We start from the raw sequence: 461,373 nt of genomic DNA, 5'->3' as shown, positions 1-461,373 counted from the left end.
TATATGAGGCCATATAAAGGACTGTTAGCATTAGCATTTTTATTTCTAGTTGGTGCAACTGTAACAGAAATGATGGGTCCTTTTTTAATTAAACAATTCCTTGATGAACACTTAGTACCACGTAACTTTGATCAATCAGCACTTGTTACTCTATTTGTAGTGTATATTGTTGCTCACTTATTAAAAGTATTATTTACTTATTTAGACTTGTTATATTTTCAAAATATCGCTTTTAAAATTGTTCAAGATATGCGTGTTGAAGTATATGAGCATGTTCAAAAGTTGTCATTAAGTTTCTTTGATCGTACGCCGATTGGTACGCTTGTATCGCGCATAACGAATGATACAGAAGCAATTAAAGACTTTTATGTCAGTGTATTATCAACATTTGTTAAAAATATCGTATTTTTAGTAGGGATTTTAGTAGCGATGTTTTTATTAAATGTAAAATTAGCGCTATTTTCTCTCGTATTAATTCCGATCATGTTTGCGATTATGGTATTATATCGCCGGAAAAGTGCAGCTTTTTATTTAGAAGTCCGTAATCAATTAAGTGTGTTAAATGCAAAGTTAAACGAGTCCATTCAAGGGATGAATATTGTTCAAGTGTTCAGACAAGAAAAGCGCATGAGAAAAGAATTTGAAGAAGTGAATAATAAACATTATAGTGCAGGGCGACGTACATTAAAGTTAGATGCATTGCTTTTACGTCCAGCAACTGATTTAGTTCATATTGTAGCTATTGCGTTAGTACTTGGTTTATTTGGAATTGATGCTTTGAAGAGTCCTGTTGAAGTAGGCGTTTTATATGCGTTTGTTAACTATATCCATCGTTTCTTCCAGCCTGTAAATGAGATGATGATGAAATTATCATTTTTCCAACAGGCACTGGTTTCATCATCACGTGTATTTCATTTAATGGATGAGAAAGATTTAGCGCCAGTTCAAAAAGGGGATGGAAATCCTCAAGTTATTAATGGAGATATTGAATTTAAAAATGTTACTTTTTCGTACGATGGAAAACGTGATGTTTTAAAAAATGTATCTTTTCACGTGAAACAAGGGCAAACGGTTGCTTTCGTTGGGCACACTGGTAGCGGAAAGAGTACCATTATGAATTTATTACTGAGATTCTATAATATTAAGTCCGGAAATATTGTAATAGATGGTGTAGAGTTAGAGAAATTTGAAGAACAAGAAATTAGAAAGAAAATAGGACTTGTATTGCAAGATGCATTTTTATTTGCGGGAAATGTAAAGCAAAATATTCGTATGTATAATGAAGAAATTACGGATGAAGAAGTAAAAGAAGCGGCACAATTTGTGCAAGCGAATACGTTTATTGAAAAATTACCAGAGCAGTATGAAACGGAAGTAGTAGAAAGAGGAGCTGCATTTTCTAGTGGTCAACGACAATTAATTGCTTTCGCTAGAACGATAGCAACGAATCCGAAAGTGTTAGTATTAGATGAAGCAACAGCAAATATTGATACAGAAACTGAAGATGCAATCCAAACAGCGTTACAGCAAATGCGAAAAGGACGGACTACGATAGCGATTGCACACAGATTATCTACCATACAAGATGCAGATCAAATTTTTGTTATGCACGATGGAGAGATAGTAGAGAGAGGGACACATCAAGAATTACTGAGTGAACAAGGATTGTATTATAATATGTACTTACTACAAAATAAAGGAAGTTTACAAAAAGCCTTGTAATTACAAGGCTTTTTTACTTTGTTTATAAAATATGTTTGCTCTTTATGTCTATAGTATAAACGTCGTCACAGCAGCGGTTTCATTAGAAGCTTTGCAAGGAAATGGAACAAATGGTGGTGGAAATGTTTCCCTGCCCAGTAGTGCTACTGCAGTCTATGGTGTTACTGTAATTAATGGCGATAATGTAAATTTATGGGGTGGACCATCTTTACAGTCAAATGTAATCCGTCAGCTAAATAGAGGAGAATCATATGAAGTTTTGGACGAACAAGATAGTTGGCTTGCTTTAGGTGCAAGCGAATGGATATACTATGATCCGAGTTATATTCAGTATAGTGTACAATAAAATGAACGTAAAAGGTATCTCGCTTGAGATGCCTTTTATTATAAATATGTAATTTTTACAAAGTGTATATTAAAAGCATAGTATAATATAATGGATGTTTATAAAAATAATTGAAAATGCAATAAAGGAGAAAAAATATGGAATATGTGCTAATAGGTGTAATTTTATTATTATTAGCTGCAGTATTCGTGCTGTTTTATAAAAATAAACAGTTAGAATCAGAGAGTCAGCAAGCGGAATTTGAAAAAAAACAAGCAATTGAAACGTACGAAAATGAAATTGCAGCTACGGTTACAGAACATAAAGAGCAGCAAAATACATTAAAAAATATAGAACAGAAAAAATACAATGATTTACAAATAAGTGCAGCGAGAGAACTTGAAAATATGCGCATGATGAAAAATCAATTAGCTGTGCAACATAGTAAAGAACGCAGTGAAATGCAAGAAAAACATAGTAACGAAATACATATGTTTCAAAAGTTAATTGCAGATTTGCGAGAGTATACGAAAAATGGAGCTGAAGTGAGTACACACGAAACATTACAATATATGAAGCGTGGTTTCGTAGAGCAAGGCATAATACTAGATAATGAATTTCATATTCTGCCGAATGTTTTTATGAGAAATCAGCATGGAAGAAATGATTTTCGAATTCATCATCTTGTTTTAAGTAAAACGGGTATGTATGTACTTGAGACGAAAGAATGGACAGGAAAATTAATTCATGGCTTAACGAAAGAAAATGCTAGTATATATTCATTTATGATTGATGAAATTGGCAAGTATCAACAAGAGATAGAGAAAGAAGAGACGTTTGAATATATTACAGGTGAAGATTCATTAACGATACAAGTGAAAAATGAAGGGAATCCAGTATATAGAGCGAAGAAACTATCTCATATTCTATACAATTATTTGAAAGAAATGCAAGTTGATATTGTAAAGGAAAACATAAATCCGATTGTATATTTTTATAATGAGAATGGGAAAGAAGTGTTAGATCTTTCTGAAGAAAAAACGGCGAGATTAAAAGATAGAGAGCAACTTGTATCGTTTTTCAGAAATGAATTCTTAACGGGGAAAGTAATATATACAGGTCAAGAGTTAGAAAAACTTCGAGAAACCATTAATCGAATGAATTATATAATGAATTAAAAAGAGGTGGGCTTTCTGAGTGCTATATTAAGGGGTATTTTGTATGTTTATATTTGTTTGTATATACTCATGTATCTTGCTCTTATGTTTATTATTGGTATGGCTCATACGTCATTAAGTGTAACGAGCATTTTTATAATAGTCATGCCATTTGTTTTATTAGTTATGATTCTAAAGTCGATCTTATATGTTGCTAAAAATCGTAATGAAGAAAAGAAGCAAATGTCGGGAGTATTAATAGTAGCACTTATTCCGTTAGTAGTATGTACTGCACAATTAAGTATGAATACGTACACTTCCAAGTTTAACCAAGATCGGTGGTTACACGCTGAAGATAAACGGGTACATATGGTAGATGATCTATTGCAAAAATATAAATTAACAGGAAAATCAAATGAAGAAATTACACAATTATTAGGAATGCCTACTGAAACGAGAAATGAAGAAAACGGGGTTATCACTTCGTACTATCTTGGAACTGAACGTGGCTTTATTCCCATAGATAGTGAACATCTTGTTTTACAATTTGATAGAGATGGTAAAGTTTTGGAATATAAGGTGCATACCGATTAAAGAACCGTAGAGAGAAGCTATATATTATAGCTTCTTTTTTATATTCCAATATAGTAAATGTAGGCAAATAGTAGTCATTCCTATCTATACGAATTGGAATGAGTCTGTTATATTGTAAATGGTTATGTTGCTTAATAGTTTAGTAGATAATCTATATTTTGGTTGAGGAGGGGAATTTTAACACGAATTTAATGATATGCGTGTTAAGTAGTATGATGAAAAAAGGATTTCATAATGTTTTAGCTGCATCAATTGTATTTAGTATGGTAACGATTCCAAATTATTCCTATGCTAATGAACTTGGAAAAACTGTTACAGTTTCATCTGAAGAACAAGCTTTAAAAAGTATTGAAAACCATATGAAAGATGAAGATGGTCGAGGGGAAGATAAAGGAGTAAGAAGTGAAGTGCAAGGTGAGTTTCTTGTACATATAGTGAAAGAAGTACCTTTATACGATTCTAGTAATTTTCAAAAAGAGACAGGGATTCGTATTTCGAATCAAGTCGTAAAAGCTGAGAAGAGAAAAGGAAACGCTTACTATGTTCAAACTTCATCGGGAACGGGATGGATACAAAATAGTGATGGAAATGTAGAGGTTAAAGAAATTCACCCGTTATTAAGTGAAAAGTTAGTTATTAATGAAGAAAGCTCTACTTACTCTCAACCATTTACTTCATACAAAGAAGAAAATGTACTGGAGCCGCAAACTATTCAAGCAATTGGACAGGCGGGAGAATGGTTTCAAGTAAAAATAAATAATGAGATGAAATGGATTCATTCACCTTCAGCAAAATTTGAAGGAACAAAAGCTTCACTTATACAAGATGCAGCACCAACACGTACAAAACGTGCAGCAGCTATGTATGCTGCGCCAATAGAAGAGAAAACAACGGATATTTATGGTGTACCTTTAAAAGAAATGATTGTACCAAAAGGAAATGAAAATATTCGTCCAGGTTATGCGATGAACCCGAAGTATATTACGATTCATGAGACCGATAATTATAATGTTGGGGCAAATGCTAGAAACCATGCGATATATTTATATAACCAAGCAACGGGAACGGAAGATCGTTCAGCGTCGTGGCACTTTACGGTAGATGATAAAGAGATTTATCAGCATCTCCCACTAAATGAAAATGCTTGGCATGCTGGAGATGGAGCTGAAGGAACTGGGAATCGAGAATCAATTGCGATTGAAATTGCTGTAAACGAAGATGGTGATTATAATAAAGCTGTTGAAAATGCTCGTAAACTAGCAGCTTATTTAATGGGAGAATTAAATATTCCTTTAGAAAATGTGAAAAAACATCAATTTTGGAGTGGGAAGATTTGTCCAGCCATTATGATTAAAAATAATGGGTGGGAACCATTCTTGCAAGGAACGAAAGTTTATTATGATGCGAACCATAAAGATGATATAACGGGTGGTTGGTATGAAGCAGACATTCGTGAATTAGATAAGCGCGGTATTATGGTTGGAGATGGAAAAGGTTCTTATTGGCCAGAGCGCCTTGTGACACGTGGTGAATTTGCAAATTTAATATCAAGATCATTGCAGCTACCTGAAGGATCATCGAATTTTAATGACTTAAATACAGCACATCCATCGCTAATAGATGGTATTAATCGTGCAGCAAGTGCTGGGATAATAAGTGGTAGAGGAAATGGTATATTTGCTCCAAACGATACGATTAAACGAGATGAAGCTGTTATCATGATTGACCGTGCACTGCAATATAAAAAAATTAAAGGTAACTTAGTCTCGTTACCATTTTCAGATCAAGATTTAGCATATGATAAACAAGCTGTACAACGTGTTTATGGATTAGGTATTGTAAAAGGAAATGAAAATAATGAATTTATGCCGAAAGGTTCTGCAACGCGTGGAGAATCGGCAGCATTTATTAATAGAATGTTAAAAGTAATAGAAAGTAAATAATGAAAAAGCATTCGCGATTGCGAGTGCTTTTTTTATTTTTCAATACGTTATGGAAGGGAGAGAAGGGTTTTGAAGGGAATAAGGAATGAAAGCGGAGGTGATGCATATATATAGATGCGTTAAGTTGTTTTTTGCATATTGTATAAATGAAAAGGAGGTAAGACGGTGAAAGCTATACCGACTGATGTCCTGAGTAAAGAATTGATGGAAAGAGAAGGCGTTATATCTATTACAGTAAAGGAATTTGAAAAAATCGAAGTAGCTGGAGTAGTAGTCGCTGGTCCCGCGGTTATTTTGATTAATCAAGATTAAGTACATAGTATTGAAATAAAAAGTATCCTAGATGGATGCTTTTTATTTGTGTAGAAGAAAGAATATGGTGGATAATTGCCTTACTGGAGGGAGAGTATGTGGCAATTATTATAACGATGTTAGTAATGGGGATTTTATTAGGGTTTGTTGGAGCTGGGGGAGCCGGGTTTATTATCGCGATACTCACTTTAGTATTCCATATTCCTATTCACGTTGCACTTGCAACGTCTTTAACTGCTATGGCATTTACGACATTATCTGGGGTTATAAGTCATTATCGTGAAGGAAATGTAGTACTTACTATAGGCGGGATTGTTGGGGGATGTGGAGCGCTTGGTTCTTATATCGGTTCAAAAATTGGTTCACTTATACCAGGACATCTTCTTCATTGGTTTACAGCTGGGATGTTATTTTTATCTGCAATTTTTATGTTTATTAAATTAATTAAGTTTCAAAATAGGGAAGAGTTACTTTTAGCAGAGATTAAAGATTTTTCGAAAGAGAACATAATGAAATGTATATGTCTTGGATTAGTCACTGGAATGATGGCTGGTTCATTTGGGATTGGTTCTGCACCATTTATTCAACTTGGATTAATGGTTCTATTAGGATTGACGATTCAGCAATCTGTAGGAACAACAATGCTTGTTATATTGCCCATTGCGATTGGGGGTGGGTTAGGGTATAGTTCAGAAGGGTATCTAGATTATATATTATTATTGCAAGTATTAATTGGGACGATGCTAGGAGCTTATATCGGTGCGAAGTTTACAAATTATGCACCACGTATGCTTTTGAAGTTTTCAATGATTATGACACCAGTTTTCGCTGGATGTATGTTATTAATGGGATAAAAATAATATAGCAAACTAATATGTTTTACGAATGAATTATGTAAGTAATTCATATTTCCCATATAAAAGGATTTGCTTTAATATAATGAGTGTAAAGTTCGAGTATTCGAAGTACTACTTGAATTATATCCCTATCCCTTTTCTAAAAATGCGAACAAGTTTTGCCCTATTCTATTCAATATTTAATTGTATAGAAATATATTGTTCGATGACCATTATGGAACGTACATAATGGGAAAATCCCGATCCTTAAAGAGGATGCCCCTAATCTTCATGTGAAAATATGATCGGATATGAAAGCTGACCAATTTATGGTCAGCTTTCTTTTTGTTCAAAAACTATTTCTTCTTTAATTTCAGTTTGTAATAATAAAGCTTTTCCGAAACGACGTTTACATTCTGCACGCACTTTTTCAATGGCTAGTAGCTGAGTAGTAGCAGGAACTGTGACGATAGCTTGGCGAGGTTTTCGATTTTCTTCACAAAAGACACATTCCACAACATATTTAAAAATCATGCTTTCATCCTTCCGTTTTTAATTTCTAAGAAGGAACTGCCTATGAAGTTGATGTAAAATTTCGTCATTGTTTTCCTTTTTTCCTCTTTTTTCAAGGAGAAAATACAAAAGGAGACGAATAGTAGTAGGGGAGGGGTGTATATGGAAAGATGGATAGGTTGCGCAGCAGTATGTGTAAATGAAAGAAATGAAGTTTTAATGGTATTACAAGGACAAAAGGATGAAGAAAAAAGGTGGTCCGTCCCAAGTGGAGGACTTGAAAAAGGAGAAACATTAGAGGAATGTTGTATCCGAGAGGTTTGGGAAGAAACAGGCTACAATGTGGAAGTTGTAAGTGAAATATACGAAAAAGAAGCGATTACATATGGGGTTCCTGTATACGTTCATTATTATGTCGTAAAAAGAATAGGCGGTAGTATGAAAATCCAAGATCCTGATGAGTTAATACATGAAATTGCTTGGAAGAGGATAGATGAAATGAAGGAATTAACGTTATCTTTCCCGGAGGATTATGAGATTTTAAACAAATACATAAATAAAAAAGCAAGTGTGTAAACACTTGCTTTTTCAATGTATCCACGATAAGAAAAGCGGAACGATAACTAAACTAGCTCCTGCAGTTAAAAGCATAGATAAACTTGCAATCGTTCCTTCTACAGGACCGATTTCGAATGCTTTTGATGTACCAGTTCCATTTGCGCTCGTTCCTAACATAATACCTTTTGCAATTGCTGTTTTAATACGGCATATACGAATGAGAGAAGGTCCGAGCAATGCTCCTGTTAACGCAGTTAAAACAACAAATACTGCTGTTAATTGTGACATACCACCAATCATTTCTGAAATGGCCATTGCAATTGGTGTCGTTACAATATGAGGTGCTAAACTATGCTCTAACGATGAATCAATTTGAAAATAATTTGCTAGTAGTGCTGAAGTAATAACTGATAGAAACGAACCGACAATGACATTAAGTAAAATAGCCATTCCATGTTTCTTAAGTAAATCAAAGTATTTATAGATTGGCCATGCAAAAGCAACTGTTGCAGGTTTTAATAATTCTGTTAACCAGTGGCCTCCAGTTTCATACGTTTCATAAGATGTGTCTAGTCCGAGTAATAACGCGATTAAAATAATAGGACATACGAGAAGAGGAGAAAGTAAGCTCCAATTCCAGCGTTGATACATTTTCTTCGATATCCAATATGTGAATAGTGTTAATAGTAAACAAAGAAAGCCGATCATTGCACGGATCCTTTCCGCTTTAGTAGCAATTCTGTTAAGAGTCCTGTAACGAGAGTGACACAAAGTGTACTAATCATAATAATTAAGATGAGATCGATTCCATATTGTGATAGTGTATCTTTGTAGCGTATGACAGCGACTGCAGAAGGAATGAAAAATAAAATAAGTTCTTTTAATAAAAAGTCTGCACCGTCTTGTATCCACTCTTTTTTCACTAGGTTAAATTTTAACGAGATTAATAATAAAAAAATACCGATAATACTTCCTGGAACTGGGAGGTGTGCCTGTTTTGCAATCCATTCACCTGTCCAAGCGAAACAAAATAATAGTAAAATTTGTCCGCTTAATTTCCACCATTTCATACAGTAACCACCTCTTTCTTTTTTTACATAAAAATTGTAAAAAAGAATTAACAATTTCTACTATACGTTCATTCAAAAAATTTGTCTAATATATAAATTATATGTTATTAATATATTAGACGTATTAATTGAAATGGAAAAGGGTGTCCAAAATGGAATTACGGCATTTGCAATATTTTGTTGTAGTGGCAGAGGAGTTACACTTTGGACGAGCAGCTGCTCGTTTACAAATGACACAACCACCGCTTAGTCAACAAATTCAGCAATTAGAAAAAGAAATGGGAGTTATGTTATTTTCAAGAACGAAGAGAAAGGTTGAATTAACAGAAGCTGGAGAAATGTTTTTGAAAGAAGTAAAAAAAGCGTTTGAACAAATTGAAAAAGCTGTAGAAATTGCACAAAGTGCCCAAAGGGGAGAAGTGGGCTCACTTTCAATTGGTTTTGTAGGTGCGGCGATATATGATATTTTACCATCTATCGTAAGGGAGTATAGAAAGAAATTTCCGAGGGTGTCTGTTGCATTACATGAATTATCTACTCCAGATCAAGTGCATGCACTTCATGATAATCGTATTGATATTGGATTTTTGCGTCCACCAATCCCGACACAATTATTAGAATTAGAGCCAATTCAAAAACTATCTTGTACGTTATGTTTACCGAAGGCTCATCCACTTGCAGAGAAAGATGAAATACATATAGAAGATTTACGGGATGAACCGTTTGTATTTATTACGAGACCAGTATGGCCAGCTTTGTATGATACAATTTTATCCCTTTGTAGAGAAGTTGGATTTAGCCCGCGTATTGTGCAAGAAGCAACGGAATATCAAACAGTTATGGGACTTGTAGCAGCAGGGATTGGAATTACAGTCATACCGGTATCGGCAAATAAATTATATAAAACGGAAGTTGTATATAAAGAGCTATATGATTCTAATTTTGTTGCAGAAATGTCAGTCGCTTACAAAAAAATGAATAGCAATCCAGAGCTTTTAGAGTTTTTAAAAATTGCAAGAGAGAAGAAAAGAATAGAAGTTGAGGATGAGATTAATTAAGTTATTGAAAAATACACCTCGTTAAACACTAAAGCGGAAATGTAATTGCATTTCCGCTTTAGTGTTTTTTTAGTTCTATACGAAAGAGATAAACATGTTCATTTTTGTTTTCTAGGACTAAAGACTTAGAGAAAATTCCGATTGTAGTGCGATGTTTAAAATGTCATATTTTTATACACTAGTAGTATAGAATGCGTATGTAATAAGGTAGGGGAAGAATTTTATGTCTTTATGTCGGTTAGCGAGAAAAAATATAAGAACATTTGCTACCAAAAGGATGAAGCAATTTATGTGGATTGCTATGAGTATTATGATTTTGTTTTTTATGATATCGCTACAATTTAATGAAGTAGTTGCTGGGGAATTAGGGACTACACTTTTATTTCAAATGTGTTTTTACACGTTGTTTATCGTAGTCATTTTCATATGTACGTTTATTACATATAAAATGACTTATTCTCTTTTGCAAGCGAGGAAAGAAGAAATTAAATCTTATGTAGCAGAGAATAGGAAGAGAAATGATGTACTATGTTTATTATGTCAGGAGCAATTATTTATTTATGGAGCAGCGTTTGTTTTTGGATTAGTTAATGGGATGTTATTTTTAAAATTATTTACGATTATCTTTATGAAAATAACAGGAATACAAGGGATAAATAGTGCACCGATTACAATATATGCAATAGTAGTAGTGAGTATAATTATGATTGTTATTCTTCTATTATCGATGGTGCAATGTATTCGATTTGTTCAAAGTTTACAAGGTGAAAATTCATTTCAGTTTAAAGAAAAGGTATGAGAAATCATGCCTTTTTCCATTTTACACATAAAAATAATCATGTTACAGTGTAAAGACCTGACAAAGAATGGGAAGGAAAGGTTGTATAGCATGACAAATGAACAATCGATTGTAAAGGTTGAGCAGTTAACGAAGCGAATCGGTTCAAAGACACTTGTAGAAAATATTAGTTTCGAAGTTAAAAAAGGTGAAGTAGTTGGTTTGCTTGGACCAAATGGTGCTGGAAAAACGACTTTAATGAGAATGATGGTCGGCATGATTCGTATGACAGAGGGCGAAGTTTGGATTGATGGTCAATCTGTAAAACAGCAATTTGAAAGTACTGCCTCGAAAATTGGAGCGGTAATTGAGACACCGGAATTTTATCCGTTTTTGAGTGGCTATGAGAATTTAACATATTTCGGACGCATGAATGGTAACGTTACAGAAGAACGTATCGATGAAGTAGTGAAACTGCTAGGTATGGGACAAGTCATTGATCGCAAAGTAAAAGCATATTCACTCGGCATGAGACAACGTTTAGGAATTGCCCAAGCGCTTATTCATGATCCAGATGTATTAATATTAGACGAACCAACGAATGGATTAGACCCTAGTGGAATACATGAAATGAGAATGTACATAAAGAAAATTGCACATGAACAAGGAAAAGCGGTACTGGTATCTAGTCACTTACTTTCGGAAGTTGAATTAATGTGTGATAGAGTTATCATTATTCAGCACGGAGAATATGTCGCGACGCAAAATATTCAGCATAATCAAAGTGAAGAGATGGAGACAATCCGTATACGCGTAGATGATGCGAATAAAGCGGCAGAAATGTTAGACCAAGATGTTTTAATAAAAGGTAATGATTTACTTATTCATGTAAAAGATGAAGAAATCCCAAATGTTATTCGTACATTGCTTGAGAAAAACATTCAAGTGTATCGTGTATATGAAGAGAGAAAAACGTTAGAAGAGCAATTTTTAGAATTAACAGGGGGAAAAGATATTGTTTAATTTAGTGTATAACGAATTGTATAAAATATTTAAGCGAAAGCGAACGATTATTCCATTTGCAGTTATTGCAGTATTAATAATCGGATTAGGATGGGTTACTGTAAAGTATTTGGAGCCGGAAACAAAAGGATGGAAAGCTGATTATACAGAACGAACTGTAGAAATTGAGAAAAAGCTAGGCATGGAAAAAGGAGCAATTTTAGCGGAACGATCTGGGGATGAGCTTGTAAAGGAATATCAGCTTAAGATGAAGCATTTAGATACAGATACAGCACCGGCAAGTAGTTCTCCAATTTCTTTCATGAGAGATACAGGCTTTATCGTATTTCCAATATTACTTCCGTTTATCCTCGTGTATGCAAGTACAATTTTTGCGAATGAATATAGCTGGGGAACATATAAATTTTTAACAATACGACCAGCGAGTCGCTTTAAAATTTTGACAGCTAAGTTTTTAGCAATTGTCATATTTGCAGCGTTATTGTTTATATTTAATATGATTTTTTCCATTTTATGTGGGCTTGTTATTTATAAATTCCAGCAGCCTGCATGGAGCGAGTTTATTTTCCAAGATGGAAATATTATAAAACAAAATATTTTTGTAGAAGCTAGTAAGTATTATATTTTATCGTGGTTGCCGACGATTGTGTACGCAGCGTTTGCATTTATGATTTCTGTGCTAACAAGATCTAGCGGAGGCGCGATTGGTATTTCACTATTTCTCGCTTTATCAGGAAACATCGCATTACTAGCAGCAACTAGATATGATTGGGCGAAATATTTATTGCCAGCAAACACAGATTTATATAGTATTGCAAAGAATGGAAGTTTTATTGATGGAGTAACGTTCCCGTTTGCATCATGTATGTTATTACTGTATTTATTTGTATTTTTAATCATTTCCTATACAGTATTTTTAAAACGTGATTTAACTTAAAAAAAGGAGCCGTTAAGCATTTCTTAACGGCTCCTTTTTTAGGAAAAATGTTTAAGTGCCCTTTCAGCTAACAAAGCGAAGTATTCTGCACTTATAGGTAACGCTCGCTCATCTACTGTAAAGCTTGGATGATGCCATTCATGTGTACCACTCGTTCCCATAAAGACGAATGATCCTGGTATGTGTTGTTGATAAAAAGAGAAATCTTCGCCAGCCATGGAAGGAGTAGGGGTAATCACGTCTAGTGACATTTCCTGTGCAGTTTGTGTACATAAATGAGTAAGACTTTCATCATTATGGACAGCAGGAGGACCTGAATGAAAATGGAATTCTGTTTTTACACCTAGTGCATCAGAAACGCCCTTAATGATACGTTCCATTAAGGCTGGAATTTTTTCGCGTGTTTCAGCTTGGAAAGTACGAACAGTACCTTCTAATATTGCTTTTTCAGGAATAACGTTCCACGTATTTCCTGAGTGGATGTTTGTGACACTAACGACGGCATTATGTGAAGAACTTATATTTCGGCTTACAATAGTTTGTAGTGCCATCACAATTTGAGAAGATGCGACAATAGGGTCTACCCCAGCATCTGGTACAGCTGCATGTGTACCAACTCCGTGAATTTCAATTTCAAATCGATCAACTCCGGCCATCAGTGGACCATCTTTAATACCGATTGTACCTACTGGTAAATCAGGTTTATTATGCATACCGAAAATAGCTTGTACACCACGTAAATGCCCGGCTTCGATGACGTTGCAAGCACCATTACTACTTTCTTCAGCTGGCTGGAATATAAAGCGTACAGTTCCGCTAAGAGAAGATTCTTTTTCTTTTAGCAAATAAGCAGCCCCTATAATAGCAGCTGTATGAAAATCATGCCCACAAGCGTGCATTTTTCCATGGATTTTTGAAGCGTAGGATAAATTTGTTTCTTCCTGAATAGGAAGGGCATCAATATCAGCACGGATTGCTATAAGCGGTCCGTTACGATTCCCCGAAATTTCAGCAATAACGCCCGTTTCTAAATTAGAATTTATAATCGTAATGTTTTTCTCTTCTAACCAATTCTTTATAGCTTTCGTCGTTTCAAATTCTTCGTATGATAGTTCTGGATGCTCATGTAAATTTCGACGAATAGAAATTAGCGTCTCAGTTAATTGCTCTAGATTTGCTGCCACTTATAATGCCTTCTTTCTTAAATAAAGTATTTACATTAAGTATACAATATTAAAAGAGAGGATTCTCAAATGAAAATCCCCTCTCGTTTATGCTGCCAATTTTTTGTGTGTATGATGTTTACGATAACGTCCACGCATTGCATAAGCAATTTGCGGGATTGCAATCCCGATTAAAATAAGTGATACACCGAACCATTGTGAAGATAGTACAGCTTCTTTTAAAACGAATACAGACATAATTGTTGTAACTGGTAGTTCCGCAGCGCCAAGAATAGTCGCTAAGCCAGAACCAATCTTTGGAATACCAATTGTAAAGGCGATAGAAGGAATGACGATACTGAATGTTCCTAAACCTAAACCGTATTTCCAAAGTCCTTCAGAAATTGCACCGTTAAAAATAAATGTTGGAGGGAATACGATCATTACTAAAGTTAAAGCACCAGCCATTAAAAGAACACCGCGTGGTAATGAAGGTACTTCAACAGCAACTTTTCCGCTCACGAAAATGTATGTTGCAAATGTAACAGCAGATAATAGGCCTAATATAATTCCAGTCGTATCGAAATCACCTGCTGATTTTTCTAGTAAACCACTTGATAAAAATGTACCTGCAAGTAAGAAAATAACAGAAATAACTTTTTCTCTTGAAGGTAAAGTTTTTGTTGCGACTGCTTCAATAATAATTCCGACCCAAACGAATTGGAATAAAAGTATAATGGCGATAGATGCTGGTACAGTTTTTAATGAAGCATAATAAAAAATTCCAGTGAAACTTGCAGATGTACCTGCAACGAATAAAATTAAAGCTTGTTTTAATGGAACACGATGTCTAGAAAATAGAAGTGTAATAGCAAGCAAAATAATCCAACCGAACAAATATTGGCTGCCAATTACCTCTCCAAGTGAAAATCCTTCTGCATATGCAAGTTTAACGAAAATAGCTAAAATTCCATAACTACACGCTCCTAATAAAACTAAAAGAGAATAACGAAGCATGAAATATTCCTCCCATCTATATGAAATTGTTCCGTAACGGACATATATAACTAGAGGGAAGTATACAAAATTAAAAATGAAGGGTCAAATAAAAGAAAAGTGTGACATTTTATAGAATAATAATAAAAGTATGATATTTATGCATAATCTTGAAATTAGTAATAATAGAAGTATTGTAAAATCAAGTTTGTATTGTATAAAGACAGCATTTGAAAAAAATATTTTTTAATCAATATGTATATAAACGTACGAATAACATGCTAATCATTTGAGAAACTATATTACCTTTGTTATGTTAATAACATTAGAGAGGTTTTGTAGTGTAATTGAGATTTTTCTATATAAATAGAAGGAAATGAAAACGTTTTTTCAGAAAAAGTGTGAAAGGGTAGTTTTTCTTATTATCACGTTGGAAAAGTGATTTCACGAATTGTTCATAGTATTTTTATATGTTTTTGCTACAATATGTAAGGAGAGGAGTGGAATAATGCAAGATATTAGTATTTTTTTAGCGTTTGGTGCTGGGTTTTTATCATTTATTTCCCCATGTTGCTTACCGCTTTATCCGGCATTTTTATCGTACATAACAGGTATGTCGGTTTCTGAGTTGAAAGAAGAAAATGCAATGCTTCGCAAAAGAAGTATGATACATACAGCGTTTTTCTTACTTGGATTTTCAATTATATTTATTGCAATTGGATTTGGTACAAGTTTTATTGGAGGCATTTTTACAAATTATAAAGATTTAATTAGACAGTTAGGTGGTATATTTATCATCGTGTTCGGTCTTATTATTGTCGGTGTGTTTAAGCCGAAGTTTTTAATGCAAGATCGTAAATTTACGTTTAAAAATCGTCCGAGTGGTTATTTTGGATCTGTTTTAATTGGGTTGGCATTTGCTGCAGGGTGGACGCCTTGTACAGGACCTATTTTAGTGTCTGTAATCGGATTAGCAGCAACAAATCCAGAATCAGCAATGATTTATATGATTGCATACATACTTGGATTCGCTATCCCGTTCTTCGTACTATCATTCTTTATTACGAAAATGTCTTGGATTAAAAGAAACAGTATGAAGTTCATGAAAATCGGGGGATACATTATGATTATCATGGGTATCTTCTTATACTTTAACTGGATGACAAAAATTATCGTATATTTCTCAAGTTTATTTGGTGGTTTTACGGGTTTTTAGTATTATTCTGTGAAAATGTTGGAAATACTAACGGAAAAGCATATAATGAAAGTATATTTTGCATATAGCCACAAAAAAGGATGAGAAAATATGAACATAGTTGTTTTATCCAGTATCGTTGCTGTTTGTATGGCTGTTGGTGCGATGTTTATTCGTTTAAAAGCAGCTAAGAAACCTGCAACATTGAAAAAAATTATACTTCCACCATTTTTTATGAGTACGGGAGCGTTGATGTATGTTTTTCCTGAATTTCGATTAACTCCAGCAGAAATGTTAGAAGCAATTGGCGTCGGTTTGTTTTTCTCTATTTTTCTTATTAAAACATCTAAATTTGAGATTAGAGGACAAGAGATTTATTTGAAGCGTTCGAAAGCATTTGTCTTTATTTTAATCGGATTACTTGTCGTGCGTATTGTATTTAAAACATATTTAAGCCAATCGCTTGATTTGGGACAACTTAGTGGGATGTTCTTCTTGCTGGCATTTGCGATGATTGTGTCATGGAGAATTGCCATGTACCGTTCCTTTACGAAATTACAGAAGGAAATGGAAAAAGAAGATGGTTTTTATAATGAAAAAGATATGAAATTAACTTAAAAACTGTATATGTATAAAATAAAAAGACAGCGTTTTTTGACGCTGTCTTTTTATTTTATATTGCTAACATCTTCTATTCCAACCGCGCCGGATAAAACGTTCCCCATTAAAGAAACAATTTAAATTTGGTGAGACGAACGGACCGATAAACGGAATAATGTTTGGCTCTGAAGTTTCATCAACGAAAGTCGGTGGTTTAGTAGGATCTGGTCTGAGTGTATAGCGAATGCGGGCGGTATTTTGAATGAGACCATTTCGTGGCTCTGCTGTTACTTGAACGATAAAACGAACAACAACGGATTCACTTGGATTAACAGTATTGATAAGAATACCGATAGTTGGGCTAGTTCCGGGACGTGCTACTCCATTTACTGTTACTGAATTTGGATAGAAAGTAACTTCAGGAGGAAGTGGGTCGGTAATGAGTACGTTATTTACTGGGATGGTGCCATTGTTAGTAAAGGTAAGTGTATATGTGATGAAATCACCGAGATGGGCGCTATTTACATTTGCGGTCTTAATAAATGTGTTTGGCTCATTAGGGTTTACTTCTATCGTAATTGGTGGTGTTGTAGTCGTTGTTGTGATAGGTGGTCTAGTAGGGTCGGGTTGAGAAGTATACGTAATGGATGCGATATTTGTAATCATTCTATTAGCTGGAAGTGTAATAACCTGTACTTTGAATGAAATAGTTACGGATTCTGTTGGATTAAGAGTTCCGACTGGAATGCCTGTGGATGGATTTGCGTTTGGAACGGGAATGTTATTAATTGTGACACTATTTGGAACGAATGATGTGCCGACAGGAAGTGAGTCTGTAACAGAAATGTCAGTGACAGGAATCGTACCTTCATTTTGGAATGTGATAGTAAATGTAATCGTATCACCTACTGAAACGATGGATTTATCAGCGGTTTTTATCGGGTTAATAGTCCTAACGTTTACAGGAGTAATTGTAGTAGGTGTAGGCGTAGTAACGGATACAGGTGGTTTAGTAGGATCGGGTTGGTACTGGAAGGAAACGTTACCTTGGTTTTGAATTTCTCCGCTTGGTGGAATTGAAGTAACTAGGACACGGAAAGAAATCGTTGCGGATTCAGAAGGAGCAAGTGTTGAAATTGGGATGCCTGCTGATGGATTTGCAGTTGGTTGCGGCACGTTGTTAATTGTTACACTATTTTGGATGAACGAAGTACCGATAGGAATTGTATCAGTTACAAGTATATGATTAGCAGGAATGGTACCTGTATTTTGGAGAGAAATCGTATACGTAATGATATCACCTAAAGTAACTGTTTCCGGCGTGGCTGTTTTTTTCGGATTTAATATAGCTGTAGTTACATTCGTTGTGTTAATTGGAGTAGGGTCTGTAATTGTAATAGGAGGTTCACCAGGACCTGGTTCATATGTGAAAGTAACAGTTGCTTGATTTCGAATAATACCACCAGGTGGTACACTTGTGACTCTTGCTTGGAATTGAACAGTAATTGTATCGTTTGGATTGACTGTTCCAACAGGTATACCTACAACAGGATTTGCTCCAAGATCTGAAATGCCATTTATTACAACAGTACCTGGAAGAAACGTTAACCCATTTGCTAACGGATCAGTAATGATAACGGAAGTTGCAGGGACTGATCCGCGATTTTGGAAGGTTACAGTATACGTTATGATTTCATTTATATCTACAATTTGTTTGTCGGCTAGTTTATTTGGGTTAGGTGTAGGTGTAATAACGGATACTTCAACAGTTGGAGTAGGATCTGTAATAGTAATAGGGGGTTCGCTAGGGTTTGGCTGGAATGTGTAAGTGACAGTTGCAGTGTTTTTAATAATACCGTCTGGTGGGAGTTCAGTTACAGTAACTTGATAAGTTAATGTAACAATTTGTCCTGGAGTTACAGTCCCAACGTTTACACCATTATTTGGATTTGTTCCAGGTTGCGTGACGCCATTAATCGTAACGCTATTCGGAATGAAAGTAGTACCAGATGGAGTAGGGTCTGTAATAATAACATCTGTCGCATTAATATTCCCGACATTTTGGAACGTAATTGTATATGTGACAGTATCACCAAGATTAATAGTTTGAGGGTTACCTTGTTTGTTAGGATTAATAGTAACTTCACTTACTTGCGTCTTTGTAGTAGGTGTAGGCGTAGTAACAGATACAGGTGGTCTAGTAGGATCTGGCTGATATTGGAATGAAACGATCCCTTCATTTTCGATAAAGCCTGTCGGTGGTATCGAAGTTACTTGAACTTGGAAAGTTACGACGGCTGAAGTGTTAGGTTCTAATGTACCGATAAGAATTCCGGAACTAGGAACGATACCTGGTTGCGTGACGCCGTTTATCGTAACACTATTCGGAATGAAAGTAGTACCAGCTGGAATAGGATCGGTTACAAGTACATTTGTTGCAGGGACAGTTCCTGTATTTTGTAAGGAGATTGTATAGGTGATTGTGTCACCTAATAAAGCAAATACTTTATCAGCGGATTTTGTAGGGTTTGTTGTTGCCGTGTTGACATTGGTAGTAGTAGGAGGCGTTGGAGTAGTCACTGTTACTGGAGGTTCTCCAGGATTAGGTTGGAATGTGTAGGTGATAGTAGCTTCATTTATAATAATTCCGTTAGGTGGTATGGAAACAACGCGAACTTGAAAAGTTACAACAACTGATTGACTAGGATTTAATGTGCCAAGAGGAATGCCAAGAGCTGGATCAACATCACTAGTTGGGATACCATTAATTGTTACACTATTTGGAATGAAAGTCGTACCAACTGGAATCGAATCTGTAAAAATGATATTTGTTAGTTGAACAGTTTGTAAGTTTTGGAATGTAACGGTGTACGTAATGATATCGTCTATATCAACGTTGTTTCGATCAGCCGTTTTCGATGGATTAATAATACTATTAATGATTTCAGTATTAACTGGTGGTGTTGTCTCTGTTTCCGTAATAGGAGGTTCATTTGGATTAGGCTGAGATGTAAAGCTGACTGAACCGACATTTGTAACAACCCCGTTAGGCGGTATATTCGTAATCGTTACTTGGAACGTAATGGTTATTATTTGATTTGGTTGTATTGTACCAATGAGTATCCCAATGCTTGGATCAACACCTGGTTGTGAAAGGCCATTTACTGTAACAGAATCTACAATAAATTGTGTGCCTACTGGTGGTTGATCAATGACAGATACATTTGTCATAGGAATATTTCCAGTGTTTTCAAGGGTAATTGTATAAGTGAGTGCATCGCCAATGTTAGCGATTGGCAAATCTACTGTTTTTGTTGACTCTAATTCTGCATTTTGTACAATTGTTTCTGCGATTGGAGTCGGTGTGGTTGTTGTAATAGGCGGGAGTGTCGGATCTGGTTGAGATGTGTAAGTGACATTTGCTTCATTTGAGATAATGCCATTTGGTGGTAAAGCTGTTATTTGTACTTCTAAAGTAACAGTCACTACTTGTCTAGGGTTTAATGTGCCAACTGAGATTCCTGTTTCAGGGGTCAAATTAGGTTGTGGAATGCCATTAATCGTAACGCTACCAGGGATAAATGTAGTTCCAGTAGGGATAGAATCTGTAATAATGACATTAGTTGCAGGTATATTACCAGTATTTTGAAGGGTGATTGTATAAGTGAGCGTATCACCAATACTTGCAAACTCACGATCCACTGTTTTTTGCGGGTTCGGGTTAGCGGTACGAACAGGTAAAGTTACGGTAGGAGTCGTTTCTGTTGTTGTAATAGGAGGTTCGCTAGGATTAGGCTGAGAAGTGTAGGTAACACTTGCTGTATTTTCTATTTTTCCATTAGGAGGAATAGCGTTTATTTGAATCTGGAATGTAACAGTAACTGTCTCGCCGGTATTAACTGTTCCAACAGGAATTCCTGTGACTGGACTTACGCCGGGTTGAGCGACATTGTTTACAGTAACACTATTCGTAATAAAAGTTGTACCCGGTGGTAAAGAATCTGTAATTGTTACACCAGTAGCAGGTATAGTTCCTTGGTTTGTAAATGTGACAGTATAAGTTACAATATCGCCAATTTCTGCAAACGTAAGGTTTGCTGTTTTTGTTGGACTTATGACTACAGTTTGGATAGGAGTTGTTGTTTCAGGAGTTGTTTCTGTTTTTGTGACTGGAGGTAAATTTGGATCCGGTTGATAATTAAATGTTGCACTACCTTGATTTCGGATTTCGCCGCTAGCAGGGATGTTTATTACTCGTACTTGGAAAGTAATCGTTGCGCGTTCGGATGGCGCTAAAGTTCCAAGTGAAATTCCTGATGATGGATTTGTTCCTGCTTGAGGAATCCCATTAATCGTAACACTATCTGGAATAAATACAGTACCGGCAGGGATAGAATCTATTACTGTTATATTCGTAGCAGGAACAGTACCGGTGTTTTGAAATGAGAGAGTATAGGTAATGACATCATTTAATGCAACGAAGGAGCGATCTGCTGTTTTTTGTGGATTTAGTGTAGCGGTATTAACTGCTGTTTCTGTTTCAGGAGTTGTAATAGTTGTCGTAACGGGAGGTTCATTTGGATTTGGCTCGTATGTGAATGTAACATTTGCTTGATTTCTAATAACTCCTCCGGGCGGGATACTATTTACTACACCTTGGAACGTAACTGTAATACTTTGACCGGGATTTACAGTGCCGACGGGTATACCAATTTCAGGGTTTTCTCCAAGTTGTGATGTGCCATTTACGACAATGCTACCTGGAACGAAAGAAACACCAGATGGAAGTGCATCTTTTATAATAACATTTGTAGCGAGGACGGTCCCTCTATTTTGGAATGTTACAGTAAAAGTAATCGTATCCCCTATATCAACAACTTGTCGATCAGCAGATTTTGTAGTCGTTGGATTAGGATTATTAATTGGAATGTTTACACTTGGAGTGGTGGTAGTTGTTGTGACAGGAGGCTCACTTGGGTTCGGTTGATATTGGTAAGTGAAGGATGCTTGGTTTCTAATTATTCCATCAGGTGGTAAGTTTGTAACGACAACTTGATACGTGATTGTTTTCGTTTCTCCGACAGAAATGGTACCAAGTGGTATACCAAGTGATGGGGCTGCTCCTGGCGTTGTAATGCCATCGATTGTAACACTATTTGGAACGAAAATAGTTCCGTTAGGTGTAGGGTCTGTAACGACTACATTTGTAGCCGGAACGGTCCCGTTATTTGTAAATGTGACCGTGTAGGTAATCGTATCTCCTAAATCAGCAACTTGTTTGTCGGCAGATTTTGTAGGCGCTGTAATAACGGTCCCAACTTGAGTTTCTGTTTTAGGAGTTGGGGTAGTTGTTGTAACAGGAGGCTCATTTGGATTAACAATATAATTAAATGATACACTGCCTTGGTTTTCTATAATTCCATTTGGCGGGACACTTGTAACTTGAACTTGGAATGTAATTGTTTTTGCTTGATTTGGATTTAAAGTACCAATCGATATACCGTTTTCAGGATTACTGTTAGGTTGTGAGACACCATCAATCGTGACGCTATTTGGAATAAATGTTGTACCGTTTGGAATTGGATCTGTTAGTACAATATTTGTTGAGGGAACAGTGCCGTTATTTTGTAAACTAATTGTATACGTAATAACATCACCAATATCAACGAAAGTACGATCAGCAGATTTTGTAGGGTTAACTGTAGCGGTATTAACGGAGACTGTAGTAGGTGCTGTCGGTTCGGTTGTGGTAACCGGCGGTCTTGTTGGATCTGGCTGGTACGTATATGTCGTTGAAGCTTCGTTTGCAATAACACCGCCAGCTGGAATTTGTGTAACAAGAACTTGGAAAGATAGTGTTTTGGTTTCACCGGGATTAATTGTTCCAACCGGGATTCCTAGTGCGGGATTTGAATTTGGAACCGGTACATTATTTAAGATTACGCTATTCGGAATGAATGTTGTACCAGTAGGAATGGTATCAGTAAAAACTACATTTGTAGCAGGGATCGTACCATCATTAGTGAAAGTAATCGTATACGTAATAACATCACCAATATCAACAGTAGTTTTATCCGCCGTTTTAACAGGGTTTGTAATAGCGGTGTTAACAGGAGTAGTAGTAGGTGGTGTAGGGTTTGTTGTTGTAATAGCTGGTTTTGTAGGATCTGGTTGATACGTAAATGTTGTGGTTCCGATATTTCGGATTAGGCCATTCTCTGGGAGAGCGGTAACTTGAACTTGGAAAGTGACAGTGACAGTATTACCAGCTGCGATTGTTCCAATTTGTATACCACCAGAAGGGTTTACGCCAGGTTGTGAAGTACCGTTAATTGTGACGCTATTCGGAATAAATGTAGTGCTACTTGGAATTGGATCAGTTACAATAACGTTCGTTGCAGCGATGTTTCCTGTATTTGGTACAGTAATCGTATACGTAATAATATCACCGATATCAGCAATTTGTGGACTAGCAGTTTTTGTTGGATTTACAATTGCAGTTCGTACAGAAGTAGTTGTTGGAGGTGGTGTTATCGTAGTGGTTGTTGAGGGTTCAGCCGGATTCGGTTGCGACGTAAATGTTACATTTGCTTCGTTAGTAATCGTTCCGTTAGCTGGGAGGGAAGTGACTTGGACTTGAAATGTGACAGTTGTAGTTTGACCAGCAGGAATTGTACCTAGCGGAATATTTGTTGGAGTTACGCCAGATTGTGCCGTTCCATTAACTGTAACACTGTTTGGAATAAAAGTAGTGCCAGTAGGGATAGGGTCGGTGATGGAAACATTTGTCGCTGAAATATTACCGTTATTTGGAACAGTAATCGTATACGTAATGATGTCACCAATATTCACAATTTGTTGGTTTGCACTTTTAGTTGGATTTATGATAGTAGCATTAATTTGTGTTTCAACTATATTACTTGTAGAGTTTCTGTTAATTGGTGGTTGGTTTGGTGGATTATATTGAAAGCTTGAAGTTGCACTATTTGGAATAGGGTTAGGTGTAGGGAGAGTATTAACTTGAACTTGAAACGTAATTGTAGCATTCCCGTTTGCAGCAATCGTTCCTACATTTATTCCAGTAGCAGGATTATCTGTAGTAGAAGTACCATTAACTGTAACGCTACCCGGTACGAACGATGTGCCGGCAGGAGGCGTGTCTGTAATGATAACATTATTAGCAGCTAATGTGGCTTGATTTGTGGCCGTAATTGTATACGTAATCGTATCACCGATAGTAGCAATTGTTTTATCTACTGCTTTTGTTAATGCGACATTAGCTGTGAAAATATCTGTATTAACAATATTGCTTGTTGTCGTACGTGTGATAGTGGGTGCGTTAGGTGCAGGTTGAAATTCGTATCCAAATGATGCTACGTTACTTGCAACTGGTGGGGTAGGGACACTTGTAACATCTACTTGAAAGGTAATTGTAACAGAGCCGCCAGCAGGAATGTTGCTAATGGGAATACCAGTAGCAGGATTTCCAGCTGTTGCAACGCCATCAACTGTAACGCTGTTTGGAACGAAAGTAGTGCCAGCGGGTATGGGGTCTGTAAATGTAACGTTTTGGGCAGGAAGTGTTCCGGTATTTTGGACAACGATTGTATAGGTTAAACGACTTCCTATTGTTGCTATTGCCATTAGATTCGTCCTTTCTGTATAAATTTAAATCCGGTCAAGGCATGGAATATTTACAAATAGCATTATTTAATAATCTAGAAACAATACTATGTGTAAATATTAGTATAAAATGAGCTCGTCATTGCATCCTATTCAAATTTAAATGAATAGGAATAGGCAAAGGCTTTTTTTTTGCCCAAATTAGTCTGTGCATATACAAATGGAACTTTTTTTACTTGTTTGCATTAAATGAAATAGCGAATAAATATTTATCTTATATGGAAGGGGAGTGGAATTGTTGGCTTTTGTACAAACATATACGAAAACGGACTCTTTATTTATGGTACACACAGGGAATACAGTTGGCATGCGTGGTATTACAACAGCGACGGCGTATCAATACAATGCATTAATAACAAGAGATACAAATTTAAGTTTTGCAGGAGTTCCTTCTTCGGTAGATCCATTAACTTTTGCGGGAACGACAAATGATTGGACATTAAATGGTTCTTGGGCAAGACTTAATCCTTCAGTAACAGATGTACCAGCAACAGCAACTGTAGACTTTGCAATGCTAGTATGGCAAGGAACATTGAGTGCAACTGTGACAGAAACGGTGGTAAATAACAATATACCTACTTTACAAACACCGGATGGGGTCACTCATACAATTACGAGTGTTCCTGCATGGGGAGAGACGAGATCAAGCGGAACATTTCAAGGTACCATTTATACACGTGCTGCAAATGTAACAAATATTCTACAAGGGCTTTCAAATCGAGCAGCGGGGGATTATTTTGTAGAAAGGGTTCCCACGGCAAATCCTCCGACGCAAGGGACAGGCGTAGGATGGGCATTGGTTGTTGTATATCGCGATAATTCATATCCTATTAGGAATGTTAGTTTATATACTGGTTTACTCATTTCTACATTGGGTGAGACAGCAACGATTTCAAATTTTATCACTCCAGCTGTAGCGCCGGTTAATGCTCGTGTATTTACAATGGCAATTAATGGTGATACTGATGCGACAGGTGATAGATTTAACTTAAACGGTACGGGACTTTCAGGACCTAATAATTTAATAAATAACTTTTTTGCTTCACAAGTAAATAATTATTTGGGAAATTTAAATACAGTCGGAAGTTTTGGGGATAGAAATATGCCAATTGGTACTTCTGCGACTAATCGGCGTGCAGAGTTTGATGTGACAAATGTACCCGCAAATGGCGTGTTAACAGCCGGTTCTACTTCTACTACCGTGAATATCCCAAATACATTTGATTATCTTTACGCTGGTGCTGTCGGTTTACAAATAGATTTAGCGGAGGCACGTTTAACTGCTACAAAATCAGTAATAGTGAGTTGAAAAATTGAAAACTTTAATAAAATTTTTTATCCTAATAGGAGTGAATTCTATTGGCTTTTGTTCAAGCTTACGGTAAAAACGATAACTTATTTATGATGCATACGGGTAATACGATGGGAATGCGCGGTACTGCAAATACAAACTTTGCTTACAATGCACTTATAACATTAAATACAGATTCTACTTTTGGAGGAGTTCCTTCATCGACGGACCCGAATACATTTGGAGGTACAACAAATGATTGGACATTAGATGGCTCATGGGCTGAATTAAATCCATCAACTACTATCGTTCCAGCTACGGCGGTTGTAGATTTTGCGTTACTTGTTTGGTCAGGTGGATTGGATACGGCTGTTACAACTGCTGTTGTTGATGCGAATCCTCCAAATTTAGTTACGCCTGATGGAACGAGTACACAAGTGACAATTAATTCAGCATGGTCATCAGAAGGGACAAATCTCCCTTTTATAGCCAATGTTTATAATCGAGCAGCAGACGTTACACCTTTACTGCAAGGTTTACCGAATCGAGCAGCAGGAAGATATAGTGTGACAAGATTACCTACGCGTCAGCCAGTTGGTTATGGTGCAGGATGGTCGTTGATTGTTGTATATCGTGATTCCTCATATCCGATGAGAAATGTGAGTTTATTTCCAGGTTTTTTATTATCCGGTACACCACAAACCATTTCAGGATTTTTTACACCAGCTACAGGGACGGTGACAGCAAGAGCTTTTGTAATGGCGGTAAATGGTGATCCGAATTTTACAGGTGATAATTTTCAATTGAACTCTGTGACATTAACAGGACCAAATAATCCAATAGGGAACTTTTTTAGAGGGCAAGTAAATGATATTAATGGAAATTTAAATACAATTGGTAGTTTTGCAGATCGGAATTTTTCTGAAACGACTACAACTGCAAATGCAAGAGCTGAGTTTGATATTACAAATGTAAATGCAACAGGTTCTATTGCACCAAATACGACATCTACACAAGTAAATATTACAGGTACTGGAGATACAATTTATACAAGTGCGGTTGGATTACAAATAGACTTGGCGGAGGCTAAATTAACAGCAGTAAAATCAGTAACTGTAAGTTAAAAAAGATTGCTATAAGTTAGCAATCTTTTTTTATGAGGTAGATTTTGTTAGTAAAGATTGATAATGAGAATAATCAATCTTTTTTTCTTGTAGTTTTTTTACTAAAAATTTATGATCACGCTTCGGTGTAGCAATAATATACCCTTTAATAATTAAATCTTGTGTAATTTGAGAGGCTTTTTCTTGTAAGGCTAGTTCACCGATTTTGCCAGCAATTTTTGATTTAGCAACATCGCGAAATAGCTCTGGAACAGGACTTACGAGCTCTTCTAACAATTGTTTTTGTTCGTCATCCCATAAATGCCTCGTTTTATTAATATAGTGCTCTTCCCAATCTAAAATGGACATACCATCTTCTTTTGGTAGTCGTTTTAAAAATTTTCTGAACATAAAGTATCCACCGATAGACATAAGTCCTAATAAAATAACAGTCCACAGTACAATAAACCAACTGAACCATCCTTCGAGCAAGAGTATCCCCCCTTAATGATTGCGGTTTTCTTTTATTTATATTATAAACAGTGAGATTCATAGAAAGCAAGAACGCTTGGTCATTTTGACCAAGCGTTATCATTTAAACGAAGTATAGTTGTTCCACACATAAATTATTATTATCATCTTCTACATATTCAATGATTAATGTGCCAACTTTACGATCTTTATCTTCAGTTGTGAAAATAGAGTAAGAAGTAAAACGTGCTGTTGATAGGCCGCTTATATGTGTAGGTAAAGAAATGTAGTCGTTATCGCGGAAGAATTCCATCAGTTCAATATCCTCAAATTCTTTTCGGTCAACTTGTTTGTTTGTATAGCGGCGTTGAAGTTGTTTTAAAGACTCGTTCCAAGAAATTGCTTTTGTATCGTATACCATTGTCTTATCTCCTTACTGTATGTAATCATTAAGAACATACGTTCTAATCTAGTATACTCTTTTTATTTGAAAAGGGAAAGCAAAAAATAATGTAAGCTTGGATTTCCAAGCTTACATTATTAATGCGTCCGTCATAATCTCTATTTTTTATTATATGTTAGATAAGAATAAGAAACAAGATGATATATATTTTGTTGATAGTTTTCAAGATTCTGTATATTATAGTTTTACTAAAGCGCAAGGGAATGAGAGGAATGGCATATGTAATTTCACTCCAAGGACCGATGGCAAGCGGAAAAACGACATTGGCTAAAAGGTTAGAGCGATGTGGGTTTTCAGTTATATATGAAAACCCTTATCCAATTGTAGAAAAGCGAAGAGTATTAAATTTGGATATAAATTCAAAAGAAGGGTTTATTCTAAATCAAAAAATGTTTATGGAAGCAAAAATAAAGGAGTTTCAAAATGTAAAAGATTCAGTTGTAATTTTTGATCGCGGGCCAGAAGATATTGAGTTTTTTACGCTCTTTTATCCAAAGATTATAGGAGAAGAGTGGGATATAGAAACTGCATTAAGAGATGAATTATATAAATTAAGAGAATGTCGTTCAGATGCTATTTTTTATTTAGATGGCTCGGAAAGTAATTTATATAATAGAAAAAATAATGATAGAACAAGAAACAGAAGTACATTTGAGGAGCAATTTAAATTAGTAGAAACTGAAAAAGACTGGTATAAACAATTTCCTGTAACTTATGTGGACACGAATAGATTAACAGCGGAAGAATTAGAGGGATATTTTATGGATTGGTTAAAGGAGAGAGGGATATGAAAAAAATACTTTTATTTGTATACCCAACATTTGCGGAGTTTGAAATAACAGTAGCAACGGCATTGTTGAAAAATAAATATGAAATTATTACAGCGAGTTTAACGAAAGAATTGATTATAAGTGAAACAGGTTTGCAAGTGCAACCGCATATAGAATTAAGTGAAGTACGTGTAGAAGAATATGAGGGGATTATTATTCCAGGCGGAGATGCGATACATATGAAGGATGCAGAAGGACTCTTTTCAGTCATCCGTCAGTTTCACGAACAAGAAAAATTAGTAGCTGCTATTTGTGCGGGACCGTATGCACTAGCAAAAGCAGGCTTATTCAAAGAAAACTCGTATACAGTAACTATGGATTATAGAAAATTAGATTGTTTTCCAGTAGAAAATTTTGTGTATGAAGAAGTTGTGGAACATTCAAACATTATTACAGCGCAGGGGCATGCATTTGTACCATTTGGAATAGCGATTGCCTCTTATTTTGGGATAGCGAACGAACACAATATAAATTTTTACAGTGGTAAGGGGAATGTGATGATGGAGGAGCTTTTGCCTGAGAATGTATAAAAGCTAGCATTTGCTAGCTTTTTTCTTTTTGACATCGATAAATGGCTAACGTTTTCGGATCGCGCCATATACCGTTATGAATTGCCAATTCATTTTCTACTTCTTCTTTTAGCCATTCCTTCATTTCGGCGTGAAGATGTGTATTATCAGGTATATTTAGCGACGGAAACATGCTAGAAATATAGTTTACAATTGGAGTAGCATGATGAAAAACGAGAGCATTATGAATAACTGCTTCTTCAACAGTTGAAAAAACAGACTGTAATATCTCTTTACCATTTTCCAAACAAAATGGCGTGACTGAAGATGTTGTTTTCGGTAAATCAAATGCGTCTAACATGCGATTACACATTTCAACTATACGAGGTAATGTAACGTCAGAATTTGTAGTAGCTAAAAGTGAGCCACCAGGACGTATTACTTTATGGAACCCTTGGATAGTTCTTTCAACATCTTTCATATGATATAACATATGTCTTGCGACGATCCAGTCGTAGCAATTGGCTTCAAAAGGAAGTTTTTCAGCGTCACCTAGTCTCCATTCAATTAAAGTATTTGTTTTAGTGGCTTCAGAGAGCATGGCTTCTGATTGATCAAAACCTGTTAATTGACCTTTATGTCCATTCGCTTGCAAAAAGGAAAGAAATTTTCCGTTAGCGCACCCAACCTCTAATATTTTCTCGTCTCCTTGAAGTTGTAAATGATCCATGACGACTTCATCTAAATTCACTTGTTTTTCTTCGTAATGTTTATGCGTATCAATACGTATTTGTAAATGGTTGCTTACATTGTACTGGCGTTTTACATCATTCATCTTTTCGCATTCCACCTTCGTGCAAAATTGCTGAATTGCGTGCGTTAATACGTCGGTTTTCTTTAAGCCTTCGTAATGGAGTGCAGCTTCAAACCTTTCAAGTAATTTTTCTTCAATTCGAAAATGAATGTTTTTTCGCTTTGTCACTGAAATCTCTCCCCTTTGTATCGGTTAGTGAGACTATAACACGCCTGAAAAATTTGTGTAAATCATTTGTGTACACAAATGGAGGGGATGAAAAAATTGTTTGAATGTGAGTTTAAACTATTGACGATTTAACCGTTTTCATATATTCTTAAATTAAGAAATATTCAAATAATTAAAAGAAATGAGAGAGTCACATGCTTCTTCAAGGAACACATCGAATTGGTCGTATGGCCATGCTGTTGGCACTTGCGGATGAGAATGAAAGCCCTGTATTATCTATCCCAAAAGGTTGGAAGTATTGTACGGGGAAAGTGGGTTCGATGAATTCGCAAAAGGTTGTCGCAGCAATGGAAACAGCGGCTAAGAGCAACCAAGTTATTGAAACAGACGTTTACAGAGAAACACATGCACTTTATCACGCAATTATGGAAGCTTTGTACGGAGTGACGAGAGGTCAAATTCAGTTAGCAGACGTTCTTCGTACAGTAGGACTTCGCTTTGCAATTGTGCGCGGTACACCATACGACAGAAAAAAAGAGGGCGAATGGGTTGCTGTTGCATTATATGGAACGATTGGTGCACCTGTAAAAGGATCTGAGCATGAGGCGATTGGTTTAGGAATTAATCACATATGATTTGCCCATAGTCTATTAGTTAGAAGGGGGCCTTACTTTTTTAGGACAGAAGTCTGTCTTAAAAAGATAAGGTCCCCTTTTGCCTTTTTAAGGAGGAAAAACAATGATTACGTTAACAGGACACACATTGACAATTGAAGAAATGAAGAGGTTGTTACTTGAAGGAGAAGGTGTAACAGCTTGTCCAACTAGTATGCAAAAGGTGGCGGAGTGCCGCGAAGTAGTTGAGAAAATTGTAGAGGACGGAAAAGTTGTTTACGGTATTACAACTGGATTTGGAAAGTTTAGTGATGTGCTAATTCAAAAAGATGATGTAAAGGCACTTCAACATAATTTAATTCAGTCACATGCATGTGGGATAGGCGAGCCATTCCCTGAAGAAGTATCACGCGGTATGTTAATTTTACGAGCAAACACGATGCTTAAAGGAGTATCTGGTGTTAGACCGCTCGTTGTAAATATGCTTCTTGAGTTTGTAAATCGTAAAATTCACCCAGTTGTTCCACAACAAGGCTCACTTGGTGCGAGTGGCGATTTAGCACCTTTATCTCATCTTGCGCTCGTATTATTAGGCGAAGGTGAAGTGTTCTATAAAGGAAAACGCGTTCATGCAATGGTCGCTCTTACAGAAGAAGGTCTTGAGCCAATTGAACTTGAAGCGAAAGAAGGTCTGGCGTTAATTAATGGTACGCAGGCGATGACAGCGCAAGGAGTTCTTTCTTATATAGAAGCAGAAGCAACGGCTTATCAAGCTGAATTAATTGCATCTATGACAATTGAAGGTTTACAAGGCATTATTGATGCATTTGATGAAAATGTTCATAAAGCACGTGGTTATAAAGAGCAAGTGGAAGTAGCAAGCAGAATTCGTGACATCCTTCATGATAGTAAATTAACAACGAAACAAGGAGAACTACGTGTGCAGGATGCCTATTCACTTCGCTGTATTCCGCAAGTACACGGTGCTTCTTGGCAAGTTTTAAATTATGTGAAAGAAAAATTAGAAATTGAAATGAATGCCGCGACAGATAATCCACTTATTTTTGATGGCGGAGAAAAAGTAATTTCAGGTGGTAATTTCCACGGTCAACCAATTGCATTTGCGATGGACTTCTTAAAAGTTGGAATGGCAGAACTTGCAAATATTTCAGAGCGCCGTATTGAACGCTTAGTAAATCCACAGTTAAACGATTTACCACCATTTTTAAGTCCAGAACCAGGACTTCAGTCTGGTGCAATGATTATGCAATATGCTGCAGCGTCACTAGTTTCTGAAAATAAAACGTTAGCACATCCGGCGAGTGTTGATTCAATCCCGTCATCAGCTAACCAAGAAGATCACGTAAGTATGGGAACAATTGCTTCACGCCATGCACATCAAATTATTCAAAATGTAAGACGTGTTCTTTCAATTGAGATGATTTGTGCGATGCAAGCAGCAGAATATCGCGGTATTGAAAACATGAGTACAGTGACGAAGAGCTTCTATCATCAAGGTCGTCAACAAGTACCTTCTATTACTAATGACCGTATATTCTCAACGGATATTGAAAATATTGCGTATTGGTTAAAAACGAATTATTCGATAAAAGAAAGATTAGATGTAAACGCAGCACTATAAAATGAGAAAAGGGAGAGAGTGAAATGGAAAAAGTTAAACAAACAATTCGCGCGCCAAGAGGTACTGAGTTACAAACGAAAGGGTGGGTGCAAGAAGCTGCACTTCGTATGTTAATGAACAATTTAGATCCGGAAGTTGCTGAAAAGCCAGAAGAATTAGTTGTATATGGTGGAATCGGCCGTGCAGCTCGTAACTGGGAAAGCTACAATGCAATTGTAGATTCATTAAAAACGTTAGAAAGCGATGAAACATTACTTGTTCAATCAGGAAAACCAGTTGCAATCTTTAAATCACATGAAGATGCACCTCGCGTTCTTTTAGCGAACTCAAACTTAGTACCGAAGTGGGCGAACTGGGATCACTTCCGTGAACTAGAGAAAAAAGGTCTTATGATGTATGGACAAATGACAGCAGGTAGCTGGATTTACATTGGAACACAAGGTATTTTACAAGGGACATATGAAACGTTTGGTGAAGCGGCACGCCAACATTTCGGTGGTTCATTAAAAGGTACATTAACACTTACTGCTGGTTTAGGTGGTATGGGCGGTGCACAACCTCTTGCTGTAACGATGAATGGCGGTGTTGTTATCGCTATTGATGTTGATAAGCGCAGTATCGATCGCCGTATTGAAAAGAGATACTGTGATATGTATACAGAATCATTAGAAGAAGCATTAACGGTTGCGAACGAGTATAAAGAGAAGAAAGAACCGATTTCTATTGGTTTATTAGGAAATGCGGCAGAGATTTTACCAGAGCTAGTGCAGCGTAATATTACGCCAGATTTAGTTACAGATCAAACATCTGCTCATGATCCATTAAACGGTTATATTCCAGTAGGTTACACATTAGAAGAAGCAGCAAAACTTCGTGAAGAAGATCCGGAGCGCTACGTACAATTATCAAAAGAAAGCATGACAAAACATGTAGAAGCAATGCTTGCTATGCAAGCAAAAGGCGCAATTACATTTGATTACGGAAATAACATTCGCCAAGTTGCTTTTGATGAAGGTTTGAAAAATGCATTCGATTTCCCAGGATTCGTTCCAGCATTTATCCGTCCATTATTCTGCGAAGGAAAAGGACCATTCCGCTGGGTAGCGCTTTCTGGTGACCCAGAAGATATTTATAAAACAGACGAAGTAATTTTACGTGAGTTTGCTGATAATGAGCATTTATGTAACTGGATCCGTATGGCTCGTCAGCAAGTTGAGTTCCAAGGTCTTCCGTCACGTATTTGTTGGCTTGGTTACGGTGAGCGCGCGAAATTTGGTCGCATCATTAATGAAATGGTTGCAAATGGTGAATTATCAGCACCAATCGTTATCGGTCGTGACCATTTAGATTGCGGATCAGTAGCATCTCCAAACCGTGAAACAGAAGCGATGAAAGATGGTAGTGATGCAGTAGCTGACTGGCCAATTTTGAATGCATTAATTAACAGTGTAAACGGTGCAAGCTGGGTATCTGTTCACCACGGTGGCGGCGTTGGTATGGGTTATTCACTTCACGCTGGAATGGTTATCGTTGCAGATGGAACAGAAGCAGCAGCAAAACGTATTGAGCGCGTATTAACTTCTGACCCTGGTATGGGTGTTGTTCGTCACGTGGATGCAGGATATGACTTAGCTGTGGAAACTGCGAAAGAAAAAGGCGTTAACATTCCAATGATGAAATAAGGAGGAGAAAACATGCTGGACACTTTACTAATAAATATCGGTCAATTGCTAACAATGGATCAAGAAGATGGCTTGTTAAGACGGGAAGCGATGAACACGCTTCCTGTTATCGAAAACGGTGCGGTTGGAATTGAAACCGGCGTAATTACCTTCGTTGGAACAGCGGAAGAAGCGAAAGGATTACAAGCGAAAGAAGTTATTGATTGCGGCGGGAAAATGGTTTCTCCTGGTCTTGTTGACCCGCATACTCATCTTGTATTTGGTGGATCTCGTGAAAATGAAATCGCGCTAAAATTACAAGGAGTTCCGTACTTAGAAATTTTGGAACAAGGCGGAGGTATTCTTTCGACGGTAAATGCAACGAAACAGGCGTCGAAAGAAGAACTCGTTCAAAAAGCGAAATTCCATTTAGACCGTATGCTATCTTTCGGAGTTACAACTGTAGAAGCGAAGAGTGGTTACGGATTAGATGATGAGACAGAATGGAAACAATTAGAGGCAACTGCACAATTACAAAAAGAGCATCCAATCGATTTAGTTTCTACATTTTTAGGTGCTCATGCAGTTCCGAAAGAGTATAAAGGTAGATCGAAAGAATTTTTACAATGGATGTTAGACTTACTGCCAGAAATGAAAGAGAAGCAATTAGCTGAATTTGTTGATATTTTCTGCGAAACAGGCGTGTTCTCTGTTGAAGAGTCAAAAGAGTTTTTATTAAAAGCGAAAGAGCTTGGCTTTGATGTGAAAATTCATGCGGATGAAATTGATCCTCTTGGTGGTGCGGAAGCGGCAGCTGAAATTGGTGCAGCATCAGCGGACCATTTAGTTGGTGCTTCTGATAAAGGAATTGAAATGCTTGCAAACTCTAATACAGTAGCCACTTTATTACCAGGAACAACTTTCTATTTAAATAAAGAAAGCTTTGCTCGCGGTCGTAAAATGATCGATGAAGGTGTTGCGGTAGCTTTAGCTACAGACTTTAACCCAGGCAGCTGTCCAACGGAAAACATTCAGCTTATTATGAGCATCGCAATGCTGAAGTTGAAAATGACACCAGAAGAAGTTTGGAATGCCGTAACAGTTAACTCTTCTTACGCAATTAATCGTGGTGACGTAGCTGGGAAAATTAGAGTAGGTCGCAAGGCAGATTTAGTCTTATGGGATGCTTACAATTATGCTTACGTACCGTATCATTACGGCGTAAGTCATGTAAATACAGTATGGAAGAATGGTAATATCGCATATACAAGAGGTGAACAATCGTGGAGCACGGCCACTATTTAAAGAAAAATGCCAAGTTTATCGATCGTGAAGTGACAAAATGGAGTGAAATGATTAAAGATTGGGAGGAAGGCGTGGAAATATTCGGTGCGGCCTTAATTGGAGCACCCCTTTCTAAACCGTCTATTAGTCATTCAGGAGCAAGTTTTGCTCCAAAAACAATTCGTGCGATGTTAGATGCATATAGCACGTACGCAATTACAGAAGAACATGATATGAAAGAAAGTGTCTTATATGATTGCGGCGATATTACGATGCATGTGACGGATATAAAAGAAAGTCATAACCGAATTGCGAAAACAGTTGGTCATGTAACGAAAGTAAATCCGAACATGATACCAATCGTTCTTGGTGGGGATCACTCGATTAGTTTTCCGAGTATAACAGGATTTGCAAATAGTAAAGGGAAGGTCGGTATTATTCAATTTGATGCCCATCATGATTTGCGCAATTTAGAAGATGGTGGTCCGTCAAATGGTACACCGTTCCGTAGTTTATTAGAAAATGGTGTTATTACAGGAAAACAACTCGTTCAAATCGGTATTCGTAATTTTTCAAATGCACGAGCGTACCATGAATATGCAAAAGAACACGGTGTGATAGTGTACACAATGAAAGATGTACGAGAGCGAGAAATCAAAGATATTATTATAGAAAGTATTGAAGTATTAAGAAAGCAAGGCGTGACCTCTATTTACATTTCTCTTGATATGGACGTACTAGATCAAGCATTCGCACCAGGTTGTCCAGCAATCGGTCCTGGCGGAATGGACAGTATGACTTTACTTGATGCGATTGAATTGCTTGGTAAAGAACCGCTTGTGCAAGGGATGGATATTGTAGAAATTGATCCAACTCTTGATTTCAGAGATATGACGAGTCGAGTAGCTGCGCAAGTGATTATGAGTTTTCTTTTAGCGAGGGAAACAGTTAGTAAGCAGGTTAGTATATAGAAGGAAAAGTAGATTTTTATTTACGCTTTATCAAAAACACATTACTACTCAAATGTAGTGATGTGTTTTTATGTTAAAAGAGAATGAATGTGTGTGGAACCGTTAATAAAATTGCGGTTTTTTATAGTGTATTGTGTGAATTTAATTTCTTGCTTCTGAAGTGTTGACGTGTAAAATATTTTTGTGATAAAATAAAAACTTTGCTAAAAAACTAAAAGTGTGTTAAACTTGAGAAGGTTACCATATATGGAGGTGGATTATTTGTTTCAAATTGGCGATAACATTGTTTATCCAATGCAAGGAGCAGGTATAATTAAAGCCATAGAAGAGAAGGAAATCGCAGGAAAAAAACAACAGTATTATGTTATAAAAATGTCGGCTAGTAATATGGAAATAATGATTCCTGAAGGGAAAATATTGAGTTCAAATATACGACCAGTAACGGATATCACGGCATTAATACACATAATAGATATTTTTCAACATGGAGAATCAGATAGATTACTTACGTGGAAACAAAGATATAAATTGAACACTGATAAAATAAAAACGGGTAAAATGCAAGAAGGTGCTGAAGTTGTGCGTGATTTAATGCGTATACAGAAAGAAAAGGCACTTAATGCAAGCGAAAAGAAAATGTTAGATAACGCACATGAATTTTTGATTAGTGAACTGGGATTAATTGAAGGTATCACAGAAAATCAAATAAAAAGCTTTTGTTAAGGTTCATTACAAATAATATATGGCATCCCAAAAAAAGGTTTTGAATTTTTTGGGAACATAATTATAGACAATCAATCATTTCAAAGACATTCAACTCTTTCAAACCACTTTTAGAGCATTAACCTCTTTTGTTATTACTACAATCAAATCCATTTTTATTTTTTAATTCTTTTACGAATGTTCGAAGTTTAATTCAATACTTCGATAAAATAGTTACTTGATTTTTGCAATCCTGATTCACACTGGCACGGACGAGGAGCCGTAAGGATGAAAGAGAGGTAGGGCTTTCATTGTTTTAGGTATATAAGTTATTATTTTTAGAAGAATACTGAACCATTTTCACTTCTATTGATAAGGGATTCTTTATATTAAAGAGATGAAGAAATTGACAGCCATATATGATCAACTAAAAAAGGTTTCCTACTAAGGAAACCTTTTTAGTTTATTTATAGCATTCTGTTTTTGGGATATTCGAATGTTTTATAGAAAAGTCGTATAAATTGACGTTACTATCTAAAAGTAAGTATGATGCGATTGTAGTAAGAATTTTTTTAGGGGGAAGAAACATGACAAGTTCGAACAAGAAAGCGGCAAGTATTTATGAAGGAACAAATGTAAACGCTTGGGGATCTTTTGAAAATATTGAAGAAACGAAGTTGTTTGATCAGATTCAAGTCGGAGCTTGGTCTCTTCGTAATCGCATAGCAATGGCACCGATGACAAGATGCTTTGCAGACAATGAAACTGGAGTAGTTGGTGCTGATGTAGTGGAGTACTATAGAAAGCGTGCTGCTGACGGAGTTGGATTAATTATTACAGAAGGAATCGTTATTAGCGCAAGAGCAAAAGGAAACCCAGGAGTACCAGGGATTTATACGCAAGAACAAATTGATTCATGGAAACCTGTTACAGAGGCAGTACATAAAGAAGGCGGGACAATTATTGCTCAAATATGGCATGTTGGTCGTATGAGTCATCATGAAATAATTGGTGGGCAAATGCCCCAAGCGCCTTCTGCCATCGCTGCAGAAGGGAATGTTCCACGTTTTCGCAAACCATTCGATACACCAGAAGCAATGACATTAGAAGAAATACAAGAAGTTATCAGTCAATACGCACAAGCTGCAAAAAATGCGATTGAAGCTGGGTTTGATGGGGTAGAAATTCACGGTGCACACGGATATTTAATTGATCAATTTACTTATGAGTTTGCTAATAAGCGTACTGATAAATATGGCGGTGACTTAAAGCAAAGATTAACGTTTATGAAAGAAGTAACTGAGGCTGTAATAGAAGCAGTTGGAGCTGATAAAACACTTCTTCGTTTCTCTGCTTTTAAAGGGGATAATCCTACTTATATGTGGGAAAACCCTGAGCTGGCAATTGAAACATTTGTAAATATGTTTAAAGAAGTTGGATTAACGATGATTCATCCTTCAACGATGAATTATACGCAAGTGATTGCTGACGGAAAGAATTTTCATCAATTAGTAAGAAAATATTGGGATGGTACGATTGTTGGGGTTGGTAATTTGAATCCGAAAGAAGCTGAAGAAGCGTTGCAAGAAGGAACAATTGACGTAGCTGCATTCGGAAGACCGTTAATTGCTAATCCAGATTTTGTTCATCGAATTAAACATGCTGAAAGTTTAGTTGAATATGACGCGAAAGAGCATCTTGCTACATTAATTTGAATAAAGATAAAAGGAGAACACATGGAGTGTTCTCCTTTTATTATGGAATTTCATAGGGGGAAGCGAGATGAGTGAAACGCTACTCGTTATTATTAGTATATTACTATTATTAATGTTGCTTTTAATCGTCTTTTTTATTATCACATTTTTTATAAAAAAACGGACGCATCATTCTATTTTAAAACTACATCCATACTTAGGAAGAATGCGTTACTTACTGGAAAAGATAGGGCCGGAATTCCGGCAATATTGGTTTGATCACGATACAGATGGAAAACCTTTTTCACGTTACGACTTTCAAAGTGTTATGTTTTTAGCGAAGTATCGCTCTGAAATACTTGGTTTTGGGTCGAAACGAGATTTTGAAGCATCTGGTTATTATATTGCTAATACGTTGTTTCCGGTATTAACAGAAGAATTAAGTGCGAACGTAACGCAAGAACGTGAAGGGAAAAAGTATGTGATTCATAAAGAAGGATTATTTTCAAGGAGAGAAAAATTGACAGCGGATACAACGAATCTTTGGTTATACGAAGAAGACGATGCAATTATCGTCGGCGAAAATCGTAAATATCCGTGGAAACTGTATGGCATGTTTGGGGCATCAGCAACTTCTTACGGTGCGATTGGCGAAAATTATATTTTAGCGAGCGGCTTTGGAGCGAAAATGGCAGGCGGATCGTGGATTAATACTGGTGAAGGTGGCGTTATTCCAGAACATTTACATACAGGGGCGAATATCGTTGCGCAAATTGGTCCAGGACTATTTGGATACCGTGATGAGGACGGGAATTTTTCAATGGAGAAATTTATGGAGAAAGTGAAAGAAAGTAATATTAAAGCATTTGAATTGAAATTTGGGCAAGGTGCGAAAATACGTGGTGGTCATTTAGAGGGGCAAAAAGTAAATGAGAAAATTGCTTCTGTTCGGAATGTACGAGTAGGAGAAACGATTAATTCTCCGAATCGATTTTCATTTTTGAACAATGCGGCAGATACACTTTATTTTATTCAGCGTTTGCAAGAAACTGGCGGGAAACCAATCGGTATGAAAATTGTAATTGGACAGCAGGAGCCGTTGGAAGATTTATTTAAAACGATGAAAGAGTTAAATATCTATCCGGATTTTATTACAATTGACGGTTCAGAAGGTGGATCAGGAGCAACATATAAATCGATGGCAGATAGTATGGGGATGCCGCTTATTCCAGCGTTACTGACATGTATTGATACAGCGAATCAGTATGGTGTTCGTGATAAATTCAAAGTGTTTGCCTCGGGGAAATTAATTACACCAGATAAAGTGGCAATTGCTTTAGCGATTGGTGCAGATGCTGTAAACTCGGCACGTGGTTTTATGATGGCAAGCGGTTGTATTATGGCGCTTCAATGTAACTCTGGCCAATGTCCATCTGGTGTGGCCACGACGAATCCGCACTATCAAAAAGCGTTAGATCCGTATGAGAAGAAGTGGCGAGTTATGAATTATATTATTAGTATGAGATATAGTTTGTTTTCGTTAGCAGCAGCAGCGGGAGTAAAGAGTCCGCGTCATTTAACGAGGGAGCATATTGTATTTAAAGATGAGGTGGGGCGGGTGGTGCCTCTTTTGGAATTATTTCCTATAATAAATCAAACCTAAAAGTATATTGAAAATGTAAGATTTTTCGAAGGGATAATCATATTATTTAGGAAATATTAGGAGTATAATGGGAAAAGATTTTAAAAATGACTATTTTTAGGGAGAGATTCACTTGCAGCAAGGTTCGTACAGTATTACAATTTTTTTACTCGTCATAGGGCTCGTTATATTTAGACGTATGCGTTCTATGAATCGGCCAATTAAAAATAAAGGAAGACGACTATTATTGCCATTATTCTTTTTATTACCAGGTTTTTCTTTATATGCTGCACCGATACAACTTGCTGGTTGGCAAATTGGGATAGCTGCTGGGATTGGACTGTTATTGTCAATTCCACTTATTATTTTAAGTGGGTATGAAGTGAGAGAAGATGGTCAAATTTATGCGAAAAAAAGTATTGCTTTTATTGCTACATTTTTAGTTATCGTTCTTTTACGTGCTTATTTTAGAAGACATTTACAAGGTTTAGATCCAAAGTCAATCGGCATTCTTTTCTACACTCTTGCGGTTTGTTATATAGTACCTTGGCGTATTGGCTGCTATATAAAATTTCGTAAAGTTTACGTAGAGAAAGAGAAAATTACGATGCCAATAAGCTAAAAGCCATGCATTTGTATGGCTTTTTCTTTTGGAAATTTGTCGGATAAATAAATGAAAATAAGAAGTGGAAAAGTGTTTTTTTGTTTTCTGAATATTTTTACTTTAATTTCTTTTAAAAACCGGGTAATCCACTGGGATAAAGGCGTTTATGAAGGTTTTCACATGCAGTAAAAAACACCTGTTCACTTGAAAGAACAAAAAATGTTTGTTAAGGTAGGGAACCATAAGCGAAAACAAGAAAATAGAAAAAGTCATTTTTCGAAATTTTGAATGGCTTATGTAACTAAGGGAGAGATTTGGTGAAGATTGAGATTATGGTTTCGCTTGCTATTTATATGGCAGGTATGTTGTATATCGGTTATTGGTCTTATAAGAAGACATCCGATTTATCAGATTATATGTTAGGCGGAAGGGGACTCGGTCCAGCAGTTACAGCTTTATCAGCTGGTGCTTCTGACATGAGTGGTTGGATGCTAATGGGATTACCTGGTGCGATGTATGCGACAGGGTTATCAAGTGTGTGGATTGCGATAGGTTTATTAATAGGTGCTTATGTAAACTATTTAATTCTTGCCCCGCGTTTGCGAACGTATACAGAAGTGGCTAATGATTCAATTACGATTCCAGACTTTTTAGAGAATCGATTTAAAGATCGTACGAAAATACTTCGTTTTGTCTCCGCTATCGTTATTTTAGTATTTTTCACATTTTATGCGTCGGCTGGTTTAGTATCAGGTGGACGTTTGTTTGAAAATTCTTTTAACCTTGATTATAAAATTGGTTTATTTGTAACTGTTGGTGTCGTAGTTGCTTATACACTATTCGGTGGTTTTTTAGCAGTAAGTTGGACCGACTTTGTGCAAGGGTGTATTATGTTTATTGCTCTCGTATTAGTACCAATTGTTGCTTTTACAGATGTCGGTGGTGTAACAGAAACATTCAATACGATTAAGCAAGTTGATGCATCGCATTTAGATATGTTTAAAGGGACCACAATTCTTGGTATTATTTCCTTTTTAGCATGGGGTCTTGGGTATTTTGGTCAACCACATATTATTGTCCGCTTTATGGCAATTACCTCTATTAAAGATTTGAAAACTTCTCGTAGAATCGGTATCGGTTGGATGACGATTTCAATTATAGGTGCAATGCTTACTGGTCTAGTTGGTATTGCTTATTACGCTAAAAATAATGCGACATTACAAGATCCGGAAATGGTCTTTGTAACATTCTCAAATATTTTATTCCATCCGTACATTACTGGATTTTTATTATCAGCTATTTTGGCTTCGATTATGAGTAGTATTTCCTCGCAATTACTTGTTATTTCAAGTGCAGTAACGGAAGATTTCTATAAAACATTTTTCCGTCGTAACGCAAGTGATAAAGAACTTGTATTTATCGGTAGACTGTCAGTTTTAGTAGTAGCTATGATCGCAGTTGTTTTAGCGTATCATCCAAGTGATACAATTTTAACACTCGTCGGTTATGCTTGGGCAGGATTTGGTTCAGCATTCGGACCTGCCATTTTATTAAGTTTATATTGGAAGAGAACGAACAAATGGGGCGTTCTTGCTGGAATGATTGTTGGTGCAGTAGTTGTAATTACTTGGGTACAAATTCCAAGTTTAAAAGCGACTATGTATGAAATGGTACCTGGATTCTTCTGTAGCTTATTAGCTGTGATTGTTATAAGTTTATTAACGAAAGAACCAGTTAAAGCAATTCATCGTGAATTTAATGAGATGGAAGCAGTGCTGGAAGAAGAAACGAAATGATCAGCGAAGAGAGTAAACGAAACTGGCGTTTACTCTCTTTTTATTTAAAATGAAAATAAGGAACTTGTTGACAACTAAAAGTAAGTAACTTATAATAAATTTGAGTTCGAGTTAATTTGTACTTTGAATAAAGATTTCAAATGGATTAAATATTTTTTTTAATAATTATCTCGAATTTGAGATAATTTAAGGAACTGGAAGTTAATGTGTAATTTTAAAATCAATATCTCGAATTCGAGATAAAATTATCATGACGGATTTTACTAGTCAGTATGGACAAAATGAATAATGAATCTTAATGTAAAGCAATTTTTATAATGGAATAAAAAAGGAGTGGAAGAAATGGAAAAGAAAACAATGGGCATCCACCATATTACAGCGATTGTAGGGCATCCACAAGAAAATGTAGATTTTTACGCTGGTGTGTTAGGTTTACGTTTAGTGAAACAAACAGTGAATTTTGATGATCCAGGTACGTACCATCTTTATTTTGGTAATGAAGGAGGAAAACCGGGAACAATTATTACGTTTTTCCCATGGGCAGGTGCTCGTCAAGGAGTTATTGGTGACGGTCAAGTAGGAATCACTTCTTATGTTGTACCAAAAGGGGCAATGGAGTTTTGGGAAAATAGATTAGAAAAATTCGATGTTTCGTATACAAAAATGACTCGATTTGGGGAACAGTACTTAGAATTTGATGATCCACATGGTTTGCATATAGAATTAGTAGAAAGAGAAGAAGGCGAATTAAATAATTGGACTTTTGGGGAAGTTACGCCAGAAGTAGCAATTAAAGGATTTGGCGGTGCAGTTCTTTTATCAACGCAGCCTCAAAAAACTGCTGAACTGTTAGAACATATCATGGGTCTTGAGAAAATTGGAGAAGAGGGTGAATTTGTTCGATTCCGTTCTTCTGCTAATATTGGCAATATTATTGATTTGAAATTATCGACAATCGGACGCGGTCAAATGGGTGTTGGTACAGTTCATCATATTGCTTGGAGAGCGAGTGACGATGCTGATCAGCTAGATTGGAAAGAGCATGTGTCCCGTTTTGGATACCACGTAACTCCTGTACAAGATCGAAATTATTTTAACGCAATTTATTTTAGAGAACACGGTGAAATTTTATTTGAAATTGCAACAGATCCCCCTGGTTTCGCTCATGATGAATCGTTAGAGACGATGGGTGAGGAATTAAAGTTACCGGAACAATATGAAAAACATAGAAAACAGATTGAACAAACGCTTTTACCATTTGAAGTGAGAAATTTAGATTAAAGTGATTGAAAGGGGAAAAGGATTATGATGAAACATGTTTTTCAAAAAGGAAAAGATACGTCAAAACCAGTATTGCTATTACTTCATGGTACAGGAGGTAATGAATTAGATTTATTACCACTTGCAGAAATAATGGATCCGGAAGCTTCAGTATTAAGTGTCCGTGGAAATGTATTAGAGAATGGGATGCCACGTTTCTTCCGTCGATTAGCAGAAGGTATTTTTGATGAAGAGGATCTTATTTTCCGTACGAAGGAATTAAATGAGTTTTTAGACGAAGCTGCAAAAACATATGAATTTGATAGAAATAACATTGTAGCTATCGGTTATTCAAATGGAGCAAACATTGCGGCAAGCTTATTATTCCACTACGAAAATGCGTTAAAAGGTGCTGTGCTTCATCACCCAATGGTGCCTAGAAGAGGAACACAATTGCCTAATTTAGCTGGGAAATCCGTGTTTATTGCTGCTGGGACAAATGATCCAATTTGTTCATCTTCTGAGTCAGAGGAATTGAAGCTACTATTAGAAAATGCAAACGCTAATGTAACAATGCATTGGGAAAATAGAGGACATCAATTAACGATGGGTGAAGTAGAAAAAGCAAAAGAATGGTATGGAAAAACAGTTCTATAAGTATAAATAATAAAAGAAGCATCTGCTAATCGTTAGCAGATGCTTCTTTTATTATTTAAGACTGGATTGCAAGGTGAGGTGAAGAAAGTGGTAGGTGAATATCAACGACCGTACCTTTATTTAATTCACTTGAAATGTGTAATTTACCATGATGTTCTTCAATTATTTTGTAACACATCATTAATCCTAGCCCTGTGCCTTTTTCTTTTAAACTATAAAAAGGTTCGCCTAAACGGGAGATACGATCTTCTGGGATACCGCAACCTTCATCGATGATCCGTATTAAGATGAAATTACCCTCTAATGGTTTTGTTTGGATGAAAATATTTCCGCCATTTGGCATTGCTTCAATCGCATTTTTTAATATATTTATAAAAACTTGTTTTAATTGGTTACCGTCACATTGAATGTCATATACGTAATCAAAATGATCCATAATGATATGAACGCTATGCATAATTGCGGTTGGTAAAATAAATGTAACTACCTCTTCAATTAAAGTTTGTATGTTACAAGTTTGGATTGCTAATACTTGTGGTTTAGACATCGCCATAAATTGACTCGTGATAGATTCCATCTGTGAAATTTCACTTAACATAACATCGATATACCACTTCTGCTCCTCATTTATTTCAGGGAGTAGCAATGTTAGAAAACCTTTTAGAGAAGTGAGTGGATTTCGAATTTCATGAGCAATTCCAGCTGTCAGTTGTCCGACTACTGCGAGCTTTTCAGATTTTCGTAATAACTTTTCCGTTTCCTTTAGCTCAGTAATATCTCTTCCCATTACGATAAGACCTTTACGGGAGCCGTCAGGGTGATAGAGAGGAACTTTCGATATACTTAAGATTAGGTCGAAATCATCTCTATGAATAATAAATTCTTCACCATGAAGAATTTGTCTTTGTTGCCATGCTAATTCATCGACTTCTTCACAATGTAAAAAAGCTTCTCGGTACGCTTCATTATATTGAATGAGTTCACTATCTTTTTTTCCGTGGTAAGGTACATGATGGAAATTGAAGCAAGAAAGTGCGTAGTCATTTGCCTCAAGCCAGCGCCCTTCATGATCTTTAAATATAACAAACGCAGGCATGGAGTTTACTAATGTGCGTAATCTCTTCTCACTTTCTTTCAGCTTTTTCTCAATTCTTTCTGATTTTTCAAGAGGCTTCATAATGGCATATACGCCAGTTAGACGATTTTGGACAAAAATAGGAACTAGTTTTGTCACGACATCTAATAAGAATCCATCTTTATGATAAATAGATAAAATATACTCTTGTTGATTATCCGCTTCCGTATTCTTTATATTTTGTAATACTTGCTCAGAAATATGAGCTTCTAAAATCGAGGTAATGCTTTTTCGCTCTAATTCTGAAGAAGTGTAACCTAGTATTCTTTCAGCAGAAGGATTAGTGTGTATAATAATTCCCTCTAAATTTAATGAAATAATACCATCAGGGTTGTGTTCGAACAGAGATGCGTACATTTCTGCTAATGAACGATCTTGTATATGGTTTCGCAAACGTCTAGAAATGTTCGGATGACGTTTTTTTTGAGTTGATGAATATTTTTTACGACTCATAATAGTTCCTCCGTACAAATAGCATCTAAAAAGATTTGTCTATTCATAACTATAATATAGATGTAACGTGTATTTCTATAAAAAATGGAAGTTATATAATAAATTTTGTTTTCTTTATTTTGGAAAAGTACGTATAGGGTGGTAATAAGGGGAGCTTATATTGTTTTATAAATCATTTGTAAGTTACAGGAGTAGGTTTTCCTTATAACATTAGGGTAGAAGAGGGGGAGAGAAAATGAGAACTTATATTCAAGGGATCGATCATGTACAAGTAGCTGCGCCTGTAGGGTGTGAAGAAGAAGCGCGAGAGTTTTATAGTAATAAAATTGGTATGGAGGAAATCCCAAAGCCAGAGGAATTAAAGAAGCGCGGTGGGTGCTGGTTTAAGTGTGGAAATCAAGAGATTCATATCGGAGTTGAGCAAAACTTTACCCCAGCTAAAAAGGCACATCCGGCTTTTTATGTTTTAAACATAGATGAATTTAAACAAGCGTTAATACAGCAAGGCATTGAAGTAATAGATGATCATGCACGACCAGATGTAATTCGATTTTATGTGTCAGATCCGTTCGGAAATCGAATTGAATTTATGGAAAATAAAAACTAGGTGGAAATCCACCTAGTTTTTTAACCTTTTCTAAACAATCCTAATACTTCAACCGTTTCTGTAATGTTAACAAATGCATGAGGGTCAATTTCAGAAATTGTTAATTTCATACTTGCTAATTCTTCACGAGAAATGACTGTCATAAGTACACGTTTCTTTTCGCTAGAATAAGCACCTTCGCCATCAAGTAATGTAATGCCACGTACAACAGTTGAAAGAAGTTGTTTTTTCATTTTTTCTGCTTCATTTGTTACAATCATAAGTGTAACCTTCCGATGTTTCGTATGAATAGCATCAATAACTTTACCAGTTACATAAATCGAAAGTAAGCTTGTAAGAGCAACATCCCAAGTGAAGAAGAATCCTGCAATGATTACAACGACTGCATTTAAAATAATAAGGAATCCGCCAAGTTTAATATCTCTTTTGCGAGATAACAACATACCGATAATATCAAATCCACCAGTTGATCCATTACAGTTAAAAACAAGACCGATACCAGCTCCGGCAATAACACCACCAAAGATAGATGATAAAAGTGGATCTGTTGCTACGACTTTCACTGGAACATAGTATAATGCAACAGATAATACAATAACAGAGACAATCGTGTTAAAAATGACTTTTTTTCCAAGACCTATGTATCCTAAAATAAGGATAGGTAAGTTTAATACAAAGTTAATAATACCTGTGTTTACAGGAGTTACAATCCCTAAAATAATAGCAATTCCGCCAATTCCACTACTTAAAATTTTGTGGGGGATAAGGAAAAGATTAAAGGCAATCGCAATAATAATAGAACCAATAATAACACCAAGAAATCTGACCATCTCTTTCCCGTCCTTCACTGAAAAATTCATATTATTTCAAGATTATATATGATATTGAAAGTTTTGGGTAAAAACAGTTTATTTCGGAAAATTAGATTAATCAAAAGAATTTGAGTATTTTACCATTTGAAAGGGGATACAGTTGTGAAGATAAAAACATATCAACAGAAAAGCCCGTTGAAGCAAGAATGTGAGGATTCTTATTTTTGTAATGAAGAAAAAAAGATTTATGGTGTATGTGACGGTGCAACACCACTTGTCTCATTTCGTGATGAAAAGGGACATAATGGAGCATACATCGCTTCACATTTATTTGCAAGTTATTTTAATTCATTCCGCGAAAATCATAGTTTACAAGTTGCAGTTGCAAAAGCAAATGAAGCATTGCAAAGAAAAATGTTAGCATATGGAGTAGATACGAGAAAGAAAGAGCATTTGTGGTGCACATGTATCGCGGCAGTCCAAATAGTTGGTGAGAAAATTGAATACGCACAGTTAGGGGACTGTATGATTGTCACAATATTTCGAAAAGGAACGATGCAAGTATTAACGAAAGATACGGTTGAAGGAATTAGTAAACGAGCAAAAAAGAAAAGAGAAGAAGATCGTAAAAAAGGGTTATCTGTACCAGAAGAACATGTTTTTCAAGATGTGCGAGAACAGTTAAAATACAATCGTTATCTTGCAAATGTGAAGGGGGGATATTCCGTTGCGAATGGAATGAAAGAAGCAATTCATTATTTGCAGCATGGGGAATTACATGTAGATGAAGTGAGTGGGATTTTTATTTGTTCAGACGGATTATTCCACCCAGATTGGCCACTCGAACAAACTGTTGCATATATAAGAAAGAATAGTATAAATGAATATGTAGCAATTATTGAAGAGTTAGAAGGGGAAAAGAGAATACGACCAGATGATAAAACAATTATGATGATTGATTTTTAAGGGGGATATTCAAATGGAAATTAAATGTGTAAATTTAGCATTTCAAGATGAATTAGTTCCTTTAGAAAAAGTAAACAAACTGATTATTCACCATACATCCGAAGATGGATGGGATGTGTATAAAACACATGAATTTCATCAAAAAGTAAGAGGGTGGAGCGGGATCGGTTACAATTATTTTATTGAAGAAGATGGAACTGTAGTCGAAGGACGTGGTTTACATATTGGAGCACATGCGAAAGATCATAATAGAGATACAATTGGAATATGTATGACGGGTAATTTTGATAAATATGATCCAACTACCGCACAAATGAATGCATTATATTCTTTATGTAAAATGTTTATGAATCGGTTTGCTATAAAGAAAGAAAATATACTCGGTCATAGGGAGCTAGAAGGCGTTACAAAAAGTTGTCCTGGAAAGCGTTTTTCTATGGTAGAGTTAAGAAACATACTATCTTACATATAGAGGAGTAATAAACGATGATGAATATAAAAATACCAAATGATAAAAAAGAAGAGCTTGTAGCACAAATTCAGCAATTTTTCGTTGAAGAAGATTTAGATGAAATTGGACGTTTCCAAGCAGAGCGTTTAATAGAAGAAATGATTAAATTAGTTGGACCATTTGCATACAATCAAGCAATTGGAGAGGCAAGAAAGCTTGTAACAGAGAAACTATCTAATATTGAAGAAGATTTGTATGTGTTAGAGAAAAATGAAGGGAAGTAAGCTTTCGTCAATTATAAAATAAGTGTTATGTCACGGCCTTTTTCGATGTTTTATTTGGAAAAGGCCGTGACATTTTTTTATTGTCATCAGGGAAATAATGAAACTTATTCCTCTATCTCGTACTCCATTCTTTTGCCATTTCATCATGATATGCTTCTGTCCAATGATATGGTTGCAACTCTTTTAAAGGTTTAAAAATAATATCTTGTTTAGCATTTGTAATCGCACACTGTACTTTTGGTCCCCAATAAAATAAACGTTCTTGGCATACACCACAAGGCGAGAGTACCTTTAATTCAGAATGCTCATTTTCTCTCGCAAGACAAATAGAATGTGTAACTTTCTTTTGAAATTTATGAGCTTCTAAAATTGCACCTGTTTCCATACAAAGTTCAGTTGAAGCATTTATTACATCCGGAGCAACGCTTGTATAAATTGTTCCATCTTCTACACGAATCGCTGCGGCTCCACCCCAATCGTTTGGATATCTTTGTTCAATTAACTGTTTCACCACATCATATAATTGTTGCTCAATATTCAATTTCTTTTCCTCATTTCTGCCCAAATTCAGGGTTTTTTATTTCGGAATATTCTTTCTTTTATCATGATAACATAAACAAAAAAATAGAATGAACTTTTAATTTCAAGCCATCTTTTTTGCCAAAAGGAACGTTTTTTATAAAAAAATTGAGATTAAAAATATATTATCTTAATTTTATCTTTTTTTAATAATTTGTTTATGGGCAATTTATAGTTCCTATTTATAATTCCTATATATAGCAGCTATTGATACTACAAATAAGAAATTTGGATGTGTAACACTTTGTATTCCATTAGCTGTAATCAAAATTTATAACATAAATTGCGCACATAGAATCTTCTTTTGAAAGAAAAGTGGTGTAATTATTTGTTAAATGAAGGAAGGGATTGGGAAGCTATGAATAAAACAATTTTAAAAACATGTATCATATCAGCAGTTTTAGGTGGAAGTCTATTAAGTGAAACGACTGGAGAGGTGAAAGCAGAAGTAGTTACACCAAACACGAATCATACTGGGGTATTCAAAGATGTTCCAAAGGGGCACTGGGCATATGAGGCGATTCAGCAATTAACAGACGAGAAAATCATTTTCGGCTATGATGATGGAAGATTTGGTTTTGGAGATAACGTGACACGCGAACAAGTTGCAGCTTTACTATATCGTTATTTTAATTTGGCAGAAGACAAAAATTATCAGAACCCATATGGAGACGTAAGTGAAGATTCGACAAGTTATATAAAGGAGATTTTGTCTTTAACAGAAATGGGCGTTTTTAAGGGTGACGAGCATGGGAATTTTAGACCGAAGGCTTCCTTAACGCGTGCAGAAATGGCACAAGTTCTTACAAATGCTTTTCATTTAAAGGCAAAGAGTGATCACACTTTTAATGACGTTTCAACGAACTCATGGGCAAGCAATGCAATTAGTGCTGTTCAAACAAATAATATTGCAAAAGGAGTAGGCGGAGGAAATTTTGCTCCAAATATGGATGTGACGCGTGAACAGTATGCACAATTTTTATACAATGCAATACAAGAAACTAAGCAAACTCAAAAGACGAAGGGGCAACAACTAGCTAGTATACTTGGTGAAACAAACTGGCAAGGGACAAAAGTCTATGACAAAGATCATAATGATGTAACGAAAGAAAATCAAAATTTCATCGGGCTTGCAAAATATGATGCTAAAACGGCAAGGTATGAATTTTTTAATGCAAGTACAGGAGAGAGTCGTAATGATAGCGGTACCTTTTTTATAACGAATGATGGAAAGAAAAGAGTACTAATTTCTGAGACGCAAAATTATCAAGCAGTTGTTGAATTAACGCAATTAGATAAGGAGAAATTTACATATAAAAGAATGGGGAAAGATACAAAAGGGAACGATGTAGAGGTGTTTGTTGAACATATTCCGTACCATGAAAAAGAACTTTCTTTCACGCGGCCTGATAAAAATTTAGAAAGTTCGACAGGTAAAATAGTTAAAGATGTTGATGGAGATGAAATTTTATCTAGTACACTATGGAACGGAACGGTGGTATTAGACGACCAAGGTAATGATGTAACAAAATATAACTCAAACTTAATCAGTCTAGCAAAATACGATAAAAATACAAATAAATACGAATTTTTCAATGTGAATACTGGAGAAAGTCGTGGAGACTACGGTTTCTTTGATGTTGTACATGGTAATAAAATAAGAGCTCACGTTTCGTTAGGAAATAATAAATACGGTGCAGTTCTTGAACTTACAGAATTAAATAAAGAAAAATTTACGTATACAAGAATGGGGAAAGATGCGAATGGAAAAGATATAAAAATCTTTGTTGAGCATGAACCGTATACAGGTGATCTAAAACCAAATTTCACAAAGTAAGCCTTTACTGTAGCAAAGCATTATGTTAGAAAATGTTAGTAAGGAAAAGCTTAAGGGTTGGGTAGTTAAAATAGTTATTTATAGACAAATAGATGCCTTGAGGCATCTATTTGTCGTTTTAAAATGATTTTTTATGGGTGCAATTTCTCTTTTCTCAAATCTAGTAACTTACTACTTGCACAACCCTACATTTTCGTTTTTTATTTATTTTCTTTATTCTCTTTATATTCATTAACTTTCTTTTTTACATTACCGACAGTATCTTTAGCAGTGCCTTTTACCTTATCCCATTTTCCTTCAGCTTGTAATTTCTTATTATCAGTTACTTTCCCGACAACTTCTTTTACTTCACCTTTTACTTTATCAATAGCACCTTCTACTTTTTCTTTTAAACCATGATCATGCTTTGTCATACATTTCTCCTCCTTGTAGTTTGATTAGAATTCTCTTTTCATATTGCAAGTTGAATGATGTATCTAGCAATAGCGTAACAGATTTAGTTTGAATATTCAAATGGTTAATAGAGTTGAAAAGGAATTGTCATAAAGTGTATAAAGTAGTAATGAGAAGAGAAAGGATGTTAATTATATGTTTTTGGCGGTCCAGATTGATTTTGTATAAGCGATCTTCATATGGGCACGTTCCATATTATTTTGACTGCTGCTACCGAATCTTGCTTGTCCGACTATTAAATGACAATTGGATTCAATAGCTGTTTCAATTCGTTTTTGAATTAATGCAGTGTGACAACCTTTACGCTGAAATTCTGGCAAAGTAGCAGAAGCAGCTAATGATGCGACACCCTTATTTATATACAGGACACCAATGCCCGCAGGAATGTTTTGAACTTCAGCTATGAAAAAATGCCATCCTGGTTTATTGTGGAGAATTTCGTTATTTTGGCGCACGCCATCTTTTGTAAAGGATGGCATGTTAAATCCACGTACATATATGTCTGCAAAAACATCAAACTCATTTTCTTTTAGTTTGCGTACTGAAATGTTAGAAGGAAGAAGGGACGGATCTTCTCGCGGTGTACTATATAAAGCGGTATGGAAGCTAGATTGATAAAAACCTTTTTGAGATAAGTATTGAAATAGTTCAGCTGTACCTTGCGCTGGTGTAATTTCAAAACGGCAAGGAATTTGTAGTGATTGATAATAAGAGAGAATCGCATCTATCTCATCTGTATTTGTAAAGGTAACGCCTTTTACTGTATTAAAAGCAGGACCAGCAATTACTTTTGATGAAAAGGCAGTGGCACTACCGAACTTTTTCACTTGTACCTGCATTGGATTTCCGTCCATTGCTTGTAATAGTGCTAATCTAGAAGAAAGCATATGTATTTCTGTGTTTTCAATTTCTTGTGCGGTATTGATTGTCATAATTGTACTCATGAGATTCCCCCGTCAATAAATATATTTCATAGTACATATACGATGTTTGTTCTGAGATTCCTGTTGAAATGTAAGAGAATAAGAGGTTTTTTGGAAGGGAAATGGAAGTGAACTGTCGAAGGGAGTAGAAACAGATTAAAGGTGGTGCTCTCATGAAACAGAAAGACGTGCAGACATGCTCTAATTGTGGTTCTCAAAATATAGGAGAAGGTGAGTTTGTCGGTTATGCACAAATACGGAAAAAGGAGACGATGTTCACATCTTCACCAGTAGATGCTTATATTTGTACAGATTGCGGGAATGTCCTTTTATTAAAAGTACGACATTATGAAAAGTTTAAGCAGAAGCCGTTATGATTATTAAAAAGTGTTTTTATTAGGGAAGTTAATAGGAGAAATATTTACATATATATGAATATGCCTTATATAAAGAGATGACAACATATACTGTGTGGGATGCTTATGAATCGTTGCACAACGTACAAAAATGTATAGAAGAAATTGTGAATTAGTATGAGAAAGAAAAATTAGCTCATCTTAGAATATTTCATATCGAAAACTCCTTTATAAATAAAGGAGTTTTTTATTTTTTATAACAATAATTACCTTTGATTGTTATAATTGGTTATCGAGGTGGGGTGTTTTATAAACGCTATAATCATAGAAGAAAACTAGCTAAATCTTATAGAAAACCGCTATATAACATAATCGCAACCGTAAGTTGACAAAGTGCAACCGCAGGAAGATAGAGATAAGGGCTATGTTTACATACAATTTAGTTAAGAAAACGAAGGGGGACACACATATGGGATTTGGTGAGAAGCTTTTTAAATTAAGAAAAGAAAAGGGTCTTTCTCAAGAAGCATTAGCTGAGAAATTAAACACAACAAGGCAAGCAGTTAGTAAATGGGAAAATGGTCAAGGGTTTCCTGAAACTGAAAAATTAATAATGATTGGAAATGTATTCGAAGTATCTCTTGATTATTTATTAAAAGAAAATGCTGAACAAAGTAACGAAAAGGAAAATGGTTATTACGTAAGCAAGGAAATGGCAGAAGGGTATATAGCGTATGGACAAAAAATTTCTAAATATATAGCGCTAGGATTTAGTTTACTCATTTTATCTACAATACCGTATTTATTATTTAAAGAAAATGCAACAATGTCGACATTCCTTGTCATTATTGTTGCTGTTCTTGGAATTGGAGCGATGATGGTACCTGTAACGATAGAAGAGAGTCGATACAATGTATTGAAAAAGGAAGAACTATTATTTGATCAAAACTTTCTAAAAGAATTCACAAAGAGATATGCGATTATTAAGAAAAAGTATGCTGCAGTAATGATCGTTGGATTTTGTTTTATAGCTGCAGGCGCAATCCCGTTTTTGTTTGAGAAAAAGCATATCACTTCAGGGGAATTAGTGCAGTATTACCCTTACTGTGTTGTACTTATTGCTATCGGAGTTTATCTTTTTGTTCGTGTGTTAGGAGTATTAGAGGCGTATCGAATTTTAGTAGAAAATAAAGAATATAGTAATCGTCTTATTTTTAAACTGAAAAAGAAAGTGAGAGAAAAAGTGGATAATTTTTAATAGGAGAAAACATATTTTTATGAAAAGTTAAGATAGGAGTGTAATGATGTCAAATCTTCTAGAAATTGAAAATTTAAGTAAATCATTTGGAAACAAAGTTGTTTTAAGAGATGTTTCTTTCAATGTGCCGTCTGGATCAATTGTTGGATTCATTGGTAACAATGGAGCTGGGAAATCAACAACCTTTAAAACAGTACTAGAATTAATTTCTAAAGATAGTGGTACAGTAAAAATATTTGGTGAAGAAAATATAAATAAAGATGCCAAGATTAAGGAAAAGATAGGAGTCGTATTTGATGCTATGAATCTACCGGCTCATCTTACGATAAAGCAACTAAACAAAGTTTTTGAAAAGATGTTTGAATCTTGGGATCAAGATAATTTTTATCGATTAGTTCATACTTTTTCTTTACCTACTAATGAGAAAGTAGGTAAATTCTCGCGTGGAATGTCAATGAAACTAACTATAGCTGTTGCGTTATCGCATAATGCAAAATTATTAATCCTAGATGAAGCGACGGGTGGTCTCGATCCTTCATCTAGAGAAGAGGTGTTAGAGGAATTAAAAAGTTTTGTGAGTAAAAGTAATGGTGGTATACTACTTTCTTCTCATATTATGAGTGATGTAGAAAAAATAGCTAGCCATCTTATCATTATAAAAGATGGAGAAATTTTATTGAATGAAGAAAAGAATAAGGTTTTGAACAATTATGCCATTGTAGATGTTGATGAGGAACAACTAACTTTAATCAACAAAGATATAGTTGTGGTGAAAAAGAATAATGGCTCTTATTTCAATGTACTTGTATCAGATGTGCATAAACTACCAAATGGGATTGCACATAGAACCATTTCGATAGAAGAAATGAGTGTCTTATTAACGAGGAGTGAAAAATAAATGAGAGGTTTATTATTGACAAACTATTATCTAGTGTATCGAACTTTCTTTACGTTCATGGGAATAGCGATATTAGGATCGGGATTTGTTTTTTATTTTGGTAATGCTTCAATGTACCGTTTAATTGCTACGTTTATTATCTTTTTTGCTGCAATTCCTGCACTTGAAGTTATTAAATATGAGAGTAAGTCAGGTTATGAAAAATATGTACTTACTTTACCGGTTACTAGAAATAACATTGTACAAAGTCATTACCTTTTCTATTTTTTAGTTGTAATTATTGGTACTTTATTGTCGTATGGCATATTTTATATACATAGTTTCGTTTCAGATACACCAATTGATGATGGGATATTTAAGAGTGTTTCTTTAGGGACGTTTATCATCCTTAATGCCGGAGCAATAGCCTATCCACTCCTCTATATTTTTGGAGCAGAAAAATCTGATGCTATTACAATTGGAGGCGCATGCGGGGGACTTGTAACTTATTTTGGATTACAAAGTGTAATTGGCTATCTAATAGAACAATTTCCAATATCAAATTTAAATTTATCTGTATACGTTTCCATTATATATACAATATTTGGCGTTATTATATATATCTTTTCTTTTGTTATTTCGGTATTTATATATCGTAAGAAGGAGTTTTAATGTGTTTTCTCTTAGTATTTTCTGAATTATTTCCAAAGAAATAATTCAGAAAATACAGAAAAATATCGTGATTATTTGTGGAAGTCTGTTATAATAAACAAAAAAATGAAAACGCTTTAAAGGGGGATGTAACCAATATGATGATGAATGTACCGCTAACAATTAGTTCTATGATGGAAAGAGCAGAAAAACTGTTTTCGAAGAAAGAAATTGTTTCACGGACACATGACACAGTTACGACATTAACGTATAAGCAGTTAGGTGAAAGAACGAGAAGGCTTTCCAGTGCGTTAAAAAAATTAGGAATTAAAGAAGGCGAGCGTATAGGAACGTTAGCGTGGAATCATCATCGACATGTGGAAGCGTATTTTGCTATTCCTGGTATTGCTTCCGTTTTACACACAATTAATATTCGTTTATCTCCTCAACATATTTCATACATTATTCAGCACGCAGAAGATCGAATTCTACTTATTGATGAAGATCTTGTACCACTTGTTGAAAAAATTCAATCTGAATTATCAACTGTACAAGCCTACATTATTATGACTGATAAAGATGGACTTCCAAATACTACGCTAGAACCTGTATATCATTATGAAAAGCTATTAGAAGAAGGCGATCCAAATTTCCAATTTGTAAAAGATATTGATGAAAATACACCTGCTGGTATGTGCTATACGTCAGCGACTACAGGAAATCCAAAAGGTGTTGTATATACGCATCGTAGTACTGTACTGCATTGTATGGCACTCGGTTTAGCGGATACAGCTGCTTTATCGGAAAGTGACGCGGCGATGGCAATTGTACCGATGTTCCATGTGAATGCTTGGGGACTTCCTTTCGCTGCTACTTGGTTTGGATCAAAACAAGTTCTTCCAGGACCGATGTTTACGCCGAAAATTTTATTAGAAATGATTCAATCTGAAAAAGTGACGTTAGCTGCCGGTGTGCCGACAATTTGGCTTGGTGTATTACAAGAGTTAGAAAATAATAGTTATGATTTATCTAGTATGACGAGAATACTATGTGGTGGTGCAGCCGCACCGAAAAGTGTTATTAAAGCATTTGAACAGAAACACAATGTTCCTTTCATCCATGCATATGGTATGACCGAAACAAGCCCACTCGTAACACTTGCACGTTTAAAAAGTTATGAAACAGAATTATCGTATGAAGAGCAATTAGAAATTAGATCAAAGCAAGGGTATCTTGTCCCTGGTGTAGAAATGAAAGTAGTCGGTACAAATGGTGAAGTGAAGTGGGATAGTACGGAGATGGGAGAGCTATGTTTACGAGCACCATGGATCGCTGCAAGCTATTATAACGATGAGCGTACGGTCGAAGGTTTTCGTGATGGTTGGTTATATACTGGTGATGTTGTCACAGTGGACGAGGAAGGCTGCGTAAAAATTGTTGACCGTACGAAAGATGTGATTAAAAGCGGAGGCGAGTGGATTTCTTCAGTAGACCTTGAAAATGCTTTAATGGCACATGATGCTATATTTGAAGCAGCTGTCGTTGCTGTTCCTCATCCGCAGTGGCAAGAGCGCCCTGTTGCCTGCGTCGTTCAAAAGAAAAATAGTACAGTTACGAAAGAGGAAATATATGAGTTTTTAAAACCACAGTTTGCGAAGTGGTGGTTACCAGACGATATTGTATTTATGGAAGAAATACCGAAAACATCTGTTGGGAAGTTTTTAAAACAAGCGCTTCGGAAAGAACTTGAGCATTTGCATAAAGAGAAATAATGGAATTTATATTTGTAAACCTAATTTAAAAATAAGTTGACAAACGCTAGATAGAAAGATAATATAACTCCTATAATATGTTACCTAAAAAATATTTTAAGTTTACAAATGGGAGAAGCAAATATGAATACAAAAAACTTAGTTTTCGTCGCTTTATTTAGTTCTATTATGGGAGTGTTAGGGTTAATACCTCCGATTGCTCTTTCTATTACACCAGTTCCAATTACATTGCAATCACTCGGTGTTATGCTTGCCGGTGGGTTGTTAGGATCACGTCTAGGTGCATTAAGTCAGCTTATTTTCTTACTTATTGTAGGAGTAGGAGCACCATTACTTGCTGGTGGACGCGGTGGCCTTAGTGTATTTGTTGGGCCAAGTGCAGGATATTTACTTGGTTATATCGTTGGAGCGTTTGTCATTGGCTATTTAATTGAGCGTTTACGTGAAGTTTCTATTATAAAAGTATTATGTATTAATATAATTGGTGGTATTTTCGTAGTTTATGTATTTGGTATCCTTGTGCAAGCTTTCGTAATGGATATTTCTGTATGGGAAACGATGAAAGTGAGTGTTGTGTTTTTACCAGGTGATTGCATAAAAGCGATTATAGCAGCAGTTCTTGTAACAAAATTACACCGTTCATTGAAATATATTATTACGCCTACTCTAAAGAGAAGCAAATATACAAATGCGGGATAAGAAAGAGAAGAAACACGTTCGTTGCGTGTTTCTTTTTATTATTTTGGAAAGAAAGGACGTCTCATATGGGTATTACAAAAGAATATAAAAAGCATGCCTCTTTACAACCAAATAAAATAGCAATTAAGGAAAATGATAGAGTTTTAACATATGAAGATTGGTACGAGTCAGTATGTAAAGTAGCGAATTGGTTGCACGCAACAGAATCGAAGAGTAAAAGAGTAGCAATTGTATTAGAAAATCGCATGGAGTTTTTACAACTATTTGCAGGTGCCGCTATGGCCGGATGGGTTTGTGTGCCATTAGATATAAAATGGAAAAAGGATGAGCTAAAGGAAAGACTAGCAATCAGTAATTCAGATATGATTATTGCGGAACGATATAAATTAAATGATATTTCCGATGAAGAAGGAAGAATAATTGAAATTGATAAATGGAAACAAATAATAGAGAACTATCTTCCTACAGAGCACATTGTAGAAAGTTTACAAGATGCTCCTTTTTATATGGGATTTACATCAGGATCAACAGGAAAGGCAAAGGCATTTTTACGTGCGCAACAATCGTGGGTTCATAGTTTTAATTGTAATATACATGACTTTCATATGAAAAAAGAAGACTCTATTTTAATAGCTGGAGCGCTCGTTCACTCTCTTTTCTTATACGGTGCAATAAGTGCATTATATATAGGTCAAACCGTACATATTATGAGGAAGTTTATTCCAAATCAAGTGTTAGATAAGTTAGAAACTGAAAATATTTCGGTCATGTACACCGTACCAACAATGCTGGAATCTTTATATAAAGAAAATAGAGTAATAGAAAATGAAATGAAAATAATTTCGTCAGGAGCGAAGTGGGAAGCTGAAGCGAAAGAAAAAATAAAGAGTATATTTCCTTATGCGAAAAGATATGAATTTTACGGTGCATCGGAACTGAGTTTTGTAACAGCATTAGTTGATGAAGAGAGCGAAAGAAGGCCAAATTCAGTAGGGAAACCTTGTCACAATGTGCAAGTTCGAGTATGTAATGAGGCAGGAAAAGAAGTACAGAAAGGTGAGATAGGAACTGTTTATGTGAAAAGTGATCAGTTTTTTATGGGATACATAATAGATGGGGTTTTAGCACGGGAGTTGAATGCAGATGGCTGGATGACAGTGCGAGATGTAGGTTATGAAGATGAAGAAGGATTTATTTATATTGTCGGTAGAGAGAAGAATATGATTTTATTTGGAGGAATTAATATTTTCCCAGAAGAAATAGAAAGCGTATTACATGAACATCCAGCTGTTGATGAAATAGTTGTAATTGGTGTGGAAGATAGTTACTGGGGTGAAAAACCTGTCGCCATCGTAAAAGGAAGTGCTACGAAGCAACAATTAAAAAGTTTTTGCTTACAACGATTATCCTCTTTTAAAATACCGAAAGAATGGTATTTTGTAGATGAAATACCTTATACAAATAGCGGGAAAATCGCTCGTATGGAAGCAAAAGATATGATTGAAAACCAGGAGAAAATATATGAATAGAGCAGTTATTGTAGAAGCAAAAAGGACACCTATTGGTAAGAAGAATGGGATGTTAAAAGGGTATGAAGTTCAGCAATTAGCAGCACCTCTTCTTACATTTTTAAGTAAAGGAATTGAGAGAGAAATAGACGAGGTCATATTAGGGAATGTTGTTGGGCCAGGAGGGAATGTTGCAAGATTATCTGCTTTAGAAGCAGGACTTGGATATCGTATTCCTGGTGTAACGATTGACCGGCAATGTGGTGCCGGATTGGAAGCGATCCGCACCGCATGTCATTTTATTCAAGGCGGGGCCGGTAATTGTTATATTGCAGGAGGAGTAGAGAGTACAAGTACATCACCATTTCAAAATAGAGCGCGATTTTCACCAGAAACAATTGGTGATCCTAATATGGGAGTAGCGGCTGAATATGTTGCAGAACGTTATAACATCACGAGAGAAATGCAAGACGAGTATGCTTGCCTCAGCTACAAACGAACACTGCAAGCGTTAGAAAAAGGATATATACATGATGAAATATTGTCTTTTAATGGATTGTTAGATGAGTCTATAAAGCCAGAAATGAATTATGAACGAATGATTAAAAGAACTAAACCCGCATTTCTACAAAATGGTACAGTAACGGCAGGGAATTCATGTGGTGTAAACGACGGGGCGTGTGCAGTTCTTGTAATGGAAGAGCGGCAAGCTCGAAAATTAGGATACAAGCCTATTCTTCGTTTTGTTTGTAGTGCTGTAGTTGGAGTGGATCCCAACCTTCCGGGGACTGGTCCAATATTTGCGGTGAACAAATTACTAAACGAAAGGAATATGAAAGTAGAGGACATTGATTATTTTGAAATAAATGAAGCATTTGCTTCAAAAGTTGTAGCTTGTGCAAAGGAATTACAAATTCCGTATGAAAAATTAAATGTAAATGGTGGTGCAATTGCGCTCGGTCATCCGTACGGTGCATCTGGGGCTATGCTTGTAACGCGCTTGTTTTATCAGGCGAAACGAGAACGTATGAAATACGGAATCGCGACGTTAGGAATAGGGGGCGGAATAGGGCTTGCACTATTATTTGAGAAAGTAGAAGACTAGCAAGGAACTAGTTCTCTACTTTTTGAGGAACATAAGCATTGCTACCAGGCTTTGCTTTTATTTCGTTCCAAGCAGCGATAGCATCAGCTTTTGATTTTCCTTTGTTATTTGGATCTTCGAAAAAGTCACGAGTAAAGCGATTGTATTCAAACTGCGCGCTGATAGTTGTTTTATATGTAGGGTCTTTTTTTCGTTCGTTTTCTTCATACCAAAACGTTATCGCATCTTCATATGTTTTTCCAATATTCTCTTTAAAAAACTTTTGAAGAGCTACTGTAAAGCGGAATTTTGTTCCGATTTTTTCTTTAAAAAAAGCACGAACATCTTCGCTACAGCGGTGATTGTTAGTAATAATCGTTTGAAGAGAAAGGTCTTTATAAGAGAGGGAAGTTTTACTCGCTTTTGGACCAGAGCTGTTTTTTAATATTTTACCAGTATGTAAATAATGGGAGATACGATTGGCTATTTCAATCTTAGAGCCACTAGCTGGCAACCCATGCTCACGACAAAATGTTTGCAGTTCTTCTTTTAACCAATAATAGTTTTGGAAATCTTCAAGTGATATAGACTTTGTTAAAGGTGGACGCATGAATGTAACAACTTCTTTCTTCCATATTTTTCTTTAATTATAAAACGTACGTTCTTTTTATGGAAGGATTAATTTGTAAATATAATGGGAAGAGGAGATTACATATGGAAAATGTAATGCAAGTTCGTGTTACTGGAATTTTAATTGAAGATGAAAAAGTATTGCTAGTAAAGCAAAAAATTGCTAATCGGAATTGGTCTTTACCTGGAGGAAGAGTGGAGAATGGTGAAATGTTAGAGGAAGCAATGATTCGAGAAATGAGAGAAGAGACAGGGTTAGAAGTTAACATTCAGAAGCTACTCTATGTTTGTGATAAACCAGATGCACGCCCGTCTTTATTACATATAACGTTTTTGCTTGAAAGGATTGAAGGTGAAATTATGCTACCTTCTAACGAGTTTGATCATAATCCGATTCATGATGTGCAAATGGTGCCAATTAAAGATTTAAGTTATTATGGTTTTTCGGAAACTTTTATCAATCTTATAAGTGAAGGTTTTGTAAATGCAGGGAGTTATCAAGGTTTGAAACAAAATATAGGTCTGTAAATATAGTGGAAGGATAGCCGTTCGCTATCCTTCATAACATGTTTTACACTGCTGACTGTAAAGAAGAAACAAGTTGATTTAAAAACTCATCCCCAGTCATAATCGCTTTCCCACCGCCACGAGCACTTTTTTTATTTCCGCCACCTTTTCCTTCAATTGCAGGAAGTGCATCTTTTAAAAGAGCATTCATATCAAGCGTGACTGTTTTTCCACAAGCAAGAATACATTGTAATTTGTCCTCGTTTTCAATAACGAAATATGTAATGGCATGCTCTTGTTGTTCTGTAATAATAGTGGATAGCTTTGCGATTTCTTGCATAGAACGATTTGTAAACACTTTAGAAATAAGTATGCCAGCATGTATTTTGGTAGGTTGTTGAAGTAGTTCGTTTGCCTCTGCATATAATAATTTTTCATTCATTGTTTGCATAGCTTTTTCGGTTTCTTTTTGAGAAGTTAGAAGCTGTGCTACCTTTACTGGAATATCAGCTTCGCTACTGTTTAATTGTTTAGAAACATCCTTCATAATTTGTTGCTGTTGTCCCATTAATTTAAGTGTGCGCCAACCAGCGATAAATGTTAATCGTATGCTGCCTTTATTACGTTCCCATCCTAGTACGTGAATAGGCCCTACTTCACCAGTACGTTTCGGGTGTGTTCCGCCACAGCCGTTATAATCAAAGTTTTCGATCATAACAACGCGTATATTTTCTGTCATATTCGGTTCTTTACGAAGAGGTAATGTTTTCGCTTCTTCTAAGTCCATCCACTCTATACGGATTGGATGGTTTTCAAAAACTATATTGTTTGCAATTTGTACTGCTTTTTCAACTGTTTCTGTATGCAGATTTTCTGTTTCTAAATCGATTGTTACCGTTTCTCTACCAAGATGGAATCCAATCGTAGGTATGTTAAAATGATCCCAAAAAGAAGCAGATAAAATATGCTGAGCCGCATGTTGTTGCATATGATCAAAACGGCGCTCCCAATTGATTTTACCTTCTACTTCTTCTGTATGTAATTGTTTTGTAATGAAGTGGCGGATTTCTTCGTTGACCTCTTCAACACCAAATACAGTAATGCCATTTAAAGTTCCAGTATCATGGGGCTGCCCGCCACCTGTTGGGTAAAATGCCGTTTCGTTTAAAACAACGTATAAGTTACCGTCTTTATCATAATCTTGCTTTATAACTTTAGTAGTAAAGTCTTGCTTATAAGCGTCAGTGTAATATAATTTGTGCTCCAATTTTCTTTCTCCTCTCGCATTAACTAGTTTCATTGTAAAGCAATTGAAATTCGTTTCCTAATATTTCAGAAGAAAGAAACTATTTTTAGAATTTTCTTGCTATAATAAGAAAAAGAAAATGCGGGGGTGGAATGAATATGTTGTATGAAAACGGCGTAGATAAACTGCTTAGTTTAAGCAAAAATATTTCTGAATTGTATCGAGAATTAAACGAAATGACCCGGATTTTAACGGATTGTAACCGTGAAAGTGTGAAGTTTGATCGGTTATATGTAAAAGAGGTAATGTGGAAGAAAGAAGATGTAATCGAGAAATATGACCAGTTACTTGTGCAACTTTGTATAAATGAATGCTTTGATTTAAAAAGTGTTATTACAGGGGAATATAAGTATACATATGAAGAAGTAGAAAACATCGTTTTACAATTTAATGAAAAGTATAATGTCGCAATTTTAATTAAAGACGTTTGTAAAGAATTACAGTTTACATATGGCATAGATATGGATATAACGAGAACAGCTCGAGTATCAACAGCTCAAGTATAAAAAGGGAAAAGAAAGCAGATCCTTTGCTTTCTTTTTTTATGTGATAACAGGGAGAGTAGGTTTTTAAGATGAAGGGGAAGTTACAAAATATTCATCCGTTAGGAATGACAATTATAATAGGGACTTTATTTGCGAGGTTCGCCACGTCAATGAGTATTCCTTTTTTAGCAATTTATTTAACGACTGTTAAAGGCGTATCAGCTGGAATGACGGGTGCTATTATTGGAACGAGTGCACTTGTTGGAGTGTTTGCTAGTTTTATCGGAGGGAATTTATCTGATCGATTCGGTCGAAATATGATTCTAATATGGTCCATGATCGTTTGGGTATTTGTATTCATAGGATTTTCACTTGCAGATCATGTTTTAAGTTTCTTTTTATTAAATGCTTTAAATGGATTATGTAGGTCCTTTTTTGAACCGACGTCAAGAGCGTTATTATCAGATTTAACGAAACCAGAGTATCGTTTACTCGTATATAATTTGCGTTACGGTGCAATCAATGTTGGAGTAGCGATTGGGCCACTTGTCGGATTACAGATTGGAAGCGCAAAATCAACAATTCCTTTTTTAGTAGCAGCTGGAGTATATATTCTATATACAGTTATACTAGCGTTCCAATTTAAGAAATATCCAGTGGAACAAAAGAAAATCAATAAAGAAAAGCCTGTTACAATGCTAAATGCGCTGCGTATATTACGAAAGGATGTCGTATTTTTAGTTGCGTTAGTTGGTATTATTTTGAGTAATTGTGGTTTTTCTCACTTAACGACGACAGTATCACAATATTTTGCAAATGCACATATATTCCAGGATGGAGTGAAATTATTTTCATATATGTTAGTATTAAATGCGATTGTTGTAGTCGTAATTCAATATCCTGTTATTCAAATGTGTAAAAAGTATACACCATTAGCATCCATTATGGTTGGAACTTTATTTGTGAGCGGGGGATTATTTGGATTTGGAATAGTAGAATCTATGCTAGGTGCTGCTATTTGCACAATTATTTTTACAATTGGAGAAGTCTTAATGTTTTCGATGACGGATGTATTTATTGATGATATAGCTGTTGCGCATCTAAAAGGAACGTACTTTGGAGCAATGGGATTTTCAGGAATTGGAGCAGTAATTGGTCCATGGTTTGGGGGAGTACTTCTCGATTATTACGGGTACCAAAATGGATTTGTAGTATTTTCAGCGCTAGCTATATTTTCAACTGTAGCGTTTCCAGTACTGTTAGTTACGAAAGGTTTATTGAAAAAAAGATATGATGGGAATTCTAATATGGAAGTACATGCGAAATAAAATAAGCCCCAGTCAACGACTGGGGCTTATTTTTGTATTTATTTTAATTCTCAATTTGAAAAAGAACTTTTTCCTCATGTTTATGAGCTACTTCATTTTTGGAAATATGAATGGCTAAATATCCATTCTCTAAGCAGGCTAGCATCTTTTTATAAATAATATTATCGGGTAAAGGAATGATCCTCTGCAAAGAAATATTTTTATGAAGTATGCAAATGTTTAGGCCTGTCTTCATCTTTTTAATGACTACATTTTGTTCTGTCACATTTGGTACATCTGTTTCCAAAATGTATTCTTGTTCCGTTTCACAAAGGTCAATATGAATTTGATTTGGGAAACTAAAGTTGCTACAAGAATCAGAACAAAACTGATCCATCCATTCTTCGAAACCATCAACATGAAAAAGACAATCCTTCTTTTTCTTGCCCATGTAAGACACCCTCCGTAAAATCTCAATTCATACTATGTTATGCATGAATGAAGTAGGGGTGAAGAATAAATGGAAAAATATAAATATTGTATGTGGAAAAGGTAGCTAGTGTGCACTTTTTGTGTTACATATCATGATGCGCATGATGTTTTTGGCGTGAATGGTTACGGTTTTTTACTTTATGAGATCCGCTTAACGGTTCAGGTTGTCCCTTTTTCTCTTTCGCTTCACGATTGTTTTTTCCCATTGTATGTGACACCTCCTCTTTCTCTTTAGAATGAGAGAAGTTTGCAAATTTATACGAGAATGTTTTTAGAAAAAAAGGTAAAGATAATTGGGACTAACTATTATGGAAAGGGGATTGTATAATGCCATATCATAAAGATAAACAACAAGCTTTTCAAGCGGCTCAGCAAGGTGTTACACAAGCAGAAAATGCATTTAACAACATTGTAAAAAATGATCCAAACTACGGTCATGATTTAAAAGAATTACGCCAAGAGGTTCAGGAAGCCTATGAACAGATTCAAAATGCACTAGAAGTAGCTTCGGAAACACAACGCCCACAACTTGAGCAATACGAAAATAATCTTCAAAATATTATGCAGCATGTAGATCAATTAGAAAAGTAAATGAGGTTGTTGTGTATTCGACAACCTCTTACTTTAACGAATATTATGCGAAAACAGAAAGTTTTTCTACTCATTTTTTCTTTATTATGCGCAGTACATATATTTCAAGTTGAAAAAGTGGAAGCGAAAATGTTGCTCAGAAAAGAGCTAGAACCAACTGGCTATGTAACATGGGAAGTACCTAATAATGAAAAGATTATTGCTATTACATTTGATGATGGACCGGATCCAACTTATACACCACAAATTTTAAATTTATTGCGCCAATATAAAGCAGAAGCGACATTTTTTATGATTGGATTTCGAGTTCAGCGTAATCCATATTTAGTGAAACAAGTGTTAAAAGAGGGGCATGAAATTGGAAATCATACGATGAACCATTTGTATGCAAGTAATTCATCGGATGAAAAATTAGAAAATGATATTTTAGATGGAAAGAAATTTTTCGAAAAATGGGTGAAAGAGCCTTTGCTATTCCGTCCTCCTGGCGGTTATATTAACGATGCTGTATTTAAAACAGCGAAAGAAGCTGGTTATCAAACGGTTCTATGGTCGTGGCATCAAGATCCACGTGATTGGGCAAATCCAGGGGTTGAATCCATTGTAAATCATGTAGTGAAACATGCTAAAAGTGGTGATATAGTATTGCTACATGATGGAGGAAATAATCGTAGTCAAACAGTAGCAGCGCTAGCAAAAATATTACCTGAACTGAAAAAGCAGGGCTATCGATTTGTAACGGTTTCGGAATTGTTACGTTATAAACATTAGAAAAAATCCCAAAAGGTGAATGCTCCTTTTGGGATTTTTCGTTACTGGTTCTTTTTGCGTTTCTTATTATTTTGTCGTTCTGCAGGAGTTAAGTTTTCATTTGCAAACTCTTCGTTATAACCAGCACCTTGTCCTTGTGCAGATGCTGCATTCATTCCTGAAATAGTATGATTTGCTTTTCTTTTACCCATTTTATTTCACCTCTATAACTTTTTTTGTAAGTTGCATGATGAGCAGTTCATAGTATGTATGAACTGTAAAGAAAGCGCTAATAGAGCACTTTACTTTATGGTAATAGTATTCATAAGGAACATGAACACTATTCAAATTTAGAAACATAAAGAAAACTTATGATAATCTATAAGTTTCTTATTATTTACTTATTTAGAAAGTTGTAATAAGATATTATCGTAAGGTATTGAAAAGTTTGTCTACATTTTATATTCAGACAACTTAGTCACGTTTAACAGGGGGGAAACATAATGGTCAAACATAATCCATTTCAATCACGTGCAACTTTTGAAGTAGATGGAAAAACGTATCATTATTATGATTTGAAAGCGCTTGAAAATGCAGGGGTTGGCAACGTATCTCAATTACCATATTCCGTGAAAGTTTTACTTGAATCAGTACTTCGTCAAGTGGACGGACGTGTAATTACAGAAGAGCATGTTACAAATTTAGCGAAATGGGGAACGAAAGATGTGCAAGATATCGATGTTCCATTTAAACCATCTCGTGTAATTTTACAAGATTTCACTGGTGTTCCAGCTGTTGTTGATTTGGCTTCGCTTCGTAAAGCAATGGCAGACATGGGTGGGGATCCTGATAAAATTAATCCGGAAATTACTGTAGACCTTGTAATTGATCACTCTGTACAGGTTGATAGAGCGGGTACGGCAGACGCGCTTGCATTCAACATGGACTTAGAGTTTAAACGTAATGAAGAACGTTATAAATTTTTAAGCTGGGCACAAAAGTCATTTGATAACTACCGTGCAGTTCCACCAGCTACAGGTATTGTACACCAAGTAAACCTTGAATATTTAGCACCAGTTGTTCATGCTGTGAAAAATGCTGAAGGTGACTTAGTTGCATACCCAGATTCGTTAGTTGGAACAGACTCACATACAACAATGATTAACGGTATCGGTGTTCTTGGATGGGGCGTTGGTGGTATTGAAGCAGAAGCGGGAATGCTTGGACAGCCTTCGTACTTCCCAGTACCTGAAGTAATCGGTGTAAAATTAACTGGTACACTTCCAAGTGGTACTACAGCAACAGACGTTGCATTAAAAGTAACACAAGTATTACGTCAAAAAGGTGTAGTTGGTAAATTTGTTGAGTTCTTCGGTAATGGCTTAAAGAGCATGCCTTTAGCTGACCGTGCAACAATTTCAAACATGGCACCAGAATACGGCGCAACTTGTGGATTCTTCCCAATCGACGAAATTTCATTAGAATACTTACGTTTAACAGGTAGAGATGAGGAGCAAATTCGCGTTGTTGAAGAATATTGTAAAGCGAACGGCTTATTCTATACAGCAGACAGCAAAGATCCAATTTACACTGATCTTGTTGAAATTGATTTAAATACAATCGAATCTAACCTTTCTGGACCGAAACGCCCACAAGATTTAATTCCACTTTCAGATATGAAAGATGCGTTCCACAAAGCTGTTGTAGCACCAGTTGGAACACAAGGACTTGGATTTAATGAGCAAGAGTTCGATAAAGAAGTGAAGGTTACATTAGAAGATAAAGAAGTAACGATGAAAACAGGTGCAATCGCAATCGCTGCAATTACAAGCTGTACAAATACATCAAACCCATACGTATTAATTGGGGCAGGTTTAGTTGCGAAGAAAGCAATTGAAAAGGGACTTAAAGTACCTGAATACGTAAAAACATCATTAGCACCAGGATCTAAAGTTGTTACGGAGTACTTAGATAAATCAGGTTTAACAACGTATTTAGATCAATTAGGTTTCCAAACAGTTGGTTACGGCTGTACGACTTGTATCGGTAACTCTGGCCCATTAGCACCGGAATTAGAAGAAGCAATCGCAGCAAACGACTTACTAGTAACATCTGTTTTATCTGGTAACCGTAACTTTGAAGGTCGTATTCATCCACTTGTAAAAGCAAACTACTTAGCATCACCACCACTTGTTGTGGCATATGCACTTGCAGGTACTGTTGATATTGACCTGAAAAATGATGAAATCGGTAAAGATGCAAATGGCAATGCTGTTTACTTCAATGATATTTGGCCATCAGCTAAAGAAATTGAAGATGTAGTTCAAAGCGTTGTTACATCTGAGCTGTTCAAGAAAGAATATGCACAAGTATTTAACAGCAATGAGCGTTGGAATGAAATCCAAACTTCAAACGAAGCTTTATATACTTGGGATAATGATTCAACGTACATTCAAAACCCACCATTCTTTGAAGGTTTATCTAAAGAACCAGGTGAAGTTGAAACGTTATCAGGCTTACGCGTAGTTGGTAAATTTGGTGACTCTGTAACGACTGACCACATTTCACCAGCAGGTTCAATCGGTAAGCATACACCAGCTGGACGCTACTTATTAGAAAACGGCGTACAACCAGTTGACTTTAACTCTTACGGTTCTCGTCGTGGTAACCATGAAGTTATGATGCGTGGTACATTCGCGAACATCCGTATTAAAAACCAAATCGCACCAGGAACAGAAGGCGGATATACAACATACTGGCCAACTGGTGAAGTAACATCAATCTATGATGCTGCTATGAAGTATAAAGAAGATGGCACAGGCCTTCTAGTTATTGCAGGTAAAGATTACGGTATGGGAAGTTCTCGTGACTGGGCTGCGAAAGGTACAAACTTATTAGGTATTAAAGCAGTAATCGCAGAAAGCTTCGAACGTATTCACCGTAGTAACCTAGTATTAATGGGTGTATTACCACTTCAATTTAAAGATGGCGAAAGCGCTGAAACGTTAGGTCTTGTTGGTAACGAGTCATTTGAAATTCAAATTGACAAAACAGTTAGACCACGCGATCTTGTAAAAGTAGTTGCAACTGATGCAGATGGCAACGAAAAACAATTTGAAGTAGTAGCTCGTTTCGATAGTGAAGTTGAAATTGACTACTACCGTCACGGTGGTATCTTACAAATGGTTCTTCGTGAGAAAATTGAAGAGTCTAAAGTGTCAAACTAAACAATTGAAATGAATGATAAGGAAGCTAACAACTGTTAGCTTCCTTATTTTATGGAAAGGGATGAAACCAAATGGTTTCATCCCTTTCTTTTTACTATAAAAATGGAGGGAATACTATGAAAGAATATAAAAGAATTTTGTTACCGTTACAGAAAGAAAAAATATTAGTAATAGCAGCTGTATGCAGTGGGATTTTTGCAGCTATTTTAAATCTATCCCGTCCACTATTCATGGGACTAATTGTAGATAACCTAATTCAACGAGAGCTGAAGGGAGCGTATTTTTACATTACTTTGTTTACAGTTACCCGCTTATTGATGTGGGTGAACAATCTTTCATTTGATTATGTAAGCTCAAAAGCGAGCCAGCGAATATTACGAGAGAAGCGTATAGATGTATTGCGCCATTTTTTCCTATTACCGTTTGAAGAGAGTGAGAAAATCAAACAAGGAGAGCTAGAAACGTTAGTCGTATCTGATATTCCGAACTGGGTCAGGCTATATGGTTCTATATTAATAGAATATATACACGCCATTGCGCAATTTATCGGTGCGATCATAGCACTACAACATATAGATATACAGTTCATATTGTGGATAACTCCGTTTTTATTTTTAAGTGCAATGGTTCCGATGCTTTTAGGGAAGAAGGTAAGAAATATTGCTAGTATTGCTCAAAAAAATCAATCAACTGTTGTAGAGATGGTGTCACAGTTTGTAAAAGGAGCGCAAGATTTACGTAGTTTGCAAAAAGAAAAATGGGCTATTGGCTTATTTAAAGGAGTAACGGCACAATCTTATAAAACAGAAGTAAAGAAGACGATGATGCAGCATTACATTGGAGTAGTTGGAACAGTGATTGAAACAGGAGCATATATCGTTGTTCTTATTATAGGTGCGCAAAAAATAATGCAGGGCGAAATGGAGGTTGGTTCACTTGTTGCAGTGTTAGCGACAATTGAGATGCTCTTTTTCCCTGTCCGTTATGTGGGGGATTTATTAATGATGACACAAGTTGCAGCTGCTTCGGCAAGTAGAGTTTTTTCCTTTTTAGATAAACGAGTGGCAAATAGTAATGTAGAAAAAGCGATGGGGATGACAATAACAAATGTTTCATTTCAGGAGAATGGTGAAGAGAAATGCAGAATTAAGAATATTGATTTGCAAATTAATCCTGGCGAACTCGTTATGATTGTGGGAGAAAGTGGTGCAGGAAAAACAACGCTTTTAAAATTAATGACAGGTTTGTATAAACCATCTAACGGTAGCATTGCTTATTATGGAAATGAGGCTCGATTGACTACAGTGTGGCAAGAACCTCGATTCTTTCAGACGACAGTAAAAGAGAATATGTATTTCGGGGAAGTGGGCTTAGAAAACGAGTTAGAAAAAAGTGCTGAACTTGTAAATGTAACGCCGATTATTAGGGGGTTACCTGAAGGTCTTCAAACTGTACTACATAAAAGCGGTGAAGAGTTTTCGGGAGGAGAAAGAAAACGGCTTGCATTATTGCGAGCAATTGGTTCAAATCCGAATTTTATTATTTTAGATGAACCGACTGCGGGATTAGATCCGGGCAATCAAGAATTTGTTTGGAATATGATAGAAGGACTAGGAAGCGATGTAACGAGAATTGTAGCAACGCATGATGTAGAGAAAGTGATACTAGCAGATCGCGTTGTCATCATGAAAGAAGGAAGTATTGTAGCATGTGGAAGTCCTGAAAAATTAATAAATAGTCATTTGTTTTTTTAAGGGATGTGAATAAAGATAAGAGCATTGTTCTTATCTTTATTCAGCGTCATTTATTTGATACTCGATAGATTCGGAATGATTCAGATCAACATTAAAAGTAGCAGTCATAAGGAAAGTTGTAATTCCAAGAATTAAGAAAAGGACGAATGAGACTAGAGAGATGTAAAGACAAATACGCCCTACTTTCTTTTTTTCAATATCTTTATTAAAGAGTGAAATGATCCATGTAATAATACCGATTGGATATAAAAGAAAACTAAGAATATATAATGTTATTTTTTCGAATGAATTCATAAACAATCCCCCTTTTGTTGAAGGTTATATAACCATGAAAATAAAAGGTGAATGGGTCTAGAAGAAGATAGGTAATACTTCATTTGTTTTTCTAATTATATGATAAAAAGGAAAAAAATGCACTTTAAATAAGAATATTCTAATTATTTCGACTGTGAATATTTCCAAGCTTGTCCGTATAAGCTAAAATAAGGTATATAGCATTTTGGTGAATATGTTAGAAGACAAACACGTTAGGGTGATATAAAATGTGGCGGAAGCTTACGATTATTGTAGTATTACTTTGTTTAGCGGGATATGCAGCTTATGAACAGTTTGGTAAAAGCGATCAGGCGGCCCAAGGAGAGCAAGAAAAAAGTAAAGCTGCTATGAAAGAGATGATTGCAAGTAACGGTATTGAAATAGGAAAGAGTGCGCCAGACTTTGAATTAACGAAGTTAGATGGAACGAATGTAAAATTATCGGATTTAAAAGGAAAGAAAGTGATTGTAAATTTTTGGGCAACGTGGTGTGGACCTTGTCAGCAAGAAATGCCAGATATGGAGGCTTTCTATAAAGAACATAAAGAAAATGTAGAAATTTTAGCAATAAATTATACGCCTTCAGAAAAAGGCGGAGGGATAGAAAAGGTGAGTAATTTTGCTAAGGAGAAAGGAATTACTTTTCCTATTTTATTGGACAAGAATATTGATGTGACAACAGCGTATAAAGTCATTACAATCCCAACTTCGTATTTTATAGATACGAAAGGTGTCATTCAAGATAAGTTTATTGGACCGATGACGCAAAAAGAGATGGAGAAACGAATTGCTAAATTAAAATAACAGTGAAAAGGTAGAGATGGAATATAATCATTTCTGCCTTTTCTTTTTCACGTAGTGAAAGCTTCATGATATGATAAAAGAAATATAAACGTTGAGAGATAAAGGAGTGTATTTGGAGTGGGGAATATATCCTTACCGTTAGATTATGTTGTAATTGACTTTGAAACAACAGGATTTAACCCTTATAATGATAAAATTATTCAAGTGGCAGCAGTGAAATATCGTAATCATGAACTAGTAGATCAATTTGTTTCCTATGTGAATCCAGAGCGTCCAATTCCAGACCGAATAACGAGTTTAACAGGTATTACAAATTATCGTGTTTCAGATGCACCGACGATTGAAGAAGTGTTACCTTTATTTTTAGCATTTTTACATACGAATGTAATTGTCGCTCATAATGCATCTTTTGATATGCGCTTTTTGAAAAGTAATGTGAATATGCTGGGGTTGCCGGAACCGAAAAATAAAGTGATTGATACTGTATTTTTAGCGAAGAAATATATGAAGCACGCTCCTAATCATAAACTTGAAACGTTAAAGCGAATGCTTGGAATTCGTTTGAGTTCTCATAATGCATTTGATGATTGTATTACTTGTGCAGCAGTTTATCAAAAATGTGCCTCTATTGAAGAAGAGGCGAAAAAGAAATCGAATACAGAAGTACTTGATGAGACAGCAGTATATGAAGCGGTAAAAGAGATACTTGTACGAAATAAACGTGATATCGAATGGATTCGTTGCATGAATGTAGGAAGCTATTTAGATATAAAAGCTTTTTATCCAGTTATGAGATTAAAGGTAAAAGGGCGAAAGAAATACGTATTAACAGACATATTAGAAGATGATGTGAAAGAAATATGTACGAGTTTAGCCTGTGAACCGGCGTTAAAAAGTGAAGTTGGTAATACGAGAATTATGCTGAATTGCTTAGAGGACGTCCTGAAATTAGAAAGTTATATTTTAGAACAGTATGATTTCGTACTGCAAGCGCTGCATGATTATAAACAAAGTGAAATGAATGCAGATGAAAAGTTAAAAGAGTATTTAAATATTATGGTATGAAAAACTCCGTGTACATTTTATTGTACACGGAGTTTTTTTAGGAGTATTAAAACATAAAATTTTCTTGCAAATCTGATTAAAGAGTTTTTCCTTTGCTCATACTATGTATAGTAAGAATGAGAAGGAGAGAGGGTGAACAGCATGAGAAGAAGTCGTCGCAAATCATTTGACGAGCTTGTGAAAGAAAATAAACAACAATTATTAAGCGATCGCGATGCAATCGATCGCATTGAAGAGCGTATTGAAAAACGTTATGAAATGAAACTTTTTAAGCAAGCTGAATAATTCTTAACACTAGTACGATACTACTGTTAAGGAGGCGATAGTAATGGGTAATCCGAAAAAGAATTCAAAAGACTTTGTACCGAATCATATTGGAACACAATCAAAAAAAGCTGGTGGCAATAAAGGGAAGCAAATGCAAGACCAAACGGGTAAACAACCGATTGTTGATAACGGTTAAAGAAAAGGAGAATATTGTATTCTCCTTTTTTATGTATAAATTTGAGGGAAGATAGGTAATTTAAGATGGTGTGTATATACAATATTAGGAGGAAAGTACATGCCAAATCCAGATAATCGAAGTGATAACGCTGAAAAGTTACAAGAAATGGTGCAAAATACAATTGATAACTTTAATGAAGCGAAAGAAACAGCGGAACTTTCTAATGAAAAAGATCGTTCTGCTATTGAAGCAAAAAATCAAAGACGTTTAGAAAGTATTGACTCATTAAAAAGTGAAATCAAAGATGAATCTTAACAGAATGTACAAAAAGGGCTGACTTTTGTCAGCCCTTTTTCGTAATCGTAAAGTTTTCAACGAGTAAACGCCAATTTTGCGGGAATGGTAAACCAATCTTCCAATAACTAATACCACCTATACCTTGTTCTTTCATTAAATTAAACTTACTTTGAACAGACCGTGAATCTTCAAACCAAACTTCGTGTTGTACACCATTTTCATCGAAATAATTAAAATGAGGAGCCTGTGCTGTGAAATCATAGCGGATCGGAACATTGTATTTACGAGCTAGTGCAACAGCTGCGACAGAGCTAATTGCTTTTGCAGGCGGATTTCCTTCTTTGAATGGAAGTTTCCAATCGAATCCGTATAAATTTTGTCCCATCATAATTTTTTGCGGAGGCATTTGAGATTTTGCGTATTGAAGTACTTCTTTTACAGGACCGATAGGAGAAATAGCCATCGGTGGTCCGCCCTGCCAACCCCAGTCGTATGTCATAATGACGACGAAATCAACAATTTGACCTTGTGCTTTATAATCATGAGCTTCGAAAAATTTTCCCTTTTGATTTGAACTTGTTTTCGGTACAAGTGTTGTACTTAGTGTGTACCCATTAGGTAAGCGTGTTTTCACATTTCGTAAAAAACGATTATACGCTTCGCGATCTTCAGGTGCCACGCTCTCGAAATCAAAATGAATGTCTCGCATACCGTACTTCTCAGCTGTTTGCAAAATGTTTGTAATAAATTTATTTTGAATCGTTGCATCACGTAAAATAACGGATGTTAGATCGGCACTAAAGTTTCCATTTTCAATATTTGTAATAACGAGCATAGGAATGGTGTTTCCTTGCGTTGCAATATTAGCAATTTTAGCTGTTTCAGTTGGTTCTTTTAACGTACCATCTCTTTTTGCCTCGAAACTGAAGTAGGCTAAGTATGTTAAAAATGGATTAATAGCACGTGTTGAATTAACTAAACTTTCTTTAATGGGGATAGTTGAAGGTTGTAAATAAGCGATGGATTCTACTGCTCGTTTCGTCCCTTTTGGAATATATAATTGCTGGCCAACATGGAGAATGGATTTTAAAGATAAATTATTCACTTTAGCTAAACTAGCGAGAGGAACGTTATATGTTTGAGAGATTCGATATAAGCTATCGCCAGGCTGTACATAATAATTATTTCCTTTCGTATTCACAATTAGTGCCTGACCAACAACGAGTGTTTCAGCTGGATTTAATCCATTGTCTTTTACTATCTCGTCAGGTGTTGATCCATATTTTGATGCCAAGCTATATACGCTATCACCGCTACGAACCGTTACAATTTGAATCATATGCTTGCTCCTTTCGGTAAAAGATTCACTATTTTTATTTTATTTTTGATGTCACTGTATTATGATTAAATGTATGCAAGGTAGCAGAAGTGAAAGAAGGCGAATACATATGTTTGTAGCAGAACATGAAGTTGAAATCCGTTATGCGGAAACAGATCAAATGGGTGTTGTTTACCATTCAAACTATTTAGTGTGGCTTGAACTAGGTCGCACGAAACTTATACAAGATTTAGGGTTTTCATATGTTGAAATGGAGAAGGAAGGAATTATTTCTCCTGTTTTAGATTTGCAAATTTCTTATCGTAAAGCGATGCGCTACGGGGAAAAAGCAATTGTAAAAACGTGGGTTGATACAGTGAGCCCGCTTCGCGTTGTATATGGATATGAAATTTATAATGGTGATGGCGAACTTTGTATTACTGCAAGTACAACGAATATTTGTGCAAAAAAAGAAGGCTTCCGCCCTGTATCATTTAAAAAGTTCTATCCAGAGTGGTATGCGAAATATGAGGAAATTAAGAAAAAATAAAAAAGCGTGGCGGAAGCCACGTTTTTTTATTTTTCATAATTAAATTGCGGGAAATCATCACCGTCGTTAAATGTAACAACTAAATTATGTCCATCGAAGAACCACTCATCATCGCTTTCAATAAAGAAGTTAATATCTTCTTCTTGAATTTGCACAGCAGGATGTGCAGGATCATCTTTACGAATACCTAAAGAAAGTCCTTTTTGCACAGTACTGCAACCACCGTATTGTACGAAAAAGCGTAGTGTTTCACCTGATTGTAAGTTTAATTCGTTTTTATACCATTGTGCTGCTTCTTTTGTTACGGAAAGATTCATGTATAGTTCCTCCAAATTATGTTGCTTTTTCTTTAGTATAAAAAATAACGCAAAAAGACGCTATTAATATGCTTCACGTTTTCTTTTTGCGTTATGTGGGTTACGATCTTATTTTTGCTTTTTTGAAAAGTTTGCTTTCGGTTCAGTTTTATTTATAATTCGTCCAATATTTGCACGGTGTTTATAAATAACCATACCTGCTAATAAACACATCGCAATAATGAAGATTTTATCCCCGCTAACAATTGATGCGATAACGGCAACGACAGCTGTTACCATAGAAGAAAGTGATACGTATCTTGTTGTAAATAAAAGGCTGAAAAAGACAACAGCTAAAATTGCAAAAACAACTGGTGAGTAGCATAATAGCACGCCAGCAGAAGTTGCAACTGCTTTACCACCACGGAATTTCGCGAAAATCGGATACACATGTCCAAGAACAGCTGCTAATCCGAACCATAGTGGATGAACATCTAACGCGAAAATAATCGGTAGACTCGTTGCTAATGTACCTTTTAAAATGTCAGCAATTGTAACGATAAAACCTGCTTTTTTCCCTAATGTGCGGAATGTATTTGTTCCGCCTAAATTACCGCTTCCGTGCTCACGAATGTCAATTCCATAACCAATCTTTCCAACGACTAGTGCAAATGGAATCGAGCCAAGTAAGTAGGCAACGATAAATAAAAGATATGTAGTAACCATAAGTTCAGTCTCCTTTATTCAAATGTGTTGATAAAGGGTAAAAAGAGTTTTTCCCGTATATTGTACCATACATTTGTAAAGAGCACATTTCTTTTTTGTAAATGAAAAATTCATTATTTCGTGCAAAAAATTTCACAGGAATGTTACATTTCTCACAGAAACAATAAGACTATATGTAGTAACATTTTAATCAAAAGACAACAACATATTGGTGGAGGGTTATAAATGTTACAAAAAAATACACGTGGAGAAGAATTAATGAGAGTGTTTGAGACGATTGTCCACGGCAATGAACAAGATTTAATGCAAGAAAATGCAAATGTAGACGGCCGCTCTCCAATGGGAGTAATGGGAACGTTCGCATCTGAGAGTGCAAAATATTATGCTGTGGAAAATTTATTGTCAGATCAAGTGAAAAAAGCGATAAATGAAAATATATTATATCCACATGATTTAGATTTTTATGCGACAGGAACGACGACTTGTTCACAAATTCCGTTAGCGCAAATGCTTGCGAACGGTTTTCATACCGGACATGGACATATGAGACAACCGCAAGACATTAAAAGTGCATTAGCTCTTTCATCTATTATTTTTCAAGCGAATCAAAATATGCAGCACGGTGGTCAATCGTTTGCACTCTTTGATGTTGATTTAGCTCCATATGTGAGAAAAACCGTAGAGAGACATAAGAAACGATTACAGTCATATCCGCTCACGAAAGAACAAATAGAAGAATTTGCGTGGAAAGAAACAGAAAATGATACGTATCAGGCTTGTGAGGCTTTCATTCATAATTCAAATAGTATGCATAGTAGGGGCGGCGGGCAAGTACCGTTTATTTCTATTAATTATGGAACAGACACATCAAAAGAAGGAAGACTTTTAATTAAACAACTTTTAAAAGCGACACAAGCTGGTCTTGGTAAAGGAGAAACACCAATTTTTCCTATTCAAATTTTTAAAATGAAAAAAGGTGTGAACTTTGAAGAAAGTGATCCGAACTATGATTTATTTGAATTAGCGTTAGAGACAACGGCTGAACGATTATTCCCTAACTTTTCATTTTTAGATGCGCCATTTAATGCTGTGCATTATGATGGACGACCGGAAAGTGAAGTATGTTACATGGGATGTCGTACTCGTGTTATGTCGAACATACATGGAGAAGAAACGGCGATTGGAAGAGGGAATTTATCATTTACATCTATTAACTTAGTGAAATTAGCATTAATTAGTGGTTCAAAAGAAGCGTTTTTTGAAGCGTTAAATTATTATTTAGATTTAGGAATTAAGCAATTATTAGAGCGATTTGAGTATCAATGTACGAAACGAGCAAGAGATTTTCGATTTTTATACTCACAAGGTGTATGGCGCGGTGGAGAAAAGTTACAGCCTGAAGATTCTGTAGCATCCATTTTAAAGCAAGGGACGTTAAGTCTTGGTTTTATCGGTCTTGCGGAGTGTTTAGTAGCTTTAACAGGAAAGCATCATGGAGAAGATGAAGAATCATGGAAACTCGGGTATGAAATCATTTCCTTTATGAGAGATAGAATGGATAAAGCGACAGAAGAACATGAACTGAATTTCTCGGTAATTGCAACTCCGGCAGAAGGATTATCAGGGAAGTTTGTGAAAAAAGATAGAGAAGAATTTGGCGTGATTAGCGGTATAACAAATCATAATTACTATACGAATTCATTCCATATTCCAGTTTATTATAACATGCAAGCGATAAATAAAATTCGTTTAGAAGGCCCGTTCCACGCTCTATGTAACGGGGGACATATTACGTATATTGAACTAGATGGAGCAGCAATGCATAACAAAAAGGCATTAAAACAAATTGTACAAGCGATGGCAGAACATGGCGTTGGATACGGTTCAATTAATCACCCTGTTGACCGTTGTAAGTGCTGTAGTTATCACGGAGTTATTGGAAATGAATGTCCGAGCTGCGGAAATGAAGATGAGGCTAATATAGAAAGAATTCGCCGTATAACAGGTTATCTTGTAGGAGATATGTCGAAGTGGAATAGTGCGAAACGTAGTGAAGAGATGGATCGGGTGAAACATAAATGAAAGTGATGAACATCATTCATGATAGTGTAGTAGATGGAGAAGGGTTGCGGACAGTCGTGTTTTTTGCGGGCTGTCCGCATCGTTGTTTCGGTTGCCATAATCCGAAATCGTGGAATATTTGTAATGGAACTGAAATGACAGTAGAAGAAATTGTGAAAGAGATTGCAAGTAATCCATTAACTGATGTAACATTTTCAGGTGGAGATCCATTTTTCCAAGCTGCTGAAGTGAAAAAAGTAGCAAAAGCTGTGAAAGATTTGAAAAAAAATCTATGGATGTATACAGGTTATACGTTAGAAGAGATACAGAGTTCTCAAAATAATGATATGATAGAGTTGTTACATTATGGGGATGTTTTAGTCGATGGAAGATTTGAAATCGAGAAAAAAGATTTAACACTTCCATTTCGCGGAAGCTCCAATCAACGTATTATTCGATTGAAAGAGTAAAAAGGCGGGATAGATTATTATGAATAAAACAGTATTACTTGTTGAAGATGAAAGAAGATTACGTGAAATTGTCAGCGATTATTTTCGCAATGAAGGCTTTGAAGTAATCGAAGCAGAAGACGGAAAAAAAGCGTTAGAATTATTTGCAGAGCATGAAATTGATTTAATTATGTTAGATATTATGTTACCAGAAATAGATGGATGGTCTGTTTGTAGACGAATTAGAAAAGAATCAGCAGTACCAATTATTATGCTAACAGCACGTTCGGATGAGGATGATACATTACTAGGGTTCGAATTAGGTGCAGATGAATATGTAACGAAACCTTTCAGCCCGAAAGTGTTAGTAGCTCGCGCGAAGACGTTACTGAAACGTGCGGATGGCGTGGTAGGGGTAGCAGAAGAAAATGCTATGTCTTTAGCTGGAATAGAAGTGAATCGTCTATCTAGAACTGTTTTAGTAGATGGAGAAGAAATTATATTAACACATAAAGAATTTGAACTTCTCGTTTATTTAATGGAGAACAAAGGAATTGTGTTGTCACGTCAACATTTATTAGATCAGTTATGGGGATATGACTATTACGGTGATGACCGAACTGTTGATACTCATATTAAAAAACTACGAAATAAGCTAGGAGATAAAGCGAAGCATATCGGTACTGTTATTCGTGTTGGTTATAAATTTGAAGAATAACTCGGAACGTATTGTGTGCTTCACTCTAGGAAAATAACAATTTTATATCCTCTTTTGCAGGTAGAATGTACAAAAAATGCTTTTTTTGTCTACAATGTTAAATAAGCGTATTTTTTTAATTGGATTTCACGATGAGTTCACAAGAAGGACACAAAACGTGACTATACTGAAAATACGAATTCACCAGAGAGGGGAAGTAAACATGGGATATTACGACGGACCAAATTTAAATGAAGAGCATAGTGAAACGAGAGAAGTGAGAAAATCGGGCAGTAAAAAAGGCTATTTTTTCACAGGTTTAGTCGGAGCTGTAGTTGGGGCTGTTTCAATTAGTTTTGCGGCACCATATATGCCATGGGCTCAAAATAATGGAGCGACTGTATCATCTTTTAGTTCAGATTCAAAAGTTGAAGGTACTGTAGTTCCTGTTGTCAATAAAGCAAAAAATGAAACGGATTTACCTGGTATGATTGAAGGCGCGAAAGATGTTGTTGTAGGTGTTATTAACATGCAACAAAGCATTGATCCATTTGCAATGCAACCGACAGGTCAAGAGCAACAAGCTGGTTCAGGATCAGGTGTTATTTATAAAAAGGCAGGAAATAAAGCATATATTGTAACGAACAATCATGTAGTAGATGGTGCAAATAAACTTGCTGTAAAACTGAGTGATGGCAAGAAGGTAGATGCAAAGCTTGTAGGGAAAGACCCTTGGTTAGATTTAGCTGTTGTTGAAATTGATGGTGCTAATGTTAATAAAGTTGCCACTTTAGGTGATTCTAGTAAAATCCGTGCGGGTGAAAAAGCAATTGCAATCGGTAACCCATTAGGATTTGACGGAAGTGTAACGGAAGGTATTATTAGTAGTAAAGAACGTGAAATTCCAGTAGATATCGATGGCGATAAACGTGCAGATTGGAATGCTCAAGTTATTCAAACAGATGCAGCAATTAACCCTGGTAATAGTGGTGGTGCGTTATTTAACCAAAACGGAGAAATAATTGGGATTAATTCAAGTAAAATTGCACAACAAGAAGTTGAAGGAATTGGATTTGCTATTCCAATTAATATCGCAAAACCAGTTATTGAATCTCTTGAAAAAGATGGAGTAGTAAAACGTCCAGCGCTTGGAGTAGGTGTTGTTTCATTAGAAGATGTGCAAGCTTATGCAGTCAATCAATTGAAAGTACCGAAAGAAGTAACAAACGGTGTTGTATTAGGTAAAATTTACCCAATATCACCGGCTGAAAAAGCAGGTTTAGAGCAATATGATATTGTAGTAGCATTAGATAATCAAAAAGTAGAAAATTCACTTCAATTCCGTAAATATTTATATGAAAAGAAAAAAGTAGGAGAGAAGGTAGAAGTTACATTCTATCGTAACGGTCAAAAAATGACGAAAACAGCTACTTTAGCAGATAACTCAGCTACAAAGAATCAATAATCGGAATAAAAGAAAGTCTCTTTCATATTGAAAGAGACTTTCTTTATCGGCTATACTAAAGGAATAGGAGGGATAATTTATGACAATTGAAAACCCAACTCGTACGGAAATTGGTGAAGTATTAAAGAAAAGCAAAACGATTGCAGTTGTTGGTTTATCGGATAAGCCAGAACGTACATCGTATATGGTTTCAAAAGCAATGCAAGATGCTGGATACCGCATTATTCCAGTTAACCCAACAGTAGATGAGGTGCTTGGAGAAAAGGCAGTTGCTTCACTAAAGGATATTAAGGAACACGTTGACATTGTAAATGTATTTCGTCGCTCAGAGTTTTTAATGGATGTTGCAAAAGAATTTGTAGAGATTGATGCAGATGTTTTTTGGGCACAATTAGGAGTACAAGATGAAGATACATACAAACTTTTAAAAGAAAAAGACTATACTGTAATAATGGATCGTTGTATAAAAGTAGAACATGCGATGACAAAATAGTATAGATTGTAAAGGTAGGAAGATTGCTTCAGCCCTCATGATAATAAGTAGGGCCGATGAACGAGGTGTTCATCATGAGATTTTTTAAAGGCTGTTTTTGGGGATTGTTACTTGTAATCCCGTTTTGGATCTTGATCATTTGGATCATAATAAAGGTTTGGAATGTGTAATCTTGGAATACATATCCATTTCTCGTTGACAAACGATTATTTTTCTGAAATAGTAGCCTAGAGGAATCCTTGTGAAAAAACAAGGATTTTTCTATTGAAAATGGTATATAAAAGAGATAAGATAACTTGCCAAAACGATAGTCGAGGCGTTATTCTATAATAGAAACATATGTTCTGATTTTGGATTAGGAAAGGGGCAAGGAGTTTGGCGAAGCATCAGTTCCAATATAATGAAGATGCGATTCAAGTGTTAGAAGGACTTGAAGCCGTTCGAAAACGCCCGGGTATGTATATCGGGAGCACGGACAGCCGTGGATTGCATCATTTAGTATACGAAATAGTAGATAACTCCGTTGATGAAGCGTTAGCGGGATTTGGCGACGAAATTTCTGTCGTAATACATAAAGATAATAGTATTAGCGTTATAGATAAAGGGCGAGGAATGCCTACGGGAATGCATAAGCTTGGAAAACCTACACCAGAAGTTATTTTAACTGTACTTCATGCCGGTGGTAAGTTTGGTCAAGGTGGTTACAAAACCAGTGGTGGTTTACACGGTGTTGGGGCGTCAGTTGTAAACGCCTTATCTGAATGGTTAGTCGTAACGATTAAGCGTGACGGAAATATTTATGAACAACGCTTTGAAAATGGCGGTGTTCCTGTAACGACGCTTGAGAAAATCGGAAAGACGAAAGAATCTGGTACGACAATGCATTTCAAACCAGATACAACGATTTTCAGCACAACAAATTACAATTATGAAACATTATGTGAGAGATTACGTGAATCTGCATTCTTATTAAAAGGGATGAAAATCTCAATAAAAGATGAAAGAAATGATTTAGAAGATGTCTTTCATTATGAAACAGGAATTGAAGCTTTCGTTTCCTATTTAAACGAAGAAAAAGATTCAATTCACCCAGTTGTATACTTCACTGGTGAACAAAATGGGATTGAAGCAGAACTAGCATTTCAATTTAACGATGGCTACTCAGAAAATATTCTTTCGTTTGTAAATAATGTACGTACAAAAGATGGTGGAACACATGAAGCTGGATTTAAGACAGCGATGACGCGTGTGTTCAATGAGTATGCTCGCAAAGTTTCACTATTAAAAGAAAAAGATAAAAACTTAGAAGGTACAGATATTCGTGAAGGTGTAGCGGCTATCGTTTCTGTACGTGTACCAGAAGAAGTACTTCAGTTTGAAGGACAAACAAAAGGGAAACTAGGTACAAGTGAAGCTCGTTCTTCAATTGATGCCATTGTATCAGAGCATTTGGCTTACTTTTTAGAAGAAAACCCGGACGTAGCCACACTTCTTGTGAGAAAAGCAATTAAAGCAGCGCAAGCACGTGAAGCTGCTCGTAAAGCGAGAGAGGAAGCGCGTACTGGTAAAAAGAAAAAGAAATCAGAAGGTACATTAAGTGGTAAGTTAACACCTGCACAATCACGTAACCCGCAGAAAAATGAACTATACCTAGTAGAGGGTGACTCTGCCGGTGGTTCTGCAAAACAAGGGCGAGATCGACGCTTCCAAGCGGTATTACCGTTACGTGGTAAAGTAATTAATACAGAAAAAGCAAAGCTTGCTGATATCTTTAAAAATGAAGAGATTAATACAATTATTTATGCGATTGGCGGCGGTGTAGGCAATGAATTCGATGTGGAAGACATTAACTACGATAAAGTTGTAATCATGACCGATGCCGATACAGACGGAGCGCATATTCAAGTATTGTTATTAACATTCTTCTACAGATATATGAAACCACTTATCGAAGCTGGTAAAGTGTTTATCGCACTTCCTCCTTTATACAAAGTAAGTAAAGGAAAAGGAAAAAGTGAAGTAATTGAATACGCATGGTCAGATGATGAATTAGATGAAGTAACGAAAAAAGTTGGAAAAGGTTACATGTTACAGCGTTATAAAGGACTTGGCGAAATGAATGCGGATCAATTATGGGAAACAACGATGAATCCTGAAACGCGTACATTAATTCGCGTGAAAATTGATGATGCAGCAAGAGCAGAGCGCCGCGTAACAACATTAATGGGCGATAAAGTAGAACCGCGCCGTAAATGGATTGAGCGCAATGTACAGTTTGGTATGCAAGAAGAAGGAAATATTTTAGAAAATGAAATGATTATGGAGACGGAGGTGGAATAACATGCAAGCAGAGAAGTTTCATGACCTCCCGCTTGAAGACGTGTTAGGTGATCGCTTTGCACGTTATAGTAAATATATTATTCAAGATCGCGCACTTCCAGATGCGCGTGACGGCTTAAAACCAGTACAAAGACGTATTTTATATTCTATGTATGTAGAAGGAAACGTGCACGATAAAGCGTTCCGTAAGTCAGCTAAAACAGTCGGTAACGTTATTGGTAATTATCATCCGCATGGTGATTCCTCTGTATATGAGGCGATGGTACGTTTAAGCCAAACTTGGAAAGTACGTAATGTTTTAGTTGAAATGCATGGTAATAACGGCAGTGTTGATGGGGATCCGGCAGCAGCAATGCGTTATACGGAAGCACGATTATCACCAATTGCATCGGAGTTATTACGTGATCTTGATAAAGAAACAGTAGAATTCGTGTCAAACTTTGATGATACGAGTGAAGAACCGGTTGTTTTACCAGCAGCGTTCCCGAACTTATTAGTGAACGGATCTACAGGAATTTCCGCAGGTTATGCAACAGAAATTCCTCCGCATCATCTTGGAGAAGTTATTGACGCTACAATGATGCGTATTGATAAACCGAATAGTACTGTTGATGATTTATTAACAGTTATGAAAGGACCAGATTTCCCAACAGGTGGTATTATTCAAGGGATTGATGGTATTAAAAAGGCGTATGAAACAGGTAAAGGTAAAATTATTATTCGCGGGAAAGCAGAGGTTGAAACGGTTCGTGGCGGGAAACAGCAAATCGTAATTACTGAAATTCCATACGAAGTAAATAAAGCAAACCTTGTTAAGAAAATGGATGAGTTACGCCTAGATAAAAAATTAGATGGCATTGCTGAAGTACGTGATGAGACAGATCGTACAGGTCTTCGCATTGTCGTAGAATTAAAAAAAGAAGCAAATTCTGAAGGTATTTTAAATTATTTATATAAAAATACAGATTTACAAATTCCATATAACTTTAATATGGTAGCGATTAATAATCGTCGCCCAACGCTTATGACATTACCGAAAATTTTAGATGCATATATTGGCCATCAAAAAGAAGTTGTTACGAGACGTTCACAATATGAATTACGAAAGGCAGAAAATCGTCAACATATTGTAGAAGGTTTAAAGAAAGCATTATCGATTTTAGACCAAGTTATTGAAACGATTCGTGCTTCAAAAGATAAGCGTAATGCAAAAGATAATTTAAGTGCGAAATTTGGTTTTACAGAAGCGCAAGCGGAAGCAATTGTATCCTTGCAATTATATCGTTTAACGAATACAGATATTACAGCGCTACAACAAGAGGCAGATGAGCTTAATAAGAAAATTATTGAGCTACAGGCAATTTTACAAAGTGAAAAAAGATTACTTCAAGTTATTAAAACAGATTTAAAGAGAGTTAAGAAAACATATAGTGATGATCGACGCGCGATTATTGAAGATCAAATCGAGGAAATTAAAATCGATGTAGAAGTGATGATCCCACAAGAAGATGTCATCGTTACTGTAACGAAAGAAGGATATGTGAAACGTACTGGATGGCGCTCACATAATGCCTCAAATGGCAAAGACTTCGGTATGAAAGAGGGTGACATCTTACTTGAACGATTCGATACGAATACGACAGAGACAGTCCTCTTATTTACGAATAAAGGAAACTATATATATCTGCCAGTATACGAAATGCCAGATATTCGTTGGAAAGATTTAGGGCAGCACGTTGCTAATATCGTTTCACTCGACCGGGATGAAACCATTATTTGGGCAACTGTCGTACCGAACTTTGAGGAAGAAAAGCGATTTATCGTATTTGTAACGAAGAACGGTATGATTAAGAAGACAGAATTAAACCAATATAAAGTACAACGTTACTCTAGAGCATTCGTTGCTGTAAACTTGAAAAAAGATGATGAAGTTGTTGATATATTTGCGACAGATGGAACGAGTGATATCGTTCTTGCTACACATGGTGCATATGCACTTATTTTCCATGAAGATGAAGTAAGTCCAGTCGGTGTAAGAGCCGCTGGTGTGAAAGCAATTAATTTAAAAGAAGATGACTATGTCGCTTCTGGTAAACCATTAAATGCTGATAAAGATCAACTTATTCTCGTAACGCAGCGCGGTGCTGTAAAACGCCTAAAAGCATCAGAAATTGAGAAATCAACGAGGGCGAAGCGAGGTCTTGTTATTTTCAAAGAATTAAAACGTAATCCATACCGCATTGTCGGTATTGAAATCGTTCGAGACGATGAACTAGTTTATATGAAGACAGAGAAACATATCGTAGAAGAAATTGATCCGAAAGCGTATCGAAATAAAGACCGGTATAGTAACGGTAGTTTAGTGCTAGATGTTAACGATACTGGTGAAGTTATTGAAACATGGACGAAAAAAAGACCGGAATAAAAAAAGCATCTTGCCATGAATAATGGCAAGATGCTTTTTTCTAGGCAACTTATTATGTAAATAATAATAATCTTGTTATAATAACTGAATGAAATCGTTCTCATGAAGTGGACTTACTACCCACAAATAGCGGGATAAATGGAGGGGCAACATGAAAAAAATAGGTGTAGGGATTGTAGGGTTTGGATTTTCTAGTACAACATTTCACATCCCATTATTACAAACGATAGAAGAATACGATATTCGTGCCGTATTATCTTCAAAAGAAGAGGTAGTAAAAGAAACATTACCGAATGCTAACGTCTTGAGTACAATTGATGAATTGGTGAAGCGAGCTGATATTGATTTAGTTGTTATTACTTCACCAAATACAACTCATTTTCCATATGTAAAAGAAGCAATATTAAACGGTAAGCATGTTGTTGTAGAGAAACCATTTGTTGTTTCAATTGAAGAAGGAGAAGAGCTTATTTCATTAGCAAAGAAACATAATGTGGTATTAAGTGTATATCATAATCGCCGTTTTGATAATGATTTCTTAACGATAAAGAAATTATTAGAAGAGGATAGAATAGGAAATGTATACGCATATGAGGCGCATTTCGATCGCTTCCGTCCACATGTACGTGATCGATGGAGAGAAAAAAACTTACCAGGATCAGGTATATTATATGACTTAGGCTCGCATTTAATTGACCAAGCATTATCATTATTTGGGAAACCAAATGCAATCAGTGCAGATGTAATCAAACAACGACCAGGTGCAGAAATTGATGATTATTTCCACATAGTACTTCATTACGGAGTTAAACGTGTCATTTTACGTAGTAGCAGTTATGTGAAAAAGGCAGGTCCACACTTTACACTGCATGGAGATAAAGGTTCTATCGTGAAATACGGTATGGATTCACAGGAAGAACAATTAAAAAATGGAATGAAGCCAGGCGATAACGGTTATGGGGTAGACATTGAACAGAATTTTGCTACTCTAGAAACAGAAGAAGAGTCAGTACGTATTCCAACAGAAGTCGGCTGTTATGACATGTACTATAAAGGTGTAAGAGATAGTATTATAAGTGGTGAGAAATTACCTGTGATAGCACAAGAAGGTTTAGAAGTTATTAAGTTGATTCAATTAGCGGTTGAAAGTAGTGAAACGGGTAGAGTTATCACTATAAAATAAAAAAGACACGAAATTCTTAAATATATATAAGGATAGTTAATCACCTAAAAATATAGCCTGTATCTTTGATTACTTAGTAATCAAAGATACAGGCTATTTTTATTGTGTATTCCTTTTTTAATTAAAGCACCCGTTAGTTAAAAATCGGCAGTTCCCAATCCTCTAAAAGTCCCCAAGTAATTTCAGGGTTTCCTTTTAAAGATTTCATTGAGCCTACATATACTTTTTCAGTGGATTTACCTATTTCGTTGAAATGCTTAACTATTTCATTGGTAGTGGCTGAAACATTCTGGTTTGGAATATCCTTATAATCTATCCATTTTAATGAACCTTCATCACTTTCAATTAAAGTAGCATTTTTAAATACATTTCCAAAGAACACATACTGTATTCGAATTTCTTGCTTTCCCTTTACTCTAAGTACAATGTATCGAAGTGTTAGATTGTTTATGCAATCACTTTTTAAACCTGTTTCTTCTTCAATTTCTCTTAAACATGCTTCCTGGGGTTCATTGATTTCATCACCTTCAATATGTCCACCAATTGGAACTAAAAACCCTGCGAGAAAAGTATCTTTTTGCTTTTTTTGAAGAAACAAAACTTCTTCTTCTTCACTTAAAAGGAAAGCGACTGCCATTTGTCTAAGTCTCAAAAATTCCAACCTCCTGTTATTTCTAATCACACATCCAACATTATAACTTCGCAATCTTTCTTCAATTGTCCTGCACCGTTAGTTGAAGAAGAAACTATTCCCATCATTATTTATGCGCCAACTTCCCAAGTAAAAGGGCATTGTCCTTTTTTAGTTTTCTATTTTCTTCGTCTAATTCAGCTATTCTTCTTTTCAGTGACTCAATCAGCTTGTCCTTTGAACTTTCACTAAATCTCTGTTTTTTTGTGATAACCTTTAATCTCTGGTTTTGTTTCATTATTGCTTCATCAATTGGTTTAAGAAGTTCCTCTTTGTATGAGTAAAGGAATGTTTTACTTACTCCTGCCTTTCGGCATATTTCAGCTTTTGATATAGGGTTACTTATAGGGTCATCAAGGAGCGTTAGTTCCTTAAGAACGGCTAAAACAGCTTGTTTCTTTAACTCGCTTTCCATTTTCTTTGATTCAACCATTTTGGCGGTATTTGGTCTCATATTAGCCATTAATGGACACCTCCTGTGTAGAAATGTTTTGAGGCATCGAATGTTTCACCCTTTTCAATGATTTCCAATGCGGTTTGATAGAACTGAACTACCTTGTCAAATTCCTCAATTTTTTCATTTAGTCCAATTTGTTTCGCTTGGTTTAAATGCGTTGTAAAGGCATCTATTGTATCTATAACTGCGTTTTTATGTCTCGGCAATATCTTTTTCTTAATGCACGTTTTACAAGCTACCTGGTGAGGACAGGAAGGCATTTTATAAGGATGCTCACAACATCCGTCACCTTGGTCGAAAATGGCGATAATTTTGTTTTTGACCCATTTGTTATCACCGAAAATTTCTTCTTGCTCTGGGAGATTATCTTTAATTGCTGTAGCATCAGATTTAAGAAGTTTATCTTTAAACTCCTTTTTTAAACGTTGTTGGTAGACCTTAATATACTTTTCTGTCATGATAACTGATGAATGCCCTAAAAAGTTTTTAACAGCGTATATATCGACTCCTGCATCAATCATTTCGGTGGCTACTGTATGCCTGAACTGGTGTGGAGATATTTTATAAATATCTCCAGACTCTGCACCAATATCTGATAATGGGATTTGATTACATATTTTAGACAGTACATATTGATAAATGGTGGCATAACTAATAGACTTCGTTATCGGAGTTTTTTCTTGAGCGAAAGTAATAACTTCCCTAAATAAATACTTTTGCTTATCAGAAGTAGGGGGTAAATCTTTTACCCGTTCCTTTTGGCGTAAAATTGCCCGTTCCACCATATTTCTTCCTTTGGAGTCCTTTAAATGTGCTAATGGCACGACCAAATCTTTTTTGATTTTTGCAATGCGATGGTCAAGAAAAAGTTGTGGGTCTCCATCCAAATCATATTTCAGACAATCAATATCACTTCCATCTGCAATTAAGTGAGCTATGTCCTCAACACGTCTTCCTGTATATCTTAAAATGACAATTAAATCCCAATAAGTCGGGGATATAATAGGAGTTTCCTCACCATCTTCCAATAGGGGGATTACTGTATTTTCCAAGTAATCATCCAATTTTATTTTAATATGTGGTGGAATGGGTCTTGGTAGGATTTCTACCGTTTTAGGCGTATCATAACTAATCAATAAAGTGTCTGTTTTTGGTCCATCGGACCATTTATTTTCGTACATATATCGGAACATAGAACGGGTAGTTATTATTGCTCTGATAGACTTGTAGTTAGAACGTGAATATATGTCAGGAAGAATTTTTTCGATATGTTCCTGTCTATTTAGCTCCTTAAAAGATTTGATATTTGGAAATTTATCATGCAATATACTAAAAAAATCACTCAAATATTGGATGTTTTCTTTAAACGTTTTAGCTTCCCAAGTTCCAAGCATATTTACAAAATACCTTTTTACCGTTTGGCGTAAATGAGTATTTTCCAATTTAGTCAATTTAACGATAAATTGAACAGGAGAAAGATGTTTTGGATAATTCTTCAATAACCTTCTTACATCCCACACATCTTCTTTGAGATATTCTTCTCGTTCTTTTGGGTTTTTAATGTATTCAACTTCGTGATGGGCAGGGTAGTCATCTTCGTAGTGTCTTACCTGAACACCCATGTTTTCTAAAAGCTCAGTGAACCGTTCATCTTTAATAGCGTTATACCAGGTAAATGTACTTTTATATCCTGCTATAGTAGATAATTCGTCATACTTTTTATCTCGGTTTTCAGGTTGTTGTAAGACTTCAAAAAATGTTTTCTGCCCCTTACTCATCCAAGATGTATCAATAGCTCCAACGGGAAAAGGAGTTACAGTTGCTTTTGTTTCTAAGTTTTCCGAACCTGATGAAATAGGATGAATTGTTGCTTTAATTTTTACCATTTTCTCGCTCCTTACGTTTTTCTTCTCTATAATCACTCATTCGCTTGTACTCTTTTTTATGGTCTTCTACATTTAAATGTGCGTATATACCCATCGTTGTCGACACGTTTTTATGACCAACTCTTTCGGAAATGTATTTCCAGTTTATCGGTTCACCTTTGATGATGTATTCTCTTGCTAATTCGGTAACATGAGTATGTCTTAATTTGTGGGTGTTTAACTTAATCTTTGTTTTTTTGTTGTAATAGTTAAGGATTGATGAGAGGGTTGATTTTTTCATTGGTTTACCATTTTCAATAGGATTATTACTATTAACCACCACAAATAGAAAGTCGCTATCAGGGTCACTGTTTACCCAATCACTACTAATATATCTATCTATTAAAACCATTAGGTCAGTTGGTAAGTGAACGAACCTGTCTCTTCCATACCCCGCTTTAGCTCTCGAACCGTTTTCGTTATCAGGTCTGAAACGAACATGAATACCTTGCTCACCATAATCAATGTCTTCAAGTTTGATGCCTAACAGCTCACCAGACCTTACACCACCCTCTTTTAGAACAAGAAGGATAATCTTATCTCGTAAGAGATTAACAGCCTCTAAATACTTCTTAAAGTCCTTTTGTTCAATGGTCTTTGGGATAATTTGAGGAACCTTTGATTTAAGAGTATTTTTCTGTACTGTTTTATTCCTTCTTGTATGAGCCAACATATCTTTGTCCCTCATCGCATTTGTAATCATTACATTACGGTAGACAACAGGATTATCTTTTATCCTGCCACTGGCTTTGAGCCAAAGGAATAAAGAGCTTACTCTATCTATAATTGCATTAACAGTTGTAACTTTTATGTCGTCATCCTCATAGTCGTAATCTAACATGTCTACATTTTCATAAAACCTATATGGGTTCTTTAACCACAATTTGAATTTTGTTAAAATATCAGGTTTACCATCAGTGTCCAGAATTTGTAATCCTTTAATCTTTAAAAATACAACGAAATACCATAAGTGATAACAGTATGTTCTTATTGTATTAGGAGATACCTCTCGTTCAGCTCTTGCCTGTATTATATCGAGATATTCTTTTACTAATGGTATGAAATCAAGGTTTTCATCCATGAGATAATACATTACACCATTTTTTGTTTGTGCCTCTCGTATAGATATAACTTCATGCCATTTACCTTTTAGTGTTTTTTCTTTTTTAGGTATATTCATCTAACTATTAACTCCTTTAACCCATTTATTAAAATCAAGGTCCTCGGACTACCGTCCTGCGGAGTGCTATCCTCGCACCGAGGCTACATTCCCCCTTTTATCAAAAGAATATAATTAATATTCTGATAATAACATGGATTATCTATTATTACTATGTATTTTAAATTTATCCGTTTAGATAAAAAAAGATAGTAGGGATAATCAATCCTTACTATCTTTACTGTTAATATTTATATATCTTTAAGAATTTCGTGTCTTTTTATTTTTGTGGAACAGAAAGACCATAGAAGAACATAGTGACTATATCTTGTATATGTTTTTCACGATCCCCTTCAAGAAGCTGTGCCCCGAAATCATCACCTAATTTAGTAAACATTTGAATGTAAAGTAACATCATTTCTTTAGTAAGGTGGGGATTAATTTCATTTTTTTGCTGTGCTTGTTCTAATATTTCTAAATACCAAGGCAAGATTTTTTCGTTTTGATAACTATAAATAAACTTTCGGAGCTCTTCATCTCTTTGCATCATTTGTAGTAACATATCCGGCTGAAATAATCCGCCAGTATTCATTTTTCTTACAATCATTTTTTGCATCATATCATGAAAAGGTAATTTCTCTTCAGCAAGCTCTTTATAATATTGAAATTCAGATGTTATAAATTCTTGTATAAGTTCTCTAAATAACGCGTCTTTACTTCCGAAATGATTATAAATGGTAACTTGAGAAACGTTTGCTTCTTTTGCAATATGTTCTATTTTCACTTCATTAAATCCACGTTCTGAAAATAATAAGAAGGCTGCCTCTTTTATGGCGCGTCTTTTCTTTTCTTTCACTTTTTCAAAGCCGTTCAATGCAATCACCTCAATTAAAATATACAAGAAAAAATAATGGAAAACAATATTTTTGAAATATGGACATATAAATATTTCAAAAAGTTGTTGCGAATATGGAAGAGGAGGAGTACAATAATTTTGAAATATCATACATTAAATATTTCAAAAAATGAGGTGGATTTATGATTTCAGTTCAAAATGTTACAAAACAATTTTCGAACGGAAAGGGCTTGTTTCATATTACATTTGATGTAAAAGAAGGAGAAGTGTTCGGTTACTTAGGACCGAATGGTGCAGGTAAATCAACGACGATTCGTAATTTAATGGGATTTATAAAACCGACATCTGGAAAATCTTCAATTTTTGGATTGGATTGTTGGAATGAAGCAGCGAAAATTCAAAGGGAAGTTGGTTATTTGCCGGGTGAAATTTCTTTTATTGAAGGAATGAACGGATTAGAATTTCTGAAGTTAATGCAAGGAATGCGTGGGCTAAAGGATACGAAAAGACGAGATGAACTAATAGAACGTCTGCAATTTGATGTGAAAACACCAATTCGCAAAATGTCTAAAGGAATGAAACAAAAAGTAGGAATTGTTGCTGCATTTATGCACGATCCGGAAGTGTTAATTTTAGATGAACCGACTTCAGGACTCGATCCACTTATGCAGCAAGTATTTATAGATTTAATAGTAGAGGAAAAGCAAAGGGGAAAAACGATTCTTATGTCTTCACATATTTTCACTGAGATTGAGCGTACATGTGACCGAGTAGCGATTATTAAAGATGGGCGCCTTGTAACGGTTGAAAATATTCATGATTTACAAGGGATGAGACGACAAGTGATAGATGTAACCGTATCATCAGAGGAAGAGATTGATTCTCTTACAAAATGTAATTTGCAATTTGAAGCGGTAAAAGGTAGAGAGGCATCGATTATTGTACAAGGAAACTATCAAACTGTTTTACAAATACTTTCAAACTATAATGTAACGGCACTTCAAACGAGAGCAATGGATTTAGAACATTTATTTATGCATTATTACGATAAGAAAGAAGGGGTAAAGCATGAATAAGCAATTGTTTTTAGCTAGTTTGAAAGAGACGCAAAAAAGTATTTTGAGTTACGCAACTGGTGCAGCTCTATATTTATGGTTGTTAATTTGGATATTCCCTTCAATGGTATCAGCGAAAGGTTTAAATGAATTAATAAGCGCTATGCCTGATAGTGTGAAAAAAATTGTTGGCATGGAAAGTCCGATTCAAAACGTAATGGATTTTTTAGCTGGTGAGTACTATAGTCTATTGTTTATTATCATATTAACAATTTTTTGCGTTACAGTTGCAACACATTTAATTGCCCGGCATGTAGATAAAGGGGCGATGGCATATTTATTAGCGACACCTGTATCTAGAGTGAAAATTGCAATCACACAAGCCTCTGTTCTCATATTAGGACTACTAATTATTGTAGTTGTTACGTATGTAGCGGGCATAGTAGGTGCAGCATGGTTTTTAAGTGATAATAACTTAAATAAAGAATTATTCATAAAGATAAATATAGTAGGAGGGCTCATATTTTTAGTCGTTAGTGCATATTCATTTTTCTTTTCTTGTATATGTAATGATGAAAGAAAAGCACTTAGCTACTCAGCAAGTTTAACTATTTTATTTTTTGTACTAAATATGGTAGGTAAATTAAGTGATAAGTTAGAGTGGATGAAAAGTCTATCGTTATTTACACTGTTTCGTCCAAAAGAAATTGCGGAAGGAACGTATAATATATGGCCGGTAAGTATAGGTTTAGCTGCGGGAGCGCTTTGTATTTTTATAGTAGCGATTGTATTGTTTAAGAAGAGGGATTTACCGTTGTAGAGTAGAAAGTCCACTATATGAGTGGACTTTTTTTGATGAGGAGGAAACGAATGGGTTGCAGCTATATGTAAATGATGTAGAAAAGTCATTATTGTTTTATAAGAAAATAATTGCTTTGAAGTTGTCGATCCAAATGGATATCTCCTCAGAGTTACGTATAAAAAAGGTAAACATGAAAAATGTTTACCTTTTTTATGAAAATATTCAAAAAAATGAACCTTTTTCTAGGCTCATACGTCTAATACATGTAAAGTTAAATTTGAAGCGAGGATGAAACAGGAGGAGCAATTGTGAAAGTAATCCCTTTATATAAAATGTTGGTAAAAGAAGAAACAGATGTTTCCTTAGCGAAAAAAGGTGATCATGAAGCTTTTATGACTCTTATACATACAGAAAAAGTGAAGATGTATCGTATTGCAAAGGCTATGTTACGTGATGAGACAAATATAGAGGATGCGATACAAACAACAATTTTAAAAGCCTATGAAAATATAAAAAAATTAAAGAAGGAAGAGTTTTTTCAAACTTGGTTAATTCGAATTTTAATGAATGAATGTAACAACATTATTAGAACGTATAAAAAGGTAATTGTGACAGAAGAGAATGATTACAATATGAGTGCGTGCGATCAGTATGAAGATATAGATTTGTGTAATGCGATTCAATCGTTACATGAAGAGTTAAGAGCTGTTACGGTGCTTTATTATTATGAAGATATGAATCAAGAGAGTATAGCGAAGCTTTTAGAAGTACCAAAAGGAACAGTGAAATCGAGATTGGCACGTGCGAGGGAACAACTACAGAAACGATTAAAGATGGAATAGGAGGTGCAAAGGATGGATAATGAAAAAATATTTGATGAGAAATTAAAAAAGAGAATAAACGAAGAGAATGTTATAGTACCGCCAGAGTTAAATGAAAAGATTAATCGTACACTACATAGTCTTCCGGTAAAAAAGAAAGGTTACAGAGTTTATATGATGGTTATAAGTGCTGCTGTTCTAGCACTTTCCATTGTGTCTATGTCGGAGTTTTCTGATCAAATTTTTGCTCAAAACGGCGGAGTTTTTGAATATGTAAAGAAAAAGGCATTTTCTGATTACGAAAACGAAGAGGAAATAAAAGCAAATGCAAATTATCCAGATAAAGAAAAGATTCATGAAAAGATGCTAGATTCCATTGATCATTTTAATAATATTTCAGGACAATTTGAGGAATATTCTAGTTCGTCAAGAATTGCTACAACATACAAATATGCGATTGATACGGAGCAACAAAGAGGTATCTCTTCGAAAGAAGATAAACTAGCGAAAAAACGAACCATTATATATAACGAGGGCAAGAAAAAAGAATTTGATGATGAGAAGTATACGTACAAAGAAACAAAATGGAGCCCGAAAGAAAGAAACTATGAACTATTAAAATTAAATCCTACGGGAAGGTTATTGAGAAAATCAGGTGAGAAAAAAAGATATGATGATGAATATGTGGGATTCGCGAAGTATAGTATTCAATCCGAATTTGCTGATCTATTAATCCGATATAAAGATTGGAATTATAAAGAAACGAAGTATCTTGGACTGGATTGCTACAAAATAGAAGGGACAATAAATATAGAAATGCCTGTAAGTACATCTGAAGATTTAAGAGGGAAATTTGAAATGGTTGTAGAGAAAAATACAGGGATTATGCTGAAATTCCTTAGTTTCCACGAAGGTATGATTCAATATTCGATTACAACTGAATGGATACAAATAAACAAAGGATTGAAAGAGAATACATTTCAAAAGGAAAGCACTAATTATGAGAAAGTGAAAAATATATTAGATGAATAGAAAACGGAGGAAACTATATGGAGAATCATTCTTCTTCAAGAGAAAAGAAAAATAAACGAAAATATAAAAAGACAACGATAATAAGTGTATTGTTAGCAATATTACTATTTGGCGGATTTGGATATGGTACTTACGTATATATGAAAACTTCTAATCTCGTACAAAAATCAAATGTTAATTTGGCACGTGGTGAAAAATCAAATTTACGTGAGGAAACGGTAAAACCGATTACGAATAATGTTTCACTTTTAATTATGGGAATTGATGAAAATCAAGAGCGACAAAAGGAGTATAATGGTGCATTTCATACAGATGCACTGCTGTTAGCTACTTTTAATAAAGATGATAAGACTGTGAAATTGACGAGCATACCACGTGATACATACACATATGTTCCGGTTGAAAAGAAAAAAGATAAAATAACGCATGCATATGGAAGTGGTTTCGTTAAAAATGGTAAAGATGGAGGGCCGCAAGCTTCAGTGGAAGCGGTAGAAAAGTTATTACAAGTGCCTGTTGATTATTTTGTAAAGTTTAATTTTAATTCATTTACTAAAATTGTTGATGGATTAGATGGGATTGAAGTAGATGTCCCAGTTGAATTTACGGAGCAAAATAGTAAAGATGAACCTGACGCGATCCATTTGAAAAAAGGACTACAAAAATTAACAGGGGAAGAGGCACTTGCCTTAGCAAGAACGCGTCATATTGATAGTGATGCAATGAGAGGACAGCGCCAACAACTTGTTATGGAAGCGATTTTAAGTAAATTAAAAAGTGTAGGATCGATTACGAAGCTAGAAAAAATAGTTGAGGCGGTTGACGGTGATTTTAAAACAAATTTAGTAATGGATGATATTTTATCTTTTTATAAATACGGTTTAAACAGTTCAGTTGAAAAAATACAATTAGCTGGTGATGATTTATACTTACCTAATGGCCCAAACGGCCAACGTGTATATTATTATAATCCTAATAAAAAAGATCTACAGAGTTTGAGCAATACTCTTAGAACACATCTAGGATTAAGTGAAAAGCAGATTGAGGAGAATTAAAGCAGATGTGATGTCTGCTTTTTTATTACGTTAAATAGTATGTCGTTTATATACAAATGTTATATACTATTTTCAAAATTAACATAATAGTGTAACATAAAGTTAAGGTTTAAGTTACATAACAGAGGGCCATCACATAGAATAAATGTTATTGATGAAAATAGTTTGGGAGAAATGAAAAAATAAGGGAGTATTAAAAATGAGAATTGTAAAGAATTTAACATTTCAAGTTATTGTGGCCATTATTTGTGGTATTGCAGTAGGAGCGATTTGGCCGAGTGTTGGACAAGAGATGAAGCCAATTGGTGAAACGTTCATCAATATGATTAAAATGGTTATTGCACCGATTATCTTTTTAACAATTGTGCTTGGTATTGCAAGCATGGGAAGTATGAAAAAGGTAGGCCGTGTTGGCGGGAAGGCACTATTATATTTTGAAATTGTTACAACAGCGGCTTTAATAATTGGTATCATTGTAGCGAATGTTGTGCGTCCAGGAGACGGATTAGATCCCTCAAAACTAAAAGGCGGAGATGTTTCACAATATGTACAAAGCGGGCAAGAAATGAAATGGATGGATTTCTTTTTACATATTGTGCCGTCTAACATGTTTGAAGCATTTGCAAAAGGTGATATTTTACAAGTTTTGTTTTTCTCCATTTTATTCGGTGCAGGGTTAACGATGTTAGGGAAAAATGGACAACCGGTAATCGACTTTTTTGAAAGATTATCGAAAGTATTTTTTAACATTTTATCAATTGTAATGAAATTAGCACCAATTGGAGCATTCGGCGGGATGGCGTTTACAATTGGTAAATATGGTTTAAGTACACTTATTCCACTTGGTAAATTAATGATTTGTGTATATGCAACAATGGCATTATTTGTTTTTATTGTTTTAAATTTCATTTGTAAATTTTATAAATTTAGTTTGTGGAAATATTTAGCGCATATTAAAGAAGAATTACTTATTGTTCTTGGGACATCATCATCAGAATCAGTATTACCGCGAATGATGACAAAGATGGAAGACTTCGGATGTTCGAAGCCGGTAGTAGGTTTAGTCATTCCGACGGGGTACTCTTTTAATTTAGATGGAACAACAATTTATTTATCGATGGCCACTATATTTTTAGCACAAGTCTTTCACGTCGATCTTTCACTAGGTCAACAATTAACGATAATAGCTATTTTGTTAGTTACATCTAAAGGAGCAGCCGCAGTAACAGGTGGAGGCTTTATTGTACTAGCGTCTACTTTATCTGCGATGAATGTTATTCCATTAGAAGGGTTAGCGCTATTACTTGGTGTAGATCGTTTCATGTCAGAAGCACGTGCTATCGTTAATTTAATTGGTAACGGTATTGCGACTGTAGTTGTTGCAAAAAGTGAAAATGAATTTGATGAAGAGAAGTATACGAGAGTAATAGAGGAAATGAAAAAAGAGAAAATGGCCGGATAAAAAGTCAGCTTTGCTGACTTTTTTATTTTTGTAGAAAAGAGGTTTGTTACGATATACATTATTTATTAACAATAATTTACAGGTTTTTTATAGTGGAAGGATATAAAGACTATTAAATCAATACATAAGATTCAATAAGACATAGTGTTTCGAAAGATTATGGAATTTTTATGAATATTACTGTAATAAAATAATTTTTTAAAAATTTTCAATAATAACACTTTACAAAACTCGAAAAATTAGTAGAATAATAGTTAATAAGAATCTTCTGATAAATATATAAAGAAAAACAGAATTATCAGAAAATTCTTAAATGAGAGCGTTAAGAATTAGGGAGGGTACAGAAAGTGAAAAAGAAAAAAATGAAAAAACTAACAGCAGTTGTAGCACCAGTTTTAGCAATGAGTATGGCATTAACAGCATGTTCTACATCAGGTGGAGATAAGAAGACAAGCACAAATTCTAGCTCTGGCGGAGATAGCAAATCAGAAGAAAAATTAGCAGCGAAACAAGTACTAAATCGTACTGAAACAAATGAGATTCCAACAATGGATACTTCTAAAAATACAGATACATTAGGTTCTCAAATTTTAGGGAACACAATGGAAGGTTTATATCGATTAGATAAAGATAACAAACCAATCCCAGCTGCGGCAGAATCAAGCACGAAGAGTGAGGATGGTAAAAAATATACATTTAAACTACGTAAAGATGCAAAATGGTCAAATGGTGATCCTGTAACAGCAAAAGATTTCGTATATGCTTGGCAACGTCTATTAGATCCAAAAACAGCTGCCGAGTATGCATTTATCGCATTCCCAATTAAAAATGCAGAAGCGGTTAATAAAGGTGAAAAACCTGTAGCAGAATTAGGAGTAAAGGCAGTAGACGACCTTACTTTAGAAGTTGAATTAGAACAAGCAGTACCATATTTCTTAAACTTAGTAGCATTCCCATCTTACTATCCATTAAATGAGAAATTCGTAAAAGAAAAAGGAGATAAATTCGGTTTAGAGTCTGACACAACAGTATATAACGGACCGTTCGTACTTACTGATTGGAAGCATGAGCAAGGCTGGAAACTAAAGAAAAACGATCAATATTGGGATAAAAAGACTGTAAAACTAGATGAAATCAACTATAGTGTAGTAAAAGAAGTTGCTACAAGAGTAAACTTATATGATACAAATGCAATTGATTTTGCGCTATTATCAGGTGAATTCGTTGATAAGTATAGAAATAATAAAGAAGAGTTTGGTACATACTCACAAGTAAGTACTTACTTCTTACGTATGAACCAAAAACGTGGCGGACAAGATACACCGTTAAAGAGCCAAAAATTACGTGAAGCCATCGCACTTTCAATCGATAAGAAAAATCTATCAAACGTTATTTTGAATGATGGATCTAAACCTGCGGACTTCTTAGTACCGAAAGGATTAGCAACTGGACCAGACGGTAAAGACTTCCAAGAAACATTTAAAAACGGTATTAAACCAGATGCAAAAAAAGCAGCAGCTGCATGGGATGAAGCGAAAAAAGAACTTGGAAAAGACCAAGTTACAATTGAGCTATTAAACTATGACACTGGTAATGCGAAAAAAGTTGGGGAATATGTAAAAGATCAAATTGAGAAAAACTTAAAAGGTGTAACTGTTAATATTAAACTTCAGCCATTCAAACAAAAGCTGAAATTAGAAACAGAGCAAGATTATGATTTATCATATGCTGGTTGGGGACCTGACTACGCTGACCCAATGACATTCTTAGATATGTTCCAGTCTAATCATTCTCATAACCAAATGAGCTTCGCTGATCCGAAATATGATGATATGATCAAAAAAGCTGGCGGAGAATTAATGGGTGATGCGAAGAAACGTTGGGAAGAGCTAGGAAAAGCTGAGAAATTACTTCTTGAGCAAGATGTAGCACTTGTACCTTTATACCAACGTGGTGATGCATACGTTCAAAAACCAAATGCAAAAGGCATCGTTCACCATAACATTAGCCCAGAGTATAGCTTCAAGTGGGCGTACATGACTGAAAAAGATGGAAAATAATTTTTAAGCAGTGAGGCTATATTTAAGTGGATGTATATAGGTTTCTTAGCTTATTTTGTAGTGAGAATCTCATTATCCACTATAGAAAGATAAAATGATAGAGCATTCTAAAAGTAGACTATTTACTTTTGGAATGCTCTTTTATTATGAGAATACATGCGAATAAATAGATAGATGTAGGAAAGAACTTGTATCGTGATAATTGTAAAGAATACTCGTTACTATCACAAAAAAATAATTTTTAGAATATTTTAAAAATAACTTTACAAAACCGGAAAAATTAGTAGAATATTAATTAATAAGAATTTTCTGATAAATAAACATTAGAAAATCTCTCAAAATTAGCTTCGTACATATAATTGGGGAGGGTACAAAAATGAAGAAAAAGATGAAGAAGTTCACGGCGGTTGTAGCGCCAGTTTTAGCGATGAGTATGGCGTTGACAGCTTGTTCTGGATCTGGTGGGGAGAAGAAAACAACTACGACGTCTAATGGTGGTGGGGAAGAGAACAAATCCGAAATTAAATACGCAGCAAAACAAGTATTAAATCGTACAGAGAATCAAGAAATTCCGACGATGGATACGTCTAAATCTACTGATACGTTAGGGTCACAAATTTTAGGGAACACGATGGAAGGATTATATCGTCTTGATAAAGATAATAAGCCAATCCCAGCTGCTGCAGAATCTAGTACGAAAAGCGAGGATGGAAAAAAATATACATTTAAATTACGTAAAGATGCAAAATGGTCGAATGGTGATCCTGTAACAGCGAAAGATTTCGTATTTGCATGGCAGCGCTTACTTGATAAAAATACAGCGTCAGAATACGCATTTATTGCTTACTATATTAAAAACGCAGAAGCAATTAATAAAGGTGAAAAACCTCTAACAGATTTGGGGGCAAAAGCAGTAGATGATTATACACTAGAGGTAGAATTGGAAAAGCCAGTACCATATTTCTTGAATTTACTAGCATTCCCGTCATACTATCCGTTAAATGAAAAATTCGTAAAAGAAAAAGGCGATAAGTACGGTTTAGAAGCAGATACAACGGTGTATAACGGGCCGTTCGTGATGTCTTCATGGAAACATGAACAAGGATGGCAGCTAAAGAAAAATGATAAGTATTGGGATAAGAAGACTGTAAAATTAGAAGAAATTAACTATAGTGTAGTGAAAGAAGTTGCGACGAAAGTAAACTTATATGATACAGGGTCAATTGATTTCACACTACTATCAGGAGAGTTTGTAGATAAATATAAATCGAACAAAGAAGAATATGGCGAGTATGCAGAATCAAGTACATTCTTCTTACGTTTAAATCAAAAGCGTAACGGACAAGATACGCCGTTAAAGAGCAAAAAGCTTCGTGAAGCAATTGCATTATCGGTTGATAAAAAAGGACTGGCAAACGTTATTTTAAATAATGGTTCAAAAGCAACAGATCAATTAGTACCAAAAGGACTTGCGACAGGACCAGACGGTAAAGATTACCAAGATACATTTAAAAATGGCCTGAAATATGATCCGAAAAAAGGTGCAGCAGCTTGGGAAGCAGCGAAAAAAGAACTTGGAAAAGATCAAGTGACAATTGAATTACTAAGCTATGATGATGGAACTGCGAAAAAGATTGCTGATTATGTTAAAGATCAAATTGAGAAAAATTTAAAAGGTGTAACAATTAATACAAAAATTCAGCCGTTCAAACAAAAATTAAAATTAGAGACTGCACAAGATTATGAAATTTCTTATGCAGGTTGGAGTCCAGACTATGCGGATCCAATGACATTTATTGATATGTTTGAATCGAAGAGTCCATATAACCAAATGAGTTATTCAAATGCAAAATACGACGAAATGGTACAAAAAGCAGGTAATGAATTAATGGGTGATGCGAAGAAACGTTGGGAAACGTTAGGAAAAGCTGAAAAACTATTCCTTGAAGAAGATGCTGGGCTAGTTCCTTTATATCAAACAGGAAGAGCGTATGTAATGAAACCGACTGTTAAAGGAATTGTGAAACACAATATTAGTCCAGAATATAGCTTTAAGTGGGCGTATGTAACGGAAGGGAAATAAGAAAAAAGAGCGTTTGAAAAATATATTATTTATTTTTTTAAAACGCTCTTTTGCTATCCAATTAAATTTAAATAGATAGAGAAGAATAAGAAAAGTGGTACTTACATATAGTAGATGGGGGAGAATTCGTATAGTAGTAATAGATTGTTATCGAAGTAAATAAATTAATTATTATGAATATTTTAAAAACACTTTACATTCCAAGGGAAATTAGTAGAATAATAATTAGTAATAATTTTCTGATAATTTAAATTAGAAATCTCTCAAAGTTAGTTTCGTACATATAAATTGGGGAGGGTACAAGAATGAAGAAAAAGATGAAAAAGTTTACGGCGGTTGTAGCACCAGTTTTAGCGATGAGTATGGCGTTAACAGCGTGTTCTGGATCTTCAGGTGGGGAGAAGAAAACGACAACGACATCTAATAATGGTGGAGAAGAGAAGAAATCTGATATTAAATATGCGGCAAAGCAAGTGCTAAATCGTACAGAAACGAATGAAATTCCGACGATGGATACTTCAAAAAATACAGATACACTTGGCTCACAAATTTTAGGGAATACAATGGAAGGTTTATATCGATTAGATAAAGATAATAAGCCAATCCCAGCTGTAGCGGAATCTAGCACAAAAAGCGAGGATGGCAAAAAATATACATTTAAATTACGGAAAGATGCAAAATGGTCAAATGGTGATCCTGTAACAGCGAAAGATTTCGTATTTGCATGGCAACGTCTAGTAGATCCAAAAACAGCTGCTGAGTATGCATTTATTGCTTACTATCTTAAAAATGCAGAAGCGATTAATCAAGGAAAAGGAGAAGTTTCGACATTAGGTGTAAAAGCGGTAGATGATTATACGCTTGAAGTAGAACTAGAAAGACCTGTACCATATTTCTTGAACTTAATGGCATTTGCGTCATACTATCCATTAAATGAAAAGTTCGTGAAAGAAAAAGGGAATAAATTTGGTTTAGAGTCTGATACAACACTTTATAATGGTCCATTTGTGCTTACTGATTGGAAGCATGAGCAAGGTTGGAAATTAAAGAAAAATGAGCAGTATTGGGACAAAAAGACTGTCAAACTAGAAGAAATCAATTATAGTGTAGTAAAAGAAGTAGCTACAAGAGTAAACTTATTTGATACAGGTGCAATTGATTTCGCGCTATTATCAGGTGAATTCGTGGATAAGTATAGAAATAATAAAGAAGAGTTTGGGGCCTATTCGGAAACAAGTACGTTTTACTTACGTCTAAATCAAAAACGTGGTGGGCAAGATACACCGTTAAAGAGCAAAAAACTACGTGAAGCAATTGCATTATCAATTGATAAGAAAGCTTTAACGAATGTTATTTTAAATGATGGTTCAAAACCAGTGGATTACTTAGTACCAAAAGGTTTAGCAAGTGGACCAGACGGTAAAGATTTCGCAGAAACGTTTAAGAATGGTTTAAAACAAGACTCCAAAAAGGCAGCAGCAGCATGGGAAGAAGCGAAAAAAGAACTTGGAAAAGATCAAGTGACAATTGAACTTTTAAATTATGATACTGGTAATGCGAAAAAAGTTGGGGAGTATGTAAAAGATCAAGTTGAAAAGAATTTAAAAGGTGTGACAGTAAATATTAAGTTGCAACCATTTAAGCAAAAACTAAAATTAGAATCAGACCAAGATTATGATTTTTCATATGGTGGCTGGAATCCAGATTATGCGGATCCAATGACATACCTTGATATGTTTGAAACAAAAAATTCGCAAAACCAGATGAGCTACTCAAATTCAAAATATGATGACGTTATTAATAAAAGTAAGACAGAATGGATGGCTGATGCAAAAAAACGTTGGACAGAATTAGGGAAGGCAGAGAAATTGTTACTTGAGGAAGATGTAGCACTTGTACCTTTATATCAAAGTGCTAAATCATATGTTATGAAACCGAATGTAAAGGGAATTGTGAAACATAATATTAGTCCGGAATATAGCTTTAAATGGGCGTATATTGAAGAGAAATAAAAAAGAGAAGAGCATTTTCAAGTTGCGGTATCGCACTTGGGAATGCTTTTTTATGTGCACTAATTATGGATGGGTGAATATATGTATTATAGAAAATTTAAAGGAGAATTTTATGAAACGAAACACATACATCGATTTCCTAGCTTATTATGGAATAGGGAGTGCTCATCCTGGTGGTTTTACGTTAACAAAACAACTGTTAGCACAATTGCCTTTTAGATATGGAGCAAATGTCCTTGAACTCGGCTGCGGTACGGGGAAAACAGCAGCGTATATGACAAAAGAGTGTGGTTATAAAGTAACAGCGGTTGAAAAGAATGAAATTATGATTCAAAAGGCGAAAGATAGATGGTCGTTTGAGGGAATAGATATTCAATTAATTGAAGGAAGTGTAGAGCAATTACCTTGTTTACATGACTCATTTGAGTTCGTACTCGGAGAATCGATACTCGCTTTTACAGAAAAAGAAAAGGTTATTTCAGAGTGCTATCGTGTATTACAGAAAGACGGTAAGCTTGTTGTCATTGAAATGATTATTGATAGGCACATTGATAAGGGAGAGGAAGAAAAAATCGCTCAATTATACGGGATGAAAGAACTATTAACTGAGAGCGAGTGGGTACAATTATTTCAGAAAGCAAATTTTCGGCGGGTTACTATTGCTGGCGGTGGTACAATTGCAGAAACAATCTCTAGCTATATAGAAGAGCCGGAATGGAATGTATCACAATTTATTCCGAATGAGTTATATGAGGCATGGGTGCAACATGAAAATGTACGACTTATGTATCAACATATTTTAGGTCATCGTATTTTTATATGTGAAAAATAAAGAAAAAGAGTTGGCTAAAGATAGTCAACTCTTTACTTATGTTAAATGAAAAATAATGCAGCTAATGTAATTCCGAAGATGAAACCAAATCCGAGTTCAACACCCCAGCCACAACCGCCGCCACCCCAGCCGCCGCCACCACAATTACTACAACCACGACCGCCACATCCACAGCCGCTGAATCCACCACCACAACCAAATCCGCAACTATCACATCTGCTAAGGCCGCCGCAAAGGTCGCAACCACCATTTGCATAAGCGTCATAGTATCCGAATCCTGAATCAAAAGATGAGCGCTGTTGCACCGGTTCAATCCATACAGAGCTTTGTGTCACATCGATTATTTTACCTAAATGTATACGGCCATCACGGTCTTCAATCCGAACCACTTTTCCGAAGTAACGTCGGCATGTATCATAACATTTTTGTCTATGCATATTCATTCCTCCTTCCCCATTACAGTAATACGATATGTAAGGGGGACAAGTGCGGCTTGTACGAATGCCCTAACTATCATAATTGTTATAGGAAAGGGGAAATATAGGAAGAGGATATATAAGGAGGAAAAGGCATGAAATCTACAGATCAGTTTCAGACATACGAAGTACCGTGGGAAGAATTTATTGAAGCATTGCGAGAGGAAATGAAAAAGCAAGTAGGGACAGATATTATTGATACAGTAGTTTGCAATTTAGAAGATGGTTTTGAAGTGTATACATATGTGCAGGGGGATTTGGATTTTGAATATAAGGAAGCGCTGGAAAGGAAATACGGGAGTGATGCAAAAACTCCTAACGTGTTAACGATTATGTTATTAGCTGGCATTTATCGTACAAGTGAAGAGAATATACGCTTACATGCGGATCATAAAGATAATCCGATTGTTGAAGTGTATGTGAAGAAATGAAACACGCTGTGAAAGGCGTGTTTTTTAATTTTATGATAAAATGTTAGAAAATTAAGAAAGATGGTGGTGGTTTGAAAATTAAACATCTTAATTTAACAGTTGCAGATGTAGTAGCCGCGAGAGAGTTTTTAGAAAAGTATTTTGGCTTAACTTGTAGCGGAACAAGGGGAAATGGCTTTGCAGTTATGCGTGATAATGATGGATTTATACTAACTTTAATGAAAGGAAAAGAAGTTCAGTATCCAAAAACATTTCATGTAGGATTTCCACAAGAAAGTGAAGAACAAGTAGATAAGATAAATCAAAGATTGAAGGAAGATGGATTTTTGGTTGAGGCTCCTAAACGTGCACATGCGTATACGTTTTACGTTGAAGCACCTGGTGGATTTACAATAGAAGTGATGTGTTAAGTCAAAAATCAAACTTTTTGTTATGTGTTTTTAAAATAAAAAGTAGGAAAAGTCTGTTTTAAGTGTAAAGCTTAAACAGGCTTTTTTACTTATATGATCGGATAGAAAACGCTAGAAGGAATCATATTCAGTTTTTATAACTGTTTACATAATAAAGTTATGCTACGTTCGTTGTCCTAAAATACAAGTCATATATCTTGTATCCTCTCATAAATTTAAACATAGGAATTTGTCTACAAAGGTGGCGAAGCCTCATCATGAAAATTCGAATTTGTGCCACATTCATGTTGTTTCTATTTATATGGTTACATCCTTTTTGGACTTTTGCAAAAGGAGAGGAGGCAAAGGAAAGGGTCGTTTCACTTGTATATGATGATTCGGGCAGCATGAGAAATAACGATCGCTGGAAATATGCCAATTATGCTTTGCAAAGTTTAGTTGCGCTATTAGATGAAAAAGATACATTTTCTTACGTTCCAATGAGCAAGCCGAATGATCCATTAAACATTTCGTTAACGAAGGATAAGAGACAAACGGAAATTGAGGGAATTGGAGCGTGGAAAACGTATTTAAATACTCCGTTTAGCGCAGTAGAAACGGCGATGCAATCTATAAAAAAGGAAGCAGATATAGATGGGAAACGTGAATTTTGGCTTATTGTCTTAACTGACGGGGCATTTAATGATTTAGAGAAAGATAAGATTGGCGGAAAAGAACAAATTTTGCAGAAGCTAGCACAGTTTAAGAAAGAAATGGATGCAAAAAAGATATCATTACATCCAATTTTAATTACGATGGAAGAGGATTTAGGACAGCAAGAAAAGGCACAACTAAATACGTTTAAAGAAATATGGAAGAAAGAGATAAATGGAGTTACGATGCCATCTAGTGGAGAGGATGGTATTGTAAAAAGCGTCAATCAAGTGGCGGCATTAGTTGCAAATCGTGATCCGTTCTCCTCTGTTGAATCGATTGTAAAAACGAAAGTAGTAGGGAAGAAAGTAGAGATTACAACACCATTTCCGTTAAAGCGTATGACGCTTGTGCGACAATCGCCTTCTCTGCCCGATTATCAGGTCACACAAATTTCTAAACCATTACAATTACAATCTTCTTTTTCCATACATGCACCAGGTGAAGCGAAATTGTTCGGAAATATAGTTCATATCAGTACGGAAAATGAAGAAGTTATTAAACCAGGAACGTATACGATAGAAGTGGACCGAGATATTGAGAAAGAAGGATTACAAGTACTAGTCGAACCGGCACTTAATTATACTGTTTCTACTTATGACAAAGAGGATAAGGATAGAAAAAATGTTGAGGAAATGTATGAAGATGTGACAGCTGTTATTGAAGCAAAACCTACTGAGTTGCCAGTTCAGTCTTCTTACTTTCAGGCCGAAGTAGAAATAGACGGGAAGCAATATGCGATGAAGTGGGACGATAAAAGACATGTATTTTATTACGAAACGAAGCTTACTAAAGGATTAGTACGCGGGAAAGTTCATATGAACATAAAGGGGTTTTACAGACAGACGAAAGAATTTAAAATCGAAACAACGAAAAAGCCTAAATTATCACTTCAAACTGTCACGAAAGATTATGAAGAAAAAGTAACAAATTTAGAGAATAGTAAACCATTTATTATACAACCACAGTTAGATGATAAGCCGATGACAGAAGAGGCTGTAAAAAAACTATTAAAATCTACTGGTGTCACATCTAAACAATCAATCAACTATGAAATAAAACAGCATGGTAATCAAATTTACATTTATCCTCGACCGCATTACTCCGACACGTTCAATTTTACAGATACCGGCACCGTAGAAGCTACCATCGTAGTGCAGGATTCAAAATTACCAAAAGTAAAGAAAGATATAACACTCCATATTCAAAATGCGCCGTTTTATGAAAAGTATGCGCTTATTTTTAAGCTTGTTATTCCTATCACTTTATTACTGTTAATAGTAGGAATAATCGTTTTAGGATGGATTGTCCGTCCAAGATTTCACCGGAAAGCATTATTGTATTACGAATGGGATCAAGAGGTAGCGAAAGATTGGTTATATCAATCTGAGCCAGAGTTACTCAAAAATAAATGGTGGAAACATTATTTTGGTATTCCGTATAGAGCAGAAAGAAAGACTGTGCAATCCGTTACGTTTATAGCAAAGAAAGGATCGAAATCGATATTTGTAGCGAAAGAGTCACAAGTAGTAGGAATGATTATTGATGGGATGTTTATAACAGAGGATGAGGTTGGAATGGAACATAAGACACTATATCCAAATGAACTTTTAGTAATTGATAGAGGATATGGTAAGGAGATTTACAAATACGAGTGTGAATAGTAGATGGGGAAAAGAGGAGAGTATTATTTTTCCCTCCTTTTTTCAAACAAGCAAGAATAGGAAGGTGGTTCACATGACGTTACAAGTTCCAACAATATTAATTGGTTTAGGTGGAATCGGTAGTACTGTGACACATCAAATATATGAAAGACTACCTGAGGAGCGCCGGAAAAAAGTAGCAATGCACGTATTTGATACAGATGTGAATACATTGAGTAAATTCGATCATATTCGAAAGTTTAAGACGCAAACGAGCTCTAGTAAAACACCTAGGGAGTATATTGCGGGAGATCCGACGATTCCAGAGTGGTTTCCGATGGATCCAACTATACTTGATAAACCATTAACAGAAGGAGCAGGACAGTTACGCGTCATTTCCCGTTTAGCGTTACGTGCTGCGATGAAAGAAGATAAATTAACGTCCTTTTGGCAAGAAATCGAGAAGATTTTTCCAGTTACAAGCGATCAAACGGAATATGGAGTACGTGTCATTATCGTAACATCACTAGCGGGCGGAACAGGTTCAGGAATGTTTCTACAAATTGCATTATATTTACGTGAAATGCTTCGAAAAAAACTGCAACATCACAACATTTTAATACGTGGTGCGTTTCTAATGCCGGATGTGTTAGTGAAGACGAGAACAGTTAGTGCGAAAGAGTTTGAAACGGTGCAAGCAAACGGCTATGCCTCGTTAAAAGAATTACATGCCATTACGCTCGGTTCTACAGGAGAACTATCCAAACGCGGCGGGGTTACGATTGAATTAGAGTATCGACCGGATCAAGTAGATGAGGATGGGAGAACAAATCACACGATTAAACAACACCATTTACCGTACAATTATTGTTTTTTATACGATTACGAAAATTTACATGGACACCATCTGCATAATTTATCAGATTATATGGAGCAAATGGCAAATACGATTTATTTACAATTATTTAGTCCGATGTCTGCAAATCATTTTGCACAGGAAGATAATCAAATTCAGCAATTAGCAGAATCAAGCGGGAAAGGGCGATATTGCGGGGCCGGAACGGCAAAGATTATTTATCCATATGAGCATGTGTTAAAATATTGTGCTTTAAAATGGGCCGTGCAAGGTTTAGATGAATCGTGGCTTCATTTAGATCAATTGTTTCAAGAGAAGAAGCATAGATATGACCAAGATGTAAAACGTGGTATGCAGCGTGAAAAGCCAGAGCGCGGGAAAAGTTATTTAGAAGATTTAGAACATCTTGCTACTCGTCCAGAGCAGGCTCATATTTTCTATAGACAAATGTACAATGAAACGCGTGAAGGAGCAGAAGGCGGCAAGGTTGGTGTTGCGAAATCTAAACTGTTTTTAGAAGCTGTAGAGAGTTATGTACAGCGTACGGTACAAAAAGACGAGGAATTAAATCGTCTGCAGCATGAGTGTAAAATTTCGGCTGCGAAGCTAAAAATGACGGAACAAATGAAAGGTGAAGTAGCAAGGGTCGATCATGCGGTTCGTTTATATGCGTATGCGATTCCGAGCCGTGTACATGAACATGTAACGACACTTTTATATGACATGATTGAATCAGACCGTTTTTCACCAAGTGGTTCTGAAGGCCAGTCATATCAATTAAATACATGGTTTTTAAAGAAAACAGATCCAGTTCATCCAGTAGCAGCTCGTTTTATGTTGTATGAAATTCGAAAGCAGTTAGTGGAAAAAATGAATCGACTACATGAAAATAATGAACAAAAGCGTAATTTAATTCAAAATTACGATAAGAAATTTAATGTGAGTAACATTGATGGAACGGTAACAGCTGTACGTCGAGTAGAAATTGCGCAACAACAAGGTTGGTTCGGAAAAATGATTAATAACCAGCAGCGTTTATTTAAAAAGGAATTTGAGGATATTGTAACGCAGTACGTACACAAATTAAACGAATACCGTAAAGAAATGCTATTAGAACTCGTTTATCAATCGTTATATCAAGCGGTTAATAAAATGATTCAATATTGGGAAAGGTTTTTTGATAATTTACATGAAACACGTGAAAATTTATTGTTCGAAATTCAAAAACGAAGCAAAGAATTTGAAGGGAAAACAAACCCAACGAATGTATACGTATTAGCGGAAGAGAAGTTACAAGAAAAGATATGGCAAGATATGCAACAACATTTAAATTTAGGTGTATTACCGAAAGATATATCAGCAGAAATTTATATGAGCTTATACGGGGAATATTGCCGGGATGCGAAAACAGAAGAAATTCAATCGAAAAAGGTAGAAGACTTTTATCGTGAGCACATACTAAGTTATTGCTATGATGAATTACAAATACGCTATCGCGATAAATTAGAGCTGAATATCGTTGAGGCATTACGAAAAGAAGCGGATTATAAGAATCGTGATCGTGATGAATATGTTCGTGAAAAAATTGAAGACTTGTTCCATTTAGCAAGTCCATTCGTGCCGAAAGTTTCTCATCATAGGGAATTACAATATTGGGGTATACACCCATCTTTAAAGAAAGAACTGCAAGAGGAATTAATGCAAGAAATGTTTAAAGAAAAAGATACAGTAAATGAAGCTTTCTCGCCATTTGAAGTCATTTGTTATCGTGCACATTACGGTTTATCACTACAAGACTTTCCTAAGCTTTCGTCTGGACATATTGCAAATGGATTTATGAATGATAAAGGTGATTATTTTCAGTCGTACTATCGCCGTGTAAACAAGTTGAATAGTAAAAAATCTAGTTTAACACCGCATTTAGATAAGTATTGGCACTTACCAGCATTCATGCCAGACTTAAATGCAACGCAAACGAAGTTAGATTATGATAAATGTAATCGAGCTCTTCTATACGCGTATATATATCGCTGGATTAGTTTAGTTGCTGTTGATGGTCAATTCGTGTATCAATATAACGGCGTTGGACGTAGTTTCTTAATTCAGTCGATGGGGAAAAATATTTCAAGCGAAAGTTATAAATTGCACAGAGCGTTACTTCATAATCCGTTCATTTATGAAAACATCTTATCCAGGTTTGAAGAAGAACAAGAAAAGGCGATGATACAAGGTGGGCATTTATATACACATCCATTTGTATTAGGTGCTCAAGATATTAGATGGCTACGTAAAGAGCATGTTCATAATATTTTAGATATGATTTTAATGTATGACCGTGAAGCGAAATATGATCCAACGTTAGAAGAAACTTCTGATGAATTATTAAGGTTATTCCTTGATGAAATTGAGTTATATTTCCAAAACTATTACGGTACAGGTGCCGATATGGTTGCCAAGAAAGAGAAAGAAATGTTTATTAAACAATTGTGGGATCGTTCGTACGCGAAAGGATACGTAGATCCAAATAGTGCGCCTTATAAAAAATGGCAAAATTTATTAAGCGTTCATGATGAAGAAGAAACGCCAAAAACGAATGTATAATGAATGAAAAGGGAATCCTTAAAAGTGGCAATACAACTTTAGAAAAGAGGGATTCCGATGCCATTTTTAGGAAGTGTATATCAAATATTTGGATTGTATCCAGAAATTTATTATGGAATGATTTCAGCTGAAATTGCGGAGCAGCAAAGATTGGAACAAGCGGAAAGTGAAGAACAAGAAACAGAAGTGTAACTGTATAAGAAGCTTCAAAATAAAAATGATAACACGCTACTTACTCTTTAAACGTATAAGAGCAAGTAGCGTGTTTTTTTGCTATTTAATAATCCCATTTTCTAAAATTTTAATCGTAGGTGTTACTTTCACGTTAGCTTTTGAAAAGACACTCGGCCAAGCGTCTTCAACTTTTTTCCATTCTTCATATTGAAACGCTCTCGCATAATCACCAAATCCGAATGGATCGAGTTGTTGTTTTTGAATTTTGTGGATTAAATTGTTCAAATCTTTGTTTAGTTGTTTTGTAATAAGAGAAGTTAATTTCTTCCTATCTTTATCTATATCCATATTGAATGTAAGTTCAGATACGGCAATTTTTAAATCCATTTTAACATTAAATTTGAAGTGGTTATCGTTATAGCCTGTACGGATATCACGATTCATGCTAAGAACGTTTATTGATACGAAATCTTCACCTTCTGTATCTTTTAGATGACTATTACTTTCAACTGAATGCGAAGGGATTTTCATTGTAAGTGAAACAGGTATATTAGCTTTTTTTTGCAACATGAGCAGAAGGGCACTTTCATAGCGATTTAAAGACATCTTATAAATTCCGCGAGAAGTTAAAAGTGCAGAGCCTGTAACGATAACATCTTTTTTTCCTTTTTTTATTTCTGAAATAGCAGGTGTTATACCTTTATTAAACGTTTGTCTATGAAATTCATGAAATGGTGTGAAAACTGTCCGATTGTATAATTTATTTGTATTAATTAAATCTGTTAAATACTCAGGAAGAGCAGGTTTATCTTTAAAGTTGTTATATATAACAGAAGAAATTGGCCCGTCTACTGCAACCATGCGCATGTTTCCGGTATTTTTAGGATCGCGGTACCAAACATCAAGGTAAGGCATAGCACCTTCTTGTTTTAAAAATTTCGTGCTAAATAAAATGAGCTGTAACTTTTCTGTAGACACTAAACCGCTACTTGAACTATTAAACGTTGCTTTTGCTTCTCGGGGTGTACGTACTTTCGCTTCATGAGTTTCGTACTTTTTCTCCACATCTTCATTAAAAATAGGGTTTACGTGGTACACAATTAATTTACCTTTTGCTTTTGCGTCAAAGCCGTAAATTAATGAAATCGATTGTTTTTCTAAGTCTAGACGATCTCCACAGCCTGTTAAAAAGGTTATGAGAAAGCAAAGTATAGTGAAATGAATAAAGCGCCTCATTTAAACTCTTCTCCTTTCCCAATACTGATATAGTGTCATGTATAAGAGAAATACGACTGGAAATAGAAAAACGATAAAATAACTGGCAGCTCCCCAAAATTCTCGCAACGCACTTATTTGGTAAGAGGAAGGGATATAAAAGAATAGAACGAAAATGCATCCGAATAATAAAATCCAAACAGGTAACGAACTCCCTTTTTTGTTAAGTAATTGATTGATTCCATCTGAAGCGGTAAAAATATAAGGAATGCACGAATCGAAAATAATGAAGAGGTAAAATGACAAAAAGATAATTTCAAACCGTTCCAGAAATGAAAAGTGAAATGGTGTAATAAGAGAAAGAGTCGGCCATAAAAACTTAGTTATACCATCTGGGCTAAAATAAACGAAAGAAACGAACGTAACTTGTAGGTAGACGAATAACGTAATCATATTTGCAAGAACGATGCCTTTTTTTGCAGCTGATTTGTTAGTTAGATAGGGATAAAGGACGAATGCAAACTCGAATCCGAGAGACGCAATGATAGTTGATTTCACTGTGGTTACAACTGGTAGCCATCCTTCCTTTAGAAAGGGAAGAAGATATATCCAATGACCATCTTTAAGAGGGATAAACAATAGTAATGGTATCCAGAGGGTAAAAAGCACAGTGAAAACGGAAAAGCGACTAATAATAAGTACACCTTTACATGCAAGCATAAGCATTGGAATAGAAAGCAAAATCATAATTAAAAACATTGGAGTTCTAGGTAAAATCCAAATGTGAATGACATATAAAAGAGAAAAGATTAAGGAGACCGCAGCAAGTATAGCGTATAAAATCCAAAGAAGCATAGCGAATTTTCCTAGCCACTTCCCAAGATAACGAGTCAGCACATCAAGTAAAGTATACCCAGGATGCTTTTCCATAATTTTTACAATACATAGACTGACTAAAGTAGTGATAGCGCATCCAATAATAATAGAAATCCATCCATCTGTATTCGCCCCTTGTGCAACTTCACGAGGAAGTGTAAGGACACCGAATCCTACTTGAACACCACTAATCGTTAAAATGTATTGAAATAAACTAATCTCCCTCTTTGCACGCTTTGTCACTTCTCTTCCTCCGTTCCTTCTATATCGCGTTGTCGATTCTCTTGTTTTAAGTTAAGGGATAGTGGGCGCTTCTTCATTATTTTCCATGGTAAACGTATAAGAATATCTTTTAAATCCGAAGCAAATAACGGAGAAAAAGGACTACCATAAGGAACACCGAGAGATTCCATAGAAAGTATATGAATAATAATGATTGCCATCCCAACCATAATGCCAATGACACCAAATAAAGAGGCAATTATCATCATTGGGAAGCGAAGAAGTCGAATTCCTGCAGACATTTCTAGATTAGGGATGATGAAAGAAGCGACTGCAGTAATAGATACGACGATAACCATGACATTACTTACTATTCCTGCTTGAACTGCAGCTTGTCCGATGACAATCCCTCCTACGACGCCAATGGTTTGTCCAACGGGACCCGGAAGCCGAACTGCAGCTTCGCGGAGCATTTCAAGTACTAATTCCATCAAAAGTGCTTCTAATATAGGAGGAAAAGGAATTTTAGCTCGAGATTCTCCAATCGTTAACAATAATTTAAGTGGAATCACTTCATAATGAAAGGAAATCATAGCAATATAAAGAGCAGGAGCAAAAATTGCAATAAATAATCCAGTGAAACGAAGTAATCGTATAAAAGATGGAATCATTGGTCTGAAGCTGTAATCATCTATCGTCTGAAAAAAAGCTGAAAAAGTCATTGGTCCTATTAATACGCCTGGTGAACGATCTACAACAACAGCAATTCGCCCATCTAGAATATGATGTGCTGTTGTGTCAGGACGTTCAGTTATTGATAATTGCGGAAAGAGAGTATAGGAATTATCTTCAACAAATCCTTCTAATTCTCCGGTAGTAAGAATCGCATCCACTTTTATTGATTCGATACGGGATGCCATTTCTTTTACGACATCTTCGTCCGCAACATCTGCTAGATAAAGCAAAAAAACCTTTGAAGTAGCTCGTTCACCAACAGTGAATTCCTTCACTTTCAATTCGCGATTTGGAATATATCGACGAATAAGTGCAAGGCTGTCGCTCGCTACTTCATTAAATCCTTCGTGTGAGCTTTTTATGGAGCTCTCTGTTGTAGGCTCTTCAATGCTCCTTTTTGGTGCCGCTTGCGTATCAAGCTCTAAAGCGGATAATTGCCCGTTTATAAATAAAATACTTTTGCCGTGTAAAAGAGATTGTTCAATGTCTGTCCACTGCTCAATCTTTTTAATATTTCCGATAGAAACAGAGGCTTCCCAAAAATCGTCTTCATTCCACTCTTTAAATAAGAGAGGACGAAGGATGTTTACGTTAATAACAGTTTTGTCTACAAGTCCTTCCATATATATAAGTGCAGCTTCCTGTCCGTTTTTTAATGGAAAATTGCGTGTTATTAATTCTGGAATACCGCTAAACAGTTTGGACAAGTGCTTTAAATTAAGGGAAAGGGAAGAAGAAATAGATTTATTTAATGTGTGATCAGCTTGCTCTTGGTTAGAAAAAGATTTTTCACCACGAATCCATTTATTAAAAGACCCCATTTGTTTACTTACTCCTTGTTATGTTTTATCCCGATTGGAGAGGGCTGATTAAAGTTTCACTTTATATGGGTTATTATGGATAGTTCCATACGGACATATGCGTAGTTTAAATTTTATATTGTATATTTTTAACTTTAACGCTATAATTATAGTGTTAAAGATGGAATCGTGATATGACCTGTTATGACTCTATCGTTTTATTTATGAATAAATGGATTGGTATTTTAGCAAGATGTGCTAATAAACTACTCCACCATGATAATAACGTGCCGAAATGTGGTGCGTATATTTTCGTGGTGGAGTTTTTTTATTCTCAAAAAGGGGGAAAGACCATGAATAACAACATGGTTCATATTACAATTGACGGAAAAAAGTATACAGCGGAGCCCGGTTCAACGATATTGGGTGTTATAAATGAGAACGGGATTGAACATCCGCAAATTTGTTACGTGCCAGAAGTAGATCCTATTCAAACATGTGACACTTGTATTGTAGAAGTTGACGGAAAGTTAATGCGCTCTTGTTCGACAGTAGCGACAGAAGGTATGAACATTGAACGTAATTCTACTCGTGCGAAAGAAGCACAAACAGAGGCGATGGATCGGTTACTAGAAAATCATTTATTATACTGTACAGTATGTGACAACAACAATGGGAACTGTAAACTGCATAATACAGCAGAATTAATGGAAATTGAACATCAAAAATATCCTTATGAACCGAAAGTAGATGTAAGTGAAGTTGATATGACGCATCCGTTTTATCGTTATGACCCGAATCAATGTATTGCATGTGGTCAATGTGTAGAGGTGTGTCAAAACTTACAAGTAAATGAAACATTATCGATAGACTGGGAAGCGGAACGCCCACGAGTGATTTGGGATGAAGGAGTAAATATTAATGATTCTTCATGCGTTAGTTGTGGTCAATGTGTAACCATTTGTCCTTGTAACGCTTTAATGGAGAAAACGATGCTCGGTGAAGCTGGATTTATGACGGGACTAAAGCCAGATATTCTTGAACCGATGGTAGATTTAATTAAAGAAGTAGAGCCTGGATATAGCGGTATTTTTGCGGTATCAGAAGTGGAAGCGGCCATGCGTGATACTCGTACGAAGAAAACGAAAACAGTATGTACATTTTGTGGTGTAGGTTGTTCATTTGAAGTGTGGACGAAAGGGCGTAAAATTCTTAAAGTACAACCTTCTTCTGATGCGCCAGTTAACGCAATTTCTACTTGTGTAAAAGGAAAATTTGGTTGGGATTTCGTAAATTCTAAAGAACGAATTACGAAACCTTTAATTCGTAAAAATGGAACGTTTGTTGAATCAACATGGGAAGAAGCGTTGAATGTAGTTGCAAGTAAATTAGGATCGATTAAAGAAGAGTACGGTAAAGATGCTATCGGTTTTATTTCTTCATCTAAAATTACGAATGAAGATAATTATGTGATTCAAAAATTAGCTCGACAAGTATTTGAAACGAATAATATTGATAACTGCTCACGTTATTGTCAATCACCAGCGACAGACGGATTATTCCGTACAATTGGTATGGGCGGAGATGCTGGAACGATTAAAGATATTGCACAATCTGGTCTTGTTATTATTGTAGGTTGTAATCCGACAGAAGGTCATCCTGTTTTAGCTACACGTATTAAACGTGCACATAAATTACACGGACAAAAATTAATTGTGGCTGATCTTCGTAAAACAGAAATGGCAGAGCGTTCAGATGTCTTTATTAGTCCAAAACAAGGAACAGATCAAGTATGGTTAATGGCTGTTACGAAATATATGATTGATCAAGGCTGGCACGATCAACGATTTATTGATGAGAATGTAAATTTCTTTGAAGATTTCAAAGAGAGCCTTACAGCATATACACTTGAATATGCAGAAGAAATGACTGGTATTTCAAAAGAAACACTGATTCAAATGGCTGAAATGATTCGTGATGCAGATGGTACATGTATCCTTTGGGGAATGGGGGTAACGCAAAATACAGGTGGATCTGATACTTCCGCTGCGATTTCAAACTTACTACTTGCAACAGGTAATTATCGTCGTCCAGGCGCTGGTGCATATCCGCTTCGAGGTCATAATAACGTACAAGGTGCTTGTGATATGGGTACTTTACCAGGATGGCTTCCTGGATATCAACACGTTACGAACGATATGGAACGTGCGAAATTTGAAATGGCTTATGGAGTGAAAATTAATAGCGAACCAGGTCTGAATAATATTGAAATGCTTCACGCGATTGACGAAGGGAAAATGAAAGCTATGTATCTTGTCGGAGAAGACATGGCTCTTGTAGACTCTAATGCGAATCATGTACATGAAGTATTATCAAGCCTTGATTTCTTCGTTGTGCAAGATGTTTTCTTATCTAAAACGGCTCAATATGCAGATGTTGTATTACCAGCAGCGCCATCTCTTGAAAAAGAAGGTACTTTTACAAATACAGAGCGTCGTGTTCAAAGACTATATCAAGTTCTTCCTACGCTTGGAGATGCGAAGCCAGACTGGTGGATTGTGCAGGAAGTTGCGAATAAATTAGGTGCAAACTGGAGTTATAGTCATCCAAGTGAAATTTTTGCTGAAATGGCAAGTTTATCACCACTATTTTCACAAGCAAACTATGAAGTATTGGAAGGATGGAATAGTTTCCATTGGGGAAGTTTTGATGGAACGAATACACCGCTTCTTTTCCAAGATGGATTTAACTTCCCGGATAAAAAAGCTCGTTTTGCGATTGCTGACTGGGTGCGCCCAGCTGAATTCCCAGCTGAGTTCGACCTTCATATTAACAATGGTCGTATGCTTGAGCACTTCCATGAAGGGAATATGACAAATAAATCAACAGGTATTCAAACGAAAGTGCCTGGCGTTTTCGTTGAAGTTTCTCCAGCACTTGCAAAAGAACGTGGAGTAAAAACTGGTTCATTAGTCCGTCTTGTCTCTCCGTTTGGAGCGTTAAAATTACGTGCACTTGTAACAGATCGTGTAAAAGCGAATGAGTTATATTTACCGATGAACTCTACAGATAATGAAACAGCAATTAATTTCTTAACAGGTCCTGCCGTTGATACGCGTACGAACACACCTGCTTATAAACAGACGAAAGTGCGTATGGAAGTGCTGGAAGTTGATGGCGAAAATCCGATGCCAAAAGCGAACCCGCGTAATAAAAAACGTCATCCTCAATCTGGTATTGAGGTACATCGTAAGTGGGCACGTCCAGGGTATGTGCATTTAACGGATAAGTAGGAGGAGAAAAATATGGCTGCACCTATAAAAATGATTCAAAAACAAGAATTAACTGAGGAAGAAATAAAACAGAAAAAATTAGACGATTTAAAAGAGCTTCTAGCTAATAATGAAGACGCTCTAAATCAAATGTTTAATATAGTAGGGGAATTGAATGATATTGGCATGCTAGAAGCAGCAAATTCTATGCTAAAGGCGAAAGAACCAATCGCAAAGATTGTTCTTGGTCAAGTGACTCGTGAGCCCGTTACAAATTTAATTAATAATATGATGGGGGCTGCGGGTGCTTTAACAGAACTTGATCCGGAGCTTACGAAAAAGCTTATAGGTAGCTTATTGGTAGGGCTAGAAGAAGGTAATGAACATCTAGAGAGTAATAAAAAGGTAGGGGTATTCGATCTTATGAAAGTATTGAAAGACCCAGACATTAACCGTGCTATCGGATTTGGGCTTCATTTCTTAAAAGGTATGGGTAAAGGGTTAAAAGACGAGTAACCTTCACGAAGTGAATCTTTTCGCCCAAATGTGTGTACGAAATAGTTTGGGCGGAAGGCTCATTTTGGTAAAATATATAATAAAGTAAAATGAGGCTTTTTGGGAGGTATAATTGTATGTCAAAAAAAGTACATGAATTTAATGATATGATTCGAAAACTTCGAAAGGAACTTTTCGGAAAAGGGCCAGAACGAATTCATACTGTTTTTGCTGAAAATATGGCGATTGCGACTCTTTATGGAAACTTAACACCTACTGAAAAATTCATTTCAAGTACGATGGACGGTGCGGAAATGGTTCATATGGCTAGAACGAAAATGATTCAAGAAGTATATGCCGCGAATTCCCGTGAACATTTGGAGGAACTTGTTGGAGCGAAATTAGTGAACCTATTTTCAGATATGAAAGTAGAAGAAGATATTGCAGTTTCGGTATTTGTTTTTGATAAAAATATAACGTGAGAGAAGGATACTGATCGTGAAACCGATACAGGTAGAAAGAGAAATCTTTCGTTATGAACAAGGGGCGTTTAAACATATAGAGGACAGCATTGTAACAGAGTTTCCAGTCACGATTAAAATGAACGGACAGGAGTTTGTTACAATGGTTAGTACTCCAGAATATATAGAAGATATGGTAATAGGCTTCTTAGCATCTGAAGGAATCATTCGGAAGTATGAAGATATTGATGACATATGGGTACAAGAGAAAGAAGGATTTGTACATGTCACGACGGCAAAAGTAAATCCGTATTACGAACAAATGCAAAATAAACGTTATATTACTTCATGCTGTGGTATGAGTAGACAAGGATTTGTTTTTGCAAATGATGCACTAAGCGCAAAGAAAATGGATGGCGTCCATGTACAGGTTACTGCAGAAGATTGTTTTCGATTAATGAAAGAAATGCAGCAATCTGCGGAGACATTTCGTCATACAGGGGGCGTTCATAATGCATCTTTGTGCAATGTGAATGGTATTATTTTAAGTCGAATGGATATCGGAAGGCATAATGCGTTAGATAAAATTTACGGTTATTGTTTAAAAAATAATATTTCTATAAGAGATAAAATCATTGTTTTTAGCGGTCGTATTTCTTCGGAAATATTATTGAAAGTTGCAAAAATTGGTTGTGAAATTATACTGTCAAAATCAGCTCCAACTGAGTTGGCTTTACAGCTAGCTGAAGAATTAGGTATTACTACGATAGGATTTATTCGGAATGAATCCTTAAATGTATATACGCATCCGGAGCGTGTTTTAAATATAAAATAAGTAAAAGCGAGGCAATAAATATGAAATCTGTCACATTAGACAAACTACAACGTCCGTTAAAGGATTTACGTATTTCAGTTACTGATCGCTGTAATTTTCGCTGTCGATATTGTATGCCAGAAGAAATATTTGGTCCTGATTACTCGTTTTTGTCTAATGATAAAATTTTATCTTTTGATGAAATTGAAAGGATAACGCGTATTTTCGTTTCTTTAGGTGTTAGAAAATTACGGATTACAGGCGGAGAACCGTTACTTCGAAGAGGTCTTCCGCAGCTTATCGAGCGCCTGAATAAAATAGATGGTGTGGAGGATATCGGTTTAACAACTAATGGATCGTTACTTAAAAAGTTTGCTCCTGATTTATATAAGGCGGGTTTATCACGTGTGACAGTTAGTTTAGATTCCTTAGAAGAAGAGCGGTTTTTCTATTTGAATGGTAATAGAAGCAAAGTACAAAGGGTTCTGGAAGGAATACAAGCTGCAGCTGAAGTCGGTATGAAAATTAAAATAAACATGGTCGTTCAAAAGGGGAAAAACGAACAGGATATCTTGCAGATGGCGCAATACTTTAAGGAAAATAAACATATTCTTCGTTTTATTGAGTATATGGACGTTGGAAATTATAACGGTTGGGATTTAAAAGAGGTTGTCTCTAAACAAGAAATAGTAGATACGATTCATCAAGTTATGCCATTAGAACGAATAGAAGCGAATTATGCAGGAGAGGTTGCGACTCGCTATCGTTATATTGGAAGTGATGAAGAAATAGGTATTATTTCATCAGTAACAGACTCCTTCTGCTCCTCATGTACGAGAGCTCGTATTTCTGCAGAAGGAAAATTATATACTTGTTTGTTCGCTTCTAAAGGAAATGATTTGAGAGAACTGCTTCGATCAGAATACACTGACGAGGAAATAACAGATGTCGTACGCGATATATGGAACAAACGAGAAGATCGTTATTCAGATGAACGGTTAAGTAATAGTAATAAAAAAGCTATGCCTAAAATTGAAATGTCACATATCGGTGGTTAATATAAAGTTGACATAAAAGTGAAAAATGGAAGGTGTACAAGAATTGTAGATTTTCTATTTTATAGTAAAAGTGATGATTGATCTCTCTGTAAAAGATGTGCAGAGAAATTAAGCAGCATTCAAAAACCTTTATTTTGAAGAGGTTTTTTGAAGCTGCTTTTTTATTTGGAGAAAATGGAGGAATTGGTAATGTCATTTCATAAACCGGAACAAATTGCTGAGCTTGTTATTGAGGCCGGTGTTCAAAAAGTAAGTCAGACCTTGCCAGCAATGCTTATTCTCGGTTTTTTAGGAGGAGCATTTATTTCGCTCGGTTTTTTACTTAACATTCGCGTTTTAGGTAATTTACCTGAGCGCTGGGGGAGTTTAGTAAATGTTTTAGGAGGCGCGGTTTTTCCTGTTGGACTCATGCTCGTCGTATTAGCAGGAGGAGAATTAATTACCGGAAATATGATGTCAATGTCTATGGCGCTTTATGCAAAGAAAATTACATTGGTTAGTGTGCTAAATAACTGGATTTGGATTACTTTCATGAATTTTGTAGGAGCTATTTTCGTAGCGTATTGTTTCGGTCATCTTGGCGGATTAACAGAGGGGGATTATTTAAATAAAACGGTAGCGATAGCAGAAGGCAAGTTACATGAATCTTTTGGAAGAACTTTAATTTTAGCAATTGGGTGTAATTGGCTCGTTTGTTTGGCGCTTTGGCTCGCTTATGGGACGAGTGATTTTGTCGGAAAAATAATCGGAATTTGGATTCCAATAATGGCATTTGTAGTGATTGGATTTCAGCAAGTAGTAGCAAATATGTTCGTCATCTCAGCAGTCATTTTTGCAGGGCATCTGACGTGGATGGATCTTGCTAGAAATTTTGTTCCTGTTTTTATCGGGAATGTAATTGGAGGAGCTGGATTTGTTGGGTTTGCTTACTATGCTTGTTATCAAAAACAGCATTCTAATATGAAATAGAGTTCGTGAGAGGAAGGGTATGTAATGGCTGAGCGGTATTCACGACAACAGTTGTTCAAACCGATTGGGGGTAGAGGACAAGAAAAGATTCGAAATAAACATGTGTTAATTGTAGGGGCAGGCGCATTAGGAAGTGCAAGTGCTGAAAGTTTCGTACGTGCAGGCATTGGGAAGTTGACGATTATTGATCGTGATTATGTTGAATGGAGTAATTTACAAAGACAACAACTGTACTCTGAAGAAGATGCGAGAGAGAAATTGCCAAAAGCAATCGCTGCTAAAAATCGGCTAGAAAAACTTAATTCGGAAGTACAAATAGATGCTTTCGTAATGGATGCATGTGCAGAAAACTTGGAAGGACTATTAGAAAATGTTGATGTAATAATTGATGCAACAGATAATTTCGATATCCGATTTATAATAAATGATTTATCACAAAAATATAATATCCCGTGGGTATATGGTTCTTGCGTTGGCTCGTACGGTATGAGTTATACAATTATTCCGCAAGAGACACCGTGTTTACATTGTGTGCTGAAGAACGTTCCAGTTACAGGTGTGACGTGTGATACAGCTGGAATTATTAGTCCGACTGTTCAAATCGTTGCAGCATATCAAGTGGCGGAAGCACTCAAAATTTTAGTAGAAGATTTTGCAGCAATTAGAAAACCATTTTTTATGTTTGATATATGGAGTAATCAAAACCATTTTATAAAACTAGGAAAAATCAAGACAGACGATTGCCCTTCGTGCGGTTTGAATCGAACTTATCCTTATTTATCATACGAAAATCAAACGAAGGTAGCTGTTTTGTGCGGAAGAAATACAGTTCAAATTAGAACGGTAGAAAGTAGACAGTACAATTTTGATGATATAGAAAAAGTATTAAAAAAACTGGGGGAAGTAGATCGGAATCCGTATTTACTATCTTGCCAACTAGATGAGTACCGCGTCGTTATTTTTCGAGATGGTCGTGTTTTCATTCATGGTACAAATGATATTTCAAAAGCGAAACAGTTATATTATCGCGTATTCGGTTAATAGAAAGGGTTGTCAATAATGGAAAGAAGAGTGCCAATTACGGTTGAAGAAGCTGTTCGTAAAGTAATGGAATTTGCTAATGAGGGTTTAAAGGAGCTACTACCTATTGAATTAGCTTATGGACGTGTATTAGCGGAGGATTTAGTAGCTGACTATGACGTACCTTCATTCAATCGTTCCCCGTATGACGGATTTGCTATTAGAGCAGAAGATACGAATTTAGCAAGTTATGAAACGCCAATTGTATTTGAAGTAGTGGGTGAAATTGGTGCAGGATCGCTATTCGATGAGAAAGTAGGTCCGTTTCAAGCAGTTCGAATTATGACGGGAGCGCAAATTCCGAATGGATGTGATGCAGTTGTTATGCTAGAGCTGACTCGTCAATATGAGGAGGCTGGCAGTAAGTATATGGAATTGAAGCGGTCATTCAAAGCGGGCGATAATATTTCTTTTCAAGGTGAAGATGCTCGTAAAGGAGCGGTTCTTGTAAAGAAAGGAACATACATTAATCCAGGTATTTCAGCTCTTCTTGCTACATTCGGGTATAGCGAGGTGCCAGTTGCGAGAAAGCCTGTAGTTGGACTATTAGCGACTGGCAGTGAATTACTGGATGTAAACGATTCATTACAGCCAGGGAAAATCCGAAATAGTAATACGTATATGATATTGTCTCAAATCCGAAGAGCAGGCGGAAGAGTAAAATATTTTGGGAAGTTTAGCGATGATTTTCATACGTGTTTTACGGCTGTAAAAGAAGCATTAAGCCAAGTAGATATGCTCATTACAACAGGTGGTGTATCCGTAGGGGATTACGATTATTTGCCAGCTATATACGAAAAATTAGGTGCATCAGTTCTTTTTAATAAAGTTGCAATGAGGCCAGGAAGTGTTACGACTGTAGCGCAATTAAATGGCAAGTTATTATTCGGTTTATCAGGAAATCCATCTGCTTGTTACGTAGGATTTGAATTGTTTGTAAGACCTTGTATTCGAACGTATATGTTTAGTGAAAAAGCACATGTGAAAAGAGAAAAAGCGTTATTAGGAGAAGACTTTTTAAAGCCAAATCCATTTACAAGATTTGTACGAGGAAAACTAACATATAACGAAGGGCAGTTAATCGCTTATCCGTCAGGGTTTGATAAATCTAGCTCAGTTTCTTCTCTAGCAGAGACAAATATATTTATTGTACTTCCAGGTGGTACGAGAGGGTATAAAAAAGATATGTTCGTAGATGTTCTCTTGTTGGAAGATAACGAAGGTAGTGAATGGCCTTGGACATTTTATAAAGTGAGAGGTGATTCTAATGGGACAAGTGCTATTTGAAATTGTAGATATACCGATTGTAGTTGAAGAAGTAACAAATAAGGTTGCAAGAAGAGACGCAGGTGCGATTACAACTTTTATTGGTACAGTGAGAGAATTAACAAAAGGAAGACGAACGCTACATTTAGAGTATGAAGCATATGAAACGATGGCAGTAAAACAACTTATGAGAATTGGTGAAGAAATTAGTGAAAGATGGCCGGACGCAAAAATAGCAATTACGCACCGAGTAGGACGGCTAGAAATAATGGATATTGCGGTAGTCATCGCAGTTTCATCACCGCATCGCAAAGTAGCTTATGAAGCGAATGAATACGCAATTGAACGTATAAAGCGAATCGTCCCAATATGGAAAAAAGAATTTTGGGAAGATGGGACGATGTGGATTGGCGATCAACTTGAAAATACACCATATCCAGCAGGAAAACCGAAGAAGGAAGAATGAGAAAATGATTACAATTTTACTGTTTGCAAATTTGCGTGAGGAAGTCGGGTTAGATCGATTCGTAATTTCCGAAAAACAAGAAATGACTGTGCAGCAATTAAAAGAATGGCTCAAAGCAAACTATAGTTTACAATCGCTTGATAGAGTGATGGTGGCTGTTAATGAAGAGTTTGTAACGAATGAAGAGATGATACGAGCTGGAGATATTGTCGCATTCATCCCGCCTGTTAGTGGTGGATAATAAGCGTTTCTTGAAACGATAAGAAGATGCTATATATAAATTCGAATACGAGAAGGGATGAGTTCTATGCTTACTCAAGAAAAAATAATGAATGCGTTAAAACACGTAGAGGATCCAGAATTACACAAAAGTATTGTGGAGTTAAACATGGTTAGAAATATACAAATGAATGGAACAGAGGTTAAACTTGAAGTAGTGCTAACGATTCAAGGGTGTCCGTTAAAATCAAAAATTCAACAAGATATTGAAGAATCGCTTCACGCAATTGGTGCCTCTAAAGTGGCTGTAACATTTAGTTCTATGACAAAAGAAGAACGTGCAGTCTTAACAGAGAAGTTAAAGAAAAATACTAGAACAGAAACTGGTATGCCAAGCATGCTTCGTCCTGATTCAGGAGTACAATTTCTTACTGTAACGAGCGGAAAAGGTGGAGTCGGAAAATCAACTGTAACAATTAATCTTGCAACAGCTTTAGCTCGTATGGGCAAAAAAGTGGGGATATTAGATGCAGATATATATGGTTTTAGCATTCCAGCTATGATGGAAACGAATCAAAAACCAACGATGATTGATCAAACAGCAATTCCAGTTATTAGTCACGGTGTTAAAATTATGTCTATGGGATTTTTTACAGAAGGAAATAATCCGGTTATGTGGCGCGGACCGATGTTAAATAAATGGATTCAAAATTTCCTTGCGAATACGCACTGGGGAGAATTAGATTATTTACTTCTTGATTTACCACCTGGTACAGGAGATGTTGCTATTGATGTTGCAGCAATGATTCCGCAGGCGAAAGAAATTATCGTTACAACACCACATAATGTAGCTTCATTCGTAGCATCTAGAGTAGGCGTAATGGCAAAACATACGAAACACGAGATTTTAGGTATTGTGGAAAATATGGCTTATTATGAAGAACAAGATGGATCGAAAAATTATCTGTTTGGAAAAGGCGGCGGCGAAATGTTAGCAGAACAATTGCAAACAGAAGTAATCGCACAAGTACCTTTTGCAAAACGTGAAGAAAATAACGGTTCATCTGTATATGATGAAGATTCTCTTGTTGGAGAAGTGTTTACAGCGTTAGCAGAAGATATTATTTATAAAGGATAGAGGAGGAATTTTATTATGGGGTGTAATATTGATCATTCTATTGAAGATGTAATGAATAAACTTGAAAGTCAAAAGAGTTTTTTATCTGAAGAGATTTTTAAAGGATTAAAAAATTTTTTGCAAGGTAATCACTCACAAGAAATATTAAATGATGTCTTTCATCTTCTAAAAAAGTATGACTTAGTTAGTGAAGAAGAAAGAGAGACGAGAAATACTCAATTATTGCTGATTATAAAATAAATAAGCTTTGGCTTTTGTTTTGTAACAGGAGGGGTAAATGTAATGAATATGAAGAAGATGATTGAAACGATAGAAGCAACAAAAATGACTGATGAAGAATTATCGATTGCTCATTTACATCAAAAGCTCGTGAAGCTATATAGTCAAAAAAATGTTGCTCATTATACGGAGTTATTAAAATATATTTTATCCTTATCCGTGCAGCTTGATTTACATTTCGTATTGAAATATTTTGGTGTGCGACCGGTTGTTGCTATAGACGAGCGTATGCAATTTCAAGAGATATTTAAATGTTTAGCTAATAAGGATGATAATGGGGAATGGTTTTTACATTTCGTTTCTTTATATGTAGGGCTAATTGTAGTTCTTCACTTTGATGAAAAAGTGATTGAGAGAAGTTTTTTTGATGCTATGGTAGTGGGTGAAGGGAATGAAATATAAGGATCTTGCCCATAACATCTTTCTATTTAATAGCTATAATTAGTCTTTTGATTGGCTATGTAAATATGAAGGTAACGAATTAATAAAAAGTGTTCTTCAGTTGTTTCCATCGTTTTTTCATGTTACCATTAAGCGAATTTTTCATAGGGAGAGAAAGCGATGAAATGGATTTATTTTATTCTTATTAATGTTATAGCTTTTAGCCTTATGGGGCTTGATAAACGAAAAGCGAAGAAGAAACAGTGGAGAACGCCAGAAAGTACGTTGTTTTTATCAGCAGCAGCTGGGGGAGCAGTTGGAGCTTGGATTGGTATGTATATGTTTCATCATAAAACTCATAAAAAGAAATTTGTTTTCGGCATACCGTTACTTGTTGTAATAACGGTATGTTTATTATTCGTTGTATGAGAAATGTCGAAAGAAATGCAGATTGATTATTGGTAAAGTGAGCACGTGGGAACGTATAATGGAGAAAAAATGAGAAGAGGAGAAAAAGGAAGATGGGGAGTCAATCAGCAGAGCAAAAAAAAGGGATTATATATGCGGCTGGTGCGTATACGATGTGGGGAATACTACCAATCTATTGGAAATGGGTTGAGGAAGTCCCAGCAGATGAAATATTAGCACACCGCATCGTTTGGGCATTCGTGTTTATGTTAATCGTATTAGGTGTTACGAAGAGATTTCGTCAGTTTATTGGAGAGTTCGTGAATCTTTTTAAACGACCTAAATTATTAATGTCATTAACAATAGCTTCAGTCTTGATTAGCGGAAACTGGTTTGTCTACATATGGGCCGTTAATCATAATCATGTCATTGAAGCAAGTCTTGGCTATTATATTAATCCGCTTATTAGTATTTTACTTGGTACAGTCGTTTTAAAGGAAAAGTTAAACTTTTGGCAATACGTTGCAGTTGGCTTAGCTGGAGTAGGGGTTATCATTTTAACAGTACGTTTCGGGGCTATTCCGTGGGTTTCTTTATCACTTGCCCTTTCATTTGGATTATATGGATTAACAAAAAAAATGTTAAACTATGATGCGACAATTGGACTTACGATGGAAACGATGTTAGTAACGCCGTTTGCGATTATTTATTTAGTAATGACAGGAGTACATGGTTTCGGCTCATTTGGCTCGATCTCAATGTCATCGACATTACTATTAATAGGAGCGGGCATTGTTACAGCATTGCCACTTTTTTATTTTGCAAAAGGAGCCCAACTTATTCCGCTTTATATGGTAGGTTTTTTACAATATATTGCACCAACAATTAGTTTGATTTTAGGTGTATTCGTATTTGGTGAACATTTCACATCTACTCATATGATTGCATTTTTCTGTATATGGGTTGCATTAGTTGTATTCTCGGTAGCGAAAACAAAGTTCTTGGTGCAGAAACAACCGAAATTTATAAAAAATAAATCAGCAAAAGTATCGTAATGCGTAGTATTTTCTACGCATTTTTCTTTATACTGATACTATAGGATTTCCATTATAGCTAGTAGGGAGCTGAGAACGTGGAAACGATTTTACATAACGATCCGCTTATGGCCGCTGTAATTTCATGGTTTTTAGCACAATTAACGAAAGTAGTCTTTAAATTATTTAAAACGGGTGAATTTGATTTTGCAAAGTTCTTCGCTTCAGGTGGGATGCCAAGTTCTCATGCTTCAACTGTTACAGCACTGGCGACAGGTGTTGGCGTTGTGGAAGGTGTGGAAAGTACTTTATTTGCAATTGCTGCTATTTTTGCCATTATAGTTATGTATGACGCTTCAGGAGTAAGGCTTGCAGTAAGTAAACAGGCGAAAATATTGAATGAGTTTTTTCACGGTAGACAAACAGAATATAAGAAGTTAAATGAACTTGTCGGGCATACACCGTATGAAGTAGTAGTTGGTGCTTTATTAGGGATTATTGTCGGAGTAGGATATTGTTTATGAGCAGAACATTTTATATGTTCTGCTTTTCTTTGTATTCATACATATTCAGCTACCTTCTTGAATATCGTTATACGGATTTCGAAAGGGTGGGTGAGTAACTTGTTATTATACGAAAAAGCGCATGAAGAAATAGTGAGAAGAGCAACTGCACTTCAAACAATGCAATGGCAAGATGGTACGTGGCGATTTTGTTTTGAAGGAGCTCCATTAACAGATTGCCATATGATTTTTTTATTAAAATTATTAGGTAGAGATAAAGAGACAGAACCGTTCGTAGAAAGAGTAGCATCACTTCAAACAAATGAAGGAACGTGGAAATTGTATGAAGATGAAGTGGGAGGTAATTTATCAGCTACCATTCAATCTTATGCCGCCTTACTTGCTTCGCAAAAATATACAAAAGAAGATGCGAATATGAAGCGAGCGGAAAATTTCATTAAGGAACGCGGAGGCGTGGCGCGTGCTCATTTTATGACAAAGTTTTTATTAGCAATTCATGGAGAATATGAATATCCTTCACTCTTTCATGTACCAACACCAATCATGTTTCTACAGAATGATTCCCCCCTCAGTATATTTGAATTGAGTAGCTCAGCACGTATCCATTTAATTCCGATGATGGTGTGTTTAAATAAAAGATTTCGAGTAGGGAAAAAGTTATTGCCAAATTTAAATCACATTGCGGGCGGGGGCGGAGAATGGTTTCGGGAGGATCGGTCTCCTTTGTTTCAAACGTTATTAAGTGATGTAAAACAAATTATCTCGTATCCACTTTCGTTACATCATAAAGGATATGAGGAAGTCGAACGTTTCATGAAAGAGCGTATTGATGAAAATGGAACGTTATATAGTTACGCAACTGCCTCGTTTTATATGATTTATGCTTTACTTGCGTTAGGGCATTCTCTTCAATCATCAATGATTCAAAAGGCTATAGCTGGTATAACATCTTATATATGGAAGATGGAAAGAGGGAGTCACTTGCAAAACTCTCCTTCAACTGTATGGGATACGGCTTTACTCAGCTATGCGTTACAAGAGGCACAAGTTCCGAAAGATCACAAGATGATTCAACAGACAATAACATATTTATTAAAAAAACAGCATACAAAAAAAGCTGATTGGAGCGTACATGCTCCCGCACTTACTCCTGGCGGTTGGGGTTTTTCGGATGTAAATACGACAGTTCCAGATGTTGATGATACAACTGCTGTACTAAGAGTGTTGGCAAGAAGTAGAGAGAATGAAAAGGTAAATAATGCTTGGCAGAAAGGGATTGATTGGGTTAAAGGATTACAAAATAATGATGGGGGCTGGGGAGCGTTTGAAAAAGGTGTGACGAGCAAATTATTAGCAAATTTACCAATCGAAAATGCAAGTGATATGATTACAGATCCTTCCACACCAGATATTACAGGAAGAGTGTTAGAGCTTTTCGGGACATATACGCAAAATGAATTACCTGAGAAACAAAAACAAAGTGCGATAAATTGGTTAATGAATGCACAAGAGGAAAATGGATCATGGTATGGGAAATGGGGGATTTGTTATATATATGGTACGTGGGCTGTTATGACAGGTTTACGGTCACTCGGAATTCCATCTAACAATCCATCATTGAAACGAGCAGCTTTATGGCTTGAACATATACAGCATGAAGATGGTGGATGGGGAGAATCATGCCAAAGTAGTATGGAGAAAAGATTCATTACTTTACCATTTAGTACACCATCTCAAACAGCATGGGCGTTAGATGCTCTCATTTCTTACTATGATACAGAAACGCCAGCTATTCGAAAAGGCATTTCATATTTGCTTGCGAATCCTTATGTGAATGAAAAATATCCTACTGGAACAGGTTTACCTGGTGGGTTTTATATTCGTTATCATAGCTATGCCCAAATTTATTCGCTACTTACTTTGGCACATTATACAAAAAAATATAGAAAATAAACCGAGAGATATCTCTCGGTTTATTTTGTTGGGTAGTAGGTCCCTGTTGAAAAGAATAAGGTTGTGCTTTCCTTATTTTTCAGTTGACTGGCGTTTTTGACGTGCATCAGCGGCATTTGCACGTGCGTTTGCTTCTAAGTCATTGTGGTCAGCAAGTTCACGAGAGAACTCTACATCAATGCCATCAGTAGCTTTGTTTTGTTTGAAATTTTTTTTGTTCATTCGACACAATCTCCTTGCACTTTATCCCGCTTTAATGGGCAGTAAGACCCCCACCTTAAAATTTAGTGAAAGCAAAGAAGTGAGGTGGGGAATCAACTGCCCATAAAAGTCCGATTGGTGAGGGCTGATAATCAGTGGGGATGAAGAAAATCCCACTGATTAAAGTTGCACTTTATGCGACGTTGCAAAGTTAGTTTGACACAAATAGACTTTTTTATACAAAGAGGAATTGGAAAGTAAAAAGCCGAAATATACAGTATAAGTAATAGAAATGGGGGATAGGTATGGAGTTTTTAAACGGGAAAACAGCTGTTGTAACAGGAGCTGCACAGGGAATTGGAAAAGAGATTGCAAGGGTGTATGCAAAACTAGGGGCGAAAGTATTAATTAGCGATGTAAATGAAGAGAAATTACAAAAAACGACACGTGAGTTCTTGGATGAAGGATATGAAGTGAGCTTATATCGATGTGATGTGAGTAATCAAAATGAAGCAAAGTCGTTAATTGAATATGCCGTTCAAAAATTCGGGACATTACATATTTTGGTGAATAACGCTGGGATTACAAGGGATGCAATGTTACATAAAATGGAGAAGTCTGCTTGGGAACAAGTATTACAAGTGAACTTAACTGGAGTTTTTTATTGTATGCAACCAGCGCTGCTTTACATGAGACAACAAGGGTATGGACGTATTATTAATATATCTTCAATTAGTAGAGAAGGAAACATAGGTCAAGCAAACTATGCAGCTACGAAGGCAGGCGTTGTAGGTTTAACGAAAACGGCAGCGAAAGAAGTTGGAAATTTCGGTATTACGTGTAATGCGATTTGCCCAGGATTTATGGATACAGATATGACAAAAACGATACCAGATAAAGTGAAAGAAAAGATGGTCGGCGCGATTCCGGTTGGTAGAATTGGAACGCCAGAAGATATTGCGAACGCAGCTGCCTTCTTAGCATCAGAATACGCATCCTATATTACAGGAGAAGTATTAAATGTGAGCGGGGGACTGCAAGTTTAAAGACATACATAATGAAAAGAACCTGACCTATCCGGTCAGGTTCTTTCTCTTTAATTTAAGTTAAGCCAAACGCTCTTCACTTCTGTATAGTTATTTAATGCATAAGATCCCATTTCACGGCCAAGACCGGATTGTTTAAATCCTCCAAATGGAGATGCTGCATCAAAGACGTTATAACAGTTTACCCATACTGTACCAGCACGTACTTTACTTGCAACGTAGTGTGCTGTTTTAACATTTTCTGTCCACACACCAGCTGCTAAGCCGAATTGTGATTTATTTGCACGTTCAATTACTTCATCAATATCGTTAAACGGTATAGCAGAAATAACTGGACCGAAAATTTCTTCTTTTGCAATCGTCATTTCATCATTTACGTCAGCGAATACTGTAGGAGAAACGAAGTAGCCTTGATCAAATGGATTACTTCCTCCGCAAAGTACTTCAGCACCTTCTTCAATCCCTTTTTCGATGTAGCCCATTACACGTTTTTGTTGTTCTTCGGAAACGAGAGGACCGATTGTAGTTTCTGGACTTAAGCCAGCACCTTGATTTAATTTTTTAGAGTAAAGGACAAGGTCAGCCATGACATTATCATACATTTTCTTCGGAACAAATAAACGTGATCCAGCAGAGCATACTTGTCCTTGGTTAAACATAACACCAGAAAGTGCACCAGGAATCGCGCGAGATAAATCAGCATCTGGCAAGATGATATTTGGTGATTTACCGCCTAACTCAAGTGTAACACGCTTTAATGTTTCATATATACACGATATAGGTCATAATAAAAAACAAATATAAAAAAGATAAAAGAAGTATTGATATAAAAGGAATAAAGGAGTATTTTTAAAATAGCCCAATATACAATTTAATGGACAAAATAGAAGTAATGAAATAAGATAGAGATAGATACTATTTAAGAGAAAAGATAATAGTAAAAGTAATCATATTAAACAAAAATAAAAGAGAGTACATAGGGAGAATTTCTTTTATGAATAAGGGGAAGTGAATGAAGTAATGGATTATAAATTTGTAAGTAAAGAAACTACTGTAAATGAAATGATTAGAGGGAAAATGAGAAATATAAAAGTGATTACAATAGGTGTACTAGAGGAAAGTACAGGTATTGTATATCCACACCCTATATCAGAATTCATAAAAAGACAGTATGAGTTTTATGGAAAATCATTAAACAGTTCGGATGCACCTGCAAGGGTAGTATGTCGCTTCTTGAATTTTTGTTTACGAAAGATTGAAGAAGGACATGAAGAGTTTATTGATTTGAAAGATAAGGGAATCAATGGATTAGAACGTAAACATGGTAGTCAATATTTAACACATTGTTCTTTAGAGGGATTGCAAAAAACAACAGTAGAACAGTATGAAAAATATCTTTCTAGACTGTATGTATTTTTGAAGAAAATGAATTGGATAGAAGAAGCTTTTCCTTTAGAGGAGAAAAAGAATTTTAATGGTGATAAAAAGGCTTATCATTCAGTATTTAGAGACCCAAGTCTAGGAACAAGATTCCCTTCGAGAAATACTAGTAAAAGAAAAGTGGCTAAGTTGAAAGATTTTGGAGAAGACCGAAATCAATTAACAACACACTTTATTCGAACAGCTATGAATGTTGCAGAAGATATAGCTCTAGGATTATGTTTTCAATTTTATGGCGGATTGAGAAGAGGGGAAGTTGTTAATGTTTCTAGAGGGGATTTGATTGTAAGCGAAGGCGAATCAATGGAAGTACAAATAAGGGATAATCGTAACAATTTCTTTTCTCGTCTAAAGGATACAAAAACAGAGAATCCAAAGAGGCTTAACTATTTACAAACAGATATGTGTCGGCAAACGATTTTAGATAATGATCTTGTTTGGGAAGTCTATCGAAAACATAAAAAAAGACTAGATTACATGATTAAGAGTGGGAAGTGTAAGAATCCGAGTGCTTTGTTCCTTGACGGTGACGGAGAAACAATGTCAGGGAAAGTGTATGATCGACGTTTTCAGAAAGTGAAAAAGGCATTTTTAGATTCATTAATGGGGCATAAGGATTATAATCTTTTAGCAGATACGTTTTGGTCAACGCATATCGGTCGAGGAGTCTTTACGAACATGTTAATTGATATGGGATTCACTCCAACGCAATTAGCCATAGCGCGTGGTGATCGAAGCCTAACTTCGGCTATGGAATACATTGACCAAACGCTTACAACGCAGCAAATAGAACAAGCTGTAAACGATTTTAAAAAGTATCCAACAGAAAAATTAGGGATTATTGATTATGACCATGTGAAAAAATGGAAAAAAACGCTATAAGGTGGGGGAACTGGTGGGGCAAGAATGGATTATAAAATCACAAGTAATCGAATGTGGAAAATACAGAAAGATTTCAACATATAATAATGGTTTTAAGCGTTGGGTTGAAGAGGGACACTTAACCGCAAAAGAAGGAAAAGCAAGTAATGGACACTCCGCAACCTTTTTAAATGTAAATGAATTAAATAATTTGATAGTGAAAATAGAAGAAATAGAAGAGGGTTATTTAAACGAAAAAGAAACTATGCAGAGTTTTGGTTTAAAAGAAACATTTACAGGAAAGAGTGTTGGGGGTCGAAAAAGAATAGCTGAACTTATTGCTTTTTGTGATTCTGCAAAAATTGAGTACAAGTACTATGAAAAGGGTTTTAATAAATATTTTTTATATGTGAATAAGAAGCAATTGTTTTACTTTTTCGAAACTCATATAAAAAGTGAAGAGTTAGCAAAAAAATATAATATAAATTTTAAACAATTTGATGTTGTAGAAAAACAAAATAATTTTAAGAGAATACGATTTACTAAATATATATGGTTCTATCGTATAGAGGACGCTAAATACTTTGAGATTTATGATACAAACCTAGATGATTATTATACATTAGAGGAAACGTTCGACATTCTTGGGATGAGTAGACATGAACTTCGGTCTATTACTAAGGAAGAAGGGATAGAACCAATTAAAATGAACAGTATGAAAATTTACTATTCGAAAGAAGATGTAAAAAAGATTACTGAAAAGGTAGAAGAAATGAAAGAAAAGTATTGTTCTCCAAAAGAAATTAAAGAAAAATTTGATATGCAAGTTAAACATGCGGAAATTTTCACACCGATAAAAACAAATGCCATTATGAGACATGTTTTTGGGACGATAGGGAAATATGTTTACTCGGTGGATGAAGTGCAAGAATATAAAAAGAAAATTGATATGCAAGATCAAATAAACAGAATACTTTTAAAAGAAACACCAATAAGAGCATTTGAAAAGTGGTTAGCATTGAAAGAAATTTCATTTTCTAACAATAGTCAATACACTGAACGAGAATGGTATGCACACTGTAAAGAAAAATTAATGTTGGCTACAAGAAGTCGAAAATCTATGAGGTGTTTAATAAGAGATTTTGTTGATTGCACAGAATATTTATCAAACTTGACACTAGAAAAAGAATTATATTCGTTAACTTCTAATGAAATCAACTTAAAATTGTTTAACCATTCAATAGGTGTAGTAAAACAAGAGCGGTTATATGCTTTTTTAAGAGAATTTCATGCGAAATTAAGTGTATATACAAAGAAAAAAGAAGAACGAAAAAAAACATTTGATATAGATAAGGTTATTAATCCTAGTCAGTATGAATCTGAGGAGCGTACAAAAGAAGTATATGAGTATGACGAGTACATAAAAGTATACAAGTATGTCCAAAAAGAGGAACATAAGCATAAAGCGATTTCTGATGCAGAAAAGATTATAAATGGCGATGATGAAAAAAGAATAACTTATTACGCTTCTGCTTGGTTATATGTACTGGCACATATGGGAAATGCCTGGCGACATGGGGATATAATGGACATACCGATGGTTGATTTCGAATCAGTTGGTATTAATTCTCTAGATACATTAAAAGTAAGAGATTTGACAAAAGAAGAAGCAAATTCAATCATTAACCAAATCAAACGAAAAAAATTGATAGTGAATAAAACTGGGGTAACCAATCGTTTCAATTGTCCAGAGGAATTGGTTATTCCATTTGCTACAGCAGTTATTATCTGTTCGATTATTGCTAAAGAACGGACAAGTCTTATCATTTCTGCAAATACTACTGATGCAAGAATCATAGATTTTGGTATACAAGTTGATGACAAGTTCGGTCAAAAGGCTCACAAAGCTTTCTTTGATAATTTTGAAATCAAAGGATTTCAATTTCAAAACCGAAAAATGAATCGCACAGTATTAGTATTAATATACATGGTTCTTGTAAAGAAAGGGAAAGGTAGCGCAGCTTTAGAAATGGCTCAAAGATTACGAGCACATGAGAATTTTGAAACTACTAACATCTATCTGGTGATTCCACAGAATGAACTCGATGCATTAAGTGAAAGTTTGTTTAACCGCAAAAATTTTGGCTACATTCCTGATTTAATGGCTGATATTTTACTTGGGTATACCGAAGATAGAGAGAGAAGAACACAAGAAATAGTAGCAATCAATACAACGTTTGGTGGCATTCATAAACTCGAATCAACGTCTGGATTTATGAATAGGGTTTTAACCGAAAGAAAAAAAGTAGCGGATCAAATTTTCAACATGGGTATAGATAAAGTTACAGATTTAATGTTTGATTTGGAAGTCAATGCTCTTACGAGCAATGAAGAAAATTACCAATGTCTTGTTTCTCCAAACTGTCAAAAACCACATTTGGAATCTTGTAAGGATTGCCCATTCGCTATTCCAAACTTTTATTCACTCTCTTCTCTCGTAGAAGGTTTTAAAACGTCCATTTTGGAGTTTGTTAAAGATTTCGACCCAAATACCTTTGACGGTGAAAAAACGCGTCTTATGAACGTGTTATATAAAGATTTAGACCATGTAGAACGTGCCATGCAAAAGTTTGGGGAAGAGGAAGTATTTCATTTCTTCGAAAGAGGAAAAGAAGAATATAACGAATTAGTAGATTTGATTGGGGAAGTACAAACAAAAACGGGTGAAGATTTTGAAGCGTACCTAACATACAATCCAATTTATTTATCGTAGTGTAGGGGGAACTAGTATGTCCGTAACGGATACAGTAAAAGAAATAGAACTTGATATAGATGTTTTCTCTGATGAAGGATTTAATATAAAACAAAGTGTTATTGAGGCTAAAGAAATTATACAAAAACTTGTAGAAGAAAATCGTTGGCTTCAAGGGGAATTTGAAGACGATCATTGGGTAGTTAATACGGTTTTGTATAGTGAGATGTCTAATCATTATAAATTTAATGCTTTTGATTCCGCACAATTTAATCATAAATTGCCACAAGAGTTTAAAACTATCATAAAGTGCTGGATTATTAATCTTATTGATCGACATAAAACAATGGCAATTCATTGCTTGATTCATTTGACGAAAGGTTACGAAGTAACCAACGGTTTCAAAGCAATCGAGGTAGAAACTCTTATGAATTATCTTGAATATGGGGGATACAGCCATAATTATAGACGAGAGATTGTAAGTACGTTGTGTAATTTTTTTGATTATAGTGATTTAGAAATAGCAGATGATTACCTTCCTGCTCTTGTAGAACTAAAAGATAAAATGCCTAGACAAAAAAGTAATATAAGAGTATTGCCACCTTCACAGTATGTATTATCTTTTTCGTATTACTTGGAAAAACATTTTGAAACATTGATGGAAAGCTTTATCGATAAAGAAAAATTTGATAAGGAATTACTTATGGTATATCCACTCGCAATATGGTGGAGGTTAACAACAATCATTCCAATGCGTGCTTCGGAGTTTTGTTTGATAAAACGAGATTGTTTAAGTGTAGATAAAGATAAATATTATCTACACTTGCCGAGAACGAAACAGAATACAAAGAGAGTACAAATTATGGATAAAGTGTTAATAGATGAAGAAATGTATCAATTAATTAGTCGTTATATTGATTTAACGAATCAATATGGTAAAACAGATACTTTGATTTCATTTCGTTCAATTATGAGTGTGGAAAACGATAATCGTGGGTATATGCAAAAAAATACAAGTCAATTCAATAGACAAAATCTAGAAACGTTAATTCCTAGTTTTTATAGAACAATAGAACAAGTATATGATTTTAAAGTAGAACCAGAACATCAGCTTCGACCTAACGATACACGACATTTGGCTTTTATGTCATTGATGATGCAAGGGTATAGTCCTGTGGAAATCGCACGTTTAGGAGGACACAAAACAATTCAAACACAATTGCATTACTCTAACCATAAAGAGTACTGGGTGGATTGTGAAGTGTTTAAGCTAATGAAAAAAGTAAAAAACACTAGTCTCTCAACAGTGTCAGCGGGTACTATTCCTGATGAAGTAAAGCTGAAAGTATATGGAAACGAAGGAACGTATAAACAAAAAATGAACATAGGATTTTGTAAAGACGAAGAACAAAAATGTGAATCCAAACGTTGTTATTTCTGTTCTCATTGGGGAATTGAACTAGAAGAGTATTTGGAAAAGAAAGACACAATCCAAAAGGAAATACTTGAAATGAGAAACAACGTAAATGAAATGACAGCAGCCTTACAAAACCTAAATAAACAATTTCTACAAGACGAATTATCAAGAAGAAATCCAGAAATGTTAACGAAGATAAAAACGAAAGCAAATGCTATCCAGAGCGATATATACAAAATGGCATTACTAAGTTCTAAATTAGAAGAAATGGACGGAGGGAGAATGTCACATGACTAAAAGAGTGGGCCGTAAATCAAAATTAACTGAGGAAGAAGTACGAAAAGTAATCTTGATGTTTAGAGAGAATATACAAGGTATGGGGAATATCAGTTATTCAGAGATTCACCGTTATGCGAATGAACTTCATGAACAAGGAGTCATATCAGCTTCTACCTCTGATGCATTTTGGAGAAAAGAAGGTCGTCTCGGTCGAATTGAAGTAGAAAAAGCAAATGAGGTTTTTAGTGAAACGGTAACTGTTTCCAACGGAAAAGAAGTAAAAGTGCCAAACGTAGTTGATTTGGTCAATAAAAGATATAAAGATAAAGATGATCTGTTAAAGCATTTACTCTTCATGGAAAAGCAATTTCATGAGTCGCTAGATAGAGAGAAGAAATTACAGAAAGACTTATCTAAGTTACAAGAAAGTCATGACAAGGCAAAAGAAGATTTGAAGAAAGAAAAAGAAAGTAAGGACAAGCTACAAGGTGTGGTATACAGACTGTATAGAACGCTAATGGGACATTCTAACGAAGAAGTGGATAAAAAGGTGGACTATGCCATGAAAACGGCGTTTAAGGACCCTACGGCTTTCTTAGAGACGTTTAAAGAGAAGGAAGAGGTACAAGAAGGGCCGAAGGTTCTGTCAATCGATAAGAAGCCAGTAAAGTCTTCGTTTGCAAGCAAGTTTCGTAAATAGGATTAAAAGTAACAAAATAACAAATTAAATTATTAATAATATTAAAACAACTGAATTTAATTATAGAAAGAAGCCTACTCGCTTATATGAGTAGGCTTTAGTATTTATTTTGAGAATTTTTTTGGAACTTTAGAGCTACATTTACAAGAACAATTAATACAGGGACTTCTACTAATGGACCAATAACTGCCGTAAAAGCCGCACTTGAATGAATGCCAAATACCAGACTGCAACAGCGATAGCTAATTCAAAGTTATTACTTGCTACTGTGAATGATAAGAAGTTGCAACAGGATAACTTGTTCCCATTTAATAGGATAATGTTATTAAATCATTATTTAAAACGGTTAAAGGGAAATGTAATTATATTTTAGAATTAAATCAATGAAGGATGCATGTTGGAATATATTATATCAAAAGGTTAAGAGGATGAACCTAAATAATCAGTTTGGAGGAGAAAATGAAAAAATTGTTCTTCGCTGTGATTCTATTTTTGATTGTTATTACTGCCTTCGGTTGTTCAAATAATAAAAGCTATAGTTCCAAGGAAGCAATAAAAAGAGGTGACATTGTGTATCAACAAAGCAAAGTTGCTAATTTAACAAGATTTGAACAGTTCTTAACAAACCTCTCTAATAAAAAAGAAGATACGATACGAGTGACAAGCTATACACATGAAGGAGACCCCATATTTCAAGATTTGCAATTTAATGGGAAAGTCTTGAAATATACTCACGACAATTCAAACGATGCGTATGCTGGAAACGATAAAGGTATAGAAAAAGATGTTTGCACAGAAATAATTAAGAAGGAAAATGAACAAGGTCAAGTGGATTTCTTTGTAAGTGGTTGTGCAAAACAGCAGGATTCCTTTCTTTTCCGTGTAGAAAAAAGTAAATTAAAACATGATTGAGTAATGATATAAGAAATGATATTACGCAATAGAAAAACATCTGACGCATAGGCAGATGTTTTTCTTACTATATATTTATTATTTTATTTACAGCACTCTGATTTATTATCAGTGTTGTTAGAAGTTGAATCATTCTTTTCTTCTTTTACTTCCTCAATTTTAATACTGCAACAATCTTTTTCTTTGCTCTGAAATAGTTTTTTAAAGATACTCATGGTAATTCCTCCTCTGTTTTATATGAAATAAAATAAAAATCCTGAAAGTGTTGCCATACTCATTACTGAAAGAATAAATGCTACGACTAATTTCTTTTTGAAAATACTGTTTAGCAATGTTATCTCTGGTAAACTTGCACCCGCAGAACTAATCATTAATGCCATAACTGGACCTAATGCCATTCCTTTTGCAATCATGATTTGCGAGATTGGAATCATCGTAGAAAGACGAATATATAATGGGATACCAATAATAGCAGCAATCGGAACAAGCCACCAATTATCACCTCCTAAATAGTTTGTAATCCATTCAGTAGGTACAGCTCCGTGAATAACAGCTCCAATTAGTGCACCAAAGATTAGGTAAGGATATACTGTCTTCATTAATTGAAACACTTCAACAAAAGCATTTTTTAAGCTAAATGATTGCGTTTTTTCTTCATATCCACTCATAATTACCTGTTTGACTTCTTTTTCGAATCCTAATTTTTCAAGTGTGTAGCCAATGATAATGGATAATAGGGATGTAATGACCGTATATGTAAGCGTCACTTTTACACCTAGCGTTGCAGTCATAAGTGTTAATATCGTTGGATCAAGGACTGGTGAAGAAAACAGAAATACCATAACTGTTCCAAATCGAATTTTTTTGTTTAATAAGTTCACAACAATTGGAATCGTTGAACAAGAACAAAATGGTGTAATAAAAGCAAATACGATAGCAATGAAAGAACTGTATAGAAAGTTTGATTTAGAGAGCAATACGTCTAGCTTGTCGTATGGCAAAAAGCTTTGAATGACTTGAATAAAGAATGAAATACCAACAAATAAGAGAGTTAGTTCAAGTGCGATAGAAAAGAAATCGCGAAGAATGGTTTCCCACATGTTAATTCCCCCTTTTAAAATAGTTGCATTTTGCAAGTATTAGTTTAAAATAAAGAGCAAAATACTTTGCTCAAGCAAGTGGCTTACAGCAAACATCAGTATCTTGCATTGCGTTGTTTAACAACTGAATAGAATTTAATATCATATCTTTTTCAAATGGACTCATTTTTGAGAACACTTCATTTAAATATTGATTCATTTGTTCATTGATTGTAGCAACAGCAAATGTTCCTTCTGTGGTTAGGGATAAAGTATGAATTCTTCGGTCTTGTGAAGAAGGCGTTTTTGTAACAAATTTCTCTTTCACAAGTGTTTGGATTTGTCTGCTAAATGTTGTAATATCCATGCCTAGAGTTTCTGATACGGTTTGCATAGAGGGTTGATCACGTTTGCTAATTTCATATAAGATGTGGCTTTGAACAAGTGAAATCTCTACCCCGCCAATACTACAACAGTTTTTATTTAAAAAACCAAAACGTCTTGCGAATACTTGAAATAGTTCTCTTGCATCATTCATTACGAATTCCTCCTTTGCTATATTTATACTATACAATAATATTTGCAAAATGCAACTATTTTCCTTTATAATTTTCTTATAAATTTGAAAAAGGGGTATGAATATGGAGATAAGGAAGTGTCAAAGTACTGATATTGAAGCAATCACACGCATTTATAACCAAGGAATAAAAGATCGAATTGCTACATTAGAAGAAAATGAGAAGACTATTCATGATATGGAAGAGTGGTTTGTAAATCGTGGAGAACGATATGCCGTATTAGTGGCGGAAATGAAAGGAGAAATTGTAGGGTGGGTGTCTTTAAACCCCTATTCTCACCGTTGTGCGTATAACGGTGTTGCTGATTTATCTATTTACATTGACCGAGAGCAACGAGGAAAAGGGATAGGAAAACGGCTATTACAAAAGATTGAAGAGGTTGCTGTACAAAATACATTTTATAAAATTGTTTTGTTTACATTTCCTTTTAATGCATTAGGTCAAAGTTTATATCGTTCTATGGGTTATCGTGAAGTAGGTGTTTTTGAAAATCAAGGTAAGTTAGACGGAGAATTTGTTGATGTTATGGCAATGGAAAAAAATATTGATTTATAAAAAGAAAAAATGCCTTCGAATTAAATTATTCGGAGGCATTTTAATATTAGTATCCTAGTTCTTTTTTTAATCTAGCTGTTTTTTCTTTGAGGACTTTTAGTTTGTCTTCAAATACTTGTTGTTCTTGTTTTCGTTGTTCGCGTCGTAGTTTTACATACTCTGAAATGGGGATTGTTTTTAATTCAATTCCTTCATCCTCGTCTTCTTCTAGAAAATTGTCCTCTTCATTAAGAGACATAAAAAGTCCCTCCTAGTCATGCAGGACGACCAACCCAGTAACAGTATATGCGTTACCAGTAAAAAGTGTCCCAGTGTTAATGCAGGACCTCCACAGTACACATTATATGTGTTACCAATAAAGAGTATCCTAACAAAATACAGGATGCCCAGTCCAATAATAGTATATGTGTATTTGTACTTAAAAGTGAGTTGAAAATAGAGGTTTTAGAAGGCGTTAATAATTCATTTCGACCAATAGGTGTTGGGCGAAATGTAAATAACCTATGAGGCACAAGGGGAAATTAAAAGTGACCAAGAAAAAACGTACCTATAATGTTTCAGATGCTTGGCGCATAATTTGCTTACCGACTGGAGTAGAACCAGTAAATGCAATTTTATCAACGAGTGGATGATTAACAAGAGCCTGTCCAGCTGATTCACCGAATCCAGGAACGATATTAATAACACCTTTCGGGAATCCAGCTTCTTCAATTAATTCAGCTAAGTATAAGGCAGATAGTGGAGTTTGTTCTGCAGGTTTTAAAACGATTGTACATCCTGTAGCAAGCGCTGCTCCCATTTTCCACATTGCCATAAGAAGTGGGAAGTTCCAAGGGATAATTTGACCAACGACACCAACAGCTTCATGACGTGTATAGTTAAAATAATCACCGGAAACAGGGATTGTTTGACCAACGATTTTCGTCGCCCAGCCAGCATAATAGCGCATATGCTCAATTGCAAGTGGTATGTCTGCTGCCATTGTTTCACGGATTGGCTTTCCGTTATCTAACGTTTCAAGCTGTGCAAGCTCTTCTTTATGTTCTTCCATTAAATCAGCTAACTTGTACATAAGCCGGCTTCGCTCAGCAGTGCTCATGCGAGACCAAGGACCTTCGTCAAAAGCTATGCGAGCTGCAACGACAGCTTTATGAATATCTTCGCGACCAGCTTCAGAAACGACGGCAAGTGTTTCGCCAGTTGCTGGGTTAGGTGTGTTAAACGTTTTACCGGAAGCGCTTTCAATGAAAGATCCATTCACATATAACTTTTTTGTACCTTGAAGAAACTTTTCTACCTTTTCATGAAGATTTACAGCTAGTTGACTCATTGTATAACCCCCTTGAAAATATAATGTAAACGCAGTACGAGACGGCGTTTATTCCGAAATCAAGGATGTGGAAACTAGATGGAAAGCCTCTAATTAAAATCATAATTAACAAATACTGAAAATTCAAATTTCATTTGTGTTACAATTGTAAAAAATATGTAATGTAAGAAAGTCTTCTATATGATTATAAAAAATCCTGCTTGTTTTTGCTTTCTAGTAGGAAAAACTAGAAGAACAATGGTACAATAATACATCGTGAGAGGAGGGAGAAAAATGAAGAATTATCATGATGATCCACGCTTTCGAATCGCCCATAGAGAAGCGTTAATTGGTCTTGGACTTGCTATTATCAATTTTATAATATGGTACGGATTTGCTTATGGGCTTGGTAGTAAAAATCCAAGTGAATATACATATGTATTTGGTTTTCCAGCATGGTTTTTTTATAGCTGTATCGTTGGATTTATCGTTATGGTTATTTTACTTAGTTTAGTTGTTCGTTTTGTATTTCAAGATATTTCACTCGATGAGGAAGAAAAAAGTGAGGAATAATAGATGAATTGGTATGTAATCATTCCAATGATAATTTCGTTTATCGTTGTATTTTTAATTGGTGTATATGCTTCAAGACGTGTACAAGCGACTGCCCATAATAAATTTTTGCAAGAATATTTTTTAGGTGGGCGTGAGCTCGGTGGTTTATTATTAGCGATGACAATGATTGCTACATACGGTAGTGCTAGTAGCTTTATTGGTGGTCCTGGTATTGCTTACAATATGGGGCTTGGATGGGTATTGTTGTCTGCGATTCAAGTTGTAACAGGTTATATCGTTTTAACAGTTATCGGTAAAAAGTTTGCAATTATCGCTAGGAAGATGGAAGCCATTACTCTTATCGATTATTTAAAGGGAAGATATAATAATAAAGCAGTTGTCATACTTTCTGCGTTATGTATTATTATCTTTTTATTTTCAGCAACAGTAGCTCAGTGGGTCGGCGGTGGCCGATTAATCGAGTCGCTAACGGGTCTTTCTTATACAACAGCACTATTTTTATTTACTTTTTCTGTACTTGTGTACGTATTAATTGGTGGATTTCGTGCAGTTGCTTTATCAGATACGTTATTAGGTATCATTATGTTAGTTGGAACGACAATCATCTTAATTGCTACTGTCGTTGCCGGTGGTGGAATTGAAAAGATTATGCAGGAACTTGTTCAAATCAATCCGAATTTAATTACACCATTCGGAGCAGATGGTAGTTTAACGAAATCATATGTGACATCATTTTGGATTTTAATTGGAATTGGCGTTGTCGGTTTACCGCAAATTAGTGTGCGTGCCATGTCTTATAAAAATTCAAAAGCGATGCATCAAGCGTTAATAATTGGGACGATTGTTGTCGGTACAATTATGATTGGTATGCATTTAACGGGTGTGTTCGCACGAGTCGTACTTCCAGGTATAACGGTACCAGATAAAGTAATGCCGCTACTCGCGATGGAAGTGTTGCCACCTTGGTTAGCTGGGGTTTTCTTAGCTGCACCAATGGCAGCGATTATGTCTACAGTAAACTCGTTATTGCTACTTGTAAGTTCATCAATCATTAAAGATATATACGTAAATTACATAAATAAAGATGCGGCAGATAGTACGATTAGAAAAGGGAGTTTATGGATTACTGCTATCGTAGGACTGCTCGTTTATGCAGCAGCAATTAAACCACCTGATTTTTTAATATGGTTAAATTTATTTTCTTTCGGTGGATTAGAAGCAGCATTCATTTGGCCAATCGTATTAGGATTATATTGGAGGAAAGGAAATGCAACAGGAGCGCTTGCATCTATTTTAGTTGGGGTAAGCTCATATATGTGTATCCATCTTTTCTATCCAAATCCGTTCGGTATACATACAGTTGTCTTCCCAATTTGTTTTGCGTTTATCGCTTATATTGTTGGAAGTATGAGTGCTGTAAAGAAAACAGTATAGGTTAGTGGGAGAACGTAGTCCTTAGAGGACTGCGTTTTTTCGTATAAATTTGTTCTTTTTATTCTGTAATCCTGTGAATATTCATAAATTAATAACAATTGAGGGGATGGAGTTGAGGGTGATGAAAAAAGTATTGTTTTTAGGAGACCCGGGAATTGATGACTCTTTGGCAATTATGTATGGATTGTTACATCCTGATATTGATATTGTTGGTGTAGTAACTGGATATGGAAATGTAACGCAAGAAAAGGCGACAAGTAATGCGGCATATTTATTGCAACTGGCAGGGCGGGAAGACATACCTGTTATTAATGGTGCGAAAATCCCTTTATCTGGAGATATTACAACATACTATCCAGAAATTCATGGGGCGGAAGGTTTAGGACCAATTCGACCGCCAAAAAATCTTTCTCCAAATATAAAGCCTTTTTGTGAGTTTTTTGACATACTTGAAAAATATAAAGGAGAATTAATTATAGTTGATGCTGGTAGGTCAACGACACTTGCGACAGCATTTATTTTAGAAAAACCATTGATGAAGTATGTGAAGGAATATTATATAATGGGCGGTGCTTTTTTAATGCCTGGCAATGTGACACCAGTCGCAGAAGCTAATTTTCATGGTGATCCTATTGCGTCACAATTAGTAATGCAAAATGCCAAGAATGTGACATTGGTGCCGCTTAATGTTACATCTGAAGCTATAATTACGCCAGAGATGGTAAAGTACATTACGAAACATTCTAAAACAAGTTTTAATAAATTAATTGAACCGATTTTTACGTATTATTATAAAGCTTATAGAAAATTAAATCCGAAAATAACAGGGAGTCCAGTACATGACGTCGTTACAATGATGGTTGCGGCAAATCCCTCTATTTTGGACTATGTATACCGCCGTGTCGATGTAGATACAGTAGGGATTGCAAAAGGAGAGAGTATTGCTGATTTTCGTCCTCAACCTGATGCAAAAGCTTTAAAGAATTGGGTTCGAATTGGTTGGTCGTTACACTATAAAAAATTCCTCGAAGATTTCGTTAAAATTATGACGTAGACATAATGGGAGAATACAAGTTAAAATAATGGAGATGATTACTAAAATAATCATCTCCATTATTTTGTTTGTAAGAGATAGATAGAGAAGAGCTACACAATAGGAGAGGAATTTTACTTGAAAAAAACTATAGTATGCGCAGTGATTGTGGGTATTTTCGTTTTGCTAATATCGGGTAATTTTTTAGTGAAAAAAGTTTGGAGTTCGAATAATGATGATGCGCAGTATATCGCATCCTTTATTGAAGAACATAAAGATGAAAAAAATAGCGCGCTTCTAGTAAAAAGAAATGATAAAGTCGTTTATTCTGTAAATCCGAATGTTGTATTGCCAGTTGCTAGTACAATGAAATTAATTGTGGCGCTTGAATTTACGAAACAAGTTACGGAAGGGAAAATTGATTCGTCTAGTTTTGTTTCCATAAATGATGTGAATCGTTATTATGTACCGAATACAGATGGTGGTGCGCAAGATAGATGGCAAAGGTATTTGGAGAAGACAGGTAAGATAACTGAAGGAGCGATTTCTTTAGAAGAAGTGGCAAAAGGAATGGTTAAGTTTAGTTCGAATGCGAATGCTGAATATTTAATGGAAGTGTTAGGATTAGATAATATTAATCGGAATTTACAAAGTTTATCGCTTCCAGCACATCAGCCGCTATTTCCAATTGTTTCATCTTTGTACATTCCAGGATATTTGCATAAAGAACTACACGTTCCGAAATATAAAATAGAGAAAAAGTTAAAAGAAATGTCTCAAGAGCAATATCGTCAATATGCGATGATTATTCATGAGCGCTTAAAAAAGAAGGGACCATTATTACAGAAGGAAATTCCTCTTTATTTAGAGGAACGTTACGATAAAATTTGGTCAGATCGATTGCCAGCTGCTTCTGCAAACGATTATATGGTACTGCTTCAAAAGGCAAATCATAAGGGTGGACTGACAGAAGCAGAAGAAAAAGTATGGGCTAACATCGTTGAAACAGATATGAGCGCTAAGAAATACCGTAAAACATTTAGACATGCAGGGCAAAAAAACGGCTATACGCCATGGACAGTTACAAAAGCAGTTTATGCGATGGATAAACGGGGGAACTGTACAGAAATAGTGTTTTTAGCAAATAATTTAAATGAGGACGACAGTGCAGAAATACGGAAACATTTAGCAAACTTGCATTTCCAAGTGTTGCAAAGTGATAAGTATGATGCGACTTTTATTAAATAAACTCGGTGCAGAGAGCACCGAGTTTATTTTTGTGTACAAGCACTTTTTTGCTATCTCTGGGTATGATGGGTAGTAATACTTAGGTGAAAGGGGAAAAGGTGATGAAACAAAGTAAAGAAGAGTTTATAAAGAGTGAAGGCGCTGATTTCCCTGGGAAAACATATGTGGATTGTGTATTACAACATGTATTTAATTTTCAACGAAATTACTTATTGAAAGATATGTTTCAAGTGCATAAAGCGCATATTACGATGCTGATGGAAGAAAATTTAATGAAAAAGGAAGAAGCTAAAGTTATATTACACGCGTTAAAAAAGGTAGAGGGAATGCCAGAAGAGCAATTGCTCTATACAGAGCAGCATGAAGATCTCTTTTTTTTAGTAGAACATTTAATTTCTCAAGAAGCAAAAAGCAATTTTGTAAGTAATATGCATATTGGTAGAAGTAGAAATGATATGGGTGTCACGATGTATCGCATGAGTTTAAGACGGTATGTATTACGATTAATGGAACATCATTTGTTATTGCAAGAGAGTATATTGCAACTTGCTGCTGATCATAAGGAAACGATTATGCCAGCTTATACCCATACACAACCAGCGCAGCCAACGACATTTGGTCATTATACGTTAGCGATTTATGATACGATGCAGAGAGATTTAGAACGCATGAAAAAAACGTACAAACTTTTAAATCAGTCCCCAATGGGAGCCGCTGCGCTAGCTACAACAAGTTTCCCAATTAAACGAGAGCGAGTTGCCGAGTTACTTGGGTTTACAAATGTAATTGAGAACTCATATGATGCTGTTGCTGGAGCGGATTATTTATTAGAAGTTAGCTCTTTACTTATGGTAATGATGACGAATACGAGCAGATGGATCCATGACTTCTTACTATTAGCGACGAAAGAATATGATGGTATTACTGTGGCGAAGCCATATGTGCAAATTAGTAGTATTATGCCGCAAAAGCGAAATCCAGTTTCCATTGAACACGCCCGTGCAATTACGAGTAGTGCTTTAGGAGAAGCATTTACAGTATTTCAAATGATTCATAATACACCATTTGGTGATATTGTTGATACAGAGGATGACTTGCAGCCATACTTATATAAAGGGATTGAAAAGACTATTCGTGTTTTTTCTATTATGAATGCAGTTATTCGAACGATGAAGGTTGAGGAAGAAACGTTGAAAAATCGTTCCTATAAACATGCAATTACGATAACTGATTTCGCAGATGCTTTAACAAAAAACTATGACATTCCATTTCGGCATGCGCATCATGCAGCGAGTGCTATTGCAAATATGTTATTGGAGCAGAAAAAGGAGCTTCATGAATTACATTTGAAAGATGTGAATATGTACTTACAAAAAAAATTTAATATAACTTTATTAGAAAAAGAGTGGAAAGAAATTATATCGCCAGAAGCTTTTATACAAAAAAGAAATGTATACGGTGGGCCGAGTAAAAAAGAAATGGAGCGCATGATTAACAATCGAAAAGAGTTATTTCGACAAGAAGAAGAGGTATTTGAAAAGGAAAAACAGAGAATTTTACAAGCTGAAAATAATTTGAATACGTTAGCTTCGAATATTATTGAATCGTAAAAGAGGGATTTAGTGAATTAATCGCCAATACCTTAATAAAACTATAAATAGAGAGAAGAGATTGTCGATGATTCAATTGCATGTATATGAAGAGATTGTTAATTTTAAAGAAGAGGTTACACCATTTCTAGAAAAGAATGAGCAGGAAAATAATCTCATATTAGGCGTATTACAAATGGTCCACCAACCGATATTTATGGGGATAGCGAAACAAGGAGAAGAAATTGCGGTTGTATTTCTTCAAACAGAAGAGAAGAAACAAATTATTGTTGCTACGTCTGAAATTGCGGAAGAGGACATCGTGGAACTTGCAAAAAAATTAGCGGAAGTATATCCAAATGTTCCTGGATTAATCGGTAATAAGAAAATTGTACAGAGATTAGCCGAAGAGATTGCAGTGTTAGCAAATAAGAAAACTACTGTTGCGATGGAGCAAGGTATATATGAATTAAAACAAGTGAAGAAAAAGTGGAACGGAGATGAAGTCTTTCGAGAAGTAAATAGTGATGAGCTAACATTAATAGAACAGTGGATATACCAATTTTGCGAAGATGTGAATCTTCCTACTACGAAAGAGGAAGCAAAACAAACGGCACATACATTAATTACTAATCATCGTTTATTTGGTCTAGAAGTAGATGGAAAACTTGTTTCTGTAGCAGCAAAAACACGTCCAACTAAAAATAATATAACAGTTAATTTCGTATATACGCCGAAAGAAGAAAGGAAAAAGGGATACGCATCTAATTGTGTAGCGGCACTTAGTCAACGTATGTTAGATGAAGGTTACAAAACAACGACATTATATACGGACCTGGCAAATCCAACATCGAATAAAATTTATCAAGAAATTGGTTATGAACAAATTGCGGAGTCTGTGCTTATATTTTTAGAGAAGTAGAACAAAAAGGCGTGCTAAAATAGCACGCCTTTTTGTTATTCATCAATTCTAATAACCTCGCCTTGAGGGAAGTCTTCGGTTTCTAGTAAGTTACGAATAGCTTTTGCAACGTATTCAGGTGATAATAGCTTTCCTTCTTCTTTTAATGCGATGAATCGATCTAAATTTGTGAAGTCTTCTTTATTTGTTTCCCGAATTTGTGCTTGCATATTTGTATCAACAACACCAGGTGCAAAAGCGACGATTTTTACTGGAAATTCTTTTGCTGCTTCTTCCGTTGCCACGCACTGTGTAAACATATTTACGCCAGCTTTCGTTGTACAATAAGCGCCCCATCCGAAGTAAGGATTTTTTCCTGCACCAGATGAGATGTTTATAACACGTTTATCTACTTTCCATTCTTTCGTATGTTTCATGAAAGTAGAGGTGAGAATCATAGGTGCAAGTAAATTAATGTGAACGTTCGTAATGAATTGTTCACTTTCTGCTTTTTCAATTGGCTTCATAGGAGCAACCGTACCCGCATTATTAATTAAATGAATAGAAGATACACTGTCTTCTTGAATAGATGAAATGATTTTGTTAAAGTTCGTTTCTAAATTATGTACATCTTGAAGATCTAAGGAGTGGAAAACACAATTGCTATTATATTGTTCTGCGAGTTTCGTAAGCTCTTTATTTTCTCTTCTAGAAATAGAGATGACAGTTGTATTTTTTTCTAACAATTGTGTGGCAATAGCCTCACCTAAACCTTGTGAAGTTCCTGTTATAATAACGTAGCGCATAGTTTTATAAACCCCTCTCATATGTGCGGAATTTTGTTGGACAACGTACATTGTATAGTTTGTCTACATTTTATAGTATAGAGCACTTTTTACTATAATTGAAATGAGATGATTGTGTGCCTTTTATAAATCGGTTTACGACAACAGTACCTGGTGCCGTCACGTTTACTGGGAATACGCTGGGACTTAGCCCTACATCGCCTGCACCAGGTAATATTTTTGGTACACTTGCTGTGTTTACGACAGTAAATACAGCGTTGCAAGTACCAGGATTCCCAGCGGGGACAACAGATGAGTGGCAATTGAATTCTTCAAGTGCAATTTTAAATCTTCCAGCGGGAAGCAGTGTGTTATATGCAGAATTAGTTTGGGCTGGTACTTTCCGGACTGATACGGAAGATGTTTTACCATTTTTAAATGATAACATTACATTTACAACGCCAGCAGGGACGTTTTCTGTTACGCCAGATCCTGCTACCGCGCAGCAAGGTTCAGTAGGAAACCAGTTTTATTATGCTCGCTCTGCCAATGTAACGAATCTTGTTAGTGCAGGTGGAGCAGGCACATATACTACAGGTGCCGTGCCAGCTGCAAGAACTTCAGCTGACCCAACAATTAGCCGTTCAGCGGGCTGGACGCTTGAGGTTGTGTATCAAAATGCAAGTTTACCACTTCGAAATTTGTCAGTATATGCAGGTCAAGAAATTATTGATGCTTCATCACCACCAGTTGATGCTACTATTTCCGGATTTGCTACGCCAGCTACAGGAGCTGTAACAGGAAGGGTACTTGTAACTGCTCAAGAAGGTGATTCTAACATTTCTGGAGATCAACTTCGCTTTGGACCGAATGCGAGTGCTACAGTTGCATTATTCGGGCCGAGAAACCCTGCAAATAATTTCTTCCAGTCTCAAATTTGTAATGACAGCGGAAATTTAGATACGAGCGGTACATTTGGAGATTTAAATCAGCCGTTAGGGGTAGCTTTGGCTGTCCGAAGACAGGGGTGGGATATTACGAATGTAGATGCCTCCGCATCTTTAGTAAACAATCAAACGTCAGCAACTGTTCGATTTGTTACAAATGGAGATGGATACGCTGCAGCTGGTTTTGGTGTTCAAATTGATGCAACAGGTCCAATTATTAATCCTGTTAAATCGGTCAATAGAACAGTCGCAGGGGTAGGGGATACTCTCACTTATACGATTACGGTCCCAAATACAGGAACAGGAAGTGCAGAAAACGTTGTATTACGTGATAGTATTCCGAGCGGAACGACGTTTGTTGCAGGTAGTGTAACGGTAGGAGGGGTAACACAGCCGAATGCGAACCCTGCTACTGGAATTAATTTAGGTACAATCCCAAATAATACGCAAAGAATTGTTACCTTTCAAGTGCGAATAACATCGTTTCCGAACCCCAATCCTATTCCAAATCGTGCAATGGTATCATATCAATTCCGTCCTTTCGTCGGTAGTCCACTTATTACTAGTATGTCTTCTTCGAATACAGTACAAACGACAGTGAATCAAGCAACTATAAGTATGCAAAAATCTGTAGATCTACAGACGGCAACGCTTAATGATGTATTAACGTACACGGTTAATGTGACGAATAATGGAAACGTTACTGCAAACAATGTTATTTTTGTTGATAGTATTCCTGCAGGAACAACATTTGTAGCAAACAGCGTTACGGTAAACGGAGTAGCACGTCCAGGAGCGAATCCAGCAAGTAGTATTAATCTAGGCAGTATTAATGCTTCGCAAACGACCGTAGTGCGCTTTCAAGTTCGAGTAACATCGAACCCTCTTGTCAATCCAATTCCGAACCGTGCAAGTGCAACATTTACCTTTACTCCAGTGCCTGGTCAACAACCAGTTTCTGGGCAAGCGACAAGTAATACTGTAGTTACGACAATTAATATAGCTGATATAACAACGAGAAAAACAGTGGATAAAGCTTTTGCAACGGTTAACGACGTTCTTACGTACACGGTAACAATTCAAAATACAGGAAATGTACTTGCAACGAACGTTATTTTTCAAGATCCAATCCCAATTGGAACGACATTTATCGCAAATAGTGTGACTGTGGATGGGATTTCACAACCTGGAGCAAATCCAGCGACTGGGTTTACAGTAGCTAATATATCTCCCGGCGGAAGTAGGACTGTTACATTTCAAGTACGAGTTACATCGACGCCATCAGGAGGCACGATTGCGAATCGCGGAAATGTAACTGCTAATTTCGTCGTTATTCCAAATCAGCCACCAATAACGATTAATAGACAAACGAATACAGTTGTGACACAAGTTAATACAGGCGGTTTAAATGTAATAAAAGAAGTGAATACAACGCAAGCCGCAGTAGGGGACACTTTAACGTACACAATTGCCGTTCAAAATACAGGAAACGTTTCGTTAACAAATGTATTTTTCCAAGACGCTATTTCTTCCGCTGTTTCATTTGTTGCAAATTCTGTAACAATTAATGGAGTACCGCAAAGTGGATTGAATCCGAATACAGGATTTTCTCTTCCGAATATTCCTGCGGCTCAAACCGTTGTAGTCACATTTGATGTATTAATTATACAGGATCCAGAAAATGAAGATATTTTAAATCAAGCAAATGTAACAGCAAGTTTTCAAGTGAATCCGAGTGAACCACCCGTAACAATCAATGTTCCGAGTAACATTGTGAATACAACTGTACAATCAGGTAACTTTGAAGTTGTGAAATCAGTAAATACGGATGTTGCAACGGTAGGGGATATTTTAGTATATACAATAGAAGTCATAAACGCAGGTAGTGTACCAGCTACAAATGTATTTTTCCAAGATTCAATTCCACAAGGTACATTATTTATTGAAAACAGTGTCTTTGTGAATGGGATCTTACAAGAAGGGGCAGATCCAGAATTCGGATTCCCATTAAATAATTTGCCCGCTGGTGCGAGTGTAATTGTTACATTTGAAGTATTAATTGATGAAGTTCCACTTGGAAATAATGTTGTAAACAGTGCGAATGTTACAGGAGATTTCCTTGTAAATCCAACAGAGCCACCGATTACTGTAACAGAACCAAGTAATACTGTTATGACGGTCGTAAATTCTTCAGGATTAAATGTAATAAAAAGTGTAAGCGCTACTGAAGCTGGTGTAGGAGATACGTTAACGTATACAGTACGTATACAAAATAGTGGGACAGTAGCAGCAACTAATGTATCGTTCCTTGATCCGATTCCAGTTGGAACCACTTTTGTAGCGAATAGTGTAACAATAAATGGGACACCTCAACCAGGTTTAAACCCGACAACTGGATTTCCACTTGCTAATATTCCAGTAGGAGGGATGGTAACAGTTACTTTCCAAGTAACAATCACGAGTGTACCACCAAATAGAGTTCTTCCGAATAATGCGAATGTAACTGCTGATTTCCAAGTAAGTCCTCTCCAGCCACCAATTACAATTGTAACGATTAGTAATATTGTTGTGACGCGAGTGAATGTAGGATCACTTAATATAATGAAGAGTGTAAATACACCACAAGCAGGAGTAGGGGATACGTTAACGTATACGATTCTTATTCAAAATACAGGAACTGTTCCTGCAACGAATATTATTTTTCAAGATTCAATTCCGTCCGGTACTGCGTTTGTAGCAAATAGTGTGACGATAAATGGAGTCGTTCAGCAAGGCGCGGATCCTATGGCAGGATTCCCAGTACCAAATATTCCGGTCGGGCAAACGGCCACGGTTACGTTTCAAGTTACCGTGACGAGTGTTCCGAGCGGTGGAAATATAAGAAACCAATCTAACGTTACTGCCAGTTTTCTTATAAACCCAGCAAACCCTCCAATAACGACTGTTACAAATAGTAATTTCGTTGTGACGCAAGTAAACACAGCACAGTTAAATATACAAAAAACTTCATCTGTACAACAAGCAGCACTTGGAGAAACTTACACGTATTCTGTTGTCATTCGTAATAATGGTACAGTAACAGCAACGAACGTTTCTTTCATTGATCCAATTGCTCCAGAAACAACATTTGTAGCAAATAGTGTAACGATAAATGGAACACCACAACCTGGATTTGATCCAAATGCTGGATTCCCGCTTCCTAATATTGCAGCTGGAACATCATTGACCGTAACGTTCCAAGTTACTGTGGTTGCACCATCTACACGTGGAGCAGTATTAAATACAGCATCTGCTACAGCCACTTTCTTATTAAATCCTTTACAACCACCAGTAACAACAACGAACTCAAGTAATACAACGGTAGTTACAATACCGTTACCTCCTCCTGGTGAAGTAACAGCAACAAAAACAGTTGACGTTGCAGCTGGAGCGGTTGGGGATGTATTAACGTACACTGTGCTCATTTCAAATGTAGGAATTATACCAGTTACAGATGTGTTCTTCCAAGATGTCATCCCAGAAGGAACGACATTTATAGAAGGTAGTGTAACGATAGGTGGAGTGCAGCAACTTGGTTTAAATCCGGAAATAGGATTTACAGTTACTCCATTATTAATCGCTGGTGGAAGTATTGAGGTCACGTTCCAAGTGACCATTACGGAAATTCCAGATAATGAAGTCATCTTAAATGATGCAGATGTTACATTTACTTCACAACCAAATCCGCAGGAACCACCGATTACAGAAACGATATTAACGAATTTAGTCGTTACGACAATTAATATAGCGTCTATTTTTCCGTTAAAACTAGTAGATAAGGAAGTAGCCACTGTAGGAGAAATATTAACGTATGATGTATTGATATTTAATTTCGGAACAGTGCCAGCGACCAATGTTCAATTTATCGATACGACTTCTGCTGGTGTAGCATTTGTACCAGGAAGTGTGAGCATCAACGGGGTGTCTGCACCAGGATTAGATCCTTTCATTGGTTTTACAGTTCCAAATATACCTGTAGATGATTTTGTAGTTGTCACATATCAGGAAGTGGTTACAAGCATACCAGAAGGTGGTACGATTGTTAACTTTGTAGACGTTACAGCTACATTTGCTGTAAGTGAAACAGAACCACCGATTACGGAGACGACGACAAGTAATACGACATTAACAGAAATCAATGAGCCTGGTTTGAATGTTTTAAAATCAGTAAGTCAGCCGGTTGTTGCAGTAGGCGATACAATCACATATACAACAGTAGTTCAAAATACAGGGACAGTGCCAGCAACGAATATTCAATATAGTGATGTACTACCTTCCTCTATAGCATTCGTGCCGAACAGTGTAACGATAGACGGTGTGTTACAACCTGGATTCAATCCGAATAATGGATTCCCGCTTCCAGATATAAACCCAGGTGAAAGTGTAGAAGTCACATTCCAAGTAACTGTTGTTAGTGTTCCGTCAAACGGAACAATTGCCAATACGGCAAATGTAACTGGAAGTTTTGTATTAGTACCGGGAGAACCACCAGTTATAGTAAATCAGCCAAGTAATACAACACTCACAACTGTAAATAGAGGACGCTTTAATGTTATTAAACAAGTAAATAGAGCCGCTACTCTAGTTGGAGATGTATTGACGTATACAGTGCAAATAACGAATACAGGAACAGTAACAGCTAATGATGTTCAGTTTATTGATACCATTTCAGCAGGAGCGTCATTTGTACCAAATAGTGTAACGATAAATGGAGCCCCGCAACCAAACTTAAATCCGATTACTGGATTTGGAGTTGGAGATATACCAGTTGGTGAAACGGTTATAGTAACGTTTCAAGCGACAGTTACAAACATCCCGTCATCAGGAACAATTACGAACGTTGCAAATATAACAGGAAGCTTTACTTTAGTGCCAGGAGAACCACCAGTTGTAGTAACAGAGCCGAGTAATACGACGATAACTAGAGTGAATAGAGGACGATTTAGCGTTATAAAATCTGTAAATAAAGAAGCGACACGTTTAGGAGATACGTTAACGTATAGTGTGCAAGTTACAAATACGGGAACGGTAACAGCAACGAATGTTCAGTTTATCGATTTTCCGTCACCTAGTTTAGAATTCGTTCCTGGAAGTGTACAAATAAATGGGATTCCGCAAGTAGGATTAGATCCATTTGTAGGCTTTTCATTACCGGATCTTGCTGTAGGGGATAGCGTATTAATTACATTTGAAGTAAATGTAATCTCGGTTCCGTCTTCTAGTAGCATTATGAATACAGCGAGAGTAACGGGTGATTTCGAATTGATTCCAGGAGAACCTCCGTCTACAATTACAAATTCAAGTAATACGACGGTTACGCCGGTAAATAGAGGTAGCTTAGATATGCTAAAAGAAGTAGACCATTCAATTGTTGGCGTAGGAGAAACGGTAACGTATACGGTTCGTATATTAAATACTGGTACTGCTGATGCAATGAATGTTCAATTTATCGATGTGCTATCTCAGGAAGCTGATTTCGTTCCAAATAGTGTAACGATAAATGGGGTTCTGCAACCGGGGGTAAATCCGCAAATTGGATTTACGATACCAGATATTCCAGTTGGTGAGACGGCACTTGTAACATATAAAGCTACGATTACAAGTTTTCCAGATGGTGGTACAGTAGTAAACGTTGCTGGGGCGTTAGCAGAATATATTTTAGTACCAGGAGAGCCTCCAGTTACAGTGATGGACACGAGCAATACAGTTATAGTGACGGTAAATACTGCAATCTTATTTGTTGCAAAAGGAGCAAACTTTGAAGTAGCAATGGTAGGAGATGTTGTCACTTACGGAATTGCCGTTATAAATGATAGTACAGTTCCTGTGACCAACATTGTGTTAACGGATATCATTGATCCAAATACGTTATTTATAAATGGCACGGTAACGGTAAACGATGTAGCTCTTCCATTTGCTAATCCAAATACCGGTATTCCATTAGGTGATTTTCAGCCAAATGATGCAGCCATTATTAATTTCCAAGTTGTCATAACAGGAGGACAAATAAATAATTTAGTTACAAATACTGCTATAGCAAATGGGCTAGCAATTGTAAATCCGAATGAGTTACCAGTAGTAGTGGAAGGTGATAGCAATACAGTTGTTATCCCGTTTATTCCTCAAAATGTCTCAACGACAGTCGTAAAAACGGCAGATTTACAGGCAGCAACGATTGGAGATGTTATTACCTTTACGACAGTTATTACAAATACGGGTGATACTGTCATACAAAATATTCGTTTTCAAGATATGTTAGATAGTAGTGTTCGATTTGTCCTTGGAAGTGTAACGGTTGATAATACACCAGTACCAAATGTAAGCCCGGTATCAGGATTTCTTATAGGGAATTTAAATCCAGGTGAAGCACGAACAGTTTCGTTCCAAGTAGTAGTTCAGAGTGCCCCAAGTGGTTCGGGGAATTATATAAATCAAGCAAGTATTCGTTTCGAACATCAAGTAGGCACAGTGTTACCACCTGTTATACAAATAGTAGAAAGTAATATAGTTGTTATTCCATTTGTTCCAACGATAGAACAAATTTGCGAAACGAATCTTAATTGTTTAGGGAAAATTTCTTTTCAATGTTCTCCGTGTGATCACTTGCAAATAAAGAGAAAATAAATGCAGAAAGAGCATCCTGTAAGAGAAGGATGCTCTTTCTGTATGAATCAAGTAGATTCTTTTTCGGGTGAGCTGAAAAATTCATCAATTTTGTCGGAGAGTAGAAATGGAATAGCTCCTTTTATAACAGAAATGTCCCAGTCCCACCATGAGATATTTTCTAGTTTGTCAATTGTTTCTTGTGGGAAACGATATCGAACAAATTTTGCAGGATTACCAGCTACAATTGCATATGGCGGTACATCCTTTGTAACAACACTCTTTGCGCCAATAATGGCACCGTTACCAATCGTAACACCAGATAAAATGCAGGATTGATAACCAATCCATACATCATTGCCGACTACAATATCACCTTTTGAAGAGGGGTGACCAGTAATATGGGCTCCTTCGCTGAAAAGAGCGTTAAATGGATAAGTCGTTATCCAGTCCGCGCGATGTTCTCCGCCAAGTATGAAAACAACTTCTTCTCCTAATGAACAAAACTTACCTATTTTTAATTTCGTTTCATCATTCCAAGAAAAAATAGTTGGACCTACTTTACTATAAGTATAATCACCGATATCATACTTACTATATTCAGGTTTTTGATTTAAATATAACATGATTCTTCAACCTTCTTTCTCAATCAAGAAATAAGCGTGGAATATTATATGCAAGGTGTAGTAAGGTGACCAGTGTTAATAGGTAAAATAAATAAATGGGAGTGGAATGTATGAGATATGAAATGGGATTATATAATAAACCTTTTCAGTCAATTCAATCAGGAAAAAAAGTGTATGAAGTGCGCTTATACGATAAAAAGCGTCAACTCATAAAACAAGGCGATCATATTGTATTTACGAACCTTACGACAGCAGCAACGATGGCTGTAAAAGTAACGGAGATAAAACGATATAAAAACTTTCAAGCAATGTACGAACAAATTGATAAAAAATTATTGGATTGTGGAAATGATAGTTTAGAGGAAATGTTAGAAAGTACATACAAAATATATACGAAAGAACAAGAACAAAAGTGGGGAACAGTTGCGATCGGTATTGAGGTAATAAAATGACAAGAAATCGCGGCGCAGCTATCATTGTGCAGGAAGGGAAAATTGCTCTTATAAAACGTATCCAAGAAGATGAAACGTACTATGTTTTTCCAGGTGGAGGAATTGAAGAAGGAGAAACACCTGAAGAAGCAACAAAGCGAGAAATTTTTGAAGAATTAGGGGTACATATAAAAGTGGAGCATCTAATTGCAAAGGTGGAGTATAAGGGTACGGAGTATTATTTTAATGCCGATATTGTAGGTGGAGTTTTTGGAAGTGGTAAAGCTGAAGAATTCGAAATGAAAGATAGAGGGATTTATATTCCGTTATGGTTGCCGATATATGAGTTGGAAAAAGTGAATATAAAACCGTATGAAGTGGTTGAAAGTATATTAGAACATTATAAAATATAAGGTCTGACAACATACAAAAAAAACCATTGACATAGTCTTCTGATTTAAGTATTGTATTCGAGTATGTTTATAATCAGGAGGTTTATATGAGCAATCAAACAACTACACATCATGTGAAAATGACAACAGCAGATCCATCTGGAATCGGTCTATTTGGATTAGCGATGGTAACACTTGTAGCATCATCTCAAAAGTTAGGCTTAACAGATGGCGTTTCACTAGTATTACCATGGGCAATCTTTTTAGGAGGATTTGCACAAATCTTTGCTTGCATTCACGATGCAAAGCATAACAATACATTCGGTACAACAGCATTCGGTGCATACGGTCTATTTTGGCTAGGTGTTGGAATGACTTGGTTAATTCAACTTGGAGTATTTGGCGAAAAATTAGCACAAGCTGCAGATTCAAAACAACTTGGTGTAGCCTTTATCGGATATTTAATTTTCACAATCTTTATGACAATTGGTGCAATGGAAACACATAAAGTATTATTTATGATTTTCGTCCTTATTGATTTCTTATTTATCGGTCTTTCATTAAGTACTTTAGGTGTTATGCCGCATGCAATGCATAATTTAGCAGCATATTCTGAACTTCTTATTTCATTATTATCTTTCTATGGTTCAGCAGCAGCAGTGTTAAACACACACTTTGGTAAAGTTGTTTTACCAGTTGGAAAGCCGTTTGGTATTTTTAAAAAGTAATAAAAAGCACAGATGATTGTATAGTCATCTGTGCTTTTTTATATGGAATAAATAAAAATAAAAAATACAATTGAAATTGATTCTCATTATTAATATAATGAGAATGAGAATCATTTATTGAAAGAGGGGGATGCCAAAGTGGCGAAAATTTTAATAGCTTATGCAAGTATGTCAGGAAATACAGAGAGTATTGCTGATTTAATTAAAGTTAGTTTAGATGCTTTTGATCATGAAGTAGTATTGCAAGAAATGGAAGGCATGGATGCTGAAGAATTATTAGCTTATGATGGAATCATTTTAGGATCTTATACGTGGGGAGATGGGGAATTACCATTTGAAGCGGAAGATTTCCATGATGACTTAGAAAATATAGATTTATCAGGGAAGAAAGTAGCGGTATTCGGATCAGGTGATACGGCGTATGAACTATTTTGTGAAGCGGTAACGATATTTGAAGAAAGACTTGTAGAGCGCGGTGCAGAGCTTGTACAAGAAGGGTTGAAAATCGAACTAGCTCCAGAAGATGAAGAGGATGTTGAAAAATGCAGTAATTTTGCAATTGCATTTGCTGAGAAGTTCTAAGAATGGGAGTGTCAACGTGGAGACAATGTTAAGTGCGACCGCTATTACAAAGTTAAGAGATGGAAAGCTTATGTTAGCTACTACATATAATGGTTTATTTATTGAACAAGACGGAGAATGGAAACAAATTTTAAATGGTTTTCAAAAACGAATTAGGGATTTACATAGCGAAGATAATGTAGTGTATGGTGTAGGTGACGAAGGAATTTTTATTCGTAGTATGAATGGTGGAGAGAATTGGACGGTTCAACGTTTTCCAACAAAGGCAACGAGTTGGAATGTATGTAGTAATATAGAAGGAACTGTCATTGCTCATGGAGATAAAACGTTGTATCATTCGAATGATTTTGGTTCGACATGGGAAACCATTCATCCATTTCTTGAATATGGTGGCGGAGCACCATCTATTCGATCGTTGTTTTTATATAAACATTACTTATTTATCGGTACGAAAATACATGCTAAATATGGTGGTGTTTGGCTCTTTAATTTGGAGACACTTAAATTAAAGAGGATTAAAATCGTGATGAATCAAATGATCTCAGCGTTGACTTTACACAACTCTTATTTAGTAGCAGCCAGTGGATCATGCAAAGGCATTAGCGGGAATATTTCTTTTTGTAAAATAAATGAAAGTATTGAGAGTGAAAAACCATATTGGCACACATGTCAAAGTGAGCAAAAAGCAAGTAGCTATTTAGACTTAAGTGTAGATCAACATGTGTTATATACAACGTCAACGCAAAATAAGGCTGGGATTAGTACTGTTTGTCGTGTACTTTTAGAAGAAGGAATTGTAACAGTATGTGATTCAGTTAAAGGGCATGGCTGGCGCATTGTGAACCAAAAAGAAGCCTATTTTGTAGCGGGATCAGGTGAATCAAAAGCGATGCAGTGGAAGAAAAAAATTGTATAGCAAAAAAACTTTGCTTTTATTATATTGATATGATATATTATATTTAAACCATTTTACTTTTAATAATATAGAGATTTAAATGAGCTGTAACTTCCGAGGAGGATAGCAATGTTAAATCTCCTCAGAGTTGCAGTTTTTTTAATGTCTGACTTATTTTTGTAAAGTGGTTGAAAATGAATATGTACATATAGGTACATTGTAGGAGGATTTTTTACATGCAAAACGGTAAAGTAAAATGGTTTAACTCAGAAAAAGGTTTCGGATTCATCGAAGTTGAAGGCGGAGAAGACGTATTCGTTCATTTCTCAGCTATCCAAGGCGAAGGTTTCAAAACTTTAGAAGAAGGTCAAGAAGTTACTTTCGAAGTAGAACAAGGTAACCGTGGACCTCAAGCTACAAACGTTAACAAGAAGTAATTGTGGAAGAAAGAAGGGCTTGCCCTTCTTTTTTTTTGCGTTTTAATTGAAGAACCTCCTATGTACATAGCATAATGAGATTGAATTTTCGTTTTTTAGATGAAGTATTACATGCATAAAGTGTATGAATAAATAAATACTGAAAATAAAGTATGTGTGTGAAAAGGAATGTAGAAAGAGGTAAATAAATTGAAAAACGCTACACATTTTATTGTGTTTGATATAGAGAGAAATTTTAGGCCATATAAATCAGAAGATCCGTCAGAGATAGTTGATATCGGAGCTGTAAAAATAGAAGCAAGTACAATGAAGATAATTGGAGAATTTTCGGAGTTAGTAAAACCCGGTGCACGACTTACTCGTCATACGACAAAATTAACGGGAATTACAAAGAAAGATTTAATGAATGTAGAGAAATTTCCGCAAATTATAGAGAGATTTATTCAGTTTATCGGAGAAGATTCTATATTTGTTACATGGGGAAAAGAAGATTATCGATTTCTATCTCATGATTGTACGTTACATGCTGTAGAATGCCCTTGTATGGAAAAAGAAAGAAGAATTGATTTACAAAAATTTGTTTTTCAAGCGTATGAAGAATTGTTTGAGCATACACCAAGTTTACAATCTGCAGTAGAACAGCTCGGTTTAATATGGGAAGGGAAGCAGCACCGTGCTTTAGCGGATGCTGAGAATACAGCGAACATACTTCTTAAAGCATATAGTGAGAGAGATATTACTAAAAGATATAAAAGACATGGTGAACTCGAGCTTGTAAAGGACGGAAAACTAACAGAAAAAGCGAAAAAAAAGATGCGAAAATGGGTATTTAAAGAAATGAGAAAAAATACTGAGCGTCCTTTCGTTTGGAGTACATTTGAAAGTAGCGACACGTGGGAAAGTATAACGGAAAGATATTATATAAGTGAACCAACAATAGAACTTCTGAAAAAACATTTTCGTACGGCGGTTCGAAAAGCGGAAAGGCAGATTAGGTATTTGGCTGAGATGGAGAAGAATGCAGAGGTTAAATGACATTCTTCTCTATTTCTAGCTACATAAATTTACTGTCATTGTATTGATGGACGAATAAAGTATTCATATAAATAGGAATTGATTTGTTGTGCTACTTTGAAATTTAAGGTGTGGTAAGAAATTTTTTAATATATTCATAAAATTAGAGCCCATAGAAATGAAAGAGGGTAAAGTTGAATGGAAGCAATCTTTAACATTGTAACAGTTTTAGTTTTTGGGATAATATTTACCACGCTATTAGCGGTAATTACACTTCCTTTCATAGCACAGAAGAAGAATTGGAAAAGGCTTAATATATCTTTAAATCGTGGTGTATTAAAGATTAAAATAGAAGAGTAAGCTAAGAGTCTTATATATATATATGGGAGGTGTGATAGTGATAGACTTGGATATTAACGATGTTACCGTACAGATGGAATTAAACGGAGTCTTTTGGAATGAGGATGGGATTGCTGAAATGACGGTGACTACAAAAGACGAACATTCTCTTATTCTTCGTCTAGTAGTTGATTTAGAAAGGAAAACGATTAGGGCGACGAGTATTGAAATAGTGAATGGATTCTGTCCGCTATGCAAACAGAAAAGGAACGAATGTAGTGAATTGAATGACTTGCAAAACAAAATGGATATTTTAGAAGAAGCTTACGATTGGGTGAGAGAGCATCCAAAATATCGTTTTCAATTATCTTTTTACGAGTACAATAAATTTGAGGTAGTAAAGTGAAAATTTCATTTTACCAATATACATAGTGACTACTCTAATGGAAATACACTTGTACACCAAAAAACAAATCTACTGAATCCTGTGACAAATGTCCTCTTGGATCAAAAATAAGCATATTTTATTATAAAGCAGAAAAACCGATTCTTAGTAGAATCGGTTTTTTACATAACTTTCAAATGTGTCACAAATAAAAGATCGTTTGTTAATAGTGCTCTGTAAAAATAGGGATATAGAATGGTTTATTCAATCCCGTTCGGATCATAAGAATACTGCTGCTTATTCTCAATCCGTTCAATTACGTCTTGCAACTCGTCTGGCTTCAGAAATTCAATAGGAGAGAAGCCTTTCTCAAATGTAAGTGTATCAGCCTCAATCATTAATACGTATCGGTCATTTACCTTTGCGATATGTATTTGATCCCCGAAATCAGCAAGTAGGGCTTTCACAGAGATATGATCCGCTTTTAGCTTCAATTCCACTTCAGGCGCATGCTCGACGATTTGAGCGGTAGCTTCCATTACTTCTTCGGTTGAAAATTGTTCCATAATTTCGCGTTTCGGACTGGCAGCCCATACTTCCATTGCTTGGTCGAACTGTTCGCGCTCTTCCGTACCTTCTTCAAATACATCTTCAATTTGGTCGTATACCATGTCCATTACTTGTGTTTTCATAATTTCAGGCATAGAGCGTTCGTATTCGACGAATTTTAAGAAGTCTTCAAAGTAACGGGCGTGTGATGCTTGGTGAATCTTTAGCTCGCCCACTTCGACCATACCTTCTTCGGGCATGTACGGATATTGGATAGATTTCATATTTTTTGTTGTGATGGCCATTTCAACGTTACGAATTAGTGTGGATTCATCGGAAATGGAAGCGACTTTCGGCTCAAAGTCACATTTCATAACGAAAACGAATGGATCATCAAAGTATTTGCGTAGTTTAGCTTGCGCAATTAAAAATACACCACCGCGTACAGCACTTGTGTCAAGATATGTATAAACGAGAGGTTCGCTCATATCTTTGAAGTTTTCCTTCGTTTCTGCAAAGCGGATGCGATTAAATAAGTTGTAATGAGGATTTGAATCAAGTTCGTGCCCTTCTTCTACAATAAAGCGACCGATCTTTGTCGGAGCTTGCTCTGTTTTCGCATGACGTTCTACTTTTCTCTTTGAAATTTTTAATAATTCTCCATTCAAAAATTCTTTTAAGGAGCTATCTTCATACTCTTCAGCGTCTAATGTTTGAAAATGTTTGTAGCGTTTATCAACAGCTTCACCTTTTCCTTCTACTTGTACAACATAAAAGGAAAGATAATTTATTTCAAAATCCATATTTATCACCTTGTTTCATTTCATTAACTCTTATCAGTATAGAGATGGAAAAAACTTTCGTCAATTTATATAAGGAAGGGGAAGCCCCCTTCCTTCATATATTTTTTATTTCCGAAATTAAAATCCGTCTTCTAATGCTGAAAATGGAATGTTCAGTCTGTTTTCTACTGTACGTAAACGTTGGTTTAAGCGGTTTAATCTACGTGTATGACGTTCAACCGTGTTTTCTAATTGACGTACTCTTTGTTCAAGCTCATTTACTCGTCTTTCTAATTGACGGTTTCCAGCACCAGGAAAAGAGATTGGAAGTTGGAATTGTCGAGTTTGATCATATGGATTAACTTGTTCTACTGGATCTATATATTGTTGGTATTGTGCTTGTAAATCATATTGAGGTTGATAACCAGTTTGGTTATATGGATCGTATGGATTGTAGGGGTACATAAAAACATCCTCCATTTCTTTAAAATAGGTTAATTCACCATAATGTATGTGTAAAAGCGGAGTGTGGCACGGCAAATACCTATTTATGTTCACAGGATGTTTTTTATAAATACGAATATGGAGTTTTACATTTGTATTTCGTTCGTTTTATGGTATATACTGGATAATAGGGAGAGGTTACGTAAAGGTTACAATTCTATCAAACTCAAACTTTTATGTAAATATATATAGACATTTGGAAAAGAAAAGAGTAATTTATATAGAGTAAAAAATAACTTGTAACAATTTATAAATATATTGTAAAATGATTGTAACAAAACATACATAAAAATGAAATAATACATAAAAGTAGTATTGGGGAAAAGGGGAGAGTATATTGTTCCGTAAAGTAAAGGGTATATTAGTTGGGGTTTTATGTGTAGCTGTAGTGAGTGGCTGTGGTACAAAAGTAAGTGATGTTGCATTAGTAAGTGATATTGGTGGCCACACGGTAGAGGCTAAAGCAGAAGTACAGGATTCTATTAGTTTAGTAGATGGGCGTACAGGTACGGAAGTAAAAAAGTTAGATTTGTCGAGTCTAGGTTATTTTGAAGATGAAGCGAAATTTAAAAAATCAGTTGAGAAGGTTGCTAGGGAAGTTGGGAAAAATGTTGACAAAAAGATGGTCCCTTCACGTCTAGGATCTGATGGAAGTTGGCAAGAAGGGAAACCTTCTTATGAATTAATGGAAAAAGAATTAGTAGATAAATTATTAAACGTAGGTATGTGGGATTCTTCCTATCAATTACCTATTGTTGAGAAGAAGCCTACTGCAACATTAAGTGATGCGCAAGGAAGTGGTACGGTAATTGGTAGATATGAAACGAATTTAGGTGGCTCAACAGGTGGCCGTATTGAAAATATTCGTTTGTCAGCAGCGAGCATAAATGGAGTTGTATTAGCAAAAGGAGACCGTTTCTCTTTCAATGCATTAATTGGTGATACAACGCCAGATAAAGGATATCAATTAGGAAAAGAAATTGTAGATGGTAAATTAGTAGATGGATATGGCGGTGGTGTTTGTCAAACATCATCAACATTATACAATGCGGCAGATCAAGCTGGTTTGAAAATGGTAGAGAGAACAACACATTCTAAAACGGTAGGTTACGTTCCACAAGGAAGAGATGCTACAATTGCATATCCATACTTAGACTTAGTGTTTGAAAATACGAATGATGCACCTGTGAAGCTTTATATGGGCATTCAGGGCGGAAAGTTAGTTGCTGAAGTACATAAAATGCGATAAGAATTAGAACAGACTATTTTTGTAAAGTCACCTTTTCTGAAAGTTAGAAGAGGTGACTTTTTATTATGAACATAAAAATAAGTGTAAATTCTGACTTTTCTTATTTACATAGGATGATTTTAGTTGTATCCTTCATAGTAACGGTTATATGTAATGGAAGAATATTGGGATAAGGAGATGGAGTTATTTATGGTACAGATTCATCCGAAAACACGTATTGGTCATGTTGAATTTAAGGTGATAGATTTAGAACGTCAAATTTCCTTTTATGAGAATGTTGTAGGCTTAGAAGTAATTAAGCAAGAGGGGAATAAAGCATATTTATCTGGAAAAGGTGGAAAGAATACATTACTTGTTCTTGAAAAGTTAGAGGACGGGGTACTGCAAGAGCCGCGTACGACTGGTATATATCATGTAGCCTTTTTGGTTCCGACTCGTGAGGCTTTTGCGTCGGCATTATTTGGTGTGATTCGTAATAAGAATGTAATTGATAGTCCGGCTGAGCAAGAGGGACGTTATACATATTCAAATGAAATTTTACCAATTTCAAGGTTTAATAGCGCAAGCGATCATACGTATAGCGAAGCGTTTTATTTACAAGACTTAGAGGGAAATGGTATTGAAATTTATGCGGATCGTCCGCGCGATCAATGGGGAGAAGGGCCAGGAGGAAGTACCCCGCTTGATTTAAAAGAACTAGCAACGCTTGTTGATTATGAGTTCGATGGATTACCTGCTAATACTGTCGTTGGACATGTACATTTACGAATAGCTAATGTAGAAGAGTCACATGACTTTTATGTAGATACAGTAGGCTTTGAAGTGCACCAACGTGAAGATGACTGCTTATTCATTTCTGCAGGAGGATATCATCACCATATAGGCGCAAATACGTGGAACGGAGTAAATAACCCGCATTCACCAGCACATGCAACTGGACTTAAGGTATATACGATTGTATTACCGCATAAAGAAGCATTAGATGAAGTGAAAGAAAGATTAATAGAAAAACAACATGGAATAAATGAGATTTTAACTGGATTTACTGTAGTAGACCCGAGTGGTATTACAGTACAGTTTGAAATAGAAACAGCATAAAAGAAGTCGGAAGGTGTATAATTACCTTCCGACTTCTTTTTGATACGTAATCCAGGTAGCACAAGGATTGAAAGGAACGGATTTTAATATCTCCATTGCATATATACTTGTTGAATCGAATTCACCTTGAATGAAAGAATAGCCGTGTTTATTTGCATACATAAATTGTTCGAAAACGAGCAGTTTCAGTAAGGATAAATCGTCTTTCGTGTGAGTTCCGCACCATCCTAGTTCTACCGTATTATCCTTTTCTGATGTATGGAGGAAAGAGTATGCCATAATTTGATGCTCTTCATTTATAATGAGAAAGCTCCCATCTAGTAGTACGTCATCAGCTAAAATCATCTCTTGCCAAGTTTGTAGTGGGAATGAGGCAACGGGATTTGCTAGGTGGGTTTGCTCATAATTTTCTTTTACTAAGTAGGCTAGTTTTTCTAATAAATTATTATTTGATACGATGTTCGATAAAGTTTGTACATGATAATTTGAATTAGGGACTATATCGATAGAAACTATTTTTTGTAAGTCTAATATCGGCATATATGTTCTTCGAATTTCCGTAAAATTATGTTCTTCAAAAAACGTTTTTAAATGAGCTGATGTTTCCCATATAGAGGTTTGTAATGGGAGTTTAAAGTTTTCTCGCTTTTGAATCTCGTTTAATAAAAATTCTTCAATGTGTAGCTCTGCATAGAAAGGATTCGTATATATTCGAAAGTATGTGCAGTATGGATGGAAGTTACTGCCCCAGGTGAAAAAGATGCCTACTACATCTTTTTTATAGTAGGCAACATACGCACATTTTGTTTTATTATCTCGTAATAAGTGAAATACGTACGATTCTTCATTGTATAAATCAATAAGTTGTTTTACTTGTAGCTCATTATTTTTACTATACTTCTCTATAACAAGATTATTTTCATTGGAGGACTTCATCATAGCTCAATCCAAAAACGTCTTACTACATTCCCATCTTCCTCAATGAAATCCTCATCACGAAGCCCGCCGTTATGTAAAATTGTTTTTTCTGAAGCAGTATTTACTTCATCGCAAACGATCAGTGCTTTCGTGATGTTTAATTGCTTCGCTTTTTCCAGTGATAATGCTAGTAATTTCGTAGCATAACCTTTTCTTCTTTCAGAAGGGCGAATGCCATAACCGATATGACCGCCAGCGTTAAATAAGTGTTCGGTTAAACTATGGCGTATATTAACAGTTCCTACAATTCTATTATTATCTGTAACGAGCCAATATGTAGAGTCTGGTACCCAAGATTCAGGAAGGTTTACTCCGTTATGTGCATCGAGTAGTTCTTGCACCATAGCGGGGAAGTTAGAAGGGTCTTTTGAAATAACCCACGGAATCATCGTTTCACCGCTATCTTTCCATTCGTTATAAAAATCTAAGTATTCGTCTTGTAAATCGGTAGTAGGTGTAAGCAAAGAGACGTTCATTGTGAGTAAGCTCCTTTATTTATGTAGTATGTATAAAAAAATCACGACATGAAATGAAAACGTTTTCTTGATTTTCTCAACCTCATTTCATGTTATCCACCTTTGTTTTTTCAAGAAAATGAGTGGATGTTTAAAATTAGAAGTTATTTATTTTATGTTAATATTTAAAATATTAACATAAAATGGCCTAGGTATTAAGTGTATTTTAGTAAAATTCCTTCATATCGATACATGGATGTGTGTGATAATTTTTATTTTATCTATCTATAATGAATGAAAGGGGGAAGGGCTCGTGAGTGTAAATATTGATTTCATTATACGAATCGGTGTTGCTGGTTTGTTAGGAGCAATAATCGGTATTGAAAGGGAAATTCGATCAAAAGAAGCGGGCTTAAAAACACATTTCCTAGTAGCGGTAGGAAGTGCTTTAATAATGGTCGTTTCGAAATATGCTTTTTCAGATATTATGAATGAAGATCATATGGCACTAGATCCGAGTCGTATTGCAGCGCAAGTTGTTAGTGGAGTAGGTTTTTTAGGTGCAGGTACAATTATTATTCAAAAGCAGGCGGTGAAAGGATTAACGACAGCAGCTGGTTTATGGGCTACAGCAGGAATTGGATTAGCAATTGGTGCTGGTATGTATGTAGTAGGAATTGGAGCGACGATTCTTGTTTTAATTGGTTTAGAGATTGTAAGTCGTATTTTTAAGGTGCAATTTTTATTTCCGCAAAATATAATGGTGCAAATGTGTATAAATAAACGTGAAGCAGTACAACAAATATTAGAAACACTTCATATGAAAGGCATTCCAATACTTTCATATGAAGTGGAAGCTTCACAGCAAGGGATAGAAATTGTTTATAAGGTAGGGATGCAACTGAAAAACATATCGTCAGAAGAAAAGAATGAGTTTATTCAGCATATGCAAACATTACCAGAAGTTACATTCATAAAGTTAAAATCATAGTTTGAAAACGAGGATAGATGTAGCGGGAATTTCGCTATTATCTATCTTTTTTTGATATAAAACGCACATAAAGTCAAGTGTTAATTTTGCATGGTATGGATACATGTGTGAACGTTACCTTATTTTTTCTCAATACAGTATAAAAAGTGAAAATAGTAAAATAATGGTGCGGTACACTAAAAAATGTAAGGTAGGGGAGAGCATGAAAGGCTATTCAAAAAAAGTGTTAGTAGGGGTAAGTTTTGCTAGTTTCATGTTAGGGAGTTTTCAAGGGGACGCATTGGCAGAAGGTACAAAGGGAGAGCAAGTTTCATATCGGAATGTGCTCAAAATGGAGCCGATTGGTTTACAATTACCAGTGCAAGAATTAGCTCATTCATCAAAAGTGTTGGAAAATAAGTCTTTTGAGAAAAGGCTACAATTTGCTGATTTGTCACAAAGACCGCCTGAAGTGAAAAAGGAAAGTAAGCAATTAGCTGTAGCGAAAACGTATACAATTGCTGAATTAAATCAATTGAGCAATCAGCAGTTAGTGGACTTACTTGTAACAATTGATTGGGAGCAAATTACTGGGCTATTTCAGTTTAATAAGGATAGTCTTGCATTCTATCAAAATGATAGTAGAATGCAGGCAATTATTGATAAATTGAACCAGCAAGGACAAGCTTATACGAAAGATGATTCAAAAGGGATTGAGACTTTAGTAGAGGTGTTACGATCTGGTTTTTATTTAGGATTTTATCATACAGAATTAAGTAAACTAAATGAGCGAAGCTATCATGATAAATGCTTACCTGCACTAAAAAGGATTGCGAATAACCCGAATTTTAAACTCGGTACGTTAGAACAAAATAGAGTTGTCTCATCATATGGAAAATTAATTGGGAATGCTTCAAGTGATGTGGAAACGATCACATCAGCTGCAAAGATTTTTAAACAATATAATGATAATTTTTCTACATTGGTAGATAATCTTTCAGCTGGAAATGCGATTTACGATATTATGCAAGGTGTTGATTACGATATTCAATCGTATTTGTACGATACGAGAAAAGCACCGAAAGATACAATATGGTATCAAAAAATTGATAGCTATATTAATGAATTAAGTCGTTTTGCCTTAATTGGAACGGTGACAGCGAAAAATGGTTGGTTAATTAATAATGGTATTTATTATACAGGTAGACTTGGTACGTTCCATAGTACAGAAACGAAAGGGTTACAAGTTGTAACAGATGCCATAAAAATCTATCCGTATTTAAGTGAGCAATATTTCGTAGCTGCTGAGCAAATTGCGACGAATTATGGCGGGAAAGATGCGAATGGTAAAGTGGTTGATCTAGATCAAATAAGAGAAGATGGTAAGAAAAAATATTTACCGAAAACGTATACGTTCGATGATGGAGCAATTGTGTTAAAAGCTGGAGATAAGGTGACTGAGGAAAAAGTAAAACGTCTATATTGGGCGGCAAAAGAAGTGAAGGCACAATTCCATCGTACGGTTGAAAGTGACCAGCCGTTAGAAAAAGGAAACCCTGATGATGTATTAACGATGGTTATTTATAATAGCCCAGCTGAATATCAATTTAACCGTCAATTATACGGATATGAAACGAATAACGGCGGTCTTTATATAGAAGGAACAGGTACGTTCTTTACTTATGAACGTACGCCAGAAGAAAGCATTTATAGTTTGGAAGAATTGTTCCGACATGAGTTCACGCATTATTTACAAGGTAGATATGAAGTGCCAGGACTTTGGGGACAAGGGAAGATGTATGAGAATGAGAGATTATCTTGGTTTGAAGAAGGGAATGCGGAGTTTTTTGCAGGTGCAACGAGAACAGATAATGTTGTACCGAGAAAGAGTATTATAGGAGGCATATCTTCAAATCCAGCAGAACGTTATACAGCAGAGAGAACGTTAAACGCAAAATATGGAACGTGGGATTTCTATAATTATTCCTTCGCTTTACAATCGTACATGTACAATAAGAGATATGATATGTTTGACAAAATTCATGATCTTATTAGGAAAAATGATGTAACAGCATATGATGCATACCGCTCTGCTTTAAGTAAAGATGCGAATTTAAATAAAGAGTATCAAGACTATATGCAAATGTTAGTAGATAACCGTGAGAAATATAATGTTCCATTAGTATCAGATGATTATTTAGCGACGCACGCACCGAAACCAGTTTCAGATATTGCAGCAGAAATTACAGCAGAAGCAAAATTAAGTAATGTATCAGTTAAGAAAAACAAATCACAGTTCTTTCATACATTTACACTACAAGGAACATATACAGGTACGACTGCAAAAGGAGAATATGAAGACTGGAAATCAATTACACAAAACGTAAATGATACGTTAAAACGTTTAAGTGCGAAAGAATGGACAGGCTATAAAACAGTAACAGCTTATTTCATAAATTACCGTGTGAATGCAGCAGGACAATTTGAGTATGATGTTGTATTCCATGGTATTAATACAGAAGAAGGTGCTGTGAATAAAGTGCCAGTTGCGGTTATAAATGGGCCCTATAGTGGAAATGTAAATGAAGCAATTTCGTTTAAAAGCGATGGATCGAAAGATGAAGATGGAAAAATTGTTGCTTATAAATGGGAGTTTGGTGATGGTACTGTAAGTAATGAACAAAATCCGACTCATGTATACACAAAAGAAGGAACATATACGGCAAAATTAACAGTAACAGATGACAAAGGATTAAAGAATACTGCTACAACGAATGTAACGGTTCAAAAGAAAGAAGATAATAGTGTAGAAAAAGAGCCGAATAACTCATTCCAGACAGCAAATAAACTGCAATTCAATCAAGTTTTACGTGCTAGTTTAGGAAACGGTGATACGAGTGATTACTTTGAAATAAATGTGGAAACGGCGAAAAACCTGCAAATTAATGTAACGAAGGAAAATAATATTGGAGTAAACTGGGTTCTTTATTCGGAAGCAGATTTAAATAATTACGTTACGTATGCCCAGCAAGAAGGAAATAAGTTAGTAGGAAGTTACTACACGTATCCAGGGAAATATTATTTACATGTGTATCAGTATGGCGGGGGAACAGGGAATTATACGGTAGAAGTGAAATAGTAAAAAGGTCGCCGTAAGTGGCGACCTTTTTGTTGCGTGTTATACAAAAAAATTTACAAAAGCTTGATAGGCACTACCAAGAGAAAATAACGTAGCTACCATATGTGCAGTCCATTTAGGCATATTTAATTTCAATACGGTATTGTACAAGATTCCATATAAGGGGTTCTGCCGACGAAACGCGGAAATTATACGCTAAGCATAAGTTTACCAATAAAATAAAAAACAAAGTCTGTAAATTTATGTAAAATAATGATATGATTTAATTGAATATAAAGAAAAAGGAAACCGATACAGCTTGTGCGTATGCAGTGCATTTTGGTCTGGGTCGCAGTCTTTTAATGTGCTCGAACTACAGGAGGAGTAAGCATATTCCCGATGGATCCATTTCTGTACTTCCATTATTTAGGGAAACCCCTGGTATCCAAGACTAAATTTTACCCATACATCATTTTTTGATGTAGCTCTTGAAGATAAAAACTATTTAATTTTCAAGGAACAGTTATTAACTTAAAACTTATTATACTAGGAGGGTGTATCATGAAAAAAATATGCTTTGTATTAATTGTCGACGCTGGTATAAATTATGGTTCAATATTTTCTCTACCATTTTTAAGGAATCACGATGATTTGAAGGCGTATTTTTCTGAGTATTATGATGTTTCGATCAATTATATTAGGGATAAAAACTCAGTTGACTATTTGGTAGTTCCCAAACCGTGTCCACCTTTTGATAATGAAAATAATCTTCCAATAATTGAAGTACCAGCAAACTTATTTATGGAAAAGGATTTTGAAAAAATAAAGACTTATATAGACAATTATTTTTCTAATAACTCATAAAGAAAATAAAAGTATAAAAAGAAGTCCGATAAAAAACGAGTGGTGAAGATTCAATGAATAAGGCACAAGCAACATTAGTAAATTACCAGCACCAACTAGATTTAGCTTCTTATTGGGGAGATGGTACCACTTCGTCTTCAGATGGGATGGGCATGCAAATGGAGGTTTCATCTTTACATGCAGACGCAAATCCACAGTACGGAACAGGTAAAGGTGCTACCATTAAAGTCCGATTAGTGAAGGCTAATAATCAGTGGGAGATGAAGAAAACCCCCACTAATTAAAGTTTCACTTTATCGCTTTATGAGTGATCAATTCTCTAGCTTTCATACAAAAGTGATTAATCCGAATGCTAGGGATGCCGTTCATGTCATTGATGGTTTACTACATCACGAAACAGATTTACATATTGAAGAGCATTCTATTGGATTATTACGCCTCTTAGAACATAAATAAAACCCTTGATTTTCTGCTTAGCGTAGATAAATCAAGGGTTTTTCTTTCAAAATCTTTTTACGCGTTATAGCCGAATAATTTTAAATCTTCCCCTGAGTTCGAAATGATCTCTTCGAACTTCAATCCTACTTTTTCTAAAAGCTTTCCTGACTGGATGTTATCAGTAGTAGTAATGGCTACAATTCGTTTCAGACCTAGTTTTTGTACTCCGTATTCGATTACAGCAGAAGCTGACTCGTAGCCATATCCTTTCGAACGGAATTTCTCTAAAAAGGCAAAGCCGATATCAACATCTTCTAATGAATCTCTTTTAATAAGACCACACATACCGAGCGGAGTGAGATCTTCTTTTCGTTCTACTAAGTAAAGGCCGAAGCCCATTTTATTATACATATCAACGGGGCCGTTTAAGATGTATTTTTTTGCATCTTCTAAGTTTTTAATCCTTTTATCACCGATATACTGAATCCATGCAGGATCGTTTACTAACTCGAGAATAAATGGAGCATCTTTTAGATGAAACCAGCGAAGAACGAGTCGTTCCGTTTCAAGAACTATCACAATCTACTGCACCACCTTTAACATTTATAATCATTAGTATGGATTGTGTAATACAAAATCGCAACATATTTTACAAGAGCCCGGATTGTTCACATAAAGTTCGTTTGTTTTGTATAAAGGGATATTTTATAATTAGAATTGATTGTAAAGAGTGAGATGCTTATACAATGACTCCTAGGTGACTAGGAGTTTTTACTATATAACTATCATTATTACTAAATATGACACACTACACATTCTACTCAAGGAGGTACATAATGAAGAAATTATATAATGCATCGTTTACGTATTTGATTATCGGTTTATTATCAGGGATTTTCGCTAGGGAGTATGGAAAGTATAAAGGGATTGTAGGATCTACTTTGTTAAACCTTTTACATACACATACACTTGTACTCGGCTTTTTCTTCTTTTTAATTGCTTTAGGATTAGCAAAAGTATTCGCGTTTCATGAAGCGAAAAGTTTTAATAAGTGGTTTGTTGTACATAATATCGCATTAATATTAATGTTAGGTTCATTGGCAGCAAGAGGGCTTCTTCAGTTAAATGGAGCGGACTTTAAAGGGTTAACTTATATTGTTGGGTTTTCTCATTCGCTGATGGCATTTACTTTAATTTGGTTTATGTTGTTAATAAAGAAGTCATTTAAAATATAGTTTTATAGAAAAGAACTTGCAGTAATTGTTGCAAGTTCTTTTTTTATTCGAAAGTAAGAAATGAATTTCGTATATGTAAAACTTGAATTATTTAATTTTTCGGATTATTATGTATAAAATAGTTAACATATTTTGTAATTCAAATTTATAGAAAGTAGGAGAGTGTAAGATGGAAATAACGGTAGAGCGTTTAGTAAATGAATTAAAGGGTGTACTTCCCGAAGATCGAGTAGTAATTAATACAACAGTAAGAGAGTTACATAGTAAAGATGAATCTTATCATGCTAGTAGTTTACCTGATGTAGTAGTTTTTCCGAAAACGACCGAAGAGGTTAGCACGATAATGAAAATAGCGAGTGAGCACGGGACACCCGTCGTTCCGTTTGGGGTAGGTTCTAGTTTAGAAGGACATGTAATTCCTTATGAAAAAGGAATTACGGTTGATTTTTCATTAATGAACAAAATTCTTGAAATAAGAGAGAAAGATTTTCTGGTGAAAGTACAGCCAGGAGTGACTCGTTCTCAGCTCAATAAAGAATTGAAGAAATACGGATTGTTTTTTAGTGTGGATCCAGGAGCAGATGCAACGTTAGGGGGAATGGCTGCTACAAATGCAAGCGGAACGACAGCGGTTAAGTATGGAGTAATGCGTGATCAAGTTCGTGATTTAGAAGTCGTTCTTGCTGATGGGGAAGTAATACATACTGGGAATTTAGCTGCGAAGTCGTCATCAGGTTACCATTTAAATGGTGTTTTCGTAGGATCAGAAGGTACGCTTGGATGCTTTACAGAGTTAACATTAAAAGTATACGGCATACCAGAGCATGTTATGGCTGCAAGAGCATCGTTTCCAACTATAAATGATGCAGTAGAAGCTGTTATTAACATATTGCAAGCGGGTATTCCGATTGCGAGAATTGAACTCGTTGATGAACTATCTATGAAACAAGTCAATCATTACAGTGAAACAAGTTACAGAGAAGAACCTACATTGTTTTTAGAGTTTCACGGTAATGAAGCAGGGTTAAAGCAAGATGTTGAGTTTACGAAAGAAATTGTTTTTGATCATAAATGTAAAGAAGTTGCTTTTGAAACGGAAACTGCAGCGAGAAATAAATTATGGGATGCACGGCATAACCTAGCATACGCTTACGTTCATAGCTATCCTGGTAAAAAGCTTATGAGTACAGACGTATGTGTACCAATTTCAGAATTGGCTGGGGCAATTCAACATGCGAAAGATACATTAGATAAGGTTGGGCTTGTTGGTGGTATTCTTGGTCATGTAGGAGACGGGAATTTCCACGTGCTCTTAATGGTCGATCCAAACGATAAAGAAGAAGTGGAAAAAGCAGATGAAATAAATGAAAGTATCGTTCTATATGCTCTTAAACGAGGAGGAACATGTACAGGGGAACATGGCGTTGGTATTGGAAAACGGAAGTATCAGGAAGAAGAACATGGGGCGGCATTATTCGTAATGGAAAAAATAAAGAGAGCTCTTGATCCGCAAAATATTTTGAATCCGAATAAAGTTTTTCAGTTAAAGGATAGGGGATGATGGGGTGAAAGTACTAGAAGCGATAAGTAATATAGCTGGAAAGTATTTTGCGTTTTGGGTTATTTGTATTGCAACTATTGCGTATTTTATTCCCGCTCCATTTCTCGGGTTAAATAGTTACATAACGATTTTACTCGGGGTTGTTATGTTTGGGATGGGGTTAACATTAAAGGCTGTTGATTTTAAAATTATTGCTACAAAACCATTGCCAGTTATTATCGGTGTATGTGCTCAGTTTATTATTATGCCACTTGTCGCATACGTACTAGCCTACGTTATGAATCTGCCAGCAGAATTAGCAGCTGGATTAGTATTACTCGGTTCAGTACCGGGTGGCACCGCATCAAATGTTATGGTTTATTTAGCAAAAGGAAACTTAGCGTTGTCTATTGCAATGACATCATTATCAACGTTACTAGCACCAATTGCTACACCTCTTATTTTATTATTACTTGCAGGACAATGGATGCCGGTTAATCCTATGTCTATGTTTCTTTCTATCGTACAAGTTATTATCATACCTATTATTTTAGGATTAGTAGTGAAGAAGTTATTCCCTAAAACTGTTACGAAAGGAATGACCGTTATCCCTTTCATATCGGTTGTAGCAATTATCATTATTGTTTCTGCAGTTGTTTCAGCGAATGTAAGTAGTATTACTTCTTCAGGCCTTCTTATCTTTATTGCCGTTATGCTCCATAATGCTTTCGGTTTTTTACTCGGATATATAACAGCATTCATACTTAGACTAGACGAAGGGACAAGAAGAGCTATTTCAATAGAAGTAGGAATGCAAAATTCAGGTTTAGGTGTTGCGCTAGCAACAGCACATTTTGGACCAGCTGCCGCCCTCCCAAATGTGTTAGCAGCAGTATGGCATAACATTGCAGGACCGATTTTAGCAACCATCTGGTCAAAAAATGCAAAGGATACTTTCAGTGATGAAACTTTATCGGTAAATATAGAAAAATAGGAATGATAAAGAATGCAAAAACGTATTGTACATTTTGAAGGGCTAGTTGTTTTCATAGCTGCGATTTATGCGTATTCATTATATGAATTTAGTTGGATAATATTTTTTCTGTTCCTTTTAGCTCCGGATTTATCAATGTTAGCGTATGGTATAAATAATCATGTTGGGGCTAACATTTATAATTTATTTCACACATATATCATATCGATATTAATTGTTATCATAGGTGCTTATTTTAAGATAGATATAGTTATTATGATAGGTCTAATATGGACAGCACATATTGGAATGGATCGAATGTTTGGATATGGATTGAAATATGAGACGGATTTTAAGGATACTCATATTCAGAGGTTATAGTTGCTTTTGAGGAGAGGGATACTTTGAAACAGAGAATTACTATCGAAGAGTATAACATCAAATGGGAAAGTGAATTTAATAAGTTACAAACTCTCATTAACGATGTAATGGAAGACAGTATTTTATCCATTGAACATGTTGGGAGTACATCTATTAAAGGACTTGCAGCAAAACCAATATTAGATATTGATATCATAATAGAAGATTATGGGTTTTTTCCTAAAGTAGTAACAAAGCTTGAAGCGATAGGATACTATCATCAGGCAGAATGGAGCTACAAAGGGAGAGAGGCGTTTGGCAGAAAGGACGCTTTCGTTCCGTGGGACGGAGAAAGTACAGATTGGATGGAACATCATTTGTATGTGTGTGATAAAGAAAGTGAAGAGCTAAGGAGACATATAGCGTTTCGGGATTATCTTCGTGAACATGAAGGTGTTGCTGTTGAATATGGACGTTTAAAGAAAGAATTAGTAAGAGAATCGAAAAATAGAGCGGGTTATAGTGAAGGTAAGACGGCATTTATTACAAATATATTAGAAAAGATAAACTAAGGCGGCATGGAATACATGCTGCCTATTCTTTTGAAATAGAACGCTGCCATTATAAAACAAATACAAACTGGCCCTGTTGAATGCTACGATACTTAAATATAATGAGAAATAAAAGATCGGAAAAGAGGGAACTTATGTATATACCAAAATATTTCGCAATACAAGATGAAGAAATGAAGTATGAAATAATGGAACAAAATAGCTTTGCAACGTTATTTTCCCAACATAACGGGGAACCATATGCGACGCATTTACCGTTGTTATTAAATAGGGAGACCCTTACTTTACATGGTCACTTCGCACGGCCGAATGAACAGTGGAAAGATATTGGGAATCAGCAAGTACTAGCTATATTTCAAGGACCACATAGTTACATCTCTCCGTCATGGTATGAAACAAACAATGCAGTACCAACATGGAATTACGTTGCAGTGCATGTATATGGTGAATTAGAAATTGTTGAAGATGGACAGGAATTAATAGACTCTCTTCAAGAGTTAGTACATAAGTATGAAGATCCGGAGAGCACCTACTCACTTAATGATGTAGACCCGAATTATATGGGAGGATTAAGTAAGGGAATAGTGGGCTTTAAAATAAAGATAAATAAAATAGAAGGAAAAGCGAAGTTAAGTCAAAATCATTCTGTGGAGAGACGGAATTTAGTTGTGGAGGAACTTGAGAAAGTTGGTAGTGAGGGGAGTAGGGGGATTGCAGGGTTGATGAGAAAATAGAGTTTACTTGAAAGGGAAACATTCTAAATAAGCGTATTAAAAAAGACCTTCTTAATGGAAGGTCTTTCGTTTTTAAAGTGTTTTTTCAGTTGTTATTGGGTTGTAGTCTTTACCTACGTCAACGGATTGAACAAGGTCAGGCCTTTGTGGTGCAGGGAAATCTGCATGACTTGCTTGATATGTAAACGAACTATTTACCCCAATAGACACAATTCCGATAACAGATAATCCTAATAAGATGGAACCAATTTTTCTTATCATTTTAATGCTCCTTTCTCAAACGTTTTTTCTTTTGCTTGTAACGCTTTATGAAAATACTCGCTTGCTTTTATATGATTATTTTCATCGTAAAGTTTAACGGCTAACTTTTCTGAATATTCCTGAGTGTAGTTATATAAAGATTCTTTGTCGAAATACGCAATTCCTTCAAGAATAATTTTTTCTAAGTCTTCAGTTGACTCGTTATTGTTAAGGGACTCTAAAATTTTAAAGTGAAGCATATATTCTTCATTGTTAAGTTCTGTACAAATTTTTAATCCTTTTTTTATAAGTTCTGAAGCGATATTTATTTCACTGAGTTTAGAATGTTCCCTAGCTTGTAAGAAAATTGCTTTGAAATGGGTAGGCATTTTTGTCGTTACTTCAGATAGATGGCGAATAGCCAGTGTTGATAGGTTTTGATTGGCATATAGCCAGCCTAAATTATTACGAACTCTTAAAAGTAAAGATTCTTCATTTTGTTTTTGTAAAATATTGATTGCGGAGTTATAGTGTTCTTCAGCTTGCTCGTATTGTCTTAATTGTACACATGATGCACCTATAACGCTTTCACATGAAGCGACATTTTTTTCATAATCTCTATACATGAAAAATATTTCTCGAGCTTTATTAGCATATTGAATTGCATCAATCGGTTTATAAAAATGTTGATTAAAGATAGCGAATCGGTAATTATATTCAGCTTCCTCTAGTTTATCTGAAACATTAACTAATAGCTTTTCAGCATTTTCATAATGTTCACTTGCTAAATTATAATTTGTTGTTAAAGTAGCATGAATCGCTTTAAATAAATGATAGTAGTAAGAAAGTTGGTGATTAGGTGAAATCGCGTAAGAATCTATTTTATTGAAACTGTCTTTTGTGATGCTTAAACCATCAGTTAAAACTTTGAAACGAAAATCTAGTAGAGAATAGTATAATGCTAAGTTTTCATCTTCTTCAAAGTTTAGTTCTTTTTCCTCAATTTCATGCTTTAAGTTTGTTGCCTGGGACACATCTTGTTTTAGCATAGCTAAATACCAATCATTAAATAATTTCGTAATTTGTTCATTACCTTGTAGTTGAACGTTCATGAAATCCCCTCGCTTTTTGAATATTCTTATAAAATATAGTATCAAAAATAACAATATTTAGAAATACGATTTTTATTTCTCAATATTTGTTTAACAAACTTTTCAGTAAGCCGATTGGAATAGTATTAATTTGTTTTGGAGTAAAGAAAAGGTGTCGGGGGAGGGGGCATTTTAAATTTCTAGTTGAGAGGTGAAAATATAAAAAAGGGTGCGTTCACACAATTTGTATGAACACACCTTTTTACAGATTAAACAATCAAGTCCCACAAAAAGTACGATAAGGGCGATTCGTAGGCGCAGGTGGAAGGCAGTATTCTTCTTGATCTGTAGAATATGCATAAGGATTTGCTAGAGCTTCAAGAAGTTTTTCCATTACGCTATAGTCGCCATTTGTGACAGCGGCTTCTAGTGCTTCTTCTACGCGATGGTTTCTTGGGATGATTGATGGGTTATTATTTTTCATCATTTCGTAGGCATTTTCTTTCGATTCATCTTGTTTTTCTAATCGAGATTGCCACAGTTTGTACCATTCTTTAAATTCAGGGCTATCGAATAGAGGGGTATTTTCTAACGTATTAAGAGTTAATGAACGGAATGTATTTGTGTAATCCGCTTTAAATTTCTCCATCATTTTTAAAAGTTGCTCAATAAGTGATTGATCTTGTTCTTCGTTGCTAAATAGTCCTAATTTCTTTTTCATTCCAAGGAACCAATGGTTTTCATACTGTACGCTAAATTTTGAAATTTCGTCTTGAGCAATCTTTAATGCTTCTTCTTCATCTTCGTGTAGGATTGGTATTAAGGATTCAGCTAGTCGCGCGAGATCCCATGCGGCCATATATGGTTGATTTCCATATGCGTAGCGACCTTGTGTATCAATAGAGCTAAATACAGTTCCTTGGTCGTAATTGTCCATAAATGCACAAGGGCCGTAATCAATCGTTTCACCGCTAATCGTTATATTGTCAGTGTTCATTACGCCGTGAATAAATCCAACAAGTTGCCATTTTGCGATAAGACTTGCTTGTCTTTTAATGACCTCTTGTAGCAATGCAGTATATCGGTTTTCATGATCTTCAATTTCTGGATAATGCCTTTTTATTGTATAGTCAGCTAGTGATTGAAGATCCTCGATAGAACCGCGAGCTGCAGCATATTGAAATGTGCCGACGCGTATATGGCTGCTTGCTACTCTAGTTAAAATAGCTCCAGGTAACTTTGTTTCACGATATGTTGGTTCGCCTGTTGTGACAACTGCTAAACTGCGGGTAGTTGGAATATCAAGTGCATACATTGCTTCGCTAATAATATATTCACGTAGCATTGGACCGAGTGCAGCACGACCATCACCGCGGCGTGAATACGGAGTAGGACCAGAACCTTTCAGTTGAATGTCAAAACGTTTACCTGAAGGAGTCATTTGTTCACCAATTAAAAGAGCACGACCGTCGCCTAACATATTAAAATGTCCGAATTGATGACCGGCATATGCTTGTGCTAATGGACGAGCTCCTTCTGGGAGTGCATTACCAGCGAAAATAGCGATTTCGGCTTCCTTCTTCAATTCTTCAGGATTAAAGCCAAGAGATATCGCAAGTGAATGGTTTAGCTTAACTAACTCCGGTGAACTTACGGGAGTAGGGGGGATTTCTGTATAAAATGATTGTGGTAAAGTCGTATAACTATGGTCTAAATTCCAACCAGCTTCATTATTTTTAGTCATTTTATCTCCTCCTTGTTTATTTTTTTTATTATGTATTTGTACGTATGTATTCTTTGTAAAATTAGCTAAAAGTATAATATGATATTTCCCCTTGCAATCTATTGTAAGGACTTCACTGCACTATGTCTATTTAACAGTAAATATAAAAACTCCATTTGAAGAAAATGGAGTCTTTATTATTATTTCATTTTTACAATTATTTTTCCTTTTGCTCTTCCGGCCTCTGAATATTCCATTGCTTTTTGCGCATCTTCAAAAGGGAAAACTCGATCGATTACAGGTTTGATTTTTCCGGCTTCAATATAGTTTGCGATAGTACGTAATTGATCTCCGCTTGGCTTCATAAATAAAAATGAATATTGAGCATTATGCTTTTTTTCAAGTGCAGTAAGTTTTTTACTTGCTAATGAAAATAAGAATGTTTTAAAAAATCCAGAACCAAATTCTTTACCGAAACGAGCGTTTGGCATTCCTGAAACGGAAACAATGTTGCCGCCGCTTTTTATAATATTGAATGATTTTTCAAGTGTTGTACCACCAATGGTATCAAATACTGCATCATAATCTTTTAGTATTTCTTCAAATTTTTCTGTTTTGTAATTAATAATTTGATCTGCTCCAAGAGACTTTACTAAATCGGAACCAGCTTCACTAGCAGTTGTTGTAACGGTAGCGCCCATTATTTTTGCTAACTGAATTGCGAAAGTACCAACACCACCAGATCCAGCGTGAATTAAAATCTTTTGATCTTTTTGTAATTGCATAATGTCATGTAATGCTTGATAGGATGTTAAGCCAACAAGTGGAATTGAAGCAGCTTCTTCAAAACTTAAATTTTTCGGTTTTAAAGCTATGTCATCTTCATGAATGGCTATATACTCCGCAAAAGTACCAATCTTATTTTTTCTTGGACGTGCATATATTTCATCGCCGACTTTAAAACGAGTTACTTTTGAGCCAACCTTTATGATGACACCAGCAAAGTCATTCCCAAGGATTAGGGGCATTTCATATTTAAGTAACACCTTTACTTTTCCATCGCGTATTTTAAAATCAATTGGGTTAATACTAGCTGCATGAATTTCTGCGAGCACTTCATGCTCATTTATTTCAGGAATAGGTACCTCGGCCATACGCATTGGGACTTTTCCGTACTTATCAATTATCATCGCTTTCATTTCTTATACCTCCAAATTTCAATAAAGTGAAACTTTAATCAGTGGGGGGTTCTTCATCCCCCACTGATTATTAGTTGAACCAATCGGACTTTTATGGGCAGTTGATCCCCTATCTAAATTCTTTGCTTTCGCTGAATTCTGAGGTGGGGGTCTTACTGCCCGTTAAAGTGGGATAAAAGTTGTGCAATAGCTTTTCGATATCTAATACAAGATTTTTTAATAAACTTAATTTTGTACGTATATCAATATAATAAAAGTTTTTTGTACCTTCTTTTCGCATTAAAATAATACCGGCTTCTCGTAAAATTCTAAGGTGATGTGATACCGCGGGTCGAGAAAGGTGTGTTTGTTTCGTAATTTCTCCTACACGTAATCCGGTTTGACATTCCGTTTCCATGAGAACTAACAAAATAGCTTGACGTGTTTCATCACCAATTGCCAATAATACTTTTTGAGAATCAACAAAATCTTTTTTTATAACATTTAATTGTTCTTGTTTATTCATTTTAATCACTATACCTCCTGGTAATGAGTCGAAAGGTTTAAGATGATGGACCATTACTTCGATACGGTAATGCTACATGATTGTTGTATGAGCTGCAATATTGGGAAAGAAAATCGAGACGAATGAAATTTTATGAGTTGAAAATGGTAGGGGATAAAAAAGGCTGTAATAATACGTTGTTTCCAAATGAGAATGGTTAAGTCATTGGGCAAAAAATTAAGCGGTCGTAACCCTATATAATTTATAGGGTTACGACCGCTTATCATGTTTTTATTATTTTGAAGTGAGTTGTTTCGTTTTACTCTTGCATACATGCACAATTCAAACGGATTATAGATGTATGAAAAAGTAAAAGTAATTTGGGGCGTAATCTATCTATATGATAATTTAAAATGAAATATAAGTCTATATCTTTGTTGTTTTTTTGATTATATTTATATCACTGAGCTCAGAACAATGATGTGGAGGATAAGTATATGGAATCGAATGATGTACCAGTTTTAATTGTTGGAGGGGGATTATCAGGATTAGCGTCTGCGTTATTCCTTGCAAAACATAATATTGAGTACTTACTTATTGAAAGGCATCCGTCTACTGCAATTCATCCGAAAGCAGGTGGAATCACTTTTCGTACGATGGAGTTATTTCGAGAATTAGGTTTAGAACAAAGAATTAGATCAGCGGGTAAAGCGTTAGAAAATTGCCGCGGAAGAATAGCGGTTCATACAATAGCTGAGGCGAATCAGGAAGAATTGGCACAAATGAGGGTAAATCAGTATGAAAATGATGAAAAGTTACTTCAGAAAATAGAAGAGATTAGTCCATCAAAACAAACTGCTTGTTATCAAATTACTTTAGAAGAGATGATGTTACTAGAAGCAAAAACATTAGGTGGGCAACTATCTTTTTATCATGAGTTAGTTTCATTTGAACAAAAGGAAAACGGAGTAATTGCAACGATTCGAGATCGTGAAACGGAAAAAGAGAGCGTTGTTCATTGTGACTACGTAATTGCAGCGGATGGAGCGAAAAGTAAAATACGTGAGCAGCTAGGGATTAGTACCGAGGGCCGTGGAACAATTGGTGGTTATTATATGAATATTTATTTTGAAGCGGATTTAAGTGAATTTATACAAGGAGATGCATTTGGTTTTACTATGGTACTTCATCCTGAAGTTCTTGGTGCGCTTATTCCAGTTGATAACGAAAGAAGATGGATTTACCATGTATCCTACGATCCATTAAAAGGAGAGCAACCAGAAGATTTCACTATAGAACGTTGTAAACAAATTATTCAAACCGCAATAGGAAGTACAAATGTTGAGTCAGAAATAGTAAGTGTTTTACCGTGGGAAGCGACTGAAAGTACTGCTACAAAATTTCAAGATAATCGCATTTTTTTAGTTGGTGATTCTGCACATATTATGCCGCCAACAGGAGGGTTTGGTTCCAATACAGGAATACAAGACGCACACAATCTAGCCTGGAAATTAGCGGCTGTTATAAAAGGAAAGGCAAAACCAAAATTGTTAGAAACATATCATGAAGAGAGATATCCTGTTGCAAAATTAACGACAGATTATGCGAGTAGTTTACTGTTTCGTGCTGCGAATAGAGAAGAAGGTATTTTAAATAATATGGACGGTTTAGCTGTTACAGTTGGATATCAGTATTGTTCAGAAGCGATTATAGATGACTCAGTCACTCCACATAGAATGGATAGCGTAGAGTTGAACGGGAGACCTGGAACGCGAGCGCCACACTTTTGGGGGATGTATAAAGGGAAAGAAGCTTCTATATTAGACTTATTTGGTAACAATTTTGTATTACTTACTGGAGTAGACAATAGCTCTTGGGCTGAAGCTGTATTTGATGTTTCATCTAAATTAGGAATAAATATTAAACTGTATCGAGTAGGTGGAAGTGGAGACTTTATTGCTCAAGAAAATGTTTTTCGTGAATTATATAGGATAGAGAATGGAGGAGCTGTATTAATTAGACCAGATGGCTTTATAGGATGGCGTTTGGCAAAAGCAGTGGTAAATCCAGATGTAATGCTGGAAGAGGTAATGGGTAATTTATTATGTGATTTTTAAGTAACTACGGAAGTATTGTCTTATATAGGACGATACTTCTATTTTTTTAGCTTACAAAATAAAGATTGTGTAGTGAAGAGACATTACTATTATAAAAATATATGTAAATTAATTCCCTTTATTTTTTGTTGTTAGAATTTTTTTAGTTTTTAGTTATAAGTGTTGGCAATTACTAGATTGAATCATTTTTTTATTGTATTATATTTCCTAGAGGTTACAGACTACATTACCTTTAGCCGAAGTAAAGCAAATAAATGATGTAAAAAGACATGTTTTATCACCAAAAGAATTTTTTAAAGGTTCATTGAAATTAAAAACAAATGCTTTAGGTTATGCAGCTGTAGGATGGGATGTAATTAATGATACAAAGGAAAATATTGAAAATAAAGCGTCAAAAACTAAGCTAGCTGGTGATATTATTGGTGATGCAGCAATTGGGGTTGGTTCTACTGCTGCTAGTGCATTAACTGGTGCTGCAATAGGTACAGTAATTAGGGGACCAATTGGAACTGTAGTTGGGGCCGGAATTGGCTTTGGTGTTTTTATCGGGATAAGTTGGTTAACAGATGGAATCAAATTTAACAAAGGTGATTGGAATCATGATGGCAAACAGGATTCGGTAAAAGATAGAGTTAAATCAGGAATTGGAAATGTATTAGATAAAATTTTTAAATTTTTATGGGGTGTATAATGGACAAATATAATGGCAACAGCATAGATGATTGTATGCGGATATTAATACCATTTGATATAAGAAATATTGTAGGGGCCTTTGTGTGGGTTATCATGAATTTTATGCTACTCATCATTTTATTCATATTTCCACCGTACAATATATACTTTTACGTAGCTTTACCATTTTATGTGATATGTAATCTATGGGGAATTTGGGTTTCTATTCATAAGCCTCGGCAGCCTCAATTGCAACATTTATTATATTCTGGATTTGTTGCGTTAAGTATTTCATTTTGTAGTTTTATAGCTGTGCAAAAGTTAGCTTACGAATTCGTAGAAATAGAATCTCCTTTATTTTTTATTCTATCGCTTATTGCATATAGTTTAATTGTTTATAAATCTGAATTATTCTGGATTAAATATTTTACAGCTCGCTTAAGGGGGATCACTGATCAAGATGTGAAAATCTCTAAAATTGTATATTTTTCGGGTTTAGGTTATATGATTGGTCAAGTTAGTATTGGAATTTTGAGCCAAAAAGCTATGGCGATTGTGCTAATCGTTATTTTTTCATTTATTTCAGTTGTTTTCCTAGCGCTAAGTACACATTTGTATTTTTACTTTGATTTCAAAAAACAAGGTATTACTTCGCGACATTTAAAAGAATTATATTTTCAAAAGAAGCCTAAACTGTCAAGGAAGGAAAGGAGACAATCCGTGGCTGCTTTGGGACATGTAAATATACCACATTCTCAAAAGAAACCTAAACTTGCAAGAAAGGATATACGAAATTAAGAATTTGTAATTAAGTAAAGCCTAGATTTACGTAAATATCATGTCAAATGACAATAGAATTTTATCTTGTATGAATGGAAATTAAAGAAGTTAGATAGGAATCGGGCTGTTCGGAAAAATTCGATGTGTTCAAATACTAATTAGTATAAGATAGATATATAACTTATACTGATTAAAGCTTTACCGTACTGAAAAAATAATATTCACAAATATTAATAGGTTTGGTATGATTAATTTCGACAAGTTAATCGAGGCCGGAGATATTTGAGATAAGCCATAAATTTATTTAAGGATACAGAAGTGTCCTCTAAATAATTTATGGCTTTTTTTATTGATGAAATGTAATCAATAGGAAGTTACATGTGAATAGGGGGATATGGAAAATAAATAGTATAGTAATAACATAGGGGAATTATATTTGTAAGATTGGAATTTTAATATAAACTTATAAAAATGATGAAAGTATATCTTCTATTTCGTGTAAATCTCATTAACTTGTTGAAATTTGTAACGTAGGAAGGGTTAGAAGGATGAGAAAAATTATTAGCGTTTTAGTTATCTTCTTTATGACGGGAAGTATCTTTGCTGGGGGAGCTGTTCATGCGAAAGCAGAAGGAAAGCATGAGTGGAATAAGAATAAGTTTTTAAATATTGCACATCGCGGAGCAAGTGGACATGCACCTGAGCATACTTTTGCTTCTTATGATTTAGTGAAAAAAATGAAAGCGGATTATTTGGAGTTAGATATTCAATTAACTAAGGACGGCCAGTTGATTGCAATGCATGATACGGCAGTTGATCGCACGACAAATGGTACAGGTGAAGTACGAGATAAAACATTAAGTGAAATAAAGAGTTTAGATGCAGGATCGTGGTTCAATAAAGCGTATCCAGAAAAGGCTAAGCAAGAGTACGTTGGTCAAAAAGTTCCGACTCTTGAAGAAATTTTCCAAAAGTACGGAAGAAGCATGAAGTATTACATTGAAACAAAATCACCAGATGTGTATCCAGGAATGGAAGAGAAATTATTAGCTTTATTAGAAAAATATAATTTAATAGGTCAAAACATGTCTTCTAGCCGTGTGATGATTCAATCATTTAGTAAAGATAGTTTAACAAAGATTCATAGTATGAATGAAAATATTCCGTTAGTTCAACTGCTTTGGTATTATCCAAATGAAAACAATGAGATTGTTGAATGGTCTGCTATTACACATGAACCGAAACGTGTAACGAATGAAGATTTTCAAGAAATTAAAAAGTATGCAGTTGGTATTGGACCAAACTTACGTAATGATAACGGAGAATTAATTATTGATGAGTCATATATGAAAATAGCTAGAAATAATGGACTGCTAATTCATCCTTATACAATTAATGAGAAACCAGATATGAGATTGTTAATAAAATGGGGTGCTACAGGAATGTTTACAAATTATCCTGATCGATTACATAGTGTGTTAAAAGAAAAATAAATAGGAGAAAAGGTATACCGACATTTTGGTATACCTTTTTTTATTATGCTAGATTATAGTAATAGGATACATATTCTTCTAAACCTTCAACCTCATTTTCAGGTGGCTCAATGCCGCCCTTTCTACCGTAGCAAATATTTCTCAAGTATTCTCCAAAAATCATAGAGCGACTTTTTTCATTTTCCATCCAATTATATCTATTAATGATAAACTCACCATCGAAACTTGTATCAAATGTATATGGGATACACGTAATAGTTTTAGGTAAATGTTTTTTTAATACTCGATATTGCCGACCAGCGCCTAAACTTTTGCAAACAAATAGTAGCTGATTAATCTTTGTAAAATCAAAAATCTTTTTTGCTTCCATTACATTAGCGATAGAATGGAGGGAGTTTTTCTCGAATAGGATAGCATCTTTTGGTACGCCATGTTCAAGTAATTTATTTACAATTACTTCTGCATCTGACAAATCCCCGTAATTCCAGCTCGGATGTTTCATGCCATGTAAACTAGTACCACCTGTAACGATAATTTTATTTCCTAAACCTTGTTGATAAGCTTCTAGAGGAGCTTGCCAATTGCCAGGGTGTGAACCGCCGAAAACGAATATTGCATCACATTTTTGTGGTGTTATTTCTTTTAGAAAAGTGATTTCTGTAATTTGATCGATTTGTTTTTTCGTAAGAGTAGGGACATCAGGATATTTAGGTATTACCATTTGAAAACCTCCTATATAATAAAATGACAAATTCATCATATAGCGATTTTAATAAGTGGAAAAAGGGAAGCTTTTCATTTGAAAGTACCCCTTTTAAGATAACTCTCCAATAAACCAAATCTCTTTTTTATCGATTGTATCTTCATCATAAATGACTTCTTGAAAGTGAAACAGTTGGGCAGTAGGGCGAATTGAAATCCCCCATGTTTCCCAAAAATTAATTTCATTTGAAAGAGGGACCCAATTTTGAAATTCACTATTTCTATTAAAGAAATTATGAAAGTACCTTTCATTTTTAAATATAATAATTTGCGAATTCCACAAACTTTCTATAGAAATGAAAACAACAACTCGATATGTATGTGTATCATTCGGTTTTATTTTTATTAAATGATTCACTCGATCTATTAAGGTTTGTATACATAATCGTTTTACTTTTCTAGGTGTTTTATGAGACTCGATAAAAGCTTGAGAAACTGGTAAAGGCATATACCAATATTCATCGTTATAGAAAGTAGAAGGGAATATTTTTGTATGTTCCTCAATGCGTTTAATCATAGTGTTTGTTTTTCGTTTCATCCCACGTATTTTCTTTTCATGCATTGTGAGTCATCTCCATAAATTTTTGTAATGCAGCTGAGCGAAATATATCGTTTCTAGTAACGAAAGTAGTAGGAACCTTTTTGAAGCTATTTGGTAAAGGGTTGAATGATACGTCATGTTCATGTCCCTTTAAAATTGATTTCATCATAATCGCTACGCCTATATTTGATTTTACACATGCAAGTATCGCTTCGATTGTTCCGAATTCTAATACTCGTTTAGGCGAGATGTCTTCTTCTTGAAGCCAGTCTTCTAATAAACTTCTATAATAGCACCCGTGACTAAAAGCGAGTAAATTCATATCTTCTATGTCTGTAAGAGAGGATAAAGGTTTTTTACTAATGAGAACCAATTCTTCTTCATGAAATACAGTTGTATGGAGTTTATTATGCTGAGTAGAGCCAGCTATAAACGCTCCGTCTAGTTTTCGCTCTAATACAAGCTTAATTAGTTGTTCAGTCGTATTTGTTTCCAAAATCAATTCGACTTCTGGGTACCTCTCATAGTAGGCCGTTAATATAGAGGGAAGCCTTACCGCAGTTGTAGATTCTGTACACCCAATTTTTAAAGTACCTTTAGGATCAGTTCCATTACTTTGAACCGCTTTTATAGATTGATCCATTAAGTGGATAATTTGTTTGGCGTACGTTAATAAAATCTCACCGTTAGAAGTTAAAGTTACACCTTTTCCGTTTCTGTAAAATAAAGGAACACCTAATTCATTTTCTAGTTGTTTCATACGCATCGTTACGCCTGATTGCACATAGTTCAAATTTTTCGCTGCGTGAGAAATATTATTTTCCTTCGCGACTTCGTAAAATACAGTTAAATCTTTTATGTCCACGTATCATCCCTCCGAAAAGGTATCAATTTTTTTGATGGATTATATGATGAATCTTTATTTTATATGATATCAGAACTTTCATACAATGGAAGGGGGAGGGATTATTATGTTGATTGAAGAAAGGGTGAATAGTACTTATAAATGGGTTATGTTAATTGTTGCGACGATTGCTCAAACAACAGCGACACTTATAACGTATGGTGTCGGGGTTTTCGCTTTATTTTGGAAAGAAGAATATGCACTTACGAATACGGAGAGTGGATTATTAGTAAGTGTTGTAAATGTTGGACCGTTATTTTGTATGCTTTTTGTCGGTCGGCTACTTGATCAATATAATGAAAAAATATTAATTTCTATCAGTTCATTTTTGCTAGGGAGTTCGCTTTTACTGACTAATATAGTAAATGGATTTAATGGGTTATTATTTGTACTTTTATTAATAGGAATGTTTTATAGTGTTTCCCAGCCAGGAGGAAGTAAAGTGATTTTAAAATGGTTCCGAAAAGAAAATCGCGGATTAGCGATGGGAATAAGGCAAGCGGGTATACCGATTGGTGGGGCGTTAGCGGGAGTGTTAATCCCGTTTCTTACCGTACAATATAATATGACTTACGCGATCAATAGTATCGCATGCATTTGTATAATTGGAGGGCTATTATTTTTTATGTTTTACAAAGAGCCATATGTTCAGGAGGAAGCGAGGAAAGGACATAATAACATTTCCTTTTGGATGGAGCTAAAAGTAGTGATATGCAAAAAAGAGTTGTATCCAATTTATATAACGGGTATTTGCATGATTTCATTACAAATGGTGTTAGTTGGACACTTCATGAAATTTTTAGCAGGGGAACAATCGATTACATTTATTGTAGCCGGAACAGTATTTTCAGTTATGTTCTTTTCTGGAATGATTGGTCGTATTGCATTAGCAACTATTAGTGATGTGTTGTATAAGGGGAATCGGCGTATACCTTTATTTATAGCTGTCTGCGCTTCTATCGGCTTGATTTTATTGTTAGTAATGAATATACATACAATAACGAGTGGAGTATTGTATGGTGTAAGTGCATTGTTAGGATTCTTTTCAATTGGATGGTTTAGTCTTTTTATAGCCGAAGTTGCTGAATTGGCAAGTGAAGAATCTGTAGGAATAACAGTGAGTGTAGCACTTACATTAAATCAAATTGCTATTATTGTTGCACCTGTTTTATTTGGTTATATTGTGGATGAGAAGGGGTATGCGTATGCGTGGTTATGTATAGTAGTATTGTTAAGTATCTCGGCAGTCAGTTTATATAGAAAAAACAAGAAAATAAAAGAAAGTTAGCAATGTAAATTTTTTATGAAGAAAATATAAAGAAATGCCGAGTGAGCGACATTTCTTTTTTTATTTGTTGTATAATCAAAGTATAAATGAGATTCATTTTCAATGAAGTTCATTGCCTGTAATTTTAGCTATAATGATTTGTTTTTCTTTATCGTTATTTACATGATTTATTTTGTTTGAAAATTTTTAGTATCATTTCCTTTTAAAGTTGTAATCTATTTTACTTAATATTAAATTATAACTATATTTTATTGTAGGATAATGAAACGTCATATCATCTAAACGATTGTTTCTATCTGTGTTTTTTCATCTTAACAACTCCGTTTCTTATCTTGTGTAACAAATGTTACATAAGATGTTGAAATTATAGTAGGGTGCATCCGATTGTATGGTGGAAATTTTGCGAGAAAGAAATACAATAGAGAGTAGTCGAAAACTGAATATGAGAAAAAGGAATCTAGTTCATTTAGGTGAATAATAGGTAGTATTATAAAAAATTTAAAAATTAATAGATATAGAATAGAATGGATGTACGTTAAGTGAAACTATATAAAAGAGGGTTCCTATTATGTTAAAGAAATGGTTAATCGTTTTCTTTATTTTTGCTATTTTTTGTGGGAGTGTCGTTGCACTAATACATGCAAATAAAGGTAAGAAATATGATATAAAGGCATTTTCTAATGTAAATAGTAAGCAAAAGGACGATATGCAAGAAGTTGATGCAACTGAGAAAAAACGCTATGAAGCTGTAGCTGGAAAACTAGATCAATATTTAAAAGATAAAGGATTTAATGGGAGCGTTCTTGTAGCTAGTAAAGATCATGTGATTTTACGAAAAGGTTATGGATATGCGAATGTGAAAGATAAAGTAGTAACAACGCCAAGAACGAAATATCGTATTGGTTCTATTACGAAAACGGTCGTTGCAATATCTATTATGCAACTAAAAGAAAAAGGGAAATTAAATATTGAAGACAATGTAAATAAGTATATTCCATCGTTTCCGGCAGATAAAAATATTACGTTACGAAATTTATTAACGCACACATCAGGGTTACCAGATCAAGGAAAAGGTAGGGTGGATGCGGCGTCACGTTTAAAGTTAGTAACGTGGATTGGTTCGCAAGCGTTACAATTTCCTGCAGGGACAGGATGGAAATATACAGACTATAATTATATGGTGCTTGCGTATATTGTAGAAAAAATTACGAATAAACCGCTCGCTGAATACGTGAAAGAAAATATTTTCAATCCTGTTGAAATGCATGAATCTGGAATGGGGGCAACTCTCCCAGAAGATATTTTTTTAGCAGAAGGTTATACGAGAAAAGATAATGAATTAATAGCCGCACCCCGCTTAAAAATGAACTGGTTGTATGGATGTGGTGAAATGTATACGACTGTTGAAGATATGAAAAGGCTAGATGAAGCTATTATGAATGGAAAACTGTTATCTAAACAAAGTGTATTAGATATGTTTACTGCATCACCTGCAAGAAAATATGGATTTAGTTTCTACACGTATCCAGATTATTATCATAACCACGGGGTATTAGCAGGGTGGAATACTTTTAATAATTTTAACTGGGATAAAAGAACGTTTGTCATATTGTTCTCTAACGTCCAAAATGGTATGAATGATGCATTTAATCAAGAGTTTAGGAAAATGGCGAGTGATTTAATAGAAGGAAAGGGAGCATGAAAGAGAAAGAGCCTCTAGCGAGAGGCTCTTCTTTTTTATAAAGTTGAAAACTCTTCAACAAGTTCACTAAAACGATTTAATGCACTTTCAATCGGTTCTGGCGTAGTTAAATCAACGCCAGCTTTTTTCAGTAGATTTAATGGATAATCTGAACTTCCACCTTTAAGGAATTCGAGATAGTTTTTCTGTGCATTTGGATCGCCGCTTAATAATTTATCAGCAATTTGGATTGCAGAAGCGAATCCAGTTGCGTATTTGTATACGTAAAATGGACGGTAGAAATGCGGTATTCTAGCCCATCCGTATTTTACTTCTTCGTCAAATACGAGGGAGTCGCCATTATATTCTCTAAACAAGTTTTCGTAAACCTCGCTAAAGGTTTGGGCATTTAATGGTTTACCTTGCTGTGCCATTTCATGCGTGATTTTTTCAAATTCAGCGAACATGATTTGTGTAAAGAAAGTGCCTTTAAATTTCTCAATGAAATGGTTTACTAAATGGTTACGCACGTTAGCATCTTTTGCTTCTTTTAATAAATGATGAATTAATAGCACTTCATTTACTGTAGAAGCGACTTCTGCGACGAAAATAGTATAGTGTGCAGAAATTCTTGGTTGATATCCGTGTGAGTAGTGCGTATGCATGCCATGCCCACATTCGTGAGTAAGGGTGAAAAGGCTATTTAAATCATCGTGATGATTTAAAAGAATGAATGGATGAACGCCGTATACACCAAAGTTATAAGCACCGGAACGTTTTCCTGGCGTTTCTCTTACGTCAATATAACGTTTATCTTTAAAGCTTTTTAATGTTTCAATATATTCTTCACCTAAAGGAGCTAGTGATTCAATCATGATGTCAAACGCGTTATCGTATGGAATATCTTGTTTTACACCTTTTACTAAATCGACACTTAAGTCATATTGTCTTAGTTCATCGACATTTAATTTCTTTTTTCGAAGTTCATTATATGTATGTAAAGATTGAATGTTTTTTTTCGTCGTTTCAATTAAATTTTCATATACTTCTTTCGGAACCATGTCGCCAAATAATGATTTCTCTAACGCTGATGGATATTTTCTTAGCTTAGAAACAGTAACATTATTTTTAATAGCTGCAGATAAAGTAGAAGCGATAGAATTCTTTAATTGAACGTATGGTTTGTAATAAGCTTTATAGGCTTCTTTACGTTTTTCGCGGTTCTCATCTTCTATTAACTTTGCATACATTCCTCGTGTTAAAGTAACTTTTTCTCCATCATTAGTAGTCACTTCACCAAATAGTATATCTGCATTATTTAGCATGCCATATGTATGTTGCGGAGAGGAGAGTGCTTCGCCCATTTGTGATAAAATCTCTTCTTGGTCCTTATTCAATACGTGTTTTTTATAACGGTATAATTCAAATAAATCTTCTTTATAATATTGTAAGCCTTCAGCTTCTTCTATGTAAGTGTGTAATGTGTTTTCATCTACGCTAAGTAAGAATGGGGAAAAGAAAGATTTAGCCGCACTTACTTTCACGTGTAATTGTGATACTTTATCGACAAGAGATTGGGCGTCAGTATCGCGTGTATCAAGATCAGATTGTAATCGTGCATAAGCGAATAGTAAAGATATGATGCTAGAAATTTCTTCACTCTTTGTTAAATAGGCTAATAAACTATTGCCATCGTGAATATTTCCATTAAACTCTTGTAGTTCTTTCGTTAATACTTCAATTTTATGAAAATCACTTTCCAAATCTTCAATGGTATCGTAAATATCCGTTAAATCCCATTTTTCTTTATCATCTACTTGTAGTCGATCTTTAAGTTCTGTCATAATCATTTCCTTTCTAAATATGTAGTTATATTTCTATATAACTATGAAATACAACAAATTGCAAAAAATCCCTGCTGAAAATTAAAAAGCCTTGCTAAAAGGCAAGGCTAAACAAATTATAATGTAATTCCGAATTTTGAATGTAAAAGATTTTTATATTGCACATCTGTAACTTTTTCTTTCATTTTTTTACCGTTTTTCGCTATTGTTAGACTATCCTTCGTTAAAGAAGCATGCCCATCTTCAGTTAGTTTTACAATAAGAGGTACTTTGTTAAATGGTGAGCACTCATGTTCAACGATAATTTTTTGTGCTGCATTTGCTTTTTCTTCATCCACTTCTTCTATATAAAATGCATAGCCTAACGTCCAATCATCAGTAGAAGATTGATCCAAAAACTCATTGTTTTTACGCATCTCTAACATGTAGTTTCCTTTTTCGGTCATTTCTTTACGAATACGATAATCTCCTGTAACGGAGTGAATGACTTCACCTGAGAAAGGAACAGGTGCAAGTGGTAAGTATGATCCGAATCCAACTTCAATTAAATAAAGCTCATTATGATGTGTTAAAACGGTTGCGATATGGCCAGAATCAACAGCCCATATAGAATTTGCAGCGTTATACACTGTTCCTGAAACGAGATGAACATCGAATCCAGCGTCTTTAAGGAAGTGATACATAGTAGGATTGAGTTCATAACAAAGACCACCACGATTGTTTACTAAAATTTTTTCTTTTAGATTTTCTTTTGATATTTTCTTAAAATTCTTTTCGAGAACATTTAAGTTTTCAAATGGGACAGTTTGTGCCATCGCGTACATAATGTTAGGTAAATCTTCAAATGAAACTTTGTCTTTTTCTTCTATATGTAATCGTGCGAAAAATTGTTTTTGAAAGTCTGTCATAGAAACCCCTCCGTTAAACGATTTATATATATTGTATCTAATATCGCAAGAGGAAACATCTGCATATGTGCGTACGACTAAAGTATGACACCTTTACTTCTTGCTATACATATAGTATGATGATTTCAGTAAATTAGATTTCAATGACCATAATATAAAATAATGAGAGGTGCTTTTTGTGAGTGCGGTAGGTACTAAATAGGAAAAATTGAATGAAATAAATCGGATAAGAACAGGGGATTTTTATGTATACCATACCCCTAATTTTGTCATGGATTTATTTCGATACCTATGAAGATACCTACAATACTTTATAAAGCGTGTAATAAGGGGATTGCCATCCGTTTTTTATGGTTTATTTCCCCATATGTTATTACTCATGCCTTGTAAATGTAAAAGCTGCGGTATCCCCGCAGCTTTTTTGTGTATATTTTTAATGTTTAAAAAGGGTAATTGAATAATGTAGAACTCATTGGAATCTAATGAGTAGGTATCTTCATTTATGATAGAAATCAATCATAGTGAGGAGAAACAAAATGAATACGATGACTTTTGAAAAGTTACAATATAACGAATTAAAGGATATAGTGAAATCTTATTGTGTAAGTGGATTAGGAAAAGAATTAATAAATAAATTAGAGCCGAGTACGAGTATAAAAGTAGTAAGGAATCGATTAAATGAAACGACAGAAGCACGAGCTATATTAGATGCAGAAGGGCATGTGCCTTTTTTCGGTATTTCAAATATTGCTAGTACAATTCAAAAATTAGAAAAAGGGATGATTTTAGATCCGGAAGAATTAGTAAGTGTTTCAGACTTTTTACGTGGATGTAGAAAAATTAAAAAGTTTATGTTAGATAAAGAATTTTTTGCGCCAGTATTAGCTTCTTATGCAAATTCAATGACTGAATTTAAAAGTATTGAAGAGGAAATTAATTTTTCAATAAAAGGTAATAGTATTGATTCTGCCGCTAGTAAAGAGTTAAAACGAATTCGAAATAACATGGATTCGGTAGATGGGAAAATAAAAGAACGTTTAACGAAGTTTTTAAATAGCAGTGCAAATAAGAAGTATATTCAGGAGTTCTTTATTAGTAAAAAAGATGATCGTTATACGATTCCGATTAAATCTTCTTATAAAAATCAAGTTGCCGGAAGTATTGTTGAAGCGTCGGCTAAAGGTTCTACTGTATTTATAGAACCGCATACGGTTACAAAGTTAAATGCGGAACTGGCAAGTTTGAAAGCAGAAGAAGCGATGGAAGAATATCAAATTTTAGCGACTTTATCAGGAATGGTAGTAGAAAATATATATCATATAAAAATTAATATGGAATTAATTAGTCAGTATGATATGGTGTTTGCGAAAGCGAAGTTTAGTAAATCGATTGATGGAATAGAGCCGAAGTTAAATGATCATGGCTACGTTCATTTAGTAAATTGTAAGCATCCGCTTTTAAGTGGAAAAGTAGTACCATTAAACTTTGAAATCGGTCAAAACTATCGTAGTTTAATTATTACAGGGCCGAATGCGGGCGGGAAGACAATTGTGTTAAAGACGATTGGATTGTTAACATTAGCGACAATGTCAGGTTTGCATATTGCCGGAGATAAAGAAACAGAAATTGCTATTTTCGAAAATGTATTTGTAGATATTGGTGATAATCAAAGTATCGAAAATGCACTAAGTACATTTTCATCACATATGAAAAATTTATCTGAGATTATGAGGATGTCAAATAATAATACGTTGCTATTATTTGATGAAATAGGAAGCGGGACTGAACCGAATGAAGGAGCAGCACTTGCAATTTCTATTTTAGAGGAGTTTTATCTTGCAGGATGTATTACAGTTGCGAGTACGCATTACGGTGAAATTAAACGCTTCTCAGAAATGCACGATGATTTCATGAACGCAGCCATGCAATTTAATAGTGAGACGCTAGAACCGCTTTATAAATTAGTGATCGGTAAATCAGGTGAAAGTAATGCACTTTGGATTGCAAATAAAATGAACGTAAGAGAACGTGTACTGAAAAGAGCGAAAGAGTACATGGAAAATAAAGAATATACTTTAGAAAAAGTGAATGAAAGTAAAATTAGAAAGCCGAAATTCCTGCAAGAAAAAAGAGAAAATCATTACGAGTATAAAATTGGCGACCGTGTAAATTTATTGGATCATGATGATTTTGGTATCATCTATAAGGAAAAAGATAACTTCTATAATGTCGTTGTATATTATAACGGTGAATTCATTGAAGTGAATGTAAAACGTATTACTTTAGAGGTATCAGCAAAAGAATTATATCCAGAGGGATACGATTTAAATACGCTATTTGTCGATTATAAAGAAAGAAAAATGCAACATGATATTGAGCGGGGATCGAAAAAAGCACTTCGTAAAATTCAAAAAGAAATGAGAAAGAATAGAGGGTAATCCAGAGTGGTAACGATTAGACAAGAACGACAAACCGATTATAGAAAAACGGAAGAAGTTGTACAACAAGCATTTTTAAATGAAGAATTTAGTGATAAAAAGGAACATGAACTTGTAAAACGTATTAGAGAGTGTGACGCATTTATTCCAGAGTTATCAATCGTTGCAGTAGATGAAGAAATAGTCGGTCATATTATGTTATCTAAAATTACGATAGAACAAGATGGAGCTTCTGTAGATTCATTAGCGCTTGCACCAGTATCAGTTGCTACGGGATATCAGAAAAAAGGAATTGGTGGAAAGCTTATAGTAGCTGCGTTAGAAAAAGCGAAAGAACTTGGATACGGATCAGTTGTAGTATTAGGACATCCAGAGTACTATCCGAAATTTGGTTTTAAGAAAGCCAGTGAGTGGAATATAAAAGCACCATTTGAAGTGCCTGAAGAAGTGTTTATGGTAATGGAATTAACAGAGAATGCTCTTGAAAGTGTAGAAGGAGTTGTACAATATTCGAGTGCATTTGCTGAGTAGGAGTATCGGTTAAGAAATATAATCATAAAAGACGCTATCTTTTGGTATGGATATACAGAAAGGTAGCGTTTTTTATTAAGCGAAGCTACTTACATATATTTTGCTCAATGAATAATTGAGGTGTTAAAATTGAGATAGAAATGTAAAGGGAGAGAAAAAAGAATGAAGAATCGAGAAACAGATAGCAACGTAGTTACGTTATATGTTACAAGACATGGTAAAACAATATTAAATACGAACCATCGCGCGCAAGGTTGGGCAGACTCTCCGTTAGTAGAAAAAGGTGTGGAAGTTGCCTCTAATTTAGGAACGGGATTAAAAGATATTCATTTTACAAGTGCGTATAGTAGTGATAGCGGCCGCGCGATTGAAACTGCTAATTTAGTATTAAAATATAGTGAGCAATCAAAATTGAAACTTGAGCAAAGAAAAAAATTACGAGAATTAAATTTTGGTATTTTTGAAGGTGAAAAACTTGATAATATGTGGGATGCGGTTGGAAAAGCTGCAGGCGTTGCATCACCAGAAGAACTTATGAAGTTTTCTATTCAAGAAGTTATTGATCTTATTAGAGCAGCAGATCCTACGAAACAGGCGGAAGATTGGGAATTATTTTCTACTCGTATAAAAGCAGAGATAGATAATATTAGTGAAGAAGTAGCTAAAGATGGCGGCGGTAACGTTTTAGTTGTTGTTCATGGGCTGTTGATTACTACCTTAATAGAAATGCTAGACAGTAGTAAAACAAAACTTGGAGTGGAAAATGCTAGTGTGACGAAGATTTTATATCAAGATGGAACATATACAGTCGAGTCAGTTGGAGATATGAGCTATGTTGCAAAAGGGAAAGAAAGTGTGAAAATATAATCCTATCTCAAATAGATATAAGAAAAGGGAGTTAGTAAAATCTAGCTTCCTTTTTATTTTTTAGTGCATCATTTGAAATATTGTATCTTTATATTATGATTTTGTTTTTTAATGTGTAGAATGTTTCTTTGTTCAACAATTGGGTCATTTAATTGAATAAGGGCGTATTTTTTTGAATAGGACCACTTTGTTAAAAAGGATACATCCAATTTTTAGCGAATACAGGGTTATAAATAAGAAAAGTGGTGAGGTAAATAGGAAAAGAATGTAATTCCTTTTTGGACAATAAAACAGAAAAATGTATAATTAACAGGCTTCAGAGCGCGGGGTGTGTTTTCGCAGAAGAAGAGACCAGGTTACTTATTTCAGTAGCCCAAACTCCAGAGGACCTCAAGAGAATGGTGGAAATGCGAGCCGATGGTTTACCACTTGAATATGTTGTTGGATACGCAAAATTTTGTGGGATGCGGATAGAAGTGGAGCGGGGTGTTTTTGTGCCTCGTCAACGAACCGAGTTTCTTGTTCACCAAGCAGAAGCGCTGTCATGTTTTGGTGATATTGTCGTTGATCTCTGTTGTGGTTCAGGTGCTGTCGGTGCAGCTCTAGCGGCAGCTTTAGGAAGAGTTGAATTATATTGTGTTGATATTGACCCTATTGCGGTACGATGTGCAAGCCGCAATGTAACGAGTTTCGGTGGCCATGTTTTTGAAGGTGATTTGTATAAATCGTTGCCTCATTCACTTAAAGGCAACGTGAAGACCATACTTGCAAACGCACCTTATGTTCCTACTGATGCAATAAAACTGCTCCCACAGGAAGCTCGCCTATATGAACCAAAGGTGGCGCTTGATGGGGGAGAGGATGGACTTGACATTCAGCGAAGAGTAGCGAAAGAAGCATTTCTCTGGCTAGCACCTGGAGGTCATCTTTTAATAGAGACGAGCGAAATGCAGGCAAATCAGACCTTTGAAATCTTTGCTGGTGCTGGGCTTACCACGAAAGTGGCTCGAGATGAGGAATTAGATGCTACTGTTGTTATAGGTTCGAAAGCTAGTTTTTAATTTAAATGGGTATGTATAGCCTTATTCATAAATAAAATGATAATTTCCTAGCGATATACAAATAAAAAACATATGCTTTTAATTGAGAAAAGAGATCGAAAATTATCCGAGCGATTTGAAGAAGAAAGGACATAACGTATTAGTTATGTCCTTTCATTTATCAACTTTTTTTACTATAGGTTTTCATAAAACTTAACCTAGATTCCTTTTCATTTTGTGAATTATGGAATCAATAAAATCTTCCCTGTACTTTTTCTGCTCTCTAATAATTTATGAGCACGGGCACCGTCTTGTAAAGAGAATGTAGTAGGACTTGCAATGTTTAATTTTCCAGTAGCGATCCAATCAAATAATTGAGTAGAGCGTTTTTTTCGTTCTTCAAAAGTAGTAAGCACGTTCCAAAGGTCTCCGCCAGTTAAAGTTTTTGAAGTATCCATAAGCATACGCGGATCAACGGGAGCAGGATTACCGCCAGCCATTCCGAAAAATACAACAGTACCACCAACTTTAGTAGCGTTAAAACTTTCCTCAAGTGTAGAGCCTACTGATTCATATACAACATTTACCCCGGTACCATTTGTTATTTCAAGTACTTTCGTAGCCCATGATTCCGTATATAAAAATATGTGATCGGCACCAGCTAATGTGGCTACTTTTCCTTTTTCGTTTGATGAAGTTAGGCCGATTACTTTTCCGCCTAGCAGTTTAATCATTTGAATAAGAAGTTGCCCAACACCGCCAGCTGCAGCGTGCACTAAAGCTATATCACTTTGTTTTATTTGATAGCTATCTTTCGTTAAATAATGTGCTGTTAAGCCTTGTAATAAGACAGAAGCGGCTGTTTCAAAAGAAATTGAATCTGGAAGCGGGATTGCTTTTTCTGATGGAACGGCAACTAATTCTGCATTTGCAAATGGAACATCAGCAAATGCAATACGGTCTCCAGGATTGATATTTGTAACGTTAGCTCCTACCTCTTCAACAATACCAGCCCCTTCATAACCTAATATATAAGGTGGATTGCCAGCAAGATGATAATCACCGCGGCGTCTGTAAATATCAGCAAAGTTTAATCCAATTGCTTTTGTACGGAGAAGAATTTCATTTGGATTTATGATTGGATCATGTATTTCTTTATATTGTAGTACATCTGGACTTCCAAACTGTTCGAAACAAAGTGCTTTCATATGGAATACCTCCATTATATTGTTTGTCGATGCTCTTTATCATACAATACAAATATCAATAGACAAAGAGGATTATTTCGATGAAATCAATCGGGAATTCCGATTGAAAAGAGGGATGATAAATGGAGATAAAACAATTAATTACCTTTAAAATCGCCGCGGACACTTTGAACTTTACCCAAACTGCGAAGAAATTAAACTTTGCTCAATCAAGCGTAACGGCGCAAATTAAAACGTTAGAAACTGAGCTAGGTACGCCGTTATTTGAAAGATTAGGGAAACGTCTTTTCTTAACCGAAGCAGGAAGAAAGTTTCAACTATACGCGGACAAGATAATCGCACTTAGTAACGAAGCGAAGACGGCTGTGAAAGATGATGAAGAAATAGCTGGTACGTTAACGATTGGTGCGCAAGAAAGCCAATGTACATATAGACTTCCTTCTATATTAAAGAGATTTAAAGCACAATTTCCTCAAATAAAACTTATATTTAAACCCGCACATTCCAATAAAGATGCGAAGGAACAATTGATGGAAGGAAAAGTCGATCTTGCATTTATTTTGGATGAATGTAAAACAGAAGATGCTTTACATGTTGAGCCGCTTATGAAAGAAGAATTAAAAGTAGTAGCTGCTCCAGGGCATCATTTACTCCAGCAAACTTCTGTTTCGATAAAAGATTTAGAGACGGAAACACTTTTATTAACAGAACTAGGGTGCTCATATCGGACTTTATTTGAGGAGTTATTTCGTGCGAAAGATATATATCCAGCAAATAAGATTGAGTTTGTTAGTGTAGAGGCAATAAAACAATGTGTTATTGCAGATTTAGGTATAGCCGTTTTACCGGCGATAGTAGTAGAAAAAGATATACGAGAGGGGACGATAAAAGAGTTACATCTAGAAAATACTATCAATCCAATTTTCACACAAATTGCTTGGCATAAAGATAAATGGATGACAGTGTCACTGCAGCAATTTATTGATGTGACGAGGGAGTTTTTTATAACGGATTAAGTGGAGAAATATTTATTTTCTATAAAAGAAGAAATGGTAATTTTGTATTGAGAATCGATGCTTGCATGAAACGAGTATCGGTTCTTTATGTTTTAAATAAAGGATGTTTTCAAATGTGTATTTCTCAACTTTTTTTCTTACAAGGGTAAGTAAATTTCTTCGTATATTCCAATAATCGTAAGGGAATTTACAACTTTTATTCGTTTCTGTAAGATGCCTCTAGGCAGCATGAAAGGAGGGGCGTACATAGGGGATAGATATACGTACTTATTTTGAGGGAGGAGATTTACAATGTTTAAAAAGTTAATGAAAGTATGTGTGTTAAGTGTAGCGAGTGTAGGGGTATTATTTAGTTTTCAAGGAAGTACATTTGCAGCTACCGATCTGAGTAGTTATTATGACGGGAAAAATCCAGCAACAACGAAAGTATACGGGGGAAGTACAACGTGTGATGCAGATGGATTTAATGCAAAGTCTACAGCGGTATACGAAGGTAGTAAAAAAGTAGGGACAGTGTATTTACGTTACAGTAATAAATGTCATGCAGCTTGGGCTAAGTTTGTTTTAGATCAACCAGCACCAGCTGTTTCAGGAGGAGTGTATGCATACGCTGTTGTGAATAAATACAAAAATGGTGTGTTTCAAAAATCAGTCACTTCCAATCAAGGAAATGGCACAATTAAAACTGGTCAAACGAGTACTTATACAGGAATGGTATTTGATTTAACTGCTGATTTCGGATACACAGCAGATGCTGAAGCAGTTACGTTTAATAACGGTTACGGGAAAACAGCACGTTATTAATAAAGGAGTGAAATTATATGAAGCTATTAAAAAAGGTGAGTGCATGTTTATTGTTATCTTTACTCGTTGTAACTAATATGTTTAGTACGACTAATAGCGATAAAGCATACGCAGAAGACCACTCATATGATGGGAAAAGTCCTTATTATAATAGCTGTGATCAATCAGCAGTAACGAAAGAGAAGAAGTGGATTGATTCAAATTCTTATGTGGAATTAAAATTTAGCACGACGTGTAAAACAGCATGGGCAAAAGTTACTATAACTCGCCTGGCAGTTTATAATAACGAAGCTGATGCAAGAATTGTTAGAAAAACAGATGGAAAGGCATATACTTGCGGAAGTGCTGGAGGAAATGGTGTTGTAAATAAAGGGCAAACATCATGCTATACACCAATGGTATATGATTTAGATCCAAGAAAGGCACAAGCACAAGGGAAACATGCTATACCAAATAGTGATGCTTATAATTATGCCGAGACTATTTGGTATTGATGAGGATATGGAGATTGTAAGGTAGAATATTTTAAGAGCATGTTTTGATTGGTTTTCAAAACATGCTCGATTTGTATTCATCCTAAGCTTTTTGATATCAACTAATCAGGTCTGTATCAGGAGGAACATATCCAAGGTGTCTAGCCATAGATACAATTTGTCCTTTATGGTGAAACTCATGCGTCTCCGTATGAGTTAAAAGCCATAGCGGCGTTGTACTCCAAGATTCTTTTTGCCATTTTACTTCATTTGCTATATTGTCGAGCCATCGGTCATTGTATTCATCTAAAAAGCGTTGTACAGTTTCATCTACTAACTTAAATCTAGCACGGACTTTCGTGACATCTGCATGCTCAATTTCATAATCGCTAGCAAATGAAAAATCTGCCCGTTTTTGCTTGAATGCGAATGATCCAAGCCAGTATCGGTAGCAATCGGCTACATGAATATGTGTCTTTATAATGCTACCGCTCCCGAAATTCGGAATTGTGCTATGTAATTTTTCTAGTGGAATTTCTTCCAAAAACGAAAATAGAGTTTCTCTTGTAGAGCTAATAAGATTATATTGTTGTTTTAAAATGTGTAACATGCAAGTACACTCCTCCTTTATTTACTTAGTAAGTAATTCTATATTTACGAGGAGTGAACCTTTTTATTATTTTTAATAAGCATATTAGATGTATTTCTTATTTGTTTCTGATAGATTAAACAAGGTAAAACTTTAATAAGTTGAACATTCTTAGTTCATAATAAATGGTACATGAAGAAGGGGAACGATAAAATGAATAGACTAGTTGGCTTAAAACAATTTGAAATAACGCGCGGTGCGTTACTTACATTTATGGAGACGCTAGATGATAAAACTGCAGATACGCAGCCAAAGGGTTTTAACAATACAATTCGCTGGCATATCGGTCATGTGTTAACGGCAGCAGAAGTTTTCATGTTTGGAAAAGAATTCAAACAATTACCAACAGAATATCCAGGTATGTTTGGATATGGATCAAGACCATCTAAATGGACAACAGCAGGACCATCGTTAGAAGTGTTAACGGTTCAATTAAAAGAACAAGCAAAACGTATTAAAGAAATTCCAGCAGAAGCATTTGAAAATAAACTGCCAGAGCCGTTCCTAGGATTGGAAACAGTAGGGGAACTTTACGGTATGATGCTTTATCATGAAGCTGATCATATTGGGCAAATGAAGGCGATGGAACGTATTATTAAAGCTCTTTAGTCTTAATTGCATATAACAAGCAATACAAGTGTAATGTTAAATAATATATACAAAAAAGGTAGATAAATTATTATCTACCTTTTTTGTATAACTTCTTGAAGGATTAGGGATTATCATCGTGATGCTGATGAAGAAGGACTGAAAAACAATATATAAGGATAAATAAATTATTATTTTTATGATGGATTATTAATTATAGTATTCCTAAATATGGAATATGCGTATAATAATAGAGAGGAACTAGAAATAGGGGTGAATACTATGATTACATTAGAACAAAAGCTGGAGCAATATACACATACATATGCACAGTTAAAGGGAGAACTAAAATGGAAAACGAGTGATTCTCGAACAGGAATGATGATTGCTGCTATGTATGCAAGTAGTGATAAATTGCTTGATCTCGGACGTTTTTTAGAAATTAGTAGTTATATTAAGAATGAGGTAGGGATGTTTTCATACTTAAAGTCTTATCATCGCTTTGTAGTGGCCGCAACATTAGATATTCACTTTACAGATTATAAGAAAGCTTTTCGAGAGTTTTTAGACTTATATGAACAATTGGTCGCTGGTGGCTTTAGCCGCAGTATATTTACTTATCTTGCAGCAGCTGTGCTTTTAACAGAAGATAATGAGCATCATGGCACGCACATTCAGCGTTCAATGCAAGTATATAAACGTATGAAAGAGGATCATCTTTTCCTAACAGGTACAAATGATTATCCGCTCTCCGTTTTATTAGCAGGACAATCAGAGCATGTAGAAACACTTATGGACCGAGTGGAGCGTCTTTATCAGAAACTAGCAAAAGCTGGCTTGCGCAAAGGGAATGACCTCCAATTTCTAAGCCATATTCTTTCACTAAAGAAGGATGTCAGGGAAGAAATATTAGTTGCAACATGCACAAACATATGGAATTTGTTAAAGCAAGAAAAGGTAAAAGTGAAACAGATGCATTACCCAGCAATCGGGCTATTAGCGTTACTTGAGGATGGAGAAAAAGAGATTCATTCTATTAAAGCGTTGATTGAAAAATTGCAGGGAGAGAAATTATTCCGTTGGCATACAGATACGAATATTCTTATTGCTATTCAACTGTTCGTAAGTCAGAAAGGTGAGGAAAGTAAAGCTACTAACACAGGTTTACAAACTATGATAGAAGTCCTTATCCAAGCACAACAAGCAGCTATGATGGCAACGATTGCCGCTTCATCTGCAGCAACATCTTCAGCTAGTAGTAGTTCATAATGTGCAACTGCTTATGCTATTGTAAATTATAACTCCTTTGATAAGGATGGTTTAAAAAATATTACTAAAAAAAGCCCATCACCCTCTAATGAGTGATGGGCTAACTATTTTTATATAATCAGTATTATCTTTTCAACTGCTTCAAATGTTTGAGTTGTGTAACAATCATAATGCTAATAACAACGAGTAAAAACCATGAGCTGATTTTACTTAAGTGAACGAGATTCCAAGCTTCCCGTTGGTTTGGATATTGCCATGCACCGAAAAATGTTGCGATGTTTTCTGCAATCCAAATAAAGAATCCGATAAGAAAAAAGGAGAGAACGAGCGGCATTTTATATGTAACGCCTCGTAATGAAAATTCCACAAATGTTCGAAAGAAAACGATGAATAGAAGTAACGTTAAGAACCATCTAAAATCGTATAGAAAATGATGTGTGAAAAAATTGAAGTAAATCATTGCTCCTAGAGGTATTACAAAAATAGCTTTCGGCCAATGATACATTTGTAAATGTAGTCTTCTCCACGCTTGGCATATGTAACTTGCAACACTTGCATACATAAAGCCGCTGTAAAGTGGAACTCCAAAAACCTTTGAATATGCCTCTTCCGGATAACTCCATGAACCGAAATGAACTTTATATATTTCTAGTAAAAGGCCGATAAGGTGGAAGACAGTAATGACTTTTAATTCGTCTTTCGTCTCAAGGCCAGTCTTGTACATAACCCACTGCATAAGAAGGCATACGATGAGTATGAAATCGTAGCGGTATAACCCTGGGATCGAAACGATTTTTGAAAGGGCTAGTGTTAAGAAAATAACGACTGGGAATAAGCAGGATAATGCTTGTTCATAGGTAAAATAGAGTAGTTGTTTTATATATAACATTGTATCACCTTAGATATTTTTATTTGAAAACTCAAAATAATGATTAAGTATACTACACTTTTAAAAATAAGCTAGTAGTCTATTTTGCGTGTATTTGTAAGTTTTGGAAGGGAATTGTAATAAGTATTTTAATATTTAGCGAAGTGAAAAAATAGTTTGCTATTTAAAAAAAGTGGCGATATAATATCTAAATGAAAATGATAATTATTATCGATAATAATTACAAATAAAAAATAATTATAAAAAACAACTGAATATAAAGGATGAAATGAAACATGTTACATAAGCCTGCTGTATATGCTGGCAATAATCGCTGGCTACATATTAAGTTCATATGTTTCATGAGCTTAACAATTGTATGTTTAATTGGCTCTATATTTTTAGCTGTTGCATTTGGTGCAAAGGATATCCATTTGCAAACCGTATGGACAGCGGTTTTTGATTATAACCCGAAATTAACGCAGCACCAAATTATTTATGAATTAAGGCTCCCCAGGGTAATTGGTGCAGCAATTGTAGGAGCCGCTTTTGCAGTGGCTGGAGCTGTTATGCAAGGAGTAACACGAAATCCTTTAGCGGATGCAGGTGTGCTGGGTATAAATGCAGGTGCGATGTTTGTAGTAGCACTTAGTTTTGCCTTTTTCCCGCATATGCCGTATTCCTATTTAATGATTGTCTCCTTTATTGGAGCGGTCTTAAGTACAGTGCTTATTTTTATTATCGGATCAGCAACATCAGGCGGATTAACACCGATGAGATTAACGATCGCTGGGGCAGTTATGGCTGCGCTTTTACATTCGTTAAGTTCAGGTGTCGCGATTTATTATGACTTAAGTCAAGATTTAGCTTTTTGGTACGCTGGTGGTGTTGCAGGGGTTAAGTGGGAACACTTAAAATTTTTAGTTCCTATTATTCTCATAACAATTGTTTTTGCGACAATTTTAGGGCGGTCTATTTCACTCATATCAATGGGGGATGATGTCGCTACGAATTTAGGAGTAAAAACGAACCGAACGAGAATACTAGGGATGATTATAGTAGTCATTCTTGCAGGTGTATCTGTTTCAGCTGTTGGCTCTATTGGATTTGTAGGACTAGTTATCCCGCATATTGCTAGAAAATTAGTTGGTGTTAATTATCGCCTCATTATTCCTATGTCAGCATTTTTAGGAGCCATGTTATTAGTTGTAGCTGACTTAGGGGCAAGAACAGTAAATCCTCCTAAAGAACTTGCAATAGGAATTATGGTGGCTCTTGTTGGAGTTCCGTTCTTCCTCTATATAGCACGTAAAGTTGGGAGGGAGTTGTAAGTGAAGAAGATTTTAAACACAGATAAAACGAGAGCCGTTATTGTAACTACAATATTTGGTTGTATTGGTATCGCTGTCATTTTGCTTAGCTTAAATACGGGGACACTTAGCATTGCACCGCTCAAAGTAATTCAAACGCTTTTCGGTCATGGTGATTTTGAGAGTGCAACCGTGCTATACGATTATCGTATGCCAAGAATTATAATCACAATGTTAGCTGGTATTGGCCTTGGGATTTCCGGTGCGATTTTGCAAGGGTTATCAAGGAATGCGTTGGCCGATCCTGGTATTCTTGGATTGCATTCAGGTGCATCTTTCGGGCTAATTATATTCGTTACTTTCTTTCACTCTATTAATGAGAATGCATCGATATTAATACCGTTATTTACATTTGGCGGAGGAGTATTAGCTGCATTTCTTATTATTTTACTTGCGAGTGATCGGTCAAAAGGCTTACTTCCCATTAGACTTATTCTCGTTGGTATTGCTGTTTCAGCTGGCTTTAGTGCAATTTCGTTATTTTTCTCTCTCAAGTTAAATGATGAGACGTATACATTCGCTTCTAGATGGCTAGTTGGTAACGTGTGGGGAAGGGATTGGATTCATGTCCTAGCATTATTACCTTGGATTTTCATACTTACCCCGTATGCATGGTTAAAATCTAAAACGTTAAATGCATTGTCACTAGGTGATAGTGTGGCAGCGGGGCTTGGTGTTTCTGTTCAAAAAGAACGGTTACTACTTTTAGCTACAGCGGTTGGATTATCTTGCGGGAGTGTATCGATGGCAGGAGGGATTGGTTTTATCGGTTTAGTTGCTCCGCATATCGCCAGAAAGTTAGTAGGTACTACCTATCAACATTTCCTTCCACTGGCTGGTATTATCGGAATGATTATTTTAGTACTAGCAGATACGATAGGTCGTTCTATATTTGAGCCAAATTCTATTCCAGCTGGTGTAGTAGTGGCCGCATTAGGAGCACCGTATTTTCTTTATTTACTTACAAAAACAAAATAAATACTTCAAAGAGGAGAACATATGAAAAAGAAACTTACTATTTTATTTAGCATCATGTGTATTTTAGTATTAGCAGCATGTGGTCAAACGAAATCTAATGAAGAGGCAACGAAAAAAACGGAAAAAAGTAATGACCCAAAAATTGCTTCAATGTCTATTCATTTAACGAATAATTTACTTGCATTAGGAATTACACCACTAGGTTCTGTAATTGGTGGAGATTTAAAAGATTTCTTACCACACGCAAAAGAACAACTGAAAGATACGAAGAAACTGGGTGTTGTAACTGATCCGAATATGGAAGCATTACTTCAATTAAAGCCTACTGACATTTATGTGGATGAAAAATACGCGGGTAAAGATGTAGCGAAATACGAAAAAATTGCAAAAACGCATACTTTCAATTTAGATGAAGGTACGTGGAGAGACCATTTAAAACAAGTTGGTAAACTTGTAAACCGTGAGAAAGAAGCGGATCAATATATTCAAGATTACGAAGAGCAATCAAAACGAGTAAAAGGTTTAATAGATAAAGAGCTAGGTAATAACGAAAAAGTAATGGCAATTCGCGTTACTGCCAAAGAATTACGTGTATTTAGTACGAAAAGACCGATGGGACCAATTTTATTCCAAGACTTAGGATTACAACCTGCAAATGGTGTAGAGAAAATCGATGGAAACCGTCCTTTCGAAGTCATTTCACAAGAAGTATTACCTGACTTTGATGCAGATGCTATTTTCGTTGTTGTAAACAGAGACGATAAAGCAAAAGCTGCATTTAAACAACTTCAAGAAACACCAATCTGGAAAGACTTAAAAGCAGTTAAAGGCAAGCACGTATACATTATCAATGACCAACCATGGCTTGACTATTCTGCTTTAGGAAACAAAATGGCAATGGATGAAGCGGAGAAAATGTTTACGAAATAATATAGTTTTGCTATTAGGGAAGGCCCTCTAAATTTGGAGGGCTTTTTATTATTGTTAGAATAAACGAAAAATTATACAATGAAGTTAATTTCGTGTAGAGGAGATGTGCCAATGTCAGCGCTTATTGTAAGTATCCCGTTTATAAAGCAGTTTATGGAACAAGGGGATAAATAGGCTAAAATAAGTATCCCCGTTATTAAAAAAGGGGGAGTTTGAAATGACGATGAATCTTATCAACATAAAACGATTAAATTAACAGCTATGAGAGAAGCAGTTCAAAGAGATGGGAAGTGTTTTGACCGTATGATTATGGAGATATTGCGGGATGAATGGATAGAGCTACAAGGTTAGAAAGTATATTCGAAATTATATATGTAGTATGCAGGAGATATAATAATAATTGGCGAATTTTTACAGTGTACTGATTGCATTGATAAGGAGCTATGTGAGATGAATTTAGAAAAAGCAAAACCAGTAAATGAAGAGGTCGCTGAATTAAAGGAGTTAATTAAAGAATTGCACGGAAGTGTACATCAATTGCAAAGCGAAGTGCAGCAACTAAGGCACGAAAGACCGGTTGTTGAAGTGAGGAAAGGTGTCCAATTATCGCCAGCAATCGTTGGACAAATTGGTGGTATGATTTTAGGTGGTTTAGCAATTATCGGTATATTTTGGTGAAAGAAAAAAGGTATGCAGTTTAGCGCTGCATACCTTTTTTCGTTGTCGTTATTTGTCGGTAAGTCGATATTCTCTGTCGAATCGTCGATATACTTAGAAAATCGTTGATATATTTTAAAAATCGTCGATATAATTTCATGCAATACAACTTTTACATTAAATAACGTAAATATATATAAGTATGTGATAATAGTAATGCAATGATTGTTAACGGCAAACCAATTTTTAAGAAGTCCATATAAGAGAAAGCATGTCCTTCACGTTTAGCAATACCAGCAACGACTACGTTTGCTGACGCTCCGATTAACGTTCCGTTTCCTCCTAAGCAAGCTCCAAGTGATAATGCCCACCATAGTACTTCGATTTGCGGAGAATCGACAGATAGTCCGAGCCCTGTAGCTAAGTCTTGAATAAGTGGTATCATCGTTGCGACAAATGGGATATTGTCAATTGTTGCAGATGCGATGCCAGATACCCATAAAATAAGTATAGCTGCGAATCCGATATCACCATTCGTTACGTCGAGTACTTCTTTTGCGAGTGAAGAAATAAGTCCGATATCAATTAACCCGCCAACGAGAACAAATAGTCCAGCGAAGAAGAAAATAGTTACCCATTCAACGTGGGCAAATACATCTTCAATATCATGTTCTTTCACACCGATTAACATAAGAAGTGTAGCGCCTGTCATCGCGACAACCGCAGCGTCTACATGAATAACAGAATGAAGGATAAACCCTAAAATAGTTAGTCCCAAAATTGTGATCGATTTTAAAAGGAGGCTTTGATCTTTAATATAATCTTTTTCATTTAATACCATAAGTTTTTCGATTTGCTCAGTTGTTGTTTTTAGTTTATTGCGATACATAAAGTAAATAATGCCAAGTGTCACGATAGAAATAATAATTACGATAGGAGCTAAGTTAAGTAAAAAGGCATTAAAGTCTAAATGCTTATTTGCTGATCCAATCATAATATTAGGTGGGTCACCGATTAATGTTGCTGTTCCGCCTATATTTGAAAATAATACTTCTGAAATCAAATAAGGAACAGGATTTACTTTTAAAATACGTGTAATAGATAGTGTAACAGGTACGATTAATAAGACAGTCGTTACATTGTCCAAAAATGCAGATCCGACAGCAGTTAATAGGGATAGCAATAATAAAATGCGGATTGGTTTTCCACCAGCTGCCTTCGCTGCTTTAATGGCCACAAATTCAAAGACGCCTGATTGACTCGTAATATGTACGAGAATCATCATCCCAATTAAAAGGGTGATTGTTTCCCATTGAATATGTGATGTGAAAGCGGTATGTAAATCTACAATTCCAAAAATAATCATAATAGCAGCACCGAATAGTGCAATTACAGCACGATTCAATTTCTCAGAAATAATAAATCCGTACGTGACTAAAAATACGGCAATTGCAAAATAATATTGCCAATTTGCTACTTCATGTGCTGATTGTTCCAATCATGTCACCTTCTTTAAAGTATGTATTCAATTGTAAACATGCATCCTTCTGCATAATTTATATTGTAGCAAATTCAAAAAAGAAAGAAAACTATTTAACAAAGTGAAGGAAAAAATGATGATTTTACAGATTTTCCGAATAGGAAAGCCCACTACGGTGCGATAGTACCCCCTTTAGGGGTGGATGATAGTGAGGTCAAATGCGATGTACAGATAAAATACCGAAAGTATGTTCTGTACATCAAGTATTTGAAATGGTATAATTTTCATAACAGACAAGTAAAAGTCTCTAAAACAATCTTGTTCTCTGAAAACAGAATACATATGAGGTTGGAGTAACAAATTCTTCTACTCCGTAAAATGTATTGAGTCGTCAAGTACAAGACGCTAAAACACATTTGAGAACTCACAATCTGACTCGTTTGGTAATAGAACGAGTGCCGTATCTGCTAGATGCACTGGATACGGAGTGGTGATGGCACACCGCAATCTTGCACGTCAGCGATACTAGAAATAGACGTCGCCTTTGGTAGCAAGAATCCCATTGACGTTAGTCAGCTTGCGGCTTTAGCCGTGGGAGTGTCAAATATGATATAAAAAAATGAAGAAACACAGTGCAAATTATTAGGAAAAGTGGGCGTTGTCCTCTAATATAGAGATAGCAATTTACATTATTTTTGCGTAAAATGGTTTAAAGAGGTGAATTCCGATGGAAATAGTAAAAGATAGTTCTCTTATTCAAAATGAAATTGAACGTTTTGTAAATAAAGATGTATATATTCATTTAGAAACGACGAACGGAGCGTACGCGTCACACTTTAATGAAAAGATGATGACAGTTGGAGCATTCATTCGAAATGCAATGATTCGCTTTGAGCGCGGGAAAATAACTGGAACAAACCCATACCGAGTTGGTTTAAAGATGGATCACGGCTGGGTATATGCAGAAGGTATTACGCACTGGGAAGTAGACGATAAAGAGCGTTTATTACTTGCAGGGCACGATAACCAAGGCCGCTTAGCAGTAGCGCTTGAGTTAAGCTTAACGCCATTTAAGTAAGAAGGAGGGAAACTTATGGAGAGACATGTACTTGTTGTATTTCCGCATCCAGATGATGAAGCATTTGCGGCGGGAGGAACAATTCGCTTATTAACAGATCAAGGAGTACCTGTAACGTATGCGTGCGGTACGCTAGGACAAATGGGACGTAACATGGGTAAGAACGTATTTGCTAACCGTGAAACGATTCCGAATATCCGTAAAAAAGAATTGAAAGATGCATGTGAAGCGATGGGGATTCAAGACTTAAGAATGCTTGGTTTCCATGATAAAACGTTAGAATTTGAAGATGTTGATTTCGTAGCAGATAAAATTGAAGCGATCATTCAAGAAGTAAATCCATCTCGAATTATTACATTTTATCCAGAGCACGGCGTACATCCAGATCATGATGCATTTGGCCGCGCTGTCGTTCGCGCCGTATCACGTATGTCAAAAGAAGAACGTCCAGTTATTCATGCGGTTGCGATTACGAAAAATCGCGAAGCTGTACTAGGTGAGCCGGATGTTGTAAATAATATTAGTGAAGTATTCGAGCATAAATTAGCTGCACTAGGTGCGCACCGTTCGCAAACAGAAGCGATGCTTGAAGAAACGCATGTAAAAATCAAAAACAAAGATGCAGCAACATTAAAATGGCTGCAACTGGAACAATTTTGGACTTATAAATGGGAGTAGACTAGAAGGGTATCTTCTAGTAGCTCTTACATAGAAAAAGCACCGTCATTTGTGACGGTGCTTTTTTGTGCTATTAACAATATTAGCATCATCCCTTTCTAAAGATAGGACAGCTTTAGCTACTTTCTTACTAGAATGAGGATGTTATAAGAAAGTTTGTTGCTTTTATCATTATTTGGAATCTGTATTATTACATAAAGTTCGAGTGGAGAAGAGAGTATACTTTTTGTATGGTGTAATAAAGATATAGCCCGCCTACAGAAATAGGCAGGCTATTTTTTATAAAGAAAAGACAACTTAAGGCTAGAGCCCTTGTTAAGAAATAGGGTGAAAACAAGATTTTTTAACGAGAGATAAGGTCGTTCAACAGATAAAGATATCGTATTTGAAACACGTGATTATTCGTGGGTTAAGTTATATTTTTGATAAAAAATCTTTAAAAAGCATTACAATTCCTAGAAGAGATAAGACTTCAATCGAAAACCAAAATACACTTTTTTGAGGTTTTTTAAATTCCATTATTATGGAGAAAAATAAAAAGATAGCAATGAGAAAAAAAATTAAGAGACGAAGTATATCAAACATCAATAGCACTCCTAATAGTTAATTTGTTTCACTATATAGTTATTTCCAATATTACAGAATTTAAGAAGCGACTAATTAATATTAAAGCAAAAAGTTCTCAGAATCCATGAATTAAAAATGAAAAAATTTGAGCCACTGAAAACAGGGGGATTATATATTAATTAGTTTAGCGATTGAAAGAGTAATTTTTTAATCTTGTAAATGTCTGGTTAGTTCAACTAAACAATTAGTGGGGGATAGATACCCCTCTTAATGATTAGAATTTCACTTTTTTTGTTTTCTTTTTTATATAAAGCCTTAGAACTGGAATTTAGTAATGGTTTATAAGAAACATATATTTTGAATTGTTTAATAGAATAATATATATTTATATAGATTTAATGATTTTAGTTTGCTAAAAATGGGGAAATCGATATGAAGGTTAAATTTGCTGTAATAAAAGATGAAAACTTTGACTGTAGTTTATTAAAAACAAAATTACTGAAAACTTTTAAAGAAGTAGATTGTGAAGCAGATATTGTAAAGGTTGAGGATGGAATTTTTGAAAACAATGATATACAAACACATCTATCAGAAATAACCATTCATGTTACTGGAAAAAATATTGGGTATAGGTCTGTTTCCGCCAGTATATTTATTGTTCTAGAGAGTTTATCAATGGAACTATTTCGTATTACTATTAGTATACATTAAGCAGCTAACAAAGTAGACTCTTCATAAAATCATACTGACTATATTGAGTTAGTAAACATGAAAATGGTGATGAAAACAATAGAAATTATCTTAGGTGCTCTCATATGCTGGAGAGCACCTTGTTTGCTGTTACATAAACAAGGGATTCCTTTTCTATATTTAATTTATCCTAACGCTAATTTAAATATAGAAGAATGGAAACATAATTAGATTGTACAAATAATTTGGTGCGCACATATACGGAATGTATTCACCGGTAAGAGGGTTGTCTCATAATATATATAGATTTTTCTATTAAGATGAACAGAGGGTGTGGATATATGGAAGATGTTTACGCTAAAATTGACAATCTCAAGGCGGAGCAAAAAGAAATGATGAGAGACATTCGAAATTTAGAAACGCGTACCACTATTAATGAGAAAGACATAGCAACAATTAATAAGCAATTAGAAAAAATAAGTACAAATACAACTTGGATTTTGCGAATTATTATTAGTGCGATAATAATGTCAGTTTTAGGATTGATATTAAAAGGGATGATTTAAAAGAAAGAGGGGAGCTCCCTCTTTCTTTTAAATAAATAAGAAACTATAAATTTTCCGTTTCCTTTTCATCTGCATACTTATCCTCTAAGGAAATTAATAGAGGGATTGATATAGTTACAAGAATGATTAAAGTAGTGATAAAAGATTTAGAAAGAGAAAAAGAACCTTCAATTAAAGGTAATAAAAACTTGAACGAAAGTATACTTGTTAGTAAGGAAATTACTAAAAAGCTCAAAAGAGATATATTTTTATTCTTTATAGATGTCTCTATAAAGTCTTTAACACAGGTTATTACGATAAATATAGTTAATATGATAAGAGAAACAAAATAATGTGTTACATTCGTCATACTAATAGTAGGATCGTCTATTATGTAGGCAAGTAACTTAGATACTAATATTCCTCCAAACAATAAAATAATAAAAGCGAGTAATCCTTCCGATATATAAGTGCTGAAATTGTCTTTCTTTTTAAAGAGCTTATAGCTGAGAGTAGCCTGGATTATTTGAATGACAAATAAAGCGATAATCCATACATAATATACAATTGGTAATTCTCCTGAGAATAGAGAGATTAGGAAATTTATTACTGTCCTTAAAATTTCAATCATTACGAAAGTCCTCCTGTTTGTAAGCTTGGCGAAATTAGAAATATGCTAGTCTATCGTTTAATAATTAAATCTATTGATTCAAACTATTTCTAATTATTCCGTAAAAAGGTTGTTGATTCAAGGTATCTCTTTAATAAATCTGCCAAGGCCGAATAATAGAAAAAGAAACGCAATATGTAATATAATTGAAAAAGTGTATTTAAAAAATCAATGTTAATATTACCCTCCTATAAGTATTAACATACGTAATTGAGGTGTTTTCTTTGTTGTTTTATGAGCGAATTTCTATCATGGCCCCTCCTGTTCCGTAGCTAAGGAAAGTCTTTTTATTTCTGAGATTTTCAAAGTTATAGGAGGGTATGAAAAATGAAAAAAGTCTCAGTACCATCACTTTTGTTAATGATTATTCTTGTCGCATTTCCGCAAATTAGTGAAACGATCTACACACCGTCTTTACCGGACATTTCAAAGGCGTTACATGTAAGTAATAATGAGGTACAGTTAACGCTTAGTGTGTATTTTGCTGGATTTGCTTTAGGTGTATTTTTTATTGGATGGTTATCAGATATAATTGGCCGTCGCCCAGCAATGTTACTTGGAATTGTCGTATATGGCGTTGGGAGTTTCTTATGCTTTATTACAAATTCCATTGAAGTTTTATTGGTAAGTCGTTTTATTCAAGCGTTTGGAGCAAGTGCAGGATCAGTTGTGACACAAACGATTCTACGTGAAAGTGTAGAGGGGCATAAGCGCCACGTTATGTTTGCTCAAATTTCGGCAGTTATTGCTTTTACACCAGCGATAGGACCGTTAATTGGTGGCTTTCTTGATCAAATGTTTGGATTTAAAATCGTATTTTTAAGTTTAGTAGTTATGAGTATCGGTATTTTTCTGTATACGTTTGTTTCTCTTCCAGAAACAAAAACGGACTCGGTAACGAATAAAATAAATGTGTTTGCAGTCTTAAAGAAGTTAATTACAAATCCGAAAGTAGTAACGTATGGGCTATTAATTGGAGGAGCAAATGGTGTTTTATTTAGCTATTATGCAGAAGCACCGTTTATCTTTATTGAATACTTTCAATTATCGCCTAGTATGTATGGATTTCTAGGAATTGTTGTAGCGTCTGCTTCTATTGTTGGAGCGAAAGTTTCGAAACGTTTACTTGCTACTTATAAACCAGAGAAAATTATATATATCGGTTGTCTCGTAATGACAGGAGGAGCTATCCTTTTATCTGTTATTACGTTTGTTGGACCAAATCCGAATGCAATATATATGGTTGTATTTTTAGTAGCGATGTTTATATTGCTATTAGGAATCGGAGTAGCGCTACCTAACTGTTTAAGTTTAGCATTAGTAGATTTTCAAGATGTCATTGGTACAGCGGGCGCATTGTTTAGCCTAGGGTACTATATAGTAGTAACAATGATAATTTTGGGAATGAGCGAGCTTCATACAGGCTCATTAATAGTGATGCCACTTTATTTTCTAGCTATAGTCGTTATCATGATGGTGTTTACTAAAGTGTTTATTTTAGGTAAACAAACTTCAAAAACGATTTGAAAATAAAATGGGAACAAATCGTTATTTTGTGTAAAGGTATTAACCCTTAAGTATAAAGATAAAAATGCTCTCTCAAAATTTTTTTGGAGAGCATTTTTGTTTTAGCACATCTAAAATAGTTTTTTCATTCAAATAGATTCCTAAGTTTAACATTTTTTGGGTAATGTAGTTGTGATGAGGATATTCTTTTATTATAATTACTTATATATTAGAATTGATATATATATATATATATATATTAGAAGGAGCGAACGTTTGTTGAGTGAAGTATCTAAAGAAATTAAAATAGCCGAGAAATTAAAATTTTGGGAAGAGCAAGATCAAATAAATAAAGAATTAATACCGAGAGTTGTAAAAAACCATGAAATGATTACAGACTTGGCAGCTCAATTTGATAAAAATTTAATATCTATGTCTTTGTTACAAGAAAACATAGATGAAAATAATGAGGAAATTGATAGTTTACATGAGAAGTTAAAAAACGAATCATCTAAACGGATGGAACAAATAAGTAAATTAACTGCTAAAATAGAAGAACAAGATATACATATTAGTGAAATGAAAAGTATGTTGATGAATCAAGAGGAAGAGATTAGAGAAGTAAAAAAAGTTCTGGAAAAAGTGAATAAAAGTTTAGGAGTTACAGGGAATAATAAAGGGAATGTAGCTGTCAATATAGGTGTTTTAATTGCAATAATACTATCTATGATTGCAATTACTCTATGAGGTGTACGTATGAAATCTTATCAAATGTTGGAGTCATTAAAAAAGATACCGAAATCAGCATCCACATCAAGTGATTTATCAAAAGAAGAGATGTTTTCTCATTTAGAAACACTAAAAGATAGGGATGTTGTGCTACAAGCAGGCATATATTCATCAATAATAGGTTATCAAATACTTGAAACAAGAAATGTTCCAGATGAGTTGTTTGCTGCATATGCTTCCCAGTATCCACAACTTTCTAATAGTGGTGTATCTCTTTATGAAAAGTATGTAGAAGTTTATGAAAAGGGAGAAAGTTCTATTACTGGTTTTGTAAATGGGGTTAAAGGAAAGCAATTTGAATATTATGTCCAAAATAATTTATCAGAAAGATATCCGGACTATGATTTTACTATCGCAGAGAGTGCCAACCAACCTATATGGGATATAAAAGGTATTAGCCAAGAAAACGGGGAAGAAATGTTAATTCAGGTGAAAATGATGGATACTGCGCAAGCAAACCATTTGTCTAATATTATGCAATCTAATCCAGATGTTTATTATGCTACTAGTTCAGAAATACGAGAAAAAATTCTCGCTGCAAAACCGGAATTACAGGAACAATTTATTCCAATCGATATCTCAAGTTATGAATTTACACAAGATGTACAAGATGGATTGGAAACATTGAGGGAAAACTTAGGAATTGATTTACCAGATGAAGTTTTTGCATTAGCACCATATTCAACAGAAATAGTTTTAGGGATAAGACTACTCTTTGATTTAGCCTCGGTGAATAGAGATTTTAAACAAGTACAAGCTACTGACAAAGCACGTCTAGGAGCAGTGAAAGCTTTAATTCTGTTTTCAAGGTTTGGCATCAATACAATTTTAGGTGTTGTGGGATCATCACTAGGTACAATAGCAATACCTGGTATCGGTACAGTGATAGGTGTAGTAGCTGGGGTATATGTAGGGAGTAAATTAAATAGAAAAATTGCACCATACTCACTGAAAATTGCATACACATTAGTGGGACTTAATGAAGAAGATGTATTCTACTTTAAAAATATGGAAAGGGTACATGATTTGGCACTTGAGTATAGAAAAAATAGTTTGCTTTTACAACAACCGTAAGTTTATTTATAAAAGAGTCTCATTTTTTAATGAGACTCTTTTATATTTTATGAAAATAATTATAGGTATGAATATGTAATAGGTATTAAAATATAACAAAGTTGTATAATTATAGTTTTTGGAGGGTGAAAATATGTTAATGAATTTAGTATGCATTCTACTAATCATTTCCGGATTTATAATAGTTATACGAAAAAATTTCATTGTAAATCACTATCTTTGTAATTTGATGGCATTCTTTTGTGCTTATATGACAACATCTTCCTATGTATTAGAGCAACTTTCATTGACAAAAACTATATTGATACTATGTTTGTTGTTTATAACTTTTATTCTTGTATACTCACATTTCGACATTAGAGGATTAGCTTTTAACGATTACACAGTATTTAATCTACCTTCTAGCCAAGTGAATATATTAGTGAAAGAAGGGTTAACTGAAGCGAACATAGAATTTACTGTGAAGAAAAATAATATATATTTATTAGGTTCTCCTGTTAAAATTCGAATATTAAATAGACCATTACATACAACTAATATTTTATTTAGAAAATGCCCAGATGATATAAAGACAAAAATAAAAGATATTATTAAGGAAAAGATAAAATTTGAAGAGAAAAGTTTTCCACTTTCCGGAGTATTGTTGATTGTTTTAAGTGTAGTTATATTTTTCTTAAAATAGGAGATGGAATAAATAAGAGGTGTAGAAGCTAGTGACTTTGTAGTTCTATTAATATATTAAGTCTCGGCGTGGTGCGTTAATTGTATGTGTAAGCAATTACAGTACAAACTATAAGTAGTGAAATAACTGAGGAGGATATGATTTCCTCGGTTATTTATATTGTAATAATATTTATACCGGAATCATATTGAATAGATGTATTTTATTGTTAATTTATTTAAAAATTAATCAGACTTATGTATAATAATTTATTGAAAAAATAATTGAATTTTTCAGATTAATGAATTAATATAAGGTAAGTAATTTTAAGATTTATAGAATGTTGGAAGATGAAAGGTTTTGAGAATTTTATAAGAAGCAGAAAAACGATTTTAGGATAGCTTTAAAGCTAGTGTAAAATGACGTTTGCTTCATCATTTTCAGGGCCGAAAGGAATTAGGGGAAAGCATCTTGTTTTAAAATGCGGCTATGAATCATCTAAGAGGGGGAAGTGAAGTGGCAAACAAAGAATTGAAAAGAGGTTTAGAAGCACGTCATATTCAAATGATTGCTTTAGGCGGAACAATTGGTGTTGGTTTGTTTATGGGGTCAGCCAGCACAATTAAATGGACAGGTCCGTCAGTTATGCTTGCGTATGCAATTGCAGGTATTTTTATCTTTTTCATCATGCGTGCCATGGGAGAAATGTTGTATATGGAGCCAAGTACAGGATCATTTGCAACGTTCGGTCATAAGTATATTCACCCGTTAGCTGGTTACATGACAGCGTGGAGTAACTGGTTCCAGTGGGTTATCGTTGGGATGTCAGAGATTATCGCGGTGGGGGCGTATATGCAATATTGGTTCCCGGATTTACCAGCTTGGATACCAGGTGTAATCGCAATGGTTATTCTTGGCGCAGCTAACTTAATTTCTGTTAAGTCATTTGGTGAATTTGAATTTTGGTTTGCGATGATTAAGATCGTTACGATTCTATTAATGATTATTGCGGGATTTGGACTTATTTTCTTTGGAATTGGTAACGGTGGAGAAGCGATTGGCATATCGAATCTTTGGTCAAATGGCGGTTTCTTTACAGGTGGTTTTTCTGGATTCTTCTTTGCATTATCACTTGTAGTTGGAGCGTATCAAGGTGTGGAATTAATCGGTATTACTGCTGGTGAAGCGAAGGATCCGAAGAAGACACTTACAAGAGCGATTCAAAGTACAATTTGGCGTATTTTAATTTTCTACATCGGTGCGATTTTCGTTATTGTAACTGTGTATCCGTGGGATCAATTAAGTACAATTGGAAGTCCGTTCGTAGCAACTTTTGCGAAAGTTGGTATTACGGCAGCTGCGGGACTTATTAACTTCGTTGTTATCACAGCAGCAATGTCTGGTTGTAATAGTGGTATTTATAGTGCTGGTCGTATGCTATATACGTTAGGTGTAAATGGACAAGCACCGAAATATTTCACGAAACTTTCTGGAAATGGTGTACCTTTATTCGGTACAGTTGGCGTAATTATCGGTTTAGCGGTCGGTGTAGTTCTAAGTTATATTGCACCAAAAAACTTATTCGTATATGTATATAGTGCGAGTGTACTTCCTGGTATGGTACCATGGTTTGTCATTTTAATTAGCCAAATTAATTTTAGAAAAGAAAAGGGAGCAGAGATGAAAGATCATCCGTTCAAAATGCCGTTTGCTCCTGTTACAAACTATTTAACAATTGCCTTTTTAATTATGGTATTAATCGGAATGTGGTTTAACGATGATACGCGCATTTCACTAGTTGTAGGTATTATTTTCTTAGCTATCGTTACAATTAGTTTCTATGCTTTCGGAATAGGGAAGCGAACTCCGTTAGACGTTCAAAATGATCAAGAGATTTCAAGTAAATAAAGATAGTAAAAAGTCCGATTTCTTATTTGGAAATCGGACTTTTTGTTATTAAAACTTTTCTAAAACGATCTTCCCAATTGTACTTCCGCTTTCAAGCAGGGCATGTGCTTTTTTTACATTTTGAGCGTTAATTGGTGTGAATGTTTCATTTAAAGTAGTCTTTAAAATGCCTTCATCTAGTAGTTCGCTTACTTTATTTAATAGTTCGTGTTGCGTAATCATGTCTCCAGTTTCATACATCGCTTTTGTAAACATAAATTCCCAAACGAGTGTAGCACTTTTACTTTTTAAAATGCCCATCTCAAGAGGGTGTTCATTTTCTACGATAGAGCAAATTTTTCCTTGTGGTTTAATGAGGTCACATATTGCTTGCCAATGTTGATCTGTATTGTTTAGGCAGAAAATATAATCTACATCTTTTAGCCCAAACTCTAATATTTGTTCTTGTAAAGGTTGGTGATGGTTAATGATATAATCGGCACCGAATTTTTCAACCCAGTGTATCGTTTCATTGCGGGATGCAGTTGTGATAACATTTAGTCCGGCCCATTTCGCAAGTTGAATGGCAATTGAACCTACACCACCAGCACCGCCTATAATTAAAATGTTTTTAAAGGAGTTCGTATCTTTCTTATTATAATCAATACCTAAACGTTCGAATAAACCTTCCCAAGCTGTAATAGCTGTTAACGGAAGTGCTGCAGATTCAGCATCACTTAACGTTCTTGGTTTTTTACCAACAATTCTTTCATCAACTAGGTGGTATTCACTATAGGTACCTTGTCTCGTAATGCTTCCAGCGTAAAACACTTCATCGCCTTCTTTAAATAACGTACAACTTTCGCCAGTTTGTACAACAACACCACTCGCATCCCAGCCAAGTATTTTCGCTACTTCTTCTTTTTTATCTTTCGGAGAGCGAACTTTTGTATCAACTGGATTAACGGAAATAGCGTTAATTTTAACGAGTATATCTCTTCCTGTAGCAACAGGTTTTTCAACTTCCATATCAATTAAACTGTTTTCTTCTTCAATAGGTAAGTATTCATGTAAACCAATTGCTTTCATTTGTATTCCCTCCATTAAAGTAAGAGTCATTTACTCTTTTATTTTTATTATAGTAGGTGGAGTGTCATTATGTAAAAAAGTTAAGTCTCTTCTATTTTGTAAAATGCCTGTTTCAGCATCATGTAGTACCGTGTAACTGGAGAGGATCCGCCATCGTTTTGATTTTATAGGCGTTGGATGAAAGTTATACTTATTTTTCCAGTGTACCTTGCAATGAACAATACCGAGTGTTATATTATACTTGTGGTTACTTATTATAAAACAGTACTGAATAATAAATAGTAGTGAACATCAATTAGAATAGGGTGAATGAATATTGAATGTACAATTTAAAAAAGGAGTTTTAGAACTTTGTGTTCTTGTCTTACTTGATAAGCAAGACCGTTATGGGTATGAATTAGTTCGAAGTATTTCCAATCGAATTGAAATATCAGAAGGGTCTGTTTATCCTCTACTGCGTAGATTAACTAAAGAAGAATATTTTACAACGTATTTACAGGAGTCTTCAGAAGGTCCTTCAAGGAAGTATTATACGCTGACGGATAAAGGTAGAACGTATTTGTACCAACTTTTGAGGGAATGGAATGAGTTCTCACAAGGTGTCAATCAATTAATAAAAGAAGGTGTAAGTAATGACGAAAAATGAATTTTTACAACAATTAAATGCATCTCTAAAAAGATTATCTGAAAAAGAGCGTGCAGATATTTTAAAAGATTATGAAGAACATTTTACTTTCGGATTAGAGGAAGGGAAAAGGGAAGAAGAAATTGTAGCTTCATTAGGTTCTCCAGCTCAAATCGCCAAAGAGTTATTAGCAGATTATCATATTGAGAAAGTAACAACAAGTGCAACAACAGGAAATGTTTTTCGTGCAATTTGGGCAGTAATTGGATTAGGTTTTTTCAATTTGTTAATCGTACTTGCACCTGCAATTACATTAGCGGCATTGATTTTTTCAGGTTGGGTTCTAGGTATCTCATTTTTAGGTGCACCATTACTTGTTTTAGTTGATACGATTATACATCCAAATACATTCTTGTTATTTAATCTTTTCGTTTCTTTAGCACTTTGTGGACTTGGATATTTCATTGTTATTGCTATGTTATTTTTAACGAAGTTAGCAACGAAAGGATTTGTTCGTTATTTAAAGTTCAATATAGCACTAGTAAAAGGTGGTTTGAAGCATGATAAATAAGAAGAGTTTCTCAATCATTGCAGGTATTATTTTCATTATTGGTATTATCGGAAGTTTATTCACTTATCGTTCAATTGCTGGGGTACCAATTTCAGAAGAAAAGGTCATTAATAATAATGTGTCAAGCGTCATTATCGATACGAATAATGTTCGTGTTAACATCAACCCTACAACAGGTAGTAACGTGAAAGTAAAATTAGATGGTGAGGTTAATCCAAACGTAAAAAGAACATTAGCTACGGATGAGAAAGATTCAACGCTTCTTATTTCTTATAAAGAAAAACAACAGAGTTGGTTCAACTTTAATATTTCTGAAGTGTTGGCGCCATTAACATTAAATGTGTATCTACCTGAAAAACAATATGAATTATTAAAAGTTTCCAATAATAATGGCTATGTTTCTGCTAAAAAACTAAACGCAACAAATTTTAATATCAATACAAGCAATGGACGTGTTGAATTAAGAGAAATCAATTCGCCAAAAATTATCGCGGAAACAAACAATGGAATTATGGATTTCAAAGATGTATTGGCACAAAATATTCATGTGAAATCGAACAACGGACGAATAATGCTAGACCATGTTGAAGGTGAAATAGAGGGGCAAACTAAAAATGGAAGTCTTACTCTGAAAACGAATGAACTGGATCGAAATCTCAATTTTACGACTCACAATGGAAAAATTAATATTGAAACGGAAAAAGAACCAACTAATGTTCAATTTAATGTTGCTGTTGATAATGGTAGAGCGAATATCCTTGATAAATATAATGGAAATACCGTTATTGGAAAAGGAGAAAATGTAATTAAATTAAATACACATAACGGAAATATTACAGTGGAAAAACAATAGCATATCTGCCAAATTTAAACTGCAAAATTATTGAAGGTGATTATGAAGTGGTACCTGGTGTTCGGTTATTGTATACACCAGGACATTCTCCAGGACATCAGTCATTATTAATTGAGACGGAAAAAACGGTCCTGTACTATTAACGATTGATGCATCTTATACGAAAGAGAATTTTGAAGATGAAGTGCCGTTTGCGGGATTTGATTCGGAATTAGCTTTATCTTCAATTAAACGTTTAAAAGAAGTTGTGACAAAAGAGAAACCAATTATTTTCTTTGGACATGATATAGAACAGGAAAAGGGTTGTAAAGTGTTTCCTGAATATGTATAGTGCAAAAAGTCATGAGCTTACGTGCTCATGACTTTTTCGTTTAAATAATTTTTTTGAATAAGTTATAAACCTTTTTTGAGCTATCTTCATTTAATTGATAGTACTTGAGGTTTACATCATCAGGAGTATCTTGCTGAGCAATCATCACTTCGTTACTGTGATGATCAACTACCCATATGAAATATTTTTTATAAGTTCCATCCTCAAAGGTAATCCACATATCACAATCTATTAAATCTGATCCTTCTTCATCTAATGTTAATTTTCCTTTTTTTGCGGTATCCATACTATTAATAAATGTTTTTAATTCATCTGTTTTTGTGAGGAAGATATCCTTTTTTGTTTTAATGGATTCGACATGTATATCTTTTATTTCCTGTTTTCCTAAGAAGACAGGGGGCTCATTTGAATCCCTTTGCGTTGAAATAATAGTAGCTTTTTTCTTTGGCTTATTTTCTGTATAGAAGTCTTGAATAGATTTTCCAGAGTTTACAAACCATATAATCCCACAAATAATCAATGTGCTACAAAGCAGTAAAATAATTTTCTTAATAGAATATTCTCCTCTCTATTACTTCGTATGAAGAGCTTTTCTATTAATATATGATAGGTAAGCGTAAAGTATTATAGTTGAACGTGGCTATTCTTAACAGTTTTAAGAGGGCGATCAACGAGTAAATTGTAAGTAAGCCCAATTAATACGAAAACACCTCCGATAATCTTTCCAGTTGAGAGTTCATTTGTTAGGAAGAAATCAATGATAGTTCCTGCAAATAATTGTCCGATAAAGATAAGTAACGTTAAATAGAATGCTGATATTTTAGGGGTAATATAGTTGGATAATGAAATGACAATAACACCTACTAATCCGCCTAAATATACAGCGATAGGAATGGACTGTAACGTATGCATTGGAATGTACAATGAATCTGAACTGAACATTAAAAATAATATAGAGAAAAATAATCCAGTAATATAATTAAAAAAAGTGCCTTCCCAATTTCCAATTTCTTTTGCTAAATTCGCGTTAATAATTCTAGCAACGACGATAGAAACACCAGCTAAAATAGCGATCGTAACATATAACATTTTCTTGCCCCCATTAATAAATTGTCATGATTATAATTCCAGAAGAGATGAAACATAATCCAATTAGTTTTTTCTTTTCAAACTTTGCAACTTTCATTCCTAATAAGCCGAAATGATCAATAACGATGGAAGCAATGGATTGACCGAGTAAACTTAATGCAATCGTAATAGAGGCACCAAGGACGGAGAAGCTTATATTGTTAAAAAGAACAGTGAATACTCCAATCGCTCCAGCGCTATATAAAAAAAATGGAATGCTTTTATCAAAATGGATTTTATGTTTGTTTATGATTAAAACGAAAATAACTGCAATTAAACCGACAAGGTGAATGACGATACTTGCTGTATACTTGCCAATTAACTCAGATAAAATCCCATTCAATGGAAGCATAACGGCGATGAGCACACCAATAAAGACAGAAAGAAAGTTATACAATGTAATATCCCCTTTGTATTTCATATTTGTAATGACTGTATCATGCTAAAATTGTGTATTACTATGACATATGTCATAGTGGAAGGAGAAAATTTTGATTACAATGGGGAGTAGTTGTAAAGGCGGGGGAACTATGAAGAAAATATGTAATTCTATTAAATTAGCAGAGTATATGAAACAAAATAATATTGACTCATTTTTTAGTAATGATATGAAACCATATATGGAACTTATATTTTTTAAGAAGAATGAGTTTATTTGTAGAGAAAATGAAGAGATAGATTATTTATTTTTCTTCGTTGAAGGAAAAGCGAAAGCGTTTAATACATTAAGTAACGGGAAATCTGTATTATTATGCTTTTATGATAGCTTGCAGCTGTTAGGAGATGTAGAGTTAATTCATTCTCAAAAGACAACTTCAAACGTACAAGTGATGGCAGATTCATATTGTGTTGGTTTGCCTTTAGGGAAAGTGAGAAATCAACTATTTCATGATGCGAAATTTTTACGATGTATTTGCGGATCGTTAGCGCATAAGTTAAATCGGCTTTCAAAAAATAGTACCATTAATTTACTATATCCTCTTGAAAATAGACTTGCGAGTTACATGTTAGCAGCAGGAGAACGGGCAGTACAGCACGGAAATAGAATTGTATTTAGTGGGAATTTAACGGAAACAGCGGAATTGTTAGGAACGAGTTATCGGCATCTATTACGTACATTAAATATTTTTTGTGATAAAGAGATTATAAAGAAAAACAATGGATGCTTTGAAGTAGTGAATGTGGATGTTTTGAGAGAATTGGCGGCAGATGTTTATAAATAATATAGTAAAGTGGGGATTTAGATGAAAATAGCAATCATTTCAGATGTTCATGGAAATAGTCACGCTTTACAAGCAGTATTAAAAGATTTGGAACGTCGCAAGGTCGAAATGATAATAAATTTAGGAGATAGTGTGTATGGGCCGTTAGATCCTTTAGGGACCATTGAAATATTAATGAAGAACGAGATGGTACATATTAAGGGGAACTGTGATCGCATGCTTTGGGAACCTATACAAGAGCAGTCGGCTACACTAACTTTTGTCCAAAATCAATTAACAAAAAATCATATAGATTGGTTACAACAACATCCGTCACAATTTATTATAGAAGATATGTTATGTTGTCATGGTACGCCAATTTCAGATGAAGTGTATTTGTTAGAAGAGATGAATGAAAATGGTGCGATATTAAAGAATGAAAAAAATATAATGGATCAACTCCAAAATATTGAGCAAAAAATAATAGTATGCGGTCATACGCACATTCCTAGAGTTGTATATTTAGCAAACGAAAAAATCGTTATAAATCCGGGGAGTGTAGGACTTCCAGCATACAAAGATGAGTTACCTGTTATGCATAAAATGGAATCAGGAACTCCGCATGCAAAATATGTAGTGATAGAAGAGGTTTTGGGAGAATGGATAATTGAACAAATTTCAGTTCCGTATAATTGGGAAGAAGCTGCTCGGTTAGCTACTCAACATGAAAGGCATGATTGGGCACAGGCGATAAAGACTGGGAAGATAGAATGAAGGGGAGCTTACTTTATGGTAAACTGCTCTTTTTTATTTTGAGTACATATTGAATTATATAAAAATAAAATGTTATGATTATGGAAACGTATGAATATATGAACAAGTATTCATATATTTGAGAAGAGGAGGGATTAGAATGAAAGATCTAATTATTATTGGAGCGGGTCAAGCTGGATTAACAATGGGATATTACTTGAAACAAGAAGGGTATAATTTTTTATTACTTGAGGCAGGAAACCGAGTTGGTGATTCATGGAGAAATCGATATGATTCTTTACAGCTTTTTACTCCGCGGCCTTACAGTAGTTTACCAGGTATGGCGTTAATAGATGAAAAAAATGAATTTCCATATAAAGATGAAATTGCAACGTATTTAGAAGAATATGCAAGACATTTTCAATTACCGATCCAATTGCAAACTAAAGTTTTTAAAATAAAGAAAGAAAGAGATATATTCGAATTACATACCCCTACAGAAATTTTACAAACGAAAAAAGTTATTATCGCAACAGGTGGTTTTCAGCAACCGTTTATTCCCTCAGTTTCAGCAAATCTATCATCACATGTTTTTCAAATACATTCATCACAATATAAATCACCATCACAAATTCCTAAGGAGAAAGTACTCGTAGTAGGTGGCGGGAATTCAGGAATGCAAATTGCAGTAGAACTGGCAAAAACTCATGAAGTTACACTGTCTATTAGTCATCCTTTAACGTATTTACCGTTACATCTTTTTAGAAAAAGTATTTTCAATTGGTTAGAAAAATTGGGTTTATTGTACGCCGAAGTAAATACAAAGAGGGGGAAATGGTTTCAAAAGAGAAAGGATCCCATTTTTGGATTTGAAGGTAAGGAACTCATTCGTAATGGATCAATACAACTACAAGAAAAAGTAGTAAGTGCATCAGAAAATAACATTATGTTTCAGAACGGTGAAACATATAGTGCAGAAAGCATTATATGGTCAACAGGCTTTATTCAGAACTATAACTGGATTGAAATAGAAAAGGCAGTGGATGAGAATGGATTGCCTAATCATGTAAAAGGAATAAGTCCAGTAAGAGGATTATATTATATCGGCTTGCCATGGCAGTCTCAAAGAGGTTCTGCACTTATTTGTGGTGTAGGAAAGGATGCGGCGTATTTACTTTCTGAAATCAAAAAAATAGATCAGTAGCAGCGACTACTGATCATCCATATGTACATGAATTAGGAGAGGTCAAACATTTATTGACTTTATTATAATTGATTTTCATAAGAATAAAAACTGAAAATTCTAATTTCGTGTTGAGAAAGTTTTTTGTATCGAAATATATAAAAGAATAGGGAGTTTTTAGTAAAAAGAAATATGATATTTATATTTTAATAAATTATGATATAGTTTATAAAGAGTAGATTACATAAAATGTTATTTTATTACATATAAAGTAAGGGGGATGGCTGTGAAGTTTGATGATCAACGCCTACTAGGAGTACGATTAGGTTCTGTACTTGTAACAGAAGAAAATCAATATTTAGTAATAAAGAAAAAAGATCATTATGCACTTTTAAATATACATAATTTAGAATGCACACATGTTGAAGTGCAGCTAGAACATATTGAAGAAATGTTGCAGGAAGATTTCCAAGAAAGTATAACGGAGATTATCGCACCAGAACATATAAAAATTGTTGCGAAAAATGTTATATAAGAAAGAAGCTGAAAGGAACAGCTTCTTTCTTTTTCATTATAAGGATAACGTTTTTAAAATCTCACCAATAATCCCTTCCATTTGATGAACACCTAAGTCAGTGTTCGTCATAATAACAGCACCATTACCCCGGTATGGATAACAAACCATCATACATTGAAATCCCACGCCCCATCCGAGTGAATATATTTGTAAGTCTTCATTTGAATCATCCAGAAAAACACCTAGTCCCGTCCATTTTGAGCAACCTTGAGGAGAAATCATATCTTGTACTGTTTTTTGAGAAAGTTTTAGTTTACCCTTTCCTTGTAAGGAATGAATGATTTCAATAACTAAAGCTGATAAGTCAGTTGGTGTTGTCCAAATACCTGAAGAAGCTGCGAATGGATAAAATGGATACTTCTCATTTGTAACGGTGCCATCTTTATTATGTCCGCAAGCAAAAGCATCGGTTTTATCTATGTCTTCAGGAGAGAAGATTGTACTATTTTCCATTTGCAGTGGTTGAAATATATATTCTTCTAGTAAAAGGTTGAATGGCTTTCCAGTTATATCTTCAAGTAGTATTTCGATTATACAAAAGTTTGCATCCGAGTAGTGAAATTCGCTTTCTGGTTTATAAGTTACTTCTATAGGTACGGAGCAATATGGTGTTTTACCGGCAAGGAGTTTAGACATGCTTGGTTGCCCATGTGCAAGTGTATAATGTTCAAAACTATTAGGTGGGTCAATGATTCCAGATTGGTGACTTAACAAGTTTCGCAATGTGACTTTTTTCTGTGAAGTAAATAGATTAGTAGGGATGTTCCAAGATGTGAGTCTATCATTTACGTCTTCATCTAAATGTACGATTTTCTGATCGGATAATGTTAGTACGAGAATTGTGGTGATAAATTTGCTAATAGAACAAGAATTGAATATGGAATCTGTAGTAACAGTTCTAGTTGTTCCAGATTCAAGTGTTCCGAAAGCAGCTGTTTCATTTAGCTTGCCGTCGTGTATAACAGCAAGACTTAAACCTACAATGGAATATTGGTTCATTTTCTCGTATATATTGTTACTTTTTAATTTCATAGTGACTCCTTTCGTCGAAAAAGACAGAATGTTAGTTCTATTATACAGTAGTAAATAGAGAGAATGAGAGAAAAAGAAACACTTCATCGATCAAAGATGAAGTGTTTTAGTTAATTCGAAGTGAATGTTTTAAAAAATTTATCGCGGTACATGTACATAAGCCATGAGGCTGTAATTAATGAAATAATGATTTGTTTGTTTTGAATTGGCGCCTTGAAAACAAGCCAGCCAACGATATCAAATAATAAATGTAGTGCAATTGAAAGAACTACAAATTGTAGTAACGTCTTAAAAAATCTTTTCATAAAGTGTCCCCCTGAAATAAAAGGTTTATCAACAGTGTTGTATATTACTATTATACATTAAATGTGTTTCGTGGTAAAATTTACATAAGTTAGTGAAATAAAACAAATGAAAGCTAGTGAGGAGGGATAGTCATGGAATTTTGGATGATCATACCGATAGCGATCTTTGGGTTTATTTATATCGTTGAAAAGTTAAATAAAATTGAAAAGAAAACGGATGCGCGTTTAAAGCGAATGGAAGATAGGTTACAGCTAATTACGAAAGAAATGGGAATTGTAGATAGAGAACCGGAAATTAATAAAGAGTTGCGGCAGCTTATGGAAGAAGGAAAAACAGTTACAGCAGTTAAGAGAGTAAGAGAAGCTTTTGGTTTTTCTTTACTAGAAGCGAAGCAATATGTTGATAAATTATAAGAAGATCATCCGTGTGGGTGATCTTTTTTCACTGCACCATGCGTGTATTTACATAAGCAGCGATTATAAAGTGTCCAATTATAATGATAGGAAATAAGATTTTTACATTAGGAGTAAGGAAGACGCTACCAATTGTGGCAATAACACCAGCAGTTAAATTATAAAGACCAACTATTTTTGATAACTTATCTTTTTCTGGTACACGGCGTTCATTGAATCCTGATAAGAGCCAAGTGTATTGTTTTACTCCGATGAAATAAGCTAGTGCAAATGAAATGATTGCTAGTATGAATAATGATGGGGAAGCGAAGAGAGTCATTGAGAACACCTCCGTTAAAGGGCTATAAATCAATTATAGTATGAATGTTATAATTTAACAAAATATAAGTGTAATAGAAAATGGAGTATGTATCATGAAGGGGGATTAAGTATGAATATTGTGGAATTCCAGAGATATGTATCAAATTTCAGTGAAGAAAAAGGATTTCAAGATACAACAATTGAAGAGCGTACAATGTATACAATGGCGGAATTAGGGGAATTAGCGGAAGTTATATTAAAGCGCGATAAAATACAAGATGCAAAAAGAGAAATCGGTTTAGAAATGTTTGATGTCATTTGGAATATATGTGATTTAGCAAACAAGTTAGAAATTGATTTGGAGAAGGCATTTGAAGAAAAAATGATGATTAATAAAAAACGTGAATGGTAAAAGGGAAGTTAAAAAGCGTACAAAATTTTGTGCGCTTTTTATTAATGGTATGAAAAAAATATGTAAGAAAAGATGGAACAAACACTGAAGATGAATTGTCTATTATAGGTAATAACTATTTTGTTTGAAAGAAAGGGTGGAGAAAATGAAAAATACATTATTAAAATTAGGGGTATGTGTTAGTTTACTAGGAATAACTCCATTTGTTAGTAAAATTTCTTCTGTACAAGCAGAACGAACGGTAGAGCATAAAGTAATAAAAAATGAGGCAGGAACTATTTTGATTTCTCAGTTAAACAAAAATGTATGGGTTCATACGGAGTTAGGTTATTTTAGCGGAGAAGCAGTTCCTTCGAACGGTTTAGTCCTTAATACTTCTAAAGGGTTAGTACTTGTTGATTCTTCTTGGGATGATAAGTTAACGAAGGAATTAATAGAGATGGTAGAAAAGAAATTTAAGAAGCGCGTAACAGATGTCATTATTACACATGCACACGCTGATCGAATTGGTGGAATGAAAACATTGAAAGAAAGAGGCATTAAAGCGCATAGTACAGCGTTAACTGCGGAATTAGCAAAGAAAAATGGATATGAAGAACCACTTGGAGACTTACAAAGCGTTACAAATTTGAAGTTTGGAAATATGAAAGTAGAAACATTTTATCCAGGGAAGGGACATACAGAAGATAATATTGTTGTTTGGTTGCCACAATATCAAATTTTAGCTGGAGGCTGTTTAGTTAAGTCTGCGTCCTCGAAAGATTTAGGAAATGTTGCTGATGCTTATGTAAATGAATGGTCCACATCGATTGAAAATGTGCTGAAGCGATATGGAAATATAAATTTAGTAGTGCCTGGTCATGGAGAAGTAGGGGATAGAGGATTACTTTTACATACATTGGATTTGTTGAAATAAAAAAAGCGAGGAGAAACAATTTTCTCCTCGCTTTCTTCTAACTATATTTAAATGCGAAGTCCGCATACGTTACTGAGATTTTAATTCCAAGTATACAAATACCAGTACCGTCATAATTGCGATAACAACGTAAGTAGCATCAAGCATAATAAGTGTTTTTAAAGTTTCAGTCATCCTCATTCACCCCTGGTATAAAAAATATAACATAATCTCTTATCAATTAAATCAGAGATTATAAAGATAACAATGTACATGAAATTTATTAAGTAGATTTTATATAAATATATCATATAAATAATGTAAACGATGTTAAGATAGTGTAAATGTATTGTAAAGAAAGGGGTGACTCATCAGTCTATAAATTTATTTATCCCGCTTTAATGGGCAGTAAGACCCCCACCTCAAAATTCAGCGAAAGCAAAGAAGTTAGGTGGGGGATCAACTGCCCATAAAAGTCCGATTGGTTCAACTAATAATTAGTGGGGGATGCCCCCCCCACTGATTAAAGTTTCACTTTATTTGTAAATACTATGTATCTCTCGTGTGCCGGATAGAACGCAGTTATAATATGTGAAAAATAGATTCATTTTGATAAATCAATCACGATGCTAGATGTTACTACATTTTCCTCTATTACTTCTACCTGTACTTGTTCATCGTTTCTCCAATTGATATTGAAGTTGTCTGTCGTATACATTTCCTTAAGAGTGACCTCTTTATATTTTTCTAAAATGCTACCTCTTTTCCCATAATAGATTCTTACAGTTGAGCTGGGACTTGGTCCTTTTGATTTTATTGTTTCTCTAAGCTCGATAATATTTATGAGATTTGGAGATTCACTTTTTTGAAAGGTAAAGGAACTGACCACTTTTTGTACCTTCTTAAAAACAGGACCATTGGATTTATTTGATATGTTAAATTCCACAACTTCAGGTACGGATTCTTTTCCTCGTAGTGTTATCGTTGCTTCATAATCGTTTTTCCAATCTACGAAAACGTTTGAGGAATCGAGGCGTTCTCCCTCATTTGCAATACTTATGTCAAAATGTTCCCATAAGCCGTATTTAATTCTGACAGGAGAGGAACCATGAGAAGAGTCTGAATCTATTTTCACTACTTTAATCGTATTTTTATTATTTGGAGAATGACTTTTTTCTAGTGTAATGTCCTGTAAATACAAAATGTAAGACAAACAGCCCACTACTAAAATAATCGAAATTACAATACGTAAGGCAGTAATTGGACGGATTCTTTTCCTTTTTTTCTTAGTGCTTTTACTATCTTGTTCAAGTTCTTTTTCAATACTCGTTTGAACTGTTACTTTTGGCGGGCAAATAAACCACCAAACGAAAGCTATAAGTAGTAAGAAAAGAGGTATTCCTTGAATAAAGAAAAATCCTTTCCAAAAATCAAGTGCAGTACTATATGGAGAATCTGTTGCCATCCCCCCTATAAAAAGTGCCACTGGACTTGCAAGTATATTTATCCCTAAACCGATCAATACGAATGAAAGATTTTTATTCCTAATTTTTCGTGCCCCAGCCATAATAAACAGAAATACTGCAATACCAAGTATAAGAAACAGTATTCCGTAATAAAACATCATATATACCATCATATTGTCCCTCCATAACTTTAATTGTACCATTAGTAAGGAAAAATTTGTGAAATGTTAGGTGGATAGGATATTTGTATTCCTTAAAAGTGTACCGATATATGATGCAAATAAATCATGTGCAAGTATGAATGCCAGGATATAGTAAAAATATTATGTCAACAATATGAACTGTCACAAATCTTTATATATTATTGTGATTGATATCACATCACTTTTTTTCAATGGATATTATGCTTAGGGTGTAATGAATGATTGGGAGAGGGTGGGATGATATGTTTTGTTATCAATGTGAGCAAACCCCAACAGGCGGATGTAAAGTAATGGGTGTTTGTGGCAAGAATGAAACGATTGCGAGTTTACAAGATACGATTGTTTTTGGGTTAAAAGGAATTGCGGCTTATCGTACGCATGCTGCTCAGCTAGGGTATACGGATGCTTTTGTAGATGCTACGACGCAAGAAGCACTGTACATGACATTAACAAATTCTAATTTTAATGAACAAGAACATATTGATATGGCTATGAAAGTTGGGAAATCAGCTTTACGAGTAATGGAGTTGTTAGATGAGGCACATACGAATCACTTTGGTGTGCCAGAGCCTGTTCAAATTACACAAAACCATGTAGAGGGTAAAGCTATTGTAGTTACAGGCCATAATTTATTTGCATTAGAAGAACTATTAAAGCAAACGGAAGGAAAAGGAATTAATATTTATACGCATTCTGAAATGCTACCAGCGCACGGTTATCCGCAGCTGAAAAAATATAAACATTTAAAAGGAAACATCGGTAAGGCATGGTATGATCAAAGACGCCTTTTTGAAAAATTTACAGGTGCCATATTAGCGACAACGAATTGTGTTATGCCAATTAAAGGATCATACTCTGATCGATTCTTTTCGTATGATATTGCAGGTTTAGAGGGCGTAGAAAAAATTGAAAATGATGATTTTGCACCATTGATTCAAAAAGCGCTAGAACTTCCAGAAGTACATATGGAATCGGATGAACAGTTAGTAACAGGGTTCCATCATCATACAGTATTATCATTAGCCCCAGAAATTATTGAGGCAGTACAAGAAGGAAAGATTAAGCGTTTCTTTGTCATCGCAGGTTGTGATGCACCAGGAAAAGGCGGGGAATATTATCGTGAATTAGCAACGTCACTTCCGCCTGAAACAGTGATTTTAACGACTTCTTGCGGAAAGTTCCGCTTCAATGATGTGGATTACGGCGTTGTACCTGGTACCGAGATTCCGCGCTACATCGACTTAGGACAATGTAATAATTCCATTTCTACAGTGAAAATAGCGGCTGCTTTAGCTGATGCTTTCCAATGCGAAGTGAATGAATTGCCAGTAAGCATTGTCTTATCTTGGTTTGAACAAAAAGCGGTTGCTATTTTGCTTGGGCTATTTAGTCTTGGAATTCAAGATATTCGCATCGGTCCAAAGGCACCTGAATTTATTTCAGCTGGCGTGCTCGATGTATTACAAGAAACATTCGGTTTGAAATTAATTACAACTGCAGCAGAAGATATGGATATGATGTTATCGTAACAAGAGGATGATTGGTCTTATTCAGAAGAAGAGCTAGCTTATAGCGCCCCAAAACAAAAATATAGAATTATTGTTTTGGGGTATTTTCTTTTCTTAGCGGGGTGGGTAGTAGTTGATTTTAGAAAAATATAAAAATCGAGTTGACATTTACAACTACTCAGTCATACAATGTAGTTGTAATAGGTGATACTGAGTAGTGTTGTTTCTTAAAAAACTTTTCACTAAATAATAGGTAATAGCGGATTTTAGAAGAAATTTGAAAATCAGTTGACATGTACCGCTACTTAGTCATACAATGTAGTTGTAATAAGTAATACTGAATAGTGTGGTTTTACTCAAAAGCTATTCAGTAAAAATTCGCCTTAGTACTCTGTAATACTGAATATAAGTCAGACAGAATAGGGGGTAAAGGAGGATCAGAACATGGAAAATTTAACTGAAATGTTGAAAGGTTCACTGGAAGGGTGTGTGCTGGAAATCATTAGTCGTCGTGAAACGTATGGTTATGAGATTACTCGCCACCTGAATGATCTTGGGTTTACAGAAGTCGTGGAAGGAACAGTCTATACTATCCTCGTACGATTAGAGAAGAAAAAGCTTGTGAATATTGAAAAGAAACCATCAGATATGGGACCGCCTCGTAAGTTTTATTCATTAAATGAAGCTGGACGTCAGGAACTTGAATTGTTTTGGAAAAAATGGGATTTTGTATCGTCAAAAATTAATGTCTTGAAGTCAAACTAGCCTCATAATATAAAATGTTTCGGCTCATATTTGGAGAGTTTCTGGTTCTGCTTTATAAAAAAAGGAGGAAAATAAGATGTTGGAAATATTCAAAAAATTAATTGGTGATAAAAAAGAGTACAGAATGATGATGGCACGTGTTGCAGCACTGCCAGAGGACTATCAGTTTGTGTTTAAGAAAATTCAAAACTACATGTGGAATTTTTCGACCGGAAACGGGATGGATATGCTGCACATTCAGTACGAATTAATCGATTTGTTTGAAGCTGGTGCAGCGGAAGGCAGACAAGTGTTAGATATTACTGGGGAAGATGTGGCATCTTTTGCTGACGAACTAGTGGCAAACGCTAAAACGTATGTTTCTAAGTATCGTGAAGATTTGAATGAAAGTATTATGAAGAAATTGAGAAAAAAATAAATGCAACAAGTAATACCGACTGATTAGCTGGTCATAAATGTGAACTAACGCCATCGCTATTCAGTTATATTTTTAAACCACTACTAAGTAATACAGATTATCAGTGGTACTAAATAGAGGGTGCAGGTAATTTAATTTTATAAGGGGGAAAAAGTATGAGTAATGCAGCGATTTCTGTAAAAGGGTTAAAAAAAGCTTTTAGAGATAAAGAAGTCTTAAAGGGAGTGGATTTTGAGGTGCAGCGTGGAGAAATTTTCGCGCTGCTAGGCTCAAATGGAGCGGGAAAGACGACAACGGTTAACATCCTTTCGACGCTACTGAAACAAGATAGCGGTGAAGGAAGTATTTGCGGATTTGATATTAAGCGCCAACCAGATCATGTTCGTCAAAGTATCAGTTTGACAGGACAATTTGCAGCTTTAGACGGCATGCTTACCGGGAGGGAAAACTTAATCATGATTGCCAAGTTACGTGGTGTTTCCAATCCTGCTCAAGTTGCTGACGATTTGCTTGATAGATTTAGCCTGACAGATGCGGCCAATCAAAGGGCAGATCAGTATTCAGGTGGGATGAAGCGCCGGCTTGATATCGCGATGAGTTTGATCGGGGCGCCAGCAGTTATTTTTCTTGACGAACCAACGACTGGGCTTGATCCTGAAGCGCGCATTGAAGTGTGGGATACAGTTAAAGAGCTTGCTGGTGGAGGAACAACTATCTTACTAACAACCCAGTATTTAGAGGAAGCAGAACAATTAGCTGACCGTATCGCTATTTTACATGGTGGAAAAATTATTACGACAGGTACTCTTACTGAACTGAAAGAGATGTTCCCGCCAGCAAAAGTGGAGTATATCGAGAAGCAGCCTACATTGGAAGAAATATTCCTTGCGATCATTGGCAAAAAGGAGGAGATGTAAATGAAAAGCAAAACAGGGGTATTACTTGGGCGCTTAATGCGCAATATTATGCGTAGTCCAGATACAATTATTACGGTAGCGATTACACCGATTATGATGATGCTATTGTTTGTATACGTATTTGGTGGGGCTATACAAACAGGAACAGATAACTACGTCAATTATTTATTGCCAGGAATTTTGCTAATGGCTATCGCATCTGGTGTCGCTTACACTTCTGTACGATTATTTACGGATGTAAAGAGTGGGCTTATGGCACGTTTCATTACGATGCCTATTAAGCGCTCATCGATATTGTGGGCTCACGTTTTAACCTCTCTTGTTGCGAATGTACTTACTATCTTAGTTGTTATTCTTGTTGCGCTCTTAATGGGTTTCCGTTCCAGTGCGAATATTCTAGATTGGCTTGGAGTAGCTGGGATACTAGGGATGTTTACGTTAGCGCTAACATGGTTGGCTATCATTCCAGGGCTGAAAGCGAAGTCTATGGAAGGGGCGACAGCATATTCGTACCCACTCGTTTTTCTTCCATTTATTAGTTCGGCCTTCGTACCTACCGAAACGATGCCGAAAATTGTTCGTGCATTTGCTGAAAACCAGCCTGTAACTTCAATCGTGAATGCGATTCGTGTTCTTTTATATGAAGGATCTGTTGGAAACGATATTTGGATTGCGCTCGCTTGGTGCGTAGGGATCATGATCATCTCTTACTTTTTCGCTAGTAAAGCATTTAAACGTCAGTTAGGGTAAGTAAATCAAATCCTCCGAAATAATATATATCTTTGAAAAAGCACGGGAAGATTTTCCGTGCTTTTATTATTTGTTGTGCTCTCGCTGTAGTAAATAAAATGATATTAAAAAAGGATATCTACCCAGTGACAATGGCTCACTGCTTATGGAGTGTAAAAGCACAATTGCTTTTGTAAATTCTCTAGTATTTCTTCAGGCATTTCCCTAATTGTAATATCTTTCCCTAGGAAAAGTAGCCAATTTACTATTTCCGTTACTTCATCCGAATTGTTAACATTGATAAATGTTTTTAAAATGGCTGTGGATTGGTAAGGATTTGTATAAGATATTGAAATTTTGAAAGGGTGGTATTTTTTGAATTGGGCAATTGCTTTTGGACCAAGTTCAAGTATAAGGTTAATCACTTCATCCTTCTTACTTAGTTTTTCTAAAATCTTTTTCTTATTTAGCTTTTTTTTCGTCGTGTATGGTTCGATATGGATGAGATGATCGACAGGAAACATTCTCTTCTTTTCTTCTTTTAAGTCAAAACCTTCAATGATCCATTGACTTTTTTCTTGATACAGGTGTAATAGATAAATGGAATAAGACTTGATTTCTTTCTCTTCTTTAATGGAAATCAATAAATGTCTATCCAAAAGAAGGATTTGGATGAGTTTTTCTAACATAGGGTGAGGGAGGTCAGAAAGCTCAAGTAGATCAGGGTTATATGGGTTAGTCCCTTCAAACAGCAAGAGTTGATTTAAAAGAACGATATCATCTTGCTGGGTTTCTGAGATGAGTCCTAACAGTTTTTCGGCTAAAGATTGACGACTTTTTAAATAGGGAAGTTGTTGATTTCTTGTAGCCATAAAGGCAATAAAAAGAGCTTTCACTTCGTTATCAGTAAAGCGAACAACGGGCAGGATAGAGTTATGCATAACAAAATATCCCCCAGTCCTCCCAACTTCAGCAACAAGTGGCATGCCCATAGATTCTATTTCTCTAATGTCCCTAATAGCTGTCGATCGAGAGATGTTAAATTCTCGTATGATTTCTGAAATTGTAAAGTGGGAGCGGTTGTTGATATAACGCATAATTGTATTAATCCGTTCAACTTTTTTCATTTGGTTCTCCTAAATAGTATCATTTTTTGACATGATTTAAAGTTATTATAAACTCATCAGATGAAAAGATAAATCATTTGATTCATTTTAAAAGAAGGAAGGTTTTGAATATGAAAAATTATACGATTGAAGAAAAAGATAGCTTTATTGTGTTAGGTATTGGAACTGAAATTAAGAGTGAATATACAGATTTTGTTGGAATAAAAAAAGAAAAGGAAGACTTTTGGTCGGCTGTTAAAGAAGATGGAAGGTTGGATACTTTAAAAGCTCTAGCTACAAATGATTACATTTTTTCTGTGAGCGAAGCGGTGAATAACAAGATGATGTATTATGCGGGTGTCATGACAGAAGCACAAATAGAAGAAGAATCTAGAGTGATTCAGTTTCCTAAGGGAGAATACTTAGTAGTAAAAGGGGAAGACAAAACAGCTGAAGAGCTAAGTAATAAGCTTACTGGTATCGCCTTCGGTCAGGCTTTACGAGAAGCAACAGATTTTGCTTATGTTGGTGGACCAAATACGACGGTTGAGATGGGGAAAAGAAACGGTTTAGTGTTTGGTGAAATGTGGATTCCGGTTGTTAGGAAGTAAATAGTTAAAAGGAGAGATGAAATTGTCCTGTATCGTTGATTTTAAAAATGTAACTACAGTTGGTTTAGAGTCTTCACCTATAGTAGAAGCGCTAGCTGGTTTACGTGCTCATGAAGCCCGTTACTTTATGAATAAATACAAGCATGAATTTATAGTTGTACCAGCTAGTGCAAGCCAGAAGACTCTTGATTATGTGAACCGCATTTTGAAGGAAGAACGTGATATTGAATTTGCGGCGAAACCTTTAGAAACATCGTATTTTCAAGTGGAAAATATTAAGTTTGCATACGTCTTTTATGAAGATGGTCTTGTGATTAACGTCATGTATACATTGGATAACCCGAAGAAGAGGGCTGTTGGATTTAAGCTTTCTGATGGAATGGAGGTACCAACAGAATTGGCAGAGAAATTTAAGTTTGCTAGGCAGAAGTCTAAATTAGCTGGAACAATTCGGGGTTCGTTTTTTGTAATTAAAGGAGAATATAGTGTAAGTTGAAGAATCCAGTCGTTTGTAGTATTTTAAAATGCACGATTATGGAATATGGAGGCTAACAATCTTGAATTGTTGGCCTTTTTGACGTGAGTATAATATTCATATACTACTACACATTATGTTCTGATAAACTGGAATGAAAGGTAATTATTGTAAGGTGGTGGCGGAGTGAATAAAAAAAGATTATTTGAGCTATCCATAGTAACATTTGTTTTTCTTTTCCTCCATGTAAGCACATTTACTAATGAAAAATTTAACGATAAATTGGGATCCTTTACTTTCATTGTGCTATTTCTTATGCTTTCTACTTATACCGCATTTATAGAAAAGTATTTTCATGATATACAAAAGTGGATTCGAAATATCACATTTTGTTTTGCTTTGTTAGTAGTAGTTTTAGTAGCTTTATGGATAGGTTACTTTTAGAACTTTACTTCTGGGAAAGTTCATTTAGTGCCCAATATTTTGTCCATCTATAGGGAAAAGGAGATAGGTAATGCTTTAAATGGAGAAACCAAAGTGGATATTTTTTAAAGTAAAAAGAAGAGGTATGTGAAAAAGAGATTGGTAGTATGTATAATATACAACGTCAAAAAAACTAATACCCTTCTCATAAACAGTAAATACTTTTTATGGGAAGGGTATTCAATTTAAGTCTATAAAAAGGAAATGCAAGTTCTCACTTATTTAGAATAAGAGAAAAGATGATGTTTTATTTGTTCAATAAAATAATGATGGTGTATATTATCGTTAGATACACGACTTGCCATAATAGCGCCCTCCATTGAAGAGGCAAGGAAAGAAGCGAGCGATATAATGTCTATATCTTCTTTAAGTTCTTGTTTCTCTATTCCTTCTTTTATGAGAGAAGCCATTAACATTACTGTATCATCATAGCCTTTTGCTGCTGCTTTTTGTAATTCTGGAAATACTCCAGTACTTTCAATTGCGCTATTAAGCAATGGACAGCCTCCGGCGATAGGGGGGTTATTAGCTGCATCTTGATATACAAGGAAAATTGCAAGGATTTTATCGATTGCTGTCTTTTTATTTTCCATTGCTTTATGAAAATGACTCCACATAATCTCACCACTTTTGTCGTAGGCAGCAAGAACAATTTCTTCTTTATTTTTGAATCTACGATAAATAGATCCTTTCGGTAGTTCAGTGGCTGTCATTATATCCTGAATGGATGTGCGAGTTATCCCATTAGTATTAAATAAATATAAAGATGTTTCAATAATTTTTTCTTTTACCTTATCAACTTTAGTCATGCTTTATAGTCCTCCTAATAAAAACGAGCTTAATATTCCAGGTAATGTTTACCCTCTATTTTCTTGATTTTTTGTGAGTATAAATAAGTTTGGAACAAAAAATATCTTATCAATTCCTATCTGATGGAAACCTCAAACTGTATTATCCATACTATTCGAATGAATTTTCTGTCAAAAACAATATGACCAGTTGGTTAATTCAGTCATATCATGCAACTAATTTTACCGTATCGACATATGAGTATTATATATAATTTTAATTAATATGTTTAGCTAAAATGTTTGAACTACTCTCATTTTCACTTCGTTTAATTAGGAGATCTTGCGGTTAAAAGCCGTATCACTTCATACTATAAAAGATTAATTGTTAATAATGAATGAGTACTGGAATTTGATTGTAAATCAGGAGCTGAAATATAAATTTATTTGCTTTGTACCGTTTTGATTTTGTAAATAATTTATAAAGGGGGTTTAAAAAACTAGAAACTTATAGTATCATTAGTTTCCAGACCGAACCGTCCGGTCTGGAATTTATATAAGTATATTTAGAAGGAGAACGTTATGCAGAAAGAAAAATCAAAGATTCTAAGTAATTTCATTATGGAGGTAATAAAGTGAGCTTTATAAAAACGAATACAAAAGAACTTATTATGCTAATAGTTTATATACTGTTTGCACTACTTCAAATTGGCTTGTTCATATTATTTGGCATATCCCTTTTAACTAACAGCAACTTAGTTGAATCAGAATTTGCTCTTAGTGCCATCGGTGTGACTGTACCTGCTATTGTAGGAATCATTTTCTTTAGGAAAGAAATTATTGAAAGTTTTACTTATTTTAAAGAGAAAACAATTTTGAAAATAGTAAGCATTCCTATGGTAGTTTTACTTATGATAATTGTGGAAAATTCTATTATGCATTTTCTAAATACAGGTCAGCCAGAGAACCAAGAACAGATCCTTACAAATGGCGCAGAGATGCCTATTATATTCACATTACTTGTATTTGGGATTATAGGACCAATAATTGAAGAAATTATATTTCGCCATATATTAGTAAATCGTTTTTCGGAATATGTTGGTACTGCTATTGCATCCATCGTTTCGATTATAATTTTTACACTTCTTCACACGAACCAACTTTCGGATATTGCTATCTATTTACCTGGCGCGGTGATGCTTACTGCAGCTTATCTTATTTCTAATAGATCCCTTGCATATGTTATAGCGATACATATGTTAAACAATTTTATTCCTTTTATTTAATTGTATATGTCATAGAGAGACACATGCAGTTGAATATTATAAAAAATTAGGAGGGTGTCAAACATGATTGTAACAACAACGTCTGGAATTCAAGGTAAAGAAATTATTGACTATATTGATATTGTAAATGGTGAAGCTATTATGGGGGCCAACATTGTACGCGATTTATTCGCTTCTGTTCGTGATGTTGTCGGTGGTCGTGCTGGTTCTTATGAAAGTAAGCTAAAAGAAGCTCGTGATATCGCAATGGATGAAATGAAAGAACTTGCAAAACAAAAAGGTGCGAACGCTATCGTTGGTATTGACGTAGATTACGAAGTTGTTCGTGATGGAATGTTAATGGTTGCTGTAAGTGGTACAGCTGTACGTATATAAGTAAATAAAAAAACGGATTCCCTCCTTGGAATTTATACTTTCAGGAGGGATCCTGGTTCTGTTGCAGATTTTAAGACTAAAAACAGAAGTTGATAAATCATTGTACGTCAAAAAACCACAGTTTGGGTGTAAACTGTGGTTTTTTATATAGAGGCCCCAACACGTCCCTATTAAGCTAAGCTTATGCAACGTCAATTTTTGTTAGCTTAATAGTAGCCCTATTACAATTAAAATAATATGTCTATATTGTTTTAAGTACTTTTTTATAATAAAACTTAATCAATTTTAATATATGTTATGTATAACATATATTTATCTAAAATAAGGGGGAATATCATGACTGAAATAAACGAATCTTCAGGGAGCGATTTACAAAAAGATGTGAAGTTTTCTATTATAATCCCTGCACATAATGAAGAAAAGTACATTAGAAAATGTTTGGATTCAATTGCAAAAGCATCAGTGGCATATAAAGAGCAAACGGAAGTTATAGTTGTTTTAAATCGTTGCACAGATAAAACAGAGGAAATAGCAAAATCTTATGATTGTATTACATTAAAAAATGAAGATAAAAACTTATCTAAAATCCGAAATGCAGGGGCAGAAATAGCTAGTGGAGAAATAATTGTTACTATAGATGCTGATACGATAATGACAGAGTCTTTGTTATCTAATGTAGATAAATATTTATCTTCAGGTAAATATATTGGTGGTGGGGTGAATGGGAAGTTCGAAAGAATGTCTTTTGGAATATTCTTTTCTGCAATTCTAATTATAATTCCCTTACTTTTTAAGTACGGAGCTATATCCGTGGGGATTTTTTGGTGTTATAGAAAAGATTTTATGGCAATTAACGGATTTAATGAAAACATGCTTATGGCAGAGGATGCAGATTTCGCGAAACGCTTAAAAGAATGGGGAAAACGAAATAATAAGAAATTTGGTACCATTAAAAATGGCATGATAACTTCATGCAGAAGATTTGATACATATGGAGACTGGGCTTTACTTAAAAATCCAAAAGTAATATTAGCTTATCTAAAAGGAAATGATCAAAAATATGCAGATAAGACATATTATGATAATCAAGAAAGATAACGATGGAGAAAAGCGGCAGGAAATAGGGAGAACAGCAGATTTTTTTATACATAATGAGAGCCTAACTTAATTTAATAGATATGATAAGAAAACCATCAATTTGATTAGTCCTTTTTCAAATCAATGGTTTTTATTTTTGAAATAAATATGTATTTTTTATAAAAAATATTTTTTGACCCCCATAAAACTTTGTATTCCTCCGAATATGTATAGTGAAGAAAATAAATAGAAGAAAATTGATTATGAAAGAATATTGACGTGTTAATAAAATTACTAGATTAAGTGGGGCATCCGAAATAAAAGGGTGAAATTACCAATGATATAGAGAAGAGTTATGCAAGGATTGCAGATAAAATAGAAACAGAGCAAGCAAAACAAGCGGAAGAAAATAAGAAAGTAGAGTGAAATGTAAGCCTAACTGTAAGAACGATAGAAAAGTTGGCTTTGAAAAATATGAACAACAAGAAGACAAGCCTAAAGAAACTGTGGTTGAATGGTCACTTGTTTAGTGACCATTTTTCTATTTCAAGCAGAAGGAGGGAGAGAGATTACCCGTGTTGAGTTTAGTAATGAAGATCTTAAGAAAACCGAAAATAGAAGATATCGTATGTAACATACAAAATAATGAAGAAGATAAAGAAGCTTTTATCGTACAGTATCAGCCGTTTATTAGAAAATCAATCTCGTCTGTCTGCCGCCGATATATTACAGAACAGGATGATGAATATAGTATTGGATTGTTTGCGTTTAACGAAGCAATTGAACAGTATTCATATAAAAAAGGGAAATCTTTTCTAGCGTTTGCTGATCTTCTTATAAAAAGAGATGTAATTGACTATATACGCAAGGAGTCTAAGCATAACCTTGTCTTTTTAAAAGAAGATGAGCAAGAGGAAATGTTAGAAATGCAAGTATCGCTTACGGAGTATATGAAGGAAATAGAAAATGGTAACCGTAAGGAAGAAATTCTCCATTTTCAAAGTGTGTTAGCTGAGTTTAAAATCACATTTTCAGAGCTTGCTAAAGAATCTCCTAAGCATCGTGATACGCGTGAACACTTAATAGAAATTGTAAAGATGATTATAAAAGAAGAGGAAATGATGGAGGAGCTGTTCCGGAAGAAAAAGTTACCGCTTAAACATATTGAACCGCGTGTTAGGGTAAGTCGTAAAACGTTGGAACGGCATAGAAAATATATCATTGCAATGTGTATTATCTTCGCAAACAACTATACATACATTCTTGATTATATAAGGGGAGGGAAGCATGATGAATAAAGGAATTGTGATGGATATAAAAAAACATAGCGTAGTTGTTTTAACGCCAAATGGAGAGTTTATTACGTGTAAAAGAAAAGGGGATTCTTGCATGATTGGAGAGGAAATTTCATTTGATGAGCAAGAACAAAAAGCATCGCGTTTTTCAATCCCTTATTTCTTAAAGCCGGCATCATTACTTGTTGCTTGTTTTCTATGTGCGCTGTTATTTTTCTACAACCAACCGGAAGAAAAAGTATTCGCTTACGTCTCAGTTGATATAAATCCAAGTTTAGAAGTGAGTGTAACGAAGGATCTTCGCGTTATAGATTTACAAGCTTGTAATGATGATGGAAGGCGTATTTTAAAAGAATTAAAGCAATGGGAAAATAAACAATTGCAAGAAGTAATACGTACAATTATAAAGCAGAGTCAAGAGGATAAGTATTTAACGAATGATAAGCAAGTTATGCTAACCGCTATTGCAAAGGATAAGTTGCTAGAACCGAAGTTGGAAAAGGTAATGAAAGAATTAAAGAAAGAATATGAGCTAAAACATATTACAGTCGAATATCAAAGTAGCACGATGCAAGTACGAGAGAATGCTAGAAAAGCTGGAATGGGCACAGGTGTCTATATAAAGCAAGAGAATGAGAAGAACAAATCGGTTACGCCGCCCGCCACGCCGTCTAATCCGGTGGAAAACGAAGAAGAGTTACAATCGCAGCCGGATTCATCTCCTGATGTAGCGCCAGATTTGTCTTCTGTAAAAGACAAAAAATATGAGAAGCCAGAGCATAAAGAACAAAAGAAAATAGAGGAACAGCCAACGAAGCAAATAAAAGAAAACAATGGTAGAGGATCTCAGCAAGAAAATAGAGGGACTAAGCAGGAGAATAACGGTAGGGAATCCCAACAAGGAAATAATGGGAATCAGCAAGGAAACAACGGTCGAGAATCCCAACAAGGGAATAATGGAAATCAGCAAGGAAACAACGAAAGAGGATCGCAAGGGAATAATGGGCACCAGCAAGAGAACAATGGAAGAGGATCGCAAGGGAATAATGGGAATCAGCAAGGAAATAACGGGAGAGGGTCCCAAGGAAATAATGGGAATCAGCAAGGAAACAACGGAAGAGGGTCCCAAGGAAATAATGGGCACCAGCAAGGAAACAACGGAAGAGTACCCCAAGGAAATAATGGGAATCAACAAGGTGACAATGGTAAGGGATCTCAACAAGGAAATAATGGGAACCAGCAAGGTGACAATGGAAGAGGATCCCAAAAAGAAAATGTTGGAAACGAGCAAGGAAACAATGGTAGGGGATCTCAACAAGAGAATAGAGGCCATCAGCAAGGTAATGAAAAGAAGAATTAATAGAAATATAGAAGTGGGAGATTCATTTTAAAGTGAAAAGGAGTTATCTCACTATTGCGGGCAGTAAAACTCCCATCTCAAAATTTGGCTAGGGTAAAGAAGTTAGGTGGGAGTTGGGCTGCTTAAAGTTGCACTTTATTATTCTATCGTTCTATTAAGAAGGAGTATGTGAAAAATATAATGGAGAAAAACATTCAACAAGAGAAAGATAAAGTAAAACCTGTTTTTTATGATCCGAAAGGAAGAAGAAACATAGCTTTTATTTCGTTTCTATGTATTTCAATAGTTAGCGTAAGTATTGTATTTTATTTTTTCTTTCAAAGTATTTTTTCAACACCAGAAATTCCAAATATGAATACCGCTGTACAACAAGATAATAAACTTGTACCAATTAATCAAAAACTTAGTGATCAGCAGTTAAAGAAGGAAGAGTTTAAACCAAATACCGAAACGAAGGATAATAAAAATTTGGTGAATTCGCCGAAGGATAGTAAACAACGTAAAGAAGTGTATGGTTTTTATGTAAACTGGGATGAAAATAGTACCGCTTCTTTAAAAGAAAATATCGATTCATTAACCACGCTAGTACCAGAGTGGTATCATTTAAAAGCAGATTTAACGATTAGAAATGAGATAAAACCTGAGATAGTAAAGTTAGCAGAAAAAAATCAAGTGAAAATTATGCCTTTACTAACTAACTATACTGAGGAAGCTTCTGGTCCGGATAGTAGGCTAATTCATAAGTTGCTGAATTCCTCAAATGATGTAAAGACAAAGTTTATAAATGATTTAGTAAAGCAAGTTGAAAAGAATCGATTTGCGGGTATTAATATTGACTTTGAGGCCGTACCTGAAAGTGATAGAGAAAACGTAACAAATTTTATGAAAGAACTTACTACGGTCTTTCATAAACATGATTTGCTCGTTACACAAGATGTTCCAGCTAATGATAAGGCTTTTGATTATAGTGCGTTAGCAAAAATAATAGATCGAATGATTGTAATGATGTACGATGAGCACTATGGAGCAGGAGAGCCAGGACCAATTGCTTCAAATAAATGGTTTCAACATACATTAAAAGAACTGAATATTCCGTCTAATAAACTTATAGTTGCTTTCGGTAACTATGGATATGATTGGAAAGTAAATAGTAAGGAACCGGCGAAATCTTTAACTTTTTCAGAAGTTATGGTAATGGCTCATAATTCAGATATGAATATTCAATGGGATAAGATGAGTGGAAATCCTTATTTTAGATATAAAACAGGAGATAAAGAACATACTGCTTGGTTCTTAGACGGCGTTACTCTCTATAATCAAGTGAAAATCGCAATGGACAACAAAGCAAAGGGGTTTGCGTTATGGAGATTAGGAGCAGAAGATCCTACAATATGGAAAGTTTTAAAAAATCGGATTGAGGCACAAAAAAATCCTGATGTATTACATAAAATCACTAGTTTAGATGAAGTGAATTATTCTGGACAAGGTGAAATTTTACAGATTGAGAATGAAAAGCAAAATGGATTGAGAGATTTTAAAGTAGGTAAAGATGGTTATCTTACAGATGAAGTATATCAATCCTTACCATCTGCATACGAAGTGCAACGATATGGAAAACCGAAAGGGAAACAAGTAGTACTAACATTTGATGATGGACCAGACCCGAAATATACGCCGGAAATCTTAAATATATTAAAAGAGAGTAAGATCAAAGCTGCTTTTTTTGTACTTGGTGAAAACGCACAACTAAATACTAGTATTGTGAAAAGAATATACGATGAAGGGCATGAAATTGGCAATCATACTTTCAAGCATCCTAACGTAGCTGATACGTCTTTACTACGAACAAAAGTAGAACTTAATACGACGCAACGTCTGATCCAGGAAATAACTGGGCATTCTACAGTTTTGTTTAGGCCACCATACGAAGCGGATGCGAACCCGGATTCCTCAAATGAAATATTGCCTATTTTACGGGCACAAAATATGAACTATACAATGGTAGCAGAAAAAGTGGATCCTGAGGACTGGGCAACACCATCAACAAATGAATTAGTAAAGCGTGCTCTTAATCCCGTTTATAAGGGAGAGGGAAATATTATTCTTCTCCATGATGCGGGAGGGAATCGTACCCATACGGTAGAGGCGTTGCCGATCATTATTAAAGACTTAAAAAAGCATGGATATAGTTTTGTAACAATTTCAGATTTAATGAATAAAGAACGTGATGAAATTATGCCTCCTGTTTCTTCTGAGGGGAAGCAATATTTACTTTACAATAAAGCTGTCTTTTCAGGGGCGGGATACTTTAAACATATATTAACAACTATTTTTTATATCGCTATTGGATTAGGGATTTTTCGATTCTTATTCTTAATTTATTTTGCATGGAAGCAGAAAAGAAAAACGCTATCTCGCACTATTCATTCGTCCTATCAACCTTTTGTTAGTGTTGTCATAGCAGCATATAATGAAGAAAAGGTGATAGCTAAGACGATTCGCTCAATTTTGGATAGTAAGTATGGAGAATTTGAAGTTATTGTTGTGGATGACGGATCGACAGATGGTACGTCAAAAGTAATGCAAGAAACATTTTATAAACACCCTAAAGTTCGTTTCATTCAGAAAGAAAACGGCGGGAAATCATCGGCAATGAACTTAGGGTTTCAACAATCGCGAGGAGAGATTATTGTCACTTTAGATGCGGATACTATTATTGCGCAAGACGCCATTTCTCTCATGGTTAGACACTTTGAAGATCAAAATGTAGCAGCAGTTTCAGGTAATGTCAAAGTGGGGAATAGACGAAACTTGTTAACTACTTGGCAACATGTTGAATATATAACAGGATTTAATTTAGAACGTAGAGCTTTTGATGAATTAAATTGTATTACAGTAGTTCCAGGGGCTATTGGGGCGTGGCGTAAGAAGAATGTAGTTGAATCGGGATATTTAAGCGAAGATACATTAGCAGAAGATACAGATCTTACTATTACATTTTTACGTCAAGGACATAGAATTGTATATGAAGAAAAAGCGTATGCTTTTACGGAGTCACCTGAAGATGTGAAAAGTCTCATTAAACAGCGATATCGTTGGTCATATGGTACACTCCAATGTCTTTGGAAACATCGAAAAGCATTGTTTCATACAAAACAAAAAACGTTAGGATTTATTGCATTGCCTAACATGTGGTTATTCCAATATGTTCTCCAATTTATTGCTCCTTTTGCAGATATATTAATGATTATGGGGCTATTTAGTAGTGATCCGCTAAAAGTTTTAGGATTTTATTTTGTATTCTTTTTAATGGATCTTCTCGCTTCTCTGTTTGCATTTAAATTAGAGGAAGAGAATCCGAAACCATTAGTATGGTTAATTTTACAACGTTTTATTTATCGCCAATTTATGACTTATGTTGTCATTAAATCTATATTCTCATCGATTCGAGGAGTAGCTGTAGGGTGGAATAAGCTAAAGAGAATGGGAAGTGTTAAACATTCTACAGAACAAAAGGAGGCATCTTAAGAGAGCAGGTTATCTGCTCTCTTTTTTATTGATTTTAGTGAGCTGAGTGTAGAGTACATACATCTGTATCTATAAGAGTTCTAATAGTGAGACATTATGTGAAGATACTCCTTTAGTTTCGAGAAAAAGTTTTTTTATATTTTTTTAAAATGACGGACATAAAATCGTATATACCTTCGAATTATATATATGGATAACATAAATATGTATATAAAAGGGGAGCAATAAGATGAAAGAACAAAAAGAAATGTTTGAAGAAATCTCTGAAGTACTAAAGGTATTGGCGCATCCTGTTCGTTTATCATTAGTAAAAATAATGCTTGCAAAAGGTCCTACTAATGTAACAACAATGTATGGGGATTTGGAAATGCCTCAAAGTACAATTAGTCAACATTTATCTAAACTAAAAGCTGCTAAAATGGTTACAGGTACTCGGAAAGGATTAGAAATTTATTATGAAGTAACTGACAATCGCACAAAATCAATATTAGCATGTTTAGTTTAAATGCTGACTTCTATTTCAAAATAAGAAACGCTATTCTTTTCTATGATTTTACAGAGAGAATAGCGTTTTTTATTTTTAAGGAGTATCTTTTTATTAGCTTGATGGTGATATGGTATTATCTCTAAAATAAAAAAATATTGATTTCGCTTTTATTCTTTCTCAGGAGTTTGAGCTCAAAAGGCCGACTATCACTTTGTTTCCAATGCAGTGGACAGTGGAAGAACTTATATTTTTGAATAGAGGGAATTATATGTTTTTGATATATTAATAGTTAGGAACCACAAATAAGGGGTGAAGATATAGAAATGGAATTATTTGATTACTATAAACGAAAAGGAAAGTTGAAACTGTTAATTGGGACGGGTATTTTTATTCTTGCTTTATGCGCTGTATATGAAGATTGGGGACATATTAATTGGGAGCAGTTTATCTTTTTTGTTATCGCTGCTTCTATCTTTTTTGGGATTGGATTTTGGCAGTTAAGAAAAGGAAAGTTGATACAAAAGAATATGATAAAAAGTAATGCAACATTTTGGGATGTTGATACTTTGGTTGTATTAGAATTACCAAAACGAAACAAGCAATTTGGTCTATATCATCCTGATGGTAAGTATATAGCAGGAACAAAGATGGTTTCATCAAATATTCTTTTTTCAGTAATACCCTTTTTACATAATAAAGATGTTTACGGATTAGAAACGAGTAGCGGGGAAATTCTAGCTTATTTTCATACTGAAGTGGACGGATATGATTGGGTAGTCTATGATTCAAATTATAATCAGATTGGTATGTTTAAAGAAAAAATGATACAAGGATTTACTATGATACGAGGTACTTTGATGACAGATAAAGCCACAAAATTGTCAGATGTAGAAGTTGAGTTTGATTTTATTCAAAGTACTCTCCGTACAATAGATGGACGTACATTAGTAATTGGTAAGCAGGGATATATGCCTATAGAATGGAGTGAAAGGTTTATGGGTTTAAATGTACCTACTATTACCTTAGGTTCTAATGCGTCTAATAACGAAAAAATTCTCGGTTTAGGTGTGCTCCTTTATAGTTTACGTACAATTGAGATTAGAAAAAGTCGGGCAAGTGTTTAATGAGGTAGAAGTAGTGTTTATATGCGAAATTGTATAGAAATCTCATTTTTCTAATTATATCTTTTTAGATTGATGGATGTGGGGTCACGTCCATCAATCTAAGAAAACAAGTTAGCCCAAAAACGATAAAAATAAAATTTATAAAAACACAAAATATAAACATTGAGGATTAAACAAAGTATATAGTGCCTTTTTAGTCATGTAATCTTTTGAGCTGATGATCTTTTCCCCATTCAAATAGTTCATTCATAATTTGCATTAAAGATTTCCCGTATTCGCTTATTGTGTACTCAACCTTTGGTGGTACTTCTTGATATACAGTACGATGGATAATCCCATCAGCTTCAAGTTGCCGAAGTTGTTGAGTCAGAACTTTTTGCGTAATGTTTGGGATTTCTCGTCGGATTTCATTTGTTCGCATTTTTCCATCCATCAAAACACATAAAATATGAACTTTCCATTTTCCACCGATTACATCGAGCGTCGTTGCAATTGGACAGTTATCATTTTGATTCATATAACACCTCCAAAGGTACCTCAAGGTTCCTATAGCACCTGAAAGTACGTACTTTTCAATTATATGTAATGCATTCATACTAATATGTAAAGGATTGATTCATTTATAAAGGGGATGGAAAATGATGAGAACACTTGTAATTGTAGCACACCCTCATATTGAAAAATCAAAAATTAATAAAAGATGGATAGAAGAACTTGAGAAACATTCAGATGAAATTACGGTGCATGAATTATATAAAGTGGCACCAAACTGGGAGTTTAATATTGAAGAAGAGCAAAAGTTATTAGTAGAACATGACAGATATATATTCCAATTTCCGCTTTACTGGTACAGCACACCGCCATTATTAAAAAAATGGTTTGATGATGTATTAACATATGGATTTGCATACGGATCAAAAGGGGATAAAGTGAAGGGAAAAGAGTTTGGTGTAGCAGTTTCTATAGGTGGATTAGAAAAAGATTATGAAAATAGCGGAATTACGATGGATGAGTTGACGAAACCATTCCAAGCTACATGCTTATATACAGACATGAAATTTATACCTTCATTTTATTTATATGGTGCCGAATATAAATTAAGTGATGAAGAGATTGATAAAAGTGCACCTGAGTATGTGCAATATGTAATGAACAAGAAGTATTCTAATATATAAGAGGAAATAGCCATTTACTTGTGAAGTAAATGGCTATTTTATATTCTTGTTATATTCACTAAGTGTAATCTTTAGTAAATTAATAGTTAATCTGGTAAAATAAAAAACCTAACATATATAAAGGGGAGTTTTACTTGAGAACGATGCAAAAATTATTACAAAAAAGAGCAATGCAATCACCAAATTTGGAAGCGCTTGTAGGCGGAGGGAAAAGATATTCGTTTCAGCAATATAATGAACGAGTAAATCAGCTTGCACATTATTTATTACATAATGGTGTGCAAAGAGGAGATCGTATAGGAATACTATGCAAAAATAATCACCCATTTCCAAGCGTTATGATGGCAAGTTTAAAAATTGGAGCGGTATGTATTCCGCTAAATCATCAGCTTACTGTATATGAATTAGAAACGATTGTAAAAGAAGCGAAATTAAAAGTGTTAGTTATTGATGAAGAATTTAGTGAAGTGTTATTAAATGTTGATGCTGTTAAAGAAATTCCTTATGTAATTCAAACGACAAAAGAAGGCTTTGGTTCATTTGAATTAGAGTTGCAAAAACAGCCAATGACAGAACCGAACGTAGAAGTTCATGAAGAAGACGATGCCATTTATTTATTTACTTCAGGAACGACTGGACAGGCAAAAGCATGTGTAATTGGTCATAAAAACTTACATCATTATTTTGATGAGATTGCAGGACAAAGAGAAATTCCAGCAGGTGAACGCTTTTTATCCGTGCATCCATTATTTCATATGAGTGGCGTGCTTTCTATTTTAAATTGTATTTATCATGGTGTTACGATGATCTTCTTAGCTGATTCGAATCCTACTCTTATTTGGGATAAGATTGAAGAAGAGAAAATTACTACGATGCTTGCATTCCCGGCTGTTTATAGCTATATGCTTGATGAACTAAATAAAAAAGAACGTAACATCTCTACTTTTAAAGTAGCACAAAGCGGTGGAACAAAAGTGCCAGAAACACTCATCCAAAAATATATGGAAAAAGGAATCTATATGGTGCAAGGCTATGGTAGTACAGAAGGTTGGGTTGTAACATCATGGCATCCAATGATGGGAAAAGAAAAGATGTCTTCTGTTGGAAAAGCCTTGAAAAATGTAGAGGTGAAAATTGTTCATCCAGAAACAGGACATGAACTTAAAGCAAATGTAGTTGGAGAGATTCATGTAAGAAGTCCATACATGTTTAAAGGGTATTGGAATAATGAAAAGGCGACAAAGAAGGTAGTAAAAGATAATTGGTTTAACATGGGCGATGCTGGCATGATAGATGATGACGGATTCTTGCATATTATGGGAAGATATAAAGACGTTATTATACGCGGTGGTGACAATGTATATCCAGACCAAGTAGAAGATGTTATTCATGAAATACATGGTGTTTTAGAAGTGGCAGTAGTTGGAGTTCCAGATGAATTTTGGGGAGAGGTTCCAAGAGCTTACATTGTGAAGGATGGCGAAACAACAGTAACAGAAGAAAGTATTATTCAGTATTGTAAGGAGAAGTTAGCAAGTTACAAAATTCCAGAAGTGGTATTCGTAGAAGAATTACCGAAAAACGCTTTAGGGAAAGTGTTGAAGAGGGAATTAAGGGATGTAGTTCTTGTGAAATAAAAATGTTATTAAACGATGAAGAACCCAGTTATGTATAAAGCATGACTGGGTTTTTGTCTATCAAAACATAATAATTTACTAGATTTTGTATTTTGTGTAAGATAATAAAGAATATTCAAATATTAATTAAGGGAAGAGATGTAAATGAAGCTACCGCTATTACAGGTAGAGACAGAGAGATTGATGATCCGTCCGTTCCAAAATGATGATTATGAAAGTTGGTTAGATGGATTTCATAAGAGGTTACCATCGCAGTATAAATATGACGATGGTTATCAAGTTATGGCATCATCAACGAAAGAATGGTTCACGGAATGGATTAGAGGCTTTGATGAAGCAGCACATCGAGATGAGATGTACGTATTAGGTATTTTTCGTAAAGAAGACGGAGCTAATATTGGTAAGCTAGAGCTGATTAAAATTTTACGTATGGACTATCAATGGGCGATGATGGGATATTCCATACATAATCAATACTGGAAAAACGGATATGGCATGGAAAGTGTGAAAGCTGCAGTATCGTTATTTTTTAATCGTCTTCATTTTCATAGAATCGAATTACATATACATGTTGGTAATGAACCATCCGTTCGTCTTGCGGAAAGAGCCGGTTTTTCTTTTGAATGCAAGAGAGAGGCGTTTTCATTAGAGAATGGTAAGTGGATGGATTTTCTTATTTATTTTAAAAATAAGGAGATGAATATATGAGAGTTCTAATTACAGGTGGAAATCGCGGATTAGGGTTACAGTTAGTAAAAGTGTTTCATGAAAATGGACATATCGTTTATCCGTTAGTTAGAACTGAGGTTGCGTTAACACAATTGAAGAAAATGTTTAGTTGCAGATGTTTTCCTATATTGGCAGACTTATCGATTGATGAGAGTACGGAGCAAATGAAAAACCAGCTTGAGGAATATACAGAGTATATTGATCTAGTTATAAATAACGCAGGAATTACTGGAAAGGAGACTGAGGTTTTACATACGAATTCAGAAGAGTTAACGGACTTATTTAATATTCATTGCTTAGGTGTAATTCGAGCTGTAAAAGGTACATATGTGGCTTTAGCTAAATCGGATCATCCGAGAATCATAAATGTGTCCTCTCGGTTAGGTTCATTGCATAAAATGGCCAACAAAGAGTTTTCGCAAGGCCATTTCTCATATTCATATCGAATTGCTAAAGCTGCACAAAATATGCTAACACTCTGTTTACAACAAGAGTTTGAGGATAAAGGAATTCGTGTAACTGCTATTCACCCTGGAAAATTAAAGACTGAAATTGGTGCTTTTGATGCGAATATGACCCCGGCTGAAGGAGCAAAAAATATATATGATTGGATAATAGATTCAAATGAGGATGTTTCAGGGAAGTTTATTGAGCCAGGTGTAGGTGAATTAAAGTGGTGATATACGATCTTGCAATCATTCAGAATTTGTTTGGCCCTTCTAAAAAAGTATTAAATGGCTTACCAAATGCAGTAACGATTGAAGAAATCGAAGAAGACGTTTTGTATAACGTACAAACATATAAAGAAAAGATAAGTAGATTTGAAGAGGTTTGTTTTAATTGGGAGTTAAAAAGAGCGAGTATTGTATTAAACAAAAGGTTTAGTAGTTATAACTCAAGTGTGAGAGTGTTACTTGATGCCGGTTTTTCTTTGCACGCAGCAAAGATAGAAGTATGTAGAGAATTGAACAATATAGAAGAACTTGAAAGACAATATACATATCGATCAATAGCAGAAGGAACGTTATCGGAAAAAGAATTTAAATATATTTGGGAACAATGTATGTCGGGTTCAGGGAATCAAACTTCAATTTTAACTATCGATGAACATTTTTATTCCGTACAAACAGAGTTAGGTAAGGGTTGGGAAAAGTCATGTATTGTTTTTTATGATAAAAATGAGCCGATTGGTATGTCCATACCGCATATAGAAACTGGAACAGAAAGTGAAGGACGATTATTTTATTTTGGGGTAATGCCTTATTATCGGGGGAAAGGAATTGCTTCCCGGCTGCATCTTCAATCTTTACATATGTTAAAGGAAATAGGGGCTACTTATTACATCGGAAGCACACATACTTCAAATGAAAAGATGCAGAGAATATTTTGGAGAAATAATTGTTCGTTGAAAACGGAGATAGAGCTTTATTATAAAATTTTTAAAGAAGGTTAGGAGAAAAGAAAATGAAGACTATAAACGTATTTCATTATGACGCATTTACGAATAAATCGAATATGGGTAATCCAGCAGGTATTGTATTAGATGCAGATGGATTAACAGAAGAGGAAATGCAGCGTATTGCTGAAAAAGTTGGATTTAACGAAACAACTTTTGTTCTTTCCTCAGAAGTAGGAGATATAAGAATGCGCTACTTTACACCTGGTTTTGAAATGGATTTATGTGGTCATGGGACAGTTGGGACAATATTTGCTTTGCGTGAAAGAGGTTTATTAGAAGAGAAAGCAAGCCTTACGATTGAAACGAAGGCCGGGATTTTACCGATACAAATAGGTGTAAATGAAAATGGAGAAACCTTTATTAAAATGAGGCAGGCAGCACCTCAGTTTAAAGAATTTACAGGTTCAAAAGAAGAATTAGCTCATAGTATCGGTTTAGAAGTAAATGATTTAGATGTAAGTTTACCGATTGTATATGGAAGTACGGGGAACTGGACCGTAATTGTACCGGTTAAAAATCTAGATGTATGTGAGAGAATGAAACCTAACAATGAGGTGTTTCCATCGGTATTAAAAGAAATACCTAACGCTTCTATTCACCCAATTTGTCTAGAAACTTATGACGAGAAGGTACATATGCATGGGCGTCATTTCTCATCAGCTTATGCTGGAACGATTGAAGATCCCGTGACAGGAACAGCTTCAGGTGTAATGGGAGCATATTATGCGACGTATGTGAAGAAAGATTTTGACCATGAAATGGAGTTAATCGTTGAACAAGGGCAAGAAATACATAAAGATGGTCGTGTAACGGTATATATAACGAAAGATGTAGAAAGTGAGAAGTTACAAATAGATATTGCTGGAACAGCGGTATATGTGAAAGAGTTTGAAGTTTTAATATAAAGTGAAACTTTAATCAGTGGGTGGGGCATCCCCACTGATTATTAGTTGAACCAATCGGGCTTTTACGGGCAGTTGATCCCCAACCTAACTTCTTTGCTTCCGTTGAATTTTGAGGTGAGGGTCTTACTGCCCGTTAATGCGGGATAAAAAAGAAAGCCCAGCATACATCCGGACTTTCACTATCTGTTCAATACTTCAATATACGAAGCATCTCCAGTTGTTCTTAAAGCAGAGCGGAAATTGTTATTTTCTAACGTTTTAGCGACTTGTTGTAACTGCTGTGCATCATCATGATGGATGAGTAAGCTGTCAGCACCGCTTTCCTCTATATGAATGTGTTCGACATTTCCGATGGCATCATGTACAGCTTTTAAAAATTCAGGTTTCATATTGTCCTCCTATATGTATGTAACGTTGTTGTTAGTATTTCCTTATTTTTGAAATGTAAAAGTGAATGAATTTTTGTTATATTATGATTTTGGAAGGTATTTACTATTTGTTTGTCAAATAATAGTAAAGTTGTCTTTTGAATTGAAGAAATCTTCGGGATTAAAGGGTGAGGGAATGGACATTTCAACAATCGCTGCACAACTAGTTAAGGAGAACGTGATTTCACATTATCCAACTAGCGTAAAAGTGTTAAACGGAGGAACGACAAGTACTGTGTATTTGTTGGACGAAAAATACGTTGTAAAACTTAATGAAGCGGAAGTAATACGTGAAGAAGCTATTTTTCTTTCTTTTTATGAAAGGAATACTTTGTTTGCAAATCTTTTGTATAAGGAACCTTTACATACATATATTGTGTATTCTTTCCTTGAAGGTAGTACTTCGTGCGGACGAGGACAAAAAAGAATTACGCTTAGTACCCTTGTAAAAGAAGTTATTAATAAGTATGAAATAGTTTCACGTATAGATGGCTGGGGTTGGAAAGAAAGTCCGGTTCAATCTTGGAATGAATTTTTAACGACAAATGTGGTGGAAGCTCATAAAAATGTAAGACCGTACATAAGTGAGGAAGAGTATAGAAAAGTTCTTAAGTTAGCGAATAGGGATGCTGGAATAAATCAGCCATTTTTATTACATGGTGATCTTGGATTTCATAATTTTATATTTCAAGGAAATGAGTTGCATGGTGTAATTGATCCCCTACCAGTGTTAGGAGATCCTATATACGATTTAATTTATGCGTTCTGTTCAACCCCGGAAGATGTAACGAAAGAAACGATTGATTATGCGATGAAACAATGTGTATTTCATAAAAAAGAACGTGATTTATATGAAGAAATAGTTATAGGATTATATTTGCGTATAGATACGTGTTTAAGACATCACCCGAAAGATTTAGAAGATTATTTAGTAGCTTGGCGTTATTGGATGGACGAGGTTGAGGTGACTTTATAGTACAAATATTTTTGGGGGGATCGTGAAATGAATGTTTCAGAAGCGAAAAAGGATTTAGCAATCAAAACGAAGCGAGGATTACCGATTATATTAGCTGGTGTTTTATTTTGGATAGTTATGAGTATAATGGGCTTTGTTCTTTCTGAAAAACAAGTGGTGTGGGTATATTTAATCGGTATGGGATGTGTGTTTCCTTTTGGATTAATGATAGCTGCTATATTGAAAATTGATATGTTTGCGAAAGGAAACCCGTTAGGGGTTTTGGCAGGATTAATTGGTGGGATAAATGTATTGAATATTCCGCTTGTATTACTTGCCTATTTTCAATTTCCAGAATGGTTACCTTTTGTAGTAGCGATGTTAATAGGTGTTCATTTTATCCCGTACGTATGGATTTATGAAAGCAAAAGTTATGGTTTATTATCCGTAGGGACTGTATTCGTAACGTCAGTTTGCGGGATTCTTTTTGCAGAAAAAGGATTTACTGTCATTCCATTATCCGTTACAGGTGTTTATTTACTTACTTTTATCAGTTTATTAATTGAAAATAAAAAAGCAGATCATTATCAACAAAAATCAGCTTAATAAAAATAGAGGGATAGGGGAAATTATGATGAAAAATTTCGTTTGTACAACGTGTGGCGTGCAGTATGCAGCGGGTGTAGAAGAACCAGTGAGTTGTCATATTTGTGATGAAGAGAGACAATATGTGAATCCGAAAGGGCAGTCTTGGACGACGCTAGAAAGCTTACAAACAAGTGATACATATAAAAATGAAATAATCGAAGAGGAAAATGGGCTTTTTAGTATTACAACAAAACCAGGATTTGCGATTGGTCAAACGGCATATGTAGTGAAAACAGAATCATATCGTTTACTATGGGACTGTATTACTTATTTAGATGAAACGACAATTGCGAAAATAAAAGAGCTTGGTGGACTAGATGCAATTGCCTTGTCTCATCCTCATTATTATTCAACACAAGTAGAATGGGCAGAGACATTTGATGTACCGATTTATATACACGAAGATGATAAAGAGTGGGTGATGCGCCCGAGTAGTCGTATTATTTATTGGTCTGGTGAGTCTTTACAATTAGCGGATGGATTGGTTATTCATCGTTTAGGTGGTCATTTTAAAGGTGGATCTGTCTTACATTGGGAAGAAGGTAATGATGGGAAAGGAATTTTGTTAACAGGTGATATTATTCAAGTTGTAGCGGATGAACGATGGGTAAGCTTTATGTACAGCTATCCAAACTTAATTCCATTACCAGCGAGAAAAGTGGAAGAAATGGTGAATCGAGTGAAGCCGTTACAGTTTAATCGTTTATACAACGCTTTTCATCGAGTAGTAAAAGAGAATGCAATTGAGGCAGTGGAACGTTCTGCTGAAAGATATATTAAGGCGGTAGAAGGAAAGTTGTTTCATACGTAAAAGGAGAGTTAGTTTTATGAAAACGTTAGTATGCTTTGGGGATAGTATTACAGCTGATGAAATGTTTTTCAATGGAACACCGAGGTTAACACCACGTTTGCGAGAGATGTTTCCGAATTGGAACGTAGTGAATGCAGGTGTTCCAGGTGATAATACGTTTGATGCGTTAAAAAGGATTAAAGAAGATGTATTATCACATAAACCAGATTTCGTAACAGTTTTTCTTGGTACAAATGATGCAGTCTCTTTTTCGCAAGGGTCATTACAAGCATACAAAGAAAATTTAGAGAAGATTGTGAACCATATTTCTTCAGGTAAAGTACTGCTTATTAGTCCTGCCCCAGTTGATGAAGAAAGACAGCATAATAGAACAAATGAAGTACTCGGTCAGTATGCAGACGTGGTAGAGGAAGTGGCGAAAGAAACAGGAAGCTATTTTCTAAATTTGTATGCTGAAATGATTCAAGAACGGAATTATAAAAGGTTTGTAGAAAATGATGAAAGAGATGGGCTACACTTTGGACCAGAAGGCTATGAGTATGTAGCGAAGTTAATTGGTGAAAAGTTAAAAGGGATTTTATAAAAAAGCAAAGCGATATCGCTTTGCTTTTCATTGTTTTTAATAGCTCAATCTAGAAATGCTTGTTGCAATGCTTTCAGTCCATCACTGTAAATACTATGAAAAAGGTTTATTGCCTCTTCATCACTAACTTCAACAGGAGTGAACGTACCAGACCACTCTACTACCGATGTGTTACTTTCAGTACCTTCTTTCACCTGGATTGTAGATAAATAATTAGTGACTGGGAATGGTGCATTCATGATTGAATACGTGTAGTATCGTTCTTTCTCATTGAATACTTCTAATCGTTCTATAATCGTGTCACCATCTGGATTAGCTAGGTGACGTACACGACCGCCTTCCGTTAATTTACTGTTAGGTATATAAGGTAACCAGTCTGGAAGGGAGTTGAAACCTCCGATTAATTGCCATACTTGTTCAGGTGAACCGAAAATTTCCATAGATGTAGTAGTCTGTGCCATGTTCATTACGCTCCTTTTCATCCCGGTATTTGCGGGTAAATAATCAGTGGGGATTGCCCCACTGATTAAGGTTTCAATTTATTTTACGTTGATTGGTAGTGGTGCATTAGGTGCTACTAGTTTTTGTTCGCGCATTTCTTCCCAGAATGCTGCTGGAATTACTGTATTTAAGGCGTTTTGGTCTTCTACAATTCGTTCCGGTTTACTTGCACCAGGAACAACGGCAGCAACTGCTGGATTCGCTAGTGAAAATTGTAATGCAGCAGCTTTGATACTGATTTCGTGACGATCTGCAAGAGCTTTGATTTTCTCAACTTTTGCAATGATTTCTGGTGATGCTTTTTGATATTCGAAGTGAGCACCCCCAGCAAGAATACCTGAGCTATATGGGCCACCAACAACAATATCCATATTATGCTTAACAGCTGCAGGCATTACTCGTTGCAATGCACGCTCGTGGTCTAGTAATGAATAACGACCAGCTAGTAAGGATATATTTGGCTGCGCTTCTTCTAAATCAAGCATTAGTTCAATTGATTCTACTTTGTTTACTCCAAGTCCCCAGCCTTTAATAACGCCTTCTTCACGTAAACGTGTTAGTGCACGGAATGCTCCTGTTCGAGCTGTTTCAAATTGTGAAATCCACTCATCACCATAAAAGTCTTGAGCTAAATCATGAATGAAAACAAAGTCTAGACGATCTGTTTTTAAACGTTTTAAACTTTGCTCAATAGAACGAAGTGTTGCATCTGCACTATAGTCATTGATCATTTTATTTTTGCGGCCAAATTCGAAAAGTCCGCCTTTTTCACCTAAATCACGTGCAGATGGATCTTCTAGTTCATCTGAAATCGTTCGACCGACTTTTGTGCTTAAAAAGTAATCATCACGATTTCTTTTTGATAGTGCTTCGCCAAGACGAATTTCTGCTAAGCCAGATCCATAAAGTGGAGCTGTATCAAAGTAACGAACGCCATTATCCCAAGCAGCATCCACTGTAGCGATTGCTTCTTCTTCTGGAATATTACGGTACATATTTCCTAGTGGTGCTGTACCAAAACCAATTTTTTCTTTTAGTAATTTACTCATTATTAATATCCTCCTAAAATGTATTTGAAAATTAATTCATCATTGTGAATGGATGTGAAAATGAAAATATGTCATTTCATCGTCGGACAAAATGTATGATAAAAATACTCACTTTAAAGTACCGGGACAAGAATGTAATTTCTAATACTGCATGACTCACTCAACTCTTACAAATGCTATTATGAAATGTATTTTACATAATGAAAAGTACGTACTTTAAAGTGATATAGATACTAAAAAGTAATACAGGTACTTTTTAGTGCCGTACTACTCATCTGCTGTTTACGTATGCTATTATGAAACATGTTTAATAGGATAAAAAGTACGTACTTTAAGGTGCTATAGATACTTAAAAGTAATATTTAAATCTTTAGCTTACTTGCCTTATCACATTATTAAAGGAGATTTTTATATGAAAACATACAATATTCCTGTAGAGGCGACTTTACAGGTTATCGGTGGGAAGTGGAAAGTAGTGATCCTTTGTCATTTAAAGAAAGATAAAAAGAGAACGTGCGAATTAAAACAATTAATGTCTGGTATTACACAAAAGATGTTAACGCAACAATTACGTGAATTAGAAGAAGATGGTGTAATCGAGAGAAAAGTGTATAACCAAGTGCCGCCAAAAGTAGAGTATTCGTTAACGGAATACGGTCATTCTTTAGATGCTATACTCGATTCTCTTTGTAACTGGGGAGAACATCATCTTGAAAAGAATGGCAACACGTCTATGCTCATTACAGCAGAATAAACAAGAAAAAAACGAACGAGAATACGTTCGTTTTTCTTTTTGTATATAGGAATATTTTTAAACGGCATAATTACTTTTTGGTAATATAGGTACTTTTTTGTGCTGTAGGAACTAAAATGTGCCGTATAGAAAATTATTTGTTTTTACGTAACAATAGAGAAGAAATTTAGAAAAAAGGAGGGAGATCGCGTGAAACAATACAATATACCGATAGAAGCAACTTTAGAAATTATCGGGGGAAAGTGGAAAGTCGTCATTTTATGTCACTTAACGAAAGGAACGAAGCGAACGAGCGAGTTGCAGCGTCTAATTCCTGAAATTTCTGTTAGAATGTTGACGCAACAATTACGTGAGCTAGAAGATGATGGTGTGATTACACGTGAAATCTATAAAGAAATTCCACCCCGAGTAGAATACTCCTTAACTGATTATGGGTGGTCTTTGCAAAATGTATTAAATCAATTGACCGTATGGGGAGAACGATGCATAGATAGAAAAAATAGTAAAGTTAAGTGAAATCTATATATGTAATATTGAAACGCCACCTATTGATGAGGTGGTGTTTTTTCAGTATAAAACTTTAGAAAGTTACTACGGTGAAAAGTAGGGATCTATACCAGAATAGCAGTTGTTTTAGCCGTGATGAATAATGGATTAAAGTTTTCATAGGTACTTAAAAGTGCCTTCATCACTTTAAAGTACGTACTATGCTTCATAATATAACCGTTTTATAATGACACTCGTAGCAAGAAGTCATAACGGTTTTAAGCTATGTTCAAAAAGACTTATTAACTAGTATAGTTTTTTGTTCAATTTCTTTAGTAGGAGATGTTTATATGGTTGAAGAACTTTTTTATAAAAAAATACTTAAAAATCTTTTTTCAGATCCAGTTCAAATTACACTTTGGAATGGAGAAACAATACAATATGGAGAAGGGGAACCTCAATTTCATGTAACATTCCATAAGCCGCTTTCAAAAAAAGAGATTGCTAAGGATCCTTCTATCGCATTCGGTGAAGCATATATGAATGGAGATCTTGAAATAGAAGGGAATCTTGAAAAAGCAATTCAATCAATTTATAAAAGGCAGGATAGCTTTTTAGGTGATAGTAAGTTGCAATATTTCAAAAGTAAATGGAATTTCTCAAAACAAAAAAATAAAGATGATATTGCTCATCATTATGATATTGGGAACGATTTCTATAAATTATGGCTAGATGAAACAATGACGTATTCTTGTGCGTATTTCCAAAATGAGCAAGATTCTTTAACGACAGCTCAGCATAATAAAGTGAATCATATTTTGAAAAAGTTGAACCTTCAAAAAGGTGATACGCTATTAGATATTGGTTGCGGGTGGGGTGAGCTCATTACAGCTGCCGCTAAGCAGTACGGTGTGAAAGCGATGGGGGTAACGTTAAGTGAGGAACAATATGCTAAGACTTCCGAGCGAATTAAACAAGAGGGACTTACGGATTTAGTTGAAGTATCTTTACTTGATTACCGCGATATTAAGAATCGTAAATTTGATAAAATTGTTAGTGTAGGTATGATTGAACATGTAGGAAAAGACAACATTACACAATACTTTGAGACAGTGAATGCACTACTAAATGATGGTGGGATTTCTCTACTTCATTGTATTACTTCCCCGGCCAATGGTGGTGCTACGAATGGTTGGATTGAAAAATATATATTCCCTGGCGGATATGTTCCTGCTGTTAACGAATTAATCACGAACATGACAAACGAACAATTTTACATTGTTGATGTGGAAAGCTTACGTAGACATTACGGGAAAACATTACAGCATTGGGCTCGAAATTTTGAAAACGTACTGGAGGAAGTTCGCAAAACGAAAGATGAGCGATTCATTCGTATGTGGCGCTTATATTTAAATGCATGTGCAGCTTCGTTCTTTACAGGTAATATTGATTTACATCAATTTGTATTTACAAAAGGTATTAACGATACAATTCCGATGACACGTTCTTATATGTATGAATAAGAGCATGTAATGAAGCAGCTCTGTAACTACTCATCGAGTGTAAATAAAATGATGGTAGGACATAAGTCTATAACTTAAAGTCGAGATCGGAATCAGAAAATGATTCCGATCTCGACTTTTTTGTATATAATTTTAAAAACAAAACTATATACTTTTAATAATAAAAATATATAATAAAAATAGAATCAAAAATTTATGAGCAAGGAAGTTGAAGAATATGACATTAACAATGGGCTTTATTGGATTTGGAAAATCAGCTAACCGCTATCACTTACCGTATGTGAATATACGTAAAAATATAAAAGTAAAAACGATTTTTGCTCGCCAAATTAATGAAGAATTAGCGGCTCCATATAAGGAAAAAGGTGTTAGTTTCACTACTGATTTGAACGAATTGTTGAATGATAAAGAAATCCAAGTAGTGACAATCTGTACGCCAGCACATACGCATTACGAATTAGCGAAAAAAGTTATACTTGCTGGAAAATCAGTTATCGTTGAAAAACCATTTTGCGATACAGTGGAACATGCGAAAGAATTATTAGCTTTAGGACGAGAAAAAGGTGTAGTAGTTATGCCTTATCAAAACCGCCGTTTTGATGGTGATTTCTTAGCGGTGAAGCAAGTTGTGGAACAAGGATTCCTTGGTGATATTGTTGAGGTTGAATCACATATTGATTATTTCCGTCCTGGTTCAATCACTCACGAAGGTCCGAAAGAAGAAGGTTCATTTTACAGTTTAGGTATTCATACGATGGACCGTATGATTTCACTGTTTGGCCGTCCAGATACGGTGACATACGATATTCGTAATAATGAAGTGGAAGGTGCGGTTGATAATTATTTCGATGTTGGTCTACATTACGGAAATAAGTTGAAAATTAAACTGAAAACGAACCATGTTGTAGCGAAAGATTATCCGCGCTTTATCGTTCATGGAACAAATGGATCGTTTATTAAATATGGTGAAGATCAGCAGGAAAATGATTTGAAAGCGGGTATTATGCCTGAGAGTGCAGGATTTGGTGAAGATTCACCGATGTACTATGGAATTGCGAAATATCGCAACGCAAACGGTGATTGGATTGAAAAACAAATTAAAACGCCACTTGGTGATTACGGTCGTTTTTATGATGCAGCGTATGAAACAATTGTAAATGGTGCACCAAAGCTTGTGAAAGACGAAGAAGCGGTAACGAATATTGAAATCTTAGAAAACGGATTTGCTGCGCCATCACCTTCCGTTTACAAACTTGAGGCTTTAAACTTAAATGAATAGAAGAGGGAATACAGCATAAAGGAGGTATGGAAATGGCAAGCGGATCCACACAAGTAAAATACCTCGGCATTTATCAAAAAATGAAACAGCAAATTTTAGACGGCGAATATAAGATTAAAGAAAAAATTCCAAGTAGCCCCGTCCTTGCTGAAGAATTTGATGTTTCTGTCCTTACTATAAAAAAGGCGCTGGATCTGTTAGTTAGAGACGGCTACATCATTCGCCGGCGCGGAAGTGGAACGGTCGTTCAAGATTGGCGTCAGCAAGAAAAGGCGCGAATGATTCAAACTTTAACAGGTACAAAAGCTGTTTATGGCAGTGAGGTAGAAAGTAAAATTATTGAGTTTACGATTGTCGGTGCCGATGAAGTCATTGCTGAAAAATTGGGTATTTCAGTAGGGGATTTTGTATATAAAATCATTCGCCTCCGCATCATTCACAGTATTCCAACGATTATGGAGCATACATGGATGCCGATCTCGGTCATTCCAGGTATTGAGGTTTCTGTTTTAGAGGAATCAATCTACTCCCACATTCAAAATAAACTAGGTCTTCAAGTGGGAACATCCGTTGTTAGGGTTAAAGGAATTCGCCCGGATGATAAAGAAAAGCAGTTTATGAACTTAACAAATCAAGATTTCTTAATGAGAGTTGAACAAGTGGCCTACTTAACGGATGGACGCACTTTTGAATACTCTTATGCTGATCACCTGCCAGAAACCTTTGAATTTGAAACAGTTATTACTGCAAAAAGTTATAAAGAGGTATAAAAAATAGGTTGGGGCACGTATTGCCTCAACCTATTTTCTGTTTTCAATATAGTAGGAACAGCTATTATTCATCTGCTGTTATAAGCATGGAAGTATTCCCGTTTTTTTCAAGATGAACTTCTCCCCAAGTGCAGAGGGAATCAAGTATGGCTCCTAAAGACGAACCGTAATCCGTTAAAGAGTACTCTACTTTCGGTGGCACTTGGTCATATACCTTCCTTTGGATTACACCATCTTCTTCTAGTTCCCGTAATTGTTGTGTTAACATTTTTTGTGTAATACCAGGCATTAAACGTTTTAATTCACTCGTTCTTTTTGTTCCTTTTTTTAAATGGCAAAGAATAACAACCTTCCACTTTCCGCCAATAACTTCTAAAGTCGCTTCTACAGGAATATTGTATGTCTTCATAAAAAAACTCCTTTGATGAATGTAGATTACAGTTTTGGACTTACATACGCTTTAATAATAAAATTATTTCTTTTTAGTGCCTATAACACTTTAAAGTGCGCACTAGTTATTGTGCGAAATATCGTTCATAATAACCGATGTAGAACTGTACTAGAAAGTTTATATGTTACTTTTTAGTACCTATAACACTTTAAAGTACGTACTTTTTATTATGCGGAATATCGTTCATACTAACACATGTAAGTAAGAAATGAATAAAATGTACTTTGAAGTGCATTTGGAATGGGTCGGCATAACACTATGGGGACATTCACAAAAAATGATTAATTAATCCAAGACTTAACATTTGATTAATAGAACTGTAAGGTTTAAAATTACAGTATAGATTTAAGAAGTGAGTTGTCATCATCTGTAAAATGTAGTTTCAACTATTTTATAAAAGAAGCATGCAAAGAACTGAGTAGTAAAAAATAAACGAAACATTGCCGAATAACTAACATTACGTGAATTTGATTCTAAACTGTAATTTTTTTTAATACATTTCAACAAACGATATTTAAAGTGTACATTTTATAAAGAACATTAAAGGAGTGAGTGAAATATGGTGGTTTTATATACAACAGCAAGCTGTGGTTCATGCCGAAAAGCGAAAGCATGGCTGGAGGAGAATCAAATTGATTATACTGAAAAAAATATCGTATCCAATTCTATGACAGTGGATGAACTTAAATCCATTCTTCGTTTAACTGAAGAGGGTGCCACTGAAATAATTTCAACTAGATCCAAAACTTTTCAAGACTTAAATATAAATATAGATGAGCTTTCGCTGAATGAATTTTATCAATTAATAATAGAGCATCCGCTAATGTTGCGTCGCCCAATTATGCTGGACGAGAAAAGATTACAGATTGGTTTTAATGACGAAGAAATTCGTAAATTTTTACCACGTAGCGTTCGAACATTTTTAAATATTGAACTGCAAAAGTTGGCTAATTAATAAGTAATATTTTTTAGGAAAAGTTTTTTGAAAGGAGAAAGCAGGAAATGATAGAAGTATGTGTTACAGTCAATTATAACGATAGAAATTATCAAACAAATGTTATTGTAAGTAAAGGTACGATATGGACAAAAATTAAACAATTGGCAGAAGAACAAGTCAAAAAGCAGTGGGGCTTTTAAATTGGATTATTTAAAAAGTGAAGTTACAAGTTAGAGGCTTTAAATAAACCCAAGACTTTTCAGGACTTAAATATAGATAAGAAATTTGTTTGAAAGGAGGAAGCAGGAAATGATAGAAGTATGTGTTACAGTCAATTATAATGATAGAAATTATCAAACAAATGTTATTGTAAGCAAAGATACGATATGGACAAAAATTAAACAATTGGCAGAAGAGCAAGTGAAGAAACAATGGAGTCTTTAAATGTATGTTTAACTTAAAAAGCTAAAGGGAGTTATGGAATCTATTTCTTTATGCTAAGAGTGGTTCTTATATATTTTAACGTTTGACTAACCTATCTGTAATATTTATGGCTACAGTATGTTAATATAGGAGAAACAATATTTTTGATCGTAGGAGGAAAACAATGAGCAGCGACTTTACTTTGGCCATACACAGTTTAACTTATTTAGCTTTACAGCCAGACCGGATGTCAACAAGTAATGCGATTTCAGAAAGTGCAGGTGTTCACCCAGTACGTATTCGCAAAGTACTAAGTTTATTAAAAAAACATAAGTTTATACAATCGAAAGAGGGGACTGGTGGCGGTTTTATTTTCGCCCGAGATTTAGATGAAGTTAATCTTTGGCATATTTATCAAATAACCTCTGAAGGTGCATTGCAGCCTAAGTGCCCAGAATCAAATGATCAGTGTATTGTAGGTTCAAACATGCGAAAAGTGCTGTTCACTATTTTCTTAGGTGCGGAAGAACATCTAGGTGAATATTTAAAGAACTATACAATGAAAGAAGTTGTTGATCTTATCAATCAAGAACGTTAAGTGGCTTACTTGTTATATAGAGCCGTAAGTTCTTACCATTGAAATGTAATGGAAAATATTACAGTTTAATTTCGTTTTTATCGTCACAAAAAATATTTATAAGAAGGTGAAAAAGTATGATGTCAAATAATAATCAAGTTGTAAAAGTAGGAGATTGGGTTCGTGGAATATCAAATGAGGGCGAATTTATAGTTGGTTATGTTGTATCGCTTGATGAAGTGGAAGATGTAGTTACAGTTAGTATTGTGAAACGCGATGACAAGTACACAAAAAACGAAGCGATTTTACTCTTTAGTAAACATGTTAACAAACTTCCTGAATCAAAGGTAATCAATAAGGAGCAAATCCTTTATCTGATAGACCTTGCATTATTAACAGGAGACGAAGAATGGTTTATCGAGCTCTCTTCAAAATTAAACTCGATAAAAGAGCTAGTTAACGAGGGGTTTTAAAGATTAAATGATTGGCTTTTAATAGGTTGAAACGTGCAATAAGCAATAATATCATCTCTAAGGAAATGATGTAAAAACGATTCATTATAAATATAGAAATATTCCTGAAGAAGAGTTGAAAAAACTCGAATTAAGATTACATTGCATTGAGTTGTTTGCACACCTCTGATAACAATTGTTATGTAAATAAGCTGCCCGATATGGGCAGCTTATTGTATTTTTGCGTTTAGCGTAGGTTTTTGTAAAATGTTAGCGGTCCTCTTATTGCCATCAAGTAAAAAGGTAGCTTCCTAAAAATGTATATGAATGCAATGTTGATAATATATATCCTGAAAATTAGTTTATACATTTAAAAAGATATTTCTTTTTAACCACATTAATTATTTATTAGAATATCTTTTTTGTTTAAAATAAATTTAAAACAAAAAAGAAGAATATAAGTATCTTTATAATGGATAACTTGAATAAGTAATATATGACTGTATTTTATGCTGCTTCATTCGGTTTTAAGCGATAGGAATAAGGGTTTCGTGCTAACTGTAACTTATTATCCATATAAAATTATATCCGTTAAATATTTCAGAAAATATAAAAATATTAATTTTATAAATATACACGTTATAATGAGGGCGTCGAGAGAAATTTTATTATCTCTGGAGAAAATATAAAAAATGCGATTATTAGTAAGAAAGGTGTGTGATTAGAGGCGAAATGTATGTAAAGTACTTCAGTGGCTTGTGTAAGCAATATCATCAGTGCTACCGAAGTTATGAAAGTTAATGTATAGAATTGAGAAAGAAATGCCTCGCAAATGAAGAGAGGCCGGTTTAGCTAAAATTACTGTTAAAAGTAAAAAAGAGAAACCATGAAGTAATACACTGTTATTAGAAATGTTGCAACGTATTTATGAAGTCTATTCTATATTGTTCTCTTAAGGGGTCTTTATATAAAGAGCGGATATTACGAGTAAACTTTTTTGTGAACGCTAACAATTATATTAGGACGCTAATTAGCGAATGTTTCAATTTGGATTCATTATGATGAAGGACATACAATGTGGGGCAACTTGTAAGGAATTCATTTTCCGGAAAGGGAATATTTGTTAGATGCAAAGAGAGATGCAGGAATAGATACAAGGGGGAGTTATTATATGAACGGGAATACTGCAAAGAAAATAGAAGTTCAAGCTGAAAATACCGCACTAAACAATGAGCAATATGCAGATCCGAAAAAGTGGCATAAGCAGGATACTACATGGGCACTCAGTCTATTTGGAACTGCAATTGGAGCAGGGGTGCTCTTTTTACCGATTAATGCAGGTTCAGGTGGTTTATTATCTTTACTGCTAATTACATTGCTTGCATATCCAGTTATGTACTACTCACATAGGGCGCTTGCTAAAATGATATACGCTTCTAATTCTGCTGATGAGGGGATCACAGGTACAATTAGAGAGTATTTTGGAAATAAAGCGAGTATCATTTTTAACATCGTATATTTCGGTTCAATTTATACAATCGTACTAATGTATTCGGTTGCGCTTACAAACACTGCAAGTAGTTTTATCGTGCATCAATTGCACATGCCAGAACCTCCAAGAGCAATTTTATCACTTGTATTAGTTCTTGGTCTTATCGCTATACTAAATTTTGGTCAAGATATTACTGTAAAGGTAATGAGTATGTTAGTGTATCCTTTCATCGTTTCTCTACTGTTTATCGCAATATCTTTAATTCCACAGTGGAATACGTCAATGCTTAGTTTTTCAGCTGTTTCAACTGCTTCAACAGGAACAGGCTATTTTGGGACGATATTGATGATTCTACCAATCATCGTATTCTCATTTAATCATTCACCTATGATTTCATCATTTGTTGTGAAACAGAGAGCTACGTATGGAATCGAAGCCACTGATGCGAAATGTGCGCAAATACAAAAGGTTTGTTATATCATGACATTCGCTGTTGTTATGTTCTTCGTTTGGAGTAGCGCATTGAGCTTGACTCCAGAGGATATAAAAATGGCAAAAGAACAAAACTTATCAATTCTTTCATATCTTGCGAATGAGCTTAATTCGCCTGTAATCACGATTGCAGCTCCAATTATTGCTTTTGTGGCTATTACAAAGTCATTCCTTGGCCATTATATCGGAGCATTTGAAGTAATGCGTGACATGATTATTAAGTTTGGTAAATCACGTGGAAAAGATATTGAAGAAAAAACAATTAAGACAATAATCCTTACTTTTGTTGTATTATCATGCTGGTTTGTTGCTTATACAAATCCAAGTATTCTTGGACTTATTGATTCTCTAAGCGGTCCATTAGTTGCTGCTATCTTATGTCTATTACCGATGTATGCGATTCAAAAAGTACCGGTATTAGCTAAGTACAAAGGGAAAATGAGTAACGTATTTGTTATTATTGTAGGTGTACTTACTGTTTTAGCAAGTATTAAGTCATTATTCTAATTCACGATTTTTGATTTTAGTGTCAAAGTAGTGGAATATGAAATATCTATTTTGGGACAAACTTCTCACGTTGGAGAGTTTGTCCTTTTTATTTAATCTATCAACAAACAGCCACCTTTTCAGAGATAAGGTGGCTGTTTCGGTATTAATTTATTTTTACTATTCACGTCTAAATGGGCCTTTTGGAGCAATGAGCTCTAAATTAGTACCATCTGGATCACGGAAGTAGGCAACGCCTGTACCAAATCCAGATTTCAAGCCGTCTTCTTCTTGGAAGATAATTGGCTCTCCATCTGGTTCTACCCCAATTGCTTTTAGACGTTCTACAGCGGCATCAATATCTTCTACTTCAAAACAAAGATGCATCGCACTAATTTGATCATTTGAGTAAGATACTTTATCTGATTTAGGGACAACGTATTCTAGAATGTCGATGTTCAAATTGTCTAAGTGTAGATTGGCATATTTAATACGAGTATCTTCAAGTCCTTGTGTTTGCGCCATTCGTTTCCCGCCAATTTCATCGATGTTTGATACTTTCTTACCTGTTAATGCTTCATAAAAAACGATAGATTTTTCTAAATTGCTTACTGTAATTCCGACGTGATTTACTTGTGAAAAGCCTGCTGTTTTTTCACTCATTTTTGTTACCTCCTATTTTTAGATGGTGTAATGTATCGTTTCACCAATCTTTTACTGTAATTAAAATGGGCCTTTAGTTGAAGTTCTATTCTAATTCGTTTTTAACAACTCAAAAGAAATATAAGAGTATTTTGTAGATAAGAAAAGAATCTAGTATCGGCTAGATTCTTTTCTTTTTCGTTTGTTTTTATACAAAAATTTGATGGGCTTGCATTACAGCCATTGAGCAAAAAAGTTTGATATGAAAAATATTATTCTTTAGTACATACATTTTTAAGATGTTAAATATATTTCATAATAGTCTCTGTAAGATAGGGATAAGTAAAATAGTACTTTAAAGTACCTATAGCACTTTAAAGTGCGTACTTTTTATAATTTTGAATATCATTCATAATAGCACCAGTAAGAAGAAAACAAGCTTTTCGGTACTAGTTACCACCGATGTTACAGCATTTTATTTAGAATCAAATTGATTGAAAGGTTGTACTATGTGGCCTAATAATTTCAAAAAATGCCGCAGTGGCATAAAACAATTATGGAGGTTAAAGATATGAGTTCTTCAAATTTAAATGAAATAAGTAAACAAATTTTAAAAGAGGAGGAAACACTTCAATTTACCTCTTTTACAAATGAAGATGCGTTGCAACTAGGTTTATTTATCGTGGAAACAGCAAAGCGAGAAGGAAAATTGATTGCTGTTGATATAACGAAAAACGGTGTGCAATTATTTCATTTCAAGATGACAGGGACAAATGCGGAAAATACGAAATGGATTGAGCGTAAAAAGCGAGTCGTTTCCCTGCATGATCGTAGCTCGTATTATATGCAGATACAAAGTGAAATAACTGGAATCTCATATAATGAAAAATATCTTTTAGATACTTCGGAATATGCTGCATTTGGTGGATGTTTTCCTATCAGAATAAAAAACGTAGGGGTTATTGGAATGATAACAGTATCAGGATTACCACCAGAAGAAGATCACGAATTGGTAGTAAGGGCAGTTAAAAATCATTTAAACCAATAGTTGTAGCTAGTGAATAAATAATTAATTAACTTTAGGGGGCAATACTATGCCATTAATTGAACTAAATACTTGGCCAACCATGTCAATAGAAGAAAAGAAAGAATTCATTTATAATGTAACGGAACTTACAATAAAACGATTAAAAATTGTCCCTGACAAAATTCAAGTGTTGATAACGGAACTTGAGAAAGAAAATTGGGGGAAAGCTGGAGCTGTAGCAAGTGATGCTACCTTTGCTGAGAAAAGTAGGGTGTCCAATTGGGAGACAAAAGAGTCCTACGATACATCGTCTGGTAACGTTGATGGAATGGCTATTATTAAGATTGATATATGGAATACATTTGATCAAGAGACGAAGGATAAGTGGGTAAATGAGCTTACACAATTAACCTCTAAATATACGCATGCACCTTTGGATAAAGTGCTAATTCTTATTCGTGAAATGATTCCAGGAAACTGGGGGCAAAGTGGTGTAACGGGAGCCGATAAAGATTTCCTTTCCAAAAGTCGTACATTTTAATGAATTAATAAAAAGGCAAAAATGAACATATTTCTGTTCGTTTTTGCCTTTTTTATTATTTGTTTGTGATAATGAACATGATCCTTTACATTTTCAAGTAATAGCCTCTAAAGTCGCCTCTCTAGGAAGAGAGTATTTCTCCATATGAAACCTTTCTTCGTTGAATGTAGATGTTAATTTTGGAGCAAAATAAGCTAGGTTATATAAATGTTACTTTTTTGTACCTATAGTACTTTAAAGTACGTACTTTTTATTATGTTAAATATCATTCATAATAGCACATGTGAGAGGGAAACAAGCTTTATGGTACTAGTAATTAACTATGTTACTTTTTAGTACCTACAGCACTTTAAAGTGCGTACTATTCATTATGTTAAATATATTTCATAATAGTACATGTAGGAGAGAGACAAGCTTTACGGTACTAAAAAGTATCTATCGTACTTTAAAGTGCGTTCTTTAAAAAGAGAATGAGACCATTCATAATAGCGTTTGTAGAGATTAAATATATGTTTTGAAAGATAAAAGGGCCTTTTTATCGCACTATTATGATAGGAATTATAGGGAAGAGGGGAAATCAATTGAATTCATATACAGCATCGTCTTCAGAAGTTCAGACGAATCGAAGAAGTATATTTGCGTTATTAGCGCTAGCAATTAGTGCGTTCGGGATTGGGACAACTGAATTTGTTAGTGTCGGTTTATTACCATCTATTTCGGAAGATTTACATGTGTCGGTGACAACAGCTGGTTTAACAGTTTCTTTATATGCGTTAGGCGTAGCATTTGGTGCTCCAGTATTAACGTCGTTAACAGCTAATATGTCACGAAAAACGTTATTAATGTGGATTATGATTATTTTCATTATTGGTAACGGAATTGCAGCTGTCGCAACAAGTTTCACTGTATTACTTATTGCGCGAATTGTTTCTGCACTTTCGCATGGTGTGTTTATGTCAATTGGTTCAACGATTGCTGCGGCACTTGTACCAGAAAATAAACGTGCTAGCGCGATTGCCATTATGTTTACTGGTGTAACAGTTGCAACTATTACAGGGGCACCAATTGGAACATTTATTGGTCAACAATTTGGCTGGAGAACATCATTTTTAGCAATTGTAGTAATTGGAATTATTGCCTTAATCGCAAATAGTATTCTCATTCCATCTAATATGAAAAAAGGTGCGTCTGTATCATTCCGCGATCAGTTTAAATTGATTACAAACGGAAGACTGTTACTAGTTTTCATCATTACTGCATTAGGATATGGGGGAACATTCGTAACATTTACGTATTTATCTCCGTTATTACAAGAAGTAACAGGATTTAAAGCTAATACAGTTACGATCATTTTATTAGTGTATGGAATCGCCATTGCAATAGGGAATGTGATTGGCGGGAAATTATCGAATCATAATCCGATTCGAGCGCTATTTTACATGTTCTTTATTCAAGCGATTATATTATTTGTTTTAACATTTACAGCGCCATTTAAAGTAGCTGGGTTAATTACAATTATTTTCATGGGACTATTCGCATTTATGAATGTTCCAGGGTTACAAGTATATGTCGTAATGTTAGCTGAACGATTTGTACCGAGTGCTGTCGATGTTGCATCGGCAATTAATATTGCGGCGTTTAACGCCGGGATTGCTCTTGGTGCTTATTTAGGTGGTATTGTAACGAATTCGTTAGGGTTAATTCATACGGCTTGGGTAGGCGGCATTATGGTAGTAGGTGCTGTTATTTTAACAGCATGGAGTATGTCATTAGAAAAACGAGATCAAGTAAAATAAAAGGAGAGAAAATATAATGAAAAACTTACAAAGTACAACAACATTGCATAACGGTGTAGAAATGCCTTGGTTCGGTTTAGGCGTATTTAAAGTAGAAGAAGGACCAGAACTTGTAGAAGCAATTAAATCAGCAATTAAGGCAGGATACCGTAGCATCGATACAGCTGCGATTTATGGAAATGAAGCAGCTGTAGGTGAAGGAATTCGCGCTGGTATTGAAGCGACTGGAATTTCAAGAGAAGAATTATTTATCACTTCAAAAGTATGGAACGCAGATCAAGGATATGAAGAAACAATTGCTGCATATGAAGAGAGCTTAAAAAAATTAAAACTAGATTATTTAGATTTATATCTTGTTCACTGGCCTGTAGAAGGGAAATATAAAGATACGTGGAGAGCGTTAGAAACGCTTTATAAAGAAAAGCGTGTACGTGCAATTGGCGTAAGTAACTTCCAAATTCATCACCTGCAAGATGTAATGAAAGATGCAGAAATTAAACCAATGATCAACCAAGTAGAATACCACCCTCGTTTAACACAAAAAGAACTACAAGCTTTCTGTAAAGAACAAGGTATTCAAATGGAAGCATGGTCACCATTAATGCAAGGTCAATTATTAGATAACGAAACATTACAAGAGATTGCTGAGAAACACGGCAAAACAACAGCGCAAGTGATTTTACGTTGGGATCTTCAAAATGGAGTAATTACAATTCCAAAATCAACGAAAGAACACCGTATCATTGCAAATGCTGATGTATTTAACTTTGAATTAACGAAAGAAGATATGGAAAAAATCGATGCGTTAAACCAAAATCACCGCGTTGGTCCAGATCCTGATAACTTTGATTTCTAAGATTAAAGAATGAGTAAAAAGAGTGCAAAGTTGCACTCTTTTTATTTTCTATTCAATAAAATGTTTCTGTTTATTTGATTAGCGTTTATATTATGGCTGTTGAATTGCTTTTGGCTATGTAGAGAACTTACTCTAAGACAGTATTAAAGTTTGACATGTAATCATGCATTCTATAATATGTATGCTATAGCATGTATATTGTAAGTTATTTGGAGGTGGCATATGGACTTATATGAGTGAACAGGGTATCTTGTTCATCGCACTGATGTGAAATTAACAAAATATATAATGTAAGTTTTTAATCACATATTGATTATAAATTTTAACTTTTATATGCTATAGCATATAAAATTCGCCTCTTAAATTGTAATGGCGAAAATTTAAATAATACAGTAGATATATTATGAAACGAGGAGATTTTAGTTATGGAAAAATTTATATTAGCGTTTGATAGAGAGCTTGTAATTGCAGAAAAAAAAGACTCAACATGGAGTGTCCAATCACAGTTTGTAGGTGCGAATCCAGTTGCGTTAGCTTTAGATCCATACGATCCAGAAAGAATGTATTGTGGTACTTTTGATAGGGGATTATGGAGAAGTAAAGATGGGGGAAGTTCATGGGAAGCGATTGGTACGTTACCTTCCTTCGGTGAAGTCTTCCCGGCTAATGCCATTCATATGAGAGCTATTACAGCAGTTGCTGTATCTCCAGCAAAGGGAGATGACGGTAACGGGATCGTATATGTAGGAACTGAACCGAGCGCCATGTTTGTATCTAAAAATGGAGGAGACAGCTTTGAACTGCTAACGGATTATCGACAAATGCCATCGTATTCATCATGGTTCTTTCCTCAACGAACATATACGCACCACGTAAAACATATTGAAATTGATGCTAATAATCCAGAAACTATATATACAACGATTGAGGTTGGGGGATTAATTAAAAGTGTAGATGGAGGTAAGACGTGGACTGAGGAAAAAGAGGGGAACTACCCTCAAGATATTCACATTCTTACATCACATCGCAATGCTCCAAATCGTTTATACGGGGTGTTAGGTGATTCATTCTTGAAAGAACCAGGTCAAGAGTATGCGGAGAGTAATGATGGAGGTAAGACGTGGAACTATATGTGTAGTGGGCTAAAGCATCATTACGCATATCAAATGGCAGTTAATCCAAATGATCCAGAAAATATTATTATCGCGACATCTTCAAATCCACACGTAGCACACGATTACAATAATGGAAATTGTGAATCATTTATTTATAAGAAAGAAAAAGATCAGCCTTGGTCAGAAATGAATGCAGGTTTACCAACTCCTAAGGGCACAATCATACCAGTATTAAAGGCAACAAGTGATGGAACGTTCTATTTATTTAGTAATAAAGGGGTTTATAAGTCGGTAGATGGCGGTTCAAATTGGACGTCATTAGATATTCCATGGGAGAACAGATTTATGGAACAACATCCTTATGAGATGTTAATTATTAAATAAGTAATGAGTATAATTTTTACAACTATTCATTAAGTATGGTTATTTGAATTGAATTTGAAAATGTAAAAAGCTAGGTAATGCGTTATTCGTGTTACCTGGCTTTTTTGACTATCAATTTAAGGTTATTTTCATATTTGTGTAAATATGAAACACGTAGAATATCTGAATGGAGAATGGGTAAAATAGTACCGAATAATGTTATAAGGCTTTTTAGGGAAACTGAAGAAAGCAGTGTGTTTAGATTTAGAATGACTGGCAATGGGTGTTAAGAAGTTCAATGATTTAAAAATGAACTCTTTTAAACGCATATTATCTATGAGATGTATGATTTTGAAGAATATTAAAACTCAGGAGGAATTGAATTATGACAAAAGATTTCTATACTGCACTGAAAGAAAGACGTACTTACTATGGGATTAATAAAGAGGTAAAAGTATCGGATGAAAAAATTAAAGAAATCGTGGAGTTTGCTGTGAAATATACTCCATCTGCTTTCAATTCTCAAACTGCGCGATTAGTTGTATTATTTGGTGAAGCTCATGATAAACTATGGGATATTACAACTGAAACATTAAGAAAAGTAGTAGGAGATGGAGATTTTTCAGGAACGCAACAAAAAATGGATTCCTTTAAAGCTGGTTATGGAACAGTACTATTCTTTGAAGATGAGGCAATAGTGAAATCGCTTCAAGAAAAATTTGCTGCATATGCTGAAAACTTCCCAATTTGGTCACACCAAGCATCAGGTATGCACCAACTAGTCGTGTGGACAGGTTTAGAAGCAGAGGGATTAGGGGCATCTTTACAACATTATAATCCATTAATCGACGATGAGGTAAAACAAGAATGGAATGTTCCTTCTAATTGGAAACTCATTGCACAAATGCCATTTGGTAATCCAACAGCTGCACCAGGAGAAAAAGAATTCCAACCGCTTGAAGAGCGTGTGAAATTTCATAAATAATTAACTGTTCTCTAAAGGATAATTTAAAATTCATATCCTAATTAGGATACATACAAATATTTTTGTGAAAAAAGAATCCATTTTCAAAATGGATTCTTTTTTAGGTAATAGGAAAATATTCGTATTTATAAATTAATTAGTAATTCTTTAAGATGTATATATTTTATATAGGAGAGAAACAATAATTTTTGGGGACGGGGTGTAATAGTAACTATGTAGGAGGGATAGGGGTGATGAAAAAATGGATATTTTATTAGCGATTTTACCAGCGTTATTTTGGGGGAGTATTGTACTCTTTAACGTTAAATTGGGCGGAGGACCCTATAGTCAAGTACTTGGAACAACTTTTGGTGCACTTCTTTTCTCAATAGGTATTTATATTTTTGTAAAACCAGTGTTAACGCCAATGGTAATTGGAGTAGGAATTGTATCAGGGTTATTTTGGGCATTGGGACAAGCTAATCAATTAAAAAGTATTGATTTAATTGGAGTTTCTAAAACAATGCCTATTTCAACCGGGATGCAATTAGTGTCAGCTACTTTATTTGGAGTAATCGTATTTCATGAATGGTCCACAACAACGTCTGTTATATTAGGTGTTCTGGCACTTATTTGTATCATAATCGGAATCGTTCTTACATCACTCCCAAATTCAGAAGAGAAACAACAAGCACAAGCAGGGAACTTAAAAAGAGGGATTTTAATTTTATTGGTATCTACTTTTGGCTATTTAGTTTATGTAGTCGTAATACGATTATTTAATATAGACGGATGGTCAGCATTATTGCCGCAAGCAATCGGCATGGTGTTAGGTGGAATCCTGCTAACATTTAAGCATCGACCATTCAATAAATATGCCATTCGTAATATTATTCCTGGCTTAATTTGGGCAGCCGGAAATATGTTTTTATTTATATCACAGCCGCGTGTAGGGGTAGCTACAAGCTTCTCCCTTTCCCAAATGGGGATTGTAATCTCAACTTTAGGTGGCATTTTTATATTAGGTGAAAAGAAAACAAAACGTCAGTTTAATGCGATTATCATTGGAATTATTTTTATTGTCGCAGCTGGAGTTATGTTAGGAATTGCAAAAGGATAAAGAGGAGGAAAAAATTATGTATACAGATTTAAAAGGAAAAGTAGTTGTTATTACAGGTGCTGCAAAAGGTCTTGGAAGAGCAATGGCAGTTCGTTTTGGAGAAGAACAAGCAAAGGTTGTAGTAAATTATCGATCTGATGAATCGGAAGCGAAAGAATTAGTAGACGAGATTAAAAAAGTAGGGGGGGAAGCTATTGCGATAAAAGGAGATGTAACAGTCGAATCGGATGTTATCAATCTCGTGCAGTCAGCAGTGAAAGAATTTGGTACACTAGATGTCATGATTAATAATGCAGGTATCGAAAATCCGGTACCTTCACATGAAATGCCATTACGTGATTGGAATAGAGTAATTAATACGAATTTAACAGGCGCTTTCTTAGGAAGCCGCGAAGCAATTAAATATTTCGTAGAGAACGATATTAAAGGGTCAGTTATTAATATGTCAAGCGTTCACGAGCAAATTCCATGGCCATTATTTGTTCACTATGCAGCAAGTAAAGGTGGTATTAAGCTAATGACAGAAACATTAGCACTAGAGTATGCACCAAAAGGAATTCGTGTAAATAATATTGGACCGGGTGCTATCAATACGCCAATTAATGCTGAGAAATTTGCAGATCCAGAAAAACGTGCGGATGTTGAAAGTATGGTTCCAATGGGATATATCGGAGAACCAAAAGAAATTGCAGCTGTAGCGGTATGGCTTGCTTCTTCGCAAGCGAGTTATGTAACAGGTATTACACTGTTTGCTGATGGCGGCATGACTCTATATCCATCCTTCCAAGCTGGACGCGGATGAGTAATTGTATAACAGGATTTTTTCAGAGATTATAGAATCAGTCTTTAAAGTGATTTTTTACTTTAGGAATATCTTTCAGAGTGACGGATATAATGAATCTCATATAAAAAATCATGCAAAAAATATGGATTAATTTTTATATAAAATTCTTATATTAAAACAAAAGGGCATCCAATTAGAGGGTACCCTTTGTTTTATAGTTTTTATTTTTAACGATGGTAAGGTATTGGAAATTGTTGATGCCATTGTTGCCATGTTTGATGAGGATAATGTTGATGCCATTGATTCCAATTCATATAATGTGGCCACATTGTATGATGCCATTGTTGCCATGTTTGATGAGGGTGGTGTTGATGCCATTGTCCCCAAGGTACATAATGGGAAGGGTACATTGAATTATCAGCTCCTTTATAAAGAATCTATATATTTTATGTTTTTTTACTTTTAAGGAGCTTGTTTCTGTATAATATGGGCATCTTGCATTAGAACCCGATGAGCTGGGGATTTAGTTGAAATGGTTACAGAAGATAATTTAAAAGAAATTTATTGGGAAAATAATAATTATGAGCTTGTAACAGCGGAGAATTATTATTTTCTTCTCGATAAGTTAACTAGAGATAAATGGTTTAATCGTGAAGTAAATGAATAGAGAAAACATGAATAAAAACGTTATTTTAATCTCAAAGAGAATTGAAAAAATAGAAGAGAACGGCATCAGTAATGACACCTTGCGCTAGCGTACTTACGTAGATGATTGAACAAAGGAAAAAGCAATTACTAAACATATTCCAAAAGAACAAGGTTGGAAGGTAATAACTATTGTTAAGGAATTCAGAGTTATGATTTGTAAAAGATTACATGGGGGAGGTTAAGTACTTCGACATTAGAAGCTAAAGTGTAAATACCATTAATAATTTATGTTCGTGTCAGTTTTCAGAAGTATTTGTAGTATACATGTGATTTACTGAGGCTTTGATTAAGAAGATGCATAAATCGCTAATAAATACCTAATTTCATTAGAGTATATGTTTATAAAAACGAAAATTAGGCCCTGCCTGTAATAGAGGTGGAACATAAAGCTACAGTTATAGTGTAATGAGAATGAAAATGTTATACGGAAATGAATCTAATAAAAATTCATTTATTTTTTTAAAGGAAAAGCAGTTAGTAAAAGCTAACTGCTTCGTGAATAAGAAGAACACAATGGTTATTCGTATTCGACCTTGGTGTATCTATAGTATTACCATGTATTTAAAAAATTATTCAATACAAAAGCAGTTAGCGAAGGCTAACTGCTTCATTTAAACTTATTAAAACCAAACAACTCAATTATTGATTAATCAACCACGTCCAGCTTGGAAGGATGGATATAGAGTCATGCCGCCATCAGCAAACAGTGTAATACCTGTTACATAACTCGCTTGTGAAGAAGCAAGCCATGCTGCTACCGCTGCAATTTCTTTTGGTTCTCCGATATATCCCATTGGAACCATACTTTCAACATCGGCACGTTTTTCTGGATCTGCAAATTTCTCAGCATTAATTGGCGTATTGATAGCACCTGGTCCAATATTGTTTACACGAATTCCTTTTGGTGCATATTCTAGTGCTAATGTTTCTGTCATTAGCTTAACACCACCTTTACTTGCTGCATAGTGAACAAATAATGGCCATGGAATTTGCTCGTGAACGCTTGACATGTTAATAACTGACCCTTTAATATCGTTCTCTACAAAATATTTAATTGCTTCGCGGCTTCCTAAGAAAGCGCCTGTTAAATTCGTATCAATTACTCTATTCCAATCACTTAATGGCATTTCATGTGAAGGTACCGGATTTTCGATACCTGCATTATTAATCATTACATTCAGCGTACCAAATTCTTTCACAGCAGATTGAATTAGATTAATCATATCTGATTCAACTCTGACATCTCCTTGTACAGCAATGGCCTCTCCACCAGCTTGCTTAACTGCTTGTACTACTTCATTTGCCTCTGATTCGTTTGAATAATAATTAATTACAACTTTCGCTTGTTCTTCTCCAAAACGAATTGCCATCGCTCTTCCAAGACCAGTTGCACCACCTGTAATAACAACTACTTTTCCTTTTAAATCTGTATACATAATTTTTTCCTCCTCTTTATCCTTTTGCAATTCCTAACATAACTCCAGCTGCGACAATAAAGATAATCCCAATGATAATCGCATTAAACTGACGTTTTGTTTTCTTTTCACCTAAAATAAAAATGCCACCTAAAGTTGAGATTACAATCCCCATTTGGGAAAGGGAGAAGCTTGTAGCTACCCCTACACGTGGCTGTGAAATAAATAAAAACATATTTCCGGCTGCCCAAATTAAGCCAGGAATAATATTGCGAATGGCATATTTATTAAATGGTTGATGCTTAAATGTTAGCATCAGTCCACCTAACACCATGCCGATCGCTTGCGGCAATAACGCCGACCATCCGTCTATATCGAATAAGCGGATAATTACTACATACACTAAGTAACCAAGAGTTGAGATGAATAACATCACAATCCCTTTTTTGAAATTTCCTGTTTGTTCTTCGTTTTTCTCCTCGTTGCTTTGAAGAGATGTGAGAACGATTCCAACAATGATACAAATAAGTGCCAGAACACCTAATACAACAGACGTTGTTGTGGACCATTCATGAAATACGATTACTCCAAATAAAGTAGCTGACACTAATTGCATTCCGGTTGAAATAGGCATTGTTTTAGAAACCCCTATTAAATCAACACTTTTCAATTGATTGGCTTGTCCTACTGCCCAAAATAGGCCTGAAATAATCCCGATGATTATAACCATTGGCGTCAAAACGGGCTTCATAAAAATATAAACACCGATAGAAAAAACTAGAGCGCCAAGGGTAGTTCCTAGTATTTGACTGTAGGGTCCACCACCTAGTTTAACGTTGAAGAGTACAATACTTCCCCAAAATAATGCTGGTAAAATCGCTAATAAAATATCCATTTTTTAACCTTCCTAAAACATATTTATTTAGCTGAATTCATATAAGAGACAGCAAGCTTAGTTTGTTTGGTATCTAATTACGTCCCCCTTTTATTAAAAATAAGCACCTATTTAAAAATATGTTTTAAAATTAATTTATATTAAATATATTTTTGTTAACAGGTTACTTTATGTAACCAATAATAACTACACAATAATTTTATGTCAAGAATTAATTTTCAATTTTTGAATGATTTAAATATACTTCCCAGTAAAAAAAATTCTCAATTCAAGATAAATAAAAGAGAAAAGTAATACAGTTATATAAATGCGTAAAAATTCTAAAGGAAGTGAGACTGTGCAATCACATCCAAACGAATGGATTTCGGTTATACCGTTGGAGCAAATGACTAATAAAGAATATGACGTTTTGATTGTTGGCAGTGGAGCAGGAGGCGGGGCGGTTCTATGGAGATTATGTGAACAATGGAAAAATAAAAAAAAACAAATTGGTCTTCTGGAAGCAGGGGATTTGCTTTTACCAACTCATGGGCAAAATCTTCCCACAATGAATATTGATCGGCTTTTAAACAATTATTTTCCTAAAGTCGCAACACCTATTGGGAAGCGGTTGCCTCAATATTCGGAAGCAACACTGGTTTTTGCTCTTGGAGGTAGAACCTTGTTTTGGAGTACGGCATCTCCCCGAATGCCTACTTTTGAAATGGAAAAATGGCCTGTGACAGCAAACGAGATGAAATTCTATTATGTTATCGCAGAAAAAGTAATGAATGTCACTCCGTTTTTCGCCCGAGGATCATCTATGCAAAACATCATGTTAGAGCGTCTTAAGAAAAATGGATTTCCGGAAGCTATAGACTTACCAATGGCTGTTAATCTTAAAGGAACACAACAAGGACAAATTGGTTCCGATGTTTTTTTTAGCTCAATCCATTTTTTAGCCTATGCCTTGAATTGGAGGGCTTTTGATTTAGCAGTCAATTCTCGTGTCGTTCAAGTAGTAATCGATCAAGGAAGAACAGTCGGAGTTCACGTGATTTCTCCTGATAAAAAGTCCTATTTCATTAGAGCAAAAACAGTTGTATTATCAACGGGTGCTCTAGAAACACCTCGAATTTTGCTTTACTCAGGAATTCAAGGACCAGCAATTGGCCATTATTTGACGAATCATTCTCTTCTTAGAGCTATAGGGCAAATAAACCGTAGAAACTTTTCAGAGGAACTAGGAAACTTAGTAATAAATATCCCTCAAACAAAACAATCTCCTTTTCAAATTCAAATGCTCGGATCGGAAAAATACTATGCTTATCAGCCTTTTGAGGAAAAACCATTTCTTGAGGAAGTGAAAATTGCGTTAAATACCTTCGGTAAAGTAGAATCCCGATTTGAAAATAGTGTTTACTTAGACCCTACCGAACGTGATGAATATGGTATACCACAGATTCAAGTCAGTTTTTCCTACAGTGAAAGAGACAATATGATCATCCAACAAATGGCACAAGCTAAGATACAAGCTACCTCAGCAATGAAATTATCCTTGACTTCACAAGAGAATAGGCCTCCAATCTCTCTAATGTCTCCTGGAAATGATTATCATGAGTCAGGTACATGCCGTATGGGTGATGATCCTTTAACTTCTGCAACCAATCAATTTGGTCAAATTCATGGCATTCCGGGTCTTTATGTAGCTGATAATAGTGTACTTCCCTCCATTGGAGCAGCTAATCCTACTCTAACTACAATTGCATTGTCTATTCGTACGGCTGATTACATTATCCGACAACTAGGGTAATATGGGGTGATTTACTTATATAAATTTCAATACATAATGGAACGTACAAAGAAATTTTGTACACAGCATATTAAATGCCACTTTCGGATTTCACTTCAAATACCCTCTTTTGTGGGGGCTATTTTTTTTGCGTATCGTGTTTTTTCTAAATGCTGAAGATATCCCAAGTTGCACGAGATAGTTAGGTTATCGGAATTAAATAAACATAAAAAAGCTATTAGGAATTGATAGCTTTTTTATGTTTATCTATAGTGCAAAATAGCGAGTACATATTATTTGAATCAGTAGCTAATTGTAGACTGCAAGGATCTGATTTTGAAATTACCTTATTCTTTAGAGTTTCGTATTTAAAAATATTTAGCAATTTCTTTCGCTTTAAGAATAGCATTTTCCTTAATTTCTAATGCTTTTTCAGGAAACTTGTTATGCCCCTCGATAAAGATACCCTCAAAAGATGAAGTTCCAAAAAACTCCATCATAACTTTTAAATAGCGGTGCCCCATTTCTTTTGATGCTTCTGGTCCGTCAATATAAATATCGCCACTCGCTTGAATGTGCAATGCTTTTTTACCTGTTAATAATCCAACTGATCCTTCTTTTGTATATTTGAATGTTTTTCCAGATACAGCTACAGCATCTAGATATGTTTTTAAAATGGCAGGGATGGAGAAATTCCACATAGGAGTAACAAATACATATTTATCAGCTAAGACAAACTGCCCACCTAATTCAGCTAGACGTCCGACTTTTGAAATTTCAATAGGTTTTAATTCGTTCAATGGGGTCCCGGATCTAAGTTTATTCCATCCGTTAAAGACATCAGCATCCAGATATGGAATATCAGCCTTATATAAATCAAGATGAACGATTTCATCATTAGGGTTTAGTTTTTTATAAGATTTAATAAATTCTTTTCCAACCGCCATACTGTATGATTGAGTATCATCAAATGGATGGGCTGTAATATAAAGAAGATTTGCCATATATTTATTCCAGCCTTTCTAAAATGAGGTCAGTTATTACTTGAATATTAAACAGTGTAAATTTTATAAGATAAATTGTCCATTTATTGAACTTATTAAGTATAATTTTTAGTGAATTATAATTTGTCTTTGTTTGAGAGTTATTTCGCTTGTGAATATGAAAGGAGATCTACATTTATTCTTTCATCCAGCTTTCTGCCCATTGACTAATTGGTCCCAGAATTTCCCCTAATGCTGCGCCTTTTTTGGTAAGTGAATATTCTATTCTTACAGGGCGTTCTGCGAGTACATGTCTTACCACTATATCGTTATCCTCAAGTTCTTTCATTCTTTCTGTGAGCATACGTTTACTTAAATCTGGAATTATTGTATGAATCTCGCTAAAACGTTTAGGACCACTCATTAGTACATAAATAATTAATCCCGTCCATCTTTTTCCTATTAATTCAAAGCTTCTTTCTATTTTAGGTTCTATGTCTCGTTGATTATTCATTTCTCACACCTCCGTGCCAATAAATTGTAATTGTGTGTTTCTATATATGTATTGTAACCATATAAATTATATCAAACAAATAGGATAATTCCGTTATTTATGTAGGGAATTATAAATAATTAGCGGGGGAAAGCAATCTGCGTGTTTCTATTTTAATAATATTTTTTTATAATGTGAAGGTTTCTCCGTATTATATCTAATTAATATACAAAATTTACAATTATTAAGAAAAGTAGTTAGAGATGGAGATTTTTCAGTGGCCTCGAATTTTTCTGCGAGGTTTTTTGAACGTTATCTTATAGATGTGTTATATAATTTGTAGTTAATTAGGATAAAAATAATCCTATAACTGTATGTAAGAATATATAATTTTACACTCTTTTCTATGATAGAAAAGGATACTACGTTAGTAAATATAAAGAGTTAGAAATTATAGTTTATAGGGCACTTTTTTGTTCCTATGGAACTTTAAAGTGCGTAATTTTCTTTATCGTTAATATATATCATAATGGTATTTATTAGTTGGTTTTAGCTTTACTCTGCTGTTGATGTGATTTTTTAATTCCGTACAGAGTGCAATAGCTACATAATTTTCGTTTATACTCTTTTGAAAAAAGGGTGGATCAGCTTATTTTCTGTTAAAGATAAGAGAAATGAACCACAATATAAACGTAATTATTTATTCCAACGTAAGTCAATCATGTAGCACATGAATTTGGAGGGATCTATATGCATATGCAATTAAAAGGAAAAACAGCACTGGTTACTGGATCTACGGCAGGCATTGGAAAAGCAATTGCCACTTCATTAGTAGCGGAAGGAGCTACTGTACTTATTAATGGACGCCGTGAAGAAAATGTTAATCAAACGATAAAAGAAATTCGAATGCAGTATCCAGATGCTATCCTTCAACCCGTAGTAGCTGATTTAGGAACAGAACAAGGGTGCCAAAATGTGATTGAAAAGTACCCTGAAGTAGACATTCTTATTAACAACTTAGGAATTTTTGAACCTGTAGAATATTTTGATATCCCTGATGAAGATTGGTTTAAATTGTTTGAAGTCAATATTATGAGTGGTGTTCGACTTACTCGCTCGTACTTGAAAAAAATGATTGAAAGAAAAGAAGGAAGAGTTATCTTTATTGCTAGCGAAGCAGCTATTATGCCATCTCAAGAAATGGCTCATTATAGTGCGACTAAAACGATGCAACTCTCACTTTCTCGTAGTTTAGCTGAGCTGACGACAGGAACGAATGTGACTGTTAATACTATCATGCCTGGTTCGACTTTAACGGAAGGAGTGGAGACTATGTTAAATAGTCTTTATCCTAATGAGCAATTGACAATAGAAGAAGCTGAGAAGCGATTTATGAAAGAAAATCGACCAACCTCTATTATTCAAAGACTTATTCGACCAGAAGAAATTGCCAATCTTGTCACTTTCTTAAGCAGCCCACTATCTTCAGCGATTAATGGTTCCGCGTTGCGAATAGACGGGGGATTAGTACGTAGTGTATTTTAATAAATTTAAAACAATATAATATGCTGTTGAAGGTAAAGATGGTAAGGCAAATGAGTTGTATTTTACTTATTAACAGAAATATATATAAAGCAAATTGTGATATGAAAACAGCCGGATTTTCTACTATAAGAAAAATTCGGCTGTTATTTTTTTATTTGTTGTAAAGGATGGGAAGCTTTTAAGGTTGTGGCACGCCTCTTAAGACAAAGATAAGGCGAAGTGATCCTGCTGTTATTTGTATTATTTAGTGAAAGTTACCAAACGTTTTTCAACACTATTTTCCCTATTGCTTTATTTGATTCCAAATATTCATGTGCTTGTGCAATTTCATCAAACGTAAAAGTTTTCGAATCTAGCAATGGGCGAAGTTTTCCTTCTTCTACTATTTGCGTTAGTTTATTTAAAATTTCCCCACAAGCGTCACGTTTATCTGTATGTAATATTTTTAACGCCATAAAAGTAACGTGCAGAGAGAGTCCTTTTGCGTGTAAAGGAGAGAGGTCATGGGTTGAACGAGCTGCAATTGTTACGACAGTTCCGTTGATTGCAGCAGCTTCGAAAGAGTTATCGAGATTTTTGCCACCTACTGTATCAAATATAACTTCAAATCCGTTGCCATTCGTATGTTTTTGCACATATTCTTGAACAGATTCTTCTTTATAGTTAATAGCTACGTCAGCTCCGAGACGATGGGCTATTTCTATTTTGCTTTGCTGAGAAGCGGTTGTAAAAACTTTAGCACCAGCCCATTTAGCTAGTTGAATGGCTACGTGTCCTACGCCACCAGTAGCTCCATGAATGAGAACATTTTGACCAGGTTTAATATTTGCACGATCAAATAAAGATTCCCAAGCTGTAATTGCCACTAATGGTAGAGCAGCTGCTTCTTCCATTGTTATATTGTTAGGTTTGTGAGCAATTAATCGCGTATCAGCAAGCATAAACTCTGCAAGTGCACCACCAGTTTCTTTAAAACCTCCGGCACATCCGTATACTTCATCGCCAGCTTTGAATTTCGAAACACCTTCTCCTACTTCAATAACAATACCAGCTACATCGCCATGTAATATAGCTGGAAACTCAGGAGCGACTGCTGAAACGGCACCACTACGCATTTTCGTATCGATTGGATTTACACTTGTTGCTTTTACATCGATTAGAACATGACCTGGTAAAAGTTTTGGTTTTGAAACTTCTTCTAATTGAAATACAGATGAATCCCCAAAAGAATGGATAATTTGTGCTTTCATAGTTTATACCTCCTGTTTATGGTTATAGCATAGCAAAGTACGAAAAATAAGTATAATATTTTGAATTTGGTTAGTGAGAATTTTATATAAAGAAGAGGCAAGTACGTGGGATCATGTAACGTACTTGCAAAAGCAACAGTAAAGTTTTTTGAAGAAAGGATAGATGTTATTTTTGCAGCACGATTTATTCATTATGTTTATTACTACTTACTTAGTATAGGTACTTTTAAGTGCCTACATCACTTTAAAGTACGTACTGTTATTCATGTTATGGCCGATTTATAATAACACTCGTAGCACAAAGAAAGTTATGACGATGACAATCGGCAACAATGTGGTGCTACAGTATTGCTTATGAATTTTGAGAAGAAATATGAAAAGTATAGATTTATATAAATAAAGGAAAGTGAGTGAAACAAATGGAAAAGTTTGCGAATCATTTTGGATATAATCGTATGTTTGCGAAAGATCAGCTTACATTAGGAGTTCACATTCCGATTGAAAATTATCAGTTTCATGCTCCAACGATGGAAAAACAAGTAGAGTTAGTACAAAAAGCAGAACAATATGGTTTTACAGGTGTATGGCTTCGCGATGTTTTACTGCAAGACCCTGACTTTGGTGATCCTGCAACAGGTCAAATTTACGATATGATGATTTATTTAACGTATTTAGCAAGTAAAACAGAGAAAATCGCATTTGGAACGTCGGCAACCGTATTGTCACTTCGTCATCCATTGCGTGTAGCAAAAGAAATTGCTACATTAGATCAACTATTTCCAGAAAGAATTATGCTTGGCGTTTCATCCGGTGACAGACGTGCCGATTTCAAAGCGCTAGGTGTTAGTCATGAAACACGAGGTGAAAAGTTTAGAGAAGCGTTTGCTTACTTGGAAGAGATTTTGTATAAAAACTTCCCGTCTATCCAGTCGACACTAGGAGAAGTGAATGGAGCGAATTTGGTTCCAAAACCGTCTAAACGTGTTCCAACCTTTATTACAGGTTTTAGTCAGCAAAATATGGATTGGTTCGCTGAACATGGTGATGGATGGATGTACTACCCACGTAGTCCAGTGCATCAGGCAGCAGCAATTGGACAATGGAGAGAACTAGTAGAGGATTATCATCCAGATGTATTTAAACCATTTATCCAACCGATGCATTTAGACTTATCTGAAGATCCAAATGAACGTCCTACACCGATACGTTTAGGTTACCGTACAGGGCGTAAGGCACTAATTGAATTACTTGATATATATAAAAGTATTGGTGTGAATCATTTATTCCTTGCTCTATTTGATGGTCAACGTCCAGCTGACGAAGTATTGGATGAGCTAGGAGAAGAAGTACTACCTCATTTCCCAGCATTGTAAAGGAGTGAAAAGAATGAAAGCGATAGGACTTATGCAATATGGAGATAAAAGCGTACTACAAGAGATTGAAATGCAGACACCGCTATTAGGAGACACCGATGTACTAATTGAAGTATATGCAGCTGGTATAAATCCCGTGGATTGGAAAATACGTGAAGGTTTACTGCAAGACGTAATTTCTTATGACTTCCCGCTTGTTTTAGGATGGGATGTTGCAGGTGTAGTTGCTGCTATAGGGCCAAACGTAACAGCATGTAAAGTGGGGGATGAAGTATATAGTCGTCCGGATATTGAACGAAACGGTGCTTATGCAGAGTACGTGGCTGTAGATGAGAAATATGTGGCGAAAAAACCGAGGAATTTATCTTTTGAAGAGGCGGCATCAATCCCTCTTGTAGGTTTGACAAGTTGGCAAAGCTTAGTGAAGTTCGCAAATGTTCAAAAAGGTAATAAGGTTTTAATTCATGCTGGATCTGGCGGAATTGGTACGTTTGCTATTCAGCTAGCCAAAAGTTTCGGTGCACATGTTGCAACTACGACTAGTACGAAAAACATGCAGTTTGTAAAGGATCTAGGCGCTGATACTGTCGTCGATTACAAAACAGAAGACTTTTCTTCGCTTTTGCATAATTACAATATTGTTTTTGATGTGTTAGGCGGAGATGTACTAAAGGATAGTTATAAAGTGCTTGCACCAAATGGAAAGTTAGCGTCTATTTATGGTCCGAAAGGTATGGAAATTCCGCAAACCGAGATATCAAGAGAGAAAAATATTGAGAGTGACCATATATTTACTGAACCTAACGGATATGAACTTTCTCTTATTACAGAATTAATTGAGGACGGGAAGATTAAACCCGTTGTAACGCATGTGTTGCCTTTACATGTAGAAGGTGTAAAAAAAGCACACCACATAAGTGAGTCAGAGCGTGCTCGTGGCAAAATAGTATTGAAGAAACATTGGTAAAGTATGAGGTTTTAGAGACAGTATTGTGCTAAGTAGCGAATGAACTTATATATTCTATTCTAGAAATTGTTTTAAAAGGGAGAGAACAAATGGATTCAATGACATTTCTTTTATTTGGAGCGACAGGGGATTTAGCGAAACGCAAAATTTACCCTGCTTTATACAAATTATTTAGTAATGGGAATATACCGCAATCTATTTCTATTATCGGTATTGGTAGAAGGGTAATGTCAGATGTGGAATTTCAAACAAAGGTAGAACAATCCCTTGCTACATTTTCTAGAAGATCTGCTGATGACGAATTAGGAGTAGAAGAATTTATTAGCACATTTCGTTATTGTCAATTAAATACAGCGAATATAGAGGACTATCAAGATTTGTTGAGTCTTGTAAAGAGACGTGAAACAGAATTAAACATTCCTGAAAACCGCATGTTTTACCTATCTGTTATACCAGAAGTATTTGATGTCATTGCTTTAAATATTAAGGAAATTGGATTGTGGGCTACAAAAGGATTGAACCGTCTTATTATAGAGAAGCCTTTTGGTCATCATGTAACGTCTGCTCACGAGTTTAACGAAAAATTAATTGAAGATTTTGATGAAACTGATATTTTTTATATCGATCATTATCTTTGAAAATGAGTGGTAACTAAGGATAAACTTAGAAAAGTAATACGAAATAAGTAGTATGTAATTTAAGACATTTTTATTGACGATAATAATATATGTGGTTAATATACTAGACATAAGATTATTTAATTACTAAAAGTAATTAAATATATGTTATTTCGTAAAGTATTATAAATAAGTAAGTCGTGGTAGAAACGCTTTGAATTGCCACTATTAATATTGGGGACAATTAGAAAGCGAAAGGTATAAAAAGAATTGGAATTTGATAACTCTTTGTTTTTATAAAAACATGAGCTTCTGTACAATTCATTTTTAATATATTGACCAGGATTATACAACAAGAGGGGGACTGAAATTGGAATCAATGACCTTTGTTTTATTTGGAGCGACAGGGGACCTAGCGAAACGCAAAATTTACCCCGCACTATATAACTTATATAGAGATCAAAAGCTTCCAAAGCAAATATCCGTTATCGGGCTTGGGAGACGTGAAGTATCTCATGTAGATTTTCAAAAAAGAATAAAAGAATCAATAGAGACGTTTTCTCGTCATAGAGAAGAAGGTACTCCAGAACTCGAAGGTTTTTTAGATAATTTTCGCTATTGTCCATTAGATGTGAGTAAGCCGGAAGACTATGAGAGATTATTACAAGTCGTTCGTGAAAGGGAAGAAGAACTACATATAAAAGGGAATAGAATGTTCTATCTTTCCGTTGCTCCTGAATTTTTTGAGACAATCGCTTTAAATATTAAGGAAAGCGGACTTGATAAAACGGATGGATGGAAACGCCTAATGATTGAGAAACCGTTCGGGCACGACCTTACATCTGCTCGTGAGCTGAATGATAAGCTTAGTCGCACGTTTGAAGAAGACGAGATATATCGTATTGATCATTATTTAGGTAAGCCGATGATTCAAAACCTTGAAGCACTAGAGTTTGCAAATCCTGTTTTACAATCGATTTGGAATAAAGAACATATAGCAAATGTACAAATCACAGCGAGTGAAACAGTTGGGGTTGAAGAAAGGGCAGGATATTATGATCAGGCAGGAGCCATTCGAGATATGGTTCAAAATCATATGTTACAAATATTAATGATGACTGCTATGAATTTGCCGGAAAAGGTTAATGCATGTGAAATTCGAGAGGAAAAGCGAAAGGTAATGGAGGCGCTTCGTAAAGTGAAAAAAGAAGACGTTCAAAACCATATCATTCGCGGACAATATGGTGCAGGTGAGATAAATGGCGGGCAAGTTGTAGCATATAAAGAGGAGCCAGGAGTAAATCCTTCTTCTAATATAGACACATTTGTCGCTGCTCGCTTGTGGATCGATAATCCATTTTGGACTGGCGTTCCCTTTTATATACGAACAGGCAAACGAATGAAAGAAAAGTCTACTCGTATTGTAATCGAATTTAAAAATACGTTAAAACAGCAATATCAAGATAGTAATCCAAATGCAGCACCTAACTTGTTAATAATTGAAATTAGCCCAGGTGAGAACGTTTCATTACAGTTAAATAGTAAAAATCCATTGAAAAATGGAGAAATTGAACCGATCCGTATTAACTTTACTTGTGAGCAAGCGGATGTGGGAGTACCTGAAGCGTATGAAAGACTCATTCACGATGCTGTGAGTGGAGACGCTACATTCTTTGCACATTGGAGAGAAGTTGAATTGTCATGGGAATGGGTACAACCAATTCTTGAAGCATTCGAGGAAAACTTATTACCACTTCATGAATATGAGTCTGGTTCATATGGTCCAGAGGCATCTAATGAATTATTGCAAGAAAGTGGATTTAAATGGTGGTTAGATCAAGAAACGAAAAAATAAGTACTTTCTTTCATGAAAGCATGTAGGGGGACGATTACTATGACACAAAACATAAATCAATTAGCAGTGAATACAATTCGTACGTTATCAATTGATGCTATTAATGCGGCAAATTCAGGTCATCCAGGTCTTCCGATGGGAGCAGCGCCAATGGCTTATGCATTATGGGCGAATCATTTAAATCATAATCCTAATCATCCAAAATGGTTTAACCGTGATCGCTTCGTTTTATCGGCGGGACATGGATCTAGCTTATTATATAGCCTACTTCATTTAGCTGGATATGACGTTTCAATTGATGACTTGAAAAACTTCAGAAAGTTAAATAGTAAAACACCAGGTCATCCTGAGTTTGGTCACACTTCTGGAGTTGAAGCGACGACAGGACCGTTAGGACAAGGGATTGCCAATGCTGTCGGAATGGCAATGGCAGAAGCGCATTTAGCGGCGAAGTTCAATAAGGATGGTCACTCTATTATTGATCACAATACGTACGCTTTAGTTGGAGACGGTGATTTAATGGAAGGTGTCGCTTATGAAGCGATGTCAATGGCAGGACATATGAAACTTGGCAAGTTAATTGTGCTGTATGATTCAAATGAAATTTCACTTGATGGTGAATTAAACATTGCTTTCTCTGAAGATATGCAGAAAAGAGTAGAATCTGCACATTGGCAATATGTAAGAGTTGAAGATGGAAACGATGTTGATGCGATTACAAAAGCGATTCAATTAGCGAAAGATAATACGGACCAACCTACTCTTATAGAAATTAGAACCATTATAGGTTACGGAAGTCCAAAAGTTGCTGGAACGAACAAAGCACATGGTAATCCGCTTGGAGTAGAAGAAGCGACAGCGACAAAACAAGTGTATGGTTGGCATTATGAAGAAGACTTCTTTGTACCTGAAGAAGTAACAGCTCATTTTAATGAACTGAAACAAAAAGGTATTGAAAAAGAAAATGGCTGGAATGAGCAGTTCAACTTATACAGAGAGTCAAACCCTGCACTAGCAGATGAATTAGAAAAAGCGATTACAGGTGAAGTTTTAATCGAAGCGAAAGACATTTTATCCTTCGATACTGAAAAAACGATTTCAACTCGTGTTGCAAGTGGGGAAGCTATTAATCATTATGTGAAATCGATTCCTTCTATTTTCGGTGGAAGTGCGGATCTTTCTCATTCTACGATGACAGATATAAAAGGTGAAGCAGTGTATGCAGTAGAATCGTATGCTGGTCGAAATATATACTTCGGTGTACGTGAACATGCAATGGGCGCGGCAGCGAATGGACTGGCTCTTCATGGAGGAGTAAAACCGTTCGTGAGTACATTCTTTGTATTTAATGACTATCTTCGTCCATCTATTCGACTGGCTGCATTGCAAAAGTTACCTGTTACGTACGTATTTACACATGATTCGATTGCTGTAGGAGAAGATGGTCCAACGCATGAACCAATTGAACATTTAGCAGCTCTTCGGGCAATTCCTGGTTTAACAGTTATCCGCCCGTCAGATGCCAATGAAACAGCAAGTGCGTGGGCATATGCTTTACAGCAAACGGATGGTCCAGTTCTTTTAGTACTTAGCCGTCAAAATTTACCGGTGTTTCATGAAACGAAAGCAAACATAGAGAATCTTTCTAAAGGGGCTTACGTATTAACACAAACGAATGAAAATCCGGATGTAATTTTAATTGCGACAGGTTCTGAAGTATCCTTAGCTGCTAGTGCAAAAGCGAAACTAGAAGAAGATCAAGTTTCTGTTCGTATCGTTGCAATGCCAAGTTGGGAGTTATTCGATCGTCAATCGAATGAATATAAAGAATCCGTTCTTCCGTCTTCTGTAACGAAACGAGTATCTCTTGAGATGGGTGTATCTCTCGGGTGGGAGCGTTATGTAGGACAAGAAGGAAAAGTACTATCAATTGAAACATTTGGAGCTTCAGGAACTGGTGCTGAAGTCATGAATCTATTTGGATTTACGACAGAAAATGTTGTTCAAATTACAAAAAATGTATTGAATTCTTAAGCTATGACTGTGAATACCTTTCCGTACATATCAGTGCTGCAAGGTATTCCAGATTGTAGTGATATGAATTTTTAATAAAAGATGATTTGAGGAGGAATTATATTATGCAAGTAGGATTAATTGGCTTAGGTAAAATGGGATTAAACTTAGGGAAAAATTTAATCGATCATAAACATGAAGTAGCAGCATTTGACTTGAATGCAAGTGCAGTGGAAGAAATGAAAGAGTACGGGGCAACAGGTGTATCTAGTTTAAATGAACTTGTTCAGTCATTACAATCACCAAGAGTTCTTTGGGTTATGGTACCACACGCTGTTGTAGATTCTGTTATCGATGAGGTTACACCACTTTTATCAAAAGGAGACATTTTAATTGAAGCGGGTAATTCACATTATAAAGAGTCTATTCGCCGATATGAGCAACTAAAGAAAGATGGTATTCACTTTATGGATGCAGGAACTTCTGGCGGAATGGAAGGCGCTCGTAATGGTGCTTGTTATATGATCGGAGGAGATCAAGAAGCTTGGGATATCGTTGAACCTATCTTCCGAGATACTGCTGTAGAAAATGGATTCTTATATGCTGGAAAAGCTGGTAGTGGTCACTTCTTAAAAATGGTTCACAACGGAATTGAATACGGTATGATGGCTGCTATTGGTGAAGGATTTGAGATTCTAGAGAAAAGTGAATTTGACTACGATTATGAAAAAGTATCAAGAGTATGGAACAACGGTTCAGTAATCCGTTCATGGTTAATGGAATTAACAGAAAATGCATTTTCTAAAGATGCAAAACTAGATGAAATTAAGGGTGTTATGCATTCTTCTGGTGAAGGAAAATGGACAGTAGAAACAGCATTAGACCTTCAAACAGCAACTCCTGTTATCGCAATGTCGTTATTAATGCGCTACCGCTCATTAGACAATGATACATTTACAGGAAAAGTAGTAGCAGCTCTGCGCAATGAATTTGGCGGACATGCAGTAGAAAAGAAATAAACATCTTAAAAATTTAACTCATTGACGTTTAAAAAATGGAGGGAATAGATCATGAAATTTTTTATTGATACTGCAAATCTTGAGGACATAAAAAAAGCATATAAACTTGGAGTTTTAGCTGGTGTTACAACGAATCCTTCTTTAGTAGCAAAAGAGGGGATTAAATTTGAAGACCGTATTGCAGAAATTTGTCAGGCAGTGCCGAAAGTTGAATCTGTTTCGGCAGAAGTAACGCCAGATGCTGTGACGGCTGAAGAAATGATTGCTCAAGCAGAAGAGTTGATTAAGATTAACGGCGGCGATGAGAAAGTTACAATAAAACTTCCAATGACGCTAGCAGGATTAGAAGCTTGTCGCTATCTTACTGAAAAAGGTGTGAAAACGAACGTTACACTTATTTTCACTGTGAACCAAGCACTTTTAGCTGCCAGAGCAGGTGCAACGTATGTTTCTCCATTTTTAGGACGTTTAGATGATATTTCTGAAGATGGCGTATTATTAGTTGCTAAAATTGCTGAATTATTCGATGTTCACCAATTAGATACACAAATTATTGCGGCTTCTGTTAGACATCCAGATCATGTAACTCGTGTAGCGATGGCAGGTGCTCACATTGCAACAATCCCTTATAAAGTAATTGAACAACTTGCTATGCACCCATTAACAGATCAAGGTATTGAGAAGTTTGCTGCGGACTGGGCGAAAGCTCCTAAATTATAATGCATAAAAGTGAAGGAGCTTTCCGAAAATTGCTTTTCATGAGAGGACAAATCCTAAGTAACTTCATCGTTTAAACGGGATCCCGAGTTTGTAGTCTTACTATGTGAAAACAGCAAGAGAAGAAAGTGTCGTTCACTTTTAAAAAAGGAAAATTTGCTTACGCGAAGTGTTTATCACAATAACATTACAATTATGAAAGAGAAATCCCCTTATCAGAGAGATGAGTTAAAGTATATCTCTGATAAGGGAGATTCTTTTTATATAAATTATTATGTTGTGAAGATGAGTTGTATATCGATATATAAATTTTTACTCAAAAAAGAACTATATAGGTTCTTTTCATTGTATATCACTTTTGAAAGGGTTTACATAAAGGGGTGGAATTGCGTATGAATATGTACCTTTTAATGATTACATTATTATCAATTGTAATTGTTATTTTAGGGGTATCGTGGTGGAGATGGCATGCGTTTATTAGTTTAACGATTGCAAGTTTATTTTTAGCAATTATGTCTGGAATGCCAATGGATAAAATAGTGAGTGCTTATGAAACGGGAGTCGGAAGTGTTCTTGGGCATTTAGTAGGTATTTTAGTATTAGGTACAATTTTAGGGAAAATGATGGCAGAGTCAGGTGCTGGAATGCAGGTGGCAGAGTTCTTTATTAAATCCTTCGGAATAAAAAACTTACCATGGGCGATGTTAATTGCGGGTTTTATTATTGGAATTCCGGTGTTTTTTGAAGTAGGTATTTTAATATTATTGCCGTTAGTAATTTCTATTCATAAAACAACGAAACAAAATATTTTATTGATAGCATTACCAGCAATTGCTGGGTTATCTGTCGTACACGGTCTTGTTCCTCCGCATCCAGGGGCAATCGTTGCAATAGGTATTTATAAAGCGAATCTTGGGAAGGTATTATTGTATTCACTCATTATTACATTTTTTGCAGCGATTATTGCAGGTCCTTTATTCGCTAAATGGATTCACAAACGTGTAATTCCTGAAAATGAGCCAGAATTGATTCGTGTAAATACAAAATCAACGGAATTACCAGGAATAGGAGTTTCGTTTTTAGTTATATTGTTACCTGTATTGTTAATGGTGTTAGCTGCAGCAGCTCCTTATGTTCCGCTTTCTACTACTTTGATGAAGATGGTCACCTTAATCGGTAGTCCTATCATTGCACTTTTGATTGCATGTTTTGCAGCGTTTTATTTTCTTGGATTTCGTCAAGGTATCGATAAAAAGGCTATTAAGAAGGTAACAGAAGATAGCTTATTACCAATCGGTTCAATCGTTGCGATTATTGGTGCCGGCGGGGGATTTAAGCAAATTCTTATCGATAGTGGTGTAGGGAATGCTATTGCTCAAATGTCTGAGCATTTAGCACTATCTCCAATTGTATTAGCATTTATGGTAGCTGGATTAATTCGAATTGCGACAGGGTCAGCGACAGTCGCCTTAACAACAGCAGCGGGTATCGTTTCGCCAATCGTTGAAAATACGACAGGTGTGAATTTAGAATTACTCGTCATTGCAACGGGTGCAGGAGCATTAATGTTTTCTCACGTAAACGATGCTGGGTTCTGGATGGTAAAAGAATACCTAGGTTTAACAGTGAAAGAAACATTTAAAACATGGACAGTATTAGAAACATTACTTTCATTTATCGCTTTTGGAGGAGTTTTACTACTCGATATGTTTGTTTAAAATAAGGATGTTTTTATAGTGGGATACTGTAGTAATTTTTTGTTAGGAGGAAGAAATGGTGAGTTCAAAATATATGATTGGTGTAGACATTGGGACAACTAGTACAAAATCAGTTCTATTTTCTACGGATGGATCTGTTATTGCAAGTCATGGAATTGAATATCCTTTATATTCTCCTACGCCGGAAACAGCAGAACAAGACCCAGAAGAAATTTTTCGTGCAGTAATACATACGATTAAAGAAACTGTACAGTCAAGTAGTGTACAGCCGCATGATATTCTTTGTGTTTCTTTTAGTTCGGCAATGCATAGTATCATTGCTGTAGATGAGAAGGGAAAGCCGTTAACGAGATGTATTACTTGGGCAGATAATAGAAGTGCAAGCTGGGCAGAGAAAATAAAGAATGATATGAATGGTCATGAAATTTATTTACGGACTGGGACACCAATTCATCCGATGTCACCACTTTCGAAATTAGTTTGGCTACAAAATGAGCAGGCAGAATTGTTCGCAAAAACTTATAAATTTATTTCTATTAAAGAGTATGTTTTTTATAAGTTATATAAGGAGTATGTAATTGATTATTCTATAGCATCAGCGACAGGAATGTTCAATTTGAAATCTTTAAAATGGGATGAAGAGGCTTTACGTGTAGCGGGCATTACAGATGATAAGCTTTCTAAACTTGTTCCAACGACGCACAGCTTAACAGGATTAGATGAAGAGCTTGCCAAAGAAATGAATGTACTTGTTTCTACTCCATTTGTAGTAGGAGCGAGTGATGGAGTCCTATCCAATTTAGGTGTAAATGCAATAGATCCTGGCGTTGTTGCTGTGACAATTGGTACAAGCGGTGCGATACGTGCTGTAACAAATCGTCCTGTAACAGATCCAAAAGGTAGAATTTTTTGTTACGCCTTAACTGAAGACCATTGGGTAATTGGTGGACCGGTTAATAACGGTGGTATGATTTTCAGATGGGCTCGTGATCAATTAGGTACTTCAGAGATTGAGCTTGCGAAGCGTTTAGGAAAAGATCCATATGAAGTGCTTACTGAAATAGCAGCAAAAGTGAGTCCGGGGTCCGACGGTTTATTATTTCACCCGTATTTAGCAGGAGAAAGAGCGCCTTTATGGAATGCAAATGCGCGAGGATCTTTCTTTGGACTTGGATTGCATCATAAGAAAGAACATCTTATCCGTGCTGTTTTAGAAGGAGTAATTTATAATTTATACACCGTTCTTCTCGCTTTAAAAGAACTCATTGGTGAACCGAAAAAAATTCAAGCGACAGGTGGTTTTGCAAGATCGGAACTTTGGAGACAGATGATGGCAGATATTTTCCATCAAGACGTATATGTTCCGGAAAGTTTTGAAAGCTCTTGCTTAGGAGCAGCAATCCTCGGTTTATATAGTTTAGGTGAAGTAGATACGTTGCATGTAGTTTCTGAAATGGTAGGGGCGAATTTCCACCATGAACCAAACATGGAAAGTGTAGAAAAGTATAAAGATTTAACACCAATCTATATTCGTCTGTCTCGTCAATTGGAAGAAGAATATGAAAGTATAGCAGCGTACCAAAAAAAGTGGGTTTAAAAGCTATTTAACAAGAAAATATGGTAACGTATAAAGAGGTACTCTAATTTTTTAGGATACTCTTTCAACATAAAATATTATAGGAAGTAAGATGAATGAAAAATATAGGGAGAGAGGGTTATGAAAATGAAGGATAATAAAGAGTTTATTGGATATGTTGGAACTTACACGAAAGAAAAAAGTGAAGGAATATATAAGTTTATTTTAGACACGGAAGCAAAGAAAATTAGTAATGTAACACTTGCGGCCAAGTTGGATAATCCTACATATGTAACGATTAACCGAAATAATGAATATCTCTATTCCGTTGTTAAGGAAGGAGAATCTGGTGGTGTAGCTGCTCATTTGATTGATAGTAAAACTGGAGAGCTAAAGGAGAAAAATAGACAAGTGGTAGAAGGGGCTTCTCCTTGTCATGTGAGTGTTGATAGTGGGACTCACACGGTAGTTACAGCAAATTATCATAAAGGAACGATTGAGTCTTTCGCAGTAAATGAAGAAGATGGATCTGTAAATCCTGCGACCTCTATTATAACGCATAAAGGTTCAGGTCTGAATAAGGAAAACCAAGAGAAACCACATGCGCATTACGCAGGATATACGCCTGATGAAAAATATGTGGTAGGTGTTGATTTAGGGATAGATAAAATAATTACGTATGAAATAAAAGATAGTGTATTAAAAGAAGTGAATAGCTTGGCTGTAAATCCAGGAAGTGGTCCGAGACATATTACTTTTCATCCGAATGGAAAGTATGCGTATGTGATGACGGAGCTTAGTTCAGAGGTTATTGTGTTAACATATAATCCGGCAGAAGGAGCTTTTACAGAAGTACAGTATATTTCTACTATTCCTGCCGCGTTTGATGAAAATAATCAAGGAAGTGCGATTCATATTTCTTCTGACGGCCAGTTTGTATATGCAGGCAATCGTGGTCATAATAGTATCGCTGTTTTCAGTGTGGATCAAAACTCAGGTGAGCTTACATTTGTGGAACACACATCTACAGAAGGAAATTGGCCAAGAGACTTTGTATTAGATCCTACTGAAAAGTTCCTTATTGCTTCAAATGAAAAGTCGCATAATCTTGTATTATTTTCAAGAAATGAAACGACAGGGAAGTTAACACTTTTACAATCTGATGTTGTTGTGCCGGAGCCTGTTTGTGTTAAGTTTTTAAATGTTTAAGTTGTGTTGAAGCTGAATGCATGCAGAGGTGTCGTTATTTGTCGGTAAGTCGATATCCTTTGTCGAAACGTCGATATATTGAAAAAATCGTTGATATAATTGAATTTGTGTTCGATATATTTGGAAAATCGTTGATATAATTTCATATGCCTAAAAAAAGCAAAGCGATATCGCTTTGCTTTTTACTGTTTCTTTTTCGGTCTACGTACTAACTCGCCGCCGCAGTTTGGGCAAACGTTATGTCTTTCTTCTGTACATGGTGCGCAAAATGTACATTCATATACGCAAATGTATGCTTCAGAATCTTGTTCTAGCGATTGATCGCAAATTTGACAGTTTGTTTTCATTTGTAGTGCCATAGTAACTCTCCTTTTAGTTTGAATATTTATAATTTAATTATAATTCAATGAGCAGAGTTAGTCCTTTTCAATTGAAAGGAAATAGAATGATAAAGTTGTGATTTGAAATGAAAGGCGCTCGTTTATTTTTAAATTGATTATTTCATGCAGTTAGAATATTATGAAATAGTCAAAAGACAACAGGGGGTATACATTTTGACTAATCATAACGATCATTTAAAAGCAAACTGCGAAAAATGCTTCGGTTTATGTTGTGTGGCGTTACCGTTTGCAGCATCGGTAGATTTTGCAGTGAATAAAGATGGTGGTAAACCATGTTCCAATTTACAATCAGATTTTAAATGCAGTATACATAAAAATCTTAGAGGAAAAGGTTATAAAGGCTGTACAGTATTTGAATGTTTTGGCGCTGGACAGAAAATTTCTCAAGTTACTTTTAACGGGATGGATTGGCGGAAAGATGCTAAGCATGCGAGAAAAATGTATGATGCTTTTCCAGTTATGCATCAGCTCCATGAAATGCTTTGGTATTTAAATGAGGCTATTTTATTAAAGGCGACACAATCGATCCATAAAGAATTAAGTAAAGCAATTGAAGAGACGGAGCGACTTTCGAATTTAAATGCGGACGAGTTAATGAAAGTAAATATCCCATTACATCGTGCAGAAGTGAATATTTTACTTGTAGAAACGAGCGAACTAGTATGGAAAGAAATGAATACTGCGCGTAGGAAACGAATCATACACCGCGGCGCAGATCTTATGGGAGCAAACCTGAAAAAGAAAAATTTACAAGGGGCGAATTTAAGAGGAGCATATTTAATTGCGGCAAACTTAAATGGTGCAGACTTACGAGGGGCGGATCTCATTGGAGCAGATTTACGAGATGCAGATATTCGTGGGGCTGATTTTACAAATAGTATTTTTCTGACGCAAGTTCAAGTTAATGCGGCAAGAGGGGACAAACATACGAAATTACCGAAATTATTGTCTCGTCCATCGCATTGGAGTGCGTAAAGAGTGTATACGAACAGGCAGAGATTAAGTATCTCTGCCTATTTTTCATTTCCTTTCAAAAGTAGTAATAAAAACACTACATATAATAAGAATACCACCAATAAAAAAGTTACTATTTAATGTCTCATTTAATAAGAGCCAACCAAGCAATGACCCAACAATAGGTTGGAAGAAGAAAAATAACGAGCCGATGCTTGCGTCCATTAATTCTAATCCTTTATTCCAAAGGAAAAAGGCACCTGCCGTTGAGACGATTCCTAAATAAAGTACGCCTAATACTACATATAGGTTCATATGTTCAATAGGGTTTGATTGAAATTCCCATATCATAAAAGGTGTAATAAAAAAGAGTGAAAAGAATATAGCGTACGTTGTAATCACTAAAGATGAAAATCGAGCTGAAGCAATTTTTACATAAATAGATAGTAAAGCCCACGTAATAGCTGCCCCGACTAATATGATTGTACCGATAAAATAGGAGCCAATTTCAATATCCCATCCGATTACGATAATGACACCGATTGTCGCTATGATGGTAGATAGTAATCTACGAGCGGTTAGTTTTTCTTTTAAAATGATCGCTGCAAATATAACCATAAATGCAGGTGTAGCTGATGTTACTAAAGATCCTGTATGAGCGTCGGATAATTTTGTTCCGATAAATTGACAAGTGATCGAAATGAAATATCCGATAAATCCAATCCAAGCGAATAATAGCCAATCTTTTTTACGAATGGTTACTGTTTTCTTTTGCTTTTTCTCAGTAATTTTTAAAATCATATACAAAACAACAAAAGCAATGATAAAGCGTAGCCAAACGAGTGTGAGTGGTGGGATAAAGTTGAGTACATATTTGCTAACAACATACATACCGCCCCATATACTAGCTGCTAGTGATAAACATATAGCTCCTAAAATGGTTTGTTTCATGTAAAGTACCTCCGTCTATTTTTAGGGTATGATGAGTCCCTAAGACGAGGCATAGTGCACGTGTTATATGAATGCCCGTCTTAGTTTATAGACGGCCTACAGGTTGATCGTTTTCGAATGAAGTGTTGTAGTACATGTGTATTCCCCCTTCTTAAGTTATAATGATATTATAACTTAATTTTCTGATTATTGGAGGCTGTTATGAAATATATCGTGATAAAATCACATGTTAGCAATTATCCTGATCCAATTCGCTTAGAAGAGGGGGATGTAGTGAAAATGATAGAGAGTTACGATGGTCCTGAAAATTGGGAAAACTGGATGTTTTGTCACGAAGAGAAATATGACCGGAAAGGGTGGGTTCCGGAGCAAATTATAATGAAAAATATAACTGATGTAGGAATCATTACGAAACAATATACTGCCAAAGAATTAAATGTAAGTATTGGAGAAAGAGTGATTGCATTAGAAGAATTAAATGGATGGATTTGGTGTAAAAAAACAGGTGGTGAGGATGGCTGGGTACCAAAGGAAAACTTACAAAAATATTAGTAATACGATTTGGTTATTAATATAGGAAACATATTTTTAGTTTATGAGTATATTGGTTGTAGGATGAAAAATAGATTAATAGAGAAAGAGGAGATTATTATAACTACAACCGTTATTTCTCATTTTTATAATGAAGAGTATTTATTACCGTGGTGGCTTGCTCATCATACGAAACTGTTTGATCATGGTATTTTAATTAATAAAGGCTCAACAGATCGTTCGGTGGAGATTTGTAAGAAATTCGCACCGCATTGGGAAGTGCGAGATTCTGTAAATCCAGAGTTTGATGCATATGCGACGGATCATGAAGTGATGAGGGTAGAACAAGAAATACAAGGATGGAAAATGATTTTAAATACGACTGAGTTTCTTTGTGTGCAAGATAAAAATCAGTTTTGGAAATCACTAAATGAATTGGGAGGGAGGATGTATTGGCTAGAAGGGCTTATTATGGTTGATGATCCTAACTACAGTTATCCGGACCTTAACTTTGGACTCCCTTTAATGAAACAGCGATTTCATGGTTATTTACCAGAAGATTGGCCGTTGTGGAGAAGAGGTAGATTTATTCATAATCATGAACACGGAAGTTATACAGTTGGAAGACATTTATCCGCGCATGAATCTATGATTTATCCGCCTCTTGCTTGTATATTATGGTTTGGATTTAGTCCGTGGAACGATGCGATGAGAAAGAGAAAGTTACAAATTGGTCCGACTCTTTCTGAAGCTAGTAAGCATGGGGGAATGGGGACGCATCATATTATTACGCCGGAAAGATTAGAAGAATGGTATAAGGAATTAGCGAGAGGAACGAAGGATTTACGTTTTAGTGATGCGTACCGTTATGTTTTTGTATAAATGATTCCCACCATGAAATTGTTTCTTCGATTCCTGTATTTAGATCGTATGTCGGTTTCCAGTTTACTTCAGTTTTTAAACGCTCTACATGAACGCCGACAAATAAAGGTTCATCTTTAGAGAAAGGGATTGCACCCAGTTTAATTAGATGTTCTTTTCCTATCTTTTTAGCGATGATAGAAGCTAACTCTTTAATTTGTACAGATTGACCAGAAGCGATATTGATTGTGTCTGTAACGCCATGTTCTAATATCGTTACGAGAGCATGAGCGACGTCGCTCACATGGAGGAAATCTCTTGATTGTTTTCCATGTGTACATAGTGCTTCCTCATTTTTTAATAAAGAAGTGATGATGTTAGAAACGAGTCGATTCCCTTGTTCGTGAGGGCCATACATATGAAAAATGCGGCCCCAACACATGCTGAGGCCTGATTGCTCAGCGTACGTTTGGAGCCAGGAGTGTAGTGCATTTTTACATAATGAATACGGGGTTTTATAAGAAAGAAGCGGTGAATCTTCAAATAATACACCGTTAAACCATTCATACTCTGCGCCAGTCCCGGCAACGACGACTCGCTTTCCGCCGCATGTTGTGAAGTGTTGAATCAATGAGATACTAGACGTAAGCCAATAGTAATTATTGATAGATACATAACACGCTGGCGGCACTGCTTCCCAAGCTAAATGAATGAGATGACTAGGCTTCATGTCGTAAATGAGTTTTTTTACTTCTTCATCGCAAAGTAAGTTGACTTTATGCCAATGGCAAGAAAGATGGGAAGGCTTATTTGTATTGTAAGTGGCGTGCACTTCATAGCCCTTTTGAATAAGAGAATGTACAACATATTTACCAATCCATCCGCTACCGCCTGTTACAAGGATTTTTTTCATGGCTCAATTACCTCAACTTCTGGTATTGTTACTAAAAATTTGCCGCCCCACTCACGAATGAAAGAGCATTCTTTCATAATCTCGTCTTTTAAATTCCAAGGAAGTATAAGAATGTAATCAGGTTTTGTACGTTTTATTTCTTCTGGAGATTTTATTGGAATGCGGGTTCCTGGTAGAAGGAGATTTTGTTTATGAGGGTTTTTATCTACTGTATAAGCTAGAAATTCTTTTCCTATCCCGCAATAATTTAAAAGGGTGTTTCCTTTAGCTGGCGCACCGTAACCGATAATTTGTTTGTTTAAAGCTTTCGCTTCGATAAAAAACTGTAAAATATTTATTTTCAATTGTTCGATGCGTTTAGAAAAAAGGAGATAACAGTCTAATGTATTTAGCCCGTGATCCACTTCTTTTTGAATTAATTTTGTAACACTAGAATGGATAGTTGATTCGTCACTATGATGTTTTACAAAAATACGTAAGGAACCACCGTGCGTTGCAAGTTCTTCTACATCGACAATTTGTAAATGATGGTGAGATAAAACTTTTTGCAGGCTTATAAGTGAGAAATAGGAGAAGTGCTCATGGTATATCGTATCAAACTGTTTAAAGGATATGAGATTTAATAAGTGCGGGAATTCAATTGTTATTGTTCCGTCTTGTTTTAATAACGTTTTTAAACCTGCCACAAAATCATGTAAGTTCGGAACGTGTGCTAATACGTTATTAGCAATGATTAAATCTGCTTGCGGTAATTTTTTTGCTAAGTCGTTGCTGAAAAAATTCACTTCAGTAGGAATTCCTTTTTGGATAGCGATTTCTGCTACATTTTTTGCAGGTTCAATTCCCAATGTTTCGATATTTTCTTTTTGAAAGTATTGTAATAAGTACCCATCGTTACTCGCGATTTCAACCACCTTGGAGTCTTTCTTTAAATAGAAACGCTTAATCGCCATTTCTACATATTGTTTAGCATGCAGTAGCCAGCTTGATGAGTAAGAGCTAAAGTATAAATAGTCATGAAAAATATTGTGCGGAGATTCAAATTCATCTAATTGTACGAGTAAACAAGAGTGACAAACAAATGTGTGCAATGGATAAAATGGTTCCATTTTATATGAGTTTTCTGCAGAAACAAATGAGTTAGCGAGAGGAGAAACACCTAAATCTAAAAAAGTGTTGCTGAGTAATGAGTGGCAAAAACGGCATTTTTTCTGTTCCATTTTATAGCCCCCTTATAAATTTTTGAATGCATCGATTTGTTGTCGCGTGAAAGATTCGATATTTTCACCAGATGCATATTTTTTGTACCAATCAACAGTCCAAGTGATAGCCTTATCTGTTGATAACTTAGGAGTCCAGCCGAGTTTAGTTACTGCTTTTGTACTATCGAGTGTTAAAACAGGCGATTCATAAGGAGTGTTTGTAGAGGGGGAAGTGATTGTTAGTTGTTTATTCCATAATTTTATTACAGATTGAATGACATCATGAACGGTTTTGTTAGGTTCGTTCAACGGGCCGAAATTCCATGCTTCTGCATATGCAGCGTCTGTCCAAAGTTTTTCAGCTAAAAGGATATAGCCGTGTAAAGGATCTAATACGTGTTGCCACGGGCGAATAGCCTTTTTGTTTCTAATCGTTAATGTACCATCTTGTAAATATGCACGAATGACATCTGGGAATAATCGGTCTTCGGCCCAATCACCACCACCGATGACGTTACCTGCTCTTACTGAGGCGAGTTTCTGAGTATTAGTGTGGAAGAATGATTTTTGATAGGATGTTGCCACTATTTCAGCACAAGCTTTACTAGCACTATAAGGGTCGATACCTCCTAGCCGGTCAATTTCCACGAATGCCCGGTTACCGCTCCCGTCATTTTCATAACATTTATCACTTGTAACATTAATGATGCCACGTATACTTTCTGTATGTTTTGCAGCTTCCAATACGTGAACAGTGCCTAAAACATTCGTTTTAAATGTTTCGATAGGATCTTTGTATGAAGTGGTGACGATTGGCTGGGCAGCTAAATGAAATAGTATGTCAGGGTTATGATGTTTTAGGGCGTGTAATAAAGAATCGTAATCTGTAATGTCGCCTTTAATTGTTATGCACTCTTTTGCTACGTTACATTGTTCAAAAAGATTAGGAATCGATGGGGGATGAGAAGAAAAGCCAACTACTTCTGCACCTAAAGAAGTTAAGAAAAGGGTGAGCCAAGAGCCTTTAAATCCAGTATGTCCCGTAATAAATACTTTTTTCTTATTCCAAAAAGATGAAGAAGCCATATTACCAAACCTTCCACGGAGCGTTATTACTTTCCCATAGCTCGACTAATTTATTTTTATCGCGCAATGTATCCATCGGATGCCAAAAACCAGTATGTTGATATGCTGATAGTTCGTTTTTGTTTACTAACTGAACTAAAGTGTCTGTTTCAAAAACAGACTTATCTCCACTAATGTAATTGAAAACTTCAGGGTTTAAAACGAAAAATCCACCGTTAACCCATCCGCCATCCCCGAGTGGCTTCTCTTGAAAAGATGTTACAGACTGTTTATTTAATATGAGAGAACCGAATCTACCAGGAGGTTGTACGGCGGTAACAGTTGCCATTTTTCCATGTTTTTTATGAAATGCAATAAGTTCTTTTATATTTACGTTGCTTAATCCATCGCCATAAGTGAGGCAGAAAGGTTCGTCGCCAACAAAATTTTGAATCTTTTTCACTCGTCCTCCCGTTTCGGTATTTACACCAGTATCGATTAGTGTAACTTTCCACGGTTCTACACGTTGAGAATGGCTAGTAATTGTATTATCGCTTAAATGTATCGTGAAATCTGACATGTGTAAGTTGTAATTTAGAAAGAACTCTTTAATTGCATATCCTTTATACCCTAAGCAAATAATAAACTCTGTAATGCCGTAATGGCTATACAAACTCATAATGTGCCATAGAATAGGTTTTGTTCCAATTTCAATCATAGGTTTTGGTTTTAAATGTGTTTCTTCCCCAATCCTTGTCCCGTATCCACCAGCAAGAATAACAGCTTTCATTTTTTCCTCCTAAAATAAAAATTTATAATATATACAGTATTCATATTGTATGCAAATGGTTTTGTTTTTGACTAAGTGCGTAAAAATGTGTGGAAAATGATGGTGTGAGAAATATTAAGGTTTAAATTTAGGGAATAATTGTTGATATTCAGGGTGGTTACGAAGATCTTGGGTTATGCTACTAAGCTCTAAAAATCGAGTTTCGAGTTGATCAGAGGACTGACCATAATGTGTTTGAAGTCCCATTCGAACGCCCTTTTTTGAAAGGGTGGGTGTAATTTGTAATTTTCTTGCCTTTGTATGTTCGTTCCAAGGACTAAAGTAAAATTTAACAATGAATGAAGGGGAGTTATAAACGACATGTTGATGCCGGGTAAAATGTCTACCAGGTAAATATGCGCCATCAAGATGGTTGTGTATAAATCTCCAGGCACAGCCGATTTCTGGGTTATAAGGAAAAAGCCCATGATATCGTTGTTCTACTAAAGGAATGGAATATCTTAGTTTTGAATAATTGTAATCATGCTTATCAATCATGACAATCATTCTAATCGCATACATATTTTGACCTAACGTATGAAGTGATGAGAAAAATTCTTCTACATTGTTACAGCAAAGAAATTCTGTAGTATTTAATACCATCTTCCAACCTGAAACTTCTCTTTCAATTTCCATTACCTCAATATCAGTATTAGTGGGATCGAATTCAAGGAATCTTGAATCTCGTACTTCCCAGTGGGGAGCAAATAATTTACAAATTTCAACGGAACGATCTGTAGAACCTCTATTAATTAATATACCGTGATCAAATATTTTTGTATGATGCATAAGCCACCATGGTAATAAATACTCCTCGTTATAAAAGTGAGAGATAATAGTTTTAGTAATTTCAATCTCCTCCAATAGCATGAATAATAATTTTAATTAAATATTATTATCATATGTTTTGTATTAAAAAAGGTTGAAAGGAATATGCGATTCTATGATGATATTTTCATAGTAATGTAGTATGGGAAAAATAATTCGATTATAAGAATTAAGTAATGTATTGTTAATTTACAAAATGATAAAATGGTAAGTGGAATTGTGTATAAATTATGAATAATAAACCGTCACGTTTGACTGTACAGTTTATGTATTGTATGATGTTAGTAATATAAACAAGGGGGGAAGATCGTTGGGAAGGTGTATCGAATCGGACAGTTGGCTCTCATGGCTCACGTGTCGAAACGAACGATTGATTATTATACGAATCTAGGTATCTTAAAAGCGGAGCGATCTCAATCTAATTATCGCTATTACGACGAAACAGCATTTGAGACATTACAATTTATTGAGAAGTGCAAAGAAATGCATATGCCGCTTTGTGAGATTAAAGAGAAAATCGAGGAGAAGAAGAAGCTGCTCGGTATCAATGAACACGTTTCGAAACAAGTGAATGAAGTGACAGACCATATTCATCGATTAGAAGTAGAGCTAACGGAATTAAAGCCGCTTTTAGATGGATTGACTGATTCACAACGTGAAAAAATATCGAAATCTTTATCTGGTCAAACGACAGCTTTAATACAGACACTTGCTCTATTATTATAGAACAAGTGAAATCCGACCTCTTTAATTTTTGTATCGGGCTATGTTTTCTAAGAAAGAAATAAGAAAACATTATAGTATACAGGAGGTGGACACCTTAGTTTTTTAACTAAGGGGATTCATTGGAAATATTTAATTTAGTCATGGTTGCGATTTTAATCGCATTTACTGGATTTTTCGTAGCAGCTGAGTTTGCGATTGTAAAAGTACGTTCAAGTCGTATTGATCAGCTTGTTGCAGAAGGAAAACGCGGTGCTTTAGCAGCGAAAAAAGTAACAACAAATTTAGATGAATATTTATCTGCTTGTCAATTAGGTATTACAGTTACAGCTATGGGATTAGGTTGGTTAGGTGAACCGACAATTGAAAAGTTATTACACCCGTTATTTGAGAAATGGAACTTAAACCCTTCTATTTCATCAGTATTAACATTTGGTCTTGCTTTTATGATTATGACGTATTTACACGTTGTAGTAGGAGAATTAGCTCCGAAAACGATGGCAATTCAAAAGGCTGAAAAGGTAACGTTATTATTGGCAGGTCCATTAATGATGTTCTATAAAGTAATGTATCCATTTATTTGGGTATTGAACGGTTCAGCTCGTGTTGTAACTGGCTTATTCGGTTTAAAACCAGCTTCAGAACATGAAGTAGCTCATACAGAGGAAGAATTACGCCTTATCCTTTCAGATAGCTATGAAAGTGGCGAAATTAATCAGGCTGAATACAAGTATGTAAATAACATTTTTGAATTTGATAATCGTATTGCAAAAGAGATTATGGTACCGCGAACAGAAATCGTTGGTTTCTACCTGGAAGATTCAGTAGAAGAACACATGAAAGTAATCCAAAATGAGCGATACACACGTTATCCGATTTTTGGAGAAGATAAAGATGATATTATCGGTATGGTCAACGTAAAAGATTTCTTTATTCGATATATGACCGAGGATCAAAAAGATTTATCATCCATTCGCTCGTATATGCGTCCGATTATTGAAGTGATGGAAACGACTCCAATTCACGATTTATTACTTCAAATGCAGAAGAAGCGAATTCCGATGGCTGTTTTATATGATGAGTACGGAGGAACAGCTGGAATTGTAACACTTGAGGACATCTTGGAGGAAATCGTCGGCGAAATTCGTGATGAATATGATGAAGATGAAGCACCACCAATTCAACATGTGAACGAGCAACATATCATTGTTGATGGAAAAGTGCTTATCTCAGAAGTGAAAGATTTATTTGGATTACACATTGAAGAAGATGATGTGGATACAATCGGTGGATGGATTATGATGCAAAATCATGAAATCGAAGAAGGACAACACGTTGAGGCGGAAGGCTATGAATTTAAAGTGTTAGAAAAAGACGCTTACCAAATTAAACGTGTTGAAATTCGTAAGATGGAAGAGGAACAAGAAGAAGAAAAAGCAGCAACTGTGTAAGTTGCTGCTTTTCTTCTAAAGTATAAAAAATGAGAAATTAGGAGCGGATATTTTGATTCAAGTAGCCTTACGTGTATATCGATTACAATTGTATGTGATCTTTAGTGGTTTACTACTTATGTGGACGATTACTCCGTTTGGAAAACAAGTAACAGGGTTTGGGATCGGATTAGCTGTAAGTGCATATTGCCTTTGGTTATTAGCTCGCAGAGTGGAGAAACTTGGGAAAAGTATTGTAATGAAGGAAAAGGCTCCGGGATTAGGAGTTCTAAACCGATTTGCAGCGGCCATTTTAGGAGCTATTATCATGTATGAAATTGAGCATGAAATGGAAATGTGGGCATTTGGTACAGGCATTTTAGGTGGTCACTTTTTAATGATTGCGAATTTAGCTTATGCAAATATGCAGGTAGTGAAAGAAGAAGAGAAGAAAAGGGAACATGCTTCGAAAAACATAGAGCTATGATGAGAGGGACCTAATGGGGTTCCTTTTTTAGTTTAGCGATATGATACAAGTAATTAAATTAACGACAAATATAATACGCTTCTTTTTTGCGTTTTTCAATAGTATGAAAAATAATAAAAAAAAATTTAAAAACCCATCGATTTCTAAAGGTTATGTATGTTATCATGACAAAAGACTTTTTGAAAGAGGTGGATACCAATGTTACAAGCGCTACTTATTTTTGTGCTTCAAATTATTTACGTTCCCATTTTAACAATCCGTACGATTTTGCTTGTAAAGAATCAAACAAGATCCGCTGCTGCTGTTGGATTGTTAGAAGGAGCTATTTACATTGTCAGTTTAGGTATTGTGTTTCAAGATTTATCAAATTGGATGAACATCGTTGCCTATGTCATTGGCTTTAGTGCGGGACTGTTATTAGGCGGTTATATAGAGAATAAATTAGCAATTGGTTATATTACGTATCAAGTTAGTTTACTAGACCGTTGTAATGAATTAGTAGATGAGTTACGTCACTCTGGATTTGGCGTTACAGTATTTGAAGGTGAAGGTATTAATTCGATACGTTATCGCTTAGATATCGTTGCAAAACGTTCTAGAGAAAAAGAACTATTAGAAATCATTAATGAAATTGCACCGAAAGCGTTTATGTCTTCTTATGAAATTCGTTCATTTAAAGGCGGATATTTAACGAAGGCGATGAAGAAAAGAGCGTTAATGAAGAAGAAAGATCATCATGCATCGTAAAGAAAAGGGAGTAGTGCAGTTTTAAAAGTATGGCATAATCCCATATAAAAAAGAGAGGAATCCATTTTGAAGTGGATTCCTCTCTTTTTTATGAAAAATATTCATCTGTTAATTCAAAAAACTAAGTCGTAAAGTTATTTTTTTTACTCATCCTCAAATTAATGATTAGCCATATAACTTGAAAAAATACAGGTATGATAAACGCGATTAATATAACGATAAGTGATATGGATTTAATTTCGGGTGTTTGAATGACACCAGCACCATCCACATCTCGTAGCCAAATAATAGCTGCCCATATTCCAAAAACGATAATCCAAAATAGGTTACCAATCCACCAAGAAATCCATCGTTTTTTCATGTTAGCACCCCTTACATGTATCTACTGTTAAAAGTATATTTTCGTTCGTTACATTTATAATGAAACAACTTTAAAATTAGTTTTTAACTGTATATCTAACTTGTTTGAAGGTGACTATTTCTCCATCATCATTATTATCTTTCGTTTGCAAAAGTTGAACTTTTGGTTTGTAGTCTGTCCGATGAGCGTGTTCGATATCTTTAATGTTAAGCTTGTAGGATTCACCATTCTTTAGCTTTTGTTCCAACACTTTTTTATTAGCAACATAAATAAAAGTCACTTTATTTTCATCAATACCTTCAGTCTTAATTTCTAATTCATTATCTTTTGTTGTAATCGTTGGTGTTAATAATTCCATACTGGCGTTTCCGGTTTCTAAAGAATTTTCTGCTATAGTTGAACATCCTGATAGTATGATTCCGGTGAATAGAAGAACAAGTAATTTCCTTTTCATAACATCCCCCCGATTCTATGTGATTTCTGATTTTGGCATTGTTAGATTGCTAGTGTTTTATGTAAACGTTTAGTGAGCATTCTTTTTGATTGTACCATAATATGTAAAATGATGCAGGCTGTATCTCCAATTTAAAGGAGATTGAAAGTTTACTTATTGCTGTAAATTAGTATTTTTACAGTAGGCATATATCTTCTTTAGGAAACCCTTTTTCGTATTTAAAATATGTAATGAAATAAAACCAATAAGTCCTATTCCGCCAAAAATAAGCCATGGTGTATACACTCCGCTTAAGTTGGATGTAAAAGATGTACCAGTATAATTACCGATGATAAAACCAAATGCGAGTGATAGTTGATAAAATCCAAAGAAAGTGGCTGTATATGATTCATTACTGTAATTTGCAATAGCGATATCAGCGTTAGGTAATACGAGTGTTTCACCGATTGTAAAGAAAATTACACAAATAAATAGCCAATATGGGTGTTGAAATAAAGGAATGAGTAAAAAGGAAATACTCATTAATAAAACACCGTATTTAATAAAGGAAAGGGTGTTGTATTTAAGAAAGGGTTTTCGAAATAGCACCATAAATATGACGCCTGTTATTGCATTTATCGTAATGACTAATGTAGCAAGTTGATTGCTATTACTAATGTTTTTCATATGAAGTGGAAGTGCGACAGTAAGCTGAGTAAACATAATATAGAAGAAGATCATGATAAAGGAAAACAGAAGAAAAGACTTGTTTTGTAAGATGGCCTGTATTCCTAATGTAATAGACGTGTTTTCAGTAGTGACTTGGAAGTGATTTTTAAGTAAGTAAAAGATTAAAGCAAATATCAGCATAAGAGATCCTGTTAGAGAGAAAGCATAGATTGGATCGAGTAAGAGTAAAAACCCTCCTGCAATTGGTCCGATTATTGCACCGCAATTAAAGCTAAGGTTTAAATATGTAAATAAATTTTTTCTCAAATGAGCTGGCTGTGAGCCAAATATAGCGCGAGCGGCAGGTTCGTAAAATGCTGTTCCGAAGCCAATAAGTGCAGAAGAAATAGAAATTGTATAGAAATCAGAGCATATTCCTAAAGCGATAAATCCGATTCCTCTCAAAAATAATCCGGCTATCATCATAATGATATAGCCTATTTTGTCAGCAATTAATCCTGAGAATAAAGGGATAACTCGTGATGTAATTATTATAACCGTCAACACTGTTCCTACTTGAAAAGCTGAAAAATGGAGAAAGGTTAATAGATAAATAGCTAAAAATGCGTATACTGCAAAATAACCAAAAGACATAAAAAATGAAGAAATAAGCATGAAACGTATCGGTGTTGAGAAACTTTTCATAGAACTCCTCCTAATATTGTAACCAGTAAATCTTTTTAGTGGTTAACTATTTTATATTATAATTATACATAAAGTCAGAAAAAAGTAAATTTTAAGAAGAAGGTGAATAGAGTTGAGTCAAAACGCACCAAACGAATTAGAGTATATTCGAGAATTTTTAAATACATGGAGAATACCAAACGATACGAGAGAGCCAATTGATTTGCTGCAAACAGAAGAGGGTATAAAGAAATTTATGAAAGAATCTTTTCATGAAGAGCTTCTATTTCATACGATAGAGGAATTAAAAAGTTTTCGAGAAGATATTCGGGCGGCAATTGAAGGGGAAGGATCATTGCAAAAATGGTTAGAGAAATACCCATTTCATGTACATATAAAGGAAGATATGAAAGGTATTACATATGAACCAGTATACGAAGAGAATGTGTATACAAAAATATTAAGCATTGTGTTTATCTCGATTCAAGAAAATTTGTGGGGAAGGTTAAAAGCATGTCCAGATTGCCGTTGGGTATTTTACGATCATTCGCGAAATGGAAGCAAAAGATGGTGCGGTATGTATGCTGGTGAAGAAGGAGGCAGAGCATGCGGTACAATTGCAAAAGTGAAAAATTACCGCGCGAAGAGAAAAGGAAGAACGGGTTATAATGTGTAATTACTATTAGGGGAAGAAAAATGGATGGGGGAATGTAGCATATGAAAGGTACACAAATGATAGCATTAAATAAAAAGTGTTGGGATACAGTTGCACCTTATTTCTTTCAAGTGGATTGTTTACCGAAATATGGCCCATATACAGCGTCTGAAGATGAAATTCATTTGTTTGATTCAATTAAAGGTAAAAAGGTTCTTGATATTGGATGTGGAAGTGGGCATTCGTTGCAATATATGGCGGAACATGGCGCAGAAGAATTGTGGGGACTTGATCTTTCGAGCACACAAATTGAAACGGCACATAAAACGTTACAGTCGTGGAATCCGAAGTTAATATGTGGAGCAATGGAAGAGGAAGTGGATATTCCGAAAGGGTATTTTGATATTGTATATTCCATTTATGCATTAGGTTGGACTTCAGATTTAAGAAAAACGTTGGAACTAATATATTCATATGTAAAGCCAGGAGGAAGCTTTATTTTTAGCTGGGAGCATCCCGTATATTCAAACTTAATGTATGGAACAGAGGAGATTGCTTTCAGCTCGTCTTATCATGAAGAAACTCCTATTACGTTTGAAACATTTAAGGGGGAGGATGTACAAGCGACATTATATAAGAGAAAAATAAGTACGTACATAAATGAGTTAAATAGAGCAGGATTTACAATTGAGAGAATAGAAGAGCCTGAACCATCGAGCTTGTTTGATGAAGAACTAGCTGAGCCGTCTACGAAATATTATTCTTTATATAAAGCTAGGATGGTGCCAACTACTTTTATTATTAAGGCAAGAAAATGAAAAATACAGCGTACACTGAAAAAAGCGTACGCTGTATTTTATTAAAGGTTAGTACTTATCTCTTCGGTTGAAAAATATGTTGAAAGAAGTATTTGTGATGTAAGTTATCTACAATTTTATTTGCTTGATATGTGCGATGTTGCTCGAGTCGAAGTCTTTGCTCCATCATTTTGATTGCGTGATCAGATAAACGTAACATAGTGCATTTCTCCTTTTCTATAAATATAGGTGACTATTTGGTATCGATCCCATATTTATAACTAAGGAGGCAAAATGTGTAACATAGGCAAAAAGCACCTTCCTCTCCCATTACGCTTACGAGGTTAGCTGTCGGACTCGGGAAGTGAGAGTTCCCTACTTAAATAAGATTCGCCCCAAGTAGCAAAGCTACAAAAATGGTTCCCCCGCTCCAAATTTTGGACTCAGCAAAAGGTTTTATAAAGTAAAAGATAACATAAATAAATTAACGAGTCAAACTATTTGTTGTTTTCTGATTTTTTGAGTGAAGTTAAAACCACTCCATCGGGTAATATAATCTCCTTTACTTCAATAAAGCCATGTTTTTTATATAAAGACAAAGCAGGTGTATTTTCTTTCCCTGTTTGTACAATATATGTTTTGGAAGGGGAGAACATGTCAAATACATAAAGTAGTAGTTTTGTTGCAATCCCTTTATGAAAATGATCAGGGGATACTACTAAACGATGAATATCCACTTCTTCTTCATCTATTTTAAAAGAAATAAAACCAGCAAGTGTATCTTCAAAAAAATAGCCGTAAAAAATTTCATCACAAGATTGAATATCGGCTACAGTATCATAAAGTCGAGGGATAGCTGTACTATTTATATATTTCGCCTCAATTTCATAAGCGGGTATTTGAATGCTTAAAATAGAAGTTGCAGTTTTGTGAGAAGTTGTTATTAATTTTTGAATCATAGAATAGAAACCTCCTTGTTGGCTGTATTTTCATAGATTTGACAAGATTTTTCTTTTTTGGATATAATAATTACATAGTTACACAATAAGTTAGTAGCTAAATTGAATTACACTATAATAGAAATGGAGGACTAAAGATGGGGTGGATTATCACATTAATAGTTGGTGCTATTATAGGTGCAATTGCAGGTTCTATTACAGGTAAAGACTTTCCTGCTGGCATGTTTGGAAATATAATTGCTGGTTTATTAGGAGCTTGGTTAGGCGGTAAATTATTTGGAGATTGGGGTCCATCACTAGGTGGTATTCATATTGTACCAGCTTTATTAGGATCAATTGTTCTCGTTCTTATTGTATCATTTGTAGTGAAATCTGCAAGGAAATAAAGAGTTATATTATGATAAAAAGCCCTATATAAGGGCTTTTCATCATTCGAAGAGGTGGTTTTATTGGAGAAAGTAAGTTTAAGAAAACGAGATAAGTTGAAAAAATTTTTTAGAGAACACAATTATTTAGCAGTGTTACTTGGGTTTGCACTATTGTTCATTAATATTTTATTACTAACAAAAATATCATTTGTTTTTACGCCGTTTATCGTCTTTTTAAAAACAATTTTCTTCCCAGTATTATTAGCGGGCGTACTATTTTACATTTTGCATCCATTCGTTTCGCTTTTAGAAAAGAAAGGTGTTTCAAGAATCGTATCAATAGCCTCGATATACTTAATCGTAATTGGATTATTTGTGTTTTTAGTTTTAACGGTTATTCCAATTATTAAAGATCAAATTGATGCATTAATAGATAACTTACCGTATTTCGGTCATGAAATTGAACGAGCAGCACGTAGATTTGGGGAAAGCAATTTACTCGGTAAAATTCAGGAGAATTTAAATATTAATGTTGCGAATATGGTAAAAGACTATACAGTTGATTTTACGAAATCTTTATCATCAGTAACAGGAAATGTAACTGGATTTTTAAGTACTATTACAGAGGTCGTTTTAACGTTTGTAATGGTTCCGTTTATATTGTTCTATCTTTTAAAAGATGGTGAGCAATTACCAAATCACTTTTTAAAGTTTATTTCAGAACAAAGACGACCAGCAGCGATGAGAATACTAGACGATATGCATTATGCGATTAGCTCGTATATTAGAGGACAAATTATTGTTAGCTTATTTATCGGTATTATGCTATTAATTGGTTACCTTATTATCGGTATTAAATATGCAGTACTACTCGCTATTTTAGCGATGATTGTAAATATCGTTCCGTACGTAGGACCAATTATCGCAATTACACCAGCGTTAATTATTGCGTTTATTGATTCGCCGGGGATGGTTTTAAAGGTAATTATTGTAATGATGGTTGTACAATTAGCAGAAGGTAAATTTATTTCTCCGCAAGTCATGGGGAAAAAGCTAGATATTCACCCGATTACTATCATTTTTATTATTTTAACTGCCGGAAATTTATTTGGAATTATGGGGATTATTTTAGCAATTCCAGGGTATGCGATATTAAAGGTGTTAGTAACGCATGGTTATCGATTTGTTAAGTTGAATACGTAGGAAAAAGAGCTAAAACAGTATTATCTGTTTTAGCTCTTTTTTATTAACAATTGATGTGCATATTGGCGTGCCCATTGATCCGCTTCTAATATAGCATCTAGTGAAGGATTTTTTACGTTATGATGGGCTTCAACTGTTTTGTAAATTGTTTTTTCAATATCGAAAAAGGCAATTTCATTTTTTAAGAATAGTGCATTCGCAATTTCATTTGCTGCGTTTAATACAGCAGGAGTAGTACCACCAATTTTGCCACATTCATATGCGTATTGTAGACAAGGAAACTTCTCTAAATCTGGTTTTTCAAAATGTAAACTACCGATTTCTAATAAATTTAATTTTTCATAGGAAGAAGGTAGCCGAGTAGGGTAGTGAAACGCATATTGAATCGGCATCCTCATATCAGGAGCACCGAGCTGCGCTATAACTGATCCATCAATAAACTCTACTAAAGAATGAATAATACTTTCTTTATGAATCATTACATCAATTTTTTCATAAGGAATATCAAATAGCCATCTTGCTTCCATTACTTCGAATCCTTTATTCATTAATGTGGCAGAATCAATCGTTAATTTTGCCCCCATTAACCAGTTTGGGTGCTTTAAAGCATCTTTTGCTTGTAGAGTGTTCATTTCTTCACGTGTTTTATCACGGAATGCACCGCCAGAAGCTGTAACGATTAATTTGTCAATTTCTTTATTATTTTCTCCGTTTAAACATTGGAAAATAGCTGAATGTTCGCTATCGACTGGAATTAAACGACATCCGTTTTGTTTGGCCAGTTCAGTTACAATATGACCAGCTGCAACTAACGTTTCTTTATTAGCGATGGCAATATCTTTCTTCGCTTTTAATGCTTCAATTGTTGGGAGTAATCCTGAAACACCAACGACGGAACTTAATACAAGATTTGAATCAGGGTGAGTAGCTACCGCAATTAAGCCATCTGTTCCGTATGTAATTTTTACGTTGGTTGAAATACGCGTACGAAGCGTGTCTGCTAATTCTTTTGTCGCGACGCTTACAATGCGAGGTTGAAACGTTTTGATTTGTTGCTCAAGAAGCTCGATATTATAATTTGCGGTTAAACCGACGATTTTAAAATGTTCGGGATGAGCTGAAACGACATCTAATGCAGACGTGCCGATAGATCCTGTTGAACCTAAAATGGATATATATTTTACCATGAAAAAACCTCCAAAGTTGTTTCGAGTATTTCTGCAAACCTATATAATATTAGACAATTGAAGTGGAAATTCCTGCTAAATAAAATAGAAAATTTTGGTTTGTTTAGAAGTGAAATGTGATAAACTGTAAAAAATAACGAAAAGCGATGAAAGAGAAGAGTACATATTCGAAACTTTTCAGAGAGCTGATATGTGGTGGAAATCAGTAAGGGATGAATATGGAATGGGCTCTGGAGCTTCTAACTGAAATGAGTAGGTAAAGACGGTTGCTTCACGTTAAGAAGTTGAAGTGAGCTAACAATAGCTAATTAAGGTGGTACCGCGGGAGTCTCTCGTCCTTTTTTAAGGATGAGGGGCTCTTTTTGTTTTGAGAAAGGAGGAGTTAGGATGAGTGAGAAAATAATGTTAACAGGAATTAAGCCGACAGGTTATCCGCATTTAGGAAATTATATTGGTGCAATTAAACCTGCGTTGCAAATGTCAAAGAAGAATGAAGGGAAAGCATTGTATTTTATAGCTGATTATCACGCGTTAAATGCTGTGCATGATCCGAGCCAGTTTAGTAGTTATACGAAAGAGGTAGCAGCTACTTGGTTATCGCTTGGACTTGGAGAAGATGTTATTTTTTATAGGCAAACAGAAGTGCCGGAGATTCTAGAATTAGCTTGGATATTAGCTTGCCTAACTCCGAAAGGGCTTATGAACCGTGCTCATGCGTATAAAGCGAAAGTAGAGCAAAATAAAGAAGCGGGTTTAGAGGTCGATGCAGGAGTGAATATGGGATTATATACGTATCCAATCTTAATGGCAGCTGACATATTGCTATTTCAGGCTACGCATGTACCTGTCGGAAAAGATCAAATTCAGCATATTGAAATCGCGCGTGATATTGCGACGTATTTTAATCATACTTTTGGCACGACATTTACACTTCCGGAGTATGTCATACAAGAAGAAGGAGCAATATTACCAGGGCTTGATGGAAGAAAGATGAGTAAAAGTTACGGGAATGTGATCCCATTATTTGCAGAGAAAGAAAAACTACGCAAGTTAATATTTAAAATCAAAACAGATTCTTCACTTCCAAATGAACCGAAAGAACTAGAAACGTTATTTACAATTTATAAAGAATTTGCAACGGAAGATGAAATGCAGTCAATGCGTGAAAAATATGAAACTGGCATTGGATGGGGCGATGTGAAAAAAGAGTTGTTTCGCGTTGTAGACCGTGAATTAGCTGGGCCACGTGAGAAATATGCTATGTATATGAATGAACCGAATTTATTATATGAAGCGTTGGAAAAAGGTGCTGAGCGGGCGCGGACTATTGCGAAGGTAAATTTAACAGAAATTAAGAAACGGATTGGATTTGAGAGGGAGCACTGAGCGTTCCCTCTTTTTTCCCTATAACTTATTCGTCATATCGATGAGTAAAGCAAGGAGTTCGCATATTCTTTTGAAACTTATTAGTTGCATATATTAAAAAGTATGCTACTATAGGGTTACTTATTAAACATGTTTAATAAGTATAATGAAAGTCACTTAATAAAGATGTTTAATAAGTAGGGTTCATTTGATTACAAAGGAGATGATTGTATGAAAACAGAAAAAGAAAAGATGTTAGCGGGAGAAATGTATATTGCGGATGACGAAGAATTAGTAGCTGATAGGGTGGAGGCAAAACGTTTAACACGTCTTTATAACGAGGCAATGGAGACAGGAGATGAGAGGCGTTTTACATTATTAAATCAGCTTTTAGGTTCTTCAGCTGACGGGGCATCACATATTAAACCTACTTTTCGTTGTGATTATGGTTACAATATCCATATTGGAAAGAATTTTTTCTCCAATTTCAATTGTGTGATTTTAGACGTTTGTGAAGTGCGAATTGGGGATAATTGTATGTTTGCACCTGGTGTTCACATTTATACTGCTACTCATCCTTTACACCCGGTAGAGCGGAATTCTGGTAAAGAATATGGAAAGCCTGTAAAGATTGGTAACAATGTTTGGGTAGGTGGGGGAGCTATTATTAACCCTGGTATTTCAATTGGAGATAACGCTGTAATTGCTTCAGGGGCAGTTGTGACAAAAGATGTACCCAATAATGTAGTGGTTGGTGGTAACCCAGCTAAAGTTATTAAAACGATAGACTTATAGAAATCGTTTTTTATGAGTGCATGAATAAACGGATGTTGTATCGTATAGAAAATGTGAAAGGTGTTTCATATAAAGAAAAATAGTGCGGAAAATCGTACGAAGACATTACTTACTTCTTGAAACGCTCTTTTTCTTATTTGTTTTGCTGGTTTTCTCGTTTGCTGTAAGTTTCTATCATAGGTTATACACAATTTCTAAGTATACTAGGGGAAGCATTCGGAATACTGCTAGTAGAAATATATCATCTTTATTGCTTTAGAAAATGATGTATGATATATTGTCAACGCAACTTATTAAAAGTGTTTAATAAGTATGTTGATTAAGGTGGTGAACGATTTGAGTGAACAGTTTGTTACTCAAAAATCGATTAAAGAGACAATCCTTCGTGGCATTCGTAAAGTTCTTTTAGAGCGAGGTAGTGCAACGAAAGTTGAGCTTAGTAATACATTAGAAATTAGTTTTCCAACGATAAGTAAATTTATAGAAAAAATGAAACGAGACGGTGAAGTCACTTTAGCTGGTTTAGATGATTCAAGTGGTGGAAGAAGAGCGAAACGATATGAATATAATCCAGAATATATGTTAGGTTTAGCGATATTTTTAGAAAAAAATGAAACAAACTATACAATTTTCAACTGTTTAGGGGAAGTAAAAGAACAGGGGAGTACTTCAAGTATGTTAATTGATACGGGCGTAAATGTATTATCTAAACATATTGAAGGTCTTATCGCTACATTCCCGAAAATAAGCTCTATATCAATTGGTGTGCCTGGTTCGGTTGATAATGGTCGTATTTTTTATATTCCTGGATATGAAAAGTTCCAAAATTTTAATTTGAAAAGTCATTTGGAGGAACAGTTTTCTATACCAGTAGTAATAGAAAACGATATGAATGCTGCTGTGCTTGGTTATTATAAAAACACTGGAAACTATGACAATTCCTCTCTTGTATATTTGTATTCCGGTCAAAATGGTCCAGGTGCAGGTATTATGGTAAATGGAGATGTCGTACGCGGAAGCACATTTTTCTCAGGAGAGATATCTTTCGTCCCGCAGTATAATAATAAAAATTTCTTGCAAGCTTTGAGAAGTGAAGATTCGAATAATCCAGAGGAATATAATATAGATGCTATTACTCGTTTAATCGCTACATGTATAGCTATTATTAACCCGCATGCCTTTATCTTCTGTGATGATGAAGTGAATCAATTTGTAATAGATCAAATTGTAAAAACTTGTCCGCAGTACATCCCGGCGGAACATATTCCGAAAATAACAGTGAGTAATTGGAAAGAAGATTATTTATATGGATTAAAAAGTCTAGGACTTGATCTTATGATTACGAGAACAAATAACGAAAATTAAATGTGCTGGCAATGAAGCATCCAATTGCCAGTTGAATAACATAAAAGAAAAGGTGTCGATTATGAAAATTGAACATGTAGCAATTTGGGTGAATGATTTAGTAGGAATGCGTGATTTTTATAAACAATATTTTAATGGTGAAGAAAATAGCTTATATCATAATACAAAAAAGCAATTTAAATCTTATTTTATAACTTTTGAAGGTGGTGCGCGTCTAGAACTTATGAAGCGGGTAGGGATAGAGGATGCATTACAAACAGAAACAATAGGATATGCACATATTGCTTTTTCTGTAGGTAGTAAAGAAAAGGTGAACGAATTAACGAATACATTAAGAGAAGCAGGATACCCTGTGTTAAACGGCCCACGAACTACAGGGGATGGTTACTATGAAAGTGTAGTAAGTGATCCTGAAGGAAATCAGATTGAGATAACGATCTAACATGAACAACCTCATTTCGCATTATCATGACGGGAGATGAGGCTGTTTTATTTTTATCTTTAATTGGAGTGATGAAAATCGCGAAGAATCCCCTCAATAACTGGATGAAGAGTACTAGGTAATTCATCAAGCGGAAAGAAACGTAATTCTTTTGATTCTGTTTGATCACATACAAGCTCACCGTGGAATTCGCGGCAAATATAAACAACGAGTACACCGTGTACTTGATCGCCGTTTGGATAGATTTGAAAGTAATCTGGTCCAGAGTATGTACGGAATAGTTCTGGATTTTTAATAATCAGTCCAGTTTCTTCATATACTTCTCGCTTTAAAGCGTCTTCTAATGTTTCGTTATATTCTAAAGCGCCGCCAATAATGCCCCAGCGGTTAAAGTCTGTGCGGAGCTGCAGTAATACTTCACCTTTTTCATTTACTATAATGGCGTGCGAACCTATTAAAATAAGTGGATGATTTCCTACTAAATTTCTAATGTCTTCAATATAACCCATATTTTGACTCCTTGTTTTTAATAGTAATTAGGAAGTTCTTTTAACATTCTTTCTGTTTTACGTGCTGTAAAGGCTAAGTTATGATCATCTTTCGTTCTGAAAAATAATGTGCGTAAAAAGGTTTTAATGTTGGCACATAAAATACAATACTCATTAAGTGAAAGGCGTTTTCTAATTTGAGGAAGCCTTTTTATTTTTTTATGAATAATAGAAATTAACTCGTCTTGCGGAAAGTCATGATACAACATCGCTAGTAAAGGAGTAACGATGCGTTCATCTTCGTTATTATGAAAAAGGTCAGATGGAATGAAGATTTTATTTAATAAACAATGAATTAACTCTTCGTACCATTCAAAAGTTGTATACGTATTATGAACAATTTCCGTAAAGGCATCAGATACGTGAGCAAGACAATGAGCCCATCCTTTATTTTCAATATAGCCTCGGAAATCTGTTTCTAAGTTTGTGTATGTAATGAGTTTGTTTTTTATTTCTTCAATATCCTCCTCTGTACAAAAGTAGTGCGAATTAGCGAATTGGAGTATTAACGCAATTAACGAAACAGTGTAAGAACGTGTGAAAACCCCATCTGTATGTGGGGAGTAAATGTCACAATATAAATACTCATCACTTAAACAAGTTTGCAACAGTAATTTTAGTTGATCATCCATAAGGAATTCATGATGAATAAAATGCACAAAACATTTATATATAAGCTGGTAACGAACGTAACTATCAGTTGTTCCGATATACTGAAGCATATGGAGCGTTAATTCATTTATATCTATATGTCGCAGTTGCGTATAGTCATTTTGTTGTATAAGCTCTAACTGTTGTTGCAGCGCTGTAATATCCAATGGAGAACCTCCTCCGCACTTTAAAGATGCGATGTTTTCTAGTATTCTATATATTCAAGGACAATCCTGCTCATGCAAGGAGAACAAGTAGAAATTCAAGTATGACATAGATGAGGGAAGAATATGACGACGATAGAACAGTTAGAAAAACATTTTAAAATAAGAAGAAATGCTTCTTCTATCATGATAAAAGAAAATAATGCAGAGATTTTTACAGAAGAGCAATTAAAGGGAATCATGCAATATTGTGTTGTTGAGGCTGAAAAAGAGGGAATTGAAAACTTACTTTTTGAAGTTTCTTCAAAAAGCCCAAATTATGATGTGTATAAGAAATGTTTCGAAGCGTATTCTTTTGAATATGTTACTGAAAACATCATTGTATGTAAGGATATATATGAAGTGGAAGATGTAGAAAGTGAAATTGATTTTAAGTTGATTGAAGAAGTAGGAGAAGATGCTTTTTATTCACTTTGGAACGAGATGACGGAAGAACAAGTCACTTATGATCAATTTGTAAATATGATGCTACAAGAAATTGGAGAGCAATGGAAAGAACATTGTTTAACTGCGAGTATTAATGAAGAGCAGATCGGAATTGTAATCCCATATATTGAAAAGGGGACGTTAGAAGAAGGAAAACTTATGTATTTCGCAGTCGCTCCAAATATGCGAAATAAAGGATACGAAGCAGCATTCTTTACAGGAGCGATGTTTGTATTAAAAGAAATAGGAGCATCTTATTATATCGGTGAGACAAATGTACAAAATGAGTGGATGAAGGATATTTTTGAAAATAACGGATGTCAGCTGCTTAGTTCTACTGAGCGGTATGTGTGGAAGTTTTAGGAGGATGAACGATGTACTCTCTTGAACTCATTTCGAGGGAATCCATGTACAACTTATGAACAAGTAAAAGAACTTTTTGCCTGTTTGTAAGATAAAAAGAAAAATGAGAACGACAAAGTAGATATTTGTATAATACAATAGAGTAAGATTCGATTATAAGAGAAAGCGTTGGTGAAAGAATGGGGCAGCAAAGACATTGGTTACAAGCAACTGTAGAAAGAAATGAAGATAATACGTTACAAATAAAGTGGGAAAATAATATAGAGGAAGTTCGCATTTACTGGAGTACTTCGCCAGATCATATTGAAGAAAATGGAGAATTACTTGCAACGGTAAATGGAGAATCATCATATACAATTGAAAACCTGAGCGAAAATGAGCGTCCATATTTTAGACTAGTAGGTAGTAATGGACAAGTAGTAACAGTAGCTGAGCGTAGACTGCCATTACAAGGCGCGTTTAACTTCCGTGATATGGGAGGATATGAAACGACAGAAGGCCGTAAAGTAAAATGGGGTAAATTATACCGTTCTGAAGAATTAGCAGGATTAACAGAGTGGGATATTGCGTATTTACAAAAGTCTGGCTTAAAGTTAATTTGCGATTACCGTACAGACTTTGAAGTGAAGCATAAGCCAAACCCTGAGATTACAGGAGCTCGTCAAGTGTGTTTACCAGTTATGCAAGACTTAGCAAAAGACTTGAACATAAATGAGTTTTTCCAAGTTGGTGACCTTTCTATGTTAGGCAAACCAGGCGAATACCTTGTGAAAATGAATCAAGATTTCGTAAGTGGTAACGAGGCGTTCGTAAGCTTCTTAAACTTAGCGCAAAACCCGGAAAACTTACCGTTAGTAAACCATTGTACAGCTGGGAAAGACCGTACTGGATTTGGATCAGCATTATTATTACTTTTACTAGGTGTACCAGAGAAAACAGTAATGGAAGATTATTTACTAAGTAACGGTTTCCGTGAAAAGTTAAACGAGAAAATGATGGCCTTTTTAGGTGCAAAACTACAAAACGATGAGAGTAGAGCGATATTAGGTGCGATGTTCGAAGCACGTGCTGAGTATTTACAAGCTGCGATTGATGAAGTGAAAAAGCAATATGGTTCAGTTGAAGCGTATGCTGAAAAAGCACTTGGCTTTACGAAAGAGTCGTTAGAACAAATGAAAGTTTTATTGTTAGAAGATAAATAAAGCGGAGGGAGGCTGATTGGATTAGCCTCCTTTTCTTATTGTTGTTATAATTTTGCTAATGAGAATGTTGTGCAACGAAGAGAGAATGAATGAAAAGAACTTACGAATCGGGGGATAAAATGATTCATACACGTGGAAAAGCAGAGGGGTTAAGAGAAAAGCTAGCAACAATACTAAGTCAAGATTATAAGGAATTAGCTGTTCAGGATTTAAAGGTGATTGGAACGGGAGTGCAAAATATTGTTTTTCGAGGAGATTCAGAAAAGGGGTCTTTGGCATTTCGAGTGCCGTGGGAAAGAGAAGTAGAAAATATAAATGAAGATTTATTTAATAGTCGGATTTCATTGAAAAAGGAAGCAGAGCTTTCTAAGTATTGTCATTCAAAAGGTATTTCGGTGCCAAAGATACACGGATTGCATCTTTCTGTCGAACTTGATTTTTTAATTTCGGATTGTGTGTATACTGATCATATGCCAATTTCTGCGCACAAAATAGGAGAGTTAGTGAGCAAGCTTCATAGCATGCCAATTGATGGTTTGCATTACGAGAAAAATATTAAAGAGCCGATTAGTAAGTATATAGCAGAAAGAATTGTGAAACGGATAGAAGGGTTTAATACAATTACGAACTGTGGAATTAAACTTCCAGATACAAAAACAATTGAACATATTCTTAGTACAGCAGATCATGTAAAATGCTTATTACATATGGACATTCGACCAGCCAATTTAATCGGGTATAATGGAGAAGTTAAAGCAATAGTTGATTGGGATAACGCTTTAATTGGTCATCCATTGCTGGAGTTAATGAGAATAGCTGAAACTAATGAGATTAGTTGGGATGAATTTAAAGATGGATATAAGAATGATAGTATCTTTAATGTTACCCCTCATATCGTTAGTTTATTTTATAGACTAGATACAGCTGTCATGCTAGCAAACTTATTTATAGCACATTTGAAAATAAAAGATAAAGGTGTATTCTATAAAGAGCGGGTTAAAGCGCTTCATCAAGAAATATATAAAAACTTATAAGCAATGAGAACGAAGCTTTTAAAATAGGAACTAAGGAGAACATCATGAAATACAAAGTTATATTATTCGACGTAGATGATACATTATTAGATTTCCCTGAAACGGAAAGACACGCATTACATAATGCGTTTGTACAGTTTGGTATGCCTACAGGGTATACTGATTATCTTGCAAGTTATAAAGAGATTAGTAATGGGTTATGGAGAGATTTAGAAAATAAAATGATTACGTTAAGTGAATTAGCGGTAGATCGATTTAGACAATTATTTGCACTTCATAATATAGAAGTAGATGCACAGCAATTTAGTGATGTATATCTTGAAAACTTAGGGAAAGAAGTACATCTTATAGAAGGTGCAGTGCAATTATGTGAGAATCTACAAGATTGCAAGCTAGGCATCATTACGAATGGATATACGAAGGTGCAACAATCTAGAATCGGAAATTCGCCTTTATGTAATTTCTTTGATCATATTATTATTTCAGAAGAGGTTGGTCATCAAAAACCAGCACGTGAGATTTTTGATTATGCATTTGAAAAGTTTGGGATTACGGATAAATCAAGTGTACTAATGGTTGGAGATTCGCTCACTTCTGATATGAAAGGCGGAGAAGATTACGGCATTGATACGTGTTGGTATAATCCGAGTTTGAAAGAGAATAAGGCAAGTGTTAAGCCGACTTATGAAGTGAAGAGTCTGCTGCAAATTTTAGAACTTGTAGAAGTGGCGGAAGAAAAGGTAGTTTCATTTTAATCGTGTCGATATTTGTTGATAAGTCGATATTCTTTGTCGAATCGTCGATATATCGAAAAAATCGTTGATATATTTTAAGTTACGGTAGATATATTGGCAAAATCGTCGATATAATTTGAGTTGCGTTCATTTTATAGGTACGATCGGTGTAATAACTAGAGGTGAGTGAAAGATGTTAACATTTTTATTTGAGTTAGACAAGAATATCCCACAGAAAGATGAGCGGCGGTATGATGCTTATTCAAAGGGCTTTATCGAAGGGGATGTAACGATTCGCGTGAGTGACAGCGTGCTTTTTCAAAAGTCATGCATGAAGGTCGCAGAGCTTGGCATTTATTTAGGGCAGTGGATGGAGCAAGTGCAGCACGGGCAGAATGTACATATGAATTATGAAACGCCTGACCGTGATGAGACAATTCTTAGTTTCTTCTATGAAGAGGACAATCAATGGAGAGTTTCTTCCAGTTGGCAACAATTTGAGGTTCAGGAATGTATTTCTACTACAGCATTAGTGGAGAGTGTTCAGCGTTATTTATATGAGTTAAATAAAGAACTGCGCGCGTTAGAATATCCTGTGACGTTTGATCAGTACTTAAGAGGAGAGCGGGTGATGCAGCTTTCTTACAAACGACTGTGTGATAGTAAAGCGGATACGGTGCCTATTGAGGTTTACAATGGAAGTGACAGAGTAGGCACAGTACGAGGCTATTATAAAAATACGTTGATGAGAGTGCTAGATTTCATTCCGAAAGTCGGTAGTAATATCATTTATGAAATAAAGGATAGCAAGGACAATATTCGCGTCATTGCAAAGGATGTAAGTAGGCAGCGCCAAAGAAAGATTTTAGTAACATATAAAGATAATCATGATGCAGAGCATGAAATACTTGTATGTGACGGAAAGTTATTGGATGCAAATTTCTTATTTACCTTTACATATAAGAGAGAAGAATTTGTTGTTCATAAAACTACTTTTGGGATGGGAAAGTTATTACGAAAAGGCTATGTAATTGCAGATTGGAATATTCGTCTTGAGGAAGATATGTATCACATCGAGATGAATGTATACGATGAAGATTATATAGAAGACCAATATTTACTGTTGGGCGTATTTCATGCGGTTTTGTATGGGTGATCGTTGTATAAATGAAAAATACCGGTATTCTTTGTGAAAAGAATGCCGGTATTTTTATTTATCCTCAAAAATAAAAACTTCATCAATCGTACTATGAAGTGCCCTCGCAATATCGTGAGCAAGCTGCAAGGAAGGATTATATTTTCCTTTTTCGAGATGGTTAATTGTTTCACGACGTACACCAACTTGTTTCGCTAAATCTTCTTGCGTCATATTCAATTTGGCGCGGTATTCTTTTATTTTCGTTACGAACGCCATGGTGCATCTTCCATTTCGTCAACAGGTTTATCGTAAAAGAACATAGAAAAACCAAACGTAAGAATGAGTGTGCCGAAAATAAGAGCGATATCAATCTCTTGTAGCACCGGGTTTGGAAATAACATTTCAATGAACATAATGATAGCGGTAGTTAGTAACGTAACGATAAAGGCATTGCGGCACGATTTATTGACGATTTGTTCAAACAGTTCATCGTGTTGAACCGTTCTATATGAGGTGAAAAAGGAGAAGAAACAAAACATAGTGAACAATCCTTTTTCATAAAAAAAGCCAAGAAAACCGAAGAAACCGAGAAATCCTAAATATTTTATCCAAGTTGTTTTCATGATAGTTCCTCCTTATCATGTTAGAAATAAATCACGTTATGTTATAAATATATCACATATGGATAGGAATGGTAATAATAGTTTTTTAGTTTGCTTCATAATAATAGTAAAAAGAGGAAATATACTGCGAAATAAAGAGGATAATATTGTAAAATGGTTGTAAGGAGGGGGAGGAAGGTATGCTAAATTGGATCATGATCGTTGTATTACTTGTAGTCATTACTGTAGTCGCGACGGTGTTAATTGGGCGAAAGGGTGATGCAAATTATAGTAAAGCGACAAAGGGGAATATTAGAAGGCTTACGATGATTTATATTATACTAGCTGTCGTTTTAATCGTTGGGTTAGGTCTGTATATTTATTTTAAAGGTTAAAAACTGAAAAATACAAAAATATAAAAATTATAAGTATGCTATAATGTTAATATAGTTATTTGGTAATTAAGGAAAGGATTGGATGGAATGATTGAAATTATGAATGTGTCAAAAAGTTATAATGGTTCTACCTATGCAGTAAAAGATTTAAGTTTATCTGTGCCTAGCGGAGAAATCTTTGGATTTTTAGGGCCAAATGGTGCCGGTAAATCAACGACAATTAAGATGATTACTGGTATCCATGGGGTGGACAAAGGGACGATTACGATTAACGGTATAGATATTATGAAAAATCCGATGGAAGCGAAAAAGACGTTTGGTTATGTCCCAGATAGTCCAGATATGTTTTTACGATTAAAGGGAATTGAATATTTAAACTTTATGGCAGATATGTATGAAGTGCCGAAAGAAGTACGCCAAGAACGAATTGAGTCCTTAGCGAAGAAATTTGATCTTTATAATGCTTTATCAGATCAAATTCAAAGTTACTCGCACGGTATGAGACAAAAGATTGTTATTATTGGTGTGCTCGTGCATGAGCCAGATGTATGGATTTTAGATGAACCGTTAACGGGGCTTGATCCGAAATCTGCATATATTTTAAAAGAAATGATGAGAGAACATGCGGATAAAGGAAAGATTGTATTCTTCTCTACACACGTATTAGAAGTGGCAGAAAAATTATGTGACCGCGTCGCGATTATTAATAAGGGGAATTTGCAGTTTAAAGGGAATTTAGATGAAATGAGAGATCATTTTAAATCCAACGAATCACTTGAAAAAATGTTCTTGGAGATGACGGGCAATGAGTAAAATTTGGACGTTAACGAAAGTATTATTGAAATTAAATTATGCAGATTTTATAACAGATAAGAAGAAGCGATGGGCGTATGTATTTTCATTTGCGGCTATTTTATTTGTCGGATTTTTACTGTTTGGTTCTATCACGCATGCAATGTATGAGGGAATGATACATTTAGGGCAAGATCCAGGAATGATTATCGCAATGGGACTTGCGATTGCGAGTATATGGGTATTTTTAATGAGTATTACGAACATTTTAACTGTATTTTACTACAGCAATGACATTGAAATGTTATTACCATTACCATTAAAACCAGCGCAAATTATTTCAGCCAAATTTTTAACGGTATTAATTACACAATACGTAATGAGTTCATTTATTTTACTACCAATCTTCATTACTTACGGATTAAAAAGTGGAGCGTTTATTACATATTACATATATATGATTTTCATTTACTTACTCTTCCCGATTGTGCCGTTAGTACTAGCTTCGTTACTCATGACAGTTATTATGAGGTATACAAATATAGCGAAAAATAAAGACCGAGGAAATATATTTATCGGAATCGTAAGTATACTATTTATTGTAGGAATTAACGTGTTTTTGCAGTGGAAAAATAAAAGTTCGTTTTCTGAAGATGCAATTGCGGATTACCTTGCAAACAACCAGTCTTCTCTTTTAGTACAAATGACAAACTATTTTCCAACTACATATTTTGGAGCAGTAGCATTAGTAGAAAATGCAAATTGGAAGGGTCCTTTATACGTAATAATCTTTGCAGTTATTTCATTTGTATTTTTTGTGTTGTTTTATTACATTGCAGAGCGTACATATTTAAAAGGGGTTATTGGACTTTCAACGAGTACAGCAAAAAAAGAAGTCATTTCAGCAGAAGGTTTACAAAAATCAACGGTACAAAGTTCACATTTGAAAGCGTATGTGAAAAAAGAATTTAAAACGTTATTCCGTACACCACAATTTTTCTTGAATTGTATCGTACAAACTTTCGTTATGCCGATTATGTTGTTCTTCGTTTTATTTGTACAAGATGGAAATTTAAAATGGGTTATGAGTTATATTAATAATCCAAAATCAGCAGGGCTTGCGATTGGCGTTGGCCTTTGTGCCTCTCTATTCTTAATGGGAAGTAACGTCATCGCAACAACTTCATTCTCACGTGATGGAAGCTCTTGGTTTGTGAATCGATATTTACCTGTAAAAGCTTCGGATATCTTTTTTGCAAAAGCAATCACGGCTTGGTTAATTAATGTAATTATTTTAGCAGTGTTCGGTATTACGATGGCAGTTGTAGCGGGAATTTCTCCTGTTTTCATGTTACTGTGGTTTTTACTAAGTGCGAACGGCTTACTGTTAATTAATTTAATTGGTACACGCTGGGATGCACAAACTGCAGATATACATTGGGATACAGAGCAGAAATTATTTAAGAGCCGCTATACAACTTTGTGGAATTTTTTAGCTAATATTTTAATAGCTTTAGTTATTGTAGCGGGAGTAAGTTTATTATACTTCTTCCTTCATGTCGGACTGTGGGTTATGTTTATCGTTTTATTTGTAATGTTTACGATTGTAAATTATATCTTTATTAAAATTTTAAAATTAGGTGCAGAACGTATATTGTCAAATATTGAATAAAAAGATAGATCCTCTGTATTCGTGCAGAGGATTTATCCATAGGTGGAGGAGAAAAGGTGAAGAAAATAGCAATTGTAACAGGGGCCACTCGTCTGAATGGAATTGGTGCAGTTGTATGCAAGGCGCTTGCTCAAAAAGGAATAGACATTTTTTTCACGTACTGGTCTCAGTATGATAAAGCGATGCCGTGGGGAATGCATGACAAAGAGCCCTTTTTGTTGAAAGAGGAGATTGAAAGTTACGGTGTTCGATGTGAAATGGCAGAAATCAACTTATCGCAGTCGTATTCGCCCAATCGTTTGTTTTATATGGTATCAGAACGGTTAGGTGATCCATCTATATTAATTAATAATGCAGCGTATGCTACTCATACGAGAATCGAAGAATTAAATGTAGAACAGTTAGATAAACATTATACAGTAAATGTTCGAGCTACTATGTTATTAAGTTCATTATTTATAAAACATTATGCAAGCAAGACGAGTGGGAGTATTATTAATCTTACTTCAGGGCAGTCACTCGGGCCAATGCCTGATGAACTGGCATACGCAGCAACGAAAGGGGCAATTGAAGCATTTACAAAATCAGTAGCACCAGTTGCGATGGAGAAGGGGATTACAGTAAATGCTGTTGATCCAGGACCGACGAATACAGGATGGATTACAGAGGAGCTGAAGCATCATTTAGTATGGAAGTTCCCGCAAGGTAAAGTAGGAGAGCCGGTGGATGCTGCGCGCTTAATATCTTTTTTAGTAAGTGAAGAAGCGAAATGGATTACTGGGCAAGTTATTCATTCGAATGGTGGGTACTCATAAATATATTATGTTAACAATTGTTGAGAAACAAAAAAACGAAAGAAAATTTTATTTTTTTGTATAAATAAAATGTCAAGAAAGATAAAAATTTGATAGAAGAGTATATCGTCATATGAAGATCGTAATTCTTCATGTGACAATATACTCTTTTTCTTTTACTATAGAGAAGAAAAATGAAGTAGAAGAAACTCGAATATTCAAATTGATTTATCAGTTTTTGTACGTATTATTATGAAGATTACTGTCGGAAAGATGGTAATTCGTATGAAAAGGGATTTTTTAAGGGGAAATCGAATCGTAAAGGGGAGGATAAAAACGTAAACATAGGGGGATTTATATGAAAATGAAAAAGGTCGCTATCGCATCGATAACAATTGGTACAATGCTTACTATGGCAGCTTGTAGTCCGTCAGCAGATAAAGAAACAGAAAAGAAAGAGCAAGTAACAGCGCAAAATGAAGGAGAATCAAAAACGACAAGTGCAGATGAAGCGTCAAAAACAACGAAAGATACTGAAAAAGAAACAAATACTTCTTCAAATGAAAAAACAGATAAAGATACAAAAAACACGAAAGAATCATCGGGAACAGAAAGTAACGGTAAAACGTCAACTCAAAACGAGAATGTAAAAACAAAAGAAAAAGAGACGACAGGAAAGACGAATGATCAAACGACTAGCGGGAAAACAACAGATCAAAGTACAAGTACAAACTCAGACGGAAAAACAACGAAAGATCCGAAGAAAAGTGTAGCTGTGAAAACGAGTGTGAAAGAAGTTGCTGCATTAGTGGATAGCTTAGATAAGCAGTTAGCTGCTAATCCGAAATTGGATACAGTAAATAAACTTGGAAAACAAATTAATGCAAAGTGGGATGTAATTGAGAAAGAGTTAGAAACATCACACCCAGCTGAATATAAAACAATTGGACAAAGTATGTATCCGTTAATTGTAGGGGCGGAGAAAGAAAAGATAGATATTACTAAAATGAAATCATTAACGACGAAAACGAAAAAAGATTTAAATCAATTATTAACAAAACTTTCGTAGTTTTAAAAGCCTACTTGTGGGAGTAGGCTTTTTTTATGTTGAGAGTGTAATGAAAGTTTATGGGAATCATAATGAAAAAGGATGGTGATAAAAATGACAATCGATCGAATTTGTACAATTGGGCCAGCAAGTAATAATAAAGAAACGTTAGCGCAGTTAATAAGCAATGGTATGAAAATTGTTCGGCTAAATTTATCACATGGGACGCATGAAAGTCATAAAGATATCATTCGTTTAGTGAAATCGTTAGATGATTCTATTAAAATTTTAGGCGATGTACAAGGTCCTAAAATAAGGTTAGGTGAAATGAAAGGAGAACAAATTACACTTCAGGCGGGGGATTCTTTTATTTTGCATACGCAACCAGTTACAGGGAGTAGTACGGAAGCAAGTGTTGATTATGAAGGAATCGCGAATGATGTGAAAGTCGGAAGTAGAATTTTAGTTAATGATGGTGAAGTTGAGTTAATCGTTGAGAAAGTAAGTACGGATAAAATAGAAACGAAGGTGAAAACAGGTGGTAATATCTCCTCTCATAAAGGGGTGAACTTACCAGGCGCAATCGTTCGTTTACCAGCTATTACAGAGAAAGATAAAAAAGATATTCAGTTTCTTTTAGAAGAAGGTGTTGATTTTATCGCATGTTCTTTCGTAAGAAAACCTAGTCATATAAAAGAAATACGAGATTTCATACAACAATATAAAGAAACGTCACCTAATTTAATTGCCAAAATAGAAACGATGGAAGCGATTGAAAATTTTCAAGATATATGTAAAGAAGCAGATGGAATTATGATTGCAAGGGGAGATTTAGGAGTTGAGTTACCGTTTCAATTTATTCCGCTCTTGCAAAAAATGATGATTCAGGAATGTAATCGAACGAATACATATGTTATTACAGCAACACAAATGCTTCAATCTATGGTAGATCATTCTATTCCAACAAGGGCGGAGGTAACTGATGTGTTTCAAGCTGTACTGGACGGAACGAATGCTGTTATGCTTTCTGCTGAAAGTGCTTCAGGAGAGCATCCGGTTGAAAGTGTGAGTACACTACGTCTCGTTTCTGAATTTGCTGAGCATGTAAAAAAAGACGGTCCTTTTGTGATGAAAGATGTACTGGAATTGCTGCATAAATCTTTGGATGAGTGAAAAATAAAAAGAGGGCGGATATGCATCCGTCCTCGTGTGTTTCATTCTATTCTTGCTCTTGCTCATCCAAAATCTTTTCAAACGCAGCAGATACTTTTTCAAATTCCTCGTCATTCTCAATATATGAGAATTCACTATCTTCTTCTACTTTTAAAAAGAAAATATCAATGTCTTCCTCGGTTTCTGTTTGAATGTCTTCAACAAAGGCAACTGCAATATATTCAGCGCCTTCGACATCCATCGCTCCAAGCACTTCTACTTCTTGCTCTTCGTTATTCTCATCACTAAGAGTAAACACTTCGCCAACTTCAATATCAGACATATTCATTCTCCTCCTGTCCAACTCTAATAAATAGAGTGTTTAAACTGCATACATACTAATATATCTTTCCATGAAAAACCAATTTCATACATAAGAGAAATGAAATTCTACTTTTTTCGTATGAGTATACAGCTATAAGGAGCGCGTGTTATCTTAATAAATCCATTCAACAATTGTATCCATAGTCTGTCTTGTTTTATCACGCTTTGGCTCTTCTTTACGGTAACCAAAGGCAACCATTACAGATACTTCAAAATTATCTTCTTTAATAATGCCTTCTTGACGAAGTAAAGAATCTACTTTCTCTTTATCAAATCCTTCTATTGGACAAGAATCAATGCCAATTTGAGCTGCACTCGTCATCATATTACCTAAAGCAATATAAGTTTGCTTAGATGCCCAATCAAATACAGCACGGTCGGATTGTAATAAGTTAAAATCTGTTTCCTGGAACTTTTTAAAGAATTCATATCTAATTTTTTGCGCGTCTTCAGGTAATTCAATAATATCGTTCATCATATGTTTAATATACTCTGCATCATAATGCATATCTTTAATATTTCTTGAAAGAACAATGACAAAGTGGCTAGCTGTTGCAAGTTGCCCACCAGCGCCCCATGAATATGGTTGTAGTTTTTCTCTTACTTCTTTATTTTGTACGACAATAAATTTCCAAGGTTCATATCCGAAAGAAGAAGGAGATAATCTTCCTGTTTCTAAAATGAAATTAAAATCCTCTTCTGAAATTTTGTGCATAGGATCGAACTCTTTACATGCATGTCTGAAATGAAAAGCATCCATAATTTTTTCTTTTGTAGTTTGATTTGTATTTGTCATAAAAGTTCCTCTTTTCATTAATTTATTTTGTAACCAAATTATATTTTTAAAGTAACATAGAAACAAGTACGCACATTTATTTGGTATAGTATCAAAAAAGATACTAATGTTAAGGGAAGGGATTTATTATGGATTGTTCAAACGAAAATAATGTAAATTACCCATTTTTAAATAAATATTCTTGTCCAGTGGAAGCGATGGTTGAGGTCATTGGAGGGAAATGGAAAGGGGTAATTTTGTATCATCTATTAGATGGGACGAAGAGGTTTAATGAATTAAAAAGATTAAAACCTAATATCACACAAAGAATGTTAACATTACAGCTGAGAGAACTTGAAGCAGATGGTATCATACATCGTGAAGTGTACCGTGAAGTACCTCCAAAAGTAGAATATTCGTTAACGGAGCTTGGTGAATCGCTTCGTCCAATGATTCTATTAATGATGGAGTGGGCGACTCATAATATGGAGAAAGTTTTGGAGAGTAGGAATGCACAAAATAATAGTAAATAGTTGAATTTGGTATAGTAGAGAGAACGGATGAGAAGTGATGTTAAGAAATAATATTATTGCACTGCTGATTCCTCTTTTTATTGGCGTTTTCAGGTGGTTATTATCAAATTTCACAAATATATTAAATACGCGTAGTTTTGAGTAGAGTGTAATTATTTTATGTAAACTAATTATTGAGTTGCTCTCATCTATATAAAAACTTGTATACGTGATTCTATAATGGTAGGAAGGCACTTTTAGTTTAATACCATAATACATCCATTGCTTTTAGGGAACAGTAATTCAAAACTTAAAACAATGGAGGTTATACTAATGCAAAAAGTACTTTTTTCTTTCTTTTGTATATTTTGTTTCGTAATTGGAAGTTCTTTCACTGTTCATGCTTTTTCTCCAAAGCAGTTGCCGGTTTCTCAAACGTCAGATCGATGGAAAATAGAAATTAAGCAACCTGATAAAAAAACTAGTTTAGTTACATCTAAAAAGGATGTTTTTGATACGTATGGTTTCGAGGTTCAAGATATTGGGAAGGACGCTTATCATGTAACGGTTGAAGTATTTCGAAATGAACCACATTCTCAAACGAAGTATGAACTTTTCACTTCTAAAAAAGATCATGTGTTAAGTAAAGAAATTGCTTTTAATCATGCGAATTTTCCTATATCCGTTCAGTCTAATGAACTTGAAGTTATTATAACTTGGCAAGAAAAGCCTTCTAGGTTGCTAAAAGATGGACAAAAAGATTGTGAGTCGGAAAGAAAATATAAACAAACATTTACATTTAAACAAAATTAAATTGTGTGTAAAAACTCCATTATTTGTTAATGGAGTTTTTTATTCTATCATTTACATTTTGAGAATACTTCACAGTCATAACGTAGTAGGCGTAGTAAAGTACTTATTTAGTGTATTGTCTTTCAAAGAAGAAAGCGGAACCTTCACTTCACTACCTTCTTTCATATTCCGCAGCACAACAGTTTCTGTACTAAGTTCTTCTTCCCCAATAATAAGCACATAAGGGATATTCTCTTTATTGGCATAATTAAGGGCGCGTTTTAATTTGCGTCCCGCTAGTTCAAGTTCGATTTTTAAGGAAGTGGTAGAACGTAATTGCTGGGCGATTTGTAAGCATTGTAATTCTGTTCCGAGCGGGATGATAAATACATCCGCTGTAGATGATACTGTTTCTTTCTGTGATAGTGCTGTATAAATAACGTCTAAACCGAATGAAATACCGACTGTTGGATAGTTCATATCATCACCACGGAATGCTCCAATAATATTATCGTAACGACCACCGCTACCGATGCTAGATGTAATTGATCTATCTTTTAAAAAGATTTCATATACGGTACCTGTATACATTGTGAGTCCTCGCGCTAAAAACGGATTAAATATAGCATTTTCATTTATTCCAAGTGCGATTAAATATTGCTGTAATTGTTGTAATTCGTTTACCCCATCGGCAACGAGTGGATTATTGAAAGCTTCTTTAAAGTCAGCAATTGAAAGCTGTAGACAAGATAATACGGTATTACATATCGTATCAGCCATTTCTTCAGAAATTCCGCGCTCTAATACATCTTTTCGTACGCCATCAATCCCAATCTTTTCGATTTTGTCTAATGATAAAATGACGTCACTTGTTAATTCAGTAGGGATGTTAATGGCCTGAAGAATACCATTTAACAATTTGCGGTTATTATATTGGATTGTTACTTCTAAGTTTAACGTTTGGAACAGCTCAAACGCCATGCTCATGAGTTCCGCTTCAGCCATGACTGATTCTACACCTACTATATCAACGTCGCATTGTATAAATTCACGAAATCTTCCTTGTTTAATGGGGCCATCTCGAAACACTTTCCCAATTTCATACCGTTTAAAAGGAAGGCGGATGTTCGGGTTCATTGCCACAACTTTTGCGAATGGAATAGTTAAATCGTAACGTAAGGCAAGACCGCGTTTTCCTTGATCTTGAAGTGTATATATTTCTTTTAATATTTCATCACCACCGCCGTACTTGTAAGACATAAGCTCATACATATTTAATGTCGGCGTTTCTAACGGTTTACATCCGTATCGTTCAAATGTATCTTCACAAGCTCTTTTAATTTTATTTCGCAGTACTTGTTCCTCTGGTAAATAGTCTTTCGTTCCTTTTACATTTCTCATTTCCATTGTAATCACTCCTTTTTAAATTAAAAAAAGCTATACAGGTATAAAAATACCCACATAGCTTTATAAACGCTTCGTGGGTCAACAGGAAAAGCCCTGTACCCACGAAGAAAAATTTTTCTTCGGATACACGGCGTTACGTATGATGATGAAGTTGGAAAGAAATATTAAAATTTTGCATTACAAATCTCTCCTTAACAATAAGTTTTTCCAAATTATATCAAATGATTTTTGAATTATCAATATTTTTAGTTTTGAAATATACGTGAAGTTATGTAGGAGAAATGGAAAAGGGTGTATAATAAAACTTAATAATATGAAATAACCGTTTAAGGAGATCACTATGAAAAAAGATAAAACAAATGCGATGCGAATATTAGATAAAGAGAAAATTGAATATTCGATGATGTCATATAATCCAGACGATGGGAAAATTGATGGCGTATCAGTAGCCGAGAAAATTGGACGAGAAGTGAGAGAAGTATATAAAACGTTAATCGCTCAAGGGAATAGTAAAAATTATCATGTGTTTATCATCCCGGTAGATGAGGAACTAAATTTAAAAGCTGCCGCAAAAGCAGTAAGTGAAAAGAAAATTGAAATGATTCCTGTTAAAGATATTACGAAAGTTTCAGGATATATTCGCGGCGGCTGTTCACCAGTCGGAATGAAGAAGTTATTTTCTACATGTATTGATGCGAGTGCCCAATTACTTGAAACGATGATAGTAAGCGGCGGAAAAATAGGTATACAAATTGAGCTGAAAGTGGATGACTTGGCGAAAGTGACGAGAGCGCAGTTTGGTGAGGTAACGAAGTAAATATACATAGGGAAAGGAGTTCTAGTTTTATTAACTTTAGATAAAGATTTATAGGATAGTTAGTCCATTATGGGGCTGATTATCCCTTTTATTTACATACCTATATTAAAATGAATAAAGATTAAATATTCAGTTTGAAATAGACTGTAATATGAATCATTTGTTTGGATTTGGGAGGAGGACAAAGGCTCGGTGCGTTACCCTTAAAGATAGACAAGTGACAGAAGATTGTTTAATGGGGGCAAGAAATACCCATAAGAAAGCACGTATTGGGGTCCAATATTTTGGGGGAATCTTACGCTAAGAGTTTGCAAGATGTTATACAGTTTTTTTGCTAATCCAGTAACATACACGAACACTAAAACCGCGTTAGGATAGGAATGTATAAAAAATGTATAGATTTATAGAACTAAAAAAGAAGATTCTCTTGTGAGAGCAGGGTTATCCTTTTTTCATTGCTACTGATAATGAGACGTTATGTTAACTGATAGTGTATGGAGTATACAAAGAAAACAAGAGTATGGCTACCACATTCTTGTGATAAAATGGAATAGAAAGGGTGATTTAATTGAATATTTTATGGGACTTTGACGGAACACTTTTTAATACATATCCTGCCTATACCAAAATACTCTCTCTAGTACTTGGAGAAGAGATAGATAAACAGGAGATTTATAAAAAATTAAAGATTTCATACTCACATGCACTAGACTACTATAATGTTTCTAGTGACCAGAAAGAGAAAATTAAAAGCTTAAAAAAGGAATTGTCTCCAAAAGACATGAAACCATTTGATGGCGTGGAAGAAATTTTGAAATTTGCAGATAAGAATGTAATCATGACACATAAACACAGAGATGGAGTTTTAGCAATTTTAAAATATTATGGATGGGACAAATACTTTGTAGATATGGTTACGATTGATAATGGTTTTCCTCGCAAACCCAACCCATCAGCATATACTTACTTGCATCAAAAACACAAAATTGATCTAGCTATTGGAGATAGAGAATTAGATTTGCTACCTGCAAAAGAATTAGGAATCATAACATGCATGTTTCAAGGTCAAAGTGATGTAGCAGATTATTATTTAAACGATTACTCAGAATTTTTCAATAAGGGTATTCCATTATCAAAACAGTTGTATCTTCAGCAATAAATCGCTGAAGATATATGATAGATTTATTGACTTCCGCTTTCGAAAGTTATGTAAATAAGCTGTTCAATGGATTCCCATAGAAAACTATGGTGAGATGAAATGTTTGATTTTGAAGCACTTCAAACTCTTAGCTAGATGGCTATGTATCGGTAACCTACAATAAAAAGGCAGGAACATATCAAATATGTCCCTGCTTTTAATTTTATTAAGTTTAATATCTATGACCTAAATAAGATAAAATTTGGAGCTTCTTTTTATTTTAGATGAAGGTTTCCTAACAGTTGATTTTGTTAACGAAAGTCGACTTTAAATCCATATTTTGTGTGAAATAAAAGCATATAATAAAAGTATGAGGTGATGATGTGAAGGAGATAAACATTCATAAAGTAATTGCGGATAAGAGAAAAGAAAGGGGGATTACGCAGGAAGAGTTAGCGGCGTATATCGGTATTACGAAGGCGTCTGTTTCCAAATGGGAGACGGGGCAGAGTTATCCGGATATTACATTTTTACCACTGCTAGCATCGTACTTTAATATAAGTATAGACGAACTAATCTGTTATACACCGCAAATGGAACAGGAAGATATTAAGGATTTATATCATAGACTAGCGGAAGCTTTTAGTGAAAAACCATTTGATGAAGTAATGATGGAGTGCAGAGAAATAATTAAAAAATATTATTCTTGTTTTCCATTATTAAATCAAATAGGAATACTTTTTATTAATCATCACATGTTAACGGAGGACACGGATAGAAGAATTGAAATTTTAGAAGAAGCAATGTCTCTCTTTAGCAGAGTGCAGGAAGAAAGTGATGATGTTTCTCTTGTGAAAGAGGCGGTATCGTTTCAAGCAACTTGCTATCTTATACTCAATAAACCGAATGAAGTATTGCAATTGCTTGGTGAAACGATACGTCCTAACGTTCCAGAGGAAGATTTAATCGCACAGGCGTATCAAATGCTTGGAAATACTAAAAAGGCGAATGAAATAATGCAAATTAGCATGTATCAACATTTAATACAACTCGTTGCGACAATACCGAATTATGTAGTAGTAAATGCCTCAAGCGTTGAAAAAGTAGAGGTGATTTTGAATAGAGCTTTTATGTTAATAGACATATATGAAATAGAAACATTACATCCTAATATGACTTTAAAAGTATACTATGCTGCTGCGCAAGTATATTGTATGCAAGGCAATTTTGAAAGAGCATTAGAAATGTTACGGAAATATGCAGCAGTTTGTGCGGCAAGCTTCACAGTAAATAGTCTGCATTTACACGGTGATTCCTATTTTGATGCGATTGACGGATGGTTTGCAGAGTTTCCGCTCGGCGCTAAAACAGTTAGAAATGAAGAGATTATAAAGCGAAGCATGTTACAAAGTATTGCAGAGAATCCAGTTTTTGCTCCAATGAAAGATGTAAGAGAGTATAAAAATATAATAACGAGTTTGAAATTTAAATTGGATATAAAAGAATAGGGGGACAAAATGATGACTTTTGATGAATATGAAGTAGCGATCAATAGTGAGTTTACTTTGCAAGGTACACTCACTAAACCAAAAGCTGATGGGAAGTATGCGGCTGTTGTCATTATCGCGGGATCTGGAGAGATTGATCGTGATGGAACGGTCGTACCGCTAAAGCTTGAGGCGAACATATATAAAGATTTAGCGCATGTAATGGCGAGACTTGGGGTAGTGACGCTCCGCTTTGATAAACGCGGAGTAGGAAAGAGTGACGGAGAATTTCTGAAGACTGGAATGTGGGATTTAGTTAGTGATATAGAGTCTACGATTACGTATTTAAAAGAACAACCATTTGTTAATCCGGAAAATATCATTTTAGCTGGTCATAGTGAAGGTTGTATGTTAGCAACTGTAGTAAACGCAAGAACACCAGTAAATGGACTCATCCTTCTTACAGGAGCTGCGGAATCGTTAGAAGAAGCTACGAAAAGACAAAGAGAGATTGCTTATAAAGAATTAAAAGAACAAAAAGGAATAAAGGGAAAACTAATGCGCCTTCTCAATGTGGAGAAACGTGGAGAAAAGCAGATGGAAAAAATAAAAGAGAAAATGATGAACACAGAAAAAGATACGATTAAAGTTGGGTTTAAACCGATGAACGCAAAATGGTTTAGAGAGCATTTTCAGCATGACATTTATAAAGACTTACAACAAGTAACATGTCCAGTGCTAGCTATCGCTGGTGATAAAGATATTCAGGCTGACCCTGAAAGAGCTAAGCGGATCAGTGATTATGTGAAAGGTGATTCTGAAGTATATGTAATAAAAAATATGGATCATAGTTTGAAAGTTTTTGAAGGTGAGTTTAAAGCATTAGATTTTAAAAAGAATTATGAAGAAGGAGCAAGAAAGCCACTTCATCCAGAGTTGGAAGAAATAATTGTGAATTGGATGGCATCATATTTTATCCCAGGTAGTAGGACTCTTACATCAAAATTAAGTGAATATGAGGAAGATGGAAGGGAGAGTAACTGCCTGTAAAAGACAAACTGGTGTGGGGGAATGGTAGGTGTAAGTACTTCTGTAGTTTCAAACATATTCCCCTGAGTGTAGGTTCTATAAATACCCTATAAATAATCCAGGCTATTTAATATTAGGAGGAAGCCAACTATACACATAATCCATGATAGGGCTGATCCTGTACTATTAGCAATTTTCATTCGAAGCCTCTCGAGAGGTTTTTGCATCCACCGACCAAATAGGAGATAGAAGAGAAACAGCAGGAGAGAGGGCAGTACCATGATCAAGTTGTATCCCGCTAAAATAGAAGACCATTGTATCAAGGATAGATTAGAAGTAGTAAGTATACCAATTGCCGCAAAATAAGGAAATGCAGTACCCACTTCAATTAATGTAGTAGTGAATCCTAGCGCGATCATTGAAAAAATGCTTTTTGATTTTGGTGAGGGGATCTCTGAATTTTTCTTTGGTGGAATATAGAAGCTTGCAATGAATAATATGACACCAATAATGAAGAACGACCAGCTTACGATTCGGTTTTGAAATAAGCCAGAAATAAACTTAAACAAAAAATCTAATCCTAACATGAGTGAAACGCCAACAGCAAAATAACATCCTGCTACCGTCAATAAATAAACGAATAAACGTTTCGTGAGACGTTCTTTATCTGTTAAAAGTAGATATATTGTTACTCCTATTGTAGTAGGGCTTAGCGTGTCTAATATAGCTAATCCGCCTATTAGGAGAAGTTGCTCTGTACCCATTGTGCTTTCCCCCTTATTCCGGCTCAGGATTATTTTTTTTAGTCATAAAAATGGCATATGCCTCGTTCATAAACTGAAGCACATCTTGATCGATTGGATATAAACTAAGTTTCTCTGATTGTTCGGGAGCCATCCTTATCTCCCAAAGCTTATTTAGAAATTCATCCTCACCTTCAAATTCTTCTAAGCGTTTTTCCTCCATTCGTCTTATGATATTTTGAACTTTCGTTGCTTTTGGGCCATCCTTCATATAACGCTTTAACTGGCCGATGAGAGCAATCCATTCGAGTGAATCAGAACAGTCACTTGCCATCTTAGGAACCTTTTCTAATAGTTTTATTTCTTTTTCTTTAAATATAGATTCGCGATAATACTGTTGTATTTCTTTATCTTTGCTGGATAATTGCATAATCTTTTGAATCGCAATCCAGCTTTCTTCTCCTTCTAGCGCAATTCCATTTATCAATTCCCGTAAGGATAATTCTATTTTCTTTAAATGTTCCTGCTCATTTATTACATAAGATAATTGACTTTGTAAACTATCCGACCAATCCCACTCATTGAAGTCGAGCATATGTTTAATCTCTTGTAACGGAAATCCAACCTTTTTTAAAAATTGAACTTGCTGAAGTTTTTTTATTTCTTCATTTGTATATAAACGATGGCCACCCTCTGTTTTGGATGCTGGTTTTAATAATCCGATTTTATCGTAATAACGCAGTGTTCTTACTGTAACGCCTGTCAGTTCTGCAACTTTATTAATGTGTATCAACTGATAAACCTACCTTTCTGTACGTTAAGATTTTATCTTTAACGATTATTTTCTTATTTCGCTTCTAACCTTCTTTACTAAGAAGATTTTTAAGTAAGTAGCCTGCTCCTAATCCAATTAGTGCACCAGGAAATCCATGATCCAGTAGCAGTCCAATACCTGCACCTATAATGACACATCCATAAATAATAATATCGCCCTGTTTCATATGAAAACCTCCTATTTTTCTAATTTCTTTTATGAAATTGCGAAATAGTAGCTACTTAACAGTATATAAAATGACCCAACGTCAACTTCAAGTGTTTTTGATTATTATTAATACAGTTATATAAACCTTTAAAGCGCCCTCTAACGGAAGAATTAATTTTAAAATATTTTGCGGGCTTATCGTTCCAAAATATTTATACTAAAATATATAATACGGGGGTGTGGTTAATGGGTAGAAAGATTAGTTTTAATAAAGAGCAAGCTTTAAATAAAGCTATGTATTTATTTTGGGAGAAAGGTCATAAGCCGAGCTACTCTCTACGATAGTTTTTGAGGTAAGGATGCACTATTTAAACTAGCTGTGGAACATTATAAAAACTTTGGTGCCTTAGCATACAAAATTCACGTATTGTTCTTGCTATCCTGAGGTGAAATGGGAGGGAATGTCTTTTGAGAAGCATGCCTGTAAAGTTATTTTTTAAATCAATCCTATTTTTTTTCTTATGCGGTATTGTTGTTTATTCTATATTTCAGATTATGTTTGTCTGGAGTGCTTCGACAGGATTAGGAAGGGATGATATAGTCGGATTTTCTGATAATAAGTATGTAATTGGTCGTCCACCTGTTAGCTATAATTTATATAAAAAAGATAGTGGGGAAACTATATTAGATAATGTTATTGGTTATAAAAAAGGAAAAACGAAAAGCTATGTTCGGAATGAAATCGAATTTGTAGTGATAAATGAGATAAAGGGTAGCTATGAATTGTATAAAATAGAAAAGGCTTCAGAAAAGGATATAGAACGGCTGAAAGAAATGCAGAAATTAGAATGAAAGGGGCTATTTGAAGGATAAAAATGCTATTGGGTTGAAATAAAATTTAATAAAATACTAACTTCAGAATTTTTCATTTTTAACAAACTTAATTGGAATTTTACAAATGCACACATATTATTGTTAAATCTAAAAAATGGTTTAGACTGATAACTGAGTTTTATTTCATGAAAAAAGTCAGCATAAAAATAAAGCATTAGGAGTTCAGTCCCATGTCTATCAAACTAATTAAAGTTTCTTTTTCAGGGATAGAAAGGAAATGAAATCATGGAAAAATCAATAAATAGTGAATTGATTGGAATGTTTATCTTTAATGAAACTTTACATACATATGAACAAAACGAAGGAAAAGTACATTGGGAATTGGATGTTAGAAATGAGCGTGTACAAGTACATGAAATGCTGAAAAGAGCAGAAAAGCTTTATGTATGTTTAGAGGAATTTGATAAAAAAGCTAAGCTTGCTATAGCGGAAGAATTAATAGAGTATAAAAATGATTTTTGGCCTGAATATGATGAGAATGATGAACATTTAGATTGGGATGCTGTAGATGCAGGAGAATATGATATGACGAAAGAAACATTTGAGCAATCTATTACTCTTATGGACATTGTAATGAGAGAAAATGATATATATTGTGAATACAATGATGGAGATGTATTTGGTGGCCATAGAATTCATGCTTCTTTTGACAATGAGTACAATTTATTAGCTGCAGAGATTTAGCTTTGAGAGATGCAAGTGAAAAGGATTGATTACTATAATCAATCCTTTTTTTCATTATTATAAGATAACGGTGAAATAATAGAGAGAAAGTTTCATAGTTTTAATACGGTCCCCACTCAATATTCACGCCAACAATAAGAAAAATAAGTCCAATAATAAACCAAATGAATGCAAGTGGAGCCATAAATCGAATCCATTTTCCATAAGAAATACCGCTCGCTGCGAGAACGCCCATTAAAACACCGGAAGTTGGATTGAGGCAGTTCACTACACCTTCGCCGAGCATAACAGCTTGTACTGTAACTTGGCGTGTAATGTGCATGAAATCAGCTAACGGAGCTAATATCGGAATGAAAATAACAGATTCACCTGTACCGGATGAGATAAGGAAATGTAATGCGGCACTACTTACATACATACCGATTACGCCAAATACCGGGCTTTGTCCTTCGAGAGACTGTGCGAGTTGGTTAACGATTGTATCAAGTAATTTTCCTTGTTCTAAAATGACTGAAATACAACGAGCCATTCCGACGATCAAAGCACCGTATATGAGATTTTGACAGCCTGCTAGAAAAGTAGAAGCGATATCGTTTGCTTTCATACCACCTATTATTCCAGCTGTAATTGCGATGAAAATAAAAGTAGCAGTCATTTCTGCGTCTGTCCAATGTAGACGAAAAGCGCCGATTAAAAATGCAATTAATGATAAAGCTGAAACGAGTAAAATTAATTTATGACGTATTGTCCAAGGAACTTCTGTTTTCTGCGCTTCTTTTTCACTTGAAAGAGCATTACTTGGAAACCAGTTATCTCCGAGTATGCTTCCTTTATTCGAATTTTTTAAGCGTTTTACGTACCAATTAATATATAGAATGGTAGCAAGTAAAAAAGAGAGATAAATTGCTGTGCGTAAACCAATTCCTGAAAACATTGGGAGTTCTGCAATTTTTTGTGAAATGCCTAAAGGTGAAGGAGATAATATAGTAGCATTAAAACCAGCATAAGTACCTAAATAAATAATGGCTACGCCGACGATAGCGTCCCATTTTAATGTGCGTGCAACGATGATGCCGATGGGGATAAAGCCGATAACTGAGTTAACGATAATGCCAGTCGTTCCGAGAATGGAAAAGAGTGCGGCGACAATACATATGAAAAGTAATTGCTGATTACGAAATTTGTTAATAACATGATAGATTAAACCGTCAAGAGCACCTGTTTTTTCAAGAATAGCAATAGCTCCGCCCGTAAATAAAATTAAGAAGATGATCGGAGCAGCAAGTGTCATTCCTTTTTCAATAGCGGTAAAAAAAGAAACAAATCCTACTGGCGATTGTGGAACAGAATGGTAACTTCCTGGTATTGTCGTTGTAACAGTCCCGTTTGTAACTCTTTTAAATTCTCCAGCAGGAACGAAATAAGTAGCTATTGCACATAGTAAAGCAATAAAAAATAGTAGTACATACGCATCAGGCATTTTAAACTTTCGTTTACTAGGTTGTTTTTTTACTTCAGTTTGTAATTGCATAAAACCCCTCCTTTTTCACTTGATTAATTTTTAATATTCTGAAATTTATCTGTGAAATAGATTATAATAAAGGTGGCTTCGTAAGGCAATAGTTTTTCTGTCCTTTTCCCGCACATACAAATTCTTGCAACATTAGACAGGGAAACGAAAATAATCCAAGAATATGTTAAATAGAAAGTAAAAGGAAAAGAGGGAAAAAGATGTGGAAAACTACGGATCTATGTGATGAGTTTGAAAATGAGTTACAAATATGTCGCCAGTCTTTTCGATCTTTTGGGAAGAAAGAACAATTCCACGGGAAAATTGCAACGGTAAAAGTGAAGGATGATAATGTACTAGTGAAGGAAGGGTTACAAACATTGCCGGAAGGAACGGTATTAGTTGTTGATGGGGGAGCGTCTACGAATTGTGCGTTACTCGGTGATAATTTGGCAGCTATTGCGGAGGAAAGAAAGCTAGCAGGAATTATTGTATATGGATACGTTCGTGATTCTAGTGAACTAAAGAATATAAATATAGGTATTTTAGCGTTAGGGACAATGCCGAATAGAAGTGTAAAAGAAGGGAAAGGAGAACGAAATATTTCATTGCAATTTGGGCAAGTTGAATGGAAGCCGAATGAATATGTGTATGTGGATGAAGATGGCGTCATTATTAGTGAAAAGAGTTTGCATCGTTAAAGGTTAGTAAGTTACTATTCTTAGAAAATAAATCCGATAAAGCATGGACAAAATTCTTTGTCAATAGTAAAATAATACAGAAATTTAAAATTAACAGAATGTATAGGTTTATCGTTTTACGATAACTTAAATGGAAGTAAGTTGTGCCTAGAAAAGTGAATGTTATCACAATGATACGTTCATGAACAAAATTATTTTTCCTATACAAATATAGCCGCGAATGATGCGGGTAGGAGGTGTTGCACAGTTTGTTCGACACTTACAAAAAAAGAGTGTCAATTGCACGCCCTTGAAGGGCCTTTTTTTGTGTGAATAGTAGTAAGGGAGGAAATTTTGGGATGGCAATATTAAAAAAATGGCTGCTTACGTCGTTAATGGCAGTTACACTTGTATTTGTTTCTTTTGCGAATACAGTACATATTACGTTTGCTGAAGGAAATACAGCAAAACTTGCAATTATTGGTGAATCACAAAAGGGCATTATGTTATGTCCGAAAGAAGAGCAAATTAAAGATGGGGAAACAGCTTTAAGCTTGCTACAAAAAGTCATGGGGGACAAAGTAGAAGCTGAAACGATGTCGTTTGGAACGTATGTAAAAGGCATTGATGGGCTAATGGCCGGGGCTACAAGTGGCTGGCTGTATGATGTAAATGATAAATCTGCAGAAGTTGGAGCGGATAGTTATAAATTAAAATCTGGAGATGTTGTTGTTTTCCGCTTTGTTTCAGACTGGAACAATATGAGTCAAGAAACATTACAACAAACATTAGATAAATTTGGTACTTGTAAAACTGTAGAAGAACCAAAAACAGATGATCCAAAACAAGAAAAACCAGAAGAACCAAAGACGGATGATCCAAAGCAAGAGAAACCAGAAGAACCAAAGACGGATGATCCAAAACAAGAAAAGCCAGAAGAACCAAAAACGGATGATCCAAAACAAGAAAAGCCAGAAGAACCGAAGACGGATGATCCAAAACAAGAAAAACCAGAACAACCAAAGCAAGAGAACATTCAAATTCCAGCAGCACAAGTAAATGACGCGATCTCTAAGACGTCTGAAAAGATGTTACAAGGTGGAATTGAAAGTGATTGGGTAGCGCTAGGTCTTTCTCGTTCTGGAAAGAATATACCAATCGAGGCGAAATTAAATTATGTTAAGGCTGTAACTGAAAAGGTAGAAAAGCGCGTTAATCGTTTTTCAGCGACAGATTTAGCTAGAACGATTATTATGATGAATGCAATGAATGCAGACCCAAAAATGGTAGGCGAACATAATTTAGTTCAAAAATTGTACGAATCAGATAAAGTGAATTCTGTTACAGGTTATACATTTGCTTTACTTGCATTTGATACGAAAAAATATGAAATTCCAGTAGATTCAAAATGGAATCGAGTTGCTTTAGTAGATGCACTTTTAAACGCGCAACATACAGATGGCGGCTGGACTTATGATAGCGCAAGCAGTAAAGATAGTGCTAGTAGCGTTGATGTAATAGGTATGGTTTTATCAGCATTAGCTCCTTATCAAGACCGAGCAGATGTGAAACCAGCAGTGCAAAAGGCTGTCGCATACTTATATAATGAACAACTAGAAAATGGCGGTTTCTCTGCTGATGGACAAGAGAATTCTAATAGTGCTGCGCAAGCTATTATTGGATTATCCCTTGTGAAAGATGTAGATCAAAACCGTCTTCATAAGGCAGTGCAAAATCTATTGTCATATCAACTTCCAAATGGTGAATTTAAATGGTTACCAGGCGATCAAACCGGTAGCGGAATGGCAACAGAGCAAGCATTATTAGCTTTACTTCAGTTTAGAGACCTTGGAAAATCGATTTATGACTGGTCAACTGAATCTGTTACTGAAATTAATCCAAAACCAAATGTAGATTCAGAAAATGTTGTGGTGGAAAAAGAAGTTACTGAACAACCAGAAGAACAAAAACAAGTGCAACAAGAAACAAAAGATGACACTTTAAAAGTTGTTGTGGATAACGAACCGGTTAAAAATAAAAAATCCGGAAACGGTAGCACATTACCAAAAACAGGAGCATCTTCTCATAGTGCAGCGACAGAAGTAGGTATGGGTGTATTATGTATTGCTTCTGCATATGTATTATGGAGACGTAAAGCAGCTTAACAAAAATTAGGAGCAATCATTTGCTCCTAATTTTTAATATGAAAGGTGAGAGGCAACATGAGTAAGATGAAATGGTTTATTTCTTTACTGCTTTCACTTGGGCTACTTGCCGGATGTGAAGAGGCAGCGGTAAAGCCTGAGAAGAAAGTAGAACCGAAGCAAGAAGAAGTAGCAAAACAAGAAGAGAAAAAAGATGAAGCGAAGCCGGAAGAAAAACCGGAGGAAAAACAAGCTGAACAAGAGCAAAATAAGCAAGACGAACAGAAAGAAAAGCAAGAGCAAAAAGTAGAAGAGAAGCCGAAAGAAGAAAAGCCACAAGCACAACCGGAAGTAAAGAAAGAAGAAAAAACGCAGGAACAGCCTGTCGCTACTAAGCAACCAGAACAACAAAAAGCACAAGAAGAGAAACAACAAGAGAAACAACAAGAGCAACAACCGAAAGCGCAAGAAGTAAAAGAAGAAGCAAAGGTTGTGAATCAGCCGAAGGAAACACCGAAACAGGAGCAAAAGAAAAAACCAGAAGAGAACAATAGTGTACCAACTCCACCAACACCGGTACCAGATCCAGTACCGCCAGTACCAGATCCAGTACCGCCAGTGCCAGATCCAGTAATACCAAAACCAAAACAAGTTACGATCTCAGTAAAAGGTAATGAAGGATATTTATTAGGTGCAAAAAAGGTGGATGTACAAGAAGGTGATACAGTTTATAAAGTATTGCAGCGTACAGGATTAGATGTGGATGCAATGGGCTCTAAAGATGGAGTTTATGTAAAAGGTATTAATGATTTATATGAAAAAGATATTACCGCTACTAGTGGATGGAAATATCGTGTGAACGGTGCGTTTCCAAACCATAGTGCAGGTGTAGTTACAGTAAAACCAGGCGATACAATCGAGTGGGTGTTTGTATTAAAATAAGAAAGGCATTCGGTAAAGGACTATGAAAATAAGTTTTTCTTCTTTACATCCTTTTGTGAATTTTTTCTATTATATCGGGGTGATGATACTATGTATGATGTGTCTTCATCCTCTTTTTTTAATTGGAGCAATACTATTAATTGTTATTTTAAATGTGATGCAAGGGAATAGCGAAAAGGTAAGAAAGATGTTACCGAGCACAATCGTTTTCTTTTTTATGGTCATTTTATTTAATTCGCTATTAACACATAGAGGCCGAACTACGTTATTTTGGTTAGGTGATAGCCGTATTAAACTTGAGGCAATTATGTTTGGAGTAGTAATGGGGTTATTACTAGTGGCGATTATGTTTACGTTTGCTTCGTATAATGATATTATTTCAAGTCATAAATTTTTATATTTGTTTTCTAGAATTTCACCGAAAGTAGCATTGTTAACGATGATTACAGTGAGATTTGTTCCTTTGTTTATGAGAAGATTACAGAAAATAACACTCGTCCAAAAGACGAAAGGTGTACAGGTAGATGCAGGTTCCATTGTGGAACGTGTGAAAAATGGTATGCAACTATTGCAAGTATTATTAATTTGTTCATTGGAAGATGCACTGCAAACGGCAGATTCTATGCAAGCTCGTGGATTTGGTGTAACGAAACGTACGACATATATTCGCTATAGAATGGAAAAACGAGATTGGTATACGCTCAGTTATTTAAGTATTCTATTTATAGTTGCTATTATATGTAGTACGTATGGTGGGGGAAAGTTAATCATTTATCCGAAAGTTGAATCTATTTTATTTCAGCAATATGATGGGATGATGTTTGTTGTATTTACGATGTTTATTAGTTTACCAATCATAATGGAAGGAAGGGAATGGATATGGTGGCGCATGCAGAAATAAACAATTTATCATTTGTATATGCTGATGAAAACGAAGAAGCGTTACAGCATATTTCTCTTTCTGTTCAAAAAGGAGAGTTTATTGCACTTGCTGGAGGATCAGGATCTGGAAAGACGACTTTATTAAAACATTTTAAAAAGGAATTACTTCCAATCGGTAAGCGTACTGGGGATACATATTATGATGGTACTTTATTAGAAAATGTACCGGATTTGTTATCTGCTCAAGAAATTGGTATGGTATTTCAAAATCCAGAAAATCAACTCGTAATGGATACAGTAATTCAAGAATTAGCGTTTTCTTTAGAAAATATTGGATTACCATCACATATTATTCAAAAAAGAATAGCAGAGCTTATTAGTTTCTTAGGATTTCAAGATTTATTGCATCAATCTGTTCATACGTTATCTGGCGGACAGAAGCAACTTGTTAATTTAGCTGCCGTATTAGTAATGCAACCGAAATTATTATTATTAGATGAACCGACAGCGCAGTTAGATCCAATTGCCGCAAAAGAGTTTTTAGGATTGTTAAAGCGTATTAATGAAGAACTTGGAATTACGATCGTTTTAAGTGAACATCGTTTAGATGAAGTAATACCACTTGCAACGCGCGTTATTTGTATGAGTAACGGCCAAATCGTGTATGACGGTAGTCCGAAAACGGTTGTAGCAAATATGTGGGAAGTAGAAAAGTTCCGGCCATTTATTCCGCAAATTCCAAGATTGTTTTTAGAGTGGAATACGAAAGATATTCCGTTTACAGTGCGAGAAGCGCAAATGAAAATGAATGATTTTTCAGCGATGTCATATGTAAGTGAGCCAATAGCACAAAGTGAAAAGCAAGAAGTCATTTTAAGTGCCGAGCATATTTCATTCCAATATGAAAAAAATAGTCCGCTCATTTTACGAGATTTAACAGTATCGATTGAAAAAGGAAAATGGGTAGCTCTCGTTGGAAAGAATGGGACAGGGAAGTCTACACTGTTAACGCTTTTAGCTGGATTGCAAAAAGCGAGAAGAGGGAAAGTAAAGTGGAATGGGAAAGTGATACATAAAGTTGATTCGAAAGAACGATTTAAAAGTATTGGGTATGTATCACAGCATCCGTATTATCATTTTACATTTGATACAGTGTGGGACGAAGTGTATGAACGAGCGCGTGAATTATATGGAGAACAAGGAAACGAAATAGCAGAACATCAGCTTAAAAAGTTTTGGCTATATGCACTTAAAGAACGCCATCCACATGATTGTAGCGGGGGAGAGCAACAACTACTTGCATTATGTACAACGTTATTATCAAAGCCGACTTTATTATTACTGGATGAACCGACAAAGGGACTCGATCCATGGAAGAAAGAGAGAGTAGGAGAGTTATTTAGGAAACTGCAAAAAGAAGGTACAACAATTGTAATGGCAACGCATGATATTGAGTTTGCAGCGAAATACGTGGATCAATGTATGATGTTATTTGATGGAGCAGTCATTATGAATGATGCACCGAAAGAATTTTTTAGTGGCAACTTCTTTTATACAACATCTATCAATCGATTCATTCGAAAAGAATTGCCATATGCATTAACGTGGGAGGATGTGTACGAAGCGTGTCCAAACGATATGTTGCATTCATAATATGTATTTTTGCAGTAATAATAGGCACATTACTCTTTACTACACTTATCATGGATGGGTATTACATGTTAAGTAGTTTGTTTTTATTAGTCGTTATTATGTTACCTTTCTATATCCGCTTTGAAAGAAAGGCGTTTGTTTCACGTGAAATTGTTCTCGTTGCCGTGTTAGCAGCAATTGCAGCAGTGAGCCGCGTACCATTTTCTATTTTACCGAGTGTACAACCGACTTCTTTTGTTATTATCGTTTCTGCAATCGTGTTCGGAAGTGAAACTGGATTTATGATCGGGGCAACAGCGGCGATTGTGTCTAATATCTTTTTAGGACAAGGTCCGTGGACGCCGTGGCAAATGTTTTCATGGGGTATGATTGGTTTTATAGCTGGATTATTACGTAATACGTTCTTAATGAAAAAGCTATGGGGAAGACTACTATACGGATTGTTTGTTGGATTTTTATTTGGCTGGATCATGAATTTCTGGGGACTTCTCGGTTTTATACGAGAGGCAACGTGGGAAACAGTCATTTCGTATTATATCGCAAGTTTTTATTTCGATTTGAGCCATGCAATTTCGAATGTTGTTTTCTTACTATTATTTAGTACGTCTTGGATTACGATTCTTACAAGATTTAAAAAGAAATATGGCATATTGGATAAGCATAACATGGTATAGAAAAGCATACTCATATAAGGTAGGGTCGCGACTTACATATTCGTTTGCCTCTTTCATGCTTCTTACATATTGTAAGGAGCATTTTTTATTGTCAAAAAATAGTCCAATATATATCCGTTACTATATAAAATTATTTGTATAATAGTAGGTGAGAATTATTTTCAAAAGGGAGGTGTATAGTTAATGAAGTTAGTTATTCCGAAGCAACATGGTGCATGGGCGATGCTTGTTATACCATTTCTATTAAGTGTCATACTTGGGAAACCTACTATGTATCATATTCCATTGTTTTTAGCTTGGTTCTTTATCTATTTAGCTACGTATCCATTTCTTATGTACATAAAACAAAAACGGAAAAAAGAGTATTTACATGCTTCAATTGTATATTTTATTATTGCGGTCATATTTGGGATGATTTCTCTACTATATGAATGGCGCATTCTTTTATTCGTAATAGTCATGATTCCATTCTTTATAGTAAATATGTATTACGCTCGTCAAAAAAATGAAAGAGCATTATTAAATGACGTTAGTGCAATTATTGTTTTCTGTATAGGTGGTTTAGTTAGTTATTATTTTTCAATGAAACTGATAGATAAAACTGCATTATTTATTGCGCTTATTTCATTTTTATATTTTTTAGGAAGTACGTTTTATGTGAAAACGATGATACGTGAGAAAAATAATCCGAAGTATCGTTATATATCTTGGGGTTATCATATCATGTTAACGGTCATCGTATTTGCTATTAATCCGTTGTGTTCTCTTATTTTTATACCAAGTGTCATTCGAGCCATTATATTGTATGGCAAAAAAATTTCTATTATAAAAGTAGGGATTTTAGAAATTGTGAATTCTGTATATTTTTTAATCATAACGGCAATAATTATGAAGTATGCCATTTGAAAAAACTTCCCACCTTATGATGGGAAGTTTTTTCAATCTTGTTCTAAAATGTGAACGGTGTAATCGCAGCGTTGAATAGCTTGTTCGATCGCATAAAGAGATTGCTCAATACGAGCGCGATTAAAATCTTTTTCAACAGTCTGTAATGCTGCTTCTAAACATTGTTTTGCTTCTTGTAATGATTGAAAAGAGTCTTGGACATATCCGCGGGCATTTTCGTGCATTTCATAATCCTCCTTGCATACTCATATATGTATAGTATGAACAGTAAAGAAGAAAATATAATTTGTTATATTTGTTTGACAATTGAAATGAAATTACGTATAGTAAGAATTAAGTGAATATTTTCTTATCCAGAGAGGTGGAGGGACTGGCCCGATGAAACCCAGCAACCGCGATGCAGGTGCTAATTCCAGCAGAACAAATTTGTTCTGGGAGATAAGACGAAGATATATACGTAACTTCTTCTTATCGGAGAGGTTTTTTTATTGCAAAAAAACCGATTACGAAAATTTATATTAAGAAGAAAGGGGTTGCGCGTTACTGTGACACTCGAAAAATACGTAAAACTGCGTAGTACAGTTTATGAATATATGATAGAGCAAGATAAGCCGATATCATTGTTAGATATTCAAGAACATATCGTTTCGCATCATGAAGGAAAATTCACGAAAAAGATGTTACATCAATTTTATTTATCAAGACTATTAGATGAACTGAAACTGGATGGGAAAATTACATTAGCTGATGAATATCTCTATACTGAAAAAGGGGTATTTTATAAGGCGAGAAAAGGGAGCTAAGCTCTCTTTTTTTGAAGTATGTAGAGTAAAAGACTGCTTAAGCAGCCTGATACAGGGAATGGTGTTGAGTGTGTAGTGTCAAAGATTGAATGTGCCTGAAAGAGGCACTTCATATCGGCTGCAAATGAAAAGAGACACCTTCGCCGAATAGGTGTCAGTCGTTTTGTCATATAGACTTGCTATTTGACAGTTATTAGAATAACATGCACAGGTTTGGAAGTCAAAAGGGAATTAAAGGAAGAGGTGTTGTTATGTACGCTTATTTGTTACATGATATAACAAAATGGATTCCTAAGTACATTATGGATAAAGGGTATGAATATTATGAAGAAGGACATGTAGAAGATGTTGAAATACAAGACAAGAAAATATTTGCTTTCGTTACTGGAAATGCAGGAGACTATGAAGTGATTATTGATCTTGAAGATTTTACAGAAAGTAGCTGCGAGTGTCCGTATGAGAATCTTTGCAAACATATGGCGGCAGTTGTTTATGATATTCAAAGTGCTGGTGAGAGTACGGTTAAATCGAAATTGCAAGGTTTAGAAAAAGAAGAGTTACTTACAGTATTAAACCGGTTGTTACAAAGTTCAAAAAACGTGCAAATTGTAGAGAAGATGTTAAAGAAGGGGAAACTTTAACTTATAAAGGGAGTTGTTTTGTAGTGAATGTACTTATTGTATACGCTCATCCTAGTCCTTCAAGTTTTAACGCGGCAATTTTAAATCATGTGCAAAAAGGACTACAGGAAACAAATCATTCAGTTACCGTACTTGATTTATATAAGGAGCAATTTGATCCAGTCCTTGTATTTAATGAAGAGAAGAAAAGACGTGACTTAGTAAATGAAGAAGAAACAGCTCGGTACAGGACATTAGTAGAAGAAGCGGATATGCTTCTATTCATCTATCCGATATGGTGGTGGGGGATGCCAGCTATTTTAAAAGGATTTATTGATCGTATTTTCGTTGCTGGATTTGCTTATAAATATGAAGGTGCTCTGCCTAAAGGGTTATTGAAAGGGAAGAAGGCGTGGGTGATTAATACGCTAGATTCACCGTTATGGTACGTCGCACTATTATATCGATCAGCAGATTGGATTATAATGAAGAGAGGTGTCTTACGTTTTTGCGGCATTCGCGATATAAAACGGTCAGTATTTCAATCTGTGAAAACGAGTAAACGAGAGAAGCGAGAAAAGTGGTTATTACAAATAGAAGAAAAGGCTCGTACATTATGAATGAAATCGATCGAATTATAAACTGTTGTGGGTATGATAACGAACTTTTTCGAACGTATATTACATGTTTACTTCAATTGAAGAAATGTAGCGAAACATTTCAGCAAATTCAAATACAATTAAGAAATGACTACTTGATAAGAGGAATTTGTGAAAGAGAAGTGGATGAAGTAGTAAGGGGAAGTAAAGAATATGATACATATTTTCTTCCTAAAGCATTACAGTGGGATTTCCTTAAGAACAATCCACATTTAATTGAAAAAGTATGTGAAGATTTTTTTGCATTTGAGGCATTATATCTTACGGAGATAGAGTGGAAGACCATAATAAATTGCGTGGGAAATAAATGATTTATTATGTAAAAAAGCTAGTATAAAACTAGCTTTTCGTTTAAATAAATAAGAAACATAGACTAATGATAAAACCTGCATATAGTAAGTTCACAACGCAAAATCCCATAATATCACGAGCACCTAAACCAGCTATCGCTAATGCTGGTAATGCCCAGAAAGGTTGAATTAAATTTGTCCAAGCATCGCCCCACGCAATGGCCATTGCTGTTTTTGCAGCAGGTACACCAAGTTCAGCGCCAGCGGGAATCATAATGGGTGCTTGCACAGCCCATTGACCGCCACCAGATGGAACGAAAATATTAACGATGCCAGCACTTAAAAAAGTAAAGAGCGGGAAAGTCGTTTCGTTTGAAATACTAATAAAGAAATTCGAAATAGCTCCTCCAAGTGAAAGGCCTTCACTATTTGCTCCAATCATCATCCCCATAATTCCTGCGTAAAACGGAAATTGAAGTAGAATGCCAGAAGCGCTTTTCGTAGAGTCTGAAAAAGCGCGAATATATTGAATCGGAGTACGGTGGAAAACGAGTCCAGCAATTAATAACATAAAAATAACGATGTCTAGCGTAAGGTTAAAGCCTTTCGTATAAAAGTAGTTGAAAATATAAATGAGACCTAACAATCCAACGCAAAGTGTAATAATGATACTATTTTCCATTTTCTCAGCGAACGTATTTTTCCCTACCTCTTGAGCGGCAGCTTCTTCATGAAACACGCTAGGGTCTACTGTAATCGTATGTTTTTCATCTGGATGCATCGCCTTATTAATGAGAGGCATCGTAACTAAAAAGATAATAACTGGAACGAGGGCGTATGGTGAGAATAACGTTTCAGTGATTGGAATCGCTTCTTTAATACTTCCAGCTGTCGTTTTCATTAACGTTTCTCCGCCTGTTGCTAACGTAAGAGGGATAGAAGCAGAAAGCCCCGCATGCCAAATGAGAAATCCAGAGTAAGAAGAAGCAATTGCCAGTCTATAATCTAATCCTTCCAGCTGTCTTGCTACTTCTTTTGCATATAAAACAGATACAACAATACCAAATCCCCAGTTTATGTACGCCCCTAGTAAACTTACGATTGAAATGGCAATAATACCTTGTCCATTCGTTTTCGGTAGTCTTGCCGCTTTCGTTAATCCTTTTTTAATAAGAGGGGCGTTTGCTAAAGCAGATCCTGTCACGAGTACAAGTGCCATTTGCATAGAAAAGGCGAGAAGTCCCCAAATGCCATTACCCCAGTGATTAATCATTTCCACAGGTGTTTGATGCGTTGCAAACATACCAAAGAAGATAACGAAAACAGTTAATAAACATGATAAAATAAACGGTTCTGGCAAGAAGCGTTGCACTAAGGCGACGCAACCATTAGTAAAAGAACGAAACAAAATAGATCAACCTCCTTATGTATATGTATTACAATTATTCGAGGTTGTTTCGTTCATAACCTCTTAAAAGTAGAAAATTCTGATATTTTTAGAAGGATTGAAATATGTTCAAGAAGAGTGGTAGCATCATCACCCTGACAGAAAAAGTTGCTTTTTCCCTAATATGAAATATTGCATATAAAAATGAATTGATGCAAATGTAAAAGCTTATTATAATGAAAGCATAAATATACAACACATCTTAATACAGCAAAGAGGAGGAAGGAATATGGAAATCGCAATGGCAGTTTTAAAATTTTTAGGTGGAGTAATTCCTTTAGTTCAAGAACTTTTAAAAGCGTTTATGTAAGTTTATTCGTTAGCTATCATATATCTATCATTATTATATCTTACTAAAAAAAGAACGGGGTGATTTTTCTGAACATTAAGAGAAATACCAAGAAAAGAAAGTTCCTTACATGTGTATTAGTTAGTCTATGCACTCTTAATTATTCATCTATTTCTTTCGCAGAAACACAAATCGGTCATGCAAATGATATAAATAAAAATGCTAGTAGCATTGATACTGGTATAGGGAATCTTACATATAATAATCAAGAGGTTTTAGCTGTAAATGGTGATAAAATAGAGAGTTTTGTTCCGAAAGAAAGTATCAATTCAAATGGTAAATTTGTAGTAGTGGAACGTGAGAAAAAATCACTTACAACGTCACCAGTCGATATTTCGATTATTGATTCTGTAGCGAATCGTACGTATCCAGGAGCTGTACAACTTGCCAATAAAGCTTTTGCAGACAATCAACCGAGTTTATTAGTGGCTAAGAGAAAGCCTTTGAATATTAGTATAGACTTACCTGGTATGAGAAAAGAAAATACAATCACTGTCCAAAATCCGACATATGGTAATGTAGCTGGAGCAGTAGATGATTTAGTATCTACTTGGAATGAAAAGTATTCCGCAACACATACGTTACCTGCAAGAATGCAGTATACAGAATCTATGGTTTATAGTAAATCACAAATCGCAAGTGCTCTTAATGTTAATGCTAAATATCTTGATAACAGTCTAAATATTGACTTTAATGCAGTTGCAAATGGAGAAAAGAAAGTGATGGTGGCGGCATATAAACAAATATTTTATACTGTAAGTGCTGAACTACCTAATAATCCATCTGATCTCTTTGATAATAGTGTTACTTTTGATGAGCTAACTCGTAAAGGAGTAAGTAATTCGGCTCCACCTGTTATGGTTTCAAATGTAGCTTATGGTAGAACGGTTTATGTAAAATTAGAAACAACATCTAAGAGTAAAGATGTACAAGCTGCTTTTAAAGCTTTACTGAAGAATAACAGCGTCGAAACGAGTGGACAGTACAAAGATATTTTTGAAGAAAGTACCTTTACTGCTGTCGTATTAGGTGGAGATGCGAAAGAGCATAACAAGGTTGTTACAAAAGATTTCAATGAAATCCGAAATATCATTAAAGATAATGCTGAATTAAGTTTTAAAAATCCAGCATATCCAATTTCATATACAAGCACGTTCTTAAAAGATAATGCAACTGCTGCTGTTCATAACAATACAGATTATATCGAGACGACAACTACAGAATATTCAAGTGCAAAAATGACACTTGATCATTACGGTGCTTACGTTGCACAATTTGATGTATCTTGGGATGAATTCACATTTGATCAAAATGGGAAAGAAGTACTAACACATAAAACATGGGAAGGTAGTGGCAAAGACAAAACAGCCCATTACTCTACAGTAATCCCTCTTCCACCAAATTCAAAAAATATAAAAATCGTAGCAAGAGAATGTACAGGTCTTGCATGGGAATGGTGGAGAACCATTATTAATGAACAAAATGTTCCATTAACAAATGAAATAAAGGTTTCAATTGGAGGAACAACATTATATCCGACGGCTAGTATTAGTCATTAGGTTGGAGCAAAGCGCCCTGTTTATAGGGCGCTTTTTTAATTAGGTGAAAGGTAGATCGGCGTTTCTCCCCATCAAGCTAAAAAAGAATATTTACCAACATAGCCTTATACAATTGCATTTAACTTTAGTTAAACTTTCATGTATGAGTGTTATTTTATACATTCACTTGATTGTTAAATATGCAGGTATGATTCTCAACGCTCTTATGTTTACCTGTTTTGAGCTAAAAATAAGAAAATTTGAAATGTTAGTTGTATACATTGTGTTAAATATTGTAAAATGGAATGGTACCAAAAAAACTAAATTGGTACCAAGGGTTTAGGGGGCGGATTATGAAACAAAGAATAGTAACAGAAACCATTCATCAAATTCAAACGAAGGGGTTTACATTTACAATTAGTGATTTAGCAAAACAATTAGCTGTCAGTAAGAGGACAATCTATGAGCACTTTTCTTCAAAAGATGAAATAGTAGATGAAGTTATTCGTAATGTAATAGAAAGTATTCAAGAAAAGGAAAAAAATATCGCTGAAGATGATACGTTACAAATAGTTGAAAAAATAAGACTCATCTTAATTTGCATTCCACAACAATTTACATTCATGGATGCACGTTTATTAGTAGAACTAAAAAAACATCATTATTACCAATGGTTAAAATTAGATGAGTTTTTACGTGAAGGCTGGTCTACTGTAATTGGTTTAATAGAAGAGGGAATGAGAGAAGGTAGCATAAGAAAAATTCAAATTCCGTTTTTTATTGAAGTGTATTTAGGGGCACTGAATCGCATATATGATCCTATGTTTATTGAAAAGAGTGATTATACATTGGGAAGTATGCTTGAATCGATTATGGACATGTTACTATATGGCATTTCTAATTCGAAATAGAAGGTGGGAGAGTAGTGCAGTGGATTTATTTATGCTTAGCAATTTTATTTGAGGTAGCAGGTACAACTGCAATGAAACTATCTGATGGATTAACGAAACTTGTACCAAGCATTCTTATTTTTGTATTTTATGTAGTAAGTTTTGCATTTCTGTCATTTGCATTAAAAGGGATGGAAATGTCCGTAGCATATGCGGTGTGGTCAGGTATGGGAATTGTAACGATTACAACAATTGGTTTTATTTATTTTGGAGAAAGTATCAATATAATTAAGATACTAGCAATTCTTTTTATTTTAGTTGGAGTCGTAATATTAAATTTTAATAGTACGGCACATGAAGCGAAGAAAAAAGAAATGGTGGAGGAACGTATACATTGAATCGATTAAAGTATTTTTTCTTTATTACTGATGTTGGGTTTGTTATATATTGGCTCATAACAATTTTTCATATGATTCCGCAAGAATATTTGTTTAAAGATTATGAAGATCCTATTTTAGTAGCATGGAATTGGTCTTTCCTGCCTCTAGATTTGTTAATCTCGTTAACGGGATTTTTAAGTTTGTATTTGCATTCTAAACAAAAACATACTTGGAGCCACTTTGCATTTCTATCATTAATTTTAACTTTTTGCTCAGGGTTACAAGCTCTAGCATTTTGGACAATTCGTTTAGATTTTGATATGTCTTGGTGGATCCCTAATTTATATTTGTTAGTTTACCCATGCTTCTTTTTTAAAAGTTTTTGGAGAGAGTGTGGATCGTATGAGATTAACACGAGAAAAGAATTCATGTAATATAGATAGCAACTTTAAGCACATTCGAATTCTAGATTTTAAAACATTTCAGTTTCTAGATCCGTTTTTTTCGCCAGCCATACAGCAAAAGTCAAAATGAAGATAGCCGATGATTCCTACGGTAAGGAATCATCGGCTTGTATTATGTATGTTGAGTGAGTTCACGTTTCTGGAATAATTGTAATAGCGATGGTCCGAACCGGAGCCTCTATTTCATCTTTATTTTGGCTATTGTAGTATTTAATCATTAATTCGTTAAGTTCGCTTTGAAATTTTCCAAAGCGTTCTTCATCTAGCTTTAATTCCACTACAGAAAAAGTAGCAGTATCTTCTTGACTGTTTTGTTCCTCTAATTTCTTAAGGTAACTTTGATATTGTGTCATAAGTGATAACTGATAATAGGAAATGTAGTTTAATTTTTCATCATCAGATAAGCCTTTCCATTCACTTCCTTCAATTTTTGCATCTTCTTCATTGATTGCGTAATATTTTTCAGAAACAGATTTTACCTTTTTTTCTTTAATTACATGGACGATACCAGAATCAACCATAGTTTGTAGCTGTCTATATAGTGTAGCTTGTGGTACATTTTTAATGATTTTTACCATTTCTAATGGTGTTAGCCCATTTTCCTTATTTCTCATTAACACTTGGCAAATTTTCATTCTTACTGGATGCATTAAAATTTCAACTTTATTACTCATTCGCTCACCTTATTTATCATATATTTTTATTCTCATTATAAATAATGAGAATAATGTTTGCAATTCATTCGTTTATGATTTATCATTATCAATAATGAGAATGAATTTAGGGAGGAATGACAATAATGCAACTACATTATGGATTGAATGATCTTAAAGACATTGATATTATGACTTTTCTACCTATTATATTGCCAGTTATTGCAGTGGGGGCACTTTTAGTTTTTATTGCATTCATTGATTTATACCGACATAGAAAAACAAGAAAAAATGTACTTGTATGGACGTTCATTATTCTTTTCGTTAATGTATTGGGACCTATTTTCTACTTCGTTATAGGGAGAAAGGACAGTGAGAAATTATGAAACTAGAGATTAAAAATGTAACAAAATCATTTAAAGGAAAAACTGCTGTCAATAATTTCTCGATGGAACTGCAAGCGGGGGAATGCGTCGGATTAATTGGACCAAACGGAGCAGGAAAATCTACATTAATAAAAGTAATTTCGGATATTACTAATCCAACTGCTGGTGAAGTTTTATTGAATGGGATAAAAATATCAAAAATGAAAAGTGAAATTGGTTATCTACCTCAATATCCTAATTTTTTTCATTGGATGACAGCGAGAGAAACGCTTATGTTTATGGGCCAACTTTCGGGATTGAATAAAGTAGAATTGTCAAAGTCAATTCCAGAAATTTTAGAGAAAGTTGGACTAAAAGGGGAAGAAAACGAAAAGGTTAGTACATTTTCTGGTGGAATGAAACAACGACTTGGTATTGCACAAGCATTATTGCATAAACCTTCGCTTATTGTCATGGATGAACCGGTATCCGCATTAGATCCAATCGGCCGGCGAGAAGTATTGAATCTGATTGAAGAAATAAAAAAAGATACAACCATTTTATTATCAACCCACATCTTAAGCGATGCAGAAGAAATCTGTGAACGATTTGTCATTATAAAAGATGGAACAAAAATAGAAGACACAACGATTACCGAACTTTTACACCGTAATAGTAAAAATAAATTGATTATTGAAATAACAACTAAAGATCAAAAGTGGATTGAAGTTGTAAAAAAATTACCGTATGTGAAGGACGTAGAAGTGGTTGGGCTTAAAATCAAAGTAAAGGTTGAAAGTATTGAAATAAATAAAAATATGTTACTGCAAAATGCACTCGAACATAAAGTGAACATCGTTAAATTTGAAATGAGCAACGATACTTTAGAAGAAATTTTTTTGAAATTGGTGGTGCAAAAATGAATAACACAATGGTATTGATAAAAAAAGAATATGTTCAAATGTTACGTGATTTTAAGATCATTTGGCTACCAATTGTTTTTATATTTTTAGGCGCGACACAACCGATAGTAACTCATTATTTACCATCAATTCTAGAAGCATTAGGTGGAGGGCAGGGAATTATCATTGATCCAAATATGGCAACACAAAAAGGAGGCGAAGTATTAGCAAGTACTTTGGGATCCCAGTTTGATCAGCTCGGACTTATGATTCTAGTGATATCTATGATGGGTACTATTCAAACAGATAAAGCCAATGGTATGTTGGCTTTTATTTTAACAAGACCCGTTACTGTTACTTCATATGTAGGTGGGAAAATAGTGGCCAACTATTTAATGGTAGCTTGTAGTGTAACAATTGGATACGTTACTTCTTATCTATATGTAAATTCTCTTTTTACTGCCGTTCCATTTGCGCACCTAATTACTGGATTACTATTGTATCTAATTTGGATTCTTTTTATCGTATCTTTCACAACAATGATAAGTACTATTTTTCACAGTCAAGGTATGATTGCATTAATTTCAATTGTTTTCCTTTTAGCCTGTAGAGTAATCGTCGGTTTGAATCCAATAATGGATTTGCTTAATCCAGCAAGTATGAGTAAGTATGCAATGGAAACGTTAGTTACGGGGGGCGTACATTCAAACGCAATAATTACAGGAGTACTAACTATAGTTTGGATCTTATTGACACTCTTCGTAACGTATTATTGGATTGCTAATAAAAAATTTAATGATGAATAACCGTTATGAGGGTAATGGTTTTAAGTAAAACACCCCAACAAGAAAAAGCTTCCACTACTGTGGAAGCTTCTCTAACTGAAAGTGTTGGAAGTACTACGAGAACAGTAGTGCCATATGAATAAGGGACAATAAAAAAATTCTGGATGCAAGAGGATTTTTTTATTGGGAATAGTAAGGAGGAGGGGAGGTGTATTACATATGGGAAAAGGTAGAAGTAATAATGCTGGTAAAAAGCAACCAAATTTCGATGATTCATCTAATTTCGCTAAACAAAGTCAACCGACAGAAAAGAAGAAGAAATAAAAAAAGGAGCTCTCTTTATGAAGAGAGCTCCTTTTTTAGATATATTTATGTTTCAACACAACAGATTGTGTGTTCAATTAAATAGTCATACATGTAAGGTTTAAACTCCTGCTTCCACTACTGTGGAAGCTTCTCTAAATGATGTGCAATATCAATATACATATTAGAGTAAACGGAGTGGATTTCATTACTTGGCGTAGCGTTAGAAGAGAAGTGGACAATTACCATATTCGCTTTCGGATCGATGTAAAGTGTTTGTCCGTAACTACCTAACACTTCAAAAGCACCTTGTTCATTGTGCGGAATCCACCATTGATTATGATAAGAAATGGAAGCTCCAGGGCCAACTGCAAGTTCACCTTCTTGAACATTTTTTATATCTTCAGTAATAGAAGAAGGGAGAATTTGTTTTCCGTTATATTCCCCGTTATTTAATAATAATTGTCCGAATCTCGCCATATCTCTAGCAGTTGCATTTAAACCAGCGCTCGCTTGTTCTATTTTTGTTTCATCTGTAACGTAATACGCGTTTTCTTCCATACCAATTTGAGACCATATGCGCTCGCTAACATTTTCAGCTAATGATTTACCTGTGATCGTTCGAATAATCCAAGCGAGTGTTTCTGTTGATCCGTTATCGTAAGAAAAATCGGAACCAGGCGGTGCAGTTTCTTCTGCTTCTTGTAACATATCATAAATTTTCATGGGACCATCGTAATTTTTACCTCGAGGTAAAATATTGCTTGCCAAGTATAGTTGTGCATCTTGATTTTCTAACGCTGGGTGTTCATAGCCGTGAGTGGGGTATTCCACAGAAACTTGCATGTCCATTAATTGCTGCAGTGTTGCTTTTCCGAACGGTGTATTTTTTAATTCTTTTATATATGTGTCAGCTGTTTTTTCTAAGTCAATACGGTTTTCTTCAGCGAGAGATTGTATCATTGCTCCAGTAAAAACCTTTGCTAATGACGCCATACCATGCGGTTCGCTCTCGTTATATCCATTGAAATATCGTTCATAAACAAGTTGTCCATTGTGTACAACGACAAACGCATCTGTTTTGTTATCATCTAAAAGTTTTTTTAGAGGAGTTGTATTTCCAAATCTACGCTCTACAGCAAAATCGTCTAAGTTTTGCAATGCGGTAGAGAAGTGAAAAACGTGATCCGGGTTATTTTTCACCTCGTTAATTAAAGTGAATTCTTTCATATGTGTATACGACCAACGTAAGTAGGGATCATCTAGCCAATTTTTTTTCGTCACGTTATTTTTCGATGGGATTGTTTTATTGTGTTTGAAGTATGTAAAACCGAGCCCTGTAATTACAAATATGAATGTGATTATGAGTAAGAGTAGGGGAGATTTTTTTAGTTTCATATCGGTCCCTCCTTTTTATTTCTACTATTAGTATACGCGTCTATTGAAAGAAATACAAAATAAGGAAAGTAAACGGGGAAGTTTACTTTCCTTATAAAAGTTAAGCGGATATTTGTCCGTCTGTACGTTGTTTCTTGAATTTTTGTTTTCGTCCGTGTAATCCATAGTATAAAAGTAAAGTGAACGCAACGATAATAGCTGCGATAAAATACATATTATGATAGCTTGATTTCGCTGCGACGATACCTAAAATGAAAGAACCAAAGCCAATACCACTATCAAAGAATGAGAAGTACGTAGCTGTCGCAGAACCACGTCGATGGTTTGGAGCAGCAGAAATCGCAATCGTTTGGAAGCTAGGAATTAATGTTCCATAACCTAAACCGATTAACATACCTGCGCCAAGGAACCAAAATGAAGTTTGTGCTTGGCTTAAAATGAACATCCCAATTGTGAAAATAATAATAGCTGGATAAACAAGTACGTTTTCACCGAAGCGATCAAAAATCTTACCTGTAAATGGACGAGAAATGACAACAACAAGTGCATATAAAATAAAGAAGTAACTTGCAATATCAGCTAAACCGAGCTCTTTTGCATAAATAGGAATAAAGGATAAAATACCACTATAAGAAAAGGCTAAAACAAATCCTGTAAGAGCGATTGGAATAGAAGATGGTTCAAGTAAGTCTTTCCATTTCATTTTTTCTCGTTTTTGTTTGCTTACAGGTGCTTCATGCGGAATATTGACAAGTAGTCCTAATAAAAATGCAAGTAATGAAAATACGGAACAAACGATAAATAATACAGTAAACGAAAAATGAGAAATAATTGTTAAACCTAAAAAAGGACCAATTACCATCGGCAGACTCATAAATACGCCGAAATAGGCAAGTGCTTCGCCTCGTCTATGAGCTGGCGCAACATCTGTGACAATCGTACCAGTTGCAGTTGTTGCCATACCGAACCCAATACCATGTAAGAAGCGAAGGGCTAGTAATAAAAATAAACTTTGTGCACCGAAATACATAACGGTAGCGGCTAAAAATAGTGAAAGTGAAATAAATAATATTTTCTTTCTTCCTAAATCATCGAGCCATTTTCCTGTGAATGGTCGACACAAAACAGATGAAATAAGAAAAACAGTTGCAACTAAACCAATTTCCTCAGGTTTTCCTTTTAGGCCGTCTATTACATAGACGGGTAAAGTAGTCATAAGCATATAAAATGTTAAGAAGAGAAATAGACTACTAAAACAAGTTCCGAGGAAATCCTTCGTCCAAAGTTTCTCACTTTGCATGGTCATCCCTCCAAGTTAATCTAAGTTTTTAATAATTTGTTGTAACACTTGAAATGCTTGATGTAAATCATCTTCGTTAATACCTTCTAACGTCTTTTCTTCAAAAGTATCAACTTCTTCTTGCCATACCGGAATCATTTTTATCGCTGTTTCTGATAAAGAAATGAGCTTCTCACGGCGATCTTTTCCTTCAGTACGAATAATCCATCCCATCGTTTCCATACGTGTTAACGTACGAGTCATCGTTGGTGATTCAACATTTAAATACTGACATAATTCTGTTTGCGTACAAGAACCAGTTTGATTAATACGGAAAATTACAGCCCATTGCGCACTAAATAACCCAGTGGGAGATACGCGTTCATTAAATTTCTTCGTAAACTTGCGAGAAGTCTGGCTGACAATGTGAAAAAAATGTTGTTTTTCGTCCATGTATGTTGATCCTTTCAAATTAGTTACCTAGCTAACTATATACTTTTTTATTATAATTGTCTAGTAATAGACATGTTGATTTATGTAAAAAATTCTTATAGGTTTTATGTTGCGAACGTATATTCTACGTGCTATTCTTTAAGTAAGTAAAGAATTTTCTTTCTATTTAAATAGAATGGGGGAACTTGTGATGATTAAGCCTGCAACAATGAAGTTTGTTTCACTATCGAACGGAGAAACGATTGCGTATCAGGAAGTTGGAAGGCAAAATACAGATATTCTTGTACTTATTCACGGGAACATGACATCGTCACAACACTTTGATTTAGTTATTGAAAAGCTGCAAGATCAATACCATATTTACGCTCTCGATTTAAGGGGATTTGGTCAATCAACGTATAATAAAGCGATAGATTCAATACAAGACTTTGCAGAAGATGTAAAATTATTTATCGACGGGTTAAAACTAAAGAAATTTTCATTAATGGGCTGGTCAATGGGCGGTGGTGTTGCAATGCAATTTACAGCGAATCACCCAACTTTTGTAGAAAAGTTAATTTTAGTAGAATCAGTGGGCATGAAAGGGTATCCGATTTTTAAAAAGGATATAAACGGGCAACCAATCGTATCAAGCTTAGTAAAGACGAAAGAAGAAATTGCACAAGATCCCGTACAGATTGCACCAGTGTTAGATGCGATAAAAAATATGAATAAATTATATTACCGTACAGTATGGAATTTATTAATATATACACATAATCAACCTGAACCAGACCGTTATGAAAAGTATTTAGACGATATGTTAACGCAACGTAATTTCGTAGATGTGAATTATGCGCTCATTACATTTAATATTTCAGATGAACATAATGGGGTTGTAGAGGGAAGTAAGCAAATTCATCATATTAAAGCGCCAACACTCGTCATACAAGGTGACAGAGATTATGTCGTACCACAAGTAGTCGGTGAGGAGTTAGCAAAACATTTGCAAAATGCAGAGTTGAAGGTATTAGAAGATTGCGGTCATTCGCCGTTTATTGATTGTTTAGATGTATTTATAAAGCATGTAGAGGATTGGTTAGAACAGAAATAATCCCCGAAATGAAAGGTATTGCATATACTATAACATTGTAAGTAAAAGGGGAGATTATCCATGCATCATCCGTTCTTCATTGCGCATTCTCCATATAATCATCATGTGTATACAAAAATGATGATAGCTCCGCTGTATATGCAAGTTTCACCAGTTGTAGTTCCGTTACAAATACAACAGCCACCAATTGTTCATTCGCATCATTATTTGTATGAAACTGCTTTTTATAAACATCCGTATTTCAAGCAATTCCATAACAATGTGAAAGCACAAGTTTGGGAAGGATAAAAAGCTAAAAGATTCATTCTTTTAGCTTCTTTTTTATTGCGAATATTCGTACACGCATTTGCAGAAACAGTTTATAATGAGAAGTGGAAAGCGTGAGAAGGAGAGGGAAAGGGATGTCGATACGTTTTACTTTTTGGATTATGGTTGGGATTGTAGCAATCTCGGGTTTGTCACAAGGAATGCTTTTACCGGCCATTGCAATGATTTTTGAACAAGAAGGGGTTAGTTCAAGTATTAACGGTATTCATGCGACAGCACTATACATTGGGATATTAGTGATCTCACCGTTTCTTGAAAAACCGATGCAAAAGTTTGGAATGAAGCCAATTATTGTGATTGGTGGGTTTCTCGTTATTATTTCATTATTCTTTTTTACACAAACATTTTCGTTTTGGGTATGGTTTATCCTTAGATTTCTAGTTGGCGTGGGAGATCATATGCTACATGTCGGAACACAAACATGGATTACGACAACATCGGATCCGAGTAAAATAGGTAGACAAGTATCGATATACGGTGTATTCTTCGGAATTGGTTTTGCCGTCGGTCCGTATTTAGCAAGCACAGTTCAGTACGGTCTTGCAACGCCATTTATTATATCTACTATACTTTGTCTAATAGGTTGGCTGTTATTATTACCAACAAAAAATGCATTCCCGGCGCAAGATGAAAGAGAAGTGAAGAGTGAATCATCATTTTCTCGTTATAAACAAGTTGTTGGATTAGGATGGATTGCACTGCTGGGACCACTTGCATATGGCGTACTGGAAGCAATGTTAAACAGTAACTTACCAGTATACGCGCTTCGAAAAGGATGGTCTGTTTCAGAAGTATCCTTCTTATTACCAGCATTTGCAGTTGGGGGCATTATTACACAAATTCCGCTCGGTATATTAAGTGACAAATACGGAAGGGATCGTATTTTAACGTGGACGTTCTGCATAAGTACGGGCATTTTCTTGCTTGCAGCCGTATTTGATCAATATTATTGGATCGTCTTTGCCTGCATGTTGTTAGCGGGTATGGTCATTGGATCGTGCTTCTCGTTAGGACTTGGATTTATGACAGATTTATTACCGAGACACTTATTGCCAGCAGGTAATATATTATCTGGAATTGCCTTTAGTTTAGGAAGTATACTGGGACCTGTATTAGGAGGCGTATTTATAGAAAAAATACAGTATACAAGCTTTTTTATTGCGGTTATGATTATAATGGGAATTCTCGCAATGTTATATATGATTTACATGAAGAATCAATTCGCATCAAGAAAAATAGAAAGTAGGTTAGGGCATGACAAAACAACCTAATAAAAAGAAATTTGAAGTACTCGAAAATGAAACAATTACAGACTGCTTAGCACGTATGGAACAAGAAGGCTACGCACCGTCTCGTCGCATGGAAGAGCCAATCTTTCATGAAGTGAAGAAAGACGGTAAAACAGTAGTTGAACCGTGCGGTAGGAAGATTGTTTTTGAGGGGAAATTGAAGTAATCCGAATAGCAAATTCTTTTTGTGGTATAGAGCCACCCAATTCATTTGAGTTGGGTGGATTTTTTTATACTGACCAATGAAAGACTAGGCTAAATGATCTTCATTTGTAAAGGTAGTATGGAGAGGGATTAACTGCATGTAAAAGTAAATGGAAGGATCTTTTTCTTGTTTGTAACTTATTAACGATCTTCACGTTTAGATATTTCAGCGCGTTGAATATAACCATCAGAGAAGCTGAAATAAAGAGAATAGCTTCCTCGATTGTATATAAAGCCTTCGCTAGTCATATCCTCTCCGATTAAATCGGGCTCACCAAACCACTCTTTTAATTCATCGATAGAAATATCCATTTTCACCCATATATATCTAGCGTCCCAAGGGTACATATCAATATTATAATCGCCGTATACCGCTATATTAGGTGCATCACATTCTGTACATGGTGCTTTTTTCAAAACATCAGGCACTCCATATTCTTTTTTTACTTCAGATATATCTTTACGCAATGAATTTAATGTAAATGGACCAAACGTTCCATTCTGTAAAGCGGTTGTTAACATTTGTTTCAGTTCTTCTTTTGAATTGATGTTGAAATTATAATGTCTGTTTTTTGCTATTGCATTATAGAAAAATTGTGCATACTGCTCACGCTTCACAAATGTGTTTCCGTTAAAATTACCGGACTCGTCACCTTGTGCTATACGGTTACTACGCAATGTATTTACAGCTTCATAAGCCCAATGACCTTTTGGTACGTCTTTAAATTTTCCTTGTTCTTTTGATTCTAAATGAAATGCTTTTTGTAATATTACTGCCATCTCATATCGAGTTAATACATCATCTGGACGGAATGTACCTGTTCCATCACCTGTCATAATTCCAGCTTGCGCAATGGCTTTAATATCTTTTTCAAACATATGATTTGTAATATCACTAAACATATTTCCTTGTTTATCGTCTACTTTTAAACCTAAATGTCGATTGACTAAAGAAGCTACCTGTCCTCTAGTAACATTGTCGCCAAAACCAAATTTCCCATTTCCATACCCCTTATAAATTCCTGCTGCTGCTAAGTAATCAATAGCATCTTTTGACCAGTGGTCCTTTGGTACATCTGTAAATACAGTGTTCGTATTGCTAGCTACCTTATAGCTATTCGTAGTTGTTTGTGCATTAGCTGTGCCTACCATCGTTGTAGTTACTAGTGCTGCGGTGATTACGAATCCGAAAAAATTTTTAGCTTTGCTTGTTTTCTTCCCCATTTGCGCAAGCCTCCCCAGTTTCATTTAACTTTATTAAATATACTCATTACGATGCATGCATTTAATACAACTAAATGCATGCATCGTAATTGTAACATGTAAGTTATAATTATTTGTCATTTATTTCCGTAATATGGATGGAATTTTGATAATATAACCAAAAATGTGGATAATTGATATTCAGCGTTATTTAATGATGATACATACAGTAAAATGTTCTGTTTTCCATTCTACGATAGAAAACAGAACGTATATTTGGTATAATCGAAATATACTATATGAAACGATGTACATGAGTTTGACATGTATGTATTAAGGTACGTACTACATAACAATAACTACGCTTTATACAAATCAATCGTTAGAAAGGAAAAGAAGTAATGAATCAAATTTCATTTGAAGATTTATTTGAAGAAGAAAACGCGAAAGAAAAAGTGGAGGTAGCTGAAATACCAGTACCTTTATCACCATTGCAAAGAGATATATTAGAATTAATGGATTCTGAAGAAATAAGTGCACTTGAGCTGTGTGAACAATTAATACGAGCTGGAAAAATATCAGATGAAAGATTCACAACGAATAAGCCGAAAGCATATGGAGAAGTATGCTTACTATTAGAAGGATTTGTTAAAGAAGGAAAGCTTATTTTTATTAAAGACGATGAGAAAAGAGATAGAGTTTATAAATTGAATGAAGAAGCTTCTAACATATAAGTTGTCCAGAGGCAAACGAATGTTTTCTAAGAAGAGAGTTCAGTAGTCAAAGAAAAAGGTGGTAGCAATCACGAAAGATTGCTACCACCTTTTTCTTTTTTAACATCTTACATATTTACGTTTGAAACCAAGTCTTCCTCTATCAAGTTCTTTCTGAATACTCTCTGCAGCATTTAGCAAACTACTTTTTTTATTATCACGTTTTATTTCAACTATACCAACTTCTTTTGCAATCTCGACTGCTTTTTCGTGTAGTGGTACATAGGAAATTGCTACAGTGTTTAGAAAATTATTCATAGCGGATTTAGTTCGCTCTGGCGAATCATGGATTGTCTTTTTCACCATTTCAAGCATATCGGAAAGTTTGCTTTCAGAAAACTCATCGTCTTTGCGATTTCCTAAAAGCCAGCAGTAGCAACTCCAGCCTGCAGACATTTTAAGCTCTTCACCACTTGCAATCCATTTATCAGCAACTTCTTGAGCGATATTTGATTCGGATAAAGTAACTGCCACCACATAATCAGACAACATATAAAAATACGCTCCGTCTATCCATCGATCAAAATCAGACTCCCTCATAGCTTTCGGGTCCGCAATAATGCCTGCAAAATACATAGCATCGTAGTTGCCTGTGGCATAAAGTTCTTCTGCTAACTCTTGGTTTATTTTTATTTTTTTTGCGATTGGTTTCATAGCACCTGTAGCTACGCCGAAAACTGGTTCCTGCGCACCGTTAGATATGTATATTTTTTTCGTTCGTTCCTTGCCTAGAGCTTCAAGCTCTTGCATAACTGTTTTAAAATCCAAAGCTGTGCACTTCCTTTCTTCATGTAAAAACCATTTTAATTGCGAACAACTAACCTATATTTTTTATCATGTTTTCCATACTTCCTAATTTTAAATCTTATGTGAGTAGGATGTCTACTTTCTATCATTTGTTGATAATTCAGTTAGTGATTTTGAAAATTTAGCTTTTTACATAGAGTTTTAGCATAAAAAAACTAATGATTAAAATTTCACTTTAACTTTGACTCTTTCTCGGTATTATCATGTTATTATTTGGTAAGGGGATAAATGGAATGTAAAGTTAAACATGTGAGGTTGGTTATAAATGATGAAGACATTTACGAGAATAGTATTAACTGCAGTGATGCCAATTAGTATGATTATGGGTTGTGAAAATACTGAAAAAACTGAAGCAAAAGAGCCGAAAGCGATACAATCGGAGAAAAAGGATTATACGGATTACTCATATGGAAGCAAAGGTATAGTAGTAAGCGGAAAAGCGAAAGAACGTCAACAATACGAGGTTGGATATATGGATGATAACAAGTTAATTGGGATTGACGAAAATATTGAGGACTGTATTGTGTTAGATAATAAAGATGAAGCAGGTCTTGTTTGGAAGCAAATAGAGCGTGGATCGATTATTGAAGTGCAATATGGTAAGGACCGCAATGATATTGTAGGTGGACAATTAGTAGGAGATCGTGAGCCATACGAAATTAGTGATAAGTTTGATCGAAATACGATAAACGAGATTGTCGAAAATGTTAAAGGGAATTTGTAATAGAAGCTAAAATGAAAAAATATTTAAATTTACTATTAATAAAGTCGATTTCTTATGGAGATAAGAAATCGACTTTATTAATTATCTTTTTTGTAAGTTGTCTTTCCAAATAAAACTCATTTCAATGTAAAAGGTTACATCTATATTATCGCAAGAATGTAAAAATGTTAATATTTTCAAAGAGAAAAGTATAAGGAAACAGCATTTATTTAATAGAGACTTGATAGTTATGAAAAATTATAAACATCCTTCTTGTTGAAGCAAAACAGTAAAAGGTATCCTAATCTATTTTTTGAGAAGTAGTAGTGTGCAAAAGGGGACAAGTTCTTTTGACGGCAATAGCAATTGGTTATAAAATAATGTCTGTTAAGGGATTTTCTAGAAATTATCATTCGCCTGCTGGGGATAAAATGAAAAGGCGGAATAACCATATTTTCATACATAGTAGATTCATAGTCTTTCACGAATGAGAAAATAAAGGGAGGTTGAGATATTTACACGAACAGTGTAGATATCGATTACAGCAATGAATATTAAAAAACGAGTAATCGCACTATCAACAAGTCTAGTAATGTTAGGGAGTGCACCTTTATCAATATCAGCAGAAGAGATAAATAAATCTCATACTGACCAGCTTCGTATTGCACAAGGGGAACGTGGAACGAACGTATTACGTTATTCTAATTTCAATCTAGAAACTCCAGATCACATGCAAATTAATGAAGCAGAAGTATCAGAGAACGAGGAAATTCTTCTAGAAGAATATAAGCATAAATATTCTGAATCAGAAGAATTACATAAAATGAAAGAAGCGAAAAAAGGCCAAGTAGCGGAAGAAGAAGCTATTTCAAACATTGAAAAAGCTTTTGAACATGTAGATGGTCGAAATGATGGTTCTACTCGCGAAATGAAGCCGGTTGAAAAGCGAAGAGCTATTCAGTATAGCGCATCGATGACTACGAAGAAATATGGAACACTTGCAGGTGTCCCGTTTGTAGAGTGGATTGTTCCAGCAGGAAATCCTGATATTCGCCCTGCAAATCCGATGAAAGCACGCTACATTACAATTCACGAGACTGCAAACACTGCCCGTGGTGCAAATGCTGAAAATCATGCTAAATATTTGTATAAACAAGCAACGGAAGGTACGTTCCGAACAGCTTCATGGCATTTTACTGTAGACGATAAACAAATTTATCAACACTTACCAACAAATGAAAACGGTTGGCATGCAGGAGATGGCGATGGTTCCGGAAATAGAGAATCAATCGGTATCGAGATTGCGGTTAACCAAGATGGAGATTACAATAAAGCGCTAGAGAATGCAAAGAGACTTGCAGGTTATTTAATGAACAAAGAAGGTATTAGTGCGGACCACATTTATAGGCATCAACAATGGAGCGGGAAAAACTGTCCTGATATTTTAATTTCTCGTGGGAATTGGACTGGCTTCGTACAAGGGATTCAATGGTATGCAAATGTTAACGCACAAATTGATTCGCCTTTACAAGAAAGAAATGAGCTATTTGATTCAAATGAATATAATCCAGCTGAACCTAATATGGAGCTTGTAGTGAATGGTGATGGTATAAACGTACGTAGTGGTTCGGGACTTGAACATCATATCGTTCGTAAAGCTTCAAACGGAGATCGTTACAAAGTGTTAGCAGTTAAAAATGGTTGGTATAAAGTAGGTAACGATGAGTGGATTTTCTATAACCCAAGTTGGATTAAAATAAACTATAATATGCCACATAAAGAAGTACAAAAACCAAAAGATGATATTACAGGTGGATGGTTTGAAGGGAACATTCGTAAGCTGAACAGCCTTGGAATTATGCACGGTGAAGGAAATGGTGTATTTGCGCCTTATCGTAATGTAACGAGAGCTGAGTTTGCTGCATTAATTTCAAATGCTCTCAAGCTACCGGAAGGAGATAAGTCATTTGTAGACATTAACAAAGCGCATCCATCACTTCATAGCGGTATTAAACGTAGTGCAAGTGCAGGAATTATTAACGGTCGTGGCGGCGGGATTTTTGATCCTAACGCATCTATCACACGTGAAGAAGCATCGATCATGATTGACAACGCATTACAGTATAAAGGTGTTACAGGTGAATTAGTTGCATTGTCATTTAGGGATAAACATTTGATCACATATAAACAGCCTGTTCAACGATTATATAGCTTAAAAGTAGTTACTGGTGTTGGAAATAATGAGTTTAATCCTAAAGGGACAGCAACTCGTGGTGAGGCAGCTGCCTTTTTAGTGAAGATGTTAGATGCAAGTCAAAAATAGAAAGAATGATAAAGGAGCTATCCAAAATGAGAATTTGGAACAGCTCCTTTTTATATAAGCCCTTATTAAGCCCCTTGCAAGCCCCTTATAAGCACCTACCAAGTAATAAATCACTAAGAAAAAACAAAACAAAAACAACTACAAGAACAAAAAAGCGCGAAAAAATAAAACCGTCGTTGTAGTAGTTAAAAAAATTTGGAATTCAACTGCAAAAACCAAGCCCTCACTCCTATATGTATATTGAAGGATTGAAATCTGCCTTTTTATAAGTGCGAGGGGGAGGTAAACATATGGCGGTGTACCGTAATGTGCAAGTGAACTTTTGGCAAGATGAATTCATATTAGATTTAACGCCAGAGGAGCGTTATTTTTACATATATTTGTTAACTGGTACGAAAACGAAGCAATGTGGAATTTACGTATTACCGAAACGTTTAGCAGAACTGGAAACAGGCTACAGTATGGAGACTGTTGAGAAGCTGTTAAATAGGTTTGTTGCATATGGGAAAATTTTATACGATGCGGAAACGAAAGAGTTATACATACTAAATTGGTTACACTATAACCCTATTTTAAATACGAATGTAGAAAAATGTGTGTTACGTGAGTTAAAGACTATAAAAAATAAAGAATTCATACATATGTTTTTACGTAAATGTCTGGAAGAAGAATGGAAGATTCCATTGTTGTTGCAACATTTTGGTATGCCAGAGGAAGAGGATACTAGTAGTTTACAAGAAGTTGTTGAAAAAATAGAAGATATGGAAGTAGAAGAGGATACTCAACATAGTGAAGTTTACAAATTTTACGAACAAAATATAAGTAGTCTATCTCCATATATTGTGGAGGAATTGAAGGGGTGGATACGAAAAGTTTCAGGAAATACCGTACTAGAGGCACTTAAAATTGCGTTTGAACAGAATAAGCGAACGTTTGCTTATGTGAAGGGGATTTTGAGGAATTGGTGTATCGAATATGGTGGAGAGAAGTGTGTAATGGGTAGTTTAGAGAGAAGGAGAAGTGTTTTGAGTAGTGTGTTTTAATTTACATTAATTTAATATAGAATACATGTTCGTTTTGGTAGATTTTATGCTATACTACCATTAAATAAGGATGTTTTTATAATGGATAAAAGATGCGGGGGAACAAAGTTTGACTACAAATACAACTCGATTATTTCAATATATTCATATGACAGAAAAACAGGAACAATTATCACTGCTATATTTACAAACAAAAGAAGAAGAGATTTTGAAAGATATTCAATTAACGACAATTCGAGATCAAAGAAGAGGCGATTTTGCTGAGCGGTTTATAAATGATTTTAGGAAAGTGCATAAGCAAGATCCAGCTTTCTTACGATTATTCTATTACTTGTTAGGGGAGCAGTTGTTAAATGTTCTTATAATAAGGTTTAAATATGTAGATTTTTCTAATATGAAGGTTTATTTAGAAAAAAGTGCACTTCCATTGGATCAACTTGTAGTCATTGCATGTAAATATTTAACTAATATCTCTAGTTATGTGAATGAGGCGTATAGTTTTCTGAAAGAGTTAACAAAAGAGAATCCGAACTATATAGAGAGACAATTACATACTTTACTAAATAAGCAACAACTATCACTACTTCTCGTAATGTTTGAAGTAGATTATGAGAGGTTCCATACGTATAGCTCTTTATTGGAAGAGAGATTAAAAGAACATGCTGAATTTATTTTGAATTTGAATGGGGAAAAGGAAAAGATTGAAGCAACTGAAAGATATATAAAAGATGAAAGTGATAGGGAATTATTTTTAGGTGGAAATTTACCGGACTATATTTGGCGACTGTTATTTCATGTCCATAAGTATTCAAACGTTGCGAGGCGATATGTGGAAATATTAGCAAAGAAAAACGTGTGGGGGTTTATAAATCATGCTACGTGTTACGTGTGTCAAACTCTCAATCAGCCCCAAAACTATAAACGAACAGGGAGTGTAAATAAGAAAACCTATAATGAAATTCAAAGTTTTTGTAAACAGTTTTGGATTTCTGAGGAAAGATTCTTTGCGCACCGCCTGAGGCAACATGATTTAAATAATGAAGAATTTTGTAAAGCGTATGAATATGAAATGTTATGCTCCGTGGCGGAAGAAAATCCTGAATTTGTTCAACGTACTTTGCAGTATATAAGTAAAAGTAATTACCTCATAATCGCACGAACGTTAGCTGAAAAAGGACATGAGTTAAATAGAGGGAGAATGCGAGAAGAATTTTTTATCGCTGCTTTGCAACTTAAGTTGTCTACGGTGCGGGATACGTATCGTGATTATTTACTCGGGAAATTGTCATTTGATGAAATGAAGCAAATACTTACAAACCCGAAATATAGAAATATGTATTGGGATATGCCAGTTTTAGAAGTTGTACTTCTTTGGGATATAGATGATGTAGCAAAAAGAGAAGTGGCACTTACCTTGCAATTTGGAGATGTATATAGTGTTAATTTATATGAACTTCTTTACGAATGCTCTGTCAGAGGGATAGAACCGAAACAAGTATTAGAAGAACTTCTTTCGTATGGGCTAAGTAAGGAAAAGCTGATTGCCTATGCAGTTGAACAAGCTGCATGCTACAGTGAAGAGAGAAATGAGGCGAAGGAAGCGCTTGTTCATGTCATTGTAAAAGAACAAGCGTATATAATTGAACAGTTTGATGAGTATTCTGCTGTTGCCAAAGCATATATTTTAGAAGAGTTAGCAAAGGATAACATGATTAAAATGCGTCCCATTTTAATTAAAACTTTAGGGGATTCATCTAAAAAAATGCGTGAGTCTGTAATTAAACTTCTTTCAAGAGATGTAGAAGCTGCGGAGGATGTAGCGCTGGAACTTCATAATAAAAAGAAAATTGTTCGTGAAAATGTGATGAAACTGCTTATAGGGTATAAGATCGAAAAATATACAGAACTTGTACAGGAAGCTTTGCAAGATAAGAAGAATGCCTCTTTGGCCGAGAAATTTGCTCCATTACTTGAAGTGGGGAGAAGCGCAGAAAATATAGAAGAACTTTGTGGCCGTATCGTAACGGAACAAAAAAGAAATTCACTTCTGCAATTGATTGGGGATGAACCACAAATCCGTCTTCGTCATTCTAATGAAATTGCCGATGCTACAATTCCATTAGCTTATTTGCGGCAGTACATTTCAGATTCTGTTATCGAGAAGAAAGAAGAAGTTGAAGCGATTGGGAGTACTTTAAATGAACAGGACTTGAAAGAATGTGTGCAAGAAATATATCAAACATGGATTTCTCAAGATGCAGATGTGAAGAAACGCGGTATTCTTTCGTTATATGGAATATATAGTGATGACAAAATGGTCGGCATACTGAAAAAGCAAATCGATGAATGGGTGCTCGATATGCGAGGGAAAATTGCAGCTGATGCTGTTCGGGCTTTAGGCTTGTCCTCATCTAAGCTTGCACTTATGTCTATTCATGCAATGGCCTTTAAATATAAACATAAACAAGTGCGTAATGCGGCAAAAGAAGCACTAAGTCTCGCTGCAAAAACACGTAGTATAACGGAAGAGGAGCTGGAAGATCAACTGGTACCAAATCTTGGTTTCAATATACGTGGTGAGAAGGAGATTGATTTTGGGAATAGGTGTTTTACGGCCATATTAACTGCAGAGTCAAAAATTGAATTAGAGACAGAAGAAGGGAAACGTATGAAGTCACTTCCAAAGCCGAATGCAAAAGATGATATAGAAAAAGCTGAATTAGCTAAGAGAGAGGTATCCACTTTAAAGAAAGAGCTTCGAAGTGCTCTTTCCATGCAGAAACAACGTTTGGAAGCTGCTCTATCAAGAAAGCGCTATTGGTCATACGATTCGTGGAAGGCGCTATTTCTGGAGAATCCAATTATGAAGCAATTTGCAACTTCACTTATTTGGGGTGAATATACGGAAGGAAAGTTACTGGAAATGTTCCGTTATGCGGAGGATGGTACGTTTTATTCGGTGATAGGAGAGAATCATGAATTTTCGTCTGGAACCGTGATTGGTTTCATTCATCCGTTAGAATTATCCGAAACGGAAAAGGAATTGTGGAAAGAGCAACTGGAACATTCTAAGATTGTCCAGCCGTTCTTACAAATGGAACGTCCAGTGTTTGTAGTAGAGGAAAATGATAAGGTTACTGTTGAGAGGTTTGGTGGTATTTTATTAAATGGTCGCTCGTTATTCGGTAAGATGACGAAACTTGGATGGATTCGCGGATCAGTTCAAGATGGCGGTGTGTATTATACGTTTTATAAAGAAGATACTCGCACTGGATTAGGGGCACAACTGTCATTTAGCGGAGCGCCGATTGGCTATGAAGATGAAGAAGATATATGTGTGTATGATATTGAATTTTATAAAGCAGGTACAGTGAATCGTGGTTCATATGAATACGATGAAATTGATGATAAAAGACGCATTGTGCCAAAAGAAGTAGATAAGTATTTCTTTAGTGAAATATTATATGATGTACAATTAGCGACCGATTCAAATCTTGGTCATAATGAAAGCTGGCGTAATAAACGATAAAAATTCCCCCTTCATTTGTAGGAAAATGAAGGGGGTTTTCAACTTTTCAAAAAGGTTCTTTCAAAATAGAAGCGAATAGTTTGAGAAAGGAGGGGTTATATGGAAGTTGTTATAAAAAAGAAACGAACTAGGGGTAAGAAAATTTTCATTTGGTCTAGTAGTATCGTTCTTTTATTAGTTATTTGTACAGCGATTTTTTTAAACATATATACGCTGAAATCTGTGCCAAAGATAGATGGAACGATAAAACTAGAGGATTTACAACGTGCTGTTACGGTAAAGCGAGATAGTAAAGGAGTACCACATATTAAAGCGGAAAATGCACATGATTTATATTTTTCGCAAGGGTATGTACAAGCGCAAGATCGATTATTTCAAATGGATTTAAGTAGAAGGCAGGCTTCTGGGATGTTAAGTGAAGTTGTGGGGGAAGCAGCTGTTGACCGAGATAAGTTGTTTCGAACGCTCGGTTTACGGCGAGCAGCCGAAGCGTCTGTTAGCCAATATGATGGAGAAGCAAAATTTGCTCTGCAGTCATTTGCTGATGGGGTGAACGCTTTTATACGCGAGGCAAAAGAGGAAAAGAAATTGCCGGTTGAGTTTACTATATTAGGCTACGAACCTGCTGAATGGTCTATTGTTGATACATTAACAATTGGAAAGTATATGGCGTTTGATTTAGGCGGACATTGGCATGGACAGGCATTTCGATATTGGGCGCTGAAAAATTTGCCGAAAGAGCAAGCAAATGAGTTATTTCCTACATATCCGAAAGATGCGCCTAGATTGCTAGCTGAACTCGAGAATACAAATGTGAATGTTGCACAAAGTTTTGCAAAAACAATCATTCCACCAGAGTTTAATGGTAGTAATAACTGGGTTATAAGCGGTGAGAAGAGTGCGTCTGGTAAGCCGATTTTAGCGGATGATCCTCATTTATCTCTTGCGACACCTTCTATTTGGTATCAATCGAAACTTGAAATGAAAGATTTACATGTGAGTGGCGTTATTTTCGCTGGCGTACCAGGGGTTATATTAGGGCACAATGACAAAATAGCATGGGGCGTTACGAATACAGGTCCTGATGTGCAAGATTTATATATTGAGAAGAGAAATCCTAATAATGAAAATGAATTTCTGTATAACGATAAGTGGGAAAAAGCTACCGTTGTGGATGAATCTATTAAAGTAAAAGGCGGGAAAACAATTCCGTATAATGTTACAGTTACGAGGCATGGCCCAGTCATTTCAGAGTTTGCGGATAAAGGGAAAGAGAAGACGAAAACAGTATTTGCTTTGAAATGGACTGCTTTGGAGCCTTCCGCTGAATTAAAGGCTGTATTAAATATGAATAAGGCGAAAGACTGGAATGAGTTTGAAACGGCACTGCAAGATTTTCATACACCAACTCAAAATTTTGTATTTGCATCAAACGACGGCACAATTGCTTATAAAGCAAATGGAAATATACCAGTGCGTAAAAAAGGTGATGGTAGTCTGCCTGTGCCAGGATGGACAGATGAATATGAATGGGAAGGGTATATCCCGTATGATCAACTTCCAAAAGTAATCAATCCAAAACAAGGGTTTATTTCAACTGCGAATAATAAAATTGTAGATGATAATTATCCGTACCATATTAGTAATACGTGGGCGCAGCCATATAGGCAAATGCGTATTCAAGAGTTTTTACAAGAGAAGGAAAAATATACAGTGAAAGATTTAGAAGAGTTACAGATGGATCAAAAAAATTTATACGGGAAAGAGTTTGCTCCTATATTTTTAAAAGAGTTAAATAAAGCATCTTTAAATGAAGTAGAGAAAGAGGGCGTAAAACAATTAACGAAGTGGAATTTTTACGATAGTAAAGATGAATCGGCACCGTTAATATTCCATCTATTAATGAAAGAGATTTCAAATACGTTATTTTCAAAAGAAATTCCGAAAGATGTGATGGAGTTATTTGAAGGGAAGTCACAAGTTGTGGATGAATTGATTCGAAAAGAAGTAGCAGGAGAAAATAGCGCTTGGTTTAAGAAATACGGGGGCTTCACAAAAGTTGTGCATACATCGTACGAGAATGTAATAAAGAAATTACAGAAGGAATATGGGCCCGATGTTACAGAGTGGAAGTGGGGCGATTACCATCAACTTGCTTTTACACATCCAATTTCAAAATCATCTAGTATGTTAGCACTACTTGCATTTAATCGTGAGAAACCAGTTCCAATTGGCGGAAGTCAAGTTACCGTTCAAGCGGCGAGTTACGGAGATAACGGTATTGTCAATCACGGAGCTTCTTGGCGATTCGTTATTGATACGAAAGATATGTCAAACGGTTATCATATTGTAGGACCAGGACAATCAGGACATTTTAGAAGTGATTGGTATCATGATCAAATAGATGATTGGGTAAATGGCACGTATCATACGACTACATTGAATACGGAGGGGATAGAAGGGAAGGTGTTAAATTTGGAGCCGAAGTGATAGAGTGTTTTTGTTTGTGGAGAGGACTAGTAATAATCTTTTTGATAATGAAATCTTATCATTTAGAACATAACCCAGTTCTTAAATCATTTTAACAGCCAGCCTACTATCATTTAATTGGATAGTAGGCTGTTTCCATCTTCGAAATACGCTGTAGCAACCTCTTCAGGATTACGATTATTTCTACATGCTGCAAGTGCTGTAACTAATAAAGCCATTACAACTATTAACATGATCATTCCAGTTTTAAGGGGAATTAGTTAACAAAGACCAGATATTATTTGCAACAGAACTGTTCCTCTGTACCCCTTGTTTCATCATTTTTCTAGGCCATCCAACTTGACAAATGTTTTTTTATCAAACTACAATGAAAATCATTATCAATAATATAGGGAGGATATTTTTGTCAATAAATGAAAAACAATATATTTATAGGTTAATAACTAGATGTTGTTAAGTCGTATGTACTATTTTTAGTTTAGCGTTGCCCAGAATGTACACCAATTAATCTCACGAATTACAAGAAAACTATAATTGAAATGAGGCTTGCATTGTGAAGTTGGACGTGAATGAGTTAGCAGAGTATCTTGCCAATACTCCTTTCCGAGTAGAAGGAGTATATCGTTATGCTAAAAATCCAGGTGTGCCTTGTGCTGAGTCTACAGATTCTTTCCCAGGATTTGTATTTCCACTTACAGGGAAGACGCAATTTCAATTTAATGGTACGCCGTATATCCTTTCCCCAGGAAAAGTTATACATGGGGGTGCAAAAATGACATTAGCCCATAAAATGCTTGGTGAAATAAACTGGGAATATATTCTTGTTTTATATCGGATAAGCAATTCAGAACGAGAAGACTCTGGCTTTACTCATCAGCATTTTGAATTGTTAACAGGGCAATCTCCTCGTCTTGTCGAATTACTTATGCGTCTTTGGGATGTGTATAATCAGCGAGGAGGCATTTCGATGTTTCAGACTGAAATGCTGTTTCGCGAAGCGTTGAATGAAGCTTTATTAAGTGTTGTCAATAGAGAAAACAACTATGAATCGCATACTTTATTCGAACGAATATCTAGTTACGTTCATAAATACTATTATAAAGATATTACAATAAATACGCTTACAGAACAAAATAATGTTAATCGAAATCGTCTTTCTTACGTGTTTAGAAAGCATGCAGGTATGGGGCCAGCAGAATATTTATTGAACTATCGTATAAAGATGGCTCAAAAAATGTTATGTACAAGTGGTGTGCCCGTACAACAAATTGCGCAGGCTGTTGGAATCGCAGACCCTTTTTATTTTAGTAGAGTTTTCAAGAAGCGGGTTGGCATTTCGCCTACTAAATATCGCGAGAAGTTCATCAATAATCCATACTAATGTCAACAGAGGTCCATTCTTATTTGAAAATCACTGTTCTATACTTATGGAGAGTTAAAGGAAACATTAGATTGAAAGTACTTTCATTGAAATCACTCCTTTGTACTATCTGAATGAAAAGTTCTGGCCTGAGCATTTTCTTTTTAAGCGTAATAACGACTTTTTTACTTAGATTACTGTAATATAGCGGAAGTTGAAAATGAGGAGGGATCATTATCCATTACCAACCTATTAAACTAAATGACGAGTTATCTAAAATTAACGATTATTGGTATCCACAAGTGATTAGTGAAATGAATGACGATCAAATTCAGCTTTTTAAAGCTAATGGAGATTTTATATGGCATGAGCATCCTAATACAGATAAGCTATTTATTGTGCTTGAAGGGGAGATGTTCATCGATTTTCGTGATGGACAGGTGAAAATTTCTAAAGGCGAGATGTTTATTGTCCCGAGGGGCGTTGAGCATAAACCGTTCACTGAAAAGGAATCCCACATTATGTTGGTAGAGCCTAAAAGGGAAATGGATTGATAATCGTAAAAAGATAAAAAAGGAGCGGAAATCCGTTCCTTTTTTATTTATCTTACTATTTTTGGAAACTTATTGTGAATAAAATGTGAATAAGGGATGAATAGCATTTTTATCAATAAAAATTTATTGGTTTTTTTGTGGAATATATATGAAATGTTGTATAAAATAATCAAGAAAGCCAAAAATTACAGGGGGAAAGTTGTGAAGAAAAATAAGAGTTTAATAAGTTTTTTAGGAGTGTTTATTATGCTGTTTTCTTTTTGTTTTCAAGGAAATGTACAGGCAGATGTAAATACTGTTCAATCTGGAAAAATTAAATCAGGAAATGTAACGGTATGGGAAGTTGGAAATGTAGCGAAAGTGTTAGCTGATGTAGAGCGCTTAAATTTAAATACAGTAAATGTACCGATTCAGGTAGATATTCCGAATGTGACTTCTACGAACATGGTAATTAATCAAGCGCAAAAGCAACAGGCTATTATTTTAATTCAAGAATTATTAAAGCGTAATATTCAAGTTATAGTAGAACCGTTCCCATATATTCAGCAAGGAAATGTTGGAGAAACGGAATGGAATCCAAGTAATATTAATGATTTCTTCTGGAATTGGAAAACGGTTATTTTGCAAGACATCTTTAACTCGATTACAAGTAAATACAATGTGTATGGGCTCAAGATTGCTTCTAATTTCGTGAATATGGAATATGCAGAAGGATATTGGAGCGATACGATTGATTTTGTTCGCCAGCAGTATAAAGGAAATGTTTTGTATCAAATGAATTGGTGGTTAACAGCAAGCTGGGATCCTTCATATGAAGCGAAGTTTGTTGAGAAAATAAATCGTCCGTATTTAAAGAAGGTAGACATTGTTAGTATCGATAGTTGGTTTGAAGTTTCGGAAAAAAGAAATCCATCATACGAAGAAGTGAAGCAAAGTTTATTTGCGACGACAGTGTATAACCGTGGACAAAATGTTGTTCAACAACTAGAACAATTACATAAAGCAACAGGAAAACCGGTTTATTTTGGCGGATTTAACGTTCCAGCGCGTGAACTAGGCTTGCAAAATCCGTGGAATCCAGATGTTTCTAATGTGTTTTCAAAAGACGTACAATTAAACGGATGGCGCGCTTACCGTGACGTATTAGAACCAAAGCCATATTTTAAAGGTTTTTCAATTTGGTTTATTGGTTCTAATGATAGTACGCATGCGTATCAAATACATAGTCAAGAAACGGCGGCAGTTATTAACAGCTGGTACCGAAAATAATTTTTATAAAATAGGTAAGTTTTAAAGTTTGGCACATATATTTCTAGTGAAAGGTCTTTCACCATCTTATCACCTAGGGGGCAATCATAATGAAATTTTTGTCTTACCTTACAGTAATTTTGGTGATTCTTGGCGGTTTGAATTGGTTATTTGTAGCGTTAGATTACAATGTAGTTGAGAAATGGTTTGGTTCTATGCCGGCGCTTGTGGACACTATTTATTGGCTCATTGGTCTTTCTGCAATTTATCAAATTTTTGATCGGTTCTTTACGGATAATTAGCTATTATTCTTTTATTACTAGAGTGTTAAGTACGATTATGTACTTAACACTTTTTTGTGTGTTTATAAAAACATTGGCACTTGCAAGCGATTCCATTGCTTCTTACGCCGTAATAATAGAAAACAAATTGACCGTGTCTTGTATTGTGAGGTATAATTCAGAAAGTTTAAAAAATAAAAGATGAGAAATAGGGAGGTTATTAGGGTGATGGAAAGAGTGTATAATTTTTCAGCAGGACCATCAATACTCCCTTTGCCAGTTTTAGAGAAAGTGCAAAAGGAGCTTGTAAATTATAACGGGACAGGCATGTCTATTATGGAAATGAGTCATCGATCTTCTTATTTTCAAAGTATTATAGATGAGGCGGGTAGCTTACTTCGTGAATTAATGAACATTCCTGATGAGTATGAAGTATTGTTTTTACAAGGTGGTGCTTCATTACAATTCTCTATGATACCGTTAAATTTAATGAATACGTATAAAAAAGCAGGGTACGTATTGACTGGTTCATGGTCTAAAAAGGCACTGCAAGAGGCTGAAAAAGTAGGAGAAGTGCAAGTGATTGCTTCTTCTGAAAATGAGAAGTTTACTACAATTCCTAAACTGGATGGTTTACTAGGCGATGAAAAACTAGATTATGTACATATTACAACGAACAATACAATTGAGGGAACGAAGTATGTGGACATTCCACATGTAGATAAAGTACCGCTCGTTGCGGATATGTCCTCAAATATTTTATCAGAACGATATGATGTTTCGAAGTTTGGTCTTATATATGCGGGAGCGCAAAAGAATTTAGGGCCAGCAGGCTTAACGATTGCGATTATAAAAAGAGATTTAATTGGGGGAGCAGATCGCTCTTGTCCTACAATGTTAAACTATGAAACATACAGCAAAAATAACTCCTTATATAATACACCGCCGTCCTTTAGTATTTACGTAACAAAACTTGTACTAGAGTGGCTGAAAGAGCAAGGCGGAGTATCTGCGATTGAAGAACAAAATAAAATAAAATCTTCACTTCTTTACAATTTCTTAGATGAATCAAAATTGTTTACTTCACCAGTTGATCCTACGTATCGATCACTTATGAACATTCCGTTTACAACACCGTCAGAAGAGCTGAACAGTGAGTTTTTACAAAAAGCGAAAGAACGAGGACTTGTTACACTAAAAGGACATCGTTCAGTCGGTGGTATGCGCGCAAGTATTTACAATGCGATGCCAGCACACGGCGTACAGCAATTAGTAAATTATATGAAGGAATTTGAGCTTGAGAATAGATAGGGAGATGGGGATATGTTTCGTGTTCAAACGTTAAATCAAATTGCAGAAAAAGGTTTGCAAGTGCTTAGCGGAGAGCGCTATGAAGTAGGGGAGAGAATGGACCACCCAGACGGTATTTTACTTCGCAGCTATTCTTTACATCAAGAAGAATTTTCAAAAGATTTAAAGGCGATTGCCAGAGCTGGTGCTGGTGTAAATAATATTCCTGTCGAGCGGTGTACAGAAAAAGGGATTGTAGTCTTTAATACGCCAGGGGCGAATGCTAATGCAGTAAAGGAACTTATTATCGCCAGTCTTATTATGTCTTCACGTAACATTATTAACGGAGTAAGCTGGACGAAAAATTTAGAAGGTGAAGAAGTACCGCAGCTTGTTGAATCAGGAAAAAAACAATTTGTTGGATCTGAAATTGCGGGAAAACGTCTAGGAGTTATCGGGCTTGGTGCAATAGGTGCTTTAGTTGCGAACGATGCGTTAGCTTTAGGGATGGACGTTGTCGGATATGACCCTTACATTTCAGTTGAAACAGCTTGGCGCCTTTCTACACATGTGCAAAGAGCATTTAGTTTAGATGAAATTTTTGCAACGTGTGATTATATTACACTGCATATTCCTCTTACGAATCAAACGAAGGGGATTATTGGTGAACACGCTGTAGAGAAGATGAAAAAAGGGATGCGTCTATTCAATTTTTCTAGAGGTGAACTTGTAGATGAAAAGGTTCTTCAAAAAGCGTTAGAAGAAGAGGTTATTGCACATTACGTAACGGACTTCCCAAATGAAAATGTGATAAAGATGAAAAATGTAACTGCGACGCCTCACCTTGGTGCATCTACGTCTGAATCAGAAGAAAATTGTGCAGTCATGGCAGCGCGTCAATTACGTGAATATTTAGAGACAGGAAATATTCGTAACTCAGTCAACTATCCAAACGTAGAATTGCCGTATATCGGAAAGAAACGTATTACAATCATGCATCAAAACGTTCCGAACATGGTAGGACAAATTACAGGATGTTTAGCAGAACATCATATAAATATTGCGGATATGATTAATCGTAGTAAACATTCTTGGGCGTACACGATGATTGATATTGATAACGGAATTGATGATATAATAAAAGAGAACATTGTGGAAAATATAAGCAAAATTACAGGTGTTGTAGCCGTTCGAATGATTGTGTAAAGGAGAGAGGAATGTGGCAAAAATCCGACCGTTTCGGGCCATTCGTCCAGTAGAAGAAAAAGCAGCACAAGTTGCAGCTTTACCATATGACGTATTAAATAGTGAAGAAGCAAGAGAGGTTGTAAAAGGGAATCCGTATTCTTTCTTACACGTTGATAAAGCAGAAATTGATTTAGACCCAGCGCTTTCACCGTACGATGATCGCGTATATGAAAAAGCGGGTGAAAATTTAAATCGATTGATACGAGAAGAAGTGTTCATTCAAGACGAAGAGCCAGCGTTATACATTTATGAACTGACGATGCAGGGAAGAACGCAGTCCGGTCTTGTCGTTTGTACATCTATTGATGAGTATGAAGACGATACAATTAAAAAACATGAAAGAACGCGCCATGAAAAAGAACTTGATCGTATTCGCCACGTAGATGTGTGTGACGCAAATACAGGTCCTATCTTTTTAACATATCGTACAAAAGAAGAAGTGAAACGTTTCATCGCAAACTGGAAAGCAGAACATACGCCAATCTATACATTTACAGCGGAAGACGGCGTTAGGCATATTGCTTGGAAAATAGATGATGAAGAAGTAATTGCAAGTTTAGTAAACTTATTTGAAGATATTCCTAATCTTTATATTGCAGATGGACATCACCGCTCGGCATCAGCTGCAAAAGTAGGGCTCATGCGAAGAGAGCAATATCCGAACTACACAGGAGAAGAGGAGTTTAATTTCTTCCTATCAGTTTTATTCCCTCACGATGAATTATCAATTTGGGACTATAACCGAGTTGTGAAAGATTTAAATGGCTTTTCAGAGGAACAGTTTTTAAATCAAATTGCGCAGTACTTTTATGTAGAAGAAGCATCTGTATCTCCGTATAAACCAAATGAACCAAAAACATTTGGCATGTATGTGAACGAGAAGTGGTATAAGCTCACAGTGAAAGAGGAAACGTTTGATGCGAATGATCTTGTGAAAGGTTTAGATGTATCTATTCTGCAAGATCACTTATTAAGCCAAGTACTTGAAATACATGATCCGCGATCTGATTCACGTATCGACTTTGTCGGAGGAATCCGCGGATTAGAAGAACTAGAACGCCTTGTAAATAGCGGTGAATATAAAGCGGCGTTCTCGCTATATCCGACATCAATGGAATCTTTATTAGCAATCGCAGACGCTGGAGAAGTTATGCCACCAAAATCAACGTGGTTTGAACCGAAACTGCGCAGTGGGTTGTTTGTACATTCTTTAAAATAAATATAGACTTCATTAGTTTGAAAAACCGAAATGATTTTAGTTTCGGTTTTTCTTATTTTAAAAGAGTTAAGGACATTCCTAGTATTACAAGAAATGTCCTTTCCACTAAATTATAGGATATTTTGCTGAAATTCAAACTCTAAAATTAGTTTACTAGTTTGACCTGCAAACTGATAATGATAGGATCCTCTCAGGTTTTCTAAGTTACCGGTAGCTTTAATAATTGTTCCTGGAGAATCTAAATTTCCTTTATCAAATATTCCTTGCTCTATAGCTGTAAATGTCCCTTGTTGCCCTTTATAAATTCCTTCAAAGTGTAAAAAACCAGAAATTTTAGCAGTAGCCAAGTGACCATCATTTATATTTGAGTCTAAATAATATAATAAGTATTCAACAAAAGCTTTTCCTTTTAATTCCCCATCAATATCATATTCAACATGAGCAATATTAATAGGAAAATCTTTTCTAGTGTCATCAATTGGTTTTTCATCCCATTTACTTACTGTAAATGTTACTTCCATACACGTAATCTCCCTCCAATTATATACTTTTAAAAAGTATCCGTTCACATTCATATCTCATAGGAGTGATTTTATTCATTCCACGCCACTTTCTAAAATAGAGAACGATCCATTTCCACAATCAATTTCTGCCATTGCGCCGTAAGGTAAAATAAACTTCGGTTCAGTATGGCCAAAATTTAAATTATAAAGAATCGGCAAATCTTCTAAGTTATATTCTCTCATAACTTTCAGTATTTCATCTTTATATTCTTCATAGTATTGTTCATCTTTCGGTTTACCGAAAATGATACCTTTTGCTTTTTGCAGAATGCCTTGCGCTGCATAATTTCGTAACCAATACTTTATATAACTTGGTTCTGGATGATCTTCAGAAGTTTCAAAGAAGAGAATGCTATCCTCCCAATGTTTTTTCTCAGGCCAAAGTTCCGTTCCTTTTGCAAATTCCAGTACTTCTATACATCCGCCAATTAAACGCCCTTGTACAGTAGTAGAACCTTGAAGTACCTCATATCCATTGTTTTGCTGCATCGTCCGTCTTGTATCCTTATTTATCTCTATCCATTCTAAACGTTCACTCGTCCATTCAGGAGCTGGTTGAATTTCGCCAATCACTTCATTGGAAAAGAGAGTTCGATTTACCATTTCAACCGTATATGGATCCATCTCTACATTTTCAGCAAAGTCGGTCAAAATTGCCGGACCGTATAAAGAGGAAAGACCTGCTTTATGACAAAATAAATGTGAAATAGTAACGTCAGAGTATCCCATAAAAATTTTCGGATTTTCACGTATTACATTAAAATCTATATGAGGAAGTAAGCGAATGCTATCTTGACCGCCAATATTCGCAATAATTGCTTTCACGCGCGTATCTTTAAATGCTGTCATTAAATCTTCCGCACGAGCCTGTGGGTTGTTATAAATGAATTCGCTACCTTTTAAACTATTTGGCATTGGGATAATGGTAAGACCGAAAACTTCTTCTAACCTCTTTACCCCTTGCTCATATCGCCATCTTATTTCAGGATCACCTGCTCCTCCCCATGAAGGACTTACTGTTGCCACAACATCTCCTGCCTGTAATCTCTTTGGTTTTATTAACATGTTAACTCCGCTCCTACATAATGTAATGGACTACGATTATCAAACTGTAGTATTGAAAAATATGATGCATGACATTAGTTTCTTCATCATCAATTCGTTTACCTGCTGGTGTACAAGAATTTAGCAGTAGTATTGAATATAGGGAAAAACGCTTTATATTTAAAAAGTATAGTATGCATCATTGCATGAGAAAGAGGGTTGCTATTTTCTGCAATCTGTAACTGTAATGATTATAAGTTGATCGTATTCAATCCGAAAAATAAAATCATCATGAATGGAGAGGTTACAGCTTTTCCTGAACAAGAAAGCTATCGCCTTTAGGCATGTGAGGTAAGGGAAGTTGGATACGGAGTGTCACTAAAAATCGCAACGTTCGTGGTACTTTAAGTGACCGAAGTATAGGTAGTTTCTTCGTTTTTTTGTTGGGGTTTTTTGGGGGTCATTCTTTAATTATTAAATGGAGAGGTAAAATAAAAATACACCTAATTAATAGGTGTATTTTTTAGATTTGAAAACCACATATGTATTGGAGATTTCTCTCGGGTACAGCGTATCACAACAGAAATCATGCGTATACATAATATTTGCTATATTGAATGGTTTCTAGATAAATATGGAAATTGAAAACTAAATAAATCTCAATATTGGTAACTTAAATACCTGTACTATGTTAAGAATTAATAGGAGCACCGCCAGTATTGCCATGAGATTCAACTTTCGGAGCAGGGAAATGTGCATGCCCTTCTTGTTTAGGAGCTCCACCAGTGTCACCGATGTTTAATGCAGGAGCGCCGCCAGTGTGGCCCTCAGAAAAAGAAGGAGCTGGTGGAGACGGGAAGTGAGTATGTCCAGCTTGATTTGTGAAACTTGCGTTTAAACCAAATGCAGCAATACCCGTAAATGCAATACCTACAGCGATTTTACCAATTGTTTTTTTCATTTCTTTAACCCTCTTTCATTTGATTTTTTTGCTACTGTACTATTAAAGAAGTATAAACTTGCTTTCTCATGTTGTTGTTTGTTATAAAACGCAAGAGCTAGTTTTTCAAGATACTCAGAAACATAGATATATAAAGATTCTTTATTGAAGTATTCAATTCCTTCTAAAACAATCGGTTCAATTTTGTCTAATTCAGTTTGATTTGTGAAAGCTTCTAGTATAGCAAAGTGATGTTTGTGCTCTTCATTACCAAGTTCAGCAATAAGTTGTTTCCCTATTTTAATGTAGTGGTTTGCTTTGTCTATAAGTCCTAATTTATCATGTTCTTGAGCAAGTAAGAATATAGCTTTGTAGTGAGATGGGATCTTTTCAACAACTTGTGTCAAGTGACGAACTGCCTCTTCAGAAAGATTCTGGCTAGCATATAGATGACCTAGATTACCTCGTACATACAGTTGTAATGATTCTTCATTTAATTTTTGGAGAATATCTAACGCTTTGTTATAGCTTTCTTCAGCTTGTTCAAAGTGTCCTACGTCTACATAAGAAGCACCAAGTACACTTAAACAGGATGAAATATTTCTTTCACATCCGTGTTGCGATTCGAAAATTTCTAATGCTTTAGAAGCATTTACAATGGCAAAACTTGGTTGTTGTTGGTGACAATGATAAGCAGCGTATCGGTAATAGAAATCAGCTTGTTCAATTTGACTGTGTCCAGATAAAAGTGCATGTGCTTTTAAGAAATATTCTTCTGCTTCTTGATAATGATTAATTGCTGCAAAATAAATCGCTTTATAATAATGATATAGATAAGATAGGTGTTTATCTTCTGGTTTTTCTTGGTCTTCTATGATTTGAAAACTATCTTTCGAGATTGATAGTCCATCTGTCAGAGCTGTATGTCGGAACTGCAGTAATGCATAATATAACTGATAAAGTGGAATCGTTTCTGTTTCTTTCAAAAGTATTTCTTCATGTTCTTTTTTAGCTTCTTGAAACTGAATTTGTGCTTCCTTAACGTTTTGCGTTAAGATTGCATGGTACCAAGCTTCTAAATGTTTTGTTGTATATGTATGTCCCTTCAATGAAATGTTCATATTAGCCCCCTTGTATATTTTTTTATATAATTGTAACTATAATGGTAACACGATTAAAAGTAATTATATGGAATTTATTGTTGATAAAAAATATTCAGAATTATATAAGTCGGTAAAACCTGTCAGTCCATGTGTTTTTATGAAGAAAAGGACACAATTGACTATAGAATCTTAATAAAATGATGCCACATGTACAATGCTAAAATAAAAGTTGAGAAAGTATGCATGAGGTGTGAATAGGGTAAGAAGGTAAAAATCCTAGCTACAATAGCTAGGATTTTTGTGTTAAATAGTCTCACCGTGAGCTTCTTGTTTCGGAGCAGGGAAATGTTCGTGCCCTTCAAGCTTCGGAGCAGGAGTATCGCCATGTCCTTCAAGCTTCGGAGCAGGAGTATCGCCATGTCCTTCAAGCTTCGGAGCAGGAGTATCGCCATGTCCTTCAAGTTTCGGAGCAGGAGTATCAGCATGGCTCTCAAGCTTCGGAGCAGGAGTATCGCCATGAGCATCTAATTTTGGAGCAGGAAAATCACCATGTCCTTCAAGCTTTGGAGCAGGAGTATCAGCATGGCTCTCAAGTTTCGGAGTCGGCGTATCACCACCATTTAAAGCAGGAGCGCCAGTATTACCATGCGCTTCTAACGTAGGAGCAAAGAAGTCAGCGTGACTCTCTTGTTTAGGAGCCATTCCTTCTCCATGAGTATTTGTATAAGAAGGAGCCCAAGTATCCCCTATATTGTATGATGAAATAGGAGGTCTGCCATGATCATAAGCAGGAGCGCCACCGCCATCTCCAATGCTTACTGATTTCGAAGCAGGAGTATCCCCAACATTGAAAGCAGGAGCGCCACCGTAGTCACCATGATTTTCTAATTTCGGAGCAAAAGTTTCACCGTGCTCAGCTTTTACAACGCCGCCATCCCCAATATTTACACCAAAAAGACCAAGGCTAAACACTGATAACCCTACAACAGCTGTACTAATTTTTCTTTTCAATCTATCTCTCTCCTTTTTATTGTTTTATTTCATTTTGTCTAAACGTGGTAGATAAAATGAAACGAATCGTAAAAAATTCCAAATATATTACGATATACGAATAATTCTGTGTAATATTTTGTAAAACCTCCTTGAAATTTGAATTTTGTGAAAATAAAATTCGACATGGTTCATTATTCAACTAGTTGAATAAATTTTGATTGAGTTTTTATAAAGCTATTCGCTAACCTTAGGACCGAAAGTAGTTCTTAATTTCTTTATACCGTGGTCATAAGATTATTTTAGCTTTGAATTAAATTAAAGCCCTCTTACTGTATATTTAAAAATCACAGTATGCAACATTGCATAAGAAAGAGGGTTGCTATTTTCTACAACCTGTAACTATAATAGTTACAGGTTGGTCGTATCCAATCAAATATAAAATCATCATGAATGGAGATGTTTCATAATGGGTATGAAAAAATTAATTTTAGCAGGTGCTTTAGGAATCGCAGCATTATCAGGAACAAATGTACCAGGACTAGAAGTAACAACAGCGAGTGCAGCTTCTATTGAATCGAATTTCTCGACGTTAGAAGGACGAGTAGTAGAAGTAGATAACGGTGTAATTGTCGTAAAATCTAAGCAATACGAAGAACCTGTTAGTGTATACATGGATACTTTCTCAAATGTGAAAGTAGGAGATGAGGTTAAAGCTACTGGATCTATGATGCGTAATTTTACAGAATATATGGTTGCAACTGCAATTGAAAATACAACAAACAAGTTAGGCATGCACATGAAAGAAGATGGCTCACCTGATTATGTAATTGGTGAAGTATCAAAAGTAGGAATAGACGGTGCTACTAAATATGTCGTAGTGGGGTATCCATCGTTAAACGGGAAGAAAGATATTATTGATGTTTTCTTAACAAAGGGACAAGTATTTCATGTGGGTGAGAAAGTGAAAATTGATATGAATTATGTGGGCTGGGGTGGAAGTTCTATTAATTGGAACACAGTTGATCATATCGAAAAAGTGCATGAAGTAAAAAACAACGTTGAAAATAATGACGATGTTTGGATTTGGTCTTAATTAGATTTCTGTAAATAATAAATGGATTATTCAGTACCTAGCAAATGGTCATACACATGACCATTTGCTAGGTACTTTTTTGTTTTGTATTTTTTGAGAATAAGGTATTCCTGACTAGAATATGATGTTTAAATCGGAGTAAATTTTAAAAATACAATAATGAAAGAGGTGTTTATATATGGAGCGAGATGAGAATTATTTACGAGCTAAAAAAAGAGTGGAGAATTTAAAAGCGTTTTATATTCATTTAGCATTATATATACTAGTTAACTTAATGCTTTTTTTTATAAATATAAGCTCTGATTCAAGTAAATTATGGTTTTTATATCCACTTGCAGGCTGGGGGATTGGTATCGTTATACATGGTTTGACAACTTTTCCATTCGGGATATTCGGAAAAGAGTGGGAAGAACGAAAGATTAAAGAATATATGGAGAAAGATAAGTAAATTTATTTTGGAATGTATGAATATAAATCTCTACAATCAAATGCTTAATGCGAAGCCTATTCTATAGCTTCGCCTATTTGTTTTGTACTCGAAGTTCATGCGAGTACGTGTTCCTATTCGGTTTTTAGCATGAATAACATGTGAAATCAAAACTTTACTTGTAGTACATAATAAATACAGTTGTTACCCTTTTAAAATTACATGTGGATATAGAATAAAGTTGATTTATCATCCTATATGAAAATAAAAATAAACCACTGTTCGATTTGAATATTCCACGATATAATGGTGAGAGTTTATGACAGAATAAATATTTACATAAGAAGTGAGGTACTGTATGAAAAAAAGAACGACAGACATTATTTTTATTATTATCGGTGCATTTCTTTTTGCGTTAGGTGTCAATTTGTTTGTTATCCCGAACGAGTTTGGTGAGGGCGGGGTAACAGGTATTACGATTATTACGTACTATTTATTTGAATGGTCACCAGGTTTAGTTAATTTAATTTTAAATGCGATTTTGTTAATAGTCGGTTATAAATTTTTGAATAAAATCACAACGATTTATACGATTATCGCTGTAGTTACGAACTCGCTATTTCTTCATTTAACAGAAGGATGGACGATTGCTTCGGATGAAATGCTCGTAAATGCTATTTTCGGTGGAATATTTATCGGGTGCGGGATTGGTCTCATCATTCGCGTTGGTGGAACGACAGCAGGTACTACCATCTTAGCACGGATGACGCATAAATATTTAGGATGGAGCATTAGCTATGGCCTACTGTTCTTCGATTTAATCGTTGCATTTTCATCTTATTTCATCATTGGTGCAGAAAAACTGATGCTGACAATTATTATGCTATATGTAGGAACGAAAGTAATGGAATTTGTAATTGAAGGTTTAAATCCGAAAAAGGCCATTACAATTATTTCTGATAATCCGGATGAAATTGCCGGGAAGGTAACAACCTTAATGGGCAGAGGGGTTACCGTGTATTCAGGTCATGGCTATTACACGAAAACGCCGAAGGACATTCTATATGTTGTTATTAATAAGCAAGAAGTAGTGAAGCTAAAGCGGATTGTTCAAACTACAGATCCAGCTGCGTTCATTGCTATACACGATGTTCGTGACGTATTCGGAGAAGGATTTGTTGATATTTCTAAGGCTTAAAAGTTGTTTTTGATTAAAATAATCTTAATACTGAAACGTGAGAATCTATTTTGAATAGTCTTTTTTCAAAATAGATTCTTTTTCTTTTTCTTGCAAAAAATCCAATTGTTTCTTAATGTAGTGATGTAGAAGGATGAATAAGAGAGGGTTTAATGAAGATGATACATATTTTATTAGCTGATGATGATAAGCATATTAGAGAGTTGTTACATTATCATTTACAAAAAGAGGGGTTTACAGTTTTTGAAGCAGAAGATGGAAAGGTAGCGCAAGAAGTATTAGAGAAGGAAAATATTCATCTTGCGATCGTAGACATTATGATGCCGTTCGTTGATGGCTATACGTTATGTGAAGAAATTCGGAAGTATCATGATATTCCTGTTATTTTATTAACAGCAAAGGATCAGTTAGTCGATAAAGAAAAAGGATTTATTTCTGGTACAGACGATTATATCGTAAAACCATTTGAACCAGCTGAAGTCATTTTCCGTATGAAAGCTTTATTACGCCGTTATCAAATGCTAAGTGCGGACATAATTACACTTCACGGGACGACAATTGATCGTAAAGGTGTTGAAGTAAAGTGTAACGGGCAGACGATTTTGCTTCCATTAAAGGAATTTGAATTATTATCACAATTAGCTAGTTATCCTGGGAGAACATTTTCAAGAGAAGAATTAATTGAGCTAGTATGGGGAATGGATTTTGAAGGGGATGAACGAACAGTTGATGTTCATGTGAAAAGGCTCCGAGATCGTTTCTCAAAACGAACGGATGATTTTCAAATTACGACAGTACGCGGACTCGGGTATAAGTTGGAGCTGAAATAAAATGAAATCATTATACTCTAGATTTGTTTTTATGACGGTCGGTATTATGCTACTCAGTAGTATTATCGGCTTTTTATTAACGAACGTATATTATCAAGTGAAGTTAAAACCGTATAATAGTGAAAAGATTTTAAAGTATGCGGAAGAAGTTAAATCGTTATATGAAAAGCAAAGCGAAGAAAATCAAGAGGCGTACTTACAATCTATTGCGAAGCTAGGGTATGAAATTTATATTGTCGATGATCAAAAGAATGGAAAGCGTATCGGCAATGCGTTTCGTAAGACGTCTATTAGTGATGATACCGTTCATAAAGTATTGCAAGGGGAAACGTTTAATGGTGTTTCTACATATCCAACACGTCTCTTTATTACAGGATTTTTCGATAATGAATTAATTAATAGTGTCGGTGTACCGGTAAAGCACGGTGATAAACAGTACGCATTATTTATTCGTCCTGACATTCAAAACCAATTTGGCGAGATGCGAATTTTCTTAGCGGTATTACTTGGGTTTATCGTACTATTAAGTATTATCTTTATAGCGATTGCAGCAGGTTACATCGTTCGTCCCATTCGTAAATTTACGAATGCTACGCAAAAAATTGCGAGTGGGGAATATGAAATTGAATTAGATGTAAAACGAAAAGATGAAATAGGAACGTTATCTACAAGCTTCCAAAAGATGACGAAAAGTATTAAAGAACTGGATGAAATGAGACAAGAATTCGTTTCGAACGTTTCACATGAATTCCAGTCACCGCTTTCTTCCATACAAGGATTTTCGAAGACATTACAAACAGAAAAGATGAGCGTGGAAGAAAGAAACCATTACTTACAAATTATTGAGGGCGAAAGTAAGCGAATGTCTAGTTTATGTAAACAGTTACTTACGCTAGCGTCATTAGATAAAGAAGAGAAAGTTTTACAAATAAAAGAATTCAATTTGCAGAAGCAAATTAAAGACGCCATTTTTATGCTCGAGTGGAAATGGCGTGAGAAAGATATCGCCGTTGAATTTGATGTGCCAGATATCACTATAAAAGGTGATGAAAACTTACTTCATCAAGTATGGAGTAACATTTTTACGAATAGCATTAAGTTTTCAAACGACGGTGAGACCATTGAGTTTTTTGTCGAAGAGTTAGAGTCTAGCATTATAATTTCTATATCCGATAACGGAATCGGTATGGAGCAAGAAGAAATGGATCGTATTTTTGATCGTTTTTATAAGGTGGATACAGCAAGAGCAAGAAATGTAGAAGGTAGCGGTTTAGGATTATCGATTGTGCAGAAGATTGTTGAACTGCATAACGGAACTGTTTCAGTTTATAGCACGAAAGGGGAAGGGACGACTGTTCGGGTGGAGCTTCCAAAATAGAGGGAAGAGGCTGTTTGGGAACGGCCTCTTCTTTTTGTCGTTAAGTCGATATAATCGAAAAATCGCTGATATAATCTGAGTTGCGCCGATATATTGTGAAAATCGCCGATATAATTCGAGTTGCGCTGATATATTTGAAAAATCGCCGATATAAATTTCACGTACTCTCATTCCTGCTATAAAGCCGCACCTTTCCCGCGCTCTTCCTTAAACCGAACCCCAAAAGTATCCGCTGTAATTTCATCAGCTTTCGGCAATGCTCGTAATTTCGGATGGAGTAGCCATACGAGAGAAATAAATAAAATCCCGATGCTAGCGAGTGCGAAAATGAGTTGGCTACTAAATACATTTGCAGCATATCCGCCAATTAAAGAACCGAACGGCATAGCAATTGTGCCCATACTTCGCATAACTGAATTGATGCGGCCAATATATTGGTTTGGAATTAGAATTTGGCTAATTGTCGCAAATAATATGTTGGTTGCACCAATTGGAATCCAAGCTAGGCCGAATAAGAGAATAGATAGCCATTGAAACGGTACGATTGTAGAGAGAAACCAAAAGGTAGCGCCAGCCGCAAAACTAATAATGGAGACGCGGCCAACGTTACGTTTGCCTACCCATGAACTGAATAATGCGCCGATGAGACTACCTGCTGATATAGCAGCTAAGAAGAATCCGTATGATTTCACGCCTCCTAAAGAATCAGCGAAAGAAGGGAGTATGGCCATCGTCATACCGATAGAAAAATTGGCAACAACTGAACCGATTAAGAATACGCTCATTAATGAACGAAAGACGATTGAAAAACCTTCTTTTAAATCAGAGAAATATTGTTTAGTTGAAAGTGATGTGTTTGCTGCAGTTTGCTGTGGCATTTTCAATGAAAAGAACAAAAGGGCAGTAATCGCGAATGTGAAAGAGTCAATTACATATAAAGAGATTGCGCCAAGTAGTGCTACTAATATTCCAGAAAGAGTCGTACAAATTAAATCGATGCCTTGATACGCAAATGAGAAGAGTGAGTTTCCTTTTAATAATTGTGTTTTATGCAGTAGAAGTGGTAAAGCTTTTGACTGTGCAGGATAGGCGAATTGTTCGATAAAGGCTACGATGGGCATGATGATGAGTAGTAGTTGGACTGTTAATAGGTCGAAGTAGTGTGTAATAGGAATGATTAATATAAGAATGCATTGCAAAACTTGTGTGATGACGAGGGTGTTTTTAATTGGCCATCTATCAACGAATGGGCCGGTAAGAAATTGTAATGCAGAAGGTAGTAACGTAAGGAAACCAGCCAATCCAGAATAAAAAGGATTACCACTTAGCTTATATACGAGCCACATTGCTGCTACGTAATATAAGCTATCTCCTATGTTTGTAAAAATTCTCCCTAAAAATAATAAGAGGAAATTCCGGTTTTTTAATATGTCCACTTTATCTACTCCTTTATAATAAATTTATTCGGTAAAATAAATTTGACCGTTTATGTAAAAAAAATCGTATTACGATTTTTCTTCTTCTTTAACAAATTGCTGCATTGTTCTCTCTGCGATTTGAAGTGCAGTAGTAGAAATATAATAAGGTTTACTATTCGGATCTTTATCTGCACCTTTTGTGATTTCGTTTAATTCAGACATTAATTCATAAAACTTTTTTACCCACACTTGAAATTGTTCTGGCGTAGCATCAAACTCCCAGCAAGATGAAACGTAATTCCACTTAGCTGGGTCTTCACTTGCATTTCGTAATGTAAAAGCTTCCTCTGGTGCAGCGAGAATTTGGCTTTTCGTTCTTTCTATCATTTGTAAAAAGATTTGGCGACCTGATTCGCTTACTATTTCTAAATGAGGTAATAGATCTGTGGCAGGGGTGAAGCCTTTAGCGACAGATTGATAAAACTTTTGAACAATGCCATTCTTTTCTTCTGTATAAACAATCTCTATAAGATCATTCTTTTCTAATTCTTTTAAATGATAATGAATTTTCGCCCTTGAAATGCCGAATTTCTCAGATAGTAATTGTCCAGTATAAGGACGTTCGCATAGACGTATCATCATTTCGGCACGTAGTGGATCGCTTAATGCTTTTAGTTGGCTATAAGTAGTGAGTGTTAATACGGGCTTCAATATGATCAACTCCTTGAATTAAATTACTCGGTCAATATTATTTGACTGAATTGTATCAAGGATTCTATTTATTTTCAATACTTTCTGAAAATTTAATCTTTCCTCTGTAATCTTCTGTTCATATTCCGTTCATATTTCTTTTTTATGATAAGTGCATAGAAAGAAAGAGGAAGGAGCGAGCGAAATGTTTTTAGCTCTGCGTGAATTGAAACAATCAAAATTAAGATATGGATTAATCGGACTTATCATGGTTTTATTATCATTTTTAGTCCTTGTGATTTCAGGATTAGCAAATGGATTATCATATGATAATGCTTCATCGATTCAAAATATGGAGGCAAATAAGTTCGTTTTAGCGGATGATGCGGAAAATAAATTACTTCGTTCACAAATTAAGAAAGACGATGTAGATAACGTAGTAAGTCAAGTAGGCGAGAAAGAGGCCGTTCCGTTTCGCGTGAAAGTTTCAACATATGAAAAGAAAGATAGTTCAAAAAAGGTTGATATCGCTATTTTCTCAAGTGAACGCGATACATTTTTGGAACCGAACATTGTAAAAGGTGAGAAATTAGGTACAGCAAACAATGAAATGGTTGCTGATGAATCAATTAAAGAAAAAGGAATTGATATTGGGGATACAATTATTGATCCTGTTTCAAAGAAAGAATTTACAATCGTTGGATTTACGAAAGATCAAATGTTTAGCCATACACCAGTTGTATATGTAAATGAAGACGTATGGGGTGCTATTTCACAACCAAATCAAAAAGATTATAGTGCAATTGCACTGAATACAGATAAAGAAATTAAAAATGCACATGTTATCGACAAAAAAGAAGTACTGCAAAGTATTCCAGGATTTAAAGAAGAGCAAGGAACATTAACGATGATCATTGCGTTCTTACTTGTTATCGCTGCGCTATTAATCGGTGTATTCTTCTATGTCATTACGCTGCAAAAAACACAGCAATTAGGCGTATTAAAAGCGATTGGTACAAAGAACTCGTATTTAGCAAATAGCTTAGTCGTGCAGGCGTTATTCTTATCAGTCGTTGCGATGATAATTAGCATCGTTCTTGTACAAGGATTAGAACAAATTTTACCAACAGGTATGCCGTTCTTATTAACAACACCGATGATTGCACAATATGCAGCAATCTTTATCGTCATTAGTATTTTAGGAACACTTATTTCGTTATATCAAGTATTAAAAGTTGATGCACTAGAAGCAATTGGAGGCGGGATGTAATGACTTCATTATTGAAATTAGACAAAGTAAGTAAAGTGTACGGAGAAGGGAATACGGAAGTAACAGCCCTTCATCCGATATCGCTTGATGTAAAAGCTGGAGAATTTATCGGAATCGTCGGTCCTTCTGGATCAGGGAAAAGTACGTTATTATCAATCGCGGGTGCACTATTATCACCGTCAAAAGGGGATATTTACATTCGTGAGCAAAATATTACGAAGTTATCAGAAAAGGAAATGACAGACATTCGTTTGAAAAAAATCGGCTTCATTTTCCAGTTTGCAAATCTTGTTCCATATTTAAATGTGAAGGAACAGTTACTTTACATTGCTAAGCTGAAAAAAGAAAGTAAACAAGAATCAGAAAAGCGTGCGGATCATTTATTAGCAGCATTTGGATTAGGAGAAAGAAAAAATCATTATCCAAATCAACTATCTGGTGGGGAAAAACAAAGGGTAGCAATTGCTCGTGCGTTCATGAATAACCCAGATTTAATATTAGCGGATGAGCCAACGGCAAGCTTAGACTCAAAACGCGCACGTGAAGTTGTGGAAATGATGAAACGTGAAGTGAAGGAGAGCCAAAAAGCAGCAATTATGATTACACATGATGAAAGAATGCTTGATGTATGTGATCGTATATTGACGCTAAGAGATGGACAATTAATATAAAGAAAAAGGGCCAACCGTACATGCGGTTGGCCTTTGTATAATTATTTCTAATAAGTATAATGGCTTTATTTTGAGAATAACGTTTTAATTTTATTGCGCGCAATTAATAAAACGCCGCCTAATACAGATAACATACCTAAAGCCATATTATTTGATTGCTCACTACCAGCATTAGGAAGTTCTCTAGCATTATTGTTTGCATTTGTAGTACCAGTCTTTGTTTCTGTTTGTTTCGATTGAGATACTTCGTTGATCTTGTTATCTACATTTTGCTTAGTTGTGTGTAACTCAGCTAATTTGTCATCAATTTTTTTCTCAGTATGTTTAAAGTCGTTGATTTTAATATCTAAGTCTTGTTTTTTCTTTGATAAATCGTCTGAAACAGTTTGTTTCGATTGCTTAATCTCGTTAATTTTATTGATTAAATCTTGTCTAGCTTCTTGTAATGCGGCTAGTTTGTTTTTCACATCTTGTTTAGCTAGTTCTAAGTTAGCGGAAAGGCTATCTAAATTACCTTTAATTTTCTTAAGTTCCTCTAACGTGTTACCAGTATTCGGTTTGTTTTCTTTTAGCTCAGCAAGTTTGTCCTCAGCAGTTTGTTTCGCTTTCTTTAACTCAGCTAACTTTTCATCGACTTGTTTTTTAACTTCCTTAAGTTCATTAACCTTTTGATCGATGTTCTCTTTATGCTGCTTAATTTCATTCACTTTTTCATCGACAGTTTGTTTATGTTCTTTAATCTCATTAACCTTATTATCGATATTTTGCTTATGTTCTTTCACTTCAGCAACTTTATCTTCTACTTGTTTTTTATGCTCTTTTATTTCAGCGATTTTATCTTCGGCGATTTGTTTATCTTGCTGAAGTTTTGCATCGAACTCTTCTTTACGTTGCTTAATTTCGTTAATTTTTTCATCGGCAACTTGTTTACGCTCGTGTAGTTCATTCACCTTCGTATCAACATTTTCCTTAACTTTGTTAAGTTCATTCAATGTTTGATCCACGTTTTCTTTGTGTTGCTGCAATTTCGCATCTAACTCTTGTTTATGTTGCTTAATTTCAGCTAATCGATCTCCCGTACTTTGCTGAGGAGTAGCATCATTTACTTCCGCATGAGCAGAGTTTGCGCCAGCCATCATCGCTAAAGCTAGTGTAGACGCAGCAATTGTTTGTTTTGTTTTCATATTTTTGTACCTCTTTTCTTTCATATGCATGAACTGTTTTGTGTAAAAATGAGCATATAGAAGTAGATTATCTTATCATTATATACTATGTTAGGCGCTTAGAGGAAGGATTTGCATAATAATCTATCATTATGTAATTTTTAAATTCTTTTATTTTGGGGTAGGGGACAAATCTTTAGCAAGATGAACAATTTCTTCAATAGTAAAGCTTACATCTTTACTATTGCGAATAACAAACAAATAATCAGCCTCGTTTTCTACAGGATCTATCACATCATTGTGAAGTGATTCAGCCTGTTGTCGATCTAGCACTTCTTTAAAACTAGAATAACCACCTCTAAAAATATTCGTACTACGTGTGCTTCGAGCCACTCTTTCGTAAAGTACATCATCTGGAATGTCAAAATGAACGAGTATGCGTACATATTCATTTTGTGGAAATAATTCGTTTAGTAAATATAACCTTCCGTTTTTACTGCGATTGGAGTTACTAATAATAAGGTGTAAATTTGTATGTTCTTTTGCATAATCAACAATGAATTTCGAAAGACCGTGCTTAAATGTATTAGGGCCTTCAGCCGGCTGTAATTTTTCGTAATGCGTGTTAATAAATTCAGCTTGGTTATCTTGATCCATAACGAAAGAGTGGGGTAACTCTTTTTCTAAAGCTTTTGCAAATGTAGTTTTTCCGCTGTGTGTTTTTCCTACTGTAATAATGACGAATCGTTTCATATTGGCCTCCATGTGTATTGTTATAATCTGGAATATTCTGTGTGAATCGACAATTTTCCTGCTAGAGAATATACAAAGTGTCGGAGTGATAGTAGGCTGGAAACTTGACAAAAAAACTTATTTATGCTATAATTTACCAATATAAAAATAAAGTGTATAATAGGGTTCTCCTGGCCAGGGGAACCCTATTTTGTTGTGAAAATGAAGGAGTGTATGTGCGTGAAAAAAGGTGAAGCCAGTATAACGTCGTTAGTATCAGCTTTCGGAAGGGCATATCATAGTGAATTTGATAATCCGAAAATCTTTGATGATTATGTAGCTAAAGAGTTCATTTCTCAAAAAGAACGTAACGACATTGAAATGAATATGGTTCAAGGAATACATTTTTTCAATACAGACATTGCACAGCAGTTTCAAGATAATCCACAAGAAATATTAAAATGGATTACACAAGTGCAATTATCACCAACACCTTTAGCGCGTGCGGCATATTGTGAAAGAGTATTACTACACGAGATTACGCTGGGAACGAAACAATACGTTATACTCGGTGCAGGCTTAGACACGTTTAGCTTTAGAAACCGAGAGTTAGAGAATAAAATAGAAATATTTGAAGTGGATCATCCTTCTACGCAGCAGTTTAAGAAGGAGAGAATAAAAGAAGCAGAACTTGAAGTTCCAAATCACCTTCATTTTGTTTCAATGGATTTTACGAAAGGATTTTCCTATGAACAGTTACGGAATGAAGGATTTGAAAATAAAAAGACTTTCTTTAGCCTTTTAGGTGTTTCATATTATTTAACGAAAGAGGAACTTTCTAGTTTAATAGAATGTCTATTCGAGATGGTTCCAGAAGGGAGCTCTATCGTTTTCGATTATCCAGATGAAAACTTATTTACGGAAAAGGGATTGTCTAATCGAGTGGAAAACATGGTGAAAATGGCTGCAGTAGGCGGAGAACCGATGAAATCGTGTTATTCTTATCGCGAAATGGAAGCACTGTTAGCGAAGGCGGGCTTACTCATTTATGAGCACTTATCACCAGAGGACATAAATACATTCTATTTTGAAGGACGAAATGATTATTTAGAAGCTTTTGAGACGGTGCATTATGTGCATGCGGTGAAGAAGTAAGGAATTAGTAGACATGGGGAGGAATCTCTGTGTCTTTTAAAAAAAAAAAAAGAGAAAATAGAAGATGTTAAAATTACATGTATATACGTTCCATATATTTATATTTGCTGCTCAATAAACTAGTATCACACATAAGTTTGTACCACATATTCACTTTTATTTACAAAAAATACTATTAATTATTTTCGGATAATTGTTATAATATAATTAAATTGATAGAAAAGTTTTTTCTAGTTTATGTATTTGAAGAATTCTCATGCGAAAAGAGCCAGTTCTCAAGTAGAGAACTGGCTCTTTGTTGAAGAAAAATAGAGTTAGATGTACATAATGGGATAGCAGAATTCCACAAAAGAATCTGTATGTATCTACAACAGTAGTTATATATGACGGAATTTTTGAACTTATAAAAAGATTAAGAGGCGATAGAAAATGAAAAGATATATTAGTATAAAAGGCATTGGCACATATCTTCCAAAACGAAAAGTAGATTCTCTTGAAATAGATCGTATGCTAGACGTACCAGAAGGCTGGACTTTAAAAAAAGCTGGGGTAAAAACACGATACTTTGTTGATGGGGAAACGTCTTCTTATATGGGGGCTGAGGCTGCAAAAAAAGCTATAGAAGATGCGAAGTTAACTTGGGATGATATCGATTGTATTATTTGCGGAAGTGGAACGATTCAACAGGCGATTCCTTCTACTGCATCACTTATTCAAGAACATCTCGGGCTACAGCATTCTGGTATTCCGTGTTTTGATATCAATTCAACATGTTTAAGTTTCATAACAGCACTTGATACAATTTCATACGCAATTGAATGCGGGAGATACAAAAATGTTGTTATTATTTCTTCTGAAATTTCTTCTGTTGGATTAAATTGGGGACAAAATGAAAGCAGTATTTTATTCGGTGACGGTGCGGCAGCTGTTGTCATAACAAAAGGTGATCATTCATCTTCTATTATTGCTTCCTATATGGAAACATATAGCTCTGGTGCGCATTTATCAGAAATTCGTGGCGGTGGAACGATGATTCATCCTAGGGAGTATAGTGAGGAACGAAAAGAAGACTTCTTGTTCGATATGAATGGAAGAGCCATTTTTAAACTATCTTCTAAGTATTTAATGAAGTTTATCGACAAGCTCCTTATGGATACTGGTTATTCTCTAGCCGATATTGATTTAATTGTTCCTCACCAAGCAAGTGGACCAGCTATGAGACTCATTCGTAAAAAATTAGGGGTAGATGAAGAACGCTTTATGACTATTTTTGAAGACTACGGCAATATGATTTCCGCATCTATTCCAGTCGCTCTTTTCGAAGCGATTAAGCAAAAGAAAGTGCAACGCGGAAATAAAATATTATTATTAGGTACTTCTGCGGGACTTTCTATCGGGGGCATCCTTCTTGAATACTAAGAAAACAGTATTACTTACAGGGGCACGTGCACCAGCAACTTTGCATTTATGCAGACTGTTTCATAACGCTGGACATACCGTTATTATTGCAGATAGTATTCCTTATCCGTTAAGTAAAGTTTCAAAAAGTACGGATTACTTTTATGAAATCCCATCTCCAAAGTGGAAAACAAATGAAAGTATTCGTACGCTACTATCCATTATTCAACGTCACAATGTAGATTTGCTTATTCCTACTTGTGAAGAAGTATTTTATATATCTAAATATAGAGAGGAATTAAGTGTATTTTGTCATGTATTAGTAGATGATTTTCAAAAACTTTCATTACTGCATAATAAGTGGGAATTTATTCAGTTCGTAGCGAATTTAGGGTGGCAAGTACCTGCGACATGCAGAATAAGTAATGAAGAAGCGATAAGGTCAATGATGCACAAAACACCAGCTCATACTCCATTTGTATTAAAGCCGATTTACTCCCGGTTTTCTGATAAAGTGGAATTTATTACAAAAGAGGCTGCTATAAAAGAAAGCGTGATACGTAAGCCGAATTATATTATGCAAGAGTTTATACAAGGGACGCAGCATTGTTCCTATAGTATTGCACAATCTGGGGAAGTGTTAGCTCACTCTACGTATAAAACGGAATTCACGGCAGGCTTAGGTGCTACCATTGCGTTTCAGCATATGAATCATCCTAAAATTGATCAGTTTGTTACGCATATTGTAAAAGAGTTAAATTTCTCAGGACAAATTGCCTTTGATTTTATCGTTACAGAGAATAGAGATGCGATTCCAATTGAATGTAATCCACGTACTACAAGTGGATTACATTTATTCGATGAGGAAATATTGCCCGCGTTTTTTAATGAAAAAGTAAACAATTCATTCGTTCCAAAACAAAATTCGGAGTGTGCAATTCGGTTAGCGATGCTTCTATATGGATTTCCTTATTTAAAAAGTAAACAAAAACGTAAACGATGGTTAAAAGTTCTATGTTCTTATCCAGATATCGTTTATCGTCACAATGATTGGAAACCATTTTTTTATCAGTTTTTTAGCATGTATAAATTATGGCGTGAAAGTTATAAACATGAACGGACTATTTTAGAGCAAACAACATATGACATATCGTGGGATGGTGAAGATTTATGAAAATGCTAGTAACTGGTGGAACGGGCTTTCTAGGACAAAAACTCGCCTTTCGACTGAAAAATATGGGCTATGAAGTAACAGCAACGGGAAGAAATAAAACAATAGGTAAGGTATTAGAACAAAATGGGATCGAGTTTGTTCATTGTCCTCTTGAAGACAGGGAGCGTGTGGTACAAGTTTGTAAAGATAAAGATTATATTTTTCATAGTGGCGCACTTTCTTCCCCTTGGGGCAAATATGAAGATTTTTATAATGCGAATGTGTTAGGAACGAAACATATTATCGAGGGAAGTCAAAAGTATGGTATAAAACGCCTTATCCACGTATCAACGCCAAGTATTTATTTTTATTATGATGAGCGACAAAATGTAGTAGAAAATGCGAAACTTCCTGATACGTTTGTAAATCATTATGCAACAACGAAGTACATGGCTGAACAAGCTATTGATCAAGCTTTCGCGCATGGTTTACCAGTTATCACAATACGCCCGCGCGCTTTATTTGGACCAGGAGATAACGCGATTCTTCCCCGTCTTATTAAAGTATGTGAAAAAGGGGCTTTACCGAGAATTGGTACAGAAAATGTTCTTGTTGATATTACGTATGTTGAGAACGTTGTAGATGCTTTACTTCTTTGTATGCATTCCCCAAAACATACATTAGGGCAAAAGTACAATATAACAAATGACGAACGTATCAATTTATATGAGGTCATAGAAAATGTAATGAAGCGCCTTGATAAGGAAGTACGATATAAAAAAATTTCCTACAAAACTGCTTTTACACTAGCAGCTATATTAGAAGGAATCTCAAAAACTATTTTATTCGGAAAAGAACCTATTCTTACAAAGTATACTGTTAGCGTCCTTTCAAAAAGCCAGACGTTAAGTATTGATAAAGCTAAAGAAGAACTAGGATATGCTCCAAAGGTCAGTATAGAAGAAGGAATTACAAAATTTGTAGACTGGTGGAAAATACAATGAAAATCAAATCTTTAAAGCTATATGATACAGGATATTGCACACATCCAGAAAAAATCGCATACTCCAAGGGCAGTTGGAAACAAATCTGTTTTCCAGCAACAGTAGGATTACTCCAGCATCCAGAATTAGGATATATTTTATTTGATACTGGATATGCAGGACACTTTAAAGAAGCGACAAAAAAATTCCCTTACTCTGTATATGCAAAACTGACGCCTGTTCATTTTACGGAAGAACAATCTATTAAACAGCAACTTCTTCTTGATGGTATTCAGCCAGAAGAAATTAAATATATTATTCTTTCTCATTTTCATGGCGATCATACAGCTGGTTTACCCGATTTTCCAAAAGCGAAAATACTAACCTTCGCAAAAGCTTATGAGGATATTAAAAAGAGAAGTAAATTTGGAGCTCTATTAAAAGGGTGCCTAAAAGATACATTGCCAGTGGATTTAGAGCAGAGGATGACATTCATTGATCGAACTCCATCTCTTAACTTACCTTCTACATATGGAAAGTTTGAAGAGGGGTATGATGTATTTGGTGATGGCTCATTATTTGCTGTTGACTTAACAGGACATGCAACCGGTCAATTTGGTATATTCATCCATTTGCAGAGTAATAAAATTGTCTTTCTTTGTGCAGACGCAGTGTGGCTCAGTAAAACGTATCAAAACCTTGTATTTCCTAGTAAAATTGCCAACCTTTTAACGAGCGATCCAAAGTCTTACCAGAAGAATATTGAGAAGTTACACCATTTATCACAAACATCACCTGAGATTGAAATTGTACCAACTCATTGTGAACATACATGGGATAAAATTAAAGCAGGGGTGTACTATGAATAAACTACGGATTCTCAAGCAATACTTGAAAACAAAATATGGCTTGAGATTTTCAAATCGCAAACAATTGGAACAGTTTCATAAACGACAAATAGAAAAACAACTTTTGTTCACGATAGAGGCGTCGCCTTTTTATCGCCAGTTATATAAGCCGTTTTTACATGAAATTGAAAAAGGGAATTTGTCTGCACTCCCCATTATTGATAAAGAAGTAATGATGGAACATTTTGATAGACTAAATACAGTACATATTTCAAAGAAAGAAGCGTTTCATGTAGCATTTGAAGCAGAGAAGACCCGGAATTTCACACCAACCATTCGTAATATAACTGTCGGTTTATCATCGGGCACTAGTGGAAATCGTGGGGTTTTTCTCGTTTCTGAGGAAGAACAAACGTTGTGGGCTGGCTCGATTATTGGAAAGGTGCTTCCTTCTAGCATTCTACATAAACACACGATTGCTTTTTTCTTACGTGCAAATAGCAATTTATACGAAGCGACAAAAAATAAGCGAATCTCATTTCATTTTTTTGATTTACTAGATTCGTTTCAACAGCATATCACGCGATTAAATGAAGTAAAGCCATCTATTTTAATTGCACCTCCGTCTATGTTACGGAAAATTGCTTACTGGCAGCAAGAAGGACTGATTACAATTTGTCCTAAGAAAATTATCTCTGTAGCAGAAGTGCTTGAAGATATTGATAGAGACTTTATTTCTGCAACTTTCAAGCAGACAGTACACCAAGTTTACCAATGTACAGAAGGTTTTCTTGCTACCACCTGCAAGCTGGGGACATTACACATGAATGAAGACCTCGTTCATATTGAAAAAGAATACTTAGATCAAGAGAAAGGGATATTCGTTCCCATTATTACTGATTTCATGAGGAAAACACAGCCGATTATACGATATCGTCTCAATGACATATTAATTGAGAAAAAGACGCCGTGCAGCTGTGGCTCACCTTTCTTAGCATTAGAACGTATTGATGGTCGATGTGATGATATATTTATTGGAATAAGTGAAGTGGATCATAGCGAAATATTTATTTTTCCAGATTTCATTAGAAGAGCAATTTTGTTTGCATCCAGTGAAATTCAAGAATTTAAAGTAATACAGCACAGCGTAGATAAAATTGAAATTAAACTTAAAGCACTACCTGAAAATCTAGAATTATGTCAATCAAAGGTAATGCAAGAATTACATACACTATGGTCTACGAAAAAGTGTGCGATACCACATGTTTTCTTTTCACATTACGATATTCAAGTATATGATAAAAAATTAAAAAGAATAGAAAGTTTTGTAAGGCGTGGTGAACATAAATGATTCAGTTACATGATGTTCATTCTTTACATAGCATTGATTGGGAATCCAAAAAAGATGGAGCGTATGTACGAGATAGTTTCTTGCCTCTTTTTCAAAAGGGCGTTACAGCATTTATTGAAAATGTGAACACGCAGCTCTTTCTATTAGAAATTGATGATCTCATCTTACCAGTCACTCTTAATAACGCAGAGTTCGAAAATTCATATGTATGTTCTCCTTATACACATTACATATCTTATGCGTTAGAAGAGCTATGGGAGTTGAAAAAACCATGGCTTGAGAAGCTACTAACCTATCCGATTCATCTTATGGGAAATTGGCTAAGACGAACGAATATAAATAAAGTCATTGTCGTAAATAATTGGATGCTTTCAACAAATCTGTATCACTCTATCAACGAACAACAAATCGAACAAATAACGAAATTATTAGTTGAGAAATTTCCAGAGCATACCATTCTATTTCGCTCTTTAAATAACAAATTATATCCCGCAACGACCGAAGCACTATCTACAGTCGGTTACAATAAAATTATGTCTCGTTCTATATACTTATTTGATCCGAAACAGTATAAAAAAATGAATCGAAAAAAACGAAAAGATTTACTAAATGATAAAAGTTTATTAGAGAAAAGCAATTATGAAATCATTACAAATGAAGAATTAACAAAAGATGATATTTTACAAATTTCTCAGCTATACAACCAACTATATATTGAAAAATATTCTGCCCATAACCCAATGTTTACACCCGCTTATTTATGGAATGCTCTTCAGCATCGTTTATTTGAGATAAAGGCCATAAAAAAAGGGAATACAATTGATGGTGTCATTGCTTATTTTATTAGGGATGGGGTTATGACAACGCCGATCCTTGGTTATCATACAAACACTGACCAGCAACAAGGTTTATACCGTATACTGTCCCTCCTTATTACAATGGATTCTATTGAAAAAGATTTAATTTGTCATTGTAGTGCTGGGGCTGGAGAGTTCAAACGAAATCGTGGTGCAACACAGCAAATTGAATACAGTTATGTATATAACGCTCATCTCCCACCTAGCCAACAAAAGGTATGGAAAGTATTAATGTGGATATTAAATACATATATAGAACCGATGGCAAAAAAACATCGCTTTTAAGCAAAAAAAGATAAGATTCGTAAATTGTAGGAGTTATAAGTGTTTAATCTTGTTCTGTTAGTTGATTGAACAAAATGTTTTTTTAGTAGGCTACATAAAATAATCAATCTTTTTCATAAAAACTTAGGGAAGCCAGAAGAACCCCACACATTTTACTCAAAATGTGTGGGGTTCTTCTTTTTATAAAATGAATATTTGTAGTGTAGAATATATCCAATTGATTAACCAAACTAGTATTTTAGGGACATTAACTGAAACCATAAATATAACTGCATGTCTATCTTTTTTATGAATTTCATTGCCCGCGGATAAAGGACAATAATAGTAGAACTTTGATTTTTATTACAATTTTGTAAGGTTAAGTAATGAAAATCGATAGAACGGGATATTGGAATGGGATACTCTGATTGGTGGGTAGAATATTCTGAAAAAAGGGGTAGGACAAATGAAGAATAGACAAAAAGCATCGATAATATGCAAAAGCATTTTATGTTTAATCATTTGCATATTGATTACGAATGAAGCATGGTTTATAAATGTGGTGAGGGCAGAATCGGGCATGCTGACTGATAGGAGTATAGAGGATTTCAAAAAAAAGCTAGATGAACAGGTACCAAAATGGCAGGGGAATTATAATGTATCAGGGGTTGCAATAGGAATTGTACATGAGGGGCGTATTGCTTATACACTTAACTATGGTTATGTAGATAAAAAGACAAAAAAAGCGGTGAGTGATGATACTTTGTTTCAGGCTGGTTCCATATCTAAAAGTCTTACAGCGTGGGGAATCTTGCATCTTGTAGATGAAGGTCGTTTATCACTAGATGATCCCGTTGGAAAATATCTGACCAAATGGAAATTACCTAATTCAGAGTTTAATAATAATGAAGTCACGATAAGAAGATTATTAAGTCATACAGCAGGGCTATCTGCACATAAAGGATACCTTGGGGTTGCACCAGGGAAACATCTTGATTCTATCCAGGAGTCTCTGTCTGGAAAAGGATGGCTTAACGAACCAGTGGAGGTTACTAATAAACCAGGTTCAGAAACAATTTACTCTGGTGGCGGATATACAATTTTACAACTTGTAATTGAAGAGGTTACCGGAATAGCGTTTGATCGTTATATGGAAGAACAAATTATGAAACCTTTAGAAATGAAATCTAGTTCATTCTTACAACGTCCTGAAAACCATAACCTTTCGAAAGCTTATGGATATTTTGGGGAGGAGCTCCCTAGTTACCAATTTACCGAACAGGCTGCTGCAGGTCTCAAGACAAATGTTACGGATATGATGAAATTGATACTTGCAAGCATGGATGCAAATAATAAAGGGAATGGTGTCATCAAAAGTGAACGTGTTGAGGAAATGCAAAAGCCAGTATTAGGGGAGAATGGTTTAGGTATATTTGAAAAAAAACTATCTAATCAATGGAAATTACTTTATCATTCTGGTGACAATCGAGGCTGGCATTCTTTTTATGGTTTCATTCCTAATACAAAGGATGGATTGGTAATCCTTACAAATAGTGAAGGTGGTATAGACTTACGTCAGGATATTTACCACGCATGGATTGAATATGAAACGGGAAAATTACCTGAAAGTTACTTCGCTCTAGCTGAGCAGAGAAAAAACAACTCTATTACATCAATTGTTATTGAAGCCGCGCTTGGTATGTACTTGCTGCTGTTTGTTTTTAGATTGTACAAAGGTAGAAGAACGTTCATTTTTAAGCAAGAGAAGAAATCTTACATCGAATTAGTAGTTAGGACATTTTTACTTATTATTACTGCTGTTCTCGTTTTTTGTGCTGCCGATTTGTGGAGAGTGTTTAGTTTGAATTCCGGTAATACAATAAATTTCATTCTAATAATGGTATGGATTATAACATTATTAATTAGTGGATTTTTCCCGAAAATTAAAAGTAATAAAAACAACGTATGAAACGAAAAAATTTAACATCAAAATTTACATGTATGTAATGTTAAAAGCTAGAAAGCTAGATTGGCGTGAATCGCTAATTGTGGTTTGCAAAAAACGACAAAATCTCTTAAAAAACACTTAACTTTTAACTCCATCTATCTTTACAATCTCTCTCTATAATGTGAATTGGACAAGCACCTAAGAGAAAGCAGAACATGTCAGTTTGTACATTCTAATATTAGGGGGAGAATTTGTATGAAAAAGACAGTTGCTTCGTTAGCAGTTATGGCGGCATTATTACCGACATTTTCAGCACATGCGGAAGGGAAAGAGCAAGTTCGAAAATCAGCTACAACTTTTAATGTTATTAGTGACATTCAAGGTGATTTAGGAGATTTTGATCACGTATTAAAAGATATGAATAAAGTAACGCCACTTTCTAGAGCGCTTATTATGAATGGGGATATAACGCCAACTGGACAACAGTCCCAATATGATGATGTGAAGCGTGTATTAAACAAAAATAAGCATCCCGAGAATGTATGGTCAACTGTTGGGAATCATGAGTTTTATGCTGGTAAATGGACAGCTGATGGGAAGTTATCTCAAAGTACATGGCCAAATGGTGTAACTGAGGAAACTTTATTTAACCGCTATCTGAAATTTAGCGGACAAGAAAAGGTATATCATAAAAAAGAATTAGACGGTTATCCGCTTCTATTTTTAGGAACGGAAAAATATATGAAATACCACGATTCAAAAATGTGGGATGAAGTATATATGAGTGATGAACAATTGGGTTGGTTAAAACAAAATTTAGAAGAGTACAGCCAAAAAGATAAAAACAAGCCGATTTTCATTTTTTCTCATCACGTTTTACCTGATACGGTGTCTGGATCAAGACAATCACCGTACTTACAAGATTATTTAAATGTCGATAAGTTGTATGATATATTAAAAGACTATCCACAAGTTGTTTTCTTTACGAGTCACACGCACTGGGATTTAAACTTACCGGACTGGGCTGGTAAAAAGAAAATTGCAGGCGGAGATAAAAAAGGATTTACTGTTGTAAATACGGGCGGGATTGAAACGGGCTGGATGTCAGCTGGACCAAATGGAGGAGAGAAGACTGCTCCTGATGGTTATTCATTTAAACAAGGGTTGCAAGTGAAAGCATATGGTAGCGATGTAATGGTGACAGCTTACGATTACAAACGTGATAAGGAAATAAAGAAATTATTAATTAGTGATTCGAAAATTGCACAAATGGCACCAAATGTAACGGCAGATGATAGTAAAAACGTAATCGTCGGTGCAACAGAATATATGGAGTACTCTATAGAAGGAACGGACGAGTGGCATACTTATAATCCAGGAAACCCACCCAAATTTGACGGGGACAAAATCGTATACGTACGCCATAAAGGCGAAATGAATTTAGAACCAGGATTAACACAGTTACTCCGTTTTTCGGCAAATAAGTGATTGGAGGGAGCCCGCATTTGAATGTGTGGGCTCTTTTTATTTTGTTGTTTTTTTGTCGATAAGTCGATATATTTGAAAAATAGCTGATATAAATTAAGAATCGGTCGATATAATTTGAAAATCGCCGATATAAGTTAAGAATCGCTGATATAAATTTCATGTACCGTATTGAAGTTATAATTCTATTCGCCAAAACCGAATTCCAACACATTTTTACCCCAGAAAGATGACTTCATCATTTTTACATGTAATAATAGTATCGTTACATACATTGTGAAAGAAGTACAAAGGAGCGTTATTCATGAATTTAGCTAAATTCCCGAGAAAAAAATATACAGAATCATATACACCAATTGAGAAATTAAACAATTTTTCTGAGGCACTTGGCGGGCCGACTATTTATTTTAAACGAGATGATTTACTTGGTTTAACAGCTGGTGGTAATAAGACGAGAAAGTTAGAGTTTTTAGTTGCGGATGCACAGGCGAAGGGTGCAGATACGTTAATTACAGCTGGTGGTATTCAGTCCAATCATTGCCGCCTAACACTGGCAGCTGCGGTGAAAGAGAAAATGAAATGTATTCTTGTATTAGAAGAAGGGCTTGAGCCAGAAGAGAAGCCAGACTTTAATGGAAACTATTTCTTATATCATTTACTAGGTGCTGAAAATGTCATTGTTGTACGAAACGGAGCAGATCTTATGGAAGAGATGCATAAGGTTGCGAAAGAAGTAAGTGAAAAAGGGAATACACCATATGTCATTCCAGTTGGTGGATCAAATCCTACTGGCGCAATGGGATACGTTGCTTGTGCGCAAGAAATTATGGCGCAATCATTCGATCAAGGAATTGATTTCAGTTCAGTCATTTGCGTAAGCGGTAGCGGCGGCATGCACGCTGGGTTAATTACAGGTTTTGCTGGAACACAAAGTAACATCCCAGTAATCGGAATTAACGTAAGTAGAGGAAAAGCAGAGCAAGAAGAGAAAGTAGCAAAACTTGTAGATGAAACTTCAGCTCACGTTGGTATTCCAAACTTTATCCCGCGCGAAGCTGTTACATGCTTTGATGAATATGTAGGGCCAGGTTACGCGTTACCAACGCCAGAAATGGTGGAAGCAGTGCAGCTGTTAGCAAAAACTGAAGGTATTTTACTTGATCCAGTATACACAGGTAAAGCAGTAGCGGGATTAATCGACTTAATTAGAAAAGGTACATTTAATAAAGAGGACAACATTTTATTCGTACATTCAGGTGGTTCACCAGCTTTATATGCGAATACATCTTTATTCGCGTAAGTATGAAAAAGCATTGGGTATCCAATGCTTTTTGTTATATACTGGAATTATTAGGAGGCCAGAAGGGGGAGTATATGAGTTCAAACTTAAAATGGATGATATACACGATACTCGGTATTTTTATTTTATTAATTTTATTTGTAGCTTATGGAGTTTATTTATATTTCACTTAAGTGAAATGGTAACCGAACCAAAGGAAGAATAAAATAATTGCTGTATTAAATAGAGTAAAACATAAACCGATGATGGCTAAAATTTTTTCTCAGCTCGGCTACAAAAAGAGATGACCGCTAATAGGATCGCTATGACAGCGGAAGCTAATATGAAGTAAGCGAAAGGCACAACATATTCTACTCCAACCCTGTCTAAAATAGGTGTGAAAAGAAAGAGATTAATCGTAACGAATATACTTACAATGAGAAACGTATAGCTTTTCCAAGTGTATGTTTTTAACTGCATGGATCATACTCCTTTCCTTATATTATTTATATTTTTAACCATAAATTAATTACCTTTATTTTACAATAATCTGGATTGTTATGAAATGAGGTAGATGAATATGAAGGATAGAAATGTGTCTTTAGTTTTTATTATTATCTGTATATTAATAGTAACTGGCTGTTCAAATATACTAGGAAATGAAGAGCAAAGAATTGAAGTGCAAAAAGATATTGGTGATAATGAATATGAAGATTTTAAGGTAGTGACAGATAATAATGAAGTGATGCAAGTAAAGAAAATATTAAAGGATACTATTTTTGAAAATAAAAAAGTGGAAATGTCTCGTCCAGCTGATTATCATTTTATTTTTCAATTTAAAAATCCGAAAATAGAGGCGAAAGCTGTGTTGTATCAAATTTGGATAAGCCCTAATAAGGATACAGTGGAAATCATCTCGGGTGGTAATCGGTACGCTCAATTAGAAGAAAAAAATGCAGCTATTTTGTTTCGGATTGTTACAGGGGAAAAGTTAGCTGAGTAAACTATATTGGATTATAGGGATTCAGTTCATATTTTTCATTTTGAGAGATAATTAGTTTTCAACAATAATAGCTATCTTTTTATGTTGGAATAAACATTGAGAATCGGATAAAATGGAAATTAGACATTGGATTCATGCTCCTTAAGGTGTGCTTTAATCTGCCAACGGATAATAAAACTAGGAAATATATTGTTTTTATAAAGATTCGATGTTATGTTTAGTTTTCTTAATATAATATTTCCCTTATATAGGAGTGGCTATTTGAAGAAATTAATAGTATTAGTTTTATTGGCTACATGCTGTCTCACTATTGCAGGATGTTCTAATAATAGGGTTACAACAAAGGATGAGTCTAAAAATTCAACACCTGTAAAGATTAAACGTATCAATAAAGCGTGGTATAAACATATATAATAGTTTTCAAGAAACTTGAAATTGTTGATGATAAAGATATCATAAGGTGAAATTAGTTAGGCAGATTAGAGGTTGTGAAACCTGGTGACAAGCAGGAAGCATGGTTCGCATTTAAATTAATAAAATATGCGGCATTAAAATATTCACAAAAAAGAGTCTACATGTAGGTCATTTTTTGTGGATATTTTTCATAAATAAGAGATATTCTATGCTGCCTGTCTCTAACTTGGACCTTCTAAAAATTACTTTACTAGGTTAAAATGTTTATAGAGTATCATCCTTCAAAATGCGGTGGGTCCCATAATAACTCGATTGATGTGGTCCTTTTTCGCGTTATTTACTATCTTTATATATCTTTCTATTAAAAAATCTAACTTTAATAGATTAAATGAGATAAAACCTAGTTAAAAACAATGAAATTTCAGGAAAAATAAGGTACACTATTCAATGGTTTTGGTTTAAAATCAATTGACGTTAATGTATACGGGGGAAAGATTGATGAACAACAATACAGTAAATGAATCTGTTGAAGAAGTTGAGAAAAAACGGGTAAGATCAAAAAAACGTTTTACAAATTGGAAGCTTATCGCAGCAGGTGGCGGTGTACTTGCACTTCTCCTTGGGGGAATGAGTTATTATCAGGCAACTCACTTCAATTCTAATGTTACGATTAATGATACAAAAGTCGGTGGTATGAGCGCTGATGAGGCAATACAGAAATTAAAAACATCTGGACTAGCAAACAAAGTTTATATTGATCAACAACAAATTTTAGATGAAAAAGAGACAAAAACGGAACTGACGGAAAAAGATTTGCCGCAAGTTAAGAAACTATTAAAAAGCCAGTGGACATTTTTCCCTTCTTCAAAGGAAAAAGATTATTCATTGCTACCAAAAAAGGCAGAGCAGTATCGTAGTGAAACGATGAAAAAACTTGTAGAAGAAAAGCTCATGTCTATGAATGAAAAATTAAAGGCACCTCAAGATGCTATGGCAAAGCTTGAACAAGGAAAAATTGTTATTTCGAAGAGCGTTGATGGAAAACAGTACGACGTTACGAGTTTACTAAAAGATTACGATAAGCAGAAGCATAAAAGCGAAATTCATTTAAAGTCTGCATACATACAGCCTATTAAAGAAAACGATCCGATTATTAAAAAAGAAGAGAAAGCATTACAGAATCTTCTTACGCAGTCTGTTGATTATAAAGTGCAAAATGAAGTGTATTCATTAAAAGCAAAAGATTTAATTCAAAATGCCACTATGTCAAAGGATATGAAAGTGACAATCGATGCGAGCGATATTAAGAATAAGGTTGCTGAAATTAATAAGGCTAAATCTACATTACATAAAGACTTCGCTTTTAAAACACATTCTGGTTCGGTTATATCAGTAAAAGGACAAGGATACGGCTGGGCACTAGATGTGGAAAAAGAGACAAAACAAGTTGGGCAAGCCTTTGAAAAAGGCGAAAAATCACTTTCTGCTTCTAACATTCACGGGAATGGTTGGGAGAAAGAAGGGATCGGTTATAAAACAACATCGAATAATGGTATCGGAGACACATATGCAGAAGTTTCAATTGCAGATCAACAAATTTGGATTTACAAAGATGGGAAATTAGTCCTCACAACAAATGTAGTAACGGGTAAACATAGCACAGGTGAAGATACATCACCAGGTGTGTGGTACGTTCTATACAAACGAACACCATATACGCTAAGAGGTAGCGCAGTAGGGAAAGCTGATTATGCAGTGAAAGTAGATTACTGGGTTCCATTCACAAATAGCGGTCAAGGATTCCACGATGCTGGCTGGCGAAAAGACTGGGGAAGTAATGCTTATTTAACAGGAGGATCAGGCGGTTGTGTAAACCTTCTTCCTAACGTTGCAAAAACTGTGTATGATAGTTTGAATACGTATGATCCAGTTATCGTGTACTAGAAAATAGGTACGTATTAAGAACTTAAAAATAAATAAAGCACCTGATGGTACATGAAAAAACACCTCTTGCATTCGCATACTAAGTGTGCAAATGCAATGGAGGTGTTTTTGTTTGAATACAAGAGTTTATTGCTTATAAGAAGTAAAGTGGAGAGAGATTCAGATGAAGAAACAGGTTTTCAAATAGTCAATAAAATTGACACTGAATATCATTTTCATTTATGATGAAATCGTCGTATGTAATTGGACATGATTTTCGTGAAAAATTCTATTTCTTATATTCATATAATAGATTTCTATTAAGGTATCACATTCAAGAACTATTACTAAATCTTTTAAGAACTTAAACGTAGGAAAGGATAATATAAAATGAATTGGAAAAAAGGCGGATTATGGGTTATTATTTTTTTCATTGTAAAAGGCACAATTTCTACACTGTTAATCGTTACAGGTGCTAAATATTTTGATTTGTCATTTATGCAACTTTTCGTACTAATATTGATCTTATTACTGATTTCTCTCATAAGTCGAAAATTACTGTATAGACATAAACAAAACAAAAAGCAAAAAGAGCTAAATATATAAGGAAGCCTCAGAGACCTTTGGATTTCTGGGGTTTTATTTATTCAATAGTAAGTTTTGGCTCCGTGATACGAATGGTACACCCCATCAGTTTTATCGGTTGTAAATCAAAAGAAAGATATATTTACAAGGACTCTTAACAAGTCTTACGAATCCAAAAGTCTCTTTATTCTTTATTGCGTTTCTGCCGCAGTTTATAGATACAAAGGCTTCAGGTCCTATACCTTTTATCATTTTAGGAATTACTTTTACAGTAACTGGACTATTGTGGTGTTTATTTGTTGCTTATTCCTCTTCCTATGTCACCAAAAAATTAAGAGGAAATCAAAAGGTAGGAATGATTCTAAATAAAGTAACAGGACTGATTTTTATTGGGATGGGGTTAAAGTTGCTTCAAACAAAGGCTCCTCAATAAACATGAATAAAAAAAAATGCCCCCTTCAAGAGTTGTTATCTTTGCTTTAAGCTAATTTCTATATATTAAAAACCTCTTCAAATTTGAAGGGGTTTTTTGCATGTTATTTTGGTTTATCTAAAAATTTATTTTATAGTGAATGATCTATTTTAATCAATTGTCATGTGAATATGTCCTCCAATGACAAGGTTAAATCCATTCATTTCGTCATCGTAGCTTCGTTATCTTGCTATTACATTCCAAAATGCGTACAATAGCGTGCCTTCAAGGTTATACTGATGCTGGAGGTGATTCAAAGTGACATACGATTGGAAAATGAATTCGAAACAAACTAATTCACAATCAGATTTTTACAAGTGAATTCCATCAGTATACCATTTGGTTTATAAACGAATGTGGAAGTATCTTTCGGAAGATGAGCTTTTCATTAGCTAGAAGATTTTTAAACATCTAGTCATCATTTGAAACTAAAATCGTTTTTATATTAGGTTTCGAATTTTTATGTGGTACAGACATTAGTTGAAAGGTAGGTTTCGCCTGCTTTGACTTATATCGCAAACTTGATAATTTATAAAGCTGGATTTGACGGGGGGATATTATGAAAGGTAGCAATCATTTTAATTTTCACAAGCTTTGGTTAGGACAGTCTATAAGTTTATTAGGTACTCAGTTTACAATAGTAGCTTTGCCGCTTTTTGCATTAGAGGTGTTACAAACAAGTGAAGCAAATGCTGCTATACTTCGTGGGGTTATATTCGTCCCTTATCTAATTTTTGGGTTAGTAGCCGGTGCTTTAATAGACATTTTTCATAGGAAAAATATTTTGCTAATTTGTAGTATATGTCAAGGAGTATTGTTTTTATCAGTATTCATACTGACTGTAACAAATATTATAACGTTCCCCTTATTGGTAGTTGTCATGTTTTTAAATGGAATATTCACCACATTTTACAACATCGCTATTCCTTCTTTCTTACCGGAAATAGTAACAGATAAAGACAACTTAAAAAAAGGAAATGCTCAACTAGCACTTTCAGAGTCTCTTTCTATAGTAATTGGTCCTATGCTAGCTGGAATCGTCATTACTCTAGTTGGATTAACAGGTTCATTCACTGTTGACGCAGTAACGTATTTTGTTTGTTTTATGTTTGTATTATTTATTTCAAAGTTTAAACCGCATACAGAGGGTTCTTTAAAAGACGTAAATATAAAATCCATATACCAAAACATATATGAAGGTCTGATATATTTCAAAAAACACCCTGTATTAGAGCCAATTGTGACATGTGGTGCTGTTTACGGTTTTTTTAAATACATACTAAATAGTATTTTAGTAATATTCCTTTATAAGGTAATGGGTCTATCTGAAATTGAAATAGGGTTTGTTGTAGGTTCAGCAGCGGTCGGATTTTTAATAGGTAATACGGTTCTCATGAAAAAAAGTCAACAAATTAATAATACAAAAATGCTTATTTATAGCGCTACTGTATCAGTTACCGGTTTGGCTTTTATACCGATAATGGGATATATGGGAACAATTTACGGTATAGTAGCCGCAAGTATTATACATGGTATGGGAGAAGGTGTATTTGGCCCTTACGCCGCAACTATACGACAACTTGCCTCACCAAATCACATGCTGGGCCGAGTAAATGCTGTACAGCGCACGCTTAATTGGGGAGCTTGGGCATTGGGAAGTTTTGCTAGTGCACCTTTAATTTCTATATTCGGGCTTCAAATTACATTATTTATAGGGGGATTTGGAACAACATTGTGTTTAGTGGCGTTGTTAAGACGAGGCATATTAAAAGGAACTGACATTGAATATACGAGTTCATTTTAGGGGAGCTGATATTGATGCATAAGGTATTAAAAGGAACTGACATAGAAAATAAACCACATATTTTATTTATAGGGGGATGGACAAAGCCTATACAAGATGCATTAGACAGTGGGTACACTGTTTCCTATATAGGATCTTACGCTAGACACATATATTTTGATGGATTTATCTTAGAAAAATGTTTCTATAAAAAAGAAATAGATACAACAAACATACCCTTATCTATATACTATGCTGAAGAATTATTTAAAGAGAAACCTTTTGATGTGGTTGTATCTTTCAACGAAACAGCATTAGATACGGCTTGTATAATTGCAAAGATTTTTAATGTTAAAGGACCTTCTTACAATGCTAATATGATAACTCGTAATAAAGACATGATGCGTGAAATTCTAGCAGGTAAAGACTTTTCGATAGATTCGACAGTTTGTAATAATACTGAAGACATTAATGAATTTTTGAATAAAAAAGATAGTGTTATAATAAAGCCGCCGATTGGGGCAGGGGGTAAAGGAGTATGTAAGCTAGACTCGGGAGATGACGTAGGGGTATTTATTGAAGAAAATGGTATTCAACTACCTGTTTTAGTGGAAGAGTATATTGCAGGTGATATAGTTTATACGGTTGAAACCGTTTCTTATAACAAAAAACATTCTATACTTGCTATATCAGCTGAAGTATGTAAAGAAGATACATTTCTAATAAACTATACGATTATGCCGGCACCTATAGATGAATCTCAAAAACAATTAATTATGGAGAAAGTAATGATGTTTTTGAACGACATGCAAATGGAAAATGGCATTACTCATACAGAAATAAAGTTAGACAAACAAAATAAGCCAATAATTATAGAGTCTCAAGTTAGAATAGGTGGGGGCAACATCTGGAAGATGGTGGAACTAACAACTGGCATATCTCAATTTGGATACTATTATGATGCGCTAAATACTGAGACTATAGATGAATTTAGATGTGTACCTTCAAAATGTCATGCTATGTCTTTAAGCTTGATTCCAAAACCAGGTTGCTTAAAAGAAATCAAGTATAAAGGGCTAACTAACATATCCGAGGTCGTATTAATTGATCTAGTAGTAAAAGAGGGCGATACCATACCAACTATTATAGATAGCACGCAACGCAAAGGGGCTATATTATTTATGGCTAATGATATAAAACATATGTATGAAGTTGCAGAGGAAATATGTAACAACATAACGTTTGTTTATGAGGATTTCTCAGAATGGAAACCTTCTTTTAAAAAAATATATGTAAAAAGAAATGTGGCAAATGACTGGTCTATATAACAAAGGATAATTTAAATCACATGTCTCTATTAACCAAAAATCGAATAAAAATGTATTAGCTAGAGCCATGTTTTTTGATGAAAATGACGAGTTTATATAACGAGTCCTTCAAAATCAATTACAATGAGCCGGTTTATCCTTAGTAGGACAAAAATTGGCTTTTTTGTATGAAAATGTGCTTAGTGTGGTTTTTGTTCGAAATACTGGAGAAATCCCATTGCTATCATGTAAAGAAATACATTCTTCCCTAAAATGAAATTTTAGTTTGATAGCGACGAGCTACTGATTGTGGAAAATCTCCAGGCTTCTATTAGCTGCTTAGTTGAAGAATTTGTTCCATAGCTCTTAAGGTATTGTAATATAAATAATAAAATTATCTTTCTGCCATTCATTTAAGTGGCTCAATCTCTACATCTTATGAATTCCCTGAAAGTACTAAAACTACGCAAAATAATTAACCATCCTATGCAATAAAGTTACTCCACTAAAGGGCCATATTGTGGTACTGTTAAGGAAAAGCGAGTAATTGCGTTGTACAAGGGGGTGTTGGGGTGAATGTAATTGCGTGGTTGATCGTTGCTTGTGAAATAGGGTTTTGGGTTGTTATAACTTTAGGTCTGCTCACACGATATATCCTTAAGAAAAATAAATTAGGATTGTTTTTCCTAGCTTTAACACCTGTTATTGATTTAATTTTATTAGTTGTTACGGGTGTGGACTTGTATCGTGGTGCGACTGCTACCCAAGTGCATGCAATAGCTGCTGTTTATATTGGAATCTCAATCGCATTCGGTAGGAGTATGATTGAGTGGGCTGATATACGCTTTCAATATTATGTGATGAAACAAGGAGCGAAACCAGTTAAAAGATTTGGCATGGATTATGCAAAACACTACTTTAAAAGCTGGGGACAACATGTGCTTGCTTTTCTAATAGGTGCCGGAATTTTATTTGTCTTAATCTATTTAATTAACGATTCTTCGCGAACAGAAGTGTTGGCTGGCTTTCTAAAAGTATGGACACTTGTGTTGGGTATCGATCTTTTGATTGCCATAAGCAATTTTATTTGGCCGAAAAGGAAAAAAGGGTAACAATTTAATAATATCGCAATTGGGCGCGATTGTTGAGCAAACACAGGTAGAAAAATGATTAAACTTTTTTATGAAAAATGATTCACTAACAACAAAAAAACCAAGCATTTTGACCGAGTTTTTTTCGGAATATTTTGTTTTTATATCAAAAAATCAATTTTTGTAGCATGCTTTTGATCAAACTTTATTACAAACCAACAGCATTTATGGCAAGCTTATGGGTTAATAATTAATCCACGGCGAAGGTATGTTGATTTACGTTAATATTGAAGACGTTGATGATCCACTAAGCTTCGCAAGGAAAGTTAGAAGAGCGTTATGCAATTAACCTATTTATTAAGTTAGATGAGCAATAGGAAAGGATCTTTCGATGGAAAATCCTTTCCTATTATTCGTAAGTAATAGATTATGCTAATTAAAATATCTCGGATTATTAATGCTTTTTCAATGGTTTCACTAAATACTTGAGAAAGCCTCTTTCCATTTTTTGCTTCAAGTTCTTTCATACATAAGATGAAGATTTTTATGAATTAGGTTTACTTGACTAGCAGACGAACGTATTTTTTGCAAGAATCGACATAATAATCTCCATTTTTATCGTAGTATCAGTGCTTAGTAGAAAATAAATATATACGACAAATTTTGACAAAGAAAGGATTGTATTTTTGTTATGCTATGAAAGTTATTGATTTGTAATGTGTATATAGGAGGATTTTTAAATGTCAAAGAAATTGTTATTATTTGCACTTATGAGTTTATGTGTAATTGCTTTAAGTGCTTGTAAAGGTAATGAAGAAAAGTTAAAGGGCGCGCCAAATGAGCAAAAAGTGGATGAAGACAAAAAAGTAGAAGAAGAAAAACGTAAACAAGAAGAGCAACAAAAAGCAGAAGAAGAAAAACGTAAACAAGAAGAGCAACAAAGAGCAGAAGAAGAGAAACGTAAACAAGAAGAGCAGCAAAGAGTAGAAGAAGAAAAACGTAAGCAAGAAGAGCAACAAAAAGCAGAAGAAGAAAAACGTAAACAAGAAGAGCAACAAAAAGCAGAAGAAGAGAAACGTAAACAAGAAGAGCAGCAAAGAGTAGAAGAAGAAAAACGTAAGCAAGAAGAGCAACAAAGAGTCGCTGAAGAAAAACGCAAGCAAGAAGAGAAGAAGGCTCAGCAACAGCAATCTACACAACAGGAGAGAACACAAAAACAAGAAAAACCGACACAAGCAACAGGTGGGAAACCAACAAGATCACAAATTTCAGTTGGTTCACATGTAGTTATTCAATTGGATAATGACTATAGTAAAACTGTAAGTGGCGTTGTGAAAGATATTTTGACACATAGTGAAACACATACATACGGCATTAAAGTTCGCTTACAAGATGGACAAATTGGCCGTGTTCAAAGTGTTAAATAATGAAAAAAAGATTTGACTACTTTTCAAATAAATTAAAAAACCCGGTTCTTTCGTAAAGGAACCGGGTTTTGCATTTTGTTGGTGCTACTACACCTCTATTGATTTATCAGATACAAAATAGATGTTTTTATAATTTGAAAGACGAGGAAACGAACTTGGAGGGAGTATTAGAAGCATGTTTAAGAAGATGAAATCAATGGAGAAAAGGAACTGGTTTTTAAGTCTGGGCTATGGACCTATCCTCTCGTTCTAATCCACTAAAAAAAGAACTTCCCCATACCCATTAGACTACTAAGCATTCCAATTCCATTCATAGTGCCTTTTCCTACTGTAAGTAAGTTTCCAAGCATTCCTGGCTGACCGGAACCTCCGTTATTCCCCCATCCCATGGGACTTATCTGTCCGCCCCATCCTGGAGAGTTTCCGAAAATACTCCAGTTATTGTTACTGAATTTAAAAGCTTTAGCTGGCGGTGAGAGTAAGGCGGCAAGATGACCTTGTGCGAACATCCCTGTATGGTTGAATGGTTGAGCCCAGGGGATGGGAGGTTTTTGATAATTAAAACCTGCATGGCTTGGTAATGGGGTCCAATTAGCAGGATGTCCTTGTGGCATCATCCCTGCATAATGGATTGGCTGACCAAAAGAGAAGGGAGGAGGATCGGGAGTGAAAGTCATATAATTGGCTGGTGAATCCGAACCAATTGGATAGAAGCGACAACTCCAATCCTCACAAATCTTCAAACCACTCATTTCGTCAGCTTTATTTATTTGGGGCTGTGAATATAATGATGACATTGAATTTTGGTTATTATATTGTTCCTCGTTTTCCTTTGAATTCACATACCAATATTGGTGCATAAGCTTATTCCCCTTACTTTAAAAATGTAATGTTAGACTTAGCCTATGTAATATTTCTTTTTATGGATGGTTACATAACTAGATTTCCAAGCCTGTATTTAAAGGAATGGGTGTGTGGGCTGTCAGTAAAAAAACATGGATTAAAGTTTCGCTTTATTTTAGAAGGGTATTTTCATTAGCTCTTTTTGTTTATTTTAGCCTAATGTAATTTCGGTTAACAAACGTGTTTACATATTCATTCAAAATTTTAAGCTGGGTAAGTAGAATTGCTAAAAAGAGAATATCCATTCGAAGAGTTTGGCAAAATACTGCAAGGGTAATAAATTCTCGTGCAAATATGCAAACGAGTTAAATTAATCAATGGAATTGATAATGAAGGGGTAAATCAATCTATGAGTGAAACGTTACATAAAAGAAAACCACCATATGTAATGCTTGTAATCCTTTTTATTGGGGCATTTGTTTCATTTCTAAATAACTCGCTTTTAAATGTGGCCTTGCCATCAATAATGAAGGATTTAGAAATTCAAGATTATTCAACGATCCAGTGGCTTTCTACAGGATATATGCTTGTAAGTGGTATATTAATTCCGGCATCAGCATTTTTAATAACCCGCTTCTCCAATAGGAGTTTATTTATTACATCCATGTTGATTTTTATCCTTGGTACGGCTTTAGCGGCTGTAGCACCGAACTTCGGTTTATTACTTACTGGTCGGATGGTTCAAGCAGCAGGTTCTTCAGTGATGGGACCTTTGTTAATGAATATTATGCTAGTAAGCTTTCCGAGAGAAAAAAGGGGAACAGCAATGGGGATTTTTGGGTTAGTTATGATTACAGCTCCAGCAATTGGACCGACACTATCAGGTTATATTGTAGAGTATTATGACTGGCGTTTGCTTTTTGAAATGATTTTACCGCTAGCAATCATTAGCTTACTGTTAGGGATTTGGAAATCTGAGAATGTCATGAGACAAAACAAAAATGCAAAACTTGATTATCTCTCATTACTATTATCTTCTGTCGGTTTTGGCGGTTTGTTATATGGATTTAGTTCTGCAAGCTCCGATGGTTGGACAAATAAAGTTGTCGTAATAACCTTAATCATAGGCGCTATTGCCCTAATTGCATTCATTATTCGTCAATTAAAAATGAATGAACCGTTATTGGATTTACGTGTTTATAAGTACCCAATGTTTGCACTTGCGTCTGTAATTGCAATTGTTAATGCGGTGGCTATGTTTTCGGGGATGATTTTAACACCGGCTTATGTACAAAATGTCCGTGGTATTTCGCCGCTGAGCTCTGGGCTGATGATGCTTCCAGGTGCCGTAATAATGGGGATTATGTCACCCATTACAGGTAAACTATTTGATAAATATGGCCCTCGTATTCTTGGTATAGTAGGACTTTCCATTACAGCCGTTTCAACTTATATGCTAGCAAACCTACAACTCGACTCTAGTCACACACATATTATTCTTATTTACACACTGCGGATGTTTGGGATGGCGATGGTGATGATGCCACTTATGACAAATGGCCTTAATCAATTGCCAACGCGCTTAAATCCGCACGGTACAGCTGTTAATAATACAGCTCAACAAGTATCCGGTTCAATTGGTACTGCTATTCTTGTTACGATTATGAATTCTGTAACAAAAACAAAAGCTGAAAGTTTAATGGCTCATGTAGATCCAACAACCTTCACAGAAGCTACGAAGGCAATGGTAACGCAGAAGGCTTTGTTATCCGGAATTCAGCATTCATTCTATGTAGCGCTGGGCATGAATGTTGTTGCGCTACTATTAGTTTTTTTCGTTAAACGTGTAGATACAAGCGCGGAAGCTGTCGAGAGGTTAAATCGATAGAGCAAAATAAAAATCGAGATGATGATTTCTACTAAAAGGGGAAAAGAGATGAAAGAAAAAGTGAAATAATTACACAGAATGAAAAAGGATTTGATATGAATATCAAATCCTTTTTCATTAGCAACAGAGTATACTTGCTTATCGTATTTGTTTGAATTGACATGAGAAACTACTGGTTTTCCTAATACTACAATCTTTAGTTCTCAATTTCTAATAAACATTATAATAATACGCCTCATTGTAATATATTATTTTTTCTGCAAGGTATAAATCTAATGTCAATAGACGGTTTAGATTACCAACCTTATAAGTAATATCATAATCGTGAATAGTTATGGAAAAGATAAAATAAGGTAATCAATTACATATCTTTATCCCAGGCGATTCATTGCTATCTTCTTTTTATTGAATGGGATATTTTAGTATTTTTTGAAAGGGTGTTTGTAATGGATAAAAAAGTATCTGCCATTCCTCAGCCGAAAACATATGGACCGCTAGGGAATCTCCCATTAATCGATAAAGATAAACCGACTCTATCGTTTATTAAGCTGGCAGAAGAGTATGGTCCTATTTTTCAAATTCAAACTTTAAGTGATACGATCATTGTCGTTTCTGGACATGAACTGGTAGCGGAAGTTTGTGATGAAACAAGATTTGATAAAAGTATAGAGGGTGCTTTAGCAAAGGTTCGTGCCTTTGCTGGAGACGGACTATTTACAAGCGAGACTGACGAGCCTAACTGGAAAAAAGCTCATAATATTTTGATGCCTACATTCAGTCAACGGGCAATGAAAGATTATCATGCTATGATGGTCGATATTGCTGTACAACTCGTTCAAAAATGGGCAAGACTGAATCCGAATGAAAATGTAGATGTCCCAGGGGATATGACTCGCCTTACATTAGATACAATTGGTCTATGTGGTTTTAATTACCGATTTAATAGCTTTTATCGTGAGACCTCTCATCCTTTTATCACTAGCATGACCCGTGCTCTAGATGAGGCGATGCACCAATTGCAGAGACTGGATATAGAAGACAAACTCATGTGGAGAACGAAACGTCAATTTCAGCATGATATTCAATCTATGTTTTCTTTAGTAGATAATATTATTGCTGAACGTAAAAGTAGTGGAAATCAGGAAGAAAATGATTTACTTTCCCGTATGTTAAATGTGCAGGATCCGGAAACGGGTGAAAAATTAGATGATGAAAATATTCGTTTCCAAATTATTACCTTTTTAATAGCTGGGCATGAAACAACAAGTGGATTATTATCTTTTGCAATCTATTTTTTATTAAAGAATCCGGATAAATTGAAAAAAGCCTATGAAGAAGTAGACCGTGTTTTGACAGATCCCACTCCAACATACCAACAAGTTATGAAGCTTAAGTATATACGGATGATTTTAAATGAATCACTACGTCTATGGCCGACTGCTCCAGCATTCAGTCTCTATGCAAAAGAAGATACAGTAATTGGTGGGAAATATCCAATTAAGAAAGGCGAGGATCGTATTTCTGTCCTTATTCCGCAGCTACATAGGGATAAAGACGCGTGGGGAGACAATGTGGAAGAATTCCAACCTGAACGATTTGAAGAGCTGGATAAGGTTCCTCATCATGCTTATAAACCATTTGGAAATGGTCAGCGAGCATGTATCGGTATGCAGTTTGCACTTCATGAAGCGACACTCGTAATGGGAATGCTTCTTCAACATTTTGAATTCATCGATTATGAAGACTATCAGCTGGACGTAAAACAAACATTAACGCTAAAGCCTGGTGATTTTAAAATTAGGATTGTACCTCGAAATGAAACTATTAGCCATACTACTGTTCTTGCGCCTACAGAGGAGAAACTGAAAAACCATGAAACCAAGCAGCAAGTTCAGAAGACTCCTTCCATTATTGGAGCCGATAATCTTTCACTTCTTGTTCTGTATGGCTCGGATACAGGGGTAGCAGAAGGTATTGCAAGAGAACTAGCAGATACAGCTAGTTTAGAAGGTGTTCAAACGGAAGTGGCAGCTCTTAACGATCGAATTGGAAGTTTGCCGAAAGAAGGAGCGGTTCTTATTGTAACTTCTTCTTATAATGGAAAACCGCCAAGTAATGCAGGGCAGTTTGTGCAGTGGCTGGAGGAATTAAAACCGGATGAGCTAAAAGGTGTTCAATACGCAGTTTTTGGTTGTGGAGATCATAATTGGGCTAGTACTTATCAGCGAATTCCAAGATACATTGATGAGCAAATGGCTCAAAAAGGAGCAACAAGATTTTCTAAACGCGGAGAAGCAGATGCAAGTGGTGATTTCGAGGAACAGCTCGAGCAATGGAAACAAAGTATGTGGTCTGATGCGATGAAGGCATTTGGATTGGAACTTAACAAAAACATGGAGAAAGAACGCAGTACTTTGAGCCTACAATTTGTCAGCCGTCTTGGAGGATCTCCTCTTGCGCGAACATATGAAGCAGTTTATGCATCTATATTAGAAAATCGTGAACTTCAATCATCTAGCAGTGAAAGAAGCACGCGACATATTGAAATATCCTTGCCAGAAGGGGCTACATATAAAGAAGGAGACCACCTTGGGGTACTACCAATTAATAGTGAGAAAAATGTCAACCGAATTTTAAAACGCTTTGGATTAAACGGGAAGGATCAAGTCATATTAAGCGCAAGTGGGCGCAGTGTAAATCACATACCTTTAGACAGTCCTGTTCGTTTATATGACCTTCTTAGTTACAGTGTCGAAGTGCAAGAAGCAGCCACTCGAGCACAAATACGAGAAATGGTGACATTCACAGTATGCCCTCCTCATAAAAAGGAATTGGAATCATTATTGGAAGAGGGAGTTTATCAAGAACAAATATTAAAGAAACGTATTTCAATGTTAGATCTTCTTGAAAAGTATGAGGCTTGTGAAATCCGATTTGAACGCTTTTTAGAACTTCTTCCGGCGCTCAAACCGCGTTACTATTCAATTTCAAGCTCTCCACTCGTTGCCCAGGATCGTCTAAGCATTACGGTTGGTGTTGTAAATGCGCCTGCATGGAGCGGGGAAGGGACATATGAAGGAGTCGCTTCTAATTATTTAGCTCAGCGTCATAATAAAGATGAGATTATCTGTTTCATTCGAACGCCACAATCAAACTTTCAATTACCTGAAAATCCAGAAACACCAATTATTATGGTTGGACCAGGCACTGGAATTGCACCATTCCGTGGATTCTTGCAAGCACGACGTGTTCAAAAGCAAAAAGGTATGAAGGTAGGAGAAGCACATCTATACTTTGGTTGTCGTCACCCTGAAAAGGATTATCTCTATCTTACAGAACTAGAAAATGATGAAAGAGAGGGGTTAATCTCTTTACACACAGCTTTCTCTCGCTTAGAGGGACATCCTAAAACATATGTACAGCATATAATAAAAGAAGATAGAATCCATTTAATTTCGTTATTAGATAATGGGGCCCATCTTTATATATGTGGTGATGGAAGTAAAATGGCTCCTGACGTAGAAGATACCCTTTGTCAAGCCTATCAAGAAATTCATGAAGTTAGTGAACAAGAAGCAAGGAAGTGGTTGGATCGTTTGCAAGATGAAGGGCGATATGGAAAAGATGTTTGGGCTGGTATATGAATGTTTCTTAATTAAATAAGTAATATGTAACGAATGAACTTCTTTCGAATAAGTGAATAACTCATTTATAACAATCCCGTGTTTTTATTCAATACGGGATTTTATTATTTTTAATAAGCTGGACGGATACTGTAGGAAAAGAAAAAATCTCATATGAAACTAAAGCTATATAATCTTAGTTTGATGAGTACGGTGTTAAACACGTCATTTAAAATATAAACCTTTGCGCACTGGTTGAACAGTTTTTAGCACATTGTTAAATCGCTGGGGAATTTATTAAATTAGGTATACTTTCTATAACGTATGAGATGAACTCAGAGTCAGATTTGAATCACGGTGGACGTCACTGAATCACCCGCTTATCTTAACGTGTATTTTGATTCTACTGCCCCTTTTAGTATATAGGGGTATCGCCACATTGCTATCAAGTTAAGGTTTTACAGTACTTCCTAAATGGAAATTTTATTTCTCTATAGTTAGTTATTTTGAGAAATGAGCTCATTTTTTATTTTGGGGGTGTGTACTTTTCTTAAGTTAATGGGCATGGAATACCGTCAGCATTCCGAAAAAATATATGCTAGGAACATGCAAGATTTTATACAGTTTTTCGGATAATCCAGTTACAAACGAGAATCATAAAACTACGTTAGATTAGGAATGTATAAAAAATGAATAGATTCATAGAATAAAAAAGGAGGTTCCTTTGTGAAAGTATCGTTCCTCCTTTTTCCTAGCTACTGATAATGAAATATTACATTAATCTTATATGAATATAATATTTAAGTATTTAAATATCTTATTTTTCATAAAAATGATGGAATGTTTTTTTATTGATTTTATTTTGTTGATTCGGTGCATCTATTAGTTATGATAAAAGTTTTTTTGGAGGTGAATCATGTTAAATAAGAAAAAATGGGAAGGTCTTATATCAGATGATTTTTTGAGTGCAGCTGCATTAGATCCAAATTTGATTGGTCCTACATTACCACCTATCCCTTCTATAACATTTCCAACGGGAACCACTGGGCCAACAGGGAGCACTGGACCAACAGGAACCACTGGGCCAACAGGGAGCACTGGCCCAACAGGAAACACTGGACCGACAGGAAGTACTGGACCAACAGGAAACACCGGACCAACAGGAAGCACCGGCTCAACAGGAAGCACTGGGCCAACAGGAAACACTGGACCGACAGGAAGTACTGGGCCAACAGGAAACACTGGACCGACAGGAAGTACTGGGCCAACAGGAAACACTGGGTCAACAGGAAACACTGGACTGACAGGAAGTACTGGGCCAACAGGAAACACTGGGCCAACAGGAAGCACCGGCTCAACAGGAAGCACTGGCCCAACAGGAAACACCGGATCCACGGGAGACAGCGGCCCAACAGGAAGCACTGGCCCAACAGGAAACACTGGGCCAACAGGAAGCACCGGCCCAACGGGAAACACCGGACCAACCGCAACAATCTGTATTAGAACTGATCCGAATAACGGATGTTCTGTAGCAGAAGGGATAGCCACATTAGCAGAGGGATTTGCCTCTCATGCGGAAGGGGAGAACACAGTAGCAAGTGGAGATGACTCTCATGCGGAAGGAAACTTCACAATAGCATTTGAATTTGCCTCTCATGCGGAAGGAGTATCCTCAATAGCAGGTGGAATTGCCTCTCATGCGGAAGGAGAAAACACAAGAGCAAATGGAAGAAGCTCTCATGCGGAAGGGACAGATGTAGTAGCAGATGGAGAATCCTCTCATGCGGAAGGGACTCTCACAACAGCAAGTGGGAATGCCTCTCATGCGGAAGGGACTCTCACAACAGCAAGTGGGAATGCCTCTCATGCCGAAGGAGAAAATACCATAGCAAGAGGGTTTGCTTCCCATGCCGAAGGAGTTTCCTCAACAGCGGCTGCGTTTTACTCTCATGCGGAAGGAGAAAATACCATAGCAAGAGGGATTGCCTCCCACGCTGAAGGTGTAGAAACAACAGCAGCTGGAACTGCCTCCCATGCAGAGGGATCCCTTACGACAGCACTTGGAATTTCCTCCCATGCAGAGGGAACAGACACAACAGCGCTTGGAATTTCCTCCCATGCAGAGGGAGTAAACACAATAGCAAATGCAAATTACTCCCATGCGGAAGGGCTAAATACCGTAGTAAATTCAATTCATCTAGGTTCTCATATTATGGGGCAAAATGGAGTCACCAGATTCCCATTTTCTTGGCATTTAGCAAATGGTCTTGCTGTTGGACCATCCTTAAATTCCGCTGTAATTGAAGGGCTAACAGGAAATCTTTATCTCGACGGTACTGTATTCTTTTCTGCTGCTGCGGATTATGCAGAAATGTTTGAGACGGTTGATAAAAATCCAATCGATGTCGGATACTTTGTAACTTTAGACGGGGACAAAATACGAAAAGCAAACGCAAATGATAATTATATCCTAGGAGTAGTAAGTGCGAATCCAGCAATGATTGCAGATGCAAGTGATTTACGTTGGCATAATCTTTTCGTAACAGACGAATGGGGAAGAACTCAATATCATGAAGTTGTTGTGCCAGAAATAAAAGATGACAAAGGAAGAGTGATTCACCCTTCCTTTACAAAAAGTGAACCTATATTAAATCCTGAGTGGGACTCTTCACAAGAGTATATCCCACGTCTACAAAGACCTGAATGGGTTCCAGTTGGTCTTGTTGGTAAACTTCTGGTTCGAGATGATGGTACCTGTCAAGTAGATGGTTATTGTAAGTCCAATGATGAGGGAATTGCTACAACATCAACTAAAGGATATCGTGTTATGAAACGTACAGGACCAAATCAAATTATGATTCTAGTTCGCTAAAAGACAAACCACCATTAAACTTTTGGCTATGAGAAAGCCTCTAGTATACATTTTACTATTGAAACAAGAGATTTTAATAACGTTAGGATTGTTTCATACAAAACAATGTAATTTGTGTTAAATTGTCAGAAAAATAATCAAAATTTAAAGTGTAAAAAAGAAGCAACAAAGCAAATAACTGAAGTGAACCCGAATAGTGGTGTATGAAAAAAAACTTGATTGAATTCGCATGCTAAGTATGCAAAGTTAATCAAGTTTTTTCATTTGAAAATAAGAGTTCATTATTTAGAAGAAGTAAGGTGGAAGATGATTGAAATGCAAAAGGATGGTTATTCAAATCATACCATTAAACTCCATTAATATAATTAGGTTAACAGGTTTCATTAGATTGTTATTTTCTTCTTGTAACTGAAAAGATTTATTGCTGTTTCAAATGTATGTATTCATTCATAACCTTACAGTAAAAGGGGGATGATTGAAAGTATGGTGTTTAATGAGGAACCAATTTCTCAACAGCTTGCCAGAATTATCAGTGGCCAAGAAGGATTCGTTGGTGGAAAATGCGTGGCAACAATAAATCAGCATAAAATAAAGGCAACTATCTTAGGAAAACGTTTTAGAATAACAAATTCCTCCTCATTTAAATCAAGAGATAATAACACTGGAAGGGCATTATGTCTAGGACGGGTAGCGCTCTTACAAAAAAAGTCAACGGATTTATTGCTACAATTCTTAAACAAGGAATAATTGTTTCGTCTATACACCATGAGTGGTTATGTGATGATTTGAATTTAATTTACGTTAATATCAAAGACATTGATGATTCACTAATTTTTGCAGGAAACGTTAGAAGGGCGTTATGCACGTAATCAAATTCTTTAGATAAATGAGTGATTATGTTAAATAGAAGATTTAAGCGTGTTGAATAGTATATTTTGAAAATAGATTTAAGTGAATGATTTTATAAAAAAGAAGGCGTTCCATATTTGGAATGTCTTTTCTTGATGTTTTAGTTGCTAATGTAGGTGATTAATTAATTATATGTTTCTTATCTTGTGGCAATAAGAACTGGGTGAGATATCCTTAGAGGTGTTTGGGTTGTCTGTAAGTTTCATATTTTATCAAATGTTATTAGAGCATTACAAAACGACAAGTGAGAAATCGTCAGAGGAATATATCAAATTATTCATTTCTTCTATAATGTATAGAGGTGGTTTTGACATAAAAAAATAATAGGTAATTCATTTGACAATTAAAATGACCTACTATAATATATATGCCATAGCATATAATTAATAAAATGAATACATTCACTGTGAATAATTGACTGGTATGCTATACTCTTTTATATATTAATTTATAGAGGTGATATATGAACTTACATGATTTAATAGGCTATCTTGTTCATCGTACTGATGTGAAAATGACGAATTATTTTACGAAGAAATTAAAGCCTTTTGGAGTTACGCCAGAGCAGTGGGGGATTATTAGTGTTCTTTGTAGCCAAAGAGCCACTACTCAAAAAGAGTTAGCAGAAGCGATTGATAAAGATCAAACTACTGTCGTAAGAATGATACAGTCAATGGTGAGAAAAGGGATTGTAAAGAAGGATTTGAATGAGCAAGATCGACGTTCACACAACCTGTTTTTAACTGAAAAAGGTGACGAGTTAAAGAAAACAATCTTGCCTGTAGTGACAGACGCTCACCATTTCGTTACGAGTAATTTGAGCGAAGAAGAGATTAAAGTATTACAATCATTATTAAACAAATTGTATGATACACGCTATTAATACTTGTTCCTTATTGATGCTATTCATAAGGAACAAACTTTATTTTATGTATTGTATATGCTATAGCATATAATTTTGTTTTAAGGAATGTTGGAGATATCTTTATTTTGTATGAGATTCGATTCAGGATCACGTTTTTCCTAGTACCAGTCAAAATTTTGTATTGTATATGCTATAGCATGTAAATGTATCAAATAAATAAGAAAGATGTGATTGCTATTTTAATATTAATCAATGTAGTAAAAGTTGTATTATTTCTGTTCTTTTTAATGACAGGTACGAAAATTATTTCTGGGAAAATGGCAGACGAGTTCAAGCGATTTGGTTTACCTTCGTTTTTTAATTTCTTAACTGGAGCTTTTGAGATTGTAGGAGCGATTGGAATGTTAATAGGAATTTGGATTCCAACAGTAGCTTTATTAGCAGGATTGTTGTTAGGGGGTACGATGCTGGCAGCTGCATTAACTCTAATTGTACTAGCGAGAGATCCCTTTAAGAAAGCAATACCTGCGCTTGTTTTGTTTGTTCTTAGTTTAGGGATAAGTTTGTATCATATTTTTTAAACATAACTTAAAACTGTTTGCGTTCAAATTGCTACCGTTTTGTGGGTATTTTATAAATAGTATGATTTTCAAATTAGTGGTGGAATAATAGCAATACGAATGTAAACAGTATCATCGTTAGAATCAAAAAAATTATAATTAGTAAAAGAAATGGTAAGAATTTTATATTAAAAATAGGAGTGAGTAAAGATGGCATATTTATTACAAGTTGATTTTCCGTTTGAAGGTCCTTTTGGTGAAGAAATGGAAAAAGGATTTTGGGATTTAGCAAAAAGTATTAACGAAGAAGAAGGATTCCACTGGAAAATATGGACAGAGAATGAAGAAACAAAAGAAGCTGGAGGTATCTATGTATTTGAAGAAAAACAAGATGCTGAAAAATACGCTGAAATGCACAAGAACAGACTTGAAGCAGCTGGTGTAAAAGATATTAGAGTAAGAATTTTTAACATCAATGAAAAGTTAACGGAACTGAATCGTGGGTATACGAAATAATTCCGGCAGTCGGAGCAAGCGTAAAAGGAGGGGGATAATCCCCTTCTTTTTTTTATTCTTACATTGATGGTGAGGAACTCGTACAAAAAAATCCCTATATAAATAGGGATTTGTGTATCGGTATATTGTTCCTTGGAAAAGGTTGTATGAAGTCTAATATATGAGAATTCTTACATTTGTGAAAGTGTCGTTGTGAAAATTGGACTGAAATAATTATTTATAAAAGAGTAAGACCCTTACTGGGAGGTAAGGGTCACAGGAAATGCAAATTTATTTGTAATTTGCTAAGTTGATTATAACACGTACGCTTGTCTATACATGTTACAAAAATGTGAACATATCTGTTGATTAGTAACTAAAGATAACGAAGATTGGATGAATTAAGCTGTTTTTAAAGGGTTATAACAGAGAAAATGTGAGAAAAGACCTGATAACAGGTCCGTTTTTGTTATTGTTTTTCAGACTTCGCTTGTTCTAGAATGTATGCTTCTTCTTGTTCCGGTGTCGCTAATTCGTATGCTTTACCAGTGCTGTTATTGTCCCATTCCCATAATAAATTATGCTCCTCAACCGATTGAGAGAAATCGCCTTCATACCAACGAACCAAAATCTTGAGGTACTGTTCTTTATGTTGTAAGGTTCCACTATTACTTTCATCAATTACTCGACGTACTGTTTCGATGTTTTCTGGAGTCATTTTAATAAATCCTTGTTTTTCGTGAGATAAGACTTTTTGATGAGTCATTTTGTGCATTGCATTGATTATATGACGATCAGAATTGAGGTCAAGTATTACATCTTCCCCTTTAATTCTTTCAGTCTGCTTTTCCTTAACGTCTGAACCTGCATATGTACCGACTTTGTAACCAGTAAAAATACCAACTGCTATAGCAATAACTAAGCTTGATGTGATTTTAATCCACTTTTTCAAAATTTGTCCCCCTTTTATTGAAGTGTACCATAAAAGAAGAGCTATATACTTCCATCTGTCTGTATGATTTACATAAAGCAGCATTATCAGTAATCAATGATGCATAACGTGCGATTATATAAGCATTTATTATCCTGAAGATTTTAAAATAAAACCTATCTAATTATAGAAGTGATTTGAACGTAAGGAAATTGTAAGAAATGCATAAGAAAAAAGAAATTTTTATTGTGTAGGATACAAATATAGGGAAGCACAAAAGAGGGAGGATAAATAGGATTTATTTATACGAAAACCAAACTAGTAATAAGCGCATTCTAAATAAAAAATCATTTATGGTACTAACGTACATGTGAAAAAGAGAGGTTTTACCGTTTGTTACGACAGTATGGATAAAACCAGAATAGTAGTTTATGTGATGTTTGTAATTGAACAAATAAAAGATAAAATTGATCATTTATCTAAGGGGGCATTTTTTTATGGAAAATAAATTATCTGGGGTGTTAGCCGCTACTTTGGCTCTAACGATGAGCTTACCAACAGGAGCAATAGCGTCTTCTAGCAGTAAGACTTCGGTTGTATCTAGCCAAGAAGTTGCTAGCAAAGATTTGGAGAAGATTGCTGCAGAGAATGCTGCACTGCTCACGAAGTCCTATGAGACGACTAGCGTACAGTATGCGCTGATTGATAATGGTAAACTTATTTTGTCGGGGCAGACAGGTAAGAACGACATAGAAGGGAAAGAACCACTAACTAAAGATACTCTATACGGAATTGGTTCAACCAGTAAGGTATATACGGCTGCGGCTGTTATGAAACTAGTAGACGAAGGAAAAGTTGATTTGGATGCTCCTGTTGCCCGCTATATTCCTGATTTCAAAATGAAAGATAAACGATATAAGCATATTACACCGCGTATGCTGTTGAATCACTCCTCGGGTTTGCAAGGTTCGACGTTCAATAATTCATTTTTATTTAAAGATAATGATACTTATGCCCATGATATCTTGTTGCAACAATTGTCCAACCAAAACTTGAAGGCAGATCCTGGCGCGTTCTCAGTGTATTGTAATGACGGTTTTACGCTGGCTGAGATCTTGGTAGAAAGAATCAGCGGTATGAATTTTACTGAATTTCTACATCAAAAGTTTACAGAGCCATTAAAACTGAATCATACGATAACATCGCAAGACAAATGGGAAGACGAAAAGCGGGCTGGACTGTATTCTCCGAAATACCAGGGACAGCTTCCTAGTGAAATGGTAAATGTGATTGGTACGGGAGGAATCTCTTCTACTGCAGAAGATGTGGTGCGATTCTCACAAATATTTATGGGACAGGGAAAAGAAATTCTCTCTAATAAAGCAGTCAAGGCGATGGAACAAGAAGAGTATAAAAAAGGAATGTGGCCGGGAGATAGCGAAAATGTGGTCAACTATGGTCTTGGCTGGGATAGTGTGAAACTATACCCATTTAGTGAATATGGGATAAAAGCGTTGACTAAGGGTGGGGATACGATACTGCAACATGCTACATTGGTCGTGCTTCCAGAACAAAAGATGGCAGCAGCTGTATTGTCCTCCGGCGGCAGCAGCATGACAAATCAACTGTTGGCAAACAAATTACTGCTAGCTAGGCTTAAAGAGAAAGGGACAATTAAGGATATAAAACCAGACAAATCCTTTGGCAAGCCAGTCAAGGCTAAAGTGCCCCAAGACGTGGTAAAAAAAGCAGGATTTTATGGAAATAGCTACAGCAATTTCAAAATAGAAATTACGAAGAAGGGAGAACTGTTTTTACCAACTAAACCGGAAGAAAAATATGTATATACGGCGGATGGAAGCTTTATAAATGAGAAGGGTACTTCCAAGCTTAACTTTGTCACTGAGAAGAATGGAAAAGTTTATTTGAGAGAGAGCACATATGAATTATCACCGGGATTGGGGCAAAGTGTGCTGACTCACTATTTAGCCCAGAAATTAGAAAACAATGTGTTACCGAAGAAAACAGCTGCTACATGGGCGAAGCGTGAGGGTGGCAAGTTCTACCTCGTTAACGAAAAATTTAATTCTATGAACTATCTAGGACAACTAATGCCTCTTAACACAAAAATTACGATTAAGGATGGGTATTGGGACGGCAAAAAAATTACAGGTCCGAATACGGCGACACATCAAATTCAAATTCCTGTGATGAATGGGCGGGATACAAAGGAAGCTCATTTCTATACAGAGGATGGTACTGAATATATGGAGATGGCCAGCTTTTTATACGTCAGTGAATCTAACGTAAAATCCCTTGATACAGGTCAATTATCGAAAGTTACGCTGCAAAAAAATGGGCATGCGAAATGGTTTACGATTCCGCAAGAGGCAGCAGGGAAAACGATGACTGTGGAGTTGCCAT

Annotated in this window: 448 protein-coding genes, 16 pseudogenes, 2 riboswitches and 1 other annotated feature (2 of these 467 cut by a window edge); of the genes and pseudogenes, 337 read left to right on the top strand and 127 right to left on the bottom strand. The window is 35.2% G+C overall.

What is annotated here, in order from left to right; all coding sequences use genetic code 11:
• The 7 genes and pseudogenes from NST14_RS18300 to NST14_RS18270 form a co-directional block, all read left to right on the top strand.
• On the top strand, nt 1-1,722 hold the 3' portion of the coding sequence (locus tag NST14_RS18300) for an ABC transporter ATP-binding protein (protein ID WP_000818391.1). It extends 42 nt beyond the left edge of the window; only the last 1,722 of its 1,764 coding nucleotides appear in the window; its start codon lies off the left edge, out of view; the stop codon is at nt 1,720-1,722.
• Between the two features lie 64 nt (nt 1,723-1,786).
• Nucleotides 1,787-2,056, top strand: a pseudogene (locus NST14_RS18295) (SH3 domain-containing protein); the annotation flags it as partial.
• Between the two features lie 149 nt (nt 2,057-2,205).
• Nucleotides 2,206-3,225: a nuclease-related domain-containing protein gene (locus NST14_RS18290; protein ID WP_229142876.1), complete on the top strand. Its 1,020-nt coding sequence runs from the start codon at nt 2,206-2,208 to the stop codon at nt 3,223-3,225.
• 6 nt (nt 3,226-3,231) lie between these two features.
• Entirely contained in the window at nt 3,232-3,798 is a 567-nt protein-coding gene (locus NST14_RS18285) for a hypothetical protein (protein ID WP_080014980.1), read from the top strand.
• Between the two features lie 215 nt (nt 3,799-4,013).
• Nucleotides 4,014-5,741 (top strand): S-layer homology domain-containing protein, encoded by a 1,728-nt coding sequence (locus NST14_RS18280; RefSeq protein WP_069297382.1) that lies wholly within the window; start codon nt 4,014-4,016, stop codon nt 5,739-5,741.
• Between the two features lie 165 nt (nt 5,742-5,906).
• Nucleotides 5,907-6,053, top strand: a complete 147-nt coding sequence (locus NST14_RS18275; protein ID WP_000644411.1) for a BC1881 family protein — start codon at nt 5,907-5,909, stop codon at nt 6,051-6,053.
• 98 nt (nt 6,054-6,151) lie between these two features.
• Complete coding sequence (locus tag NST14_RS18270; protein ID WP_000974648.1) at nt 6,152-6,907, top strand: sulfite exporter TauE/SafE family protein; 756 nt, start codon at nt 6,152-6,154, stop codon at nt 6,905-6,907.
• A gap of 315 nt (nt 6,908-7,222) precedes the next feature.
• On the opposite strand, the gene NST14_RS18265 is transcribed toward NST14_RS18270, so the two are convergent.
• The gene (locus tag NST14_RS18265) at nt 7,223-7,423 is read right to left on the bottom strand and encodes a DUF3903 domain-containing protein (protein WP_000576449.1); all 201 of its coding nucleotides are present in this window, start codon (nt 7,421-7,423) and stop codon (nt 7,223-7,225) included.
• A gap of 141 nt (nt 7,424-7,564) precedes the next feature.
• Here NST14_RS18265 and NST14_RS18260 point away from each other — a divergent pair, with 141 nt between their 5' ends.
• Nucleotides 7,565-7,978 (top strand): NUDIX hydrolase, encoded by a 414-nt coding sequence (locus NST14_RS18260; RefSeq protein WP_061184449.1) that lies wholly within the window; start codon nt 7,565-7,567, stop codon nt 7,976-7,978.
• A 12-nt stretch (nt 7,979-7,990) separates the two neighbouring features.
• On the opposite strand, the gene NST14_RS18255 is transcribed toward NST14_RS18260, so the two are convergent.
• Both NST14_RS18255 and NST14_RS18250 read right to left on the bottom strand, forming a co-directional pair.
• On the bottom strand, nt 7,991-8,668 hold the full coding sequence (locus NST14_RS18255; protein ID WP_000578958.1) for an LrgB family protein: 678 nt from the start codon (nt 8,666-8,668) through the stop codon (nt 7,991-7,993).
• Nucleotides 8,665-9,030 carry a CidA/LrgA family holin-like protein gene (locus NST14_RS18250; protein ID WP_000872364.1) on the bottom strand — a complete coding sequence of 122 codons (366 nt, stop codon included), beginning with the start codon at nt 9,028-9,030 and terminating at the stop codon, nt 8,665-8,667. The genes NST14_RS18255 and NST14_RS18250 overlap by 4 nt, the downstream gene beginning before the upstream one ends.
• Nucleotides 9,031-9,182: 152 nt before the next feature.
• Between NST14_RS18250 and alsR the strand changes: the two genes are divergently transcribed.
• From alsR to NST14_RS18230, 4 genes are all read left to right on the top strand, one after another.
• Complete coding sequence (gene alsR / locus NST14_RS18245) at nt 9,183-10,088, top strand: acetoin biosynthesis transcriptional regulator AlsR (protein ID WP_000423226.1); 906 nt, start codon at nt 9,183-9,185, stop codon at nt 10,086-10,088.
• Nucleotides 10,089-10,311: 223 nt separating this feature from the next.
• Nucleotides 10,312-10,887, top strand: coding sequence for an FtsX-like permease family protein (locus NST14_RS18240; RefSeq protein WP_229142875.1), 576 nt, complete (start codon nt 10,312-10,314; stop codon nt 10,885-10,887).
• Nucleotides 10,888-10,977: 90 nt separating this feature from the next.
• The gene (locus NST14_RS18235; protein ID WP_000180629.1) at nt 10,978-11,889 is read left to right on the top strand and encodes an ABC transporter ATP-binding protein; all 912 of its coding nucleotides are present in this window, start codon (nt 10,978-10,980) and stop codon (nt 11,887-11,889) included.
• On the top strand, nt 11,882-12,826 hold the full coding sequence (locus NST14_RS18230; RefSeq protein WP_000482767.1) for an ABC transporter permease: 945 nt from the start codon (nt 11,882-11,884) through the stop codon (nt 12,824-12,826). The genes NST14_RS18235 and NST14_RS18230 overlap by 8 nt, the downstream gene beginning before the upstream one ends.
• 38 nt (nt 12,827-12,864) lie before the next feature.
• Here the strand turns inward: NST14_RS18230 and NST14_RS18225 are convergent, their stop codons facing one another.
• Nucleotides 12,865-14,010, bottom strand: a complete 1,146-nt coding sequence (locus tag NST14_RS18225; RefSeq protein WP_000729800.1) for a M20 peptidase aminoacylase family protein — start codon at nt 14,008-14,010, stop codon at nt 12,865-12,867.
• 87 nt (nt 14,011-14,097) lie between these two features.
• Nucleotides 14,098-15,006, bottom strand: coding sequence for an EamA family transporter (locus NST14_RS18220; RefSeq protein ID WP_000947030.1), 909 nt, complete (start codon nt 15,004-15,006; stop codon nt 14,098-14,100).
• Between the two features lie 326 nt (nt 15,007-15,332).
• Here NST14_RS18220 and NST14_RS18215 point away from each other — a divergent pair.
• The 3 genes and pseudogenes from NST14_RS18215 to NST14_RS18205 all read left to right on the top strand — a co-directional run bounded on the left by NST14_RS18215 (nt 15,333) and on the right by NST14_RS18205 (nt 16,798).
• Nucleotides 15,333-15,477 (top strand): annotated as a pseudogene (locus NST14_RS18215) (peptidase T).
• 16 nt (nt 15,478-15,493) lie between these two features.
• Nucleotides 15,494-16,201 carry a cytochrome c-type biogenesis protein CcdA gene (gene ccdA, locus NST14_RS18210; RefSeq protein ID WP_001152681.1) on the top strand — a complete coding sequence of 236 codons (708 nt, stop codon included), beginning with the start codon at nt 15,494-15,496 and terminating at the stop codon, nt 16,199-16,201.
• Between the two features lie 90 nt (nt 16,202-16,291).
• Nucleotides 16,292-16,798: a CcdC family protein gene (locus tag NST14_RS18205; RefSeq protein WP_001028639.1), complete on the top strand. Its 507-nt coding sequence runs from the start codon at nt 16,292-16,294 to the stop codon at nt 16,796-16,798.
• Between the two features lie 63 nt (nt 16,799-16,861).
• On the opposite strand, the gene NST14_RS18200 is transcribed toward NST14_RS18205, so the two are convergent.
• Nucleotides 16,862-24,424, bottom strand: coding sequence for a DUF7507 domain-containing protein (locus tag NST14_RS18200; protein WP_229142874.1), 7,563 nt, complete (start codon nt 24,422-24,424; stop codon nt 16,862-16,864).
• A 277-nt stretch (nt 24,425-24,701) separates the two neighbouring features.
• Here NST14_RS18200 and NST14_RS18195 point away from each other — a divergent pair, with 277 nt between their 5' ends.
• On the top strand, nt 24,702-25,772 hold the full coding sequence (locus NST14_RS18195; RefSeq protein WP_000896247.1) for a hypothetical protein: 1,071 nt from the start codon (nt 24,702-24,704) through the stop codon (nt 25,770-25,772).
• A 50-nt stretch (nt 25,773-25,822) separates the two neighbouring features.
• Nucleotides 25,823-26,878: a hypothetical protein gene (locus NST14_RS18190; protein WP_229142873.1), complete on the top strand. Its 1,056-nt coding sequence runs from the start codon at nt 25,823-25,825 to the stop codon at nt 26,876-26,878.
• Between the two features lie 30 nt (nt 26,879-26,908).
• Here the strand turns inward: NST14_RS18190 and NST14_RS18185 are convergent, their stop codons facing one another.
• Nucleotides 26,909-27,349: a DUF2621 domain-containing protein gene (locus NST14_RS18185; protein ID WP_000889384.1), complete on the bottom strand. Its 441-nt coding sequence runs from the start codon at nt 27,347-27,349 to the stop codon at nt 26,909-26,911.
• Between the two features lie 103 nt (nt 27,350-27,452).
• The gene (locus tag NST14_RS18180) at nt 27,453-27,749 is read right to left on the bottom strand and encodes a hypothetical protein (protein WP_000262403.1); all 297 of its coding nucleotides are present in this window, start codon (nt 27,747-27,749) and stop codon (nt 27,453-27,455) included.
• A 245-nt stretch (nt 27,750-27,994) separates the two neighbouring features.
• On the opposite strand from NST14_RS18180, the gene NST14_RS18175 reads away from it, so the two are divergent.
• A complete protein-coding gene (locus NST14_RS18175; protein ID WP_001998011.1) occupies nt 27,995-28,582 on the top strand; it encodes an AAA family ATPase in 588 nt (195 codons plus the stop codon).
• Entirely contained in the window at nt 28,579-29,151 is a 573-nt protein-coding gene (locus NST14_RS18170) for a DJ-1/PfpI family protein (protein ID WP_000722213.1), read from the top strand. Before NST14_RS18175 ends, NST14_RS18170 begins: the two co-directional genes overlap by 4 nt.
• A gap of 13 nt (nt 29,152-29,164) precedes the next feature.
• Here NST14_RS18170 and NST14_RS18165 read toward each other — a convergent pair whose 3' ends face one another.
• Nucleotides 29,165-30,112, bottom strand: a complete 948-nt coding sequence (locus tag NST14_RS18165) for a class I SAM-dependent methyltransferase (RefSeq protein WP_000166813.1) — start codon at nt 30,110-30,112, stop codon at nt 29,165-29,167.
• 194 nt (nt 30,113-30,306) lie between these two features.
• Here NST14_RS18165 and hutP point away from each other — a divergent pair, with 194 nt between their 5' ends.
• From hutP to NST14_RS18105, 12 genes are all read left to right on the top strand, one after another.
• Nucleotides 30,307-30,747, top strand: coding sequence for a hut operon transcriptional regulator HutP (hutP, locus tag NST14_RS18160; protein ID WP_000926517.1), 441 nt, complete (start codon nt 30,307-30,309; stop codon nt 30,745-30,747).
• A gap of 103 nt (nt 30,748-30,850) precedes the next feature.
• Nucleotides 30,851-32,368, top strand: a complete 1,518-nt coding sequence (hutH, locus tag NST14_RS18155; protein ID WP_000631850.1) for a histidine ammonia-lyase — start codon at nt 30,851-30,853, stop codon at nt 32,366-32,368.
• Between the two features lie 23 nt (nt 32,369-32,391).
• Entirely contained in the window at nt 32,392-34,050 is a 1,659-nt protein-coding gene (hutU, locus tag NST14_RS18150) for a urocanate hydratase (RefSeq protein ID WP_000416708.1), read from the top strand.
• A 12-nt stretch (nt 34,051-34,062) separates the two neighbouring features.
• Nucleotides 34,063-35,334: an imidazolonepropionase gene (hutI, locus tag NST14_RS18145; RefSeq protein WP_229142872.1), complete on the top strand. Its 1,272-nt coding sequence runs from the start codon at nt 34,063-34,065 to the stop codon at nt 35,332-35,334.
• Nucleotides 35,313-36,284 carry a formimidoylglutamase gene (gene hutG / locus NST14_RS18140; protein WP_061131651.1) on the top strand — a complete coding sequence of 324 codons (972 nt, stop codon included), beginning with the start codon at nt 35,313-35,315 and terminating at the stop codon, nt 36,282-36,284. The genes hutI and hutG overlap by 22 nt, the downstream gene beginning before the upstream one ends.
• A 261-nt stretch (nt 36,285-36,545) precedes the next feature.
• A complete protein-coding gene (locus tag NST14_RS18135; protein ID WP_000486325.1) occupies nt 36,546-37,007 on the top strand; it encodes a CarD family transcriptional regulator in 462 nt (153 codons plus the stop codon).
• Nucleotides 37,008-37,573: 566 nt separating this feature from the next.
• Nucleotides 37,574-38,701 (top strand): alkene reductase, encoded by a 1,128-nt coding sequence (locus NST14_RS18130; RefSeq protein WP_000204380.1) that lies wholly within the window; start codon nt 37,574-37,576, stop codon nt 38,699-38,701.
• Between the two features lie 67 nt (nt 38,702-38,768).
• Nucleotides 38,769-40,343 carry an FMN-binding glutamate synthase family protein gene (locus NST14_RS18125; protein WP_109630047.1) on the top strand — a complete coding sequence of 525 codons (1,575 nt, stop codon included), beginning with the start codon at nt 38,769-38,771 and terminating at the stop codon, nt 40,341-40,343.
• Nucleotides 40,344-40,455: 112 nt separating this feature from the next.
• Entirely contained in the window at nt 40,456-40,944 is a 489-nt protein-coding gene (locus tag NST14_RS18120; RefSeq protein WP_001183914.1) for a cytochrome c biogenesis protein CcdC, read from the top strand.
• Nucleotides 40,945-41,243: 299 nt separating this feature from the next.
• Entirely contained in the window at nt 41,244-42,722 is a 1,479-nt protein-coding gene (gene putP / locus NST14_RS18115) for a sodium/proline symporter PutP (protein WP_000687615.1), read from the top strand.
• Between the two features lie 342 nt (nt 42,723-43,064).
• Nucleotides 43,065-44,003: a ring-cleaving dioxygenase gene (locus tag NST14_RS18110; RefSeq protein WP_000412746.1), complete on the top strand. Its 939-nt coding sequence runs from the start codon at nt 43,065-43,067 to the stop codon at nt 44,001-44,003.
• A gap of 24 nt (nt 44,004-44,027) precedes the next feature.
• On the top strand, nt 44,028-44,639 hold the full coding sequence (locus NST14_RS18105) for an alpha/beta hydrolase (RefSeq protein ID WP_000975470.1): 612 nt from the start codon (nt 44,028-44,030) through the stop codon (nt 44,637-44,639).
• 55 nt (nt 44,640-44,694) lie between these two features.
• Here the strand turns inward: NST14_RS18105 and NST14_RS18100 are convergent, their stop codons facing one another.
• The gene (locus tag NST14_RS18100; RefSeq protein ID WP_000087671.1) at nt 44,695-46,227 is read right to left on the bottom strand and encodes a BA3702 family sensor histidine kinase; all 1,533 of its coding nucleotides are present in this window, start codon (nt 46,225-46,227) and stop codon (nt 44,695-44,697) included.
• A gap of 235 nt (nt 46,228-46,462) precedes the next feature.
• On the opposite strand from NST14_RS18100, the gene NST14_RS18095 reads away from it, so the two are divergent.
• Entirely contained in the window at nt 46,463-46,834 is a 372-nt protein-coding gene (locus tag NST14_RS18095; protein WP_001261472.1) for a VOC family protein, read from the top strand.
• A gap of 20 nt (nt 46,835-46,854) precedes the next feature.
• Here NST14_RS18095 and NST14_RS18090 read toward each other — a convergent pair whose 3' ends face one another.
• Complete coding sequence (locus tag NST14_RS18090) at nt 46,855-47,664, bottom strand: YitT family protein (protein ID WP_000251335.1); 810 nt, start codon at nt 47,662-47,664, stop codon at nt 46,855-46,857.
• Nucleotides 47,665-47,790: 126 nt separating this feature from the next.
• Here NST14_RS18090 and NST14_RS18085 point away from each other — a divergent pair, with 126 nt between their 5' ends.
• From NST14_RS18085 to NST14_RS18075, 3 genes are read left to right on the top strand one after another with little or no spacing between them, the layout of a single operon-like run.
• Nucleotides 47,791-48,612, top strand: a complete 822-nt coding sequence (locus NST14_RS18085) for a protein phosphatase 2C domain-containing protein (RefSeq protein WP_229142871.1) — start codon at nt 47,791-47,793, stop codon at nt 48,610-48,612.
• Between the two features lie 13 nt (nt 48,613-48,625).
• Nucleotides 48,626-49,084: a peptidoglycan recognition protein family protein gene (locus NST14_RS18080; protein WP_000402952.1), complete on the top strand. Its 459-nt coding sequence runs from the start codon at nt 48,626-48,628 to the stop codon at nt 49,082-49,084.
• 14 nt (nt 49,085-49,098) lie between these two features.
• A complete protein-coding gene (locus NST14_RS18075; RefSeq protein ID WP_000981073.1) occupies nt 49,099-49,347 on the top strand; it encodes a DUF2164 domain-containing protein in 249 nt (82 codons plus the stop codon).
• 112 nt (nt 49,348-49,459) lie between these two features.
• On the opposite strand, the gene NST14_RS18070 is transcribed toward NST14_RS18075, so the two are convergent.
• A complete protein-coding gene (locus NST14_RS18070) occupies nt 49,460-49,888 on the bottom strand; it encodes a cytidine deaminase (protein ID WP_001019672.1) in 429 nt (142 codons plus the stop codon).
• Between the two features lie 396 nt (nt 49,889-50,284).
• On the opposite strand from NST14_RS18070, the gene NST14_RS18065 reads away from it, so the two are divergent.
• Complete coding sequence (locus tag NST14_RS18065) at nt 50,285-51,763, top strand: DUF4822 domain-containing protein (protein ID WP_002170180.1); 1,479 nt, start codon at nt 50,285-50,287, stop codon at nt 51,761-51,763.
• 200 nt (nt 51,764-51,963) lie between these two features.
• Here the strand turns inward: NST14_RS18065 and NST14_RS18060 are convergent, their stop codons facing one another.
• Together NST14_RS18060 and NST14_RS18055 are read right to left on the bottom strand one after the other, a co-directional pair.
• Entirely contained in the window at nt 51,964-52,176 is a 213-nt protein-coding gene (locus tag NST14_RS18060) for a CsbD family protein (protein WP_000160413.1), read from the bottom strand.
• Between the two features lie 171 nt (nt 52,177-52,347).
• Entirely contained in the window at nt 52,348-53,160 is an 813-nt protein-coding gene (locus tag NST14_RS18055; RefSeq protein ID WP_000104270.1) for a GNAT family N-acetyltransferase, read from the bottom strand.
• Nucleotides 53,161-53,312: 152 nt separating this feature from the next.
• Between NST14_RS18055 and NST14_RS18050 the strand changes: the two genes are divergently transcribed.
• The 9 genes and pseudogenes from NST14_RS18050 to NST14_RS18010 all read left to right on the top strand — a co-directional run bounded on the left by NST14_RS18050 (nt 53,313) and on the right by NST14_RS18010 (nt 61,365).
• Entirely contained in the window at nt 53,313-53,516 is a 204-nt protein-coding gene (locus NST14_RS18050; RefSeq protein WP_000810212.1) for a hypothetical protein, read from the top strand.
• Nucleotides 53,517-53,534: 18 nt separating this feature from the next.
• Nucleotides 53,535-53,668 (top strand): annotated as a pseudogene (locus NST14_RS18045) (GNAT family N-acetyltransferase); the annotation flags it as partial.
• 296 nt (nt 53,669-53,964) lie between these two features.
• Nucleotides 53,965-54,753 (top strand): helix-turn-helix domain-containing protein, encoded by a 789-nt coding sequence (locus tag NST14_RS18040; RefSeq protein ID WP_000505599.1) that lies wholly within the window; start codon nt 53,965-53,967, stop codon nt 54,751-54,753.
• Between the two features lie 46 nt (nt 54,754-54,799).
• Entirely contained in the window at nt 54,800-55,651 is an 852-nt protein-coding gene (locus tag NST14_RS18035; RefSeq protein WP_000067338.1) for an ABC transporter ATP-binding protein, read from the top strand.
• Nucleotides 55,652-56,302, top strand: a complete 651-nt coding sequence (locus tag NST14_RS18030; protein WP_229142870.1) for an ABC-2 transporter permease — start codon at nt 55,652-55,654, stop codon at nt 56,300-56,302. It begins immediately after the preceding gene.
• 137 nt (nt 56,303-56,439) lie between these two features.
• Entirely contained in the window at nt 56,440-58,053 is a 1,614-nt protein-coding gene (locus tag NST14_RS18025) for a long-chain fatty acid--CoA ligase (RefSeq protein WP_000980191.1), read from the top strand.
• 123 nt (nt 58,054-58,176) lie between these two features.
• Nucleotides 58,177-58,752, top strand: a complete 576-nt coding sequence (locus NST14_RS18020; protein WP_001093337.1) for a biotin transporter BioY — start codon at nt 58,177-58,179, stop codon at nt 58,750-58,752.
• A gap of 65 nt (nt 58,753-58,817) precedes the next feature.
• On the top strand, nt 58,818-60,281 hold the full coding sequence (locus NST14_RS18015) for an acyl-CoA synthetase (RefSeq protein WP_000513141.1): 1,464 nt from the start codon (nt 58,818-58,820) through the stop codon (nt 60,279-60,281).
• Nucleotides 60,274-61,365, top strand: coding sequence for an acetyl-CoA C-acyltransferase (locus NST14_RS18010; protein WP_001078015.1), 1,092 nt, complete (start codon nt 60,274-60,276; stop codon nt 61,363-61,365). The genes NST14_RS18015 and NST14_RS18010 overlap by 8 nt, the downstream gene beginning before the upstream one ends.
• A 7-nt stretch (nt 61,366-61,372) precedes the next feature.
• Here the strand turns inward: NST14_RS18010 and NST14_RS18005 are convergent, their stop codons facing one another.
• Nucleotides 61,373-61,954: a DUF6434 domain-containing protein gene (locus NST14_RS18005; RefSeq protein WP_001247754.1), complete on the bottom strand. Its 582-nt coding sequence runs from the start codon at nt 61,952-61,954 to the stop codon at nt 61,373-61,375.
• Between the two features lie 104 nt (nt 61,955-62,058).
• On the opposite strand from NST14_RS18005, the gene NST14_RS18000 reads away from it, so the two are divergent.
• On the top strand, nt 62,059-62,502 hold the full coding sequence (locus NST14_RS18000; protein WP_000432557.1) for an NUDIX hydrolase: 444 nt from the start codon (nt 62,059-62,061) through the stop codon (nt 62,500-62,502).
• 43 nt (nt 62,503-62,545) lie between these two features.
• Here the strand turns inward: NST14_RS18000 and NST14_RS17995 are convergent, their stop codons facing one another.
• The gene (locus tag NST14_RS17995; RefSeq protein WP_154400940.1) at nt 62,546-63,748 is read right to left on the bottom strand and encodes an alanyl-tRNA editing protein; all 1,203 of its coding nucleotides are present in this window, start codon (nt 63,746-63,748) and stop codon (nt 62,546-62,548) included.
• Nucleotides 63,749-63,885: 137 nt separating this feature from the next.
• Here NST14_RS17995 and NST14_RS17990 point away from each other — a divergent pair, with 137 nt between their 5' ends.
• Together NST14_RS17990 and NST14_RS17985 are read left to right on the top strand one after the other, a co-directional pair.
• Complete coding sequence (locus tag NST14_RS17990) at nt 63,886-64,293, top strand: hypothetical protein (RefSeq protein WP_000965145.1); 408 nt, start codon at nt 63,886-63,888, stop codon at nt 64,291-64,293.
• 68 nt (nt 64,294-64,361) lie between these two features.
• On the top strand, nt 64,362-65,600 hold the full coding sequence (locus NST14_RS17985; RefSeq protein ID WP_000676837.1) for an MDR family MFS transporter: 1,239 nt from the start codon (nt 64,362-64,364) through the stop codon (nt 65,598-65,600).
• Nucleotides 65,601-65,643: 43 nt separating this feature from the next.
• Here NST14_RS17985 and NST14_RS17980 read toward each other — a convergent pair whose 3' ends face one another.
• Both NST14_RS17980 and NST14_RS17975 read right to left on the bottom strand, forming a co-directional pair.
• Nucleotides 65,644-66,030, bottom strand: a complete 387-nt coding sequence (locus NST14_RS17980) for an Hsp20/alpha crystallin family protein (RefSeq protein ID WP_000516745.1) — start codon at nt 66,028-66,030, stop codon at nt 65,644-65,646.
• Nucleotides 66,031-66,154: 124 nt separating this feature from the next.
• Complete coding sequence (locus NST14_RS17975) at nt 66,155-66,277, bottom strand: small acid-soluble spore protein P (protein WP_000517649.1); 123 nt, start codon at nt 66,275-66,277, stop codon at nt 66,155-66,157.
• A gap of 121 nt (nt 66,278-66,398) precedes the next feature.
• Here NST14_RS17975 and NST14_RS17970 point away from each other — a divergent pair, with 121 nt between their 5' ends.
• Together NST14_RS17970 and pdaB are read left to right on the top strand one after the other, a co-directional pair.
• Nucleotides 66,399-66,662, top strand: a complete 264-nt coding sequence (locus tag NST14_RS17970) for a hypothetical protein (protein ID WP_001146294.1) — start codon at nt 66,399-66,401, stop codon at nt 66,660-66,662.
• Nucleotides 66,663-66,707: 45 nt separating this feature from the next.
• A complete protein-coding gene (gene pdaB, locus NST14_RS17965; protein WP_046199008.1) occupies nt 66,708-67,433 on the top strand; it encodes a polysaccharide deacetylase family sporulation protein PdaB in 726 nt (241 codons plus the stop codon).
• 41 nt (nt 67,434-67,474) lie between these two features.
• On the opposite strand, the gene sspO is transcribed toward pdaB, so the two are convergent.
• On the bottom strand, nt 67,475-67,624 hold the full coding sequence (gene sspO / locus NST14_RS17960) for an acid-soluble spore protein SspO (RefSeq protein ID WP_000518052.1): 150 nt from the start codon (nt 67,622-67,624) through the stop codon (nt 67,475-67,477).
• A gap of 291 nt (nt 67,625-67,915) precedes the next feature.
• Here sspO and acnA point away from each other — a divergent pair, with 291 nt between their 5' ends.
• Nucleotides 67,916-70,639: an aconitate hydratase AcnA gene (gene acnA / locus NST14_RS17955; protein ID WP_000238570.1), complete on the top strand. Its 2,724-nt coding sequence runs from the start codon at nt 67,916-67,918 to the stop codon at nt 70,637-70,639.
• Between the two features lie 116 nt (nt 70,640-70,755).
• Nucleotides 70,756-72,393, top strand: coding sequence for an ABC transporter ATP-binding protein (locus tag NST14_RS17950; RefSeq protein WP_000666354.1), 1,638 nt, complete (start codon nt 70,756-70,758; stop codon nt 72,391-72,393).
• A 36-nt stretch (nt 72,394-72,429) separates the two neighbouring features.
• Here the strand turns inward: NST14_RS17950 and NST14_RS17945 are convergent, their stop codons facing one another.
• Nucleotides 72,430-72,687, bottom strand: coding sequence for a hypothetical protein (locus NST14_RS17945; protein WP_001083868.1), 258 nt, complete (start codon nt 72,685-72,687; stop codon nt 72,430-72,432).
• 248 nt (nt 72,688-72,935) lie between these two features.
• Here NST14_RS17945 and NST14_RS17940 point away from each other — a divergent pair, with 248 nt between their 5' ends.
• The 5 genes from NST14_RS17940 (at nt 72,936) to tlp (ending at nt 75,336) form a co-directional block, all read left to right on the top strand.
• Nucleotides 72,936-73,511 (top strand): TlpA family protein disulfide reductase, encoded by a 576-nt coding sequence (locus NST14_RS17940; protein ID WP_000269075.1) that lies wholly within the window; start codon nt 72,936-72,938, stop codon nt 73,509-73,511.
• Between the two features lie 117 nt (nt 73,512-73,628).
• Complete coding sequence (locus NST14_RS17935) at nt 73,629-74,576, top strand: 3'-5' exonuclease (protein ID WP_000526905.1); 948 nt, start codon at nt 73,629-73,631, stop codon at nt 74,574-74,576.
• A 141-nt stretch (nt 74,577-74,717) separates the two neighbouring features.
• Nucleotides 74,718-74,861 (top strand): FbpB family small basic protein, encoded by a 144-nt coding sequence (locus NST14_RS17930; protein WP_001254697.1) that lies wholly within the window; start codon nt 74,718-74,720, stop codon nt 74,859-74,861.
• Between the two features lie 43 nt (nt 74,862-74,904).
• Complete coding sequence (gene sspN / locus NST14_RS17925; protein WP_000527989.1) at nt 74,905-75,039, top strand: acid-soluble spore protein SspN; 135 nt, start codon at nt 74,905-74,907, stop codon at nt 75,037-75,039.
• A 99-nt stretch (nt 75,040-75,138) separates the two neighbouring features.
• Nucleotides 75,139-75,336, top strand: coding sequence for a small acid-soluble spore protein Tlp (gene tlp / locus NST14_RS17920; protein ID WP_001133509.1), 198 nt, complete (start codon nt 75,139-75,141; stop codon nt 75,334-75,336).
• A gap of 28 nt (nt 75,337-75,364) precedes the next feature.
• On the opposite strand, the gene NST14_RS17915 is transcribed toward tlp, so the two are convergent.
• Nucleotides 75,365-76,657: a glycosyl hydrolase family 18 protein gene (locus tag NST14_RS17915; RefSeq protein ID WP_000614849.1), complete on the bottom strand. Its 1,293-nt coding sequence runs from the start codon at nt 76,655-76,657 to the stop codon at nt 75,365-75,367.
• 109 nt (nt 76,658-76,766) lie between these two features.
• Between NST14_RS17915 and NST14_RS17910 the strand changes: the two genes are divergently transcribed.
• Entirely contained in the window at nt 76,767-77,186 is a 420-nt protein-coding gene (locus tag NST14_RS17910; protein ID WP_000495810.1) for an acyl-CoA thioesterase, read from the top strand.
• 26 nt (nt 77,187-77,212) lie between these two features.
• Here NST14_RS17910 and NST14_RS17905 read toward each other — a convergent pair whose 3' ends face one another.
• Both NST14_RS17905 and plsY read right to left on the bottom strand, forming a co-directional pair.
• The gene (locus NST14_RS17905) at nt 77,213-77,503 is read right to left on the bottom strand and encodes a HesB/YadR/YfhF family protein (RefSeq protein WP_001054442.1); all 291 of its coding nucleotides are present in this window, start codon (nt 77,501-77,503) and stop codon (nt 77,213-77,215) included.
• Nucleotides 77,504-77,611: 108 nt separating this feature from the next.
• A complete protein-coding gene (gene plsY / locus NST14_RS17900; protein ID WP_000258966.1) occupies nt 77,612-78,208 on the bottom strand; it encodes a glycerol-3-phosphate 1-O-acyltransferase PlsY in 597 nt (198 codons plus the stop codon).
• A 225-nt stretch (nt 78,209-78,433) separates the two neighbouring features.
• Here plsY and NST14_RS17895 point away from each other — a divergent pair, with 225 nt between their 5' ends.
• The 8 genes from NST14_RS17895 to NST14_RS17860 all read left to right on the top strand — a co-directional run bounded on the left by NST14_RS17895 (nt 78,434) and on the right by NST14_RS17860 (nt 89,321).
• On the top strand, nt 78,434-80,290 hold the full coding sequence (locus NST14_RS17895) for an anaerobic ribonucleoside triphosphate reductase (RefSeq protein ID WP_000939608.1): 1,857 nt from the start codon (nt 78,434-78,436) through the stop codon (nt 80,288-80,290).
• On the top strand, nt 80,287-80,739 hold the full coding sequence (gene nrdG / locus NST14_RS17890) for an anaerobic ribonucleoside-triphosphate reductase activating protein (RefSeq protein ID WP_000867061.1): 453 nt from the start codon (nt 80,287-80,289) through the stop codon (nt 80,737-80,739). The genes NST14_RS17895 and nrdG overlap by 4 nt, the downstream gene beginning before the upstream one ends.
• Nucleotides 80,740-80,758: 19 nt before the next feature.
• A complete protein-coding gene (locus tag NST14_RS17885) occupies nt 80,759-81,436 on the top strand; it encodes a response regulator transcription factor (RefSeq protein ID WP_001044683.1) in 678 nt (225 codons plus the stop codon).
• A gap of 202 nt (nt 81,437-81,638) precedes the next feature.
• Nucleotides 81,639-82,880, top strand: a complete 1,242-nt coding sequence (locus NST14_RS17880) for a S1C family serine protease (RefSeq protein ID WP_000542648.1) — start codon at nt 81,639-81,641, stop codon at nt 82,878-82,880.
• A 79-nt stretch (nt 82,881-82,959) separates the two neighbouring features.
• A complete protein-coding gene (locus tag NST14_RS17875; RefSeq protein ID WP_000151382.1) occupies nt 82,960-83,373 on the top strand; it encodes a CoA-binding protein in 414 nt (137 codons plus the stop codon).
• Nucleotides 83,374-83,748: 375 nt separating this feature from the next.
• Nucleotides 83,749-85,713 carry a DNA topoisomerase IV subunit B gene (gene parE / locus NST14_RS17870; RefSeq protein WP_001062205.1) on the top strand — a complete coding sequence of 655 codons (1,965 nt, stop codon included), beginning with the start codon at nt 83,749-83,751 and terminating at the stop codon, nt 85,711-85,713.
• 1 nt (nt 85,714) lies between these two features.
• Complete coding sequence (parC, locus tag NST14_RS17865) at nt 85,715-88,138, top strand: DNA topoisomerase IV subunit A (RefSeq protein ID WP_001147475.1); 2,424 nt, start codon at nt 85,715-85,717, stop codon at nt 88,136-88,138.
• 151 nt (nt 88,139-88,289) lie between these two features.
• Nucleotides 88,290-89,321 carry an oxidoreductase gene (locus NST14_RS17860; RefSeq protein ID WP_000719751.1) on the top strand — a complete coding sequence of 344 codons (1,032 nt, stop codon included), beginning with the start codon at nt 88,290-88,292 and terminating at the stop codon, nt 89,319-89,321.
• A 133-nt stretch (nt 89,322-89,454) separates the two neighbouring features.
• Here the strand turns inward: NST14_RS17860 and NST14_RS17855 are convergent, their stop codons facing one another.
• The 5 genes from NST14_RS17855 to NST14_RS17835 form a co-directional block, all read right to left on the bottom strand.
• Nucleotides 89,455-89,973, bottom strand: coding sequence for an NUDIX domain-containing protein (locus tag NST14_RS17855; RefSeq protein ID WP_076856711.1), 519 nt, complete (start codon nt 89,971-89,973; stop codon nt 89,455-89,457).
• Between the two features lie 106 nt (nt 89,974-90,079).
• Nucleotides 90,080-90,475: a DUF6262 family protein gene (locus tag NST14_RS17850; protein WP_076856712.1), complete on the bottom strand. Its 396-nt coding sequence runs from the start codon at nt 90,473-90,475 to the stop codon at nt 90,080-90,082.
• Nucleotides 90,475-92,355: a tyrosine-type recombinase/integrase gene (locus NST14_RS17845; RefSeq protein WP_076856713.1), complete on the bottom strand. Its 1,881-nt coding sequence runs from the start codon at nt 92,353-92,355 to the stop codon at nt 90,475-90,477. The genes NST14_RS17850 and NST14_RS17845 overlap by 1 nt, the downstream gene beginning before the upstream one ends.
• A complete protein-coding gene (locus NST14_RS17840; protein WP_341119038.1) occupies nt 92,342-93,574 on the bottom strand; it encodes a tyrosine-type recombinase/integrase in 1,233 nt (410 codons plus the stop codon). The genes NST14_RS17845 and NST14_RS17840 overlap by 14 nt, the downstream gene beginning before the upstream one ends.
• A gap of 259 nt (nt 93,575-93,833) precedes the next feature.
• A complete protein-coding gene (locus NST14_RS17835) occupies nt 93,834-94,436 on the bottom strand; it encodes a TetR/AcrR family transcriptional regulator (protein WP_001997983.1) in 603 nt (200 codons plus the stop codon).
• Between the two features lie 155 nt (nt 94,437-94,591).
• Between NST14_RS17835 and NST14_RS17830 the strand changes: the two genes are divergently transcribed.
• The 10 genes from NST14_RS17830 (at nt 94,592) to NST14_RS17785 (ending at nt 107,623) form a co-directional block, all read left to right on the top strand.
• Nucleotides 94,592-95,485: an ABC transporter ATP-binding protein gene (locus NST14_RS17830; RefSeq protein WP_000626603.1), complete on the top strand. Its 894-nt coding sequence runs from the start codon at nt 94,592-94,594 to the stop codon at nt 95,483-95,485.
• Nucleotides 95,478-96,284: an ABC transporter permease subunit gene (locus NST14_RS17825; RefSeq protein WP_163257946.1), complete on the top strand. Its 807-nt coding sequence runs from the start codon at nt 95,478-95,480 to the stop codon at nt 96,282-96,284. The genes NST14_RS17830 and NST14_RS17825 overlap by 8 nt, the downstream gene beginning before the upstream one ends.
• Nucleotides 96,285-96,574: 290 nt before the next feature.
• Complete coding sequence (locus NST14_RS17820) at nt 96,575-97,108, top strand: sigma-70 family RNA polymerase sigma factor (protein WP_000864754.1); 534 nt, start codon at nt 96,575-96,577, stop codon at nt 97,106-97,108.
• Nucleotides 97,109-97,120: 12 nt separating this feature from the next.
• A complete protein-coding gene (locus tag NST14_RS17815) occupies nt 97,121-98,119 on the top strand; it encodes an anti-sigma factor (protein WP_074532778.1) in 999 nt (332 codons plus the stop codon).
• Nucleotides 98,120-98,136: 17 nt separating this feature from the next.
• Nucleotides 98,137-99,174, top strand: coding sequence for an LCP family protein (locus NST14_RS17810; protein ID WP_000427602.1), 1,038 nt, complete (start codon nt 98,137-98,139; stop codon nt 99,172-99,174).
• Nucleotides 99,175-99,373: 199 nt separating this feature from the next.
• Nucleotides 99,374-100,636, top strand: a complete 1,263-nt coding sequence (locus tag NST14_RS17805) for a dicarboxylate/amino acid:cation symporter (RefSeq protein ID WP_001223620.1) — start codon at nt 99,374-99,376, stop codon at nt 100,634-100,636.
• A 347-nt stretch (nt 100,637-100,983) separates the two neighbouring features.
• Nucleotides 100,984-102,696, top strand: a complete 1,713-nt coding sequence (locus NST14_RS17800; protein WP_000727520.1) for a peptide ABC transporter substrate-binding protein — start codon at nt 100,984-100,986, stop codon at nt 102,694-102,696.
• Nucleotides 102,697-103,072: 376 nt separating this feature from the next.
• Entirely contained in the window at nt 103,073-104,779 is a 1,707-nt protein-coding gene (locus NST14_RS17795) for a peptide ABC transporter substrate-binding protein (RefSeq protein ID WP_000728455.1), read from the top strand.
• 305 nt (nt 104,780-105,084) lie between these two features.
• A complete protein-coding gene (locus NST14_RS17790; RefSeq protein WP_000728472.1) occupies nt 105,085-106,791 on the top strand; it encodes a peptide ABC transporter substrate-binding protein in 1,707 nt (568 codons plus the stop codon).
• Nucleotides 106,792-106,903: 112 nt separating this feature from the next.
• Nucleotides 106,904-107,623 carry a class I SAM-dependent methyltransferase gene (locus NST14_RS17785; protein WP_229142868.1) on the top strand — a complete coding sequence of 240 codons (720 nt, stop codon included), beginning with the start codon at nt 106,904-106,906 and terminating at the stop codon, nt 107,621-107,623.
• A gap of 41 nt (nt 107,624-107,664) precedes the next feature.
• On the opposite strand, the gene NST14_RS17780 is transcribed toward NST14_RS17785, so the two are convergent.
• The gene (locus NST14_RS17780; RefSeq protein ID WP_000554990.1) at nt 107,665-108,060 is read right to left on the bottom strand and encodes a hypothetical protein; all 396 of its coding nucleotides are present in this window, start codon (nt 108,058-108,060) and stop codon (nt 107,665-107,667) included.
• Between the two features lie 134 nt (nt 108,061-108,194).
• On the opposite strand from NST14_RS17780, the gene NST14_RS17775 reads away from it, so the two are divergent.
• The 5 genes from NST14_RS17775 (at nt 108,195) to NST14_RS17755 (ending at nt 114,925) form a co-directional block, all read left to right on the top strand.
• Complete coding sequence (locus NST14_RS17775; RefSeq protein WP_000842907.1) at nt 108,195-108,530, top strand: hypothetical protein; 336 nt, start codon at nt 108,195-108,197, stop codon at nt 108,528-108,530.
• Nucleotides 108,531-108,601: 71 nt separating this feature from the next.
• A complete protein-coding gene (locus NST14_RS17770) occupies nt 108,602-108,940 on the top strand; it encodes a VOC family protein (protein ID WP_098538719.1) in 339 nt (112 codons plus the stop codon).
• A 257-nt stretch (nt 108,941-109,197) separates the two neighbouring features.
• Entirely contained in the window at nt 109,198-111,297 is a 2,100-nt protein-coding gene (locus NST14_RS17765; protein WP_095842745.1) for a vWA domain-containing protein, read from the top strand.
• A 73-nt stretch (nt 111,298-111,370) separates the two neighbouring features.
• A complete protein-coding gene (locus tag NST14_RS17760) occupies nt 111,371-114,733 on the top strand; it encodes a tubulin-like doman-containing protein (RefSeq protein WP_000175141.1) in 3,363 nt (1,120 codons plus the stop codon).
• Between the two features lie 57 nt (nt 114,734-114,790).
• On the top strand, nt 114,791-114,925 hold the full coding sequence (locus NST14_RS17755) for a hypothetical protein (RefSeq protein WP_001116173.1): 135 nt from the start codon (nt 114,791-114,793) through the stop codon (nt 114,923-114,925).
• 81 nt (nt 114,926-115,006) lie between these two features.
• On the opposite strand, the gene gerSC is transcribed toward NST14_RS17755, so the two are convergent.
• From gerSC to gerSA, 3 genes are read right to left on the bottom strand one after another with little or no spacing between them, the layout of a single operon-like run.
• Entirely contained in the window at nt 115,007-116,143 is a 1,137-nt protein-coding gene (gerSC, locus tag NST14_RS17750) for a spore germination protein GerSC (protein ID WP_001252192.1), read from the bottom strand.
• The gene (locus NST14_RS17745; RefSeq protein WP_229142867.1) at nt 116,144-117,241 is read right to left on the bottom strand and encodes an endospore germination permease; all 1,098 of its coding nucleotides are present in this window, start codon (nt 117,239-117,241) and stop codon (nt 116,144-116,146) included. It abuts the gene before it with no gap.
• On the bottom strand, nt 117,238-118,776 hold the full coding sequence (gene gerSA / locus NST14_RS17740) for a spore germination protein GerSA (protein ID WP_095842747.1): 1,539 nt from the start codon (nt 118,774-118,776) through the stop codon (nt 117,238-117,240). The genes NST14_RS17745 and gerSA overlap by 4 nt, the downstream gene beginning before the upstream one ends.
• 332 nt (nt 118,777-119,108) lie before the next feature.
• On the opposite strand from gerSA, the gene fdhF reads away from it, so the two are divergent.
• The 17 genes from fdhF (at nt 119,109) to NST14_RS17655 (ending at nt 134,572) form a co-directional block, all read left to right on the top strand.
• The gene (gene fdhF, locus NST14_RS17735; RefSeq protein ID WP_001063648.1) at nt 119,109-122,048 is read left to right on the top strand and encodes a formate dehydrogenase subunit alpha; all 2,940 of its coding nucleotides are present in this window, start codon (nt 119,109-119,111) and stop codon (nt 122,046-122,048) included.
• Nucleotides 122,049-122,060: 12 nt separating this feature from the next.
• Nucleotides 122,061-122,543 carry a DUF1641 domain-containing protein gene (locus NST14_RS17730; protein ID WP_000729887.1) on the top strand — a complete coding sequence of 161 codons (483 nt, stop codon included), beginning with the start codon at nt 122,061-122,063 and terminating at the stop codon, nt 122,541-122,543.
• A gap of 116 nt (nt 122,544-122,659) precedes the next feature.
• Nucleotides 122,660-123,004, top strand: coding sequence for a DUF2294 domain-containing protein (locus NST14_RS17725; RefSeq protein WP_000039582.1), 345 nt, complete (start codon nt 122,660-122,662; stop codon nt 123,002-123,004).
• Nucleotides 123,005-123,020: 16 nt separating this feature from the next.
• Entirely contained in the window at nt 123,021-123,818 is a 798-nt protein-coding gene (fdhD, locus tag NST14_RS17720; RefSeq protein WP_000802667.1) for a formate dehydrogenase accessory sulfurtransferase FdhD, read from the top strand.
• A gap of 20 nt (nt 123,819-123,838) precedes the next feature.
• Nucleotides 123,839-124,855 carry a GTP 3',8-cyclase MoaA gene (gene moaA, locus NST14_RS17715; protein WP_048557172.1) on the top strand — a complete coding sequence of 339 codons (1,017 nt, stop codon included), beginning with the start codon at nt 123,839-123,841 and terminating at the stop codon, nt 124,853-124,855.
• A 189-nt stretch (nt 124,856-125,044) separates the two neighbouring features.
• Nucleotides 125,045-125,824, top strand: a complete 780-nt coding sequence (locus tag NST14_RS17710; RefSeq protein ID WP_095842749.1) for a formate/nitrite transporter family protein — start codon at nt 125,045-125,047, stop codon at nt 125,822-125,824.
• 24 nt (nt 125,825-125,848) lie between these two features.
• Nucleotides 125,849-126,865 carry a molybdopterin-synthase adenylyltransferase MoeB gene (locus NST14_RS17705; RefSeq protein WP_229142866.1) on the top strand — a complete coding sequence of 339 codons (1,017 nt, stop codon included), beginning with the start codon at nt 125,849-125,851 and terminating at the stop codon, nt 126,863-126,865.
• An 18-nt stretch (nt 126,866-126,883) separates the two neighbouring features.
• Nucleotides 126,884-128,191, top strand: coding sequence for a molybdopterin molybdotransferase MoeA (gene moeA, locus NST14_RS17700; protein ID WP_048557169.1), 1,308 nt, complete (start codon nt 126,884-126,886; stop codon nt 128,189-128,191).
• Nucleotides 128,172-128,636, top strand: coding sequence for a molybdopterin synthase catalytic subunit MoaE (gene moaE / locus NST14_RS17695; protein ID WP_061131688.1), 465 nt, complete (start codon nt 128,172-128,174; stop codon nt 128,634-128,636). Before moeA ends, moaE begins: the two co-directional genes overlap by 20 nt.
• A gap of 4 nt (nt 128,637-128,640) precedes the next feature.
• Entirely contained in the window at nt 128,641-128,877 is a 237-nt protein-coding gene (moaD, locus tag NST14_RS17690) for a molybdopterin converting factor subunit 1 (RefSeq protein ID WP_000628477.1), read from the top strand.
• A 66-nt stretch (nt 128,878-128,943) separates the two neighbouring features.
• Entirely contained in the window at nt 128,944-129,993 is a 1,050-nt protein-coding gene (locus tag NST14_RS17685) for a P-loop NTPase (protein WP_000957491.1), read from the top strand.
• A 15-nt stretch (nt 129,994-130,008) separates the two neighbouring features.
• Nucleotides 130,009-130,233: a hypothetical protein gene (locus tag NST14_RS17680; RefSeq protein ID WP_000501862.1), complete on the top strand. Its 225-nt coding sequence runs from the start codon at nt 130,009-130,011 to the stop codon at nt 130,231-130,233.
• A 42-nt stretch (nt 130,234-130,275) separates the two neighbouring features.
• Nucleotides 130,276-130,674 carry a hypothetical protein gene (locus NST14_RS17675; protein ID WP_001056287.1) on the top strand — a complete coding sequence of 133 codons (399 nt, stop codon included), beginning with the start codon at nt 130,276-130,278 and terminating at the stop codon, nt 130,672-130,674.
• A 159-nt stretch (nt 130,675-130,833) separates the two neighbouring features.
• Complete coding sequence (locus NST14_RS17670; RefSeq protein WP_000871337.1) at nt 130,834-131,082, top strand: DUF1294 domain-containing protein; 249 nt, start codon at nt 130,834-130,836, stop codon at nt 131,080-131,082.
• 92 nt (nt 131,083-131,174) lie between these two features.
• Nucleotides 131,175-132,116 carry an EamA family transporter RarD gene (gene rarD / locus NST14_RS17665; RefSeq protein ID WP_000535534.1) on the top strand — a complete coding sequence of 314 codons (942 nt, stop codon included), beginning with the start codon at nt 131,175-131,177 and terminating at the stop codon, nt 132,114-132,116.
• 77 nt (nt 132,117-132,193) lie between these two features.
• On the top strand, nt 132,194-132,619 hold the full coding sequence (locus tag NST14_RS17660) for a divergent PAP2 family protein (RefSeq protein WP_000447815.1): 426 nt from the start codon (nt 132,194-132,196) through the stop codon (nt 132,617-132,619).
• Between the two features lie 99 nt (nt 132,620-132,718).
• Nucleotides 132,719-134,572: a terpene cyclase/mutase family protein gene (locus NST14_RS17655; protein WP_229142865.1), complete on the top strand. Its 1,854-nt coding sequence runs from the start codon at nt 132,719-132,721 to the stop codon at nt 134,570-134,572.
• A gap of 72 nt (nt 134,573-134,644) precedes the next feature.
• Here the strand turns inward: NST14_RS17655 and NST14_RS17650 are convergent, their stop codons facing one another.
• Complete coding sequence (locus tag NST14_RS17650; RefSeq protein WP_001035808.1) at nt 134,645-134,794, bottom strand: YfhD family protein; 150 nt, start codon at nt 134,792-134,794, stop codon at nt 134,645-134,647.
• A 284-nt stretch (nt 134,795-135,078) separates the two neighbouring features.
• Between NST14_RS17650 and fabG the strand changes: the two genes are divergently transcribed.
• Nucleotides 135,079-135,819, top strand: coding sequence for a 3-oxoacyl-ACP reductase FabG (gene fabG, locus NST14_RS17645; protein WP_000395021.1), 741 nt, complete (start codon nt 135,079-135,081; stop codon nt 135,817-135,819).
• Nucleotides 135,820-135,869: 50 nt separating this feature from the next.
• Here fabG and dhaS (NST14_RS17640) read toward each other — a convergent pair.
• Nucleotides 135,870-136,583 (bottom strand): annotated as a pseudogene (dhaS, locus tag NST14_RS17640) (aldehyde dehydrogenase DhaS); the annotation flags it as partial.
• Nucleotides 136,584-136,839: 256 nt separating this feature from the next.
• Here dhaS (NST14_RS17640) and NST14_RS17635 point away from each other — a divergent pair.
• The 4 genes from NST14_RS17635 to NST14_RS17620 are packed head-to-tail and all read left to right on the top strand — an operon-like array spanning nt 136,840 to nt 143,268.
• Nucleotides 136,840-138,141, top strand: a complete 1,302-nt coding sequence (locus NST14_RS17635; protein ID WP_086720001.1) for a site-specific integrase — start codon at nt 136,840-136,842, stop codon at nt 138,139-138,141.
• A 13-nt stretch (nt 138,142-138,154) separates the two neighbouring features.
• On the top strand, nt 138,155-140,893 hold the full coding sequence (locus tag NST14_RS17630; RefSeq protein ID WP_086719999.1) for a MerR family transcriptional regulator: 2,739 nt from the start codon (nt 138,155-138,157) through the stop codon (nt 140,891-140,893).
• Nucleotides 140,894-140,909: 16 nt separating this feature from the next.
• Complete coding sequence (locus NST14_RS17625) at nt 140,910-142,586, top strand: site-specific integrase (RefSeq protein WP_229142864.1); 1,677 nt, start codon at nt 140,910-140,912, stop codon at nt 142,584-142,586.
• Nucleotides 142,579-143,268 (top strand): hypothetical protein, encoded by a 690-nt coding sequence (locus NST14_RS17620; protein WP_086719995.1) that lies wholly within the window; start codon nt 142,579-142,581, stop codon nt 143,266-143,268. Before NST14_RS17625 ends, NST14_RS17620 begins: the two co-directional genes overlap by 8 nt.
• A gap of 97 nt (nt 143,269-143,365) precedes the next feature.
• On the opposite strand, the pseudogene NST14_RS17615 reads toward NST14_RS17620, so the two are convergent.
• Nucleotides 143,366-143,547 (bottom strand): annotated as a pseudogene (locus NST14_RS17615) (arsenic resistance protein); the annotation flags it as partial.
• A gap of 180 nt (nt 143,548-143,727) precedes the next feature.
• On the opposite strand from NST14_RS17615, the gene NST14_RS17610 reads away from it, so the two are divergent.
• Nucleotides 143,728-144,180: a DUF4362 domain-containing protein gene (locus tag NST14_RS17610; RefSeq protein WP_086719993.1), complete on the top strand. Its 453-nt coding sequence runs from the start codon at nt 143,728-143,730 to the stop codon at nt 144,178-144,180.
• 83 nt (nt 144,181-144,263) lie between these two features.
• Here the strand turns inward: NST14_RS17610 and NST14_RS17605 are convergent, their stop codons facing one another.
• The 3 genes from NST14_RS17605 to NST14_RS17595 form a co-directional block, all read right to left on the bottom strand.
• Nucleotides 144,264-144,395, bottom strand: a complete 132-nt coding sequence (locus tag NST14_RS17605; RefSeq protein WP_088883293.1) for a hypothetical protein — start codon at nt 144,393-144,395, stop codon at nt 144,264-144,266.
• A gap of 18 nt (nt 144,396-144,413) precedes the next feature.
• Complete coding sequence (locus tag NST14_RS17600; protein WP_086719991.1) at nt 144,414-145,280, bottom strand: permease; 867 nt, start codon at nt 145,278-145,280, stop codon at nt 144,414-144,416.
• 70 nt (nt 145,281-145,350) lie between these two features.
• A complete protein-coding gene (locus NST14_RS17595; protein ID WP_086719989.1) occupies nt 145,351-145,797 on the bottom strand; it encodes a MarR family winged helix-turn-helix transcriptional regulator in 447 nt (148 codons plus the stop codon).
• A 103-nt stretch (nt 145,798-145,900) separates the two neighbouring features.
• Between NST14_RS17595 and NST14_RS17590 the strand changes: the two genes are divergently transcribed.
• On the top strand, nt 145,901-146,392 hold the full coding sequence (locus NST14_RS17590) for an arsinothricin resistance N-acetyltransferase ArsN1 family A (RefSeq protein ID WP_176359724.1): 492 nt from the start codon (nt 145,901-145,903) through the stop codon (nt 146,390-146,392).
• Nucleotides 146,393-146,438: 46 nt separating this feature from the next.
• Here NST14_RS17590 and NST14_RS17585 read toward each other — a convergent pair whose 3' ends face one another.
• Nucleotides 146,439-146,630, bottom strand: coding sequence for a hypothetical protein (locus NST14_RS17585; RefSeq protein WP_086719986.1), 192 nt, complete (start codon nt 146,628-146,630; stop codon nt 146,439-146,441).
• A 312-nt stretch (nt 146,631-146,942) separates the two neighbouring features.
• Nucleotides 146,943-147,722: pseudogene (gene dhaS / locus NST14_RS17580) on the bottom strand (aldehyde dehydrogenase DhaS); the annotation flags it as partial.
• A gap of 273 nt (nt 147,723-147,995) precedes the next feature.
• On the opposite strand from dhaS (NST14_RS17580), the gene NST14_RS17575 reads away from it, so the two are divergent.
• From NST14_RS17575 to NST14_RS17550, 6 genes are all read left to right on the top strand, one after another.
• Nucleotides 147,996-148,274: a YhdT family protein gene (locus NST14_RS17575; protein ID WP_000800722.1), complete on the top strand. Its 279-nt coding sequence runs from the start codon at nt 147,996-147,998 to the stop codon at nt 148,272-148,274.
• 3 nt (nt 148,275-148,277) lie between these two features.
• A complete protein-coding gene (gene panF, locus NST14_RS17570; RefSeq protein WP_001104829.1) occupies nt 148,278-149,711 on the top strand; it encodes a sodium/pantothenate symporter in 1,434 nt (477 codons plus the stop codon).
• A 106-nt stretch (nt 149,712-149,817) separates the two neighbouring features.
• Complete coding sequence (locus NST14_RS17565) at nt 149,818-150,765, top strand: nucleoside hydrolase (protein ID WP_155005152.1); 948 nt, start codon at nt 149,818-149,820, stop codon at nt 150,763-150,765.
• A 117-nt stretch (nt 150,766-150,882) separates the two neighbouring features.
• Nucleotides 150,883-151,992: a serine hydrolase gene (locus tag NST14_RS17560; RefSeq protein ID WP_000751358.1), complete on the top strand. Its 1,110-nt coding sequence runs from the start codon at nt 150,883-150,885 to the stop codon at nt 151,990-151,992.
• Nucleotides 151,993-152,093: 101 nt separating this feature from the next.
• Nucleotides 152,094-153,602 carry an argininosuccinate lyase gene (argH, locus tag NST14_RS17555; protein WP_229142862.1) on the top strand — a complete coding sequence of 503 codons (1,509 nt, stop codon included), beginning with the start codon at nt 152,094-152,096 and terminating at the stop codon, nt 153,600-153,602.
• A gap of 67 nt (nt 153,603-153,669) precedes the next feature.
• Nucleotides 153,670-154,503 carry a GNAT family N-acetyltransferase gene (locus NST14_RS17550; protein ID WP_000615394.1) on the top strand — a complete coding sequence of 278 codons (834 nt, stop codon included), beginning with the start codon at nt 153,670-153,672 and terminating at the stop codon, nt 154,501-154,503.
• Nucleotides 154,504-154,538: 35 nt separating this feature from the next.
• On the opposite strand, the gene NST14_RS17545 is transcribed toward NST14_RS17550, so the two are convergent.
• Entirely contained in the window at nt 154,539-155,288 is a 750-nt protein-coding gene (locus NST14_RS17545; protein ID WP_001271062.1) for a (S)-benzoin forming benzil reductase, read from the bottom strand.
• Nucleotides 155,289-155,404: 116 nt separating this feature from the next.
• On the opposite strand from NST14_RS17545, the gene NST14_RS17540 reads away from it, so the two are divergent.
• Nucleotides 155,405-162,877, top strand: a complete 7,473-nt coding sequence (locus NST14_RS17540; RefSeq protein ID WP_229142861.1) for a DUF7507 domain-containing protein — start codon at nt 155,405-155,407, stop codon at nt 162,875-162,877.
• 47 nt (nt 162,878-162,924) lie between these two features.
• Here NST14_RS17540 and NST14_RS17535 read toward each other — a convergent pair whose 3' ends face one another.
• Nucleotides 162,925-163,482, bottom strand: coding sequence for a CatB-related O-acetyltransferase (locus tag NST14_RS17535; protein ID WP_000966320.1), 558 nt, complete (start codon nt 163,480-163,482; stop codon nt 162,925-162,927).
• Nucleotides 163,483-163,592: 110 nt separating this feature from the next.
• Here NST14_RS17535 and NST14_RS17530 point away from each other — a divergent pair, with 110 nt between their 5' ends.
• The 9 genes from NST14_RS17530 to NST14_RS17490 all read left to right on the top strand — a co-directional run bounded on the left by NST14_RS17530 (nt 163,593) and on the right by NST14_RS17490 (nt 168,706).
• Complete coding sequence (locus NST14_RS17530) at nt 163,593-163,934, top strand: ASCH domain-containing protein (protein WP_001268357.1); 342 nt, start codon at nt 163,593-163,595, stop codon at nt 163,932-163,934.
• Nucleotides 163,931-164,326, top strand: a complete 396-nt coding sequence (locus NST14_RS17525; protein ID WP_000197779.1) for an NUDIX hydrolase — start codon at nt 163,931-163,933, stop codon at nt 164,324-164,326. Before NST14_RS17530 ends, NST14_RS17525 begins: the two co-directional genes overlap by 4 nt.
• Before the next feature lie 86 nt (nt 164,327-164,412).
• Complete coding sequence (locus NST14_RS17520; protein WP_000070938.1) at nt 164,413-165,033, top strand: acetate uptake transporter; 621 nt, start codon at nt 164,413-164,415, stop codon at nt 165,031-165,033.
• A gap of 138 nt (nt 165,034-165,171) precedes the next feature.
• Nucleotides 165,172-165,615, top strand: coding sequence for a flavodoxin (locus NST14_RS17515; RefSeq protein ID WP_001062756.1), 444 nt, complete (start codon nt 165,172-165,174; stop codon nt 165,613-165,615).
• 16 nt (nt 165,616-165,631) lie between these two features.
• The gene (locus NST14_RS17510; protein ID WP_000449508.1) at nt 165,632-166,531 is read left to right on the top strand and encodes a WD40/YVTN/BNR-like repeat-containing protein; all 900 of its coding nucleotides are present in this window, start codon (nt 165,632-165,634) and stop codon (nt 166,529-166,531) included.
• A 215-nt stretch (nt 166,532-166,746) separates the two neighbouring features.
• Nucleotides 166,747-166,947: a cold shock-like protein CspB gene (gene cspB, locus NST14_RS17505; protein ID WP_001179150.1), complete on the top strand. Its 201-nt coding sequence runs from the start codon at nt 166,747-166,749 to the stop codon at nt 166,945-166,947.
• A 189-nt stretch (nt 166,948-167,136) separates the two neighbouring features.
• Nucleotides 167,137-167,982 (top strand): exonuclease, encoded by an 846-nt coding sequence (locus NST14_RS17500; RefSeq protein WP_229142860.1) that lies wholly within the window; start codon nt 167,137-167,139, stop codon nt 167,980-167,982.
• A gap of 177 nt (nt 167,983-168,159) precedes the next feature.
• On the top strand, nt 168,160-168,321 hold the full coding sequence (locus tag NST14_RS17495) for a hypothetical protein (RefSeq protein WP_000387292.1): 162 nt from the start codon (nt 168,160-168,162) through the stop codon (nt 168,319-168,321).
• Nucleotides 168,322-168,358: 37 nt separating this feature from the next.
• Nucleotides 168,359-168,706 carry a hypothetical protein gene (locus NST14_RS17490; RefSeq protein WP_000566117.1) on the top strand — a complete coding sequence of 116 codons (348 nt, stop codon included), beginning with the start codon at nt 168,359-168,361 and terminating at the stop codon, nt 168,704-168,706.
• 239 nt (nt 168,707-168,945) lie between these two features.
• On the opposite strand, the gene NST14_RS17485 is transcribed toward NST14_RS17490, so the two are convergent.
• Nucleotides 168,946-170,037 carry a DUF3900 domain-containing protein gene (locus NST14_RS17485; RefSeq protein ID WP_000345047.1) on the bottom strand — a complete coding sequence of 364 codons (1,092 nt, stop codon included), beginning with the start codon at nt 170,035-170,037 and terminating at the stop codon, nt 168,946-168,948.
• A 117-nt stretch (nt 170,038-170,154) separates the two neighbouring features.
• Nucleotides 170,155-170,496 (bottom strand): hypothetical protein, encoded by a 342-nt coding sequence (locus NST14_RS17480; RefSeq protein ID WP_001997954.1) that lies wholly within the window; start codon nt 170,494-170,496, stop codon nt 170,155-170,157.
• Between the two features lie 361 nt (nt 170,497-170,857).
• On the opposite strand from NST14_RS17480, the gene NST14_RS17475 reads away from it, so the two are divergent.
• Together NST14_RS17475 and NST14_RS17470 are read left to right on the top strand one after the other, a co-directional pair.
• Nucleotides 170,858-171,769, top strand: coding sequence for a VanW family protein (locus NST14_RS17475; RefSeq protein ID WP_000488988.1), 912 nt, complete (start codon nt 170,858-170,860; stop codon nt 171,767-171,769).
• 189 nt (nt 171,770-171,958) lie between these two features.
• Nucleotides 171,959-172,867, top strand: a complete 909-nt coding sequence (locus NST14_RS17470) for a VOC family protein (protein ID WP_229142859.1) — start codon at nt 171,959-171,961, stop codon at nt 172,865-172,867.
• A 21-nt stretch (nt 172,868-172,888) separates the two neighbouring features.
• On the opposite strand, the gene NST14_RS17465 is transcribed toward NST14_RS17470, so the two are convergent.
• Together NST14_RS17465 and NST14_RS17460 are read right to left on the bottom strand one after the other, a co-directional pair.
• Nucleotides 172,889-173,806: a hypothetical protein gene (locus tag NST14_RS17465; protein ID WP_000978258.1), complete on the bottom strand. Its 918-nt coding sequence runs from the start codon at nt 173,804-173,806 to the stop codon at nt 172,889-172,891.
• Nucleotides 173,803-174,321, bottom strand: a complete 519-nt coding sequence (locus tag NST14_RS17460; RefSeq protein ID WP_061131701.1) for a GNAT family N-acetyltransferase — start codon at nt 174,319-174,321, stop codon at nt 173,803-173,805. Before NST14_RS17460 ends, NST14_RS17465 begins: the two co-directional genes overlap by 4 nt.
• 292 nt (nt 174,322-174,613) lie before the next feature.
• Between NST14_RS17460 and NST14_RS17455 the strand changes: the two genes are divergently transcribed.
• From NST14_RS17455 to NST14_RS17435, 4 genes and pseudogenes are all read left to right on the top strand, one after another.
• Nucleotides 174,614-175,291 carry an MgtC/SapB family protein gene (locus tag NST14_RS17455; RefSeq protein WP_000115697.1) on the top strand — a complete coding sequence of 226 codons (678 nt, stop codon included), beginning with the start codon at nt 174,614-174,616 and terminating at the stop codon, nt 175,289-175,291.
• 202 nt (nt 175,292-175,493) lie between these two features.
• The gene (gene colA / locus NST14_RS17450) at nt 175,494-178,409 is read left to right on the top strand and encodes a collagenase ColA (RefSeq protein ID WP_229142858.1); all 2,916 of its coding nucleotides are present in this window, start codon (nt 175,494-175,496) and stop codon (nt 178,407-178,409) included.
• Between the two features lie 540 nt (nt 178,410-178,949).
• Nucleotides 178,950-179,252 (top strand): hypothetical protein, encoded by a 303-nt coding sequence (locus NST14_RS17440; protein WP_229142857.1) that lies wholly within the window; start codon nt 178,950-178,952, stop codon nt 179,250-179,252.
• Nucleotides 179,253-179,296: 44 nt separating this feature from the next.
• Nucleotides 179,297-179,672 (top strand): annotated as a pseudogene (locus tag NST14_RS17435) (Tn3 family transposase); the annotation flags it as partial.
• A 93-nt stretch (nt 179,673-179,765) separates the two neighbouring features.
• On the opposite strand, the gene NST14_RS17430 reads toward NST14_RS17435, so the two are convergent.
• Nucleotides 179,766-180,269 (bottom strand): GNAT family N-acetyltransferase, encoded by a 504-nt coding sequence (locus NST14_RS17430; protein ID WP_000636234.1) that lies wholly within the window; start codon nt 180,267-180,269, stop codon nt 179,766-179,768.
• Between the two features lie 257 nt (nt 180,270-180,526).
• On the opposite strand from NST14_RS17430, the gene NST14_RS17425 reads away from it, so the two are divergent.
• From NST14_RS17425 to NST14_RS17400, 6 genes are all read left to right on the top strand, one after another.
• Complete coding sequence (locus NST14_RS17425) at nt 180,527-180,925, top strand: DUF2871 family protein (protein WP_000737903.1); 399 nt, start codon at nt 180,527-180,529, stop codon at nt 180,923-180,925.
• A gap of 169 nt (nt 180,926-181,094) precedes the next feature.
• Nucleotides 181,095-182,486: an FAD-binding oxidoreductase gene (locus NST14_RS17420; RefSeq protein ID WP_229142856.1), complete on the top strand. Its 1,392-nt coding sequence runs from the start codon at nt 181,095-181,097 to the stop codon at nt 182,484-182,486.
• A 4-nt stretch (nt 182,487-182,490) separates the two neighbouring features.
• A complete protein-coding gene (locus tag NST14_RS17415) occupies nt 182,491-183,459 on the top strand; it encodes a bile acid:sodium symporter family protein (RefSeq protein ID WP_229142855.1) in 969 nt (322 codons plus the stop codon).
• Between the two features lie 12 nt (nt 183,460-183,471).
• Nucleotides 183,472-183,819 carry a DUF4260 domain-containing protein gene (locus tag NST14_RS17410; RefSeq protein ID WP_001172036.1) on the top strand — a complete coding sequence of 116 codons (348 nt, stop codon included), beginning with the start codon at nt 183,472-183,474 and terminating at the stop codon, nt 183,817-183,819.
• A 23-nt stretch (nt 183,820-183,842) separates the two neighbouring features.
• On the top strand, nt 183,843-184,370 hold the full coding sequence (locus NST14_RS17405) for a GrpB family protein (protein WP_000813606.1): 528 nt from the start codon (nt 183,843-183,845) through the stop codon (nt 184,368-184,370).
• 134 nt (nt 184,371-184,504) lie between these two features.
• The gene (locus NST14_RS17400; RefSeq protein ID WP_229142854.1) at nt 184,505-185,104 is read left to right on the top strand and encodes an FMN-binding negative transcriptional regulator; all 600 of its coding nucleotides are present in this window, start codon (nt 184,505-184,507) and stop codon (nt 185,102-185,104) included.
• A 72-nt stretch (nt 185,105-185,176) separates the two neighbouring features.
• On the opposite strand, the gene NST14_RS17395 is transcribed toward NST14_RS17400, so the two are convergent.
• The 5 genes from NST14_RS17395 to NST14_RS17375 form a co-directional block, all read right to left on the bottom strand.
• On the bottom strand, nt 185,177-185,365 hold the full coding sequence (locus NST14_RS17395; protein WP_074540698.1) for a Phr family secreted Rap phosphatase inhibitor: 189 nt from the start codon (nt 185,363-185,365) through the stop codon (nt 185,177-185,179).
• Nucleotides 185,362-186,456 (bottom strand): response regulator aspartate phosphatase, encoded by a 1,095-nt coding sequence (locus NST14_RS17390; RefSeq protein WP_229142853.1) that lies wholly within the window; start codon nt 186,454-186,456, stop codon nt 185,362-185,364. The genes NST14_RS17395 and NST14_RS17390 overlap by 4 nt, the downstream gene beginning before the upstream one ends.
• Before the next feature lie 256 nt (nt 186,457-186,712).
• A complete protein-coding gene (locus tag NST14_RS17385) occupies nt 186,713-188,179 on the bottom strand; it encodes a protein adenylyltransferase SelO (protein WP_048557153.1) in 1,467 nt (488 codons plus the stop codon).
• A 179-nt stretch (nt 188,180-188,358) separates the two neighbouring features.
• Nucleotides 188,359-189,357 carry an NADP-dependent oxidoreductase gene (locus NST14_RS17380; RefSeq protein WP_000646405.1) on the bottom strand — a complete coding sequence of 333 codons (999 nt, stop codon included), beginning with the start codon at nt 189,355-189,357 and terminating at the stop codon, nt 188,359-188,361.
• A 109-nt stretch (nt 189,358-189,466) separates the two neighbouring features.
• Nucleotides 189,467-189,871, bottom strand: coding sequence for an ArsR/SmtB family transcription factor (locus NST14_RS17375; protein ID WP_000594281.1), 405 nt, complete (start codon nt 189,869-189,871; stop codon nt 189,467-189,469).
• Between the two features lie 467 nt (nt 189,872-190,338).
• Between NST14_RS17375 and NST14_RS17370 the strand changes: the two genes are divergently transcribed.
• From NST14_RS17370 to NST14_RS17355, 4 genes and pseudogenes are all read left to right on the top strand, one after another.
• Entirely contained in the window at nt 190,339-191,958 is a 1,620-nt protein-coding gene (locus NST14_RS17370) for an FAD-dependent oxidoreductase (RefSeq protein WP_048557151.1), read from the top strand.
• Between the two features lie 217 nt (nt 191,959-192,175).
• Nucleotides 192,176-192,649 (top strand): annotated as a pseudogene (locus NST14_RS17365) (type VII secretion protein); the annotation flags it as partial.
• On the top strand, nt 192,637-193,428 hold the full coding sequence (locus NST14_RS17360) for a hypothetical protein (RefSeq protein WP_229142852.1): 792 nt from the start codon (nt 192,637-192,639) through the stop codon (nt 193,426-193,428). The pseudogene NST14_RS17365 and the gene NST14_RS17360, both read left to right, overlap by 13 nt.
• A 530-nt stretch (nt 193,429-193,958) precedes the next feature.
• The gene (locus NST14_RS17355; protein ID WP_001226327.1) at nt 193,959-194,903 is read left to right on the top strand and encodes a glycerophosphodiester phosphodiesterase; all 945 of its coding nucleotides are present in this window, start codon (nt 193,959-193,961) and stop codon (nt 194,901-194,903) included.
• A 43-nt stretch (nt 194,904-194,946) separates the two neighbouring features.
• On the opposite strand, the gene NST14_RS17350 is transcribed toward NST14_RS17355, so the two are convergent.
• The 3 genes from NST14_RS17350 to NST14_RS17340 all read right to left on the bottom strand — a co-directional run bounded on the left by NST14_RS17350 (nt 194,947) and on the right by NST14_RS17340 (nt 197,071).
• Nucleotides 194,947-195,624, bottom strand: coding sequence for a YdcF family protein (locus NST14_RS17350; RefSeq protein WP_109629980.1), 678 nt, complete (start codon nt 195,622-195,624; stop codon nt 194,947-194,949).
• A 93-nt stretch (nt 195,625-195,717) separates the two neighbouring features.
• Nucleotides 195,718-196,227, bottom strand: coding sequence for a DUF3916 domain-containing protein (locus tag NST14_RS17345; RefSeq protein ID WP_073541296.1), 510 nt, complete (start codon nt 196,225-196,227; stop codon nt 195,718-195,720).
• Nucleotides 196,220-197,071 carry a LysR family transcriptional regulator gene (locus NST14_RS17340; RefSeq protein ID WP_229142851.1) on the bottom strand — a complete coding sequence of 284 codons (852 nt, stop codon included), beginning with the start codon at nt 197,069-197,071 and terminating at the stop codon, nt 196,220-196,222. The genes NST14_RS17345 and NST14_RS17340 overlap by 8 nt, the downstream gene beginning before the upstream one ends.
• Nucleotides 197,072-197,177: 106 nt before the next feature.
• On the opposite strand from NST14_RS17340, the gene NST14_RS17335 reads away from it, so the two are divergent.
• Together NST14_RS17335 and NST14_RS17325 are read left to right on the top strand one after the other, a co-directional pair.
• Nucleotides 197,178-198,398, top strand: a complete 1,221-nt coding sequence (locus tag NST14_RS17335) for an MFS transporter (protein ID WP_139303352.1) — start codon at nt 197,178-197,180, stop codon at nt 198,396-198,398.
• Nucleotides 198,399-198,966: 568 nt separating this feature from the next.
• Nucleotides 198,967-200,100 (top strand): serine hydrolase domain-containing protein, encoded by a 1,134-nt coding sequence (locus NST14_RS17325; protein WP_000915179.1) that lies wholly within the window; start codon nt 198,967-198,969, stop codon nt 200,098-200,100.
• Nucleotides 200,101-200,135: 35 nt separating this feature from the next.
• Here the strand turns inward: NST14_RS17325 and pepF are convergent, their stop codons facing one another.
• Both pepF and NST14_RS17315 read right to left on the bottom strand, forming a co-directional pair.
• A complete protein-coding gene (gene pepF, locus NST14_RS17320; RefSeq protein ID WP_229142850.1) occupies nt 200,136-201,923 on the bottom strand; it encodes an oligoendopeptidase F in 1,788 nt (595 codons plus the stop codon).
• Between the two features lie 116 nt (nt 201,924-202,039).
• Nucleotides 202,040-202,831 (bottom strand): arylamine N-acetyltransferase family protein, encoded by a 792-nt coding sequence (locus NST14_RS17315; protein ID WP_103141371.1) that lies wholly within the window; start codon nt 202,829-202,831, stop codon nt 202,040-202,042.
• A 536-nt stretch (nt 202,832-203,367) separates the two neighbouring features.
• Between NST14_RS17315 and NST14_RS17310 the strand changes: the two genes are divergently transcribed.
• The 4 genes from NST14_RS17310 (at nt 203,368) to NST14_RS17295 (ending at nt 207,728) form a co-directional block, all read left to right on the top strand.
• Complete coding sequence (locus NST14_RS17310; RefSeq protein ID WP_061535664.1) at nt 203,368-205,269, top strand: endonuclease MutS2; 1,902 nt, start codon at nt 203,368-203,370, stop codon at nt 205,267-205,269.
• Between the two features lie 6 nt (nt 205,270-205,275).
• Entirely contained in the window at nt 205,276-205,800 is a 525-nt protein-coding gene (locus NST14_RS17305) for a GNAT family N-acetyltransferase (RefSeq protein WP_000256495.1), read from the top strand.
• Between the two features lie 162 nt (nt 205,801-205,962).
• Nucleotides 205,963-206,667 (top strand): histidine phosphatase family protein, encoded by a 705-nt coding sequence (locus tag NST14_RS17300; RefSeq protein WP_098487405.1) that lies wholly within the window; start codon nt 205,963-205,965, stop codon nt 206,665-206,667.
• Nucleotides 206,668-206,945: 278 nt separating this feature from the next.
• Complete coding sequence (locus NST14_RS17295) at nt 206,946-207,728, top strand: putative protein N(5)-glutamine methyltransferase (protein WP_229142849.1); 783 nt, start codon at nt 206,946-206,948, stop codon at nt 207,726-207,728.
• Between the two features lie 221 nt (nt 207,729-207,949).
• Here the strand turns inward: NST14_RS17295 and NST14_RS17290 are convergent, their stop codons facing one another.
• Nucleotides 207,950-208,915, bottom strand: coding sequence for a quinone oxidoreductase family protein (locus NST14_RS17290; RefSeq protein ID WP_000645255.1), 966 nt, complete (start codon nt 208,913-208,915; stop codon nt 207,950-207,952).
• A gap of 122 nt (nt 208,916-209,037) precedes the next feature.
• Between NST14_RS17290 and NST14_RS17285 the strand changes: the two genes are divergently transcribed.
• From NST14_RS17285 to NST14_RS17275, 3 genes are all read left to right on the top strand, one after another.
• A complete protein-coding gene (locus tag NST14_RS17285; protein WP_000403862.1) occupies nt 209,038-209,931 on the top strand; it encodes a LysR family transcriptional regulator in 894 nt (297 codons plus the stop codon).
• 291 nt (nt 209,932-210,222) lie between these two features.
• Nucleotides 210,223-210,735: a YjfA family protein gene (locus NST14_RS17280; protein ID WP_000473749.1), complete on the top strand. Its 513-nt coding sequence runs from the start codon at nt 210,223-210,225 to the stop codon at nt 210,733-210,735.
• A gap of 17 nt (nt 210,736-210,752) precedes the next feature.
• Nucleotides 210,753-211,229 carry a DUF2690 domain-containing protein gene (locus NST14_RS17275; protein ID WP_000771165.1) on the top strand — a complete coding sequence of 159 codons (477 nt, stop codon included), beginning with the start codon at nt 210,753-210,755 and terminating at the stop codon, nt 211,227-211,229.
• 97 nt (nt 211,230-211,326) lie between these two features.
• Here NST14_RS17275 and NST14_RS17270 read toward each other — a convergent pair whose 3' ends face one another.
• Nucleotides 211,327-211,818 (bottom strand): DinB family protein, encoded by a 492-nt coding sequence (locus tag NST14_RS17270; RefSeq protein WP_229142848.1) that lies wholly within the window; start codon nt 211,816-211,818, stop codon nt 211,327-211,329.
• A gap of 171 nt (nt 211,819-211,989) precedes the next feature.
• Between NST14_RS17270 and NST14_RS17265 the strand changes: the two genes are divergently transcribed.
• Nucleotides 211,990-212,466 (top strand): DinB family protein, encoded by a 477-nt coding sequence (locus NST14_RS17265; protein WP_001997933.1) that lies wholly within the window; start codon nt 211,990-211,992, stop codon nt 212,464-212,466.
• A 210-nt stretch (nt 212,467-212,676) separates the two neighbouring features.
• Complete coding sequence (locus NST14_RS17260) at nt 212,677-213,714, top strand: DUF4003 domain-containing protein (RefSeq protein ID WP_002170191.1); 1,038 nt, start codon at nt 212,677-212,679, stop codon at nt 213,712-213,714.
• A 124-nt stretch (nt 213,715-213,838) separates the two neighbouring features.
• On the opposite strand, the gene NST14_RS17255 is transcribed toward NST14_RS17260, so the two are convergent.
• Nucleotides 213,839-214,603, bottom strand: coding sequence for a DUF817 domain-containing protein (locus tag NST14_RS17255; RefSeq protein ID WP_000965758.1), 765 nt, complete (start codon nt 214,601-214,603; stop codon nt 213,839-213,841).
• Nucleotides 214,604-214,878: 275 nt separating this feature from the next.
• Here NST14_RS17255 and NST14_RS17250 point away from each other — a divergent pair, with 275 nt between their 5' ends.
• From NST14_RS17250 to NST14_RS17230, 5 genes and pseudogenes are all read left to right on the top strand, one after another.
• Nucleotides 214,879-215,913, top strand: coding sequence for a FecCD family ABC transporter permease (locus NST14_RS17250; protein ID WP_000902677.1), 1,035 nt, complete (start codon nt 214,879-214,881; stop codon nt 215,911-215,913).
• A complete protein-coding gene (locus NST14_RS17245; RefSeq protein ID WP_095842778.1) occupies nt 215,914-216,930 on the top strand; it encodes a FecCD family ABC transporter permease in 1,017 nt (338 codons plus the stop codon).
• A 21-nt stretch (nt 216,931-216,951) separates the two neighbouring features.
• Nucleotides 216,952-217,860: an iron-hydroxamate ABC transporter substrate-binding protein gene (locus NST14_RS17240; protein WP_098946524.1), complete on the top strand. Its 909-nt coding sequence runs from the start codon at nt 216,952-216,954 to the stop codon at nt 217,858-217,860.
• Nucleotides 217,861-218,121: 261 nt separating this feature from the next.
• Nucleotides 218,122-218,211: pseudogene (locus NST14_RS17235) on the top strand (GNAT family N-acetyltransferase); the annotation flags it as partial.
• Nucleotides 218,212-218,310: 99 nt separating this feature from the next.
• The gene (locus NST14_RS17230; protein WP_001047302.1) at nt 218,311-218,538 is read left to right on the top strand and encodes a hypothetical protein; all 228 of its coding nucleotides are present in this window, start codon (nt 218,311-218,313) and stop codon (nt 218,536-218,538) included.
• 151 nt (nt 218,539-218,689) lie between these two features.
• Here NST14_RS17230 and NST14_RS17225 read toward each other — a convergent pair whose 3' ends face one another.
• Nucleotides 218,690-220,015, bottom strand: coding sequence for an ArsB/NhaD family transporter (locus tag NST14_RS17225; RefSeq protein WP_074540713.1), 1,326 nt, complete (start codon nt 220,013-220,015; stop codon nt 218,690-218,692).
• A gap of 709 nt (nt 220,016-220,724) precedes the next feature.
• On the opposite strand from NST14_RS17225, the gene NST14_RS17220 reads away from it, so the two are divergent.
• The 4 genes from NST14_RS17220 to NST14_RS17205 all read left to right on the top strand — a co-directional run bounded on the left by NST14_RS17220 (nt 220,725) and on the right by NST14_RS17205 (nt 223,576).
• Nucleotides 220,725-221,075 carry a YojF family protein gene (locus tag NST14_RS17220; protein ID WP_000407043.1) on the top strand — a complete coding sequence of 117 codons (351 nt, stop codon included), beginning with the start codon at nt 220,725-220,727 and terminating at the stop codon, nt 221,073-221,075.
• Between the two features lie 15 nt (nt 221,076-221,090).
• The gene (bshB2, locus tag NST14_RS17215) at nt 221,091-221,753 is read left to right on the top strand and encodes a bacillithiol biosynthesis deacetylase BshB2 (protein WP_000439477.1); all 663 of its coding nucleotides are present in this window, start codon (nt 221,091-221,093) and stop codon (nt 221,751-221,753) included.
• 999 nt (nt 221,754-222,752) lie between these two features.
• Complete coding sequence (locus tag NST14_RS17210) at nt 222,753-223,031, top strand: hypothetical protein (RefSeq protein WP_000865011.1); 279 nt, start codon at nt 222,753-222,755, stop codon at nt 223,029-223,031.
• Nucleotides 223,032-223,351: 320 nt separating this feature from the next.
• Nucleotides 223,352-223,576 carry a hemolysin XhlA family protein gene (locus NST14_RS17205; RefSeq protein ID WP_229142847.1) on the top strand — a complete coding sequence of 75 codons (225 nt, stop codon included), beginning with the start codon at nt 223,352-223,354 and terminating at the stop codon, nt 223,574-223,576.
• Between the two features lie 43 nt (nt 223,577-223,619).
• Here NST14_RS17205 and NST14_RS17200 read toward each other — a convergent pair whose 3' ends face one another.
• Complete coding sequence (locus NST14_RS17200; protein ID WP_229142846.1) at nt 223,620-224,186, bottom strand: DUF5823 family protein; 567 nt, start codon at nt 224,184-224,186, stop codon at nt 223,620-223,622.
• A 366-nt stretch (nt 224,187-224,552) separates the two neighbouring features.
• Here NST14_RS17200 and NST14_RS17195 point away from each other — a divergent pair, with 366 nt between their 5' ends.
• The 5 genes from NST14_RS17195 to NST14_RS17175 all read left to right on the top strand — a co-directional run bounded on the left by NST14_RS17195 (nt 224,553) and on the right by NST14_RS17175 (nt 230,163).
• Complete coding sequence (locus NST14_RS17195; RefSeq protein WP_000757989.1) at nt 224,553-225,752, top strand: multidrug effflux MFS transporter; 1,200 nt, start codon at nt 224,553-224,555, stop codon at nt 225,750-225,752.
• Between the two features lie 258 nt (nt 225,753-226,010).
• Nucleotides 226,011-226,478 (top strand): hypothetical protein, encoded by a 468-nt coding sequence (locus NST14_RS17190; protein ID WP_000005770.1) that lies wholly within the window; start codon nt 226,011-226,013, stop codon nt 226,476-226,478.
• A gap of 9 nt (nt 226,479-226,487) precedes the next feature.
• Nucleotides 226,488-227,594, top strand: coding sequence for a DUF456 domain-containing protein (locus tag NST14_RS17185; RefSeq protein WP_229136670.1), 1,107 nt, complete (start codon nt 226,488-226,490; stop codon nt 227,592-227,594).
• Between the two features lie 133 nt (nt 227,595-227,727).
• Nucleotides 227,728-228,276 carry a hypothetical protein gene (locus tag NST14_RS17180; protein ID WP_076856361.1) on the top strand — a complete coding sequence of 183 codons (549 nt, stop codon included), beginning with the start codon at nt 227,728-227,730 and terminating at the stop codon, nt 228,274-228,276.
• 495 nt (nt 228,277-228,771) lie between these two features.
• Nucleotides 228,772-230,163 carry an amino acid permease gene (locus NST14_RS17175; RefSeq protein ID WP_001284419.1) on the top strand — a complete coding sequence of 464 codons (1,392 nt, stop codon included), beginning with the start codon at nt 228,772-228,774 and terminating at the stop codon, nt 230,161-230,163.
• A gap of 48 nt (nt 230,164-230,211) precedes the next feature.
• Here NST14_RS17175 and NST14_RS17170 read toward each other — a convergent pair whose 3' ends face one another.
• A complete protein-coding gene (locus NST14_RS17170; RefSeq protein ID WP_000643770.1) occupies nt 230,212-231,231 on the bottom strand; it encodes a zinc-binding alcohol dehydrogenase family protein in 1,020 nt (339 codons plus the stop codon).
• A 316-nt stretch (nt 231,232-231,547) separates the two neighbouring features.
• Between NST14_RS17170 and NST14_RS17165 the strand changes: the two genes are divergently transcribed.
• The 4 genes and pseudogenes from NST14_RS17165 to NST14_RS17150 all read left to right on the top strand — a co-directional run.
• The gene (locus NST14_RS17165; protein WP_001102641.1) at nt 231,548-231,877 is read left to right on the top strand and encodes a PadR family transcriptional regulator; all 330 of its coding nucleotides are present in this window, start codon (nt 231,548-231,550) and stop codon (nt 231,875-231,877) included.
• Nucleotides 231,864-232,427 carry an HAAS signaling domain-containing protein gene (locus tag NST14_RS17160; RefSeq protein WP_000164531.1) on the top strand — a complete coding sequence of 188 codons (564 nt, stop codon included), beginning with the start codon at nt 231,864-231,866 and terminating at the stop codon, nt 232,425-232,427. The genes NST14_RS17165 and NST14_RS17160 overlap by 14 nt, the downstream gene beginning before the upstream one ends.
• Entirely contained in the window at nt 232,417-233,280 is an 864-nt protein-coding gene (locus NST14_RS17155) for a DUF4097 family beta strand repeat-containing protein (RefSeq protein WP_000608745.1), read from the top strand. The genes NST14_RS17160 and NST14_RS17155 overlap by 11 nt, the downstream gene beginning before the upstream one ends.
• A 5-nt stretch (nt 233,281-233,285) precedes the next feature.
• Nucleotides 233,286-233,611, top strand: a pseudogene (locus tag NST14_RS17150) (MBL fold metallo-hydrolase); the annotation flags it as partial.
• A 40-nt stretch (nt 233,612-233,651) separates the two neighbouring features.
• Here the strand turns inward: NST14_RS17150 and NST14_RS17145 are convergent.
• The 3 genes from NST14_RS17145 to NST14_RS17135 all read right to left on the bottom strand — a co-directional run bounded on the left by NST14_RS17145 (nt 233,652) and on the right by NST14_RS17135 (nt 235,160).
• Nucleotides 233,652-234,146: a hypothetical protein gene (locus NST14_RS17145; protein ID WP_033688100.1), complete on the bottom strand. Its 495-nt coding sequence runs from the start codon at nt 234,144-234,146 to the stop codon at nt 233,652-233,654.
• A gap of 89 nt (nt 234,147-234,235) precedes the next feature.
• Nucleotides 234,236-234,700: a DMT family transporter gene (locus tag NST14_RS17140; protein ID WP_000967627.1), complete on the bottom strand. Its 465-nt coding sequence runs from the start codon at nt 234,698-234,700 to the stop codon at nt 234,236-234,238.
• A 13-nt stretch (nt 234,701-234,713) separates the two neighbouring features.
• Complete coding sequence (locus NST14_RS17135; protein WP_001997926.1) at nt 234,714-235,160, bottom strand: DMT family transporter; 447 nt, start codon at nt 235,158-235,160, stop codon at nt 234,714-234,716.
• A 109-nt stretch (nt 235,161-235,269) separates the two neighbouring features.
• On the opposite strand from NST14_RS17135, the gene yeiL reads away from it, so the two are divergent.
• From yeiL to NST14_RS17115, 4 genes are all read left to right on the top strand, one after another.
• A complete protein-coding gene (gene yeiL / locus NST14_RS17130; RefSeq protein WP_000717649.1) occupies nt 235,270-235,962 on the top strand; it encodes a transcriptional regulator YeiL in 693 nt (230 codons plus the stop codon).
• Nucleotides 235,963-235,983: 21 nt separating this feature from the next.
• Complete coding sequence (locus NST14_RS17125; protein WP_000684268.1) at nt 235,984-236,715, top strand: metallophosphoesterase family protein; 732 nt, start codon at nt 235,984-235,986, stop codon at nt 236,713-236,715.
• A 139-nt stretch (nt 236,716-236,854) separates the two neighbouring features.
• Nucleotides 236,855-237,898: a flavin-containing monooxygenase gene (locus NST14_RS17120; protein ID WP_000653887.1), complete on the top strand. Its 1,044-nt coding sequence runs from the start codon at nt 236,855-236,857 to the stop codon at nt 237,896-237,898.
• A gap of 265 nt (nt 237,899-238,163) precedes the next feature.
• Nucleotides 238,164-238,412: a hypothetical protein gene (locus NST14_RS17115; protein WP_000666946.1), complete on the top strand. Its 249-nt coding sequence runs from the start codon at nt 238,164-238,166 to the stop codon at nt 238,410-238,412.
• Nucleotides 238,413-238,448: 36 nt separating this feature from the next.
• Here NST14_RS17115 and NST14_RS17110 read toward each other — a convergent pair whose 3' ends face one another.
• Together NST14_RS17110 and NST14_RS17105 are read right to left on the bottom strand one after the other, a co-directional pair.
• The gene (locus tag NST14_RS17110; RefSeq protein WP_000769748.1) at nt 238,449-239,486 is read right to left on the bottom strand and encodes a serine hydrolase domain-containing protein; all 1,038 of its coding nucleotides are present in this window, start codon (nt 239,484-239,486) and stop codon (nt 238,449-238,451) included.
• A gap of 110 nt (nt 239,487-239,596) precedes the next feature.
• Entirely contained in the window at nt 239,597-239,791 is a 195-nt protein-coding gene (locus NST14_RS17105) for a hypothetical protein (RefSeq protein ID WP_000819249.1), read from the bottom strand.
• 132 nt (nt 239,792-239,923) lie between these two features.
• Here NST14_RS17105 and NST14_RS17100 point away from each other — a divergent pair, with 132 nt between their 5' ends.
• On the top strand, nt 239,924-240,205 hold the full coding sequence (locus NST14_RS17100) for a hypothetical protein (RefSeq protein ID WP_000397700.1): 282 nt from the start codon (nt 239,924-239,926) through the stop codon (nt 240,203-240,205).
• Nucleotides 240,206-240,233: 28 nt separating this feature from the next.
• Here the strand turns inward: NST14_RS17100 and NST14_RS17095 are convergent, their stop codons facing one another.
• Nucleotides 240,234-240,524, bottom strand: a complete 291-nt coding sequence (locus tag NST14_RS17095) for a DUF3784 domain-containing protein (protein ID WP_000171761.1) — start codon at nt 240,522-240,524, stop codon at nt 240,234-240,236.
• Nucleotides 240,525-240,635: 111 nt separating this feature from the next.
• On the opposite strand from NST14_RS17095, the gene NST14_RS17090 reads away from it, so the two are divergent.
• Nucleotides 240,636-240,917, top strand: coding sequence for a MazG nucleotide pyrophosphohydrolase domain-containing protein (locus NST14_RS17090; RefSeq protein WP_001028126.1), 282 nt, complete (start codon nt 240,636-240,638; stop codon nt 240,915-240,917).
• Between the two features lie 145 nt (nt 240,918-241,062).
• The gene (gene bla2 / locus NST14_RS17085) at nt 241,063-241,833 is read left to right on the top strand and encodes a BcII family subclass B1 metallo-beta-lactamase (RefSeq protein WP_229142845.1); all 771 of its coding nucleotides are present in this window, start codon (nt 241,063-241,065) and stop codon (nt 241,831-241,833) included.
• A gap of 583 nt (nt 241,834-242,416) precedes the next feature.
• On the opposite strand, the gene NST14_RS17080 is transcribed toward bla2, so the two are convergent.
• Nucleotides 242,417-243,448, bottom strand: a complete 1,032-nt coding sequence (locus NST14_RS17080) for a hypothetical protein (protein WP_061536207.1) — start codon at nt 243,446-243,448, stop codon at nt 242,417-242,419.
• Between the two features lie 275 nt (nt 243,449-243,723).
• Between NST14_RS17080 and hcp the strand changes: the two genes are divergently transcribed.
• From hcp to NST14_RS17055, 5 genes are all read left to right on the top strand, one after another.
• Complete coding sequence (hcp, locus tag NST14_RS17075; protein WP_002080697.1) at nt 243,724-245,010, top strand: hydroxylamine reductase; 1,287 nt, start codon at nt 243,724-243,726, stop codon at nt 245,008-245,010.
• Between the two features lie 423 nt (nt 245,011-245,433).
• Nucleotides 245,434-245,754 carry a PadR family transcriptional regulator gene (locus NST14_RS17070; protein WP_000429483.1) on the top strand — a complete coding sequence of 107 codons (321 nt, stop codon included), beginning with the start codon at nt 245,434-245,436 and terminating at the stop codon, nt 245,752-245,754.
• A 76-nt stretch (nt 245,755-245,830) separates the two neighbouring features.
• Nucleotides 245,831-246,172, top strand: a complete 342-nt coding sequence (locus tag NST14_RS17065; protein ID WP_000889650.1) for a DUF1048 domain-containing protein — start codon at nt 245,831-245,833, stop codon at nt 246,170-246,172.
• 155 nt (nt 246,173-246,327) lie between these two features.
• A complete protein-coding gene (locus NST14_RS17060; RefSeq protein ID WP_000063321.1) occupies nt 246,328-247,089 on the top strand; it encodes an ABC transporter ATP-binding protein in 762 nt (253 codons plus the stop codon).
• Complete coding sequence (locus tag NST14_RS17055) at nt 247,090-247,839, top strand: ABC transporter permease (protein ID WP_046198354.1); 750 nt, start codon at nt 247,090-247,092, stop codon at nt 247,837-247,839. It begins immediately after the preceding gene.
• 143 nt (nt 247,840-247,982) lie between these two features.
• Here NST14_RS17055 and NST14_RS17050 read toward each other — a convergent pair whose 3' ends face one another.
• Nucleotides 247,983-248,945, bottom strand: coding sequence for a helix-turn-helix transcriptional regulator (locus tag NST14_RS17050; protein ID WP_098946533.1), 963 nt, complete (start codon nt 248,943-248,945; stop codon nt 247,983-247,985).
• A 110-nt stretch (nt 248,946-249,055) separates the two neighbouring features.
• Here NST14_RS17050 and NST14_RS17045 point away from each other — a divergent pair, with 110 nt between their 5' ends.
• From NST14_RS17045 to NST14_RS17035, 3 genes are all read left to right on the top strand, one after another.
• On the top strand, nt 249,056-249,535 hold the full coding sequence (locus tag NST14_RS17045) for a GyrI-like domain-containing protein (RefSeq protein WP_000801047.1): 480 nt from the start codon (nt 249,056-249,058) through the stop codon (nt 249,533-249,535).
• Between the two features lie 16 nt (nt 249,536-249,551).
• Nucleotides 249,552-250,031 (top strand): hypothetical protein, encoded by a 480-nt coding sequence (locus NST14_RS17040; RefSeq protein ID WP_025991629.1) that lies wholly within the window; start codon nt 249,552-249,554, stop codon nt 250,029-250,031.
• A 165-nt stretch (nt 250,032-250,196) separates the two neighbouring features.
• Nucleotides 250,197-250,454 carry a DUF3963 domain-containing protein gene (locus NST14_RS17035; protein WP_001036219.1) on the top strand — a complete coding sequence of 86 codons (258 nt, stop codon included), beginning with the start codon at nt 250,197-250,199 and terminating at the stop codon, nt 250,452-250,454.
• 257 nt (nt 250,455-250,711) lie between these two features.
• Here NST14_RS17035 and NST14_RS17030 read toward each other — a convergent pair whose 3' ends face one another.
• A complete protein-coding gene (locus NST14_RS17030) occupies nt 250,712-251,302 on the bottom strand; it encodes a TetR/AcrR family transcriptional regulator (RefSeq protein ID WP_147806896.1) in 591 nt (196 codons plus the stop codon).
• Nucleotides 251,303-251,916: 614 nt separating this feature from the next.
• On the opposite strand from NST14_RS17030, the gene NST14_RS17025 reads away from it, so the two are divergent.
• The 8 genes from NST14_RS17025 (at nt 251,917) to NST14_RS16990 (ending at nt 261,813) form a co-directional block, all read left to right on the top strand.
• On the top strand, nt 251,917-252,567 hold the full coding sequence (locus NST14_RS17025; RefSeq protein ID WP_000008257.1) for a CPBP family glutamic-type intramembrane protease: 651 nt from the start codon (nt 251,917-251,919) through the stop codon (nt 252,565-252,567).
• A 63-nt stretch (nt 252,568-252,630) separates the two neighbouring features.
• On the top strand, nt 252,631-252,942 hold the full coding sequence (locus tag NST14_RS17020; RefSeq protein WP_000637502.1) for a YbjQ family protein: 312 nt from the start codon (nt 252,631-252,633) through the stop codon (nt 252,940-252,942).
• A gap of 336 nt (nt 252,943-253,278) precedes the next feature.
• Complete coding sequence (locus NST14_RS17015; RefSeq protein WP_000136100.1) at nt 253,279-254,040, top strand: glycosyltransferase; 762 nt, start codon at nt 253,279-253,281, stop codon at nt 254,038-254,040.
• 554 nt (nt 254,041-254,594) lie between these two features.
• The gene (sigI, locus tag NST14_RS17010; protein ID WP_013246469.1) at nt 254,595-255,317 is read left to right on the top strand and encodes an RNA polymerase sigma factor SigI; all 723 of its coding nucleotides are present in this window, start codon (nt 254,595-254,597) and stop codon (nt 255,315-255,317) included.
• Nucleotides 255,307-256,674: an anti-sigma-I factor RsgI gene (rsgI, locus tag NST14_RS17005; protein WP_229142844.1), complete on the top strand. Its 1,368-nt coding sequence runs from the start codon at nt 255,307-255,309 to the stop codon at nt 256,672-256,674. Before sigI ends, rsgI begins: the two co-directional genes overlap by 11 nt.
• Nucleotides 256,675-256,854: 180 nt before the next feature.
• The gene (locus tag NST14_RS17000; RefSeq protein WP_229142900.1) at nt 256,855-260,202 is read left to right on the top strand and encodes a glycosyltransferase; all 3,348 of its coding nucleotides are present in this window, start codon (nt 256,855-256,857) and stop codon (nt 260,200-260,202) included.
• A gap of 229 nt (nt 260,203-260,431) precedes the next feature.
• Nucleotides 260,432-260,707, top strand: coding sequence for an ArsR/SmtB family transcription factor (locus tag NST14_RS16995; RefSeq protein ID WP_000662957.1), 276 nt, complete (start codon nt 260,432-260,434; stop codon nt 260,705-260,707).
• 305 nt (nt 260,708-261,012) lie between these two features.
• Entirely contained in the window at nt 261,013-261,813 is an 801-nt protein-coding gene (locus tag NST14_RS16990) for an ABC transporter ATP-binding protein (protein ID WP_141401119.1), read from the top strand.
• 193 nt (nt 261,814-262,006) lie between these two features.
• On the opposite strand, the gene NST14_RS16985 is transcribed toward NST14_RS16990, so the two are convergent.
• Complete coding sequence (locus NST14_RS16985) at nt 262,007-262,330, bottom strand: winged helix-turn-helix transcriptional regulator (protein WP_001072984.1); 324 nt, start codon at nt 262,328-262,330, stop codon at nt 262,007-262,009.
• A gap of 124 nt (nt 262,331-262,454) precedes the next feature.
• Here NST14_RS16985 and NST14_RS16980 point away from each other — a divergent pair, with 124 nt between their 5' ends.
• The 6 genes from NST14_RS16980 (at nt 262,455) to NST14_RS16955 (ending at nt 267,718) form a co-directional block, all read left to right on the top strand.
• Nucleotides 262,455-262,988 carry an NAD(P)H-dependent oxidoreductase gene (locus NST14_RS16980; protein WP_002170196.1) on the top strand — a complete coding sequence of 178 codons (534 nt, stop codon included), beginning with the start codon at nt 262,455-262,457 and terminating at the stop codon, nt 262,986-262,988.
• A gap of 143 nt (nt 262,989-263,131) precedes the next feature.
• A complete protein-coding gene (locus NST14_RS16975) occupies nt 263,132-264,625 on the top strand; it encodes a class I adenylate-forming enzyme family protein (RefSeq protein WP_229142899.1) in 1,494 nt (497 codons plus the stop codon).
• Between the two features lie 144 nt (nt 264,626-264,769).
• Entirely contained in the window at nt 264,770-265,333 is a 564-nt protein-coding gene (locus NST14_RS16970) for a GNAT family N-acetyltransferase (RefSeq protein ID WP_000775369.1), read from the top strand.
• The gene (locus NST14_RS16965; RefSeq protein WP_229142843.1) at nt 265,330-266,034 is read left to right on the top strand and encodes an SDR family NAD(P)-dependent oxidoreductase; all 705 of its coding nucleotides are present in this window, start codon (nt 265,330-265,332) and stop codon (nt 266,032-266,034) included. The genes NST14_RS16970 and NST14_RS16965 overlap by 4 nt, the downstream gene beginning before the upstream one ends.
• Nucleotides 266,031-266,807, top strand: a complete 777-nt coding sequence (locus tag NST14_RS16960; protein ID WP_157829371.1) for a GNAT family N-acetyltransferase — start codon at nt 266,031-266,033, stop codon at nt 266,805-266,807. Before NST14_RS16965 ends, NST14_RS16960 begins: the two co-directional genes overlap by 4 nt.
• Before the next feature lie 11 nt (nt 266,808-266,818).
• Entirely contained in the window at nt 266,819-267,718 is a 900-nt protein-coding gene (locus tag NST14_RS16955; RefSeq protein ID WP_229142842.1) for a PhzF family phenazine biosynthesis protein, read from the top strand.
• Between the two features lie 179 nt (nt 267,719-267,897).
• Here NST14_RS16955 and NST14_RS16950 read toward each other — a convergent pair whose 3' ends face one another.
• Nucleotides 267,898-268,107 (bottom strand): hypothetical protein, encoded by a 210-nt coding sequence (locus tag NST14_RS16950; RefSeq protein ID WP_000801653.1) that lies wholly within the window; start codon nt 268,105-268,107, stop codon nt 267,898-267,900.
• Between the two features lie 175 nt (nt 268,108-268,282).
• Between NST14_RS16950 and NST14_RS16945 the strand changes: the two genes are divergently transcribed.
• The 4 genes from NST14_RS16945 to NST14_RS16930 are packed head-to-tail and all read left to right on the top strand — an operon-like array spanning nt 268,283 to nt 271,143.
• On the top strand, nt 268,283-269,122 hold the full coding sequence (locus NST14_RS16945) for an aminoglycoside phosphotransferase family protein (RefSeq protein WP_229142841.1): 840 nt from the start codon (nt 268,283-268,285) through the stop codon (nt 269,120-269,122).
• 27 nt (nt 269,123-269,149) lie between these two features.
• A complete protein-coding gene (locus tag NST14_RS16940; protein ID WP_001102937.1) occupies nt 269,150-269,707 on the top strand; it encodes a DUF7010 family protein in 558 nt (185 codons plus the stop codon).
• A 25-nt stretch (nt 269,708-269,732) separates the two neighbouring features.
• Complete coding sequence (locus tag NST14_RS16935) at nt 269,733-270,560, top strand: MBL fold metallo-hydrolase (RefSeq protein ID WP_001997879.1); 828 nt, start codon at nt 269,733-269,735, stop codon at nt 270,558-270,560.
• A 16-nt stretch (nt 270,561-270,576) separates the two neighbouring features.
• Nucleotides 270,577-271,143, top strand: a complete 567-nt coding sequence (locus NST14_RS16930; RefSeq protein ID WP_000855195.1) for an SGNH/GDSL hydrolase family protein — start codon at nt 270,577-270,579, stop codon at nt 271,141-271,143.
• A 44-nt stretch (nt 271,144-271,187) separates the two neighbouring features.
• On the opposite strand, the gene NST14_RS16925 is transcribed toward NST14_RS16930, so the two are convergent.
• Together NST14_RS16925 and NST14_RS16920 are read right to left on the bottom strand one after the other, a co-directional pair.
• A complete protein-coding gene (locus NST14_RS16925; protein WP_000079489.1) occupies nt 271,188-271,604 on the bottom strand; it encodes an SRPBCC family protein in 417 nt (138 codons plus the stop codon).
• A gap of 78 nt (nt 271,605-271,682) precedes the next feature.
• Entirely contained in the window at nt 271,683-272,693 is a 1,011-nt protein-coding gene (locus NST14_RS16920) for an aldo/keto reductase (RefSeq protein ID WP_000040518.1), read from the bottom strand.
• A gap of 412 nt (nt 272,694-273,105) precedes the next feature.
• Here NST14_RS16920 and NST14_RS16915 point away from each other — a divergent pair, with 412 nt between their 5' ends.
• The 5 genes from NST14_RS16915 (at nt 273,106) to NST14_RS16895 (ending at nt 277,505) form a co-directional block, all read left to right on the top strand.
• The gene (locus NST14_RS16915; protein ID WP_000860838.1) at nt 273,106-273,447 is read left to right on the top strand and encodes a winged helix-turn-helix transcriptional regulator; all 342 of its coding nucleotides are present in this window, start codon (nt 273,106-273,108) and stop codon (nt 273,445-273,447) included.
• A gap of 189 nt (nt 273,448-273,636) precedes the next feature.
• Complete coding sequence (locus NST14_RS16910; RefSeq protein WP_000816333.1) at nt 273,637-273,963, top strand: winged helix-turn-helix transcriptional regulator; 327 nt, start codon at nt 273,637-273,639, stop codon at nt 273,961-273,963.
• A gap of 320 nt (nt 273,964-274,283) precedes the next feature.
• Nucleotides 274,284-275,456 carry a cyclopropane-fatty-acyl-phospholipid synthase gene (locus NST14_RS16905; RefSeq protein ID WP_000229046.1) on the top strand — a complete coding sequence of 391 codons (1,173 nt, stop codon included), beginning with the start codon at nt 274,284-274,286 and terminating at the stop codon, nt 275,454-275,456.
• A gap of 217 nt (nt 275,457-275,673) precedes the next feature.
• Nucleotides 275,674-276,735 carry an oxidoreductase gene (locus NST14_RS16900; RefSeq protein ID WP_000176610.1) on the top strand — a complete coding sequence of 354 codons (1,062 nt, stop codon included), beginning with the start codon at nt 275,674-275,676 and terminating at the stop codon, nt 276,733-276,735.
• Between the two features lie 32 nt (nt 276,736-276,767).
• Nucleotides 276,768-277,505, top strand: a complete 738-nt coding sequence (locus tag NST14_RS16895) for a GntR family transcriptional regulator (RefSeq protein WP_000146298.1) — start codon at nt 276,768-276,770, stop codon at nt 277,503-277,505.
• Between the two features lie 64 nt (nt 277,506-277,569).
• Here NST14_RS16895 and NST14_RS16890 read toward each other — a convergent pair whose 3' ends face one another.
• On the bottom strand, nt 277,570-277,914 hold the full coding sequence (locus NST14_RS16890) for a winged helix-turn-helix transcriptional regulator (RefSeq protein WP_071743325.1): 345 nt from the start codon (nt 277,912-277,914) through the stop codon (nt 277,570-277,572).
• Between the two features lie 601 nt (nt 277,915-278,515).
• Here NST14_RS16890 and spxA point away from each other — a divergent pair.
• The 6 genes from spxA to NST14_RS16860 all read left to right on the top strand — a co-directional run bounded on the left by spxA (nt 278,516) and on the right by NST14_RS16860 (nt 282,836).
• Nucleotides 278,516-278,911, top strand: a complete 396-nt coding sequence (gene spxA / locus NST14_RS16885) for a transcriptional regulator SpxA (RefSeq protein ID WP_000261183.1) — start codon at nt 278,516-278,518, stop codon at nt 278,909-278,911.
• Nucleotides 278,912-278,958: 47 nt separating this feature from the next.
• A complete protein-coding gene (locus NST14_RS16880; protein WP_000573537.1) occupies nt 278,959-279,093 on the top strand; it encodes a BA3454 family stress response protein in 135 nt (44 codons plus the stop codon).
• Between the two features lie 109 nt (nt 279,094-279,202).
• The gene (locus tag NST14_RS16875; RefSeq protein ID WP_000573531.1) at nt 279,203-279,337 is read left to right on the top strand and encodes a BA3454 family stress response protein; all 135 of its coding nucleotides are present in this window, start codon (nt 279,203-279,205) and stop codon (nt 279,335-279,337) included.
• A gap of 163 nt (nt 279,338-279,500) precedes the next feature.
• Nucleotides 279,501-279,914, top strand: coding sequence for an Rrf2-family transcriptional regulator SaiR (saiR, locus tag NST14_RS16870; protein WP_000093217.1), 414 nt, complete (start codon nt 279,501-279,503; stop codon nt 279,912-279,914).
• Between the two features lie 116 nt (nt 279,915-280,030).
• Entirely contained in the window at nt 280,031-280,366 is a 336-nt protein-coding gene (locus NST14_RS16865) for an IDEAL domain-containing protein (protein ID WP_103141389.1), read from the top strand.
• A gap of 1,150 nt (nt 280,367-281,516) precedes the next feature.
• The gene (locus NST14_RS16860; protein ID WP_001014180.1) at nt 281,517-282,836 is read left to right on the top strand and encodes an aromatic amino acid transport family protein; all 1,320 of its coding nucleotides are present in this window, start codon (nt 281,517-281,519) and stop codon (nt 282,834-282,836) included.
• Nucleotides 282,837-282,995: 159 nt separating this feature from the next.
• Here NST14_RS16860 and NST14_RS16855 read toward each other — a convergent pair whose 3' ends face one another.
• Nucleotides 282,996-283,478 carry a VOC family protein gene (locus NST14_RS16855; RefSeq protein WP_229142840.1) on the bottom strand — a complete coding sequence of 161 codons (483 nt, stop codon included), beginning with the start codon at nt 283,476-283,478 and terminating at the stop codon, nt 282,996-282,998.
• Nucleotides 283,479-283,989: 511 nt separating this feature from the next.
• Here NST14_RS16855 and NST14_RS16850 point away from each other — a divergent pair.
• The 10 genes from NST14_RS16850 to NST14_RS16805 all read left to right on the top strand — a co-directional run bounded on the left by NST14_RS16850 (nt 283,990) and on the right by NST14_RS16805 (nt 292,690).
• Complete coding sequence (locus NST14_RS16850) at nt 283,990-284,505, top strand: heme-degrading domain-containing protein (RefSeq protein ID WP_003267145.1); 516 nt, start codon at nt 283,990-283,992, stop codon at nt 284,503-284,505.
• Nucleotides 284,506-284,551: 46 nt separating this feature from the next.
• The gene (locus NST14_RS16845; RefSeq protein WP_001128292.1) at nt 284,552-285,025 is read left to right on the top strand and encodes a tautomerase family protein; all 474 of its coding nucleotides are present in this window, start codon (nt 284,552-284,554) and stop codon (nt 285,023-285,025) included.
• A 581-nt stretch (nt 285,026-285,606) separates the two neighbouring features.
• Nucleotides 285,607-286,821, top strand: a complete 1,215-nt coding sequence (locus NST14_RS16840) for an MFS transporter (protein ID WP_001089895.1) — start codon at nt 285,607-285,609, stop codon at nt 286,819-286,821.
• Nucleotides 286,822-286,837: 16 nt separating this feature from the next.
• Nucleotides 286,838-287,677: an aldo/keto reductase gene (locus NST14_RS16835; protein ID WP_392387593.1), complete on the top strand. Its 840-nt coding sequence runs from the start codon at nt 286,838-286,840 to the stop codon at nt 287,675-287,677.
• Between the two features lie 425 nt (nt 287,678-288,102).
• Complete coding sequence (locus NST14_RS16830) at nt 288,103-289,176, top strand: WD40/YVTN/BNR-like repeat-containing protein (RefSeq protein ID WP_000410426.1); 1,074 nt, start codon at nt 288,103-288,105, stop codon at nt 289,174-289,176.
• Between the two features lie 364 nt (nt 289,177-289,540).
• A complete protein-coding gene (locus NST14_RS16825; protein ID WP_000158931.1) occupies nt 289,541-290,140 on the top strand; it encodes a nitroreductase family protein in 600 nt (199 codons plus the stop codon).
• 241 nt (nt 290,141-290,381) lie between these two features.
• The gene (locus NST14_RS16820; protein ID WP_000353541.1) at nt 290,382-291,239 is read left to right on the top strand and encodes a RhaT/GlcU family sugar-proton symporter; all 858 of its coding nucleotides are present in this window, start codon (nt 290,382-290,384) and stop codon (nt 291,237-291,239) included.
• A gap of 16 nt (nt 291,240-291,255) precedes the next feature.
• Nucleotides 291,256-292,041, top strand: coding sequence for a glucose 1-dehydrogenase (gene gdh / locus NST14_RS16815; RefSeq protein ID WP_000287793.1), 786 nt, complete (start codon nt 291,256-291,258; stop codon nt 292,039-292,041).
• A gap of 226 nt (nt 292,042-292,267) precedes the next feature.
• Complete coding sequence (locus tag NST14_RS16810; protein WP_000407000.1) at nt 292,268-292,489, top strand: hypothetical protein; 222 nt, start codon at nt 292,268-292,270, stop codon at nt 292,487-292,489.
• 66 nt (nt 292,490-292,555) lie between these two features.
• The gene (locus NST14_RS16805) at nt 292,556-292,690 is read left to right on the top strand and encodes a hypothetical protein (RefSeq protein ID WP_002163576.1); all 135 of its coding nucleotides are present in this window, start codon (nt 292,556-292,558) and stop codon (nt 292,688-292,690) included.
• Between the two features lie 691 nt (nt 292,691-293,381).
• Here the strand turns inward: NST14_RS16805 and gdh (NST14_RS16800) are convergent.
• The gene (gene gdh, locus NST14_RS16800; RefSeq protein ID WP_000287802.1) at nt 293,382-294,167 is read right to left on the bottom strand and encodes a glucose 1-dehydrogenase; all 786 of its coding nucleotides are present in this window, start codon (nt 294,165-294,167) and stop codon (nt 293,382-293,384) included.
• A gap of 16 nt (nt 294,168-294,183) precedes the next feature.
• Nucleotides 294,184-295,041 carry a GRP family sugar transporter gene (locus NST14_RS16795; RefSeq protein WP_000353538.1) on the bottom strand — a complete coding sequence of 286 codons (858 nt, stop codon included), beginning with the start codon at nt 295,039-295,041 and terminating at the stop codon, nt 294,184-294,186.
• A gap of 337 nt (nt 295,042-295,378) precedes the next feature.
• Here NST14_RS16795 and NST14_RS16790 point away from each other — a divergent pair, with 337 nt between their 5' ends.
• Nucleotides 295,379-296,833 carry a GMC oxidoreductase gene (locus NST14_RS16790; protein ID WP_001190592.1) on the top strand — a complete coding sequence of 485 codons (1,455 nt, stop codon included), beginning with the start codon at nt 295,379-295,381 and terminating at the stop codon, nt 296,831-296,833.
• Nucleotides 296,834-297,180: 347 nt separating this feature from the next.
• On the opposite strand, the gene NST14_RS16785 is transcribed toward NST14_RS16790, so the two are convergent.
• Both NST14_RS16785 and NST14_RS16780 read right to left on the bottom strand, forming a co-directional pair.
• Nucleotides 297,181-297,816: an FMN-dependent NADH-azoreductase gene (locus NST14_RS16785; RefSeq protein ID WP_000002013.1), complete on the bottom strand. Its 636-nt coding sequence runs from the start codon at nt 297,814-297,816 to the stop codon at nt 297,181-297,183.
• Between the two features lie 175 nt (nt 297,817-297,991).
• Nucleotides 297,992-298,309 (bottom strand): winged helix-turn-helix transcriptional regulator, encoded by a 318-nt coding sequence (locus NST14_RS16780; protein WP_001064754.1) that lies wholly within the window; start codon nt 298,307-298,309, stop codon nt 297,992-297,994.
• A 729-nt stretch (nt 298,310-299,038) separates the two neighbouring features.
• On the opposite strand from NST14_RS16780, the gene NST14_RS16775 reads away from it, so the two are divergent.
• A complete protein-coding gene (locus NST14_RS16775) occupies nt 299,039-299,833 on the top strand; it encodes an SDR family NAD(P)-dependent oxidoreductase (protein WP_000551090.1) in 795 nt (264 codons plus the stop codon).
• A 254-nt stretch (nt 299,834-300,087) separates the two neighbouring features.
• Here NST14_RS16775 and NST14_RS16770 read toward each other — a convergent pair whose 3' ends face one another.
• Nucleotides 300,088-301,083: a zinc-dependent alcohol dehydrogenase family protein gene (locus NST14_RS16770; RefSeq protein WP_000647245.1), complete on the bottom strand. Its 996-nt coding sequence runs from the start codon at nt 301,081-301,083 to the stop codon at nt 300,088-300,090.
• 105 nt (nt 301,084-301,188) lie between these two features.
• Between NST14_RS16770 and NST14_RS16765 the strand changes: the two genes are divergently transcribed.
• The 11 genes from NST14_RS16765 (at nt 301,189) to NST14_RS16715 (ending at nt 314,147) form a co-directional block, all read left to right on the top strand.
• Complete coding sequence (locus NST14_RS16765) at nt 301,189-301,368, top strand: hypothetical protein (protein WP_000534221.1); 180 nt, start codon at nt 301,189-301,191, stop codon at nt 301,366-301,368.
• Nucleotides 301,369-301,502: 134 nt separating this feature from the next.
• Nucleotides 301,503-302,456, top strand: coding sequence for an LLM class oxidoreductase (locus tag NST14_RS16760; RefSeq protein ID WP_000410338.1), 954 nt, complete (start codon nt 301,503-301,505; stop codon nt 302,454-302,456).
• Between the two features lie 13 nt (nt 302,457-302,469).
• On the top strand, nt 302,470-303,423 hold the full coding sequence (locus NST14_RS16755; protein WP_000643802.1) for an NADP-dependent oxidoreductase: 954 nt from the start codon (nt 302,470-302,472) through the stop codon (nt 303,421-303,423).
• A gap of 89 nt (nt 303,424-303,512) precedes the next feature.
• Nucleotides 303,513-304,061, top strand: a complete 549-nt coding sequence (locus NST14_RS16750) for a glucose-6-phosphate 1-dehydrogenase (protein ID WP_000377927.1) — start codon at nt 303,513-303,515, stop codon at nt 304,059-304,061.
• A gap of 349 nt (nt 304,062-304,410) precedes the next feature.
• Nucleotides 304,411-305,895, top strand: coding sequence for a glucose-6-phosphate dehydrogenase (zwf, locus tag NST14_RS16745; RefSeq protein WP_000445343.1), 1,485 nt, complete (start codon nt 304,411-304,413; stop codon nt 305,893-305,895).
• 39 nt (nt 305,896-305,934) lie between these two features.
• Entirely contained in the window at nt 305,935-307,929 is a 1,995-nt protein-coding gene (gene tkt / locus NST14_RS16740; protein ID WP_229142839.1) for a transketolase, read from the top strand.
• Between the two features lie 104 nt (nt 307,930-308,033).
• Complete coding sequence (gene gnd, locus NST14_RS16735; RefSeq protein ID WP_071743309.1) at nt 308,034-308,927, top strand: phosphogluconate dehydrogenase (NAD(+)-dependent, decarboxylating); 894 nt, start codon at nt 308,034-308,036, stop codon at nt 308,925-308,927.
• Between the two features lie 51 nt (nt 308,928-308,978).
• Entirely contained in the window at nt 308,979-309,647 is a 669-nt protein-coding gene (fsa, locus tag NST14_RS16730; RefSeq protein ID WP_000667676.1) for a fructose-6-phosphate aldolase, read from the top strand.
• 389 nt (nt 309,648-310,036) lie between these two features.
• Nucleotides 310,037-311,362 (top strand): gluconate permease GntP, encoded by a 1,326-nt coding sequence (gene gntP / locus NST14_RS16725; protein ID WP_046198385.1) that lies wholly within the window; start codon nt 310,037-310,039, stop codon nt 311,360-311,362.
• A 55-nt stretch (nt 311,363-311,417) separates the two neighbouring features.
• Complete coding sequence (gntK, locus tag NST14_RS16720; RefSeq protein ID WP_000254936.1) at nt 311,418-312,959, top strand: gluconokinase; 1,542 nt, start codon at nt 311,418-311,420, stop codon at nt 312,957-312,959.
• Between the two features lie 126 nt (nt 312,960-313,085).
• Nucleotides 313,086-314,147, top strand: coding sequence for a lactonase family protein (locus NST14_RS16715; protein WP_428839392.1), 1,062 nt, complete (start codon nt 313,086-313,088; stop codon nt 314,145-314,147).
• A gap of 182 nt (nt 314,148-314,329) precedes the next feature.
• On the opposite strand, the gene NST14_RS16710 is transcribed toward NST14_RS16715, so the two are convergent.
• Nucleotides 314,330-314,506, bottom strand: a complete 177-nt coding sequence (locus NST14_RS16710) for a DUF1272 domain-containing protein (RefSeq protein WP_001207874.1) — start codon at nt 314,504-314,506, stop codon at nt 314,330-314,332.
• Between the two features lie 195 nt (nt 314,507-314,701).
• Between NST14_RS16710 and NST14_RS16705 the strand changes: the two genes are divergently transcribed.
• The gene (locus NST14_RS16705; RefSeq protein WP_229142838.1) at nt 314,702-315,523 is read left to right on the top strand and encodes a pentapeptide repeat-containing protein; all 822 of its coding nucleotides are present in this window, start codon (nt 314,702-314,704) and stop codon (nt 315,521-315,523) included.
• A 45-nt stretch (nt 315,524-315,568) separates the two neighbouring features.
• Here the strand turns inward: NST14_RS16705 and NST14_RS16700 are convergent, their stop codons facing one another.
• The gene (locus NST14_RS16700; RefSeq protein ID WP_171484382.1) at nt 315,569-316,453 is read right to left on the bottom strand and encodes a DMT family transporter; all 885 of its coding nucleotides are present in this window, start codon (nt 316,451-316,453) and stop codon (nt 315,569-315,571) included.
• Between the two features lie 201 nt (nt 316,454-316,654).
• Between NST14_RS16700 and NST14_RS16695 the strand changes: the two genes are divergently transcribed.
• Nucleotides 316,655-317,005 (top strand): SH3 domain-containing protein, encoded by a 351-nt coding sequence (locus NST14_RS16695; protein ID WP_229142837.1) that lies wholly within the window; start codon nt 316,655-316,657, stop codon nt 317,003-317,005.
• Nucleotides 317,006-317,068: 63 nt separating this feature from the next.
• Nucleotides 317,069-317,866, top strand: a complete 798-nt coding sequence (locus NST14_RS16690; RefSeq protein WP_000797328.1) for a glycosyltransferase family 2 protein — start codon at nt 317,069-317,071, stop codon at nt 317,864-317,866.
• On the opposite strand, the gene NST14_RS16685 is transcribed toward NST14_RS16690, so the two are convergent.
• The 5 genes from NST14_RS16685 to NST14_RS16665 all read right to left on the bottom strand — a co-directional run bounded on the left by NST14_RS16685 (nt 317,835) and on the right by NST14_RS16665 (nt 322,724).
• Nucleotides 317,835-318,758, bottom strand: coding sequence for an NAD-dependent epimerase/dehydratase family protein (locus NST14_RS16685; protein WP_229142836.1), 924 nt, complete (start codon nt 318,756-318,758; stop codon nt 317,835-317,837). The genes NST14_RS16690 and NST14_RS16685 overlap by 32 nt on opposite strands.
• A complete protein-coding gene (locus tag NST14_RS16680; protein WP_061536104.1) occupies nt 318,755-319,978 on the bottom strand; it encodes a class I SAM-dependent methyltransferase in 1,224 nt (407 codons plus the stop codon). The genes NST14_RS16685 and NST14_RS16680 overlap by 4 nt, the downstream gene beginning before the upstream one ends.
• A gap of 12 nt (nt 319,979-319,990) precedes the next feature.
• Entirely contained in the window at nt 319,991-321,046 is a 1,056-nt protein-coding gene (gene rfbG / locus NST14_RS16675; protein WP_061536103.1) for a CDP-glucose 4,6-dehydratase, read from the bottom strand.
• A 1-nt stretch (nt 321,047) separates the two neighbouring features.
• The gene (gene rfbF / locus NST14_RS16670; RefSeq protein ID WP_000648797.1) at nt 321,048-321,815 is read right to left on the bottom strand and encodes a glucose-1-phosphate cytidylyltransferase; all 768 of its coding nucleotides are present in this window, start codon (nt 321,813-321,815) and stop codon (nt 321,048-321,050) included.
• 114 nt (nt 321,816-321,929) lie between these two features.
• Nucleotides 321,930-322,724 (bottom strand): glycosyltransferase family 2 protein, encoded by a 795-nt coding sequence (locus NST14_RS16665; RefSeq protein ID WP_048557677.1) that lies wholly within the window; start codon nt 322,722-322,724, stop codon nt 321,930-321,932.
• Nucleotides 322,725-323,000: 276 nt separating this feature from the next.
• On the opposite strand from NST14_RS16665, the gene NST14_RS16660 reads away from it, so the two are divergent.
• The 4 genes from NST14_RS16660 (at nt 323,001) to NST14_RS16645 (ending at nt 326,069) form a co-directional block, all read left to right on the top strand.
• Nucleotides 323,001-323,408, top strand: coding sequence for a MerR family transcriptional regulator (locus tag NST14_RS16660; RefSeq protein WP_000285640.1), 408 nt, complete (start codon nt 323,001-323,003; stop codon nt 323,406-323,408).
• A gap of 119 nt (nt 323,409-323,527) precedes the next feature.
• Nucleotides 323,528-324,856: a hemolysin family protein gene (locus NST14_RS16655; protein WP_000402267.1), complete on the top strand. Its 1,329-nt coding sequence runs from the start codon at nt 323,528-323,530 to the stop codon at nt 324,854-324,856.
• 52 nt (nt 324,857-324,908) lie between these two features.
• Nucleotides 324,909-325,322 carry an ATP synthase subunit I gene (locus tag NST14_RS16650; protein WP_000616837.1) on the top strand — a complete coding sequence of 138 codons (414 nt, stop codon included), beginning with the start codon at nt 324,909-324,911 and terminating at the stop codon, nt 325,320-325,322.
• Between the two features lie 198 nt (nt 325,323-325,520).
• A complete protein-coding gene (locus tag NST14_RS16645; RefSeq protein WP_000938434.1) occupies nt 325,521-326,069 on the top strand; it encodes a DUF2179 domain-containing protein in 549 nt (182 codons plus the stop codon).
• 121 nt (nt 326,070-326,190) lie between these two features.
• Here NST14_RS16645 and NST14_RS16640 read toward each other — a convergent pair whose 3' ends face one another.
• The 3 genes from NST14_RS16640 to NST14_RS16630 form a co-directional block, all read right to left on the bottom strand.
• Complete coding sequence (locus NST14_RS16640) at nt 326,191-326,430, bottom strand: DUF3923 family protein (protein WP_000747690.1); 240 nt, start codon at nt 326,428-326,430, stop codon at nt 326,191-326,193.
• 76 nt (nt 326,431-326,506) lie between these two features.
• Entirely contained in the window at nt 326,507-326,884 is a 378-nt protein-coding gene (locus NST14_RS16635) for a hypothetical protein (protein ID WP_000823782.1), read from the bottom strand.
• Between the two features lie 153 nt (nt 326,885-327,037).
• Complete coding sequence (locus NST14_RS16630; protein WP_229142835.1) at nt 327,038-328,237, bottom strand: MDR family MFS transporter; 1,200 nt, start codon at nt 328,235-328,237, stop codon at nt 327,038-327,040.
• Nucleotides 328,238-328,349: 112 nt separating this feature from the next.
• Between NST14_RS16630 and NST14_RS16625 the strand changes: the two genes are divergently transcribed.
• The gene (locus NST14_RS16625; protein ID WP_229142834.1) at nt 328,350-328,892 is read left to right on the top strand and encodes a CGNR zinc finger domain-containing protein; all 543 of its coding nucleotides are present in this window, start codon (nt 328,350-328,352) and stop codon (nt 328,890-328,892) included.
• 41 nt (nt 328,893-328,933) lie between these two features.
• Nucleotides 328,934-329,689, top strand: coding sequence for a class I SAM-dependent methyltransferase (locus tag NST14_RS16620; RefSeq protein ID WP_229142833.1), 756 nt, complete (start codon nt 328,934-328,936; stop codon nt 329,687-329,689).
• 55 nt (nt 329,690-329,744) lie between these two features.
• Here NST14_RS16620 and NST14_RS16615 read toward each other — a convergent pair whose 3' ends face one another.
• Together NST14_RS16615 and NST14_RS16610 are read right to left on the bottom strand one after the other, a co-directional pair.
• On the bottom strand, nt 329,745-329,888 hold the full coding sequence (locus tag NST14_RS16615) for a hypothetical protein (protein ID WP_000945244.1): 144 nt from the start codon (nt 329,886-329,888) through the stop codon (nt 329,745-329,747).
• Between the two features lie 97 nt (nt 329,889-329,985).
• Nucleotides 329,986-330,127, bottom strand: a riboswitch (cyclic di-AMP (ydaO/yuaA leader).
• Between the two features lie 38 nt (nt 330,128-330,165).
• On the bottom strand, nt 330,166-330,627 hold the full coding sequence (locus tag NST14_RS16610; RefSeq protein WP_229142832.1) for a GNAT family N-acetyltransferase: 462 nt from the start codon (nt 330,625-330,627) through the stop codon (nt 330,166-330,168).
• A 137-nt stretch (nt 330,628-330,764) separates the two neighbouring features.
• Here NST14_RS16610 and NST14_RS16605 point away from each other — a divergent pair, with 137 nt between their 5' ends.
• Both NST14_RS16605 and NST14_RS16600 read left to right on the top strand, forming a co-directional pair.
• Nucleotides 330,765-331,013: a GlsB/YeaQ/YmgE family stress response membrane protein gene (locus NST14_RS16605; RefSeq protein WP_000539718.1), complete on the top strand. Its 249-nt coding sequence runs from the start codon at nt 330,765-330,767 to the stop codon at nt 331,011-331,013.
• Between the two features lie 63 nt (nt 331,014-331,076).
• Nucleotides 331,077-332,198 carry an AI-2E family transporter gene (locus NST14_RS16600; protein WP_000416970.1) on the top strand — a complete coding sequence of 374 codons (1,122 nt, stop codon included), beginning with the start codon at nt 331,077-331,079 and terminating at the stop codon, nt 332,196-332,198.
• Between the two features lie 29 nt (nt 332,199-332,227).
• Here NST14_RS16600 and NST14_RS16595 read toward each other — a convergent pair whose 3' ends face one another.
• Nucleotides 332,228-333,385, bottom strand: a complete 1,158-nt coding sequence (locus NST14_RS16595) for a 1-deoxy-D-xylulose-5-phosphate reductoisomerase (RefSeq protein WP_000241812.1) — start codon at nt 333,383-333,385, stop codon at nt 332,228-332,230.
• Between the two features lie 137 nt (nt 333,386-333,522).
• Nucleotides 333,523-333,728 (top strand) — a binding site (T-box leader).
• A gap of 44 nt (nt 333,729-333,772) precedes the next feature.
• Between NST14_RS16595 and NST14_RS16590 the strand changes: the two genes are divergently transcribed.
• The 4 genes from NST14_RS16590 to NST14_RS16575 all read left to right on the top strand — a co-directional run bounded on the left by NST14_RS16590 (nt 333,773) and on the right by NST14_RS16575 (nt 337,352).
• Nucleotides 333,773-334,771, top strand: a complete 999-nt coding sequence (locus NST14_RS16590) for a tryptophan--tRNA ligase (RefSeq protein ID WP_001290864.1) — start codon at nt 333,773-333,775, stop codon at nt 334,769-334,771.
• 210 nt (nt 334,772-334,981) lie between these two features.
• Nucleotides 334,982-335,545: a maltose acetyltransferase domain-containing protein gene (locus NST14_RS16585; protein WP_000845609.1), complete on the top strand. Its 564-nt coding sequence runs from the start codon at nt 334,982-334,984 to the stop codon at nt 335,543-335,545.
• A 336-nt stretch (nt 335,546-335,881) separates the two neighbouring features.
• Complete coding sequence (locus NST14_RS16580; RefSeq protein WP_229142831.1) at nt 335,882-336,910, top strand: ROK family transcriptional regulator; 1,029 nt, start codon at nt 335,882-335,884, stop codon at nt 336,908-336,910.
• A gap of 61 nt (nt 336,911-336,971) precedes the next feature.
• Complete coding sequence (locus NST14_RS16575; protein WP_098946572.1) at nt 336,972-337,352, top strand: VOC family protein; 381 nt, start codon at nt 336,972-336,974, stop codon at nt 337,350-337,352.
• A gap of 59 nt (nt 337,353-337,411) precedes the next feature.
• On the opposite strand, the gene NST14_RS16570 is transcribed toward NST14_RS16575, so the two are convergent.
• Complete coding sequence (locus NST14_RS16570) at nt 337,412-337,861, bottom strand: NUDIX hydrolase (protein WP_229142830.1); 450 nt, start codon at nt 337,859-337,861, stop codon at nt 337,412-337,414.
• A 17-nt stretch (nt 337,862-337,878) separates the two neighbouring features.
• Entirely contained in the window at nt 337,879-338,718 is an 840-nt protein-coding gene (locus NST14_RS16565) for a DUF2785 domain-containing protein (RefSeq protein ID WP_000355461.1), read from the bottom strand.
• A 123-nt stretch (nt 338,719-338,841) separates the two neighbouring features.
• Between NST14_RS16565 and NST14_RS16560 the strand changes: the two genes are divergently transcribed.
• The 5 genes from NST14_RS16560 to NST14_RS16540 all read left to right on the top strand — a co-directional run bounded on the left by NST14_RS16560 (nt 338,842) and on the right by NST14_RS16540 (nt 343,690).
• Nucleotides 338,842-339,564, top strand: a complete 723-nt coding sequence (locus NST14_RS16560) for a hypothetical protein (RefSeq protein ID WP_000207381.1) — start codon at nt 338,842-338,844, stop codon at nt 339,562-339,564.
• 179 nt (nt 339,565-339,743) lie between these two features.
• Nucleotides 339,744-340,766: a tyrosine-protein phosphatase gene (locus NST14_RS16555; RefSeq protein ID WP_000531483.1), complete on the top strand. Its 1,023-nt coding sequence runs from the start codon at nt 339,744-339,746 to the stop codon at nt 340,764-340,766.
• An 89-nt stretch (nt 340,767-340,855) separates the two neighbouring features.
• On the top strand, nt 340,856-341,800 hold the full coding sequence (locus NST14_RS16550; protein ID WP_033670767.1) for a phosphotransferase family protein: 945 nt from the start codon (nt 340,856-340,858) through the stop codon (nt 341,798-341,800).
• Between the two features lie 44 nt (nt 341,801-341,844).
• The gene (locus NST14_RS16545; protein ID WP_000875919.1) at nt 341,845-342,555 is read left to right on the top strand and encodes a YjjG family noncanonical pyrimidine nucleotidase; all 711 of its coding nucleotides are present in this window, start codon (nt 341,845-341,847) and stop codon (nt 342,553-342,555) included.
• A gap of 172 nt (nt 342,556-342,727) precedes the next feature.
• Nucleotides 342,728-343,690: a tubby C-terminal domain-like protein gene (locus NST14_RS16540; protein WP_071743290.1), complete on the top strand. Its 963-nt coding sequence runs from the start codon at nt 342,728-342,730 to the stop codon at nt 343,688-343,690.
• A 54-nt stretch (nt 343,691-343,744) separates the two neighbouring features.
• Here the strand turns inward: NST14_RS16540 and NST14_RS16535 are convergent, their stop codons facing one another.
• Both NST14_RS16535 and NST14_RS16530 read right to left on the bottom strand, forming a co-directional pair.
• Nucleotides 343,745-343,948 (bottom strand): helix-turn-helix transcriptional regulator, encoded by a 204-nt coding sequence (locus NST14_RS16535; RefSeq protein WP_000896292.1) that lies wholly within the window; start codon nt 343,946-343,948, stop codon nt 343,745-343,747.
• Nucleotides 343,936-344,295 (bottom strand): DUF3796 domain-containing protein, encoded by a 360-nt coding sequence (locus NST14_RS16530; protein ID WP_000859221.1) that lies wholly within the window; start codon nt 344,293-344,295, stop codon nt 343,936-343,938. The genes NST14_RS16535 and NST14_RS16530 overlap by 13 nt, the downstream gene beginning before the upstream one ends.
• 179 nt (nt 344,296-344,474) lie before the next feature.
• On the opposite strand from NST14_RS16530, the gene NST14_RS16525 reads away from it, so the two are divergent.
• From NST14_RS16525 to NST14_RS16500, 6 genes are all read left to right on the top strand, one after another.
• The gene (locus tag NST14_RS16525) at nt 344,475-344,669 is read left to right on the top strand and encodes a hypothetical protein (protein ID WP_000935861.1); all 195 of its coding nucleotides are present in this window, start codon (nt 344,475-344,477) and stop codon (nt 344,667-344,669) included.
• Between the two features lie 87 nt (nt 344,670-344,756).
• Entirely contained in the window at nt 344,757-345,482 is a 726-nt protein-coding gene (locus tag NST14_RS16520; RefSeq protein ID WP_000570055.1) for an ABC transporter ATP-binding protein, read from the top strand.
• Nucleotides 345,475-347,133 (top strand): putative ABC transporter permease subunit, encoded by a 1,659-nt coding sequence (locus NST14_RS16515; RefSeq protein WP_229142829.1) that lies wholly within the window; start codon nt 345,475-345,477, stop codon nt 347,131-347,133. Before NST14_RS16520 ends, NST14_RS16515 begins: the two co-directional genes overlap by 8 nt.
• A 56-nt stretch (nt 347,134-347,189) precedes the next feature.
• Nucleotides 347,190-347,948 (top strand): SDR family oxidoreductase, encoded by a 759-nt coding sequence (locus tag NST14_RS16510; RefSeq protein ID WP_101219404.1) that lies wholly within the window; start codon nt 347,190-347,192, stop codon nt 347,946-347,948.
• Between the two features lie 337 nt (nt 347,949-348,285).
• Nucleotides 348,286-348,996 (top strand): hypothetical protein, encoded by a 711-nt coding sequence (locus NST14_RS16505; RefSeq protein ID WP_046198414.1) that lies wholly within the window; start codon nt 348,286-348,288, stop codon nt 348,994-348,996.
• An 81-nt stretch (nt 348,997-349,077) separates the two neighbouring features.
• Nucleotides 349,078-350,148 carry a pyruvate kinase gene (locus NST14_RS16500; RefSeq protein WP_073536287.1) on the top strand — a complete coding sequence of 357 codons (1,071 nt, stop codon included), beginning with the start codon at nt 349,078-349,080 and terminating at the stop codon, nt 350,146-350,148.
• Between the two features lie 46 nt (nt 350,149-350,194).
• On the opposite strand, the gene NST14_RS16495 is transcribed toward NST14_RS16500, so the two are convergent.
• Together NST14_RS16495 and NST14_RS16490 are read right to left on the bottom strand one after the other, a co-directional pair.
• Nucleotides 350,195-350,476 (bottom strand): DUF1292 domain-containing protein, encoded by a 282-nt coding sequence (locus NST14_RS16495; RefSeq protein ID WP_001997837.1) that lies wholly within the window; start codon nt 350,474-350,476, stop codon nt 350,195-350,197.
• A 147-nt stretch (nt 350,477-350,623) separates the two neighbouring features.
• Nucleotides 350,624-351,307, bottom strand: a complete 684-nt coding sequence (locus NST14_RS16490) for an NAD(P)H-dependent oxidoreductase (protein WP_229142828.1) — start codon at nt 351,305-351,307, stop codon at nt 350,624-350,626.
• Between the two features lie 128 nt (nt 351,308-351,435).
• Between NST14_RS16490 and NST14_RS16485 the strand changes: the two genes are divergently transcribed.
• The gene (locus NST14_RS16485; RefSeq protein ID WP_000340660.1) at nt 351,436-351,819 is read left to right on the top strand and encodes a winged helix-turn-helix transcriptional regulator; all 384 of its coding nucleotides are present in this window, start codon (nt 351,436-351,438) and stop codon (nt 351,817-351,819) included.
• A gap of 312 nt (nt 351,820-352,131) precedes the next feature.
• Nucleotides 352,132-352,611: a hypothetical protein gene (locus NST14_RS16480; protein ID WP_103102522.1), complete on the top strand. Its 480-nt coding sequence runs from the start codon at nt 352,132-352,134 to the stop codon at nt 352,609-352,611.
• Nucleotides 352,612-352,686: 75 nt separating this feature from the next.
• Here the strand turns inward: NST14_RS16480 and NST14_RS16475 are convergent, their stop codons facing one another.
• Nucleotides 352,687-353,997, bottom strand: coding sequence for a histidine--tRNA ligase (locus tag NST14_RS16475; protein ID WP_229142827.1), 1,311 nt, complete (start codon nt 353,995-353,997; stop codon nt 352,687-352,689).
• Nucleotides 353,998-354,337: 340 nt separating this feature from the next.
• Between NST14_RS16475 and ybaK the strand changes: the two genes are divergently transcribed.
• From ybaK to NST14_RS16455, 4 genes are all read left to right on the top strand, one after another.
• Nucleotides 354,338-354,814: a Cys-tRNA(Pro) deacylase gene (ybaK, locus tag NST14_RS16470; RefSeq protein ID WP_000710876.1), complete on the top strand. Its 477-nt coding sequence runs from the start codon at nt 354,338-354,340 to the stop codon at nt 354,812-354,814.
• 568 nt (nt 354,815-355,382) lie between these two features.
• Nucleotides 355,383-355,973 carry an HAD family hydrolase gene (locus NST14_RS16465; protein ID WP_001024262.1) on the top strand — a complete coding sequence of 197 codons (591 nt, stop codon included), beginning with the start codon at nt 355,383-355,385 and terminating at the stop codon, nt 355,971-355,973.
• 362 nt (nt 355,974-356,335) lie between these two features.
• Nucleotides 356,336-357,460 carry a helix-turn-helix domain-containing protein gene (locus NST14_RS16460; protein WP_095842783.1) on the top strand — a complete coding sequence of 375 codons (1,125 nt, stop codon included), beginning with the start codon at nt 356,336-356,338 and terminating at the stop codon, nt 357,458-357,460.
• 12 nt (nt 357,461-357,472) lie between these two features.
• Complete coding sequence (locus tag NST14_RS16455) at nt 357,473-358,489, top strand: alpha/beta hydrolase family protein (protein WP_229142826.1); 1,017 nt, start codon at nt 357,473-357,475, stop codon at nt 358,487-358,489.
• 86 nt (nt 358,490-358,575) lie between these two features.
• Here the strand turns inward: NST14_RS16455 and NST14_RS16450 are convergent, their stop codons facing one another.
• The 3 genes from NST14_RS16450 to NST14_RS16440 form a co-directional block, all read right to left on the bottom strand.
• Nucleotides 358,576-359,232 (bottom strand): GAP family protein, encoded by a 657-nt coding sequence (locus NST14_RS16450; protein ID WP_270704008.1) that lies wholly within the window; start codon nt 359,230-359,232, stop codon nt 358,576-358,578.
• A gap of 13 nt (nt 359,233-359,245) precedes the next feature.
• A complete protein-coding gene (locus NST14_RS16445; protein ID WP_229142824.1) occupies nt 359,246-360,004 on the bottom strand; it encodes a MerR family transcriptional regulator in 759 nt (252 codons plus the stop codon).
• A 64-nt stretch (nt 360,005-360,068) separates the two neighbouring features.
• Nucleotides 360,069-360,212, bottom strand: a complete 144-nt coding sequence (locus NST14_RS16440; RefSeq protein ID WP_000808927.1) for a hypothetical protein — start codon at nt 360,210-360,212, stop codon at nt 360,069-360,071.
• Nucleotides 360,213-360,439: 227 nt separating this feature from the next.
• Between NST14_RS16440 and NST14_RS31025 the strand changes: the two are divergent.
• The 3 genes and pseudogenes from NST14_RS31025 to NST14_RS16425 all read left to right on the top strand — a co-directional run.
• Nucleotides 360,440-360,542, top strand: a pseudogene (locus tag NST14_RS31025) (TetR/AcrR family transcriptional regulator); the annotation flags it as partial.
• Between the two features lie 128 nt (nt 360,543-360,670).
• Entirely contained in the window at nt 360,671-361,045 is a 375-nt protein-coding gene (locus NST14_RS16430; protein WP_012644490.1) for a hypothetical protein, read from the top strand.
• A 267-nt stretch (nt 361,046-361,312) separates the two neighbouring features.
• Nucleotides 361,313-361,771: a DUF2262 domain-containing protein gene (locus tag NST14_RS16425; RefSeq protein WP_000415699.1), complete on the top strand. Its 459-nt coding sequence runs from the start codon at nt 361,313-361,315 to the stop codon at nt 361,769-361,771.
• 100 nt (nt 361,772-361,871) lie between these two features.
• Here the strand turns inward: NST14_RS16425 and NST14_RS16420 are convergent, their stop codons facing one another.
• Complete coding sequence (locus NST14_RS16420; RefSeq protein ID WP_109629875.1) at nt 361,872-363,302, bottom strand: YfcC family protein; 1,431 nt, start codon at nt 363,300-363,302, stop codon at nt 361,872-361,874.
• A 200-nt stretch (nt 363,303-363,502) separates the two neighbouring features.
• Here NST14_RS16420 and rraA point away from each other — a divergent pair, with 200 nt between their 5' ends.
• The 7 genes from rraA (at nt 363,503) to NST14_RS16385 (ending at nt 371,162) form a co-directional block, all read left to right on the top strand.
• The gene (rraA, locus tag NST14_RS16415; RefSeq protein ID WP_000266063.1) at nt 363,503-363,982 is read left to right on the top strand and encodes a ribonuclease E activity regulator RraA; all 480 of its coding nucleotides are present in this window, start codon (nt 363,503-363,505) and stop codon (nt 363,980-363,982) included.
• 338 nt (nt 363,983-364,320) lie between these two features.
• On the top strand, nt 364,321-366,126 hold the full coding sequence (locus NST14_RS16410) for a DUF4430 domain-containing protein (RefSeq protein ID WP_229142823.1): 1,806 nt from the start codon (nt 364,321-364,323) through the stop codon (nt 366,124-366,126).
• A gap of 57 nt (nt 366,127-366,183) precedes the next feature.
• Nucleotides 366,184-367,047, top strand: coding sequence for a DUF4430 domain-containing protein (locus tag NST14_RS16405; RefSeq protein WP_229142822.1), 864 nt, complete (start codon nt 366,184-366,186; stop codon nt 367,045-367,047).
• A gap of 22 nt (nt 367,048-367,069) precedes the next feature.
• The gene (locus NST14_RS16400) at nt 367,070-367,948 is read left to right on the top strand and encodes an energy-coupling factor transporter transmembrane component T (RefSeq protein ID WP_002163588.1); all 879 of its coding nucleotides are present in this window, start codon (nt 367,070-367,072) and stop codon (nt 367,946-367,948) included.
• Complete coding sequence (locus NST14_RS16395; RefSeq protein ID WP_033688067.1) at nt 367,921-369,582, top strand: ABC transporter ATP-binding protein; 1,662 nt, start codon at nt 367,921-367,923, stop codon at nt 369,580-369,582. Before NST14_RS16400 ends, NST14_RS16395 begins: the two co-directional genes overlap by 28 nt.
• The gene (locus tag NST14_RS16390; RefSeq protein ID WP_002170204.1) at nt 369,555-370,256 is read left to right on the top strand and encodes an ECF transporter S component; all 702 of its coding nucleotides are present in this window, start codon (nt 369,555-369,557) and stop codon (nt 370,254-370,256) included. Before NST14_RS16395 ends, NST14_RS16390 begins: the two co-directional genes overlap by 28 nt.
• 183 nt (nt 370,257-370,439) lie before the next feature.
• On the top strand, nt 370,440-371,162 hold the full coding sequence (locus NST14_RS16385) for a YwiC-like family protein (RefSeq protein ID WP_061130529.1): 723 nt from the start codon (nt 370,440-370,442) through the stop codon (nt 371,160-371,162).
• Between the two features lie 32 nt (nt 371,163-371,194).
• On the opposite strand, the gene NST14_RS16380 is transcribed toward NST14_RS16385, so the two are convergent.
• A complete protein-coding gene (locus NST14_RS16380; RefSeq protein WP_000545001.1) occupies nt 371,195-371,386 on the bottom strand; it encodes a hypothetical protein in 192 nt (63 codons plus the stop codon).
• A gap of 122 nt (nt 371,387-371,508) precedes the next feature.
• Nucleotides 371,509-371,607: riboswitch (SAM riboswitch) on the top strand.
• 100 nt (nt 371,608-371,707) lie between these two features.
• On the opposite strand from NST14_RS16380, the gene NST14_RS16375 reads away from it, so the two are divergent.
• The 4 genes from NST14_RS16375 to NST14_RS16360 all read left to right on the top strand — a co-directional run bounded on the left by NST14_RS16375 (nt 371,708) and on the right by NST14_RS16360 (nt 373,555).
• Nucleotides 371,708-371,965, top strand: a complete 258-nt coding sequence (locus tag NST14_RS16375) for a hypothetical protein (protein WP_000171478.1) — start codon at nt 371,708-371,710, stop codon at nt 371,963-371,965.
• 203 nt (nt 371,966-372,168) lie between these two features.
• Complete coding sequence (locus NST14_RS16370; RefSeq protein WP_003267103.1) at nt 372,169-372,606, top strand: SWIM zinc finger family protein; 438 nt, start codon at nt 372,169-372,171, stop codon at nt 372,604-372,606.
• 23 nt (nt 372,607-372,629) lie between these two features.
• Nucleotides 372,630-373,205 (top strand): NAD(P)H-dependent oxidoreductase, encoded by a 576-nt coding sequence (locus NST14_RS16365; RefSeq protein ID WP_001101676.1) that lies wholly within the window; start codon nt 372,630-372,632, stop codon nt 373,203-373,205.
• Nucleotides 373,202-373,555 carry a group-specific protein gene (locus NST14_RS16360; protein ID WP_229142821.1) on the top strand — a complete coding sequence of 118 codons (354 nt, stop codon included), beginning with the start codon at nt 373,202-373,204 and terminating at the stop codon, nt 373,553-373,555. Before NST14_RS16365 ends, NST14_RS16360 begins: the two co-directional genes overlap by 4 nt.
• A gap of 40 nt (nt 373,556-373,595) precedes the next feature.
• On the opposite strand, the gene NST14_RS16355 is transcribed toward NST14_RS16360, so the two are convergent.
• On the bottom strand, nt 373,596-374,942 hold the full coding sequence (locus tag NST14_RS16355) for a short-chain fatty acid transporter (RefSeq protein ID WP_046198436.1): 1,347 nt from the start codon (nt 374,940-374,942) through the stop codon (nt 373,596-373,598).
• Between the two features lie 408 nt (nt 374,943-375,350).
• Between NST14_RS16355 and alo the strand changes: the two genes are divergently transcribed.
• The 4 genes from alo (at nt 375,351) to NST14_RS16335 (ending at nt 378,572) form a co-directional block, all read left to right on the top strand.
• Entirely contained in the window at nt 375,351-376,889 is a 1,539-nt protein-coding gene (alo, locus tag NST14_RS16350) for an anthrolysin O/cereolysin O family cholesterol-dependent cytolysin Alo (RefSeq protein WP_229142820.1), read from the top strand.
• Nucleotides 376,890-377,221: 332 nt separating this feature from the next.
• The gene (locus NST14_RS16345) at nt 377,222-377,779 is read left to right on the top strand and encodes a TetR/AcrR family transcriptional regulator (protein WP_000813654.1); all 558 of its coding nucleotides are present in this window, start codon (nt 377,222-377,224) and stop codon (nt 377,777-377,779) included.
• Between the two features lie 14 nt (nt 377,780-377,793).
• Complete coding sequence (locus NST14_RS16340) at nt 377,794-378,156, top strand: DMT family transporter (RefSeq protein WP_001198606.1); 363 nt, start codon at nt 377,794-377,796, stop codon at nt 378,154-378,156.
• Nucleotides 378,153-378,572: a YvaD family protein gene (locus NST14_RS16335; RefSeq protein WP_001080897.1), complete on the top strand. Its 420-nt coding sequence runs from the start codon at nt 378,153-378,155 to the stop codon at nt 378,570-378,572. The genes NST14_RS16340 and NST14_RS16335 overlap by 4 nt, the downstream gene beginning before the upstream one ends.
• A 161-nt stretch (nt 378,573-378,733) precedes the next feature.
• On the opposite strand, the gene NST14_RS16330 is transcribed toward NST14_RS16335, so the two are convergent.
• Nucleotides 378,734-379,276, bottom strand: a complete 543-nt coding sequence (locus NST14_RS16330) for a transcriptional regulator (RefSeq protein WP_000066859.1) — start codon at nt 379,274-379,276, stop codon at nt 378,734-378,736.
• A 125-nt stretch (nt 379,277-379,401) separates the two neighbouring features.
• On the opposite strand from NST14_RS16330, the gene NST14_RS16325 reads away from it, so the two are divergent.
• Genes NST14_RS16325 through NST14_RS16315 form a run of 3 tightly spaced genes read left to right on the top strand, consistent with a single transcriptional unit; the run spans nt 379,402 to nt 381,328 of the window.
• Entirely contained in the window at nt 379,402-379,641 is a 240-nt protein-coding gene (locus tag NST14_RS16325) for a PLD nuclease N-terminal domain-containing protein (RefSeq protein WP_001175969.1), read from the top strand.
• Nucleotides 379,638-380,543, top strand: a complete 906-nt coding sequence (locus NST14_RS16320; RefSeq protein WP_000764115.1) for an ABC transporter ATP-binding protein — start codon at nt 379,638-379,640, stop codon at nt 380,541-380,543. Before NST14_RS16325 ends, NST14_RS16320 begins: the two co-directional genes overlap by 4 nt.
• Entirely contained in the window at nt 380,540-381,328 is a 789-nt protein-coding gene (locus NST14_RS16315; RefSeq protein WP_109629862.1) for an ABC transporter permease subunit, read from the top strand. The genes NST14_RS16320 and NST14_RS16315 overlap by 4 nt, the downstream gene beginning before the upstream one ends.
• Before the next feature lie 420 nt (nt 381,329-381,748).
• Here the strand turns inward: NST14_RS16315 and NST14_RS16310 are convergent, their stop codons facing one another.
• The 3 genes from NST14_RS16310 to NST14_RS16300 form a co-directional block, all read right to left on the bottom strand.
• The gene (locus NST14_RS16310; RefSeq protein WP_229142819.1) at nt 381,749-383,008 is read right to left on the bottom strand and encodes a serine hydrolase domain-containing protein; all 1,260 of its coding nucleotides are present in this window, start codon (nt 383,006-383,008) and stop codon (nt 381,749-381,751) included.
• 100 nt (nt 383,009-383,108) lie between these two features.
• The gene (locus NST14_RS16305) at nt 383,109-384,308 is read right to left on the bottom strand and encodes an MFS transporter (RefSeq protein WP_001190334.1); all 1,200 of its coding nucleotides are present in this window, start codon (nt 384,306-384,308) and stop codon (nt 383,109-383,111) included.
• Between the two features lie 15 nt (nt 384,309-384,323).
• Nucleotides 384,324-384,740 carry a MarR family winged helix-turn-helix transcriptional regulator gene (locus NST14_RS16300; RefSeq protein WP_000343680.1) on the bottom strand — a complete coding sequence of 139 codons (417 nt, stop codon included), beginning with the start codon at nt 384,738-384,740 and terminating at the stop codon, nt 384,324-384,326.
• A gap of 175 nt (nt 384,741-384,915) precedes the next feature.
• On the opposite strand from NST14_RS16300, the gene phaZ reads away from it, so the two are divergent.
• The 4 genes from phaZ (at nt 384,916) to NST14_RS16280 (ending at nt 387,615) form a co-directional block, all read left to right on the top strand.
• Complete coding sequence (gene phaZ / locus NST14_RS16295) at nt 384,916-385,833, top strand: intracellular short-chain-length polyhydroxyalkanoate depolymerase (RefSeq protein ID WP_229142818.1); 918 nt, start codon at nt 384,916-384,918, stop codon at nt 385,831-385,833.
• 60 nt (nt 385,834-385,893) lie between these two features.
• On the top strand, nt 385,894-386,121 hold the full coding sequence (locus NST14_RS16290) for a hypothetical protein (protein ID WP_000546480.1): 228 nt from the start codon (nt 385,894-385,896) through the stop codon (nt 386,119-386,121).
• Nucleotides 386,122-386,234: 113 nt separating this feature from the next.
• Nucleotides 386,235-387,431, top strand: a complete 1,197-nt coding sequence (locus NST14_RS16285; RefSeq protein ID WP_074543637.1) for an MFS transporter — start codon at nt 386,235-386,237, stop codon at nt 387,429-387,431.
• The gene (locus NST14_RS16280) at nt 387,415-387,615 is read left to right on the top strand and encodes an NETI motif-containing protein (RefSeq protein WP_000166303.1); all 201 of its coding nucleotides are present in this window, start codon (nt 387,415-387,417) and stop codon (nt 387,613-387,615) included. The genes NST14_RS16285 and NST14_RS16280 overlap by 17 nt, the downstream gene beginning before the upstream one ends.
• A 179-nt stretch (nt 387,616-387,794) precedes the next feature.
• Here NST14_RS16280 and NST14_RS16275 read toward each other — a convergent pair whose 3' ends face one another.
• Nucleotides 387,795-388,877 (bottom strand): S-layer homology domain-containing protein, encoded by a 1,083-nt coding sequence (locus NST14_RS16275; protein WP_074532946.1) that lies wholly within the window; start codon nt 388,875-388,877, stop codon nt 387,795-387,797.
• A gap of 380 nt (nt 388,878-389,257) precedes the next feature.
• On the opposite strand from NST14_RS16275, the gene NST14_RS16270 reads away from it, so the two are divergent.
• Complete coding sequence (locus tag NST14_RS16270; protein WP_001071911.1) at nt 389,258-389,590, top strand: DUF3895 domain-containing protein; 333 nt, start codon at nt 389,258-389,260, stop codon at nt 389,588-389,590.
• Nucleotides 389,591-389,689: 99 nt separating this feature from the next.
• Here NST14_RS16270 and NST14_RS16265 read toward each other — a convergent pair whose 3' ends face one another.
• The gene (locus NST14_RS16265) at nt 389,690-390,397 is read right to left on the bottom strand and encodes a DNA alkylation repair protein (protein ID WP_000346343.1); all 708 of its coding nucleotides are present in this window, start codon (nt 390,395-390,397) and stop codon (nt 389,690-389,692) included.
• 304 nt (nt 390,398-390,701) lie between these two features.
• Here NST14_RS16265 and NST14_RS16260 point away from each other — a divergent pair, with 304 nt between their 5' ends.
• The 12 genes from NST14_RS16260 (at nt 390,702) to NST14_RS16205 (ending at nt 407,724) form a co-directional block, all read left to right on the top strand.
• Entirely contained in the window at nt 390,702-391,160 is a 459-nt protein-coding gene (locus NST14_RS16260) for a hypothetical protein (protein WP_229142817.1), read from the top strand.
• Nucleotides 391,161-391,686: 526 nt separating this feature from the next.
• Complete coding sequence (locus NST14_RS16255; protein WP_229142816.1) at nt 391,687-393,462, top strand: S-layer homology domain-containing protein; 1,776 nt, start codon at nt 391,687-391,689, stop codon at nt 393,460-393,462.
• A 290-nt stretch (nt 393,463-393,752) separates the two neighbouring features.
• Complete coding sequence (locus tag NST14_RS16250) at nt 393,753-394,505, top strand: DnaD domain-containing protein (RefSeq protein ID WP_000312104.1); 753 nt, start codon at nt 393,753-393,755, stop codon at nt 394,503-394,505.
• 109 nt (nt 394,506-394,614) lie between these two features.
• Entirely contained in the window at nt 394,615-398,034 is a 3,420-nt protein-coding gene (locus tag NST14_RS16245; protein ID WP_229142815.1) for a DUF4132 domain-containing protein, read from the top strand.
• A 99-nt stretch (nt 398,035-398,133) separates the two neighbouring features.
• Nucleotides 398,134-400,524 carry a penicillin acylase family protein gene (locus tag NST14_RS16240; protein WP_098946596.1) on the top strand — a complete coding sequence of 797 codons (2,391 nt, stop codon included), beginning with the start codon at nt 398,134-398,136 and terminating at the stop codon, nt 400,522-400,524.
• Between the two features lie 553 nt (nt 400,525-401,077).
• The gene (locus tag NST14_RS16235) at nt 401,078-401,905 is read left to right on the top strand and encodes a helix-turn-helix transcriptional regulator (protein WP_000762809.1); all 828 of its coding nucleotides are present in this window, start codon (nt 401,078-401,080) and stop codon (nt 401,903-401,905) included.
• A gap of 293 nt (nt 401,906-402,198) precedes the next feature.
• Complete coding sequence (locus NST14_RS16230) at nt 402,199-402,438, top strand: cupin domain-containing protein (protein ID WP_000997182.1); 240 nt, start codon at nt 402,199-402,201, stop codon at nt 402,436-402,438.
• Between the two features lie 201 nt (nt 402,439-402,639).
• Complete coding sequence (locus NST14_RS16225; RefSeq protein ID WP_142385765.1) at nt 402,640-403,707, top strand: glycoside hydrolase family 113; 1,068 nt, start codon at nt 402,640-402,642, stop codon at nt 403,705-403,707.
• Nucleotides 403,708-403,796: 89 nt separating this feature from the next.
• Nucleotides 403,797-403,988, top strand: coding sequence for a DUF378 domain-containing protein (locus tag NST14_RS16220; protein WP_000670803.1), 192 nt, complete (start codon nt 403,797-403,799; stop codon nt 403,986-403,988).
• A 207-nt stretch (nt 403,989-404,195) separates the two neighbouring features.
• Nucleotides 404,196-405,278 (top strand): 3-phosphoserine/phosphohydroxythreonine transaminase, encoded by a 1,083-nt coding sequence (gene serC / locus NST14_RS16215; RefSeq protein ID WP_002163592.1) that lies wholly within the window; start codon nt 404,196-404,198, stop codon nt 405,276-405,278.
• Nucleotides 405,279-405,290: 12 nt separating this feature from the next.
• A complete protein-coding gene (locus NST14_RS16210; protein WP_076875126.1) occupies nt 405,291-406,463 on the top strand; it encodes a 3-phosphoglycerate dehydrogenase family protein in 1,173 nt (390 codons plus the stop codon).
• A gap of 13 nt (nt 406,464-406,476) precedes the next feature.
• Entirely contained in the window at nt 406,477-407,724 is a 1,248-nt protein-coding gene (locus NST14_RS16205; RefSeq protein WP_229142814.1) for a DUF1015 family protein, read from the top strand.
• A gap of 110 nt (nt 407,725-407,834) precedes the next feature.
• On the opposite strand, the gene NST14_RS16200 is transcribed toward NST14_RS16205, so the two are convergent.
• The 5 genes from NST14_RS16200 to NST14_RS16180 form a co-directional block, all read right to left on the bottom strand.
• Entirely contained in the window at nt 407,835-408,245 is a 411-nt protein-coding gene (locus tag NST14_RS16200) for a DUF3224 domain-containing protein (RefSeq protein ID WP_074533217.1), read from the bottom strand.
• A 75-nt stretch (nt 408,246-408,320) separates the two neighbouring features.
• Entirely contained in the window at nt 408,321-409,352 is a 1,032-nt protein-coding gene (locus tag NST14_RS16195) for a S66 family peptidase (RefSeq protein ID WP_000905864.1), read from the bottom strand.
• A 670-nt stretch (nt 409,353-410,022) separates the two neighbouring features.
• Complete coding sequence (locus NST14_RS16190; protein WP_220779534.1) at nt 410,023-410,292, bottom strand: hypothetical protein; 270 nt, start codon at nt 410,290-410,292, stop codon at nt 410,023-410,025.
• Entirely contained in the window at nt 410,289-411,392 is a 1,104-nt protein-coding gene (locus NST14_RS16185; RefSeq protein ID WP_229142813.1) for a tetratricopeptide repeat protein, read from the bottom strand. The genes NST14_RS16190 and NST14_RS16185 overlap by 4 nt, the downstream gene beginning before the upstream one ends.
• A gap of 285 nt (nt 411,393-411,677) precedes the next feature.
• Nucleotides 411,678-412,385, bottom strand: a complete 708-nt coding sequence (locus tag NST14_RS16180; RefSeq protein WP_341118933.1) for a hypothetical protein — start codon at nt 412,383-412,385, stop codon at nt 411,678-411,680.
• 448 nt (nt 412,386-412,833) lie between these two features.
• On the opposite strand from NST14_RS16180, the gene NST14_RS16175 reads away from it, so the two are divergent.
• From NST14_RS16175 to NST14_RS16155, 5 genes are all read left to right on the top strand, one after another.
• The gene (locus NST14_RS16175) at nt 412,834-413,460 is read left to right on the top strand and encodes a hypothetical protein (protein ID WP_229142811.1); all 627 of its coding nucleotides are present in this window, start codon (nt 412,834-412,836) and stop codon (nt 413,458-413,460) included.
• Nucleotides 413,461-413,638: 178 nt separating this feature from the next.
• Nucleotides 413,639-413,908: a 2TM domain-containing protein gene (locus NST14_RS16170; protein ID WP_000438991.1), complete on the top strand. Its 270-nt coding sequence runs from the start codon at nt 413,639-413,641 to the stop codon at nt 413,906-413,908.
• 337 nt (nt 413,909-414,245) lie between these two features.
• Nucleotides 414,246-415,085: a YitT family protein gene (locus NST14_RS16165; RefSeq protein WP_000747499.1), complete on the top strand. Its 840-nt coding sequence runs from the start codon at nt 414,246-414,248 to the stop codon at nt 415,083-415,085.
• A 152-nt stretch (nt 415,086-415,237) separates the two neighbouring features.
• The gene (locus NST14_RS16160; protein WP_000781974.1) at nt 415,238-415,915 is read left to right on the top strand and encodes a response regulator transcription factor; all 678 of its coding nucleotides are present in this window, start codon (nt 415,238-415,240) and stop codon (nt 415,913-415,915) included.
• Between the two features lies 1 nt (nt 415,916).
• Entirely contained in the window at nt 415,917-417,293 is a 1,377-nt protein-coding gene (locus NST14_RS16155) for a sensor histidine kinase (RefSeq protein ID WP_341118932.1), read from the top strand.
• Between the two features lie 176 nt (nt 417,294-417,469).
• Here NST14_RS16155 and NST14_RS16150 read toward each other — a convergent pair whose 3' ends face one another.
• Together NST14_RS16150 and NST14_RS16145 are read right to left on the bottom strand one after the other, a co-directional pair.
• Complete coding sequence (locus tag NST14_RS16150; RefSeq protein WP_076871880.1) at nt 417,470-418,729, bottom strand: MFS transporter; 1,260 nt, start codon at nt 418,727-418,729, stop codon at nt 417,470-417,472.
• Nucleotides 418,730-418,798: 69 nt separating this feature from the next.
• The gene (locus NST14_RS16145; RefSeq protein WP_000805783.1) at nt 418,799-419,422 is read right to left on the bottom strand and encodes an ArsR/SmtB family transcription factor; all 624 of its coding nucleotides are present in this window, start codon (nt 419,420-419,422) and stop codon (nt 418,799-418,801) included.
• 184 nt (nt 419,423-419,606) lie between these two features.
• Between NST14_RS16145 and NST14_RS16140 the strand changes: the two genes are divergently transcribed.
• Nucleotides 419,607-420,671 carry an ABC transporter permease gene (locus tag NST14_RS16140; protein ID WP_000477777.1) on the top strand — a complete coding sequence of 355 codons (1,065 nt, stop codon included), beginning with the start codon at nt 419,607-419,609 and terminating at the stop codon, nt 420,669-420,671.
• A complete protein-coding gene (locus NST14_RS16135) occupies nt 420,671-421,342 on the top strand; it encodes an ABC transporter ATP-binding protein (protein ID WP_000202587.1) in 672 nt (223 codons plus the stop codon). The genes NST14_RS16140 and NST14_RS16135 overlap by 1 nt, the downstream gene beginning before the upstream one ends.
• 65 nt (nt 421,343-421,407) lie before the next feature.
• Here the strand turns inward: NST14_RS16135 and NST14_RS16130 are convergent, their stop codons facing one another.
• Together NST14_RS16130 and NST14_RS16125 are read right to left on the bottom strand one after the other, a co-directional pair.
• Nucleotides 421,408-422,526, bottom strand: a complete 1,119-nt coding sequence (locus NST14_RS16130) for an LPXTG cell wall anchor domain-containing protein (RefSeq protein ID WP_000851041.1) — start codon at nt 422,524-422,526, stop codon at nt 421,408-421,410.
• A 150-nt stretch (nt 422,527-422,676) separates the two neighbouring features.
• The gene (locus NST14_RS16125) at nt 422,677-423,258 is read right to left on the bottom strand and encodes an ATP-binding protein (RefSeq protein ID WP_076856564.1); all 582 of its coding nucleotides are present in this window, start codon (nt 423,256-423,258) and stop codon (nt 422,677-422,679) included.
• Nucleotides 423,259-423,471: 213 nt separating this feature from the next.
• On the opposite strand from NST14_RS16125, the gene NST14_RS16120 reads away from it, so the two are divergent.
• From NST14_RS16120 to NST14_RS16075, 10 genes and pseudogenes are all read left to right on the top strand, one after another.
• Nucleotides 423,472-424,392, top strand: a complete 921-nt coding sequence (locus NST14_RS16120) for a class I SAM-dependent methyltransferase (RefSeq protein WP_229142810.1) — start codon at nt 423,472-423,474, stop codon at nt 424,390-424,392.
• Nucleotides 424,393-424,821: 429 nt separating this feature from the next.
• Entirely contained in the window at nt 424,822-425,811 is a 990-nt protein-coding gene (locus NST14_RS16115) for a beta-ketoacyl-ACP synthase III (RefSeq protein ID WP_229142809.1), read from the top strand.
• On the top strand, nt 425,801-426,964 hold the full coding sequence (locus NST14_RS16110; RefSeq protein ID WP_229142808.1) for an ATP-grasp domain-containing protein: 1,164 nt from the start codon (nt 425,801-425,803) through the stop codon (nt 426,962-426,964). Before NST14_RS16115 ends, NST14_RS16110 begins: the two co-directional genes overlap by 11 nt.
• On the top strand, nt 426,961-427,947 hold the full coding sequence (locus tag NST14_RS16105; protein WP_048555347.1) for an NAD-dependent epimerase/dehydratase family protein: 987 nt from the start codon (nt 426,961-426,963) through the stop codon (nt 427,945-427,947). The genes NST14_RS16110 and NST14_RS16105 overlap by 4 nt, the downstream gene beginning before the upstream one ends.
• On the top strand, nt 427,944-428,795 hold the full coding sequence (locus NST14_RS16100) for an MBL fold metallo-hydrolase (protein WP_229142807.1): 852 nt from the start codon (nt 427,944-427,946) through the stop codon (nt 428,793-428,795). The genes NST14_RS16105 and NST14_RS16100 overlap by 4 nt, the downstream gene beginning before the upstream one ends.
• Nucleotides 428,788-430,125, top strand: a complete 1,338-nt coding sequence (locus NST14_RS16095; protein ID WP_229142806.1) for a F390 synthetase-related protein — start codon at nt 428,788-428,790, stop codon at nt 430,123-430,125. Before NST14_RS16100 ends, NST14_RS16095 begins: the two co-directional genes overlap by 8 nt.
• Entirely contained in the window at nt 430,122-431,267 is a 1,146-nt protein-coding gene (locus NST14_RS16090; protein WP_097951856.1) for a hypothetical protein, read from the top strand. The genes NST14_RS16095 and NST14_RS16090 overlap by 4 nt, the downstream gene beginning before the upstream one ends.
• 445 nt (nt 431,268-431,712) lie before the next feature.
• Nucleotides 431,713-433,253, top strand: a pseudogene (locus NST14_RS16085) (serine hydrolase domain-containing protein).
• A 196-nt stretch (nt 433,254-433,449) separates the two neighbouring features.
• Nucleotides 433,450-434,682, top strand: a complete 1,233-nt coding sequence (locus NST14_RS16080; protein WP_229142804.1) for a DUF4073 domain-containing protein — start codon at nt 433,450-433,452, stop codon at nt 434,680-434,682.
• A gap of 301 nt (nt 434,683-434,983) precedes the next feature.
• Complete coding sequence (locus NST14_RS16075) at nt 434,984-435,979, top strand: D-cysteine desulfhydrase (RefSeq protein WP_001046590.1); 996 nt, start codon at nt 434,984-434,986, stop codon at nt 435,977-435,979.
• 169 nt (nt 435,980-436,148) lie between these two features.
• Here the strand turns inward: NST14_RS16075 and NST14_RS16070 are convergent.
• Nucleotides 436,149-436,438, bottom strand: a pseudogene (locus NST14_RS16070) (hypothetical protein).
• Nucleotides 436,439-436,538: 100 nt separating this feature from the next.
• Between NST14_RS16070 and NST14_RS16065 the strand changes: the two are divergent.
• From NST14_RS16065 to NST14_RS16025, 9 genes and pseudogenes are all read left to right on the top strand, one after another.
• Nucleotides 436,539-436,961 carry a hypothetical protein gene (locus NST14_RS16065; protein WP_000654992.1) on the top strand — a complete coding sequence of 141 codons (423 nt, stop codon included), beginning with the start codon at nt 436,539-436,541 and terminating at the stop codon, nt 436,959-436,961.
• 912 nt (nt 436,962-437,873) lie between these two features.
• Nucleotides 437,874-439,319, top strand: a complete 1,446-nt coding sequence (locus NST14_RS16060; RefSeq protein WP_073540958.1) for a L,D-transpeptidase family protein — start codon at nt 437,874-437,876, stop codon at nt 439,317-439,319.
• A 369-nt stretch (nt 439,320-439,688) separates the two neighbouring features.
• Nucleotides 439,689-439,904, top strand: a complete 216-nt coding sequence (locus NST14_RS16055) for a hypothetical protein (protein ID WP_001104097.1) — start codon at nt 439,689-439,691, stop codon at nt 439,902-439,904.
• 109 nt (nt 439,905-440,013) lie between these two features.
• A pseudogene (locus tag NST14_RS16050) lies at nt 440,014-440,316 on the top strand (LysE family translocator); the annotation flags it as partial.
• A 598-nt stretch (nt 440,317-440,914) separates the two neighbouring features.
• Nucleotides 440,915-442,159, top strand: coding sequence for an MFS transporter (locus NST14_RS16045; protein WP_229142803.1), 1,245 nt, complete (start codon nt 440,915-440,917; stop codon nt 442,157-442,159).
• 14 nt (nt 442,160-442,173) lie between these two features.
• The gene (locus tag NST14_RS16040; RefSeq protein ID WP_000549726.1) at nt 442,174-443,466 is read left to right on the top strand and encodes an ATP-grasp domain-containing protein; all 1,293 of its coding nucleotides are present in this window, start codon (nt 442,174-442,176) and stop codon (nt 443,464-443,466) included.
• Between the two features lie 551 nt (nt 443,467-444,017).
• Nucleotides 444,018-444,557, top strand: a complete 540-nt coding sequence (locus tag NST14_RS16035) for a hypothetical protein (RefSeq protein ID WP_001100682.1) — start codon at nt 444,018-444,020, stop codon at nt 444,555-444,557.
• Nucleotides 444,558-444,807: 250 nt separating this feature from the next.
• Nucleotides 444,808-444,885 (top strand): annotated as a pseudogene (locus NST14_RS16030) (DUF1259 domain-containing protein); the annotation flags it as partial.
• A 391-nt stretch (nt 444,886-445,276) separates the two neighbouring features.
• Nucleotides 445,277-445,963, top strand: coding sequence for a YwbE family protein (locus NST14_RS16025; RefSeq protein ID WP_048519848.1), 687 nt, complete (start codon nt 445,277-445,279; stop codon nt 445,961-445,963).
• 257 nt (nt 445,964-446,220) lie between these two features.
• Here the strand turns inward: NST14_RS16025 and NST14_RS16020 are convergent, their stop codons facing one another.
• A complete protein-coding gene (locus NST14_RS16020) occupies nt 446,221-446,823 on the bottom strand; it encodes a hypothetical protein (RefSeq protein ID WP_229142802.1) in 603 nt (200 codons plus the stop codon).
• A gap of 392 nt (nt 446,824-447,215) precedes the next feature.
• Between NST14_RS16020 and NST14_RS16015 the strand changes: the two genes are divergently transcribed.
• From NST14_RS16015 to NST14_RS15985, 7 genes and pseudogenes are all read left to right on the top strand, one after another.
• Nucleotides 447,216-448,694, top strand: a complete 1,479-nt coding sequence (locus NST14_RS16015) for a DHA2 family efflux MFS transporter permease subunit (RefSeq protein ID WP_000005128.1) — start codon at nt 447,216-447,218, stop codon at nt 448,692-448,694.
• Between the two features lie 446 nt (nt 448,695-449,140).
• Entirely contained in the window at nt 449,141-452,338 is a 3,198-nt protein-coding gene (cypD, locus tag NST14_RS16010; RefSeq protein ID WP_229142801.1) for a bifunctional P-450/NADPH--P450 reductase, read from the top strand.
• A gap of 895 nt (nt 452,339-453,233) precedes the next feature.
• The gene (locus NST14_RS16005) at nt 453,234-455,189 is read left to right on the top strand and encodes a peptidase G2 autoproteolytic cleavage domain-containing protein (protein ID WP_341118928.1); all 1,956 of its coding nucleotides are present in this window, start codon (nt 453,234-453,236) and stop codon (nt 455,187-455,189) included.
• A gap of 483 nt (nt 455,190-455,672) precedes the next feature.
• A pseudogene (locus NST14_RS16000) lies at nt 455,673-456,058 on the top strand (DUF1259 domain-containing protein).
• Between the two features lie 503 nt (nt 456,059-456,561).
• Nucleotides 456,562-456,981 carry a MarR family winged helix-turn-helix transcriptional regulator gene (locus NST14_RS15995; RefSeq protein ID WP_001048557.1) on the top strand — a complete coding sequence of 140 codons (420 nt, stop codon included), beginning with the start codon at nt 456,562-456,564 and terminating at the stop codon, nt 456,979-456,981.
• A 185-nt stretch (nt 456,982-457,166) separates the two neighbouring features.
• Nucleotides 457,167-457,544 carry a DoxX family protein gene (locus tag NST14_RS15990; protein ID WP_000284352.1) on the top strand — a complete coding sequence of 126 codons (378 nt, stop codon included), beginning with the start codon at nt 457,167-457,169 and terminating at the stop codon, nt 457,542-457,544.
• 189 nt (nt 457,545-457,733) lie between these two features.
• The gene (locus NST14_RS15985; RefSeq protein ID WP_000323755.1) at nt 457,734-458,039 is read left to right on the top strand and encodes a monooxygenase; all 306 of its coding nucleotides are present in this window, start codon (nt 457,734-457,736) and stop codon (nt 458,037-458,039) included.
• Nucleotides 458,040-458,487: 448 nt separating this feature from the next.
• Here NST14_RS15985 and NST14_RS15980 read toward each other — a convergent pair whose 3' ends face one another.
• Nucleotides 458,488-458,970, bottom strand: coding sequence for a PRK06770 family protein (locus NST14_RS15980; RefSeq protein WP_000758844.1), 483 nt, complete (start codon nt 458,968-458,970; stop codon nt 458,488-458,490).
• A gap of 476 nt (nt 458,971-459,446) precedes the next feature.
• Between NST14_RS15980 and NST14_RS15975 the strand changes: the two genes are divergently transcribed.
• Nucleotides 459,447-461,373 carry the 5' portion of a serine hydrolase domain-containing protein gene (locus NST14_RS15975; protein ID WP_061536548.1) on the top strand. 149 nt of this gene lie beyond the right edge of the window, so the window shows 1,927 of its 2,076 coding nt (coding positions 1-1,927); its start codon is at nt 459,447-459,449; its stop codon lies off the right edge, out of view.

It is taken from the genome of Bacillus sp. FSL W8-0519 (assembly GCF_038005585.1).
GTDB lineage: Bacteria > Bacillota > Bacilli > Bacillales > Bacillaceae_G > Bacillus_A > Bacillus_A paranthracis.
Note: the sequence above shows the minus strand (reverse complement) of the source record. Positions and strands in the feature narration are given on the sequence as shown.

Excerpts from the sequence above, each read along its gene's own strand:
- moaE (WP_061131688.1), top strand. The coding sequence starts at position 128,172 with ATGGGACAAGTGCTATTTGAAATTGTAGATATACCGATTGTAGTTGAA.
- NST14_RS16395 (WP_033688067.1), top strand. The coding sequence starts at position 367,921 with ATGGATATGGTGGCGCATGCAGAAATAAACAATTTATCATTTGTATAT.
- NST14_RS17675 (WP_001056287.1), top strand. The coding sequence starts at position 130,276 with ATGAATATGAAGAAGATGATTGAAACGATAGAAGCAACAAAAATGACT.
- NST14_RS17465 (WP_000978258.1), bottom strand. The coding sequence starts at position 173,806 with ATGATGAAGTCCTCCAATGAAAATAATCTTGTTATAGAGAAGTATAGT.
- NST14_RS18015 (WP_000513141.1), top strand. The coding sequence starts at position 58,818 with ATGGGTATTACAAAAGAATATAAAAAGCATGCCTCTTTACAACCAAAT.
- NST14_RS16865 (WP_103141389.1), top strand. The coding sequence starts at position 280,031 with ATGATGTCAAATAATAATCAAGTTGTAAAAGTAGGAGATTGGGTTCGT.
- NST14_RS17355 (WP_001226327.1), top strand. The coding sequence starts at position 193,959 with ATGAGAAAAATTATTAGCGTTTTAGTTATCTTCTTTATGACGGGAAGT.
- NST14_RS16495 (WP_001997837.1), bottom strand. The coding sequence starts at position 350,476 with ATGAATATGTCTGATATTGAAGTTGGCGAAGTGTTTACTCTTAGTGAT.
- NST14_RS16020 (WP_229142802.1), bottom strand. The coding sequence starts at position 446,823 with ATGCACCAATATTGGTATGTGAATTCAAAGGAAAACGAGGAACAATAT.
- NST14_RS18240 (WP_229142875.1), top strand. The coding sequence starts at position 10,312 with ATGTCTTTATGTCGGTTAGCGAGAAAAAATATAAGAACATTTGCTACC.
- NST14_RS18290 (WP_229142876.1), top strand. The coding sequence starts at position 2,206 with ATGGAATATGTGCTAATAGGTGTAATTTTATTATTATTAGCTGCAGTA.
- NST14_RS17765 (WP_095842745.1), top strand. The coding sequence starts at position 109,198 with ATGAAAATTCGAATTTGTGCCACATTCATGTTGTTTCTATTTATATGG.
- plsY (WP_000258966.1), bottom strand. The coding sequence starts at position 78,208 with ATGGTTACTACATATCTTTTATTTATCGTTGCCTACTTACTTGGCTCG.
- NST14_RS16080 (WP_229142804.1), top strand. The coding sequence starts at position 433,450 with ATGAAAAAGACAGTTGCTTCGTTAGCAGTTATGGCGGCATTATTACCG.
- NST14_RS16185 (WP_229142813.1), bottom strand. The coding sequence starts at position 411,392 with ATGAACATTTCATTGAAGGGACATACATATACAACAAAACATTTAGAA.
- NST14_RS17590 (WP_176359724.1), top strand. The coding sequence starts at position 145,901 with ATGGAGATAAGGAAGTGTCAAAGTACTGATATTGAAGCAATCACACGC.
- NST14_RS18200 (WP_229142874.1), bottom strand. The coding sequence starts at position 24,424 with ATGGCAATAGCAACAATAGGAAGTCGTTTAACCTATACAATCGTTGTC.
- rarD (WP_000535534.1), top strand. The coding sequence starts at position 131,175 with ATGGGGAGTCAATCAGCAGAGCAAAAAAAAGGGATTATATATGCGGCT.
- NST14_RS16320 (WP_000764115.1), top strand. The coding sequence starts at position 379,638 with ATGAAACTAGAGATTAAAAATGTAACAAAATCATTTAAAGGAAAAACT.
- NST14_RS17050 (WP_098946533.1), bottom strand. The coding sequence starts at position 248,945 with ATGAAAAAAGTTGAACGGATTAATACAATTATGCGTTATATCAACAAC.
- NST14_RS17470 (WP_229142859.1), top strand. The coding sequence starts at position 171,959 with ATGGTACAGATTCATCCGAAAACACGTATTGGTCATGTTGAATTTAAG.
- NST14_RS16490 (WP_229142828.1), bottom strand. The coding sequence starts at position 351,307 with ATGACAAATACAAATCAAACTACAAAAGAAAAAATTATGGATGCTTTT.
- NST14_RS17775 (WP_000842907.1), top strand. The coding sequence starts at position 108,195 with ATGAAATCTACAGATCAGTTTCAGACATACGAAGTACCGTGGGAAGAA.
- NST14_RS16475 (WP_229142827.1), bottom strand. The coding sequence starts at position 353,997 with ATGGAAATGAGAAATGTAAAAGGAACGAAAGACTATTTACCAGAGGAA.
- NST14_RS16925 (WP_000079489.1), bottom strand. The coding sequence starts at position 271,604 with ATGGCACAGACTACTACATCTATGGAAATTTTCGGTTCACCTGAACAA.
- NST14_RS16995 (WP_000662957.1), top strand. The coding sequence starts at position 260,432 with ATGAAAGAACAAAAAGAAATGTTTGAAGAAATCTCTGAAGTACTAAAG.
- NST14_RS17725 (WP_000039582.1), top strand. The coding sequence starts at position 122,660 with ATGTCAAAAAAAGTACATGAATTTAATGATATGATTCGAAAACTTCGA.
- NST14_RS16345 (WP_000813654.1), top strand. The coding sequence starts at position 377,222 with ATGAAACAAAGAATAGTAACAGAAACCATTCATCAAATTCAAACGAAG.
- NST14_RS18175 (WP_001998011.1), top strand. The coding sequence starts at position 27,995 with ATGAGAGGAATGGCATATGTAATTTCACTCCAAGGACCGATGGCAAGC.
- NST14_RS16620 (WP_229142833.1), top strand. The coding sequence starts at position 328,934 with ATGAAAGGTACACAAATGATAGCATTAAATAAAAAGTGTTGGGATACA.
- NST14_RS17815 (WP_074532778.1), top strand. The coding sequence starts at position 97,121 with ATGGATAATGAAAAAATATTTGATGAGAAATTAAAAAAGAGAATAAAC.
- NST14_RS17070 (WP_000429483.1), top strand. The coding sequence starts at position 245,434 with ATGGAAAATTTAACTGAAATGTTGAAAGGTTCACTGGAAGGGTGTGTG.
- NST14_RS16425 (WP_000415699.1), top strand. The coding sequence starts at position 361,313 with ATGGAAAAATCAATAAATAGTGAATTGATTGGAATGTTTATCTTTAAT.
- NST14_RS17260 (WP_002170191.1), top strand. The coding sequence starts at position 212,677 with ATGGAATATGCGTATAATAATAGAGAGGAACTAGAAATAGGGGTGAAT.
- NST14_RS16830 (WP_000410426.1), top strand. The coding sequence starts at position 288,103 with ATGGAAAAATTTATATTAGCGTTTGATAGAGAGCTTGTAATTGCAGAA.
- NST14_RS18005 (WP_001247754.1), bottom strand. The coding sequence starts at position 61,954 with ATGCGTCCACCTTTAACAAAGTCTATATCACTTGAAGATTTCCAAAAC.
- NST14_RS16945 (WP_229142841.1), top strand. The coding sequence starts at position 268,283 with ATGGACATTTCAACAATCGCTGCACAACTAGTTAAGGAGAACGTGATT.
- NST14_RS17135 (WP_001997926.1), bottom strand. The coding sequence starts at position 235,160 with ATGAAATACAAAGGGGATATTACATTGTATAACTTTCTTTCTGTCTTT.
- gdh (WP_000287793.1), top strand. The coding sequence starts at position 291,256 with ATGTATACAGATTTAAAAGGAAAAGTAGTTGTTATTACAGGTGCTGCA.
- NST14_RS16075 (WP_001046590.1), top strand. The coding sequence starts at position 434,984 with ATGAATTTAGCTAAATTCCCGAGAAAAAAATATACAGAATCATATACA.
- NST14_RS17230 (WP_001047302.1), top strand. The coding sequence starts at position 218,311 with ATGAATTTAGAAAAAGCAAAACCAGTAAATGAAGAGGTCGCTGAATTA.
- parC (WP_001147475.1), top strand. The coding sequence starts at position 85,715 with ATGCAAGCAGAGAAGTTTCATGACCTCCCGCTTGAAGACGTGTTAGGT.
- NST14_RS18010 (WP_001078015.1), top strand. The coding sequence starts at position 60,274 with ATGAATAGAGCAGTTATTGTAGAAGCAAAAAGGACACCTATTGGTAAG.
- NST14_RS16635 (WP_000823782.1), bottom strand. The coding sequence starts at position 326,884 with ATGAAAAGGAAATTACTTGTTCTTCTATTCACCGGAATCATACTATCA.
- NST14_RS17290 (WP_000645255.1), bottom strand. The coding sequence starts at position 208,915 with ATGAAAGCACTTTGTTTCGAACAGTTTGGAAGTCCAGATGTACTACAA.
- NST14_RS18050 (WP_000810212.1), top strand. The coding sequence starts at position 53,313 with ATGAAACAGAAAGACGTGCAGACATGCTCTAATTGTGGTTCTCAAAAT.
- NST14_RS17060 (WP_000063321.1), top strand. The coding sequence starts at position 246,328 with ATGAGTAATGCAGCGATTTCTGTAAAAGGGTTAAAAAAAGCTTTTAGA.
- NST14_RS16615 (WP_000945244.1), bottom strand. The coding sequence starts at position 329,888 with ATGTTACGTTTATCTGATCACGCAATCAAAATGATGGAGCAAAGACTT.
- NST14_RS17595 (WP_086719989.1), bottom strand. The coding sequence starts at position 145,797 with ATGAATGATGCAAGAGAACTATTTCAAGTATTCGCAAGACGTTTTGGT.
- NST14_RS17400 (WP_229142854.1), top strand. The coding sequence starts at position 184,505 with ATGTATATACCAAAATATTTCGCAATACAAGATGAAGAAATGAAGTAT.
- NST14_RS16255 (WP_229142816.1), top strand. The coding sequence starts at position 391,687 with ATGAATATTAAAAAACGAGTAATCGCACTATCAACAAGTCTAGTAATG.
- NST14_RS16645 (WP_000938434.1), top strand. The coding sequence starts at position 325,521 with ATGTTACAAGCGCTACTTATTTTTGTGCTTCAAATTATTTACGTTCCC.
- NST14_RS18025 (WP_000980191.1), top strand. The coding sequence starts at position 56,440 with ATGATGATGAATGTACCGCTAACAATTAGTTCTATGATGGAAAGAGCA.
- NST14_RS18055 (WP_000104270.1), bottom strand. The coding sequence starts at position 53,160 with ATGAGTACAATTATGACAATCAATACCGCACAAGAAATTGAAAACACA.
- NST14_RS18280 (WP_069297382.1), top strand. The coding sequence starts at position 4,014 with ATGAAAAAAGGATTTCATAATGTTTTAGCTGCATCAATTGTATTTAGT.
- NST14_RS17310 (WP_061535664.1), top strand. The coding sequence starts at position 203,368 with ATGAATACGATGACTTTTGAAAAGTTACAATATAACGAATTAAAGGAT.
- NST14_RS16770 (WP_000647245.1), bottom strand. The coding sequence starts at position 301,083 with ATGAAAGCACAAATTATCCATTCTTTTGGGGATTCATCTGTATTTCAA.
- NST14_RS17565 (WP_155005152.1), top strand. The coding sequence starts at position 149,818 with ATGGAGTTGAGGGTGATGAAAAAAGTATTGTTTTTAGGAGACCCGGGA.
- moaD (WP_000628477.1), top strand. The coding sequence starts at position 128,641 with ATGATTACAATTTTACTGTTTGCAAATTTGCGTGAGGAAGTCGGGTTA.
- NST14_RS16155 (WP_341118932.1), top strand. The coding sequence starts at position 415,917 with ATGAAATCATTATACTCTAGATTTGTTTTTATGACGGTCGGTATTATG.
- hutP (WP_000926517.1), top strand. The coding sequence starts at position 30,307 with ATGCTTCTTCAAGGAACACATCGAATTGGTCGTATGGCCATGCTGTTG.
- NST14_RS17460 (WP_061131701.1), bottom strand. The coding sequence starts at position 174,321 with ATGAACGTCTCTTTGCTTACACCTACTACCGATTTACAAGACGAATAC.
- NST14_RS16940 (WP_001102937.1), top strand. The coding sequence starts at position 269,150 with ATGAATGTTTCAGAAGCGAAAAAGGATTTAGCAATCAAAACGAAGCGA.
- NST14_RS16315 (WP_109629862.1), top strand. The coding sequence starts at position 380,540 with ATGAATAACACAATGGTATTGATAAAAAAAGAATATGTTCAAATGTTA.
- NST14_RS17930 (WP_001254697.1), top strand. The coding sequence starts at position 74,718 with ATGAGAAGAAGTCGTCGCAAATCATTTGACGAGCTTGTGAAAGAAAAT.
- NST14_RS16115 (WP_229142809.1), top strand. The coding sequence starts at position 424,822 with ATGAAAAGATATATTAGTATAAAAGGCATTGGCACATATCTTCCAAAA.
- NST14_RS16420 (WP_109629875.1), bottom strand. The coding sequence starts at position 363,302 with ATGCAATTACAAACTGAAGTAAAAAAACAACCTAGTAAACGAAAGTTT.
- NST14_RS16890 (WP_071743325.1), bottom strand. The coding sequence starts at position 277,914 with ATGAAGACATACAATATTCCTGTAGAAGCGACTTTAGAAGTTATTGGC.
- NST14_RS17265 (WP_001997933.1), top strand. The coding sequence starts at position 211,990 with ATGAAGAAGGGGAACGATAAAATGAATAGACTAGTTGGCTTAAAACAA.
- colA (WP_229142858.1), top strand. The coding sequence starts at position 175,494 with ATGAAAGGCTATTCAAAAAAAGTGTTAGTAGGGGTAAGTTTTGCTAGT.
- NST14_RS16275 (WP_074532946.1), bottom strand. The coding sequence starts at position 388,877 with ATGGGGAAGAAAACAAGCAAAGCTAAAAATTTTTTCGGATTCGTAATC.
- NST14_RS17485 (WP_000345047.1), bottom strand. The coding sequence starts at position 170,037 with ATGGATTTTGAAATAAATTATCTTTCCTTTTATGTTGTACAAGTAGAA.
- NST14_RS16520 (WP_000570055.1), top strand. The coding sequence starts at position 344,757 with ATGATTGAAATTATGAATGTGTCAAAAAGTTATAATGGTTCTACCTAT.
- NST14_RS18075 (WP_000981073.1), top strand. The coding sequence starts at position 49,099 with ATGATGAATATAAAAATACCAAATGATAAAAAAGAAGAGCTTGTAGCA.
- NST14_RS16975 (WP_229142899.1), top strand. The coding sequence starts at position 263,132 with ATGCAAAAATTATTACAAAAAAGAGCAATGCAATCACCAAATTTGGAA.
- NST14_RS16710 (WP_001207874.1), bottom strand. The coding sequence starts at position 314,506 with ATGGCACTACAAATGAAAACAAACTGTCAAATTTGCGATCAATCGCTA.
- gerSA (WP_095842747.1), bottom strand. The coding sequence starts at position 118,776 with ATGGGGTCTTTTAATAAATGGATTCGTGGTGAAAAATCTTTTTCTAAC.
- NST14_RS16060 (WP_073540958.1), top strand. The coding sequence starts at position 437,874 with ATGAACAACAATACAGTAAATGAATCTGTTGAAGAAGTTGAGAAAAAA.
- NST14_RS18170 (WP_000722213.1), top strand. The coding sequence starts at position 28,579 with ATGAAAAAAATACTTTTATTTGTATACCCAACATTTGCGGAGTTTGAA.
- NST14_RS16795 (WP_000353538.1), bottom strand. The coding sequence starts at position 295,041 with ATGGATATTTTATTAGCGATTTTACCAGCATTATTTTGGGGAAGTATT.
- NST14_RS17380 (WP_000646405.1), bottom strand. The coding sequence starts at position 189,357 with ATGAAAGCGATGATAATTGATAAGTACGGAAAAGTCCCAATGCGTATG.
- NST14_RS16230 (WP_000997182.1), top strand. The coding sequence starts at position 402,199 with ATGAATGACGATCAAATTCAGCTTTTTAAAGCTAATGGAGATTTTATA.
- sspO (WP_000518052.1), bottom strand. The coding sequence starts at position 67,624 with ATGGGTAAAAGAAAAGCAAATCATACTATTTCAGGAATGAATGCAGCA.
- NST14_RS17795 (WP_000728455.1), top strand. The coding sequence starts at position 103,073 with ATGAAGAAAAAGATGAAGAAGTTCACGGCGGTTGTAGCGCCAGTTTTA.
- NST14_RS16915 (WP_000860838.1), top strand. The coding sequence starts at position 273,106 with ATGAAAACATACAATATTCCTGTAGAGGCGACTTTACAGGTTATCGGT.
- NST14_RS17575 (WP_000800722.1), top strand. The coding sequence starts at position 147,996 with ATGAAGAATTATCATGATGATCCACGCTTTCGAATCGCCCATAGAGAA.
- NST14_RS17325 (WP_000915179.1), top strand. The coding sequence starts at position 198,967 with ATGTTAAAGAAATGGTTAATCGTTTTCTTTATTTTTGCTATTTTTTGT.
- NST14_RS17015 (WP_000136100.1), top strand. The coding sequence starts at position 253,279 with ATGACTGAAATAAACGAATCTTCAGGGAGCGATTTACAAAAAGATGTG.
- NST14_RS17220 (WP_000407043.1), top strand. The coding sequence starts at position 220,725 with ATGGAAATAGTAAAAGATAGTTCTCTTATTCAAAATGAAATTGAACGT.
- NST14_RS17840 (WP_341119038.1), bottom strand. The coding sequence starts at position 93,574 with ATGAATATACCTAAAAAAGAAAAAACACTAAAAGGTAAATGGCATGAA.
- NST14_RS16290 (WP_000546480.1), top strand. The coding sequence starts at position 385,894 with ATGCATCATCCGTTCTTCATTGCGCATTCTCCATATAATCATCATGTG.
- NST14_RS16875 (WP_000573531.1), top strand. The coding sequence starts at position 279,203 with ATGATAGAAGTATGTGTTACAGTCAATTATAATGATAGAAATTATCAA.
- cypD (WP_229142801.1), top strand. The coding sequence starts at position 449,141 with ATGGATAAAAAAGTATCTGCCATTCCTCAGCCGAAAACATATGGACCG.
- NST14_RS17520 (WP_000070938.1), top strand. The coding sequence starts at position 164,413 with ATGAGCAATCAAACAACTACACATCATGTGAAAATGACAACAGCAGAT.
- NST14_RS17315 (WP_103141371.1), bottom strand. The coding sequence starts at position 202,831 with ATGACAGACTTTCAAAAACAATTTTTCGCACGATTACATATAGAAGAA.
- gnd (WP_071743309.1), top strand. The coding sequence starts at position 308,034 with ATGCAAGTAGGATTAATTGGCTTAGGTAAAATGGGATTAAACTTAGGG.
- NST14_RS17825 (WP_163257946.1), top strand. The coding sequence starts at position 95,478 with ATGAATAAGCAATTGTTTTTAGCTAGTTTGAAAGAGACGCAAAAAAGT.
- NST14_RS16455 (WP_229142826.1), top strand. The coding sequence starts at position 357,473 with ATGACTTTTGATGAATATGAAGTAGCGATCAATAGTGAGTTTACTTTG.
- NST14_RS17285 (WP_000403862.1), top strand. The coding sequence starts at position 209,038 with ATGGAGATAAAACAATTAATTACCTTTAAAATCGCCGCGGACACTTTG.
- NST14_RS18265 (WP_000576449.1), bottom strand. The coding sequence starts at position 7,423 with ATGATTTTTAAATATGTTGTGGAATGTGTCTTTTGTGAAGAAAATCGA.
- NST14_RS18130 (WP_000204380.1), top strand. The coding sequence starts at position 37,574 with ATGACAAGTTCGAACAAGAAAGCGGCAAGTATTTATGAAGGAACAAAT.
- NST14_RS17780 (WP_000554990.1), bottom strand. The coding sequence starts at position 108,060 with ATGCATAGACAAAAATGTTATGATACATGCCGACGTTACTTCGGAAAA.
- NST14_RS17730 (WP_000729887.1), top strand. The coding sequence starts at position 122,061 with ATGGCTGCACCTATAAAAATGATTCAAAAACAAGAATTAACTGAGGAA.
- hutH (WP_000631850.1), top strand. The coding sequence starts at position 30,851 with ATGATTACGTTAACAGGACACACATTGACAATTGAAGAAATGAAGAGG.
- NST14_RS17670 (WP_000871337.1), top strand. The coding sequence starts at position 130,834 with ATGAAATGGATTTATTTTATTCTTATTAATGTTATAGCTTTTAGCCTT.
- spxA (WP_000261183.1), top strand. The coding sequence starts at position 278,516 with ATGGTGGTTTTATATACAACAGCAAGCTGTGGTTCATGCCGAAAAGCG.
- bla2 (WP_229142845.1), top strand. The coding sequence starts at position 241,063 with ATGAAAAATACATTATTAAAATTAGGGGTATGTGTTAGTTTACTAGGA.
- NST14_RS17625 (WP_229142864.1), top strand. The coding sequence starts at position 140,910 with ATGTCCGTAACGGATACAGTAAAAGAAATAGAACTTGATATAGATGTT.
- NST14_RS17850 (WP_076856712.1), bottom strand. The coding sequence starts at position 90,475 with ATGGCTAATATGAGACCAAATACCGCCAAAATGGTTGAATCAAAGAAA.
- NST14_RS17975 (WP_000517649.1), bottom strand. The coding sequence starts at position 66,277 with ATGGGAAAAAACAATCGTGAAGCGAAAGAGAAAAAGGGACAACCTGAA.
- NST14_RS17980 (WP_000516745.1), bottom strand. The coding sequence starts at position 66,030 with ATGGGCAAGAAAAAGAAGGATTGTCTTTTTCATGTTGATGGTTTCGAA.
- NST14_RS17620 (WP_086719995.1), top strand. The coding sequence starts at position 142,579 with ATGACTAAAAGAGTGGGCCGTAAATCAAAATTAACTGAGGAAGAAGTA.
- NST14_RS17710 (WP_095842749.1), top strand. The coding sequence starts at position 125,045 with ATGTCATTTCATAAACCGGAACAAATTGCTGAGCTTGTTATTGAGGCC.
- NST14_RS17875 (WP_000151382.1), top strand. The coding sequence starts at position 82,960 with ATGACAATTGAAAACCCAACTCGTACGGAAATTGGTGAAGTATTAAAG.
- rraA (WP_000266063.1), top strand. The coding sequence starts at position 363,503 with ATGTGGAAAACTACGGATCTATGTGATGAGTTTGAAAATGAGTTACAA.
- NST14_RS16240 (WP_098946596.1), top strand. The coding sequence starts at position 398,134 with ATGGAAGTTGTTATAAAAAAGAAACGAACTAGGGGTAAGAAAATTTTC.
- NST14_RS17045 (WP_000801047.1), top strand. The coding sequence starts at position 249,056 with ATGAAAAATTATACGATTGAAGAAAAAGATAGCTTTATTGTGTTAGGT.
- NST14_RS16505 (WP_046198414.1), top strand. The coding sequence starts at position 348,286 with ATGAAAATGAAAAAGGTCGCTATCGCATCGATAACAATTGGTACAATG.
- nrdG (WP_000867061.1), top strand. The coding sequence starts at position 80,287 with ATGAAAGTGATGAACATCATTCATGATAGTGTAGTAGATGGAGAAGGG.
- NST14_RS16990 (WP_141401119.1), top strand. The coding sequence starts at position 261,013 with ATGGAATTATTTGATTACTATAAACGAAAAGGAAAGTTGAAACTGTTA.
- NST14_RS17030 (WP_147806896.1), bottom strand. The coding sequence starts at position 251,302 with ATGACTAAAGTTGATAAGGTAAAAGAAAAAATTATTGAAACATCTTTA.
- NST14_RS16785 (WP_000002013.1), bottom strand. The coding sequence starts at position 297,816 with ATGGCAAATCTTCTTTATATTACAGCCCATCCATTTGATGATACTCAA.
- NST14_RS16285 (WP_074543637.1), top strand. The coding sequence starts at position 386,235 with ATGTCGATACGTTTTACTTTTTGGATTATGGTTGGGATTGTAGCAATC.
- NST14_RS17830 (WP_000626603.1), top strand. The coding sequence starts at position 94,592 with ATGATTTCAGTTCAAAATGTTACAAAACAATTTTCGAACGGAAAGGGC.
- gerSC (WP_001252192.1), bottom strand. The coding sequence starts at position 116,143 with ATGAGGCGCTTTATTCATTTCACTATACTTTGCTTTCTCATAACCTTT.
- NST14_RS16485 (WP_000340660.1), top strand. The coding sequence starts at position 351,436 with ATGGATTGTTCAAACGAAAATAATGTAAATTACCCATTTTTAAATAAA.
- NST14_RS16545 (WP_000875919.1), top strand. The coding sequence starts at position 341,845 with ATGAAATACAAAGTTATATTATTCGACGTAGATGATACATTATTAGAT.
- NST14_RS16665 (WP_048557677.1), bottom strand. The coding sequence starts at position 322,724 with ATGCTATTGGAGGAGATTGAAATTACTAAAACTATTATCTCTCACTTT.
- NST14_RS17990 (WP_000965145.1), top strand. The coding sequence starts at position 63,886 with ATGTTGTATGAAAACGGCGTAGATAAACTGCTTAGTTTAAGCAAAAAT.
- NST14_RS17055 (WP_046198354.1), top strand. The coding sequence starts at position 247,090 with ATGAAAAGCAAAACAGGGGTATTACTTGGGCGCTTAATGCGCAATATT.
- NST14_RS16935 (WP_001997879.1), top strand. The coding sequence starts at position 269,733 with ATGATGAAAAATTTCGTTTGTACAACGTGTGGCGTGCAGTATGCAGCG.
- NST14_RS17280 (WP_000473749.1), top strand. The coding sequence starts at position 210,223 with ATGTTTAAAAAGTTAATGAAAGTATGTGTGTTAAGTGTAGCGAGTGTA.
- NST14_RS16630 (WP_229142835.1), bottom strand. The coding sequence starts at position 328,237 with ATGAAAAGTTTCTCAACACCGATACGTTTCATGCTTATTTCTTCATTT.
- pepF (WP_229142850.1), bottom strand. The coding sequence starts at position 201,923 with ATGACAGAACTTAAAGATCGACTACAAGTAGATGATAAAGAAAAATGG.
- NST14_RS17000 (WP_229142900.1), top strand. The coding sequence starts at position 256,855 with ATGGAGAAAAACATTCAACAAGAGAAAGATAAAGTAAAACCTGTTTTT.
- NST14_RS16595 (WP_000241812.1), bottom strand. The coding sequence starts at position 333,385 with ATGGTAAAATATATATCCATTTTAGGTTCAACAGGATCTATCGGCACG.
- NST14_RS17020 (WP_000637502.1), top strand. The coding sequence starts at position 252,631 with ATGATTGTAACAACAACGTCTGGAATTCAAGGTAAAGAAATTATTGAC.
- NST14_RS16090 (WP_097951856.1), top strand. The coding sequence starts at position 430,122 with ATGATTCAGTTACATGATGTTCATTCTTTACATAGCATTGATTGGGAA.
- NST14_RS16400 (WP_002163588.1), top strand. The coding sequence starts at position 367,070 with ATGAAAATAAGTTTTTCTTCTTTACATCCTTTTGTGAATTTTTTCTAT.
- NST14_RS16005 (WP_341118928.1), top strand. The coding sequence starts at position 453,234 with ATGTTAAATAAGAAAAAATGGGAAGGTCTTATATCAGATGATTTTTTG.
- acnA (WP_000238570.1), top strand. The coding sequence starts at position 67,916 with ATGGTCAAACATAATCCATTTCAATCACGTGCAACTTTTGAAGTAGAT.
- hutI (WP_229142872.1), top strand. The coding sequence starts at position 34,063 with ATGCTGGACACTTTACTAATAAATATCGGTCAATTGCTAACAATGGAT.
- NST14_RS16895 (WP_000146298.1), top strand. The coding sequence starts at position 276,768 with ATGGCAAGCGGATCCACACAAGTAAAATACCTCGGCATTTATCAAAAA.
- NST14_RS16270 (WP_001071911.1), top strand. The coding sequence starts at position 389,258 with ATGAATCAAATTTCATTTGAAGATTTATTTGAAGAAGAAAACGCGAAA.
- NST14_RS16175 (WP_229142811.1), top strand. The coding sequence starts at position 412,834 with ATGGGTATGAAAAAATTAATTTTAGCAGGTGCTTTAGGAATCGCAGCA.
- NST14_RS17370 (WP_048557151.1), top strand. The coding sequence starts at position 190,339 with ATGGAATCGAATGATGTACCAGTTTTAATTGTTGGAGGGGGATTATCA.
- NST14_RS15990 (WP_000284352.1), top strand. The coding sequence starts at position 457,167 with ATGTATCAAATAAATAAGAAAGATGTGATTGCTATTTTAATATTAATC.
- NST14_RS17755 (WP_001116173.1), top strand. The coding sequence starts at position 114,791 with ATGCCATTTTTAGGAAGTGTATATCAAATATTTGGATTGTATCCAGAA.
- NST14_RS16845 (WP_001128292.1), top strand. The coding sequence starts at position 284,552 with ATGCCATTAATTGAACTAAATACTTGGCCAACCATGTCAATAGAAGAA.
- NST14_RS17105 (WP_000819249.1), bottom strand. The coding sequence starts at position 239,791 with ATGAAAAGATTTTTTAAGACGTTACTACAATTTGTAGTTCTTTCAATT.
- NST14_RS17760 (WP_000175141.1), top strand. The coding sequence starts at position 111,371 with ATGACGTTACAAGTTCCAACAATATTAATTGGTTTAGGTGGAATCGGT.
- NST14_RS16835 (WP_392387593.1), top strand. The coding sequence starts at position 286,838 with ATGAAAAACTTACAAAGTACAACAACATTGCATAACGGTGTAGAAATG.
- NST14_RS17705 (WP_229142866.1), top strand. The coding sequence starts at position 125,849 with ATGGCTGAGCGGTATTCACGACAACAGTTGTTCAAACCGATTGGGGGT.
- fdhF (WP_001063648.1), top strand. The coding sequence starts at position 119,109 with ATGAATAACAACATGGTTCATATTACAATTGACGGAAAAAAGTATACA.
- NST14_RS16825 (WP_000158931.1), top strand. The coding sequence starts at position 289,541 with ATGACAAAAGATTTCTATACTGCACTGAAAGAAAGACGTACTTACTAT.
- NST14_RS17495 (WP_000387292.1), top strand. The coding sequence starts at position 168,160 with ATGGAAGCAATCTTTAACATTGTAACAGTTTTAGTTTTTGGGATAATA.
- yeiL (WP_000717649.1), top strand. The coding sequence starts at position 235,270 with ATGAAGAAAATATGTAATTCTATTAAATTAGCAGAGTATATGAAACAA.
- NST14_RS17550 (WP_000615394.1), top strand. The coding sequence starts at position 153,670 with ATGATTCAATTGCATGTATATGAAGAGATTGTTAATTTTAAAGAAGAG.
- NST14_RS18030 (WP_229142870.1), top strand. The coding sequence starts at position 55,652 with ATGAGAGGTTTATTATTGACAAACTATTATCTAGTGTATCGAACTTTC.
- NST14_RS17350 (WP_109629980.1), bottom strand. The coding sequence starts at position 195,624 with ATGGTAATACCTAAATATCCTGATGTCCCTACTCTTACGAAAAAACAA.
- NST14_RS17895 (WP_000939608.1), top strand. The coding sequence starts at position 78,434 with ATGTTACAAAAAAATACACGTGGAGAAGAATTAATGAGAGTGTTTGAG.
- NST14_RS16780 (WP_001064754.1), bottom strand. The coding sequence starts at position 298,309 with ATGAATAATCAACGAGACATAGAACCTAAAATAGAAAGAAGCTTTGAA.
- NST14_RS16555 (WP_000531483.1), top strand. The coding sequence starts at position 339,744 with ATGGGGCAGCAAAGACATTGGTTACAAGCAACTGTAGAAAGAAATGAA.
- gdh (WP_000287802.1), bottom strand. The coding sequence starts at position 294,167 with ATGTATACAGATTTAAAAGGAAAAGTAGTTGTTATTACAGGTGGTGCA.
- NST14_RS16550 (WP_033670767.1), top strand. The coding sequence starts at position 340,856 with ATGAAAAGAACTTACGAATCGGGGGATAAAATGATTCATACACGTGGA.
- moaA (WP_048557172.1), top strand. The coding sequence starts at position 123,839 with ATGAAATCTGTCACATTAGACAAACTACAACGTCCGTTAAAGGATTTA.
- NST14_RS16370 (WP_003267103.1), top strand. The coding sequence starts at position 372,169 with ATGCACAGGTTTGGAAGTCAAAAGGGAATTAAAGGAAGAGGTGTTGTT.
- NST14_RS17140 (WP_000967627.1), bottom strand. The coding sequence starts at position 234,700 with ATGTTATATGTTACGATCGCTATTTTAGCTGGTGTTTCTATCGTCGTT.
- rfbG (WP_061536103.1), bottom strand. The coding sequence starts at position 321,046 with ATGGCTTCTTCATCTTTTTGGAATAAGAAAAAAGTATTTATTACGGGA.
- NST14_RS16450 (WP_270704008.1), bottom strand. The coding sequence starts at position 359,232 with ATGGGTACAGAGCAACTTCTCCTAATAGGCGGATTAGCTATATTAGAC.
- NST14_RS18260 (WP_061184449.1), top strand. The coding sequence starts at position 7,565 with ATGGAAAGATGGATAGGTTGCGCAGCAGTATGTGTAAATGAAAGAAAT.
- NST14_RS16540 (WP_071743290.1), top strand. The coding sequence starts at position 342,728 with ATGTTAACATTTTTATTTGAGTTAGACAAGAATATCCCACAGAAAGAT.
- NST14_RS18020 (WP_001093337.1), top strand. The coding sequence starts at position 58,177 with ATGAATACAAAAAACTTAGTTTTCGTCGCTTTATTTAGTTCTATTATG.
- NST14_RS17200 (WP_229142846.1), bottom strand. The coding sequence starts at position 224,186 with ATGATTGAAATTTTAAGGACAGTAATAAATTTCCTAATCTCTCTATTC.
- NST14_RS16965 (WP_229142843.1), top strand. The coding sequence starts at position 265,330 with ATGAGAGTTCTAATTACAGGTGGAAATCGCGGATTAGGGTTACAGTTA.
- NST14_RS18110 (WP_000412746.1), top strand. The coding sequence starts at position 43,065 with ATGGAAAAGAAAACAATGGGCATCCACCATATTACAGCGATTGTAGGG.
- NST14_RS16640 (WP_000747690.1), bottom strand. The coding sequence starts at position 326,430 with ATGAAAAAACGATGGATTTCTTGGTGGATTGGTAACCTATTTTGGATT.
- NST14_RS16055 (WP_001104097.1), top strand. The coding sequence starts at position 439,689 with ATGAATTGGAAAAAAGGCGGATTATGGGTTATTATTTTTTTCATTGTA.
- NST14_RS16250 (WP_000312104.1), top strand. The coding sequence starts at position 393,753 with ATGGCGGTGTACCGTAATGTGCAAGTGAACTTTTGGCAAGATGAATTC.
- NST14_RS16590 (WP_001290864.1), top strand. The coding sequence starts at position 333,773 with ATGAGTGAGAAAATAATGTTAACAGGAATTAAGCCGACAGGTTATCCG.
- NST14_RS17255 (WP_000965758.1), bottom strand. The coding sequence starts at position 214,603 with ATGTTATATATAAAACAACTACTCTATTTTACCTATGAACAAGCATTA.
- fabG (WP_000395021.1), top strand. The coding sequence starts at position 135,079 with ATGGAGTTTTTAAACGGGAAAACAGCTGTTGTAACAGGAGCTGCACAG.
- panF (WP_001104829.1), top strand. The coding sequence starts at position 148,278 with ATGAATTGGTATGTAATCATTCCAATGATAATTTCGTTTATCGTTGTA.
- NST14_RS17185 (WP_229136670.1), top strand. The coding sequence starts at position 226,488 with ATGAAATCTTATCAAATGTTGGAGTCATTAAAAAAGATACCGAAATCA.
- NST14_RS18035 (WP_000067338.1), top strand. The coding sequence starts at position 54,800 with ATGTCAAATCTTCTAGAAATTGAAAATTTAAGTAAATCATTTGGAAAC.
- NST14_RS16380 (WP_000545001.1), bottom strand. The coding sequence starts at position 371,386 with ATGCACGAAAATGCCCGCGGATATGTCCAAGACTCTTTTCAATCATTA.
- NST14_RS17605 (WP_088883293.1), bottom strand. The coding sequence starts at position 144,395 with ATGAGTATCTTTAAAAAACTATTTCAGAGCAAAGAAAAAGATTGTTGC.
- NST14_RS17335 (WP_139303352.1), top strand. The coding sequence starts at position 197,178 with ATGTTGATTGAAGAAAGGGTGAATAGTACTTATAAATGGGTTATGTTA.
- NST14_RS17125 (WP_000684268.1), top strand. The coding sequence starts at position 235,984 with ATGAAAATAGCAATCATTTCAGATGTTCATGGAAATAGTCACGCTTTA.
- NST14_RS17065 (WP_000889650.1), top strand. The coding sequence starts at position 245,831 with ATGTTGGAAATATTCAAAAAATTAATTGGTGATAAAAAAGAGTACAGA.
- phaZ (WP_229142818.1), top strand. The coding sequence starts at position 384,916 with ATGGGGGAACTTGTGATGATTAAGCCTGCAACAATGAAGTTTGTTTCA.
- NST14_RS16325 (WP_001175969.1), top strand. The coding sequence starts at position 379,402 with ATGCAACTACATTATGGATTGAATGATCTTAAAGACATTGATATTATG.
- NST14_RS17860 (WP_000719751.1), top strand. The coding sequence starts at position 88,290 with ATGAAAAAAATAGGTGTAGGGATTGTAGGGTTTGGATTTTCTAGTACA.
- sspN (WP_000527989.1), top strand. The coding sequence starts at position 74,905 with ATGGGTAATCCGAAAAAGAATTCAAAAGACTTTGTACCGAATCATATT.
- NST14_RS16970 (WP_000775369.1), top strand. The coding sequence starts at position 264,770 with ATGAAGCTACCGCTATTACAGGTAGAGACAGAGAGATTGATGATCCGT.
- NST14_RS17210 (WP_000865011.1), top strand. The coding sequence starts at position 222,753 with ATGAAGGTTAAATTTGCTGTAATAAAAGATGAAAACTTTGACTGTAGT.
- NST14_RS17240 (WP_098946524.1), top strand. The coding sequence starts at position 216,952 with ATGAAAAAGAAACTTACTATTTTATTTAGCATCATGTGTATTTTAGTA.
- NST14_RS18125 (WP_109630047.1), top strand. The coding sequence starts at position 38,769 with ATGAGTGAAACGCTACTCGTTATTATTAGTATATTACTATTATTAATG.
- NST14_RS16170 (WP_000438991.1), top strand. The coding sequence starts at position 413,639 with ATGGAGCGAGATGAGAATTATTTACGAGCTAAAAAAAGAGTGGAGAAT.
- NST14_RS18105 (WP_000975470.1), top strand. The coding sequence starts at position 44,028 with ATGATGAAACATGTTTTTCAAAAAGGAAAAGATACGTCAAAACCAGTA.
- NST14_RS16125 (WP_076856564.1), bottom strand. The coding sequence starts at position 423,258 with ATGAAACGATTCGTCATTATTACAGTAGGAAAAACACACAGCGGAAAA.
- hcp (WP_002080697.1), top strand. The coding sequence starts at position 243,724 with ATGTTTTGTTATCAATGTGAGCAAACCCCAACAGGCGGATGTAAAGTA.
- NST14_RS17205 (WP_229142847.1), top strand. The coding sequence starts at position 223,352 with ATGGAAGATGTTTACGCTAAAATTGACAATCTCAAGGCGGAGCAAAAA.
- NST14_RS17250 (WP_000902677.1), top strand. The coding sequence starts at position 214,879 with ATGTTACATAAGCCTGCTGTATATGCTGGCAATAATCGCTGGCTACAT.
- NST14_RS17915 (WP_000614849.1), bottom strand. The coding sequence starts at position 76,657 with ATGATTCAAATTGTAACGGTTCGTAGCGGTGATAGCGTATATAGCTTG.
- NST14_RS17120 (WP_000653887.1), top strand. The coding sequence starts at position 236,855 with ATGAAAGATCTAATTATTATTGGAGCGGGTCAAGCTGGATTAACAATG.
- NST14_RS16535 (WP_000896292.1), bottom strand. The coding sequence starts at position 343,948 with ATGGCGTTCGTAACGAAAATAAAAGAATACCGCGCCAAATTGAATATG.
- NST14_RS17195 (WP_000757989.1), top strand. The coding sequence starts at position 224,553 with ATGAAAAAAGTCTCAGTACCATCACTTTTGTTAATGATTATTCTTGTC.
- NST14_RS16135 (WP_000202587.1), top strand. The coding sequence starts at position 420,671 with ATGACTTCATTATTGAAATTAGACAAAGTAAGTAAAGTGTACGGAGAA.
- NST14_RS16500 (WP_073536287.1), top strand. The coding sequence starts at position 349,078 with ATGGTGATAAAAATGACAATCGATCGAATTTGTACAATTGGGCCAGCA.
- NST14_RS17090 (WP_001028126.1), top strand. The coding sequence starts at position 240,636 with ATGAATATTGTGGAATTCCAGAGATATGTATCAAATTTCAGTGAAGAA.
- NST14_RS17420 (WP_229142856.1), top strand. The coding sequence starts at position 181,095 with ATGGAAATAACGGTAGAGCGTTTAGTAAATGAATTAAAGGGTGTACTT.
- rfbF (WP_000648797.1), bottom strand. The coding sequence starts at position 321,815 with ATGAAAGCTGTTATTCTTGCTGGTGGATACGGGACAAGGATTGGGGAA.
- NST14_RS17390 (WP_229142853.1), bottom strand. The coding sequence starts at position 186,456 with ATGAACGTTCAACTACAAGGTAATGAACAAATTACGAAATTATTTAAT.
- NST14_RS17440 (WP_229142857.1), top strand. The coding sequence starts at position 178,950 with ATGAAAAAAATATGCTTTGTATTAATTGTCGACGCTGGTATAAATTAT.
- NST14_RS16105 (WP_048555347.1), top strand. The coding sequence starts at position 426,961 with ATGAAAATGCTAGTAACTGGTGGAACGGGCTTTCTAGGACAAAAACTC.
- NST14_RS17425 (WP_000737903.1), top strand. The coding sequence starts at position 180,527 with ATGAAGAAATTATATAATGCATCGTTTACGTATTTGATTATCGGTTTA.
- NST14_RS16200 (WP_074533217.1), bottom strand. The coding sequence starts at position 408,245 with ATGGAAGTAACATTTACAGTAAGTAAATGGGATGAAAAACCAATTGAT.
- NST14_RS17685 (WP_000957491.1), top strand. The coding sequence starts at position 128,944 with ATGCTTACTCAAGAAAAAATAATGAATGCGTTAAAACACGTAGAGGAT.
- NST14_RS17805 (WP_001223620.1), top strand. The coding sequence starts at position 99,374 with ATGAGAATTGTAAAGAATTTAACATTTCAAGTTATTGTGGCCATTATT.
- NST14_RS16260 (WP_229142817.1), top strand. The coding sequence starts at position 390,702 with ATGATGAAGACATTTACGAGAATAGTATTAACTGCAGTGATGCCAATT.
- NST14_RS16775 (WP_000551090.1), top strand. The coding sequence starts at position 299,039 with ATGCATATGCAATTAAAAGGAAAAACAGCACTGGTTACTGGATCTACG.
- NST14_RS17585 (WP_086719986.1), bottom strand. The coding sequence starts at position 146,630 with ATGTCTCTTAATGAAGAGGACAATTTTCTAGAAGAAGACGAGGATGAA.
- NST14_RS16760 (WP_000410338.1), top strand. The coding sequence starts at position 301,503 with ATGGAAAAGTTTGCGAATCATTTTGGATATAATCGTATGTTTGCGAAA.
- NST14_RS16515 (WP_229142829.1), top strand. The coding sequence starts at position 345,475 with ATGAGTAAAATTTGGACGTTAACGAAAGTATTATTGAAATTAAATTAT.
- NST14_RS15995 (WP_001048557.1), top strand. The coding sequence starts at position 456,562 with ATGAACTTACATGATTTAATAGGCTATCTTGTTCATCGTACTGATGTG.
- NST14_RS17525 (WP_000197779.1), top strand. The coding sequence starts at position 163,931 with ATGACAAGAAATCGCGGCGCAGCTATCATTGTGCAGGAAGGGAAAATT.
- NST14_RS17535 (WP_000966320.1), bottom strand. The coding sequence starts at position 163,482 with ATGTTATATTTAAATCAAAAACCTGAATATAGTAAGTATGATATCGGT.
- NST14_RS16430 (WP_012644490.1), top strand. The coding sequence starts at position 360,671 with ATGCCTGTAAAGTTATTTTTTAAATCAATCCTATTTTTTTTCTTATGC.
- NST14_RS17905 (WP_001054442.1), bottom strand. The coding sequence starts at position 77,503 with ATGAATCTTTCCGTAACAAAAGAAGCAGCACAATGGTATAAAAACGAA.
- NST14_RS18060 (WP_000160413.1), bottom strand. The coding sequence starts at position 52,176 with ATGACAAAGCATGATCATGGTTTAAAAGAAAAAGTAGAAGGTGCTATT.
- NST14_RS16165 (WP_000747499.1), top strand. The coding sequence starts at position 414,246 with ATGAAAAAAAGAACGACAGACATTATTTTTATTATTATCGGTGCATTT.
- NST14_RS16980 (WP_002170196.1), top strand. The coding sequence starts at position 262,455 with ATGAGAACACTTGTAATTGTAGCACACCCTCATATTGAAAAATCAAAA.
- NST14_RS18090 (WP_000251335.1), bottom strand. The coding sequence starts at position 47,664 with ATGGTCAGATTTCTTGGTGTTATTATTGGTTCTATTATTATTGCGATT.
- NST14_RS16750 (WP_000377927.1), top strand. The coding sequence starts at position 303,513 with ATGGATTCAATGACATTTCTTTTATTTGGAGCGACAGGGGATTTAGCG.
- NST14_RS17270 (WP_229142848.1), bottom strand. The coding sequence starts at position 211,818 with ATGTTACACATTTTAAAACAACAATATAATCTTATTAGCTCTACAAGA.
- ybaK (WP_000710876.1), top strand. The coding sequence starts at position 354,338 with ATGAAAAAAGATAAAACAAATGCGATGCGAATATTAGATAAAGAGAAA.
- NST14_RS16610 (WP_229142832.1), bottom strand. The coding sequence starts at position 330,627 with ATGATTCAAAAATTAATAACAACTTCTCACAAAACTGCAACTTCTATT.
- NST14_RS16195 (WP_000905864.1), bottom strand. The coding sequence starts at position 409,352 with ATGTTAATAAAACCAAAGAGATTACAGGCAGGAGATGTTGTGGCAACA.
- NST14_RS16680 (WP_061536104.1), bottom strand. The coding sequence starts at position 319,978 with ATGGAACAGAAAAAATGCCGTTTTTGCCACTCATTACTCAGCAACACT.
- NST14_RS16585 (WP_000845609.1), top strand. The coding sequence starts at position 334,982 with ATGAAAACAGAAAAAGAAAAGATGTTAGCGGGAGAAATGTATATTGCG.
- NST14_RS16190 (WP_220779534.1), bottom strand. The coding sequence starts at position 410,292 with ATGAAAAAAACAATTGGTAAAATCGCTGTAGGTATTGCATTTACGGGT.
- cspB (WP_001179150.1), top strand. The coding sequence starts at position 166,747 with ATGCAAAACGGTAAAGTAAAATGGTTTAACTCAGAAAAAGGTTTCGGA.
- NST14_RS17360 (WP_229142852.1), top strand. The coding sequence starts at position 192,637 with ATGGGGTGTATAATGGACAAATATAATGGCAACAGCATAGATGATTGT.
- NST14_RS16440 (WP_000808927.1), bottom strand. The coding sequence starts at position 360,212 with ATGAAACAGGGCGATATTATTATTTATGGATGTGTCATTATAGGTGCA.
- NST14_RS16690 (WP_000797328.1), top strand. The coding sequence starts at position 317,069 with ATGAAAAATAGATTAATAGAGAAAGAGGAGATTATTATAACTACAACC.
- NST14_RS16210 (WP_076875126.1), top strand. The coding sequence starts at position 405,291 with ATGTTTCGTGTTCAAACGTTAAATCAAATTGCAGAAAAAGGTTTGCAA.
- NST14_RS17885 (WP_001044683.1), top strand. The coding sequence starts at position 80,759 with ATGAATAAAACAGTATTACTTGTTGAAGATGAAAGAAGATTACGTGAA.
- NST14_RS17180 (WP_076856361.1), top strand. The coding sequence starts at position 227,728 with ATGTTAATGAATTTAGTATGCATTCTACTAATCATTTCCGGATTTATA.
- tkt (WP_229142839.1), top strand. The coding sequence starts at position 305,935 with ATGACACAAAACATAAATCAATTAGCAGTGAATACAATTCGTACGTTA.
- NST14_RS17100 (WP_000397700.1), top strand. The coding sequence starts at position 239,924 with ATGGAATTTTGGATGATCATACCGATAGCGATCTTTGGGTTTATTTAT.
- NST14_RS16385 (WP_061130529.1), top strand. The coding sequence starts at position 370,440 with ATGAAGTTAGTTATTCCGAAGCAACATGGTGCATGGGCGATGCTTGTT.
- NST14_RS15985 (WP_000323755.1), top strand. The coding sequence starts at position 457,734 with ATGGCATATTTATTACAAGTTGATTTTCCGTTTGAAGGTCCTTTTGGT.
- NST14_RS17785 (WP_229142868.1), top strand. The coding sequence starts at position 106,904 with ATGAAACGAAACACATACATCGATTTCCTAGCTTATTATGGAATAGGG.
- fsa (WP_000667676.1), top strand. The coding sequence starts at position 308,979 with ATGAAATTTTTTATTGATACTGCAAATCTTGAGGACATAAAAAAAGCA.
- NST14_RS17610 (WP_086719993.1), top strand. The coding sequence starts at position 143,728 with ATGAAAAAATTGTTCTTCGCTGTGATTCTATTTTTGATTGTTATTACT.
- NST14_RS16700 (WP_171484382.1), bottom strand. The coding sequence starts at position 316,453 with ATGAAACAAACCATTTTAGGAGCTATATGTTTATCACTAGCAGCTAGT.
- NST14_RS18255 (WP_000578958.1), bottom strand. The coding sequence starts at position 8,668 with ATGATCGGCTTTCTTTGTTTACTATTAACACTATTCACATATTGGATA.
- NST14_RS17410 (WP_001172036.1), top strand. The coding sequence starts at position 183,472 with ATGCAAAAACGTATTGTACATTTTGAAGGGCTAGTTGTTTTCATAGCT.
- NST14_RS16695 (WP_229142837.1), top strand. The coding sequence starts at position 316,655 with ATGAAATATATCGTGATAAAATCACATGTTAGCAATTATCCTGATCCA.
- NST14_RS17095 (WP_000171761.1), bottom strand. The coding sequence starts at position 240,524 with ATGACTCTCTTCGCTTCCCCATCATTATTCATACTAGCAATCATTTCA.
- NST14_RS16065 (WP_000654992.1), top strand. The coding sequence starts at position 436,539 with ATGAAGGATAGAAATGTGTCTTTAGTTTTTATTATTATCTGTATATTA.
- gntP (WP_046198385.1), top strand. The coding sequence starts at position 310,037 with ATGAATATGTACCTTTTAATGATTACATTATTATCAATTGTAATTGTT.
- NST14_RS16015 (WP_000005128.1), top strand. The coding sequence starts at position 447,216 with ATGAGTGAAACGTTACATAAAAGAAAACCACCATATGTAATGCTTGTA.
- NST14_RS16605 (WP_000539718.1), top strand. The coding sequence starts at position 330,765 with ATGGGGTGGATTATCACATTAATAGTTGGTGCTATTATAGGTGCAATT.
- NST14_RS16900 (WP_000176610.1), top strand. The coding sequence starts at position 275,674 with ATGACATTAACAATGGGCTTTATTGGATTTGGAAAATCAGCTAACCGC.
- NST14_RS16805 (WP_002163576.1), top strand. The coding sequence starts at position 292,556 with ATGGTTACAGAAGATAATTTAAAAGAAATTTATTGGGAAAATAATAAT.
- NST14_RS17810 (WP_000427602.1), top strand. The coding sequence starts at position 98,137 with ATGGAGAATCATTCTTCTTCAAGAGAAAAGAAAAATAAACGAAAATAT.
- tlp (WP_001133509.1), top strand. The coding sequence starts at position 75,139 with ATGCCAAATCCAGATAATCGAAGTGATAACGCTGAAAAGTTACAAGAA.
- NST14_RS17300 (WP_098487405.1), top strand. The coding sequence starts at position 205,963 with ATGAAGAATCGAGAAACAGATAGCAACGTAGTTACGTTATATGTTACA.
- NST14_RS18180 (WP_000262403.1), bottom strand. The coding sequence starts at position 27,749 with ATGGTATACGATACAAAAGCAATTTCTTGGAACGAGTCTTTAAAACAA.
- NST14_RS18220 (WP_000947030.1), bottom strand. The coding sequence starts at position 15,006 with ATGCTTCGTTATTCTCTTTTAGTTTTATTAGGAGCGTGTAGTTATGGA.
- NST14_RS16120 (WP_229142810.1), top strand. The coding sequence starts at position 423,472 with ATGTGCGTGAAAAAAGGTGAAGCCAGTATAACGTCGTTAGTATCAGCT.
- NST14_RS16570 (WP_229142830.1), bottom strand. The coding sequence starts at position 337,861 with ATGGGTTATATTGAAGACATTAGAAATTTAGTAGGAAATCATCCACTT.
- NST14_RS17080 (WP_061536207.1), bottom strand. The coding sequence starts at position 243,448 with ATGGTATATATGATGTTTTATTACGGAATACTGTTTCTTATACTTGGT.
- ccdA (WP_001152681.1), top strand. The coding sequence starts at position 15,494 with ATGCAAGATATTAGTATTTTTTTAGCGTTTGGTGCTGGGTTTTTATCA.
- NST14_RS17845 (WP_076856713.1), bottom strand. The coding sequence starts at position 92,355 with ATGGTAAAAATTAAAGCAACAATTCATCCTATTTCATCAGGTTCGGAA.
- NST14_RS16955 (WP_229142842.1), top strand. The coding sequence starts at position 266,819 with ATGAAGACTATAAACGTATTTCATTATGACGCATTTACGAATAAATCG.
- NST14_RS16130 (WP_000851041.1), bottom strand. The coding sequence starts at position 422,526 with ATGAAAACAAAACAAACAATTGCTGCGTCTACACTAGCTTTAGCGATG.
- NST14_RS17345 (WP_073541296.1), bottom strand. The coding sequence starts at position 196,227 with ATGCATGAAAAGAAAATACGTGGGATGAAACGAAAAACAAACACTATG.
- NST14_RS18065 (WP_002170180.1), top strand. The coding sequence starts at position 50,285 with ATGAATAAAACAATTTTAAAAACATGTATCATATCAGCAGTTTTAGGT.
- bshB2 (WP_000439477.1), top strand. The coding sequence starts at position 221,091 with ATGGAGAGACATGTACTTGTTGTATTTCCGCATCCAGATGATGAAGCA.
- NST14_RS16855 (WP_229142840.1), bottom strand. The coding sequence starts at position 283,478 with ATGAGTGAAAAAACAGCAGGCTTTTCACAAGTAAATCACGTCGGAATT.
- gntK (WP_000254936.1), top strand. The coding sequence starts at position 311,418 with ATGGTGAGTTCAAAATATATGATTGGTGTAGACATTGGGACAACTAGT.
- NST14_RS17880 (WP_000542648.1), top strand. The coding sequence starts at position 81,639 with ATGGGATATTACGACGGACCAAATTTAAATGAAGAGCATAGTGAAACG.
- NST14_RS17635 (WP_086720001.1), top strand. The coding sequence starts at position 136,840 with ATGGATTATAAATTTGTAAGTAAAGAAACTACTGTAAATGAAATGATT.
- NST14_RS16045 (WP_229142803.1), top strand. The coding sequence starts at position 440,915 with ATGAAAGGTAGCAATCATTTTAATTTTCACAAGCTTTGGTTAGGACAG.
- NST14_RS17170 (WP_000643770.1), bottom strand. The coding sequence starts at position 231,231 with ATGAAAGCAATTGGTTTACATGAATACTTACCTATTGAAGAAGAAAAC.
- NST14_RS16040 (WP_000549726.1), top strand. The coding sequence starts at position 442,174 with ATGCATAAGGTATTAAAAGGAACTGACATAGAAAATAAACCACATATT.
- NST14_RS16850 (WP_003267145.1), top strand. The coding sequence starts at position 283,990 with ATGCCGCAGTGGCATAAAACAATTATGGAGGTTAAAGATATGAGTTCT.
- NST14_RS16140 (WP_000477777.1), top strand. The coding sequence starts at position 419,607 with ATGTTTTTAGCTCTGCGTGAATTGAAACAATCAAAATTAAGATATGGA.
- NST14_RS16950 (WP_000801653.1), bottom strand. The coding sequence starts at position 268,107 with ATGAAACCTGAATTTTTAAAAGCTGTACATGATGCCATCGGAAATGTC.
- NST14_RS18000 (WP_000432557.1), top strand. The coding sequence starts at position 62,059 with ATGGAAAATGTAATGCAAGTTCGTGTTACTGGAATTTTAATTGAAGAT.
- NST14_RS16330 (WP_000066859.1), bottom strand. The coding sequence starts at position 379,276 with ATGAGTAATAAAGTTGAAATTTTAATGCATCCAGTAAGAATGAAAATT.
- NST14_RS17680 (WP_000501862.1), top strand. The coding sequence starts at position 130,009 with ATGGGGTGTAATATTGATCATTCTATTGAAGATGTAATGAATAAACTT.
- NST14_RS17600 (WP_086719991.1), bottom strand. The coding sequence starts at position 145,280 with ATGTGGGAAACCATTCTTCGCGATTTCTTTTCTATCGCACTTGAACTA.
- NST14_RS16920 (WP_000040518.1), bottom strand. The coding sequence starts at position 272,693 with ATGAGTAAATTACTAAAAGAAAAAATTGGTTTTGGTACAGCACCACTA.
- NST14_RS16860 (WP_001014180.1), top strand. The coding sequence starts at position 281,517 with ATGAACGGGAATACTGCAAAGAAAATAGAAGTTCAAGCTGAAAATACC.
- NST14_RS16880 (WP_000573537.1), top strand. The coding sequence starts at position 278,959 with ATGATAGAAGTATGTGTTACAGTCAATTATAACGATAGAAATTATCAA.
- NST14_RS16685 (WP_229142836.1), bottom strand. The coding sequence starts at position 318,758 with ATGAAAAAAATCCTTGTAACAGGCGGTAGCGGATGGATTGGTAAATAT.
- NST14_RS16530 (WP_000859221.1), bottom strand. The coding sequence starts at position 344,295 with ATGAAAACAACTTGGATAAAATATTTAGGATTTCTCGGTTTCTTCGGT.
- serC (WP_002163592.1), top strand. The coding sequence starts at position 404,196 with ATGGAAAGAGTGTATAATTTTTCAGCAGGACCATCAATACTCCCTTTG.
- NST14_RS16310 (WP_229142819.1), bottom strand. The coding sequence starts at position 383,008 with ATGAAACTAAAAAAATCTCCCCTACTCTTACTCATAATCACATTCATA.
- NST14_RS17275 (WP_000771165.1), top strand. The coding sequence starts at position 210,753 with ATGAAGCTATTAAAAAAGGTGAGTGCATGTTTATTGTTATCTTTACTC.
- NST14_RS17155 (WP_000608745.1), top strand. The coding sequence starts at position 232,417 with ATGATAAATAAGAAGAGTTTCTCAATCATTGCAGGTATTATTTTCATT.
- NST14_RS16575 (WP_098946572.1), top strand. The coding sequence starts at position 336,972 with ATGAAAATTGAACATGTAGCAATTTGGGTGAATGATTTAGTAGGAATG.
- NST14_RS18235 (WP_000180629.1), top strand. The coding sequence starts at position 10,978 with ATGACAAATGAACAATCGATTGTAAAGGTTGAGCAGTTAACGAAGCGA.
- NST14_RS17040 (WP_025991629.1), top strand. The coding sequence starts at position 249,552 with ATGAAATTGTCCTGTATCGTTGATTTTAAAAATGTAACTACAGTTGGT.
- NST14_RS16525 (WP_000935861.1), top strand. The coding sequence starts at position 344,475 with ATGCTAAATTGGATCATGATCGTTGTATTACTTGTAGTCATTACTGTA.
- NST14_RS16300 (WP_000343680.1), bottom strand. The coding sequence starts at position 384,740 with ATGGACGAAAAACAACATTTTTTTCACATTGTCAGCCAGACTTCTCGC.
- NST14_RS16095 (WP_229142806.1), top strand. The coding sequence starts at position 428,788 with ATGAATAAACTACGGATTCTCAAGCAATACTTGAAAACAAAATATGGC.
- NST14_RS16305 (WP_001190334.1), bottom strand. The coding sequence starts at position 384,308 with ATGCAAAGTGAGAAACTTTGGACGAAGGATTTCCTCGGAACTTGTTTT.
- moeA (WP_048557169.1), top strand. The coding sequence starts at position 126,884 with ATGGAAAGAAGAGTGCCAATTACGGTTGAAGAAGCTGTTCGTAAAGTA.
- argH (WP_229142862.1), top strand. The coding sequence starts at position 152,094 with ATGAAACAAAGTAAAGAAGAGTTTATAAAGAGTGAAGGCGCTGATTTC.
- NST14_RS18080 (WP_000402952.1), top strand. The coding sequence starts at position 48,626 with ATGGAAATTAAATGTGTAAATTTAGCATTTCAAGATGAATTAGTTCCT.
- NST14_RS16985 (WP_001072984.1), bottom strand. The coding sequence starts at position 262,330 with ATGAATCAAAATGATAACTGTCCAATTGCAACGACGCTCGATGTAATC.
- saiR (WP_000093217.1), top strand. The coding sequence starts at position 279,501 with ATGAGCAGCGACTTTACTTTGGCCATACACAGTTTAACTTATTTAGCT.
- NST14_RS17650 (WP_001035808.1), bottom strand. The coding sequence starts at position 134,794 with ATGAACAAAAAAAATTTCAAACAAAACAAAGCTACTGATGGCATTGAT.
- pdaB (WP_046199008.1), top strand. The coding sequence starts at position 66,708 with ATGCGAAAACAGAAAGTTTTTCTACTCATTTTTTCTTTATTATGCGCA.
- NST14_RS16820 (WP_000353541.1), top strand. The coding sequence starts at position 290,382 with ATGGATATTTTATTAGCGATTTTACCAGCGTTATTTTGGGGGAGTATT.
- NST14_RS16930 (WP_000855195.1), top strand. The coding sequence starts at position 270,577 with ATGAAAACGTTAGTATGCTTTGGGGATAGTATTACAGCTGATGAAATG.
- NST14_RS18040 (WP_000505599.1), top strand. The coding sequence starts at position 53,965 with ATGGGATTTGGTGAGAAGCTTTTTAAATTAAGAAAAGAAAAGGGTCTT.
- NST14_RS16100 (WP_229142807.1), top strand. The coding sequence starts at position 427,944 with ATGAAAATCAAATCTTTAAAGCTATATGATACAGGATATTGCACACAT.
- NST14_RS17545 (WP_001271062.1), bottom strand. The coding sequence starts at position 155,288 with ATGCGCTACGTTATTATAACAGGAACTTCACAAGGTTTAGGTGAGGCT.
- NST14_RS16715 (WP_428839392.1), top strand. The coding sequence starts at position 313,086 with ATGAAGGATAATAAAGAGTTTATTGGATATGTTGGAACTTACACGAAA.
- NST14_RS17985 (WP_000676837.1), top strand. The coding sequence starts at position 64,362 with ATGAAGGGGAAGTTACAAAATATTCATCCGTTAGGAATGACAATTATA.
- NST14_RS16755 (WP_000643802.1), top strand. The coding sequence starts at position 302,470 with ATGAAAGCGATAGGACTTATGCAATATGGAGATAAAAGCGTACTACAA.
- alsR (WP_000423226.1), top strand. The coding sequence starts at position 9,183 with ATGGAATTACGGCATTTGCAATATTTTGTTGTAGTGGCAGAGGAGTTA.
- NST14_RS18095 (WP_001261472.1), top strand. The coding sequence starts at position 46,463 with ATGAGAACTTATATTCAAGGGATCGATCATGTACAAGTAGCTGCGCCT.
- NST14_RS16025 (WP_048519848.1), top strand. The coding sequence starts at position 445,277 with ATGTCAAAGAAATTGTTATTATTTGCACTTATGAGTTTATGTGTAATT.
- NST14_RS16220 (WP_000670803.1), top strand. The coding sequence starts at position 403,797 with ATGAAATTTTTGTCTTACCTTACAGTAATTTTGGTGATTCTTGGCGGT.
- NST14_RS17160 (WP_000164531.1), top strand. The coding sequence starts at position 231,864 with ATGACGAAAAATGAATTTTTACAACAATTAAATGCATCTCTAAAAAGA.
- NST14_RS16160 (WP_000781974.1), top strand. The coding sequence starts at position 415,238 with ATGAAGATGATACATATTTTATTAGCTGATGATGATAAGCATATTAGA.
- hutU (WP_000416708.1), top strand. The coding sequence starts at position 32,392 with ATGGAAAAAGTTAAACAAACAATTCGCGCGCCAAGAGGTACTGAGTTA.
- NST14_RS17790 (WP_000728472.1), top strand. The coding sequence starts at position 105,085 with ATGAAGAAAAAGATGAAAAAGTTTACGGCGGTTGTAGCACCAGTTTTA.
- NST14_RS17940 (WP_000269075.1), top strand. The coding sequence starts at position 72,936 with ATGTGGCGGAAGCTTACGATTATTGTAGTATTACTTTGTTTAGCGGGA.
- NST14_RS17530 (WP_001268357.1), top strand. The coding sequence starts at position 163,593 with ATGAGATATGAAATGGGATTATATAATAAACCTTTTCAGTCAATTCAA.
- NST14_RS16905 (WP_000229046.1), top strand. The coding sequence starts at position 274,284 with ATGGTTGAAGAACTTTTTTATAAAAAAATACTTAAAAATCTTTTTTCA.
- rsgI (WP_229142844.1), top strand. The coding sequence starts at position 255,307 with ATGATGAATAAAGGAATTGTGATGGATATAAAAAAACATAGCGTAGTT.
- NST14_RS17910 (WP_000495810.1), top strand. The coding sequence starts at position 76,767 with ATGTTTGTAGCAGAACATGAAGTTGAAATCCGTTATGCGGAAACAGAT.
- NST14_RS18250 (WP_000872364.1), bottom strand. The coding sequence starts at position 9,030 with ATGAAATGGTGGAAATTAAGCGGACAAATTTTACTATTATTTTGTTTC.
- NST14_RS17385 (WP_048557153.1), bottom strand. The coding sequence starts at position 188,179 with ATGACTAAAAATAATGAAGCTGGTTGGAATTTAGACCATAGTTATACG.
- NST14_RS16410 (WP_229142823.1), top strand. The coding sequence starts at position 364,321 with ATGGCAATATTAAAAAAATGGCTGCTTACGTCGTTAATGGCAGTTACA.
- NST14_RS17110 (WP_000769748.1), bottom strand. The coding sequence starts at position 239,486 with ATGAAATTAAAAAGTAACAATATATACGAGAAAATGAACCAATATTCC.
- NST14_RS16280 (WP_000166303.1), top strand. The coding sequence starts at position 387,415 with ATGACAAAACAACCTAATAAAAAGAAATTTGAAGTACTCGAAAATGAA.
- NST14_RS17945 (WP_001083868.1), bottom strand. The coding sequence starts at position 72,687 with ATGAATTCATTCGAAAAAATAACATTATATATTCTTAGTTTTCTTTTA.
- NST14_RS17395 (WP_074540698.1), bottom strand. The coding sequence starts at position 185,365 with ATGATAAGAAAAATTGGTTCCATCTTATTAGGATTATCTGTTATCGGA.
- NST14_RS16405 (WP_229142822.1), top strand. The coding sequence starts at position 366,184 with ATGAGTAAGATGAAATGGTTTATTTCTTTACTGCTTTCACTTGGGCTA.
- NST14_RS17950 (WP_000666354.1), top strand. The coding sequence starts at position 70,756 with ATGAAAGAATATAAAAGAATTTTGTTACCGTTACAGAAAGAAAAAATA.
- NST14_RS18100 (WP_000087671.1), bottom strand. The coding sequence starts at position 46,227 with ATGAGTCGTAAAAAATATTCATCAACTCAAAAAAAACGTCATCCGAAC.
- NST14_RS16480 (WP_103102522.1), top strand. The coding sequence starts at position 352,132 with ATGCAAAAAGTACTTTTTTCTTTCTTTTGTATATTTTGTTTCGTAATT.
- NST14_RS17480 (WP_001997954.1), bottom strand. The coding sequence starts at position 170,496 with ATGGAGGATGTTTTTATGTACCCCTACAATCCATACGATCCATATAAC.
- NST14_RS16560 (WP_000207381.1), top strand. The coding sequence starts at position 338,842 with ATGACGACGATAGAACAGTTAGAAAAACATTTTAAAATAAGAAGAAAT.
- NST14_RS18205 (WP_001028639.1), top strand. The coding sequence starts at position 16,292 with ATGAACATAGTTGTTTTATCCAGTATCGTTGCTGTTTGTATGGCTGTT.
- NST14_RS17970 (WP_001146294.1), top strand. The coding sequence starts at position 66,399 with ATGCCATATCATAAAGATAAACAACAAGCTTTTCAAGCGGCTCAGCAA.
- NST14_RS16360 (WP_229142821.1), top strand. The coding sequence starts at position 373,202 with ATGAATGAAATCGATCGAATTATAAACTGTTGTGGGTATGATAACGAA.